General features: G+C 53.0%; 446 protein-coding genes, 4 tRNA genes, 2 pseudogenes and 1 riboswitch (1 of these 453 only partly in view). Of the genes and pseudogenes, 175 read left to right on the top strand and 277 right to left on the bottom strand.

Going from position 1 to position 461,373, the window contains the following annotated elements; genetic code table 11:
- The coding region (locus ACVL1J_RS00005; protein ID WP_491664994.1) for a hypothetical protein at window positions 1-204 on the bottom strand (204 nt) is incomplete at its 3' end.
- 120 nt (window positions 205-324) lie between these two features.
- A complete protein-coding gene (locus ACVL1J_RS00010; RefSeq protein ID WP_341237223.1) occupies window positions 325-1,101 on the bottom strand; it encodes an enoyl-CoA hydratase in 777 nt (258 codons plus the stop codon).
- 151 nt (window positions 1,102-1,252) lie between these two features.
- On the opposite strand from ACVL1J_RS00010, the gene ACVL1J_RS00015 reads away from it, so the two are divergent.
- From ACVL1J_RS00015 to ACVL1J_RS00035, 5 genes are read left to right on the top strand one after another with little or no spacing between them, the layout of a single operon-like run.
- Entirely contained in the window at window positions 1,253-1,999 is a 747-nt protein-coding gene (locus ACVL1J_RS00015) for an SDR family NAD(P)-dependent oxidoreductase (protein ID WP_341237222.1), read from the top strand.
- Between the two features lie 31 nt (window positions 2,000-2,030).
- Window positions 2,031-3,311 (top strand): FAD-binding domain-containing protein, encoded by a 1,281-nt coding sequence (locus ACVL1J_RS00020; protein WP_341237221.1) that lies wholly within the window; start codon window positions 2,031-2,033, stop codon window positions 3,309-3,311.
- A 2-nt stretch (window positions 3,312-3,313) separates the two neighbouring features.
- Entirely contained in the window at window positions 3,314-3,796 is a 483-nt protein-coding gene (locus ACVL1J_RS00025) for a DUF3429 domain-containing protein (RefSeq protein ID WP_341237220.1), read from the top strand.
- Between the two features lie 51 nt (window positions 3,797-3,847).
- Window positions 3,848-4,831: an acrylyl-CoA reductase (NADPH) gene (gene acuI / locus ACVL1J_RS00030; protein WP_341237219.1), complete on the top strand. Its 984-nt coding sequence runs from the start codon at window positions 3,848-3,850 to the stop codon at window positions 4,829-4,831.
- Between the two features lie 16 nt (window positions 4,832-4,847).
- A complete protein-coding gene (locus tag ACVL1J_RS00035) occupies window positions 4,848-6,686 on the top strand; it encodes a M61 family metallopeptidase (protein WP_341237218.1) in 1,839 nt (612 codons plus the stop codon).
- Here ACVL1J_RS00035 and trpC read toward each other — a convergent pair.
- The 6 genes from trpC to rpe all read right to left on the bottom strand — a co-directional run bounded on the left by trpC (window position 6,680) and on the right by rpe (window position 12,072).
- Window positions 6,680-7,468, bottom strand: a complete 789-nt coding sequence (gene trpC, locus ACVL1J_RS00040; RefSeq protein WP_341237217.1) for an indole-3-glycerol phosphate synthase TrpC — start codon at window positions 7,466-7,468, stop codon at window positions 6,680-6,682. The two genes, ACVL1J_RS00035 and trpC, sit on opposite strands and share 7 nt — an antisense overlap.
- 9 nt (window positions 7,469-7,477) lie before the next feature.
- Window positions 7,478-8,515 carry an anthranilate phosphoribosyltransferase gene (trpD, locus tag ACVL1J_RS00045; protein ID WP_341237216.1) on the bottom strand — a complete coding sequence of 346 codons (1,038 nt, stop codon included), beginning with the start codon at window positions 8,513-8,515 and terminating at the stop codon, window positions 7,478-7,480.
- Window positions 8,516-8,535: 20 nt separating this feature from the next.
- The gene (locus ACVL1J_RS00050) at window positions 8,536-9,105 is read right to left on the bottom strand and encodes an aminodeoxychorismate/anthranilate synthase component II (RefSeq protein WP_159568254.1); all 570 of its coding nucleotides are present in this window, start codon (window positions 9,103-9,105) and stop codon (window positions 8,536-8,538) included.
- A 97-nt stretch (window positions 9,106-9,202) separates the two neighbouring features.
- Complete coding sequence (gene trpE / locus ACVL1J_RS00055) at window positions 9,203-10,705, bottom strand: anthranilate synthase component I (protein WP_341237224.1); 1,503 nt, start codon at window positions 10,703-10,705, stop codon at window positions 9,203-9,205.
- Window positions 10,705-11,385 (bottom strand): phosphoglycolate phosphatase, encoded by a 681-nt coding sequence (locus ACVL1J_RS00060; protein ID WP_341237215.1) that lies wholly within the window; start codon window positions 11,383-11,385, stop codon window positions 10,705-10,707. Before ACVL1J_RS00060 ends, trpE begins: the two co-directional genes overlap by 1 nt.
- A gap of 6 nt (window positions 11,386-11,391) precedes the next feature.
- On the bottom strand, window positions 11,392-12,072 hold the full coding sequence (gene rpe, locus ACVL1J_RS00065) for a ribulose-phosphate 3-epimerase (RefSeq protein WP_159568252.1): 681 nt from the start codon (window positions 12,070-12,072) through the stop codon (window positions 11,392-11,394).
- 150 nt (window positions 12,073-12,222) lie between these two features.
- Here rpe and apaG point away from each other — a divergent pair, with 150 nt between their 5' ends.
- Both apaG and mltA read left to right on the top strand, forming a co-directional pair.
- Window positions 12,223-12,606: a Co2+/Mg2+ efflux protein ApaG gene (apaG, locus tag ACVL1J_RS00070; RefSeq protein WP_159568251.1), complete on the top strand. Its 384-nt coding sequence runs from the start codon at window positions 12,223-12,225 to the stop codon at window positions 12,604-12,606.
- A gap of 141 nt (window positions 12,607-12,747) precedes the next feature.
- Window positions 12,748-13,992, top strand: a complete 1,245-nt coding sequence (mltA, locus tag ACVL1J_RS00075; RefSeq protein ID WP_159568250.1) for a murein transglycosylase A — start codon at window positions 12,748-12,750, stop codon at window positions 13,990-13,992.
- Between the two features lie 19 nt (window positions 13,993-14,011).
- On the opposite strand, the gene ACVL1J_RS00080 is transcribed toward mltA, so the two are convergent.
- Both ACVL1J_RS00080 and ACVL1J_RS00085 read right to left on the bottom strand, forming a co-directional pair.
- On the bottom strand, window positions 14,012-14,821 hold the full coding sequence (locus ACVL1J_RS00080; protein WP_341237214.1) for a DsbC family protein: 810 nt from the start codon (window positions 14,819-14,821) through the stop codon (window positions 14,012-14,014).
- A gap of 86 nt (window positions 14,822-14,907) precedes the next feature.
- On the bottom strand, window positions 14,908-16,143 hold the full coding sequence (locus ACVL1J_RS00085; RefSeq protein ID WP_341237213.1) for an FAD-dependent monooxygenase: 1,236 nt from the start codon (window positions 16,141-16,143) through the stop codon (window positions 14,908-14,910).
- 127 nt (window positions 16,144-16,270) lie between these two features.
- Between ACVL1J_RS00085 and ACVL1J_RS00090 the strand changes: the two genes are divergently transcribed.
- The 3 genes from ACVL1J_RS00090 to ACVL1J_RS00100 all read left to right on the top strand — a co-directional run bounded on the left by ACVL1J_RS00090 (window position 16,271) and on the right by ACVL1J_RS00100 (window position 18,121).
- A tRNA-Phe gene (locus tag ACVL1J_RS00090) sits at window positions 16,271-16,346 on the top strand.
- A gap of 174 nt (window positions 16,347-16,520) precedes the next feature.
- Window positions 16,521-17,669, top strand: a complete 1,149-nt coding sequence (locus ACVL1J_RS00095) for a hypothetical protein (RefSeq protein WP_341237212.1) — start codon at window positions 16,521-16,523, stop codon at window positions 17,667-17,669.
- Entirely contained in the window at window positions 17,666-18,121 is a 456-nt protein-coding gene (locus tag ACVL1J_RS00100) for a hypothetical protein (RefSeq protein ID WP_341237211.1), read from the top strand. The genes ACVL1J_RS00095 and ACVL1J_RS00100 overlap by 4 nt, the downstream gene beginning before the upstream one ends.
- Window positions 18,122-18,141: 20 nt before the next feature.
- Here ACVL1J_RS00100 and ACVL1J_RS00105 read toward each other — a convergent pair whose 3' ends face one another.
- The 27 genes from ACVL1J_RS00105 to ACVL1J_RS00235 all read right to left on the bottom strand — a co-directional run bounded on the left by ACVL1J_RS00105 (window position 18,142) and on the right by ACVL1J_RS00235 (window position 53,856).
- The gene (locus ACVL1J_RS00105; RefSeq protein WP_159568245.1) at window positions 18,142-18,408 is read right to left on the bottom strand and encodes a hypothetical protein; all 267 of its coding nucleotides are present in this window, start codon (window positions 18,406-18,408) and stop codon (window positions 18,142-18,144) included.
- A 40-nt stretch (window positions 18,409-18,448) separates the two neighbouring features.
- Entirely contained in the window at window positions 18,449-19,948 is a 1,500-nt protein-coding gene (locus ACVL1J_RS00110) for a pilus assembly protein TadG-related protein (RefSeq protein ID WP_341237210.1), read from the bottom strand.
- 106 nt (window positions 19,949-20,054) lie between these two features.
- Window positions 20,055-20,465, bottom strand: coding sequence for a DNA-binding transcriptional response regulator (locus tag ACVL1J_RS00115; protein ID WP_341237209.1), 411 nt, complete (start codon window positions 20,463-20,465; stop codon window positions 20,055-20,057).
- 92 nt (window positions 20,466-20,557) lie between these two features.
- Window positions 20,558-21,181: a ParA family protein gene (locus ACVL1J_RS00120; protein WP_159568242.1), complete on the bottom strand. Its 624-nt coding sequence runs from the start codon at window positions 21,179-21,181 to the stop codon at window positions 20,558-20,560.
- 45 nt (window positions 21,182-21,226) lie between these two features.
- Complete coding sequence (locus tag ACVL1J_RS00125) at window positions 21,227-23,455, bottom strand: penicillin acylase family protein (protein WP_341237208.1); 2,229 nt, start codon at window positions 23,453-23,455, stop codon at window positions 21,227-21,229.
- Window positions 23,456-23,553: 98 nt separating this feature from the next.
- Window positions 23,554-23,676 (bottom strand): hypothetical protein, encoded by a 123-nt coding sequence (locus ACVL1J_RS00130; protein ID WP_256366096.1) that lies wholly within the window; start codon window positions 23,674-23,676, stop codon window positions 23,554-23,556.
- 83 nt (window positions 23,677-23,759) lie between these two features.
- Entirely contained in the window at window positions 23,760-24,557 is a 798-nt protein-coding gene (locus tag ACVL1J_RS00135) for a ParA family protein (RefSeq protein ID WP_341237207.1), read from the bottom strand.
- A 12-nt stretch (window positions 24,558-24,569) separates the two neighbouring features.
- Window positions 24,570-26,006, bottom strand: a complete 1,437-nt coding sequence (locus ACVL1J_RS00140; RefSeq protein WP_341237206.1) for a coniferyl aldehyde dehydrogenase — start codon at window positions 26,004-26,006, stop codon at window positions 24,570-24,572.
- 141 nt (window positions 26,007-26,147) lie between these two features.
- Entirely contained in the window at window positions 26,148-28,490 is a 2,343-nt protein-coding gene (locus ACVL1J_RS00145) for an efflux RND transporter permease subunit (protein WP_341237205.1), read from the bottom strand.
- Window positions 28,491-28,519: 29 nt separating this feature from the next.
- A complete protein-coding gene (locus ACVL1J_RS00150) occupies window positions 28,520-29,692 on the bottom strand; it encodes a WD40/YVTN/BNR-like repeat-containing protein (RefSeq protein WP_341237204.1) in 1,173 nt (390 codons plus the stop codon).
- A gap of 71 nt (window positions 29,693-29,763) precedes the next feature.
- Window positions 29,764-31,131, bottom strand: a complete 1,368-nt coding sequence (locus ACVL1J_RS00155) for a DUF1329 domain-containing protein (protein ID WP_159568236.1) — start codon at window positions 31,129-31,131, stop codon at window positions 29,764-29,766.
- A gap of 27 nt (window positions 31,132-31,158) precedes the next feature.
- Complete coding sequence (locus tag ACVL1J_RS00160; RefSeq protein WP_341237203.1) at window positions 31,159-33,015, bottom strand: DUF1302 domain-containing protein; 1,857 nt, start codon at window positions 33,013-33,015, stop codon at window positions 31,159-31,161.
- 379 nt (window positions 33,016-33,394) lie between these two features.
- Entirely contained in the window at window positions 33,395-34,054 is a 660-nt protein-coding gene (locus tag ACVL1J_RS00165; RefSeq protein ID WP_491664995.1) for a TetR/AcrR family transcriptional regulator, read from the bottom strand.
- Between the two features lie 57 nt (window positions 34,055-34,111).
- Window positions 34,112-36,247 (bottom strand): CocE/NonD family hydrolase, encoded by a 2,136-nt coding sequence (locus ACVL1J_RS00170; RefSeq protein ID WP_341237201.1) that lies wholly within the window; start codon window positions 36,245-36,247, stop codon window positions 34,112-34,114.
- A gap of 115 nt (window positions 36,248-36,362) precedes the next feature.
- Window positions 36,363-37,523, bottom strand: a complete 1,161-nt coding sequence (locus tag ACVL1J_RS00175) for an NAD-dependent epimerase/dehydratase family protein (RefSeq protein WP_341237200.1) — start codon at window positions 37,521-37,523, stop codon at window positions 36,363-36,365.
- Between the two features lie 54 nt (window positions 37,524-37,577).
- The gene (gene cysC, locus ACVL1J_RS00180; RefSeq protein ID WP_341237199.1) at window positions 37,578-38,159 is read right to left on the bottom strand and encodes an adenylyl-sulfate kinase; all 582 of its coding nucleotides are present in this window, start codon (window positions 38,157-38,159) and stop codon (window positions 37,578-37,580) included.
- Window positions 38,153-39,271 carry a TIGR03032 family protein gene (locus ACVL1J_RS00185; RefSeq protein WP_341237198.1) on the bottom strand — a complete coding sequence of 373 codons (1,119 nt, stop codon included), beginning with the start codon at window positions 39,269-39,271 and terminating at the stop codon, window positions 38,153-38,155. The genes cysC and ACVL1J_RS00185 overlap by 7 nt, the downstream gene beginning before the upstream one ends.
- A gap of 79 nt (window positions 39,272-39,350) precedes the next feature.
- On the bottom strand, window positions 39,351-44,846 hold the full coding sequence (locus ACVL1J_RS00190) for a tail fiber domain-containing protein (RefSeq protein ID WP_341237197.1): 5,496 nt from the start codon (window positions 44,844-44,846) through the stop codon (window positions 39,351-39,353).
- Window positions 44,847-44,854: 8 nt separating this feature from the next.
- Window positions 44,855-45,391 carry a hypothetical protein gene (locus tag ACVL1J_RS00195; protein ID WP_341237196.1) on the bottom strand — a complete coding sequence of 179 codons (537 nt, stop codon included), beginning with the start codon at window positions 45,389-45,391 and terminating at the stop codon, window positions 44,855-44,857.
- 142 nt (window positions 45,392-45,533) lie between these two features.
- Complete coding sequence (locus ACVL1J_RS00200) at window positions 45,534-46,226, bottom strand: hypothetical protein (protein WP_159568227.1); 693 nt, start codon at window positions 46,224-46,226, stop codon at window positions 45,534-45,536.
- A gap of 42 nt (window positions 46,227-46,268) precedes the next feature.
- The gene (locus tag ACVL1J_RS00205) at window positions 46,269-47,123 is read right to left on the bottom strand and encodes a peptidylprolyl isomerase (protein WP_341237195.1); all 855 of its coding nucleotides are present in this window, start codon (window positions 47,121-47,123) and stop codon (window positions 46,269-46,271) included.
- Window positions 47,116-47,601 (bottom strand): hypothetical protein, encoded by a 486-nt coding sequence (locus ACVL1J_RS00210; RefSeq protein ID WP_159568225.1) that lies wholly within the window; start codon window positions 47,599-47,601, stop codon window positions 47,116-47,118. Before ACVL1J_RS00210 ends, ACVL1J_RS00205 begins: the two co-directional genes overlap by 8 nt.
- The gene (locus tag ACVL1J_RS00215; RefSeq protein WP_159568224.1) at window positions 47,598-48,467 is read right to left on the bottom strand and encodes a hypothetical protein; all 870 of its coding nucleotides are present in this window, start codon (window positions 48,465-48,467) and stop codon (window positions 47,598-47,600) included. Before ACVL1J_RS00215 ends, ACVL1J_RS00210 begins: the two co-directional genes overlap by 4 nt.
- 3 nt (window positions 48,468-48,470) lie before the next feature.
- The gene (locus ACVL1J_RS00220; RefSeq protein WP_159568223.1) at window positions 48,471-49,721 is read right to left on the bottom strand and encodes a type II secretion system F family protein; all 1,251 of its coding nucleotides are present in this window, start codon (window positions 49,719-49,721) and stop codon (window positions 48,471-48,473) included.
- Window positions 49,722-49,723: 2 nt separating this feature from the next.
- Window positions 49,724-51,424: a GspE/PulE family protein gene (locus tag ACVL1J_RS00225; RefSeq protein WP_159568222.1), complete on the bottom strand. Its 1,701-nt coding sequence runs from the start codon at window positions 51,422-51,424 to the stop codon at window positions 49,724-49,726.
- 14 nt (window positions 51,425-51,438) lie between these two features.
- Window positions 51,439-52,296: a hypothetical protein gene (locus ACVL1J_RS00230; RefSeq protein WP_341237194.1), complete on the bottom strand. Its 858-nt coding sequence runs from the start codon at window positions 52,294-52,296 to the stop codon at window positions 51,439-51,441.
- 3 nt (window positions 52,297-52,299) lie between these two features.
- Window positions 52,300-53,856 (bottom strand): type II secretion system protein GspD, encoded by a 1,557-nt coding sequence (locus tag ACVL1J_RS00235; RefSeq protein ID WP_341237193.1) that lies wholly within the window; start codon window positions 53,854-53,856, stop codon window positions 52,300-52,302.
- Window positions 53,857-53,995: 139 nt separating this feature from the next.
- On the opposite strand from ACVL1J_RS00235, the gene ACVL1J_RS00240 reads away from it, so the two are divergent.
- From ACVL1J_RS00240 to ACVL1J_RS00250, 3 genes are read left to right on the top strand one after another with little or no spacing between them, the layout of a single operon-like run.
- Window positions 53,996-54,466, top strand: a complete 471-nt coding sequence (locus ACVL1J_RS00240) for a DsrE family protein (protein WP_159568219.1) — start codon at window positions 53,996-53,998, stop codon at window positions 54,464-54,466.
- Window positions 54,467-54,478: 12 nt separating this feature from the next.
- Window positions 54,479-55,765, top strand: a complete 1,287-nt coding sequence (locus ACVL1J_RS00245; protein ID WP_159568218.1) for an MFS transporter — start codon at window positions 54,479-54,481, stop codon at window positions 55,763-55,765.
- Window positions 55,740-55,904 carry a hypothetical protein gene (locus ACVL1J_RS00250; RefSeq protein WP_341237192.1) on the top strand — a complete coding sequence of 55 codons (165 nt, stop codon included), beginning with the start codon at window positions 55,740-55,742 and terminating at the stop codon, window positions 55,902-55,904. The genes ACVL1J_RS00245 and ACVL1J_RS00250 overlap by 26 nt, the downstream gene beginning before the upstream one ends.
- Before the next feature lie 12 nt (window positions 55,905-55,916).
- On the opposite strand, the gene ACVL1J_RS00255 is transcribed toward ACVL1J_RS00250, so the two are convergent.
- On the bottom strand, window positions 55,917-56,666 hold the full coding sequence (locus tag ACVL1J_RS00255) for an LrgB family protein (RefSeq protein ID WP_341237191.1): 750 nt from the start codon (window positions 56,664-56,666) through the stop codon (window positions 55,917-55,919).
- Window positions 56,659-57,033 carry a CidA/LrgA family protein gene (locus ACVL1J_RS00260; protein ID WP_341237190.1) on the bottom strand — a complete coding sequence of 125 codons (375 nt, stop codon included), beginning with the start codon at window positions 57,031-57,033 and terminating at the stop codon, window positions 56,659-56,661. Before ACVL1J_RS00260 ends, ACVL1J_RS00255 begins: the two co-directional genes overlap by 8 nt.
- Window positions 57,034-57,140: 107 nt before the next feature.
- Here ACVL1J_RS00260 and ACVL1J_RS00265 point away from each other — a divergent pair, with 107 nt between their 5' ends.
- On the top strand, window positions 57,141-57,809 hold the full coding sequence (locus ACVL1J_RS00265) for an OmpA family protein (RefSeq protein WP_159568214.1): 669 nt from the start codon (window positions 57,141-57,143) through the stop codon (window positions 57,807-57,809).
- Between the two features lie 62 nt (window positions 57,810-57,871).
- Here the strand turns inward: ACVL1J_RS00265 and ACVL1J_RS00270 are convergent, their stop codons facing one another.
- The 5 genes from ACVL1J_RS00270 to ACVL1J_RS00290 all read right to left on the bottom strand — a co-directional run bounded on the left by ACVL1J_RS00270 (window position 57,872) and on the right by ACVL1J_RS00290 (window position 66,916).
- A complete protein-coding gene (locus tag ACVL1J_RS00270) occupies window positions 57,872-59,641 on the bottom strand; it encodes an AMP-binding protein (protein WP_341237189.1) in 1,770 nt (589 codons plus the stop codon).
- Window positions 59,642-59,887: 246 nt separating this feature from the next.
- Window positions 59,888-60,889, bottom strand: a complete 1,002-nt coding sequence (locus tag ACVL1J_RS00275; protein WP_341237188.1) for a CaiB/BaiF CoA transferase family protein — start codon at window positions 60,887-60,889, stop codon at window positions 59,888-59,890.
- Window positions 60,890-61,170: 281 nt separating this feature from the next.
- Entirely contained in the window at window positions 61,171-63,516 is a 2,346-nt protein-coding gene (locus ACVL1J_RS00280; protein ID WP_341238065.1) for an acyl-CoA dehydrogenase, read from the bottom strand.
- Between the two features lie 28 nt (window positions 63,517-63,544).
- On the bottom strand, window positions 63,545-65,689 hold the full coding sequence (locus tag ACVL1J_RS00285) for a 3-hydroxyacyl-CoA dehydrogenase NAD-binding domain-containing protein (protein ID WP_341238066.1): 2,145 nt from the start codon (window positions 65,687-65,689) through the stop codon (window positions 63,545-63,547).
- Between the two features lie 21 nt (window positions 65,690-65,710).
- Complete coding sequence (locus ACVL1J_RS00290) at window positions 65,711-66,916, bottom strand: acetyl-CoA C-acetyltransferase (protein ID WP_159568209.1); 1,206 nt, start codon at window positions 66,914-66,916, stop codon at window positions 65,711-65,713.
- A gap of 233 nt (window positions 66,917-67,149) precedes the next feature.
- Here ACVL1J_RS00290 and ACVL1J_RS00295 point away from each other — a divergent pair, with 233 nt between their 5' ends.
- The 3 genes from ACVL1J_RS00295 to ACVL1J_RS00305 all read left to right on the top strand — a co-directional run bounded on the left by ACVL1J_RS00295 (window position 67,150) and on the right by ACVL1J_RS00305 (window position 70,361).
- Window positions 67,150-67,776: a TetR/AcrR family transcriptional regulator gene (locus tag ACVL1J_RS00295; protein WP_159568208.1), complete on the top strand. Its 627-nt coding sequence runs from the start codon at window positions 67,150-67,152 to the stop codon at window positions 67,774-67,776.
- A 58-nt stretch (window positions 67,777-67,834) separates the two neighbouring features.
- Entirely contained in the window at window positions 67,835-69,073 is a 1,239-nt protein-coding gene (locus tag ACVL1J_RS00300; RefSeq protein ID WP_341238067.1) for a hypothetical protein, read from the top strand.
- Between the two features lie 82 nt (window positions 69,074-69,155).
- Window positions 69,156-70,361, top strand: coding sequence for an ammonium transporter (locus tag ACVL1J_RS00305; RefSeq protein WP_159568206.1), 1,206 nt, complete (start codon window positions 69,156-69,158; stop codon window positions 70,359-70,361).
- A gap of 13 nt (window positions 70,362-70,374) precedes the next feature.
- Here the strand turns inward: ACVL1J_RS00305 and ACVL1J_RS00310 are convergent, their stop codons facing one another.
- Genes ACVL1J_RS00310 through ACVL1J_RS00325 form a run of 4 tightly spaced genes read right to left on the bottom strand, consistent with a single transcriptional unit; the run spans window position 70,375 to window position 80,177 of the window.
- Window positions 70,375-71,076, bottom strand: a complete 702-nt coding sequence (locus ACVL1J_RS00310) for a DUF599 domain-containing protein (RefSeq protein ID WP_159568205.1) — start codon at window positions 71,074-71,076, stop codon at window positions 70,375-70,377.
- Between the two features lie 15 nt (window positions 71,077-71,091).
- Window positions 71,092-74,391: a glycosyltransferase gene (locus ACVL1J_RS00315; protein WP_491664996.1), complete on the bottom strand. Its 3,300-nt coding sequence runs from the start codon at window positions 74,389-74,391 to the stop codon at window positions 71,092-71,094.
- Between the two features lie 12 nt (window positions 74,392-74,403).
- Window positions 74,404-78,420: a translocation/assembly module TamB domain-containing protein gene (locus ACVL1J_RS00320; protein WP_341238162.1), complete on the bottom strand. Its 4,017-nt coding sequence runs from the start codon at window positions 78,418-78,420 to the stop codon at window positions 74,404-74,406.
- Window positions 78,421-78,446: 26 nt separating this feature from the next.
- The gene (locus tag ACVL1J_RS00325) at window positions 78,447-80,177 is read right to left on the bottom strand and encodes an autotransporter assembly complex protein TamA (RefSeq protein WP_341238163.1); all 1,731 of its coding nucleotides are present in this window, start codon (window positions 80,175-80,177) and stop codon (window positions 78,447-78,449) included.
- 572 nt (window positions 80,178-80,749) lie between these two features.
- Here ACVL1J_RS00325 and ACVL1J_RS00330 point away from each other — a divergent pair.
- Both ACVL1J_RS00330 and ACVL1J_RS00335 read left to right on the top strand, forming a co-directional pair.
- The gene (locus ACVL1J_RS00330; protein WP_491664997.1) at window positions 80,750-83,077 is read left to right on the top strand and encodes a hypothetical protein; all 2,328 of its coding nucleotides are present in this window, start codon (window positions 80,750-80,752) and stop codon (window positions 83,075-83,077) included.
- A gap of 117 nt (window positions 83,078-83,194) precedes the next feature.
- Window positions 83,195-84,034, top strand: a complete 840-nt coding sequence (locus ACVL1J_RS00335; RefSeq protein WP_341237262.1) for a hypothetical protein — start codon at window positions 83,195-83,197, stop codon at window positions 84,032-84,034.
- 63 nt (window positions 84,035-84,097) lie between these two features.
- On the opposite strand, the gene ACVL1J_RS00340 is transcribed toward ACVL1J_RS00335, so the two are convergent.
- A complete protein-coding gene (locus ACVL1J_RS00340; RefSeq protein ID WP_159568200.1) occupies window positions 84,098-85,171 on the bottom strand; it encodes a 2Fe-2S iron-sulfur cluster-binding protein in 1,074 nt (357 codons plus the stop codon).
- Window positions 85,172-85,183: 12 nt separating this feature from the next.
- Complete coding sequence (locus ACVL1J_RS00345) at window positions 85,184-86,386, bottom strand: alkane 1-monooxygenase (RefSeq protein ID WP_341237261.1); 1,203 nt, start codon at window positions 86,384-86,386, stop codon at window positions 85,184-85,186.
- Window positions 86,387-86,567: 181 nt separating this feature from the next.
- Between ACVL1J_RS00345 and ACVL1J_RS00350 the strand changes: the two genes are divergently transcribed.
- The 7 genes from ACVL1J_RS00350 to ACVL1J_RS00380 all read left to right on the top strand — a co-directional run bounded on the left by ACVL1J_RS00350 (window position 86,568) and on the right by ACVL1J_RS00380 (window position 92,440).
- The gene (locus ACVL1J_RS00350; protein ID WP_341237260.1) at window positions 86,568-87,212 is read left to right on the top strand and encodes a TetR family transcriptional regulator; all 645 of its coding nucleotides are present in this window, start codon (window positions 86,568-86,570) and stop codon (window positions 87,210-87,212) included.
- A gap of 127 nt (window positions 87,213-87,339) precedes the next feature.
- Window positions 87,340-88,083, top strand: a complete 744-nt coding sequence (locus ACVL1J_RS00355) for a response regulator transcription factor (protein ID WP_159568197.1) — start codon at window positions 87,340-87,342, stop codon at window positions 88,081-88,083.
- Window positions 88,084-88,137: 54 nt separating this feature from the next.
- Window positions 88,138-89,406: a glutamyl-tRNA reductase gene (gene hemA / locus ACVL1J_RS00360; protein WP_159568196.1), complete on the top strand. Its 1,269-nt coding sequence runs from the start codon at window positions 88,138-88,140 to the stop codon at window positions 89,404-89,406.
- Window positions 89,407-90,489 carry a peptide chain release factor 1 gene (gene prfA / locus ACVL1J_RS00365; RefSeq protein WP_159568195.1) on the top strand — a complete coding sequence of 361 codons (1,083 nt, stop codon included), beginning with the start codon at window positions 89,407-89,409 and terminating at the stop codon, window positions 90,487-90,489.
- Window positions 90,486-91,349 carry a peptide chain release factor N(5)-glutamine methyltransferase gene (gene prmC, locus ACVL1J_RS00370; protein WP_159568194.1) on the top strand — a complete coding sequence of 288 codons (864 nt, stop codon included), beginning with the start codon at window positions 90,486-90,488 and terminating at the stop codon, window positions 91,347-91,349. The genes prfA and prmC overlap by 4 nt, the downstream gene beginning before the upstream one ends.
- Window positions 91,350-91,451: 102 nt before the next feature.
- Window positions 91,452-91,784, top strand: a complete 333-nt coding sequence (gene grxD, locus ACVL1J_RS00375; protein WP_341237259.1) for a Grx4 family monothiol glutaredoxin — start codon at window positions 91,452-91,454, stop codon at window positions 91,782-91,784.
- A 53-nt stretch (window positions 91,785-91,837) separates the two neighbouring features.
- Window positions 91,838-92,440 (top strand): UbiX family flavin prenyltransferase, encoded by a 603-nt coding sequence (locus ACVL1J_RS00380; RefSeq protein WP_341237258.1) that lies wholly within the window; start codon window positions 91,838-91,840, stop codon window positions 92,438-92,440.
- Between the two features lie 12 nt (window positions 92,441-92,452).
- On the opposite strand, the gene ACVL1J_RS00385 is transcribed toward ACVL1J_RS00380, so the two are convergent.
- From ACVL1J_RS00385 to ACVL1J_RS00420, 8 genes are all read right to left on the bottom strand, one after another.
- On the bottom strand, window positions 92,453-93,319 hold the full coding sequence (locus tag ACVL1J_RS00385) for a class I SAM-dependent methyltransferase (protein ID WP_341237257.1): 867 nt from the start codon (window positions 93,317-93,319) through the stop codon (window positions 92,453-92,455).
- Window positions 93,320-93,786: 467 nt separating this feature from the next.
- Window positions 93,787-93,862, bottom strand: a tRNA-Thr gene (locus tag ACVL1J_RS00390).
- A 14-nt stretch (window positions 93,863-93,876) separates the two neighbouring features.
- On the bottom strand, window positions 93,877-94,419 hold the full coding sequence (locus tag ACVL1J_RS00395; protein ID WP_341237256.1) for a ClpXP protease specificity-enhancing factor: 543 nt from the start codon (window positions 94,417-94,419) through the stop codon (window positions 93,877-93,879).
- Between the two features lie 46 nt (window positions 94,420-94,465).
- The gene (locus ACVL1J_RS00400; protein ID WP_138515675.1) at window positions 94,466-95,068 is read right to left on the bottom strand and encodes a glutathione S-transferase N-terminal domain-containing protein; all 603 of its coding nucleotides are present in this window, start codon (window positions 95,066-95,068) and stop codon (window positions 94,466-94,468) included.
- A 75-nt stretch (window positions 95,069-95,143) separates the two neighbouring features.
- On the bottom strand, window positions 95,144-95,899 hold the full coding sequence (locus tag ACVL1J_RS00405) for a cytochrome c1 (protein ID WP_341237255.1): 756 nt from the start codon (window positions 95,897-95,899) through the stop codon (window positions 95,144-95,146).
- Window positions 95,900-95,953: 54 nt separating this feature from the next.
- Complete coding sequence (locus ACVL1J_RS00410) at window positions 95,954-97,219, bottom strand: cytochrome b (RefSeq protein ID WP_159568189.1); 1,266 nt, start codon at window positions 97,217-97,219, stop codon at window positions 95,954-95,956.
- Between the two features lie 25 nt (window positions 97,220-97,244).
- A complete protein-coding gene (gene petA, locus ACVL1J_RS00415) occupies window positions 97,245-97,850 on the bottom strand; it encodes a ubiquinol-cytochrome c reductase iron-sulfur subunit (RefSeq protein ID WP_341237254.1) in 606 nt (201 codons plus the stop codon).
- Window positions 97,851-97,995: 145 nt separating this feature from the next.
- Window positions 97,996-98,748, bottom strand: coding sequence for a Nif3-like dinuclear metal center hexameric protein (locus ACVL1J_RS00420; RefSeq protein ID WP_491665107.1), 753 nt, complete (start codon window positions 98,746-98,748; stop codon window positions 97,996-97,998).
- Window positions 98,749-98,780: 32 nt separating this feature from the next.
- Here ACVL1J_RS00420 and ACVL1J_RS00425 point away from each other — a divergent pair, with 32 nt between their 5' ends.
- Window positions 98,781-99,935, top strand: coding sequence for a Do family serine endopeptidase (locus ACVL1J_RS00425; protein ID WP_341237252.1), 1,155 nt, complete (start codon window positions 98,781-98,783; stop codon window positions 99,933-99,935).
- Between the two features lie 25 nt (window positions 99,936-99,960).
- Here ACVL1J_RS00425 and tatC read toward each other — a convergent pair whose 3' ends face one another.
- From tatC to ACVL1J_RS00540, 23 genes are all read right to left on the bottom strand, one after another.
- A complete protein-coding gene (gene tatC / locus ACVL1J_RS00430) occupies window positions 99,961-100,698 on the bottom strand; it encodes a twin-arginine translocase subunit TatC (RefSeq protein ID WP_341237251.1) in 738 nt (245 codons plus the stop codon).
- A 15-nt stretch (window positions 100,699-100,713) separates the two neighbouring features.
- Entirely contained in the window at window positions 100,714-101,139 is a 426-nt protein-coding gene (tatB, locus tag ACVL1J_RS00435) for a Sec-independent protein translocase protein TatB (protein ID WP_341237250.1), read from the bottom strand.
- Between the two features lie 24 nt (window positions 101,140-101,163).
- The gene (gene tatA / locus ACVL1J_RS00440) at window positions 101,164-101,400 is read right to left on the bottom strand and encodes a Sec-independent protein translocase subunit TatA (RefSeq protein ID WP_159568184.1); all 237 of its coding nucleotides are present in this window, start codon (window positions 101,398-101,400) and stop codon (window positions 101,164-101,166) included.
- Window positions 101,401-101,435: 35 nt separating this feature from the next.
- The gene (locus ACVL1J_RS00445) at window positions 101,436-101,792 is read right to left on the bottom strand and encodes a histidine triad nucleotide-binding protein (RefSeq protein ID WP_159568183.1); all 357 of its coding nucleotides are present in this window, start codon (window positions 101,790-101,792) and stop codon (window positions 101,436-101,438) included.
- 22 nt (window positions 101,793-101,814) lie between these two features.
- Window positions 101,815-102,153: a phosphoribosyl-ATP diphosphatase gene (locus ACVL1J_RS00450; RefSeq protein WP_159568182.1), complete on the bottom strand. Its 339-nt coding sequence runs from the start codon at window positions 102,151-102,153 to the stop codon at window positions 101,815-101,817.
- A gap of 13 nt (window positions 102,154-102,166) precedes the next feature.
- Window positions 102,167-102,592: a phosphoribosyl-AMP cyclohydrolase gene (gene hisI, locus ACVL1J_RS00455; RefSeq protein WP_341237249.1), complete on the bottom strand. Its 426-nt coding sequence runs from the start codon at window positions 102,590-102,592 to the stop codon at window positions 102,167-102,169.
- A gap of 12 nt (window positions 102,593-102,604) precedes the next feature.
- The gene (hisF, locus tag ACVL1J_RS00460; protein WP_159568180.1) at window positions 102,605-103,369 is read right to left on the bottom strand and encodes an imidazole glycerol phosphate synthase subunit HisF; all 765 of its coding nucleotides are present in this window, start codon (window positions 103,367-103,369) and stop codon (window positions 102,605-102,607) included.
- The gene (gene hisA / locus ACVL1J_RS00465; protein ID WP_159568179.1) at window positions 103,369-104,118 is read right to left on the bottom strand and encodes a 1-(5-phosphoribosyl)-5-[(5-phosphoribosylamino)methylideneamino]imidazole-4-carboxamide isomerase; all 750 of its coding nucleotides are present in this window, start codon (window positions 104,116-104,118) and stop codon (window positions 103,369-103,371) included. The genes hisF and hisA overlap by 1 nt, the downstream gene beginning before the upstream one ends.
- A 52-nt stretch (window positions 104,119-104,170) precedes the next feature.
- Complete coding sequence (hisH, locus tag ACVL1J_RS00470) at window positions 104,171-104,803, bottom strand: imidazole glycerol phosphate synthase subunit HisH (RefSeq protein WP_491664998.1); 633 nt, start codon at window positions 104,801-104,803, stop codon at window positions 104,171-104,173.
- Window positions 104,800-105,387: an imidazoleglycerol-phosphate dehydratase HisB gene (gene hisB / locus ACVL1J_RS00475; RefSeq protein WP_171035109.1), complete on the bottom strand. Its 588-nt coding sequence runs from the start codon at window positions 105,385-105,387 to the stop codon at window positions 104,800-104,802. Before hisB ends, hisH begins: the two co-directional genes overlap by 4 nt.
- A gap of 13 nt (window positions 105,388-105,400) precedes the next feature.
- The gene (gene hisC, locus ACVL1J_RS00480; protein WP_159568177.1) at window positions 105,401-106,501 is read right to left on the bottom strand and encodes a histidinol-phosphate transaminase; all 1,101 of its coding nucleotides are present in this window, start codon (window positions 106,499-106,501) and stop codon (window positions 105,401-105,403) included.
- A 7-nt stretch (window positions 106,502-106,508) separates the two neighbouring features.
- A complete protein-coding gene (gene hisD, locus ACVL1J_RS00485) occupies window positions 106,509-107,831 on the bottom strand; it encodes a histidinol dehydrogenase (RefSeq protein ID WP_491664999.1) in 1,323 nt (440 codons plus the stop codon).
- A gap of 20 nt (window positions 107,832-107,851) precedes the next feature.
- Window positions 107,852-108,487, bottom strand: coding sequence for an ATP phosphoribosyltransferase (gene hisG / locus ACVL1J_RS00490; RefSeq protein ID WP_159568175.1), 636 nt, complete (start codon window positions 108,485-108,487; stop codon window positions 107,852-107,854).
- Window positions 108,484-109,740 (bottom strand): UDP-N-acetylglucosamine 1-carboxyvinyltransferase, encoded by a 1,257-nt coding sequence (murA, locus tag ACVL1J_RS00495; RefSeq protein ID WP_159568174.1) that lies wholly within the window; start codon window positions 109,738-109,740, stop codon window positions 108,484-108,486. Before murA ends, hisG begins: the two co-directional genes overlap by 4 nt.
- Before the next feature lie 15 nt (window positions 109,741-109,755).
- Window positions 109,756-109,998: a BolA family protein gene (locus ACVL1J_RS00500; RefSeq protein ID WP_371717123.1), complete on the bottom strand. Its 243-nt coding sequence runs from the start codon at window positions 109,996-109,998 to the stop codon at window positions 109,756-109,758.
- 33 nt (window positions 109,999-110,031) lie between these two features.
- Window positions 110,032-110,787 (bottom strand): ABC transporter permease, encoded by a 756-nt coding sequence (locus ACVL1J_RS00505; protein ID WP_159568173.1) that lies wholly within the window; start codon window positions 110,785-110,787, stop codon window positions 110,032-110,034.
- Window positions 110,784-111,692, bottom strand: coding sequence for an ABC transporter ATP-binding protein (locus tag ACVL1J_RS00510; RefSeq protein WP_159568172.1), 909 nt, complete (start codon window positions 111,690-111,692; stop codon window positions 110,784-110,786). Before ACVL1J_RS00510 ends, ACVL1J_RS00505 begins: the two co-directional genes overlap by 4 nt.
- A gap of 34 nt (window positions 111,693-111,726) precedes the next feature.
- A complete protein-coding gene (locus ACVL1J_RS00515) occupies window positions 111,727-111,972 on the bottom strand; it encodes an STAS domain-containing protein (protein ID WP_491665000.1) in 246 nt (81 codons plus the stop codon).
- Window positions 111,973-111,979: 7 nt separating this feature from the next.
- Window positions 111,980-112,603, bottom strand: coding sequence for an MlaC/ttg2D family ABC transporter substrate-binding protein (locus tag ACVL1J_RS00520; protein ID WP_159568170.1), 624 nt, complete (start codon window positions 112,601-112,603; stop codon window positions 111,980-111,982).
- A gap of 72 nt (window positions 112,604-112,675) precedes the next feature.
- Window positions 112,676-113,560: an MlaA family lipoprotein gene (locus tag ACVL1J_RS00525; protein ID WP_236550777.1), complete on the bottom strand. Its 885-nt coding sequence runs from the start codon at window positions 113,558-113,560 to the stop codon at window positions 112,676-112,678.
- Between the two features lie 15 nt (window positions 113,561-113,575).
- On the bottom strand, window positions 113,576-114,049 hold the full coding sequence (mlaD, locus tag ACVL1J_RS00530) for an outer membrane lipid asymmetry maintenance protein MlaD (RefSeq protein WP_159568169.1): 474 nt from the start codon (window positions 114,047-114,049) through the stop codon (window positions 113,576-113,578).
- A gap of 12 nt (window positions 114,050-114,061) precedes the next feature.
- A complete protein-coding gene (mlaE, locus tag ACVL1J_RS00535; RefSeq protein WP_159568168.1) occupies window positions 114,062-114,847 on the bottom strand; it encodes a lipid asymmetry maintenance ABC transporter permease subunit MlaE in 786 nt (261 codons plus the stop codon).
- On the bottom strand, window positions 114,844-115,632 hold the full coding sequence (locus tag ACVL1J_RS00540; protein ID WP_159568167.1) for an ABC transporter ATP-binding protein: 789 nt from the start codon (window positions 115,630-115,632) through the stop codon (window positions 114,844-114,846). Before ACVL1J_RS00540 ends, mlaE begins: the two co-directional genes overlap by 4 nt.
- 167 nt (window positions 115,633-115,799) lie before the next feature.
- Here ACVL1J_RS00540 and ACVL1J_RS00545 point away from each other — a divergent pair, with 167 nt between their 5' ends.
- The 8 genes from ACVL1J_RS00545 to ACVL1J_RS00580 are packed head-to-tail and all read left to right on the top strand — an operon-like array spanning window position 115,800 to window position 123,638.
- A complete protein-coding gene (locus ACVL1J_RS00545) occupies window positions 115,800-117,740 on the top strand; it encodes a type II secretion system protein GspD (protein WP_491665001.1) in 1,941 nt (646 codons plus the stop codon).
- The gene (locus tag ACVL1J_RS00550; RefSeq protein WP_491665002.1) at window positions 117,737-118,732 is read left to right on the top strand and encodes a GspE/PulE family protein; all 996 of its coding nucleotides are present in this window, start codon (window positions 117,737-117,739) and stop codon (window positions 118,730-118,732) included. The genes ACVL1J_RS00545 and ACVL1J_RS00550 overlap by 4 nt, the downstream gene beginning before the upstream one ends.
- Window positions 118,722-119,759 carry a type II secretion system F family protein gene (locus tag ACVL1J_RS00555; RefSeq protein ID WP_341237239.1) on the top strand — a complete coding sequence of 346 codons (1,038 nt, stop codon included), beginning with the start codon at window positions 118,722-118,724 and terminating at the stop codon, window positions 119,757-119,759. Before ACVL1J_RS00550 ends, ACVL1J_RS00555 begins: the two co-directional genes overlap by 11 nt.
- A complete protein-coding gene (locus tag ACVL1J_RS00560; protein ID WP_491665003.1) occupies window positions 119,756-120,616 on the top strand; it encodes a hypothetical protein in 861 nt (286 codons plus the stop codon). The genes ACVL1J_RS00555 and ACVL1J_RS00560 overlap by 4 nt, the downstream gene beginning before the upstream one ends.
- Entirely contained in the window at window positions 120,613-121,158 is a 546-nt protein-coding gene (locus tag ACVL1J_RS00565; RefSeq protein ID WP_491665004.1) for a hypothetical protein, read from the top strand. Before ACVL1J_RS00560 ends, ACVL1J_RS00565 begins: the two co-directional genes overlap by 4 nt.
- Window positions 121,155-122,273: an OrsD domain-containing protein gene (locus ACVL1J_RS00570; protein WP_491665005.1), complete on the top strand. Its 1,119-nt coding sequence runs from the start codon at window positions 121,155-121,157 to the stop codon at window positions 122,271-122,273. Before ACVL1J_RS00565 ends, ACVL1J_RS00570 begins: the two co-directional genes overlap by 4 nt.
- A complete protein-coding gene (locus ACVL1J_RS00575; protein WP_159568160.1) occupies window positions 122,270-122,992 on the top strand; it encodes a type II secretion system protein in 723 nt (240 codons plus the stop codon). The genes ACVL1J_RS00570 and ACVL1J_RS00575 overlap by 4 nt, the downstream gene beginning before the upstream one ends.
- A 1-nt stretch (window position 122,993) precedes the next feature.
- Entirely contained in the window at window positions 122,994-123,638 is a 645-nt protein-coding gene (locus ACVL1J_RS00580) for a type II secretion system protein (RefSeq protein ID WP_159568159.1), read from the top strand.
- Window positions 123,639-123,646: 8 nt separating this feature from the next.
- Here ACVL1J_RS00580 and ACVL1J_RS00585 read toward each other — a convergent pair whose 3' ends face one another.
- The gene (locus tag ACVL1J_RS00585) at window positions 123,647-125,647 is read right to left on the bottom strand and encodes a monovalent cation:proton antiporter family protein (protein ID WP_341237233.1); all 2,001 of its coding nucleotides are present in this window, start codon (window positions 125,645-125,647) and stop codon (window positions 123,647-123,649) included.
- A 106-nt stretch (window positions 125,648-125,753) separates the two neighbouring features.
- Between ACVL1J_RS00585 and ACVL1J_RS00590 the strand changes: the two genes are divergently transcribed.
- The 10 genes from ACVL1J_RS00590 to rapZ all read left to right on the top strand — a co-directional run bounded on the left by ACVL1J_RS00590 (window position 125,754) and on the right by rapZ (window position 133,533).
- Entirely contained in the window at window positions 125,754-126,746 is a 993-nt protein-coding gene (locus ACVL1J_RS00590; protein ID WP_491665006.1) for a KpsF/GutQ family sugar-phosphate isomerase, read from the top strand.
- The gene (locus ACVL1J_RS00595) at window positions 126,746-127,285 is read left to right on the top strand and encodes a KdsC family phosphatase (RefSeq protein ID WP_159568156.1); all 540 of its coding nucleotides are present in this window, start codon (window positions 126,746-126,748) and stop codon (window positions 127,283-127,285) included. The genes ACVL1J_RS00590 and ACVL1J_RS00595 overlap by 1 nt, the downstream gene beginning before the upstream one ends.
- Window positions 127,282-127,869: an LPS export ABC transporter periplasmic protein LptC gene (gene lptC / locus ACVL1J_RS00600; protein ID WP_159568155.1), complete on the top strand. Its 588-nt coding sequence runs from the start codon at window positions 127,282-127,284 to the stop codon at window positions 127,867-127,869. Before ACVL1J_RS00595 ends, lptC begins: the two co-directional genes overlap by 4 nt.
- Window positions 127,866-128,447, top strand: coding sequence for a lipopolysaccharide transport periplasmic protein LptA (lptA, locus tag ACVL1J_RS00605; RefSeq protein ID WP_159568154.1), 582 nt, complete (start codon window positions 127,866-127,868; stop codon window positions 128,445-128,447). The genes lptC and lptA overlap by 4 nt, the downstream gene beginning before the upstream one ends.
- On the top strand, window positions 128,444-129,199 hold the full coding sequence (lptB, locus tag ACVL1J_RS00610; protein WP_341237229.1) for an LPS export ABC transporter ATP-binding protein: 756 nt from the start codon (window positions 128,444-128,446) through the stop codon (window positions 129,197-129,199). Before lptA ends, lptB begins: the two co-directional genes overlap by 4 nt.
- 12 nt (window positions 129,200-129,211) lie before the next feature.
- Window positions 129,212-130,732, top strand: coding sequence for an RNA polymerase factor sigma-54 (locus ACVL1J_RS00615; RefSeq protein WP_159568152.1), 1,521 nt, complete (start codon window positions 129,212-129,214; stop codon window positions 130,730-130,732).
- A 40-nt stretch (window positions 130,733-130,772) separates the two neighbouring features.
- Entirely contained in the window at window positions 130,773-131,102 is a 330-nt protein-coding gene (gene hpf, locus ACVL1J_RS00620) for a ribosome hibernation-promoting factor, HPF/YfiA family (protein WP_159568151.1), read from the top strand.
- A 110-nt stretch (window positions 131,103-131,212) separates the two neighbouring features.
- Window positions 131,213-131,683, top strand: a complete 471-nt coding sequence (locus ACVL1J_RS00625; protein ID WP_040512070.1) for a PTS sugar transporter subunit IIA — start codon at window positions 131,213-131,215, stop codon at window positions 131,681-131,683.
- Between the two features lie 4 nt (window positions 131,684-131,687).
- Entirely contained in the window at window positions 131,688-132,671 is a 984-nt protein-coding gene (gene hprK / locus ACVL1J_RS00630; RefSeq protein ID WP_159568150.1) for an HPr(Ser) kinase/phosphatase, read from the top strand.
- Entirely contained in the window at window positions 132,664-133,533 is an 870-nt protein-coding gene (rapZ, locus tag ACVL1J_RS00635) for an RNase adapter RapZ (protein ID WP_159568149.1), read from the top strand. The genes hprK and rapZ overlap by 8 nt, the downstream gene beginning before the upstream one ends.
- On the opposite strand, the gene mutY is transcribed toward rapZ, so the two are convergent.
- Together mutY and mutM are read right to left on the bottom strand one after the other, a co-directional pair.
- Entirely contained in the window at window positions 133,486-134,607 is a 1,122-nt protein-coding gene (mutY, locus tag ACVL1J_RS00640) for an A/G-specific adenine glycosylase (protein ID WP_491665007.1), read from the bottom strand. The genes rapZ and mutY overlap by 48 nt on opposite strands.
- Window positions 134,604-135,422, bottom strand: a complete 819-nt coding sequence (mutM, locus tag ACVL1J_RS00645; RefSeq protein WP_491665008.1) for a bifunctional DNA-formamidopyrimidine glycosylase/DNA-(apurinic or apyrimidinic site) lyase — start codon at window positions 135,420-135,422, stop codon at window positions 134,604-134,606. Before mutM ends, mutY begins: the two co-directional genes overlap by 4 nt.
- Before the next feature lie 78 nt (window positions 135,423-135,500).
- Between mutM and ACVL1J_RS00650 the strand changes: the two genes are divergently transcribed.
- From ACVL1J_RS00650 to ACVL1J_RS00680, 7 genes are all read left to right on the top strand, one after another.
- On the top strand, window positions 135,501-137,279 hold the full coding sequence (locus ACVL1J_RS00650; RefSeq protein WP_394673420.1) for a tetratricopeptide repeat protein: 1,779 nt from the start codon (window positions 135,501-135,503) through the stop codon (window positions 137,277-137,279).
- 4 nt (window positions 137,280-137,283) lie between these two features.
- On the top strand, window positions 137,284-137,853 hold the full coding sequence (locus ACVL1J_RS00655) for a hypothetical protein (RefSeq protein WP_159568145.1): 570 nt from the start codon (window positions 137,284-137,286) through the stop codon (window positions 137,851-137,853).
- Between the two features lie 3 nt (window positions 137,854-137,856).
- The gene (gene ispE, locus ACVL1J_RS00660) at window positions 137,857-138,774 is read left to right on the top strand and encodes a 4-(cytidine 5'-diphospho)-2-C-methyl-D-erythritol kinase (RefSeq protein WP_491665009.1); all 918 of its coding nucleotides are present in this window, start codon (window positions 137,857-137,859) and stop codon (window positions 138,772-138,774) included.
- A 15-nt stretch (window positions 138,775-138,789) separates the two neighbouring features.
- Window positions 138,790-138,866: transfer RNA gene (locus ACVL1J_RS00665), tRNA-Gln, on the top strand.
- Between the two features lie 72 nt (window positions 138,867-138,938).
- On the top strand, window positions 138,939-139,892 hold the full coding sequence (locus tag ACVL1J_RS00670; protein ID WP_159568143.1) for a ribose-phosphate diphosphokinase: 954 nt from the start codon (window positions 138,939-138,941) through the stop codon (window positions 139,890-139,892).
- Between the two features lie 87 nt (window positions 139,893-139,979).
- Window positions 139,980-140,567 carry a 50S ribosomal protein L25/general stress protein Ctc gene (locus tag ACVL1J_RS00675; RefSeq protein WP_159568142.1) on the top strand — a complete coding sequence of 196 codons (588 nt, stop codon included), beginning with the start codon at window positions 139,980-139,982 and terminating at the stop codon, window positions 140,565-140,567.
- 69 nt (window positions 140,568-140,636) lie between these two features.
- Window positions 140,637-141,305 carry an exopolysaccharide biosynthesis protein gene (locus ACVL1J_RS00680; protein ID WP_491665010.1) on the top strand — a complete coding sequence of 223 codons (669 nt, stop codon included), beginning with the start codon at window positions 140,637-140,639 and terminating at the stop codon, window positions 141,303-141,305.
- Window positions 141,306-141,314: 9 nt separating this feature from the next.
- Here the strand turns inward: ACVL1J_RS00680 and ACVL1J_RS00685 are convergent, their stop codons facing one another.
- A complete protein-coding gene (locus tag ACVL1J_RS00685; protein WP_159568141.1) occupies window positions 141,315-141,782 on the bottom strand; it encodes an Lrp/AsnC family transcriptional regulator in 468 nt (155 codons plus the stop codon).
- A 141-nt stretch (window positions 141,783-141,923) separates the two neighbouring features.
- Here ACVL1J_RS00685 and leuA point away from each other — a divergent pair, with 141 nt between their 5' ends.
- The 3 genes from leuA (at window position 141,924) to ACVL1J_RS00700 (ending at window position 145,380) form a co-directional block, all read left to right on the top strand.
- Complete coding sequence (leuA, locus tag ACVL1J_RS00690) at window positions 141,924-143,594, top strand: 2-isopropylmalate synthase (protein ID WP_394673418.1); 1,671 nt, start codon at window positions 141,924-141,926, stop codon at window positions 143,592-143,594.
- Between the two features lie 74 nt (window positions 143,595-143,668).
- The gene (pth, locus tag ACVL1J_RS00695) at window positions 143,669-144,268 is read left to right on the top strand and encodes an aminoacyl-tRNA hydrolase (RefSeq protein WP_341237948.1); all 600 of its coding nucleotides are present in this window, start codon (window positions 143,669-143,671) and stop codon (window positions 144,266-144,268) included.
- On the top strand, window positions 144,265-145,380 hold the full coding sequence (locus ACVL1J_RS00700; RefSeq protein WP_394673417.1) for a patatin-like phospholipase family protein: 1,116 nt from the start codon (window positions 144,265-144,267) through the stop codon (window positions 145,378-145,380). Before pth ends, ACVL1J_RS00700 begins: the two co-directional genes overlap by 4 nt.
- Window positions 145,381-145,387: 7 nt before the next feature.
- Here the strand turns inward: ACVL1J_RS00700 and ACVL1J_RS00705 are convergent, their stop codons facing one another.
- Window positions 145,388-146,608, bottom strand: coding sequence for a hypothetical protein (locus tag ACVL1J_RS00705; protein ID WP_394673416.1), 1,221 nt, complete (start codon window positions 146,606-146,608; stop codon window positions 145,388-145,390).
- Window positions 146,609-146,612: 4 nt separating this feature from the next.
- Complete coding sequence (locus tag ACVL1J_RS00710; protein WP_491665011.1) at window positions 146,613-147,269, bottom strand: hypothetical protein; 657 nt, start codon at window positions 147,267-147,269, stop codon at window positions 146,613-146,615.
- A gap of 99 nt (window positions 147,270-147,368) precedes the next feature.
- On the opposite strand from ACVL1J_RS00710, the gene ychF reads away from it, so the two are divergent.
- A complete protein-coding gene (ychF, locus tag ACVL1J_RS00715; RefSeq protein WP_491665012.1) occupies window positions 147,369-148,460 on the top strand; it encodes a redox-regulated ATPase YchF in 1,092 nt (363 codons plus the stop codon).
- A 38-nt stretch (window positions 148,461-148,498) separates the two neighbouring features.
- Window positions 148,499-149,830 (top strand): AsmA family protein, encoded by a 1,332-nt coding sequence (locus ACVL1J_RS00720; protein ID WP_491665013.1) that lies wholly within the window; start codon window positions 148,499-148,501, stop codon window positions 149,828-149,830.
- Here the strand turns inward: ACVL1J_RS00720 and ACVL1J_RS00725 are convergent.
- Genes ACVL1J_RS00725 through ACVL1J_RS00745 form a run of 5 tightly spaced genes read right to left on the bottom strand, consistent with a single transcriptional unit; the run spans window position 149,767 to window position 154,056 of the window.
- Window positions 149,767-150,084, bottom strand: a complete 318-nt coding sequence (locus tag ACVL1J_RS00725) for a YfhL family 4Fe-4S dicluster ferredoxin (protein ID WP_491665014.1) — start codon at window positions 150,082-150,084, stop codon at window positions 149,767-149,769. The two genes, ACVL1J_RS00720 and ACVL1J_RS00725, sit on opposite strands and share 64 nt — an antisense overlap.
- Window positions 150,085-150,093: 9 nt before the next feature.
- Window positions 150,094-150,597, bottom strand: coding sequence for a pantetheine-phosphate adenylyltransferase (gene coaD, locus ACVL1J_RS00730; protein WP_341237941.1), 504 nt, complete (start codon window positions 150,595-150,597; stop codon window positions 150,094-150,096).
- A 59-nt stretch (window positions 150,598-150,656) separates the two neighbouring features.
- On the bottom strand, window positions 150,657-151,262 hold the full coding sequence (rsmD, locus tag ACVL1J_RS00735) for a 16S rRNA (guanine(966)-N(2))-methyltransferase RsmD (RefSeq protein ID WP_491665015.1): 606 nt from the start codon (window positions 151,260-151,262) through the stop codon (window positions 150,657-150,659).
- Window positions 151,263-151,268: 6 nt separating this feature from the next.
- Window positions 151,269-152,618 carry a M16 family metallopeptidase gene (locus ACVL1J_RS00740; protein WP_491665016.1) on the bottom strand — a complete coding sequence of 450 codons (1,350 nt, stop codon included), beginning with the start codon at window positions 152,616-152,618 and terminating at the stop codon, window positions 151,269-151,271.
- Between the two features lie 34 nt (window positions 152,619-152,652).
- Window positions 152,653-154,056, bottom strand: a complete 1,404-nt coding sequence (locus tag ACVL1J_RS00745; protein WP_491665017.1) for a M16 family metallopeptidase — start codon at window positions 154,054-154,056, stop codon at window positions 152,653-152,655.
- A gap of 116 nt (window positions 154,057-154,172) precedes the next feature.
- On the opposite strand from ACVL1J_RS00745, the gene ftsY reads away from it, so the two are divergent.
- The 4 genes from ftsY (at window position 154,173) to ACVL1J_RS00765 (ending at window position 158,341) form a co-directional block, all read left to right on the top strand.
- Window positions 154,173-155,114 carry a signal recognition particle-docking protein FtsY gene (gene ftsY / locus ACVL1J_RS00750; protein WP_159568124.1) on the top strand — a complete coding sequence of 314 codons (942 nt, stop codon included), beginning with the start codon at window positions 154,173-154,175 and terminating at the stop codon, window positions 155,112-155,114.
- On the top strand, window positions 155,111-155,845 hold the full coding sequence (locus ACVL1J_RS00755) for a cell division ATP-binding protein FtsE (RefSeq protein ID WP_159568123.1): 735 nt from the start codon (window positions 155,111-155,113) through the stop codon (window positions 155,843-155,845). The genes ftsY and ACVL1J_RS00755 overlap by 4 nt, the downstream gene beginning before the upstream one ends.
- Before the next feature lie 21 nt (window positions 155,846-155,866).
- Window positions 155,867-156,775, top strand: coding sequence for a cell division protein FtsX (locus ACVL1J_RS00760; RefSeq protein ID WP_159568122.1), 909 nt, complete (start codon window positions 155,867-155,869; stop codon window positions 156,773-156,775).
- 87 nt (window positions 156,776-156,862) lie between these two features.
- Window positions 156,863-158,341 (top strand): Fic family protein, encoded by a 1,479-nt coding sequence (locus ACVL1J_RS00765; protein ID WP_491665018.1) that lies wholly within the window; start codon window positions 156,863-156,865, stop codon window positions 158,339-158,341.
- Here the strand turns inward: ACVL1J_RS00765 and rfbD are convergent.
- Window positions 158,338-159,429 carry a dTDP-4-dehydrorhamnose reductase gene (gene rfbD, locus ACVL1J_RS00770; protein ID WP_491665019.1) on the bottom strand — a complete coding sequence of 364 codons (1,092 nt, stop codon included), beginning with the start codon at window positions 159,427-159,429 and terminating at the stop codon, window positions 158,338-158,340. The genes ACVL1J_RS00765 and rfbD overlap by 4 nt on opposite strands.
- A gap of 211 nt (window positions 159,430-159,640) precedes the next feature.
- On the bottom strand, window positions 159,641-160,669 hold the full coding sequence (rfbB, locus tag ACVL1J_RS00775) for a dTDP-glucose 4,6-dehydratase (protein WP_491665020.1): 1,029 nt from the start codon (window positions 160,667-160,669) through the stop codon (window positions 159,641-159,643).
- Window positions 160,670-160,803: 134 nt separating this feature from the next.
- Here rfbB and ACVL1J_RS00780 point away from each other — a divergent pair, with 134 nt between their 5' ends.
- Together ACVL1J_RS00780 and ACVL1J_RS00785 are read left to right on the top strand one after the other, a co-directional pair.
- Window positions 160,804-161,202 carry a hypothetical protein gene (locus ACVL1J_RS00780; protein ID WP_394673404.1) on the top strand — a complete coding sequence of 133 codons (399 nt, stop codon included), beginning with the start codon at window positions 160,804-160,806 and terminating at the stop codon, window positions 161,200-161,202.
- 98 nt (window positions 161,203-161,300) lie between these two features.
- Complete coding sequence (locus ACVL1J_RS00785) at window positions 161,301-161,681, top strand: response regulator (protein WP_491665021.1); 381 nt, start codon at window positions 161,301-161,303, stop codon at window positions 161,679-161,681.
- Here ACVL1J_RS00785 and ACVL1J_RS00790 read toward each other — a convergent pair.
- Entirely contained in the window at window positions 161,663-162,202 is a 540-nt protein-coding gene (locus ACVL1J_RS00790; protein ID WP_341238072.1) for a transcriptional activator RfaH, read from the bottom strand. The two genes, ACVL1J_RS00785 and ACVL1J_RS00790, sit on opposite strands and share 19 nt — an antisense overlap.
- Window positions 162,203-162,318: 116 nt before the next feature.
- On the opposite strand from ACVL1J_RS00790, the gene ACVL1J_RS00795 reads away from it, so the two are divergent.
- On the top strand, window positions 162,319-164,451 hold the full coding sequence (locus tag ACVL1J_RS00795; RefSeq protein WP_491665022.1) for a TonB-dependent siderophore receptor: 2,133 nt from the start codon (window positions 162,319-162,321) through the stop codon (window positions 164,449-164,451).
- Here the strand turns inward: ACVL1J_RS00795 and rfbC are convergent, their stop codons facing one another.
- Window positions 164,452-165,003: a dTDP-4-dehydrorhamnose 3,5-epimerase gene (gene rfbC, locus ACVL1J_RS00800; RefSeq protein ID WP_491665023.1), complete on the bottom strand. Its 552-nt coding sequence runs from the start codon at window positions 165,001-165,003 to the stop codon at window positions 164,452-164,454.
- A gap of 26 nt (window positions 165,004-165,029) precedes the next feature.
- On the opposite strand from rfbC, the gene ACVL1J_RS00805 reads away from it, so the two are divergent.
- Complete coding sequence (locus ACVL1J_RS00805) at window positions 165,030-165,434, top strand: nucleotidyltransferase substrate binding protein (RefSeq protein WP_491665024.1); 405 nt, start codon at window positions 165,030-165,032, stop codon at window positions 165,432-165,434.
- A complete protein-coding gene (locus tag ACVL1J_RS00810; RefSeq protein WP_491665025.1) occupies window positions 165,431-165,748 on the top strand; it encodes a nucleotidyltransferase family protein in 318 nt (105 codons plus the stop codon). The genes ACVL1J_RS00805 and ACVL1J_RS00810 overlap by 4 nt, the downstream gene beginning before the upstream one ends.
- Here ACVL1J_RS00810 and rfbA read toward each other — a convergent pair.
- The 3 genes from rfbA to ACVL1J_RS00825 are packed head-to-tail and all read right to left on the bottom strand — an operon-like array spanning window position 165,715 to window position 167,758.
- Window positions 165,715-166,593, bottom strand: coding sequence for a glucose-1-phosphate thymidylyltransferase RfbA (gene rfbA / locus ACVL1J_RS00815; RefSeq protein WP_159568114.1), 879 nt, complete (start codon window positions 166,591-166,593; stop codon window positions 165,715-165,717). The genes ACVL1J_RS00810 and rfbA overlap by 34 nt on opposite strands.
- Window positions 166,594-166,626: 33 nt before the next feature.
- A complete protein-coding gene (locus tag ACVL1J_RS00820; protein ID WP_159568113.1) occupies window positions 166,627-166,959 on the bottom strand; it encodes a hypothetical protein in 333 nt (110 codons plus the stop codon).
- Complete coding sequence (locus ACVL1J_RS00825) at window positions 166,946-167,758, bottom strand: hypothetical protein (RefSeq protein WP_491665026.1); 813 nt, start codon at window positions 167,756-167,758, stop codon at window positions 166,946-166,948. The genes ACVL1J_RS00820 and ACVL1J_RS00825 overlap by 14 nt, the downstream gene beginning before the upstream one ends.
- 201 nt (window positions 167,759-167,959) lie before the next feature.
- Between ACVL1J_RS00825 and ACVL1J_RS00830 the strand changes: the two genes are divergently transcribed.
- Window positions 167,960-169,693 (top strand): ATP-binding response regulator, encoded by a 1,734-nt coding sequence (locus ACVL1J_RS00830; RefSeq protein ID WP_491665027.1) that lies wholly within the window; start codon window positions 167,960-167,962, stop codon window positions 169,691-169,693.
- A gap of 17 nt (window positions 169,694-169,710) precedes the next feature.
- Here ACVL1J_RS00830 and ACVL1J_RS00835 read toward each other — a convergent pair whose 3' ends face one another.
- The 5 genes from ACVL1J_RS00835 to gmd are packed head-to-tail and all read right to left on the bottom strand — an operon-like array spanning window position 169,711 to window position 174,013.
- The gene (locus tag ACVL1J_RS00835; protein WP_491665028.1) at window positions 169,711-170,013 is read right to left on the bottom strand and encodes a nucleotidyltransferase domain-containing protein; all 303 of its coding nucleotides are present in this window, start codon (window positions 170,011-170,013) and stop codon (window positions 169,711-169,713) included.
- The gene (locus tag ACVL1J_RS00840) at window positions 170,010-170,405 is read right to left on the bottom strand and encodes an HI0074 family nucleotidyltransferase substrate-binding subunit (protein WP_491665029.1); all 396 of its coding nucleotides are present in this window, start codon (window positions 170,403-170,405) and stop codon (window positions 170,010-170,012) included. The genes ACVL1J_RS00835 and ACVL1J_RS00840 overlap by 4 nt, the downstream gene beginning before the upstream one ends.
- A gap of 37 nt (window positions 170,406-170,442) precedes the next feature.
- A complete protein-coding gene (locus ACVL1J_RS00845; protein WP_491665030.1) occupies window positions 170,443-171,930 on the bottom strand; it encodes a mannose-1-phosphate guanylyltransferase/mannose-6-phosphate isomerase in 1,488 nt (495 codons plus the stop codon).
- Window positions 171,927-172,898 (bottom strand): GDP-L-fucose synthase, encoded by a 972-nt coding sequence (gene fcl / locus ACVL1J_RS00850; RefSeq protein ID WP_491665031.1) that lies wholly within the window; start codon window positions 172,896-172,898, stop codon window positions 171,927-171,929. The genes ACVL1J_RS00845 and fcl overlap by 4 nt, the downstream gene beginning before the upstream one ends.
- Window positions 172,895-174,013 (bottom strand): GDP-mannose 4,6-dehydratase, encoded by a 1,119-nt coding sequence (gene gmd, locus ACVL1J_RS00855; protein WP_491665032.1) that lies wholly within the window; start codon window positions 174,011-174,013, stop codon window positions 172,895-172,897. Before gmd ends, fcl begins: the two co-directional genes overlap by 4 nt.
- 125 nt (window positions 174,014-174,138) lie before the next feature.
- Between gmd and ACVL1J_RS00860 the strand changes: the two genes are divergently transcribed.
- From ACVL1J_RS00860 to galE, 13 genes are all read left to right on the top strand, one after another.
- Window positions 174,139-174,435: a helix-turn-helix transcriptional regulator gene (locus ACVL1J_RS00860; protein WP_491665033.1), complete on the top strand. Its 297-nt coding sequence runs from the start codon at window positions 174,139-174,141 to the stop codon at window positions 174,433-174,435.
- Window positions 174,432-175,238, top strand: coding sequence for a hypothetical protein (locus ACVL1J_RS00865; RefSeq protein WP_474563573.1), 807 nt, complete (start codon window positions 174,432-174,434; stop codon window positions 175,236-175,238). Before ACVL1J_RS00860 ends, ACVL1J_RS00865 begins: the two co-directional genes overlap by 4 nt.
- A 107-nt stretch (window positions 175,239-175,345) precedes the next feature.
- Complete coding sequence (locus ACVL1J_RS00870; protein ID WP_474563574.1) at window positions 175,346-175,624, top strand: helix-turn-helix domain-containing protein; 279 nt, start codon at window positions 175,346-175,348, stop codon at window positions 175,622-175,624.
- A complete protein-coding gene (locus tag ACVL1J_RS00875) occupies window positions 175,611-176,936 on the top strand; it encodes a HipA domain-containing protein (RefSeq protein WP_491665034.1) in 1,326 nt (441 codons plus the stop codon). The genes ACVL1J_RS00870 and ACVL1J_RS00875 overlap by 14 nt, the downstream gene beginning before the upstream one ends.
- A gap of 171 nt (window positions 176,937-177,107) precedes the next feature.
- On the top strand, window positions 177,108-177,464 hold the full coding sequence (locus ACVL1J_RS00880) for a MarR family EPS-associated transcriptional regulator (RefSeq protein WP_491665035.1): 357 nt from the start codon (window positions 177,108-177,110) through the stop codon (window positions 177,462-177,464).
- A gap of 115 nt (window positions 177,465-177,579) precedes the next feature.
- The gene (locus ACVL1J_RS00885; protein WP_491665036.1) at window positions 177,580-178,878 is read left to right on the top strand and encodes a flippase; all 1,299 of its coding nucleotides are present in this window, start codon (window positions 177,580-177,582) and stop codon (window positions 178,876-178,878) included.
- Window positions 178,879-178,926: 48 nt separating this feature from the next.
- A complete protein-coding gene (locus ACVL1J_RS00890) occupies window positions 178,927-181,275 on the top strand; it encodes a polysaccharide pyruvyl transferase family protein (RefSeq protein WP_491665037.1) in 2,349 nt (782 codons plus the stop codon).
- A 55-nt stretch (window positions 181,276-181,330) separates the two neighbouring features.
- On the top strand, window positions 181,331-182,569 hold the full coding sequence (locus tag ACVL1J_RS00895; protein ID WP_491665038.1) for a glycosyltransferase family 4 protein: 1,239 nt from the start codon (window positions 181,331-181,333) through the stop codon (window positions 182,567-182,569).
- A 16-nt stretch (window positions 182,570-182,585) separates the two neighbouring features.
- Window positions 182,586-183,560, top strand: coding sequence for an EpsG family protein (locus tag ACVL1J_RS00900; protein WP_491665039.1), 975 nt, complete (start codon window positions 182,586-182,588; stop codon window positions 183,558-183,560).
- Between the two features lie 8 nt (window positions 183,561-183,568).
- On the top strand, window positions 183,569-184,321 hold the full coding sequence (locus ACVL1J_RS00905; RefSeq protein ID WP_491665040.1) for a glycosyltransferase family protein: 753 nt from the start codon (window positions 183,569-183,571) through the stop codon (window positions 184,319-184,321).
- 1 nt (window position 184,322) lies between these two features.
- The gene (locus ACVL1J_RS00910; protein WP_491665041.1) at window positions 184,323-185,159 is read left to right on the top strand and encodes a glycosyltransferase family 2 protein; all 837 of its coding nucleotides are present in this window, start codon (window positions 184,323-184,325) and stop codon (window positions 185,157-185,159) included.
- A 32-nt stretch (window positions 185,160-185,191) separates the two neighbouring features.
- The gene (locus ACVL1J_RS00915) at window positions 185,192-186,187 is read left to right on the top strand and encodes an NAD-dependent epimerase/dehydratase family protein (protein WP_491665042.1); all 996 of its coding nucleotides are present in this window, start codon (window positions 185,192-185,194) and stop codon (window positions 186,185-186,187) included.
- A gap of 6 nt (window positions 186,188-186,193) precedes the next feature.
- Window positions 186,194-187,198, top strand: coding sequence for a UDP-glucose 4-epimerase GalE (galE, locus tag ACVL1J_RS00920; RefSeq protein WP_491665043.1), 1,005 nt, complete (start codon window positions 186,194-186,196; stop codon window positions 187,196-187,198).
- Here galE and ACVL1J_RS00925 read toward each other — a convergent pair.
- The 8 genes from ACVL1J_RS00925 to ACVL1J_RS00960 all read right to left on the bottom strand — a co-directional run bounded on the left by ACVL1J_RS00925 (window position 187,170) and on the right by ACVL1J_RS00960 (window position 198,196).
- Window positions 187,170-190,001 (bottom strand): YjbH domain-containing protein, encoded by a 2,832-nt coding sequence (locus ACVL1J_RS00925; protein ID WP_491665044.1) that lies wholly within the window; start codon window positions 189,999-190,001, stop codon window positions 187,170-187,172. The genes galE and ACVL1J_RS00925 overlap by 29 nt on opposite strands.
- Window positions 189,998-190,594: a hypothetical protein gene (locus ACVL1J_RS00930; RefSeq protein WP_491665045.1), complete on the bottom strand. Its 597-nt coding sequence runs from the start codon at window positions 190,592-190,594 to the stop codon at window positions 189,998-190,000. The genes ACVL1J_RS00925 and ACVL1J_RS00930 overlap by 4 nt, the downstream gene beginning before the upstream one ends.
- Window positions 190,595-190,760: 166 nt before the next feature.
- Window positions 190,761-191,057: a hypothetical protein gene (locus ACVL1J_RS00935; RefSeq protein WP_491665046.1), complete on the bottom strand. Its 297-nt coding sequence runs from the start codon at window positions 191,055-191,057 to the stop codon at window positions 190,761-190,763.
- A 108-nt stretch (window positions 191,058-191,165) separates the two neighbouring features.
- Window positions 191,166-192,377, bottom strand: a complete 1,212-nt coding sequence (locus tag ACVL1J_RS00940) for a GumC family protein (protein ID WP_491665047.1) — start codon at window positions 192,375-192,377, stop codon at window positions 191,166-191,168.
- Window positions 192,378-192,389: 12 nt separating this feature from the next.
- Complete coding sequence (locus tag ACVL1J_RS00945) at window positions 192,390-194,759, bottom strand: SLBB domain-containing protein (RefSeq protein ID WP_491665048.1); 2,370 nt, start codon at window positions 194,757-194,759, stop codon at window positions 192,390-192,392.
- Window positions 194,760-194,875: 116 nt separating this feature from the next.
- Window positions 194,876-196,003, bottom strand: coding sequence for an MraY family glycosyltransferase (locus ACVL1J_RS00950; RefSeq protein WP_491665049.1), 1,128 nt, complete (start codon window positions 196,001-196,003; stop codon window positions 194,876-194,878).
- 533 nt (window positions 196,004-196,536) lie between these two features.
- Window positions 196,537-197,721 (bottom strand): lipase family protein, encoded by a 1,185-nt coding sequence (locus ACVL1J_RS00955; protein WP_491665050.1) that lies wholly within the window; start codon window positions 197,719-197,721, stop codon window positions 196,537-196,539.
- A gap of 1 nt (window position 197,722) precedes the next feature.
- Window positions 197,723-198,196 carry a DUF6795 domain-containing protein gene (locus ACVL1J_RS00960; RefSeq protein ID WP_491665051.1) on the bottom strand — a complete coding sequence of 158 codons (474 nt, stop codon included), beginning with the start codon at window positions 198,194-198,196 and terminating at the stop codon, window positions 197,723-197,725.
- A gap of 168 nt (window positions 198,197-198,364) precedes the next feature.
- Here ACVL1J_RS00960 and ACVL1J_RS00965 point away from each other — a divergent pair, with 168 nt between their 5' ends.
- Window positions 198,365-198,625 (top strand): type II toxin-antitoxin system Phd/YefM family antitoxin, encoded by a 261-nt coding sequence (locus ACVL1J_RS00965; RefSeq protein WP_491665052.1) that lies wholly within the window; start codon window positions 198,365-198,367, stop codon window positions 198,623-198,625.
- A gap of 3 nt (window positions 198,626-198,628) precedes the next feature.
- Window positions 198,629-199,036: a type II toxin-antitoxin system VapC family toxin gene (locus tag ACVL1J_RS00970; RefSeq protein ID WP_491665053.1), complete on the top strand. Its 408-nt coding sequence runs from the start codon at window positions 198,629-198,631 to the stop codon at window positions 199,034-199,036.
- Window positions 199,037-199,050: 14 nt separating this feature from the next.
- Here the strand turns inward: ACVL1J_RS00970 and ACVL1J_RS00975 are convergent, their stop codons facing one another.
- Window positions 199,051-200,217, bottom strand: a complete 1,167-nt coding sequence (locus ACVL1J_RS00975) for a nucleotide sugar dehydrogenase (protein ID WP_491665054.1) — start codon at window positions 200,215-200,217, stop codon at window positions 199,051-199,053.
- Between the two features lie 84 nt (window positions 200,218-200,301).
- Between ACVL1J_RS00975 and ACVL1J_RS00980 the strand changes: the two genes are divergently transcribed.
- The 4 genes from ACVL1J_RS00980 (at window position 200,302) to ACVL1J_RS00995 (ending at window position 204,304) form a co-directional block, all read left to right on the top strand.
- On the top strand, window positions 200,302-201,240 hold the full coding sequence (locus ACVL1J_RS00980) for a UDP-glucuronic acid decarboxylase family protein (RefSeq protein WP_394673363.1): 939 nt from the start codon (window positions 200,302-200,304) through the stop codon (window positions 201,238-201,240).
- Between the two features lie 62 nt (window positions 201,241-201,302).
- On the top strand, window positions 201,303-202,196 hold the full coding sequence (locus tag ACVL1J_RS00985; RefSeq protein WP_491665055.1) for a glycosyltransferase family 2 protein: 894 nt from the start codon (window positions 201,303-201,305) through the stop codon (window positions 202,194-202,196).
- Window positions 202,193-203,032, top strand: a complete 840-nt coding sequence (locus ACVL1J_RS00990; protein WP_491665056.1) for a class I SAM-dependent methyltransferase — start codon at window positions 202,193-202,195, stop codon at window positions 203,030-203,032. The genes ACVL1J_RS00985 and ACVL1J_RS00990 overlap by 4 nt, the downstream gene beginning before the upstream one ends.
- 18 nt (window positions 203,033-203,050) lie before the next feature.
- On the top strand, window positions 203,051-204,304 hold the full coding sequence (locus ACVL1J_RS00995; RefSeq protein ID WP_394673360.1) for a glycosyltransferase: 1,254 nt from the start codon (window positions 203,051-203,053) through the stop codon (window positions 204,302-204,304).
- Here ACVL1J_RS00995 and ACVL1J_RS01000 read toward each other — a convergent pair.
- From ACVL1J_RS01000 to ACVL1J_RS01010, 3 genes are read right to left on the bottom strand one after another with little or no spacing between them, the layout of a single operon-like run.
- Complete coding sequence (locus tag ACVL1J_RS01000; RefSeq protein ID WP_394673359.1) at window positions 204,273-205,655, bottom strand: flippase; 1,383 nt, start codon at window positions 205,653-205,655, stop codon at window positions 204,273-204,275. The genes ACVL1J_RS00995 and ACVL1J_RS01000 overlap by 32 nt on opposite strands.
- Window positions 205,639-206,463 carry a glycosyltransferase gene (locus ACVL1J_RS01005; RefSeq protein ID WP_491665057.1) on the bottom strand — a complete coding sequence of 275 codons (825 nt, stop codon included), beginning with the start codon at window positions 206,461-206,463 and terminating at the stop codon, window positions 205,639-205,641. The genes ACVL1J_RS01000 and ACVL1J_RS01005 overlap by 17 nt, the downstream gene beginning before the upstream one ends.
- A gap of 10 nt (window positions 206,464-206,473) precedes the next feature.
- A complete protein-coding gene (locus ACVL1J_RS01010) occupies window positions 206,474-207,433 on the bottom strand; it encodes a glycosyltransferase family 2 protein (RefSeq protein ID WP_491665058.1) in 960 nt (319 codons plus the stop codon).
- Between the two features lie 182 nt (window positions 207,434-207,615).
- Here ACVL1J_RS01010 and ACVL1J_RS01015 point away from each other — a divergent pair, with 182 nt between their 5' ends.
- The gene (locus ACVL1J_RS01015) at window positions 207,616-209,454 is read left to right on the top strand and encodes a polysaccharide biosynthesis protein (RefSeq protein WP_394673357.1); all 1,839 of its coding nucleotides are present in this window, start codon (window positions 207,616-207,618) and stop codon (window positions 209,452-209,454) included.
- Here the strand turns inward: ACVL1J_RS01015 and ACVL1J_RS01020 are convergent.
- From ACVL1J_RS01020 to ACVL1J_RS01055, 8 genes are all read right to left on the bottom strand, one after another.
- On the bottom strand, window positions 209,441-210,034 hold the full coding sequence (locus ACVL1J_RS01020) for a sugar transferase (protein WP_394673706.1): 594 nt from the start codon (window positions 210,032-210,034) through the stop codon (window positions 209,441-209,443). The two genes, ACVL1J_RS01015 and ACVL1J_RS01020, sit on opposite strands and share 14 nt — an antisense overlap.
- Before the next feature lie 5 nt (window positions 210,035-210,039).
- Entirely contained in the window at window positions 210,040-211,227 is a 1,188-nt protein-coding gene (locus ACVL1J_RS01025; RefSeq protein ID WP_394673356.1) for a DegT/DnrJ/EryC1/StrS family aminotransferase, read from the bottom strand.
- The gene (locus ACVL1J_RS01030; RefSeq protein WP_394673355.1) at window positions 211,224-211,856 is read right to left on the bottom strand and encodes a GNAT family N-acetyltransferase; all 633 of its coding nucleotides are present in this window, start codon (window positions 211,854-211,856) and stop codon (window positions 211,224-211,226) included. Before ACVL1J_RS01030 ends, ACVL1J_RS01025 begins: the two co-directional genes overlap by 4 nt.
- Window positions 211,853-213,106 carry a glycosyltransferase family 4 protein gene (locus tag ACVL1J_RS01035; protein ID WP_491665059.1) on the bottom strand — a complete coding sequence of 418 codons (1,254 nt, stop codon included), beginning with the start codon at window positions 213,104-213,106 and terminating at the stop codon, window positions 211,853-211,855. Before ACVL1J_RS01035 ends, ACVL1J_RS01030 begins: the two co-directional genes overlap by 4 nt.
- Entirely contained in the window at window positions 213,103-214,287 is a 1,185-nt protein-coding gene (locus ACVL1J_RS01040; protein ID WP_394673353.1) for an O-antigen ligase family protein, read from the bottom strand. The genes ACVL1J_RS01035 and ACVL1J_RS01040 overlap by 4 nt, the downstream gene beginning before the upstream one ends.
- Window positions 214,284-215,366 carry an AI-2E family transporter gene (locus tag ACVL1J_RS01045; protein WP_159568060.1) on the bottom strand — a complete coding sequence of 361 codons (1,083 nt, stop codon included), beginning with the start codon at window positions 215,364-215,366 and terminating at the stop codon, window positions 214,284-214,286. The genes ACVL1J_RS01040 and ACVL1J_RS01045 overlap by 4 nt, the downstream gene beginning before the upstream one ends.
- Window positions 215,367-215,431: 65 nt before the next feature.
- Complete coding sequence (locus tag ACVL1J_RS01050) at window positions 215,432-217,408, bottom strand: S8 family peptidase (protein WP_394673352.1); 1,977 nt, start codon at window positions 217,406-217,408, stop codon at window positions 215,432-215,434.
- Window positions 217,409-217,545: 137 nt separating this feature from the next.
- Window positions 217,546-219,792, bottom strand: coding sequence for a PhoX family protein (locus tag ACVL1J_RS01055; RefSeq protein WP_394673351.1), 2,247 nt, complete (start codon window positions 219,790-219,792; stop codon window positions 217,546-217,548).
- Between the two features lie 208 nt (window positions 219,793-220,000).
- On the opposite strand from ACVL1J_RS01055, the gene ACVL1J_RS01060 reads away from it, so the two are divergent.
- From ACVL1J_RS01060 to ACVL1J_RS01075, 4 genes are all read left to right on the top strand, one after another.
- On the top strand, window positions 220,001-220,501 hold the full coding sequence (locus ACVL1J_RS01060) for a DUF4864 domain-containing protein (RefSeq protein ID WP_159568057.1): 501 nt from the start codon (window positions 220,001-220,003) through the stop codon (window positions 220,499-220,501).
- A 1-nt stretch (window position 220,502) separates the two neighbouring features.
- Window positions 220,503-220,859: a HesB/IscA family protein gene (locus ACVL1J_RS01065; protein ID WP_341238236.1), complete on the top strand. Its 357-nt coding sequence runs from the start codon at window positions 220,503-220,505 to the stop codon at window positions 220,857-220,859.
- A gap of 47 nt (window positions 220,860-220,906) precedes the next feature.
- Complete coding sequence (locus ACVL1J_RS01070) at window positions 220,907-221,389, top strand: helix-turn-helix domain-containing protein (protein WP_491665060.1); 483 nt, start codon at window positions 220,907-220,909, stop codon at window positions 221,387-221,389.
- 80 nt (window positions 221,390-221,469) lie between these two features.
- Window positions 221,470-221,982 (top strand): nucleotidyl transferase AbiEii/AbiGii toxin family protein, encoded by a 513-nt coding sequence (locus ACVL1J_RS01075; protein ID WP_491665061.1) that lies wholly within the window; start codon window positions 221,470-221,472, stop codon window positions 221,980-221,982.
- On the opposite strand, the gene ACVL1J_RS01080 is transcribed toward ACVL1J_RS01075, so the two are convergent.
- Complete coding sequence (locus ACVL1J_RS01080) at window positions 221,969-222,268, bottom strand: hypothetical protein (protein ID WP_491665062.1); 300 nt, start codon at window positions 222,266-222,268, stop codon at window positions 221,969-221,971. The genes ACVL1J_RS01075 and ACVL1J_RS01080 overlap by 14 nt on opposite strands.
- Before the next feature lie 120 nt (window positions 222,269-222,388).
- On the opposite strand from ACVL1J_RS01080, the gene vapB reads away from it, so the two are divergent.
- Together vapB and vapC are read left to right on the top strand one after the other, a co-directional pair.
- Entirely contained in the window at window positions 222,389-222,619 is a 231-nt protein-coding gene (gene vapB / locus ACVL1J_RS01085) for a type II toxin-antitoxin system VapB family antitoxin (RefSeq protein ID WP_159568052.1), read from the top strand.
- Window positions 222,619-223,035: a type II toxin-antitoxin system tRNA(fMet)-specific endonuclease VapC gene (vapC, locus tag ACVL1J_RS01090; protein WP_159568051.1), complete on the top strand. Its 417-nt coding sequence runs from the start codon at window positions 222,619-222,621 to the stop codon at window positions 223,033-223,035. The genes vapB and vapC overlap by 1 nt, the downstream gene beginning before the upstream one ends.
- 32 nt (window positions 223,036-223,067) lie before the next feature.
- On the opposite strand, the gene ACVL1J_RS01095 is transcribed toward vapC, so the two are convergent.
- From ACVL1J_RS01095 to ACVL1J_RS01120, 6 genes are all read right to left on the bottom strand, one after another.
- Complete coding sequence (locus ACVL1J_RS01095) at window positions 223,068-223,529, bottom strand: hypothetical protein (RefSeq protein WP_159568050.1); 462 nt, start codon at window positions 223,527-223,529, stop codon at window positions 223,068-223,070.
- Window positions 223,530-223,539: 10 nt separating this feature from the next.
- Window positions 223,540-228,294, bottom strand: a complete 4,755-nt coding sequence (locus ACVL1J_RS01100) for an RHS repeat-associated core domain-containing protein (RefSeq protein ID WP_491665063.1) — start codon at window positions 228,292-228,294, stop codon at window positions 223,540-223,542.
- Window positions 228,295-228,417: 123 nt separating this feature from the next.
- Window positions 228,418-228,699, bottom strand: a complete 282-nt coding sequence (locus ACVL1J_RS01105; protein ID WP_159568048.1) for a helix-turn-helix domain-containing protein — start codon at window positions 228,697-228,699, stop codon at window positions 228,418-228,420.
- A gap of 23 nt (window positions 228,700-228,722) precedes the next feature.
- Window positions 228,723-230,123, bottom strand: coding sequence for an aldehyde dehydrogenase family protein (locus ACVL1J_RS01110; RefSeq protein ID WP_491665064.1), 1,401 nt, complete (start codon window positions 230,121-230,123; stop codon window positions 228,723-228,725).
- Window positions 230,120-231,775: an acetolactate synthase large subunit gene (locus ACVL1J_RS01115; RefSeq protein ID WP_341238011.1), complete on the bottom strand. Its 1,656-nt coding sequence runs from the start codon at window positions 231,773-231,775 to the stop codon at window positions 230,120-230,122. The genes ACVL1J_RS01110 and ACVL1J_RS01115 overlap by 4 nt, the downstream gene beginning before the upstream one ends.
- Before the next feature lie 95 nt (window positions 231,776-231,870).
- A complete protein-coding gene (locus ACVL1J_RS01120) occupies window positions 231,871-233,424 on the bottom strand; it encodes a flavin-containing monooxygenase (protein ID WP_341238012.1) in 1,554 nt (517 codons plus the stop codon).
- A gap of 309 nt (window positions 233,425-233,733) precedes the next feature.
- Between ACVL1J_RS01120 and ACVL1J_RS01125 the strand changes: the two genes are divergently transcribed.
- From ACVL1J_RS01125 to ACVL1J_RS01135, 3 genes are read left to right on the top strand one after another with little or no spacing between them, the layout of a single operon-like run.
- Window positions 233,734-234,039 (top strand): addiction module antidote protein, encoded by a 306-nt coding sequence (locus ACVL1J_RS01125; RefSeq protein ID WP_159568042.1) that lies wholly within the window; start codon window positions 233,734-233,736, stop codon window positions 234,037-234,039.
- A 33-nt stretch (window positions 234,040-234,072) separates the two neighbouring features.
- Window positions 234,073-234,501, top strand: a complete 429-nt coding sequence (locus ACVL1J_RS01130) for a DUF4149 domain-containing protein (RefSeq protein ID WP_394673344.1) — start codon at window positions 234,073-234,075, stop codon at window positions 234,499-234,501.
- Entirely contained in the window at window positions 234,492-235,556 is a 1,065-nt protein-coding gene (locus ACVL1J_RS01135; RefSeq protein WP_394673343.1) for an AraC family transcriptional regulator, read from the top strand. The genes ACVL1J_RS01130 and ACVL1J_RS01135 overlap by 10 nt, the downstream gene beginning before the upstream one ends.
- Here the strand turns inward: ACVL1J_RS01135 and ACVL1J_RS01140 are convergent.
- Window positions 235,538-236,392: an alpha/beta hydrolase gene (locus tag ACVL1J_RS01140; RefSeq protein ID WP_159568039.1), complete on the bottom strand. Its 855-nt coding sequence runs from the start codon at window positions 236,390-236,392 to the stop codon at window positions 235,538-235,540. The genes ACVL1J_RS01135 and ACVL1J_RS01140 overlap by 19 nt on opposite strands.
- Window positions 236,393-236,617: 225 nt before the next feature.
- Between ACVL1J_RS01140 and ACVL1J_RS01145 the strand changes: the two genes are divergently transcribed.
- Both ACVL1J_RS01145 and ACVL1J_RS01150 read left to right on the top strand, forming a co-directional pair.
- On the top strand, window positions 236,618-237,727 hold the full coding sequence (locus tag ACVL1J_RS01145) for a cytochrome D1 domain-containing protein (RefSeq protein WP_394673342.1): 1,110 nt from the start codon (window positions 236,618-236,620) through the stop codon (window positions 237,725-237,727).
- A gap of 110 nt (window positions 237,728-237,837) precedes the next feature.
- Window positions 237,838-238,317, top strand: a complete 480-nt coding sequence (locus tag ACVL1J_RS01150; protein WP_159568037.1) for a TRAP transporter TatT component family protein — start codon at window positions 237,838-237,840, stop codon at window positions 238,315-238,317.
- 59 nt (window positions 238,318-238,376) lie between these two features.
- On the opposite strand, the gene pqqA is transcribed toward ACVL1J_RS01150, so the two are convergent.
- The 8 genes from pqqA to ACVL1J_RS01190 all read right to left on the bottom strand — a co-directional run bounded on the left by pqqA (window position 238,377) and on the right by ACVL1J_RS01190 (window position 246,206).
- Entirely contained in the window at window positions 238,377-238,451 is a 75-nt protein-coding gene (gene pqqA / locus ACVL1J_RS01155; protein ID WP_008247588.1) for a pyrroloquinoline quinone precursor peptide PqqA, read from the bottom strand.
- A gap of 97 nt (window positions 238,452-238,548) precedes the next feature.
- Window positions 238,549-239,184: a DUF305 domain-containing protein gene (locus ACVL1J_RS01160; protein ID WP_341238284.1), complete on the bottom strand. Its 636-nt coding sequence runs from the start codon at window positions 239,182-239,184 to the stop codon at window positions 238,549-238,551.
- A gap of 8 nt (window positions 239,185-239,192) precedes the next feature.
- Window positions 239,193-240,506 carry an LVIVD repeat-containing protein gene (locus ACVL1J_RS01165; RefSeq protein ID WP_491665065.1) on the bottom strand — a complete coding sequence of 438 codons (1,314 nt, stop codon included), beginning with the start codon at window positions 240,504-240,506 and terminating at the stop codon, window positions 239,193-239,195.
- Between the two features lie 328 nt (window positions 240,507-240,834).
- Complete coding sequence (locus ACVL1J_RS01170) at window positions 240,835-241,485, bottom strand: response regulator (RefSeq protein ID WP_491665066.1); 651 nt, start codon at window positions 241,483-241,485, stop codon at window positions 240,835-240,837.
- Window positions 241,482-242,828, bottom strand: coding sequence for a sensor histidine kinase (locus tag ACVL1J_RS01175; RefSeq protein ID WP_491665067.1), 1,347 nt, complete (start codon window positions 242,826-242,828; stop codon window positions 241,482-241,484). Before ACVL1J_RS01175 ends, ACVL1J_RS01170 begins: the two co-directional genes overlap by 4 nt.
- Before the next feature lie 9 nt (window positions 242,829-242,837).
- Window positions 242,838-243,512 (bottom strand): LuxR C-terminal-related transcriptional regulator, encoded by a 675-nt coding sequence (locus ACVL1J_RS01180; protein ID WP_341237764.1) that lies wholly within the window; start codon window positions 243,510-243,512, stop codon window positions 242,838-242,840.
- Between the two features lie 147 nt (window positions 243,513-243,659).
- Entirely contained in the window at window positions 243,660-245,777 is a 2,118-nt protein-coding gene (locus ACVL1J_RS01185; protein WP_491665068.1) for a S8 family serine peptidase, read from the bottom strand.
- Between the two features lie 60 nt (window positions 245,778-245,837).
- The gene (locus tag ACVL1J_RS01190; protein WP_491665069.1) at window positions 245,838-246,206 is read right to left on the bottom strand and encodes an I78 family peptidase inhibitor; all 369 of its coding nucleotides are present in this window, start codon (window positions 246,204-246,206) and stop codon (window positions 245,838-245,840) included.
- A gap of 208 nt (window positions 246,207-246,414) precedes the next feature.
- Between ACVL1J_RS01190 and rpoH the strand changes: the two genes are divergently transcribed.
- The 4 genes from rpoH to ACVL1J_RS01210 all read left to right on the top strand — a co-directional run bounded on the left by rpoH (window position 246,415) and on the right by ACVL1J_RS01210 (window position 249,583).
- Window positions 246,415-247,341, top strand: a complete 927-nt coding sequence (rpoH, locus tag ACVL1J_RS01195; protein ID WP_201301382.1) for an RNA polymerase sigma factor RpoH — start codon at window positions 246,415-246,417, stop codon at window positions 247,339-247,341.
- Between the two features lie 73 nt (window positions 247,342-247,414).
- Entirely contained in the window at window positions 247,415-248,092 is a 678-nt protein-coding gene (locus ACVL1J_RS01200) for a glutathione S-transferase (protein ID WP_159569527.1), read from the top strand.
- 5 nt (window positions 248,093-248,097) lie between these two features.
- Complete coding sequence (locus ACVL1J_RS01205) at window positions 248,098-248,826, top strand: FecR family protein (protein WP_341237767.1); 729 nt, start codon at window positions 248,098-248,100, stop codon at window positions 248,824-248,826.
- 121 nt (window positions 248,827-248,947) lie between these two features.
- Complete coding sequence (locus tag ACVL1J_RS01210) at window positions 248,948-249,583, top strand: hypothetical protein (protein ID WP_341237768.1); 636 nt, start codon at window positions 248,948-248,950, stop codon at window positions 249,581-249,583.
- Here the strand turns inward: ACVL1J_RS01210 and ACVL1J_RS01215 are convergent, their stop codons facing one another.
- The 5 genes from ACVL1J_RS01215 to ACVL1J_RS01235 are packed head-to-tail and all read right to left on the bottom strand — an operon-like array spanning window position 249,584 to window position 253,603.
- Window positions 249,584-250,195, bottom strand: a complete 612-nt coding sequence (locus tag ACVL1J_RS01215; protein ID WP_341237769.1) for an SCO family protein — start codon at window positions 250,193-250,195, stop codon at window positions 249,584-249,586. It abuts the gene before it with no gap.
- A 5-nt stretch (window positions 250,196-250,200) separates the two neighbouring features.
- Window positions 250,201-251,115, bottom strand: coding sequence for a heme o synthase (gene cyoE / locus ACVL1J_RS01220; protein WP_159568029.1), 915 nt, complete (start codon window positions 251,113-251,115; stop codon window positions 250,201-250,203).
- A gap of 8 nt (window positions 251,116-251,123) precedes the next feature.
- Complete coding sequence (locus tag ACVL1J_RS01225) at window positions 251,124-252,131, bottom strand: COX15/CtaA family protein (RefSeq protein ID WP_341237770.1); 1,008 nt, start codon at window positions 252,129-252,131, stop codon at window positions 251,124-251,126.
- A 12-nt stretch (window positions 252,132-252,143) separates the two neighbouring features.
- Window positions 252,144-252,776 (bottom strand): SCO family protein, encoded by a 633-nt coding sequence (locus ACVL1J_RS01230; protein ID WP_159568027.1) that lies wholly within the window; start codon window positions 252,774-252,776, stop codon window positions 252,144-252,146.
- Window positions 252,773-253,603, bottom strand: a complete 831-nt coding sequence (locus tag ACVL1J_RS01235; RefSeq protein WP_341237771.1) for an SURF1 family protein — start codon at window positions 253,601-253,603, stop codon at window positions 252,773-252,775. Before ACVL1J_RS01235 ends, ACVL1J_RS01230 begins: the two co-directional genes overlap by 4 nt.
- Window positions 253,604-253,656: 53 nt before the next feature.
- Between ACVL1J_RS01235 and ACVL1J_RS01240 the strand changes: the two genes are divergently transcribed.
- Entirely contained in the window at window positions 253,657-253,857 is a 201-nt protein-coding gene (locus ACVL1J_RS01240; RefSeq protein WP_159568025.1) for a twin transmembrane helix small protein, read from the top strand.
- A gap of 85 nt (window positions 253,858-253,942) precedes the next feature.
- Here the strand turns inward: ACVL1J_RS01240 and ACVL1J_RS01245 are convergent, their stop codons facing one another.
- The 8 genes from ACVL1J_RS01245 to ACVL1J_RS01280 all read right to left on the bottom strand — a co-directional run bounded on the left by ACVL1J_RS01245 (window position 253,943) and on the right by ACVL1J_RS01280 (window position 260,412).
- A complete protein-coding gene (locus tag ACVL1J_RS01245; protein ID WP_341237772.1) occupies window positions 253,943-254,797 on the bottom strand; it encodes a cytochrome c oxidase subunit 3 in 855 nt (284 codons plus the stop codon).
- Between the two features lie 63 nt (window positions 254,798-254,860).
- Window positions 254,861-255,091, bottom strand: a complete 231-nt coding sequence (locus tag ACVL1J_RS01250) for a DUF2970 domain-containing protein (protein WP_159568023.1) — start codon at window positions 255,089-255,091, stop codon at window positions 254,861-254,863.
- The gene (locus ACVL1J_RS01255) at window positions 255,091-255,657 is read right to left on the bottom strand and encodes a cytochrome c oxidase assembly protein (RefSeq protein WP_159568022.1); all 567 of its coding nucleotides are present in this window, start codon (window positions 255,655-255,657) and stop codon (window positions 255,091-255,093) included. The genes ACVL1J_RS01250 and ACVL1J_RS01255 overlap by 1 nt, the downstream gene beginning before the upstream one ends.
- Before the next feature lie 30 nt (window positions 255,658-255,687).
- The gene (locus tag ACVL1J_RS01260) at window positions 255,688-255,912 is read right to left on the bottom strand and encodes a cytochrome oxidase small assembly protein (RefSeq protein WP_491665070.1); all 225 of its coding nucleotides are present in this window, start codon (window positions 255,910-255,912) and stop codon (window positions 255,688-255,690) included.
- 26 nt (window positions 255,913-255,938) lie between these two features.
- Window positions 255,939-257,543 (bottom strand): cytochrome c oxidase subunit I, encoded by a 1,605-nt coding sequence (gene ctaD, locus ACVL1J_RS01265; protein WP_159568021.1) that lies wholly within the window; start codon window positions 257,541-257,543, stop codon window positions 255,939-255,941.
- A 22-nt stretch (window positions 257,544-257,565) separates the two neighbouring features.
- A complete protein-coding gene (gene coxB, locus ACVL1J_RS01270; RefSeq protein WP_236550832.1) occupies window positions 257,566-258,684 on the bottom strand; it encodes a cytochrome c oxidase subunit II in 1,119 nt (372 codons plus the stop codon).
- 106 nt (window positions 258,685-258,790) lie between these two features.
- Window positions 258,791-259,300, bottom strand: coding sequence for a DUF2244 domain-containing protein (locus tag ACVL1J_RS01275; RefSeq protein WP_341237773.1), 510 nt, complete (start codon window positions 259,298-259,300; stop codon window positions 258,791-258,793).
- Window positions 259,301-259,485: 185 nt separating this feature from the next.
- Complete coding sequence (locus ACVL1J_RS01280) at window positions 259,486-260,412, bottom strand: methyltransferase domain-containing protein (RefSeq protein WP_341237774.1); 927 nt, start codon at window positions 260,410-260,412, stop codon at window positions 259,486-259,488.
- A 46-nt stretch (window positions 260,413-260,458) separates the two neighbouring features.
- Here ACVL1J_RS01280 and ACVL1J_RS01285 point away from each other — a divergent pair, with 46 nt between their 5' ends.
- The gene (locus ACVL1J_RS01285) at window positions 260,459-261,184 is read left to right on the top strand and encodes a ComF family protein (protein WP_491665071.1); all 726 of its coding nucleotides are present in this window, start codon (window positions 260,459-260,461) and stop codon (window positions 261,182-261,184) included.
- Window positions 261,181-261,651, top strand: coding sequence for a tRNA (uridine(34)/cytosine(34)/5-carboxymethylaminomethyluridine(34)-2'-O)-methyltransferase TrmL (gene trmL / locus ACVL1J_RS01290; protein WP_341237776.1), 471 nt, complete (start codon window positions 261,181-261,183; stop codon window positions 261,649-261,651). The genes ACVL1J_RS01285 and trmL overlap by 4 nt, the downstream gene beginning before the upstream one ends.
- Window positions 261,652-262,182: 531 nt before the next feature.
- Here trmL and ACVL1J_RS01295 read toward each other — a convergent pair.
- From ACVL1J_RS01295 to ACVL1J_RS01310, 4 genes are read right to left on the bottom strand one after another with little or no spacing between them, the layout of a single operon-like run.
- On the bottom strand, window positions 262,183-263,196 hold the full coding sequence (locus ACVL1J_RS01295) for an NAD(P)H-dependent glycerol-3-phosphate dehydrogenase (protein WP_341237107.1): 1,014 nt from the start codon (window positions 263,194-263,196) through the stop codon (window positions 262,183-262,185).
- A 12-nt stretch (window positions 263,197-263,208) separates the two neighbouring features.
- Window positions 263,209-263,688 (bottom strand): protein-export chaperone SecB, encoded by a 480-nt coding sequence (secB, locus tag ACVL1J_RS01300; protein ID WP_159568014.1) that lies wholly within the window; start codon window positions 263,686-263,688, stop codon window positions 263,209-263,211.
- Window positions 263,689-263,741: 53 nt separating this feature from the next.
- Window positions 263,742-264,017, bottom strand: a complete 276-nt coding sequence (gene grxC / locus ACVL1J_RS01305) for a glutaredoxin 3 (protein WP_341237108.1) — start codon at window positions 264,015-264,017, stop codon at window positions 263,742-263,744.
- A complete protein-coding gene (locus tag ACVL1J_RS01310; RefSeq protein ID WP_159568012.1) occupies window positions 264,014-264,496 on the bottom strand; it encodes a rhodanese-like domain-containing protein in 483 nt (160 codons plus the stop codon). The genes grxC and ACVL1J_RS01310 overlap by 4 nt, the downstream gene beginning before the upstream one ends.
- Window positions 264,497-264,602: 106 nt before the next feature.
- On the opposite strand from ACVL1J_RS01310, the gene gpmA reads away from it, so the two are divergent.
- From gpmA to ACVL1J_RS01330, 4 genes are read left to right on the top strand one after another with little or no spacing between them, the layout of a single operon-like run.
- Complete coding sequence (gene gpmA, locus ACVL1J_RS01315) at window positions 264,603-265,349, top strand: 2,3-diphosphoglycerate-dependent phosphoglycerate mutase (protein ID WP_341237109.1); 747 nt, start codon at window positions 264,603-264,605, stop codon at window positions 265,347-265,349.
- 60 nt (window positions 265,350-265,409) lie between these two features.
- Window positions 265,410-266,645, top strand: coding sequence for a murein hydrolase activator EnvC family protein (locus ACVL1J_RS01320; protein WP_341237110.1), 1,236 nt, complete (start codon window positions 265,410-265,412; stop codon window positions 266,643-266,645).
- A gap of 2 nt (window positions 266,646-266,647) precedes the next feature.
- A complete protein-coding gene (locus ACVL1J_RS01325) occupies window positions 266,648-268,036 on the top strand; it encodes a S41 family peptidase (RefSeq protein ID WP_371717155.1) in 1,389 nt (462 codons plus the stop codon).
- Window positions 268,037-268,064: 28 nt separating this feature from the next.
- Window positions 268,065-268,811, top strand: coding sequence for a HesA/MoeB/ThiF family protein (locus ACVL1J_RS01330; protein WP_491665108.1), 747 nt, complete (start codon window positions 268,065-268,067; stop codon window positions 268,809-268,811).
- A 13-nt stretch (window positions 268,812-268,824) separates the two neighbouring features.
- Here ACVL1J_RS01330 and ACVL1J_RS01335 read toward each other — a convergent pair whose 3' ends face one another.
- Window positions 268,825-269,517, bottom strand: coding sequence for an HAD family hydrolase (locus ACVL1J_RS01335; RefSeq protein WP_394673327.1), 693 nt, complete (start codon window positions 269,515-269,517; stop codon window positions 268,825-268,827).
- Window positions 269,518-269,522: 5 nt separating this feature from the next.
- On the opposite strand from ACVL1J_RS01335, the gene ACVL1J_RS01340 reads away from it, so the two are divergent.
- Both ACVL1J_RS01340 and ACVL1J_RS01345 read left to right on the top strand, forming a co-directional pair.
- Entirely contained in the window at window positions 269,523-269,993 is a 471-nt protein-coding gene (locus ACVL1J_RS01340) for a D-Ala-D-Ala carboxypeptidase family metallohydrolase (protein WP_491665072.1), read from the top strand.
- Window positions 269,990-270,763, top strand: coding sequence for a DUF3108 domain-containing protein (locus tag ACVL1J_RS01345; RefSeq protein WP_491665073.1), 774 nt, complete (start codon window positions 269,990-269,992; stop codon window positions 270,761-270,763). Before ACVL1J_RS01340 ends, ACVL1J_RS01345 begins: the two co-directional genes overlap by 4 nt.
- On the opposite strand, the gene ACVL1J_RS01350 is transcribed toward ACVL1J_RS01345, so the two are convergent.
- On the bottom strand, window positions 270,760-271,245 hold the full coding sequence (locus tag ACVL1J_RS01350) for a type II secretion system protein N (protein ID WP_159568006.1): 486 nt from the start codon (window positions 271,243-271,245) through the stop codon (window positions 270,760-270,762). The two genes, ACVL1J_RS01345 and ACVL1J_RS01350, sit on opposite strands and share 4 nt — an antisense overlap.
- A gap of 331 nt (window positions 271,246-271,576) precedes the next feature.
- Here ACVL1J_RS01350 and gspG point away from each other — a divergent pair, with 331 nt between their 5' ends.
- The 15 genes from gspG to ACVL1J_RS01425 are packed head-to-tail and all read left to right on the top strand — an operon-like array spanning window position 271,577 to window position 287,384.
- Window positions 271,577-272,026: a type II secretion system major pseudopilin GspG gene (gene gspG / locus ACVL1J_RS01355; protein ID WP_491665074.1), complete on the top strand. Its 450-nt coding sequence runs from the start codon at window positions 271,577-271,579 to the stop codon at window positions 272,024-272,026.
- Window positions 271,998-272,507 (top strand): prepilin-type N-terminal cleavage/methylation domain-containing protein, encoded by a 510-nt coding sequence (locus ACVL1J_RS01360; protein ID WP_341237113.1) that lies wholly within the window; start codon window positions 271,998-272,000, stop codon window positions 272,505-272,507. Before gspG ends, ACVL1J_RS01360 begins: the two co-directional genes overlap by 29 nt.
- Complete coding sequence (gspI, locus tag ACVL1J_RS01365) at window positions 272,504-272,878, top strand: type II secretion system minor pseudopilin GspI (protein WP_394673324.1); 375 nt, start codon at window positions 272,504-272,506, stop codon at window positions 272,876-272,878. The genes ACVL1J_RS01360 and gspI overlap by 4 nt, the downstream gene beginning before the upstream one ends.
- Window positions 272,875-273,576, top strand: coding sequence for a PulJ/GspJ family protein (locus tag ACVL1J_RS01370; protein WP_491665075.1), 702 nt, complete (start codon window positions 272,875-272,877; stop codon window positions 273,574-273,576). Before gspI ends, ACVL1J_RS01370 begins: the two co-directional genes overlap by 4 nt.
- Window positions 273,576-274,526, top strand: a complete 951-nt coding sequence (gene gspK / locus ACVL1J_RS01375) for a type II secretion system minor pseudopilin GspK (RefSeq protein ID WP_341237115.1) — start codon at window positions 273,576-273,578, stop codon at window positions 274,524-274,526. The genes ACVL1J_RS01370 and gspK overlap by 1 nt, the downstream gene beginning before the upstream one ends.
- Window positions 274,527-275,780, top strand: a complete 1,254-nt coding sequence (gene gspL, locus ACVL1J_RS01380) for a type II secretion system protein GspL (protein WP_341237116.1) — start codon at window positions 274,527-274,529, stop codon at window positions 275,778-275,780.
- The gene (locus ACVL1J_RS01385; RefSeq protein ID WP_341237117.1) at window positions 275,777-276,304 is read left to right on the top strand and encodes a type II secretion system protein M; all 528 of its coding nucleotides are present in this window, start codon (window positions 275,777-275,779) and stop codon (window positions 276,302-276,304) included. The genes gspL and ACVL1J_RS01385 overlap by 4 nt, the downstream gene beginning before the upstream one ends.
- A complete protein-coding gene (gspN, locus tag ACVL1J_RS01390; protein WP_159567998.1) occupies window positions 276,301-277,032 on the top strand; it encodes a type II secretion system protein N in 732 nt (243 codons plus the stop codon). The genes ACVL1J_RS01385 and gspN overlap by 4 nt, the downstream gene beginning before the upstream one ends.
- A 26-nt stretch (window positions 277,033-277,058) precedes the next feature.
- Complete coding sequence (gene gspD / locus ACVL1J_RS01395; RefSeq protein WP_491665076.1) at window positions 277,059-279,455, top strand: type II secretion system secretin GspD; 2,397 nt, start codon at window positions 277,059-277,061, stop codon at window positions 279,453-279,455.
- Window positions 279,452-280,915 (top strand): type II secretion system ATPase GspE, encoded by a 1,464-nt coding sequence (gene gspE, locus ACVL1J_RS01400; protein ID WP_341237118.1) that lies wholly within the window; start codon window positions 279,452-279,454, stop codon window positions 280,913-280,915. Before gspD ends, gspE begins: the two co-directional genes overlap by 4 nt.
- Before the next feature lie 6 nt (window positions 280,916-280,921).
- Window positions 280,922-282,136 carry a type II secretion system inner membrane protein GspF gene (gene gspF, locus ACVL1J_RS01405; RefSeq protein ID WP_159567995.1) on the top strand — a complete coding sequence of 405 codons (1,215 nt, stop codon included), beginning with the start codon at window positions 280,922-280,924 and terminating at the stop codon, window positions 282,134-282,136.
- Window positions 282,133-282,846 (top strand): response regulator transcription factor, encoded by a 714-nt coding sequence (locus ACVL1J_RS01410; protein ID WP_341237119.1) that lies wholly within the window; start codon window positions 282,133-282,135, stop codon window positions 282,844-282,846. Before gspF ends, ACVL1J_RS01410 begins: the two co-directional genes overlap by 4 nt.
- A gap of 4 nt (window positions 282,847-282,850) precedes the next feature.
- Window positions 282,851-284,749 (top strand): ATP-binding protein, encoded by a 1,899-nt coding sequence (locus ACVL1J_RS01415; RefSeq protein WP_341237120.1) that lies wholly within the window; start codon window positions 282,851-282,853, stop codon window positions 284,747-284,749.
- A gap of 11 nt (window positions 284,750-284,760) precedes the next feature.
- A complete protein-coding gene (locus tag ACVL1J_RS01420) occupies window positions 284,761-285,474 on the top strand; it encodes a response regulator (protein ID WP_341237121.1) in 714 nt (237 codons plus the stop codon).
- A complete protein-coding gene (locus tag ACVL1J_RS01425; protein WP_341237122.1) occupies window positions 285,471-287,384 on the top strand; it encodes a sensor histidine kinase in 1,914 nt (637 codons plus the stop codon). The genes ACVL1J_RS01420 and ACVL1J_RS01425 overlap by 4 nt, the downstream gene beginning before the upstream one ends.
- 19 nt (window positions 287,385-287,403) lie before the next feature.
- Here ACVL1J_RS01425 and ACVL1J_RS01430 read toward each other — a convergent pair whose 3' ends face one another.
- The 6 genes from ACVL1J_RS01430 to ACVL1J_RS01455 form a co-directional block, all read right to left on the bottom strand.
- On the bottom strand, window positions 287,404-288,339 hold the full coding sequence (locus ACVL1J_RS01430) for a hydroxymethylglutaryl-CoA lyase (RefSeq protein ID WP_491665109.1): 936 nt from the start codon (window positions 288,337-288,339) through the stop codon (window positions 287,404-287,406).
- Window positions 288,340-288,344: 5 nt separating this feature from the next.
- Window positions 288,345-290,402: an acetyl/propionyl/methylcrotonyl-CoA carboxylase subunit alpha gene (locus ACVL1J_RS01435; RefSeq protein WP_341237124.1), complete on the bottom strand. Its 2,058-nt coding sequence runs from the start codon at window positions 290,400-290,402 to the stop codon at window positions 288,345-288,347.
- A 16-nt stretch (window positions 290,403-290,418) separates the two neighbouring features.
- Window positions 290,419-291,216, bottom strand: coding sequence for an enoyl-CoA hydratase-related protein (locus ACVL1J_RS01440; RefSeq protein WP_341237125.1), 798 nt, complete (start codon window positions 291,214-291,216; stop codon window positions 290,419-290,421).
- Window positions 291,217-291,248: 32 nt separating this feature from the next.
- Window positions 291,249-292,859: a carboxyl transferase domain-containing protein gene (locus tag ACVL1J_RS01445; protein ID WP_341237126.1), complete on the bottom strand. Its 1,611-nt coding sequence runs from the start codon at window positions 292,857-292,859 to the stop codon at window positions 291,249-291,251.
- 2 nt (window positions 292,860-292,861) lie between these two features.
- The gene (locus ACVL1J_RS01450; protein WP_159567986.1) at window positions 292,862-293,470 is read right to left on the bottom strand and encodes a 2-hydroxychromene-2-carboxylate isomerase; all 609 of its coding nucleotides are present in this window, start codon (window positions 293,468-293,470) and stop codon (window positions 292,862-292,864) included.
- A gap of 82 nt (window positions 293,471-293,552) precedes the next feature.
- Window positions 293,553-294,245, bottom strand: coding sequence for an exopolysaccharide biosynthesis protein (locus ACVL1J_RS01455; RefSeq protein WP_491665077.1), 693 nt, complete (start codon window positions 294,243-294,245; stop codon window positions 293,553-293,555).
- 143 nt (window positions 294,246-294,388) lie between these two features.
- On the opposite strand from ACVL1J_RS01455, the gene ACVL1J_RS01460 reads away from it, so the two are divergent.
- Complete coding sequence (locus ACVL1J_RS01460) at window positions 294,389-294,772, top strand: hypothetical protein (RefSeq protein WP_341237127.1); 384 nt, start codon at window positions 294,389-294,391, stop codon at window positions 294,770-294,772.
- Window positions 294,773-294,819: 47 nt separating this feature from the next.
- Here the strand turns inward: ACVL1J_RS01460 and ACVL1J_RS01465 are convergent, their stop codons facing one another.
- Window positions 294,820-296,331: a flavin-containing monooxygenase gene (locus ACVL1J_RS01465; RefSeq protein WP_341237128.1), complete on the bottom strand. Its 1,512-nt coding sequence runs from the start codon at window positions 296,329-296,331 to the stop codon at window positions 294,820-294,822.
- Between the two features lie 132 nt (window positions 296,332-296,463).
- On the opposite strand from ACVL1J_RS01465, the gene ACVL1J_RS01470 reads away from it, so the two are divergent.
- A complete protein-coding gene (locus ACVL1J_RS01470; RefSeq protein ID WP_159567982.1) occupies window positions 296,464-297,189 on the top strand; it encodes a nitroreductase in 726 nt (241 codons plus the stop codon).
- Window positions 297,190-297,768: 579 nt separating this feature from the next.
- Here the strand turns inward: ACVL1J_RS01470 and aceK are convergent.
- Window positions 297,769-299,598, bottom strand: coding sequence for a bifunctional isocitrate dehydrogenase kinase/phosphatase (aceK, locus tag ACVL1J_RS01475; protein ID WP_201301381.1), 1,830 nt, complete (start codon window positions 299,596-299,598; stop codon window positions 297,769-297,771).
- Window positions 299,599-299,719: 121 nt separating this feature from the next.
- On the opposite strand from aceK, the gene ACVL1J_RS01480 reads away from it, so the two are divergent.
- Complete coding sequence (locus tag ACVL1J_RS01480) at window positions 299,720-300,940, top strand: alpha/beta hydrolase family protein (protein WP_341237129.1); 1,221 nt, start codon at window positions 299,720-299,722, stop codon at window positions 300,938-300,940.
- Window positions 300,941-300,944: 4 nt separating this feature from the next.
- On the opposite strand, the gene ACVL1J_RS01485 is transcribed toward ACVL1J_RS01480, so the two are convergent.
- Window positions 300,945-302,126: an isovaleryl-CoA dehydrogenase gene (locus tag ACVL1J_RS01485; protein ID WP_159567981.1), complete on the bottom strand. Its 1,182-nt coding sequence runs from the start codon at window positions 302,124-302,126 to the stop codon at window positions 300,945-300,947.
- Between the two features lie 95 nt (window positions 302,127-302,221).
- Between ACVL1J_RS01485 and ACVL1J_RS01490 the strand changes: the two genes are divergently transcribed.
- The 4 genes from ACVL1J_RS01490 to ACVL1J_RS01505 all read left to right on the top strand — a co-directional run bounded on the left by ACVL1J_RS01490 (window position 302,222) and on the right by ACVL1J_RS01505 (window position 306,203).
- Entirely contained in the window at window positions 302,222-303,244 is a 1,023-nt protein-coding gene (locus ACVL1J_RS01490) for an MBL fold metallo-hydrolase (protein ID WP_341237130.1), read from the top strand.
- A 76-nt stretch (window positions 303,245-303,320) separates the two neighbouring features.
- A complete protein-coding gene (locus ACVL1J_RS01495; protein WP_341237131.1) occupies window positions 303,321-304,310 on the top strand; it encodes a CobW family GTP-binding protein in 990 nt (329 codons plus the stop codon).
- Window positions 304,311-304,362: 52 nt separating this feature from the next.
- A complete protein-coding gene (gene dksA, locus ACVL1J_RS01500) occupies window positions 304,363-304,788 on the top strand; it encodes an RNA polymerase-binding protein DksA (protein WP_341237132.1) in 426 nt (141 codons plus the stop codon).
- A 650-nt stretch (window positions 304,789-305,438) separates the two neighbouring features.
- Window positions 305,439-306,203, top strand: coding sequence for a hypothetical protein (locus tag ACVL1J_RS01505; protein WP_341237133.1), 765 nt, complete (start codon window positions 305,439-305,441; stop codon window positions 306,201-306,203).
- 34 nt (window positions 306,204-306,237) lie between these two features.
- Here the strand turns inward: ACVL1J_RS01505 and rsmI are convergent, their stop codons facing one another.
- Window positions 306,238-307,179 (bottom strand): 16S rRNA (cytidine(1402)-2'-O)-methyltransferase, encoded by a 942-nt coding sequence (gene rsmI / locus ACVL1J_RS01510; RefSeq protein ID WP_341237134.1) that lies wholly within the window; start codon window positions 307,177-307,179, stop codon window positions 306,238-306,240.
- Between rsmI and ACVL1J_RS01515 the strand changes: the two genes are divergently transcribed.
- The 4 genes from ACVL1J_RS01515 (at window position 307,163) to ACVL1J_RS01530 (ending at window position 309,540) form a co-directional block, all read left to right on the top strand.
- Complete coding sequence (locus ACVL1J_RS01515) at window positions 307,163-307,666, top strand: YraN family protein (protein ID WP_341237135.1); 504 nt, start codon at window positions 307,163-307,165, stop codon at window positions 307,664-307,666. The genes rsmI and ACVL1J_RS01515 overlap by 17 nt on opposite strands.
- 91 nt (window positions 307,667-307,757) lie before the next feature.
- On the top strand, window positions 307,758-308,360 hold the full coding sequence (locus tag ACVL1J_RS01520; RefSeq protein ID WP_159567975.1) for a phosphoheptose isomerase: 603 nt from the start codon (window positions 307,758-307,760) through the stop codon (window positions 308,358-308,360).
- On the top strand, window positions 308,350-309,024 hold the full coding sequence (locus tag ACVL1J_RS01525) for a BON domain-containing protein (RefSeq protein ID WP_341237136.1): 675 nt from the start codon (window positions 308,350-308,352) through the stop codon (window positions 309,022-309,024). Before ACVL1J_RS01520 ends, ACVL1J_RS01525 begins: the two co-directional genes overlap by 11 nt.
- Window positions 309,025-309,048: 24 nt before the next feature.
- Window positions 309,049-309,540, top strand: coding sequence for a peroxiredoxin family protein (locus tag ACVL1J_RS01530; RefSeq protein WP_159567973.1), 492 nt, complete (start codon window positions 309,049-309,051; stop codon window positions 309,538-309,540).
- Window positions 309,541-309,549: 9 nt separating this feature from the next.
- Here ACVL1J_RS01530 and ACVL1J_RS01535 read toward each other — a convergent pair whose 3' ends face one another.
- From ACVL1J_RS01535 to ACVL1J_RS01605, 15 genes are all read right to left on the bottom strand, one after another.
- Window positions 309,550-310,005, bottom strand: coding sequence for an RNA-binding S4 domain-containing protein (locus ACVL1J_RS01535; RefSeq protein WP_159567972.1), 456 nt, complete (start codon window positions 310,003-310,005; stop codon window positions 309,550-309,552).
- A 54-nt stretch (window positions 310,006-310,059) separates the two neighbouring features.
- Window positions 310,060-310,704 carry a hypothetical protein gene (locus ACVL1J_RS01540; RefSeq protein WP_159567971.1) on the bottom strand — a complete coding sequence of 215 codons (645 nt, stop codon included), beginning with the start codon at window positions 310,702-310,704 and terminating at the stop codon, window positions 310,060-310,062.
- Window positions 310,705-310,785: 81 nt separating this feature from the next.
- Window positions 310,786-312,180 carry a caspase family protein gene (locus ACVL1J_RS01545; RefSeq protein ID WP_341237137.1) on the bottom strand — a complete coding sequence of 465 codons (1,395 nt, stop codon included), beginning with the start codon at window positions 312,178-312,180 and terminating at the stop codon, window positions 310,786-310,788.
- Window position 312,181: 1 nt separating this feature from the next.
- Window positions 312,182-314,842: a type VI secretion system ATPase TssH gene (gene tssH / locus ACVL1J_RS01550; protein ID WP_341237138.1), complete on the bottom strand. Its 2,661-nt coding sequence runs from the start codon at window positions 314,840-314,842 to the stop codon at window positions 312,182-312,184.
- A complete protein-coding gene (gene tssG, locus ACVL1J_RS01555) occupies window positions 314,839-315,843 on the bottom strand; it encodes a type VI secretion system baseplate subunit TssG (protein ID WP_341237139.1) in 1,005 nt (334 codons plus the stop codon). Before tssG ends, tssH begins: the two co-directional genes overlap by 4 nt.
- Before the next feature lie 14 nt (window positions 315,844-315,857).
- Window positions 315,858-317,711, bottom strand: coding sequence for a type VI secretion system baseplate subunit TssF (tssF, locus tag ACVL1J_RS01560; RefSeq protein ID WP_341237140.1), 1,854 nt, complete (start codon window positions 317,709-317,711; stop codon window positions 315,858-315,860).
- Between the two features lie 20 nt (window positions 317,712-317,731).
- Window positions 317,732-318,235, bottom strand: a complete 504-nt coding sequence (gene tssE, locus ACVL1J_RS01565; RefSeq protein ID WP_201301380.1) for a type VI secretion system baseplate subunit TssE — start codon at window positions 318,233-318,235, stop codon at window positions 317,732-317,734.
- Entirely contained in the window at window positions 318,228-318,710 is a 483-nt protein-coding gene (locus tag ACVL1J_RS01570; RefSeq protein WP_159567966.1) for an Hcp family type VI secretion system effector, read from the bottom strand. Before ACVL1J_RS01570 ends, tssE begins: the two co-directional genes overlap by 8 nt.
- A gap of 20 nt (window positions 318,711-318,730) precedes the next feature.
- A complete protein-coding gene (locus tag ACVL1J_RS01575) occupies window positions 318,731-319,213 on the bottom strand; it encodes an Hcp family type VI secretion system effector (RefSeq protein ID WP_159567965.1) in 483 nt (160 codons plus the stop codon).
- A gap of 40 nt (window positions 319,214-319,253) precedes the next feature.
- Window positions 319,254-320,744, bottom strand: coding sequence for a type VI secretion system contractile sheath large subunit (gene tssC, locus ACVL1J_RS01580; protein ID WP_341237141.1), 1,491 nt, complete (start codon window positions 320,742-320,744; stop codon window positions 319,254-319,256).
- Window positions 320,745-320,746: 2 nt separating this feature from the next.
- The gene (tssB, locus tag ACVL1J_RS01585; RefSeq protein WP_159567963.1) at window positions 320,747-321,235 is read right to left on the bottom strand and encodes a type VI secretion system contractile sheath small subunit; all 489 of its coding nucleotides are present in this window, start codon (window positions 321,233-321,235) and stop codon (window positions 320,747-320,749) included.
- A gap of 45 nt (window positions 321,236-321,280) precedes the next feature.
- A complete protein-coding gene (locus ACVL1J_RS01590; RefSeq protein WP_341237142.1) occupies window positions 321,281-322,372 on the bottom strand; it encodes a type VI secretion system protein TssA in 1,092 nt (363 codons plus the stop codon).
- Window positions 322,373-322,456: 84 nt separating this feature from the next.
- Window positions 322,457-323,818, bottom strand: coding sequence for a glutathione-disulfide reductase (gorA, locus tag ACVL1J_RS01595; RefSeq protein WP_159567961.1), 1,362 nt, complete (start codon window positions 323,816-323,818; stop codon window positions 322,457-322,459).
- A gap of 346 nt (window positions 323,819-324,164) precedes the next feature.
- On the bottom strand, window positions 324,165-324,296 hold the full coding sequence (locus tag ACVL1J_RS01600) for a hypothetical protein (protein WP_394673299.1): 132 nt from the start codon (window positions 324,294-324,296) through the stop codon (window positions 324,165-324,167).
- A gap of 153 nt (window positions 324,297-324,449) precedes the next feature.
- A complete protein-coding gene (locus ACVL1J_RS01605; RefSeq protein WP_341236975.1) occupies window positions 324,450-326,597 on the bottom strand; it encodes a dihydrolipoyl dehydrogenase family protein in 2,148 nt (715 codons plus the stop codon).
- Window positions 326,598-326,754: 157 nt separating this feature from the next.
- Between ACVL1J_RS01605 and ACVL1J_RS01610 the strand changes: the two genes are divergently transcribed.
- A complete protein-coding gene (locus tag ACVL1J_RS01610) occupies window positions 326,755-327,570 on the top strand; it encodes a DODA-type extradiol aromatic ring-opening family dioxygenase (RefSeq protein WP_341236974.1) in 816 nt (271 codons plus the stop codon).
- A 16-nt stretch (window positions 327,571-327,586) separates the two neighbouring features.
- Here ACVL1J_RS01610 and ACVL1J_RS01615 read toward each other — a convergent pair whose 3' ends face one another.
- The 3 genes from ACVL1J_RS01615 to senA form a co-directional block, all read right to left on the bottom strand.
- Entirely contained in the window at window positions 327,587-328,168 is a 582-nt protein-coding gene (locus ACVL1J_RS01615) for an NUDIX domain-containing protein (RefSeq protein ID WP_341236973.1), read from the bottom strand.
- A 65-nt stretch (window positions 328,169-328,233) separates the two neighbouring features.
- Entirely contained in the window at window positions 328,234-329,157 is a 924-nt protein-coding gene (locus ACVL1J_RS01620) for a ZIP family metal transporter (protein WP_341236972.1), read from the bottom strand.
- A gap of 96 nt (window positions 329,158-329,253) precedes the next feature.
- A complete protein-coding gene (gene senA / locus ACVL1J_RS01625; protein WP_341236971.1) occupies window positions 329,254-330,444 on the bottom strand; it encodes a selenoneine synthase SenA in 1,191 nt (396 codons plus the stop codon).
- A gap of 84 nt (window positions 330,445-330,528) precedes the next feature.
- Here senA and ACVL1J_RS01630 point away from each other — a divergent pair, with 84 nt between their 5' ends.
- From ACVL1J_RS01630 to ACVL1J_RS01645, 4 genes are all read left to right on the top strand, one after another.
- Entirely contained in the window at window positions 330,529-331,464 is a 936-nt protein-coding gene (locus tag ACVL1J_RS01630) for a hydrogen peroxide-inducible genes activator (protein WP_341236970.1), read from the top strand.
- A gap of 92 nt (window positions 331,465-331,556) precedes the next feature.
- Window positions 331,557-332,264 (top strand): FadR/GntR family transcriptional regulator, encoded by a 708-nt coding sequence (locus tag ACVL1J_RS01635; protein ID WP_341236969.1) that lies wholly within the window; start codon window positions 331,557-331,559, stop codon window positions 332,262-332,264.
- Between the two features lie 15 nt (window positions 332,265-332,279).
- Complete coding sequence (locus ACVL1J_RS01640) at window positions 332,280-332,861, top strand: hypothetical protein (protein ID WP_341236968.1); 582 nt, start codon at window positions 332,280-332,282, stop codon at window positions 332,859-332,861.
- Window positions 332,862-332,901: 40 nt separating this feature from the next.
- Window positions 332,902-333,489 (top strand): NnrU family protein, encoded by a 588-nt coding sequence (locus ACVL1J_RS01645; protein WP_341236967.1) that lies wholly within the window; start codon window positions 332,902-332,904, stop codon window positions 333,487-333,489.
- Window positions 333,490-333,494: 5 nt separating this feature from the next.
- Here the strand turns inward: ACVL1J_RS01645 and ACVL1J_RS01650 are convergent, their stop codons facing one another.
- Entirely contained in the window at window positions 333,495-334,769 is a 1,275-nt protein-coding gene (locus ACVL1J_RS01650; protein ID WP_341236966.1) for a putative Na+/H+ antiporter, read from the bottom strand.
- Between the two features lie 199 nt (window positions 334,770-334,968).
- On the opposite strand from ACVL1J_RS01650, the gene ACVL1J_RS01655 reads away from it, so the two are divergent.
- The gene (locus ACVL1J_RS01655) at window positions 334,969-337,149 is read left to right on the top strand and encodes a TonB-dependent receptor family protein (protein WP_159567951.1); all 2,181 of its coding nucleotides are present in this window, start codon (window positions 334,969-334,971) and stop codon (window positions 337,147-337,149) included.
- A 320-nt stretch (window positions 337,150-337,469) separates the two neighbouring features.
- On the opposite strand, the gene ACVL1J_RS01660 is transcribed toward ACVL1J_RS01655, so the two are convergent.
- Window positions 337,470-338,012: a response regulator transcription factor gene (locus ACVL1J_RS01660; protein ID WP_341236965.1), complete on the bottom strand. Its 543-nt coding sequence runs from the start codon at window positions 338,010-338,012 to the stop codon at window positions 337,470-337,472.
- Window positions 338,009-339,328 carry an ATP-binding protein gene (locus ACVL1J_RS01665; protein WP_491665078.1) on the bottom strand — a complete coding sequence of 440 codons (1,320 nt, stop codon included), beginning with the start codon at window positions 339,326-339,328 and terminating at the stop codon, window positions 338,009-338,011. Before ACVL1J_RS01665 ends, ACVL1J_RS01660 begins: the two co-directional genes overlap by 4 nt.
- Before the next feature lie 140 nt (window positions 339,329-339,468).
- Here ACVL1J_RS01665 and ACVL1J_RS01670 point away from each other — a divergent pair, with 140 nt between their 5' ends.
- Both ACVL1J_RS01670 and ACVL1J_RS01675 read left to right on the top strand, forming a co-directional pair.
- Complete coding sequence (locus ACVL1J_RS01670; protein ID WP_341236963.1) at window positions 339,469-341,529, top strand: TonB-dependent receptor family protein; 2,061 nt, start codon at window positions 339,469-339,471, stop codon at window positions 341,527-341,529.
- Between the two features lie 63 nt (window positions 341,530-341,592).
- The gene (locus tag ACVL1J_RS01675; RefSeq protein WP_341236962.1) at window positions 341,593-343,521 is read left to right on the top strand and encodes an esterase/lipase family protein; all 1,929 of its coding nucleotides are present in this window, start codon (window positions 341,593-341,595) and stop codon (window positions 343,519-343,521) included.
- Here ACVL1J_RS01675 and ACVL1J_RS01680 read toward each other — a convergent pair.
- Window positions 343,518-344,501, bottom strand: coding sequence for an HPP family protein (locus ACVL1J_RS01680; RefSeq protein WP_341236961.1), 984 nt, complete (start codon window positions 344,499-344,501; stop codon window positions 343,518-343,520). The genes ACVL1J_RS01675 and ACVL1J_RS01680 overlap by 4 nt on opposite strands.
- A 162-nt stretch (window positions 344,502-344,663) precedes the next feature.
- On the opposite strand from ACVL1J_RS01680, the gene ACVL1J_RS01685 reads away from it, so the two are divergent.
- The gene (locus ACVL1J_RS01685) at window positions 344,664-345,686 is read left to right on the top strand and encodes an acyltransferase family protein (protein ID WP_341236960.1); all 1,023 of its coding nucleotides are present in this window, start codon (window positions 344,664-344,666) and stop codon (window positions 345,684-345,686) included.
- A 19-nt stretch (window positions 345,687-345,705) separates the two neighbouring features.
- Here ACVL1J_RS01685 and ACVL1J_RS01690 read toward each other — a convergent pair whose 3' ends face one another.
- The 3 genes from ACVL1J_RS01690 to ACVL1J_RS01700 all read right to left on the bottom strand — a co-directional run bounded on the left by ACVL1J_RS01690 (window position 345,706) and on the right by ACVL1J_RS01700 (window position 348,030).
- Window positions 345,706-346,935: a lipase family protein gene (locus tag ACVL1J_RS01690; RefSeq protein ID WP_341236959.1), complete on the bottom strand. Its 1,230-nt coding sequence runs from the start codon at window positions 346,933-346,935 to the stop codon at window positions 345,706-345,708.
- The gene (locus ACVL1J_RS01695; protein ID WP_159567943.1) at window positions 346,928-347,365 is read right to left on the bottom strand and encodes a DUF6795 domain-containing protein; all 438 of its coding nucleotides are present in this window, start codon (window positions 347,363-347,365) and stop codon (window positions 346,928-346,930) included. The genes ACVL1J_RS01690 and ACVL1J_RS01695 overlap by 8 nt, the downstream gene beginning before the upstream one ends.
- A gap of 134 nt (window positions 347,366-347,499) precedes the next feature.
- Window positions 347,500-348,030 (bottom strand): DUF6795 domain-containing protein, encoded by a 531-nt coding sequence (locus ACVL1J_RS01700; RefSeq protein WP_159567942.1) that lies wholly within the window; start codon window positions 348,028-348,030, stop codon window positions 347,500-347,502.
- Between the two features lie 206 nt (window positions 348,031-348,236).
- Between ACVL1J_RS01700 and ACVL1J_RS01705 the strand changes: the two genes are divergently transcribed.
- The gene (locus tag ACVL1J_RS01705) at window positions 348,237-349,313 is read left to right on the top strand and encodes a Fic family protein (RefSeq protein ID WP_341236958.1); all 1,077 of its coding nucleotides are present in this window, start codon (window positions 348,237-348,239) and stop codon (window positions 349,311-349,313) included.
- A gap of 103 nt (window positions 349,314-349,416) precedes the next feature.
- Here ACVL1J_RS01705 and ACVL1J_RS01710 read toward each other — a convergent pair whose 3' ends face one another.
- The 15 genes from ACVL1J_RS01710 to ACVL1J_RS01780 form a co-directional block, all read right to left on the bottom strand.
- Window positions 349,417-350,373, bottom strand: a complete 957-nt coding sequence (locus ACVL1J_RS01710; protein ID WP_341236957.1) for a sulfite exporter TauE/SafE family protein — start codon at window positions 350,371-350,373, stop codon at window positions 349,417-349,419.
- A 191-nt stretch (window positions 350,374-350,564) separates the two neighbouring features.
- Complete coding sequence (locus ACVL1J_RS01715; protein ID WP_341236956.1) at window positions 350,565-351,098, bottom strand: DUF3455 domain-containing protein; 534 nt, start codon at window positions 351,096-351,098, stop codon at window positions 350,565-350,567.
- A 96-nt stretch (window positions 351,099-351,194) separates the two neighbouring features.
- Window positions 351,195-352,022 carry a sulfite exporter TauE/SafE family protein gene (locus ACVL1J_RS01720; RefSeq protein ID WP_236550764.1) on the bottom strand — a complete coding sequence of 276 codons (828 nt, stop codon included), beginning with the start codon at window positions 352,020-352,022 and terminating at the stop codon, window positions 351,195-351,197.
- Between the two features lie 15 nt (window positions 352,023-352,037).
- Entirely contained in the window at window positions 352,038-352,955 is a 918-nt protein-coding gene (locus ACVL1J_RS01725; RefSeq protein ID WP_341236955.1) for an acyltransferase domain-containing protein, read from the bottom strand.
- Window positions 352,952-353,830, bottom strand: coding sequence for a triphosphoribosyl-dephospho-CoA synthase (locus tag ACVL1J_RS01730; protein WP_341236954.1), 879 nt, complete (start codon window positions 353,828-353,830; stop codon window positions 352,952-352,954). Before ACVL1J_RS01730 ends, ACVL1J_RS01725 begins: the two co-directional genes overlap by 4 nt.
- Complete coding sequence (gene mdcG, locus ACVL1J_RS01735) at window positions 353,827-354,525, bottom strand: malonate decarboxylase holo-[acyl-carrier-protein] synthase (protein ID WP_341236953.1); 699 nt, start codon at window positions 354,523-354,525, stop codon at window positions 353,827-353,829. The genes ACVL1J_RS01730 and mdcG overlap by 4 nt, the downstream gene beginning before the upstream one ends.
- Window positions 354,526-354,535: 10 nt before the next feature.
- Complete coding sequence (mdcE, locus tag ACVL1J_RS01740) at window positions 354,536-355,261, bottom strand: biotin-independent malonate decarboxylase subunit gamma (protein WP_341236952.1); 726 nt, start codon at window positions 355,259-355,261, stop codon at window positions 354,536-354,538.
- Window positions 355,258-356,157: a biotin-independent malonate decarboxylase subunit beta gene (locus ACVL1J_RS01745; RefSeq protein WP_341236951.1), complete on the bottom strand. Its 900-nt coding sequence runs from the start codon at window positions 356,155-356,157 to the stop codon at window positions 355,258-355,260. The genes mdcE and ACVL1J_RS01745 overlap by 4 nt, the downstream gene beginning before the upstream one ends.
- Complete coding sequence (gene mdcC, locus ACVL1J_RS01750; protein ID WP_371717122.1) at window positions 356,147-356,470, bottom strand: malonate decarboxylase acyl carrier protein; 324 nt, start codon at window positions 356,468-356,470, stop codon at window positions 356,147-356,149. The genes ACVL1J_RS01745 and mdcC overlap by 11 nt, the downstream gene beginning before the upstream one ends.
- Before the next feature lie 12 nt (window positions 356,471-356,482).
- The gene (mdcA, locus tag ACVL1J_RS01755) at window positions 356,483-358,147 is read right to left on the bottom strand and encodes a malonate decarboxylase subunit alpha (RefSeq protein WP_341236950.1); all 1,665 of its coding nucleotides are present in this window, start codon (window positions 358,145-358,147) and stop codon (window positions 356,483-356,485) included.
- A gap of 14 nt (window positions 358,148-358,161) precedes the next feature.
- Complete coding sequence (locus tag ACVL1J_RS01760; RefSeq protein ID WP_159567932.1) at window positions 358,162-359,505, bottom strand: TRAP transporter large permease; 1,344 nt, start codon at window positions 359,503-359,505, stop codon at window positions 358,162-358,164.
- Between the two features lies 1 nt (window position 359,506).
- Entirely contained in the window at window positions 359,507-360,055 is a 549-nt protein-coding gene (locus ACVL1J_RS01765; RefSeq protein WP_159567931.1) for a TRAP transporter small permease, read from the bottom strand.
- Between the two features lie 81 nt (window positions 360,056-360,136).
- Entirely contained in the window at window positions 360,137-361,156 is a 1,020-nt protein-coding gene (dctP, locus tag ACVL1J_RS01770) for a TRAP transporter substrate-binding protein DctP (protein ID WP_159567930.1), read from the bottom strand.
- 98 nt (window positions 361,157-361,254) lie between these two features.
- Window positions 361,255-362,007 (bottom strand): maleate cis-trans isomerase family protein, encoded by a 753-nt coding sequence (locus tag ACVL1J_RS01775; protein WP_159567929.1) that lies wholly within the window; start codon window positions 362,005-362,007, stop codon window positions 361,255-361,257.
- A gap of 34 nt (window positions 362,008-362,041) precedes the next feature.
- Window positions 362,042-362,761: a haloacid dehalogenase type II gene (locus tag ACVL1J_RS01780; protein ID WP_341236949.1), complete on the bottom strand. Its 720-nt coding sequence runs from the start codon at window positions 362,759-362,761 to the stop codon at window positions 362,042-362,044.
- A gap of 168 nt (window positions 362,762-362,929) precedes the next feature.
- Here ACVL1J_RS01780 and ACVL1J_RS01785 point away from each other — a divergent pair, with 168 nt between their 5' ends.
- Entirely contained in the window at window positions 362,930-363,601 is a 672-nt protein-coding gene (locus ACVL1J_RS01785; RefSeq protein ID WP_341236948.1) for a GntR family transcriptional regulator, read from the top strand.
- Here ACVL1J_RS01785 and ACVL1J_RS01790 read toward each other — a convergent pair.
- The 4 genes from ACVL1J_RS01790 to ACVL1J_RS01805 are packed head-to-tail and all read right to left on the bottom strand — an operon-like array spanning window position 363,598 to window position 367,630.
- Window positions 363,598-364,206 carry a flavin reductase family protein gene (locus ACVL1J_RS01790; protein WP_341236947.1) on the bottom strand — a complete coding sequence of 203 codons (609 nt, stop codon included), beginning with the start codon at window positions 364,204-364,206 and terminating at the stop codon, window positions 363,598-363,600. The genes ACVL1J_RS01785 and ACVL1J_RS01790 overlap by 4 nt on opposite strands.
- A 14-nt stretch (window positions 364,207-364,220) precedes the next feature.
- Complete coding sequence (locus tag ACVL1J_RS01795; protein WP_341236946.1) at window positions 364,221-364,778, bottom strand: YaeQ family protein; 558 nt, start codon at window positions 364,776-364,778, stop codon at window positions 364,221-364,223.
- 32 nt (window positions 364,779-364,810) lie between these two features.
- The gene (locus tag ACVL1J_RS01800) at window positions 364,811-366,148 is read right to left on the bottom strand and encodes a DUF1329 domain-containing protein (protein ID WP_159567925.1); all 1,338 of its coding nucleotides are present in this window, start codon (window positions 366,146-366,148) and stop codon (window positions 364,811-364,813) included.
- 24 nt (window positions 366,149-366,172) lie between these two features.
- Complete coding sequence (locus ACVL1J_RS01805; RefSeq protein WP_341236945.1) at window positions 366,173-367,630, bottom strand: hypothetical protein; 1,458 nt, start codon at window positions 367,628-367,630, stop codon at window positions 366,173-366,175.
- Window positions 367,631-367,731: 101 nt separating this feature from the next.
- Between ACVL1J_RS01805 and ACVL1J_RS01810 the strand changes: the two genes are divergently transcribed.
- Entirely contained in the window at window positions 367,732-368,397 is a 666-nt protein-coding gene (locus ACVL1J_RS01810) for a TetR/AcrR family transcriptional regulator (protein ID WP_341236944.1), read from the top strand.
- Here ACVL1J_RS01810 and ACVL1J_RS01815 read toward each other — a convergent pair.
- Window positions 368,392-369,771, bottom strand: coding sequence for an FAD-binding domain-containing protein (locus ACVL1J_RS01815; RefSeq protein WP_341236943.1), 1,380 nt, complete (start codon window positions 369,769-369,771; stop codon window positions 368,392-368,394). The genes ACVL1J_RS01810 and ACVL1J_RS01815 overlap by 6 nt on opposite strands.
- A 19-nt stretch (window positions 369,772-369,790) precedes the next feature.
- Window positions 369,791-370,636 (bottom strand): undecaprenyl-diphosphate phosphatase, encoded by an 846-nt coding sequence (locus ACVL1J_RS01820; RefSeq protein WP_159567921.1) that lies wholly within the window; start codon window positions 370,634-370,636, stop codon window positions 369,791-369,793.
- 177 nt (window positions 370,637-370,813) lie between these two features.
- Here ACVL1J_RS01820 and ACVL1J_RS01825 point away from each other — a divergent pair, with 177 nt between their 5' ends.
- Genes ACVL1J_RS01825 through ACVL1J_RS01840 form a run of 4 tightly spaced genes read left to right on the top strand, consistent with a single transcriptional unit; the run spans window position 370,814 to window position 376,131 of the window.
- Window positions 370,814-371,932, top strand: coding sequence for a DegT/DnrJ/EryC1/StrS family aminotransferase (locus ACVL1J_RS01825; RefSeq protein ID WP_341236942.1), 1,119 nt, complete (start codon window positions 370,814-370,816; stop codon window positions 371,930-371,932).
- The gene (locus ACVL1J_RS01830) at window positions 371,925-373,070 is read left to right on the top strand and encodes an ATP-grasp domain-containing protein (protein WP_341236941.1); all 1,146 of its coding nucleotides are present in this window, start codon (window positions 371,925-371,927) and stop codon (window positions 373,068-373,070) included. The genes ACVL1J_RS01825 and ACVL1J_RS01830 overlap by 8 nt, the downstream gene beginning before the upstream one ends.
- 24 nt (window positions 373,071-373,094) lie before the next feature.
- On the top strand, window positions 373,095-374,210 hold the full coding sequence (locus ACVL1J_RS01835) for a Gfo/Idh/MocA family protein (protein WP_341236940.1): 1,116 nt from the start codon (window positions 373,095-373,097) through the stop codon (window positions 374,208-374,210).
- A 19-nt stretch (window positions 374,211-374,229) separates the two neighbouring features.
- A complete protein-coding gene (locus tag ACVL1J_RS01840) occupies window positions 374,230-376,131 on the top strand; it encodes a tetratricopeptide repeat protein (RefSeq protein WP_341236939.1) in 1,902 nt (633 codons plus the stop codon).
- Here ACVL1J_RS01840 and ACVL1J_RS01845 read toward each other — a convergent pair.
- From ACVL1J_RS01845 to ACVL1J_RS01920, 16 genes are all read right to left on the bottom strand, one after another.
- Window positions 376,128-376,682 (bottom strand): histidine phosphatase family protein, encoded by a 555-nt coding sequence (locus ACVL1J_RS01845; protein ID WP_341236938.1) that lies wholly within the window; start codon window positions 376,680-376,682, stop codon window positions 376,128-376,130. The two genes, ACVL1J_RS01840 and ACVL1J_RS01845, sit on opposite strands and share 4 nt — an antisense overlap.
- Window positions 376,682-377,497, bottom strand: a complete 816-nt coding sequence (locus tag ACVL1J_RS01850) for an adenosylcobinamide-GDP ribazoletransferase (RefSeq protein WP_341236980.1) — start codon at window positions 377,495-377,497, stop codon at window positions 376,682-376,684. The genes ACVL1J_RS01845 and ACVL1J_RS01850 overlap by 1 nt, the downstream gene beginning before the upstream one ends.
- Before the next feature lie 11 nt (window positions 377,498-377,508).
- On the bottom strand, window positions 377,509-378,585 hold the full coding sequence (gene cobT, locus ACVL1J_RS01855; protein ID WP_341236937.1) for a nicotinate-nucleotide--dimethylbenzimidazole phosphoribosyltransferase: 1,077 nt from the start codon (window positions 378,583-378,585) through the stop codon (window positions 377,509-377,511).
- Window positions 378,586-378,603: 18 nt separating this feature from the next.
- Complete coding sequence (locus ACVL1J_RS01860) at window positions 378,604-380,067, bottom strand: cobyric acid synthase (protein ID WP_341236979.1); 1,464 nt, start codon at window positions 380,065-380,067, stop codon at window positions 378,604-378,606.
- On the bottom strand, window positions 380,064-381,035 hold the full coding sequence (locus ACVL1J_RS01865) for an aminotransferase class I/II-fold pyridoxal phosphate-dependent enzyme (RefSeq protein WP_341236936.1): 972 nt from the start codon (window positions 381,033-381,035) through the stop codon (window positions 380,064-380,066). The genes ACVL1J_RS01860 and ACVL1J_RS01865 overlap by 4 nt, the downstream gene beginning before the upstream one ends.
- Window positions 381,032-381,991, bottom strand: coding sequence for an adenosylcobinamide-phosphate synthase CbiB (gene cbiB / locus ACVL1J_RS01870; RefSeq protein WP_341236935.1), 960 nt, complete (start codon window positions 381,989-381,991; stop codon window positions 381,032-381,034). Before cbiB ends, ACVL1J_RS01865 begins: the two co-directional genes overlap by 4 nt.
- Window positions 381,992-381,993: 2 nt before the next feature.
- A complete protein-coding gene (gene bluB, locus ACVL1J_RS01875; RefSeq protein ID WP_341236934.1) occupies window positions 381,994-382,749 on the bottom strand; it encodes a 5,6-dimethylbenzimidazole synthase in 756 nt (251 codons plus the stop codon).
- On the bottom strand, window positions 382,703-383,284 hold the full coding sequence (cobO, locus tag ACVL1J_RS01880) for a cob(I)yrinic acid a,c-diamide adenosyltransferase (RefSeq protein ID WP_159567908.1): 582 nt from the start codon (window positions 383,282-383,284) through the stop codon (window positions 382,703-382,705). Before cobO ends, bluB begins: the two co-directional genes overlap by 47 nt.
- A 16-nt stretch (window positions 383,285-383,300) precedes the next feature.
- Window positions 383,301-384,089 (bottom strand): ABC transporter ATP-binding protein, encoded by a 789-nt coding sequence (locus ACVL1J_RS01885; RefSeq protein WP_341236933.1) that lies wholly within the window; start codon window positions 384,087-384,089, stop codon window positions 383,301-383,303.
- Window positions 384,090-384,096: 7 nt separating this feature from the next.
- Window positions 384,097-385,083: a FecCD family ABC transporter permease gene (locus tag ACVL1J_RS01890; protein WP_341236932.1), complete on the bottom strand. Its 987-nt coding sequence runs from the start codon at window positions 385,081-385,083 to the stop codon at window positions 384,097-384,099.
- A complete protein-coding gene (locus ACVL1J_RS01895; RefSeq protein WP_341236978.1) occupies window positions 385,080-385,883 on the bottom strand; it encodes an ABC transporter substrate-binding protein in 804 nt (267 codons plus the stop codon). Before ACVL1J_RS01895 ends, ACVL1J_RS01890 begins: the two co-directional genes overlap by 4 nt.
- A gap of 29 nt (window positions 385,884-385,912) precedes the next feature.
- Entirely contained in the window at window positions 385,913-386,488 is a 576-nt protein-coding gene (locus tag ACVL1J_RS01900) for a bifunctional adenosylcobinamide kinase/adenosylcobinamide-phosphate guanylyltransferase (RefSeq protein WP_341236977.1), read from the bottom strand.
- A gap of 17 nt (window positions 386,489-386,505) precedes the next feature.
- The gene (locus ACVL1J_RS01905; RefSeq protein ID WP_341236931.1) at window positions 386,506-388,365 is read right to left on the bottom strand and encodes a TonB-dependent receptor domain-containing protein; all 1,860 of its coding nucleotides are present in this window, start codon (window positions 388,363-388,365) and stop codon (window positions 386,506-386,508) included.
- A 65-nt stretch (window positions 388,366-388,430) separates the two neighbouring features.
- Window positions 388,431-388,634, bottom strand: a riboswitch (cobalamin riboswitch).
- 37 nt (window positions 388,635-388,671) lie between these two features.
- Window positions 388,672-388,893, bottom strand: a complete 222-nt coding sequence (locus ACVL1J_RS01910) for a TIGR02450 family Trp-rich protein (RefSeq protein WP_341236930.1) — start codon at window positions 388,891-388,893, stop codon at window positions 388,672-388,674.
- Window positions 388,894-388,896: 3 nt separating this feature from the next.
- Window positions 388,897-389,454 (bottom strand): lipocalin family protein, encoded by a 558-nt coding sequence (locus tag ACVL1J_RS01915; protein ID WP_341236929.1) that lies wholly within the window; start codon window positions 389,452-389,454, stop codon window positions 388,897-388,899.
- Window positions 389,455-389,502: 48 nt separating this feature from the next.
- Complete coding sequence (locus ACVL1J_RS01920; protein ID WP_491665079.1) at window positions 389,503-389,700, bottom strand: helix-turn-helix domain-containing protein; 198 nt, start codon at window positions 389,698-389,700, stop codon at window positions 389,503-389,505.
- Here ACVL1J_RS01920 and ACVL1J_RS01925 point away from each other — a divergent pair.
- Window positions 389,639-390,022 (top strand): annotated as a pseudogene (locus tag ACVL1J_RS01925) (SDR family oxidoreductase); the annotation flags it as partial. The gene ACVL1J_RS01920 and the pseudogene ACVL1J_RS01925 sit on opposite strands and share 62 nt — an antisense overlap.
- A gap of 47 nt (window positions 390,023-390,069) precedes the next feature.
- On the opposite strand, the gene ACVL1J_RS01930 reads toward ACVL1J_RS01925, so the two are convergent.
- The 7 genes from ACVL1J_RS01930 to ACVL1J_RS01960 all read right to left on the bottom strand — a co-directional run bounded on the left by ACVL1J_RS01930 (window position 390,070) and on the right by ACVL1J_RS01960 (window position 395,749).
- Window positions 390,070-390,528 carry an SRPBCC family protein gene (locus ACVL1J_RS01930; protein WP_341236928.1) on the bottom strand — a complete coding sequence of 153 codons (459 nt, stop codon included), beginning with the start codon at window positions 390,526-390,528 and terminating at the stop codon, window positions 390,070-390,072.
- Window positions 390,529-390,603: 75 nt separating this feature from the next.
- Entirely contained in the window at window positions 390,604-391,233 is a 630-nt protein-coding gene (locus ACVL1J_RS01935; RefSeq protein ID WP_159567898.1) for a DUF1294 domain-containing protein, read from the bottom strand.
- Window positions 391,234-391,238: 5 nt separating this feature from the next.
- Window positions 391,239-391,574, bottom strand: coding sequence for an HD domain-containing protein (locus tag ACVL1J_RS01940; RefSeq protein ID WP_159567897.1), 336 nt, complete (start codon window positions 391,572-391,574; stop codon window positions 391,239-391,241).
- A 68-nt stretch (window positions 391,575-391,642) separates the two neighbouring features.
- A complete protein-coding gene (locus tag ACVL1J_RS01945) occupies window positions 391,643-392,497 on the bottom strand; it encodes a DNA alkylation repair protein (RefSeq protein ID WP_341236927.1) in 855 nt (284 codons plus the stop codon).
- Window positions 392,497-392,898 (bottom strand): SRPBCC family protein, encoded by a 402-nt coding sequence (locus ACVL1J_RS01950; RefSeq protein WP_341236926.1) that lies wholly within the window; start codon window positions 392,896-392,898, stop codon window positions 392,497-392,499. The genes ACVL1J_RS01945 and ACVL1J_RS01950 overlap by 1 nt, the downstream gene beginning before the upstream one ends.
- Window positions 392,899-392,953: 55 nt before the next feature.
- A complete protein-coding gene (locus ACVL1J_RS01955; protein WP_341236925.1) occupies window positions 392,954-393,874 on the bottom strand; it encodes a calcium/sodium antiporter in 921 nt (306 codons plus the stop codon).
- An 822-nt stretch (window positions 393,875-394,696) separates the two neighbouring features.
- Window positions 394,697-395,749 (bottom strand): hypothetical protein, encoded by a 1,053-nt coding sequence (locus ACVL1J_RS01960; protein WP_341236924.1) that lies wholly within the window; start codon window positions 395,747-395,749, stop codon window positions 394,697-394,699.
- Window positions 395,750-395,990: 241 nt separating this feature from the next.
- On the opposite strand from ACVL1J_RS01960, the gene ACVL1J_RS01965 reads away from it, so the two are divergent.
- Window positions 395,991-396,743: a DUF3800 domain-containing protein gene (locus ACVL1J_RS01965; RefSeq protein ID WP_474563456.1), complete on the top strand. Its 753-nt coding sequence runs from the start codon at window positions 395,991-395,993 to the stop codon at window positions 396,741-396,743.
- A gap of 148 nt (window positions 396,744-396,891) precedes the next feature.
- Here ACVL1J_RS01965 and ACVL1J_RS01970 read toward each other — a convergent pair.
- Window positions 396,892-396,967: transfer RNA gene (locus ACVL1J_RS01970), tRNA-Arg, on the bottom strand.
- Window positions 396,968-397,043: 76 nt separating this feature from the next.
- On the opposite strand from ACVL1J_RS01970, the gene ACVL1J_RS01975 reads away from it, so the two are divergent.
- Window positions 397,044-400,214: a DUF748 domain-containing protein gene (locus ACVL1J_RS01975; RefSeq protein WP_341237391.1), complete on the top strand. Its 3,171-nt coding sequence runs from the start codon at window positions 397,044-397,046 to the stop codon at window positions 400,212-400,214.
- Here ACVL1J_RS01975 and ACVL1J_RS01980 read toward each other — a convergent pair whose 3' ends face one another.
- A complete protein-coding gene (locus ACVL1J_RS01980) occupies window positions 400,215-401,123 on the bottom strand; it encodes a LysR family transcriptional regulator (RefSeq protein ID WP_341237390.1) in 909 nt (302 codons plus the stop codon).
- A gap of 119 nt (window positions 401,124-401,242) precedes the next feature.
- Between ACVL1J_RS01980 and ACVL1J_RS01985 the strand changes: the two genes are divergently transcribed.
- The 3 genes from ACVL1J_RS01985 (at window position 401,243) to ACVL1J_RS01995 (ending at window position 405,613) form a co-directional block, all read left to right on the top strand.
- Entirely contained in the window at window positions 401,243-402,019 is a 777-nt protein-coding gene (locus ACVL1J_RS01985; RefSeq protein WP_159569468.1) for a sulfite exporter TauE/SafE family protein, read from the top strand.
- 49 nt (window positions 402,020-402,068) lie between these two features.
- Entirely contained in the window at window positions 402,069-404,921 is a 2,853-nt protein-coding gene (locus tag ACVL1J_RS01990) for a hybrid sensor histidine kinase/response regulator (RefSeq protein WP_341237389.1), read from the top strand.
- A gap of 125 nt (window positions 404,922-405,046) precedes the next feature.
- A complete protein-coding gene (locus tag ACVL1J_RS01995) occupies window positions 405,047-405,613 on the top strand; it encodes a hypothetical protein (protein WP_159569464.1) in 567 nt (188 codons plus the stop codon).
- Between the two features lie 15 nt (window positions 405,614-405,628).
- Here the strand turns inward: ACVL1J_RS01995 and ACVL1J_RS02000 are convergent, their stop codons facing one another.
- The 5 genes from ACVL1J_RS02000 to ACVL1J_RS02020 all read right to left on the bottom strand — a co-directional run bounded on the left by ACVL1J_RS02000 (window position 405,629) and on the right by ACVL1J_RS02020 (window position 410,673).
- Window positions 405,629-406,912 (bottom strand): esterase/lipase family protein, encoded by a 1,284-nt coding sequence (locus ACVL1J_RS02000; RefSeq protein WP_341237388.1) that lies wholly within the window; start codon window positions 406,910-406,912, stop codon window positions 405,629-405,631.
- Window positions 406,913-407,024: 112 nt separating this feature from the next.
- Window positions 407,025-408,011 (bottom strand): amino acid ABC transporter permease, encoded by a 987-nt coding sequence (locus ACVL1J_RS02005; RefSeq protein ID WP_341237387.1) that lies wholly within the window; start codon window positions 408,009-408,011, stop codon window positions 407,025-407,027.
- On the bottom strand, window positions 408,008-408,835 hold the full coding sequence (locus tag ACVL1J_RS02010) for an ABC transporter permease subunit (RefSeq protein ID WP_341237386.1): 828 nt from the start codon (window positions 408,833-408,835) through the stop codon (window positions 408,008-408,010). The genes ACVL1J_RS02005 and ACVL1J_RS02010 overlap by 4 nt, the downstream gene beginning before the upstream one ends.
- 12 nt (window positions 408,836-408,847) lie before the next feature.
- Window positions 408,848-409,849: an amino acid ABC transporter substrate-binding protein gene (locus ACVL1J_RS02015; protein ID WP_341237385.1), complete on the bottom strand. Its 1,002-nt coding sequence runs from the start codon at window positions 409,847-409,849 to the stop codon at window positions 408,848-408,850.
- A 14-nt stretch (window positions 409,850-409,863) separates the two neighbouring features.
- The gene (locus tag ACVL1J_RS02020) at window positions 409,864-410,673 is read right to left on the bottom strand and encodes a YdcF family protein (protein ID WP_341237384.1); all 810 of its coding nucleotides are present in this window, start codon (window positions 410,671-410,673) and stop codon (window positions 409,864-409,866) included.
- 77 nt (window positions 410,674-410,750) lie between these two features.
- Here ACVL1J_RS02020 and ACVL1J_RS02025 point away from each other — a divergent pair, with 77 nt between their 5' ends.
- Together ACVL1J_RS02025 and ACVL1J_RS02030 are read left to right on the top strand one after the other, a co-directional pair.
- Window positions 410,751-411,224, top strand: coding sequence for an acyl-CoA thioesterase (locus ACVL1J_RS02025; RefSeq protein ID WP_341237392.1), 474 nt, complete (start codon window positions 410,751-410,753; stop codon window positions 411,222-411,224).
- Window positions 411,225-411,258: 34 nt separating this feature from the next.
- On the top strand, window positions 411,259-411,615 hold the full coding sequence (locus ACVL1J_RS02030) for an Hpt domain-containing protein (RefSeq protein WP_341237383.1): 357 nt from the start codon (window positions 411,259-411,261) through the stop codon (window positions 411,613-411,615).
- A gap of 5 nt (window positions 411,616-411,620) precedes the next feature.
- Here the strand turns inward: ACVL1J_RS02030 and ACVL1J_RS02035 are convergent, their stop codons facing one another.
- Both ACVL1J_RS02035 and ACVL1J_RS02040 read right to left on the bottom strand, forming a co-directional pair.
- Window positions 411,621-413,201, bottom strand: coding sequence for an ATP-binding protein (locus ACVL1J_RS02035; RefSeq protein WP_341237382.1), 1,581 nt, complete (start codon window positions 413,199-413,201; stop codon window positions 411,621-411,623).
- 414 nt (window positions 413,202-413,615) lie between these two features.
- Window positions 413,616-416,279: a penicillin acylase family protein gene (locus ACVL1J_RS02040; protein WP_341237381.1), complete on the bottom strand. Its 2,664-nt coding sequence runs from the start codon at window positions 416,277-416,279 to the stop codon at window positions 413,616-413,618.
- 228 nt (window positions 416,280-416,507) lie between these two features.
- On the opposite strand from ACVL1J_RS02040, the gene ACVL1J_RS02045 reads away from it, so the two are divergent.
- The 4 genes from ACVL1J_RS02045 (at window position 416,508) to ACVL1J_RS02060 (ending at window position 421,884) form a co-directional block, all read left to right on the top strand.
- Window positions 416,508-418,019: a CoA-acylating methylmalonate-semialdehyde dehydrogenase gene (locus ACVL1J_RS02045; RefSeq protein WP_341237380.1), complete on the top strand. Its 1,512-nt coding sequence runs from the start codon at window positions 416,508-416,510 to the stop codon at window positions 418,017-418,019.
- 6 nt (window positions 418,020-418,025) lie between these two features.
- Window positions 418,026-420,215 carry a cyclic nucleotide-binding domain-containing protein gene (locus tag ACVL1J_RS02050; RefSeq protein WP_341237379.1) on the top strand — a complete coding sequence of 730 codons (2,190 nt, stop codon included), beginning with the start codon at window positions 418,026-418,028 and terminating at the stop codon, window positions 420,213-420,215.
- Between the two features lie 70 nt (window positions 420,216-420,285).
- Complete coding sequence (locus ACVL1J_RS02055; RefSeq protein WP_159569444.1) at window positions 420,286-421,011, top strand: esterase/lipase family protein; 726 nt, start codon at window positions 420,286-420,288, stop codon at window positions 421,009-421,011.
- 276 nt (window positions 421,012-421,287) lie between these two features.
- Window positions 421,288-421,884 carry a CBS domain-containing protein gene (locus ACVL1J_RS02060; RefSeq protein WP_159569442.1) on the top strand — a complete coding sequence of 199 codons (597 nt, stop codon included), beginning with the start codon at window positions 421,288-421,290 and terminating at the stop codon, window positions 421,882-421,884.
- 4 nt (window positions 421,885-421,888) lie between these two features.
- Here the strand turns inward: ACVL1J_RS02060 and ACVL1J_RS02065 are convergent, their stop codons facing one another.
- Entirely contained in the window at window positions 421,889-422,773 is an 885-nt protein-coding gene (locus ACVL1J_RS02065; RefSeq protein WP_341237378.1) for a LysR family transcriptional regulator, read from the bottom strand.
- Window positions 422,774-422,907: 134 nt separating this feature from the next.
- On the opposite strand from ACVL1J_RS02065, the gene ACVL1J_RS02070 reads away from it, so the two are divergent.
- Window positions 422,908-423,906: a TerC family protein gene (locus ACVL1J_RS02070; protein ID WP_491665110.1), complete on the top strand. Its 999-nt coding sequence runs from the start codon at window positions 422,908-422,910 to the stop codon at window positions 423,904-423,906.
- Between the two features lie 63 nt (window positions 423,907-423,969).
- Here ACVL1J_RS02070 and ACVL1J_RS02075 read toward each other — a convergent pair whose 3' ends face one another.
- Genes ACVL1J_RS02075 through ACVL1J_RS02085 form a run of 3 tightly spaced genes read right to left on the bottom strand, consistent with a single transcriptional unit; the run spans window position 423,970 to window position 425,731 of the window.
- The gene (locus tag ACVL1J_RS02075; protein ID WP_201301429.1) at window positions 423,970-424,563 is read right to left on the bottom strand and encodes a YceI family protein; all 594 of its coding nucleotides are present in this window, start codon (window positions 424,561-424,563) and stop codon (window positions 423,970-423,972) included.
- A 13-nt stretch (window positions 424,564-424,576) separates the two neighbouring features.
- Window positions 424,577-425,134 carry a YceI family protein gene (locus ACVL1J_RS02080; RefSeq protein ID WP_341237376.1) on the bottom strand — a complete coding sequence of 186 codons (558 nt, stop codon included), beginning with the start codon at window positions 425,132-425,134 and terminating at the stop codon, window positions 424,577-424,579.
- A 36-nt stretch (window positions 425,135-425,170) separates the two neighbouring features.
- A complete protein-coding gene (locus ACVL1J_RS02085) occupies window positions 425,171-425,731 on the bottom strand; it encodes a cytochrome b (RefSeq protein ID WP_236550827.1) in 561 nt (186 codons plus the stop codon).
- A 171-nt stretch (window positions 425,732-425,902) separates the two neighbouring features.
- Here ACVL1J_RS02085 and ACVL1J_RS02090 point away from each other — a divergent pair, with 171 nt between their 5' ends.
- Window positions 425,903-426,457: a c-type cytochrome gene (locus tag ACVL1J_RS02090; RefSeq protein WP_341237375.1), complete on the top strand. Its 555-nt coding sequence runs from the start codon at window positions 425,903-425,905 to the stop codon at window positions 426,455-426,457.
- 65 nt (window positions 426,458-426,522) lie between these two features.
- Here ACVL1J_RS02090 and ACVL1J_RS02095 read toward each other — a convergent pair whose 3' ends face one another.
- Window positions 426,523-427,200: a TetR/AcrR family transcriptional regulator gene (locus ACVL1J_RS02095; protein WP_341237374.1), complete on the bottom strand. Its 678-nt coding sequence runs from the start codon at window positions 427,198-427,200 to the stop codon at window positions 426,523-426,525.
- 112 nt (window positions 427,201-427,312) lie between these two features.
- Between ACVL1J_RS02095 and ACVL1J_RS02100 the strand changes: the two genes are divergently transcribed.
- The 3 genes from ACVL1J_RS02100 to ACVL1J_RS02110 all read left to right on the top strand — a co-directional run bounded on the left by ACVL1J_RS02100 (window position 427,313) and on the right by ACVL1J_RS02110 (window position 429,347).
- Window positions 427,313-428,209, top strand: a complete 897-nt coding sequence (locus ACVL1J_RS02100; RefSeq protein ID WP_341237373.1) for an SDR family NAD(P)-dependent oxidoreductase — start codon at window positions 427,313-427,315, stop codon at window positions 428,207-428,209.
- A 73-nt stretch (window positions 428,210-428,282) separates the two neighbouring features.
- Window positions 428,283-428,945 (top strand): NAD(P)H-binding protein, encoded by a 663-nt coding sequence (locus ACVL1J_RS02105; protein ID WP_341237372.1) that lies wholly within the window; start codon window positions 428,283-428,285, stop codon window positions 428,943-428,945.
- 36 nt (window positions 428,946-428,981) lie between these two features.
- On the top strand, window positions 428,982-429,347 hold the full coding sequence (locus ACVL1J_RS02110; RefSeq protein ID WP_159569420.1) for a response regulator: 366 nt from the start codon (window positions 428,982-428,984) through the stop codon (window positions 429,345-429,347).
- On the opposite strand, the gene ACVL1J_RS02115 is transcribed toward ACVL1J_RS02110, so the two are convergent.
- The 22 genes from ACVL1J_RS02115 to ACVL1J_RS02220 form a co-directional block, all read right to left on the bottom strand.
- Complete coding sequence (locus ACVL1J_RS02115) at window positions 429,344-431,344, bottom strand: UvrD-helicase domain-containing protein (RefSeq protein WP_341237371.1); 2,001 nt, start codon at window positions 431,342-431,344, stop codon at window positions 429,344-429,346. The genes ACVL1J_RS02110 and ACVL1J_RS02115 overlap by 4 nt on opposite strands.
- A 45-nt stretch (window positions 431,345-431,389) precedes the next feature.
- Window positions 431,390-433,432 (bottom strand): primosomal protein N', encoded by a 2,043-nt coding sequence (locus ACVL1J_RS02120; RefSeq protein WP_491665111.1) that lies wholly within the window; start codon window positions 433,430-433,432, stop codon window positions 431,390-431,392.
- Between the two features lie 332 nt (window positions 433,433-433,764).
- On the bottom strand, window positions 433,765-434,859 hold the full coding sequence (gene hemE, locus ACVL1J_RS02125; RefSeq protein WP_341237369.1) for a uroporphyrinogen decarboxylase: 1,095 nt from the start codon (window positions 434,857-434,859) through the stop codon (window positions 433,765-433,767).
- Between the two features lie 25 nt (window positions 434,860-434,884).
- On the bottom strand, window positions 434,885-435,349 hold the full coding sequence (locus ACVL1J_RS02130; RefSeq protein WP_236550825.1) for a CoA-binding protein: 465 nt from the start codon (window positions 435,347-435,349) through the stop codon (window positions 434,885-434,887).
- Window positions 435,346-436,155, bottom strand: a complete 810-nt coding sequence (locus ACVL1J_RS02135) for a hydroxypyruvate isomerase family protein (RefSeq protein ID WP_341237368.1) — start codon at window positions 436,153-436,155, stop codon at window positions 435,346-435,348. The genes ACVL1J_RS02130 and ACVL1J_RS02135 overlap by 4 nt, the downstream gene beginning before the upstream one ends.
- Complete coding sequence (locus ACVL1J_RS02140; RefSeq protein ID WP_341237367.1) at window positions 436,152-436,976, bottom strand: metallophosphoesterase; 825 nt, start codon at window positions 436,974-436,976, stop codon at window positions 436,152-436,154. The genes ACVL1J_RS02135 and ACVL1J_RS02140 overlap by 4 nt, the downstream gene beginning before the upstream one ends.
- Before the next feature lie 35 nt (window positions 436,977-437,011).
- A complete protein-coding gene (locus ACVL1J_RS02145) occupies window positions 437,012-437,401 on the bottom strand; it encodes a hypothetical protein (RefSeq protein WP_341237366.1) in 390 nt (129 codons plus the stop codon).
- Between the two features lie 136 nt (window positions 437,402-437,537).
- Window positions 437,538-437,957 carry a F0F1 ATP synthase subunit epsilon gene (locus ACVL1J_RS02150; RefSeq protein WP_159569408.1) on the bottom strand — a complete coding sequence of 140 codons (420 nt, stop codon included), beginning with the start codon at window positions 437,955-437,957 and terminating at the stop codon, window positions 437,538-437,540.
- A gap of 69 nt (window positions 437,958-438,026) precedes the next feature.
- Window positions 438,027-439,418, bottom strand: coding sequence for a F0F1 ATP synthase subunit beta (atpD, locus tag ACVL1J_RS02155; RefSeq protein ID WP_159569406.1), 1,392 nt, complete (start codon window positions 439,416-439,418; stop codon window positions 438,027-438,029).
- Between the two features lie 38 nt (window positions 439,419-439,456).
- Window positions 439,457-440,326 carry a F0F1 ATP synthase subunit gamma gene (atpG, locus tag ACVL1J_RS02160; RefSeq protein ID WP_159569404.1) on the bottom strand — a complete coding sequence of 290 codons (870 nt, stop codon included), beginning with the start codon at window positions 440,324-440,326 and terminating at the stop codon, window positions 439,457-439,459.
- Window positions 440,327-440,399: 73 nt separating this feature from the next.
- Window positions 440,400-441,941 (bottom strand): F0F1 ATP synthase subunit alpha, encoded by a 1,542-nt coding sequence (gene atpA / locus ACVL1J_RS02165; RefSeq protein WP_159569402.1) that lies wholly within the window; start codon window positions 441,939-441,941, stop codon window positions 440,400-440,402.
- Between the two features lie 32 nt (window positions 441,942-441,973).
- A complete protein-coding gene (locus ACVL1J_RS02170) occupies window positions 441,974-442,507 on the bottom strand; it encodes a F0F1 ATP synthase subunit delta (protein ID WP_341237365.1) in 534 nt (177 codons plus the stop codon).
- A gap of 24 nt (window positions 442,508-442,531) precedes the next feature.
- A complete protein-coding gene (locus ACVL1J_RS02175) occupies window positions 442,532-443,002 on the bottom strand; it encodes a F0F1 ATP synthase subunit B (protein WP_105027747.1) in 471 nt (156 codons plus the stop codon).
- A 75-nt stretch (window positions 443,003-443,077) separates the two neighbouring features.
- A complete protein-coding gene (gene atpE / locus ACVL1J_RS02180) occupies window positions 443,078-443,320 on the bottom strand; it encodes a F0F1 ATP synthase subunit C (RefSeq protein WP_008247085.1) in 243 nt (80 codons plus the stop codon).
- Window positions 443,321-443,379: 59 nt separating this feature from the next.
- Window positions 443,380-444,240, bottom strand: a complete 861-nt coding sequence (atpB, locus tag ACVL1J_RS02185) for a F0F1 ATP synthase subunit A (RefSeq protein WP_341237364.1) — start codon at window positions 444,238-444,240, stop codon at window positions 443,380-443,382.
- A 2-nt stretch (window positions 444,241-444,242) separates the two neighbouring features.
- The gene (locus ACVL1J_RS02190) at window positions 444,243-444,632 is read right to left on the bottom strand and encodes an ATP synthase subunit I (RefSeq protein WP_491665080.1); all 390 of its coding nucleotides are present in this window, start codon (window positions 444,630-444,632) and stop codon (window positions 444,243-444,245) included.
- 91 nt (window positions 444,633-444,723) lie between these two features.
- Window positions 444,724-445,605 (bottom strand): ParB/RepB/Spo0J family partition protein, encoded by an 882-nt coding sequence (locus ACVL1J_RS02195; protein WP_491665081.1) that lies wholly within the window; start codon window positions 445,603-445,605, stop codon window positions 444,724-444,726.
- Window positions 445,606-445,654: 49 nt separating this feature from the next.
- Entirely contained in the window at window positions 445,655-446,431 is a 777-nt protein-coding gene (locus tag ACVL1J_RS02200) for a ParA family protein (protein ID WP_341237049.1), read from the bottom strand.
- Between the two features lie 30 nt (window positions 446,432-446,461).
- Window positions 446,462-447,130 (bottom strand): 16S rRNA (guanine(527)-N(7))-methyltransferase RsmG, encoded by a 669-nt coding sequence (gene rsmG, locus ACVL1J_RS02205; RefSeq protein ID WP_236550849.1) that lies wholly within the window; start codon window positions 447,128-447,130, stop codon window positions 446,462-446,464.
- Between the two features lie 5 nt (window positions 447,131-447,135).
- Window positions 447,136-449,088, bottom strand: coding sequence for a tRNA uridine-5-carboxymethylaminomethyl(34) synthesis enzyme MnmG (gene mnmG, locus ACVL1J_RS02210; protein WP_341237048.1), 1,953 nt, complete (start codon window positions 449,086-449,088; stop codon window positions 447,136-447,138).
- A gap of 696 nt (window positions 449,089-449,784) precedes the next feature.
- Window positions 449,785-450,585 (bottom strand): TSUP family transporter, encoded by an 801-nt coding sequence (locus tag ACVL1J_RS02215; RefSeq protein WP_159569387.1) that lies wholly within the window; start codon window positions 450,583-450,585, stop codon window positions 449,785-449,787.
- Between the two features lie 98 nt (window positions 450,586-450,683).
- A complete protein-coding gene (locus tag ACVL1J_RS02220; protein ID WP_159569384.1) occupies window positions 450,684-452,525 on the bottom strand; it encodes a phosphoenolpyruvate carboxykinase (GTP) in 1,842 nt (613 codons plus the stop codon).
- A 258-nt stretch (window positions 452,526-452,783) separates the two neighbouring features.
- Between ACVL1J_RS02220 and ACVL1J_RS02225 the strand changes: the two genes are divergently transcribed.
- Entirely contained in the window at window positions 452,784-453,389 is a 606-nt protein-coding gene (locus ACVL1J_RS02225) for an MOSC domain-containing protein (RefSeq protein ID WP_159569382.1), read from the top strand.
- 7 nt (window positions 453,390-453,396) lie between these two features.
- On the opposite strand, the gene ACVL1J_RS02230 is transcribed toward ACVL1J_RS02225, so the two are convergent.
- Together ACVL1J_RS02230 and ACVL1J_RS02235 are read right to left on the bottom strand one after the other, a co-directional pair.
- A complete protein-coding gene (locus ACVL1J_RS02230; protein WP_341237047.1) occupies window positions 453,397-454,425 on the bottom strand; it encodes a hypothetical protein in 1,029 nt (342 codons plus the stop codon).
- 39 nt (window positions 454,426-454,464) lie between these two features.
- Window positions 454,465-454,734: a TIGR03643 family protein gene (locus tag ACVL1J_RS02235; protein ID WP_159569378.1), complete on the bottom strand. Its 270-nt coding sequence runs from the start codon at window positions 454,732-454,734 to the stop codon at window positions 454,465-454,467.
- Between the two features lie 210 nt (window positions 454,735-454,944).
- On the opposite strand from ACVL1J_RS02235, the pseudogene ACVL1J_RS02240 reads away from it, so the two are divergent.
- A pseudogene (locus ACVL1J_RS02240) lies at window positions 454,945-455,184 on the top strand (DUF1499 domain-containing protein); the annotation flags it as partial.
- Window positions 455,185-455,382: 198 nt separating this feature from the next.
- On the top strand, window positions 455,383-457,761 hold the full coding sequence (locus ACVL1J_RS02245) for a GAF domain-containing protein (protein WP_341237045.1): 2,379 nt from the start codon (window positions 455,383-455,385) through the stop codon (window positions 457,759-457,761).
- 13 nt (window positions 457,762-457,774) lie between these two features.
- Here the strand turns inward: ACVL1J_RS02245 and ACVL1J_RS02250 are convergent, their stop codons facing one another.
- On the bottom strand, window positions 457,775-458,263 hold the full coding sequence (locus tag ACVL1J_RS02250) for a hypothetical protein (protein WP_341237044.1): 489 nt from the start codon (window positions 458,261-458,263) through the stop codon (window positions 457,775-457,777).
- Window positions 458,264-458,508: 245 nt separating this feature from the next.
- Here ACVL1J_RS02250 and ACVL1J_RS02255 point away from each other — a divergent pair, with 245 nt between their 5' ends.
- The gene (locus tag ACVL1J_RS02255; RefSeq protein WP_341237043.1) at window positions 458,509-459,183 is read left to right on the top strand and encodes a response regulator transcription factor; all 675 of its coding nucleotides are present in this window, start codon (window positions 458,509-458,511) and stop codon (window positions 459,181-459,183) included.
- A 36-nt stretch (window positions 459,184-459,219) separates the two neighbouring features.
- Window positions 459,220-461,373: the 5' portion of a hybrid sensor histidine kinase/response regulator gene (locus ACVL1J_RS02260; RefSeq protein WP_341237042.1), read on the top strand. It continues 843 nt past the right edge of the window; the window shows 2,154 of its 2,997 coding nt (coding positions 1-2,154); its start codon is at window positions 459,220-459,222; its stop codon lies beyond the right edge, outside the window.

Below are 461,373 nucleotides of genomic sequence, written 5' to 3' on the forward strand. Positions count from 1 at the left end.
TGAAGAACCGCTTGCTTGCTTCGTTTCGTCCTGCTTGTCGTGCAGCAGAGAAACGAGATTATGCACATCAATCCAAAACCTGTCAAACACTTTTGCGAAGAAATTTGTATTTTTCTGCAACGCGTCAAAAGTGTGTTCCAAACACCCCACACGCAGACCAAAACAAGCCTCTGAAGCACAAGGATTTTTTCCAGAATTGCACAAAAAACAGGCTCCCGAAGGAGCCCTGAAAATATTTCAATTTTTTTGGTTTGACCGCACCTTAAATGGCTGCCGGCACCAATTTAATTACAAATTAATTCAAATTAATTCGAAAATTGGGTCTTATTTGTTGGTGAAATTGGGTTTGCGCTTCTCCACAAAGGCAGACATGCCCTCTTTTTGGTCTTCTGTGGCAAACAAACTGTGGAACATGCGACGCTCAAACAGCATTCCCTCTGACAAAGAGCCCTCGAATGCTCGGTTAATGCTCTCTTTGGCCATCATGACCGACGGATTTGAATACGCTGCAATAATAGTGGCGGCCTCAATGGCTTCATCCAGACACTTGTCTGCAGGAACAACACGCGACACGAGCCCGGCTCGCTCCGCCTCAGCTGCATCCATTAAACGGCCAGTCAGACACAGATCCATCGCTTTGGCTTTGCTGATTGCACGCGGCAGGCGCTGCGTACCACCGGCACCAGGAATGATGCCGAGCTTGATTTCTGGCTGACCGAATTTGGCCGTGTCCGCACAAATGATGAAGTCGGTCATCATGGCCAATTCACAACCACCGCCCAAAGCGAACCCACGTACCGCTGCAATCACTGGTTTGCGTACATTGCGTATGGTTTCCCAGTTGCGCGTGATGTATTCGCTTTTGTACACATCCATATAAGTAAATGAGGACATCGCTCCGATGTCCGCACCGGCAGCGAAAGCTTTGTCGCTGCCTGTAACTACCATTGCGCCAATGTTGTCGTCGGAATCGAAAGCCGTTAGGGCGTCGCCGAGCTCAGTCATCAGTTGGTCATTCAGTGCATTCAATACTTGGGGGCGATTCAAACGCACCAAGCCCACCTTGCCGATGGTTTCTACGAGGATGGTTTCATATGTCATGGTCAGTCTCCTGCTTATTAATAGGGATGGAGAAAGTCTAACCGCTGAAATTCGAGTATTCACCGACCTTAAAGAGTTTTGAATCAAGACGTGACTTTATTTTCTGTCTAGGACAAAATAGCTTCACCTTGGACAAAACAGGCAGTAAAGAATGACAAAGTGCATATTCGTGATGGGCGCCAACAGTGCAATCGCCCAGGAATTGATTCAGTTGTGTGTGGATTCTGGACAAGAGGTGATTGCGGCAGGTCGGGATGCATCGGTACTTGAGGCGCTATATGGCCATACACCAGGTGTACATATATTAGAGACGCAGGCCTGCGACTCTGGATCCGTAAATGCCGCATTTGAAACGGTGAACAGCCTGGGAAAACAAGTGGATGGCTACGCGCACTGTGTGGGCTCTATCCTGGTTGCCCCTTTAACCAAAACCACCGACGCTCAAATTGACAGCGTGATGCAGGTCAACCTGTTTTCAGCCATGTATGGGTTGCGTGCGTTTTTAAAACATGCAAAAACCAATGCGCAAGGCGGTTCTGCCGTGTTGGTGTCCACCTGCGCCACTGGTATTGGTGTTCCCAATCACGAGGCGATCGCTGCTGCAAAGGCGGGCATTGAGGGTTTGGCCAAGTCGGCTGCGGCCACACACGCGGCTGACAATATTCGAATCAATGTGGTGGCCCCGGGCCTGACCGACTCACCGATTGCATCGGCTTTTTTGAAAAGTGACATGATGCGTGCAGCAAGCGCCAAGCAATACCCATTGCAGGGCGTCAACCAGCCCGGTGAGGTAGCCCAGGCCATGTACTGGTTGCTAGGCGCAGGGGCCAGCCGCATGACAGGCACAGTGTTGAATGTGGACGGCGGGTTCAGGAATATCCGTCCTCTTGTGAAGTAAACCCCATTCAATCCCATAAAGAGCCACAGTCATGCAGCACCAAACACCCGTCAAATTTGAACCCAGCCGCCTTGCTGCACTGAACGCACTCGCGACAGTGGACCCGGCAAGGTACAGCCGCACCCGGAATTTTCTGGATGGCGCAGTAACGCGACTTTCCCCCTGGATTACTCATGGCTACTTGAGTGTGCGAGAGGCGACCCAAATATTGATGGAGAAGTATCGCCTGAGTTTCGAGGACAAGCTGATCTTTGAATTTGCGTGGCGGGAGTTCTTCAAACATGCACATGCTGAGTTGGGTAACGGAATATTGAGCGATGTCCGCAGACCAGTGTGGTCGGGCAAGTACAGCTCGCAGTTGCCAGGCGACATTCGGGAAGGCCGAACCGGAGTTGCAGCAATCGATGCTGGAGTTGCCCTTCTTTATGAGACTGGCTATTTGCACAACCATGTCCGGATGTGGATAGCGTCCTATGTGGTTCACATGCGAAAAGTGCACTGGAAAGTGGGCGCTGACTGGATGTACGCCCACCTGCTGGACGGGGACCTGGCATCTAACCACTTGAGCTGGCAATGGGTGGCTGGGACGTTTAGCCACAAACCCTATGTTTTCAACTCGGACAATGTCAAGAAATATGCACCGATGTGGAATTGCAGCGGGACGGCCATTGATACCGATTATGAAGACTTGGAATCGATTGCCCGGAGCAAACGCGATGTGGGATGCGAAAGAAATGCGCCCGCGATTGGCGCGCAGGAACCGGGATGCCACAACTTTGATCTTGAACTGTTGACCGACACGCTAAAACGCAAGACAGTGGACCTTCGTCAACAGGCTGGTGTTGACTCATGCAGTAGCTTGATGGGCAATTTCAAGAAGATTAATTTGGTGCACCCTTGGGAGCTCAAAGCCTGCTTTGATTTGACGCAAACCGGCGAGTTGCGCGTGGGCTTGATTGACTGCGCATTTCACAAAGCCCACCCCTGGAGCAAACAACGCTGGGATTTCGTGCTGAATGCCATGGAAACCGGTTGCGATCAAATATGGGTTGTGAACACCGATGACATTGCTCACTGCGCAACCATGCTGGCTTGCTTTATTCAGACAGGCACCGAGTTTGAGTTGAGGGAAACTTTGAATTCAGGCTATGTGATGATGGGCCGTTGTTTTCCGGTTCGATGGAACGCGGAAGACAAACTGCTACCCAGCCCTTCTCGTTTTCAGCAGAGCTTTTCACGTTTTTACAGGGAGACCACCTTGATGGCCGGAAGCCTTGAAGAAGCTGTACATGGCGCAATATTGGTGGAATGACGATGGCACCAACATTGAAAACTCACTGGATGAATGTGCTCGGTTACGCAGGGCTGGTTCCATTTTTGGGATTGGCTGCGTTGACCGGCATATACAGCGGTACCGAGATTGCGGAGCGCTTTGCCAATTACAACCTGATTTACGCATTGTGCATTGTTTCGTTTTTGGGCGCTGTGCATTGGGGACTGGCTATTTCACTCAGCAGCCAGGACCAACCTGTTTACCTTGCCGGATTGGATCAATCGGAATTTGAAACACGAAGTTTTATCTGGGGAGTAACGCCCTCACTGTTGGCCTGGCTGGCTGGCGCATTCTCGCCCCCTGAATCCACCCTTTGGATTCTTGCCCTGATTCTGGCTTTGGTATGGGTGGTAGACCAGCGCTTTTTAAAGCCCATGAAGGCGTTCGATGCTTACCTGCGTCTGAGAAACCACCTGACATTGGGTGCAATTGTTGGATTGTTAGTGACCGCCTGCTTTGCTTAAATGGTGTAGTCTATTTTTCAGGACTGACCAAAAAGCAAGGAAGGACAAAGTATGTTCAAAGCGGTATTTCTTCAAAAAAACGAACAAGGCGAGTTCAAGGCCAGTATTGAGCAACTGGACGAAAGCCAGTTGCCTGAAGCTGGTGACGTGCTGGTTCGAATTTCCCATTCCACACTCAATTACAAAGACGGCCTGGCAATTTGCAACAAGTCCCCTGTGGTGCGCCAATGGCCCATGGTTGCGGGCATTGATGGTGCAGGTACCGTATTGGAAAGCGCCCACCCTGGATTCAAACCTGGAGATGAAGTAATTCTCAATGGATTTGGCGTGGGAGAAACGCACTGGGGTTGCCTGGCCGAAAAAGCAAAACTGAAAGGGGATTGGCTGATTAAACGACCAGCGGGTTTAAGCCCTGCGCAGGCCATGGCGATCGGCACCGCGGGCTACACCGCCATGTTGTGTGTGCTGGGCCTTGAAAAAGGCGGCGTGAAACCTGGTAGCGGTGAAATTTTAGTGACTGGTGCAACTGGCGGCGTCGGCAGTATTGCAATCGCACTGTTGAGCAAGCTGGGCTACACCGTAGTGGCGACCAGCGGCAAACCTGAACAAACTGATTTCCTGAAAGGTTTGGGCGCGAGCGAAGTCATGGACCGAAAGTTGTTGAGTGAGCCCGGAAAACCTTTACAACGCGAGCGCTGGGCTGGTGTTGTGGACTGCGTGGGATCACACACCCTGGCCAATGCCTGTGCACAGACCAAATACGGTGGCACGGTGACTGCATGTGGTTTGGCCCAAGGCATGGATTTGCCTTCTTCGGTGGCACCATTTATTTTACGGGGCGTTACCTTGACGGGCGTTGACTCGGTGATGGCACCCTTGCCAGTGCGTGAGGAAGCTTGGCGCAGACTGGCTGCCGACCTTGATTTGAAAAAGTTGGAAGGACTCTCACGCACACTTCCACTGGAAGGTGCGATTGAAGCAGCTGCCCAAATTATGGCGGGAACCAACACGGGCCGCGTGCTTATCAAAATTTAATACACAGACGATTACCATGTTGCATTACCAGGTCACGGTGGCAGACCCGAAAGGCCACTATTTCGACGTTCAATTGCAATTTGAGATTGCACGGGAACAACTGCAAGGCACTGGCGACGAGCGCTGGATTGACTTAACGTTGCCCGCCTGGATTCCTGGCAGTTACCTGATTCGTGAATTTGCACGGAACGTGCTTTATGTGCGGGCCCGTCTAGGACAGGTTGAAACCACGGTCACACGGGAAAGGAAGGACAGCTGGCGAGTACATGTCGATGGCGCGCAGATTGGGCTTGCCGCGCATTCACTTTTAATTCAATGCGAATGGCGAGTGTATGCCTGGGATTTGTCAGTGCGCGGCGCACACCTGGATGACACCCATGGTTTTTTCAACGGCACCAGCCTGTTTCTGTGCCCGAAGGGATTTGAACAAGAACCGGTTGAGTTGACCATTTCCAGACCTGGCGACGACTTACAGGACTGGCTGGTCGCCTGCGGCTTACCCAGCCAGCCTGGAACCTTGAAAGACCCACATGGCTGCCCGATTCTTCGGGCAGGGGGTCAAGTCAAATTTATAGCGACGGATTTTGACTGCCTGATCGACCACCCAATTGAAATGGGTGCCTTGCGGGTAGAAAGCTTTTCTGTGTTGGGAGTTGAGCATGTATTTGCAGTGTATGGCGCAGACGCCGACCTGGATTTGCAACGGATTTGCAACGACCTGAAGCCTGTGTGCGAAATTCAGATCGCCTTGTTTGAACCCGACACCAAACGTGCGCCTTTTGAGCGGTATGTGTTTATGCTGCATGCGACCGACAATGGTTACGGTGGTCTGGAACACCGCAACAGCACTTCATTGCTTTTTAACGCGAACGAATTGCCTCAATGTGGTGTTGAGAAAACGTCCAAAGCCTATGAAGGCTTTTTGGGACTTTGCAGCCATGAGTACTTTCATTCCTGGAATGTGAAGCGCATGAAACCAGCTGCATTTGTTCCCTATGATCTGACCCAGGAAAACTACACCCGATTGTTGTGGATTTTCGAGGGTTTTACATCCTATTACGATGATGTTGTGTTGGCACGTGCGGGCAAGTTGGACGAAGAGGCATACCTGAAAAGCGTATGCAGGAACATTACACAGGTGAGAAAGGGCCCTGGACGCATGAATCAATCTGTGTCGGACAGCTCTTTTGATGCCTGGACCAAATACTATCGACAAGATGAAAATGCACCCAACGCAATTGTGAGTTACTACACCAAGGGCTCACTTGTGGCTTTGTGTATTGATTCCGCAATTCGAAAACAAAGCAGCGGCCAGAAAAGCCTGGACGATGTGATGCGCTTGATGTGGCAACGCAAAGGATTGACTGGCGAGGGACTGAAGGAGGATGAGTTCCCAGGCCTGGTGCTGGAAGCCACAGGGATTGAGCTCAACCGGGAAATTGAACAATGGACACAGAGCACCGACGAGCTGCCATTGGACGAGGCCTTAAAGACCTTTGGCTTGAGCCTGAGTCAAACTCAAAATGATGAGCAAATTTACCTTGGGTTACACGGGCAATTTAAACCTGAAGGTATGTTGGTAAAGCAGGTGATTAACGGTGGTCCTGCCCACGCGAGTGGCATTTCAGCAGGCGATTGGCTGGTGGCATTGGGTGAGAAAAAACTGACCGAAACCAACTACAAACGGCTATTGGCAGCAAGCCGGCCCGGAACACCACTGCGCGCAATTGCATTTCGCGCAGATCGGCTGATGGAATTTAGTTTGGTACCAGCCGAACCGGCATCCAATGAATGGACAATCAAAAAACCGGAACAAAGCGAGGGCGAGGTTGTGCCTGCCCCTTGGCTTCAATAAAAAAGATCTGCCAGTGCCTGCCCTGGCGAGGCTGCCCGCATGAACGCCTCGCCAACCAAAAATGCGTGAATATCATTGGCACGCATTAGGGCCACATCGTCACGGGTAGCAATGCCACTCTCGGTGATCAGCAAATGCTCTGGGCCCACCCGACCTTTCAGATCAAGCGTGGTTTGCAATGACGTTTCAAAAGTGCGCAAATTGCGATTGTTTACACCAATCAGTGGTGTTTTTAATTGCAAGGCAATGTCCATTTCTTGCGCATCATGCACTTCGACAAGTACATCCATACCCAGCTCATTGGCGCATTGCTCGAGTTCCAGCAGTTGAGGCAACTGCAAGGCTGAAACAATCAGCAAAATGGCATCGGCGCCCAGACCCCGGGCTTGTACAACCTGATAGGTATCGATAATAAAATCTTTGCGGATGCAGGGCAGACCACTCGCCTCGCGGGCCATGTCGAGGTACTGGGGCGCGCCTTTGAAATATTGAATGTCAGTGAGCACCGACAAACAAGTTGCACCATGCTCGGCATAGCTTTTTGCGATTTCCACGGGATCAAAAGGTTCGCGCAGAATGCCTTTGCTGGGGCTGGCACGTTTTACTTCCGCAATGACTGCGGGCAGGCCTTTGGCCACCGCTGTTTTCATGGCGTTGGCAAAACCCCGCGTTGGGGCCAGCTTTGCGGCCTTGGTCAACCATTGCACTTCAGACAAAACCTGCTTGCCCTGTGCAATTTCTTCGCGCTTGGTGGCTAAAATTTTGTCAAGAATATCGCTCATGGTTCTGCCTTATTGCTCAATCGACTTGGTAAAGTCGACGAACTCATTGAGTTTGCGGATTGCTGCACCACTGGCCACGGTGGAGCGCGCCACATCAATGCCCTCTTTCAGACTACCTGCAACACCTGCTGTATACAGACCTGCTGCGCTGTTGAGCAACACGATGTCACCAATTGCACCGCCCTTGCCATTCAATGCATGGAAAATTTTGTCGCGAGACTCTTGGACAGAACCTGCATGCAGGCTGCTGTGTGATGCGCGTGCAAGACCAAAGTCTTCGGGCTTGATGCTGTAGTGCCTGATTTCACCATCGCGTAGCTCAGCAATTTTTGAGTCGCATTCAATACACAGTTCGTCCATGCCATTTTCACCATGCACGATGAGCGCTTGAATGGACCCCAAACGCTTGAGCACTTCGGCCTGTAAGTCGAGCAAATTGGCGCTATACACACCCATGACCTGGCGCTTGGCATTGGCTGGATTGGTGAGTGGGCCGAGAATGTTGAACACCGTGCGCACACCCAGTTCTTTGCGAACCGGGCCCGCAAAACGCATGGCACTGTGATGATTCGGTGCGAACATGAATCCAATGCCCACTTGGGCGATCGATTCTGCAACCTGGGTCGGCTTCAGATTGATGTTGGCGCCAAGCAATTCAAGTACATCGGCGCTGCCCGAATTAGAGGACACGCTGCGACCACCGTGCTTGCCCACTTTGGCGCCGGCGGCTGCCAGCACGAACATGCAGGCAGTTGAAATATTAAATGTTTGCGCACCATCGCCACCCGTGCCGCACAGATCGACAACCTCAGTGCCTGCGGGCAACTCGACCGGAGTGACCAGATCTCGCATGACTTGTGCGGCGGCAGCCACTTCTTCGGCTGTTTCGCCTTTGACACGCAAGCCAACCAGCAAACCAGCAATTTGCGCAGTGGTCAAACCACCACTCAATAGTTGCTGAAATGCATTTCGGGTGAGTTCATGCGACAAGTCTTGCCCAGCAAGCAGTTGATTCAAAATGGCGGGGTAATTAAATGACTGGGACATGAGATTTGGAGGTTAAGGGTTTAGTTAACGCGCTTAAGGAAATTTTTGAGCAGATCATGCCCGCGGTCACTCAGGATGGATTCAGGATGAAACTGAACACCCTCGATATCCAGCGTTTTATGACGAACACCCATGATTTCACCATCTGCTGTTTCTGCGGTGATTTCAAGGCAATCGGGCAAGCTTTCCCGCTCGATTGCCAATGAGTGATAGCGAATGCAGATAAGCGGGTTGGGCAAGCCCTCAAAGACACCCACATTGTGATGATGAACCGGGGATGTTTTTCCGTGCATGATGGTTTTGGCACGTACAACCTTGCCACCGAAGGCTTCGCCAATGGCCTGATGCCCCAGGCACACACCCAAAACGGGAACCACACCGGCCATTCGCTGAATGATTTCAATGGACACGCCGGCCTGCGCTGGTGAACAGGGGCCAGGCGAAACACACACCGCACGGGGCTTGAGGCTTAGTGCTTCATCGACTGTGATGGCATCGTTGCGAACAACATGCACTTGCTGACCCAATTCACCCAAGTACTGGACAAGATTGAAGGTAAAACTGTCGTAGTTGTCGATCATCAACAGCATGGCGGGCCTGCATTTCGAATAGGGGGAAGAAACAAGTGCGTGATTTGTCAAAATTTTAACACACGCACCCGCCACAGCCCCTTGCGGGTAGAGACAATCACGACAACTCACCGTCCAGACCAGCCTGCACAAGTTCGGCTGCGCGCATGACCGCACGCGCCTTGTTCTCGGTCTCGAGCCATTCGCTTTCGGCCACGGAATCGGCGACCACGCCAGCACCTGCCTGAACATACAAGGTTTGGTCTTTCACCACGCCAGTGCGAATGGCGATGGCGACATCCATGGTGCCAGTGAAACTGAGATAGCCACAGGCGCCGCCATACACGCCGCGCTTGGTGGGTTCGAGTTCATCAATGATTTCCATGGCGCGCACCTTGGGTGCACCGGAAAGCGTGCCCGCGGGGAAAGTGGCGCGGAGCACATCCATGGCCCCCATACCAGGCTTCAAGTCGCCCTGCACATTGCTGACAATGTGCATGACATGAGAATAGCGCTCGATAATCATTTTCTCGGTGACCTGCACAGAACCGACCTGTGCAATACGCCCCACATCGTTGCGAGCCAGGTCGATCAACATGACATGCTCTGCAATTTCTTTGGGATCGGCCAGCAGCTCTTCGGCAAGTGCCAAATCTTCTTGCTGTGATTTGCCACGCGGGCGCGTGCCGGCGATGGGGCGCAAGGTGACCAAAGGCGCTTTGCCTTCGACCTGGTCTTGCCGCACCAGAATTTCGGGCGATGAACCCACCACTTGGAAACTGCCGAAGTTGTAATAGAACAAATAAGGCGATGGATTCAGAGAACGCAAGGCGCGATAAAGCATGAGTGCGTCTTGCGTGAAGCGTTTGCTCAGCCGCTGCCCCAAGACCACCTGCATGACATCACCGGCAGCGATGTATTCTTTGGACTTGGCCACCATGTCAAAGAAATAGTCTTTGCTCATGCTGCGTTCAATCGGGGTACTTTCGCTGCTGCCCGAGACCGGAATGGCGATGGGCTGGCGAAGCTGGCCCATGAGTCGCTTGACCTCGGCAACGCCGTTTTCATAGGCATTGGTTTGCGCTGGATCGACAAACACGATGAGCTGAATGGTGCCTTGAATGTTATCGACCACCGCCATGCGGTCGGTGAACATCAGCAAAATATCGGGAATACCCAAATCGTCGGCTTTGCGACTGGCCTCAAGTCGAGGCTCAATGTAGCGAACCGTGTCATATCCAAAATAGCCGGCTAGCCCACCAAAAAAACGGGGACTACTGTTGACAGGCGGCACTTTGAAACGGGCATGGTACTGCTCGATAAATTGCAGCGGGTCGCCGTTGAATGTCTCAAGCGTGTCCAGCGTGCCGTCCGGGTGCTGCTGTTGTACCACCACGGAATGTTCAACCACCTTGATGGTGATTGTGGAAGGCAAACCTACAAACGAATAACGGCCGGAGCGTTCGCCACCCACCACCGATTCAAGCAAGAATGTATTTGGCTTGTTGGCAAGCTTGAGGTACACCGACAAGGGTGTATCGAGGTCGGCATAGCAACGCGCAATCAGCGGAATGCGGTTATACCCCTGTGTTGCGAATGCATCAAATTCAGCTTTAGAAATCATTGTGGTACCCGTGTGCCCAGCAGGCGTTGTGCAGCTTTCTCGATCGTGCTCACGATGCCATCGCACGGTGTGTCGTGAACAGATCGCCCTTCGTTGTAACCATAGGGCAAAAGCCAACACTCTACGCCGGCTGCGTTTGCAGCAAGCGCGTCGTTCACGGAATCACCAATCATCAGGGCCTGCGAGGGCTCCACACCAAGCAACTTGCAGGCGTGGGTTACGGGCATGGGGTCGGGTTTTTTCACGGGGCAGGTATCTCCGCCTACGACCACCTCGAAGTAATGGGCAATGCCAGTGCGCTCAAGAAGTGGCTTGGTGAAACGTTCCGGCTTGTTGGTGACCACCGCCAGTTTGTAACCGGCATTCTTCAGCAGATCAAGCCCTTCCCTCACGCCCGAATAGAACACCGAGTGATTGCCATTGATGTGGGTGTAATGACCTTGCCAGTTGGCCATGGCTTGGGCATACAGTTCGGGGGGGGCCTTCTCGGTCATGCTGCCCGTAAGGCTTCTGTTGACCAGATTTTCTGCGCCCTTGCCCACATACACTGCAACGGTTTCCTCGGGTAACACGGGTTTGCCCAAATCCGCCAACATGGCATTCACCGCGGCAGCCAGGTCGGGCACCGTGTGCAAAAGCGTTCCGTCGAGGTCGAACAATACTGCTTTCTTGGTCATGGTCGCTTATCTCGTAGTGGCCAACTCTGCCCGCATTTGGTCAATGACGGCTTTGTAGTCGGGTTTGCCGAAAATGGCCGAGCCGGCAACAAAGGTGTCAGCACCTGCGCGTGCAATTTGCGCAATGTTGTCAGGCTTCACGCCACCATCCACTTCAAGGCGAATATTTTGACCGCCCTTGGCCACATGTGCATCAATTCGCTTGCGCAATTCGGTCAGCTTCACCAAGGCTTGTGGAATGAAACTTTGCCCGCCAAAACCAGGGTTTACCGACATCACCAAAATAAGGTCGAGTTTGTCCATGACGTGATCCACCCAGGAAATCGGGGTGGCCGGGTTGAGCACAATGCCTGCCTGACAACCGGAGTCGCGAATCAGGCCAAGCGTTCGGTCAAGGTGATCCGTTCCCTCTGGGTGCACGCTGATCAAGTTGGCACCCGCCTTGGCAAAATCAGGAATGATCCGATCGACCGGACGCACCATCAGGTGCACATCAATCATCGCAGTGGTGTGGGGGCGCAGGGCCTCGCAAACCAAAGGGCCAATGGTGAGGTTGGGCACGTAATGATTGTCCATGACGTCAAAGTGAACCCAGTCTGCGCCCGCTGCAATGACATTTTTCACCTCGTCGCCCAGACGGGCAAAGTCAGCTGAAAGAATACTGGGAGCAATAACAAACGGGTTCATGGCAGGCCTTCGAAGAAAAATTCAGACACAAAGCAAGAGTTTAAACGAAGTTACCCCGGGCAAATGGCTTTGAAAGCGGCTTCGGATTTGTGAAAACGGGGGTTTGAAGTCATACTTAATGCCCAGAGCAACAGAAACAAGCCACACCGCATGAGTAGCCCGTCACCCTATCAGTTTGAAGTCCGAGTCAGCACCCAGTTTCTTGAGGAGCAAAGCGACAAAGACAAAGGTCCTTATGTTTTCGCCTACACCATTGAAATAGAAAATGTGGGTGAAAGAACAGCACAATTGCTGAGTCGCCACTGGATCATTACTGACGCCCACAACATTGTTCAAGAAGTAAAAGGCGATGGCGTGGTCGGCGAACAACCCACACTACGCCCTGGCGAGAGTTTCGAGTACACCAGCGGCTGCCCGCTGCCCACCCCGGTGGGTACCATGAAGGGCAGTTACACTTTTGTGGGTGAAGGCGGCGAGCAATTTGATGTGCCCGTGCCCGAGTTTTTGCTGTCAATGCCGCGAGTGTTGCACTAATCCTTGTTTGGGGGTGCGTCTGTTTTGGAAGACTCCGTATCCGATTTTTCCACAGGATGATCCACCCTGGCCCTCAAAGTCCACCACATAATGAACACGATCAGGCCCAAAGCCAAAACCATTTCTGCAATGAGTAACCACATGTTCAATTCACTCCGTTGTTGGTGGCCCAGCACCATGCTGGCCGCCCTGATTTTATCTGGATGCGCTACTTCTCCGACTCCGAAAGCGGCTGAATGTTCATGCCCGACAGGAGAAAAACCGGCGCAAACCGAGAAAAAAGACGACAAACCGGCTTTGCCCTTGTTTGTGAAGTCAGATTTTTCAAGCTTGCCCGGTTGGAACACAAGCAACCACAGCCGCTTTCTGGAGGCCTTTGCAGAGCAATGTTCAGTCAACGGCAATGCCCTTGCAAAACGCAAAGCCACGCCCACCGGCCTGCTGGACGCTTGCCGCAAAGCCCGACAAAATTTAAGTGGCAATACACTTTTACCGGCACAAATCTGGATGGAAGCCAACTTTGATGTGTGGCAATTTCAACAGGAAGACGGCAAGAAAGAAGGCTTGCTAACCGGTTATTTCGAACCCATGCTGAAAGGTGCACGCAAAGAACAAAGCGCTTACAAAGCCCCCCTTTACGGTGTGCCTGCGGATTTGATCACGGTGAAGCTGGATGAACAATACCCGGAACTGAAAGGCAAGCGCCTGCGCGGCCGCCTTCAGGGCAATACGCTGGTACCTTTCTTCGACAGGGCGGAATGGGAACGCCTGGGACCTGATCGCGAGAAACCGATTGTTTGGGTAGATGACAAACTGGATGCATTTTTACTGCAGGTGCAGGGTTCGGGCCGGGTGACTTTGCCCGATGGCAGCGTGATTCGGCTGAGTTATGCCGAGCAGAATGGCCACCCTTACAAATCCATTGGCAAAGTGCTGGTGGACCGCGGAGAATTGACCGCAGCCCAAGCCACAATTCCCGGCATCCGAAATTGGGCGAAAGCCAACCCTGGCAAGCTGGATGATTTGCTGAATGCCAACCCAAGCGTGGTGTTTTTCAAAGAAAACAAGGTACTACGACCACAGGAAGGCCCAGTGGGCGCCATGGGTGTGCCCCTGACTGGCAAACTCAGCTTGGCCATAGACCGGGAAAAAGTACCTTATGGCAGCCCGATCTGGATCGAATCAAGCAACCCCGTGAACAACACGCCAATTACACAGGGAACACTGGCGCAAGACACCGGGGGGGCCATTCGGGGACGGGTGCGTGCCGACTATTTTTGGGGAACCGGCGAGGAAGCGGGTACAGCAGCCGGCTTGACTCGCCAGCCATTGAAGATGTGGTTGATTTGGCCCAAGGGTACGCCCCTGCCCGAAAGCGGAAGCTGAACCCCGGGAGCCGAAGTAATTATTTAGACCGTGAAGCCGCAGCGATGCGGCGATTCAGGTCGGCAGATGGAATGGCGCCACTAACGCGTGTGCCGTCCTGGAAAAATACGGTGGGTGTACCTGATACGCCCATGCCTCGACCCAAGCTGACCAACTCATCGATCGGCGGGTTGCAATTGCCGTTTCCTGTGGGGGACTGGTCTTTCAGCATCCAGTCATCCCACATTTTGGATTTGTCACTGGCACACATTACTTTTTGCGCTTTGTCGACCGAGTCGCGGCCCAACACAGGATAGACATAGGTGTAAACCGTGGTGTCCTGCAACTTGGACAGGGTTTCTTTGCGGAAACGCTTGCAATAGCCACAGTTGGGGTCTTCAAATACAGCGATTTTCCGGCTACCCGTTCCGTACACTGATTTCAAGGCCAGGCCCAGAGGCAGATCTTTTTCGAAATTGATGGCATTGAGTTTGTCCAGCCTGGCTTCAGTCAAATTCGCCATGGATTTGCTTTCCATCAGTTCACCCAAAATCAGGTGACTACCGCTTGCATTGGTGTAAATGATTTTTTTGGTGCCGTTGTGATTCACAACAACCTCAAACAAGCCATCAATGAATTCAATGTCATTGACTGAAACCACCTTTACGCCTGACGCGCCCAACGACTCGTTCACGGCTGCCGTGATGCGTTCAATCTGCGATTTGCTTGCAGCGGCCTGTGCGGGTTGCACAGACTGGGACAATGCCCATGCGCCTGCTGACAACGCGATTACAGAGAACACAACAGCACTGCTGCGTTTGCGGAAGGACAAAGGTAAATTGAATTTCATAGGTCTGCTTGGGTAAAAATGATGAATTGTAGTTAGGACAGGCCCGAAGGCAATTTGTTCATTGCGTCAGGAATATAAGAACGAATTTACCGCATGGCCTGTTGAGACAACCAACGCTTGAGCATGGGTAGCTGGTTGACCAGGTGCATGCCTTTGTTGCGCACCCAGGCTGCGCCGGGCAAATCAAGTCGGAACAAGGTGTGTAATCCATCTGTTAGAAAATGCACTGGTTTACAGGCAGCCTTGCGGCGGCGTTCCCAAGCGCGCCACAATTGCTCGTCTGCGAGGCCCAAGCGTTGCACGGCCAGAAGCCGCTTGCGAGAAGTCAGCAAATTGGCCAACTCGGCGGCGTCTTCCAATCCAAGGTTCAAACCCTGCCCTGCCAATGGGTGAATAACATGCGCAGCGTCGCCCATCAACACAACCCCATTGTCAAACCACACAGGCGCAACGCCATGTTTCAGCGGAAAGGCATAAGTTTTACCCACAGGCACCAAGTCGCCATACAGTTCCTGAACTGCTCCACCGGAGAGGGATTGCACGCGATTGACCATGTCGGATGGGCTGAGTTGAACCAAGGCCTGAGACTGGGACAAGGGCATGGACCACACCATGGAGACATGGGGACCAGGCAAGGGCAACATGGCCAAAACAGAATCGCCAACAAACCATTGACGGGCTGCACCGTGATGTGGCTTTTCAATGGCAAAGGTTGTTACAACACCCTCGGCGCTGTAATCATCCAGCGTGAAATCAAGCCCTGCCTGCTTGCGGGTTTGGCTTTGAGCGCCGTCAGCAGCGATCAGCAAAGGCACGCGAACAGTTTTCAGGTTGGTGACCACAGCCCAACCTTCTTTTTCGCGGGAAAGTCCCTCGACTTTCGCATCCAGCCAGTCAATGCCGGGCTGATAGCGCATTGCTGAAAACAGCACTTCGAAAAGACAGCTTTGCTCAATAATCCAGGTGAGGTAATCAACACCCGTGTCGCTGGCATTGAAACGCAGGTGACCTTGAGCATCACCATTGGAATCGCCCCATACCTGCATTTCGGTGACGGGTTGTACCTTTTCGCTGGGAATGTTGTCCCAAACACGTAAGCGGTCGAGTACCCGCTGGCTGCGATGCGACAAGGCAAATACCCGGGGATCGAAACGCTGATCGGGATTGGGCTGAAACTGGGGCGGACGAGCCCCCACCACCAGTACCTTGAAACCAGAACTGGCCAGCACCAGTGAAGCCACCAGGCCAACCACGCCACAACCAATGATGGCGACATCATGACTGGATGTATTCTGAAACTGCGTGCTTACTGGGTTGCTCATGGTCTTTAAATGGCCGGCATCGTGAATTATTGAACATGCTACAGCGATTTTGCATTTCTTGTTTGCGCAACGTCAAAGTTTCGGATAAACTTGCGGGCTTCGGTAGTGAACACCACCGAAAACGCGTGGCCGAGTAGCTCAGTCGGTAGAGCAGAGGATTGAAAATCCTTGTGTCGGCAGTTCGATTCTGTCCTCGGCCACCACCATCCCAATTTACCCCCCCCAAGTACTGACAGACCAAACCATGCTTTCTTCAGCATTTTGTTGTCGCCTTTTGTCGACAACGAAACGGGAACGCTCGGGTCTTTGATTGTTTTCTGACCGTCAAGCACCGGATAATGGCTGCACTCTAAAAATAATATGTGTTGAGCCTGCTTTTGAACCTTTCCGCCACATTGACCAAGCTGTTGAAGGTCACCGCACTTGCGGTTGCCCTGGCGCTATGCCATGCGCAGGCTATGGCGGTGGACTATTCGCTCAGCGGATTTGGCACGATTCAATACACGCAGGGTGATAACGAACAAAAATACCTGCGCTTCATCAATGAAGACGGCACGTTCAAGGTCAATTCGATTTTGGGTGCGCAACTGGATGTGCAGTTGTCAGATCAGCTCAGTGCAACGGTGCAGTACGTGGTCGCCCCCAAGCAAAGACGTGATGAAAGTGTCGAGTTTGACAATCGCTGGGCATTCTTGAAGTTCAAGCCCAATGACAACTGGCACTTTAAATTAGGTCGCCAACGACTTAATTACTATCTTGACTCCGAGAATCTCGACGTTGGGCACACCTATGTGCCAGCCAACTTAAGCCCAGAGGTTTACTACAACGCGGGCGTTCTATCGCTGGATGGATTCTCAGCCAATTACAACTTTGAGGATGCTGGCGGGAGATATTGGGGATTTCAAGCGATCACAGGCAAGCGGGATATTGTTCAGCGGCTTGCTGGATTTAACCAGGACTTTCCGCTGAATTCATTTGAAATTGGCGGCCTGGTACTCAGCGTTCAAGGTGAACGTTACCGCATCCAAATTGCACACCACGGTGCGGAAGTAGACCGGGTCTTGACTCAAGTTGGCGGTGTTCCATTAACAGACGGACGGCTTGACGCAAACGCCAGATTCACAAACCTTGGTGCTGAATACCGATGGGATCTTTACACCTTGCGCGGAGAGTTGAGCCAGACTGAATTGGCAGCATCCCAAAGCGGAATTATCACAGGCAGTGGCTTGCCAAGAATTACGCAATCGGCTCCCAAGTATGAGGAGCATGGCGGCAACATTCTTTTGATCCGCAAAGTATTTAAACAACACGCAGTTTATGGAAGCTACGGTCGATTCATTTCAGAATTCGATGATCAGTACTCATTCGCGATTGGTGGCAAATACAATCTGAGCCCATCGGACTCGATCAAGCTTGAATTGCAGCACGTCGTCGAAAAAAACACGCGCCCGCAGTTGTCCGACAACCGCATTCCCAACACCACGTTTAATTTCCTGAGCGTGTCTTACAACTGGGTGTGGCAATGATTATGCGCACCGCCAGTTTTGTTAAGGCCGCCGCGTCGATCGGCTTGTACCTAATGTTGGGCGTGGTTGGCGCAGCCTCTGCAGAGGTGTATGTGGTGTCTTCTGCCACACTGCCTATCAATGAAATTGCAATTCGTGAACTGCGCAGCATTTACAAAGGGCGATTGAGCCAGGTCAATGGCTATCGATTGACGCCTTTGAACTTAGCCCCCGGCACCAACGATCGCGATGCGTTTTTAGAACGAATCATGGATTTGAACGAGCTGGACTACACGGGATATTGGCATGTGCGACGGTACACCGGCCAAGGCACGCCACCGACAGAAGTTGGCAACAAGGAAGAGTTGTTTACCACGCTTAAAGAACAGCCTGGCGGCATTGGTTATCTTTGGATGCCCAATGGCATCAAACCAAAGCTGCCCGACGGTTTGAAAGTGATTCGCGTGAAGTAAGCTGCCAGGGCGGCTTGACTTTATTCTTTGGTATAGCCTTTGCTCAAAGGCAGCCACCAGGTAAAACCAAACACCAATGTTTTTAGAACCACCTTACCGACTGGCAAATTCAATGCGCGCAAGCGATTGATTGCCAGAGGAATTTCAAGCACATGCGCCAGCAAAATGATCGCTGCGAACAAGGTGAGGAAGGGAACATGGAACCCCAACAGCCCGACCAAGGGCACGATCAGCCAAAAAACCACCAAACCAGCTTGAAGTCCATACCAAACCCGTTGTTCGCCCATGCCTTAACCCCTCGTTTTATTGATGTAGGGGAAGTTTAACTCAACGGGTGAGCACTGCTGTGCTGAAGCAATCCATGTTGTCGACTTGTACGTAAACTTCATTGGTCTCAAGACCCAACACTTCAAGAATTTCATCGAGCCTGGCTCCCAGTAAATTTAGAGCGCTGTTCAAAGTAGGGTTGGTGGCCAGCACAGTTAAGATTCCATTTAACGCATTAACGCCTGTGTTCAAATTGGCGAGCAAATTGCCAACGCCTTGGGACGCCTCGAAACTATAGGAAGTTGTCACGATGGGATCTGGATAACCCACCATTGAAACATCGTTTGCACTACCACTTCCCACATTGGCACGGACGGTGCGTTGTCCTTGCCCCAATAAAGGTAGCGAAGGAAATACCAAAACCGAGGAAATAGGAGTTGAATCGAGATCGACAATAACAGCAGAATCTGATTGGGGTAGTTTGCAATCAATGTCTTTAATATCAACTGAACCGCCACCTGCTGTTACCTGCAAATCCAACAAACCACTGATTCGTGTAGACACTGCAATTTGTTCAGTGCGAGCAGTAGCGATAACCCTGCCGTCATTGTTCAGCTTAGTGGCCACAAACAGCTGGGGAGGACTAAGCACTGAGACATTCAAAGTATTGCCCAAATTCAGGCGAATACCATTTCCACCCACGCCGCGAGCCGCGGCAAAGCTGGATGCGAAAGCCAAATTACCCAAACGCACCGACGCACCTGCGAACTCGGAGTCGCCGCTGGTGTCTGCGGCCAATATATCTCTCAACAAGAAACTGACTGTATCTGCCGGACCGCTACCGGGTATTGCAATGACAGGTGCCTCCGGACCGGCGACATTCAGTGCGGCATCCAGCAAACCTGCTGCTGTAACCTGCGTATTCAACAAACGGGCCATATCCAATTGATCGCCCGCACTGAATGCACCCAACTCAACGCCCAATTGCAGCAAGTCCACTTGGGCATTGGAGGCCAAGAGACCCCGAAATCCCAACAAATTAAGATTCAATTGAGTACCAATCGCACTCATCAATGGAGACAGGCTGGAACCATTCAAATTCAATGCCAACAAATTGGTGCCCACCAAACCGGAGATGACCGGTGCCACTGTGGCCTCGGCCACAGCCACAACAGGCTCGGTACCCAGAAACGCAGCAGGCACATTGCGCACCACGCGCACCAACACAGAACGGTCACAAGCGTTAGCGGGCAATAAGGTGTCTGTGCCGCGAACATTGCAACTGATCGAGATGCTGTCAGTGGTGTCATCAAGACCATTGCGCCTTGCGTAATCCACCGCTGCTGTAAAACCCTGAGGAGCATTGCCAATATCGCTGGCTGCCGCTTTGGCAGCAAGGTCTGCGATTCGTTGCACTTCCTCTTTTTCCCAAACAATTTGACCCAAACCCAACACAGCCAAGGCACCCACTGTCATCAGCATGATGAACACTGTGAGAATGGTCATGGCTCCGCGTTGGCGAAATGACGAGGAAGCGTGGTTGAAATCTTTTAAAGACATGTCGGTGCAGCAAAGACAAACAAGCTTGATTCTGCACGAAAAACAGTGAATTTGATATCTGAAGCTAAGGGCGATTCAGCGTCTAGATCAGGTTTTCAGTACAGGCTCACTTACCGTCTTTGAGAAATTTTTCAAGAATGCGCTTGCCAGGCTTTAGACGACCCACCAAAGCCTTGGCCACACTGACAATAATTTCCATGGGCGCGGCAAGGCGTGAAGTTTGTGCATGTGCCCCCAATTCCAGCAAGGTTGCACTATCGATAACGCCGGTTTTACCCTGAAGCAAAACAACGCCCAGCTCTGGGTTATTTGCCTTGATATGCTGAAGCAAGGGAGATTGGCTGGCCTGCTCGGCATCGACCAACATGACCTTTACTTCATATGCATCGATTGAAGCTTCGGCTGTTTGCAGGCCTGGGCAGGACAAGACTCGCTCGAACTGGTTAGACGCAATTAATTGAGCTTCCAGCGCCAAGCGAGAATCCTTGTCCGAATCGACAATCAGCACCGTGGTCATTGCCCCCTCCTTTTGATAGCTGGAAGTTATTTAGCAATTTGGGTGCCAGAAACCCGATGACGACATGGTCTGTTTTGGTGCAGCGCCGGTACTTAGCCCCTGCCAAGCAAGCCTTTGACGTCTTTCCACAAGCTTTCAATTTCCGCCGCAGCCTTGGAGTTGGGTGCAAATTCGTTAACGGATTTACCCAAACCAACACTGATCACAAAATCGTTGCGCTCGTGCACAATAGTGCGGCAAATTTTGGCTGTGGTCTTGAGTTGCTCAAATACAATTTCGGGTGTGCTGCTAAAGACCGATGCACCGTTGATGACCCAGGTTACTTTGCTGCCAGCATCAGAGGCCCATTCAAGGGTACTGCTTGCACTGTGAATATCAAGCGGACTGGCCTTGGTCGGGATCAGCACCAGATCAGCATGCTCCATGGCGTCTTTGACCCATTTTTTATCTGTTGGGGGCATGTCGATGAAAACATAGTCATATCCCTCATCATCAAGTTCCGAAAGCACAATGACGATGTCATTGAAACCCACCTTGCGCACATCGGGGTAATCGGCCTCGCGCAGCGAATCCCAAAAACGGCTGGAACCTTGTGGATCAAGATCAAGCAAAGCTACTTTTTTCTTGCCCTGTTGGCTTGCCAAGGCGGCAAGATTCAAAGAGAGCGTTGTTTTGCCAGCCCCGCCTTTGCGGCTGCTAATGATGATGGTTTTCATGGGTGGACATCCTGTGCGGTAGGAAATTAATGCGATATCGAGAATTTATTCTAACCTGCCTGCGCAGTGGGGAAAAAGTTGTTCAATGCGGCTTGGCCGCAACGGCATCTGAATACTCTGACGGGTTTGCCAAAGCGGGATTTGATCTATAAGCAATTGACTGCCAACCCAACCGTCTTGCCCACCTAGCAAGACAAAATAATTCTCGTCAGGATCAGAAAGGTCAGAGAGATGCCTGCTTTGAGACCCGTAACTGGTTTCATCAAAACCCCGAATCAGATTGTGTGCATTTTTCATCAAGGTTTCACGCGAACCCGCAGCAGGAAACGATTTGGACGAGAACAGCTTGCCCAGCAAGGGAACATGGCCCAACACATGGCGCAATCGGATTTTGTGCAAATTACCCCAAAGTTGCCAGTGCTGCGCCCTGCGGTTTGCCTCATCAACACACAATGGCACCACGCTTGCCCGTTCAGTGTCTGTGAGATTTTCAAGGTCTTCCATCAAACAGGCAGACAGATAAGACCACTGATCCATCAAGCTGGGCGTTCGGCCCGCGTGGCGCAAAACCGACAACTGCTTCACCAAAGCGGCCAACAAAAACTCAAACTGAAGGGCAGCAAAACTGTCTGCCGTGTAGGCACCACCCCACAGGTCGATCGAATTGCACAGCACTTTTTGTTCACTGCTTTGTAAGTGCGGACGACAAAAATCTGCCAGACGACTCGACAATTGATCCGCCAACGGAGAAGTTACATCCAACTGCAAGGTTAACAATGCCTGGGGACTTAAGCGTTTTTGTGAATTGAACAAGGCCCGTGCACGCATGACACGATCATCGCCATTGAACAAGAAGCCCAAACCCGTGACTTCCGAAGGCCGGTTGTTGGCAGACACGATAAACCCGGCGGCGGGATTGATCACGCTTGGGAAATCGCGTGCACACACTTGCACCGACCAATGTTCACTGGCCATGGACTCGGGCAATACCCAGTCGTCTTCGGGAAACCCGGGGCGTTTGGGCAAAGTAGCCGCCAACACGTGCCCAATATTGCCGGTGGTATCTGCGCCCAGCACATTAAGCGGTGTGACGCCCACTCCATGCATGGCTTTTTGCAACTGCGCCACATTGTGTGCCTGCATGCCGTGCAAGAAACTGGTGATCTCGTCGGTGGGCCAATGCCCCGCCCAACGCAAGGCCAGGTTGTCTTTGCCGCACAATCGCCCCAAAGCGGCGCAATCGGTGAGCACTGGGCCGTGGGGAGAAAACCTCAGCCTTCTGGTTCTGGACCACGAAAACCGGACCTTGATTTTTACCAGTTGCTCGACTGTATTTCGAATGGTGGTTTCGTCCAGACGAACCAGGTCAGATGATGCTGCCCGCAAGTTTGTACCACCCCAGGCCAGATCAGAATTTCGCCCAAGCCCCAAAATGGGCACGCCGGGAAACATCAAACCGACACATTGGTAGCCTGGCGTGCGCAGCCCCACCATCATCCACACATTGGGCAGGTGCTGCCCCAAGTGCGGGTCGTTCACCATGAGTGGTTTGCCACTTTGAGTGCGTGTGCCATGCACCACAATTGAATTGCTGCCTGAGCGGGACAAGCTGTTAAGAAAGTCGCCGATTTGCTGAGCTGTACTGGGTTTGCCGGGTTCAGGGCCATCGAAACTGGTGGAAACACCTGCCCCGACCCGACGCAACCGGTTCCACCATTCAATGAAATCTCCGGACAAACGATGCTCGATCAATGAAAAATAAATGGGCCAGTTCACATCGGCGCCAGCAAGCCGACCAAACAAGAGAATATCCAAAGGGGTATAGGGTTCGGGGGTGATTCCAAGAAACCTTTCATCGACTCCACGCTTTCGTTGCGCCTGCACGCAGTTAAGCCCGGCTACGAAACCTTCGACCCACGCTTGACTGCTTTTGGGCATGTTGGCCCATATTTCGGGTGCGGCACGACCAAAATCAAGCAGACGAATGAGATGGTCCATGTCGACAAACCCACGTCCACCCATTTCTGACAGACGCCCTTGCGCCAGGCGTTTGAGAAATTGCAACTGCGGGCCGCGCTGAAATTCGGTGACAGTGCCCAGTGCAAAAGCACCGTCACGGTCTGAATTTGAGAACACATAAGGGACAAAGAATTCATTGAATCGAACGAATGTTCCCGCGGTAAACGACAGATTCAAAGCCTTGAATTGCTGTAGCCGGTCTTCGAGCGTGTAGATGGGGTAGCGAACGGACAACCAGCCCATGGCACTGGACAAGCGGGCAAGCCCCCGTGCAAGTTTACGCAGCAGGGGGTTTTGAGATGGGCCAAGAGATTTGAACACAACGGGTGAGGCAACTTAACTCGGGACAGCCCCTAAGACAAGCCGTAGGAGACCAGCTTACCCAAGCGTTTCTGGAGTTTTTTCTGGAGTCGCTGCTGGCGGGCTGCCTTGAACTGCCCACCCAGCTTGTTGACCCAAACCATGGCTTGGCGCATTGAATACACTCACGTTGAACTGGTTCCAAAACGTGAGTGTGCAGCTTTCAGGTTTCAAAGATATGACAAAGGCAGTTTAAAACCTAGGCGACCTTCTTCTTGCGCTTTGCAGCAGCCGCTTCAATTTCAGCGTGCATGGCCACAAATTCATGGCTCAGCTTGTGTGCCGGCATAAAGTGAATCATTGGCTTGGCCGCTTCGTGACTTTCACGAATTTTCACGGAAGAAGAAAGGCAAGTATTCAACACCGGATGGCCTTCTGCCAGCAACTCGGCGACGAGTTTTTGCGGCAGGCTTGCACGGGGTTGAAATTGATTGACCACAATGCCTTCGACATCGAGTGCAGGATTGTGGTCTGCACGAATTTCATTGAGCGCGTCCATCAGGTTATACAATGCGCGGCGCGAGAATTCATCGCAATCAAAGGGAATCAACACCGAATCAGCAGCAATAAGTGCCGAGCGCGAAAAGAAATTCAACGCTGGGGGCGTATCGATGTAGACGCGATCGTATTGACCCTTTAACTCGTCGAGGGCTTCGCGCAGTTTGAAAATTTTGTAACGCGACTCAAGCTTGACTTGAAGCTCTTCGAGCGCGGGGTGACTACCTAGAAGATCGAGGTTTTCATAAGGGGTTTCAACCACAAATTCCGCACTTTTCTTGGGACGAATTTTGAAGTTCAAGGCCTGATCAAAGAAATCAGCCAGGGAATATTCTAGAGGGGCACTGCTGCGCCCCATAATGTACTGGGTGCTATTGCCTTGAGGATCAAGATCGATCAACAGGGTTTTCAAGCCGCTGTTGGCCGAAATGGCCGCCAGGTTGCTGGTGATGGTGGATTTGCCAACCCCACCTTTTTGGTTGAAGACCACCCGACGCATTTAAAACTCCCTTTAGACGATTTTTTTTAATACTTTAACAACTTTTTCGAACACTGTGCCATAGGGAGCGCGTAGCAGAGGTGCCGCATTGAACCTGGATTGCTCCAGGACTGGTTTAAGTTGGGACATTGCATTGAAACCCACCAAGCCGTGATACGCGCCCATGCCGCTGGAACCCACACCACCAAAAGGCATGTTGTCGTTCAGCACATGCCACATGGCATCGTTCACAGTAACACCACCCGACACTGTTTGGCTTAGCACCAGTTCTTTTTCAGCCTGCTTGCTGACAAACAGGTAAAGCGCAATTGCCCTTTCTTTCGATTGAACCTGGGCCACTGCCTCTTCCAGCGTGTTGTAAGAAAGAATTGGCAAAATAGAACCGAACACTTCCTCTTGCATGACCCGCATTTCGCGGCTTGGGTTGACCACCAGGGTCAGGGGAAATTTCTTGGCTGCGGGCTCGAACACTTCGTGCGCCGGATTGATTTCGATGATTTCCGCCCCTTTTTTCCGGGCATCTTCAACCAGATCGCCCAAACGTTCCATGTGCTTTGAGTTGATGACACAGGACACATCGGGGTTGTTGCGAACTGTGGGGTATTGCCTGTGGGAAGCACGTTTGACTTCAGAGATGAAACGCCTGAGCTGGCTTTCATGCACCATGGCGTAATCGGGTGCCACACAGATTTGCCCAGCATTGATCATTTTGCCATGAGCCGCACAAGCCGCTGCCTGCGCTACGTTGCCGCTGGGCGCAACAATCAGGGGCGACTTTCCACCCATTTCAAGCGTGACCGGGGTCAGGTTTTCAGCTGCGGCTTTGGCCACCATACGCCCTACCCTTTGAGAACCCGTGAACAACAGGTGATCAAAGGGCAAGCGGGAGAAAGCAGCCGCCACGGTTTCATCGCCTTCAATCACAGCAACGTGCTCTTCACCAAAATTGTTTTCGAGCAAACGGGCGATCAGAGCGGATGTGATCGGACTGTACTCACTGGGTTTAAGCATGCAGCAGTTGCCCGCAGCCAAAGCAGATGCCAGGCCTGCAAAACTGAGGTACACCGGAAAATTCCAGGGAGTAATAATGCCGATCACCCCCAGAGGTTGGGGTTTGATGTAAGACACAGACGGGCGCAGTTGCAAAGGTGTGGGCACTTTGCGCACCTTCATCCACAAGCCCACATGTTTGCGGCTGTGACGGACTGCGGCCAAGCTGCTGACAATGTCCAGCATGGTGGATTCATGGCGGGACCGATGACCAAAATCAGCCGACATGGCATCCAGTAACTCGCCTTCGTTGCGAAGAATGATCTCTTCGAGCAACTCAAGGTTACTAATGCGCTCTTGTTTGCTGGGATTGGGATTAAACCGATAGGTTCGCTGCTGGCAATCGAACACATCCTGTAATCGTCCACTGACCAGTTGTATGTTATCGACGCGGTCCAACAATCAAATCTCCGAGTAACTGAGACTCGATTGTGGGGGTGAGAACAGTTGCACACAACCCCCTCAAATGAACTGTATAGAAATGAAAAAACGGGCCGATAAAGCCCGTTTTTTCAATAACTTACAGCTTTCTTACTACAATTACACTTTTTCGCCCCGACGATCAAGGAAGTAGGCCAGCGCAGGCAGGAATACCACTGCACCCACCATGTTCCACAAGAACATGAAGGTTAACAGCAAGCCCATGTCAGCTTGAAACTTGATGGGTGAGAATGCCCAGGTTGCGACACCAATACCCAGCGTCAGGCCAGTAAACACAACTGCTTTACCCGTGGACTTCAGGGTTTCAAAGTAGGCGTCGGCAAACGGCATGCCCTGCTTCAGGTATTCCTCGAGCTTGCCATAGATATAAATGCCATAGTCCACACCAATACCCACACCCAGTGCGATTACCGGCAATGTCGCGACTTTCACGCCAATACCCAGTGCAACCATGAGCGCTGAACACAACAGCGAAGTAAGTGCCAAGGGAGCAATGATGCAAATGACGGTACGCACCGAACGGAAAGCCAGCCACACCAGAATGGCGACCACACCGTACACCCAGATCAACATTTCGGTTTGGGCACGCTCAACCACTTCGTTGGTGGCCGCTTCAATACCGGCATTGCCGGCAGCCAGTTTGAATACGGCGTCGCCCGTGTCATTCTTGGCAATGAAGTCTTCAGCAGCAGCCACGACCCGCTTCAGGGTATCGGCTTTGTGATCTTCAAGGAACACAATAATGGGCATGAAGGAACAATCGGAACTGAACAAACCATCGGACAAGTTCATGCCGCTGATGGTACCGTTCAACACAAACTGGTTGCGGTTCAGTGCATTCCATTTAATGTCACCTTCGCTGTAAGCGCTGATAACAAACTTGGAACGATCAGCCAATGAAACGCTGCTTTGCACGCCAGGCACCTGTTCGATGGTCCATTGGAACAAATCAACTGCGGCCAACGTGTTGTACTTGATACACCCGTCCATTTTGGTTTCAACCATGACCACAAACACATCAGTGCTGGTGGAGTAGTTGTCGGTGACATAGGCGTTGTCCAGGTTGTAGCGGGAATCCGCACGCAGCTCAGGTGCGCCTTTGTCCAAATCACCAATTTGTACGTTGGAGTTTCCCCAAAGTCCCAATGCCAGCAGGGCCAAGCCCACTGCCAAAGCGCCTTTGGCCATTTTGGCCTGGGCAAAACCGGAAATGAAATGCCACAACTTGTTGCTGCCGGACTCAGCTTCCTGCAGCTTGGCAACCGCTTTGTTGTCTACTCCCGTGTAGCTCATGATGAGCGGCAACAAAACCAGGTTGGTGAGAATAATGACGGCAACACCCACAGACGCGGCAATGGCCAAATCACGAATGACTGGAATATCGATCACCATCAGGGTGGCAAAACCGAAACCATCGGACAACAAGGCAGTGAGGCCCGCAATATACAAACTACGGAATGCCAAACGAGCAGCATTCAGTTTGTTGTGACCTTCACCTTGCTTGTGCGCAATTGCATTGACGATTTGCACGCCATGGCTCACGCCGATGGCAAACACCAGGAAAGGCACCAACATGGAGTAAGGATCAAGCCCCATACCCAACGCATTGAGCAAACCCAACTGCCAAATCACTGCGGTGATTGAACAAGCCAGGGTGGCCAGGGTACTTTTCACACTGCGGGAATACAAGAACAGCATAACCAGAGTGATCAGCACCGCCACGCCGAAGAACATGACAACCTGAGTTGCACCCTCAATTAGATCACCCACAATTTTCGCAAAACCGGTCACCCGAATTTCAATTTTGTCGGAATTGAATTCGTCGCGCAGCTCTGTTTCAATGCGCTCTGAGAATTCTTTGTAATCAAGTCGGTTGCCGGTTTCCGGATTAATTTCCAACAGTGGCAAATACACAATAGTGCTTTTGAAATCGTTGCCCACCAATCGACCAATTTGACCGGAAAGCTCTACGTTCTGACGCACTTGCGCAATACTTTCAGCATCGCCGTTGTAGGTGGCAGGAATAACCTGACCACCTTCAAGACCTTCCTCGGTTACTGAGGTCCAGCGTGTGTTTGCGGTCCACAAAGACGCCATTTCAGGCCGGTTCACACCAGGAATATAAAACGCTTTGTCGGTAACCTGCTTCAGGGTTTCCAGGTACTCAGGCGTGAATATATCGCCTTCCTTGGCTTGTACGGTCACGCGCACCACATTGCCAAGGCTGGTTAGATCGTCTCTGTTTTCAAGGAAATTGACCACATACTCGTGCTTGGTCGGAATCATTTTTTCGAAACTGGCGGCCACTTTCAGTTGCGTTGCCTGCCATGCCAATATAGCTGTAGCCAATACCATTAATAGAATGACGAGCACGCGATTGTTGAAAACCAGCCGCTCGGCTAACGGCGCATTCGCCTTAATGTCTTTATCTGGAGAAGTCATTTTTAATTGGATCCGTTTGAGGGGTCTGTTTACTTGAATTCAGACAGGGACAAGGTTTTAAAACCGCGCATACCCGCCAACAGAATTTCCTGGTCATTCAATTGCACAACACTGGCCGAAGGCAGTTTGTCGGAACGACGCGTGACTTGAATGGACCGGAAGTCATCGGTACTGCGCGCCAAAATGCCGCGCGAGCCGACCACCACAACGGAGCCATCGTTCAATACAGTTGCGCCGCTGAATGTTTCCCGCAAATTTGTGTTTACTGATTCCCACTGACTGCTGCCAAAAGGAAGTCGAAACGCGTTGCCTCTTAGGCCAACGGCGACCACAGTGCGCGTGTCGGGCGCTTCGACCAGGGCAAATACAGACCCGTCGTAATCAATTTTACGTGTTGCCCAGGTTTCACCTTCGTCAGCACTCACCAGCACGGTACCCTGCTCACCACCCACCCAGATTTCTCCGGTTTTACTCAACATCATGGTGTTGAAGTGGTAGTTGGTGGGGTTATTGGTGCGGTCACCCAGGTATTCCCAGGTGGCGCCCTGGTCGGTGCTTTTTAGCAACTGACCATATGCACCCGCTACAAATACATTGCCATTGCCATTCACGATCACATCCAGCAAAGGCTTGGATGGACCAACTTCGAAATCGCCTTGCGCAAGATCCAGAGAAAACATGGCTTCTTCTGCTGCAATCTCAAGCCTTTCACGCTCTTCAGGCGCAGCGTTCTCGGGCAGCTTATCCAGTTGTTCTTGCAAGCCATCTGCTTTTGCTTGAGCAATGTCCAGCACGAACTGGTTAATCGTTGCGCCGTCGATCAGCTTTGTCCAATTCACTCCGCCGTCTTCAGTTTTCAGAACCACGCCATCGTGCCCAACGGCATAGCCAAGAGCGTCGTTGTCAAAAGCAACCGATGTCAGCGTAATCGACACAGGCACCTTGCCTGCAATCCAGGTTTTTCCGTTGTCTTCGCTTTTCAATATTTGCCCAAACTCACCGGTTGCAAACAGCTTGTTGCCCACGCGTTCAACATCCAGCAGCAAAGATCGGGTTGCATTAACACTTGGAATTGCCGGTATTTGTAACAAATCGACCTTGGCCGAAGACAGGCCGCCATAACCAATCAGGCCAGCGCATACAACGCCGCCGAGCAGCAGGGTGGAAACTGCCCTGTTAGAAAAACGATTCCGGAGAAACATTGAAAATCCTTTGAAATTAAAAAAAGGCTACAAAGAGCGCATGCCCCCTGTAGCCTGAATTTACCTAGCGATTACTGTACGCCGAGTCGACGCAGGCCGGCTGGTGTGTAATTTGCGCGGTCTGGCGTGAAGTCGAACACGAATGGCTGTGCTGCCTCGTTGGTCAAACCAATGGTGAGGTAACGGCCTGACTGCAAGTCATACAGCGCCTCTGCGGTGTAGAAAGGCACGTCTTCGTTGTAGTACTGGATGTTGTGGGCTTCAGCAACGCGCCACAGTGCGCCCTTGCCATCGTAGTGATCGATAACAGAGGCCTGCCAGTTGTCTTCGTCCACGAAGAACACGCGCTTGGCGTAAATGTGACGTGCGCTATCCTTCAAGGTTGCTTCTACTTCCCACACACGGTGCAACTCATAGCGCAGGAACTCTGGGTTCATGTGCAGTGGCTGGTGAATTTCCTTGTAGGTCAGTTTGTTGTTGGCCAAACGATAGGAGTTGTAAGGGATAAACAATTCCTTCTTGCCCTTCAACTTCCACTCGTAACGGTCTGGTGCACCGTTGTACAAATCGTAGTTGTCGGTTGTACGCAGGCCATCAGCCGCTGTACCTGGTGAGTCGTAGGCCACCTGGGGTGCGCGACGTACACGACGCTGACCCGCATTGTAGGCCCAGGCACGACGTCCTTCCTTCACTTGGTCCAGTGTGTCGTGTACCAACAGCACGTTACCTGATACGGAAACAGGGCTCTTCAGGATTTGATAGAAGTAGAAGTTGATGTTGTCATCTTCACCAGCCTTGTAGAAATTGGGCAGGTTACGAGGGAACACCAGCGTGTCTTCAATCCGGTTAATAATGAAAGAGCCGTCGCGCTCAACGGGCACCTGCACGAAATCGCGCTTGGCCGCACCGCCACGATAACGAGTCAGGTGGTTCCAGATTACCTCAACACCATTTTGTGGAATCGGGAATGGAATGGCCTGCTCAAAACCAACGATGGAGTTACCGTCGTTTTCAGTTTTTGCGTTAGTGGCGTTCTTCTTGGCTGCGTCCAGAACTTTCTTGGGATACGCAGTAGAGCGATGGGATTTATACACATTCATTTTGAATGTGGGGTACTTTTTCAGCATTTCCAGCTGACCTGGTGACAGGTTGGCTTTGTATTGCTCAGCATTGGCACCAGTGATGGTGAACAATGGCTTTTCACTGGCGAACGGATCAACCAAGTGCTGGCCTGTTTTGTAGCCAGCAGGCGCCTTGGTCAAACCACCCGTGTAGGCTGGAATGGTGCCGGCGGCATTGCCCGCCTTTTCAGCACCAAATTCAGTCAGGGTTGTGCCCAGCTTTGCGGCTTCTTGCGCGCTGACAGCCGCTTGCGCGGTGCCAACAGCGAACAAGCCTGCCAGAGCCAGTGCTGTGATTTTTGTTTGAAACTTCAACATAAAAATTCCTCCAGTGTGTCTCTGTTCTTAGAATGAGTAGGATGCGCTCAGTGAGATGAAATCGCGGTCGCGAAGTACATCGTAATTAGCCGCATTGGTAAACGTGGTGTAGTTGATTGATGCCTTGGTGTTGGCATCAAATTCAAAGCCCAAGCCCAAGCCCACCGATTGACGGCCTTCATTGAAAGCCTGGCCAGGTTCAGGTGAATAACCATCTACGTCGTGTGACCATGCCAATGTCGGAATCAAATCGATTCCCAAGAACACATCGCGGTAAGTTGCGGCGGTACGCAGGCGATAACCCCAGGCAAATTCGGTGACGAAACCGTTTTTGTCTCCACTTGCACCAGCAGAACCGAACACAGCTGCACGACCGTAGCGGATGCCTGATGTTGCATTGCTTGTAGTTACCTCAGGCAGGTCATCAACTATTACAGCTGCAACTTCACCCACGAATACCACTTGACTTGAGCCCAAGGCACGGTCGAAGGTTTTGATGAAGGTATTCTGGATTTGCGTGACGTCGAAACGGTCGAAACCATTCACGATGGTGTTATCGGGAGCACTGTTTACGCGCTGGGCCAGTGGCGTTGGTGCACTTCCGGGGGCACCGTTGGTCAAACCTGCTGCCAACAAATCGTTTGCATTAATTTGAATTGGAAGGTCTTTGGCCATAGAAACTTCACCAGACCAAGCCCAGCCGCCCACATTGGTGGCAAAACTTGCGCCAAACACCTGTATGTCCTCGGGGTAATCAATTACATAACCCGAGCTTGCAGTTGGGCCGAACGTTGTGCCAGCAGTAGGCGCCGTGGGTGTAGTTCCCAAATTACCTTTACTCAAACTGGCCAAGGGCAAGCGGCTGTGGTACTGCATTGCATAAGCACCCAGCTCCGCATCAAGCGATTCAAAATAGCTACGCAACGCCAAACCGAACTGGCCACCATCGTCGGGCTGACGATCTTCAACTCGTTTCACAAAAACACCTGCGGCAAGTTGCGTTTGATCGGGCAAGAAGGTCCCGGGAGGCGCGGGCGCTGGCAGTGGATTTGAATTGAATGCCAAGCGATCGCAACCATCTGCGGCAAAGTCCGACGATGAGAAGTAAGTACCACAACCCTCTGGTACCGTTTTGCGCCATTTCAGTTGCACAAAACCTTCCAGGCTAGTTGTATCCGTCAGGCCCAAGTTGGCATAAAGCATTTCTGAGGGCGTGAAACCTTCTTTCAGTTCCGCGCCAGGGCGACGAAAAGCGGAGACGTCCAGCGTATTCAAACCAGCGATTGGGCTCAAAATGAAGGTGCTTTCACCCCAGCTAATCACTTGCTTACCAAGACGCAAGTCAAGCGGCATGCCACCTACATTGGTGTTGATGTAACCAAACGCATCCAGCACGTCGATACCATCGAAACGCGCATAGGGGTGAAAACCACTGTCTTCCAAGCGCTGGTTACGGGCATTGCCTGTTGGCTCGTGGCCGTGGAATACGTCTTTCTTGCTCAGCGTGTAGTCATAGAACCACTTCACGCGAGAGAAAAAACCGTAATTGTCTTTCTTCAATTCGAAGTCGTGTACACCTTTTATAATCGTCGAAAAAGTGTCACCTTTCTGAAAGTTCAAGTTGCCGTCGTCACCGGTATTGGATAACCCCGTGCCCCGTTCACCGCTCGCTGTCGTGTTATTACGACCAATCAACGCCAAATCCTGGCCTTCCACCCGGAAACTGGTACCCGCGGTCACTGTTGAGTTTACGCTCAGGTCAAAATCGCCAACCTTGAATTGCGCCGCCTGCACGGGCATTACCGCCGCAGCAAACAACCCTGCTGCGATCATGTTGCGCACGGCAACGTGTGTTCTTGTTTTAGAAAAAGAATGTTTGTTCATGTAGCCCCCAAATATTTATCGAGTAGACAGGTGCAATACACCTGCGATTGCCGATTCACCCTCAAACCAAGGATGTCGGAAAATCAACTGAAAAATCGAATAGTTGTTCCGGCCTGCAAAAGGCGCGAACCAACATTTAGTTATGGGGAACTTCGAGAACCTTGAGAAAAGTAAGACATGTCACCTCCAGTAATGCACCTTGATTGATGCTTTTTGCTAATTTTTGCTTAGTGTAAAGCAGCTTTCGGAAAAATAAAACCGTAATTACAGTTTTAGTTATTTAGAGCGCCTTATCTAAAAATGTACCACTGGAGTAACATGAAATGTTGCGCGAATTGTCAATCCTCGTAATTTAGTAGTAATTTCACTACAAGGCTTGTCAGGACTTGATTCCAAGGTAGCGACTTACCACATTCTGAATTCGCGTTTCAAATTCTTGAGTGCGGAACTTGATGGGGCCTGCGTCGCGCAAGCGGGCATTGTGAAGTGCGCCATAAACCACCTGAATGGCAAACGCCAAGGCCCGCAGGGGGTCTGGGTGAACGGTGCTATCGATATGTTGCAGAAGTGGTTTTGAAACCGTGGTGATAAAACCAAAACCGACATCTCGCATTGGTGTGGATTCAATAAACCCTTTGGATTCACGAATAAAAGCTTCCGTCAAAATTGAGCTGTATTCACCCTGAAAAATACTTACAAGAAAACTGACCACCTCATCGCAAATCAATTTACCTTCCACGCCAACCCAGTTCCGGTCGTCAAACTGGCTGGCTGCGCTCATGAGCAACTCCTGGCAACTTTCAGCGATCAATGCGTCGAAGTAACTTTCCTTGTCTTCAAAGCGACTGTAAAAAGAACCCACGGTGCACCCTGCTTCGGTGCAAATGTCTTTGATGGAAATTTCCTCGAGCACGCGGGTGTGCAACAGCTTTCTTCCGGCCTTGAGCAGGTCGTGTCGCTTTTGAAGACTGCGCGCTTGCATTGCTGGGCGCACACCCTGGGTATTCTCTATCGCTGCTGCTTTGGCTTGGTTTTTCACTGGAAATGAGCGCGCCCACATGGAGTGGGCGCTGCTAGTAATCGATTAACAGCCGGATTATGGCATTAAATTTTGCAATGTGGGCAAATTCAAAGTGCCACGTAGGGCCACCACGGGGGTAACCAGGTCTCGCGAGGCGGTTGCCAAATATTGCGGATGGTACCCATAAACCAGCAAGCCCAGTGTTTCGCCTTCGGCGAGACGTTCAGCCACACCGGTCATTTCGACATGGCGTTTACCAAAACCGCGAATGGGTGTTACCTGATCATCGATCAAACGCCAAGCGCCATTTCTGTTGACACCAAGGCCAACAAACAGCATGGGATCGCAACCAGGTTCCAAGCCGGCCAACCCAAGGGGCAGCATGGCTGTAGCGGCGTAAATTTCATTGCACACGGGGTTCATGAGCATGTCCACCGGCGGGGCAATTTCAAAGGTGGCGGTTGGAATACCTGCCACGGTGTTCACTCCGGCAGGCAATGCAATCGGCAAAACAGCGGGTGCAAATGGATAGCGCAGAATTCCAGTGGCAGCACTGGTCAGCACGGTCAGCGGATCGGCACCGGGTGTGAAATCAACTGTGATGGGTTGCAAGTTGGCTTTCGTAGCCTGCCCTTTGGCCGCAGGTCCCAATTTGGAAAACAGTGTGTTTTCGTTCACCCAGACAGCAGCGTTCTCTGATGCCTTGCCTTGTCCAACATCGTCGTTCAAGCTCAGGCACACTTTGCCCTTGTTGGCCGCCAAGGTGGTGAATGCATTGGAATCGCTGGCGTTTTTAATGGCTGCAACTTCCTGGGGTGTAAATAATTTTTCAATCAGAAACGCAAACTGGGCTTCAGAAATGGAAAGGTCACCACACGCAAAAGGACCACCCGGTTTCTGGAATTCAATTTCATTCAGGCCGTTTTGCGCACCTTGCTCAGTCAAGTCAGCAAGGCCAGGAACAGTAGAAGGCGACAGGGGCAAAATATGGCCACTTTGGTGGGTCAGGAAACGTACATCGGCTTTCTTGCCCTTGCCGTCTTTCAGTGCGCGATAACAGGCAAAGTTGTGAAAACCATCGTTAAAGTTGAACAAGGTGTCGCGGAAACCTTGAGTAAACAGAATATCCACAGGGTCTGGTGTTTTCTGGGCAAGACCGGGTGTTACTTCGCTTTGCAGGAAGGTTTGCGCACCTGCGGCCTCGGCATCACACCAATAGCTGGGGCTGTGATAACGGAAAAACTCCAGCGCACCTTCAGGGAAACGATTGGCGGTGGCACCGCGCAACAAGGTTTCTCGAATCAGGTTGTCCTGACCGCTGGTTTGCAGGGCCATGGGGTCGCCTCCCTGTAGCTTGGGACTCAAGGAACCGGATTCACCGCCCGCAACCAGCAACAAGGCCCAACCTGATTTCACGGTACCTGTGGGTTTGATACTCCCTTCTGTGGGTGCGGAATTCTCAATGCCGTATGCGCCACCTGGGTTCAGGCTGTAGCGCAGGTCGTTCCAGGTAATGTCGGGGGTCAGCGCATCAAGCCGCTTCAAGGGATCCACATTGTGAATCAGCAATTGATAACCACCACCGTAGCTGCCGCCCGTTGCGCCAGCCACCATATTGAATTCGCGATCGCCAGCGGACTTGTTGTTGCTGTAGCGCAGCCAATCCAGATTGTCTTCAGCCCAGTCCAGAATTTGCAGCAGATCTTGGCCCTCGAAGTCAGGGTCCATCACGCGCACGGAGCCGCCACTTTCACCAAATCCACGCTGATCAATACTGATGACACCCGCGCCCGCTTCGATCAGTTTGCCCATAATGCCGCGAGGACTTGTGGCGCGTGAGCCGCCGTACCCGTGCCCTTCAAGCACCACTGGGTTACCCAATGCACAATTGAACTCTGCGGGCTCAAACACAGTGAAGGCGATATTGTGACCGCTGGCCGATTGCAGGTTCACGCTGTAACTGTTGCCGCCAGCCCGGGGTTGGGTAGCGTTGTCAGTACACGCCGTGGAGGTGAACTGACGTTGCACCGCATCGGGATTCTTGAAGTTGGCCACGACCGCGATGGCGGGCTCTACCTGTTCATTCGGGCTGGTCGGATTATTGGGTGCTGCCGCTGTCAGGGCGGAATCGTCACTTCCACAGGCGGCCAGGCCCACGGAGGCACCCACCAAGGCGAACATCCAAAGTTTGCGAAAAGGTACTGCTGTCATGGTTTGTCTCCTGCCACGGTATTGGTGTGTTATCCCTTTGTTACCGGGGTGTGACAGGAAATGGATGCGATTGAAGTGTCGGATTACCGACACTACGCCGACAAGGTCAGAAAATTCAAACCTGATGGTACATGCGGTACCAAGCCGCAAATTGAACGATTCCCTGCGCCAAGGGTGTGGACGGCCTGAATTGGGTGGCCAATTCCAGGGCGCTTACATCGGCGCAACTTTGGCTTTTTTCCAGAATAGGCCCTGTGATGTACTCCTTGATTGCGGTTTTCTCCAAAGCACGCTCAAGCGCTGCAATTAATTCCTCAATGGACACGGGCAAGCTGTTGCCTACGTTCAAAATACGCCAAGGTGCATTGCTGCTGGCCTGGTCGGGCGCTTCAACCAGCCAGGCCGGATTCGGCTCAGCAGGCGTATCGCTTGCCCGCAATATGGCTTCAACCAAATCGGCAATGTAGGTGTAGTCGCGCGTATTTCGCCCATCGTTGTAAATTTGTATGGGCTTGCCCTCGAGAATGCGTTTTGTAAATGCAAACAACACAGAGTCGGGCCGACCCCAAGGGCCATACACCGAGAAAAAGCGCAAACCGGTTGTGGGCAGATTAAACAGGTGGCTGTACGAATGCGCCATTAACTCGCAGGCTCGTTGTGTTGCGGCATCAAGACGCTGCGGGTGATTGGCGCTGTCGCGCTCGCTCATGGGTTTTTGAAAACCTGCGCCATACACGGCGTGGCTGCTGGCGTAGGTTAAATGATGAATTTTGAAGTGGCGACAGGCCTCCAGAAGCGACACAAAACTGTTGATGTTGTTTTGCACGCATTCGGCGGGGTTGTCGTGTGACAAAAATTTATCCGTTTGACCGGCCAGATGAATGACCCGCTGCACCTTGTAGGTCTCAAGACATTCGTGCAGTTCTGTGCCGTTGCACAAGTCGGCGCGCACGGTGTGGTATTTGCTGCCAGTAACCTTGGCGATTTCCTCAAGCATGGTGAGGCGCTCGCGCTTAAGCCGGGTGTCGTAATGGCTGTTCAGGGAATCAAAACCGATGACTTTGTCGCCACGTTCAAGCAACGCTTTTGCAGTGTGAAAGCCAATGAAACCTGCGTGCCCGGTGACCAAAACCGTTTGCTTTTGATCGGCCTGTTTGATTAGACCCGGGTCAACTGCTTCCAATTCTGCCAACTCTTTGGTTTGCAGCTTTTCAGTTTCGGATGCTGCATTTTTCAGCTTGTCCGGGGCCGGGAAGGCCTCCATTTTTATAGCCATAGTGCGCACATGCCATGAGACAGTCTGCAAGACTCCCTTGAAACCGTGAAAAAGTCAATCCGGTGGCAGTAGTCGGTGGCTTTTGAGCAAAGAGACAAGTTGATCAACGCACTGATCAGGCGACATGGCGTCGGTGTGCAACTCCAGGTGCGGTGACAGCGGTGGTTCGTACGGCGAATCGACACCGGTGAAGTGGTCTATTTCGCCACGCCGCACCCGTTTGTATAAACCTTTTGGATCACGCAGTTCACAAACAGCAAGCGGCGCATTGATGTACACCTCCAGGAACGCAGTGTGCCTCAATTGTGCCCGGGCCAATTCGCGCGCCTGTGCAAGCGGAGAAATCATGGCGACAATAACCAGCAAACCTGCATCGACCATCAAATTACAGACTTGTGCTGCACGCAAAACATTTTGCGCGCGATCATGGGTAGAAAAGCCAAGGTCAGAGTTCAAGCCGCTACGCAGGCTGTCGCCATCCAGCAGCATGGTGTGCGCCCCCCGGCGAATCAGGTTTGTCTCCAACGCGGTAGCCAGTGTGGACTTGCCTGCGCCGCTTAACCCTGTCAGCCAAACCACGCCTGGCGAGTGTCCTTTGATTGCCTGCCGTTGCGCAGCCGGTACACCGGTTAACACACACTCACCTCGCCACGCGCCACTTCAGCAGCAGGGGCTGAAATTAATTGATCAATCACCCGCAGACCTGGATGCTGGGCTTCATCCAGCGACAGGACTGCCGCTTGTCGACAATCGGGAATGACCACGGTATCAAAGAGCTCCCGGGCTTCACCTTCAAAAGTAATTGCCTGCATGACATCGCCTGTTTTAAGGTTGACCGCAACCAGTTGACAACGGTCCGCCAGCCCAAGCGACTTGAGTCTTTCGTGAAGCGGGAAATTGGGAATATAGCCATCGTGCCGGGGCTTGCTGATGCCAAATACGGCGTAATCACCCACAAAACTCAAGCCTCTGCCATAGCCCCCCACAAAAGCAATGCAGTCGTATTGACCAGTGCGTTGATCGATGCGACCGAATTCGCCAGCACCGCTGTTCAGCACATACAAGTCACCGTTGTGAATTCGTGGGCTGTGTGGCTGAACCAGACCCGTGCACACTGCCTCCTGAGTTTGCGCACACCACACAACCCCGCTGTTGAAGGGCTGCCCCCGCCAACCAGCTGTTTCGTTTGTAACCGCAAAACAGGTCACGTATTTCAGTTCGCCACCTTCCATACACAAGCCATTTAAATGGCAGCGGTCTTCGGGCAACAAGGCTGAAATAAACCGGGGGCGCCACACTTCGCGCACGCTATGGGACGCACTGGGGGCAACAATACAGCTGTATTTCGCCGCAACAAACTGCACTTCTCCATCGGCGATGAAAGCCAGTTCATGCGCATCGAGATCGCCTGTAAACAGCAAACTGCGCGGACTATAACAACGCTGATACACCGGGCTCTCGATACCAGGCAAGGACAATATATTGTGATAAACGCGCACATCAGTTTGGCAAGCAACTGCAAGCTGTTCCCCGTGCAAGGCCATGCCCATACACAAAGGGAAATTTGCCACCTGAAAATGCAGGGCATTGCCCTGCGGTGGAAAACCAATCACGTGCAGATCACCCATGCTCCGAGTACCGAGCAACAAACTGAAACCCAGCTCTTTTTGCAGCTGCACCCACTCGGGGTTGCAATGTACTTCTGTGTGTGACTGCTGTGTCTGCAATGTACTTTGTGCGTGGATCATGCCCACTCCCTGCCCTGGTTTCAAGATCATTCCAAAGCAGCATATTCCAATCTGCAAAACTCGCATTCACCCAGGGCGGTTAACCCATTTTGATCCAACTCGCTTTGATCGATTTGCCTGCGGCAATCACCTTGACCTGATTGCCTTCTGCATACAATTCAATGCCCTCGCTGGCCACCGAGATCACTTTGGCTTGTCCCGCATTCACAATCACAGTAGCCGTGGCATAGCTACCATCGAGTGCACTGGTACTCACGGTGTAATGACCGTCTGATTTGGCAGCAAACAGCACGGCAGGCAAACCCACTCCGGCATAAACCTGAACAGATCCAGTATTTAATTGCTCAGCCTGTACGGTGTTGGCAACTGCTGAGTTGGCTCGAAGATTGTTGACCTCCAGGTCGGTGATTCGCGCCATTTCCGCTTCAAGCCGCTGAGAATAAACTGAGTTCGAACGCACCTGCTGCGCCGTGAAGTTGCTCACTTTCAGTTCCACTGCATTGATCGTGAGCAAAGAACCGTCAGTCGATTCGCTAAAGTTTTTTACCCAGCGTGAATTGATGTGGTTGATTGAATCTGAATTGTTTTTCACTTGCCCATCGAGGGTAAATAAAGCATCGTCCAAACGCTCGATCGCAATTGAATTGGTTTGAATGGCCACGGCGTTTTCGGCAATTTTCTGGATATTCAAATCGATCGCGTTTTGCATGCCATCCATGCGTTTCACTGCCTCGGTTTTCCATCCTTCCAGGGAAGTAATGCGCATGTCATGTTGATTCACTCGATCATCGAGCACATCGATCCGCTGCCCTTGTTCCAATACCGTTTTATCAAGCACTTTGACTTGTTTACTCAACTGACCAACACCCATGGCTGCCATGGCACCCAATGCGCTGTAATCCACGGACATCATGCCGTCGGCCCGGGTTGCCACAGCCTCGGGGAACAGGTTTTGGATTTCTTGCGCAATTACACCAATGCGTCGCCCCAGATTGGGGTTGGCCAGGTACTCGTAGCTGTAGGTTTGTAGTTGCTCAAGCCTGCTTAATACCGAATCGGAATTTTGTGCCTGAATATTGGTTTTCAAACGCCGATCTGAACTGACATTGAATGCGGTGGCTTGAACATAGCCGTTGGCAATCACATCGCCACTGCCTGCAATTCTGAACACGGGCGTGTAGCTTACCAAGTCGAGCCCCAACAAGCCCACCTGCAGTTCATCGGCGTTGACCCCGCCAAATGTACTTGCGTTGTCACCAATACCTATCCTCAACCTGCTTTGATCGGCTGCAGCATTGGTTCTATATATGGCCATTGGATCAGAGGTTTCTGTCGGCTCACCAAAACGCAAGTACTGGTTACTCGACACCAGCGCACCGCCAGTTGCTGCGATTTGCCCGCTGAAGCTGGCGGCACCATTGACATGCAACTTGGTGTTCACATAGGTGTCGCTGCGCGATGTGGCGCCAATAACCACCTGATCGTCCGTTGAAGACACGACACCGTCTTTGGCAACACCCAAAGCACCCAGCACGAGAGTATTCGATGTGGTGACACGCGCAAAGGCACCGACCGCAGATGCGTAGTTCACACTGTTTACCAATACATCGGAAGAAGTGCCGACACCCATGTTGTAGCTGCCGGTTGTATTGCCTAGCAAAGCGTTTTTACCCAAGGAAACGTTGGCATTACCAGCGGTATTGGAGTACAGGGAGTTCAAGCCCACTGCAGTGTTGTCCAGGCCAGTGGTACTGCCAAACATGGAAAACGTGCCAATCGCTGTGTTATTAAACCCCGTGGTGTTGTTTTGTAATGCGTTGCGACCCAATGCTGCGTTGTTGTAACCCGTGGTGTTAAAAATAAGGCTGTTGTAACCCAAAGCACTGTTGTTGTAGCCGGTGGTGTTGGTGAGCAGGGCGTTTCGACCCATGGCAATGTTGTAATAACCAGTGGTATTGTTATTCATGGCGCCACGACCGACAGCAGCATTCGAATGCCCTGTGGTGTTCTCGAACAGGGCATTGTCGCCCACAGCCGTATTTTCATTGCCCGTGGTATTTTTCAACAACGCATTGACTCCCACCGCCACGTTGTTCGCGCCCGTGGTGTTACTTAACAAGGTGTTGAATCCCACACCCACATTTCGTTCACCTGTGGTGTTGGTTAACAAACTGTTTACACCAAAGGCGCTGTTGTAGTCGCCGCTGGTGTTGGCCAACAAGGCGTTCACGCCAAATGCGCTATTCTCGAAACCATCGGTGTTGTTCAGTAGCGAATTAATACCCACCGCGGTATTTCGATAGCCCGAGGTAGTGCTGCGTTGGGAATTAAAACCGATCGCAACGTTTTGATAGCCGGTGGTGTTGTTGTACAGGGCGTCTTGACCAATGGCCACAATTTGATACCCCACACTATTGGTGTACAAGGCATTGTCACCCAAGGCCACGTTTTGATAACCCGTGGTATTCGAGAACATCGCGTTGGTACCGATTGCATTGTTTTGCACACCTGTGGTGTTGCTGTGAAGCGCATTCACACCCACGGCATTGTTGCGGCTACCGCTTGTATTCAGGTTCAATGCATTTCGGCCCACACCGGTATTGTCGAAACCCGTGGTGGTATTCACCATGGCATACACACCCACAGCGGTGTTGTTGTAGCCGCTTGTGTTGGCATTCAGTGTGTACGTGCCTATCGCTGTATTGTACGAACCTGTGCTGTTCACGGTGAGCGCATTAAAGCCCACACCTGTGTTAAAAATTCCCTCGGTAGAAACAGCGCTGGGTGACAGGCTTGTAAGTACGCCCTCGCCAATTGCAATATTGCCTGCGCGTGGATCAGCACCCAGTGCATTAATGCCCAGGGCCAAACTGCTTTGTGGAAATGCTGCGCCTACAGTACTTGCGAAGGTAAGTGCTGCATCAATGTTTGCCTTGTTCACGGGTGCCACCTGCTCACCATTGACGTACAAACTTTGAACATCAACACGGCCTGCGAATACAGCTGACTGATCCGGTTTCAGGGTGAGCACTGTGTTGTAGGTTTGGTCGCCTACCCCGCCGGATCCACCTTGACCCACACGGAAAATAAGCCCATCTTCGGCTCCACCAACATCTATAGAGGTTGAACGGGCACCGGAATAAATCCGCAGATGATCCCAGCCAGCATCGTTGTTTGAAGACATCACCCGCAAGTCCCTTAACTGCGTGTAGTTGGCGGCACTGCCTGTATTCAGAAACACATTGCCAGAGGCCCGCAAACCACCGGTAATTTGAAGTTTGTTACCACTGCCATCGTCGGCGGTTGCGCCAATTACAGTGTTATCCGTGGTGCGCCCAAGCACCACTGTGTTGGATGTGGTGACCGAGGAATTATTGCCAATGGTGACTGCATAAGACAGTGCATCGCCAATTGTTGCGCTGTTACCCAACGCAATGTTGCTGTTGCTGGTCAAAGTGCCATTGCCCGCGTGGTCGCCAATCAAGATGTTGCGGCTGCCTGTTGTGATGGTGTTACCAGAACGATGACCGATAGCAATGTTCGTATCGCCTGTGGTTAACGCAGGCATAGCGTAGTGACCCAGTGCTGTGTTGGAGCCCCCTGTGCGTAATTCGCCGAAGGTGTTGTTGCCCACAGCCGTGTTGTATTGGCCTTCCGAGTAATACAGGGTGTTGGTACCGACAGCGACACTCTCGGTGGCGGTTGCCCTGTACATTGAAAATGCGCCAATCGAAGTGACATAAGCACTGGTGCTTATATTGTCAGCGGCATATGAGCCTATCGCTGTGTTGTAGAAACCAGTGGTGTTGCCATTCAGGGCGGCATCACCCACAGCCGTGTTGTAGTAACCCGTTGTGTTGCGGCCCAACCCAAACTCCCCCACTGCCACGTTGCTGCTGCCCGAGGTATTTGTCATGAGTGCATAGGCGCCAACCGCCACATTGTAAAAGCCTGTGGTATTGGCCTGCAAACTGTAGTAACCGGTGGCTGTGTTGAAGCTGCCCGTTGTATTCGCGTACATCGACCATGCACCCGATGCCGTGTTGTAGTAGCCCGTGGTGTTGCTGAACATGCTCTTGTAACCCAACGCCGTATTTTCATCTCCGTAATCGTTGGTGTACAAGGCTTGATAACCCACGCCCGTGTTCCAGGTACCCGACTCGGTGCCATAGCCTGTGGTGGCCATTTGCCCGAGTACGCCATTGCCCACCGCCACATTGCCTGCATTCTTGCGACCAGCCAATGCACCAGTTCCCAACCCCAGATTGGGTTCGGCATAAAAAGTTGAACCTGTATCGCTGGCGTATTGAAAAGCCAATGTGGCGGGTACGCCGGCCTGGCTGATCGAGGCGACATCGACATTGCCGTTGAAGAATGCGCCTGCAAAAGTGGGCGTACTGGTCATGGCTATGTCTTGTGGCAAACTCAGCACCACATCGCCATTCATGGCGCTTGCGATTACCTGGTTGTTTGTGCCGGCAATGCTAATTACACCTGTGTTTGAAATGGTGATACTGCCAGCACCGTTCAATACGCCAATTCCGTCACCAGCACTGATAGCACCCAACGCGAAACCTGCGCCGGTACCAATCAGCAAACTACCCTGCGCGGCCGCACTTGAATCAACCCCTGTGCCACCAAATGCAGCACCCAAAACCCCACTGCTGACATTGCTTGCATTCAGGTCAGTCAAAGCGGCGCCGTTTCCGATAAAACCAGAGGCAGTTACACTGCTTGAAAATGTGGCCGTACTTCCGGCCAGAGCGCCTGTGATAGTTGCACTGGCTGCCTGAAAATCAGCCACTGTGACTTTGCCAGTGGTGTAGGCAATGGCGCCTGCCCCGTTACTGGCCGAATCATCATTAAACTTGCTGGCATCCACTGGCTGCCAAGCACCGCCTACATAGCTGTAAAGTTTGTTGGTATCCAGTACCAATCGAACGTCGCCTTCCTCACCAGGCATGGCGGTTAAGTCTGCATAAGTGCCGACGGCACTTCTGAAGTGTCTCGAAGATGTTTGCGATGGCGCGGTGACCTGCACGTAATCGTCGCCCAGACCACCAAGATTGGCCAGAACATACGTGCAACTGGTTTCCATGCTGCCATTCAAACCTGGGGACACCACGGCGTACACGAGTGGGTTGGGTACGCCCTGCCCGGCCAGAAAACTGCTGTTGGATGTTGATGAATTGTTGTCCCAAGCGCAGTATCCAAGAGGGCGACCTGCACCGTCGCGTTGTGGCAAATTGGCCGAGGATGGCACAGACCCCATGTCGGCAGGATACCCGGTAGGTCTGGCACCCATTTCCTTGGCGCGCAGCACGCCGTTGACCTCTTCGACATGTCCTTGCATGCCTTGACTGACCTGCGCCACTGTGTTTTTCAGTGTGAATTGACGTATTAGCTGGGTCGCGGTGAAGGCAGCAGCGGAGTCGCCCGAGCGGCCCACCGCGGGAGACACAGCAGTTGCACTCAAACTGAAGGCCACCAAATACGGCAGGGCCTTTTGAACAGCCAGCACAATGGGTTTCGGTTGAAAACTGGCGGTGTTGATTCCGGAATTATTTTTCTTCATGTGAACTCCTAGTTCAATACCGCAAATACAAGTTCATCGCCCGAGGCGAAGACTGACCCCTCGTACTGACGCAACAGGCGCTCTCGGGTTGCTGCTGCACCACCGCTTACACGGGGTATTAATCGCAGCCGTATTCCCCCGGTTTCCGTGTGCTCGTACACCCACTCGTCGAAATCAGGAGGACTGACCGGCAAGGGAATTCCGTCGGGCATCAGGGCAAGCGACAAATCGCCATTGGGTGCGGGACAAACAACAGATGAAATGACTGCAGCGTTGCCCGTGGTGGCTGGTGCGGGGTAGGCGTGCCGTGTGTCGAACTGTTCATGGTCGCCATCGGGATAAACCGCCGCACAAAGCATGATTTTTCCCTTAATGACTTCGAGTTGTACGGCAACCTCGCTGACGGTGTCTTGAACAGACTGACCCTGCTGTGCGCTGGTATTCAAGCGCGCATAGGCCGCGCCCACAATGGCCAGCAAACCAATGCCGTACAAAATGTAGGAAGCGATGAATCCACTTTGTTGCTGAAAGAATTTTCTGTTCACGATTTCTTAACCTCGGTTTCTTGCACGGATTTCGGTGCATACCGGGTTAACGGGTGAATGCATACAAGCCCACATCCCTTGCTTTGGTGAAACACGGCGAAAAAAAAGCCCGCTTTTGCGGGCTTGGTGATGTCTTGGTGGCTTAGTTTTCTTGAACAACCTTGAAATACACAAACTTATTGTCGCTGGTTTCGATACAGCCTTCTGGCCATCCCGACACATCCGCCGGAGCAGCAGTCGAGATTGCTGAAATTCCGCCGTCAGTGCCAGCGAGCCAGTCCGACAAAGCGTTGCTTGCTGAAGGAACGATGTTACTGCCGTACAAGAGCGTGTTGACTCGGCCACACACATCCTCACGCAGGTCAGGCAAAATCACCATGGGGTCTTCTTCAGTTGTCGCCAACAATTTACCCGCGGTTGCCTTGTTGATGTACCAGTGCCCAGCCGATGGCGCTGAAGGCGGCTTGATGCTGGTGTCTGCACCCGCTGCAAATGCAGAGGTCGGCATAATTTGTGGCGATGCGTACCGGGCCGCAGGATCAAACAAACCTTGCCCTGATGAATTCGAAAAATCCATGGTCAACACTGCAGATGAACCAAAATCGCTTGAGTACCTGGCCACCCCATCGCGCAAATCACTGGCCTGTTTCAAAATAACCGAGGCATTGACTTTTGCCTGCTCCACGTCGGTTTGTGAGGTCGGGCTTCGGTTGGCCAATGCAAAGCCACCCAGCACGGCTGTCATCAAGGCAATGCCGAAGAGCAAGGCCGCTTGAATAAAACCCGATTGCTTTTGCTTTCGCAATCCGGCGACGGGATTAAAAATACCTTTCATGATGTTCTCCTTGATTACCTGTGTTGCTCAGGCCTTGTTTAATTAACTCAACTCCACCTTGGCCTGCCTGCGGGCCTGCTCAAGTTCGGCATTGAATTTTTCTAAAGCAAGGGCCTGAACTATGTCTTGCTTCAATTCTTCCATGGTGGGTTTTTTAAATTGTTTGCTGTCCTCAATCTTCAAAACCAAGAGGCCATTTCGCAATCTAAGCACTTCGCTGAACTCACCTTTCTTCATTTTCGATACCACTCGCCCCAGGTTGTAAGGCAGCGCCTGAGCTACGGCATAGCCGTCACCCTGCTCCACCAGTGGCTTTAACTGATCAAGCGCGTCCTTCTCGCCCTTCTTTAATTTCTCCAGGGTTTGCTGCACATCGTTTTGATCATTGCTCAGGTAATAACTGACTTTCCACTGCTGAAAGTTTTGGTCTAGTACGTTGGCATCGTAGTAAGCCCTTACCTCGTCGTCGCTTACGGCTTTGCGCAACTCTTCCATTCGCTTGGTGGTGTACAAAGTAGAAAGTACTTCACGCTCGGCTGCGCGCAGGGCAGCTTTGGCCTCTTCCACATACATCTCGCGACCGCGCTCCGCAGCCACCACTTTGTTGATGTAACGGTCGATCACAATTGCGCGGTCCACACCCGACTGCAGCATGCCACCCAACTCCATTTCAGTAATTTTCATACCATTAATACTGGCCACTTCCCGGTCAGATTTGTTGGCAGAAGTGCCGGCAGCAAATGCGCTGGCCACCGGAGAAACACCTGTATTGGAAGGACCCTGAAACGCCGTCCAACCGGCCCATGACACCAAGCCCACCATGCCCAAGGCCGCGACCCCCAGGGTCGCTTTTTGTTTGGCAAACGGTACGCCAGCTTTGTTGTCGGATTCACTCATCGCCTTGCCCTCTCAATTTGACTTCCACTTTCTCTGTCATACCTTTAACAACGGCCAGCGAAGCGTGCCCCGAGCAGCCCGCCAGACATATTTCCTCTGCATGCCACACCACGTCTTTTGAAATGCCCTGCACGCTATTCAATACGTACATGAATTCGGCATATTTGGAGGGGTCGGCAATATCAATCTTGATGCTGTCGCGATTGGCAAGCACTTGCACGTCTGGGCTTAACCTGGAAAGCACTCGGGCATACTCCTCGTAGACCACCTTGCCAACTGGCACACGCTTTAAAGTGAACTCAGGCAACTCCTGACTTTTTCGTTCAAGCTCGGTTGCGCGAAGAAAATCGTTCACCGAAAACGCAGCCAAAATCACCATGATTACGGCACACATCATGGCGAAAACCGGCGCAAGGCCCATGAGTCGACTGGCCTCGGCAATCCACAATGAGCTGTTGTTCTTAATATCCAGTTTCACTTGACTGACTCCTTCTTGCCTTGTTTACGTACACTTAGCAGCCCTTCCATATCCCTAAGATCGGTGATCACGTCGCGCCCCAGGGAATCGAGGTAATCCTGGCTTACCCAACTCGGCAGTACCAATTCAAAAGACTCGTCGTCTTCACCTTTCATCTTGTATTTCTCGATCCAGCCACCTGAGCGCACCACAGTCGCTGACACTTTTTGTATTCGGGAAATTTGCCGGGCAAGTGGCTGTTGAACGCTGAGCTTAACCAGTGTGGCATTCAGGTCATTCTCAACAGCCTGTGCATTCAGGCCACTGGCGGCTTGGCTATTGGTGTAGGCACTTGCTGCCTGTGAACCGAGAAAAACCATGGATGCCGAGATCAGCACGCCAATTGATCCCTTCATCATCAATGCACTAAAACGCTCGGTAATGCCTTGAATGGCCTGCGGAATACTGCTGAGCGGTTTACCACCCTTGTGATCAATTTCGACAATTTGCAGGTCCAGACCAATCAGATAGTCTTTCAACACATCTTGATCATTGCAAAGCAATCGCACGCTGCCACCTTCGATGATCAGGGCGGCTGAGTAATCCGCGCCGTGCATCAAATAGATCGCATCGCCTACATGCAAAGGGCCGTCGGGCAATACATCAACGAAGGGCAAATTGAAGCCAGGTGCTGAACTTAGCCAGGCACTTTCAATGGCAAAGTAATACACATGTCCCGAGCGCTCCATACAATAGGCATGAAGGCGGTTGGTGCCCAAAATGGCATAGGCCTGATTCATGACCACCTTTTGTGCACTGCCGGTACCCACGGGCAAACGCCCTGCGATCAAGTTGGAATAAATACTTTTTAAATTGATGGCTTCCATGACTTAGGCTCCTGACAGCACAACTTCGTTTTGCAAATACACCACTGCCAAACTGAACAGCACTGCGATGCCCGAATAAGCCAGTGAGGCCACAAACGCAATCACCGCAAATTTGCGTGCCGCACTGTTGGCTTTGTCATCGCGGGTTTGTGAAATCGAGGCCAAACACTCAGCCAGTTGCGCCTGATCTTTGTGTGCGCGAATCAGTAGGCGCTCACTGCTGTCGAGCAAGGGATGATTGAATGCCACTGCAGGCTGCTCGCCAATCTCGCTGCGATCGGTGATGGTTTTCCAGAACAGGGACACGGTGGGCGTAATGGTGCCTTTGCGCGCAATTTGTACAGCGTTTAGAAATGCCACACCACCAGTCAACAAAGAACCCAACACCCGTGTGGTCGCGGCAATGCCAGAGGAAATCAGCAACTCGCCGATCACCGGTACTTTCTCAAGCATGCCAAACGCCTGCGTACGCGTTTTCTGGTCAGGTGACAACACCAGCATGGTGAAGTAGATCAGGATGAGAAAGAACAGGAATGAAAATACAAGCAAACCATTGTTGACCCATTCAGCCAATGCAAGGGAGCTGTTGTATTGCGCAACCTTGGCGGGATCTTCGCTCATGAGTGGCGTTGCCTTTAACTGCTCAATCAAACCAAAACGCATGCCAACAACTGTAGACACCGCCATAATCAGATCAAGTGCAGTCCAGGTGACCGCACCAAACATCAACTTCAAAGTGGCTGAGCCTTTTTCATAAAAACTCACGGCTGTTTCAAGGGCCTCGCTCAACTGGCCAGCGGCCTCACCTGCGCTCAATACCGCCAGCGTAGAATCATCAAACCAGTTCAGCAGTTCGACCGCGGCCACAAATCCGAAACCCTGCCGCAATGCATTCAAAGCCTGGTTCAACATCAAACGCGGCTCACCCAATTCACCCAAAATTACCTGCTCCAGTGACTTCTCGGGTGACAAGCCTGAACGCACATTAAACGCAAGCGCCTGCAAAAATTTTTGTTTGTAACTGCGACTCACTTTCGAACCAAACAGGCGGGACAAACGGCCTTTGGCTTGCAGTTCAAATACATCCAGCACAACGCCACCACGGTCAATCACTTGCTGAATTGCCTCGCGTTTTCTAGATGCAGTAATCACCAATTGATGGCGAAAGTAACCACTTAGCCTGTCGTCAGGTCGTGCAGTCGCATCCAGCATTTGGGGAGCCAGGTAATCGACCCGGAAGTTAGAAATGGACATGCTTAATCCCCTGCCACACCAAGAACCTGAAGGACACTGGGCCAATCGACCAAGCCTTGATCCAACAGGGTTTGCAGGGTTTGTAGCCGGCTGGTGTAATCAACACCGTTCTCTGTACATAAATCAACAGGCAGCTCAAGATTGTGACTTTTAAATGCCTTCACAAAACGGCCACGCATTGACTCGTCAACAGGCACATGCATGGTTTCATGTGCAGCAACCCGACCTGAATATCCCAAACCGGCACAGCGCGTGCAACCGACCTTTTGACGTAAACCCGCGCGCGGCAGGATCAAACCGCCCGTGAGTCGATACGCCTGTGAATGGAACATGTCCAGTATTTCCGCCTGAACAGGTTTTGCGCATGAGCAAAGTCGACGCACCAGACGCTGGTGAATCACGACCCGCAAGAAATGCGCAAGCAAAAACTCGGAATCGGCACGGTGGGCCGGGTCAATCATGGACAAAAAGCGCTCACTCACCTGCAACACACTGTTGGCGTGAATGGTAGAAATCACCAAGTGACCACTTTCGGCGAAGGCCAGGGCGGCACGCGCAGAATCGGCATCCCGCACCTCACCAAAAATCAAGATGTCCGGGTCTTGGCGTAAAATCGAACGTTCAAGTTCAATTGCCTTTTGCTTCACCAAGGCCTGCAATTGAATTTGTTTGGCGAAGGGTAAAATGTATTCAACCGGATCTTCTACCGTGATCACATTCATGGCATCACGCCGAAAGCCGCAAGCCACGGTGTACTGCGTGGTGCTTTTGCCCGAGCCTGTTGCACCGGAAATGAATACCAATCCACCGGTTTTCCCGGTTTGATTGGTGATGCTTCGGATCAACTCCGTCATCTTGGGCTGGCCTGGAAACAAAGCCCCCAGACTGGGCAACAGCGATGCATCCAATGCACGCAGCACAACGGACTCGCCATCTACTAGCGGTTGCGTGGAAATTCGAAAATCCACCACCCTGCCTTCATGTTCAACTGTCAAACGACCATCTTGAGCCGTGCGGCTATTGGATGCATCCATACCCGCTTCAATTTTGATACGGGCCACCAGCGATTGCATTAGCAACTCAGGCAACAAGTGGGTTTGGCGCATGACCGAATCCACCCGATACGCGATCCAGGCATCGGGGTCGCCTTTGCGGCTTAGGTGTATGTCGCTGGCACGCAAGGACAAAGCCTCTTTGAGCACCGCATAAACCAGGCTGCGTAGGCGCCCGGCTTCAAGCCCCTCATGCCGAAGAACTGTGATCAAACCGTTCACTGAACCCGATTGCTCAATTCGCAGCAACAGCTCGCACACTTCCTGGCGGCTGGAAGGTAAAAATTTCAATGCCGAAACGGGGGCCCGCAAAATCTGACGTATTCGATCCTGTTGCGCTGCCTTCAGTGGCTGGGCGCAACGCAAGGTCAGCACACCTTTTGAAAACTCGGTGGGCACACAAACAAAACGCCGACAGAACTCAAGCGGCAAAATAGTTTGAAGCGTGAAGTGGTCGCCAATCACATTGGAGTCTTCCTGAGAACCCGAATCGATCAGATCATCAAGATTCAAAAACCGTGAGCGCAAAGCAAGGCTGCCCAATTCCGCCGAGCGCCCTTCTCCACGCAGATGGGTGTGTTGTTGGCGAAGCAAATTAAGCTGATGATCATCCAGCCCGGCTTGCATCAAATCTGCCTCAAGTGATTTCATGCTGCATGTTTCCTTCAGTTGGGAAAGCCAGTACCAAAACCTGGTTGATTGTTGCCACCCGGGCCACCACCGAAACCGCCGTTTCCACCGCCAAACCCAGAGCCCAAGTTACCGCCCTGCTGGCCGCCCAAGGTACCGGAAGGCGAGAAGGTTTGAGTTCGCAATACAGGGACCAAATGATCAAACCGATCGGTTTCCACTTTCAATAACTGGGAATCACTGGGTACCTGAGGAAGGCCGCCTGCACTGGATTCAAGCGCACCATAAAAAACGTTGACCCAGGCACCATTTTCACTACGCCAATCAACCGTGATGTCTTGCCCGTTCACCATGGCCCGCAAGGGATAACCACTGACATTTTCAGTTTTTCCTACCCGCAATCGAAGTGCACCCGATGAGCGAGACACGGGACGAGGTACAACCACAGCGGGAGGAGATTCGCCACGGCCGTTGCTCGATTGTTGAACAGCCGCAGACTGAATCACCTGCGGGGACGCAAAATCGTTTTCAACCCTGCGCATGACAATGGCCCCCTGGAAATGGGCAGTGACCTGCATGTTGGCAAAAAGGTTGATCAGAGGAACTGGCAATACGGGAGAGTTCAAGGCTTGCTGCCGAATGTTCAGGTCTTCCTGGGTAATTCTGCGCTCGGCCTGCCTGCGCAGCTCAGCCGCACCACCGCCAGCATCGGGATCAGACTGACTTTGTGACGCATTAGTCGCCCCCGATCCACTGCCTGAGGGTATCGCTTGCGACACGGCTGGACGAATCAATGGATTTGCAATTGTTTGCTGGGACAAGGCCACGCCAGACCGGGCAACAAGAAGCACAATCAAGGTACACATCAGAATTCGGTTTGAGTAGATTTGCATGAATTACCGCTCCTGAACCTGGGTCAGCTTGGAAATCATTTGAACTGGTGCCGGAACAAAGCCCAGGCTTGTGGACAAACGCAAAGCGCGTGTCGCCGTTTCCACAGGTTCCAACACAGGCGTTTGTGCTGCAGGCTGCTCCTGCTTGGCCACTTCCCCGAACAGCAACAGGCGTGGGCGAATGGTCACCACCAGTTCAGTTTGTTTCGTGGCCTCGGTTCGACTGCGCGTGCCCAAACCACTTTGAAAATCGTCTTGCGCCCTGGATACGGTAATGCCACCCAGCAATATCGTGTCACCAGGGCGACAACGCACTTGTGTTTTCAGCTCACGGTCGGCCACTTCGGGCAGATTCAGATCGACGCCCAAGGCAGTGAAGCGCTTTAACGCCAACAGTTCAGTGATTGAAATATTGATGCGGGTGTAAATGGTTGAGTCGTGCGCCTCGCCAGTCAGCGAGACTTCAAGACCAGTCCGCAGGTTTTGCGTGTCCGCAGTAGACTGCGCCACGCCATTGACAATTTGAGACCCCACGCGCGAGACGAAGGTGGTGGATTGCCCCACACGAATATTGCCGTTGGTGCCATTCATTAAACCAATTTTGGGTTGACTCAACGTTTTTACGTCGCCTTGCGACTTTAAAAAATCAATCAGAAAATTGGTTGAAAAGTTTTCACCGAAAATCAGGGTTTCAATGCCCGACGCGGTACGGGTCAACTGGGTAATTCGGTCTGCCGTACTTGAGGCACCTGCAAGCGCCGAATCCGGCGCCGTGTTGATCCCGTTTCCGGTTTTATACAACTCCCAACGCACACCCATGTTGTTGGAGTCATTCAGATCAACCTGCAACACATTCATGTCATACACAATCAACGATCGTGTGGCCCGTGCCCGCTCCAGATAATTCTGGATGTCGCTTAATGCACGGCGATTGGCACGAAAAACCAGCGACCTGTTAATGCGATCCAGGTACACGTCACGCGCGCCCAGATACTGCATGGTGTTGGTAATGCCAGCCATGCTGTCCTCATTCAGCACGGGTGGCATGGTGACCACAAACTGCTGTTCGGGCATGATCCTCAGCACACCCGACTCGGTCACAGTCCAGAAGAACCCCATGATCTCGCCCAACTTGTTCATGACCTGCGGCAGACTACCGCTCAAGTTGTTCAGCGTGACCACCCCATAACGAGACGCTGCATCCGCCCCACCCTCAAAACTCAATGGCATGTTGGTGCTGGCGAAAATCAGCTGCAACACATCAAATAAACCGCGTTCTGTGACCGACAGGTTGTCGACACGTCGATCAGGCAAATCACCTTCCGAGATTTGGGGACGAACCCAGAACGTGTCGGAGGGCAAGCGCTCAATCGGCAAGGTAACCTGGGAAGCTGTCGAACTGGCGCCAGTGATGTCCGGCGCCTTCAATTTGGCACGAAACTCGTCCTCCTGGCCAAAGGGTCGAAGCGATGAACAAGCCGCAGCGCCAAGGACGACAGCCGCGTAAACACCAATTTTGCTCACCGACAAAGCGGTGTTTAATACGGTGTTGGGTTTCATACTGTTGCTCATCCATTCCAATTCGGTACAGTTCAGTATCCAGATGGGCGATGGGTTAAACATCCCTCTAAGGAGTCACCTCAACGACCCCACCTTTTCGTGGGATAAGGCGGGGTTAACCGACATTGAAGGAGAAAAAATGACTTGGCTTTTGATCAGAAATACCGTGGTGGCCTTTGCAGCAGGCTTGATGTTGACTGGCACGGTGTACGCACAGGAATCTGCCCCTGTGAAGCGGATGAACACACAGGACATTACCTCGAAGGTGGTTTATCACATTGACGGTGCCGAGCAACCATTGAAGGCGCTGCGTAATATTCGAAACCACCTGGACGTGTCGCCCAAAACCACGATTATCGTGGTGACCCATGCCAATGGCGTGGACTTTCTCATGGAGGGTGCCAAACACGCTGAAACGGGCACTCAATACGCCCCCTTGGTCAGTGCACTGACCGCGCGCGGTGTGGTGTTCGAGATTTGCGAAATCACTTTGAAAAACCGCAAACTGAACAAAGACCAATTTGTGCTGGATGCCAACTACACACCATCGGGTGTGGTGCGTGTTGCCGACCTGCAAACCCAACAGGGCTTTGCTTACATCAAACCTTAATTTGCAATCACCATGCGCTTGACCCCCCACAAAGCCGTATCACCCCTCACCATTCTGTGGTGTGGGGCTTTTATCATGACCATCTCGCTTGGCATACGCCATTCATTCGGGCTTTTCCTGCAGCCCATGAGTTTAAGCAACGAGTGGGGGCGCGAAGTATTTGCCTTTTCAATTGCCATGCAAAACCTGGTCTGGGGTATTGCGCAGCCATTTGTAGGCCGAATGGCTGATCGCTTGGGCTCAGCCATCACCATGATTCTTGGTGGCGCACTGTATGCGCTGGGTTTGTTTTTAATGGCCATGGTTGAAAGCCCTGGCATGCTGACATTCAGCGCTGGTATTTTGATCGGACTGGGCTTGAGCGGCACCACTTTTCCGGTTGTATTTGGCGCGGTCAGCCGTGCCATGCCCCCTGAAAAACGCAGCATGGCCATGGGTATTTCCATGGCCCTGGGCTCACTGGGACAGTTTGCATTTTTGCCCGGAGGCCTGTTTTTGATCAACCAGGTTGGTTGGTCTTCGGCACTGACCATTCTGGCCTGCTTTGCCGTCATCATTTTGGTGTTGGCATGGCAATTGATCGAGCCAAAAGCCAAGCCCCTGAATACCGACGACACGCCTTGCAGCGCCGAGTGCCCGAACACTGCCGCCAGCCATCAGGAAACGCCTGCGGGCAAAGAGCTGGGCATGTGGGCTTCGCTGGGGCAAGCCATTCAGCACCGAGCCTTCCTCATGTTGAGCGTGGGCTACTTTGTGTGCGGCTTTCAAATTTTGTTCATTAGCGTACACCTGCCCAGCTATCTGCAAGACAGTGGCATACCCGCCAGTGTGGGCAGCACTGCTTTGGCCTTGATTGGCCTGTTCAACATTCTGGGCAGTTATCTTGCCGGGCTGTGGGGCGGCAAATTCAGAAAGCCCATGCTGCTGACCGGCATTTATGGTTTGCGCGGTGTGCTCATTGTGGCTTTTGTGCTGGCGCCCTTAAGCACCTGGAGCGTGTATTTGTTTGCGGCTGCGATGGGGGTTCTCTGGCTGTCGACTGTGCCTTTAACCACAGGCACGGTGTCGTCCATGTTTGGTGTTAAAAACCTGTCAATGCTGGGTGGACTGGTATTCATGTTCCACCAAATTGGTGCCTTTGTGGGTGGCTGGCTTGGGGGCTTGTTGTTTGATGCCACCGGCAGTTACATGATGGTGTGGTGGATCTGCGTTGCTTTGAGTGTGATCGCAGCTGCGGTAAACTGGCCTATCAAGGAACAAAGCGCAACACCGAATGAGCCCGCAACACAAGCCGCTTGAGAATTCACAGACCAGCACACCACTGATGCCACGTTGGGCCAAAGTGGTGTTGGTGGTGTTCGCCTTGCTGGTGATGCTGGGCTACGCCAGCCCCGACATGCGGGCTGTGTATGTGGCTGCATGGGCGGCCTGTTTCTAAGTACCCGGGTGTTTAGCTAAAAAACCCAAACGCCCACGGAATTAACAGCGCACCAAAAATACCGTGCAAGCCCATGCCAAGGCTGGCATAGCGACCCGCCTCGGGGTGCACTGAAAACGCACGCGCTGTACCAATACCATGCGCGGCCAGGCCCATGGTAAAACCACGAACCCACCAACGCTTCATACCCATGGAATTGAACAACCAAGTGCCAACTGCTGCACCCAGAATGCCTGTGACAATGGCAAACAAGGCGGTGAGTGTTGGCGAGGCCCCAATGCGCTCGCTAACGCCCATGGCAATCGGTGCCGTAACAGACTTCGCCCACAGGCTTTGTACAATGTCGAGGTTGGCTCCCAATAAATAGGCAGTGCCCAAAGCACTACCAATAGACAAGGCACCACCCACCAACAGAGCCACGCTCAACAATACCAGCGTGCGCACGGTTTGACCTTTCACCGCGGTAAGGCCCTGGTAAATTGGAACCGCCAACGCCACAGTGGCTGTACCCAGCAAGAAGTGAACAAACTGTGCACCTTCAAAATACTGCTGATAACTTAAACCTGTAATTTGTAAAAATGCGGCCAGCAACAACACAGCAATCATGACCGGGTTGGTAAACGGGTGCTGCCCGCTTTTTTTGTAGCACCACAAACCAATTTGATAGGCCAGCAGGGTCAAAAACAACGCGCTCAGCGGATTCCCGCTGAGATAAACCCAGATCTCGGGAAGCTCCAGAACACGACGGGCCGATTCAGTCATTCTTGGGGGCCTCACTGACGTCACCAGGCATAAACCTGGCGGCGAGCCGATCGAGCAACCATGCCGTACCCACCAAGGTGACCACTACACTTACAAGCAAGGTAATCAGAATCACCACCCCGAATTCAGCCAACACTGGCCAAAATACAACCACCCCCACCGCCGCGGGTACAAACAGCAACCCCAAGTTGGCAGTGAACACATTGGCTGTGGATTGAATATCGGCAGGCACACCGCCCTTGATGAAGAAAAATGCCAGCAAGGCGACCAAACCCAGCACCGGACCCGGAATGGATGGAAACAACGAGAAGCTGAGCAACTCGCCCAAGGCCTGAAACGCAAGAAGTATCGTTAATGATTTAAGCATGTTGGAGTGTAGCGCCATGAAATTTTTATAGTCAACCTGTAAAAGGTTAAGGCGTTAGAATGAAACAGACAGAAAACAAGTCAATACAAAACTCGAGGAATGACACCATGAATAAATTCAAACTTTCAGCAATTGCCCTTACTTTGTTCGCAGCAGGTTGTGCCAGCAATGGTGGCGGCGTTTTCCAACAACCGCAAGCCCCACAACAACCTGCCCCCGGATCACCCGTGGCGGTTGCGGGTTGCCCTGTAGCCCCTGAGCGCAAGGTAGACAACACCAAAACAGCAATCGGTACCGCCGTAGGTGCAATTGGTGGCGCCATTGTAGGCAACAGCATTGATGGCAAGGACACTGTGCGTGGTGCCGCATTGGGCGGTCTGTTTGGTTACCTGGTGGGCAGCCAGATCGCTGTGCGCGAACAACGTGACGGCTCAGTGATGCTGGACATTCCCGGTGCTGCTTTGTTCGACACCAACAAAACAGCAATCAAGCCCCAGTTTGCAGGCACACTGGATCAAATTGCTGCCACCTTGCGTGACAACCCCAACACGATTGTGTGTGTGATCGGCTACACCGACAGCACCGGTAGCGATGAATACAATCAGGATTTGTCAGTGCGCCGTGCGCAGTCTGTGACCAGCTTCCTGACCACCAAAGGAATCTCCGGAGCGCGACTAACTGCTGCGGGTCTGGGTGAGCGTTTTCCAGCGGCCACCAACGACACTGAAGCAGGCCGTACACAAAACCGCCGCGTTGAAATGTACGTGCGCAACTAAACCGTTCGATGCATAAAAAAAGCCACCTTTGCAGGTGGCTTTTTTATTGAGTCCGACAAAACTTATGCAGTCTCTTTCGGCTTGTCGCGCAACTCACGACGCAAGATTTTACCCACCGGAGTTTTAGGCAGGTCGTCGCGGAACTCAACGAATGACGGGATTTTGTAACCAGTCAGGTTTTGACGGCAATGCGCGATCAAATCTTCCTTGGTCACACTGGCGTCTTTTTTCACCACAACCAGCTTGACCTTCTCACCGGTTACCGGGTCGGGCACACCAACCACGCCACATTCCAGCACGCCAGGGTGCTGCGCAACCACGTCTTCAATCTCGTTCGGGAACACGTTGAAGCCGCTCACGATGATCATGTCTTTCTTGCGATCCACGATCTTCACAAAGCCCTGCTCGTCCATGGTGCCAATGTCGCCTGTGGCCAACCAGCCCTCAGCGTCAATGGTTTTGGCTGTTTCTTCAGGACGGTTCAGGTAACCCAACATGACTTGCGGGCCACGCACACAAATTTCACCAGGCTCATTCAAGCCACCCCACAAACCATCGTCTCGCTTCAAGCGCACTTCGGTACCGGGAATTGGCAAACCAACATTGCCACGGAAGGCTGGGCGTTCGCCACCGTGCAGAGGCGGCACAGTAACGACCGGTGAGGTTTCTGTCATGCCGAAGCCTTCAGAGATCGCGCAACCGGTGACTTTGAACCAACGCTCGGCGATGGGCTGTTGCAGTGCCATGCCGCCGCTCATTGCAAACTTCATGTCCGAGAAATCGCGATTACAGAATTCTTCGTTGTTCAGGAACGCATTGAACAGCGTATTCACCGCCGTAATGACATGGAATTTTTCCTTGCGCAGCACCTTCATGACGGTGCCCACATCACGGGGGTTCGCAATCAGAATGTTACGCGCACCGAAGGTCATGAACAGCATGCAGTTCACGGCCAGGGCGTAGATGTGGTACAGCGGCAGCATGGTGACCACGCAAATGGGGTCTTTGCCAATGGCTTCGCTCATCCAGGCCAAGCCTTGTTCCATGTTGCTCATCAAGTTGCGTTGAGTCAGCATGGCACCCTTGGACACACCTGTGGTTCCACCGGTGTATTGCAGCAAGGCCACGTCGTCCAACTTGGGAGTCGGCTTGGGGAATGCAACACCTTTGCCTGCAGCCAGGGCCTTTTTGATTGGCACAGCCTGGGGCAAATTGTAGGCTGGCACCATCTTCTTGATTTTGCGCATCACGAAGTTGACGATCAAGCCCTTCAGCCCACCCAGCAAGTCGCCCAGCTGTGTAATGACGATGTTCTTGACTTGGGTGCCTTCAAGCGATTGCTGCAAGGTGTTGGCAAAGTTCTCGAACACCACAATGGTGGTTGCACCAGAGTCTTTCAACTGGTGGTTCAGTTCACGCACGGTGTACAGGGGGTTCACATTGGTCAAGGTACAACCCAGCTTCATGGCACCCACGAAACATGCGGGAAACTGAACGCAGTTGGGCAACATAATGGCCACAACATCGCCAGCTTTGACACCGATGGATTTCAGGTAACCCGCAAACTGGTCTGACAGATCATCGACCTGTTTGTATGAAAATTCTGTGCCTGCAGACACGAAAGCCGGACGATCAGCAAACTTTTTCAAGCACTCTTGAATCAATTCCAGCATGCTGTTGTAACGCAGCGCAGGCATGTCACCGGACACGCCGGGGGGATAACTTTTGGTCCAGTAGCAGGACTCAAATAATTCTTGCGCTTCTTTGCTGACAAAACCATTGAATTGATCGGGCGACACCTTTGGGGCGGCCTCATCGGGACGTGCTGACATGTAACTGATCTCCTGTAAACCGAGCGAATGCGGCCAAGGAGGTGCCACTTCGAGTGGCTTTTTATGTCTCCCCGGCGGAGCCTGCGTGGGCTCGGTTTTTATAAGTGTTGTATAAGACTTCCGGCAGAATCAACAATACCATTCTTCCCGGGATTTTGGTAAGAATCACGTAAGTTAACCCAAAGATTTCAGCATTTTAGGCGCTGTACTCGATTTACCGGCGTTACTTTTACACCAGAAAAAGCATCAAATACGCAGCAAATTTCTCTGCTTGATTTCAGCACGAGTCAACACGGGGGTAATACAGGCATCCACATTGCCAAACACCTGCTCCCAGTGCGCAAGCGGCTGGGAAGCAATTAGCGCTTTCATGTCTGTGAGCATTTGCAGAGCTGCCGGGGTGCTGGGCATGGCGCCACGACTCCAGTGAATATTGGACCACTCGGGCTTGCCCATGGCTTCGCAGGCCACTTTCCAGAATTTGTGCTCCAGTGAGCCCACCGCCAAATGGCGATTATCAGCCGTGCGGTACACGTTGTAACAAGCCAGCCCGCCACTGAGCAAATCGTCTTGGTGTTTGGCCGGTTTGCCGCTGAGCATGATCCACATTTGCTCCATGCTCTCGGGCATGATGTTTTGCTTCCACAGGTTGTGCGTCATGGACACATCCACAAAACTACCCTGCCCGGTGCGTTGCGCCTTCAACAAGGCCGCCAAAATACCCTGCACCGCTGCTGACGTGCCTCCGAACAAATCACCGAACTGAACGGCGGGCACCGGAATGTCGCCCTCAGCGGTTTGCAAGCCATCAAGCAGGCCGCTCAGGGCCATGTAATTGATGTCGTGCCCGGCTTTTTCAGCCAGCGCACCTTTTTGCCCGTAACCGGTAATGCAGCACATCACCAGCTTGGGGTTCAAGGCTTTCAAGGTGTCGTAGCCGCAACCCATGTCTGCCATCACGCCGGGGCGAAAACCGTCAATAAGTACGTCGGCTTTGGCTGCATGGTCTTTCAATGCCTGAATGCCTTCAGGGGTGCGAAAGTCGGCAGTCACGATTTTTTTGCTGCTGTTCAAAGCGGCGTAAAGCATGGGCATGCTTTTGGCATCGTCCCCGTGAGGAGGCTCCATCTTGATGACCGTGGCACCCATTTGCTGCAAGATCAGCGACGTGGCAGGCCCGGGCAAGTTGCGCGACAAATCCAGCACGGTGATGCCTTCGAGCAAGGTGGGGTCTTGAATGGGTGACATGTGTAGCAGCCTCGGTGATTGATTGGTTGTGAATAACTTTGTTGATTTTGAACGGGAATGACACAGCTTGACTCGGAGCGCTATTCGCCTCTCCCTAAGCAAGGTTTCTAGTTCCGGCTTGATGCTTCTGGCTTGGGGCATGCGAAACGCCTCGGCGTCTTCGCATCGATTGCTTGCAGCAATCGCCCCGCGCTGCGAATCCGCCGGGAAACCTTGCAAAGCCGGGCGAAGCGAACAGTGCCCCAAGCCAAGCCAGGGCACCGCTCACATTCGCACGCGCCTTAAGAGTTCACAACCCTCAAACGCTCACCCTGTACCGCCGCGCCGTGGCTAACATTGGGCACGTTGGCACATTCAAAACCTGGCGCATAGGTCACCGAGTTGTCACCGAAGAACTCTTGCGGTGTGAACTCATCGACCATAATTGCTTCCAGGCTAATGCGGTTGGCACGGTCCAGCAGCTTTTTATCTGCCGCTGTAATAATGCCTTTGGCCAATGCTGCTTCTGCCATTTCTTGCACAGAACCTTTGTCAACCAGTTTGGAGCGACGCGCCTGAATCACTTTCATTTGCACCACTTCGGCTTCTTGCACAGCCTGGAATGCTGCCATCAAGCGTTTGACGCCTGTGGTGTTGGCCAGCACTTCATCGTTATCCAAATCAGCCAGGTTGAACTTGGGCATGTACAAGTCGCCAGTAATGCGGCCAAATTGTGCACCACTCTTGGTGATTGTTTTGGCCACAGTGGGCACCAAACGATCCAGACCTGAACCCACGATCGGATTCACGCGCAGGCTGAAGTAGCCCACGGTGCGCAGCAAAAAGCCCACTGCGTTGTTGCCGAAGTTTGCATAAATGGATTCAAATGCCTTTTGCACTTTCGCCAAAGCATATTCACAAGCGTACTGAACCAGCGGCAAGTCTTCCTTGATCTCGCCTTCGGCCACATAGCGGCGAATGGTCGAGATGGCCAACAACTGCCAGCCCAGGGCATCCGCAAAGTGACCTGTAAGCTGCTGGCGTGCTTTCAGTTTGCCACCCACGGTGATCAGGGCCATGTCGGTCAGGAATGAATAGCGTGAAGAAGCCCAAGCCAGCTTGCGCAGGTAAGGCGTTACGCCATCAATTTTGGGCGTGCTGGCCAGGTGGCCGCGAGTCAGCGTAAGGCCGACCAAGCGGCTGGTGTTCACTACCATGTGACCAATCCAGCCTTTCAACGCACTGCTGAATGTGGGCAGGTCGTTGGCTTCCAGTGCATTCGCAATTTTGAACGCATAGGGGTGGCAACGCACCGCACCTTGACCAAAGGTAATCAGTGAACGAGTCATGATGTTTGCGCCTTCAACGGTGATGGCAACCGGGGCTGAACAATAGCCGCGACCAATCACGTTGTTGGGGCCTTGCATCACGCCAGCGCCGGCCATTACATCCATGGCATTTTTTGCTTGTTCGCGTGAAAGCTCGGTGAGGTAGGCCTTCCACACAGCCGAGACCACGGGTGGCTGCTCGTTGTTGTCCAGTGCACTAACCGCATAAATGCGCGCCCCTTCACTGAGGTAAGCCATGGCTGCAATTTCAGCCAGCTTTTCCTGAATACCTTCCATTTCAGCAATGGGCATGCCGAACTGCTGACGCACCCGGGCATATGCACCGGAAGCGGCGGCTGCTGCACGCACACCACCCACTGCACCAGCAGGCAATGAAACTGCACGGCCGCCAGCCAGCTGTTCCATCAGCATGCGCCAGCCTTGGCCTGCACATTCTGCGCCACCAATAATTTCATCAGCGTCAATAACAACATCGCGACCAATGATTGGACCGTTGTAGAACGCATCACCAATTGGCTGGTGGTGCTTGCCCATTTCCAGGCCGGGAATGCCGCGGTGAACCAAGGCCACTGTAATGCCAGCGTCGGTACCTTTACCCAAAAGGTTCTCGGGGTCTTGCAGCTTGAAAGCCAGCGAAATCAGGTTGGCCACAGGTGCCAAGGTGATGTAACGCTTGCGGAAGTTCAGTTTGATCTGAACCTTGCCTTCGGCGTTTTTGAACACCACACCACGCGCCAGAATGGAGGCTGCGTCTGAACCTGCTGTGGGCTCGGTCAAGCCGAAACACGGCAGATATTCACCACTGGCCAGGCGTGGCAGGTAGTGCTCTTTTTGCGCCTGTGTGCCGTAATGCTTGATCAACTCTGCAGCGCCCAAGCTGTTGGGGATGACCACCAAAGTGGACAGCAAGGGACTGTGCGCCGTGATCACCGACATGATGGTTGAAATGGCGTTGGCCGAAAACTCAAGACCGCCAAACTTTTGTGGGATCAGGAAAGAATAAAAACCTGCCGACGCCAAAAAGTCGACTGCGTTTTTCGGAATAACACGTGTCGTCGCAATTTCATGCGGATCGCACATTTCGCACAATTGCTGCACGGGACCATCAATGAAATCACGCTCGCGCTGATTCAATTTCGAATAGGGTTCGGCAAACATTTTTGCAAAGTCGGGCTTGCCAGAAAACACTTGCCCGTCGATCCACACCGTACCCGCTTCCAGCGCCTGGCGCTCGGTTGCGGAAATTTGCGGCATGGCTTTGGCTTTGATCAAGCCATTCATGATTGCTTTGAATACCATGGTTACTGCTCCTGTTGATTCAAATCGTTTAGTTCAGGTTGTCTTCGAGTTTCTTGCCTTGGGCAGCAAGCTCGACCAACATGCTGGCAGGCTTGAACCGTTCGCCATATTGCGCAGCCAGCTCTTCACAACGCTTTACAAACTGGGGCAAGCCCTGCGCGTTAATGAACTGCAACATGCCGCCTGTGAACGGCGCAAAACCCAAACCGAAAATGGAACCGATGTTACCGTCGGCCACTGAACGCAGCACTTTTTCTTGCAAGCAGCGCGCGGCTTCATTGGCCTGGATGTACATCAAACGGTCCTGAATTTCCTGTGAACTGGGCTGCGCTTTGGCCAATGGGAATTCTTCGTTCAAACCTTTCCACAGGGTTTTGCCTGCTGGGGAATAATCATAGAAACCCTTGCCGTCTTTCTTGCCAATTCGGCCATGCTTTTCAGCCACGGTGGTCAGGGTTTTGTAGCCTGGGTGCTCAGGGAATGTTTGGCCCGCAGCCTCCATGTCTTTCTTGGTTTGCTTCATGATCAGCAAACTAAGGCTTAATGACACTTCGTCGTACAGCGCCAAAGGTGGCATGGGCATGCCCGCTTCCAGACCCGCCATTTCGATTGAACGTGGGTGAACACCCTCGCCCACCATGGCTGCGGCTTCCATCAGGAATGTACCGAACACACGGCTGGTGAAGAAGCCACGGCTGTCGTTCACAACAATCGGTGTTTTGCCGATTTGCTGAACAAAGTCGAAGCCTTTGGCCAGTGTTTCATCGTCGGTTTTTTCACCCATTATGATTTCAACCAGCGGCATTTTGTCCACGGGGGAAAAGAAATGCAAACCGATGAACTGGTTGGGGCGCTTGGACGCTTCGGCCAAGCCGGTAATTGGCAAGGTTGACGTGTTGGATGCATACACGGCTGTGGCAGGAATCACTGCTTCTGCTTTGGCGGTTACGTCTGCTTTCACACCACGGTCTTCAAACACGGCTTCAATGACCAAATCAGCACCTTCCAGTTTGGAATAGTCGGTGGTGGCGGTGATCAGGCTCAGCAGTGCGTCTTTCTTTTCAGGTGTGCTGCGCTTCTTGGCAATGGCTTTGTCCAGCAGGTTGGTGCTGTAGGCCTTGCCTTTGTCAGCGCCTTCTTGCGTGGCGTCGATTAGCACCACTTCAATGCCCACTTTCGCAGACACATACGCAATGCCGGCGCCCATCATGCCTGCACCCAGCACGCCAATTTTCTTGACCTTGCTTTTCGCAGGTGCGCTTGGGCGGCTTTGGCCTTTCTTGATGCTGTTCAGCTGATACCACAGCGTGTTCATCATGTTCTTGCTTTCTTGCGACAACACGCAAGCAGCGAAGTAACGGCTTTCCACTTTCAGGCCAGTGTCGATGTCGGTAATACCGCCTTCAAACACGCAGCTTGCAATGTGGGTTAGCGCTGGGTAATTGCCAAACGCCTTGGCGTTGGCCATGCTCGGTGCAATCGCCCAAATTTGCGCAATGGCGGGGTGCTTGGAATCGCCACCGGGGAACTTGAAGCCCTTGACGTCCCAAGGCTGCAATGCCTTTGGATTGGCCACTGCCCAAGCTTTGGCCTTGGCAATCATTTCCTCAAGCGTGTCCGCAGTTTCCTGCACAATGCCCTTCTTCACAGCCTGCTCAACGCGCAGCTCGGAACCTTGAGTCATCATTTCCAACGCGCCCTGAATACCGATCATGCGGGGCAAACGCTGTGTGCCACCGCCGCCGGGCAACAGGCCCAGCTTCACTTCGGGCAAACCGAATTTGGCTTTGGGGTTGTTCAATGCAACACGGTGGTTACAGGCCATGGCCAGTTCCAGTCCGCCACCCAATGCAGTGCCGTTCAAGGCGCAAACAATCGGCTTCTCGCATTTTTCCATGCGGCGCAACAGGGTCTTGAAGGCTTCTGCCAAATCAAATGCCTGCTGTGGGTCGGTGATTTTGTAAACCGTGTCCAAATCAGCACCCGCCAAAAATTCTGGCTTGCCAGAAGTCAGCACAACACCCTTTACAGTGGCGTCGGTTTCAATGCGGGTCAGGGCTTCCGCAAACGGGCCCATCAATTCTTCATTCAATACGTTCATGGAACGACCAGGCATGTCCAGTGTTACCACTGCGATGCCATCCTGACCGAGTTCAAATTTCACTGCACTCATTGTTGTTTCTCCTTCGGCCGATTAAATGCGTTCGATGATGGTGGCAATACCCATGCCGCCGCCCACACACAGTGTGGCCAGGCCCAGGGTTTTGTCTTGCCGCTCAAGCTCATCGAGCAAGGTGCCCAAAATAATTGCGCCGGTTGCACCCAGTGGGTGACCCATGGCGATTGAACCGCCGTTGACGTTCACGCGGTCCAGGCTGACACCCAGGTTGCGTGCTGTTTGCATGGGCACAACAGCGAAGGCTTCGTTGATTTCCCACAAATCGATGTCAGACGCTTTCAAGCCTGCTTTTTGCAGCGCTTTCAAACAGGCTGCTGTTGGGCCAGTCAACATGATCGTTGGCTCGGAACCGATGACCGCCGCTGCACGAATGCGTGCACGTGGCTTCATGCCAGCCTTGCGGCCAGCCTCTTCACTACCAACCAGCACCAAGGCTGCACCGTCCACGATGCCCGAGCTGTTACCAGCGTGGTGAATGTGGTTAATGGTTTCAACGGTGGTGTACTTGCGCAGAGCCGTGGCATTAAAGCCCATGCCACCCATCATTGCGAACGAGGGTTGCAGCGTGGCCAGGCTTTCCACGGTGGCGTTGCCACGAATGAATTCGTCGTGGTCCAGCATGATCAAACCATTCAGGTCTTTCACAGGCACGCGGCTTTTGTTGAAACGGCCTTCAGCCTGCGCCTTGGCGGCACGGCGCTGGCTTTCAACAGCGTAGGTGTCTACGTCGGTGCGGCTAAAGCCTTCCAGCGTGCCGATCAGGTCAGCAGAAATACCTTGGGGAATGAAACCGAGTTTGTCGTTGATGCGGGGGTCCATGAACCACGCGCCGCCATCACTGCCCATGGTCCAGCGGCTCATGCTTTCTACGCCGCCAGCAACCACCATGTCTTCCATGCCGCTGCCCACTTTGGCTGCAGCCAGGTTTACCGACTCCAGGCCTGACGCACAGAAACGCGACTGGGTAACACCCGCCACCGTTTCGGCCCAACCTGCGTCCAGCACCGCAGTGCGCGCAATGTCGGCACCCTGCTCGCCCACTGGGGTTACGCAACCCAGCACCACATCGTCCACCAGGCTGGTGTCGAGATCATTGCGCTGTTGCAAAGCGGTCAGCAGGTTGTTTAGCAACCATACTGGTGTGGCCTGGTGCAGGCTACCGTCTTTCTTACCTTTGCCCCGTGGGGTTCTTACTGCGTCAAATATCAGTGCCGATGGCATCTGTGCCTCCTGGATTTTCGGAATTCGGTAATCGAAATTACCGAAGGTATCGTGAATTCGTCAGAATCCAGAATGGCGATGTGCAAACGCACAATCAACCCAAGAAGTTACTTTAGAGTACCCCCTCTATGCATATGGTAATTTGAGTTACCGGTTTTCCCATTTGCCGTTGTAATTAATGTGATCATTTGGTGAATAATTCATGAAACCCACTTCACACCCGGTTAATCAAAATGAATGCAAGCACTGCTGTTGGCAAAGTTGATCTGAATGTGAGCCCGGCGAAAATGCGCAAAGCCACACTGGACCGCATTGAAAATGCTGTACTGGAACTGTTCACCAATCACGATTTCAATAGCGTACCGCTGATTGAAGTGGCACGTACGGCCAACGTGAGCTTGCAAACCATTTATAAGTACTTTGGCAGCAAAGAACGATTGGTCGCTTATGTACTGGACACCACCTTGAGCCGCCTGGCCGACCGAATGATCGACCACCTGGAGGGTATTGAGGATTACCGTGAACGCCTGAGAAAGACACTGTGGGTGATGTTGGACTATTTTGACAAGCACCCCAAGGTGATCTTGCTGCTCACTGTGTCGATACCTGCCAGCCGTTATCACGACTTGCCCGTGTATGAAAGCCCGGAGTTGATGGGCGCATTTTTGGGCATGCTAAAGGAGGGCCAGCAAAAAGGTGCGTTGAACAACAGCGTGTCGAGCAAAATGCTGCTGGATGTATTCATGGGCGTGTTTGGCCGTGTGGCGCAAATGCACTTTTTGCGCAAAGAAACCGACCGCCTGATCGATCAGTTCGATGGTTTGTTTGCAATTCTATGGGGAGCCCTGAAAGCACCTTGATTTGGAACTGTTGCCGCGAGTAGAACACTTAAGTTCAATCGGATCCCCATTTACCAGCATGTCATTTCACATTGAACTGTCAAACGCCTCCGTGTGGCAACAGGTGAGCAGGCAGACAGGCTATACCGGCCCAACAGCCACCACCCAGGCGCACACACCCCAGTTACCTGCAATTCCCCCCACCGGCAAGGCCTGGGCTCAATTCACCGCAACACCCACCAACAGCAAACCTTATACAGAGCACCTCTCGCAATCCATTCAGGGCATTCGTCAGTTCATTCAGCAACATGCGGCCGCTGGGGCGCAAAAAAATGCAGCACTGAATTCACTCCGCGATTTTGAAGCCACCAAAGTGAATTGCAGGCCGACCAGCCTCACGCCACTGATGGTGAATGAAAACCGGCGCAACCTGCACCTGATTTCCAGCCATTTAGGTAACGAGACCATTTCACTTCCTAAAAGAATCGGCGCCGTGCTGAGCCTTGCAGAAGGACTAAACGTGTGCCTCGAGGGGACCACACTGAATATCCTGAGCTGCGCAAGCGACCTTGTTGAGCAGCAACACGGGCTGGCCGGCTTGGTCATTCAAACCAAAAATGACCTGATCGACCAGCACTTGCTTCAGCTTGTTCGGCAACAAGACAGCCGCCACCTTGGCACCAAACAGGCGAAAGACCTTGAAATTCACCATGTGCAAGCACTTAAAAACCATGTGGCCACTGATTGGGGACTGTCGGTGACAGAGGACCGCTATGCAACCCGGGAATACCAAGACCAGGCCGGTGAAATGGCCAAGGCTTTGCTTGAAAAAACAGTGACGCCCGCTGCACTGGCTGCTGCCGTGGCCGATAAAATTGCCAGCCACCTGACCAGCTTGACCACACATTGCCTTTCCACTGGCATGCCCACGGAACAGCTTAAAACAGAGCCTTTGCGCCAAATGATTCAGGCTGAATTTGGCCACGCCATTGAACTGGAGCAATGCCTGCAATTCAATGACGATTACAGCGAAGTCAAACTGCGACCGCACAGTGAATTGACACAACATGTCATGCAAGCGTTTCAACACATTGGGCTCATCGCCAGCAATTTACCCATTGCACACCTGGCAAACCAACCACCCTGCACCGTCGAACAGGCGCTGGAGCAAATTCAGCATTTGCAAGGACGGGTCACCGAATTTCAGGCCAATCAGCAACTGCCTTGGAATCTTGGCTTTTGGTATGGAAGCAATCAGTTACCCGACAAAAAGCGCCAACAGGAAGAAGAACGCAGAAAACCTGGGGTGCACCAATAACGTGCATTTTTGGCTTTTGAAACGGGCATTGTTTTTGCAGCTAATGCCCCACTTTCAACCACAAACCTGAAAATTCACCAAAATGGAACAAATCACTCTCGCACTGGACACTCTTTTTGTGCTTCTAGGCGCCATCATGGTGCTTGCAATGCACGCCGGTTTTGCATTTCTGGAAGTGGGCACAGTGCGCCACAAAAACCAGGTCAATGCGCTTGTCAAAATTCTGGCCGATTTTTCGGTCAGTACCATCAGCTACTTTTTCATTGGTTATGCCATTGCATACGGTGTTGGTTTTTACGAACCGGCCACCGTACTCAATGAAGGCAACGGCTACTCACTGGTTAAGTTTTTCTTCCTGCTGACTTTTGCTGCAGCCATTCCCGCCATTGTGTCGGGCGGCATTGCAGAGCGCGCACGCTTTGTGCCCCAGCTGGTGGCCACCGCCGCGCTGGTCGGGCTGATCTACCCGGTGTTTGAAGGCATGGTGTGGAACGGCAACTATGGCTTTCAAGAATGGCTGACCACCAGCTTTGGTGCGCCCTTCATGGACTTCGCTGGCAGTGTGGTGGTTCATGCAGTGGGTGGCTGGATCGCTCTGGCTGCCGTGTTGCTGCTGGGCTCACGCCGTGGCCGCTACACCAAGGATGGTCGCATCAGCTCACACCCACCTTCATCAATCCCCTTTCTGGCGCTGGGCAGCTGGGTACTGGCAGTGGGCTGGTTTGGCTTTAACGTCATGAGCGCCCAGAAAATTGAAGGCATTTCAGGCCTGGTGGCTGTGAACAGCCTGATGGCGATGGTGGGCGGCACGCTGGGTGCTTTGGCCGCTGGCCGCAATGACCCGGGCTTTGCCTACAACGGCCCACTGGCTGGCCTGGTAGCCGTGTGTGCGGGCAGCAATATCATGCACCCCTTGGGTTCGCTGGCGGTGGGCTCAATGGCTGGCGTGCTGTTTGTTTACATGTTCACCTTCACGCAGAACCGCTTGAAAATAGACGATGTGTTGGGTGTGTGGCCCTTGCACGGCATTTGTGGTGCATTCGGCGGCATCGCAGCCGGTGTGTTCGGCCAGCAGGCCTTGGGCGGCATGGGTGGTGTGTCCTTCATGAGCCAGTTGATCGGCACACTGGCCGGGGTGGCGTTTGCATTGCTGGGCGGCTTTGTGGTCTATGGATTGCTCAAAATAACCGTTGGCATTCGACTAAGCGACGAAGAAGAGTTCAATGGCGCAGACCTGACCATTCACAAAGTCAGCGCAAGCCCCGAACGCGAAACCAGCAGCTGGTAATTCACAGCCAGGTTTATTTCGACATGATCTGCAGGGCTTCGGAATAGAAGTCCCTGCGGATCAGCACAAACACGATCAATGCGCTGAATGCCATCAGCAAGCCGGGGTGAATCATCCAGGTGACCGATGCAATACCAAAGTAATAACTGCGCAAACCACGGTTGAACTCATCGCCCGCCAAACTGTTAATGCGGGCCATGCGTGACACATAGGCTTCGTTGTAATCCTTGTCAGGATTTCCGTCTGGTGCAGCACCCACCAAAATAGTGAGCAGGTTGAACTGCCGCAGGCTCCAGGTAAACTTGAAATAGGCCACCACAAACACGGTGAGCACCAACAGCACTTTAATCTCCATCAAACCACGGCTAACCTCCCGGCTGAACGGCAAATCGCTGGTGATATTCACCAGTTGATCAAGCGTACCCAGCAATGCAAACAGACCCGCAATAATGTAAATGGTGGTGTTGGCATAAAAGGTCACGCTGTTGACCAGGTTACCGATCAGCGCCGTGTCACCCACCCGGTTGCTGCGCCCGAGCATTTCACGGGCCCACAGCTTTCGAAACTCATGCGTTTTTTGCGACAGGCCACGCCGACCAAAACGGGTGCGGCCATCGAATACATAGTTGTAACCACGAAAGCAAATGACAAAAAATGCCACGGCGATCCAGTCAAATACTGTAAGTAAAGAAATTGCGTTTTGAACGGCGGTCATGGTGCCCTTTTTTGATCATTCAAGCGATGTCTGTACGGAGCTTACCTCACCAACCCCAAATGAGGACAACAAGCCGCGCCAGTGCGCCGCCACTTCGGCATATTTAAAACGATTCGAGTCCAAAAAGGCCTGAGCACTTAATTTGGCCTGATAAGCAGGGTCAGCAAAAATCGACTCGATGGCATCGGCCAATGCATCGACATCGCCGAAGGGAACCAACAGGCCAGTGCGTGAGTGTTGGATCAACTGCGAAGGGCCATAGGGTACATCGAAGGCAACTGGAGGACATGCGTGGCAAAGGCTTTCCATGATGGTCAGCGAAAATGCCTCTGCCTGACTTGTCAGCAATGACAATCCTGCAGATCGATAGTGAACAGCAGGATCGTCCACCCAGCCATTCAAACGAATTCGTTGCTCAAGACCCAGCGCCTGAACTTGCGCATTCAACGCCGTAACCAGCTTATTGGGCGATAACGGAAAACCGTAGAAGTCCAGCCTCGCTAGCGGATAGCGCTCAGCCAACTTGGCAAATGCAGCAATCGCCAACTGATGATTTTTCTCTGGACTGTAACGCGCCATGCAAACTATCCGAAATCGATCACGCTGATCAAAAGACGATGCGGACCGGTCGGACTGGTAAGGGTGACCAATAGGAAATAGTCGTCCCTGACCAAATCGGGACTCGATGTCAGTTTTCTGATTAGTTGTCAAAGTGACGATTGCGTCGGGTTGCTGAACATTTGCCAGAATATCTTTGAAGTTGGAATTGACAGGGCTGACATGCAAATCCTGGGCTGTTTGGGTGTGCAGCGCATGAATGACAGGCACCACAACAACGCGGTTTGGCGTTTGCTGGTGAATAAGATCTCGTGCGGCAATCGCTGGCTTGTACCAATAACGGTTTTTATCGACCACCAACACATGCTTGCCTTCCGTTTGCTTCAACATTGAGGCAATTGCATGGGTAATCAATGCCTCCTCGCTTGAGAATGAAGCCCGTAGCTCACCACGCTCGCCGCACAAACGGATATTCTGAAGCACCATCTTACCGTTGTGCGCTCGATAAATTTTGACCAAAGCCAAGGTCCCGTTGGGTCGCAAATAATGTTCGATCGTTGGCAGACCTTTGTCATTGAGATATTGAATGCAACTGAGATGACCCCGAGAGTCAAAAATTTCTTTGCAAATCTTAAGGCCATCGCAAAAGTGATTGATGTATAAAATTGCATCCGTCGTCGGATTGCGCACAACGTACATCAACAAATGCCCGGCGAGGTCCATAACTCTCAAGTCGCGTCGACCCTCGACATGAGTTACTGCCCACAGTGGGTTCTGTTCAATAGACCGTCCTGTATTTAATGCAACGGGTAGCGCTTCAGCATCCTGCAAATAATCGTAGATTGATCTGCACAATTGTGACTTGGTCAAAGTTCCAGCTACCCTCAAACCTTCGATAGACTCATTCAATCGCGGATTAAATCGGCAGGTCACCAGAATCGGTGCTTTGTGTAATTCTTGAATGAATAGACGACTTCGAAGTAAAGCCGCATTTTCCACACCTGATCGCTGAAACCCAATGTCTTGGTTCAAAAACCAAAAATTGGTCTCCTCGATACTTGAATCCAATTGACTTGGTTCGCGATTTACTGGATCACCGATCTCTTTGACTTGCCCGAGCAAAAACTTCCGGTAAGCCACCAAACCCGACACGTAATGTTCAACATCATCAATGCGAACGCGGTAAGCATGGTGGCGAATGAAAAAGGCACCATTCAGGGTGTCCGGTTTTGCAAAGTACATGGCCCATTCTGGCCAGAAATACCCGGTTAACAAGTAGTTCGCACGCCAGTGCATGGCACGGTAAAACTTCTCGACATCCACTTGCGCATACAAATCAGCAAACTCTGGCATGCCCTGCAAACGCGAGAGCATTTGTTGGGCCGCCATCATCAACTCCAGCAAGGTAGGGAAAGTGGTGATGCGGTTTAATACAAAATCCAGATGACTCGAAAAATTGCGAATGCCAAACTCGAAATACACGCGTTTGGGGCGATACAAGGTGAGCTCATTGACGCAATAACTCATCCAGTGGTCGTTCGCTTTCCAATGGCGCGCTTCAATGAAATATTCAAAGGCCAGTTCCACCGCCTGAAGCCACACGGGGCGACGCGTAATTTTGTACAAACGCATCAAGGCGAATGCGGCCTCGCCATCGTAGTAAATTATCCGGAACTGTTCCTTCACGGAAAGATCGGGATAATTCAGCACATGCACAAATTGACGGGTCGTAGGGTTGAGCATGGCCACAATTCCTTGGGCCAGTTGTTCCATCAACTCAATGTAACGGGTTTCGCCTGTCAGTTCCGTGTATTTGGCCAGGGCCAGTATGCACACGGCATTGCCACCCAACTTGATCTCATTGCCGGTATCAACCAGAAACGCGGCTTGAATTCCGCCGCTCAGCGTCACGCGCTTAATCAGTTCAGTCGTCAAACAATGCAGTGACCGATCAATTGCAGACTTCAGGAATGAACTTTGTGTCAGTTCCCAGGCTTCAATCATTGCGTAGGTGGAACTGGCATGGCGCAGGGTGTTGTACGTTGGAATTTCCTTGTTGAAACAAGGAAAAATGCCATACACAAATGAACCGCTGTCTTTGACCTGTCGCGCCAAAAATTCACTGGCATTGAATACCAGCTGCCCGCACGACTCCGCCTCCAGGTCGGGCAACTTACGCCGTCCAACCGCCACGCCAGCGGGCTCCAGGGTGTGCACCACCCCATCGGTGCCCACGTAAGCACCTTGGGTGGAAAACAAGTACACCGGTTGCTCACCCGCGTGATTCAATACAAACGACTTGCCATACTTTTTACGCGCATACTTCTCAAAATTTCCGACATGGAGTTTGGCAAATTCTTCTTCGGAGCCACCGTACAACATGGCATTGCCGTTGAGCTCGCCCCACAAAAAGGAATGCTTGAATTGCGGATCCAGTGCAATGCCAAGGCTGAAGTAATTGCGTTTTGTTGTTGAAAGCAGTGTCTTCAACTCGGCCCATGTCACTTTCTGAATTTCGCACACCCAATCCACACGCACATGTTCAACGTCGACCGATGTTTTACGAAACGACGCGGTGACATGGGCATGCAATGCACTCCAGCTGGCTTCAAACGATTGACTGGCAAAAACTTCGACAGTCGCACGCGCCTGCCCATTGGAATGCGACAGCATCAGTACACAGGTATCGTTGTGTTCGACAGGATTCAACCCTGAGAAATGTTTGCCGAGTTTTTCAAGCCTGCCCGAATTGATCATATTGTTTTGCTGTCAGTCAAAAGAGAATTGATAAAGAGCATCCACTGCATTGTCTGCGCCTGCCCGGGCAATAAAACTCAACCGTCGGGAATACTGATAGTTCAATTTGATGATACTGGCTGCGGTGGTGACCGACTGATCAAAACTCAAGTACACGCGATCGCTGAACCGTTTGCCCAACGACACAATCCGCTGCGACAACAAAGGGTCATCAGATCCAATCACATTGGCAGATGCATCTGCACCCGGTGCAATTGCCACCTTGCTGCCCACCGCGCGGGAATCTGCTGCGGTCAGCGAACCCGTGCTTAAGCTAAGATCATCAATGCCAATGGATTTTGCAATTTTACGGGTCGTGCTTTCGTCATCATCTCCGAAAATCGCAGCAGCCGCTGTCAGTAGCAAAGTTGAGTCCCGGTCCGCAGAGCCGCTACCGCGACCAAGAATCATCCATGACAGTTTTTCCGAATCAGGCACTGCTGGTTCACTCACCAGCCTGACAGTGGGTCGCTGCGCAGTGCCGGTGACTTCAACACCCGCTTCAACCGCCACACCTTTGCGCACTGCTCGCACATTCAAGCCCGGGTTATCAAGTGGCCCCTGGAAATTAACAACGCCTCGATCAATGGCAAGGTCTTGTCCATAGGCACGGTAGGTTCCGCCGACCGTTTGAATGGTCCCGGTCGCGCTCAAACGTCTGCCCGATCGACGCTGGCCACTTCCACCAACACCTTCCAGCATGACCAAACGTAATCCTCCCTCAAGCCTGCTTCTCAATCCTTCTGCATTAATGTAGAACCGATCACCCAGGTTTGCCCGAAGTTGCAAATCAATTGGAAGGCCTTGTCCGGCCAACTCACTGCGACCCTGGATAAACACGTCATCGCCCAGAGTTTGAGGACCACTTTCAGGCATTTCAAAATAAGCACCCAAGGTGTCGATTTCACCCCGAATTTTCAAGGGTTCTCCGTCGACGACAGGCTGCTGAACAGTCACATTCGAGTTCACCATCATCCATCGGTCCGGGCGTTGCAGCAAAGGCACCCTGTCCATCGACAGCCTTATTTCACCGTTCAATCCGGTCAAATTCCAGACCCCCTCCGCCTTCACTTTTCCATTGCCCTGAATCAGTGGCCCCAATTGTTCAATGTAACGGCGAGGTGGTACGCGATTGTATACAGTGAACTCAAAGGTATCGATACTGGCCTTGTCCGTGGTGAAATCAACAACCACATTGCCGTCCTCAAGGCGAACGCCTTGATCAAGCTGAAAAACATCAAGATCCATTGCGAACAAACGCCCTTGAACATCCGGGTTGTTCGCGGTACCAGCAATGGCCATGGCAATCTGGCCTGTGCCACTGGTTCGCACACCGCCACTGATCATGGGGCCAAGCCAATTCAGTTCAGTAAAACCCGCGGCTACTGAGCCCTGCATGGGCTCATCTCCGGCAATGGCCCATGTCTTGGTCTGCGGATTTTGTTGAACCGGCAGCCGGAGGTTGGCAGACACCGCACCAAAATCATCCGCCAGAATATTGACATCGATACTTGCAGCCTCACGATTAAAATCCAGACTTGCGATCATGGTGCGAATGTCTACATCCACTTGCGAGTCTTCCAGTATTTGCAAACCGCCAGACACATGTTGAATGTCCACATGACCATCCACCTTGTTTGGATTGGCCAGATAATTCCAGCGCACACTTGCAACCAGATTCCGCGGTTCCACAGTCAATTGTTTGCGGAAGATCGGGGACATCCGAGGAAATGAGAACTGCGGCATTTCGCCTTCGGCCCGCACTTCCCGGTTTGCAATGCGAAGAATTCTGTTGTTGATGACAGAGGTATCCTCACCCTTAATCACCAAATCAAGCAACTCGACATATCCCGGGGCGAGCGTGAGCGGCGCCGGGGCTTGCAAAGCCAGGCTGCGGGCAGGCAGCCACATGCCCTCCACTTTCATTTTCGTCAATTGGCCCTTCCAGCCCGAAGTTGACTTTGGAACTTTCAACTCGCCAACTCCGCCGTTGAACGCAAACTCACCTTTCAGTTGACGCTGGCGACTAAAAGGCTGCAAACCACTGGAAAACACGCCTTTCAATTCGTGGCGACTACGAACACCGCGAAGAGTCAGTGTCAACTCATTCAAGGTATTGGCAGTTTCACCCGGCACCTTGATCTTGCTCGCCACAATATCGCCGACCCAGGCAGCATTCGGAGCTGATCCAAGGTTGAACTGCCCAGACACTGTTTCGATTTGCAGCGTGCTGCCCAACTTCAATTGCCGTACATCGATATTGCCTTCACCCGAGAAATCACCGTCGAGCCCGCGCACCCTGCCCTGCAAACGCGCAACACCTGAAATATCCATGCGAATCAGCTTACCCAAACGCGGCAGTTCATCCAGATTCACATCCAGGTCAACAAAGTCCGCCTGAGTTCCATAACTTCCAGTCGCCCGTACTGTATTGCCAACAACATCAAGATCAAGAAACAACTCAGTCAAACGCGAAGCGCCACCTTTGGCCTTGGCAATCAAGGTTAGCGGTGCGTTGGCCAATCGGGAATTGGTCAAATCAAGATTGAGTTCACCAAACGGATCAATGGTGCTGCCGCCCTGGGCCAAAACGCCACGAAAAGCCGCCTTGCCATTCAAATCGCCCTGCATGAAAGGACTGGCGTTCGGGATGTAATTGGCTGGGTTGATTTTTGAAAGATCGAGTTGAATATCGGCAGGCATCTTCCCGGACAAGTCCACTGAAACCTGACCCCGAAGTTCCGCCCCACGATCACGCAGTACAAGCTTGGTCACCTGCAAGCGCTGACCCGTTTTTGCGCCTTGAATGCTTGCATTCAGCGCCAGCCGTTGAGGCAATTGTTCAAACACCGACGCATCGACATTGTTCGCGTTGAGTTCAAAGTTCATGTCTCCGGCCAAAGGATCCATACTGGCAACATCGTCACCGACACGCTCGGGGGCGCGCCACTGAAGAACCGCTTTGGCTTGCCCGGCCTGGCGTTTTCCATCTGCAAAAAGAAGCTCATCAACCCAAACATTCAACTGCTGGGGAAGTTGCTCACTCAAAGTCAATTTGAACCGAGTTTGCATGACAGAGATGGGTACACCACCTGCTTGTAAAGTGGCAGGCTGCGCATTGCGAACAGAAATATCGCCGACAGTCTCGGAAAAATCCTCGTTCGGCTGAACATTCGCAACAATGGTAAGTGCCGCACGGGGAGCACCATTGAGCCAATGTGCGGGATTGAAATTTCGGGCGTCTAATTGAACGGTCTCAACCGGCGTTGAACGAAACGGCGTGAGTACTGCCTGAGCCTGCACACTTTGGCTTTGATCGGCCCTCTCGGGGTTTTCTCCCTTGGCATCAATCGCCAACTCAAGGCGCTCAAGAGAACCCTTGGCAGCAACATGCGCATCTAGCATCAAATCGTCAAAACCGCGCTGCGCATTCACTGAACCGTCAATTTGATAGGGCTTCTCCAGGATCAGATTGAACGCGGAGGCAATCTGCGTGTCCTGTACATTGATTGAGAAATTGCCAACCTGCAACTGGCCCGACTTGACCGCTGCCGTGGCATTCAGTTGCCTGAGCACCTCCCCATTGATCAGCAACTGCTCCACGGCAAATTGATTCAGTTCAATATCGACTGGCACAGCAATTTTGTCAGGAAGCATGAACGGTTCGTCATCGTCGGAAGGCGGCGCGTCTACACGCACCACCTTTGCAGACAGGTGGTTGATTCGAATAACCCGATACCACAACTCAGACCAGTCAACACGCAGCTGAACTTGCTCAGCCTCCAGCCTTGTTTCATTCTGCTGCCATTGAACAGACTCAATATTGAACCCTGTCCACAAAGTACCGCGGATTTCACCAAACTCCAGCTTGGGATCATCGCTGGCATTGATCCAGTTTTGCGCTGTTCCAGCTGCAAATTGCAAACCTTTTTCGGAATGAATCAGCCAGACAATTCCTGCAGAAACCGCAGCAGTGACCAGAACCAACAATAGAAATAATGCAAGAACCCCGCGCTTCAAAATGCCACCCCCAGCGCAAAATGTATTCTCAGATTATCCTGATCGGCTGCTTTGGCCACATCAAAAGCAATCGGACCTGCCGGTGTTTTGTAGCGAACGCCAACACCAATGGCCGGTTTGGGATCAAAGTCGCTCCAGTTGTCTGATACATCGCCCACATCGGTGAAAACCGCCGCACCAAGTGGTCCACCATCAAACCAGCGTGTGTACTCCAGGCTGCCAATCATCAAACGTCGACCACCCACCAAAATTCCTTGATCAATTACACCCAGATCAAGAAAATCGAATCCACGCAGGCTATTGGTGCCGCCCGCGCGAAACAAATAGTCTTGGGGAATATCGCGCCGGGCGCTGGCCACCACCGTACCGGCCTCGAACCTTGCAGAGAACAGATTCTCCCGGGATGGCGACCAGAATTTTTGTGCCCGCGAGTACAAGCGAATAAAATCCTGATCAGAAGCAAACTGTTCAGAGGCTACCGCCAATTGACTAAAAACAATATAGCCCTCGGTGGGATTCAAACGGCTATCTACCGCGTTTCGCAGCCACGAAGAACTTGCAACGAGGGCTTGCGTTTGTCCAAAATTCACACCCAACGCCCTTCGCTCCTCAAGCTGAAAATTCAAGCCAAGCCGATACTCATTGTTGCCTTTGTTGAATTCCCGGATAGCGCCAACCGAGGAACGGTCAACCTCCAGATTCGATATTTCCTGGTGGTCAAACGCCACACCCACAGAATCAGTTATCCCGCGCTTTGACGGAGGAAGAAACAGGTCTGCATAGGCAGATTGACGTTTTTGCTCCAATCGAACGCCAGTCACCAGTGAATAAGCCCGATCAAACAGATTGTTATATTGATAAGTCGCTTCAGTTCTAAATCCAGTATTGGAGCTGTAACCTGCACCAAACCCGAGACGCTTGCTGTCGCTCTCCATCACAGTGATGTCAATGGGAACGTTGCGCGGCTGACGATCATCCGCATCAATTTTCACATCCACAGCCGAAAAGTAAGTGGTGCCTTGAAGATCCGACAATAGCCGCAGCAAACGCTCCTGTTCATACCGGTCACCTGGACGAATCGTGTTGTAACGCGAAACCAGATCCTTGGGATACTTGGTCAATCCTTCAATTTGCAGCTCTCCGAAAGTGAACACTGGCCCACTGTCATACACAACGCTCAACGCAACCGTGTTGTTTTCCGGGTCCACATTGGCCAAACTTTCAGAAAGAGTAGCGGCCGCGAAATCTTTGGCCAGCAGATCACGTAGAAGGTTGTCTTTGCTAGCGCTCCAATCTGATTGATTAAAGGGCTGATTAACCCCCAGCAGCCACAAGGTCTTAAGGCGCTCACGCCTTGCAGTAAATTCATCTTTGTTGATCTCTCCATCAAACTCGATGTCAACAGAGATCACTTTGCTCTGCACCCCAGGTGCAATTGTGATGTTTAACGGAGGCGCTTCGTCCTCTGGAATCGTGTCATCAACCATTCGTTGAATCGATGGGGAGAAATACCCCTGGGTACCCAACGCGTCGCGAATAGCAGGCCTCAATCTCCGGAATAATTGCCAAGCGTCCCCGTTGTCATTGACCTGCGCAGTCGACCGAATTTGTCGGGTAGACCGCTCAATCAAATCCCTGAATTCATCCGGAACCTGATAATTAACCACCGGGGGCGCAAACTCCGTGACTATATCCTGCGCCTGCACGGTGCCAAGCTGCAGAACCATTGAACTGAATGCGATACAAAGCCACCGCACAACCGGAGATTTGTGCTTACTCAAAAACTTCCTCATGCTTCCCTGGACAGATTGGTCAACGCTTCCCGAGTTGATACTTTGACACCCCAAAAAGGCATCAAGAAATGGTCAGACTGAAATATCAAATAAAAATGCAGAAATTTACGCTTGTCCTGAATAAATTACTCAGCCAACAATTTAAATCAGAAATTTGTTATCGGAATAATTCTAAGAACCCCCTACCCAAATGAGTCCCCACCCCTGCTCTTCACTTACAGAATTGCACGCAAAAAGATGCCGTTTTCTGAGATTCTAAAATGAAAAACAGCATGGATTTCACAAAGACAATGCGGCACAAAAAACCTTATTTATCCATATCCACAAACAATTCATTCAAAAAATTTACACATCAATTTAACAATTAAACCAACCCTTGCCCGAGAAGCAAATATATTCCGGCGGATATTTTCAGTTTCTTGAATCCAATTGAAACCACTGTGAGTAAAACGCTTATAGCAGTGAACTTGCCGAACAAACTCTCTAGCGCCAAGGAACTTAAAATCATGGAAAACGCAAATCCCAATGTGGGCATTATTAAAACAGCAGGTGGCCTGCAAGTTGAACGTGGTGGCCAAATTGTAAACCTCACCCAAGGCGACGCACTGAAGTGGAACGATGTGGTCACCAACACTGGAACACAAACTGCTGAAGTCTTGATGCCAGCAGTGTCAGCCGGACACGGCGATACCCTGCTGCAATTGGCACCGAATGCATCTGCGAAGCTTGAGCAAATTGCCTCTACAGTTGCAGATGGCGCTACGCGTACTGAAGTAGTTGCTCTTAGCGAAGGCGTTGAACTGTATGACATCGACAACGATGTGAGTTCCGCCATTCTGACTCCGTACGAAGGAACCATGTCCGGCCTGGTTGGTGCTGGTTTGTTGGCAGGCGGCAGTGCAGGCGCTGGCGTGGGCGCAGCAATTGGTGGCGCAGCCCTTGGCGCGCTGGCCTTAAGTGATGATGGCGATGACACAACCACCACCGTCGACCCCAGCGACGACAGCGATTCCGACTCCGACTCCGACTCCGACTCCGACTCCGACTCCGACTCCGACTCCGACTCCGACTCCGACTCCGACAGCGATTCTGACTCCGACAGCGATTCTGATTCCGACAGCGATTCTGACTCCGACAGCGATTCTGACTCCGACAGCGATTCTGACTCCGACAGCGATTCTGACTCCGACAGCGACTCTGATTCCGACAGCGACTCTGATTCCGACAGCGATTCTGACTCCGACAGCGATTCTGACTCCGACAGCGACTCTGATTCCGACAGCGATTCTGACTCCGACAGCGATTCTGACTCCGACAGCGACTCTGATTCCGACAGCGATGCAGACGGCGACACATCTGGCCTGATCGGCGGTATTGATTCCTTGAACCAAAGTTTGGAAGAAACCCCCTTGGCTCCATTGACCGCTGCGACAGGCGCACTGGCCGACGGACTGACCACAGTTTCCGACGGGATTGCAAGCGCATCCGAAGATGATCCATCCGGCTTGTCACCGGTCTTGACTGAAACAATAGGTCAGCCACAAGAGGGCTACACCAATGACCAAGAAGGCTTGGTAGGCGTAGTCAGCAATCTTTCACAAGGCTTGGCTGAAGGTGCGGAAGAAACTCCGCTTGACCCAGTGGTTGACCCATTGGCTCAGACACTCGGCTACAGCGAAGAGGACGGCACCGATGGCGTTGCCTCAGGCTTAAGCAGTGTCGGCGATACGCTCGCGGCTGACGAAAGCCAACTGAGCCCACTGACCTCGGAAATCCTCGCACCAATCGTTGGCACCGATGAAGAATCAGGTGGCTCGACAGGTTTGAGCGGCACCCTGGACGAAGCTGGTGAAGGCCTCACGGACTTGACCAATGAAGACAGTGCGCTTGCACCTCTTGATCCAGCAACATCAGCCGTGTCTGACATGGTCGTGTCGGCCTTGTCATCTGGCATCTCTGATGGAGGTGATGCGATTATCGACAATTCGGAAATGGCCGGCCCAGGCGAGGAACTGATCACGACAGTCGGCACATTGCTGGGCGGCGAGAGCACCCCCGATACAGAAGAACCTCCTCCCGAGGAAGGCGGTACAACTGGTACACCTCTGGATGTTGTACTCGATCCACTTACAGGTGCATTGGACGGCGGCGGTGAAACACCAGAAACACCATTGTCACCACTAACCGATGCCTTGATGGACAACTCGGACCCCGCCGTGTTTGCTGAAAACGTGGCTGGCGTGATTGATGATGTCGGTGCGAATACCCCCCTTGAAGCTGTGACCGACCCAATCAGTGATGCATTGTCCGGCGGTGGTGACGACACAGGCGGCGGTGACACAGGCGGCACCACCGGAACTCCGCTGGATGTTGTTCTCGATCCATTGGCAGAAGCTGTGATGGGTGGCGGTGATGACACAGGCGGCACCACCGGAACTCCGCTGGATGTTGCTCTCGACCCATTGGCCGAAGCAGTGGCAGGTGGCGGTGACGACACAGGCGGCACCACTGGAACCCCTCTGGATGTTGTTCTCGATCCATTGGCTGATGCGGTGGCAGGTGGCGGTGACGACACAGGTGGCACCACAGGAACCCCGCTGGATGTTGTTCTCGATCCATTGGCTGATGCAGTGGCAGGTGGCGGTGACGACACAGGCGGCACCACCGGAACCCCGCTGGACGCTGTTGTCGACCCATTGGCTGAAGCAGTGATGGGTGGTGGCGACACTTCTCCAGTAGACGACTTGCTTGGCGCGGCAGATGGCACACCCATCAGCACTGTAACAGCCCCGCTTCAGGACGCAATCAGCCCACTGACAGGCGGACTCGGTTAATCACACACTGAGCAAACCAAAAAACCCCTCTTCGGAGGGGTTTTTTATTTGAATCCAAATCAATGCACAACGCAGTAAAAATAATAACTTTACCGACAACTCAACGGACATCACCTCATGAGCACGGCCGCAAAAATTGGCACCATTGCCTCCAAGACAGACAAACTTTTGGTTCAACGCCAAGGCGAGCAACTCACCTTGCGCCAAGGCGATGCAATTCTTGCTGGCGACGTTCTTCAAAACAAAGACTTGGTAGCTGTTGACATTGAATTACCGGGACAAGGCACAGGACAAGCCGACTCACTGGTTACCCTGGCCCCAGAATCAGCCGCTCAAATTGCCACCAACTCCGCTGCGCAAGGCGGAGTGATTGAAGTAACCTCTTTGACCGAAGGCGTCGAGCTCTTCGCAATCAGCGAAGGCACAGACGGTGCAGTCTTGCTAGCCGACGCCGGCACTGGCTTCAGTGGCCTGGTTGGGGCAGGTCTTCTATCAGCAGGCACAGCAGGCAGTGTCAGCGGCATTGCCACCGCCATTGGTGGTGGCGTAGGTGTGGCAGCGCTAGCTGCATCCTCCGGAGACGACACCAATGCAGAAGGTTCTGCATTCACCGATGTGCGCGTGGACAACGGTGATGAAACCACAGAACCGGTAGATAACCCCGACAACCCAGACGAAAATGAAAATCCGGGGAATCCTGAGAACCCGGAAGAGCCAGAAGAACCCGAAGAACCTGTAGACAACCCAGACGAGCCAGAAGCCCCAGTTGACGAAGGCACGACCGGCACGCCGCTGGATGCCGTACTGGATCCACTGGCCGATGCCTTGGGTGACACCCCGCTATCAGTGATTTCAGACCCTTTGTTCGACGCCTTGGGATCGCTGCCAATTGGCTCAGCGCCCAACCCCGCCGACACTTTGCCGCTTGATGCAATCACCGGCAATTTACCTGTTTGACTCAAAAACTGGTGCAATAAAAAAGCCACCTCATCGGTGGCTTTTTTATTACTTCACTGATTGTCACTCAAACTTGTCATAACGGATATTTACAGCTTTTACGCCCAGCTTGGAAAATTTTGCGATTGCCGCATCAATCATCGCGGGCGGACCACACAAGTAAGCTTGAACTTCCGACCAGTTCAACTGAAGCTTGTCCAATTCGTCTGTGACATAACCACGCGCACCTGCCCAGCTTGTGTTCACGGGTTCTTCAGACAACACCTGCTTAAAATTCAGCGAACCGCGCCAACCCTGTTGAATGCGAGCAATTTCTTCCTCCGCATACAAATCCTGCTGGGTGCGTGCACCGAACAAATAAACTGCATCGCGTGTTTCACCCGCCCATTTGGCCTGATCCAGCAAACTTAAAATTGGCGCCATGCCACTGCCACCTGCAACACACACAATCGGCGCTGGTTTTTCACCTTCGGCCGAACGCAGATAAAAATCGCCAAACGGACCACTCATGCTAAGTCGGGTTTCCTGTCGGTTGGCAGCAAACAACCACTCAGTGAATTTACCACCTGGCACTTTTCGAACATGGAAAACCAGTTCATTGGCTTCTTGCCCTTTGGGTGCCATGGCAAAGCTGTAGTTGCGCGACAAGCTAAACTCTTCCAAACGAATTTCGGCATACTGACCCGCCTTGAAAGGCATGGGGTCATCCAGCGCAACACGCAACTCAACGATGTCGTGCGTCAAATCTTTTTGACCCACAATCGTGCCGCGCGTTTCCACCAGTCGATCACCGCCCGAAGTCAATTCCACCTCAATTTCCAGATCGGTTTCCGGAATCGACTGGCAGGCCAAAATCATGCCTGCTTTCAAGTCCTCAGCACTCAACACATAACTGGAGTCGGTCAGTTCACGCACTTTGCCGCTTTTCAGTTTGCACTTGCACTGGGTACAGCTACCCACCCTGCAGTTGTGCGGAAACCCCAAACCAGCCGACAACGCCGAATTCAAAATCACCTTGCGACCTTTCTCTACTTCAAAACTTTGACCACCCGGGGCCACACTCACCTTGTGAGTCACCTTCCCTCTCTTGCCAGCCGCTGCGCCACCCTGCAATCCAAACCATTCAAGCAATTTCATGGTTCTCTCCTTTTACGCTGCAGCGCGGTTGAATTGTTGGTTGGCTTGCTGCCCCAACTGAGCCGACTTCAAACCTTTCATTCCACTTTTTACACTGGCCTCAATGGCCAGTTTTTTCTCTTCAGGCGTAGCGAAAGTTTCATCCCAGTGATTCAGCAAAGGTGTCATTGCCTTTTTGTACAGCGGTGGCACCAAGGCCAGCAAAATTGTTCCTAAATATCCCGTTGGCAACATGGGCGCATGGCGATAACTGCGCAAGTTCCAGTATTCCTGGTCTGCCTCAGCATGGTGGTGTGAATGGCGTGTCAGCGCATACAACAGTGCTGTCGATACCGAGGCATTGGTATTCCAGCTGTGGCGTGGCTCTACCTTGTCTTCCGGGCGACGAACAATGCCGTAATGCTCCATGTAGTTCACGATTTCAAGCAGGGTTTTGCCGCCCGCACTCATGATCCAGAACATCACCATGCCAACCCAGCCGCCGATGTAAAACGAAGCGGCAAACAAACTCAGACTCATCAAATTGCCACGCATCATGCGGCTGTGAACAGGGTTCCACACCGACCGGTTGAACTTCGCCAAACGCTGCTTTTCCAGTCTCCATGCCGACTTGTAACCGCCAATGGTACTTTTCAGTACAAAGCCATACACATTTTCACCGCGCTGCGCCGTGGCTGGGTCAGCGGGTGTACCCAGGTTTTTGTGGTGGCCGTACACATGCTCAATCGCAAAGGAAGCATCGCAAGTAAACGCCAGCATCCATCGTCCCAAAATCATATCGCGCAGGCTGTAGGTTCTGTGGGTCAACTCGTGGCCCACGTTTGTGCCGCCAGCACCAAACAAGAACGCTCCGGCCACTGCACCAACAAACCACTGGTACCACGTGGTGTCAGCCTGCAACTGCAAACGATCATACCCAAAGGTACTTTTCATGAACCCGTCAATGCCCAACACGTCCACAGGCCCCACCGCCCAAGTGAAGCACAACGTCACCCACATCAAAATCGGCAGGGTCAGCCACAGCATCAGGTTCAGAAAAAACTCCCCCTCCATGCGTGGTTCACTGCGGTCGTCTGGCAACAAAATATCACCCAGTGCAACCACCAATACCAAAGCGGCAATACCGGTGTACATCCAGGCACCGCCTTGCATCATGGCGTGCATGACGCCAATGGCGATCACAGGAAATGTTGTGAATTTAAGGTAATGCAACATGTGAGGTCTCCCGTTCAAAAGTGCCCTCTGATTATTGAGTGTGGGGCTTGGTCTATCCCTGATGCTTCGCATGTTAACAACTGTTAACATGCTCGTCAATACCCTTTGTCATCAATTGGATAAAACTTCTAAATCACGGATTCATAACAGCTGTTCGGGTTTTGGTTATAATCAGTCGCTTATGACATCCTCTGCATCAACCGTCCATGGACGCACCCGGCTTATTGAGGCTGCGCTAAACCTGAGCTATCAAAGGCGAAGTTTCTCCAGCCTTGGCATTCGCGAAATTACCCGCGAGGCGAAACTGTCTGCACCCGCTTTTTACCGCCACTTCGAAGACCTGGCCGACCTCGGCACGGCGGTCATTCTGGAAGTAGAAAAAGCTGTACTGGACGCCTTCACTGAAGTACGCATGAGTACCGCCAAAGAAGCAGACCTCGACATCCGCCCCATGCTTGTGAAACGATTCTTCGATTGGGCTGCAGAGAACCCAAAGCCCGTAGTGGTTGGCGCTTCCGAGGCATTCGGTGCCCTTGAGCGCATGCGGGATGGACTGAAGAAAACAATTCGAGCGATTAGTGAAGACATTTGCAGCGACAATCGAATTGCCGCCCTGCTGCCGGGCCTGCCCAAAGAAGAAATGATCGAAGTGCTCGAGGTCTTGGCTCAAAATGTGCTGTTCATGGCCGTTGAATATGTCGAGAAGCCCGATCAACGGCAGGCCATTTATGACAAGGCGCTTCGCATCGTGGCGGTCATTTTTGCTGGCGCCCACGCCACCCACGCCATGAAGCTGGAACAGGAAAGCGTTCGGATTCCTGATTGATAAATCAGTCCCGTCTGCAATTTAACAAAAAAGCAACATTGTGTTTCACAGTCTGTTTAAAGGATTAAACTGTCAACACACAAATTAACATTGTGGTAACAATATCCCAAAAGCAGGAGCCACACCCATGCGCATCGCCATTCTTGAAGACGACCTGACACAAAGCGAAATGTTGCGCTGGGTGCTCGAATCCGTAAACCACAAATGCCATTGCTTTGCCACATTCAAAAGCTTCCAGACTGCGCTGTACCGCGACAGTTTCGACTTGGTGCTGCTCGATTGGGTGTTGCCCGACAGCTCAGGCCCCAAGGTGATGCACTGGATCCGCGACACACTGCACATCAAAGTACCCGTACTCTTTATTACCTCAAAAACAGACGAAGAGAATATTGTTGAAGCCCTTAACGCAGGGGCTGATGACTACATGATCAAACCCATTCGTCGCGGCGAACTGGTTGCCCGTGTCAATGCCCTGTTGCGTCGCGCCTACCCTGAACTGACCGCGCCCGAGGTATTTGAAATTACCGACCTGGAATTTCATCCCAAGTTTTCAACCATCGTGCGCCACACCAAACGCGTGGTCATGACCCAGAAAGAATTCGACTTGGCCTTGTTGCTATTTCGCAATCTGGGCAAACCACTGTCACGTTCACACATTCAGGAAACCGTGTGGGGGCGCGACACCGACTTGCCCTCCCGAACCATGGACACTCACATATCCCGCGTGCGCTCCAAGCTGGCTTTGCGGCCAGAACAAGGTTTCAGATTAACACCCGTGTACGGCTTTGGTTACAAGTTGGAGCAAGTTGATCACGAAGGCAAATCGGCTGACCTCGCAAAAATCAAACGCCAACTCGCCGAGAACGATTGAGGGCGTATTCGCCATAGCGGGTTATAATGAAGGGTTTTCCGCCCAGTAGGTATTATGGAGCTTTTCGCAGTCGGCCTGAATTATCAATCCGCACCGCTCGCACTTCGCGAGCGCTTGGCGTTTCCGGCCGAACAATTGCAAGAGGCCTTGCGCGCACTGGCGCACCGTGTTCAAGCCCCTGAAGCGGCCATTCTTTCTACCTGCAACCGCACAGAAGTGTATTGCGCAGCCAGCAACATTGAACAGCTCAAAACCGACTTGCTGGAATGGCTCGCAACCAACCGCAACATTCCCACCACCGAACTTGGCCCGCACCTGTACATACTGCCGCAACAGGAAGTGGTGCGACACGCCTTTCGGGTGGCCAGCGGGCTCGACTCCATGGTGCTGGGCGAAGCTCAAATTCTGGGCCAAATGAAGCAAGCCGCCCGCACCGCCGAAGAAGCGGGTACGCTGGGCCAAATGCTGCATCAGCTTTTCCAGCGCACGTTCTCTGTGGCCAAAGAAGTGCGCTCGCACACCGAGATTGGCGCACACTCGGTGTCCATGGCCTCCGCTGCCGTGAAACTGGCCAGCCGTATTTTCGGTGACCTCAGCAAACGCAATGTGCTGTTCATCGGCGCAGGCGAAATGATCCAGCTGTGTGCCACCCACTTTGCTGCACAAAACCCAAAAAGCATCACCATTGCCAACCGCAGTGCAGACCGTGCCAACCAACTGGCCCAAACCCATGGAGCCAGTGTCATTGGCCTTGCACAAGTGCCCGAGCAACTTGCGAAAAGCGACATCGTGATTTCCTGCACTGCCAGCACTTTGCCCATCATTGGTCTGGGCATGGTTGAAGCAGCCTGCAAAAAGCGCAAACACGAACCCATCTTCATGCTCGACCTTGCAGTGCCACGCGACATCGAAGCCCAGGTCAGCAAGCTCGACGACGTCTTCCTCTACAGTGTTGACGACCTGAGCCAAATTGTTCAGGAAGGCCGAGAACAACGCGCAGCCGCTGTCGAACAGGCCGAAGCCATTATTGAGTCGCAAGTTCAGGGGTTTATGCGCTGGATGAGCGAACGCTCGCTGGTCCCCACCATACAAGACATTCACCAGAAAGCCGACGACATCGCCCAACTAGAACTGGACCATGCCCGTAAACAGCTTGCCAAAGGCACTCCAGCAGATGAAGTGCTTCAACTGATGGCCCACCGCATGAGCGCCAAATTCATGCACGGCCCCATGCAAGCCTTGCACCAAGCCAGCCCGGCTGAACGCGAAGCCCTGTTAAAGTGGCTACCCCAGCTATTCAACATTAAAAATACCGACAAATAGATGAAAGACAGCATGCGGAACCGGCTAACGCGCCTTGCCGAGCGCCTTGCCGACCTTGAAGATTTTTTGTCGTCACAGAATGCTGCCAACGACATGGTGCAGTTCAAAGCCATCACGCGTGAACGCTCTGAGTTGCTGCCTGCCACCGAGCGCTTTGCTGAATATCAAAGCCTGGAAGCCGACCTGAACACCGCTCGCGAATGGCTTTCCGACCCCGACATGCGCGACATGGCCCGCGAAGAAATTGCCCAGAACGAAACCAAACTGGCGCAACTCGAAGCCGATCTTCAACGCCTGTTGCTACCCAAAGACCCCAACGACCACCGCAATGCCATGCTTGAAATTCGGGCTGGCACGGGGGGCGATGAATCAGCCCTGTTTGCTGGCGACCTGTTTCGCATGTACACCCGCTACGCTGAGCGTCAAGGTTGGCAAATAGAAATCATGGGCGCCAGTGAATCGGAATTGGGTGGCTACAAAGAAGTGATTGTCCGCCTGGCTGGCGAGAATGTGTACAAACACCTGAAATTTGAATCGGGCGGTCACCGCGTTCAACGCGTGCCTGCCACCGAAAGCCAGGGACGTATTCACACCTCAGCCTGTACTGTCGCCGTGATGGCCGAACCCGACGAAGCAGAAGTCGTTGAAATTAACCCGGCCGATTTGCGAATCGACACTTACCGCGCCAGCGGCGCAGGAGGTCAACACATCAACAAAACCGACTCGGCGGTGCGAATCACCCACCTGCCCACTGGCCTTGTGGTGGAATGCCAGGACGAACGCAGCCAGCACAAAAACAAGGCCAAGGCCATGAAAGTGCTGAATGTTCGCCTTCAGGACAAAATCGACCGTGAGCGACAGGCCGCAGAAGCTTCCGAGCGGCGCAGCCTGGTTGGCTCTGGCGACCGCTCCGAGCGCATACGCACCTACAACTTCCCACAGGGGCGCATGACCGACCACCGGATCAACTTGACCCTGTACAAACTCGACTACATCATGGACGGGGATTTAACTGACCTGATGAACGGCCTGACAGCCTTCCACGAAGCAGAACTGCTGGCTGAAATAACCGCCAAAGAATGAGTACATTGCCCCAACCCACCATTGAATCGGTATTGCAACAAACCCGCGAAGAGACCGGGTTGCCAGCCAGCGAACTTCGAGTATTAATGACCTTTATCACCGGCTTTGACCGTGTGAACCTGGTCACCAAAGGCAATCGGGCATTACCCATGGATCAGCTCAGCGCATTTAAATCGCTGGCAGCCAAACGCCAACATGGCGAACCCATCGCCTACCTTGTGCAACAAAAAGAATTTTACTCCCGCAACTTTTTTGTTGATTCCCGCGTGCTGATTCCCCGCCCGGAAACCGAAGAACTGGTTGAACACGCACTGGGCTTTCTACAAAGCAAATCCACCGAGAACCTGCTGACGCGCGTACTCGACATTGGCTGCGGCAGTGGCGCCATCGCATTATCACTCGCGCTTGAAAACCCCATACTCGAAATAACAGCCACCGACATCTCGGCCGACGCGCTCTGGGTTGCGCAATACAATGCCAATGAACTGGGTGCAAAAAATGTGCGTTTTGTACAATCTGACCTGTTTGCGAATCTGTTGAATCAAACGCCACCACTGGCCTTTGACCTGGTTTGCAGCAACCCGCCCTACATTGAACAGGGCGACGAACACCTTTCGCAAGGTGACTTGCGGTTCGAGCCCAAACAAGCCTTGACCGACGGCGGAGACGGCCTTCACTTTTACCGTGAAATAGCCCGGCACAGCCCAAGCCTGTTGCGCGCAGGCGGCGGTGTACTCGTAGAACACGGTTATAACCAGCAACAAGCAGTGAAAGCCTTGTTCTCCCAGCCGCCATATGTGCATGTTCAGGGCTTGCCCGATTTGGCCGGTACCCCCCGTTTTGTATTTGCCCACATCTAATTTGCACAGCAAATGCACGCAAGGCATTGAAAACGAGCGTTTTATACCCACATCCATTACACTACAGGGTTGTAGCAATTTATCTCTTTGAAAGGAAGTTTTATGAGCGTTCGCGATTCCATTCACGAAACCGTCACCAGCCACCCCGTGGTTTTGTTCATGAAAGGAACAGCCCAGTTCCCCATGTGCGGGTTTTCTGGTCGCGCCATTCAAATCCTGAAAGCCTGCGAAGCGGAAAAAGTAGTCACAGTGAACGTACTGGACGACCCCGAAATTCGTCAAGGCATCAAAGAATACGCCAACTGGCCAACCATCCCACAGCTGTATGTGAACGGCGAGTTTTTGGGCGGTTGCGACATCATGACCGAGATGTATCAAAACGGCGAATTGAAAGCATTGATCGCAGCAGCGAACGCCTCCACGCAATCGGAGTAAATAGTGACACTGGCCGCGTCAATCGCAATGCGGCCACTTCCGGGCACCCCATCTTGAGCAGCACCCTTCCCCCACAGTTCACACAATCGATCACGGTTGCCATCACAGGTGCCAGTGGCGCCTTATATGGCCTGAAAATCCTTGATTTACTGCGGGCACGTGGCGACACGGAAATTCATTTGGTGGTGTCTTCTTCGGGCTGGCTCACGCTGGCCAGCGAAAGCGATTTGACCAAAGATGAAATTGAAGCCAAAGCACACGTCGTGCACTCGCCAAAACAAGTGGGCAACTGCATCGCCAGTGGGTCTTACCCGTCCATGGGCATGGTGATTGCACCTTGCTCCATGCACACGCTAGCAGCCGTGGCACATGGCTTGTCAAATAACTTAATTACCCGCGCAGCCGATGTGGTGCTGAAAGAACGACGTCGCCTGGTGTTACTACCCCGCGAAACGCCACTGAACCTGGCCCACTTGCGCAACATGGTCAGCGTGACTGAAATGGGCGGCATTGTCATGCCACCCGTGCCTGCGCTGTACCAGCGCCCTGCCAGTATCGATGCCATGGTCACCGACACAGCTCAACACGCCCTGCAACTCCTGGGGCTGCCCAATACGCAGCGCAACGAGTGGCAAGGTTTGAGAAACACCAACTAACGAATCAATAGCTCAGGCAGGTACGTGAAAACGTTGCTGCAAGCCCTCTTCTCCGTCCAATCCAAGCTCCGTCAACATATCGTGCAATCGTTGGGCCGCCTTTGGATTCGACCGCTGGTGTTTTTTTGCAATAATCAGCTCGTTCTTCATCGAGTGCTCCCACCCCACCAGCTCTGTCACCGTCACTTGGTAACCATGTGCCTCCAGTTGCAAACAACGCAACACATTGGTTAACTGACTACCAAACTCGCGAGTGTGCAGCGGGTGACGCCACATTTCGACCAAACTGGTTTTGCCGAGTTGACTGGCTTTGTTCTTGCGCAAATGAGTAGCCACCTCCGCCTGGCAACACGGCACCAGCGCCATGAACTTCGCCTGTTTTTTCAAACCAAATGAAATTGCATCATCGGTGGCCGTGTTGCAGGCGTGAAGCGCAGTGACAATGTCGACTGTTTCAGGCAAATCAGGGTGATCTGTGGTCTGCGCCACTGGCAAATTAATAAACTGCATACCCGTATCAAAGCCAAGATGTTCCGCAAGCGTATTCGACTTGTCCACCAACTCCTGTCGGGTTTCAACGCCCGCCACCACCGCCCCTTCCGGATTTTGCTTAATGTACAAGTCGTACAAAATGAAACCAAGATAGGATTTTCCTGCGCCATGATCGACCAGGTACATGCCACCGTCATTGGCTTTGCGCACGTCTTCAATCAGCGGCTCAATAAAATGAGTCAGGTGGTACACCTGCTTCAGCTTCCTTCGGCTGTCTTGGTTAATCCCGCCATCACGCGTCACAATGTGCAGCGCCTTCAACAGTTCAATCGACTGGCCTGGCTTAAGCTCCAATGCGTCTAAGGGATTCTTCTTGGGTTTGGGCATGGTGTTTGGCTGCATTGAATTCAATGCGCACAGTGTAAAGGGTTTAAGCGCGGTCGGCATTGGGTGTTGCTTGCTTGTCAGCTGGTTTAATAGCCCAATCGGCGACGGTGGTAGAAAGACGCTGAGGTCGGTGACGCGGAGGTCGGTGACGCTGAGCTGAACTTGCAAGTGGTCGCACGATGACCAGTCAGAAAACTTACCGGCTTGGCGCGCCGAGACAAACGATCGCGCCCATGCGCGAAAGACAAGACCCGACCGTTACTTTTGGAGGGCTTGGCTTAGTGCAGACTCAAGCAGACAGGCCGAAATGCCAAGTTTTCGGGCAGCGGCGACCCTTCAAGTTCAGCGAAAAAGTCGCCAATGACATTCGAAACAAGTAACCCACACCGAGTTGACAAGAAATCCGAATGTGGCGCATTCAAAACAAAAACAAACCAAGATGATTTCCCGAGATACCGGGAGAAGAATGGTGCCGCTTGTCGGATTCGAACTGACGACCTACCGCTTACAAGGCGGTTGCTCTACCAACTGAGCTAAAGCGGCACTTAAGAGAAGCGCTATTTTACTCGAGTCAGATGATTCTTTTTCTTCTGACCGGGTTTTTTTGGTGTTTTTTCATCAGATTTATCTGATTTAGTTACAGACAATGGCTTAGAGTCCTCTGAAACACCTGAAACAGAGCGCAAACCTGCTGGCTTGGCACCCGAATCGTCAGAGACCGGCTCGTCGTCTTCATCAAGAACAAACTGAACTGCCTCATTACCATCACCCTCAATCTCGGCCAATGGCTTGAGCACTTCAAACGCCATACCATGGCCGTTTTCACGGGCATAAATAGCACTGATCTGCTCAATCGGCACAAAAATCTCGCGCACCACGCCGCCGAACCGTGCTTCGAACTCAACCGCTTCGTTGCCCAAATTCAATTTGTTCGTCGCCAAGGGAGAAGTATTCAACACAATCTCCCCGGCCTTCACAAATTCTTTGGGCACTTGGGTTTTCTCGTTCACAGCAACGGCAAGGTATGGCGTGTAGCCATTGTCGACGCACCATTCGTGAATGGCTCGAATCAAATAAGGCTTTGTAGATACTTCAGTCACTGCTTTGTCCTCGACGTTTCTGGCTTGCTACTCAATCCGCATCCAATTAACGACGCATCACCTTCTCAGAGGGTGTCAATGCATCAATAAATGCGGGCTTGGCAAAAATACGCTCAGCGTACTTCATCAGTGGTGCGGCAGACTTGGGTAGTTCAATACCGTAGTGCTCCAGGCGCCACAACAAGGGGGCCAAAGCAACGTCCAGCATTGAAAACTCTTCACCCAACATGTACTTGCTTTTCAAGAACACGGGCGCCAATTGTGTGAGTTGTTCGCGAATGGCCGATTTGGCTTTGTCCATTGCCTTTGGATTGCCAGCTTTCTCCAACACACTCACGTGTTGAAAAAGTTCGCGCTCAAAGTTGAACAGAAACAGACGGGTGCGAGCACGCATGACTGGATCGGCAGGCATCAACTGAGGATGCGGAAAACGTTCATCAATGTATTCATTGATGATGTTTGATTCATACAGAATCAAATCACGTTCTACCAAAATTGGCACCTGGCTGTAAGGATTCATCACACTGATGTCATCAGGCCGATTGAACAAGTCAATGTCCTTGATCTCGAAATCCATGCCTTTTTCATGCAAAACGAACCGGCAACGTTGAGAAAACGGGCAAGTCGTTCCAGAGTAAAGAACCATCATAATGTTGTCATCCCAAAACAAAAAATGGCCGGGGCGAGCAAACGCCCCAGCCTGTACACGATTAAGCCAAATAGCTTACTTGATGTCTTTCCAGTATGCGGCGTTCAAGCGCCATGCAAAAATGGTAAACACGCCAAAGAACAACAGCACAATTACGCCCAACTTGAAGCGATCTTCGCGCACAGGCTCGGCCATAAACACCAGAAAACTGGTGAGGTCGGCCATGGCCTGATCATATTCAACCTGATTCATGGTGCCAGGTTTTGTCTGCTCGAATCCAACGAACCGCTGGATTTTCTTTTCTGCATCATGCGGATCAGCCACCTCTTCGTACTTGGCGATTCGCTCGCCCTGCAATTCCCACAGCACATGAGGCATACCCACATTCGGGAAGGCCATATTGTTCCAGCCTGTTGGCTTGGATGGGTCGCGGTAATAGGTGCGCAAATAGGTGTAGATGTAATCAGCACCGGGGCCGTTTGAAGATGCGCGTGAACGCGCGATCAATGACAGATCGGGAGGAGCCGCACCAAACCACTTCTTGGCATCTTTGGCATCCATTGCAATGGTCATGGTGTCGCCCACATTCTCGGTGGCAAACATCAGGTTTTCCTTGATCTGCTCGTTTGTCAAACCGATGTCGCGCAAGCGGTTGTAACGCATGCTTTCAGCAGAGTGACAATTCAAACAATAATTAGAGAACAACTTGGCACCGCGCTGAAGCGCTGCCATGTCATTCGTCAGATCAGGCGCTTTATCCAGAGGATAGTTACTGCCCGCACTGAAAACCAGTGAAGGAACAAGCGCCAACAAAGCCAGTAGTTTTTTCATTATTTAATCCCTATCTTGTCCAGTTCGTCGTCCAGTCAGCTCAGTGCGCATGACTTAGTGCGGTTGAAACACAACACGGTCGGGCACAGGCTTGAATGTTCCAAGCTTGGACCACCATGGCATGGCCAGGAAGAACAGGAAGTAATACAGGGTACCGATCTGGGAAACGATTTGACCAATGTCTGATGGCGGCTTCACACCCAGGTAACCCAACACAATGAAGTTGATCACAAACACCGCATAAATCCACTTGTGCAGCGCTGGGCGATAACGGATTGACTTCACCTTGCTCTTGTCCAGCCAAGGCAGGAAGAACAGGATCACAACCGCACCACCCATGGCCACTACACCCCAGAATTTCGCATCCAGCCCCAGGAACGGGAATGTGATGGCGCGAAGAATGGAGTAGAACGGTGTGAAATACCACACCGGTGCAATGTGAGCAGGCGTCTTCAGTGGGTCAGCCGGAATGAAGTTGTTGTATTCCAGGAAGTAACCACCCATCTCGGGAGCGAAGAACACAATGGCGGAGAACACCATCAGGAATACGCCCACACCAAGAATGTCGTGCACTGTGTAGTAGGGGTGGAATGGAATACCGTCCAAAGGCTTGCCATCAGCGCCCTTCTTTTCCTTGATTTCAACTCCATCGGGGTTGTTTGAACCCACTTCGTGCAAAGCCACCAGGTGAGCTGCCACCAAGCCGAGCAATACCAACGGAATGGCGATGACGTGGAAAGAGAAGAAGCGGTTCAAGGTTGCATCGGAAACCACATAATCACCGCGAATCCAGATGGCCAAATCGGGGCCAATAACAGGAATTGCCGAGAACAGGTTTACGATTACCTGCGCACCCCAGTAGCTCATTTGACCCCATGGCAACAGGTAGCCAAAGAATGCTTCAGCCATCAGGCACAGGAAAATTGCAACACCGAAGATCCAGATCAGCTCACGGGGCTTGCGATAAGAGCCATACAACAGGCCACGCATCATGTGCAGATAAACCACCACGAAGAACATGGAAGCGCCTGTGGAGTGCATGTAACGCACCAGCCAGCCCCAAGGCACATCACGCATGATGTATTCCACAGACTGGAAAGCCTTGGCCGCATCGGGTTTGTAGTGCATGACCAGGAAAATACCAGTCACGATTTGAATGACCAGTACCAACAAGGCCAGTGAGCCAAAGAAGTACCAGAAGTTGAAGTTTTTGGGCGCATAGTACTCGGACAAATGCGCTTTGTAGGTCGATGTCAGGGGAAAGCGCTGGTCAATCCAGCCCAACACGCCTGTCGTTTCGACTTTTTTGTCTGCCGCCATAATTACTACTCCTCGCTCTCAGATGTCAGGCGTTGTTCTCGTCTACACCGATCAACAACCTGGTGTCTGACAAATATTTGTGGGGTGGCACTTCCAGATTGTCCGGTGCTGGCTTGCCAGCATATACGCGGCCGGCCAGGTCGAAGGTTGAACCGTGACAAGGACAGAAGAAGCCGCCTTGCCAGTCATCAGGCAAGCTCGGCTGGGGACCTGGCTCAAAACGGGCAGAGGGCGAGCAGCCCAAATGTGAGCAAATACCCACCGCCACCAAATATTCGGGCTTGATTGAGCGATGAACGTTGCGTGCATACTCTGGAGTCAATTGATCAGGGCTGCGCTCGGAATTGGGATCGGCCAATTGATCATTCAGCTCGGGCAAAGCCTCGAGCATTTCAGGATCACGGCGAACCACCCAAACTGGCTTTCCGCGCCATTCGACAGTTTTCATGTCGCCTGGCTGCATGCCAGAAATATCAAGCTCAACGGGCGCACCGGCTGCTTTCGCGCGCTCGGAGGGTGCCATTGAAGTCAGAAACGCGCCACCAGTTGCCGCAGCCGCTACACCACCCGCTGCGCCGCAAGCGATCATCCATACGCGACGTTCTTTGTCTACAGGTTGATTATTGCTCATCAAAATAACCCCGAAAGTAAAATCCAGTGATCCATGCAACCGGAGATTGTACCCCAGCAAGCTGAAAACAAGGAACAGTTTTGGGGAGAATTTCCATCAAATGCTGAATGTACAGATACATTTGCTGCCATACATTAGAAAACATCTAAACAGCAACAAACAAATCCCGGAAAATCACTTCAATACCGTAGCGCTGTGCAATCCATTCGCCCAAGGCCTTCACGCCACATCGTTCCGTTGCATGGTGGCCTGCCCCCAACAAGCTGACATTGCATTCACGTGCCACATGAACAGCCGGTTCCGACAGCTCCCCGGTCAGGTACAGGTCTGCCCCCTGCAATGCAGCCTCCTCGACATAACCCGGCGCGCCGCCCGTACACCAAGCCACCGTACTGACCAACCGTTCCGGATCGTCGTTTCCCTCAACTTGAACATGATGCCCCAGCACGCTGCACACCCGACCCACCAATTCTTTCAAAGGCTGGGGCGAAGGTAGATCACCCATGTGAATCAGTCCTTTGTCACCCACCACACGTGTACTGGGCCAACCGAGCATTTTCCCGAGTTGGGCGTTGTTACCCAACTCCGGGTGCTTATCCAGCGGCAAATGGTAAGCAAATACATTCAGACCATGGGCCAGAGCCAACTGCAGGCGCTTTTTGCGAAAGCCCGTGATCACTTGCGGATCGCCTTTCCACATCAGGCCATGGTGTACCAAAACGGCGTCAGCATTTAACTCAACGGCCAGCTCAATAAGCGCTTTCGAGGCTGTAACCCCCGTCAGAACCCGTTGAATCTGGGGCCTGCCTTCCAACTGGAGACCATTTGGGCAATAATCTGACATGCGAGCCTGATCCAGCAATTCCCGCAAGTCATGTTCCAGCACATTCCGATCCACTGAAGCCAACGGCGCACCCCTGCATTCTTGATATGTTGAAAAAACTCTGGCTGACCTTCGCTCAGGCCTTAACCGTACTTCTTGCATTGTATTTCATCACCGAAGTGCTGCGCCCTGAATGGACGCCCAACTGGCTTCAAAAGCCGGCTTACCAAACCGCCCAACCACAAGGCGTTGTCGGCTATCGGGAAGCCGTGGACAAAGCCATGCCCGCGGTGGTGAACATTTTCACCAGCAAACGGGCCAACAACATGCCCAAACACCCTTTTTTCGAAGACCCGGAAATCCGGAAGTTTTTCGGGGATGAACTTGAAGAACAGTTTGAAGAAGAACAGCAGGCTTCCAGCCTGGGTTCGGGTGTGATCGTCAACAGCGAAGGGCTGATTGTGACCAACCAGCACGTGGTTGAGGCGGCCGATGAAATCGAAGTCAGCCTGAACGACGGCCGAACCACCAAAGCCGAGCTGGTAGGAACCGACCCGGAAACCGATCTGGCAGTACTTCGAATCAAACTCGACAACCTGCCCAGCCTGAAATTTGCGGCCGAAGAGGCAGTCAGGGTGGGCGATGTTGTGCTGGCCATGGGCAACCCTTTCGGTGTGGGCCAAACCGTGACCATGGGAATTGTGAGTGCCTTGGGTCGCAACCACGTGGGCATCAACACCTTTGAGAACTTCATCCAAACCGATGCGGCAATCAACCCGGGTAACTCGGGCGGCGCGCTGGTGGACACTGCGGGCAACCTCTTGGGCATCAACACGGCCATTTACAGTCGCTCTGGCGGCTCTTTGGGTATCGGCTTTGCCATTCCTGCAAAAACCGTGCAGGGTGTGCTGAACCAGATCGTGCGCACAGGCACAGTAACTCGCGGCTACATTGGCGTAGAACAGCAAAACATCACTGAAGAACTGGCCTCAGCGTTCGACCTGCCTCAAAAAGACGGTGTCATTATTGCCGGCATTGTGAAAGACGGCCCTGCAGACAAAGCGGGCCTGAAGGTGGGCGATATTCTGTTGAAACTGGACGACAAAAAGATTGCTGACACCACGCAGATGCTGAATCAGATTGCGGCCTATGCGCCCGGTGAGAAAAAATCGGTAGAGCTATTGCGGGATGGCAAGAAAGAAAGCATCACAATTGAGATTGGTGTTCGACCCAAGCCCGGTGACTTCCTGAAACGACGGTAAAAAAACCGGGCTGTTCGTACCCGGTTTATTCCATAATTTGCTGACGCTGTTTGCCAATCACCTTGGCAAACAAAATGCCCACTTCGTACAGTATGCAAATGGGAATTGCCAGAAACAACTGGGACATCACGTCGGGCGGGGTCACAATGGCAGCAATTACAAATGCAGCCACAATGACATATCCGCGCACTTCCGCCAGTTTCTCAACGGTAACCACGCCCAGATACACCAATACAACCACCACAATCGGCACTTCAAACGTCATGCCGAAGGCCATGAACATGGTCAGTACAAAGCTCATGTAGGCCTCGATATCTGGCGCGGGCGTGATGCTTTGAGGCGCAAAGTCGTTAATGAAGGCGAATACCTTGCCAAACACGATGAAGTGACAAAACGCGATGCCCAGCAAAAAAAGCACGGTGCTGGAGAAAATAATGGGCAAGGCCATTTTTTTCTCGTGCACGTACAAACCCGGCGCAATAAAAGACCAAGCCTGGTAAAGCAATATAGGCAGAGAAATGACAAACGCCACCATGGCGGTCAACTTAACCGGCACCATGAATGGGGTGATCACGCCAGTGGCGATCATCTTGGTACCTTCGGGCAATGCACTTTGAATCGGCAAGGCCAATAAATCAAAAATGTAGGCCGCGCCTGGGTAGGCCATCAAGGCCACAAACACAATCAAAAACCCGATTACAGCGCGCAACAAACGGTCGCGCAGCTCTACAAGGTGACTGACAAAATTTTCTTGCTGACTCATTACCCATGCACCTTGTTATTTGGCCTCGACCTTGGGAGCGGGTCCCACGGCATGCTCTGGCGCTGGATCTGCCGCCTTGGCAGGTGACTGTGTTGTGGATGACTTGGTGGTCTCAGCAGCCAGTTTGCTGCTTTCCAGTTCGGCGATGTCATCTTCAATGGACTTCACCGATTTGTTCAAATCAGATTCAGTATCCCGAAGCGTGGTTTGAACATCGCCTTCTACTTTGCGCGCAGCAGTTTGCATTTCTGCCTGCAACTTGCGCAACTCATCAATTTCCATTTCCCGATTGATTTCAGACTTGACGTCACTGACGTAACGCTGGGCTTTGCCCAACAAGTGGCCAACGGTTTTGGCCACTTTGGGTAATTTTTCAGGACCTATCACCAGCAGCGCGATCACTGCGATGATAAGCATTTCCGAGAACGCAATGTCGAACATGCTGCACGCCGCAAAAAAGGGAAATTAGCTGGAAGATTTCTCTTTCGCTTCTACGTCGATCGTATCGGACTTCTTGGCATTGCCATCGGCCAGCTTGGCTGCATTTTGCTCGCCTTCCGTACCGGCTTCTTTCATGCCGTCTTTGAAACCCTTGACCGCTCCGCCCAAGTCCGAGCCGATATTGCGCAGCTTCTTGGTGCCGAACACCAACATCACGATAACCAGCACGATTACCCAGTGCCAAATGCTAAATGAACCCATAATCTACTCCTGATTTGTGTCTGAATCTTGATCAGTTACAAGGCTGGCATGCCAAGCATGACGCCCAATGGCTTATCTGAACCAAGAATGTGTACATGAACATGATACACCTCTTGGCAACCTACCCTTCCCGTGTTGACAATGGTTCGGAAACCATCGTTACACCCTTCTTGCTTTGCCAGTTTTCCAGCGATTGTCATGATTTTTCCCATGACAGGAATATCCTCCTCAGAGGCATCAGTCAGCGTGGGAATGTGCTTTTTAGGAATAATTAAAAAGTGCACAGGCGCAGCAGGTTTGATGTCGTGAAACGCGAGGATATCCTCGTCTTCATATACTTTTCTGCTAGGGATTTCCCCAGCGATGATTTTGCAGAAAATACAATCTGACATGTCTTGTCCCTTTTGCGTGTTTTTACTTGGGTCGATTGGCCTTTTCGACCAAACCCGACAACCCCATGCGACGATCAAGTTCAGCCAGCACATCCGAGGCCTGAAGCCCGTGCCAGCCCAGCAATACCATGCTGTGAAACCACAAGTCAGCCGTTTCGGCGATCACTTTGTCGGGGTTCTGGTCTTTAGAAGCCATGACCAGCTCACAGGACTCCTCGCCAATCTTTTTCAGAATTGCATCTTGCCCTTTGTGGTGCAACTTCGCCACATACGACTGCTCGGGGTTGCCTTGCTTACGCTCTTCCAACACCCGCGTTAGACGTTCGAGCAAATCTCCAGACGCTTTTTCAAGGTCAGCCATGCCTGTTCATTCCTTATTTTTTGCCGTACATGTCGGAAGGGCTTTTCAACACAGGGTCTTTGGCAACCCACTTGGGCCTTTCACCTTGAGCACCTTCCAGCGCGTAATAAAAGCAGCTTTCACGACCTGTGTGACACGCGATGCCACCCACTTGCTCAACCATCAGCACCAGTACGTCGCCATCACAATCCAGGCGAATTTCCTTGACCCTTTGCTGGTTGCCCGATTCTTCACCTTTGTGCCAGAGCTTACCGCGCGAACGTGAAAAATACGTTGCAAAACCCGTGTTGACAGTAATTTCCAAGGCCTCGCGGTTCATCCAGGCCACCATCAGTACGCGCTTGGACGCATGGTCTTGCGCCACCACATTGACCAAACCCTTGTCATCAAAACCGACACTGTCCAGCCAGTTCTCGGTGATCACTACATCTTTACTCATGGCATGGCCCCTTTACAGCCGAACTGTAATGCCGGCCTTGGCCATGTGGGCTTTGGCCTGCTGTACCGTGTATTCACCATAGTGAAAAATGCTGGCGGCCAACACTGCACTGGCCTTGCCTTTGATCACACCGTCGACAAGGTGATCCAGGTTGCCCACACCGCCACTGGCAATCACCGGAATGGTGACCGCATCCGACACCGCACGAGTCAACTCAAGGTTAAATCCGATTTTGGTGCCGTCGCGGTCCATGCTGGTCAACAGCAGTTCCCCGGCGCCCAGCGCCTGCATTTTGCGCGCCCACTCAACGGCATCCAGGCCGGTGGGTTTGCGACCACCATGGGTATACACCTCCCAGCCGGGCTCGCCATTGCTTTTTGCTTTGGCATCAATGGCCACCACAATGCATTGCGAACCGTACTTGGTCGCAGCCTCAGCCACCAACTCGGGGTTGGTGACCGCAGAGGTATTGATGCTGATTTTGTCGGCACCTGCGTTCAATAGCCTGCGCACGTCCTCGACCTTGCGCACACCGCCGCCCACCGTCAAAGGAATGAACACTTGACTGGCCACAGATTCGATGACGTGCAAAATCAGGTCACGGTCATCCGATGATGCCGTGATGTCCAGAAAAGTCAGCTCATCGGCACCCTGATCATCGTATCGGCGTGCGATTTCAACGGGGTCCCCCGCGTCTCGCAACTCAACAAAATTGACACCCTTGACCACCCGGCCCGCAGTTACATCGAGGCAGGGAATGATACGGCTTGCAAGCATTAGTAGGACTTTCCGTTCAATTCATCGGCCAAAGCCTGGCCTTTTGCGAAATCCAGCGTGCCTTCGTAAATCGAGCGACCACAGATGGCACCCATTACACCTTCGTGCTCAACGCCGCACAGCAGTTTCACATCGTCCAGATTGGTAATGCCGCCGCTGGCAATTACCGGAATGGTCAATGCATTGGCCAAGCGCACGGTTGCTTCAATATTCACGCCACCGAGCATGCCGTCGCGGCCAATGTCAGTGTAAATAATGGCCTCTACGCCGTAGCCTTCGTATTTCTTGGCCAGATCAACCACGTCGTGTCCGGAAATTTTGCTCCAGCCATCGGTGGCTACCTTGCCGTCTTTGGCGTCCAGACCCACAATAATTTGTCCGGGGAAAGCACCGCAAGCATCGTGCAGGAAGCCAGGGTTCTTCACCGCGGCTGTGCCAATAATCACATAGCTCAAACCGTCATCGAGGTAACGCTCAATGGTGTCGAGGTCTCGAATACCACCGCCAAGCTGAACGGGGATTGCCCCACCCACCGCGTCAAGAATGTCGATGATGACGCCCTCATTCACGGGCTTGCCCGCGATCGCGCCATTCAGGTCGACCAGGTGCAGGCGGCGTGCGCCGCTTTGTACCCATTTCATGGCCATTTCGACCGGGTCTGCCGAGAAAATGGTGGCATCGTCCATATTGCCTTGCTTCAGGCGAACACACTGACCGTCTTTCAGGTCGATTGCTGGAATGAGTAACATGAGACTGTGTTGTTAACTATTCAAGTGGGTGAAAAAAATGATCGATAAAAAATCAGGGGTTCCATCTCAAAAAGTTGGAATACAACCTTAGGCCGTCCTCCGCACTTTTTTCAGGATGAAACTGTGTTGCAAAGATGTTATCCCGTGCAATGGCGCAGGTAAAGCGAACACCGTAGTCAGTTTCACCTGCAACGTGTTCCGGATTCAAGGGGTTGACGTGATAGCTGTGTACAAAATAGAACCAGGCACCATTCTCAATGCCTGCCCACATGGGATGCTTCACGCGCTGATTCACTTGGTTCCAGCCCATGTGTGGCACTTTCAATCCGCACTCCACCGTTAGCCTGGGATCAAACTTCACCACATCACCAGAAAACAGGGAAAGACAATCTGCAGGCCCTTCGGCACTGCGCTCCATCATCATTTGCTCGCCAACACACACGCCAAACAAAGGTTTTGATTCGGCAGTGCGGTACACCGCGTCCATCAAGCCTGATTCGCGCAGGGCTTTCATGCAATCGGGCATGGCACCCTGACCTGGCAATACAACACGACTGGCCCGGTCGATTACGGCGGGATCGTCGGTGATCTGAATTTCCTGATTGTCGAGCTTTACATGCTGCAAGGCTTGGGCCACCGAACGCAAGTTACCCATGCCGTAATCAACAACGGCAACTAGACTCACAAAGCACCTTTGGTACTCGGAATGGCACCCTGCTGACGTTCATCAATGGCCACCGCCATGCGCAAGGCACGACCAAAGGCCTTGAACACGGTTTCGCACTGGTGGTGTGAATTCACACCCTTCAGGTTGTCGATGTGCAAGGTACACAGGGCATGGTTCACAAAGCCCTGGAAGAATTCAAACACAAGATCCACATCAAATGCACCAATGCTGGCACGCGTGAACGGAATGTCCTGATGCAAACCAGGGCGACCAGAAAGATCGATCACCACACGTGACAGGGCTTCGTCCAACGGCACATAGCTATGGCCGTAACGAACGATTCCTTTTTTGTCACCCAAAGCTTTGGTGAATGCCATGCCCAAGGTAATGCCAGTGTCTTCCACGGTGTGGTGTGCATCAATGTGCAAGTCACCCTTGGCCACAATATGCAAGTCGAACAGGCCGTGGCGCGAAATTTGTTCCAGCATGTGGTCCAAAAACGGCACACCGGTGTCGAGGTGGCGTTCACCTGTCCCATCCAGATTGATTTTGACGGTGATCTGGGTTTCCAGGGTATTGCGGGTAACTTCTGCGGTTCTCATGATTGTCTAAAAGTTATGCGGCCTTCGCGGCCACTTCGTCGATGGATTCTTGCACAGCCACCAAAAACTGCTGATTCTCTTGTTCTGTGCTCACGGTCACGCGCAAGCAGTTTTGGAGCAAGGGGTGGGCCTTGCCCACATATTTCACCAAGATACCCTTGTTTTTCAGGGCATCAAAGACTTCAAGCGCATTCGGGACGCGGAAAAGTACAAAATTGGCGTAAGAATCAAACACTTCAACGTCGCCGCTGCTTGTTTTCAGATTTCTCAGTGCCTCGGCCAACACATTGCGCTGTTCGCAAAGCATGGCGGCCTGTGCCGCGAAGGCATCAAAGTGCTCTAGTGCAAACTGCACCGCAATGCGCGTGAGCACGTTGACATTGTAGGGCGGGCGCACTTTGTCGATTTGCTCAACCCAGGCAGGGCTGGCCACGGCGTAGCCCAAACGGGCACCGGCGAGCCCCAGCTTGGAGAAAGTGCGCAGCACCAATACATTTGGAAACTCGAGGACTCTCGCCATGAACGAGGCATCTGCAAACGCTTCGTACGCCTCATCGACCACCACCAAGCCAGGCGTTGCTTCGATAATTTGCACAATTTCGGCTTCGCGCAGCGCCACGCCCGTGGGGTTATTCGGGTAAGCCAAAAACACCACTTTGGGCTGGTTGGTGGCAATGGCTTTCAACATGGCGGGCATGTTGAGGCTGAAATCAGCATTCAGGTCTACGCCCACAAAGCGGGCATGGCTCCACTGGCTGTACACGGCATACATCACAAAGGTGGGCACGGGCGACAAAACTGCGTCGCCGGGCATGCAGCAAGCCCGAATGATCAGGTCAATCAATTCATCCGAACCATTGCCAAACAACACGTGGGCCGCCTTGGGAATGGCCGTGCAAGCGCGCAAAGCGGCCTCAAGATCCAAAGCTTTGGGTGCTGGGTAGCGGTTCAGTTCAGCAGTTTTCAACTGCTGTGCAAGTTCATCCAGCAAAGCGGCAGGCATGCCCTGCGGATTTTCCATGGCATCAAGTTTCAACATGCCAGCCGAGGGCGCCACCACATAGGCTTGGGTGGCCTGCACGTCGGCACGAATCGTTTTTTGAAGAAGACTCATGGTGCGCTCAATCCGCCTTTCGGAACTTGGGGCCAACACGGTACTCTGCGGAACGTGCGTGTGCAGGCAAGCCTTCGCCATAGGCCAATTCAGCGGCCACTTCACCCAAGGTGCTTGCACCTTCACGGCTGGCAAAAATAATACTGCTGCGCTTCTGGAAATCGTAAACACCCAAGGGCGAGCTGAAACGGGCGGTGCCTGCTGTGGGCAACACGTGGTTGGGGCCTGCACAGTAATCGCCCAGCGATTCACTGCTGTAGGGGCCCATGAAAATGGCACCGGCGTGCCGCAACTTACCCACCCACGCGTCGGGGTCTTGCACGCTCAACTCCAGGTGTTCTGGGGCAATTTGATTGCTCAACTCACAGGCTTCATCCATGTCGCGCACTTGAATGAGTGCACCGCGGTTTTTAAGCGATGTAGCAATAACGGTGGCGCGTGGCATGGTGTCCATCAGGCGCTTGATACTGGCCTGCACGTTGTCGAGGAATTCCTTGCTGGGACTCAACAAAATGGACTGCGCCATTTCATCGTGCTCAGCCTGGCTGAACAAGTCCATGGCGATCCAGTCGGCATTCGTGCTGCCATCGCAAATCACCAATATTTCAGAAGGCCCTGCAATCATGTCGATGCCGACCGCGCCAAACACACGGCGCTTGGCCTCGGCCACATACGCGTTGCCAGGGCCCACAATTTTATCCACGCGCGGCACGGTCTGTGTGCCATAGGCGAGCGCAGCCACAGCCTGTGCGCCACCAATGGTGAACACACGGTCTACACCCGCCAGGTGAGCAGCAGCCAACACCATTTGATTTCTCACACCACTGGGTGTGGGCACCACCATGATCACTTCTTTTACGCCCGCCACTTTCGCGGGCACGGCGTTCATGAGCACGGAAGACGGGTAAGCGGCCTTGCCACCGGGCACATACAGGCCCGCGCGATCCAGGGGCGTTACACGCTGGCCCAAGCGAGTGCCATCGGCCTCGGTGAATTCCCAGCTTTCTGCAACCTGACGCTCGTGAAATGCGCGCACGCGCTGTGCGGCCACTTTCAGGGCCTCGCGCTGGGCAGAATCGAGTGTGTCAAAAGCCTGCTTCAACTCGTCTTGCCCAATTTCCAGTTCAGCAGCGCTGCCGACCTTCACACGGTCAAATTTCTCGGTGAGTTCCAGCAAGGCTTCATCGCCGCGCTTGCGCACGGCATGAATAATATCGGCCACTGCGCCTTCCACATGGGGATCGCGTTGTTCTTCATAGGCGAGCAATGCACGGAACTGCTCGGCAAAGTTGGCTTCTTTTGTAGACAATCGACGAATTTGGGAAGACATTTTTTACTACCTTTAAAAATTCACGCTGCTGCTTGGGTAAACACATCCAGAATTGGCTGCAAAGCCTCGTACTTCATTTTCAATGCCGCTTGGTTCACTACCAATCGGGAGGAAATTTCGCAAATTTCTTCAACCTCAACCAGCTTGTTGGCGCGCAGGGTTGAGCCCGTGCTGACCAAATCCACAATGGCGTCGGCCAGGCCCACCAGCGGTGCCAGTTCCATGGAACCGTACAGCTTGATCAAGTCAACATGCACACCACGATTGGCAAAATGTTCACGGGCGCTGTTCACATATTTGGTGGCAATGCGCAAACGTGCGCCCTGCTTCACGGCGCTGGCGTAGTCGAAGCCCTCGGGCGCAGCCACACACAGGCGGCATTTGGCAATATTCAAATCCAGCGGCTGGTACAAGCCTGCGCCAGAATGCTCAATAAGAACATCTTTTCCGGCTACCCCCAGGTCAGCAGCGCCATGCTGCACATAAGTGGGCACATCGGTTGCGCGCACAATGATGATTTGAACGTCGGCACGGTTGGTGCCGATAATCAGCTTGCGCGATTTTTCAGGGTCTTCAGACGGCACAACACCTGCTTTCTCGAGCAGGGGCAGTGTTTCTTCAAAAATACGTCCCTTGGACAGGGCCAGTGTGATCATTCCGCTACTCTCGTGACGTCCGCGCCCAATTTGCGCAATTTCTCTTCCATTTTGTCATACCCGCGGTCCAGGTGATAAATGCGGTCAATCCGCGTTTCATCACTGGCAGCCAAACCGGCAATCACCAAGCCGGCAGAAGCGCGCAGGTCGGTGGCCATCACCGTAGCACCCTCCAAGCGCTCAACGCCTTTGATAATCGCTGTGTGGCCTTCAATTTCAATGTTCGCGCCCAAACGCACCATTTCCTGAACATGCATGAAACGGTTTTCGAAAATGGTTTCATTCACCACTGCTGTGCCATCGGCCAGACAATTCACCGCCATGAGCTGTGCCTGCATGTCAGTGGCAAAGCCGGGGAATGGCGCTGTGCGCGCACCCACAGCCTTGGGGCGTGTGCTCATGCTGGCGTGAATTTTTGTGCCATCGACTTCAATGCTTACACCCGCTGTGCGCAGCTTTTCAATGGTCGCGTCCATGCTGTCTGCATCGGTGTTGTTCAGGGTAATGTTGCCACCACACGCGGCCACCGCGCACAAGAATGTGCCGGCTTCGATGCGATCGGGCATCACCTGATACTCGCAACCATGCAGCGTTTCTACGCCATGTACAGTAATCGTGTCGGTGCCTATGCCTTCAATTTTCGCGCCCATTTTCACGAGCATGTTGGCCAGGTCCACCACTTCGGGCTCACGGGCCGCGTTTTCAATAATCGTGGTCCCTTCCGCCAGCGCAGCCGCCATCATCAGGTTTTCAGTACCGGTTACTGTGACCATATCGGTCACAATGCGGGCGCCCTTCAAACGCTTGGCCTTGGCATGAATGTAGCCCTTCTCGATGGTGATCTCAGCACCCATGGCCTGCAGCCCCTTGATGTGCTGGTCAACCGGGCGCTGCCCGATTGCGCAACCACCGGGCAAACTCACGCTGGCCTCGCCAAAACGCGCCACAAGGGGACCAAGGACCAGAATGCTGGCACGCATGGTTTTCACCAGGTCGTAACTGGCGACGGGCTCAGAAATTTCTTCGGCACGCAAAGCCAATTGGTTTTCGCCATGCCAGAAGCACTGCACCCCCATTGAACCCAGCAAGCGCAAACACGTGTTGATGTCGCGCAGACGTGGCACGTTGGTGATGGTGACCGGCTCGGCGGTCAACAAACTGGCACACAGAATGGGCAGGGCCGCATTTTTCGCACCAGAAATTGACACTTCTCCGTGAAGCGGCTTACCGCCACGAACCAAAAATGAATCCATTGAAGGGCAGTCCTTTTACGCTTGTTGTTGAGCCCATTCACCGGGCGTCAATGTTTTCATCGACAGCGCGTGAATCTCGGCACGCATTCTGTCACCCAGTACTGCATACACTTTTTGATGACGCTGAATTGAGCGCAACCCTTCAAACGCACTGGCCACGATGACCGCCTCAAAATGCTGGCCGTCACCAGACACGGTGAGGTGTTCACATTCCAAGCCCTGCGCAATATAGCCGCGAACGGTTTCAGGCAACAACATGATTTTTCCTATCCTTTTGATTCAACAGCACTATTATCCCCTCAATTTGTAACCGGAGGTCACCATCCGCATCGCAATTGCGGTCAAAACAGCCCAAGCAGTCAGGCCAATTGCCAGGCTGAACCAGGGACTCACATCGCTCACCCCGAAGAAGCCGTAGCGAAAACCGTCAATGAGGTAGAAAAATGGATTGAAGTGCGACACGGTTTGCCACACGGCCGGCAGGGAGTGGATCGAATAGAACACGCCCGACAAAAAGGTGGCCGGCATAATAATGAAATTCTGGAAAGCGGCCAGCTGATCGAACTTCTCAGCCCATATTCCGGCAATAACACCCATGGTGCCCAGCAAGGCTGAACCCACCAGGGCATGCACCAAAATCCAGACTGGGTTGTACACATGCAAGCCAACAAACGCCACCGTGACCAGCAAAACACCAAGACCAACCGCAATGCCACGCGCCATCGAGGCCAGCACATACGCTGAGAAAAACTCGAAATGGGACAAAGGTGGCAACAGCACAAACACCAGGTTGCCGGTAATTTTGGATTGGATCAGGCTGGACGACGAATTAGCGAATGCATTTTGCAACACCGACATCATCACCAAGCCGGGCACCAGAAAGGCCGCATAGCTAACGCCGGGATAAGGCTCTACCTTGCCATCGAGCACATGCGAGAAAATCATGAGATACAACAAGGCAGTAACAACAGGCGCCAGCACGGTCTGAAAGCTGACCTTCCAGAATCGCAAAATCTCTTTTTTGAACAGGGTTTGCCAACCGGTCATTTGGAACCCCCACTCATCAGCTGCACAAACACCTCTTCCAGATCAGGCTTTTCAATGCTGCACTCCAAAACATCCAGGTGATCTTGGCGGCATTGGGCCAGGATTTGCTCAATTTCAGCAGGGCCGTTCAAGGCCAGGGTGTAACGTCCTTCGCTGACATTCGCCTTCAGTACCCTGGCTTGAAGAGCGGCCGGCAACACGCCATTGAGCTGCATATTTAGCGTTTGATTGGCGTGCTTTTTCAGTAAATTGGGGGTGGTGTCTACGGTGAGCACCTCGCCCTTTTTCAGCATGGCGATGCGGTTACACAGGGTTTCCGCCTCTTCAAGATAATGAGTGGTCAACAAAATGGTGTGACCTTTCTGGTTCAAGCCAGCGATAAACTTCCACAAGGTTTGACGCAATTCAACGTCTACACCCGCAGTTGGCTCATCCAGTACGATCACAGGCGGCTTGTGAACCAATGCCTGGGCCACCATGACCCGGCGCTTCATACCGCCTGACAAGGTGCGCATATTGCTGTCCGCTTTGTCCATCAAGCTGAGCGAATGCAACAGTTCGTCGATCCAGTCGTCGTTCTTTTTTAATCCGAAGTAACCCGATTGAAAACGCAAGGTTTCCCGCACAGAGAAGAAGGGATCAAAAACGAGTTCCTGCGGCACAATACCGATGCTTCGGCGGGCATCGCGAAACTGGTCCACCACGTCAAAGCCCATCACCCTGGCAGAGCCGTTACTGGCCCGGCTTAGGCCAGCAATAATATTGATCAGGGTGGTTTTACCGGCGCCATTGGGGCCGAGCAAGGCGAAGAACTCCCCTTCCTGAACCGTGAGTGACACATTGTTCAAGGAACGGAATTCACCAAAATACTTGGAAACCGAGCTTAGCTCTAGTGCAAACGACATGACTTCTCGCACCGATGAACGGTGCTACAGGTTTTTATGAGAAGAGAGATTGTACTCCGTAGGCAGCGATCAAACTGTCCAGCTGCGCAGGAGGATGTTGGAGTTCAAGGGTTTTGTCTGATTTAAGCACTCGCTTGGCCGCCAAAATGACGACCAAGGCGGTTGAGTCAACGTGCTTGACCGCTGAAAAGTCGATAACGTGATCACCCTTGGCAAAGGCCTTGGTGATCTCGGCGATCACTTCATCTCCGTTGCGAACGGTAATTTGATCAGCCGACACCTTCATATCAACCTTTCGCGTTCAGGGTTTTCAGGGTTTGAATCAAACCGTCCACGCCAGAATTGGCCAGTACGGGACCAAACTGGGCTTTGTAAGAATCCACCAGCCACAGGCCCAACACGCTCAAGTCGTAGATCTGCCATTTACCGTCTTTCTTTTCAACACGGTAAGCCAGGTCCACTGGTGGCGCGCCTTTCTGAATCACGCGGCTGTTCACAATCACATCCGTGTCTTCAGGACGGGCACGCAAGCGATCAACCTGCAAAGTTTGGTCGCCAACCTGAGACAAAGCGCCCGAGTAGGTTTTCACCAAAAGCGTCCGGAACTCTTTGGTAATTTGTTCACGCTGCTCGGGCGTGGCCTCGCGCCAGGGGCGGCCCACCACCAACTGCGTCATTTTTCGGAAATTCACATTGGGCATGACTTTCTGATCAATCAACGCGTCCAGCTTCTTGGGATCAGAAACAAGTTCCTGCTTGCGTGCACGAATCTCAGCCAACACTTCATTGCTGAATTTTTCAACAAACTCGTTGGCAGGTATGTCTTGTGCCAAGGCAGGCTGTGCAATCAGCCCAAAACCCAAAGCAGCAGCCGCAACCCATTGAAACATCTTGTTTACTGCAATATTCATGATTCTTCCAAAACGTTAATCATTAATCTAAAAACGCAATACCTATGGGGTGGTTGACCGACCCAACGCCAATCAGTTCAACAAACCCAAACCTGACTTGGCCCGTTCGCTTTGCTGCAAATCGGTTGGCAGGTTTGCATCGGGCTGTACATCCAAAGGTGTGCGGGCCTGATCAAGCTGCACCAGGGCAGCCTTGAAGGGCGGAAAGTACTGGGGAACTTCACTACGTGACTCTTCCTCAAAATCCTCATAACCCGGATCGGCAGGATCAGGTGCTCCGTCTCGCACCTGGCTGGCCCGGCGTTTCAAATAGGCATCACGCACAAATGCATATTGATCCAGCGCAATGCGCTCAACCAGATCAGTGGCTGGCAACAAGCGCGCGCGTGCGCTTACTGCGCTCAGCAGCACCAAGCTATTGCGAGCCTTTACATTGTCGTAGTGGTAAAGCGGGTCGAGTGACGCACTAACGAACCTTGCCGAGCCATCGCGTAGAGTGCTGGGGCCCAGAAAGGGCAAGATCAGATAGGGCCCCTGGCCCACGCCCCAAACCCCCAGAGTTTGGCCAAAGTCTTCATCGTTCTTCTGGAAACCAAGCTCGGTGGCCACATCAGCCAAACCCACAATACCAATCGTGGTGTTCAATGCAAAACGCGTGATGTCGCTGCCCGCATCTTTGGGCTTACCCTGCAGCAAATTGTTTACCGCAACCCGAACATCGTCGAGATTGGAGAAAAAATTCCTGACCACGATCTTGATTTCTGGTGGCGTTACCCGGTCATAGCCTTGGGCAACGGGTTTAACCACGGCTTTGTCAACAACCTGGTTGAACCCATCAACGGAGCGGTTGAACCCCTCCAGCGGGTCGGCTTCAGAAGGAGCGCGCATGCTGGTACATGCTGTGGACAAGCCAAGCACACCAAGCAGCAAAATTACTTTTCGAATGGACGTTAACACTTCAAATCCCCTTCATCACTTTTCAGAGTCACCTTCCGTGGCTTTGCTGAACAAAAACTGGCTAATCAGGTTTTCAAGCACCACAGCGGATTGCGTACGGGCAAACTTCTCGCCGCTGGCTAAATTCTCGAGGTCGCCCCCGGCTTCAATACCCACGTATTGCTCGCCCAACAGACCCGAGGTAAGGATTCTAGCTGAAGAGTCCTTGGGAAACTCGAACCCTTCCTCCAAATCCAGAGCCACCACTGCGCGAAAGGTGACTGGATCGAGATTGATATTGGCCACGCGACCCACGGTAACGCCAGCACTTTTAACTGGAGCACGTGACTTCAACCCGCCAATGTTGTCAAATTCTGCAGTAACCCGGTATTGGTCGCCCGTGGTGAACGAGCTCAAATTGCCCGCCTTCAAGGCCAGAAAAACCAAGGCGATTGCACCAATCAGTACAAACAGACCCACCCAAAAATTCACTGCCGTGTTCTTTTTCATACCTTCAATCCGTTAAATACTGAACATGAGTGCTGTAAGCACGAAATCGAGACCCAAAATAGTCAGGGAGGAAATCACCACGGTTCGGGTGGTGGCCCTGGAAACGCCTTCGGGGGTGGGCTGACACGCATAGCCCTGGAACAAGGCAATTGAACTGACGGCCACACCAAAAACCACGCTTTTAAGCACGCCATTCAGGATGTCGTCGCGTACGTCCACACCAGCCTGCATCTGAGACCAGAAGGCGCCAGCATCTACGCCAATCAATAAAACACCCACCACATAACCGCCAAAAATACCCACAGCGCTGAACAATCCTGCCAACAACGGCAAGGAAATCAAGCCGGCCACCCAGCGAGGGGTAACAATGCGTGCCTTGGGATCAACCGCCATCATTTCCATGGCAGTCAACTGCTCCCCAGCCTTCATCAGGCCAATTTCAGCAGTCAGCGAGGTTCCGGCGCGCCCGGCAAACAACAGGGCCGACACCACCGGACCCAACTCCCGCACCAGCGACAAAGCCACCAGCAGGCCCAGCGCCTGTTCGGCGCCATACCGGTTCAAGGTGTAGTAACCCTGCAGACCCAATACGAACCCCACGAAAAGGCCTGATACCACAATGATGACCAGGGAATAATTGCCGATGAAATGAATCTGATCAATGATTAAGCGTGGGCGAAGCAACGCTTTGGGCAACAACATGAACAAGGTACCCACGAATCGGGCAAATACGCCCAAACCCGCAATTGTGGCAATTACGCCAGCGCCCAGACGAGAGACTAAAACGACCGGGTTCATGCGAAATCCTCTTGCAAGTTGCGTGCAGGATAATGAAACTTCACTGGGCCTTCGGGCAAACCTTTGATGAACTGCTGAACATAAGGATCTTGGTTGGCCTCTACTTCGGCTGGAGAACCTTGAGCCAGCACCTTGCCATTGGCAATCACGATGACATGGTCACTGATGGCAAACGATTCGTGGATGTCATGCGTAACCACGACCGAAGTTGCACCAAGTGCGTCATTGAGCGTGCGGATCAAGTTGGCCGTGATACCAAGAGAAATAGGGTCGAGGCCAGCGAAAGGCTCATCGTAAAAAATAAGCTCGGGATCTAGCGCAATGGCGCGCGCCAAGGCAACACGTCGGCTCATGCCGCCTGAAATTTCAGACGGAAACAAGTTACTTGCGCCGCGCAGGCCCACAGCGTGCAGCTTCAAAAGCACCAAGTCCCGAATGGCTGCTTCGGACAAATTGGTGTGTTCGCGCAGCGGAAAGGCCACATTCTCGAATACGTTCAAATCGGTGAACAGGGCTCCGAACTGGAACAGCACACCAATTTTTTTTCGAAAAGCGTAAAGCTGCTGGGTACTCGCGGTCACCACGTTCTGGCCCAAAACCTGGACGTCTCCACGGTTGACTGCGTATTGGCCACACATTAAACGCAACAACGTGGTTTTGCCAGAACCTGACCCGCCCATGACCGACACCACTTTGCCCTTCGGAATGTCGAGAGAAATGTCCTCAAGAATGAGGCGGTCGTTATAACCGAAATCCACGTGTTTTAATTGAGCAACAAAGCCCATTGGGGCTCCTTAATAAACGAATACGAGTTTGAAAGCTATTGTAACCCGAAGGACATGCCCTCACCATCCAAATGGTGACAGGCTCACCCACTAGGCATGACCACGAAGCGTGGAAATGGTTTCAGCCGATTATGATTCCCGGCACCTAAACCCCCAAAAGCCGACCTGTGCGCTTATCACGTGTGTTTTTAACCGGCCTGACCGCCGCCCTGTACGCTTGCGCGACCACCCCACCCCCAAGCAACTCACCAACCGCAACAGTCGAAGCCGGGCACGCGCTAGAGCTGAATGCTGTTTTTTGGGCCGATAAAATCCACCACCGCAGCAACGCCTGGCAAAGACATCAAGAAACATTCACATTCCGGCTTGAAAACATTGCCGCCAGCCAAGTGCTCGAATTGATCTCGCGCGAACTGCAACTTGGCTATGAAATGGATGGATGCGGCGACACTCCAGTCAGCCTGGTGGGAAGGGACATGCCCCTTCAACAGGTCATTGAAAGCCTGGAGTTTCAGGCCGGAGCCAATGTGTTGTTTGAAGGAAAGCTGCTCTCAATGCGGTGCGAAGTTGACCAGCTTCGGGTTTACACCCTCGATTACCTGTCCATTGCCAGGCAAATGAATGACTCCTCAAGTCTGAGCTCGGCGATTGCAGGTGGCCCGCGCGAGTTAACTGATCGTCGGGAAACCGGAAATCGCTCGGAGCTGGTTCTGAACAATTCGCAGCAACACGACTTGTGGCAAGACATCTCCTCTCAAATCGAACAGATCATTCAGGTTCAACCAAAACCAATTGAGCTATCCAGGCGTGAGCGGGTAATCGATGAAGAAGAAGACCGGACTTATGCGAGCACGAGAAACAGCTCACCCCGCAGACAATCGCCCAACCTGAAAAGCGCCACTGCCGTGTCCACGGAAAAACGAGACATCACCACCACACGCAAGGAAACCCGGTCGGGACGTGTCATTGCAAACCCCGAGTCCGGAACGGTCTCTGTGATTGCAAAACCCAGTCACCATCGCCGGGTTGTGCAGTGGCTGGAACAAATTCAGCGCAGAGTGGATCGGCAAATCGTGATCGAAGCCGTGATTACAGAAATATCGCTGAACGATCGCTATGAACGCGGAATCGACTGGAACGTGCTTCGTCAAAATGGCGTCACTGCAGGTTTGGCAGTGCAAGGATTGAATCTGACCAACCCGGCTTTCACATTCACAGCATTGCGAAACACCAGCGGCGCTGACACCAATATCGCCTTGCGACTGCTCGAGGAGTTTGGTCGCACAGAGGTGCTTTCTTCTCCACGTGTGGTCACCATGAACCAACAGGCCGCAGTGCTGAAAGTGATCGACAACAGGGTGTATTTCACCACCGATGTTCAAACCAGCGCACCCACACAAAACAGCCCCGCCTTTTCAACGTTCACGACCCAGGTTCAAACAGTTCCGGTTGGCTTTTTAATGACAGTCACACCGCAAATAGCGGACAACAATGCAATTCAACTGCGGGTTCGGCCCACACTCAGCCGCATTGTGGGTTTTGTTCAAGACCCGAACCCGGCCCTGCAACAACTCAATATTGTCAGCAAGGTACCCGAGGTGCAAACCCGTGAACTCGAGTCCATATTGCGCTTGAAAAGTGGCGAAATGGCTTTGCTTGGCGGCCTGCGGCAAAAAGAAAACAAGCGCCTGGATCGTGGCATTCCCGGCACACCGGAATCAATTGACCTGATCACCCAAAGCCAAACCCGGGGAGAAAGCCACATTGAACTGGTGATATTGCTGAAGGCCACCGTACTGGAAAGCGCCACGGCAAGCCAACTTGAGCCAGGCCAGGAGCTCGGAGAGCTTAACAAAGCGCTGGCCGATGGCCTTACCCTGTACCAAGCCAATCAGACCAAAGCACTGAATGCCTTGCTTGCCCTGCTAATGAAGCGCTACCCCAATACCCCAGAGCCCTTTTACAACATGGCTCTTCATCAGAGCAAGCAAGGGCTTTTTACAGATGCACTTGCGCATTTGGCGCAAGCCGAAGCCCAATGTGAATACAAGCAATGTTCTCTGCCCTTGCTCACCGTGCGCTCTTTGATTCAGGCAAAAATTCAATGACACACACGGTGCAGCTCCCTGCGTTCAAGAATATCGACAGCGCGATCGCCTACGCTGCCGCCCAGAATGCATCCGACATTCACATCACGCCTGCCCCAGAGAATTTCACGGTGCGTTTGCGCGTCAATGGTGCATTGGGGCCAATTCAGGAGATTCCCAACGACACCGGCCGATCGCTCATACAAGCTTTCAAAGCCGAAAGTAAAATGAACATCGCGGAAACGCGGCGCCCACAAGACGCACGATTAACCCGCAACAACATTGACCTTCGGCTGGCCACACACCCCAGCCTTCACGGCGAAAACATGGTGGTCCGGCTATTGAATACGCAAAGCCGCATGACCCTCAATGCACTGGGTTTAAGCAACCCCGCCTTAGCTCACATTCAACACTTGCTTACCCACGAGAACGGATTAACTCTGGTTGCGGGCGCCACCGGCAGTGGAAAAACAACCATGCTGCATGCCATGCTAAACAGCCTGGGGTCGCATGCCGGTCGCATTGCCACACTTGAAGATCCGGTAGAAATCATCAACCCGGATGCAGTTCAAACAGATCTCTCACGATTGCCACACATGAATTTTGCATCGGGTTTGCGCTCGCTCATGCGTCAAGATCCCGACACCATTCTTGTCGGAGAAGTGAGGGACGAAGAGACCGCCGAGCTCACCCTGAATGCTGCGCTCACGGGGCATCGGGTTTTTGCTTCCGTGCACGCACCCGATTGCCTTGGGGCAATCAGTCGACTCACTGAACTGAATGTGCGCCTGGAAAGTTTGATGAATTGCTTGAACGGCGTTGCAACCCTGAGGCTAAAACCAGCAGCCCCAAACGGACAACGTCAGCTGTGGGCTGAAGTTATTGACCTGAAAGGCGTACCTCGCAAGGAGGTGCTCAGTTGCAAAGCAATTGGCGAGCTCATGTCTCTGCTGTCGCCTTTGAATTACCTTCAATTTCCAACCTCGACCACGCTGCTTGCCAATGAACAATAAATCACTTGGCGACAAAATTACGCCGTCCACATGGCGCACATGGCTTGGGCAATGGGCAGAACTCTTGCAATCCGGCATGCCCGCACTCGATGCACTTGCACTGAGCAGCGAGCTGCAAACCGACCACTCACAAGGAAAACTGTTGCGCCTTGGTTTGTCTCGAACTGCGCAATTCCTGCAAGAAGGACAAAACCTTCAAACTGCATTTCGTGCCTCGTTTATCAAAGTACCCATGCATCTGGAAATCGCGTTGGTGTGTGCACAGGCCAGCGGCGATCTTGGCATGGCATTGCAAACGCAACTGGACCGCTGGAAAACCACCAGCGATGCACAACATGCCTTGGGCAAAAGCATGATTTACCCACTGCTGGTTTTAACATTGGCCTGCGCATGTTGGGTACTGCTGCATCAGGTAAGCGCGCCTCATTTGGCGCACACAACAGCCACATCGGAAAGTGCAGCCAAGTGGTCAGACACTTTAATTTTGATGGGTGCATTGCTCTTCGCAATTGCCGGATACTTCCGATTAAAACAGTCTCGAAATCAGCAAGAAAAACGACCATTGCTGCCACACAATATTTGGCTTTCTTCCAATTTCTATCATGTAATCGCTTGTGAACTGCATGCAGGCCTGGACCTGATGCACTGTTTGCGGCACCGCACACTGCCCGCATCAAAATGGCTGGGCGCACGTCAACTGTCTACACGTACCTTGCTTGCACTCAACGGTTTAATGCAACGCATTCAACAACAGCTAAAACAGGGTATGTCGCTTAGCCAGTCAATGAGTTTGGCTGGGGCACCAGGTTTTCTGATACGCCAAAGTCAACTCGCCGAGCAAACTGGCAACCTGGCTTACTGCTTTTTTCTGGCGGCAAAGGTCTATGAAATGCAGGCACGGGAAACTCAACAACGTTTGCAGAGCACATTGCCATCTGTCGCCTTGGCTGTTGCTGCACTTACCCTTGCTCTGGCTTATCAATTCACGCTGGCGCCGCTTTACAACAACCTGACGGGTTTGTCATGAATTCAGCCGCGACGCATGCAGATGTTTGGGTGCTTGAGCAGGAACTAGTCCTTCTGTTTCGGCAACAAGACCAGCACTGGATCGAGGAAATGCGACTTCCCTACAGCGAATTTATTGGAAGCGCCATTGCGCTTTCCAGTTTCAGCCTTGCGGACACCGCGGTTTACCTCAACGTATTTCAAAACACAAACACAGCTGCATTCTGGGCCGAGCAACGCTGGGCCGGCGTGGCAGAAAACCCGCTTCGGATCATTGAGGCACCAGTAACCGCTTTTCATCAGCAAGCACTCACTGAACTACGCGGAATGGGCAAAAAATGCCGAATCATTTCTGCGACAAAATCGGCGCAGTTCAATCACGCTGTTCAAATGGCACGGCTCAACCAGCACGAATTTAAACACCTCAAAAAATTCATTGCTGCAAACAAGTCCTCTACCCGCGAATTGCAAAGCAGCTTGCGTTTGTATCTTGGATTGTGGACACAGCCATCTGGAAATTACCAGGCCATTCGAGGGGTGGCTTTGGCTTGCACACTCGCAACCTTTTTATTGATGAGTTGGCACAACAATCAGCAACAGCCGGTGCTCGACACAGTCAGATTGCAGCAATTCCAACATGCACATCAACGCAATTCAAACAACACTAAAACTGTGGCATTTGGCGATTGGCTAGAGCAACTGAGCAAGTTTGGCCGCAGCGAGCGTGCCAACCTGACCTCGCTGAAAGTCTCCTGGAACGAACAAGGTGAAATTCTGACAATTGCAGACCTGGAACGAGATCGCAAAAGGGTTCCAAAGGCATGCACCCTCAATAACCCAAAACAGGCAAAGTGCTCAGTGGGGGCAACAGTCCAATGACGAAACCCCACCGCACCCCACAACAAATTGTTCACTTCCGAACAATTCGCTCTGTTCTCGACTTGGTCATTGTGGCGGCCGCAATGGCTGTACTTATTCATTTACTGAACCTGGAGTTTGAGCACAAGCTGAGTCAGAAACCAAAGCTGAACATTCAAAAAACAGTTCGACCAAACCAAACGCTGGTCATTGAAGAAAACTTCAAGGAAGAGACCGGTCTGTGGCAAAGCTGGAACGCCTGGATCCATAGCAATCAACCAGGTGCCGGGCATTGCCTGATCGAAACAAGACCTGAGTCGATCGACAACCCCTTTTACCTATTGTGCTTTGGAAAAGTAAGTTCAGGCGGCAATTTGGAACTGCCTGACAGCAAGGCATGGCTTGACAACAATTTGTTTGTCAAACCGGAAATACCTGCGCCCCCGCCTACCGAGAAAAGCAGATCCAGTGTCACAGATATTCCTTACACGGTGCAAGGCTGGATCAATACGAAAACAGGTCGGAAAAACTTTGACCCCGTTCAAGGCAAATGGGTGCCATGAAAACACAGCCAATGCACCAAGGTTATTCACTGCTTGCAATCGTGCTATTGATGATGCTGCTGAGCTTTGCTGCGCTTGAGTTTCGCAACAACACAAGCTTCAAGCAAAACCTGCTGCTTCAACAACAGGCTCGTGAAACTCAGACCCTTGAACACATTCGTTCCAGTTTGCTTGGATTTGCAGCCAGCCAGGGCTTGCATAGCCAAAGCCATTTGGGTCATTTGCCTTGCCCCGCCCTGTTACCCGGAGAATATGCACAAACCAGCTGTTTGAATAAAGCATGGGGCTACCTGCCAGTTCACAGCAAGATTGCGGTCAACTATCTCAATGCCGGCATTGACGCCCGCTTCAACGAACTGACCTTATCAACAGACACACACTGGGAGTACGCAGTTTCAAGCCAATTGATTCAGCCCAATGCCCTGGGCTGGGGGCGGTGGGTGAATTATTCAAAGCCCGCAATTCAAATTCGCATTCCCGCTGAAAGCGATCGCACAGAAACAAACCTTGTTGCAGTGGTCGCCAAAAAAATCACGCCAACCGCGGAACACCATTACGACATCACGCCGCCCTATGTGCTCGTTCACCTCCGTGAACTGCAAAGCCACATGAAAAGGGTTCAAGTGACTCAACTTAAAAGCACACTGAAAACCTGGCAGCAACTGAATCCCCAATTCAATTCAAACGCGAGCCCACATGAAAACATGACACTCAAAGACCCTCTTGCAAAGGTCTATCAACCCATCGACTCGGGTTGCCAATGCCGATGTACCAAAACGCGCTGCACCTGCAGCTGCCTCAACCCGGGCAGCTGGATTTCGACTGCTGTGTGCCTGAATGGCAATGTCAACTGTGCAAGCCACAACATGCAAACACATTGCACCAGTACAGTTGACGAGCCCTGTGTGTTTGCGGGCCCAGCCAGCTTGCAGAACCTGTGGCCAGTCAGCCATTTCGAACCTGTGGCGGCGACCAACAAATCGTGCCGTCCCGTGCACAGCAATCAGTGCCCCCTGAGCCAAAACAACACGGCTTGCACCTGCCATTTTTCGTGGCCCGACAACATCAAATCCAATCTTGAACAATTCAGTTTCAAGCTGACAGGTACACCATGAATACTCGTGGCTTCATGCTGATCGAAGTGGCACTGGTAGTAGTGCTAATGGCCATTATTTTGGGACCCGTGATGCACCTTCTGGCCAATCAGCGAGAGAAGGACAAAGTTCTCGCTCACCTTGAATCTCGACAACGCATTCTGGAATCAGTTGAAGGTTTTGTGTTGGCCACGGGCAGGCTGCCCTGCCCGTCTACCCTGCCCAGCGGGACCGAATCACGCAACGGTGATGCTTGCCTTCATCGCGAGGGCTGGCTGCCGCTTGCAACTTTGGCGACCTGGGGAATTCACGGTCAGTGGAAAATGGCCGTGGCCACGCTTGAGCAAGCCGGGGAGCCCGCCCAGAACGCCTTGGTATCGGCACAACCGTTTGCGCAACTCAACCCACAACAACTCACTGAAATTGTGATGGCACCCTACACAGCCAACTACGCGGTGGGCATGGGGCCATTGCCCGCCATTCACCTGTGTCAGGTTGTGCAAGGGCATGCTTTGCCACAAAACCTCAACGCGGGCTGCGGCGCACACACATTGCTCAATGCCACCACGGTTTGGCTTGCCTACCTCGAGGGCGACCTGATTAATCAAAACCGATATCAACAGTTTTTTATCAACCCCGATCAAGCAGCATCCAATCCGGTCTGGCTTTCATTTGAACGCATGAACTGGCTCTGGATGAAACGCGGCGCACTCGACACACCACACATTCAGGAGAACTAAATTGAAACATTCACGAAAACAGATCCAACACGGATTTTCCCTGCTGGAACTGGCAATCGCACTGGCCGTACTTGCCATACTGGCGGGCGGCGTACTAAAGGGACGCGAGTTACTCAACAGCGCACGGGTGCAAGCCACGATCACCGACATTGCCAATCTGGAAACTGCCTTGTCGGCGTTTCAGGCGCGCTATTCTGCGCTGCCGGGTGACTTCATTGCAGCAGCGGCTGCAGGACTCTCCAACAGTGGAGGTGACGGCAATGGACTGATCGAAGGCGGCGAATCCTGCAATGTTTTTACACACCTTCAATTGTCTGGTTTCATTCAAGGAGATTTCACCGGTGGCAGCGACGAATCCGGTAACTGCACCACAGGCAGCACCATGGGCAATCAGTTTAGCGGCCGCTACCTGCTCAACCACACCATGCAAGGCCCCAACTCCAGAGAAAATGCAATGGCCCTGCTGATTGGAGAAAATATACCTGTTGCCCAGCTCGCAGAAATTGATCGCAAACTAGACGATGGCAACCCCTTGCGTGGCGCCGTGCAAGTGCTCAGTGGCGAGGAGGAATTGTGCACCACACTGGCAAGCCAGTGGGATGAAGAACAGGGCGCAAACTGCGCTGCGCTTTACATTATTCGTTGAGTAAGCGCTTAGCGCACCATGGACTTGCGGCCCAGAATGATGGATTCGGCAAGGCTCAATGAATCAGGCTGACCTTTCAACACCAAAATATCTCCCGACTCCAGTTGCGTATCGGGAGAAGGATCCCCCCCCCGAATGCCCCGCCTGCGAATGGCGCAGACTTCAATATCCAGTTCCAGAATGCCCAACTCCGTCAGGCTTTTGCCCACGCCACTGGCACCCGGTTCCACGAACACCGAATGCAGACGGACCCATTGGTTCTCGGGGGTATCGGCTTCATCGTCGACACCACGGAACACACCGCGAAACATTTGGTAGCGCGACTCACGAATGGCGCGAATCTGTTTCACCACCCGGGAAACAGGCACCCCCAACAGCAGCAAAGCCTGCGAACCCAACATCAAGCTTCCTTCCAGAATTTCAGGCACCACTTCGGTGGCCCCAGCTGCGGTCAGTTTTTCCAAATCACTTTCATCGTAAGTGCGCACCACCACGGGTACATTGGGAGCCAAGGCACGCACAGTAGTCAGCACTTTCTCGGCCGATTTGTATTCTGCAAAAGTAACCACCACACAAGAGGCGCGGAGCAAACCTGCTGCAAGCAGCGTTTCCCGTTTGGCGGCATCGCCAAACACCACCGAATCACCTGCCGCAGTGGCCTCGCGAATACGGTCTGGGTCCAAGTCCAGCGCCACATAGTCGAGGTCCTCACGGTCCAGCAACCGGGCAAGGTGTTGGCCGCTTCGCCCGAATCCACAAATTAAAACATGCTTGGTCGTGGCAAGACTTTTCTGGGCGATCTGGTGAAGCTCAAGCGACTTTTGCAACCATTCCTGACTTGAAAACCGAAGCACTATGCGATCAGCATGCTGAATCATGAATGGCGCAGCCAACATGGAAAGCACCATACTGGCCGTGATGGTTTGCAACCAGGGATCAGGTACCAAACCAAAACCTGCCGAACCGGTGTTGGCCAACAACACAAAACCAAATTCGCCCGCCTGGGCCAGATAAATACCGGTTCGCATGGCTGTACCCGTATTTGCCCCGAATACTCTGGCAAGTACCGCAATCAAGACCAACTTGGCGAGCACCGGGAACACAGCCAGAACAATGACCAAGTGCCAGTTCTCCATGACCACTTGTGGGTTCAGCAGCATGCCCGTGGTAACGAAGAACAGACCCAGCAGCACATCCCGGAAGGGTTTGATGTCCTCTTCAACCTGATGCTTGTACTGGGTTTCAGCAATCAAAATACCGGCCAAAAATGCGCCAAGCGCCAGGGAAAGTTCGGCAAGTTCTGTTAGCCACGCCAAGCCCAGGGTAATCAGCAGCACATTCAGGACAAACAGCTCTTGCGACTTGCTTCGGGCCACAAAAGTCATCCACCAGTTCATCATGCGTTGACCGAATACCAACATCAGCCCCAACACCAGCGCAGCTTTCACCACGGCAAGGCTTAAAGTGGCTGACAGGTTTTCAGCCTCCTGCCCCAGCGCGGGAATAATGATCAACAGTGGAACCACTGCCAAATCCTGAAACAACAAAATGCCCATGATTTGTCGACCATGGGGTGAATCCAGTTCAAGCCGTTCTGACAACAACTTGCTGACAATCGCGGTCGATGACATGGCGGCCGCCCCCGCCAATACAAACGCGGTGCTCAATGGCACTTCCAGAAAATAGCCCGCCAGCAAACCCAATCCCATAACGCCCAGCATCGTCAGGCTGACCTGGGCAAAACCCAAACCAAAAACGACTCGGCGCATGGCGTGTAATTTGGGCAGACTGAATTCAAGGCCTATCGAAAACATCAGGAATACGACACCAAACTCGGCCAAGTGGCGGGTTTCCGGTGTGTCTGGAACGATACCCAGCGAATACGGGCCAATCAGCGTGCCCGCAAACAGATAGCCCAGCATGGCGGGCAGCTTCCAGTGACGGAAAAGCGAGACCGCCAGCACTGCGACCAGCATAAGAATCAAAGAAAGCTCTAGAGCGTTAGGCACGTTTAATGCTTAGGAAGTGAAGAGAATTGGCACGCGCTTTGCTATACTGCCCTGAAAAGAGCACAGCCTCAAGCACCTTTGTTGCTTAAGTCTATCAGGGTCCACCATGTCAACAACACCGTCGAATAATGACAAGCACGATTTTCTGGCCATGGCCAGAGAAGCGTTGGCCATTGAGGCCCAAGCAGTTTCGGCATTGTCCGAGCGCTTGAATGACCAGTTCAGCCAAGCCACCACCGCCATCCTGAACTGCAAGGGTCGGGTGATTTTGATTGGCGTGGGCAAGTCGGGGCTGATTGCCAAGAAGATTGCAGCCACCTTTGCCAGTACGGGCACTCCCTCCTTTTTCGTGCATGCCACTGAAGCCTCGCATGGCGATTTGGGCATGATCACCCAAGAAGACGTGGTCATTGCCCTGTCCAACTCTGGCAATACCGAGGAACTGGTGGCCGTGCTGCCAGCCATTGCACGCCGTGGCGCAAAAATAGTCGCCATGACAGGCAAACCCGACTCCGCCCTGGCGCGTCAGGCTGATTTGGTCTTGGACTGCGGTGTTGAAAAAGAAGCCTGCCCCCTGAATTTGGCCCCAACAGCCAGCACCACAGCTGCTTTGGCACTGGGGGACGCACTTGCCGTGGTTGTACTTAAAGCCAGGGGCTTCAGCGAAGAAGATTTCGCCCTGTCGCATCCCGGTGGCAGCCTGGGCCGCAAACTGCTGACCCATGTCAGCGATGTCATGCGCAAAGGTGATCGCATACCTGCAGTGTCGCCTTCGGCCAGCATCTCCAATGCCATCCTGGAAATCACCAAAAAAGGCTTGGGCATGACCGCCGTAGTCGATCCCGGCAACAAATTGCTCGGTGTTTTCACAGACGGTGACCTGCGCCGCCTGATTGAACAAGGCCTCGACCTGCGCGGTTTGCTGGTCAGCGAAGTCATGAACAGTGCGCCGAAATGTATTGCGCCCGACAAGCTGGCAGTAGAGGCGGTGCGCATGATGGAAGTCAGCCACATTAGCCAAGTCGTAGTGACCGACGAGCAAGGGCACATTGTGGGCGCCTTGAACTTTCATGACCTGTTTGAAGCCAAGGTGGTTTGATGAATCAATTTACCGACCGCAAACCCACCGCCGCAGAGGCCGCATCGCAAATCAAATTGATGGGCTTTGATGTTGATGGCACGTTGACTGACGGTGGCCTGTATTTTGGCAACGAAGGCGAAGTCATGAAGCGCTTCAGCGTATTCGACGGTCAAGGACTTCGGCTGCTGATGGACCACGGCATCAAAGTGATCTGGATCACGGCGCGCTCCAGCGCCATTGTCGAGAAACGTGCAAAAGACCTCGGCATCTACCAGTTGGTCCAAGGTTGCAAAACCAAACTGCAAGCCTATGATGACATTCGCCAATTGCTGGGGCTGGAATGGAATGAATGCGGTTTTTTCGGCGACGACTGGCCCGATTATCCAGTGCTTCAACAGGTTGCCTTGGCAGCAAGTACCCAACACTCCCCGGCCGCCATGAAAACTACAGCCAACTGGATCAACACACGCCCACCCGGTGACGGCGCAGCACGCGAGCTGTGTGATTTTATTCTGAGTCACCAGCCTGGCTACCAGAACCCTTGGGAAGCAACGTGAAACCCGTCAGTGCTTTTTTCAATCTGATTTCGCAGTTCATACCGCTGCTGTTAACGTTCGCGTTGGCAGCTACGTCGTATTGGTTTGCAATTCAGTCCGAGCTCAGCCTGTTCAGTGTCAGTGGCAAAAACGACCCCACCAGCAGCGACTATTACCTGCGCAACTTCTCGGTGCAAAGCCATGACTTGGCCGAGAACAAGTATTCAATTATTCGCAGCAAATCTGCAGAGCACATTCCACAAGGCAATGTGTGGAACATCACCGAGCCGGAGCTTGAACAATTTGAAGCGGGTAACGGCATGGTCAAGGGCAATGCCCGGAAAGGCGTGTACCTGCTCGATACGGATGAAATTTACCTCCGGGAGGATGTGGTAGTGACCAGCCAAGACGAAGGGCTTGTGACCACCATGAAGTCTGAAGAAATACGAATCGACAACATCACCAACGAAATTTCCACCGACAAGAATGTATTGGTAACCCGGCCTGGCCAAAGGTTTGAGGCACAGGGTGCAACATTGAACAACGACACAGGCGAATTGATAGCGCAAGGCTCGGTCAAATTTCGCATAGAGGCAAAACGATGAAATGCTCCAACTGGATTTCCATGGCACTGGCAGCACAGGCACTGGCTTTCGGGGTCAGCGTGCACGCACTGGAAGCTGACAAACGGCAACCTACCACCATCGACGCCAACCAGATGACGTACAACGAAAAGTCGAACGTGAACGTGTTTACAGGCAATGTGTTACTAACGCGCGGAAGCCTTGTGATTCGCGGCGACAAACTCACGTTGACTGAACGCAGCGACGGCACCCAATTCGCCACAGTGGAAGGAAAACCCGCCCGCTTCAAACAACAACGCGACTCTGAACGCCCCAATGAAGTCTTGCTGATCAACGGCACTGGCAACACGATTGAATTTGACGGCGACAAATCGATTGTTACGCTGACCGGCGCAGCCAGCATTCAGAAAAGCACCAATGGTCAGCTGACTGAATCAATTTCCGGCACCAAAATTACTTATGAACAGAACACCGAATTTTTGAATGTGGTGGGCTCGCCCAACAGCAGCGGATCCTCTCGCGTGCAGGCAGTCATCAAGCCGAAAACCCAAGCGCCTGCACCAGCGCCCGAACCAGCGCCAAAAGGGGGCAGCAAGTGAGTAACACCCCCGCTCAAACCTTGACTGGTCAGGGCCGACTTCAGGCACTCAGCCTGCGCAAGGCCTACCGCAGCAAGCGTGTAATTGAAGATGTCTCACTGCATGTGGACACCGGTGAAGTGGTTGGCTTGCTGGGCCCCAATGGTGCTGGCAAAACCACCTGCTTTTACATGATCGTGGGCCTGGTCAGCGCCGACGAAGGCAATATCTGCCTCGAAGGCCGTGACATCACGCTTCAACCCATTCATGAACGTGCGCGTGCGGGCCTGTCCTATCTTCCCCAAGAGGCTTCCGTATTTCGCAAGTTGACGGTGGAAGAAAACATTCGCGCTGTACTGGAAATTAATCCGCCCAAAGACAAAACGGTGGACCAAGCGGTTGAAGACTTGCTCAACGACCTGCAAATTTCACACATTCGCACCTCGCTGGCCGCCTCACTTTCAGGTGGCGAACGCCGCCGCCTGGAAATTGCGCGCGCATTGGGCAGCCAACCCCGCTTTATTTTGCTGGATGAGCCTTTCGCAGGCGTAGACCCAATCGCCGTACTGGAAATTCAACGCATTGTGGCCTTTCTGAAATCGAAAGGAATTGGCGTGTTGATCACCGACCACAACGTGCGCGAAACGCTGGGCATTTGCGATCGTGCTTACATTATCAGTGCAGGTCGAGTATTGGCCTCGGGTAGTCCGGAACAAATTGTGAAGAACGACGATGTACGCCGCGTGTATCTCGGCGAACACTTCCGGATGTAAAGCTGAGCCCCCATGAAACAATCCCTTCAGCTTAAAGTTTCCCAAAATCTCACGCTCACGCCGCAGCTTCAGCAATCCATTCGATTGCTGCAACTGTCCACACTCGAACTGCAGCAGGAAATTCAACAGGCACTGGCCGAAAACCCGCTACTCGAGCTGGCCGATGAAGAGGCTGTTGAAGGCGAACGTACACTCAGCCTGGACAGCAGCAATGGCGAATTGCACGAGCCACAGGGCGACAGCTTCGAAGCCGAACCGGACCCACGCAAAGCCAGTGAGCCCGTCAGCGATCAACAAGCTGAACAAGACAACCAAAGCGAAGAAATTGTTCAACGCGAGACCATCGACTCCATTCAGGACAACTGGGAAGGTGACTGGCGCGACAACAGCGGCGCAGGTGCCGATGGCGACGAAGAAAAACCCGGCCTTCAACTGGCTGCGCCCGACAGCAGCCTGCACCAACACCTCATCGACCAGCTGCGCATGACGCAGGCCAGCGAACGCGACAAAAACCTGGTGCTGTGGCTGATCGACTACCTTAGCGACGATGGCTACCTGACCGTTGAACTTGAAGACCTGTGGGAAACCTTGCAGGACGAACCCGACCTGGAGTTTGAAGAACTGAGCGCGGCACTGCGCCTGCTGCAAAGCTTCGACCCACCCGGCGTGGGCGCACGCAATGCGGCAGAGTGCCTGTTGCTGCAACTGGCCCAGCGCCGGGACATTACTTGCCAAACAAACCTGTACGGCAACTGCCAACACATTATCCGCGACCATTTGAGTTTGCTCGCCCAGCGTGACTTCACCAAACTGAAGAAAGCCCTGAATGTCGACGAAGACACTTTAAAGATCTGCCATCAAATAATCCGCTCGCTAGAACCTTTTCCCGGCGCGCGCTTTCGGCGCATTGACGACGATCATGTGGTGCCCGATGTCATTGTTAAAAAACTCAGTGGACAATGGCATGTGCAGCTCAACCCCGATGTAATGCCCAAAATTCGAATCAATGAAATGTACGCCTCGATCCTGAGGTCTCACCGTGGTCAAAGCGCACAACTCAGCGCGCAACTTCAAGAGGCCCGGTGGCTCTTAAAAAACGTTCAACAGCGATTTGACACTATTTTACGGGTGAGCCAAGCGATCGTAGAACGACAAATCGGCTACTTCAATCATGGCGAAATCGCAATGCAACCCTTGGTTCTGCGGGAAATTGCTGATTTACTGGGACTGCATGAATCGACCGTGTCAAGGGTTACCACGCAAAAATATATGTTGACGCCCTATGGGTTGGTTGAGCTAAAGTATTTCTTCGGAAGTCATGTTTCCACCGATTCAGGTGGGCAAGCTTCCAGCACGGCCATCCGTGCACTCATCAAGCAACTGATTTCTGCGGAGGACGCCAAGCAGCCGATATCTGACAGCCAAATCGCCGACCTACTCGGTCAACAGGGCATCGTGGTCGCAAGACGCACGGTCGCTAAATACCGGGAATCACTGAAAATACCCCCGGTGAACATGCGTAAGTCGCTTTAAAGTTAAAGCTTCCCCCCGCAGCAACGAAAGGAGATACCTTATGAACTTGAACATCAATGGTCATCATCTGGAAGTTACCCCAGCTATTCGAAATTATGTAATTGAAAAACTGGACCGGGTGAAAAGGCATTTTGATCACGTCATTGATGCATCGGTGACCATCTCGGTGGTCAAGCTGGTTCAAAGGGCAGATGTTACGCTGCACGTTCGCGGCAAAGACATACACGCTGAATCAAGTCATGAAAACCTCTACGCAGCCATTGATGCGCTGGCCGACAAACTCGATCGCCAGGTATTGCGGCACAAAGACAAACTTACCAATCACAATCACACGCCCATAAAACACCAAGTGGTAGAAGAAGCTGAATAAACCACTGTAATTTCAGGGAAATTCAAAAGGCGGACTTCAATCCGCCTTTTGTGTTTTTATGGCGTATAATCGGCCCCACGATTAGAAGCGGGTCTCAGGAATCAACAGCGATGAACTTGATCGCAAATCTACTTCCACCATCCAACATATTGTTGGACACACAGGTCACCAGCAAAAAGCGCGTGTTTGAACAGGCCGGACTGGTCTTTGAAAACAACCAGGGCATTGCACGGTCCAAGGTGTTCGACAGTCTTTTTGCGCGTGAGCGTTTGGGCTCCACTGGCCTTGGCCAGCAGGTGGCGGTGCCGCATGGCCGCATCAAAGGCCTGCGCGAACCCATCGCCAGCCTTGTGCGTGTGCAAGATCCCATTCCGTTTGATGCCCCTGACGGCCAACCCGTCAAGCTACTCATGTTTTTGCTGGTGCCTGAAAGCGCAAACCAGCATCATCTGGATATACTGTCAGAACTGGCTCAAATGCTGTCTGACAAGGATTTCCGTGAGAAACTCATGACAGAATCCGATCCTGGTGCCACTCACCAATTGATCGCCAACTGGGAGCCTTACCAACCAGCGAGTTAAGCCTGTGAAGCAACTGAAAGAACTGATCGAAGCCAACCGCAACAAACTCAAACTCGACTGGCTTGCCGGTTTAAACGGTGGTGATCGTCACCTTGATCTTCAGTGCTTCGCATCCTCCGATCTCGTAGGTCACCTCAACACCATTCACCCTGGCCGTATCCAGGTTTTTGGTCGCCAGGAAATCGAATACTTCGCCCGCATCAGCGATGCTCGCAAAAAACATCAAATTGATAAACTGATCGAAGGCGACCCTCCCGCCATCATCGTCGCCGAATCTTTTCAGCCACACGCATTGCTCAAAGCGGCTTGCGACGAATCCAACATCCCGTTGCTGGCCACACCGCTGTCTGCCGCAGAAATTATCGACTTTCTGCGCGTATACATCAACAAATGGCTGGCCCCCACCACCATGATGCACGGCGTGTTCATGGACGTGCTCGGCATGGGCGTGCTCATTTGTGGTGAATCGGGATTGGGCAAAAGCGAACTCGGTCTTGAATTGATTTCTCGCGGCCATGGCTTGGTGGCCGACGACGTGGTGGAATTCTCGCGCGTGGCCCCCAACCTTATTGAAGGCCGTTGCCCCGAATTGATCCGCAACTTGATGGAAGTGCGTGGGGTTGGGCTGCTCGACATCAAGGCAATTTTTGGTGAAACGGCAGTGCGCCGTAAAATGCGGCTCAAGCTGATTGTGCATTTGGTGCGCAAAGCGTCTTTGGAATTGCATCAGGAACGACTGGTCACCGAACCGCAATTCCAGGAAGTGCTTGGACTCCCCATTCGCAAAGCCATCTTGCCCGTGGCCGCGGGCCGAAACCTTGCAGTTTTGCTGGAAGCTGCGGTGCGCAACACCATTTTGCAAATGCGGGGCATTAATACGCTCGACGAGTTCATGGTGCGGCAACAAAAAGCCATGCTCAGTGAACTCGGTGGCATTGACCACCTTCAAGTCGACCCCGACACTGAAACGGACATGGGCCATGACTGACATGAAAGTTGTATTGGTCACCGGCTTGTCCGGCTCTGGCAAATCAGTCGCAATTCGCGCGCTGGAAGATTCGCACTTTTACTGCGTCGACAACCTGCCCCCTTCTTTCATACCGCAGGTCATTCAACGTTTGTCCTCCGAAGGCATTAGTCAAATTGCCATTGCAGCCGATGCCCGCACCGGGCGCGACATCATCGATGTGCCCCAGATTGTTCACACCCTGAAAACCGCCGGCACCGATGTGCGTATTCTGTTTCTGGATGCCGACGACGAAACACTGATTACCCGTTATTCGGAAAGCCGCAGGCGCCACCCCATGAGCACACGCCTGGGCGAACAAGCCACCGTGCAAGAATGCGTGGACGCGGAAAGAGAAGCACTTGAGCCGCTGCGAAACATTGCCAGCTGCATTGACACCTCCGCCTTGCAACCCAATGTGCTGCGTCGCTGGGTACTGGAAACAGTGGAAGAAGAATCGGCCAGACTCACTTTGGTGTTTGAAACTTTTGGCTTTAAAAAAGGCCTGCCCAGCGATGCCGACCTGGTGTTTGATGTCCGTTGCCTGAGCAACCCCTACTACGACAAAAACCTTCGCCCGCTGACAGGCAAAGACGTGGAAGTGCAACGCTACATTCAAACCGACACGCGCAGTGAAGCCCTCATCAACGACATCGAAACCTATTTGCGAAAGTGGTTGCCCTCGTACCTGAATGAGCAGCGTAGCTATGTGACTGTGGCCATTGGCTGCACCGGCGGGCAACACCGCTCGGTGTATGTGGCCGAAACGCTGGCCAAGCGGTTTACCAATACCCCTTTATCCGAGATCGAGAGTGTTTTGTTGCGACACCGGAGCCTGGGCTAACACCTTCACTTGATCCAACAGTTTGTGCACAATTTTGGGCACAGGCTTGTCAGTGACAGCATGGCATTGCGCCCAAACACCAGGCACCTTCACATGCACCACCTTGAAATGCATTTTGCGATGCGTTAATTCGTGCACCAGCCAAGGCTGGTTCGCAAGCTGGGTTAACTGTGTGTAAATGTCGGCCTTGAACACTTTCAGACCGTAATCGTCAAGCCATGGCTGAACACACGCATTCAATTCAGGCCACTCCGGCTGACTGCTGCATGCCGCAACCGGCGTTGTCCACAAGCCTTGCCACACACCCTTTGCTGTTTGCAGCTCCAGCCACACAGCGCCGCGTTCGTCTTCCACAATCAAACCCAGAAAATACAATTCAGGCCGGGGCTTTTTGGGCTTCGGTGTGGGCAGCAAACCCACCATGCCTTTGCGCAAGGCCACGCAGCTTTGTATCAATGGGCATGCTGAACAAGCCGGGTTACGTGGCACACAGCAAGTGGCCCCAAGGTCCATCAAGGCCTGGTTGTAAACGCCAGCTTGCTGGGCTGGCACATTGTCGCTGGCAATTGCCCACAAGTTTTTTTTAATCGAACTTTGTTCCGGGTAACCCTCGACACCGTAGTACCTGCAAAACACACGCTTCACATTGCCATCAAGAATAGGGGCGGGTACTTCATAGGCCAGGGAGGCAATTGCACCTGCCGTAGACTGGCCAATGCCGGGCAAACTTTCAAGCTCGGCCACAGTGCGCGGAAACTGCCCGCCAAACCGGGCCACCACCTGCTTTGCGCACGCATGCAAATTACGGGCACGCGTGTAATAACCCAAACCCGCCCACAACTGCATCACCGCTTGCTCGGGTGCTGCCGCCAAATCTGCAACCGTGGGGTAAGCCTGCAAAAAACGCGCGTAGTAAGCCAATACCGTGGTCACCTGGGTTTGCTGCAACATCACCTCGCTAAGCCACACCTTGTAGGCATCGCCCGTGTGCTGCCACGGCAAGGTTTGTCGACCATGCTGCTTTTGCCAACGCACCAGCACCCCGGCAAAAACCTCTCCTTTCAAAGGAATCATTTCTGGCACCCTGCGCAATAAAAGGTGCTGCGCTGGTTCATCACACGGCGTTTCACCGTAGCCCCACAGCGCTTACAAAGCTGCCCCTCGCGGCCATACACATCACAATGCAACTGAAAATGCCCCAACTCACCATCAATGGCCTGAAAGTTACGCAAAGTTGAACCGCCGCGCTCAATGGCCTCCGCCAGTACAGCGACCACTGCCGCATGCAAGGCCGAAACTTCAGCCCGACTCAAACGGCCTGCTGCCTTACCCGGTCGAATTGCACTGCGAAACAAGGCCTCGCAAGCGTAAATATTGCCCACACCCACCACCGCCAGGCCGCTGAGCAACAAGGCTTTGATCGACACCTTTTTGCCCCGCGTCGCCTTGAAAAATAACTCGGGCGTGAAAAGATCGCTAAAAGGCTCGGGACCTAACTTCGAAAAACGAACAAAAGCATGCTCCCAACCGGGTGCCTTGCTCACATACTCCACACTGCCGAACCGGCGCGGGTCGTTGTATCGAAGGACCTTTTCACCGAAATTCCATTCAATGTGGTCGTGCTTTTCCCAAGGGGTTTGAGCACTGACAATTTTCATGGACCCCGACATGCCCAAATGCACCACCAGCACCTGCTCACCAAAATCCATCAGCATGTATTTCGATCGGCGCTCAACACTTCGCAATATGTGCTTCACACAACTTTGCACCTCCTCAGGCACAGGCCAGCGCAAGCGCGGTTGCCGCACGGTACAAGCAAGCAGGCGGTGCCCTGTAAAATGAAGGTCTACGCCTCTTTTGGTGATTTCTACCTCGGGTAATTCAGGCATAAGCTAAAGCGCGCACGCGCATCTGTTAATGTGATAAAAATGAATGTGGATTCACCAGTTTTCTTTGGGTTCAACAGTATGACTTGTTTTAAATGGACCATCGCAGGCCCGGTATTTTTTCTGGCCGCCAGCCTGACCACCGGTTGCGCCACTGTGCCAGCCGAACAGGGCGAACCAAGGCAGCAGCAAATGTCTGCCGAGCAAAAAGCCTATGAAGCCCGTGTGGCCGAAATGGTCAAACAAGACCCCCTGTTTGCCTTGCTCACCGCAGAAATTGCGAGCCAGCGCGGTGACACTTATTCTGCCGCGCTCGCCTACACCGAAGCGGCCAAACAACAGCGCGACCCGAACCTTGCCAAGCGAGCCGTCGAAATCAGCCTGGCAGAGGGGCAGCTGGATCTGGCTCTGAATGCTGCTCAGGTATGGTCTGAACTTTCCCCCGACGACAAACAAGCCAACCGTTCCATCATGTTGCTGCAATTGGGCACCAACCGTGTCGATGAAGCCATGCCCGCACTCAAGGCATTTCTGGCAGACATCCAGGCCGCCGAAAAATCCAATCCGGGGCTCGGTGGTGCTGGCGCAGAAAAAATTGCACTGGACATGCTGCAACGCATTCCCGACAAAAACAAAGCCTACCAAACCGGGATCGAACTTTTCGGCAACAATCCCGACGACCTTGAAGCGCAAACATTGCTGGCCCAACTGGCCAACAACTCCGAGCTGTACCCACAGGCAGTGGGGCACATGGAAAATGTGCTGCGTAAATCGCCCCAAGAACGTTTTTACGTGCTGCTGGCCCAGTTCATGGAAAAACGCGACGGTAATCTGGACGCAGCCATGCAGTTGGTCAACGAACAAGCCCAACTGCACCCCAACTGGTTTGGTGCACGGCTATACCTGGCCCGCAACCACACCCAGCTTGGGCAATGGCCACAAGCACGGCAACGTTTTGCAGAAATGATCACGCTGCAACCTGACAACATTCCGCTGTACTCCAGCCAGGGCTTTGTATTAACCCAGCTAAAAGAGTACAAAGCAGCCGAACAGCACTTCAAGATTTATCTGGCCAAAACCGCACCGGCAGAACGTCAGAACGAAACACTGATTCACGCCACGCTTTCCGACATGGCGCTTGAACGGAAAGACTATGTGGCTGCCCTGAAGTGGCTGGATACAGTCCCCAATGCGGCCGACAACCTGGATGTTCAACTCAAGAAATCTGCCTTGTTCGAAAAACAGGGCAATGCCTTAACAGCCAAGCGGGTACTCAACCAGTTCAAGCCAAAAAACGAAGACGAATCTGTGCGCCTGGCCCTGGCAAAATCACAGCTGGCCGAATCGCAGAAAGCACCTGCCGAGGCAGCCACAGAGCTTGAGCTGGCATTGCTGAGTTTTCCCGACCAACCCGACCTGCTCTACGAACGCGCCATGGTCGCCGAGCGACAGGACGACCTGCCTCGTGTTGAGCAATTCCTGAAACGACTCATTGCGATTCGCCCGGAAAACCCACACGGCTACAACGCCTTGGGCTACACCTGGGCCGAGAACAATGTTCGGCTGGAAGAAGCCTATGAGTTAATTAAAAAGGCAGTTGAACTTGCTCCCAACGACCCCTTCATTCTTGATTCACTGGGCTGGGTACATTACCGCCTGGGCAAACTGGACAGTGCCGAAGCCACCTTGAAAAAAGCCTTCGAAATGCGTCAGGATGAGGAAATCGGACTTCACTTGCTCGAGGTTTTGGCGAAATCGGGCAAAAAAGAGGAAGCACGTCAACTGGGCGAACAGTTAACCGTTCGTTACCCCGACAGCAAAGCATTGAAAAAACTGGTTCAACGGCTTGAGGAAATTTAAGTTCATGGCTTTATCAACACTGCGCCTGGCCTGCATCGGCTTGATCAGCGCAAGCTTGGGTGCGTGCAGCACCTTGGGTCGAGACTCAAGCACTGAAGTCGATTGCAAGTCGATTCAGTCCAGTTGCCATTACGGGCGCTTCGGGCTGATCTGGAAAGTTGAACAGCCCGACGGCAAAATTGAAGCCGATTCCATTTCAGGCACCTATGAATGGCGATCTGGCCGCACAGGCCCAAGCCAGGCCCCTGAAATTGCTTACCTGGAGGTCAACTCCACCTTGGGGCCCTCGCTGGGCAGTGCAAAGCGCTTGGGTAGTTTTTACGAAGTGCGGGCTGCAGATGGTCGTGTGTATTTGGCCAAAGACTGGCAAAGCCTGTTCGACCTGATGTTTCCAGTCGAATTGCCTGCCGAAGCCCTGGTGCAATGGATGGAAAATCCCAACCCCAATGAATTACCCACCTTGCCCACCAACTGGGCCTGGGAAAATCAAAATGGTCGTTACCGCGTGGTGTTTGTCGAAAACAATACCTCGGGTCGCATTGACCTGATTCCTCAGGGCACCTTGGGCAAGTAAAACGTGAACATTTCCGACACGGCGAAGCGCTCGGCCTTTTCCCCGGCGAAAATCAATTTGTTTTTGCACATCACGGGCCGACGAGACGATGGCTACCACCTGCTTCAGAGCATTTTTTGCCCCATTACGCTGGGTGATCAGCTGACAATTACCGTACAACCCAGCCCCACCGGCCAACTTGTCATTCAACGAAGCGGCGATCTTACCCACATCCCAGGCGAAGTCGACCTGACCGTTCGTGCCTGCAAGGTCTTTTATACCCATGCGAATTTGGGCATGGCTTATCAAGTCATCATTCAGGTGAGCAAACAAGTACCTGAACAAGCCGGGCTGGGCGGGGGAAGCAGCAATGCAGCAACCGTGCTCCGTTTGCTGCAACAACACCACAATTACCCGGTCTCACCCGAACAATTGGCTGCGATCGGGTTGACCTTGGGCGCAGATGTTCCCTTCTTTCTTCAGGACAACTGTGCTTTTGTGGAAGGAATTGGCGAGCGCATCACCCCGATTCAGGGCATTTCCGGGCATTTAATTGTCTACAAACCACTACTTTCTTGCCCCACGCCCAAAATATTTAGCGATCCGCAATTGACACGCAACTCAAGTGACGTCAAAATAGCGGTCTTCGATTCGGCCAGCCGAATGAATAGTGAGTTGATGGTTTGTTTACAGGCCCACACACAGAATGCTTTGCAAGCTGTTGTGTCTCGCAACTACCCGGAATGGGAGCATCAATTTGGTGTTTTCTCAAACTGTGTTGCAAAATTCAACCCGCAATTGATTCGAATGTCAGGTTCCGGTTCCGCCATGTTTGCTTTGTTTGCCAGCCCAAGCCAGCTCAGCAACGCCGTGGCAGCAGTCGCCGATGCACCTGAATTGCAGCAAGGGCAGTGGTTTGAATGCCAGCTTAAATCCGGCTGAATCGATAAAAGTTTTAGGGGAGTCGCCAAGTTGGTCAAGGCACCGGATTTTGATTCCGGCATGCGAGGGTTCGAGTCCTTCCTCCCCTGCCAAAACCAAAGGGCCAGCCACAGGTTGGCCCTTTTTTATTTCGCCAACGCACACGTCAAGCCCTGGGGTAAACAATGGCAACCGACAGCAGTTTAATGATCTTCACTGGCAATGCGAACCCTGCATTGGCCGAATCAGTGGCCAAGCAGCTGAACATTCCGCTGGGCAAAGCCACCGTAGGTCGTTTCTCAGACGGTGAAGTCATGGTCGAGATCAACGAAAACGTGCGCGGCAAAGACGTGTTCGTGCTGCAGTCCACCTGCGCCCCCACCAACGACAATCTCATGGAAATGATGGTCATGATCGACGCGCTCAAGCGCGCATCAGCCGGCCGCATTACCGCTGCAATTCCCTACTTTGGCTATGCCCGCCAAGATCGCCGCGTGCGCTCTTCGCGAGTGGCCATTACCGCCAAAGTGGTCGCAAATATGTTGCAGGTTGTGGGTGTAGACCGTGTCCTGACCATGGACCTGCACGCTGATCAAATCCAGGGGTTTTTCGACATTCCCGTGGACAACATTTACGCATCGCCCGTGTTGCTCGGCGACGTGTGGAAACAAAACCTCGACAACCTGATGGTGGTTTCGCCCGACGTGGGTGGTGTGGTTCGTGCCCGCGCACTGGCCAAACGCCTGAACTGCGACCTGGCGATTATCGACAAGCGTCGCCCCCGCGCCAATGTGGCCGAGGTCATGAACATTATCGGCGACGTGAAAGACCGCACCTGCGTGATCATGGATGACATGGTCGACACCGCCAACACACTGTGCAAAGCCGCGGCCGCCCTGAAAGCCAATGGCGCGAAGAAAGTGGTGGCGTACTGTACCCACCCTGTTTTGTCGGGTGGTGCCATTCAGCGTGTTGAAGAATCGGATCTGGATGAACTGGTGGTTACCGACACCATTCCTTTGTCTGACGAGGCCAACAACAGCAACACAATTCGTGTACTGAGCGTTGATGAACTGCTGGCTGAAACCATTCGCCGCATTGTTCGTTCCGATTCAGTCAGTTCGCTGTTTATTGACTAAGATTTATCGGGCTTTTTTGCGGTCGCCCTTAAGTGCCGCATAACTTGGTTTCACTGGTCGCGGTGAAGTCAAATTTGGAGAATCAACATGAAAGTAGTTGCAACATCCCGCACAGAGCAGGGTTCCGGAGCGAGCCGCCGCCTGCGTCGTGCTGGCCAGGTACCTGGCATTGTTTATGGCGCAAATCAGGAAGCTCAGGCTGTGCAAATCGAGCACAACCCCCTGTGGCACGCCCTGCAAAAGGAAAAATTCCACTCCAGCATTCTGGATCTGGAAATTGATGGCAAGTCCGAGCAAGTTTTGTTGCGCGACTTCCAGTCACACCCTTACAAGCCACAGCTGCTGCACATCGACTTCCAGCGCATCGACGGCAACCAGAAAATCCACATGAATGTGCCTTTGCACTATTCTGGTCACCTGGAAAGCCCAGCGGTCAAGCTGTATGCCGGTCAGGTTACTTTTGTAGCCAACCAGATCGAAATCGAATGCTTGCCCAAAGACCTGCCAGAATTCATCGCAGTAGATTGCAGCGTATTGGATGTTACCAAGCGCTCTATCCACGTGACTGAACTTCAGTTCCCTGAAGGCGTAAGCATCCCCAACCACGGCCAGCAAGACTTGTCCGTTGTTACAGTAAAAATCAAGGCTGGCGCTGCAAAGGGCGGCGACGAGTAAGTCGCTGTTGCAAGTTAGTCCTTAGAAAAGCCGCTGCAACTTTGTTCAGCGGCTTTTTTTATGGGCACAATGTTGGCTCGCCTAACCTCACTGAATAAACCCGAAGTGAACAACACACCGAATTTTGAAGAATTGCCATTGGGCGATCAAATCAAGCAAGTCATTGCCCAACTGCCAACAAGCACAGTCAGCCTCGGCGAAATTCTTGACTTGGTAGGGCGAGATGGCATGTTGCTGCTGGTGGCGTTTCTCACGCTGGTGTTCATGGTGCCCGTGTCGATTCCCGGTGTCAGTACCATTTTTGGCGCTGCCATTTTGCTGATCGGCATCAGCCGAATTTTCGGGCGCACCTTATGGCTGCCCAAGCGTTTCAAAGAACGGGCCCTGCCCGCCGACAAACTGCGCAACGCCCTTGAAAAAGGCTTGGTGTGGATTCCGCGCCTTGAAAAAATCAGCAAACCCCACCGCATGGCTTGGCTAACCACAGGCCATGGCATGAACATCATCAACGACGGCGGTTTGATTTTGGGCGCTGTGTTGTTGATGGCACCGTTTGGCTTTATTCCGTTTTCCAACACCGTACCCGGAATTGCGCTGCTGTTTCTGGCCGTGGGGCTGATTCAACGCGATGGTGCAGCCGTGCTGCTGGGGCACTTGGCCAATGTGGCCTCCATTGTTTACTTCGGCGTGCTGATTGGTGGCGGCGGCATGATGATTCAAAACATGCTTCAAAACTGAGTTTTCAAGTTAGCCTACTGGCACCTCGGTTTTATCAACGACCCGGCGCAACACAAAGCTGGTGTGCACACCGCTTACCCCTTTAATGCGGGTAATTTTGTTCAGCAACAAATTCTGGTAGCCGTCCATGTCGGCCACGATCACCTTCAACTGGTAGTCTGCTTGCTGCCCGGTAATCAGCAGGCATTCCAGCACCTCCGGTATTGCACCAATGGCCCCCTCAAAACTGGCGAAGCGTTCAGGCGTGTGTTGGTCCATTGAAATGTAAATCAGCGCCATCAGGCTGAAGCCCAACTTTTTCGCATCCACCAAAGCCCTGTAACCAGTAATCAGCCCCGCTTCTTCCAGCGCTTTGACACGGCGCAAACACGGCGATGGCGACAAACCAATGGCGTCGGCCAAGTCTTGGTTACTCATGCGCCCATCGGTCTGCAACAGGGTCAAAATTCGCTTGTCATAGCGGTCAAGTTCTTGCATTTGTATTTTTTCACTTAAAAATTTAATTTATACGCAATTATCTGCCAATAAATGGAAATATCAAAGCAACAAACGCAATCATATTCCAGACCAAAGCACCTACACTGTATTTCATGGATTAACGTTTCAGGCCAATGCAGCATGTTGAAGAACCCCGCCACCAAATATCGCCCCGCTTACAAAGTGGACCTGCCCGACAGAACATGGCCCAACAAGGCCATTGAACATGCGCCGATCTGGTTAAGCACCGATTTGCGCGACGGCAACCAAGCGATTTTCGAGCCCATGAGTGTGGCCACCAAACTGGACTTCTTCAAGGAATTGGTGCGCATTGGTTTCAAGGAGATCGAGGTGGGCTTTCCCGCCGCCTCGCAAATCGACTTCGACGTGGTTCGGCATTTAATCAACAATGATTTGATTCCGGCAGGCGTTACCCCCATGGTCATGACCCAGGCTCGTGATGATCTTATCGAGCGAACAGTGGAATCGGTGATTGGTGCCAAAAGCGCCATCGTCCACATCTACAACTCCACCGCACCCGTGTGGAGAAATACGGTGTTCCGCATGACTGTGCCAGAAGTGATCGACATGGTAAAAAAACGTGTGCAAAAAGTGAAAGAGCTCACCGATGCACACCCCGAAACACAATGGGTTTTGCAGTACTCGCCCGAGTGTTTCAACATGACCGAACTGGATGTGGCCTTGCAGGCTTGCAACACCGCCATTGAGGCATGGGAAGCGGGCCCGAATCGCAAAATCATCATCAACTTGCCCACCACGGTGGAGTGGAGCTCACCCAACGTGTTCGCCGACCAAATTGAGTGGATGGACAGGCGCCTGGCGCGTCGCGAACATGTGGTGCTTTCCGTGCACCCACACAATGACCGTGGCACCGGCGTGGCCACCGCTGAATTGGCGATGATGGCTGGCGCACAACGTGTGGAAGGCTGTTTGTTTGGCAATGGCGAACGCTGCGGCAACGTCGACATTGTGACCCTGGCCTTGAACATGTACACGCAGGGTGTGCACCCGAACCTTGATTTTTCCGACATCAACGCCGTGGCACGCGTGGTGGAAAGTTGTACGCAACTGCCCATTCACCCCCGCCACCCGTATGTGGGCGATTTGGTGTACACCGCGTTTTCTGGTTCGCATCAGGATGCGATCAAAAAAGGTTTCGACATTCAAAAACCCGATGCCATTTGGGAAGTGCCCTATTTGCCCATTGACCCGGTCGATGTGGGCCGCACCTACGACAGCGTGATCCGCGTGAACAGCCAGTCGGGCAAAGGCGGCATTGCTTACATTCTTGAACGCGAACATGGCGTGGTGATGCCACGCCGCATGCAAGTGGAGTTTTCAGGGGTGGTGCAAAAGGTCAGCGACAACACGGCGGCGGAAATGACATCGCCTGCCTTGTGGGCCTTGTTTGAACAAACCTATTTGCAAAATGATGAAAGCCAACCGCGCTACATCAGCCACAAAGTGTTTGATGCAGAAGGTGGCCAGGGCATTGAAATTACCGTGCAACAGCATGGCGAAACCACACGGCTTGAAGGCGTGGGCAATGGCCCGCTGGATGCCGCTGTACAAGCCCTTGGTGTGCCCATGGACATTGTGGGGTTTGAAGAACGCAGTGTAGGCCAAGGTGCCAAATCAAAGGCCATGGCCATTATTGAAGTGAGCGTTCCGAATGTGCCGGGCAGCAAGTTTGGCGTGGGTTTTCACGACAACATCACCACCGCCAGTTTGATGGCCTTGGTGAGTGCGTGGCGACGGGTTGAAACGCCCATACCGCTTGAAGTGAAATAATCACCGCCATTGTTTGGTTTCAGCCGAACTATCAGCGAAAATACAGCCTTGTGATTCACAGGGCTGTATTTTTCATGTCCAGCAACACCCCCATCAAATTGATCGTCGGTCTGGGTAACCCAGGCCCACAATATGCAGACACGCGCCACAATGCTGGCGTGTGGTATCTGGAAGCATTGGCCCGCAAACACAATGTGTTTTTGCAAACTGACAAGCGCTTTTTTGGCGACATGGCCCGCATCAAGTTTGCAGGGGAAGACGTGTGGCTGCTGTTCCCCACCACATTCATGAACAGGTCGGGCCAGGCCGTGGGCGCCTTGGCCAAATTCTTCAAAATAAAACCCGACGAAATTTTGGTGGCGCACGACGAGCTTGATTTATTGCCTGGTCAGATCAAAATGAAAAAAGGGGGTGGGCTTGCCGGGCACAACGGTTTGAAAGACATGCATGCCCACCTGGGCAGCAATGAATTCTGGCGTGCACGCATTGGCATTGGCCACCCGCGCAGCCTGAATCTTCAACAGGGCGTTGCTGATTTTGTGCTGCACCGCCCAAGTGTTGAACAACAACAAGCCATAGACAAGTGCATTGATGTATTGTTGAAGCACACGGAACTGATTTTGAAAGGTCAAATTGGCCAGGCCACCACGCACATTCACACGGAGTGCGCATGAAAAGCAGCATTCAAATTATTCTGGGCGACCGCGCCAAGGCGCACATTGCGAACAAGGGCTTACAGCCTGAAGACATTTGCGCAATACCCGCAGCTGCGGGCGGTCCGAAAGGGTTGATTTTGCAGGGGCTTGACCAGTACCTGTTCAATGACTGGCTGGGTGAAGGCCATTTACGAACCCGTGCTGAAAAAGGTATTAAGCCTTTGCAGCTGATTGGTGCTTCCATTGGTGCATGGCGCATGGCAGCTGCGGCCAGCAGCAACCCGGCAGCCACCTTGAAGCGCCTTGCCCAACAGTATGTGGAAACGCAAGATTACAGCAAGGGCGTTGACCGCCACGAAATAAGTCGCGTGTGCCACGCGATGGTGCAGGCTGTGGTTTCCGAGGAAGCGCAGCACATGGTGCAACCCGCTGGAAAAGAATTGCTGGTGTGGGTAAACAAAGGGCTTACCCCCTTGCACCATGCGCAGCAACTGCGTGCACGCAAACGCGGCTTTGCAAGCGCCGTACTGGCCAACAGCGTAAACCGCAACAAATTGTCCACCTACTTCGAACGGTGGGTATTTCAAAGCCCGGGCGCGCACACCGACTGGTTAAAACAACCCTTTGACCGAATTCCAACCCACATTGAAGACCTTGATGCGCTGAACATTCACGATGCATTGCTGGCCAGTGGCAGCATTCCCTTTGTGTTGAACCCAGTGTACAAAATTGCCCAAGCCCTGCACGAAGACCACCCGGAAGTGAAGTACCACGAAGGCCCCTTCTGGGACGGCGGGCTGACCGACTACCACCTGGCCCTGCCCTACCACCGTCTGGATGGCCTGGTGCTGTACCCCCACTTTGCACCCACGGTAACACCCGGCTGGCTCGACAAGTTTTTGAAAGTGCGCAAAGCCAAGCCCGAATGGATGAGCAATGTGATTCTGGTGTGCCCATCGCCTGAATTTGTCAAACGGCTACCAGCGAAAAAAATCCCGGACCGCGGCGACTTTAAACGCTACAACTTTGATCACCGCATTCGCATACCGATTTGGCAAGCCGCAATTCGTGAAAGTGAACGCATGGCGGACGACTTTTCAAGCTGGCTCCACAAACTGAACGCAGGTTAATAAATACCTAGGCTGCGCCATACACCTTGAAGGATCGCACACTGCGAAAAACCGGATCGAGCATGGCAAAGCTGGCTGCATTCTGGCAAGCGTGGCACATGGGCAAACGGGAAAACATAGTGATGTCCAGGGTTTGACTCGCCCAGTCGCTGTTGTTTTGCAGAATTATCATCAAAGCATTCAGCGCGGTGTATTCCGTGTCGCGAGCACGATCATGCAAACCACCGCGCCCCGGCGTCAAGGTTCTGGGCATCATTCGGGCCTCCTGACGCTGCGCGGGAATACCCACCAACAAGTCCCGATAGCCCAGGTATTGAATGTCAGGCTCATCTGACTCTGTGCACAACTGCGTCAGGTTTGCTTGCACAGTGCAGGTGTTCAGGTTGTCGGAAGGAATCAAGGGGGTGGCACGCAATCGACTGTGCCCAGACAAATCGCCCATCACATCGAGAGCAACACAACCATCGATTAATGAAGGCTCTATATCGCCGCTGACCGATAAAAACCGAAGTCGGGTTTGGTCGTTTACCTTGAAAACAGTCACAAGGAAATTCTTGCCCATCGGCTCACCGTCCTGGTTTCTGCCCGTGAGGAAATGCCACAACGCCGCGGGCTCGGTGACCCGCTCACCTGTCATATCAAAGACAGCGTGGCTCAGGCTGCTCAAATCGTCAAAGGCATCCGGATGCTCAAGCACAACATGATTTAAGCGCTGCAACACTGGGCGCCCTGCTGACGTCAGTATTTGATCGGAATAGGTTCGGAGTAAATCCTCGTGCCGCGCGAGTTTGTTATGAACATTAACAACATCCGGATTGGTCTCCCATTCTTCGCCAAGCGCCTGAAGATAGCTCAGCTTCTTACGGCCTGATCTTCCCCGCAGGTCCAGCGACCATCGCGCAGGAATGGAGTCTGGCTCGGAGAGCAGCGATTGAATTGCAGCCACCGGGTGTTCCGAACTTTTTACCATCCTCTCGCTGTGCGGACTTAGCGGATTCTTATGCAGATTTTTGGCACGCACCCGCACAAAATACCCTGCCACCTCCTGGTTAAAGTTTTGAGCCAAGGTACCCGGCGCTGGTGGGCTACCAGGCAAGTTCAATTCATTCGGGCTTATAGCCAGCACCGGCGCACTTTCGATTGGCTTGCCTGCAGGTTTGGTCGGTTGGCCCAGCCCCAGGGCAATGTCGCGATAACTGGGGGTAGCTTGTGCTGGCTGTGTTGGCATTGCTTTACCTTTCGCGCTCGCGCATGGCCTGTGAAAATGCCTCAACAGCCTTTGCCTCAATCACGTGCAAAGGTGCAGCAATCTGCCACGCGCTGTAGGGATCAATCACAATTTGTCGGGGCGCATTCGCAGCGGTGTTATCGGTACTGCCCATCACAGCCACTTTGATCGCATCTTGTTTGGCCGCTTTGATATTAATCAGACGCTCAAGACTGTCCGGATTATCAGGGGTGGGGGGCGGCACAATTCGAATTGCATGGCTATCAACGGACTGCGAATACAACTGGGCGTAAATGATCTGATCGAAAATTTCGGTTACCGCAAATACCAGCGTATCCGGATTGGTTTGACCCAGCCCGAGCAACTCAGGATTGATCACCAGATTGTTCATTTCCGGTTGAAACGCTGCAGGCCACCGGCTGGGGTGAACAACCACGTTCACGCCATTGCTTTTCAGGTAAGTTTCCTCTTTCAGAAACGCCACCGTTGCGTCGGGATTCAGCAATTCTTTTTTTGCAAACTCCAGAAACCTCAGGAATTGCTGATGCAACACGGAGTTTCGAGCCACACTGTTTTGCGGCAAGTAAATTGGATGAAGCATATTTGGGCCGTCAACTCCGTTCATCCCGTGGCGCTGAGCACTCACTGGCTCTGTTGTCATAGTCCCCCCAATACAAATAGATGAGTCACCGTACGGTGCGGCATGGTTCCAATTCGAGGTACAATTCACCCCATTCTATTAAGTACTTAGCGAATTCTCATGACCCTCAAATGCGGCATCGTTGGCCTTCCCAACGTCGGTAAATCCACCCTGTTCAACGCGCTCACCAAGGCGGGCATTCCAGCAGAAAATTATCCATTCTGCACAATCGAGCCCAACGTGGGCATGGTTGAGGTGCCCGATGAGCGCCTGCAAAAGCTGGCCGACATTGTAAAACCCGAGCGTATTTTGCCCGCCACGGTTGAATTTGTAGACATCGCAGGCCTGGTGGCCGGGGCGTCCAAAGGCGAAGGTTTGGGCAACCAGTTTCTGGCCCATATTCGCGAAACCGATGCCATTGTGAATGTGGTGCGCTGCTTCGAAGACGAGAATGTGATTCATGTGAATGGCAAAGTCGATCCACTTTCCGACATTGAAACCATTGAAACCGAATTGTGTTTGGCTGACATGGGTACCGTTGAAAAAGCGGTTCACCGCTATGCCAAACAGGCCCGCGCAAACGACAAAGAAGCCGCAAAAATTCTGGCTATTTTGCAACGCTGTGAAGCCCAGTTAAACGAAGCCAAACCGGTGCGCGCACTGGGCCTGGACCCCGAGGAATTGTTTGCCATCAAAAGCTTTGGCCTGATCACTGCCAAGCCGGCCATGTACGTGGCCAACGTGGCTGAAGATGGTTTTGAGAACAACCCATTCCTGGAGCGCCTGCAAGAATATGCAGCCAAACAGAATGCGCCTGTGGTTGCAGTGTGCGCAGCCATTGAAGCTGAAGTTGCTGATCTTGACGACGCCGACAAAATGGAATTCCTGGCCGACATGGGCATGACCGAGCCAGGCTTGAACCGGGTGATTCGCGCTGGCTTCAAGCTGCTGGGCTTACAAACCTATTTCACTGCGGGTGTAAAAGAAGTGCGTGCCTGGACCATCAAGATTGGCGACACGGGTCCCAAGGCTGCGGGTGTCATTCACACCGATTTCGAACGCGGCTTTATTCGTGCCCAAACCATTGCCTATGACGACTACATTCAGTTCAAAGGCGAAAACGGAGCCAAGGAAGCTGGCAAAATGCGGGCCGAAGGCAAAGAATATGTGGTGAAAGACGGGGACGTGCTGAACTTCCTGTTCAACGTCTAACCCAACGTTTAAACAAAGGCCCTTCGGGGCCTTGTTTTTTGGCAGTCTCATTTCTGTGCTACGGTATTAGCAGTTTCAACTCGCTGCACCACGCCATGTCCAAAGCCCTGAAGTTGTCCATTCTCGCCTTTGTGATCGTCCTGCTAGGCATCATGTTGTCCCACGGCGTGGTGGTGCCCCGCTTTGTTTGGGAACCCAAGCTAAACAGCGTTCGCAACCAGTATCCCGACCAGCGTATTGACGTAAAACGCGTGGTGCTTGCACTTTCCCTGAAACCACAACTCATCATTTCTGAAATAGAAATCGACGACCCCACCCGCAAGGAAAACCTGCAACTGGCGTTGATCAGGCTGGGCATGAACGCCTTCGAATCCATCAAGCAAGGGCGAATCCAGGTTGAGTCACTGAGCGTGAAAGGCTTGGCCGTTCAGGCAGAAAAAGAAGCAGATTGCACCCAAATCAATCTGGACTGCACACCGGTTCTTCCGGTGGCGCTGGCTGCCCGCGCATGGCAAAGCACACAAGTAGCCAACCCTGGCTTTTTCACGCCAAATCTCAACCTAAAAAAACTGGAGCTGGAACAGGCGCAGTTCACTGTGCGCAACACCGCAGCCCAACAAGAAATCAACGGGAAAATTGAACAGCTTAAATTTCAGCTGGGCAGCAACAGCACAGAAAATCAATTCAACCTTGGCTGGCGCTTGGGTATAAAAACCCCACAAGAAAACAATCAGTTGTATTTGGCCATGAACGCGCAAACCGAAGCAGGCGCCATGCGCGAGATTATTCTGAAAAAACTGAAGATCGATTTGGATGGTCAGTGGAACGGATTTCCCTGGACGGGTTCGGCTGAACAGGATTTTCTGGCGCTTCGAATTCTGCAAGCCAACAATGGCGAAGGCGCGCCCTTCATCAAATTGAATGGCGACAATCTTCGCACTTATATTCGTCGCGACGACTTGCCTGAAACTCACCAGGCTGCATTTTCTGCCCAACAATTTGAAGGTGGATTGCCCGCCCAAGACTGGTCAATGAACAAGGCGGAATGGACCTACACCCATGAAGATGCCCAAGCCTGGACATTCAACATGAACTACACAGCATCAGAGAGTTTGCTTGAATTGCAACCCGAAACCATACAGGGCAGCGAAGGCATTCCCGCCGAGGCACAGGTTCGTGAATTGAATTGCGAAGCAGGTGAAGCCAAGATTCGGGAAGACAAGCCTTACTGGGCCTGGCAGGAGGGCTGGTTCAGGGTGTTGAACGACCACCCTGCAGAGAACGCGAGTTTGGTGTTGTGTCCTGTTCAACAACCCTCGGAAGGGGCTGGTTTGGATGCTACCGCTGAATCACCTTCTGCAGGCAAATAAGGCGTTTTATCGGGGTGCAGCTTGAAAAACTTGCCCAGCAATTGTTTCTGGGTGTCGGGGTGAGCCGGGTCTTTGGGTATGCACTCAACCGGGCACACCACCACGCATTGCGGCTCATCGAAATGCCCCACGCACTCGGTGCACTTTCCGGGGTCTATTTCGTAAATTTCTTCACCCATGGTAATTGCGCCGTTCGGGCACTCGGGCTCGCACACGTCGCAATTAATACACTCATCGGTGATGATTAAGGCCATACGCTCACTTTACTTGTTGATCACCTGCTGCGGGATCAGTCCCAGCTTCTGGTTCAACCAATGTTCAACGGATGGAAATACAAACTTGCTGACATCGCCGCCCAGGGAAGCAATTTCCCGAACAATGGTGCCGGAAATAAACTGGTATTGATCCGAGGGTGTCAGAAACATCGTTTCCACATCGGGCAGCAAATAGCGGTTCATGCCCGCCATTTGAAACTCGTACTCAAAATCGCTGACCGCGCGCAAACCGCGAATAATCACGTTGGCATTGTTCTCGCGAACAAAGTCTTTCAACAAACCGCGAAAACCTCTTACTTCCACATTGGGATAATGGCTGAGTACTTCACGCGCAATTTGAACGCGCTCATCCATGGAGAAAAAGGGTTTTTTGTTGGGGCTGTCGGCCACACCGACGACCAACTTGTCGAAAATCTTCGCGCCGCGGCGCACCAAATCTTCGTGGCCACGGGTAAGCGGATCAAATGTTCCGGGATATACAGCAATGCGCATCGCTGATCTCCATATCAAAGGGTTTTATTCGCGTGATACTGCTCTATCCACGCTTTGTATCACACAGCAGGCAGGGCGAACAAATGCGCATGCACTTGGCCCGCTTTTAAATGACGCAAAGCATCAATTTCTTGAACATTCAACGCCTTGCACAGAACGGTCGGGTCTGAGAACAGGTTTTCATGCCATTCGGCATACACCAGCCCGCCGGGTTTGAGCACCGCCTTGATCAAGGGCAAGGTGGCCAGCATCAATTCGCTGCGAAAGGGTGGGTCAAGCACGACCAAATCGAAACGCTTTCCAGCACCAGCCAGCCTCTTCAGGCAGGCCAACACATCATTGGCTTCAATTTGAATGGAAGGCGCACTGCCCTCTGCAGTTGGCCACTTGGACAACAGGTAGGCTTTGTTTTCCTGCAACTGGGCCACCACATTGCGTTGCTGCTCAACCAGCACCACGCTGGCCGCCCCGCGCGATGCAGCCTCGAAGCCCAATGCGCCCGTGCCGGCATACAAATCGAGCACTGCCATGCCAGTGCAGTCTTGCCCCAGCCAGTTGAACACGGTTTCACGCACACGGTCGGGTGTGGGCCGCAAGCCCTCCACAGGGGCAATGGGCAGCATGTGCCTGCGCCAAGCGCCGCCAATAATCCTGAGCTTACTCACGTTAAATTACTCAAGCTTTCCGCCCACAACCACAGTCACCAATTTATCGGCATTCACGTGTTTGGCAAAGGCCTCGCGCGCGCTTTGAACCGTCACCTTCTCAATCTCGCTAGTCCAGTTGTCCAGGTAGTCCAAAGGCAAACCGTGCAAGCCCATCATTGAAATATTGCCCAGCAACTTGCTATTGCTGTCGATGCGCAGGGGAAAGCCGCCCACCAGGTTTTGCTTGGCTGCATTCAATTCAGCCTGGGTGGGGCCTTTCTCGATAAAGTCCAGAATGGTTTTGCGCATGATTTGTACAGCTTGTGCGGTGGACTCTTTCTTGGTTTGAACACCCGCCTGGAATGGGCCTGCATCGCCAGCTGGCATGAAGTAAGAATAAGCACTGTATGCAAGCCCGCGCTTCTCGCGAATTTCATCCATCAGGCGCGACACAAAACCACCGCCACCCAGAATATGGTTGGCCACCAGCAGGTCGAAGTAATCCGGTGCACCACGGCGCATGGCGGGCAAGCCCATCAAAATATGGCTTTGGGCAGCAGGGTGATCAATTTGAATGGTCTGGCCTTTCATGGCCGCTTGCAATTCCTGAAAATCAATACCGCCCAAGGGATTACCTGGCAGCTCACCCTTGGGCAAACCGGCAGTTAAGTCATTGGCCAATTGCTCAGCCTGTGCGCGGGTAATATTGCCCACCAGCGACACCACCGCTTTGTTACCAAGGTAACGGGTTTTATAAAACTGCTCCACATCGGCCAAAGTAATTGCCTTCAGGCTGGCCTCGGTGGTGTGGGTACCATAGGGGTGGTTGGGGTACAGCGCACTGGCAAAGGCACGGTCGGCCAAGGTGTCGGGTTTGGTCAAAGCCTCTTTCAGGCCAGCCACACTTCGGGCTGTTTCACGCGCCAGAATATCGCCATTGAACACCGGCTTTTGCAGCACGGTTTTCATCAGGGAAATTGCTTTTGAAAACTCGGGTTCGGAGGTCAGTGTGCGCAATTGCACACCAGCTGAATCGCTGCTGGCACCGCCGGAAAACTGAGCACCGGTGTCAGCAAAGCCATCGGCAATTTCATTCTCGGAAAGGCCTACAGCCCCGCGACCAATCATGTCACCAGTTGCACTGGCCAAGCCTTCCTTGCCCTTGGGGTCGGCGCGGTTACCTGCCGGAAAGTCCACGCGAACATCGAGCATGGGCAGCGCTTCGGCACGCATAAACATCACTTTCGCACCGCTGGCTGCGGTCCAGCTTTCAATGGGCAAAGCGGCATTGGCCGGGGCTGCAAACACGGCGGCTGCGGTGGCACCTGCGGCAAACAGGCCGCGAATAAATACTTTGTTTTTGCTACTCAACATGCTTGTGCTTCCTGTGTAGTGACTTAGTGGCGCATTAATGACTCAAGCCCTTGGGCGGCGCGTCTTTCTTGTTGGGGTCAATTGGCAGCGGGAACAAGGTACCCACAGTCAACTGATCCTGATCGAAGAATTTTTGCGCGGCGTACTGCACTTCCTGCGCGGTCACAGTTTTAATTTGCTCAATCATTCGGTCAATGTCGTCCACCTCAAAACCAATGGTCACATTCTGGCCAATTTCAACCGCCTGCCCATACACGGAATCGCGCTTGTACACCTGGCTGGCAATCAACTGGGCTTTTACACGCGCCAGCTCAGCGTCGCTGACACCCTCATCAGCCACCTTTTTCACCTGGGTCAACAGCGCCTTTTCCAAGGCCTCCACAGTTTGGCCAGGCGCAGGTGCGCCATCCAGGTAAAACAGCGAAGGGCCACGGCCCGTCATGTCGTAGCTGGCACCGGCCTGCAGGGCTACTTTCTGGTTTTGTACCAGTTCGCGATTCAGGCGCGCACCGGAATAACCATCAAGCACAGCACTTAAAACAGCCAAAGAATAGGCGTCACGGTCTTTCAACACGTCGTTTAACTTCGGCACCTTGAAACCCATGATCAGGTAGGGATTTTCAGCGGGTGCCTTCACTTGCACGCGGCGTATGCCTTCCTGCCTGGGTTCTTCTTGCGGCTTGCGTTCTTCCAGCTTCTTGGGTTTTACCTTGCCGTAGGTTTTCTCGGCCATGGTCTTAACCTGGGCAGGCTGTACATCGCCCACCACCACCAGCACCGCATTTTGCGGGGTGTACCAGGTGTGGTACCACTTGCGCGCGTCCTTGTAAGTCATTGCTTCAAGGTCGCTCATCCAGCCAATAACCGGCGTGCGCGTGGGGTTGGCCATAAAAGCCGTTGCCATGAAAGCCTCGTACAGCTTCCCGGTGGCCTTGTCGTCGGTGCGGTAGCGGCGCTCCTCCATCACCACTTTGATTTCTTTTTCAAACTCGCTTTCGCTAAGAATCAAATTGGCCATGCGATCGGCTTCAAGGGCCATCACCTTGCTTAAGTCTTTGGCCTGCAACTGCTGAAAATAAGCGGTGTAGTCGCGGCTGGTAAAGGCGTTGTCGCGGCCACCCAAGGCGGCCACGGTTTCGGAGAACTCACCCACCTTCAGGTTTTTGGTTTCCTTGAACATCATGTGCTCAAGCACGTGGGCCACACCCGTGGTGCCGTTGTACTCGTCGATCGAGCCAGCCTTGTACCACACCATGTGCGCCACGGTGGGCGAACGGTGGTCTTCCTTCACCACCACACGCAAACCATTGTTCAATTTGTACTCAGTTATATCGCCATCGGCCGCATGGGCCAAAGGCAACATGCTGGAAGCCAGCAGCGCGGCGCCGCCAATCAGTGCCACACAACGGCGATTCAGTTGAAAACCTGTTTTTATCATTCAAGACACCTTTTACAGCAAACGTGCGTTTTAAGCTCAATGGTAGAATAAGTCATTCAACATCTCGCTGTGTGACAGTCGTTCACACCGCTTAGTTTCCTCAATTGGAGTTTTACATGCAGATTCCTGGGCAGAGACAGGACTGGCTTGGTCGTTTGAAATCGGGGTTAACCAAAACCCGTTCCGGCCTCACCTCCATGTTCACCGGCGAAAAGGTCGACGAAGCCTTTTTCGAAGAAATGGAAGAACGCCTGCTACTGGCCGACTGCGGCTTGCCCGCCACTGAACTGCTTATGCAGAAGGTGCGGGACACGGTGTACCAGAAAGGCCTGACCAGCCCGGAGGAAGTGCGCCTTGTGTTGCGCGATGCGGTATTTGATTTGCTGCGCCCCCTTGAAACCAGCATGGGCGTAGACCGCGCCCGCCCCCTGGTCATGATGGTGGTGGGTGTGAACGGTGCCGGCAAAACCACCAGCATTGGCAAACTGGCCAACCACTACGCCGAAATTGGCTATTCCGTTCTGTTGGCCGCTGGGGACACCTTTCGTGCTGCCGCACGCGAGCAGCTGGATGTGTGGGCCAACCGCAGCAGTGTCGATGTCATTTCCGCGCAAGGCGGCGACCCCGCAGCCGTGGCTTTTGATTCGGTGCAGTCGGGCATTTCCCGCAACAGCCACATTGTGATCGTAGACACCGCAGGCCGCCTGCCCACACAAATTCATCTAATGGAAGAATTGAAAAAGGTGAAAAAAGTGCTGGGCAAAGCCAAGATGGATGCACCGCACGAGATTGTATTGGTGGTTGATGCCACCAATGGTCAAAATGCCCTGCAGCAAATCAAGGCATTTAACGATGCACTGACCCTGACTGCGCTGGTGGTCACCAAACTAGACGGCACCGCCAAAGGTGGCATTCTGGCCGCCATGAGCATGAGTACCCGCGTACCCGTGGCCTTTATCGGCGTGGGTGAAAAACTGGGCGACTTACGCCCCTTCAGCCCCCGAGAATTTGCCAACGCATTGGTTGGCATCGACACCGACGGAAATCAAACCGCATGATCCAATTTAAAAACGTCACCTTGAAGTACGGCACCCACGCCGCCTTGAAGGGCGTGAACTTTCAGCTACCCAAGGGCTCGTTCACCTTGCTGGAAGGCCATTCTGGCGCTGGCAAAAGCTCCATTCTTCGCTTGCTGGCCACATTCGAGCAACCCAGCACAGGCGATATTCTGGTGGGCAAAAGCTCGATCGCGCGCCTGAATCGCCGCGAACGCGCGCACTACCGCCGCAATGTGGGCTACACCGGTATGGACGTTGAACTGCTGCACAACCGCAGTTGCTTCGACAACGTGGCCCTGCCCCTGCGCGTGGTGGGTCTTTCCGAGACCGACATTCAAAGCCGAGTAAAAGCCGCCCTGGCCCGTGTGGGCTTAAGCCACACCGACCGCATGTTGCCCAGTGAATTGTCGGGCGGGCAACAACTGCGTTTGCAAATTGCGCGCGCTGTGGTGAATCGCCCTGCCCTGGTGTTGGCCGACGAACCCACAGCCCAGCTTGATGATGAGTCGGCCGCCCGGGTGGTGGGTCTGCTTGAAGAATTCAACCGTGCGGGAGTCACCATTATTGTGGCCACCCACGAAGCGCACCGGTTCAACCGTGTTACCCACCGCCTGAAACTGGGCGAAGGCGCGGTGCTGCCAGCACCCGCTGATTTGTCGCACAACGGTGGGCGTGAAGCTGGCGTACAAACTTTTTCCAAAGACTTTCTGAACAAGGCCTACGGGGCTTGATCCACTTTTAAGAGACAACACATGCGTTGGTTACGTTTGCAGTGGTTTTCAATTTCTGCCGGTTTGAAGCTTTGGCTTGATGAGCCACTTGGCCACCTGTTCAATGCCCTGGTGCTGGCCATTGCTTTGGCCATGCCCTGGACAATTGCACAAGGCCTAAGCGCCATTGTGCCCAGCATGGACCGCTGGGTGGGCGACCCTGAAATCAGCCTGTATTTCAAACCCGATGCCACGCTTGATTCAGTGAAAAGCGCAGCCGCGCAATTGAAACGCGATTTCGATCTGGACAGTGTGAATATCGTCACGCCTGAACAAGCCATGGAGCGTTTGCGCACCCAAAGCCAAACCCCTGACCTGGCCGAAGCCTTGCCTGAAAACCCCCTGCCCTACACCGTGGTGGTGGTGCTGGAAGTGGATGCCACCACCGACACACAAGCCATCGAAAATAAAATTACGCAGTGGCAAAACTTCACGGGTGTGGAGCATGTGCAGTACGACGCGCAATGGGTTCGCCGACTGCAATCGGTATTGAACGGCACGCAAATTATTGCCATGGCCTTGGCAGTGCTGATTGCCGGCATGGTGCTGGTGGTGACATTCAATACCGTGCGCTTGCAGCTAATTCGCAACCAGGCTGAAGTGCATGTGCTGAAATCGCTGGGCGCAACCGACACTGAAGTGGGCCGCCCCACATTGTGGTGGTCAGTCAGCCTTGCACTGGTGGCCTTTGGTTTGGCTTATGCGGTGGTGAGCGGTGCCATGGGCTTGGCCGACGAAGCTGCTGGCACATTCATTCGCGAATTTGATCGTGATTTCCGCTTTGAGCAGCCCAATGGCATTACCGCATTGGGACTAATCCTGGTTTGGGTGGTACTTGTGATGGTGGGCGCATGGGCCTCTGTGAAAAGCACGGTGCTGCGTATTCACTGAACATCTAAAACAATACTAACCACCCCAAACACGACAAAGATATACTGTTAACACTCAAAAACACGACAATTTTTTAGGTGTTAACAATTGACTGTCAAAAACGCGACAAATCCGGATTACTCACTTGTTCTTTACAAGGAGTTAACTTCTGCGCAAGTTCGAGGCGTTCAGCGCCAGCTGAAGGCGGGTGGACTCAAACAGATCGCCAAAGGCATGCTAAGCAATTTGCCAGAAGAAAGCTGGCCTGCTTTAATCGCGCGTGAACGGATCCGAGTAATTGGTTCACTTTTCCCGAATGCGGTCATCTCGTTTCGCAGCGCCTTCAATGGTGGCATGCCCGACCAAGGCGTGCTTTACATTACCCACACGTACAGTCGAAAGGTTCAACTTCCAGGATTGCAAATTGTTGCCTTGAAAGGTGCGCCACCCCAGCAGGGTGACATGCCTATTCAAGGACACGGAATTTATTACGCGTCTGAAGCACGTTGCTTGCTTGAAAATTTAACCCCGAGCCGAGGTAGCAATAAAAAAGCAGTTGGCCGCGAGGAGGTAGAAAATCGTCTGCTAAGCATTTGTAAGGCACGCGGAGAACACGTGCTGACTGCGCTGCGGGAGGCAGCGAATCCCCTTGCCAACAGATTGGGAATGATCAAAGAATTCAATATTCTCGATTCACTGATTGGCAGCATTTTAAGAACCCGCACGTCTACGCTAATCACCTCCAAGGGGCGTGCGCTTACGGCTGCACCTCCTTATGATTCGGACCGACTTGAAATGTTCGAGAATTTGGCAGCAGTACTGCGATCGCAACCCATACACCAAGCGGATGAAGTGGCCCGAACTCCCCAGGCGATGATTCACTTTGCATTTCTGGAATCGTACTTTTCCAATTTCATTGAAGGCACTGAATTTGATATTCAAGAAGCACTCGAGATCGTACTTTCCGGTAAACCGATGCCAAATCGCCCCAAAGACTCACACGATATTCTTGGCGTCTTTCGGCAGGCAGTGACACCTGCCTGGATGCACCAGGTTTTGGCCAGTGGCCCACCAGTTGAAACACAACTTCGCAGACGTCACTGGGACCAAATGCGGGAACGGCATGAAGTGGAGCCGGGCGAATTCAAACTGAAACGAAATCGCGCAGGCAACACTGAGTTTGTCGAACCTGAATTAGTACGTGGCACATTGACACAAGGATCCCTCTTGCTACCTACCATTCCAGCTGGTTTGCCCCGGGCATTGTATGCGATGTTTCTTGTGTCAGAAGTTCATCCTTTCAATGATGGAAATGGTCGCTTGGCGCGCTTGGTCATGAACTCTGAATTGTCCGTGGTGGGTGCCTGCAGAATAATTATCCCCACTCTGTTCCGCGACGAATATCTGGATTGTCTACGCGCACTAAGTCGTGAAGGAAATCCAGGCCCGTTTGTTTCGGCAATGGAAAGAATTCAAGCCTGGTCTGCGGGTTTCAAATACGATGAACTTGATGCAGTGATTGAAAAAATGAAACAGTGCAACGCATTTGAACGCTCTCTGGTTCAGCACCGACTGCTGAATCCTTAATAATTCAACATAAAATTACGAACACCTTTCGTCCACTCGGGTGGGTTCACACGGAAGGTGTCCATCAATTTTTGGTTGTTCAATACTGAGTACGCTGGGCGTTGTGCCGCAAAATTCATGCTGTCAGTTTTTACACGTTCAATGTTGGGCATGCGCTGAACAATGCCTTGCTTGTGTGCATGTTCAATGGCCAAACAGGCGTAGTCGAACCACGTGGTGACACCCGCCGCACTGGCGTGAAAAATTTCACCGCTTGGAATTTCAGAAGGGAAATCGGGCAAAAAAGTAGGGGCCAGTTTGCCCGTGGTTTTGTAGCGCTGCTTGGCCACAACACCTGCCACGGTTAACCCCAGTTCAGCCAACCAGTTTGCGGGTGTGGGCGCACCGGTTTGATCATCGACCACTTTCAAACTGTCGCGCTCTTGCGCAAGCTTGATCATGGTTCTGCAAAAGTTATTGCCGCGTTGCCCGTAAACCCAACTGGTACGAAACACCACCCAGTTGCCACCCACTTCTTTCAGGTATCTTTCCCCTTCAAGTTTCGATTTTCCGTAGACGCTTAACGGGTTGGTGGTATCGGTCTCTGTGTAAGGTTGATTGGCTTTGCCATCAAACACGTAATCAGTGCTGTAATGCACAAGCGCCACGCCTTGCTTTTTGCATTGCTCGGCCAAAATACCAACAGCCTTTGCGTTAATGGCATGTGCAAGTTCGGGTTCGGTTTCAGCTTTTTCAACGTTGGTGTAGGCCGCGGCGTTGATGACCACGTCGGGGCGAACGTCTTTCAGGGCATTGATCAGGGTGTCGGGCTTGGCCAGGTCGGCTTTGTCGCGACCGTAGCTGATGCAGGCGTCCATGGTTTCCATCAAGGCGGGCTTGGCGTGTTGACCAATGGTGTGGCCCAGTTGGCCTTGTGCGCCGAGCACGAGTACGCGAATTCCCAAAGCAAAGTTCTCCTGAAAACTGTTGCTGTAGTTTAACTGAAGCGCGCTGGTGCGAATAATCACCGCGTTGGTTTGTACAGCCCAATCGGTTTGAGTTCCGCTTTCTCGACCGCTCGTTAACTGCCCGATCGGCTTGGGTTCCAATCTCTCGCCTGAAAACCTGTACTTCCCTTTTTGAGATTCACCCTGACTCACCTCGCTCGGCAAAAAAGCGGGCCGAGTCTCGGTGCCGGCCTCTGGCCGACCGTGGCGGTTGAATTCAAACGGGCAGGTTTTCTTGAAGGCGAGGCGATCGAAACACCGCCGCCGATTGGGCTGTCAACCCAGCAGCGGCCCTTCAAGTTCAGCTCAAAAATCACCGTTCTGCGGTCACCTCGGCAACCCAATCCTGGTTCGCCAAATACCACTGCACGGTTTTTCGAATCCCGGTTTCGAATGTTTCAGCTGGCTTCCAACCCAACTCGCGCTCAATTTTTCGTGCATCAATTGCGTAGCGGCGATCGTGGCCGGGGCGGTCTGTCACAAACGCAATTTGCGTTGCATAGGAAACACCATCCGCACGCGGTTTCAGTTCATCCAGCAAAGCACAAATCAACTTCACCACATCCAGGTTGGCCTTCTCGTTCCAGCCACCAATGTTGTAAGTTTCGCCAAGTTTGCCCTGCTCAAGCACAGCGCGAATGCCACGCGTGTGGTCTTCAACAAACAGCCAGTCGCGAATTTGTTGGCCATCGCCATACACCGGCAGTTGCTTGCCGTTCAGCGCATTCATGATGCACAACGGGATCAGCTTTTCCGGAAAGTGATAAGGCCCGTAGTTGTTGCTGCAATTGGTGGTCAACACCGGCAAACCGTAAGTGTGGTGCCAGGCGCGCACCAAATGGTCGCTGGCGGCCTTGCTGGCCGAGTAAGGGCTGTTGGGCTCATAGCGCGTGGTTTCAGCAAAGGGCGCATCTTCCGGCCCCAAGGTGCCATAAACCTCGTCGGTGCTTACATGCAAAAAGCGAAACTCATTCTTCGCCTCGCCGTCCAAACCATTCCAGTATTCACGCGCGCACTCCAGCAATCGGTAGGTGCCCACCACATTGGTTTCAATAAAGGCGCCCGGCCCCAAAATGGACCGGTCCACATGGCTTTCAGCCGCAAAGTTCAATATGGCTCTGGGTTTGTGTCGCGAAAAAATTTCCCGCACACTGTCAATATCACCAATCGATGCATGCACAAAGGTATGTTCCGGCCGGTTCAACACCGGGCCTAGCGTGCTTAAGTGGCCCGCATAGGTCAACGCATCCAGGCTGATTACAGGCTCGCTGCTGCGCTCAAAATGTTGTCGTACATAACACGAGCCGATAAAACCTGCAGAACCTGTAACAAGTAAAGTCATGATTGGTCAGTAAATTGCTTAGAATAAAACCTGAATTAAAAAAATACACAATAAGTCACAATGCCAATTGTGCGCGGCGCAGTATTTCAATTATCGCAGGCATCAGCCCGCCTTTAATTTATCAAGGACAGAACATGACTATCAATGGAAAACTACTTACACGCTTCGGCTTGATCGCCGTGGTCTCTTCACTTGCCGCCGCGTGCGTGGCCGTAGTACCAGCGCCGAACAACGACAAGGCCGCCGAAAACAGCAGCACCTCGGCCACCATGTGCAACATCGAAGGCAAGCAAGAGCAAGACCTCTCCGACGGCTCCACCAAGGCCAAGGTGACACAGTCTTGCGAAGAAACCGTGATCTACATCGAGAACCAGCACAAAGAACACCCCAAGCGTTGTCGCGTACTTGTGGGCGCTCAAATGACCGAGCTTTACATTATGCCGGGCGAAAACCGCACCCTGAGTCAAACTGGCCCAGTACCCCGAAACACGGTGCAAGTGGGTTGTGTCAACGACTGGAACCGCACCAAATAAGTCCGAAGACGATAAGGGTTAATTATCGTTAAAAGTTGTCTTTTATACCCCATACTGATTTAACATTTCCACTCCGCGTAGAAAAATGGAAAGTCAGTATGAAAACAGTCTTGTTGCTCGACGACGCACGATCCATTCGCAGTGTTTATGCGGAAGTTATTCGCCAAGCCGGGTTCGATGCTCAAACCGCATCCAACGCAGAGGAAGGGCTGCAACACATTGTCGACCATGGCACCCCTGACCTGATCGTGACCGACATCGACATGCCCGGAATCAGCGGACTCGAATTCTGCAGCCGTGTGCGTCAAGTGGCCAAGCACACGCCCATCATTGTCATGAGCGCTTTGTCAGACAAAGGCCTGGTGACCGAAGCCAAACTATTGGGCGTTCAAGGCTGGATGCTCAAGCCAGTCCAACCCGAATACTTCCTGAACAAGCTGAAGTCTGTTCTCGATGAAACTCAGGCCTTGTCCAGCTGACTGCGGGCCAGCTCCACGCTTCGTTCTGCACCCAAAACATTCAGCAACACGATCACTCGCTGATCGCTTTTCTGCCCCGCAATTTTTCCCATCATGCCCTCGAATGGGCCCTCGGCCACGCGCACCTCGCCGCCCACTTCCAGCCTGTTAAGCGCCAGCAAATCGAGCACAAAGTCACCATCGACCTGGCCTTGAATCAGCCCGATCAGCTCAAGCGGCACAATGGCTGGTTTACCGCCAAACTTCACCAAATCCATGCAACCCTTGGTTGAACGCAGTTTGGAAAAATCATCCACCCCAACTTCGAGATTGACAAACATATAGCGGGGAAACAGGGGTTCCACCACCTGCACGCTGCCCTGCCCGGCCTTGCGTTTTTGCACGCGGGCTTGCGGAAAAAAAACGGAGTAATTCTGGCGTTGCAGGTTTTCAAGCGCCACAGACTCCTGGCGGGGCTTGGTGTACATCACATACCACTGGGCCATGGTTTTGTATTCTTCAAAGTAAGGCACAGGCCACATTCTAAACCCTGGAAAGCACAGGATAAACAACGGTTTGTGTTATTGATATTAGTAATACGAGTAATTATCGTTTAGTATCTTACCTTCATAAAATAAAATCCATCACAGCAATCATCATGAAACTCAAACCAATCGCATTGGCCCTGCTCAGCTTGGGCCTGCCAGCCACCGCCCTGGCACAAAACAACACCGAACTTCAGGAAGTGGAAGTACAAGCCCGTGAACAAGGCAGCTACTCCAGCAGCGCCGTGCAGGTTGGCACCTTCCGTGACACGGCCCCCATTGACGTACCACTTACAGTTAATTCGGTCACCCGCGAAGTGCTCGACGCACAATCGGCCACCACCCTGTTTGGCGCACTGCGCAACACGGCAGGTGTTACCCGCTCGCAATTGAACGGATCGACTTATGACAACATTGCCATTCGCGGCATTCTGGTTGAAAACCGTGGCAACTACCGCTTAAACGGCTCGCTGCCCATCATCAACCTGGTCGATGTACCGCTAGAGAACAAGCAACAGGTTGAAGTGCTCAAGGGCGCTTCATCGCTGTACTACGGTTTTATTCCACCCTCGGGCGTGGTGAATTTGGTGACCAAACGCGCTGGCAACAAGCCCGTGTTCAGCCTAAACCAAAGCGTCAACGAACATGGCGCAGCCATGACGCACATTGACTGGGGCCGCAAGTTTGGCGAGAACGACAACCAGGGCCTGCGGGTAAACCTGGTCAAGGGTTCTGAAGACATTGGCGTGAACAAATTCAGTGGCGAACGCGAATTGGCCAGCATCGCTTACGACTGGAAAATTACAGATCGCCTCAGCTTTCGATTCGATGTTGAGCATTACGAAAAATCGGTCAGCGAACAAGCCGCCATCGCCTTGCTGCCTGCGGTCAATGGCAGAGTTACTTTGCCCCCCGTGCCCGACAACAAAACCAACCTGGCCGGTGAATGGCAGCAATACGATGCCAACGCACAAAACTACCTGGCGCGTGTGGACTATGTACTCAGCGATTCCTGGGGTGTGCTGTTTGAAGCCGGTTACGCTGAAACCACTCGCGACCGCGCGTTTTCACGCTTTGAAAACTACGACCTGAACACTGGCGAAGGTCAACTAAGAATTTTCTACAGCCGCAATCAACAGTTCGACAACACCAATTACCGTGGTGAAATTTACGGTGAATTGGCCACCGGCTCGATCAAGCACAACCTGTCGTTTGGCTACACCACGAACAGCCGCACCAGCAACACACCAGGTGTAACCGCGCCGCAAAGCATTTTCAGTCAAAACCTGTACAACCCACGCGACATTGCCCCACAAAACGTGTCATTCACGGGTGCCTACTCGGCGGTCACCATTGACGACCAAGGCCTGTATGTGTTCGACCGCATGCAGTTAAATGAACAGTGGCAAGTGCTGGCAGGTCTTCGCCGAGGCGACTACCGCACCGAAGACCTGAAAGTGGCCGCCGATGGCGCACGCACGGTGCGCCTGTACAACGCGCAAGAAACCACGCCCTCCTTTGCAGTCATGTACAAGCCTCGCCAGGACTTGTCGCTATACGCCAGCTATGTGGAAGGTTTGGAAGAATCGGGCCAGGCCCCTGCCACTGCTTCCAATGCATTTCAGTTGCTCGACCCGGCAAAATCTGAGCAACGCGAAGTGGGTGCAAAATTCAAGATTGGTCAAAACAGTTTGGCGCAAATTGCCTACTTCGACATTGATCGCGCCTCAACATTTTTACAACCCGCCCCAGCCGGTTCGCCACCCGGTACTCTCGGAGTGTTTGGCCTGAACGGCAAAGCCAACTACAGCGGTTTCGAAATGGCCTGGACTGGCGAGCTGAACAAGCAGCTTTCAATTGCAGCATCGGCCCTGCTGATGGACGCTGAACTACAAAACGACGGCAACCCGGCCACAGTTGGAAAGGTCCCTGAAAACACTGCCGAGAAAACCGCCAGCCTGTTTGCAGAATATCGCCTGATCAGCGTGCCCGGCTTAAGCTTCAACGGTGGCCTGTATTACACCGGCGAACGTGCTGTGAATGACCAGAATCAGGCATTCATCGGCGGCTACACCGTGGCCTCGCTGGGCGTGCGTTATGCAACTGTAATTGGCAGCACACCCACGCAGTTCCAGTTGGTGGTCGACAACCCAACCGACAAAAACTACTATAGCACCGCAGGCAACGGCTTGATTGGCGTGGGCACACCGCGAACCATCAAGGCAATTGTCAGCGTCGATTTGTAATTAGCGCAAACTTGTAAAGGCCAAACCCTGTTCGTCTTTCGGCGACAGGGTTGGCTTTGCCACCCCGGCCTGTTTCAAAGGCCATTCAATATTCAACACTGGGTCGTTCCAGGCCATGCAGTGTTCATGTTCCGGGCTGTGGTGTTCGGTGACCTGGTAACTGGTAATGGCGGTATCCGTCAACGCCAAAAAGCCATGCGCAAACCCGGGCGGTATCCACAACTGCACATGGTTGGCGTCGCTTAATTCACAGCCATACCACTGGCCAAATGTTTCCGAATTCTCGCGAAGGTCCACGGCCACATCAAACACAGCACCATGCACCACCCGCACCAGTTTGCCTTGCGCCTTGGGTGCCGTTTGCCAATGCAAACCACGCAACACACCACGCTTTGACAGCGACTCATTGGTTTGAACAAACTCGGGCTGAATACCGGCCACCTGTTTGAATGTTTTCGCATTGAAGCTTTCAAAGAAATGGCCACGGGCATCGGTGTACACCGCAGGCGTTAAAAGCAATAAACCGTTTAAAGGAGTAAGGTTACAATTCATGTGTATCACCAATAGATAATTCCAGAATGATCCTAGAACTCAGCTCCTTCGACAATGCCATACTTCGACTCGATGAAGGTATTCAGCGCTATGAGAAAGACATTACTGACACCCAAATTCGGGATGGCTTGATTCAACGCTTCGAATTTACCTACGAGCTTGGCCATAAAATGCTGAAACGGTTTCTGGAATCCACATCACCCAACCCAGCCGAGATTGATGAATTGGCGTTCCAAGACCTGATCCGCACAGGCAATGAACAAGGCCTGCTTCTGAGCGACTGGACACATTGGAAAAAGTACCGGGAAATGCGCGCAAGAACCAGCCACACCTATGACGAATCGGTGGCTTTGCAGGTTGTAGCCGAAATTCCTGCCTTCTTGCAAGAAGCCAAATTTCTAAATGCGCAACTTCACTCGAGGAACAATTGAAACTACAAGACAAAGAGCTTGCCTTGGTTCAAAAAATTCTCAGCGAGATAGTGCCGCATTGTGAAGTGTGGGCCTTTGGCTCAAGGGTTAAAGGCAATCCAAAACCCTTTTCAGACTTGGACTTGGCCTTGGTCGACAACAAACCAATTCCCTTGGACACCCGTGCCAGTTTGGCAGAAGCCTTTTCAGAATCTGATTTACCCTGGAAAGTCGATTTAGTCGACTGGCACAGCATTTCACCCGAATTTCAAAAAATCATTCGAGCAAGTTACGAAGTTGTTCAAACCCCCGCCTCCAGCAAGCCGAGCAGATAGTCGCCATAGCCGCTGTTGCGAAGTGGTTTTGCCAGCGCAGCCAATTGCGCAGAAGTAATCCACTGGTTGCGCCATGCAATTTCTTCGGGGCAACTTACCTTCAGGCCTTGCCTGCGCTCAATGGTTTGAATGAAATTGGCAGCATCCAACAGGCTGTCTGCCGTGCCGGTGTCTAGCCAGGCCTGGCCGCGCCCCATGTGCTGCACTTCAAGTTGACCCATGGTCAGGTAAGTTCGAATCACATCGGTAATTTCCAGCTCACCGCGTGCCGATGGGCTTAGGCCTTTCGCAATTTCAGCGGCCTGCCCATCAAAAAAATACAGGCCGGTTACCGCCTGTTTGCTTTTGGGCTGTGCGGGCTTTTCTTCCACACCAATTACAGTGCCTTCGCTGTTCAGTTCGAGCACACCATAGGCTTGCGGGTTGGCCACCGAATAAGCAAACACGGTGGCACCTTTCTTCTGCCCATAGGCATAGCGCATTTGCCGCACCAGGTTTTGGCCATAAAACAAATTGTCGCCCAACACCAAAGCGCAGGGCTCGGCCTGCAAGAAGGGCTCGGCCACGATCAGCGATTGCGCCACCCCGCCCGGCCTGGCTTGCACGGCATAGTCTATTCGCATGCCCCAGCGGCTGCCGTCGCCCAGTAACTGCTCAAACCGGGGGGTGTCGTGTGGGGTTGAAATCACCAGCACCTCGCGCACACCAGCCAACATCAGGGTGCTCAGCGGGTAGTAAATCATGGGCTTGTCGTAAACTGGCAGCAGTTGCTTGCTGACAGCGGCAGTGGCCGGGTACAAGCGGGTGGCTTGCCCACCTGCCAACACAATGCCTTTGCGGTTCATTTTTTAACCTGCGTTTGTTGTTCTACCGCCAGTTTACGGAATTTGCAGGGTTTGCGCCAACCGCGCCAAGGCATCCAGCCCCTTGGCCAACACGCCCAGTTTCTCGGTGGGCGTGGCCAGCCCTGCCACACCTTCACGCATGCGGATTACTTGCCCGTTTAATTCGGCCAGCTCGCCTTTGGCGCTGCTGCTTAATTCATCAAACTTTGTATTCTCGGCATTCACATAGGCCAGGTACGCAGCGGCCAAAGCATATTGGTGCTGTTTGCGCTCATCGCTACTCAAGTGGTCTACATCGATCAAATACAAGGCAGAAAATACGGCATGCACATTGTGCTGCATCAACTTGAAATCATCGGGGTTCATGGGTGGTGGCTGCCTGAATATTTGAATTGAGTTGATCAAAAACGCCCTGCAAATGCTCAAAACTTCCTTCGCCGCGCAGCACATTCACCCAAGCCTGTTGCATGTCGATGCTGGCGGCTTTCGCTTGTTCCAGCAACTCAATGGTGGGTGGCTTTTTAATATTTTCCATCCAGGCTTTTTTCCAGGTTTCACCCAACTTCTTGTCGCCCACAAAAGGCTTCAATACTTTCTCGCGGTATTCCACCTGGCGCGCCAAGGTCTCGCGCTGGGTAATCCACTGAATCTGTTCTTCCAGAATCAGCTGGTTCAACAACAGTGCTTGCGCCACTGGTTCGGCACTGCGCTGTAATTCTTCGCGCACTTGTGCACCATGCTTCCAGCTGGCCACATGCCCGGCCAAACCAGCCAAGGCATCTTTTTGTACCCTGGGTATGCCGCCCAAGTCGGGGGATTTGTTCAAGGCCTCCACCAGCTTTTTCAGCGCACGCGTGGTGCCGGTGCTGGTGTCGCCTTTGGCCAGTGCACTTAGCTCGGCAAAGTAAAGGGCCTGCGTGTCCAGGTAATCGCCTGCGGCGTGCAACAAGGCGGCTCGTTTCTGCATGGTCTCGGTGTGTTGCACCAGGGTTGTGTTGTCGCGTGGCAAGTTGGGTAACAAATCAGCGGTGAACTCAAGGGTATGCGCCAGTGCAAAACCGTTGACCTTTTTCAAAGTGCTGGTGTACTGCTTGCCCGTGGTGGCAAGGCCCTCGGCTTGCAAGGGCGTTTTGCTTGCGCACGCAGCGGTCAACAGTATTGCCATGCACACAGCAAGGCGTGGAATAAATAGAAGCAAACAAACCTCCGGTGCAATTGGTGGGTGTGGGGTACCCAACATACGTGGAAACCTTGGCAGGTGAGAAGCCACAATTTGGGTTACAAAAACCGGGGGTCACCCATTTAGACATTGCACGCCGCGCACTTCACCACTTATGCTTAGTGCTAACTACTTATTGCATTATTTATGAAACCCGAAGACCCGCACCAGCTCTCCATTTTGCGCGAGCAAACCAAACTTTTATTTGAACACTTGCCCTTCGTGTTGTACGGGGTATTGGCTTCGTCGGCTGGCCTGGTTGCCGTGCTGTGGCACACAGGCCAAGGCAGCGCATTGTTGCTGTGGTTGTTGGCGGTTTACTTGCTGACTGGTTTGCGCTGGTGGGTGCGCAGGCACTTCAACAAACTTGGTGCTCATTTCGATCCCAAATACTGGATCAACGTGGCCATTCAGTTCACAGCCGCGTCGGGCATTTTGTGGGGGTTTGCGGGGGTCGTGTTTTTTTCAACCGAACCCATGGCACTTATGGCATTGACCATTTTCATCGCAGCCATGGTGGCCGGTGCCGTGTCTTCCCACGCTTGCTACACCCCTGCGTACATGGCATTTGCACTGCCTGCCTCGCTGCCATTCATTGCGCGTTGCTTTTGGGAAAACACACCCTTTTTCTGGGTACTTGGCAGCGTGGCCTTTGTGTATGTGCTGATCAATATTCACTATGGCCGCAACTTGCAAAACATGGTGATTCAATCGATTCGCCTGCGGTTTCAAAACGCAGAATTAATCAGCGAACTCACTTTGCAAAAACGCGTGGCCGAGCAAGCCAGCATCGCCAAAACCCGTTTTCTGGCGGCAGCCAGCCACGACCTGCGGCAACCCGTGCAAGCCATTGAGCTTTTGGTTGATGCACTTGGCGAAGACCTGGCCAACCACCCCAGCAAAGGTTTGCTGGACCGAATTCAAGAGGCAGGCCACGGCCTGCGCAACTTGCTCAATGCATTGCTTGATTCTGCAAAAATAAACGCAGCCGCCATTACTGCCAAGCCGCGCCACGTTCAGCTGGCACCTTTGCTGAAACGCATTTGCAATGAACTGTCTATCCAAGCGCAGCACAAAGGGCTGGATCTTCGCGTGGCAAAAACCAAGGCCTGCGCCTACACCGACCCCGCCTTGCTCGAGCTGATCGTTCGCAACTACATTGAAAATGCAATCAAGTACACGCCCGAAGGTCGCGTGTTGGTGGGTTGCCGAACCAAAGGAAAGCACATTCGGATCGAGGTACACGACACCGGCATTGGCATACCCGCCAGCGCACAAGAAACCGTATTTCAAGAGTTTTACCAATTGGGCAACCACGAGCGCGACAAGGCCAAAGGCCTGGGGCTGGGCTTGTACATTGCCCACAGCCTGGGCAAATTGCTGAGCCACGACATTGGCGTGAATTCCACCGTGGACAAGGGCTCGATGTTTTATGTCACAGTGCCCCAAGGCGATGCCAACCACCTGCTCGACGAACCTGGCCGCACACTGGCCAGCAACAAAACACCGCTGACCGGTAAAACCGTGCTGTTGATTGACGATGATGATTTGGTGCGCGCCAGCGTGACCGAAATGCTAAGCCGCTGGCACTGCTCAACCATTGCCGCCGAAGACGCTGAAACCGCCCTGCGCATTTTAATGGCGCGTGGCCGCATGCCCGACGCCATTGTGGCCGACTACCGCCTGCGCAACAAAAGCACTGGTGTGCAAGCGATCAAAGCATTACAAGCACAGCTAGGCAATGTACCCGCTGTAATATTGACTGGCGATACCGCACCCAGTCGAATTCAAGAGGCCAGAAGTTCTGGCTTCCAGATTTTGCACAAACCGCTGAGTGGGGTTCAGCTGCGCACTACCTTGAGTGAGTTGATGTCAAGTTAAATGCCAGAGTTGGAAAATCAGGCTGGATAAAACCTAACACCGCTATCGAGAATTTTTTGTTTTAAGGCTGCATTTTCCAATTGCTCAAAGTGAATGCAATCCACCTTGAAAACCAGCGGCAGCGAATCGATCTCGTTCCACAGGGCAGTGAAAGCCGATTCAGTCATGGTAGGCGCAAGAACTGCCAGGTCTATATCGCTTCCGTCCCTGAAATTTCCTGCTGCACGTGAGCCGAATAAATACACCAGCTTTATGTCGGGATAGCGGCTAAATACGGCCCTGAGCTGATCAATCACTTGGGTGGAAAGACCATACTTCACCGCTCTGCCCCACCCCATTGCCGCACTTCATTGGCCAATTCCTGAAACAACAGGTCGCCGCGATTTTTCACAAACCCATATACCTGATCGGCCAATTTTTCATCATAAGTATGGCTCAACAGACTCCTCATTCGTTGGGCTTCGCTCCATGCGTTTCCATCATGTATCAACCCGGCCACCAAGGCCTCCTTGAATACATCACGAGGATTCAAAGCCACAATCCCCAACATCTCGAGCCGAAGCTTCAATGTTTTCCACGCAAGCTCCCAACAAAACTCGAAGCGCTGAATAACCGAGTCGCGAATAAATGAATCCAGGGGTTGCGCGCAAGCCTCAGACAACCTTTGACTGGCTTTCAGAAAATCAGCAGACCTTTCATTCAAACGTTCCATACGCGTTCGGTTCCCATGTGTTTCGTTTGATTGTAATTCAAGCCCGCCCATACACGTCATCGAAGCGCACAATGTCGTCTTCTTCCAGGTAGTCGCCGCTTTGCACCTCGATCATTACCAGGTTCAACACACCCGGGTTCACCAAGCGGTGTTTGTTGCCCGCGGGTATGTAGGTTGATTCATTCTTGCGCACCAAAAACACATTGTCGCCATTGGTGACTTCAGCCGTGCCGCTGACCACGATCCAGTGCTCGCTGCGGTGGTGGTGCATTTGCAAGCTAAGCGATGCGCCCGGCTTTACTTCAATGCGTTTGATTTTGTAGCCCGCGGAATCTTCCAGCACTGTGTAGGTGCCCCAAGGGCGGTGCACCGTGGGGTGAAAGTTCACCAGTTCGCTGCCCTGTGCTTTCAGGGTTTCAACTACTTTCTTCACATCTTGATGGCGACTTTTGTCGGCCACCAGCAGTGCGTCGGGCGTGTCTACGATCAGCAAATTCTCAACACCCAAAGTGGCTACAGCACGGTTGCCCAAGCGCACATGCGTGTTGTTGCTGTCGATAGAAATCAGCTGGCCTTCGCCTTCCTTTTGAACCGTGTTGCCTTGGGTATCGGGTGTGCATTGCTCGGCCAGCGCGGCCCAACTGCCAATGTCGCTCCACTGAAAACTGGCAGCCACCACAGCCACATTGCTGGCTTTTTCCATCACCGCGTAATCAATGCTGATGTCGGGCAGCTTTGCAAATTCATCTTTGTTGAAGGTGAATACGCTGCCACTGGCTTTGGCATTTTTACTTTCCTTCGCACCTGCCCATACGGCTTGCGCTTGGGTGGCTACGCCGGGTTCATTCTTCTCCAAAGCCTGCAACAGGTCGCCAGTGCGCAAGGCAAACATGCCGCCGTTCCACACATACTGCCCGCTGGCCAAGTACTCCATGGCCACCTCCAGTTTGGGTTTTTCAACAAAACGCTGCACCGCAAATGCGCTGTTAATTTCATCTACTGGTGCGCCTTGCTGAATGTAACCAAAGCCGGTTTCAGGCGTGCTGGGAGTAATGCCAAAGCAGGTTAGCCAACCCTTGCGGGCAGCTGCCACCGCCTGCTGCGCAACACGCACAAACTCGGTAACCGGGTTAATTAAATGGTCGGCAGGCAACACCAACAGCACCGGGTTTTCGCCGGGGTAACGGGCCTGTGCCCACTGTGCTGCCAAAGCAATGGCAGGTGCCGTGTTTCGGCCTTGTGGTTCCAGCAACTGGTGCAAGGCCATGCTGCCGCCTTCGCTTTGCAGCACGGGCATGCATTCGTCTTGCAGCAGGAATTGATAGCTTTCGTTGCTCACCAGCAAAATGTCTTCTGATGCCGCAGCTTTCACCACCGCTGCGGCACGCCGCACGGTTTGCGCAATCAGACTTTCTGCACCCACTTTCAAAAATGGTTTCGGAAAGTTCTTGCGCGACAAAGGCCACAAGCGGGTGCCTGCGCCGCCGCACAGAATCACGGGGACTACTCGATTGCTGTTGTTCATACCTGCCTTAGTCCTTCCACGTTATTCAAAAACCAGTCGTAGGTTTTTTTCAAACCGGTTTCCAAATCAATGCTGTACTGCCAACCCAAATCTTTCAAACGATCCACGTTCATCAACTTGCGCGGCGTGCCATCGGGCTTGGTGGTGTCGAATACCAACTTGCCTTCAAAACCCACCACACGTTGCATGGTTTCGGCCAGTTCGCGAATGGTGCAATCAACGCCTGTGCCCACATTGATGTGGCTTAGCATCGGCTGTGTATTCGCCTTGTAGGTTTGTTCATCCAGTAGCAACACATGCACACTGGCTGCGGCCATGTCGTCGACATATAAAAATTCACGCATTGGCGTGCCGGTGCCCCACACCACCACCTGGGTGTCGCCACGCAATTTGGCTTCATGAAAGCGACGCATCATGGCGGGAATTACATGGCTGTTCTCGGGGTGAAAGTTGTCGTTCTCGCCGTACAAATTGGTGGGCATTACGCTGCGGTAATTGCGGCCATATTGGCGGTTGTAACTCTCGCACAATTTAATGCCTGCAATTTTTGCAACCGCGTAAGGCTCGTTGGTGCTTTCCAAGGTGCCGGTTAGCAATGCAGTTTCTGTCATGGGCTGTTCAGCCAACTTGGGGTAAATACAGCTTGAACCCAAAAACAGCAAATGCTGGCAATTGCTGGCGTGCGCGGCTTGCAGCACATTGCATTGCATCATCAGGTTCTGAAAAATAAACTCAGCCGGGTACGTGTTGTTGGCGTGTATGCCACCCACTTTGGCTGCCGCCAACACCACGGCATCGGGCTTCTCGGCTGCAAAAAATTCATTGACCTCAGCCTGGTTGCACAGGTCAAGTTCAGCATGGGTACGCACCACAATATTGGTGTAACCCAAGGCATTCAGGCGGCGCACAATGGCGCTGCCCACCATGCCCCTGTGGCCTGCCACATAAATTTTTGCACCCTTGTTCATTCGCGGCTCACTGCAACGCTGTAACCGTGCTGCTTCAACAATGCATGCTGGCGAGCGGCGTTCAAATCCACTTCCACCATTTCCTGCACCATTTCCTGAAGCGTTATTTGTGGCACCCAACCCAGCTTTTCACGCGCTTTTGTTGGGTCACCCAGCAGGGTCTCAACTTCCGCGGGGCGGAAGTAACGTGGGTCAACCTGCACCACCACATCGCCTTCTTTCAAGGCAGGGGCCTTGTCGCCTTCTACCTTCACCACAATGCCTTTTTCATCCACGCCCTTGCCTTCCCAGCGCAGTGTTACACCCAACTCGCCCGCAGTCATTTCAATAAACTGGCGCACGCTGTACTGCACACCGGTGGCAATTACAAAGTCGTCGGGGGTTTCTTGCTGCAGCATCAGCCATTGCATTTCAACATAGTCTTTCGCGTGGCCCCAATCGCGCAGCGCATCCATATTGCCCATGTACAGGCTCTGTTCCAAGCCAACCGCAATGTTGCTCATGCCGCGCGTAATTTTGCGGGTTACAAAGGTTTCGCCACGGCGCGGGCTTTCATGGTTAAACAAAATGCCATTACACGCGTACATGCCATAGCTTTCGCGGTAGTTCACAGTAATCCAGTAGGCATACATTTTTGCCACTGCATACGGGCTGCGCGGGTAAAAGGGTGTAGTTTCCTTTTGCGGAATTTCCTGCACCAAACCATACAATTCGGAAGTACTGGCTTGGTAAAAACGGGTTTTCTTTTCAAGGCCCAAAAAGCGGATCGCCTCCAGCAGGCGCAACGTGCCCATGGCGTCAACATCGGCCGTGTATTCAGGGGCCTCGAAGCTAACCGCCACATGGCTTTGTGCACCCAGGTTGTAAACCTCGTCGGGTTGCACTTGTTGAATAATCCGGGTCAGGTTTGAAGAATCGGTAAGATCGCCGTAGTGCAGTTTAAAGCGGGCGTTTTCTACGTGCGGGTCTTCGTAAATGTGGTCCACGCGCTGGGTGTTGAACAGCGAAGCACGGCGCTTAATACCATGCACTTCATAGCCTTTGCTCAACAAAAATTCAGCCAGGTACGAACCATCTTGCCCGGTTACGCCGGTAATTAACGCCACTTTAGTCATTGCTAGGTGCCTTGCTTTAATTGAATTCAAAGCGAAAGCTTAAGGTGCCGGGGTAAAAGTTCCAAGCGTGGAAGACCAACTTTTAGTATGATTAATGCATCGTTTTAATTACATTTACATTTTCAATGCATTTAATCGACAAACCAAATGAGTACCCCTTGCTGAAAAATCAGCTTGACATGGCCGCCCTGGTGCGCAGCCAACGCCTGCAAGCCGGCCCCAAAGGTGGGAAAATGACTGCCGACACCCTGGCTGAATTGGCCGGGGTAAGCCGCGACACCATTTTTCGAATTGAACGCGGGGAAGACGTTTCATTTTCAACCGCAATGGCGGTGCTTCGGGTGTTTGGCCTTGGGCTGAGCGCCGCACCAGTGCAATGGCCCACCTTGAGCAACGCACAACAACACTTTCAAACCCAGTGAGCGCAATTCAAACCCTGCAAGTGTTCAACAGCGGCAAACCCTGCGGTTGGTTGGGCCACGCAGCCAATGGGTTTTGGTTTCACTACAGCAGCAACAGCCCGCAGCAACAATGGGTCAGTTTGCTGATGCCACCCAGCACCAACTTTTACCAACAGGCTGAGTTGTTTCCGGTGTTTGCACAGCACGCCAGTTTGCACGCTGACCACCTTACCCAACTGCAACAACACAACGGCCAACAACTGGGCTCGCTCAGCTTTGCCAACCCCGACAACCCTGTGGTCAAACCACCCTTGCGTACCCCCCCGCCGCTTACACCGGGGCAGCGCGCATTAATTGCAATTCAAGGCCGCAAGCCATTTGCAGACACTTTGGTACACCACGCTAGTTACTGGCCGCTTATTCAAACCCTGCAACACATTAAAAAACAAGCCGACCCCAATAACCGATTGCAAGGCTTGCGCTGGGCTTTGCACGCCCAACACACTGGCGAATGGGTGCAACACCCACGCCCCGACATGGACACTTACCTTCAGCAGTTATATGGATTCGAGGCTGTGCATGCAGTGTTGAACCTGAACCAACAACAATTCACTGCGCTGGCTGAAAACCGAACCAAACTTGTACAAGTTCTGCACGAAATAGCGCGCACCTACTGCAAAAACTTTGTTGCAGAAATTGATCTGTTACAACATCTGCTGCCCTTCATCGCGCAAGGTCAGCTACAGGCCTGCCTGGCGTACCAACAACGCCCGGCCCGGGTATCGCAACCCCTTGTGTTGGGGTTTGAATATATTCCAATGTAGTGGAATTTAAATAAACCGTGGAACTGCCTGAATGAAATATTCTAATACGCTGGAATTTTTACACATTAGATAGTATGATTGGAAATAATTCTAATTGAGTAGAATTTATGAAAAAAGTCAATCCAACCCCTACCCCCAGTTCCAGCAGCCCATGCGACCCGGCATCCCTTGGCCTGTTCATCAAAGCAGCCCGTACTCAACAGGGTTTAACCATTGAGCAGGCCGCTGCACTCGGTGGCGTCAGTCTTGGTACTTTTGTTGCCGCCGAAAATAAAACCGCAACCTTAAAGCTGGCCACGGTTTTCAAAATTCTGGACAGCTTGGGTGTGCAACTACGTGCCCAGCTGCAGAACACGCCAACCGGGGGTAACGATGGCTGGTTCTGAACACCAAACCCTTGGCTTGTACATGGGCCAACAGCATGTGGCCACCGTGCATTTTGAGTACACGCGCATTCATCGCTTTGAATACTCCCCAGAATGGCGAGAACAAGGCTTCGCACTTTCACCGCACCTGCCGCTGCACGGCCCGGCGAGCGAAAAAGCAGCCAACCTTTTTCTGCGCAACATGTTCCCTGAAGGCAACGTGTTCGACAAAGCCCTGCGGTACCTCGCCATCAGCAAAGAAAACCACTTTGCAATTCTGGGCACACTTGGCCTTGAAGCCCCGGGCTCACTGGCTTTGGCAGCAAATATTGAACAACTCCAACAACCGGCACAATTCCAGCCCCTTGATTTGTGCGAGCTAGAAAAACGACTCAACGAGAACGACAGAAACCTGGCTGTTTGGAACGGAAAAGTACGCCTGTCAGCCGCTGGCGTACAAGACAAACTTAATGTGATGAAACACCCCACACAAGGCCTGGGCTTTGCAGACGGGGCTTGGGCATCGACCCACCTGCTAAAATTTGAGTCAGCTAAAGCACCCGGCTTGGTTGTTAATGAGTTGTTTACACTTCAATTGGCCAAAGCAGTTGGCTTGCCAGTTAACCGGGCTGAAAAAATACAAATTGGCGAGCACAGTGCGTTGTTGGTTGAACGTTTTGACAGGCGTTTCAACCATGACCACACCCTGGTACAACGCAAACACACAATCGACGGTTGTCAATTATTAAACCGCGATGCCATGCAAAAATACGAACGCCCGCTTGCCCATGGTAAACACACCCGCCACATTCGCGATGGCGTTTCTTTTCCTGAGCTATTTGCCACACAACAGTGGGCCAAACAACCCGCCAAGCACACCTTGCAACTGCTGGATTGGACAATTTTTAACCTGTTGGTGGGCAATGCCGATTGCCATGCAAAAAACCTCAGCTTTTTCGTGGATTCACAAGGTATTGAATTGAGCCCTTTCTACGATCTGGTGAATGTGCTGCTGTTCGACTTTGCTCACGACTGGGCCATGGGGCTAGGGGATGAGTTTCTGGATAATGGCGCTTTGCCCAGCACCTACGACCTGGCCTGCTTTGCACACGCATGTGGGCTACCCGGCAAACTGGTCAGCCAGCGGTTTGCAAAGCAAATCGATATGCTTGAAACAAGCGCGAAAGGTGTTTTAGCCACGCTAACCGGCCTTAAACCGTTTGAAGAGCAACACCTGCAGCAATACCTGCAAATACTTGAAAGAAGACTAATCCAGTTCAAACAGAATAGTGTTGGTATTCAAAGGGCCATTTCGGATTTGGTGCTGCGCTAAAGCCGAGCCTACAAACTGCTCCTTCCCCGCAATTGCGGGGACCTGTGAAAAAACTGCCTTTGACAGACTTTGATTGTTCAAACTTTAACAAAACTTGGTTAAGCTACGTATTAACCCGCGCTTGCTGATCGTTCAACAGCACGGCGGTAGCGTGCCCAAAACACTCTCAACATGACCAGTCGCCAAGCCAAACTTCAAGAAGACACCTACTACCGCGTTATGCGGCTGCTGGAAGAAAACCCAGACCTTACCCAACGCGAACTGGCTGAAAAGCTGGGCGTAAGCGTGGGCGGACTGAACTACTGCCTGAAAGCACTGACTGAAAAAGGTCTGGTGAAGATGCAAAACTTCGCCAACAGCAAGAACAAGTTTGGGTATGTGTATGTGCTTACGCCCAGCGGCATTAAAGAAAAAGCCAAGCTGACCAGCAACTTCCTGAAAAGAAAGATGGAAGAGTACGAAGCGCTTAAGGCAGAAATAGACGCACTGATATTTGAAGAAATAAACAGCAAAACAAACCGACACTAACCCAGGAAATATCCTTGAAAATCAATATCGCTGGCGCAGTCAAACGGTTTACCAACCTCTTATTCTGAAAGAAAGAGAGTGCACAGCCCATAACCAAAAAATAATCGCGAGTGACATGCTCATAAAACAAATTCAGTCGAGACCAGGGCTTCAAAACATTTTGCAAAACACAGGATGGATTGCCGCCGAACGCACCTTAAGAATGATTGGCGGCCTTTTCGTCGGTCTCTGGATCGCTCGGCACCTCGGTCCGAATGACTTCGGTGCACTAAGTCTGGCAATAGCACTTTCCTCATTGATAGGAATTTTTGCGACTTTAGGCCTGAACAGAACAGTTGTAAGAGAACTGACCTTTCATGCAAATGAAAGGGATTTCGAAAGCAAAATAGTTGCGACAACCCTTGCATGGCGCCTGCTAGTTTCCGTGCTTTGCTACATCATCACCATCACCGTAAGCATTGCATTCAACCAAGGACAACCTTTACTTGTAGGCATTATTGCTGGAACAATTGCATTCAGCTCATTTGACGTTTTTGATCTTTACTTCCAGGCAAAAAGTGCATCACGCCATACGGCAATCGCTCGCAGTTTAAGCTTCGTGCTTTTTCTTTTTGTAAAAGTAGCGCTGCTTTTAGGCAATGCTGACGTTACTTCGTTTGCAGCAGTCACAACACTTGAAGCCATCAGTGCAGCTGCGGCCCTATGGATGGCGGGGCGCTCATATGGTGTCGACATTCAACTAAAAAACGTTGATATTCGCTACGGCTGGTCTTTGATTGTTCATAGCTGGCCGGAGTTGTTTGCTGGATTTGCCTGCCTTGTGTTCATGAGGATTGATCAAATCATGCTGGGTAACATGTTAAGCGATAGCGCAGTTGGCGAATATTCGGTTGCCTCACGACTGGCCGAAGCGTGGTATTTCATTCCGGCCGCATTGGTCGCTTCATCATTTCCCGCGATTGTTCGTCAACGCAGTGAAGACAAAGAATTGTATTTGAAACGCATCCATCAACTGATGGTTGGATTGGTCGCAATATCTTACTTAGTCGCCCTTGTCGTTTCTTTTCTTGCGCCTACTCTCATAGGCATACTGTTTGGCTCAACCTATCAAGACTCTGCTGCTATTTTGGTTATCCTTATTTGGAGCGGTGTTTTCGTGTGTTTGGGAACAGCCTCTGGCTCATGGATCATGGCAGAATCTAAGCCAATGTTAAACCTGACCCGCAACGTGTTAGGTGCAATCGCGAACATCGGATTCAATCTGTATTTGATTCCTCGACACGGCGCTGTGGGCGCAGCCATCGGTACGCTTTTATCGCTGAGCTTAGCTTACCTCTTTAGCGACTTCATTAACCCTCAAACTCGCCATATCGGTTTTCTAAAACTTAAAGCACTTTTCTTAGTTTGGAAATAAAGGCCACACGTTATGAATTTTAAATTTATACGCTCACGGTTTAAGTATGTGTCCTACATATTTAAAAAGCGCCCCTTCAAGCTAGAAAAACCGATAGTTCTCCAATTTCCGGTCATCGACATATGTAACTCCCAATGCCAGATGTGTCGAATTTGGGAAAATAAAAAATCCAATGACCTGACTGCTGAACAGCTAAGCGCAGGGCTCGAGAGCGATCTTTTCTCAGAAGTAACCAGCGTTGGGCTAAACGGTGGTGAACCCACCTTGCGCAAAGACTTGGGAGAGTTATCCGAGGTACTTTTCAAGAAACTACCAAAATTAAAATCAATTTCACTAATCACAAATGCCTATAAGTTCGAGGAGGTGATTGCGCGAATTGGTGACATTGGAAAGGTAGTTCAAAAGTATGACGGCGCACTGGATGTAATGATTTCTCTTGACGGGTATGGCGAAGTGCATGACCGTGTGAGAGGCAAGCCCGGGAACTTTGAAAGAGCAAAACATGTTATTGAGTTTGCAAAAAACTCCCCCTTGGTTCACAGCGTTCGAATTGGCTGCACTATCATCAAAGAGAATGTATTCGGACTTGCGGATTTATTCGAGTATTGTCAGTCGGAAAATTTGTATGTCAAGTATCGCTTGGGAATACCCCACCAGCGACTGTACACAGAAAACTTGCTCGACCCCTACACACTAACAGCAGCAGAAAAATATCATGTCGCTGAATTTCTTGAAGGATTGATTAGACACTACGAGCCCAGCCAACAACAGAATTTCTTTTACAGATCGCTGATTGATCAAATTCTTCACAAAGCCCCAAGAAAGGCCGGCTGCGACTGGAAGCACCGAGGCGCAACAATTACTTCAAAAGGTGATTTGCTTTACTGCGCTGTGAAAAGCGACGTGCTAACCAATATTTCAGAAAAAGACATCGAAGCTCGTTACTTTCAGGGCGAAGAACATCTTGGCGAAATTATTCGAAATCACTGCGACACCTGCCATCACGACTACGTTGGAATTCCGCCTAGAAATCAACAAATTAAGCAAATCGCTTTTCAAGTCATTGAGAAACTACGTGTAGAACCTGTGCTAAGGAAATTCTACAGGTACCTTGCTCAAAACAACACGGTACGTAGCCACCAATTCAAGAAGCGTTTGGAGCTTGCCCGCAATACCGCAATAGAACTTGCTCCGTGGCCACAAGGGGGGGCAGGTAAACGTATCTTGATTTGCGGGTGGTACGGAACGGAAACGCTGGGTGACAAAGGCATTCTCGGCGGTGTATTGCAAGCCTTGCGTAACCATTTAGGAACCATTGACGTTGTAGTTGTTTCACTTTTTCCATATGTAAGTGAAATGACAAGGCGGCAAATGGATGAATTGAAAGGTGTCCACATAGTAGACAAGCGACTCGGTTTGAAACTAGCAGGTCAGGCCGACCTGGTGGTTTTTGGCGGCGGGCCGCTGATGGCGATTGACGAAGTGGTAGATATGTGCGGCATTTTTGAGGCTGCAAAAAAAATGGGAAAAAAAACTTTGATTGCGGGTTGTGGAGTGGGCCCATTGAGTACATCAAGACACAAAACCGTTATCGGAAAAATTCTTCAACTGTCTGACGCAAGAATTTACCGAGACGAGAATTCACGTAACCTTGCCAACAAATTGGGAGTGGACACAACGAACGATATTGTTGCAGAAGACCCAGCTTTCAGCTGGTTGAACTTGTATAAACTAAAACTGAAGCGACGTGAATCTTCTAGTACGCGAAAAACTTTGGTGCTGGGACTTCGTGATTTTCCATATCAACAATATGCCCAGCATCTCGATGAAGCGGAGTGTAAGCTAGCAAAAGCGCAATATGAAAACGCAGTGCTAAGTGCATTGTCAGAACTTATCAAACGTTACCCTGATTTGATCATTCGGCCACTGCCAATGTGCACAAACCATTTTGGTGATGACGATCGTTGGTTCTACCGTCGCCTTTTTAGAGAAAAGAAAGATCTTGTACCCAACCTGGACTTATCACTGTTGGGTGCTGAACTTGCACCACTGGAATATTGTTCGGCATTCGTTGAAGCATCAGCGGCTTTAACCATGCGCTTCCATTCTGCTGTATTTGCGATAGGGCTGGGAGTACCCACCGTGGCAATTGACTACACGCTTGGCTTGGGGAAAGTTCATGCCCTGGCAAATAGGTTTGGTGTACCACACAGAAGCCTGACAGAAATCGATTCGAACTTTATTGTGGAAGAACTTTCGAAGTTGCTGAACACGACCACACAGGCAGATTGTTGTGAAGAGTTTTTATTTAACAACGCGATGTATTCAGCACTGTCGTCGCTGTCATTTAATCGAGCCCCCCCCCCAGCTACCCAAAAGTGTATTGCCGCAGCTTAGCGGGGAAAGCACTTCTTAAAGCATTTATAAACCTCATACAAAAAAACAAACCATATTGAAAGTCACACACATTAACTACTCCGACATTGACGGAGGCGCGGCTAGGGCCGCCTACAGGCTTCACCAAGCATTAAGGGCTACAGGAACAGATTCAACAATGCTGGTTGACTGGGCTGTTTCTGGCGACTGGACGGTTGACGTAAAGTCCAGCAAATTGCACAAGGGAATTGCCAAGGTTCGGCCCACCTTGGGCAGGGTGTTATTTAAACCATTTGTTCGATCCAAAAGTCTGAACAGCCTTTCACCTTCCATTCTTCCATCTGGCCGAGTCAAAGCACTGAATGAAAGTGATGCTGATATTCTGCACTTGCATTGGGTACAAGGTGAAATGTTATCAATTGCCGAAATTGGCAAACTAACAAAACCAATGGTATGGACCTTGCACGACATGTGGGCGTTTTGTGGTGCAGAACATTACACCGAAGACCTGCGCTGGAAACATGGCTACACCGCCAAGAACAAACCACACAACGAGAACGGTTTCGACATTAACAGATGGACCTGGGCGCGCAAGCTTAAACATTGGAAAAAACCTATACACATAGTAACGCCGAGCAATTGGCTTGCAGAATGTGTAAGGGAAAGTGCACTGATGCAGGGCTGGCCTGTGAGCGTAATACCAAACCCGATTGACACAGAAAAGTGGAAACCAATTGATCAACAATTGGCGCGTGACCTGCTTGGATTACCTAAAGACAAGCACCTTCTTCTTTTTGGCGCAATGGCTGGCTCACAGGCCCCACGAAAAGGGTTTGATCTTCTACAGGATGCGTTAAATAAGCTTCGAGGTGAAGTTTTAGATGTGGAACTTGTGGTTTTTGGGCAAACCAGTCCAAAAAACCCGCCGGATCTTGGTTTTCCAATTCATTACGCAGGCCACTTGCATGACGAGCTTAGTTTGCAAATTCTATACAGCGCCGCAGATGCTTTTGTTTTGCCTTCAAGACAAGACAACCTTCCCAACACAGGGGTTGAAGCACTGGCGTGTGGTACACCCGTGGTGGCATTCAACACAGGCGGGCTACCCGATATAGTAGAACATAAGCACAATGGATACTTGGCCACAGCATTTGAGACTGATGATTTGGCATGCGGAATAAAATGGACTTTAAGTAAAACCACAACTCAAATAATTAGAATAAATGCCCGAAACAGCGCAACACAGCGATTCTCTAACAAGGCCTTAGCGATTTTGCACAAAAATCTTTACAAAAACATCAATCGAAAAACATAAAAAGAACACCATACAAATGGAGATATCACTATACATAATAGTATTATTTTTTGGAATACTTTTTTCAATAAAAAAAAATATCATAGAAAACAAACAAATATTCTTTGTTTTTTTTATTATTACATATATTTTACTTTCTTTGATCGTAAGACTAGAATTTGATTCCGACATAGAAACTTACAAATCTTCAATGTCATATACATCACTATCGATGTATTATTTTAGAGAACCAGTAGTTTGGTTAGGACAGAGATATTTATTTGAGCAAATACAGAACGAGTATGTGGTGTTTGTTATATATGACACAATAGGCGGCTTAATTCTTTTCAGTGCACTTTATAGACTAAAAACCCCTAGTTATATTTATTTTGGCATCTTAACATTTTTTCCATTTATACTAGGAATGCAAAATGTTTACAGACAGTGGCTGTCCAGTATAATATTTTTATACGCTTTTTCTCTATCATGGAAAGAAAATCTCTCTTTAAAAACGCTTTTCGCATTCATTGCATCAATTCTTACGCACAACGTGGCAGCAATTTTTTTTCCACTACTCTTAATAAAAAACAAAACATATATAGCAAGAATAATTTGGATTCCGTGCTTTTTCGTTTCATTCGCAGGACTCTACTTTGGATCAGATGTAAAATCCTCAGCAGAAACCGGCGCAAATCTTAGCGCAGCATACCTAACTCTGTTAATAATATTACTATCATTGATTATAGCCCTAGACAAAGGACGATTTATTACCAAGAGAACATCCGAGTACAAACTATTCTCTGGACTAATATTACTATCTCTAGTATCAATAATTATATTAAGCAGCGCCGGCGGAGAAAGAGTATCCATGTTCTGTTTGATTATAGCGTACCCAATACTGGCTATTTTACTTGAGGAAAGATTCAAACAAAAAGAACCCATTCGAATAATCTATATAACCCTTGGATTTATTCCGATGTTTATTTTTTCAGTATCAATTTTCATAATTTAAAATAGCATATGCAAGAAATAATCCACAAGAAAAACGAACGAGCCGCCCCCCCCAAACTAACTATTATCACGGTAGTTAAAAACGATTCGGTTGGCTTGCAAATTACAGCAACATCGATTGAAACCCACCTACCGAGAGATGAATCTTTCGAATACGTGGTGTGGATCAACTCGCACTCCACAGATTTAAAGGCTCATTCATCAGCAGCCTTGAGTTTCGCCGATGTGGTTGTTGTTGGGGAAGACAAAGGCATATTCGACTCAATGAACCGTGCCGCACGGCATGCAACCGGCAACTATTTGCTATTCCTCAATGCTCGCGATCAAATTATTGAGCCGTTTGCCATAGACAAAATTACCGGCCCGAGCTTAATCCCTGTGCAGTACATTGACTACTTCGGTAAAAAACGGAATGTCAAAGCAGCAAGGTTTTTGCAGATGGGCATTCCATTCTGTCATCAGGGAATGATTTTGCCACGAGAGGGGTACACCTACGACACCAGTTATAAATACGGCGCAGATTACCTTGCATTGCTGAACTTTAATTTGGATTGGCCACTGCCTTTGCTACAAAAAGGCCTTGTTGAGTATGACACCACTGGCATATCGACCCTTAACCGCTGGGAAGCTGACAAGTGGACAGCAAGGGTGATTCAAGCCAAGTTTGGTTTTTTTTGGTGCTATTCCTATCTTGCTTACTGCGTATCCAAGCTAGCCGTTAAGCGTCTTTTTGACCTGAAGAGAAAGTTGCTGAATCCGTAACATGACTAGCGCAATTGAAAACCCAATAGTTTCAGTAATAACACCATGTTTCAATGGTGGGTATTTTTTAAAGCGAACGATTGAAGCGGTTGCCAAACAGGGCTACAACCTGGAACACGTTGTTGTAGACGACTGTTCAACCGACAACAGCTGGGAGCTTCTCGAAGAGCTTGCTGCCAAATACCCTTGGCTTAAAGCGGTTAGGCTGGATAGAAACTCTGGGCCGGTTGTAGCGCGAAACAAGGCGATTGAATTGGCGAGCGGGCGTTTTCTGGCATTTCTTGATGTTGATGATTTTTGGTTGCCCAACAAGCTGAAAACTCAGCTCCACTTCATGCAAGGCAATGATTGTGGTTTGAGCTTTTCTGACTACCGCTTCGTTAGTGAAGATGGTCGAAAAATTGGTAAACGCCTTCAAGGATTCAACAAGGTTGGCTGGCACCTGCACCACATGACCCGCTACCTTGGCTGCTTAACCATGGTGGTTGATAGAAACCATTTCCCTGACTTTAAATTTCCGGACGTTGCCAGCTATTACAAGGCGGAAGATTTCATTGCGTGGTCAAGGTGCATATCTGATTCGGGGCGACCAGCACTGCGTTGCCCGCACGACTTGGCCAGATACTCGGTCGTGAGCAACTCACGTTCGTCAAATTTCAAATCAGCCGCTTTGTCAGTTTGGATGTTGTACCGCGACATTGAAAAAATTGGACCGCTGTTATCAGTCATTTATTTCTTTTCCTACAGCGTAAACGCGGCGTGGAAGCGTCTTCGCTGCAAGCCCGTTCTAGACCGATCAACAATCGACGAGGACTATTCTTGGTCTTTGCTTGATTGACAACCATTACCATAAGACCCTTTACAACATACATGACCACCATCAGCATCATCGGCGGCAGCGGCTTCATTGGTAGCCGCTTGGCGCGTCGCCTAACAAGCCACGCAAGCAACAAAGTTCAAATTTTCGACAAGGCACCCAGCCAGCCCTTCCCGCAACTGTGCAACATTTGCGACGTGCGGAATGTGGAAAGTTTAAGAAATGCTCTGCCCGAAGAAACGATACTGATCAACCTGGCTGCCGAGCACCGCGACGATGTGCAGCCGCGCAGTTTGTATCACGATGTCAACGTAACCGGGGCAATAAACCTGTGCCAGGTGGCACGCGAGAAGAATATCAACACCATTGTGTTTACTAGCACAGTGGCGGTGTATGGGTTTGCCCCTTTGAGTACTGACGAAACAGGTCAAATTGCGCCGTTTAATGACTATGGCCGCACGAAATACGAAGCGGAAAAAATTTTTAGGGCATGGCAGGCTGAATCGCCCGCTGACCGCACCTTGGTAATAATTCGCCCTACCGTGGTGTTCGGTGAGCAAAACCGTGGCAATGTGTACAATCTGCTGCGCCAAATTGCATCGGGAAAATTTCTCATGGTGGGCCACGGTAAGAACCGCAAATCGATGGCCTATGTCGAGAATGTGGCCGCGTTTATTGAACACTGCATCGGCTTTCCACCCGGTGTTCACACTTATAATTTTATCGACAAGCCCGACTTCACCATGAATGAACTCGTGGGCTCGGTGAAACGCACGCTAGGGCAACCAGAAAAAATCGGCTTCCGTTTGCCGTACAGCATGGGCTATGCAATAGGCAAGTGCTTCGATTTATTGGCTGCCGTAACTGGCAAGCGTTTGGCGATAAGTTCAATACGAGTTAAAAAGTTTTGCGCAAATTCCGTATATAACACCGCAATTGATAGCACTGGTTTTGTTTCCCCGGTGCCGCTCACCAAGGCGCTGGAACAAACCATTCGCCACGAATTTATTGAGAAGCACGACAACGAGCATGTTTACTTTTCTGAGTAACGCATCATGAAGATATTGGTTGTGGGCGGGGCAGGTTTTGTTGGATCTCACATGGTTAAGCTGCTTGGCCGTTTGGGCTGCCGTGTAACTACGTTGGATGACCTGTCAAATGGACATCGCGATTCGGTACTTTACGGTGAATTTATTCAAGGCAGTTTTGGTAACAGCAATGTACTGCGTGAAACACTAGCGAAAGGATTTGACGCGGTCATGCACTTTGCCTCATTCATCCAAGTGGGTGAGTCAATCCAATTTCCTGACAAGTACTATCAGAACAACATGGTCAATACCCTTGCTTTGCTCGATGGGATGCGAGAGCATGGTGTTCGGAACTTCATCTTTTCGTCCACAGCAGCCACTTTCGGTGAGCCACAATACACGCCGATCGATGAGCGCCATCCTCAGCAGCCGATCAACCCTTATGGTCGAACCAAATTGATGGTTGAGCAAGCGCTCGCCGACTATGACAAAGCTTATGGCATCAAGTCTGTTAGTCTGCGTTATTTCAATGCAGCTGGTGCAGACCCTGATGGTCAATTAGGAGAGCGTCATGATCCAGAAACTCATCTGATTCCACTTGTGCTTCAAGCAGCAGCAGGGCGACGTTCGCATATTTCGGTGTTTGGCCGGGATTACGAGACGCCTGATGGCACCTGTATTCGAGACTACATTCACATTCAAGACCTGTGCTCAGCTCATTGGCTGGCTTTGCAGTCGTTAATGAATGGTGCAAATAGCCAAGCTTACAACCTAGGCAATGGCAACGGCTTTTCAGTACAGGAGGTCATTGATAGCGCAAAGCGGGTTACTCGGCGAAACATTCCAGTGGTGGATGCCCCACGCCGAGAGGGTGACCCCGCCCGCTTGGTGGCCGACTCAACACTTGCCCGTGAAAAACTCGGCTGGAAGCCGCAGTATACAGAGCTGACCACTCTCATCGAACATGCATGGAACTGGGAGTTGAAAAGTACCTCAACACCAACTAACGGGGCTCACTCAACGCTGGCTTAAACAACAACGCCCTCGGACTCCTCACATTTGTTTCTTCAAACAAACTCAAAGCCCTTCTCAACTTCGCCCCGCCATCTCGCGTTACCTGCACCCAGTTAAAACTGGCATCGCCCGGTACGGTGCTGCTAAACAGCGCATCAAAAGGCACACGCAGGTAAATGCCCTTGTCAAAACTTCCTTCACCAAAATCTTCAGCCGACACATTGGTTTTACTGGCGTAGGCGCCAATTTTCACGCCGTTGTCAAACACGCGTGAAAGGTCTACCGTAACGCCTTTGTCCCCAGCCAAATATTGGCCCACTGAAACCGTGGCCAGTATGTCTTCAAAACCTGTGTCCACGTAGGCCGTAATGTGGCCAGTGTTCACGGTGTAATTTCTGAAATCAAAGTCTTGTTCAAAGGCGCGCTGTTTTACGCGGTTGGCATCTATCCCCAAAGCCCAACGTGAATTCATGGGGCGGTACAAATACTCACCGCCCACGCCGCCAAACATGCTTTCCAAATACCCGCCATACAGGCTATAAAAATGGTTTTGTGAAAGCTGGCCCACATGGTTAAGTTGCAAGTTGCTCAGTTTGGTGTCCGAAGCTATTGAGTACTCGCGGAAATCGGTACGCACAGGCGGCAAGTTACTAACGCTGTTTTGAGTAAACTTGTCGAATGTGCCGCCCAATACATGGTCTACACGGCCAGTTATCCAGGTGCTGTTTGTTAACTCAACTTCGCCCCGGGCATAGGCCGTAAACTGAAACAGGTAGCCATTGGCGCCACCAAAAGTTTGCTCGTAACCCAGGCCAACAGCGCCGTTGTACCAGGGGTCGTATTCGGTGTGCAGGGGTTTGTAGGCGTAGCCATTGGGTTCAACGGCCGCCACGGGGTTGCCATTGGTTTTCTGCACAGGCAGTTGGGTTTTGTCTTCAGCCCACTTGTTGCGGTCTACTACATGCTCTGCAATATTTGCACCACGATTTTTGTAGGTAAAGCTGAACCAGTTAATGCCTTCTGCCACGTTTTCATGCAGGGCTGCGGTGGCTTTGTCCACAGCCTTGGCTGGGTAGGTAACGTCGGCATTTTTAACCGTAAGCTGCACTTCACTGCCACGTTGTTGAACGCTTTCAACATTCCAGGTGGTTTGCTCTTCCACCAACTTTACGGTTTTTTCCCAATTGGTGCTGGCAGGGCGTGGGCCTTGCGTAACCACCACAGGTTTGGGGTCAGTTATTTTGGGCACTGCATACTTGCTAACATTCTCTTTAAACGACAAGGCAAAACCCATGGTGTTGCCGCGTTGCACGCTTACGCTGAAATCGATGTAGTCATTAATGCGGTACACCGCACCATAATTAATATTGCTACTTTGTGCCTGCGGGTTTCTCAGTGGTTCGTTGGAATAGTCGTTGCCATCCAGTTCCACTTTCAAAATCAAATCGTGCCAAGGAGTTTGCCATTCAACACCGCCGAACAGTGCGGCTTCACCCCTGAAGTATGTTTCCGAGTTGGCTTGTCCACCCGCTCCAAAGTTGACCTGCGGTCTGCGGTCAAACTCATCACTGATAAAACCGAAAGGGTTTGATATACCGCCCCCGGTGGCCATATTGCCAAAGCCCAAACCAAGGGTAAAGTCGAACTGGCCCGCCCGTTTATTGGCTACAAAGTATTCGCTTGAAAACAAACCCGTGCCGCCAATATCGCGAAGGCCCACGGCCATTTCGGGCAGGTAAGCTGTTTCGTTTAATAAGCGAAGTTTTACATCAACGCTTTTGTCTTGGAATTTACGGTCACCACTAAAATTATCGGCACCAAAACGGCGGTTGGTAATAATGGAATACCGAAAACCCGCTTCCAGCCATTCAAAGGGTTGGTAAATGAATGAGTAGCGTGAATAAGGTTCAACCCGGCTGGCGGTAAGGCTAATGGTCCCTTCCTCGGCCATGCGGGCGCTGGGCATTTGAAGCAGGCCCACTGTGCCCCAATCGCTGCGAGTGGGGCGCACCGTGTAATCAAAAGGCGTATTGCTGGCCGGTGTAATAGTTTCCGTGGGTGCTGCCACCACTGGTGTAGCGTTGTTGGCCTGTTTAAACGACCCTTGGGTTTGCAAAAACTCAACCAGTTGCAGGCTTTCTTGCTCGGCCCAGCCGCTATTGCGTGCTGGTGCCCACACCCACGCACCCGGTTGCGGCAGGGTTTGCTCGGTTTGGTTCCACAGCGCCACATTCAGCTTAACCATTTGCCCGGTGGGTTGTACCAGCCATGCATGGTCAAAACCTTCGCCAAAGGTGTACCAACTGCTTTTTGGAAAGCATTGCTGTAAATAAGCAATTACCGACACCTGCGGTTTAAACGCAGCCACACACTGCCCACCCGTGCCCAGCAGGGCAATGTGGTTGGCTGTGGGTTGCAGCACTACAGAATCCTTGGCTTGCAACACCGGGTCCAGGTTTATTTTGGCGGCCATTTCATGGCCGTCTTGCGTGGGCAGCAGTTGCCGGCCTGTGGTGGGCAAACTTTCCACCAATGGTTTTAAATAAGCAGGCACTTTGCCTGTGGGCTGCATGCCAAGCAGCGTAATAAGTTGCGTTTTTTGAAGTGCTTGCTTGTTGTACAGTTCAGCACGCTTTAACAACATGCTGCCCAGTTGCAGGGTTTGCCCTTCGCTATTGGTGGCGCTGCCGGGCAATAGTTGCTGGCGCATAAGCAGCTCTGAAAGGCGCTCGCCCTGCTTTGGCGCGTATATGCTTTCCGCGTGGGCCCAACCAAACTGGGCAATCAACAAGGCCAGGGCTGCGGTTGTTTTAAGTTTCATGGCTTGGGTGCTGGGTTGGTTCGGTGCAGCCATTCTATGCAGGCACTGGGGGTTAGGCACTGGCTGCCATACACGGGGCTTCCGTTGCTGGCAAATGCATGCAGGCTGTAAGGAGTTTCACTGTTGGGCTGCGGTACTTCCTGAAACCACACCAAGGCTTGCCCGCCTTGTTGCGCGGCTTCTAATAGGCGTTTGCGCAACACGCTGTTGCTTGTATTAACCGTTGATTCAGGCACAGCCTGAAAACGCAAGGCCACAGTTTTATTAAAAATTTGTTGATCGGGCTGGCTGTAAGTTTTACTGGTGGGCAATTGCACCCCTTGCTGGTTAGGGGTAGCCCAAGTGTATTCGGTGGTGCTTATGTAGTTGTTTACTCCGGTAATACTGACCAAGAACCCGTTTTGCAGCCGTAGCAATTCGCGTTGCGAGTCGTACCAGGTTTGCACTGGGGGCTGTTGTTTGGGCGTGGCCACGTAACCCAACACCATCATGGCTTGCGCGCCCACGGTGTGCGCTTCCAGGTACTGCAAATTGGGGTTCATTTGAAATTGCTCAAACCGCGTGGGGCTGGTTGTGTCTAGTGCCTGAACCATTTTGTATGCAGCTGTAAAATTTGACGCGCATGCACTTAAGCCAAGGCAGGCAAGGGGCAATACAAGGTTGCGATTCATTGTTGGCACTGTGGGTTACTTTGCAAATACGAATGAGTTGGGCAAAAAAAAACGCCTCCTGTCAGGAGGCGTTTTTATGTGTTGCAGCTTACTGCGATGCTGAAACAGACACGGGGATGTTGTTGTTGTCGTTCGCAACAGCAATGGCTGTTGCCAAGCCAGCAGCAATGCCCAGGCCACCGGCGGCACTTACTCCACCAGCTGCACCGGCACCAGCACCACCGGCGCCTGCACCGGCTCCACCAGCACCGCCGCCCTGAGCGCCAGCATTTGCTGCGTTGGGGTTTGCATTGGCTTGGCCTGTTGGGCTAGCGTTGTTGTTTTGGGCAAGAGCAGTGCCCATGCTCATTCCGGCAATAGCCAGGATAGCTAGAAATTTTTTCATAGAGAATTCTCCTTGGATAGGATTAATAAACGCGCGCAACATAAAACTTACAACAAAACTGCCGTTAACACCACCCCATATTTAAAGGGCGATAGTTTACTTACAACACTATTCGCCACGCAGGCGCCAGGCATTTCTCAAAGCCTGAAGGCGTGTGGCTGATTCTTCATCACTGCCCGCTTTGCGCATGGCACCTTTCATCAAGGCAATTAACACCGCCAAAAAGCCGGCGGCCAACACACTTAACACCACAATCAGGGCGCGCTTGGGCTTGCTTTTGCGCTCAGGCACAGCGGCCATGTCCAGTTGCTGCACATTGCCGCCGTCTTTGGCTTCGTCGATTTTGGCCAGTTCAAACTGCTTGGCCATAATTTCAAACACCGCTTCCTGGTATTTCACTTCGCGCAAAGCGCGAACGTATTCAAGGCCCTGTTCGGGCAAATTGCCAGCCGACACCAAACCCAATTCGCCACCAGTGCCGCCTTTGTCCAGCTTCTTAAGTTCTACGCGCAAGCCATTCAATTCAGCCACCACACGGCGGTAATCTGAATTCTCGGGCGTGGCAAAGGTGCGCATGGCGCTTAGTTGCACTTCCCGCTGTGCAATTTCAGCACGCAGGCGGGCCACAGCCTCAATGGTGGCCTCCGCCTGGCTTTTTAACTCAACTAAACCAGTGCGTTCTTGGGTTTCTTTAAGCTTTACTTCAGCGTTTGAAAGCTCTTCTTTGGCTTTTGCAAACTGGTCTTCAAAAAACTGGCGGCGTTGCTGTGCCTCGGTAACTGCAACACGGGTCATGAGGTCTTTCAACACTGTGTAATAAGCATTGGCCATTTTGGCAGCCAGCTCGGGATCTTTGTCGTCGACCTCGATGGTAATCAAATTCGATTTTTTGTCACTGCTTACCCGAACCACTTCCTCTAGGGTTTTATACACGTCTGTACGTAGTTCGGCCTCGTAATATTCGACCAAATTGAACTGATCAATAATTTGGTCTTTCGCACTGCGGCTTTGCAGCATGGCAATAACAGTGTCCGCAGTGGTACCGCCGGTGCTAATGCCAGCCAAACCAGCCAAACCTCCCAAGCTGGCCAAGGCAGCGGCTGCGCCACCGCCGCCACTGTTTTGTGGAGGCAGCAGTGTGGTTTTTGCGGTAAATATGGGCGTTAGAAACAAGCTGACCACAATGGCTACAATGCCAACCACAAAGGGCAAGCCGAAGATCAGCTTTTTTTCTTCACCCAGGGTGGTGGCCAATTCAACCAGGCTGATTTCATCGTCGCCGTAATCGCCAACTTGCTGGGAATCAATATTCGAGTTCATGCGTGTTTCTCGTTAATCCTGAATGGCGTTAACCGCTGCTGCACCCAAACCAACCTGGTAGAAAATTTGGGAAATGTCGATTAGCGTTTTGGTAAGCGATACACGTTCGAAATCTTCGGGTACATAAATTGCATCGCCTGGCAGGGCGCGTTTACCGTACAAGCCGCTGACGAAAGGCAACCAGCCTTGCTGCGCACTGTCGACGGTGCCATTGGCGCGTATTACAAAAATTGAGCCATCGTCTGCGCCTTTTGCTGCGCCACCAGCCAAGCCCAGGTAGTCGAACACCGTGTTACCTGACTCGAACGCATACACGCCCTGGCTGTAAACGGAGCCCAACACTGCCACCTGGCCGGGTAGTGAAGGAATGGACACCACGTCCCCATCGATCAACGCCAACGGCGGCAATTCAGCAATGCTTTGTGCATCGGGTTTAATTTCGAGCACCACCCGGCCTTCGGGTTTCATTTTACGCAGGCGATCCAGGTAAGCACCCTGAATTTGGGCTTGCTTTTGAGCGTTGGCGGCATCGCCAGCCGAAATAGCGGAAGCTGCATTGCTGGCTTGGGCAGACACCAACATGCGTTCCGCTTGTTCAAGTGCTTTCTGTTTTTGCTGTTCTTGCTCAACCGCAATAGACCGGCGGGTAAGTTTGGTACCAAACAGGTAGGCGTCTTCTGCCAAGCCACCAGCTTTTACAATCACATCGCGCAGCGATTCGCCCGGGGCAATTTGGTAGTAGCCGGGGGCTTTCACTTCGCCAGTTACCTTGATTAAGGCGGTTTGGCGCGAGCGGGGAATTTGGGCGTCGTTAGCACTGAACACGGTAACCACGTCGCCAGCCTGCAACTGCAGATTTTGGTTGGGGTCGCCAGCCATGGCCTTGCGCAGGTTGAACGGAATTAAGCGGGTTTGCAATTCTTGGCGGTCGAGCCGCTCGATAACCGCATAATCCCAGTTAATTTGTGAAAGCATGTTGGAAATGGTGTCTTCAACCACTTCAATTTTTTGCTCGCCTTCTTCGCCTTGGTCGGTTTTGTTGAACAGTTTGGAGTCGTCTGTGTTCAATTGGCTTTGCAGCTTTGGATCCCGAACTGATCGCTCTGCATCGTCTTTGTTGAATTGAACCAAGGCTCCCTTCTTTTTGAAGTAGCTGTCTTGAATCAAGGCATCGGTGTTGGGAATAAGGTCGGCAATTCGCATACCCTCAAAAAACGGATAGCGGGCAGGTGTGGCCACATTGCCTTTCAAGGTCACTGCGTTGGTAAATTCGCGGCGGGTTTGAAACAGGGTAACAATGTCGCCGTCTTTCAAGGCCGCCTGGTTTAAGGCGCGGCTGTAGCTAAGCTGCTCTACCGCACGGGGCGCCTTGGGGTTGTCAGTGTTGAAACCCTCGATAAGAACGGAGTCTTGACGAAGCAAGGTGCGATCGATACCAGAAATATCGAGAATGTCGCTTAACCCCTCGCTTGGCTTTAATTCGAATATTGCGGCGGAAGGGCCGGCTACATTCAGCGCTACGCGAGCGCCAGCCTGACCGATAAAGATTACATCGCCCGCCCGGAGTTTACGGTCGTCGTTGAGTTCGCCTTTGCGAAGCAAATCGTACAGGTCGAAGGTGGCCACAGTAACACCACCGCGTTTTAGCTGCACATTGCGAAAGCTGCCGTTGACACCGGGCTGCGCCACAGAAAACACCACAGAGGCCAAGGTGCTGGTACTGCTGACCGTGTGCATGCCTGGGGCCAACGCTTGACCTGCCACATAAATGCTGACACCACTTAACTTGCCCAAGGTGGCGCTTAGGTTAAAGTTTTTGTAGTACTTGCTGATTTCAGCAGTGAGGAATTGATCCAGATTGCGAGCCCGCACACCGGCCACGGGGAAGGTGCCCACTGAAGGAATGGTGAGCTGACCGTCGCGATCAACTACTGCGGTGTGGTTCACATCGATAGCGCCCCACACCCGCACCAAAATTTGATCACCCGCGCTAATTTCATAGTCTGCGGAAACGGGGGTGTTTTCAGCTTGCGTTTGTTTTAAGTCGACCTTGAGCGCAGATGTGCCAAATGGATAAAGCAACTTGCCGGTGTTTTCAAACACAAAGCGTTGAAACAGGCTAAGTGGCCGATTGGGCAAGGGCTGCGCCTGGGGCTGCTGCATTTCTTCGGCACCCTGGCCATCACTATTGTTCGCAGGGTTTAATTCCGAATTGACTTTGCCAACAAGACCCGCACCCACATTCGAAGGCAGGTTATTGGGCTGCGCATTCAAACGATCAGTATTTGAACGGTTAGGTTGTTGATCATTTACAAAACCTGCCAAACCGAGCGGTGCTTGTGCAAATACGCTGCCGCTGGCCACCAGTGCAACACAAACCATTGCGTATCGGATCTTTTGGCCGAAAGCTGATAAATACATCGTTTAACTCTATTAATTGAAATGACGGGTCAAAACCACAATTGGCACATTGGCTTAAAGGGTAGCAGAAAGCTGCTTTAGCTCGCCATTTCCTTGCGATTTCTGAAGTAAATGCTTAAGCGCAACATGCGCCGGTACATGCGCTGGTAAACCACAAAGCTGATCAACAGCCAAGCCACCACCATTCCCAGGCTTTCCGGCCAGAAAATTGCGCCCAACATGGGAAAAAATGAGTAAACCCACAAAAAAGGCGAGGTATAGGCGTTGCGCTTCCAGGCAGGGGCGTAAGGCAACAGCTTGCGGCTAACCACACGGCGGTAAATAAGGCTGTGCAAATGGGAGGCATCGGGGCAACCGGGGTTGTGCTTGCGCTTGCGGCTGGCACGGCGGTAAATGCTGAACAAGGTTTCAATGAACGGGTAACCGCACACCAGCAACATGGCCCAGGGGCTGACGTCTGCTGGGTTGCGCATGGCCAAGGCCACGGCCAGCACAGCCACGTAATAGCCCAGGCTGTAAGCGCCTGCATCGCCCAGGAAAATGAAGCCCTTGGGGTAATTAACCGCCATAAAACCGGCAACCACAGCCGCGCCAAGTATGGCCAGGTTCAGCACGGCAGTGTCGTCGACCCGGTACGCGATAACGCCAATGGTAAGCAGCATAAGAAGAACAACGCCGCTGGCCAAGCCATTGAACCCGTCAATAATATTCACGCTGTTTGCAATACCAGCGATTGCAAAAGCAGTAAACAAAATACCAACTGGGGCAAATGCCAGCAGCGAATCAATGCCTGGTATGTGAACGCTGTTCACCCAATAGCCTGTAATTAGCGCGGCCAACAAACCGCTGGCTGCAGTGGCGAACAAGCGCACTTTAACCGACACTGTTTTGGTGAAGTCTTCAAGCAAACCAGCCGCAAATGCAGGAATACCACCAATTAGAATCAAGCCCAGCAGTGTGGCTGTGCCTTGAGTAAAACCATGGGGAAGTACAAACCAGGTGCCCAGAAAACCAACTGCCAGTGCAATGCCGCCAATACGCGGCGTGGGCGCAGTGTGAAATTTTTGCACGCCATTGGTGCCGTCCATACTGAAAGCGCCATGCCAGCGCTTGGTGGCCACAATAAGCAGACTGGCCAGTAAGGAGCAAATAATTCCTGTTAACGCTGCTGGCCAGAAGACTTTAATAGCCTCAATGGTTTGCATGATGCTCCCGATGTGTTGGTGTTGCCGACCCGAAAAAAGACCGATCGACTGGTTTTAATATTTCAGTAGTGTCAAACGGCAGCGAAGGACTTCCGTTGACAGTAAATTTTTGTAGGTGTTAAGCAAACTGCATTCCTGCCACAGCGCCCCGCAATTGTGCACACGCAGCATGGCAGTTTTATGACTGTCATAGGCTTTCGAGTATACCACCTAGAGTTAACCCTATTTCAACTTTCAAAATCGCTTGTCACCCTTTGTTACTCTGCATTCATGCTGGTGGATGCATTTACTTGTTGACCTAAATGAGGGGGCGTAACTTTACCTACAGAACTGCCACGACGAGCTAAGTGACAGCTGTAATTTGGTGGAGTGGCTGGTTTTGCAACGGAGGAGAATCAGTTTTTTAATAACCCTGAAACAAAAAACCGAGGGCTGAAATTATTCTGACCTGTTCATCAATCAACGACACAACAGTCAGATTGCGGTTACCCGGGTTGGAATACACATCAAAACGCAGCAATAACTTGCGAAAATTATCGCCCCACCAGTTGAATGGCTTGTTTGGCCATGGTGTTGACCGACTGGTGCAGCAGCCCGAATACCCAGCGAATAGTGGCCACCGAGGCATCCGCTAATGCGTGGGTTGGGCGACCCAGGTAAGCCATGATGGCGTTAAGCATGCCTACAACTTCTTTGGTTTGTTTGTAGCTGGCTTGTGCGTAGCGGGCGAGAATTTCAGCCATTTGGTCGAGCACAGTGAATGCGCCTGTGCCGTAGTGGCTAACGCTGAGCAGGCTTTGTGCCCCAAGGCGAGAAAGCATGTCGTGTATGGCTTTGTTGATCATTTTCAGCAAGCGCCCACTGAACATGGCACCGGGCATTTTGGCGAGTTGTTCGAACCGCCCTGCTTCAGCGTTGTTGGCGGGGTACATGGAGTTTTCCAGTTGCTGTTGCTTGCCCCTGGTGTGGCTTTGCATTTGCTTCCAGGTGCTGTTGACCATGCTGCTGTAGCCGTTGGCAAGCTTGTGCATGGCTGGGTTGATATTCAGCCAACCGGCATCGAGCAAGTAGGTGCCATGCACGTAGGGTGCATGAACAAAGGGGTAGCACGGCACCATGGTGACAATGTCGGCCTCGTTGGCTACGCGATATACATGCGCTGCATTCATTTTTTTGCTGAGGTGTTCGGCATACGGCACCATGCCCACCCGCGGTGCAGCCACCGTGTACAGGTATGAATTCAAGCCGAGCTCAGCGCAAGCCGCAGCATTGAGATTGGCCAGCGCGCCGCCCAGGCTGTGGCCCATGCAGTGGACCGCAGTGGGCTTGAAACCCAGGTTTTGTTGTTTGATGAATTCGTTGAGCTGTTGAACGTAGCTTTTAAAGGTGGTGCCGAAACCTTTGTGGATGGCGTGGCCGGTGGGCCCAAGAGTTGGGATTGCGTTGATGTCGGTACCAGCGTCAGCCCAAGTGGCTGTGCCACGGGTGGCGATGACGATTTCGCGAGAACGACCACCGTTGAGTTGGGCCATGAAACCAAAGCCGCTGGCAACGGGAGTGATGAGTCCAGAGGTGGCGGTGATGATTTTGAGAGAATTGAGATCAATGAATGGCAACGAGATTCCAAGCTGATCCTTAAGTGCAACAGAGTCCCTTCCCTTTGCCTTGTAAGCACCCTCTGAGAGCAAATAAATTTGATTGGGTGTTAGTTGATTCATTTTAGATACCCCCGTTGTGTTTGCATCGAACAATACGACCATGGTCGTACTGCTCATAAGTAGATAAGTCGCAATCGATTCTTATGACCCCACCATTTGCTTCACTTCTTTCGTTGAACTCGTATTTGGTGTGAGACCAGATTGCGTATCGATGCCCCTCGTGTGAAAGCCAAACGAGTTGCGAAATATTTGGATTCGCAGACAACAAATCTGGCCTCAAAAACCTGCGTTCCTGAACCACTCCAAACTTGAAGCGCCCTTCACTGTCTGTTGTGGTTGTGTCGGTGTACTTACCGCCTTCAAAACCTCCGCTATACAGTTCACGTGTAGTAACAACATTGGCCAGCGGCTTCCCTTGCCAATGAATGAGCCCTTCAATGGGCGAGCAGTACACAATTTTTTTGAACACAAAAGCCTCCGTGGGCTGGGGTGCAAGGGGCAGCAGCAATACCAAGGCGAGCAATAAGCGGTGCATGGTTTAAGCCTGTCCGTTTTGGATAAACAAACACGCTAGCACCAGGTGGGGCGGGAGGCAAAAACCAGATTAGGTGTGTAATCAGGATGGGGCTGGAGCTGCCACACCTTGCATGGACAAGCGCACCCGTTTAAACTAGTCAGATAACTAGTCACCTAGGGAAATTGAATGCAAACATGGCCCGTTCAAGATGCAAAAGCCAGATTCAGCGAACTGCTCGACACCTGCCTTCGCGACGGCCCACAAGCTGTTAGCCGACGCGGTGAGGAACAAGCAGTGTTAGTGCCTATCGCGGAATGGATCAGACTGACCCAACAAAACCAACCTAGCCTGAAAAGCTTGCTACTTGCCGAGGAAGCACGTACGGAATACCTTGTGCCACCCAGGGGGCATCTAAAGCGCCGAAAGTTAAGCGGACTGGAAGGCTGAACCATGTACCTACTGGACACCAACGTGATTTCCGAACTCCGAAAGGCAAAACCCCACGGCGCAGTTCTGGCTTGGATCAAGAACATTCCCGAGCATTTGCTTTATCTCAGTGCATTTACCTTGGCCGAAATTCAAAGCGGAATCGAAAGAACTCGAGAACAAGATGAGAACAAAGCCGAGGAAATAGAACGGTGGCTGAATAAATTGCAGGCAACCTTTAAAGTGCTGCCCATGGATGCAGAGTGCTTTCGAGTATGGGCGAAATTGATGCACAGAGAAACCGACACAGCACTGGAAGACGCCATGATTGCAGCTACCGCCTTGGCGAATAAGTTGACTGTGGTGACCCGCAACACCAGAGATTTTCACAGGTTTGGTGTGGTGCAGTTGAATCCTTTTGAACATCGCTAGCGTTGGCTTCGAAATTAATCGCTTCCGAACAAATCACGGGTGTATATCTTGTGCTCCACATCGGCGAGTGCTTGAACATGCCGGTTACACAGAATAATGTCGGCTTGCTGTTTGAACTGTTCCAGGTTGTTCACCACCCTGCTTCGGAAAAACTCCGGTTCTTGCAGCACGGGTTCGTACACAATCACCTCAATGCCCTTGGCCTTGATGCGTTTCATGATTCCCTGAATTGCAGATGACCTGAAGTTGTCACTTCCAGCCTTCATAACCAGCCTGTAAATACCCACCACCTTCGGGTTCTTTGCCACCACGTCGGCTGCAATGAAGTCTTTACGCGTGGTGTTGGCTTCTACAATCGCTTGAATCATGTTCTGTGGCACATCGCTGTAATTGGCCAACAGCTGTTTGGTGTCTTTGGGCAAGCAGTACCCACCGTAACCAAAGCTTGGGTTGTTGTAGTGGTTACCAATGCGGGGGTCCAGGCTTACGCCATCGATAATTTGGCGAGTATCCAAACCGTGCGTTGCGGCATAGGTGTCTAGCTCGTTGAAGTAGGCCACGCGCATGGCCAGGTAGGTGTTGGCAAACAGTTTGATGGCCTCTGCCTCGGTACTTCCAGTGAACAGGGTGGGTATGTTTTGCTTGATAGCACCTTGTTGCAACAGGGCTGCGAATTGCTGGGCACGCTCGCTTTGTTCACCCACCACAATGCGGCTGGGGTACAAGTTGTCGTACAGGGCTTTGCCTTCACGCAAGAATTCAGGGCTGAATATGATTTGGTTTGTATTCAGCCTTTTACGAAGTTGCTCGGTGTAACCAACAGGTATGGTGCTTTTGATCACCATGGTGGCTTGTGGGTTAATGGCCTGCACATCGGCCACCACCGCTTCAATCGATTTGGTGTTGAAGTGGTTGGTTTGCGCGTCGTAATCGGTGGGGGTGGCAATAATTACAAAGCTTGCGCCCACGTAGGCTTCTTCTTTGTTGGTTGTGGCTTTGAAGTTCAGTGGCTTGTTGGTCAGAAAGTCTTCAATTTCAGCGTCGTGAATGGGTGACTTTTTTTGATTTAACAAATCCACCTTCGCCTGAATAATGTCCAAGGCCACAACCTCGTTGTGCTGGGCTAGAAGCATGGCATTTGAAAGACCTACATAGCCCGTGCCTGCAATTGCTATTTTCATGAGTATGCTGGGCTAGCGCCCTGTGAATGTTGAATGGCTTTAGAATAACGGATTGCGCAAAGCACAAAAGCGGAACACGAACGAATGAAAAGCAGAATATTGGTAACTGGTGGTGCAGGTTTTTTGGGTTCGCACCTGTGCGAGCGACTGCTGGCCGAGGGAAACGAGGTAATTTGTGCAGACAATTACTTTACGGGCAGCAAGGAAAATGTGGCTCACTTGCTGAGCAACCCCTACTTTGAATTGATTCGGCACGATGTAACGTTTCCGCTTTACATCGAGGTAGATCAAATTTACAACCTGGCCTGCCCTGCAAGCCCGGTGCATTATCAGCACGACCCAGTGCAAACCACCAAAACCAGTGTGCACGGCGCAATCAATATGCTTGGCCTGGCCAAGCGTGTTAAAGCAAAAATTTTCCAGGCCAGCACCAGCGAGGTGTATGGCGACCCGGAAGTACACCCGCAACCAGAGGAATATTGGGGGCGCGTAAACCCGATTGGCATTCGCAGTTGCTACGACGAGGGCAAGCGCTGCGCCGAGACCTTGTTTTTTGATTACTACCGCCAGCACAACCTGGAAATTAAAGTTGCCCGCATTTTTAACACCTATGGCCCGCGTATGCACCCCAATGATGGCCGAGTGGTGAGCAACTTTATTGTGCAGGCTTTGAAGGGGCAAGACATTACGATATTTGGCGACGGCAGCCAAACCCGCAGCTTTTGCTACGTAGACGATTTGATTGAAGGTTTTATTCGTTTGATGAACACCGATCCCGGTGTTACCGGGCCGGTGAACCTGGGCAACCCAGGTGAATTCACAATGCTTGAGTTGGCCGAAAAAGTAATTGAACTAACAGGTTCAAGCAGCAAGCTGACCTTTATGCCATTGCCGCAAGATGATCCCAAGCAGCGTCAACCCAATATTGAATTGGCTAAAAACAAGCTGGGTTGGGAGCCAAAGGTGAATTTGGAAAATGGGTTGAAAAAAACGATCGAATACTTCAAAAATCTGCCTGCATAATATTGATGACTCGAAGCCCGATATTATTTTTGATCTTCAACCGCCCGGACACTACCGCTAGAGTGTTCGATTCCATTCGCAAGGCAAGGCCAGCACGGCTTTACATTGCGGCAGACGGGCCACGAGAAAGCCGTGCAGGCGAAGCCGACATTTGTGAGCACACCCGCAAAATAGCACAAGAAGTGGACTGGCCCTGCGAGGTCAAGACCCTACTGCGCAGCAAAAACCTGGGATGCAAAAAAGCGGTAAGCAGTGCAATTGATTGGTTTTTTGACAATGAACCTGAAGGAATCATTCTTGAGGATGATTGCTTGCCTGCGCCAGATTTTTTTAGATTTTGTGATGAACTTCTCGAGAAGTATCGCGACGAACCCAAGGTAGGCTCTATAACCGGGGACAATTTTATTTCCTCAACTTGGACACCTGAAGAAAGCTATTACTTTTCAAAGTTTAGCCACATTTGGGGTTGGGCCACATGGCGACGAGCGTGGAAAGAATACGATGTTGGAATGTCTGATTGGCCAAGCCTTGGCCCACAATTTCTTGAAACTCAAGTTTTTGCAGACAATCGAAAAGCGGTCAAATACTGGAGCACAGTGTTTGCGAAGGTGCACCAAGGCGAGATAGACACTTGGGACTACCAATGGGTATTTACTTGCTTCAAGAACGGTTGGCTTAGTTGTATTCCAAAACGTAATTTGGTGACCAATATTGGTTTCGGCCCCAATGCAACACACACCACAAGTGCAGAGAGCAAGCTTGCCAATGTTCAAACAGGGGAGCTCGATTGGCCAATAAAGCACCCGGAACCAGTAGCCGCTTCGGAAAAAGCTGACAAATGGACACTTGATCAGGTGTTCGAAATTCAGATGCATTCTTGGACCATCAACAGGCTGATGGCATCGCTCCGATATAGATTCTCATTAATAACTCAGCGATGGAGTCGCCAAAAGTGAATTTCAACACCGACGCGTCGAATGAGCTTGATATCTGGGGATTCAAGATTCCTGAGCAATTTCTTTCAACAAACGAGGCTAACTATCTCAAAGACCTACCGGAGGAAACTCCCGACGTTCAATGGGTGTGTGATGAGCTCAATAAGGTTTGGCATAACCTTAAATTGAATAATCGCAAAAAACTTTCAGAGCAGAATATCGGTGAATTCTATTCACACCCTGTATGGATAGTGAACGGCATTTTCACCTCTGTTGACCCTGAAAGTGCTGCACACAGGCAATCCATCGCTATTGCCATCTCAAAACTAAAAGCAAAACGAGTGGCTGACTTTGGAGGTGGCTTTGGCGAGCTTGCGTTAAAAATCGCACAAACCAACCCAACAATAGAGATCGATGTAATCGAACCTTTTCCTTCGAAATTTGGCACGTATCGCGTTTCGTCGATTCCATCAATCAACATGCGCCCAAACCTCCAAGAAAACTATGACTGCATTGTTGCGCAGGACATTCTGGAACATGTTGAGAACCCGATTACTTTAGCTTACGAAATTTGTAAGCACCTACACGTTGGAGGAATTGCAGTTTTTGCGAACTGCTTTTTTCCTGTGATTGATTGCCACTTGCCACGTACATTCTATCTACGCCACACTTTTAAATATGTGATGAGTACCATGGGGATGGTTTACATTGGAACGGTAGAGGGTACGCCTCACGCCCATATGTTTGTTCGCAAAGGAGAACTCAAAAAGAGGTTGGCTTTTACAGCAAACGTTGTTGCTAAGGTAGTAGGTCCATTAGTTACTTTGGCATTCAGAATTATAAGCATTCGGATTTAAGTTGGAGGTCAACGTCAATTGAAAGTCTTGCATCTTTCATCGAGCGATTTGAATGGAGGTGCTGCAAGGGCCTCAATGCGCCTACATCAAGCGCTACTAAAGATCGGTATAGATTCAGAATTATGGGTTGATGAAAAAATCTCCGATCTACCGACGGTCTTTCAACCTGAAAGTCGTCTCGATAGGATTTTGACTAAAATTCGCCCCTATCTCGGTCAGCTACCAAAGTTCTTTTCCAAAAAGCGCGAGCGATCATTTCTTTCATTTGCCCTGTTACCGTCCAAATGGGTAAAAAGAATAAATAGATCTAACGCTGACTTGGTTCACCTTCACTGGATCAATAGAGAAATGCTCTCGATCCGAGACATTAGTGCGATCAAAAAACCAATCGTTTGGACCTTCCACGATATGTGGCCATTCTGCGGCGCAGAGCATTATTCGGAAAACGATGACTGGGAAACGGGTTATTCAGTACAAGTTGCGTTACCTGCATTGAGTAAAAATCATGTCCTTGATCGTTGGGTTTGGAACAGAAAAAACAAATACTGGTGTGACAACATCACGATTGTTGCTCCTAGTAAATGGTTAGCCGATTGTACTCAACGCAGCCCATTGACTTCAAAATGGCAGACCAAAATAATTCCGAATGGACTGGATACTACATCATGGACCCCAATTGATCGCGTCGCTGCAAGACAGATACTGAAGCTACCGATCGACAAGAAGCTAATTTTGTTTGGCGCGCTTGGCGGCCACGCAGACAAGAGAAAAGGTTTCTCACTATTGAGAGATGCACTAGAACACCTAAGAGAAAGCGGAAATGAATATGAACTTGTGATATTTGGACAAAGCCGACCTTCGCAAGAAGTCATTCAAGGATTCATTACGCATTACATGGGACATCTTCATGATGATGCTTCACTACGTCTGACGTACAGCGCGGCGAACGTAATGGTTGTTCCGTCCAGACAAGAAGTATTCGGACAAACCGCAACAGAGGCTCTAGCGTGCGGAACGCCTATAACCGCATTCAATATCGGTGGCCTGAAAGATATTGTGGACCATGGCAATAACGGCTATCTAGCGACTCCGTACGATACGCTTGACTTGCAAAAATGTATTATTCAAGCGATTGCGTTGTCGCGCCTTCAGGACTCTCAAACTCGCGTGGCCAACTCTATCCGAGACAAGGTATTGGACACTAACGTTGCCCGTCTTCACGAAAACCTTTATCAGAGAGTCATTCTGAATTCTTGCCACCCAAAGAGTTAGCTGCACTTGAATTTAGTCGCCACCATCTCAGCAAACTTAAACCGGAAACTAGACTCAAGGCCGAAATCTGGGCAATGAAAAAACGACGAGAAACGGGGTGACATGCATTAATCAGCACACTGGAAACAAGCTGGGCAATCAATGTGGCCCAAGCAGCACCCGCGACTCCATACAAGGGGATTAGCAAGTAGTTCAATCCAATATTAACGATCGCACCCAGCGCGGTTGATATCAGTACAAATTGTTGCATTGACATAGCGACTAGCCAGCGACTACTTAGCAATCCTGAAAATACAAACAGTGAAGACCATATATGAATGCTCAATACCGGAGCTGCTTCAAGGTAATCGAGTCCGAATAGAGATGAAACGATGTTTATCGAAAATATTGATACCGCGGCAGCGACCAGAAGTGACACTACTGCAAAACCAAACAGCAGCAGATCTGTAGCTCGGTTGGCACGATCTAGATTACTCCGCATTTCAAGTAAAATTCTCGGGAATACTGAACTGACAACAATGCTGGGCAAAACATACCAAATTTCAGTGAGTCGGACAGACGCAGAATATATACCCACGGCTTGCTGACCCAACATGGACGCCAACATAACCTGATCCGTCCGCATGTAAAGCATCGTAGCCATCATGGCCAATGTTAATGGCCATGCCATTTTTAAAAGCCCAAAAAAACTATCACGCACAAAAGCAAGTTTTCTGACATCAAAATTTTTGAAGAACAATACTGCAAATGCAACCGCAGTTAAGAAAGCCTCCAATACAAGTAACCAGATAAAATACATCAAAGGCCATGCCGTAACTATAAATATGACTCTTAATAGCACGATCAATGAAAATACAGCTCCTTCGAATATAACTAACTGCTTCGACTGCACTTTGGCCTCAAAGTAGAATCGAATCGTGTCTGTAAAACGAAACAAATTGATTGCGCTAAGGGATAAGACAGCGACCAAAATACTGTCTTCGTAGTCATGTAGGAAAATCGCAATTGCGAGACCAGCCAGTACTGAAACTACTCCTCCGATGAATTGGAGAACGAACGCACTTGTCAGTGTTTCACCGATTTGATCTGGCTTATCAATTAACAATTGAACAACTACGCCCTGCAATCCAAGCGCAGCTAGTACTGAGAATAAAGCGGTAAAGGCGATTGCATAGTTGTATACCCCAAACAATTCCGGGGCAAGATACCGGGCCAGCCACAGCGTGACAACAAATGAGACCCCCAATCTGAAGACACGATCAAACCCCAACCAACCAAGATTGCGCAAGGCAGCCATTAAATTGGGGCGCTGAGACAAACCAGTTAGTGTTTGCTTAATTTTTCCAAACATTGCGCACTGCCATTGTGTTGCGATTTGCGCGCAGGTATCGAATGAACGTGGGCAGCAAGCCTAGTATTGCATAGGAGTACAAACGGATTAACTGATGCTTCAGCGGTGCATTTTCATGGACGATATTTCCAACAACCGTATTTCTTTCGAGCGCCATTGCGTGACTATTTGCACCACTGACGGAATCGGGTCGAAGTCTGAAGCCTGCGACAGGGGCGCCTGTCAGAATGCAACCCTGCTGGGGAAATGCCATCAACTGACGAACCAATTCATATTCAAATGCATATTTATTCTGCTCAGAAAATTGCCCGAATTTGGCCCAAGCTGCTTTTTTAAAAAAAAGACTGCCTGTAAAACAATTGCTATGCCCGCGGTATTTGAAAGGCGGTTGAGGGATCCATGGCAAGAGGTAACGCATTATTCGACCGTTTTCTGCCAACATGGCACACCCGCCAATAACAAACTGAAGATCACCAGATTTTAATTTATCGACCACCCGAGCCAGGGTGTTGTTGCACAAGTAGCGATCGTCGGAATTAAGCCAACACAATATGTCGCCACTTGTCTTCGAAAAACCGATGTTTAAAGCATTGACTAAGCCAGTGTCTTGCCTTGAGACAATTTGTATCCGCGGATCACCAATTGATTCAAGATATTCCAATGTGCCATCTGTTGAGCCGCCGTCGCACACAAGTAATTCATAGTTATTGTGTGTTTGTGCCAGCAAACTTGCAATACATTCTTGGATGTAACGCATGCTATTCCACGTGGGCATCACAATACTAACCAGGCAATTACTACTTGGCATCTTCAATTCCTTACGCAGCTCGAAGCTTATTTGATATTTTCTTCAGTTGGCTAAAGAACTTGGGGAACCGCCTAAGCGAGAGCCTTATCCAAGTGAGCACCGAAATGCCCAATACTCGTTGGGACATATGTTCATAGTACTGAACGTTATCGGTTACAGCGGAGGTTGTATTGCCTGTGTTTATTTGCGATGCCACCTGCAATCGCTTTATATACTCGGGATCACTTCCTGATGTGTGCGTAGCATCAACACCAAACCCGATATTACGAACAAGATTTTGGGAGGGAGTAACGCACAACGCTTGGTTTTCCCAATGCGTGTAGGTCCACTGATGATCCCAGGTTGAAATTTGATTTTTGTAAGCCAGATCAAATACAAGCTTCCAGTAGCCAGCGTGAAGCCTGTGTTTAGGCATTAACGGCAGCAAATTTTGCTTCTTTTTAGTAGTGGGCCAGCGTGCCATATTTACATCGTAGTGCTGCCAGGCCCTTCGCCAACTTGCCCACCCCCACACGAAAAACACTTTTGAGAAAAAATAGCTTTCCGGGTGCTTGTACCATGGCTCAACCAGATTGTTGCCAACTACAGAAAACACACGCTCGTCGTGTTTGTAACGTTCGAGCATGGTGTCGCAGAATTCGAAGAATACTGGGGAAGGCAGTACGTCATCTTCCAACACGATACCCTGCTCTTCGTGACTAAAAAACCAATCGATTGCACTTGAAACTGCATTACGGCAGCCCAGGTTTTCTTCCAGAAATCGAGTATGCACCTGGCAAGGCCAATCAACTTGAGCAAAGACCTCGCGCACTTGTGCTGTTGTGTGCTGATCGTCTGGTCGACTAGGGCGCGGACCATCGGCCGCGATGTACAAGCGCGGTGGACGGGCTTCCCGTACAGCTTGAAAAACTTGCTCGGTGACGTCTGGCCGGTTGAAAACCAGCAGAAGTACCGCATTTTGAGTTGCCATTGATTGAACGGGTCATTTTGTGGATTGCTTTATTTTACCCTGTAACATCGGCAAGACGCATTGCGCAGAGCCTCTAGTATTATCATCGAGTAAATTTCTGATCAATCTACTTTTGTTCAAAGGTCACTTTGAAATCTGAACGCCTAATCGGCCTACCGCGCTGGGCCAAGCAAATATTGGTAATGGCTGCAGACTTCGCGCTGGGCATTGCAGCCACCTGGCTGGCGTTCAGCCTGCGCATTGATGGCATGCACGTGCCCCACAGCAATGAATGGATTCCCTATTGGTTTGGCCCTTTGCTGGCTTTGCCAATATTTATTCACTTCGGCTTGTACAGGGCAATTTTTCGCTACACCGACCTAGCGGCGATCAAGCAAATTTTGAAAGCAGTGGTTGTGTATGCCGCTATTTACACAACTGTGGTGCTGGCTTTTTATATTCCACCCAACCCGCGGTCAATTGGCATTCTGCAGCCTTTCATTTTGAGTGCCTTTATTGTGGGCGTGCGCATGTTTGCGCGGTTTTGGCTGCTTTCAAGCAACATCGACCCGCGCTTACGGGTACTTCGTCGCCGCCTGCTGATTGTAGGCACCGGGGATGATGCGGTGCAATTGGCCAACGCATTGAAAGGCTCGCCTGAATACATTCAAATTGGTTTTGTAACAAACGATACCCAGCTAATTGGCAGAAACATGGCGGGCTATCGCGTGTTCTCGCTGAATGAATTGCGGAAAATCATTGAGAACTACGAGGTGTCTGACCTGGTAATAGCCTTGGGCAGCGGTGCGCAGGGTACCCGCCGACAAATTATTGAGCAATGCAAAGGCTTGCCCGTTCACATTCAAACGGCGGGCCTAACCCTAGATAGTCAACATTCTTCCATTCGTGAGCTGGATATCGACGACCTACTAGGCCGGGATCACATTCCACCAAACGTAGAGCTGCTTAACCTGAAGAACCACAACAAGGTGGTGCTGGTAACGGGTGCAGGAGGCAGCATTGGATCAGAATTGTGCAGGCAAATATTGGCAACCCGCCCTGCCCGCTTGGTGCTATTCGAGAACAATGAGTTTGCGCTGTACGCCCTGCACCACGAGCTACAACAAAAAGTGAATTCCTTTTACCGCGAGGTTCAGCTGTCGCCTGTGTTGGGCGATGTGCGCGATGCCCACCGACTGCGTGAAGTGTTCAGCGCGGTTAAGCCCCACACCGTGTACCACGCTGCAGCCTACAAGCATGTGCCACTGGTTGAGTTAAACCCGTTTGAAGGCATTCGAAACAACTTTCTTGGAACCCGGTTAACCGCCAAGGTAGCCAATGAGTTGGGGGTGGACGATTTTGTTTTGATCAGTACCGACAAAGCGGTACGCCCCACCAATATTATGGGCGCCAGCAAACGGCTTGCTGAATTGGCATTACAAAGCCTGGCAGATGAACCCGATGTGAAAACCCGATTCAGTATGGTGCGGTTTGGCAATGTGCTGGGTTCAAGCGGTTCAGTGGTGCCGTTGTTTCGCCAACAAATTGCGAAACTTGGGCCGGTTACCATTACCGACGCCGAGGTGACCCGGTTTTTCATGACCATTCCCGAAGCGGCACAATTGGTGATTCAGGCTGGTGCCATGGCCAAAGGTGGTGATGTGTTTGTGCTTGATATGGGTGAGCCCATACGAATTATCGACCTGGCAAAACGCATGATCACTTTGGCGGGCTACACGGTGAAGGAGCCCGGACAAACTGAAGGCGATATTGAAATTAAGGTGACTGGCTTGCGCCCAGGCGAAAAACTGTATGAAGAATTATTGATAGGCAACGATCCCAAACCAACCGGGCACCCACGCATTATGAAAGCCAACGAGAAAAGCATTAGTAACAGTGCGCTTGATGAAGAAGTTGAAGCTTTGCAAAACATATTGCAAACGCGCGATGTACCCGAACTGAAGAACCTGTTGCTTCGCTTGGTAGACGGCTATCAGGCAGAAAGTGAGACTTATGACGCCCTGACTTCTATTTCAAAATAGCGAGAAAGGTGCGCACAATAATTTGAATGTCCAGCCACACACTTTGCTGCTGCACATACTGTACGCAGTAGGCCAGTTTCGCGGGCATTACTTCTTCAACATAGGTTTGTTCCGGGTTGCTGCTTTTGCCCAGTAGCTCGCTTTCGCTACGGTATTCGATACTGGCCAGGTCAGTAATGCCAGGTCGCACTGAAAGTACAATACTTTTGGTGGGCTCTGGGTACAAGGCCACGTATTTGGGTACTTCCGGGCGTGGCCCCACAAGGCTCATGCTGCCTTGCAGTACGTCGATTAGCTGGGGCAGCTCGTCAATTTTGTAATGTCGAAGAAACGTGCCAATTTCGGTAATTCGCGAGTCGTTACCCACTGTAATTTGCATGGCCGCACCCGGTTGCGCCACAGTCATGGTTCGAAATTTGTGGATTCGAAAAGGCTTGCCGTGTCGGCCAATTCGTTCTTGCCGAAAAAATACGGGGCCAGGCGAGTCGCGTTTGATCAGTAAAGCCACAAGCAAGAGCATGGGGCTCAGCAAGAGCACACCAAACAACGCGAGTACGAAATCGAAGGTTCGTTTGAGCACGTGATTCAAGCCAGGGTTTGTTGAATAGCAACAATTATCCGATCCACTTCCGCTTGTGTCATTTTTGAATACAGGGGAATGGACACCATGCGTTCAAACGCCTTTTGGCTGACCGGGAATTGCTCGGGCTTAAGGTGGTAGCTTTCTCGCCAATAGGGCTGCAAATGCAAAGGGATGTAGTGCACGCTGCAACCAATGCCTTGGGCGTACAGTGCCTCAACAAATTGATCGCGCGTAAGCGTGCATGCATCGCTTAAACGCAGCACATACAGATGCCAGGAATGAAGACCATTGCTGGCTGCACCTTCAGGCAAAACAACCGGCAGGTTTTTAAAGGCTTGATTGTATTGATCAACAATGGCTTGGCGTTTTGCGCGAAACAGTTCGGCTTTTTTTAGCTGATGAATACCAATGGCAGAGGCCAAATCCGTCAGGTTGTACTTAAAACCGGGCGCCACCACTTCGTAGTACCAGCTGGGCGCTTTGGATGTAAAACGATCAAATACATCCCGGTTAATGCCGTGCAGGCGCATGGTTTTACAACGTTTGATCAATTCTGGATTGCGCGAAACCACCATGCCACCTTCGCCGGTGGTAATGGTTTTGTTGGCGTAGAAGCTGAACACGGCCGCATCGGTTTGCAAATTACCCACCGCAATGCCGTCGACCAGGCAAGGCAAAGCATGCGCGGCGTCTTCCACTACTTTCAAATCATGTTCGCGGGCAATGGCAATGATTTCCGCCATGTCGGCGGCCAGGCCCGCGAAATGCACAGGCATGATTGCTTTGGTTTTGGGAGTAATTGCGCTGCGAACCAAGGCTGGGTTGATATTCAAGCTACCGGGAAGCACATCGACAAATACTGGGTCGGCACCCAGATAACGCACCACCTCGGCTGTGGCGGTGAAGGTGTGCGTGGGCACGATTACTTCATCGCCGGGGCCAATACCAATTGCCTCAAGCGCCAAATGCAAACCTGCGGTGGCAGAGTTTACAGCGATGGCTTGAACGGGCTGACCGCCGGTCGCCATGCCACCGCCTGCCGCGTTCAACATGGCTTCGAAATCCGTTTCAAACTGGCGGGTTTTTGGACCGGTGGTTAACCAGCCTGAACGCAGGCAGTTGGCCACTTCCTGAATTTCTTCTTCGCCAATTTCTGGCAATGCAAAAGGCAAAAATGGTTGGGTGCTCATGCGTTTAACTTGATTGAATATCGGTTGAGTATACGACCATGCGGACGCTTACAGGTGCCCGCCAGCCTAAAGCCAAGCCGTGTATAAAACTGATTGGCTTTGGTGTTGTTACTTTGGTCGGTTGTAAGGTACACGGCAGGGGCCCCGGCAGTTTGCGCATGGGCCAGAAATGCGTTGACCAATTGTTGGCCGATTTGCTGACCTTGCGCAGCAGGTTGAACACCCAGGCTGCTGAGTAAAGCCGCATTGGGTAAATCGGGCAGAGACTCGCCACGATAAAACAAGGCTGACCACAGTTTGATAAACACCAGGTTTGGTTTTCGCAACAAAGGCCACAGGGAAGCCAGCCCAAACGCCAACCAGCGTTGCTTGAGCAGTTGCAAGAAAAACCCCTGCGGTTGGGTAGTGCCTGCGACGAATCCAAGCACTTCGGCTGCATTGTTTTGGGGGCAAGCCACCAATGAAATTCCGCTGGGGTGATTCAGAAAACCGCTGTACAACAGGCTTAGAAAGCGTGGCCCCATTAATGTGAGAAAAAAACCGGGGAACGCTTGCAAATGTACTTGCACCATTTGTGAAATGTCATTGGGCTGGGCCGGACGAATTTGAATAGGCGCAGGCGTGTTCATTGCACCGGCCCTTGAATGGTTTGCTGAAAAAAATCAGCATACTGTGCGCACACTTGTGTGCGGCTGTAGTGTTGTTCAAGATATTGGCGTCCGTTTGCTCCTGCAATGAACATGCCTTGCGGATTGGAAAGCAACTGCTCAACAGCCTGCAACAAGGCTTGCGGGCTACCGGGTTCAACCACCACACCACATTCGGCCCGCTGAACCAAGCGACCAGTTTCACTTTGTACATCGACACTGGCCACAACGGCTTTGCCAGCCGCCATGTAGCCCAGTACTTTGCTGGGCACAGAGAAGGTACCCTTACCCGGCAACAAGCTGACCATTGAAATGGTTGCGCAATTTTGAACTGCGGGTAACAGTTCCCGCGGTTGAAATGGCAGAAAGTGCACGTTTGGCAATTCTTGCGCCAACTGCTGCAACTGAGGCAGCAAGGGGCCATCGCCTACAAACAACCAATGTAAATTGCTGTTGGAAGCGGCCAGTTTTGCAGCTTGCACAACCACTTGCGCACCAGACACATGACCGATGGTTCCGGCGTAAAGCACCACAGCTGCATGGCTGGGAATACGGGCCATTTGACGAACAAGCAGCCCTTGCTCGGGCTGGGGTTTTATTTCGTCAATGTCGATCCAGTTTGGAATGACTGCGATTGAACCTGAAGCACCATGTTGTTCGACATGGGTTTTAAAACCCTGACAAATTACTGCCAAACCGTCGGCTTGCCGGTAAGCGGTTTGTTCAATCCACTTCAATGCCTTGATAACAGGTTTGCTTTTGATCAAACCAAGATCAACCAATACATCAGGATGTAGATCTTGAACATTAAAGATCAGTTTGAAACCACGCAGTTTGGCCAGCAGGGTAAGCGTGGCGCCCAACGGCAATGGTTGAAGCACCGCAAACACCAAGTTGGGTTTTTTGCAACTTAACAGGTAGAAAAAGCTACTGAGCACAAAGCTTAGAAAATTCAGTGCACGACTAATAAAGCTTCGTGTTTCAGAGGTGTACAACCAAAGCCGGGTAATTTTTATATTGCCCATCATTTCACGCAGAATGCGCTGCTTGACATAGGGTGCCTGCACTTTGCCACTGGGGTGATTGGGAAAGCCAGTGACAACTTCAACTTCCCAGCCCTGTGCGGCCAGGTTTTCCGCAAGCTCTTTGAGCATATAACCCATGGGCGCATGTTCAGGCGGAAACCATTGACTTAAAAACAAGACAGATTTTGAGTTGTTTGGCTTGCTCATGATTGATCTACAGGAAAAGCCAGTGCGGCCAAACCAAGCACAAAGAACACACCTTCTGCAAAATCGTAGTGAAACGAATTAAGCATGTTCAGCAATACGTAGGCCAATATGAATCCATGAAGCAATACAAGGTGCTGTGATTGATTGCGCAGCAATACCGCACCGATAAAAATGCCGTAAAGCACCAAGGCAAGTAGGCCACCTTGCACTGCGAACAACAGGTACTGATTGTGTGGATTATTGAATTCAAATGTGAAACCGGCAGCTTGTGCATGGGGCGTTACAGCCGACTCAAAACCACCCATGCCGTAACCGAACCACGGCGCTTGCACAAAAGCTTCGAGTGAATGTAACCAAAAGCTTAACCTGCGCCCATTGCTGGTGTCTTGCGCAATGGCTTGCCCATCGACCCATTGTTGCACTTCGATAAACACTGCATTGACCCGTGTATGGAAAAAGTCTGAACCAAAATACAAGGCACACAAAACAACAGACACCGCTACAGCTGCAAGCAAGGATCCCTTGAACCCGATACGTTGATAAGCAACAACTACAGGAAGCACTGCCATGGCAACCCAGCCAGACCGACCTTCTACCATAAAGAAGAAGTTGTACAAGGTCAGTGCCAATGCCACCAACACCACTGCTTTAACCCACACCTGGATGTTTGACCATTGCATGCGCAATCGATAGGCCACATAACCAGTTGCAAGGGCGATGAAAAAGTTATGGGTAATGTGCAGCTTGAATAACAAAGGCGATTCAGAACCTTCGGGCCATGGAAAAAAACCAAACGCCACAGCAAAACTGCCAAGTACGCTAACAAATACACCCATGCAAAAAACATCAAGCACGGTGACGGTTTCTTGCTTGTTTAGAAAGGCTGCAGCCAGGAAAGGCAGAAGCAAAAGCCGAAGATATTTGCTGAGATAGTCGCGCGCTGAATCAAAATTACTTGTTTCGAAAAAAAGCGTAATGAGCAGCCATGCGATGAGTGCATAGGCTGCAAGAGAAATTGGGTGTTTGAATAAACTTGCAAGGCGACTTCGCGTTGATTGATTGACCAGCACAAACACCAAAGCCAACGCCAGCAACAAATTAACAGGCGCAGGTTTAATCGGCAAAAAAAACGCTGCCCCCGCTAAAAACCAGGCCGGGTTGACCCGTTGAACAAAACTCAAACCCACCCCCACCGCTGCCAGTGCATTTTAAGAAATGCATAAGTAACTGGCGCTGTAATTAGCCCGGGTAAACCAAAGGCAACCTCGCCGAGAATGATGGCGATGAGCATTTCGGGCACGCTGGCGCGCACGTTGCGGCCAATGATGTAGCCATTCACGAAGTATTCAAGCTTGTGAATGATGAACAGGTAAAGCACCGACCCCATGGCCACAAAAACACCGTAGCGAATGGTCAGCACCAAAATAAGGGTATTGGCCATGATGTTGCCGGCTGCGGGAATAAGACTGGCCACGGCGGTGAACATCAAGAGCAGTTCGCGAAACGGTAGCACCACCTCGAATGCGGGCAAGATGCCGTAGATGAACACGGCGGTGCAGAAGGTATTCCAGATACTGACATACACCTGCGCGCCCATGAGCAAGGTGAAGCAGCGCACATAACGTTCGAGTGTTTCTAGCCAGGCCTGTGCCAGGGGTTTGTAGGGGCCACTGTGGCCAGGCGAAGCGGGTGCCATTAAAGCGGCAGACACACCCAAAATAAGCGCGAATACAAACTGCAGGAATATGAAAAAGCTGGCGCCACCAAAGCTGCGAATGTAGCCCACGAAATCGCTGTCGTCTTTGCTGATCATGCGGAACAATTCGCTGGGCTTACCGGGAATGTGTTCACGAATGGCGTCTGGCAGGCTGGCTGTGACCGAGTTCAGGTTGCGCAGTGCTTCTTCTATCAATTGCGGACCTTGCTGCGCCATGGTGGCCAGCACAAAACGCACGCCGCTGTTAACCCCGATACCCAACAACACCACCGCTGCTGCCACCACCGCAGTGGTTAAAAATGTGGGCAGCCAGCCAAACAGCCCACGCATGAAGGGGCCGTTGAATTTATTGATGTGGGGCTGCAGCAGGTACACAAAGCCCCGGCGGGTAAAACGGGTAAGCGCAAAAATGGCCAGGCCAGCGATAAGGCCCACGCCAATTTTCAGGCTCAACATGCTGATCCAAATGGCCAGTATGCCAACTACGGCGGCGTACTCCCACCGAATGGCGTGATTGTTTTGATGCTGTGCGGGGTTGGACATGGAATCTCTTGGCTGCTTGTTGGGTTAGGTATGACCAAGGTTTTCCCGATTCTATCCCAACTTGATCAGTTCACCCCAAGGATACGGCGCCAAACCGCCAGTAAGATGCCTAGCCCCAACAGACCTGCAAGGCCCATGGCACCACCACCCCCGCCGCCACCGCCCTGCGTGGCAGAAACCGGACTTGTGCTTGTGGAGGTATCACCACCAGAAGAATCGACGCTGGGGGTAAATGTACGTTCGTTGGCACTGACATTGGCCAGGCGAACCACGCTGGTGTTGCTGCGGTTGGTCGCCGTGTCGGTTACCGTAAGTGCGAATTCGGCAATATTGCCCGCCATGCCCGATTGCACCTGTAAGCTGCTGTTTGTGGTGCCAGCCAGCGCCACTGGGTTGCCAAACACCTGTTGCCAACTGTAGCTTAGGTTGGCGCTACTCCCGGCGCTGTTGGTCGACAAGTCACCATTCAGCGTGAACGGCCCGTTGCTGGCCACCACTGCAGATTGCTGCACATTGGCCACGGGCAAGGCATTGCTTGATTCACGCGTGGCTTGCAAAGCACCCACCACATTCAACAAACCTGCGCCACAGGCTGTGCTGGTGCAGTTGCGGCGTGCAAAACCAAATAGGCCTTGTGTGAAGTCTGCGTTGGCTGGATAAGGCAAGGCGCTGTTGCGCAAAATGGTCTCGATTTCGCTGGGCGTAAGGCTGGGCCGTGCGGCCCTGAGCAAAGAAATGGCGCCTGCAATCATGGGTGCGGAAAAGCTGGTGCCTGCGAACAAAAATGCACTACTGCCATTTGGGTTGGGCGTGGATTCACCGGTGTTGCTGGCCCCCACATACCGCCCGTTGCTGTTGCCTGGTGCATGCAAGGTTAAAAAACTGCTGCTGCCACCCTTGGCGGTGTAAGTGGCCAGTTGGCCATCTTGCTCAGCCGCGCCTGCAGCAATGGTGCCTGCGCAATTGGCAGGGTACTGCACCGCGCCACCGGAATTATTGCCTGCAGAAATGACAACCGACACATTGCGAGCCCGCGCGTCGGCAATGGCCAAAGCCACCATGTCAGCGGCGGCGCAACCGCCGCCAAGCAAGGGGGTGTCGGTGGCAAAACTTAAATTGATCACATTGGCAGGGTTGGGGTTCACGCCAATGGTGGGGTCGACCCGGCCAGAACCTGTGGCCCAGTAAAAGGCATCGACAATATCGGAACTGGTGGCAATGCCACACCGGCCAGAGACCCGCACGGGGAGCACCTTGGCATTCCAGTCCATGCCCGCCAAAAACTGGCCGTTGTTGGATTGGGCTGCAGCCACCGACGCCACAGTGGTGCCATGCCATGAGCTGGTGGTTGAACCATCGGGGCAGGTAAAGCCGGGGGGCGGCGCATCGCCAGGATCAGAGGGATCGGGGTCGCGACCATCGCCATCGTTGGAACCCGAATTGATGACGGTTCCCAATTCGCGTTCACCTGTGGGTGGGGTGGCGCGGGTGACAAAGTCGTAGCCCGGCAACAGGCGGCCTTTCAGTTCCGGGTTCTCGAACAACACACCCGAATCGAGCACTGCGATTACCACGTTGCTGCTTCCGCGTGTTTGCTCCCACACTTCTTGCATGCGCAGCGAAGCATAGGCGCCCGTGTTCATGTAACTGGCCTGGTTGGCTGCGTAGCTGCCGTCGTTGGGCGCAGGCACTGCGGTGCGCTGCAATTGAATATCGGGGCTTGCAAAACGCACGCCGGGCAGGGCCTGAAGCGCAGTACGAATGGCTTGCGGCGTTTGCAGGCTGCCCAGCACGGGCAGACTCTGCATTTCAACCAGGTAGCTGTTGGGCTGAAGCAAAGGGCGCACCATTTTTACAGGCACGCCAAGTGTGGTTTGAAGCTGCTGCATCATGCCGCTGGGCATGGCATTGGGCGTTGCGCCAGCTGCGTTGATAACCCAGCGTGTGGGCGTGGGCGCGGCTGTTTGAGCAAAAGCTGTTGTGGTACACACGGCACCTGCCAACAAGGCGACTATGGAATATTTGACAACACACTGCTTCAAGTTTGTCCCCTGCTTTTGTAAGCCGAACCGGCCACTACTTCTTACCGCGAAAGACTTAGAACGGATTCACCCCACAGCGCGTGCACACTGCGGGGTGAATGGGGTACTGCATCAACTTACATGAACTGCTGACTGGTTTATTGACCGATCACACCGCCATCGGTACGTGTCAGCACAATGGTGGCTGAACGTGGACGACTTCCTGCGTTGGGCATTTCGCCTGCTGCCGGGTTACCAAACCCGCCGCCAGCCAATGCATAAGGCCATGAGCTGGTCGGTGCATTCAAGTCATCCGTGTCCTCACCTGGGTGCTGAATGTTGATGAATAGCGCTTTGCCGTCGGGAGATTCAGTCAAACCTGTGATTTCACAGTCGCGAGGGCCCACTACCAAGCGGCGCAATGTGCCAACGGTACCAATTCGCGTGGACACTGTTCCGCCGCCTGCCTTGGTGTTGTCGACGGTCACTGTTTCGCCGTCGCCTACTTCGCCTGGGACCGCAGCCACCAACATGCAGTTGGTGGTGTCGGTAAAGGCGCCGTCGTCGGTTTGAATGTAGAGCACGCCGGTTTTTTCAGAGAACCACAAACCGTCTGGGCTAGACAGTACGTTTTCTTCAGTCAAACCAGACAGGTTGACGTTCGGATTGTTGATGTCGTCGTCCTCTGCACCGAACAGGTAGATGTCCCACTCGAATCCGGTGGCAGCCGGCTCGCTGCCGTCTTCTTTCCAACGGATTACGTGACCATTCACGTTGCCTTGTGAACCAGAATCACCAATGCCATCCGCATCGTCATCCCGATCAAAGTAAACACGTGGATTGGCTGGGTCGGCCACGCGGCGGCTGGTGTTGTTGGTCAAGGTCATGTAAACCTCGCCGTTGCGTGGGTTGACACCACCCCACTCTGGACGATCCATGGGTGTACCGCCTGCAATGTCTGCCAGCAAGCGTGTGTTCAGGAATTGTTCGTTGGCATCGGTCACAGTGTAGTTAATGGCAGCTGTGCTCAGCGAGCCAGAACCACGCACTGAAGTGATCATGGTGCCGTTGGCCACTGTGGCCAGGTCGAGCCAGTCGCCCGTGAAATCAGCATCGAATTTGGCCACGTACAGCTTGCCGAAGTCGAGGTACTTGTCGCCAGACTGCAAACCACCATTCATGTCGGCTGGGTCCCAGTTGGCAGTAGATACAAACTTGTAGATGTATTCGTAGCGGGAATCGCAACCCATGTAGAACACCACGGGCTTGCCCGCCTCAACTGGGCCTACCCATGCGCCTTCGTGAGCAAAACGGCCCATGGCGGTGCGCTTTTTCGGTGTGGTGGTTGGGCGGAATGGGTCAATTTCTACGTTCCAGCCGTAGGTGAATGCTGCGTTGCGATAGTCGTCGGCTGCTGTCGCGCCCACAATGCCAACATTCCAGCGGCTAAACGGTTCGCCAACCTGGCCGACTTCGCTGGCCGTGTTCCAACCTTCGCGGCCATTGCCGGATGTACGAACACCATAACGACGCATGGAGGCTTGATCGTTCTCGCTGCGACCTGTGTTGTTGCTGTTACCGAAGTAACCAGCCCAGTTTTCCTCACAGGTCAAATAAGTGCCCCAAGGCGTGTAGCCGGAAGCACAGTTGTTAATGGTGCCGCGAGTGCGGGTGCCGTTTGTAGAGTACTTGGTGACCATGGCTGCTACGCCGCGCAAGGGGCCACTGATTTCCATGTCGGTCAATGTATGAATGCGGCGGTTGAATGCGCTGTTTTGCACCACGCTGTACTGGCCATCGCTGCCACGGCGCACTTCGACAACCGACACACCGTGAATGTACATTTCCTTCAGCGCTTCGTTTGAATCGCGCACACCCGCTACGCTGGTTGGGCCGTTGGCATGCAGGAAAAGCTCGGTAATCGCCTCGTGGTTAATGACTAGCAAGCCGCGGTCACCCGCCTCTGGATCCCATGTGTTATCAGCACCTAGACCAAAAAAGTACATACCGTCGTGGTGATCGCCAGAGCGGAACTGGAATTCAGAAGGGTTGTTGGCTGCGTCGGAGCCGTCGTTCATGTACTCGGAAACGCCCGAAGCAATGGGGTCGCCCAGTTTGTACAGCACCTGGAACTGATAGCCTTCAGCCACTTGAACGGAGTCTGCAATGCTCAATGGTGTGGAACTGAAACCCACGGCGTTCAGTTGTGTTGCGCCGGGTGTGCTGGCTACCGCACCATCACCACCGCCACCGCAACCGGACAAACCCAGAAAACCCAATGCGGCTACGCCCACGGAACCTTTCAAAATGCTCCGGCGTGAGGGGTTTTCCAAGTGATGATTAATGATTTGCTGGAATGTTGGGCTGGAAAGCACTTCCAGCTCTTTTTTAGTGATTGATGACATCTCGACCTCCATGTAAGACTCGAGGATTGTCTGGTCGCTGTATTACAAGGTTGTGTGAGTTTTTTTAAAGAAATATGTCATCCTGAACAAGTGTTCAACAAAGCGGGATGGGCGTTTCAGGCGGGTTCGATATTTTGACTTGTTCGGCCGGAATGTTCGTGGCAAACTTGAACGCCAAGCGATTGATTCCATTGGAGGTAGTTAGTAAATGTCGAATCAAACCAAAGAAGTTCCCAGGCGTAAGTACAGACTAGACAAAGAAAACAGCTTTCGACAACGAATATGGAAACTCTGGCTGCTTATTTTTGCAGCAGGCCTTGTAGCAGCGTTTACAGCCAGCTTGACCCATGCGGACGAAACCGGTGACAGGCGAGAAACCCGTGCAGTAATCGAAGCCCAGCTCGAAGCCTTCAGGCAAGACGATGGCCCCAAGGCCTTTTCCTACGCAACTCCCAATGTACAAACCATGTTTGGCGATGCCGAAACTTTCATGCAAATGGTGCGTGAGGGCTACGACGTGGTCGTGAAACCGGTGACCGTGCGTTTTGTGAAATTCGAGACCGATGGAAGCAACGCTCTACACGCTGTGCAAATGATCGACCGCCAAAAAACCCTGTGGAACGTATACTACGTGTTGCAGAAGCGCCCGGACGGCAGTTGGAGGATTTCCAGCTGTGAGACCGAGAAAGCGGAAACCGACCTGATTTGACATGAGCACCGAAGCCGCAACCCCCACTTGTAACATTGCCCTGACCGACGCAGCCCAGGAACGAATTCTTGACCTGCGCGACAACATGCACAAACCGGCGATGATCCGCCTGTATGTGCAGGGGGGCGGCTGTTCGGGCTTTGAATACAAAATCGACCTGGCCCGCGAAACCGACGAGGACGACATTCTGCTGCAAATCAACCCCTACATTCACATTTATGTAGACCCGGTGAGCGCCCCGTACCTGGAGGGCACCACGATCGACTACGAAGCCCACACCCTGGCTTCACGCTTTGTATTCAACAACCCGCAAGCGAAAAGCACCTGTGGGTGTGGATCAAGCTTTTCGGTGGAATAAACCACAACTTGTTTCTGGTTCTATACAAAATTTGATTTTTGTATAGAATGGGAAACAAGATGCCAGCCAAATTTGATCTAAAAACCTCAGCGCCCCGCGAGCAATTGCTTGCCTTGGGGCAACAATTGAAGCAACACCGCAAGGCCAATAAGCTAAGTGCCGATGCGGTGGCTACTGCTGCCGGCCTTTCCCGCACGACCTTGCACCGAATTGAACTGGGCGAAGCCTCTGTGGCTGCCGGGGCCTATTGGGCCGTGGTTGCCGCATTGGGCTTGACGTGCGGAATTATTGCAAAGGGTACCACTGCGGCCGATGCGGTTTCCGACAACATCGATTTAAAAAAATATCCACAACTGAAACTGCTGGCCTGGCATGTGCAAGGCACGGATTGGCTTACACCGCAACAGGCTTGGGACATTTATGTACGCAACTGGCGGCATATTGATGAAGCAGCAGTTTCTGCGAAAGAAAGAAAGTTGATTGATCAACTGCGTGCGACATTTGAGCCTGACTCAAAGGACAAAATTTGAATGTTTAAACGCACACACCACCAAGCCATTGAGCAAGTGCTTCGCTTGATGAATGCAGAGTTATTGAAAGCCCACTGAATGTGTTGGTACTCTTTAAAGACAACACCACCCTGGTGTCCCAGTTGCGTGAAGTGCGTGCAGATCAATACGGTATTCGAACTGCGATTGGCTTGGGGCAGCACATGATTAAATTTGAAATTGTGCTGGAAGGTCGAATTGAGTTTGATACGCCAAACGACGATGACACGGTATGTGGCGTTACAGCCTTAAGCAGTGTTGATTTGGTCGCAAGCAAATTGCTGGCGAACTCAGACCGTTGGGCAGATGAAGGCGTATTCAATCGTGATCTGATTGACTTGGCCATGATGAAGCCAGCGCACGACGCATTTGCAAAAGCATGCACCAAGGCTGAAACTGCCTACGGCGCGAGCATTCGACAAGACCTTGAAAAGGCAATTGGTAAACTACTGGACAAGCCAGACTGGCTGGAAAAGTGCATGCGCGCCATGAACATGAATGACACCGCACCCGCAGTTGTAGTGACCGCTGTGCTGTCACTTCGCAATATATTGAAAAAAATCAACGGCACTTGATTTCTTCTTTGAACTCGTCGTACTTCGCCTCGCGTTTAACCCTGCATTCACCGTCTTGATATTCCTCTTTCCAGGGCGCATCGGCCACGGGTGAAAAACCATCTTCGCACTTCACTTCTTTCTTGTACTCGTAAGGTTTTGACTCAATTTTGACGCGGCAAGGGCCATCCCAATATTCTTGTTTGCTGCGCTCCCAATAGCCGTAATCACCACCACCCCAGGCGAATGCGGTGCTGGTGAATGCAAATGTGCTTAGTGCTGCGCTTAGGATTTTAAAGAACTTCATGGGTACTACCTCGGAACGTTTGCGATTGAGGTAATAACGGGTGGATGAATCGGGGAGTTGACGATGGGATTAGCAAGCAATAAAATGGGATATTCACTTTGCATATCCCATGAGGGTATTATGGAAAAATCAACCGTATTCATGAGCAGTCGCACTCAAGCAGTGCGCTTACCCAAAGCCGTGGCTTTGCCAGCAGATGTGAAAGTTGTCGACGTAATTGCAGTAGGCAGAACCCGCATTATTTCACCAGCGGGTGAGTCTTGGGACAGTTGGTTCAACGGTCTGGGGGTGACCAATGACTTCATGTCGGATCGAGATCAGCCTGAACCACAAGAAAGAGAATCATTTTGATGTTGAAGTACATGCTCGACACCGACATCTGTATTTACGCAATAAAAAACCAACCTGCTGAAGTTAAACGCGCATTCGAGCATCATTACGGCCAGTTCTGCATTAGTGCTGTTACTGCGATGGAACTGGTCTTCGGCGCAGAAAAGTCGAGTAACGTGGAACGAAACCTGAACGTTATCGAAGGTTTCATGGCGCGCCTTGATGTGCTGGAATATGACAAGGCGGCTGCTATACAAACCGCGCAAATAAAAGCCGAACTCGCGAGATGTGGAACCCCTATAGGCTCGTACGATGTGATGCTTGCGGGGCACGCACGCAGCCAGGGACTGATCATGGTCACAAACAATTTGCGTGAGTTTTCCAGGGTGTCGGGATTGCGATCTGAAAGCTGGGTTGCGAGACCTACAAGTGTCTAGTTAACTCGGGGCGTTTCACTTAAATAAAGACACTACTCCCCCACAAATCGAAGCCCAATTTCACGTAATTTTTTGTTAGCGAGCGTGTCATAGATTGAATCGATTTTTCTTTGATTTTTTTTGATTAACGTAAATTTCTCTACTAAGAACTTAATTAGGTCTATTAACGTTGCTTCGACACCCTCCAAGTTGTCGTCTCGGATTTCAGCAAACATTGGGTAATCTGTGCTTTGCTCTCTGAGAATAGCGACCGAATCGGATTCAAACTCTTTGACTGCTTCTTTCAAAATAGATAACGAGTATTCTTTCGCACCAACATCAATAAGGTTTATGACCAAACCATCAGAGTAGTATCGATCCGTCATAAAGACCAAGACCCAACCCCCTCCCTCGAACTTGATCTCACCACTCAAACTTACTGGAATTCTTTTTAATCCAAGCGAAATTATCGAATCGTCATACGAATCAATCAAAGCAATCAGTGATTTTTTCATGCGAGCTCCGTTAATTTTTTGTCATATACCCAGTTCTTGGGTCAACCTCATAACCCGCCTCAGAAAGATGCTTTATCTCACGACCATACCCAGTCAATGAGTTATCCGCTTTGAATAAAACATCTGCAGTGGGTCTAGTTGCCAAAGCAATATCGTCACCCCTACTAATCGCCTCATCCAAGAATGGTCGATTCACTTCATTCCAAAACTGTTCCGGATTTTTATACATATCGTCAGGAACATTTAATACGTTAAAAGCACCTTTTTTCTCGGCAAAGTCTGTAGTTTTCGGGTATTCCAACTGGTTGTTAATTATGTCGTTCATATCTTTTTGGTAGCTACCCAAAATCGTAGTAGTTCGATTCGGATTCGGATAAAAAATCACACCGCTACTGGTCGTAACCTGATTTGGAACACGTCCGAGTTTCGCATCTTTACAACGCAACCCCCACGGATCCACCCATGTCATTGGGTTCGGCGCGTACTGGTAGGCGTTCATCCCACCCAGCAAACCAATCGGGTCTTGCGTGGTGAACTGTCCGCACTCGGGGTCGTAGTACCTGTACCTGTTGTAGTGTAGCCCTGTTTCTTCGTCGCAATACTGCCCCTGAAACCGCAAGGGGTTGTCTACTTCGGTCACGGCTGCAAGGGCCAGTGCGCCGTAAGTTTTAAACCGGGCAGACCACACCACTTCCGCTTTGCTGTTTGTGATTTCTCGCGGCGTGCCAATGTAATCGGTGTGGTAGTGAAACACTTCACCGTTTTGAACCAGTGCAAGCGGTTTGAAGCTGAATAGTTCAAACAGATAAGCGCGGGAACCGTTGCTGCCCACCTCGCCTAACAGCACATCGCCATTCCAGAAAAAGGTGGTGCTGCTACCTTCGCTGATTTTTGAAATACGCCTGCCCAGTGCGTCGTAGGCATAGCGGGTTATAGCCCCCGCCACATTCACTTCAACAAGCTGGTTTTGGGCGTTGTAGGTGTAGCGTGTTACCTGCCCCTGGCGTGCGCCACGCTCAATAATTTCTTCAATGCGGTTGCCACGTGCATCGTAACTAAACAGCCTGTCGCCTTGGCGCTTTAAGCGATTGCCCGGCGTTTGTTGCGGCCTTCGGGCGTTGGGGCTTGTGGGTTCAGGCAAAGCCTTGTTGGCCTGCGCATCGGTGGCGTCTTGCCCGTCGAGTGCCTCAAGCAGGTTGCTGGCGGGGTCGAACAAAAACGCTTCGGGGTTGGGGCCTTCCACCACGCGCAGGCGATCCAGCAAGTCGTAGTGGTACAGGTTGGTGCCGTGGCCTTGGTCGTCAATGCGCACCAGTTGGTTGCGCTGGTTGTAGCAGTAGCGCCTGCGGGAAACGGTGGGTGAAAGGTCACCCGGTTTTTCACGCCGGTTGACCTGCCCCACCAACCTGCCCTGTGGGTCGTACAGGCTTTGGGTGTGCACCTGATTGCTTCGCTTGCGCACCACTTCGCGACCCAGGGTGTCGCGCTCAAACTGCGCCAACAATTCGCCATTGAAATTGATTTCGCCAAGCAGGCCGAGCGCATTGTATTGGTAGGCCAAATTGCCCGCGGCAATTGCGCCGCCTGCCATGGCACTCCAACTGCTTTGCTTTAACCAGCCAGCCGGGTTGTATTGGTGTTCAATGCGATGTTGGTCTTGCAGCTCGGCCAGCACGCGGCCTTCGGCATCGACTTCCCATTGAAGATTGCGCTGTGCGTTGTTGGCCTGTATCAGCTGGCCCTGAAGGTTGTAGGCAAAGGAAGCTTCTTCGCCATCGCTATGCGCTGCCTTGGTTAAACGCCCCAATGCATCGCGCGTGTAACGCGTGCAAGCCAGCGGTTGATTGCTCGATACGCCCCATTCCTGCCTTTCGAGCAGATAACCCACTGCGTTGTACTGGTAGGTTTGCACGCGGCCGTCGAAGCCGCTTTCTTTCACAAGGCGCTCGGCCAGGTCGTATTCAAAATGGCAGCTTTGTCCATTTTCATTTTGAAGTTCGACCAAATTGCGTTCGCTGTCGTAGCGGTAACGCAAGGTAAAACCTTGTGCATCAGTGCGTGCGGTGGGTTGGCTTAAGCGGTCTGCGTATTCATACACCGTGCTTCGGCCTGTGGGGTCGGTGATGCATTGCAGTTGCCCCAGTGGGGTGTAGCTGTACTGCGTGGTCAACCCTTCATGGTTGCTGGCCCGGGTGCAGCGGCCCATTAAATCGTAGGCGTAATCGGCTGTGCGCCCCAGCGGGTTGCAAACGCTGGCCAACCTGCCCCATGCGTCGAACTGGTAAGTGGTGCTGCTGCCCAAGGTATCGGTTTGCGCCTGCAACTGCCCTTGGGCGTTGTACAACAGCCGGGTGCTGTGGCCCAAGGGGTTGATCACTTCGCACAGCAAGCCCAGGGCGTTGTACCGGTAACGGGTGGTGGCACCGGTTGCGTTGGTGTGGCTGCTTGGCAAACCCTCGGGGGTGTAGGTGTTCAAGCGCACATGGTCTGCGGCATCGGTGTGTTTTAGCACCTGCCCTTGCGGGTTGAGTTCAAACCGGTGCACCAGCCCAAGCTTGTTGGTGTAAGCCACCAAGTAACCTTGGCTGTTGTACTGAAACTGCTCCCGGTGACCCAGTGCATCTACGCGTTCCAACACTTGCCCGTTGTTGTTGTAGCGTGTGCGGGTAATTGCGCCTTCAGGGTTCTTCTCGAACACCGGCAAACCCTGTGCATTGAACTGATAGGCGGTGCGCCCACCGCGGCTGTCGATGGCGGTGTTGTAAGTACCCCATTCAAACTGGTAGCGGTAAGTGGGCTGACCTAGAACAGGGTCGCCCCACTGGCGCACACAGCGGGAAATTGACTCTGTTTTTTCCCATTCAAAATAAATGTTGTAGCCACTTTTCAAGGTGCGCTGCGTGAGCACATTGCCGCTGTTGTAGGTGTAGCGTTCCTCAAAGCCAGCGGCATCCAGCGCACCCACCAGTTGGCCTTGCAGGTTGTAACGGTATTGCACCAGCGTTAGCTGGTTGTTACCGCCTTGCGCCAGTTGCGCAATGTGCTCAATTAAACCTTGGGTGTTGTAGCCCAGCACCCAGGTGCTTTGGCTGCTTTGAATTCGTGTGGCTTTTCCATCGGTGTAGTCGATGTGCAGGAAATTGCCAAAGGCATCGGCAATACTTACCAATGCCCCGTGTTCAAAATACCTTCGCAGGCCCAAACCGTTGCTGGCTTGCAGCTGGAATGAATGTTCGCCCGTTCGTACCAGCGTTAAAAATTCACTGGTGTTGGTGCAGCGCTGGCCTACCTTTAAGGGTTTGAAGTAAACCGTGCGGCCTTCGTCGTCGATGTAGTTCAGGCCAGCCGGTTCGGTTTCAATGCGTTGCGCAAGCGGGTACGCCCAACCCGCGCCCAACCCTGCATTAAAGCCCTGTTCAGCCAGGCTGCTGCGGTAAGTGCGTTGCCAGTTCAAGCCCACCAACCCAGGTAGCGAACAATCCTGCAGCTGCAACAACTCCTCGCCGTTGATCATGCTGATGGGTTCGCCCGCTGTTGTGGTGTCGGCTACTTTGGGTGTGCTTGCCCCTTGCGAAGTTTGGGTGGGTGTTTTGTTGGTGTCGGTATTTTTTTCACCTGCGGGTGCGGCACCCCGTTTGGCGGGCGCGGGTGCAGAAGGCGAGCCCGCAGTGGCGCGCAACTTGTGGGCCTTTGCTTTTTCTACCGCCTTGGCGTAATTGGCCAAATGCCGAATTGCCGCCATGGTGAAGGGGCCAACGTGGCTTGCTGCGCGGGTAACATTGGCACCGGCCCGCGCAACCCCCACAGCAATGCTTCCACCCAATGTGGCCAAGGCCAGCAACACTTCAATGCCAATGACCACCACCACGGTGGCCGCATTGCTCAAGCGCCGAAGGTGGGGCACGCTTTCGGAATAGCCATCGAGAAATTCGAACAAACCCGCACGCAGCAGGTGGTCTGAGCCGATCAGGTTGAACAGCCGCATGCCCTCTTTCAAGGTGGCGATCATTTCTTGTGCTGTGCCGTAAGCGGCCATGCCAGCGCCAATCAACATTTGCTGAATTTGCGCAAAGTTGGAATTGATCAGCGTCTCGAACCCAGCGCAGGTGGCTTTTACTGCATTGGCTGTGAACTCAACACTTATTTTGATCAAGTCCCAAAGGCCTTGAATAAACCCCATGGCTGCGGCGCCCGCGCCTTGACCAAGCGCTTTGCCTTCATTCCACAATTCGACAATTCTGCTCTTGACCTTGAATTCAAGGTTTTGTGAATCGTGTTCGCGCCAGCGGGCCAGCAAAATACTGGCCATTTCAACCAGCGCTTTGCCACGTTCGTGCTCGGCACTGCCCACAGGGTGGGCTTGCAATTTGGCTTCGTTGGCCCAGTAAATGCTGTTGGAGTTAAGCAGGTCTTTTTGCGGATCTGCTGAAAGCGGAAATTTGACCACCAGCAAATCGCCAGTGAATGCGGCGGTGCGTTGCCTTTCGCTGCGGCCAACGAAAAAGCCGTCTGCATACAAATCGCCCTGCACCAATCCGAAATGACTGAGCACCTTGCAATCCACAGTGTCGCCGGTGCGCGTGCGCGGAAAGCCGTGCAGCATGAGCTCATCGAGTTCGGTGTCGTTAATGGACTCGCGGTGCAAGGCCAACCAAGGCGACAACTCGGTGCGTTTGTCAAAAAAAGCCCAATAGTTGCCGCGAAACCGCAGCCCCAAACCAGGCTTGACCGATTGACCAAAAACGGGAATTTGAACGAAATTCATGAAAGCAGCGCGGGCGAATAACCGTGCGAAGTTACTTGCCTGCCTGGATTTCAGCGAATTGAATCAGTTTGGGTGATGGTAGCCGGGTGATGGGGTGAGCACCCGGCTTTCAGAATATGCGGTTCAGACGATTTTTGCGTTTCTAAACAACTGGTCGACGGTAAGCCGGGCCAGGCTGCTTTCATCGCGGGGATCGGTGGAGGAATACATGCTGACCTGCAAGGCGTCGAGCACGGCGAACAGGCGGTTCACGCTGATCGACCCCGGGTTTTTTTCCAGAGACGACACCGTGCGCTGATCAATGCCAAGCCTTTCACCCAGCTGCTTCTGGGTCAGCCCCAGTTCACGCCTGCGCGTGCGGATCAGCACGGTGACGTCACTCAGATTTATTTTTTTCAGTGCCATAGTGTTTTGAATTTACTTTGTAATTACAACTTGATGACCGCCATTTTTTCTTGCGTCATGTCGTGCATGGTGGGGCCAATTCCGCCAACCCCGTAACCCGACTGCCGCCGCCCAGCAAAAGGCATCCAATCAACGCGAAACGCCGTGTGATCGTTGACCATGACTGCGGTGGCATCAATTTCACGCACGCAGCGCATGGCCACTTTTAACTTCTGGGTAAACACCGCCGCCTGAAACGCAACTGGCAAGCTGTTGGCTTGTTCAATTGCATCGGCCAGCGATTCGGTGCCGTAAACACACACCACGGGGCCAAACACTTCTTGGGTACTGACTTTGGCATCGCGGGGCGGGTTTAAAAGCACGGTGGGTGCATAAGTTGTGTCACCCAGCCTTTGGCCACCACACAACACCTGTGCACCACCTGTTACAGCTTCATTTACCCAGTGCTCAACGCGCTTGACTTCATTCGGGTTGACCAAGGGGCCGCATTCGGTGTCGGCCAAAATTGCATTGCCTACTTTTAGCCGGGAAGCCTTGTCAGCAATGGCTTGCGCCAAGGCTGTGGCCATGTCTTCTGGCGCATAAACGCGCTGCACACTGACGCACACCTGCCCCGAATGATAAAAACCGCCCTTGACCAGCGCGGGGATCATGGTGTCGAGATCGGCGCAATCATCAACAATGACTGGAGCAACACCGCCGTGCTCAAGTGCGCAGCGCGTGCCAGGGGCCAATTTGCTTTTTAGCCGCCACCCCACAGCACCAGAACCAATGAAACTGAAAAACGCCACGCGGTGATCGGTCACCATTTGTTCAGCAACATCGCTTTTGCAGGGCGCAAAGCGGCACCATTCCTCGGGCAGGCCCGCTTCATACAACATGCTCACAAAGGCCTGGCAACTTAAGGGGGTGGCACTGGCTGGCTTCACCAGCACAGGGCAGCCGGTGGCAATGGCGGGGCCCACCTGGTGAACAATCAAATTCAGGGGGTGGTTAAATGCCGATACCGCCACCACAGGGCCAATGGGTTCACGGGTGGTAAACGCCATGCGGCCAGAACCAGCGGCGGTCAGGTCCATGGGAATTTCACTGCCTGTGAGGTGGCCCAGCTCTTTGATGCACAGTTCGACACCATCAATGGCGCGGGTTACTTCCACCTTGGCGTCCATCAGGGGCTTGCCGCCCTCGTTGGCAATTTGACAAGCCAGTTCATCGAACCGGCCTTGCATAAGCTGCGCTGTTTTTTTCAGAATGGCGATGCGCTTGTGGGCGGGCAACCATCCCGAGCGGGTTTTGTGCAGCTGGTGGGCGGTGTTTAACCAACCATCAATGGTTTGCCAATCGACCAGTTTCACTTCGCCAATCGGCTTCAAATCAAAGGGATTGACCACTTCCAAAGTGGCGTTGTTCACTGAGTTGCTCATATCAAACACACCTTTGCGGCCAATTCATCGATCAGCACGCGTTTGTTTTCAGAGTAGTCCACGGGAACGTCCACAATGTGCACACCGCCCGCCTGAAATGCCCGATCAAAGGTGGGCACCAGGTCGGCTGCGCTGCCCACACGGTGGCCTGTTGCGCCATAGGCCTCGGCATACTTCACAAAGTCGGGGTTGCCAAATTCAAGCCCCCAATCGGCAAAGCCAGCGTGCTCTTGCTTCCAGCGGATCATGCCGTAAGAACTGTCATTCAAAATGGTAACGACCAGGTTCATCTTCAGGCGTACGGCAGTTTCAATTTCTTGAGAATTCATCATGAACCCGCCGTCGCCACAAATGGCCATCACCCGCCTGTCGGGGTACAGCATGGCCGCCATCATGGCAGACGGCAGGCCTGCACCCATGGTGGCCAGCGCGTTGTCCAGCAGCACGGTGTTGGGCTCGTAAGCTTTGTAATTTCGGGCGTACCACAGTTTGTAAATGCCGTTGTCCAGCGCAATGATGTCTTTGGCGCCCATGGCACGGCGGGTTTCAGCCACCAGCCTTTGGGGAATAACCGGAAAGCGGTCGTCGTCGGCGCCTTCTTTGATGTGCAGTTCAACTTCTTCGCGAATGCGGTTGAAGTATGCCAAATCGCACACCACTTTGCCACCAATTTTCTGGGTCAGTTTTTGCACCGAGCGGGCCACATCGCCCACCACTTCGCACTGCGGAAAATACACCTGATCGACTTTGGCTGAACGGTAATTCACATGGATTACTTTTTTTCCGCCAACGGCCATGAAGAACGGTGGCTTCTCGACGACATCGTGGCCCACATTGATGATGAGGTCGGCCCGCTCAATGGCGCAGTGCAGATAATCACCATCAGAAAGTGCAGCGGTGCCCAAGAAATGGGGTGAGCCTTCGTCGACTACGCCCTTGCCCATTTGCGTGCTGAAAAAAGGAATTCCTGTGGTTTCAATAAATTCCTGCAAGGCCAAGCGTGCCTGCTTGCGGTTTGCACCCGCGCCCAGCAACACCAAGGGCATGCGGGCGGAGCGGATCATGGACACCGCTTCGTTGAGCACCACGTCGTCGGCCACGGCATAGTGCCTTTCGCTACGGGGAATAATCGGTGCGCTGGTGGGCTCTGCGGCAATGTCTTCGGGCAATTCCAGCAGCACAGCACCGGGGCGTTCTTCTTCGGCAATGCGGAATGCCTCGCGAACCAAAGCGGGAATGGTGTTGCCATGAACAATCTGCTTGCTCATTTTGCAGATCGGATCGAACAGATTGACCACATCAATGATTTGAAACTGGCCCTGCTTGGACTTTTTGATGGGCTTTTGCCCGGTGATCATGATGAGCGGAAACGCACCCAAGTGTGCATACGCTGCCGGGGTGGTGAAGTTGGTGGCGCCCGGCCCCAGTGTGGCCATGCACACACCGGCACGACCAGTTAAACGCCCGTAGGTGGCGGCCATGAAACCCGCCCCTTGCTCGTGGCGGGTAAGCACCAGCTTGATGCTGCTGTTGCGCAGGCTTTCAACCATGTCGAGATTTTCTTCGCCGGGTACTGCGAAAATGTGCTTGACACCTTCGGCCTCCAGGGCCCGAACGAATAAGTCAGATGCTTTGGTGCCTTGGGTCGACATGGGCGTTCTCCTTTTTTGGGGGAACGATCAGTGTCTGCCTGTTAGATTTCAATATCAATACTTTTATCCATTCTGGATAGTATTGACTGTTTTTTTCAGGCCACCTTCAGTGCCATTAAACCTGTGCTGATATGGTCTGTCACCTTCGGCTTCACGGTTTTGCCATTGCTGCCGGTGAGCACATATTCAGCCGGGTTAAAGCGTGCAACGCGCATGCGGTACTCGGCATTCAAGCCGGGGTACAGCGTGTTGTTGCGGCCATTGGGGCTTAGGTACCAACTGGCGCAACCACTTTTCCACACAGTGTGGTCGCTGCGGAAGTCCATGGTGTTCACAAACTTCTTTTCAACCTCGGGCTTCACGACAATTGCTTTCAACTTGCGTTTTTGACGCAGTTTAATCGCTTGAATGACATAGCCGATTTGTGCCTCTGCGTAAGCGATTACCGAGGTGTGACCGGGGCCGGTGAAGGGGCCAACCAGGAAATACAGGTTTGGAAAACCAGCGGTTGAAATGCCTTGGTAGGCTTCTGAGCCGTCTTTCCACTTCTCGTGCAGGCTTGCACCGCCAATGCCTTTGGTATCGATGGGCGAACCAGTGTGGCGTACTTCGTAGCCTGTGGCGTAAATGATCACGTCGAGCTCATGCTCCACACCATCGGCTGTGCGAATGCCTTTCTCAGTGATGCAATCAATGGCGTTGGTTTCCAAATGCACATGCTCTTTTTGCATGGTGGGGTACCAATCGGAACTCACCAATACACGCTTGCAACCGAACTTGAAAGTGGGGGTCAGCTTCTTGCGCAACTCGGGGTCTTTCACCTTGCGAGCCAAATAGCTGCTGGACATTTTTTCAGGCTGGGCCTTGAACATGTCGTACTTCAAAATCAAAAACGGCGCAGTCAGTTCATTGAACCAGTAAACACCCAAGCGATTCATTTTCATGTTCAGCGGGGTTTTGCGGTTCAGTGCTTTCTCCGCTTCTTCAATGTTGCGGTCTGGGCGCGGCATAATCCAGTTGGCTGTGCGCTGAAACACCACCAGGTTTTTCACCTTGTCTGCAATGGCTGGGCCAACCTGCACGGCTGTGGCGCCAGTACCAATCAGGCCAACACGCTTGCCTTCCAGTTCAACAGAATGGTCCCATGCAGCTGTGTGCACGGTTTTGCCTTTGAACTTTTCAGCGCCTTTGAATTCAGCCACCTTGGGTGCACTGAACGGGCCAACCGCGGTGACTACATTGCGAGCCTGAATGGTTTTACCATCGGCTGTGGTGATATTCCAAAGCCCAGCCTCTTCATCAAACACAGAACCGCTGATGCTGGTGTTGAATTGAATGTGAGGGTACACGCCGTACTTGGTGGCGCAGTGGCGCAGGTATTTGTAAATTTCGCCTTGCTTGGCGTAGCTGTTGCTCCACTCGGCCCAAGGCTCGAAGGAATAGCTGTAAAGGCTGCTTTTTACGTCGCAACCGCAACCGGGATACGTGTTGTCGCGCCAGGTGCCGCCCACATCGTGGCCTTTGTCGAAAATCTTGAAATTGGTTTCACCTGCTTTCAGCAGTTGAATACCCATGCCCAAGCCTGAAACGCCTGCGCCGACGATTGCAACTTCAAGAATATTTTGTACTTCTTTTTTTGAGCTGGCCATGTGTGCTGTCTCGTGTTGTAGTGGTTTTCGATGAGTTGCAGTGTAGGGGCTTGGGTGCAACAGGCGTGAGTGTGAAAAGTGACGACTTTGGAGTCAATTTGGGCCAAGCTCATGAACTGTTTGCTTTTTAAAGTTACAAAAATGGTCTTTTTGACTCTTCCATGCATGTAATCGATCGATTACAATAACTCAACTGATGTTTAAACTAAAAAGTCTTCCCACGTTCACAGACTGGCTAGAATCACTCGAAGACAAAATTGTGAAAGGCGCGATTCTTGGGCGACTTCGATTGAATAAGGAGTTTCTCAAATGACAAAAATCAAACTGACACTCGATGAGCTTGACGACTTCTCAATCGCTGAGCACCTAGATAGCCCAGAGACCATCGCCGCGTACTTGACGGATATTCTTGAGAGCAATGACCCCGCCCTTTTAGCCGCTGCCTTGGGCGATATCGCTCGTGCAAAAGGTATGAGTGATGTTGCAAAGTGCACGGGAATTACTCGCGAAGCGCTTTACAAAGCGCTTCGAAAAAATGCCTCACCGCGATTTGAGACCGTGAGCAAAGTATGCTCTGCATTTGGAGTCAAACTCGTGGCGCAGGCCATGCACTGACCACTAATTGAATTAGCAGCAGAGGAGTACAACATGGAATGGTTTCAAGCGCTCACAACCCTGGCCTTGGGTGGTTTGTTCGGCGGTATTTTGGCGTTCTCGGCCTTGTTTGCCCCGTTGGTATTCACAAAGCTGCCCATGGAACAAGCTGGGCCATTCATTCGGGCAGTGTTCCCGTGGTACTACCTGTACGTGATCGTGTTTGGCTTTCTCAGTGCAATTTTTGCAGGGCTTTCGGGCGGCAGCTTTTGGGTGTTGTTCCCCTCGGCTTTGGTGGGTTTAGCCAGTGTGTACACCCGGCAAGTGTTGATGCTTCAAATCAATGAGCTGCGCGACCGGGAACTGGCGGGCGACAAAGCCGCTGGTGCTGAATTCAACAGCAAGCACCGGCTTAGCGTGATCATTAACAGCGTGCAACTGCTGGTGGCAGCGGCCACCCTGGTTTACTGGGCATGGAACTGAAAGACCTGCCGCAGCTTAGGCTGCTGGAACAAACCACGGTGGCGCAAGCCTATCCGCTGTTTTTCGTGAACTATGCGGTGCAGCGTGGTTTCGCGGCTGAACAAATTCTGGAACACAGCGGGCTGACCCTTGCCCAGTTACAGGTGCCCAACAGCCGCATTGCCGCGGCACAGCACGGCATTATTGTGATGAATTTGCTGGCGCTGTTTCAAAGCGAACACATTGCCATCGAGATGGGTTTGCAAAGCAGCCTGACCAAAGCCGGCATGATCGGCTTTGGTTTGATGAGTTGCGCCACCCTGCGTGAAGCGATCGAGTTGGGCATTCGGTTTTTGCCCACCAAAGTGCCCTTCTACACCATTGACACCAGCGAAGACGAACGCACTTTGGTGTGCCATGTTCGCGAGGCCATGCCGCTTGAGCCCGTGCGCAAATTCGCCATCGAAAACTTTGTAATTGAAGTGTGGCGCCTGTTCGAAAGCCTGTTCAACCCCATGGGCAGCAAAAGCGAGGCAAGTGGTATCGAGCTGTGGTTTGACTGGCCTGAACCGCCCTATTACGCGAGTTACGCCAGCAGCCTGCCCAAGTGCCGTTTCAATGCGGCAGGCAATCAAATTCGAATTCCCGCCAAATGGCTTGACCTGCCTTTGCCCACCGCCAATGCCACCACAGCGCAAATGGTGATTCAACAATGCGAGCAGGAATTGATTGCCCTGGGCCTAGGCGACAATTTAAGCGGGCGCGTGAAAAACCTGCTGATTTGCCGGGACGGCCGCTACCCGCAGCTTGAAGACATGGCCGAGACCCTGCACATGTCGGTACGCACCTTGAAGCGTAAATTACAAAACGAAGGGCGAAACTTCAGCGATTTACTGGGCGAGGTCATTCAACGCGATGCCTGCCTGTTGCTTGAGACCACGAAGCTGAACGTGGATGAAATAGCCCAGCGTGTGGGTTACCAAGACCGCGCCAACTTCACGCGTGCATTTAAAAAACTGACCGGCAAAACGCCGAGCGAATACCGGGAGTGGGTGAATTACGTCGTCAAAAAATGACTGACCAAACCTTGCGCATCGGTGTCGTGCGGCAGGCTGACATGGTCAGTTCCTTTCACTGTAGCCACCAAGGGTTTCACTGCAAAGTGCTGCATTAACCGCAACGAAGAATCGTGCGGCACCACCTGATCATTTTCAGCCAGCAACACAAAGGTCGGATTGCGCACATTCACAGCGCATTCATGCGATTTGAACTTGCTGCGCAACAACAGCGAGACAGGTGCCAGGGGTACTCTCTTTTTGGCAATGCTGATCAAACTGTCGTAAGGCGTAAACAACACCAGTTTGTGCACGGGTGTGCTGGCTGCCAACTGCATGGCCACGCCTGTACCCAGGCTACGCCCAATGACCGAAATTTGATTGCGGTCGCACCAAGGTTGTTCAGCCACCCATTTGTAAATGGCGCGTGCATCGGCCACCAAATGCTTTTCCATGGGCTTGCCCTTGGAGTTGCCGTAGCCCCGGTAATTGAAGAACACCAAGGGCAGGTTTTTAAAACCTTGTGCTTCGTTCAGCAACCAGCGCACGTCTTCGCTGCGGCCACCAAAATAAATGGCACAGGGTGCTTTGCTGCCTGCGCCGCCCATGCCCGTAGGCATGCGAACCCAACCTTCCAGTTCAATGCCCGGTGCCACCTGCAAACGCAATTCGGTGAATTCGTGCGCATGGTGGGTCAGTACTTCGTGGTGCTTCAAAGCGGGGCTGAATATGTGCCTGGTCTGGCTGAAGTACAGGTAGGTCCAATAGGCCGCAAAACCCATGGAGGCGGACAATGCCACGCGTGGCATCAACCGTGACTCCAAAACCGGGTTTTGTTTTTCTTGAACATACTTCATGGCTGCACTTCTTTACAAAAGGGTTACGGGTCACACTACACAGTGTATTGAAACCAAATTGTCACAAAGGTTCAAAATGCTTGCAGAAACGGCGTTAAATCAACGTTTGGAAGGAATTGCCCACATGACCTGTCACAATGACAATTCATATTTCAGGAAATATTCCCGAGACAAAACAGGGAAACTTCCGTAGCGTCGAAGCATTCAGCAGGGAGAAAACAAGACATGAAATTCAAAGTAAGTGTGGTTGCATTGGGCATGACAGTGGCCATGGCGGCCTGTTCTAAAAAAGAAGAAACTGTGCCCCCTGAAGCTGCAGTTCCGGTCGAGCAGGTTGCGCCGCAGGCAGTGGCTTACATTACACACCAAGACGGCCCGGTGACCATTTACTCGTTGGCCGACTATTCCAAGATTGGCGAAATTAACGTGGGCGAAGGTGGTCGCGGTGTGGGTTTAACCGACGACGGCAAACTGCTGGTGGTGGCCGTGAAAGAAACCAAAGACCTGGCCATCATTGACACCGCAACCAACCAGGTGGTGCGCCGCGTGCCCGTGGGCATTAACCCCGAATTTGTACGCGTACTTGGCAACCTGGCCTTTGTGGCTTATGAACCGGCATCGAAAGGTGGCCCCCCACCCAAGCCTGGCTCTGCTGAAGCCAAGGCCATTGAGAAAGAACGCGAGGAAGGGGATGAACTACCCGCACAGGTGGCAATTATCGACTTGGTGAAAGGCGAGAAAATCAAGGAAATTACAGCCGGGTTTGAAACCGAGGGCATCGAGTTTTCTGCCGATGGCAAACACATTATTGTGACCAATGAAGCCGATGAAAATGTGTCGGTTCACGACATTGAAACCGGTGAGAAAATCAAACAGATCGACACGGAAAGCTACGGCATTCGGCCCCGTGGCGTGAAGCGCTCACCCGATGGCGAACAGTTTGTGGTGACCCTGGAATACGGTAACAAAATGCTGATTCTGGACAAAAACTACAATGTGATTAACGAGGCCGCCACCGGCGAAGTTCCCTACGGTGTTACCTACACCCGCGACGGTTCTGAAATTGTAGTGGCGCTGGCGCGTGGCAAAGCGATTCAGGTATTTGATGCCAAAACGCTGGAACTTAAACGCGAAATGCCAGTGGGCGAACGCTGCTGGCACTTCAGCTTCACACCCAATGACAAAAAATTGATAGTGGCCTGCGGTCGCAGCAACAATATTTTGGTGCTGGACTACGCCACAGGCAATGTGATCAAAGACATTCCGGAGGGCAACATGCCTTGGGGTGTCATGGTGTCGCCAAAGTCAGTTGGGTCGTTGGACATACCCGGCTAAGCAAGTTTTTTTGATCGTTTGTACTCCTAAACGAATTTTCCGCGTTAATCAACGAAACGGTTGCCATCATGCAACATATCACCAGGATTAACGTCGTTTAGGAGTCACCTATGAGACGCGTATTTAACGTAATTGACGCCAGTGCGGCATCCCGCACAGCGCGTACAAAAACCGCAACGAATCAATGTATTGAAACCATTCAATCCAGTTGGGCCCAAGCACTTCGATGTGACTTTGGCCGCACTCGCGACGCCATGTTGTGTCACCTGGCTGAAACCACACAGGAATTGGCGCATCAATACCCAAATGACGCAAAGGTTCTGCTTTGGAACGGTATTGTACTGACGGGATATGCAAAATCGTTGGGTGGGCTTTGCGCGCTGCAATTTCAGGCCCATGCAAAAGCGTCATTTGAACGTGCCATTTCACTGGCACCAAACGACGGTGCAGCCTACCTTTACCTGGGTTTGCTGTATGACCATGCACCGGCCGCACCCTACGGCTTTGGCGACGAAAGCATTGCAAAGTCCTTGTTGGAGCAAGGCCTTAAACTCACCATGAATTCGACCGAGCAGCTGCGTCGCGCATAAAAAAAAGGAAGGCCAACTCTGCTTGACCTTCCTTTTTCTTGAAGCAACAACCGAAAAAATTAACGGTTGGCAATGTACATGGTGATTTCAAAACCAAAACGCATGTCTACAAATTGTGGGGTGGTCCAGCTCATGTCTACTTCTCCAATGTTGTTGTTTGGGCAGGCAGGTGTTTTTGCCATGTCATTAGATTACTAAACCCTGCTCAGGAATTTTGCCCGAGCTAAGTTGTTATTGTTCCAGCATCGCCATCATCTGTGCAAGTTCTTGCGTTTGTCTCTGCAAAACATGCTGCGCCAGGTTTCGAATAAATGGGGTGCCTGCTGCACGCGATGGCAGGGTCGACATGCTGACAGCGCCCTGGTGATGTTCGATCATCAATTTTAGAAAACTCGCTTCCCTTTCCTTCAGCGTCATCGACCCATCCCCCAATTTCTTGATTGATGAAGATTCCACCAGACCAGCCATGCCCAACGGACTTCGCTCACAACGCTCCAGGTACAGTGCTTCATTGACATTCAACAACTGGGAATTGTTTTTCATCCACCCCATCAAATCACCGCTCGCAGGCAAAGAGGCCGCACGCTGACCAGCCAACCAGCCCTTTAAGCTCTCCATCTCCATGGACTGTTCGCGAACTATGCGGCTAGCCAATCCTTGAACTGCAGACTGTTGATCGCCTTGCATCAAACTTGCCATGATCAAGGCCTGCTGGTGATGCACCAACATACTTTGCGCGTACCCGATATCAATATCAATCCGATTCTCTACTGCGGACTCAGGAGATAAAGGTGCGCGGGTATCTGCCTGGGGAGCAAGCCACCACCCCAGCAAAAGCCCCAGGAAAAACAATCCATACTTGCCCATATTCACGATTATTTGGGCAACACTGCGGGATCTAATTTGACCACTTGAAAACCTGCACACTGCGAAGTAAACCAGATCTCATTTTTTTCAAGAATGAATCGTGGCTGCGAAGAAGTCCAATCTGCGCCAAAACAATTACCCGTCACATTGAAAGTAGAACCACCTTTTTGACCTGGACTCATTGCTGGATTGAAGTAAGCGATTTCTTTAACCAAATTTGGTTTTGAAATATCGAATACCCTTAGCCCCGAGTTGAAGTAGCTACAAGCCATCAGTTTCGCGTCATTTGGATCATCTACCTGGCAATAATGACTGTCATATCCAAACAGGGCCAACCCCGCTGTGTCTGCAGAGGCTTCAACGCAATTTTCAGGCTGATTAATTTCAAGCGTAAGCTTGGACAGCAATCGAATGTTGCTGATGTCACTGACATCAAATATGCGCGGGATTCCAAACGGCAAGCGACCTGAGCCACAGGTAACAATGCGACTCGCTGCGGCATTGACTCCGTCAGAGCCCAGTTCATCCACAGTAATCAGGTGGTCTTTGCCGGCAATTTTCACAGGAATTGTGTGTTGTGCCACCGATCCATCTGCCCAGTAAACCTCTGCCAAAAGTACCGGACTTGGGTCTGTCATCCGCCGACTAATCGGCGTGAAATCATAAATCGCAAAACCGTTGGTATTGTTACCTTCATTGCGCGCGGTACCAGACAAGGTGACGTAACCACGTGTTCCGTCCGCGCTAACTGACAAACCATGCACACCGACAGGCGGGGTAAATTTCGTGATGAATTCGGGTGACGATGGATTTGTTACATCAATTGCATAGTATTGCCCCTGATTCAGATCACCACCGTAATACGTCAAGCCATCAGGAGCCCATTCGCCCTCATGACCAATTACGGTGTCGTCTGCCAAAGGACCACTGAAGAGCAACCTTGGCTGCACGCAGTTTTTGGATATGTCGTAAACATCAAACTCTGGGCCACCGCCAGCACTTGTGCCATTGACAGCCGCCAATAAACCACGCTGCACGTTGACCTTCAAGGATTCCCATGGATCAAGCATTGACACGCTGGTAAGGCGCCCAGCATCGACGGGGTTGCTTGAATCGCTCACGTCCATCACGACCGTGCCGGGTCGCTGCAAATTTGCTCTGGGAACACTGGGCGAAGACACTGCTGTGGCCGCGAATGCCTGGCCATAATAGGAGCAGTTGCGATAGGAGGTATGCATCCAACTTGCGCCCTCACCCTCGTACTGCGACACCAAATCAATATTGCAATTACTTCCTTGAAACCCGGCCAGCCTCTCGCTCAATGGCACCTGACCTTGAAGTGCAGACTCAGCCCGATCACCCTCACGACACTGAGCCCTGGGAATTGAAGTTTGGGTAGCAAGGGTATCTTCTTCATTTGGCGCTACGGGGCTTCGATTACCAGCATTCGGCGTAACCGCATCACCTCCGCCTAAACAACCGCTCAATACCAAAGTTACACAACACATGCCCCATGCTGACCGCGAAATATCTTTAGTCATAGTCCCCCCCACCGCTCTGAATTTAATTAGTGTTTTGTTTTTATTACTTTTTTTTCAACACAATGGATTCAAAACAACAAGGTCAGATCAGAACATAAGGGGGTGTCAATTAAATCAAAGGGCTGGTTAATCCCCACCCAATGGCCAGCTTGGTCAGTTCAATGTCATTACTGACCTGCAATTTCTTTTTGATTTGGTAATGAATGTTGTGAATGGTTTTTGCGCTGAGAAAAAGCAGCTCACCAATTTGCTCGGCAGATTGCCCCGCAACCAGCAAACACAACACCTCGAACTCCCGGCTGCTGAGTTCACCCAGCCCGCCCCGGTTGTCACGCAAGCGTGACAGCGCCATTAAACGCGACAAGTCGGCACTGATGAAGGTGCGCCCAGCCAACACCTCACCGATCGCCCTTAACAGCACCTCGGGCCGGCTGCTTTTGGTCACATAACCTTTTGCACCAGCGTCCATGCACGCGCGGGCCAATTCGATCGAATTGTGCATGGTGAACATGAGAAACTTTACGTCAGGCCAACGCCCCAACACCCGCTGAATCAAACTCAAGCCCACCGGTTCGGGCATGCTGATGTCGCAAATGATCAAGACCGGCAATTCCTTCTGGCAGGCGGCAAAAGCTTCTTGTGCGTTTTCCGCTTCGCGAACCTGACTAAAACCGCCTTGCGTTTCCAGCAAGTGCCGGTAACCTGCGCGCACCACGGCGTGGTCGTCTACCAGCAAAACATTGCAGTCGGTGTTATTCATGCGGCACCTTGTTGCTGAAATTGGGCTGAGACCACAAACTGCCCTTCTTCAATTTGGGCGTTGAACACACCGCCATGCACCCGCACCCGTTCAGCCAGCAAATTCAGACCCATGCCGCCCGAGGGCGCAGGTGTTTTAGAAGATGGATGCATGGTGTTCTCAACACGAAGTTCCAACACCTTTTTATCCAAGATTAAACTTACTTTCACGGCAGAACCGCCAGGCGCTGAATGTCGCCGAGCGTTGGCCAGGCACTCCTCGACCGTGCGGTAAACACAAAGCGCGCGGTCTTTGTCCAACTTGCCCAGCGCAACAGGGTCAAGACTCAGGTTCACAGTCCAACCGCTGCCGGCATTAATCTCCCAGCGGGTACACAGGTCTTGAATGGCCATGCCCAAGTCGGCACCCTCCAACACGGGCGGGCACTTGTTCACCAAGACTGCGCGCATGCGCTCGAATGCACCTTCAATTTGTAGATCAATTTCTTCCAGCTTTTCCTGCACCCCGGTATCGCCACCCTTTAACTGCGCACGCAGTTGTGCGCAATTGACGGCGATCAGACTTAATGACTGGCCCAGATCTGCATGCACCCAATGCGCCAATTCCCGCCGTTCTTCTTCCTGGACGTTCAGCAATTTCATCATCAGGCTGCGGCGGGTTTGGGTCAGGCGCCATAGGCGATCATTCAGGCGATTCACCCCTTGTGCAATGCGGCCAAACTCGCGAGGCTGTACATCAGGCAATTGCTCGGGGGGCGGGCTGTCCTCGGAAATGGCAATGGAGTCAATTTTCTCCACCAAGGTGGCTGCTGGCTGCAAGGCGCGCCCGATCACCGCATAGGAAAGGGCTGCAAGACTGGCTACAATCAGGCTACTGAGCAGTAGCAAGTCTCGCAGAGTGTGCCAAAACTTTGCCAGCACCAATTGCGGATCAGCAGTAATGGTCAACTCGCCAAACGGCTGCCCCCACAACCCTACCGCCTGCGGTGCGGATTCAATTTGCACACCCAATAGCTGCATTAACTTTGCTTCAACAGGGTGGCGAACCAGGTTGTCACAGCCCTCTTGCCGCACCTGCCCGTTCCAGCCCTCATAGCGAATGCAGTACGGTGCCAGCAACAAGCCATACTGGCTGCCCACCAACACCGGCGACCCTTCAATTTCCGGGTTGATTTGCCGCTTGTACATGGAGTATTCCACCATCTCGTGCAGGCGGGCAGCGTCGCTGGCCAAGGCCTGGTCTACCTCATTGGCCGTGCGCAACACCACATAGGCGGAAATCAACACCCAGCACAACAGGCCCAGGGTGATCATTCGCACCAGCAAGTAGCGTTTCAGGTTCATGCAAACAGTTTAATCGGCGTTGGGCTGCAAGTGCGCCAGTGCGACCTCCCCATGCAGGCGGGCCGCCAGCTTTCTTGCAACCGAATAATTGCTCACTGCCTCGCCACGGTTTTGAACACCCAGCCGCCCGAAGGCCTCCTTGATGTGTGCGTTTACCGTGTCGGGACTCATACCCAATATCTTTGCAATTTCCTTGCCTGTTCTACCCAGGGACACCTGTTCCATGACCTGCGCCTGCTTGATGGTCAAGGGCTTGGGGCTACCGGGCATTTGAATCAGGCTTTGAAACTCGTTGCGTTGAGAAATTGAATTCAGGTTCACTGAATCGCGTTTCAGGAAAGATTGAACCTGAACCATGAGCTCTTTGTAGTGCTGACTTTTTGAGAGCAGCAATGCGCCTGAGTCGACGATCTGTCGTTCAATTTTTACATCACTCAACGCTGTAAAAAACATACGGAATGAACTCGGAAAGCGCTGTGAGACCAAGTCAATTACCTCGGCAGGCTCGCTGTTGGGCAACACCAGGTCGGACACCACCAAATCAAAATCGGCAGACTCGATGTGGTGCAATTGATCCACCGATTCGACAATGCGGGTCGTTAGCCCGGGAACAACTGCACCAATAATTTCTTCAACGACCATGGCCGAAGTCGGATGGTCCTCCAGTATCAATAAATTCTTCAAACCCCTATCCCTAAAAGTACGGCTATCAACGTGGCGATATTTATAATTTTTATGTGAATTATTCGTGCGATTATTAAATGAAATGTTTAGTTATGTAAAGAATTCAAAATGCACGAAAATCAAATCACCACATTGCGGTACAGGAGTTCAAAGTTGAAATTTCTGGGGCCCGCTAAATTTCGCGATGCCCAGCAGCAGTAACATGCCCAGCAAGCCCATTAGGTTAATTGCGCCACCGCCGCCCCCACCGCCTGATGATGCGGTGGTTCCAGAGGAAGGCGAACCATCCGCAGTTTCCTGAGCCATCGGGTCGGTTGCGGTAATTTGGCGAGAGTCCGAGTCCAGAGTCACGTCGCTCACAAAAAGTGTTTGACCCGCAGAGGCCGCTTGAACTTCCGAGCTTTCGCTCACCCGATCCGCCTCGAAGCTCAAACGATAAACACCCGGAATTGAGAGGTTGATCACAAAACTACTGCTGTCCCGTGCAAACGACACAGAGTAGCTTGAGGGATCCACAGCGGGATCATTGGCCACCAGACCAATTGAAGACGCATCGACGTTATTGACTGTGCCAGAGAACTGAAAACTGGCTGTTTCTGTTGGGTTGGATTCCTCTGGTTCAGAGGGCAGTTCACCACCATCGCTAATGGGCTGGTTGCTTGAGGTGTCCTCGTCAGGCGCAGGCTCAACAACTTCGTCGGACGCTGGTGGTGAAGTTGTTGTGCCACTAATGTCAACACCAGTCACCGCCAACAGAAATGCTGATGTATTCAGAATGGTGCCGCAGGGTCGCGGATTATTCACGGGATCGCTAATTTGAACGCAGTAGGATTCAGGATCCTGAAACTCATGGCCGGTGTCTTTCAGCGCTTGAATGAGGCTGGCCGAGGTGACCCCTTCACTGAGACCCAGTCGAAGCGCGGTAGCCAGAACACCACTGACCAAAGGGGTTGCAAAACTGGTTCCTGAAGCGAAACTGACGCCATTCATGGACCTTAAAATGCTGGGCTCGGTCAAAGGCAGGTTGTCTCCCACACTGGGTTCACCACCCAATGTAGACGTAATCAACGCGGGGCTTACATTGCCGTATGACGCATCGCCAAAACGTGTGGTTGATGCGCCCACCGAAATGACACCGTTGCAATTGGCTGGCGCGAAAGGCACTTGTTCACCGTACAGCGCGCTGTTGCCAGCGGCAGCTACGATCAAGGTACTGCTGTTGTTCAATACAAAATCAATGGCAGCCTGCTCAAAAGAGGAACAGCTTGAATTACCCCCCAATGACAGGTTAACCACATTGGCCGGATTGTTGTTGGGGGGCAAACGCGCAAAAAACTCAAAGTTTGGATCTTCGCCCGACTCAACCACAAACCTGTCGTACAGGCCAACTGACCACAGCACCCCGAACATGACGCTGACGGAGTCCCCACCGCTGTCACTCAACACGCGAATTTGACTGACCCTAAGCTCACGGTCCATTCCAACGATTCCGCTGCTGTTGTCAGCCGCTGCATTAATCAGCGATTGAACTTTACTGCCGTGATAAAAAGGCTCACCGCCATTTGCGCCAGATGTGGCGGGTTCGGTTGCATCGGCAAATAGTGCACTGTTGCTGACAAAGCGCTCATTGTTGAAATCGTAATCAACACCTTCCACAAAATTCGCTTCGACATCAAACTGATTATTTAAATCTGGGGCTGGTGCAATACCCGTGTCGAGAACGGCAACCCGAACCATCGACTCTGCGCTAGATGGCGTGCGCTCCAGCAGCTTTACAAATTCAGAGTCGTACACAGGGCTCGATGTCTGATTCGCGCCGGTGTATAGATTTTTTTGATTGGGATATCCCGGGTCATTGAAAATAAAAGGCTTGTAAATTCGGTTCTCGGACACCGAACGCACCGAAGAGTTTGCGCGAAGCAGCTTGAGAACTTGAGCCCGGTCTGCCGTAGTACGCATGTCCTTTGCATTAACCACCCAGAATCTTTTGAGTAGTCGCCCGCCCACTGCAGCATTGATTTTTGTATCGGCCAATACCTTTTTAACCAAAGGTTGACTTGCCTCATTGGGAAGAACCCGCAAGCTCTCGTCTGCCAGCTCGAGAAAAAGAATCTTTTCTTCGGGCACAAGTGGCCTTGCGGCGTCTGCACTTTCAGTTGCTATCGTTTTGGATTTCGTCTTGACTGTTTGTGCCCACACATCAACCGAAAGTGCGTAGGCGCTGAATGTCACCATTGCAACACCGAGAATTGCCGAGTACTTCATTACAACCTCTGCTTCAACTATTACTTCAAATTAATGCCCACGGTGCGCAGTGATTTTTTGTCATCCACGTGTCACACTTTTGGGCATGCCCTGCTCATCGAACTGAAAGTTAATGCGATCCTCCAGGTACTCCATGGTGACCATGGTCCCCGGCATCAAGATCCGGATCGTTTTAAATTCGACATACTTCTTCGCCAGCTCGGTAAGCTTCATGCGAGCCCCCTCGGGATCGACCAGTTCGATTTTCTTGATTTGATGCACCTCACCGAGAATCTTGAACTCCTTGATCTCGGTTTTCACTTCAAACACCATCGTCTTGAATTCACATTCCAGCTGGCCCATTGCACCGGCCTCCGTGCTTGCGCAGATTTGCTCCGCTGTGCGTGGCGTACTCGCAGCACAGGCAGAAATGCAGACTAGCAATAGCATCAGTCCAAAAGATTGCACAGTTGTACCACCCAAAAATAGTTGCATTGCCCAAGGCTCGCACCGGTCACCGACGCCATTCCAATGTGCTTTAAAGTTTCTGTCAGGTCAAGCCAGCTGTTCGTGAACTTTCCGGGCGATTAGCACTCTGTAGCAAGGAGTGCTAAAATTAACTGGAAATTGGTTCATTAATTCGGAGAAAACCGCAATCATGACCACTGCGTTAACTCTTGCTAACACCCGTGCCATGGGCAACAGCCTTGCTGTGCGCGACCCATGGGCGTTGGTCGCCCGTGGCCCGCTTGGCAACCTGGATGCTTACATTTCCGCCACCCACCAAATTCCCATGCTGACGCAAGAGGAAGAAGTGGAGTTGGGCGAACGCCTGCAGCGCGACAACGACCTGGAAGCTGCCCGCCGCCTGGTGCTTAGCCACCTGCGCCTGGTGGTTGCCGTAGCACGCCAGTACCTGGGCTATGGTTTGCCCCATGCTGACCTGATTCAGGAAGGCAATATCGGTTTGATGAAGGCTGTAAAGCGATTCGACTCGTCGCGTGGTGTGCGCCTGGTCAGCTTTGCCCTGCATTGGATCAAGGCCGAAATTCACGAATACATTATCCGCAACTGGCGCATGGTGAAAATGATCACCACCAAAGCGCACCGCAAGCTGTTTTTCAACCTGAATAGCTTCAAGAAGTACGGCCAAACCCTGTCACCCGACCAAATCAACGAGGTGGCCAGTGAGCTGAATGTACGCCCTGAAGACGTGTACGACATGGAACGCCGCATGGCGGGCCATGAATTCAGCCTGGACCCTGTTGTAGACGCAGACAGCGAGGAAAACAGCTACAACCCTGTGCGTTATTTGGCCGCCGAGGGTGCCGAACCCACCGAAGTGCTGGAAGGCGCCAACATGGAACGCCTGCACAGTGAAGGGTTGGACCTGGCACTGGCCAGCCTGGACGAACGCAGCCAACGCATTATTTCCAGCCGCTGGTTGGCTGGCAACAACGCCAAAACCCTGCATGACCTGGCCGCCGAGCTGGGCGTATCGGCTGAACGGGTGCGCCAAATTGAAACCCAGGCCATGAAAAAAATGAAAACTGCCTTGTTGAAGTACGAACACGGTGAGGTTTAAAACAAAGCGGTAATCATTTCGGGTGAAAACTAACCTACACTAAGGGCTTGGCAACAAGCCCTTTTTTATGACCATGATCGAAGTACACCACCTGGAACACTCACGCTCGCAACGAATTATCTGGTTGCTTGAAGAACTTGGCCTGCCTTACAAGGTAACGCGCTATGCGCGTGATGCAAAAACCTACCTGGCCCCGCCTGAACTGCTGAAGATTCACCCCTTGGGGAAATCGCCCGTGATTACCGATGGCGACATTACCGTGGCAGAAAGCGGTGCCATTGTGGAATACCTGATCGACAAGGCAGGCGGCAAATTGCGCCCCGCAGCTGGCACACAGGCGCACCGCGATTACACCTACTGGATGCACTTTGCAGAGGGCACAGCCATGCCACCGCTGGTCATGACGCTGGTGTTCAACAAAATTGAAAACGCGCCGGTACCCGCATTGCTCAAGCCGATCGTGCTGCCAATTGCGCGCGGCATTTCCAAGCAGGTTAAAAGCAATTTCATCAACCCCAATCTTGAAAAGCAGTTCGCCTACATTGAAAGCGTGTTGACCAAGAATGAGTGGTTTTGCGGCAGCGAGATGACGGGTGCTGACTTCATGATGAGTTTTCCGCTTGAAGCTGCAATGAGCCGGGCGGACAGCATTAAAAGCATGCCCAAAATTGCGGCCTACGTGAAACGCATACATGCCATGCCCAGTTTTGGAAAAGCCCTTGAAGTGGGTGGCCCCTACAATTACGCTTAGTGCTCATGAACGCAGCAACCACGTCCATTGAACAACAGGCAAAAATTACCGAGGTCAACGGCAATGTGCAGTTGGTTCGGGATGGTTTTTTCCTGCCCGCGCAACCCGGCATGATGTTATTGCCGGGCGACCGCGTGGTCAGCGACCCTGCCAGCAAAGCAATTATTCAATTCACTGGTGTAAAAGACGCATTGGTGATTGAAAATGGTGCGGCCGCAACATTCAATCTTGAAGTGGTTGCACTGGACCAGGTACCGCAGTGGATTGCCACCGACCTGTACGGCCAAGGCGTGTATTTTGAAAGCCAACCGCCCGAGAATGCTGCAAGCACCACGGACACGCCTGACCTGTTCGGCCTGTTTGACACAAGTGCCGAAGGCGGTGACTCCACTGGCTACCCCGTGCTGGAAAGCCTTGTATTTTTGGGTGCCACTGCCGCCATATACAGCGACAACGAAGACAACAACACGAGTACCACTGACACCACCAGCAGCGCCGAATCGGGCAACAACAACGACCCAGGCAATAGTGCCAGCAACCCACCGCCCAACACAAACCCGGAGCCTGAACCCGAGCCTGAGCCCGAGCCAGAAGCCGGCCCACTCGACGCAGTATTGAGCCCCGTGACTGACGCCTTGGATGGCCTGCTTTCCACCTTGGGCGCCCCTTCCCCTTTGGGCAGCCTGCCTGCACCTTTGCAAACCAGCAACACCCCCAACCTGCCCACCGAGTAAGTTCGAGCCTCTGTTCTGCACAACGGAATAAGCTTTGTGCATAGAACTATGCACGGCATGAATCCGTACATTCCCTGAATAAGATGTGGGTTGAGTCAAGCAGCAAAGGACATGTGTTTTTATGAACGGCAACACGCGCTTCGAGATTGATTTTTCTGAAGCCAAACCCATTGTCGGTACAAAGGCCCCACGCGAACTCCAGGCACAAGCCAAGTTTGACCTAAGCCCGTTTTATGAATTTTCGGCACCGGAAGGCATTGAGCGCGCAAGCGGACCTTGTGCGATAGGCATGGTACTTCACCACCATCAAATTGGCTGGAATCACATACCCAAAGACCGGCACGGCCATCCCCAAAACGACCTATATATTCTCGAAATAATGCGGTGGGCAGCATGCCCCGACCTACTCAGCGGCACCATGGGCACTTCACCGGCCCAACTGCTTAAAGCACTGCGCAAGGCAGAGTTGAATGCCAACTGGTATGCGGGCAACACCGTGCAAACCACACTTGAATTGATTCAGAACGAGTTATTCGAAGGCAGACCCGTCATTGCCTTGCTCAACAACGCGACAGAAGATGAACCACTTTTGCTGGAATGGGAAGTGATCTTCAGTGTTGATGAAGACACCGTGATGTCGAAACAGGCTGGCGCGCAGCCACAAAACAAGCGGCGCACAATTGCCCAATTTGAGAAAGAACTCACACTGAAGCTGACGCAACTAAGCTGCAGTGTAATTACCGCACGAAAGGATTAGTTACTTGCCGTCGAGAATTTGCTCAACGTCGCTGACCACAGGCGCGGAGTCGGCATTGTGACGAACCAGCAAACGGGCACGACCTTGCTGGTCAAACACATAACTGGCCGAGGTGTGGTCCATCAGGTAATTGTCTGGCGTACTGCCTTCCACTTTTCCAGCGAACACACGCAGGCCAGCCAGCAAAGGCTTTAATTCTTCAGATGACTCGGCGGTCAGCGCATCGAACGAAGGATCAAACTGGGGCACATATTTTTTCAACAGTTCGGGTGTATCGCGCTCGGGATCAACAGACACAAACAACACCTGCAAGTTGTCTCCCTTTTCGCCCAGTTTGGCCTTCACCTCGCTCCATTGCTGCATGGTAATGGGGCACACATCGGGACAATGGGTGTAGCCGAAAAACATGGCCACCACCTTGCCCTTGTAACTTTCCATGGTGCGTTCAGTGCCCGATAGGTCTTTCAGCTTGAAGTTGGCCACCAGGGATGAACCCGTAATGTCGGTATTCGTGAAAGTGGCGGGGCCCGTATTGCAGGCGGCCAGTAGCGCCACTGCGCCAAAAACCAACACCTTGCTTACCTGCTGAAACTGCTTGAATACACTGCGCATACTGCTTACACCGTTACATAGTGATCGACCAACAAGGCCGCGAACAAAAACGCCAGATAGGCGATGGAATACGTAAATGCCTTTTTGGCCAAGGCATCGCTGTAGTTTTTCCAGATCTTGTAGCCATACCCAATGAAAATTGCATTCAGCACGACCGCGCTGATCAGGTATATCAGGCCGCTCATTTTCATGGCAAAGGGAATCAACGTGGTGGCTGCCAGCATGATGGTGTACAAAAACACATGGAACTGTGTGAATGCAGCGCCATGGGTTACCGGCAACATGGGCAGGCCCGCGCGCGCGTATTCTTGCGTGCGGTACAGGGCGAGCGCCCAGAAGTGTGGCGGGGTCCACACAAAAATAATCAGGAATAAAACCAGTGCCTCGGCAGACACACTGTTGGTAACCGCAGCCCAACCCAACACCGGCGGCATGGCACCCGATGCGCCACCGATCACGATATTTTGAGGGGTATTGGGTTTCAGCAACAGGGTATAAATGATTGCGTAACCCACGAAGGTGGCCAAGGTAAGCCACATGGTGAGCGGGTTCACGAACACATACAAAATCCACACACCCACGCCGCCAACCATGCTGGAGAAGACCAGCGTTTGGACAGAATTCAGTTCACCCCGTGGCAAAGGGCGGGCACGCGTGCGCGCCATTTTGGCATCAATTTGCTGCTCGACCAGGCAATTGAACGCAGCCGCAGCACCAGCCACCAGCCAAATACCCAAGGTGCCAGCAATAAGAACCTGGACATTGGGCAAACTGGGGGTTGCCAAAAACATGCCAATTACCGCACAGAATACGATCAAGGCCACCACACGTGGCTTGGTCAATGTCCAGTACTGTTTGGCCACGTGAGCAAAACTGCTCACGGTTTTGGCTTTGTCTGCTTTGGGTGGAGCTGATGGCATGTTGGGCCTTATGAAATTCGATGGCGATTGCCCGCAACCCGATAGTTTACCAAGATCAGGGTGACCAGCAACAGCGCGGCGCCCCCATTGTGCGCCACGGCCAACCACAAAGGCAATTGAAACACCACGTTACCAATACCCATGGCAATTTGCAAAGTCAGCACCGCCGCCACTTTAATGGCCAAAGGCTTGGTGCCCGGGTTGCGCCACAGGGCAAACGCGAGAACACCCAAAATACCGGTAACCACCACGGCGCCAATGCGGTGAATGAAGTGAATCGCAGTGAGCGAGGCCACATTCAGAATTTCACCGTTGGGCGTTTCACCCAAGTGCCGAATAATGTGAAATGCGTCTTTGAATTCCATGTGCGGCCACATGCTGCCCTGGCAGGTTGGGAAATCAGTGCACACCACCGCAGCATAGTTGGTGCTAACCCAGCCACCGAGAATAATTTGAGAAATCACTGCCACCAAACCCACTCGCGCCAGAATTCGCAAACCGCCCCCATCACGGGGGGGTGCAAGGCTGCGTGCAGGGCTGGTTTGACGCAACCACAACCAGGTCAGCATGCCAAGAATGGTCATGCCGCCAATAAGGTGCCCGGTCACAATGGCGGGCTTGAGCAACATGGTGACTGTCCAGGCGCCAAAAGCACCTTGCAGACACACTGCAAAAAACAGCCATGTGGCGAGGGCCGGCGACTGCCTGAGCTCCGCCTTTTTTTTCCAGGCCATGGCCATAATGCCGATAATCAGAAAGCCGAGAAAGGTGGCCACATACCGGTGCGCCATTTCTTTCCAGGCCTTGGGCATGGAAACCGGCCCATGCGTTCCACCCTGAACTTCAACAGCCTGCGCAATTTCCTCGGCGGCATGTGTCGGCGTGAGCTTGCCGTAGCAGCCCGGCCAGTCTGGGCAACCCAAACCCGCATCCGTTAAGCGCACAAACGCGCCCAACATGATCAAAAGGAATGTAAGTACTGTGGTGAATGCGACCAAACGCTTGTAACTGCTCATGCTGCTCTCGTTTTATCCGATGTTTGAAGCCCACAACAGGCGGCTGATGTCTTTGCGAAACTTGTCGAATTGCAGGGTGTTGTTGGGTGGGAAACGCATCATTACATGGCCCAATGGATCGGCCACAAACACGTGATCGCGCACGGTACCAATGTCAGCGCTGCCTTTGTTGCCCACAATGCCCTGCTCCAGTGGCAACCAGCTTTTAAGTTGATCTTCGCTGGCGCGTACAAAATGCACATCCGGGAATTGGCGCAACAGCAGGGTTTCAAGCGGGCCATTGTCGGTTACAAAAACAACTCGTTCAATCCGACCTTGCTCCTTGCCTTTGGACGCACGGGCCTGGCGCTGGAAGTACATGGTGTTCTGACACACTTCATCGCAATCGCTGTTGATGACCTGAATCAGCACCCATTTGTCGGCCACCTGCTTCATGCTGAAATCATCGCCATTGATGTTTTTGAAGACATCAGTGGACACGTTCACCTGCGGATCAAGAATGGTGCCGTAATTGTTGGTGCCATCTGGCTTGTTGAAAAAGTACAAATAGAAAGCCGCCACAATGGGCAAGGCGCATGTCAGGAATACCAACAAAATGGTGATCCGGCTTTTGTTCAGCTTCGCGGGTGCGCTGGCTGCGTTCATTTTTTATTTTCCTTGTAAAACTCGCTTCGAAAAAACTCTCGGTAGACAAAAAACAGAGTCAGCAACACCAACACCGCCGACATGGTAAACCATTGAAATGCGTAACCCTTGTGCTTGGCCACCTGTTCTTGCAGCGGTACTGCCAGGTGATAAAAGCCCCCCACCATGCTGGCTTGCTGTTGCTGGCCTGCTGTTTGCGCGACCGGCTGCTGGGTTACCACAAAGTTGCTCACCGGCTCGCCGCTCAGCTTTTCAAATTCGCTCACACTAAAATTCGACCACACATCAAAACCATTGCTTTGAGCCATGACGATGCTTTCAGCTTCGCCCAAAGCCATGCCACGCAATTCAGCAGACTGGGCAAAGCGCGGCAAAATGGTGCCTTGCAAATCAAACAGTTCACCGGCCATTGGGGCATTGGCGGGCATATCGGGTGCCAACCGGGGCTCTGCGGGGTTGCGCAACAACAAACCACGATCCACCGGTATTAGAAAACTGGCACCCTCTGGCCTGAAACCTTGCACTACCTGCACAGCTGGTCGACCATTTACCTGACGATTGTCTATGTATATCAGGGCTTTGGCCTCGAACCTACCCTTCAAATCGATTTTTCGGTAGGACAAATTGTCCAAGTCCAACTGGCCACTGGCCGGAGACACAGGCTCGGCGGCCAGCGCACGGGCCTGCGCATCAAACAGGGTTTGTTTTTCCTGGGCGCGCCCGGTTTGCCACTGCCCCAAACTGAAGGTCAGCCACACCAAGCCAAACCCGATCAACAGGGTGAAGATCAGCTTGACTTTGCCGGGTGTTTTCACTGCATTAACCATGACATACTTCCACTTGTGTGCTGTACACGGTTAGTTTTAAAAAGGTGTTCACCATGAAGTTGATCATTGGCCTGGCATTTCTGGGCATTCTGGCAAGCTTGGGTTCAGCTTTCTTCTTTCTCATGAAAGACAAAAGCAAATCCAGCCGTACTGTAAACGCGTTAACCATGCGCATCGGCTTGTCCATTGCGCTATTTCTTCTGATTCTGCTTGCCTGGTACATGGGCTGGATAGAGTCAACAGGCATTCGATAAGTTCAAAATCCAAAAAAAAGCCACCGGAGTTTTCCAGTGGCTTTTCTATTTGTAGTTTTTACAGCCTGGTGGGAATAAACCCTGCTTACAGCCAGTAAACCACCACGTACAAGCCCAACCACACCACGTCCACGAAGTGCCAGTACCAGGCAGCCGCTTCGAATGCGAAGTGACTGTCGGGGGTAAAGTGGCCCTTGATGCAACGAATCATGATGAAGAACAACATGATTGCGCCGATGGTGACGTGGAAACCGTGGAAGCCGGTCAGCAAAAAGAACGTTGAACCAAAAATACCAGAGGTCAGTTTGAGGTTCAGGTCGCGGTACGCGTGAATGTATTCATAGGCCTGAAAGCCCATGAAGATTGCGCCCAACAATACGGTCAGCGCCAAGCCCCAAATCAACTGAGAACGCTTGTTGGCGATCAAGGCATGGTGAGCCCAAGTCAGGGTCAAGCCTGAGGTCAGCAGCAATGCGGTGTTGATGGTTGGAATTGGCCAAGGGCCCATGGTTTGGAATGCATCCACAGTACCAGCGGGGCCTGTATTGGGCCAGTTGGCAGTGAAGTCAGGCCACAAGAACGCCTTGTTGTCGATGTCGCCAAGCCAGGGCAATGCAATTTGACGGGCATAAAACAATGCGCCGAAAAACGCTGCGAAGAACATGACTTCAGAGAAAATGAACCAGCCCATGGACCAGCGAAAGGATACATCGACCCGATCGCTGTACTGGCCGCTTTGAGATTCACCCACCACGTGCTTGAACCAGCCGGTCAACACATAAATCAGGATACCCATGCTGAGTGCAAACAGGTAAGGGCCTGCTTCAGCGCCATTTACCCACTGGGACATGCCCAGTACAAAAAAGAACATGGCCACTGCGCCAAGCACAGGCCAATGGGACAAGCCGGGCACAAAGTAATATGGTGCATTCGCACGCATGGTGGTTTCTCCTATTTCTTTAATTTAGATGCTTCAATACTGCAACAGCGGGTTCCGTACGGCTCAAGCGGAACTCACCACAAAATTCACCAACACCAGCAACCCGATCACAAACCCTGCGGCTGCCAGCAGGCCCACGATGATCACATGGACCGGATTTAACTTTTGCATGTCCTCAGAGTGACTTTTACCCTTGCGAACACCAAAAAACGACCACAGCACAGCCGACAAGGTTTGCAGAAAAGTGGCTTTGCTCGCTTTACGCGATGCGGCCTCTTTGATGTCTTCCGACATTATTCTGCAGCCATGGCTGTCGCGCCGGCCACTTCAAAAAATGTATAACTCAGCGTGATGGTGTGCACATCTTGTGGCAACTCGGGGTTGATCACAAACACCACCGGAAATTCCTTGGTTTCACCCGACTTGAACGGCTGCTGCTTGAAGCAGAAACATTCCAGTTTGGTGAAATGCGCAGCTGCCTTGCTGGGCAAATAACTGGGTATCGCTTGACCCGCCGTATCGTTGGGCAGGTTGTTGTGAACCACGTAATTCATCGTCACCAACTCGCCGGGGTGGACCATCATTCGATTGGTCTCGGGTTTGAACTGAAACTTGCCCCGCTCATTGGCATCAAAAATCACTTCGATGCTTCGGCTTGTGTCCACCTGGGTGTTCTTGGCGATCTCGGCTGCATTTTTAGTTTGCGGCGTGAGCACGTTGATCCCGGTGATCTCGCATATGGCCTTGTAAATTGGCACCAGTGCGTAACCGAAGGCAAACATGGCCACCACAATCACCAGCAGACGCATCAGCATTTGCTTGTGCAAACCACCTGTTCTCTGGTTATTTCCTTGTGCCATGCTGCTTCACCTCTACTGCTAATCAAACAATCAATTCATCAGATTCAGAATGCTCGGCTCCATCACTTTGCGGATCAGGATACCGATAAAAAAAACAGCCGCCACCGAGAGCAAAATTAAACCGGTACGCCTGTTTTGCCTGGATTTCTTTTTCTCTTCAGGTGTCACGCTTACTTCCTTACTGAACCAATTCGTTGTGTGAAAAAGCCTCTGCATGGAAGCCTTTTTACACAACGGAGGGTTGGACTGAGCCAAACCCCCATTGTGAACCCCGCGGTGAATTACTTCACTGTGGGTGGAACTTCAAAAGTGTGGAACGGTGCTGGTGATGGAACTGTCCACTCCAGACCTTCTGCACCTTCCCATGGGCTTGCAGGAGCCTGTTCACCCTGCTGGAACAACCATGCCCGCAGCACACACCACAGGAAGATCAACTGTGACAAACCGAACCAGAACGCACCAATGGTGGCAAGGGCATGGAAGTCAGTGAACTGTGTGGCGTAGTCGGCGTAGCGACGTGGCATACCGGCCAATCCCAAGAAGTGCATGGGGAAGAAGGTCACGTTGAAACTGATCAGCGATGACCAGAAATGCAACTTGCCCAGCTTCTCGCTGTACATGCGGCCAGACCACTTGGGCAGCCAGTAGTACGTACCTGCAAACAAGGCAAACAGTGAACCCGCTACCAACACATAGTGGAAGTGAGCCACCACGTAGTAGGTGTCTTGCAGCTGAATATCAACCGGTGCAATGGCAAGAATAAGACCCGTAAAGCCACCCATGGTGAACACGAAAATAAAACCGACGGCAAACAGCATGGGGGTTTCGAATGTCATCGAACCTTTCCACATGGTGGCCAGCCAGTTAAATACTTTCACGCCGGTGGGCACCGCGATCAGCATGGTGGCATACATGAAGAACAACTGGCCGGTTACAGGCATGCCGGTTGTGAACATGTGGTGAGCCCACACGATGAACGACAAAATCGCGATCGACGATGTGGCGTAAACCATGGAGCTGTAACCAAACAGCGTTTTGCGGGCGAAGGTGGGCACGATGTGACTGATGATGCCGAACGCGGGCAAGATCATGATGTACACCTCGGGGTGACCGAAGAACCAGAAAATGTGCTGGTACATGACGGGGTCGCCACCGCCGGCTGCGTTGAAGAATGACGTGCCGAAATGGCGGTCAGTCAACACCATGGTGATGGCACCGGCCAACACGGGCATTACAGCAATCAGCAGGTAAGCAGTGATCAGCCAGGTCCAGGCAAACATCGGCATCTTCATCAGGGTCATGCCAGGAGCGCGCATGTTCAGGATGGTGGTGATGATGTTGATTGAGCCCATGATCGACGAGGCACCCAGAATGTGCATCGCGAAAATGGCGGCGTCCATGCCGGGGCCCATTTGCACGGACAAAGGTGCATACAGGGTCCAACCAGCAGCGGTTGCGCCACCCGGCATAAAGAATGAAGCGGTCAAAATGATCGCAGCAGGCACCATCAGCCAGAAGCTGAAGTTGTTCATTCGGGCAAACGCCATGTCTGAACAGCCGATTTGCAATGGGATCATCCAGTTGGCAAAACCTACAAACGCAGGCATTACCGCACCAAACACCATGATCAAACCGTGCATGGTTGTGAGCTGGTTAAAGAACTCGGGTTGAACCAGTTGCAGGCCGGGTGCAAACAATTCAGCACGCAACATCAGGGCCAACACGCCGCCTTCCAGCAACATGATGAATGAGAAAATCAGGTACATGGTACCGATGTCTTTGTGGTTGGTTGCGTACAACCAACGGCGCCAACCATGCGGGTGGTCGTGCGCGTGGTCATGGTCGTGACCATGTCCGTGGGTTAAATCTGCCGCGGTAGTGCTCATGTAATAAATCTCCTAAGCAATATTAACGTGCAGCCGTAACAGCACTTGGCTGAACAACCGGGTCGGTACCTGTGCCTGCATTGGCCCAAGCGTTTCGTGTGTAAGTAATCACGGAGGCAATTTCAACATCGCTCAACTGCTTCCATGCAGGCATGCCTGCACCCTTGCCGTTCAGCAAAATCGCAATTTGATCCGCCTGCGGGCCTTTCACTGAAGGCGCACCGACTAGCGCAGGGAATGCACCGGGGATGCCTTCACCGGAAGCCTGGTGACAGGCAGCACAGTTGGCGTTGTATACCTGTTCGCCACGGGCAACCATGTCTTCCTTGGTCCATTCCTTGGTTGGATCGTCCTGCTTGGCTTTCATTTCTTCCAGCTTGGCTTGAACCCACTTGGAGTAGTTTTCTTCGGACACGACTTCAACCACGATGGGCATGTAAGCGTGGTCTTTGCCACACAACTCAGCACACTGACCGCGGTAAATGCCTTCTTTCTCGGCCTTGAACCAGGTGTCGCGCACGAAACCGGGAATCGCGTCTTGCTTCACGCCAAAAGCGGGAATCATCCAGGCGTGAATCACGTCGTTTGCAGTCGTAACCACGCGAACTTTCTTGTTCACGGGCACTACAACATGGTTGTCTACTTCCATCAGGTAGTTTTCACCGCGGGCCACAGCCTGGCCTTGATGGTCTTCAATTTGATCGCGCGGAGTCGACAGGGTGGCCAGGAAAGAAATGCCTTCGCCTTCACCGGCCAGGTATTCGTAGCCCCACTTCCACTGGTAACCAGTGGCCTTGATGGTGAGATCGGCATTCGATGTGTCTTTCATGGCAACCACGGTTTTGGTTGCGGGCAATGCCATACCGATCACGATCAGGAACGGCACAATGGTCCACGCAATTTCAACTTTTACACTTTCGTGGAAAGAAGCTGACTTTGCGCCTTTTGATTTGCGGTGCGCATAGATTGAGTAAAACATCACGCCGAACACGGCAACGAAAATAACCAGACAGATCACCAACATCAACGTGTGCAAATCATAGATTTGACGCGCGATTTCGGTAACCGGTTCAACGAGGTTGTATTGCAGGGGTTGCCCAGAAACATTCTCGGCAAACGCAGCACCTCCGAAGGATGTCATCGCAATTGCGGCAGCGGTTGCCACTGCTTTGCGAATACCCAAGGACGACTTCAACATGGCGATCCTCAATCTCAAAAAAAATATCAAACTGGTGGAAGCCGCATGCCTATATTGCACATGCTGCCCTGGCCAACGCTGCCTTTAATTCACGGTGCAGCGCTGACTTGTCTTTCTCGGCAATAAATTTGCCTATTTTTACTTGTTGGCCCCTGTGACTAAATAACAGCGGCGCTTTGTATTTTCCGTTGTAGCTTAATTTGGCCCATTGGGGTGACCATTCAAGCTGGGTCAGCTTGGTGCCATCGACCATCACCAGCTTTAGCTGATTAGGCTGAAGTTCGATCATTTCGTAATCGGCAGCATGCCTCGCGTAGATTACAAATGCCGTTCCCACCAACAACAACTCAAGCCCGGCAAACGGCAACACTATCCAGAAACCTGCCAGCAAAAAACCCGTGGCAATCACCAAGGTGATTACACACAAACTTAAATACCACTGCAAAAGCTGTTTGGGACTGAGCGAACAATTGCGCCTGAATATCCACTTACTACTTTGCGACGCTACCTGTGGCGCGCCGTGTGGTGCATTAGCTGAGCTTGAAATTTCTGGAATCATGCCCATTTACCTCTTAGAGAGCAGTCATTCAGACCCGACGCACCCCCAAAAGAGTGCATTAAAACCTTCGAATTATAGGCCCAAGGCTCCAAAGCAAGCAATAAGACAGGTGCAATCCACGCCTGATTTCCCAGAAATAAGTTGAAAACAATGCGCTACATTTGAAAATGTTGCGCAGCAGCACGTTAATTCGATCCTTTGCGCCCTTTAATGTCCGATATTTTCACGGTTGCAACATCGGTTTTGGGTTTTCTTTTAACCTTCCAGGCGTGCCCATAAATCAATTCGAGGGTAAGCGGAATACGCCCGGTTTCGGGGTTTCGCAGTTGCTCCAACCCCTGCAGGGCTTTTTCCAGCTGGCGCGGAGTTCGCAAACCTTTTTGACGCGGCTCCAGGTGATTGCCTGAAAGTGCGCGCCAATCATCGAGTAGTTTTGCGGGCGAGCTGTAAGTCAGCGTCAATTTTTCCATTTCCATCACCGGGTCGGAAAAGCCTTGCTTGCTCATCAGGTCGCCAAGGTCGTGCATGTCGGCAAAATCAGGCAGAGATTCGCCCAACACTTGCGCAACTGCCTGCAATTCACGCCCTGTATCCGGTCCAAAACAGCTGAAAAACACGCCACCCTCTGGTTTCAATACCCGCAACCACTCGGACAGACATTGCCCGGGATCGCCTGCGGCATGCAACCACAAGGGCGACCAAACCATGGCCTGGCTTTCGTTTGGCAAGGGCAACGGGCTGTTAATGGGCAACGGTATTGCCGCAGACGGCTTGGGCGCAGCCCTGCCAGGCCACAACTTGGCCAGAAAAGATGCTGCGGCCTGTTCAACTTGCGCCACAGGCAAATCAATGGCTTTCGGCGCAAATACCGAGAATGCACGCCCTACAAACAAGGTTTTGACCGGCAGCAGTGCCGATGGGTGTAACCAGCCCTGATGCACTACCCCTCCCTCGACCGGGCGCATGATTTGCGCTCGGTTCACCATGCGCTGGTTGACCTCTTCGAGGATAAACGGCAAGGGTTGGTGAACACGCCGTGACCATTGGTGGGCCAATGCGGCGTTTGATCGGGGAATTTTCCAGAACTGCGAGGACATTGTGCGGCTAGCCATTTCAGCAAAAAGTTGGTGCTTTCTATTCTATAGAAGTTGCTTGAGTATGGGCGGCGCGATGGTGCCCGGGCGCTGCGTGGCCTGCCAAAGCCCATTGCAAGATCAAACCCATGCACTGGGTCGCTTTGTGTGTGGTGGCTGCCAACCCATGATTGACCACCAGGAACCGCTTCGATGCAAACGCTGTGCGCTGGCGCTTGGCCCCCGGCCGCAAGCATTTGGCTGGACACATTGCAGACATTGCAAGCCGCTGATTGAATGCAAGGCCGAGGCACCCCTGGAATGCGTGGTGTGCAGCGATTACCTGGCGCCATTTGATCAATGGATTGCACGCCTGAAGTACGGTAACAACCATGGCATGGCGCGATTTCTGGGGCATTGGCTGGGAACCAGGGTGATGGAATTGGGCATGGAGTTGCCTGACGTACTGATTCCGGTGCCGGTGAGCCCGGACAAATTAAAGCAGCGCGGCTATAATCAAGCCGCTTTGATCGCTCGGCATTTGGGCAGGCATATTCATCGACCTGTCCACAACGGTTGGCTGATCAAAACCAAGGAACTTGGCGCACAAGCGGCCTTGAGCCGGGAAGACCGGCTTCAAAACCTGGAGGGCGCATTCAGGGCAACGTGCTTGATTCCCAAAGGGATCCGGATTGGCTTGATCGATGATGTAATCACCACCGGCGCCACCCTTCAAAGCTGCGCGGCCGCCCTTCGCAAGGCTGGCGCTGAGTCAATTGTAACCATGGCAGTGTGCAGGACCCCAGAATGATTAATGTGGTATTGGTTGAACCTGAAATTCCGCCCAACACGGGCAATGTTATCCGCTTGTGTGCCAACACGGGCGTGCAACTGCATTTGGTTGAACCCTTGGGCTTTCCGCTTGAAGATGCGCGCATGCGCCGCGCCGGGCTGGATTACCATGAGTATGCAAACATGTTGGTGCACCCAAGCTGGCAGGCCTTTTTAGACCGCTGCCAACCCGACCCGCAACGCAGCTTTGCGATGACCACCAAAGGAAAGAATTCGCCGTTTGATGTGCAATTTCAAGCTGGCGATTACCTGATGTTTGGCAGCGAGACCCGGGGGCTTTCAGAAGACGTGCGAAACTGGTTTGCCCGGGAAAACTGGCTTCGATTGCCAATGCGCCCGGAGAGCCGCTCGCTGAACCTGTCCAATTCGGTGGCGGTGATGGTGTATGAGGCTTGGCGACAGTTGGGGCTTGAAGGCGGAAGCTGAGCGTTTTGCTCACCGCTGGTTAACGGCCCGATCGGCTTGGGTTGTTGCTCACTCAACTGCTGGTTAGCTGCCCCAATCGGCTTGGGTTTCAATCTCTCGCCTGAAAACCTGTATTTCCCTTTTTGAGATTCACCCTGACTCACCTCGCTCGGCAAAAAGGCGGGCCGAGTCTCGGTGCCGGCCGATGGCCGACCGTGGCGGGTGAATTCAAACGGGCAGGTTTTCTTGAAGGCGAGGCGATCGAAACACCGCCGCCGATTGGGCGTTGAACTTGCAAGTGGTCGCGCACGGGAGGTTTAAGCCAACTCGGCAGTGGGATTGCTTGGGACGCACTTCAAGGAAACCGCCCCGTTTGAGTTTATTCGCAGCGGTCGGCTTCAAGCCGACACCGAGACTCGGCCCGCCCTTTTGCCGAGCTCGGTGAGCAAGAATGAATTCAAAAAGGGATTCAGCGGTTTTCAGTGCGGCACGAGTAACCCACGCTGAGTTGGCAAGGAAACACCGCGGTGACCCTTCAAGTTCAGCGCCCAATTACACTGAATCTTCAGACCTCGCCTCGCGCGAGAGCAATCGCATCACGCCCTCCACTGGACTCAACCCGTCGAACAACACGGAATTCACCGCCGCAGTAATTGGCATGTCGACACCCAACTGCGCAGCAAGCTGCTTGACCACCGGCGCACATTTAACGCCCTCGGCAACCTGACCGAGTTCTTTGAGAATGGTGTCCAAGGACTTGCCTTGAGCCAATAGAAGACCAACCCGCCGATTGCGCGACAGATCGCCAGTGCAGGTCAAAATCAAGTCACCAAAACCCGACAAACCGTTCAAGGTTTCAGCTTGTGCGCCCAAGGCCACAGCCAAGCGCTTAATTTCAGCCATGCCCCTGGTAATCAAGGCTGCGCGGGCGTTCAACCCCAGTTGCATGCCATCGCAAATACCAGTGGCAACGGCCATGATGTTTTTGACCGCGCCGCCCACTTCAGCACCCACAAGATCGTCGAGCTCGTAGACCCGCAAGGCCGCATGGTGTGCGGCACGAACCATCGCTTGCCGCGTGGCCTCGTCGGCGCTGGCCGCAGTCAGTGCACACGGCAAGCCGCGCGCCACTTCGGCTGCAAAAGACGGACCAGTAAGCGCGCCGCCATAGGGTTTGCCCAACACTTCTTCGACCACTTGGTGTGGCATTAAACCGCTGCCCACTTCAAAGCCTTTGCACAACCACACCAGCGGGGGCCACTGTTCAATGGGGGCAATTTCCAACAACTGCATCAGAGTTTCACGCAACGCGCCCATGGGCGTACCCAGCACCCAAAGTGCATCGGTTTGCCCAAGCACATGCCGGGCGGCGGCCGAAAAATCAGCCTGAACCTTGAGGGTTGGAGAAAGTTTGATGCCCGCAAGATAACGCGGGTTTTCTCGCTGGGTGGCGATGGATTGCAACACATCGGTATCGCGCCCCCACAACACCACATTGTGCGCAAACGACATGTGGGCAGCCACTGCGGTGCCCCATGCCCCCGCACCGAACACGGTGATGTTCATGCGCGCCACCGATCAGGCTGTGGTAATAATGCCGGAACCGTTTTGCTTGGCAGCCTGCTCTTGAGCTGCGGCCAGGCGTTGCTGGTAAAACTGTTCGAAGTTGATGTCTGACAAATGCACGGGCGGGAAACCTGTGCGGGTAATCAAATCGGCCACGTTGGCACGCAAATAGGGATAGATCATGTTGGGGCACAGAATGCCCAACAGGGGGTCAAACTGATCTTCGGGTACATTTGAAATTTCAAAGATGCCCGCCTGTTTGCATTCAACCAAAAACGCCACTTTCTCGTCGATTTTGGCAGTCACTGTGACTGTTACTTCGGACTCAAAAATGTTTTCGGCCAGGCGCTGTGCGCCCACATCCACAGCCACTTCAATTTTGGGTGGATTCTTTTCCAGGAAAATTTGGGGGGCATTGGGCAATTCCAAAGAAGCGTCTTTGATGTACACGCGTTGCATTTGAAATACTGCTTCTGAATTCTGTTCGGCCATTTGCTGGCTCCTATGGATTGAATGAGTAAAGTAACGAGGCAAGTGCAGGCCGGTTAAACCGCCTGCCCCAACAAAGGCAACAGCTTGCCGACACGGTCAAGGTCGAACAGGTCGTCGCAGCCACCCACATGTGTGCTGCCAATGTAAATTTGCGGCACAGTTCGGCGGCCTGTTTCAGCCATCATTTTTTCTTTTTGCGACGGATCCAGATCAACCCGGATTTTTTCAATATTCTGCACACCACGCTCATTTAACAAACGCTCGGCACGCACGCAAAACGGACACACCGCGCTGGTGTACATACGGACTGGGGCTTGAATATTGCTCATGATTTGCTGACCTGCTTGGTTGCCTTGGGTGTTTTGGTTTTAGGCGCTGCCTCAGCAACGTCTTGCACCTTTTTAACCGGCAAGCCTGCTTCTTTCCAGGCGTTCAGGCCACCATCGAGCACAAATACGTCGGTGTAACCGGCGGCCTTCAGTACTGTGGCGGCTGCACCAGAACGCGCACCGGTTTGGCACAACACGATCAACGGTGTTTCCTTGGTTTTGGCCAAAGTGCCCGCTTTTTCTTTCAGGTCTTTGATGGCGATTCGTTTTGAGTTGGGCACAACACCCGAATTTTTAACGAAATCGTCGTCTCGAATGTCAACCAATACTGCTTTCTTTTGGTTGATCAACAGTGTGGCTTGGGGCACGGTAAGGCGAGTGCCGCCACCTTTGGTTAACAAAGGCCAAATCAACATGAGGCCAGAACCAAAGGCCAAGGCGATGAGCCAACTGTTTTGAATCAGAAATTCCTGCGACATAAATCCTGCAATGAGTGGGTCTTGATGAATTGGTCATTATATCCCCTTGAATCGAGGCTAAAATGGAGGTTTGCCTAATTAGACAGCAAACTTAAAGGCCACAAACATGTACAAACTCGTATTGATGCGCCATGGCGAAAGCCAATGGAACCTGGAAAACCGTTTTACTGGCTGGGCCGATGTGGACCTGACCGAGAAAGGTCGCGAAGAAGCACGCAAGGCAGGCGACCTGCTGAAAGCCGAAGGCTACAGCTTTGACGTGGCCTATACCTCTGTGCTGAAACGCGCTATTCGCACCTTGTGGATTGCCCTGGATCAAATGGACCAAATGTGGTTGCCGGTGGTGCACGCATGGCGCCTGAACGAGCGCCATTATGGCGATTTGCAAGGCCTGAATAAATCAGAGACCGCTGCCAAGTTTGGCGAAGAACAGGTGTTGATTTGGCGTCGTGCTTATGCAATTGCACCCAACCCACTGAAAGTGGACGATCCCCGTTTTGCTGGTAAAGACCCACGTTACGCCAAGCTAAAGCCTGAGGAAATTCCATTGACCGAGTGCCTGAAAGACACGGTTGACCGCGTAATTCCCCTGTGGAAAGACGGCATTGCACCTGCCATCAAGGCTGGCCGGAAGGTATTGATTGCAGCCCACGGCAATTCATTGCGCGCGCTGATCAAATACCTGGACAACCTGAGCGAAGAAGACATTTTGAAGGTAAATATTCCGACCGCTCGCCCCTTGGTGTATGAGCTGGATGAAAACCTGAAGCCGATTCGCAATTATTACTTGGGCGACCAAGCCGAAATTGAAGCAGCCATGGCTGCCGTAAAAAATCAGGGAAAGGCCAAGTAAGCACAGGTGCGAAACTATTTCAGGTTAATTTTTTGTACAGGCGGGGGAATTGGCGCTTTGGTGCTCATTCTCTCCCTGACGTCCGCCCAGCCCGCCTGGGCACAGAGCGGCCTTCGCGACCCGGCGGGCGCAAAGCAGGAACGCGACGAGGTACGACGCAAACTGGATGCATTGAAAAAAGAGATCAATGAAACCAGCGGCGAAAAAAAGCAGGCTGCGAAGGCACTTGACCTGCTTGAACAGCGACTTGAAAAAACTCAAACCCGTTTAAAAGCCCTGGACGAAGACCGGGATGCGCTGGAAACAGACATCAAGAAGCTTGGCCAGGAGGAAGCGCAGCTTCAGAAAGACCTGGAAAGTACGCAAGCGCGCTTGGCCGAGGTGATGCGCAACCAGTACCGCAGGGTGGAAATCAACCCGACGCAAGCCTGGTTGGCTGGAAAGTCGGCCAGCGAGGCTGCACGGGAAAGTTATTGGTACGAACGTATTTCAGCCGCAGAGCGTGATTTGGCGACCCAACAGGCCGCCCAAGCCCGTGAACTGCAGGCGATTCGACAGGGTCTTGAGAAAAAACAGGACCGGCTTGAAAACACGATTGCCGACCAAAACAAAAGCCAGCGGGAGCTGGTTGCACAGCGCGAGGAACGCAATCAGTTGATCGCGGACCTGAGCTCGAAGCTGAAAAACCAGGAGCTTGAACGCAAGCGCCTGCAACGGGACGAGGCTCGATTAAGCAACGTGATTACCGAGCTGGCCCGCGCCATTGAAGAGGCAAAACGCAAGCAAGCCTTGGCTGCGCAACAGCAAAAACAACAGGGGCAGTCAGGAAATACAGCCAAAACACCGAGTAAACCGGATTATTCTTCCCCGCCCCCCATGCCCAGTACGGGTGAGTTTGCAAAACTGAAAGGGCGACTGGTGTTACCTGTGCAAGGCACTGTGGCGGGGCAATTCGGCCAGACAAGGTCGAAAGACGGGCAAGGTCCGTCCTGGAAAGGAATATTCATTGCCACCGAGGCCGGGCAAGCAGTTCGGGCGGTTTCGGCAGGCCGGGTCGTGTTCTCGGAATGGCTGCGCGGTTTTGGTGAAATTGTGATCATTGACCATGGCGACCAGTTTTTGAGCGTTTATGGCAACAATGGTAAATTAATGAAAAGATCAGGGGATTCCGTTAAAGCGGGTGACACCATTGCTGAAACTGGCAACAGCAGTGGTAATCTTGATACAGGTTTATATTTTGAACTAAGGCATCAGGGACAACCCTTCGATCCTGTTTCGTGGACCAAAGGTCGGTAGGCATTATGCGTCAAAAATTGCGTCAAATCAGTTTGGTATCCGTCGGTGTAGTGGCCGGCGTGTTGGTCAGCGTTGGAATCAGCGCAGTGGCCCAACGGCAGCAGCCCGAAGCGCTGCCCTTGAGTGAGCTACGCCAGTTCACCGAAGTTTTTGGCGCGATCAAAAGCTTTTACGTAGAGCCCGTGGGCGATGACAAGCTGTTCAACGGCGCGATCAGCGGCATGGTGGCCAACCTGGACCCGCATTCCAGTTATCTGGACGCTGAGGCTTTCAAGGAATTGCGTGTAGGCACGCAAGGTGAATTTGGCGGCTTGGGCATTGAAGTGGGCACCGAAGACGGCTTTGTGAAAGTGATTTCGCCAATTGAAGACACTCCCGCCGCAAAAGCGGGCGTGAAAGCCGGCGACTTGATCGTGAAGATTGACGACAAACCGACAAAAGGCATGAGCCTGTCCGACGCCGTTAACCTGATGCGCGGCAAACCCAAAACCGAAATTCGCCTGACCTTGCTGCGCAAAAATGCAGACAAACCGATCGAAGTGAAGATTATTCGCGACGTTATTCGGGTGCAAAGTGTGAAGTCGAAAATGCTGGACGATGGCATTGGGTACGTTCGCATTACCCAGTTTCAGGAACACACCGGCGAATACCTGGTGAAGGCAATTAACACCCTGCAAACCAAAACCCCCATGAAGGGCTTGGTACTCGATTTGCGCAACGACCCGGGTGGCTTGCTTAACGCTGCAGTCGGCGTTAGTGCGGCCTTTCTTCCACAAAATACCTTGGTTGTATCCACCGATGGCCGCACCGAAGATTCTCAGCGCAAGCTGGTGGCCGGGCCCGAGGACTACTTGCGTGGCCGGGAAAAAGATTATTTGAAAGAGCTCAGCCCAATCGCCAAAACGGTGCCGATGATTGTGGTGGTGAATGGCGGCTCGGCCTCGGCTTCTGAAATTGTAGCGGGCGCCCTGCAAGACCACGGCCGTGCCAAAGTGCTGGGAACCCAGACTTTCGGCAAGGGCTCGGTACAAACCATTTTGCCGCTGAACAACAACACGGCCATCAAGTTGACCACTGCACGCTACTACACACCGAGCGGCCGCAGTATTCAAGCCAAGGGCATTGAACCCGATTACGTGGTCACTGAAACCCCCGAAGGCGACATTGTTGAACGCGTTCGCGAGGCCGACCTGACCCGCCACTTGAGCAACGAGAAGGGCGAGGAAACGCCAAGCTCGAAAGGCTCAGACACCAACAAAAACGCGGACATGAAGCCAATCGTTTTTGGCGACAAAGACGACTACCAGCTACAACAAGCCTTGAATTATCTAAAAGGCAAGCCTGTTGTGCAAAACCGCAAGGCTGCTCAAACCGCCAACGCAGGCAAGTAAGAAGCAGCCCGGCATGGAACTGCGCGATCTGAATGACGAGGAGTTACTTCGGTACTCCCGTCATATTCTTCTGGATGAAATCGGTATTGAAGGGCAATCACGCATTGCCGGTGCCAAGGTGCTGGTGGTGGGCGCAGGCGGACTGGGATGCCCCAGCGCCCTGTACCTGGCCAGTGCGGGCGTGGGTACCATTTACATTGCCGATGACGACGAGGTCGACCTGACCAACCTGCAACGGCAGGTGTTGCACACCACTGCCCGTGTTGGCATGGCCAAGGTTGAGTCCGCAAAAACCCACCTAAATGAACTCAACCCTTGCAGCACTATCGTGCCCATTCCCCACCGCCTTGAGGGTGAGGAGCTGGAGCAACTGGTTGCGAAGGTCGATGTGGTGCTGGACTGTTGCGACAACTTTAAAACCCGCCATGCAGTGAACCGCGCCTGCGTGAAGTTTGGCAAGCCCTTGGTATCGGGCGCTGCCATTCGGCTGGACGGTCAACTGGCCGTGTTCGAATTGAATAATCCTGAGGCGCCGTGCTACCACTGCCTGTTTCCGGAAGGTGACGATGTTTCTGAGGTTCGCTGCGCCACCATGGGTGTGTTCGCCCCCCTCACTGGCGTAATCGGCACCCTGCAAGCCAGCGAGGCACTGAAAATTCTGGCTGGTTTTGGTCAACCCATGTACAGCACCCTGCAAATTTACGATTCGCGCAGCTGCGAGTTCACCAAAATGAAAATTCGCAAAGACGCCAAGTGCGGGGTTTGCAGCCAGTAAAACGTTGGGGCGGCTAAAATTTTGCGGTGCGAATTGCTTCAAACTGGCGTATTCGATGTTTGACTTTGCCAGTGAGCTGCCGGGGTTTGAAACCCAAGCCCGGAAAGGTGATCCAGCTGGTCTGAATACCGTGCCTTGCCGCTTGTTGCAGGTGTCCAAAGGTGTCGTCGACCAGCATGGCCCGCTTGCCCTTTAATTTGCTTTTCAGGTTTGGCCAAAGTATGGCGGCGGGCTTGGGCCGCCAGGTTTGATGAACCACCATGTCTTCGATCGCGACAACGGCGTGTAGATGTTTGTACAAACCCATTTCCTTGCACAATGCAACGGCATAGGCGCGGGGTGCGTTGGTCAGCATGATGCGCAGGCCGGGTAACTTGCTCAAACGGTGGGGAACGCTGCCGTGGCGAGAACTGAGTTTTTTCAAACCCTCGAAACGGTGTGTGCTGGCCAGAAAATGATGGGGATTTGTCTTGTGATGGCGCATCATGCCCAACAGGGTTGCACCATAACGAAGCCAGTAACGGGTGCGTAACTCGCTGGCTTCTTGGTGCTCCAACTCCAGGTGCTCGGCCAGATAGCGTGTCATTTGCCGGTTGATCTCGGGCAGAATGTGGGTAGATGCATGATGAAGGGTGTTGTCCAGGTCGAGCAAATACACTTTGCCGGACAAACCTGCATGGGGACGACGAATATAACGAATGCGCAAAACGAATGAACCTGAAGTTAAGTTTTCATCCTGAATTTTGTCAGGGCACCTTGTGCCATTCTGACACCGCCCTGCGGTGCGGTCTAGACAACAACTGCCCACCCGAGTTGCTGGTCAACCTGAGCCGGCTGTCTGCCTTGCTTGGGAGCATTCAGCGGTCCCTGAATATTGGTCATGGTGCGTTAAAGATCAACAGTGGTTTCAGGGCTGAAGCCCTGAACGAGAAGGTAGGTGGTGTGCCCAATTCGCAGCATTGCATGGGCCTGGCGGCCGATGTGATTTGCCCTGAATTTGGTAGCCCCTGCGATTTGGCCTTGGCAATTGCACAATTGCCATGTGAATTTGATCAACTGATTCTGGAATATGGCAAATGGGTGCACGTGTCGGCTGCGCCTTTGGGCCAGGAACCCAGGCGGGAATGCTTGAGCATTTTCAGCAAAGACGAAGGTTATCTGGAAGGTATTGTGAAGCGATGAACAACTTAAGAAAAACAACATTCAAAATGACCTTGGCTGCATTGCTCAGCATGGGCTTTGCAAGCGGCACTTGGGCTGCCGATGCAAGTTGCAAAGGCATGGGAAAACAGGTGATTGACTCGGACCTGCGCTTTTCACTGACCCACAGCCAAATTCCCGGGGAACTGGCAATAAGCACCCACAAAATGCGTGTGGCTGGTACGCAATACAAACTGCAGTCGACTTCGCAGGCAAAAGGTTTTTTAGCCTTGCTTTATTCAGGTCAACTGACCCAAAAAAGCGAAGGGCTTGTTGATTCGCAATTGGGCTTGACCCCCTTTTACTATGCTGAACAACGCGGCAAAAAACCGGTTGCCGAAAGCATGCTGAACGCAGAAACCCAGCAGGTTGTGTTCAAACGCAACGGGGAATCTGCACCCTACGAGAAAGGCCTTCAAGACCGAATCAGCATGATTTATCAAATTTCAGCGCGTTTGCGCTGCAATGCAGACCTGAATATCGGAGACACCCTGGAGATGCGTGTGATGAGCACGGGCCGGGTTGCCAAGGAAGTGTTTGTGCTGAAAAAACTGGAAGACCTGACATTGGACCTGGGCAAAGGTGAACGCAGGGTCAGCACGCTGCAATTTGAGACCAAACCCGAAGAAGCAGGCGACGAAATTGTGCGCATTTGGTATGCCAAAGATTTGAAGTGGCAGCCCGCAAAAATCGAGATTCAGGACGCTGATGGCAAGGCTTTGACTCAAACCTTGATTTCAATAGGCTCTTAGCCGTTCGCGGGCACGCGTCGAAGCAAATTGGGGTCGGCGCCAAGAATCGGCAAGTTCACTTGATGGCGTTGACCACTGCGCCGCATGACTGCGAAGGTTGGCCCCACCTCTTCGAGAGTCCAGCCATTGGCAACTTCATCGCCCACACGCTTTGACTGTGCGGGCTGACCTTCAATTGACATGACAGCGGCACCTTTGCCTTCGCTGTTGGCAAAAATCCCCAACAAATTCACAGAGGGTGGTGTCAAACCACCCGCGGTCTCGACACCCATTAACCGTGCTTCCGGGGACTGGTCTATTTGATATTTCGCTGAGGCCTGTGCGGGCACAGCGGGTGCGACCACAGGCGCAGGCGCAAACAGTTTAATAAGCACCCACACCGCCAGGCCCACGGCACCTAGCCACAACACCATGCGCAAAGCCTGAACAAGCCTTGGCGATAAGCTGAATTGGGCAACCGGGGTTTTCAATGCAAGTTTCATGGGGCAAAGTGAAGTGACACGCTGAAAAGCATCATAACCTGCGAAAAGGCAGAAATTCAAAAAAAAACCGGACAACCCGCAAGGGTGCCCGGTTTTTAAGCCATGCTTCAAGGGTTGTCGGTGATATGAATCACCCACACCAGCAGTATGCTCATGCAAGAACACCTACGAAAGACCCTATTTACGTGACAAAGATAATGGTTTTACTGGTTACCCGAAAGCAAGGGGGTTGTTGTGCTGGTGGCAAGGGTGAGGCGGGCTGCTGTCAAATATTCATAAAATAGGTGTAACCTTCGACAAGGATAATTCTGGATCTTCTCTACGGTTGTATATGAAAAAACTAAATTCGCTTCAAAGCAAAAAATCAAACAAGGGTTTTACCCTGATTGAAATCATGGTTGTGGTCGTTATTCTGGGAATTCTGGCAACGCTGGTGGTTCCGAAGATCATGGGACGCCCTGACGAGGCCCGCGCTGTTGCGGCCAAGCAAGACATTGCGTCCGTTATGCAGGCGCTCAACCTGTACCGCCTGGATAACAGCCGATACCCCACCACGGAACAAGGCCTGCAGGCTTTGGTTACCGCCCCCACCACAGAACCAGTGCCACGCAACTACAAACAGGGCGGCTATTTGTCTCGTTTGCCGGTTGACCCATGGGGCAGCAGCTACCAGTTTTTGAGCCCGGGCATTAACGGTGAAGTGGATGTAATGAGCTTTGGCGCAGATGGCAAGGCCGGCGGCGAGGGCGTGAATGCCGACATTGGTTCCTGGAGCCTCTAAGCAGGGTTTTACCCTGCTTGAACTGCTGGTGGTGATCGTCGTTTTGTCGATCGCCGCTGGGCTTATTGTAGTGCGCGGCACCCCTGGCGACTCCAATTACCTGGAGTCAGACGCCAAGAAACTGGCACAGCTTCTTCGGATTGCGCAGCAAGAATCGCTTCTCAAATCCAAAGACATTCGTTTTGTTGCGGGCGATGAGGGCTATGCCTTCGAGGAATTCACGGGCAGCCGCTGGGTGCCTGTGACGACCGAACCCCTGTTGCGGCCGCGCCAGTGGGACAACGGCCCTTTTAAAGTAACCTTGATCAACGAGGGACTTGAAAACCGCTTTCTGACCCTGGAAAGCCAGACAGGCCTGAAACGCCAGGCCATTGTTCTTCAACGAAACGAGGTACAGGTGGTGCTAGAAAGCCAGGCCAGTGGCGTGTTCAAGGTGGGCAAACCCATCAGGGTGTTGAACCGGAACAACCAGAACCCATGAAGCAGCAACGTGGCTTTACCTTGATCGAAGCACTGGTGGCCATGACCATTATTGCCGTCGCCTTGATCGCATGCCTGAAAGCCGCTGGCAACTTGAACATTCAGCAAGATGAAATGATCAAGCGGCAGTATGCGCAATGGAGCGCGAAAAATGCGGCCAACTTTATTCGCGTGTCAGGCGTTTTCCCCAGCGCCCAAACCGCACAGCACGCCTGCCCACAGGGCAATTTCCGTTTTGTGTGTCGGGTCGACATTTCCAATACGCCCAATCCAAATTTTCGTCGGGTCGAAATTCAGGTTCTAGACGCATTTGAAGGCGACAAGGGCAACCAGTTGGCTCGTTTGGTGATTTTCTTGAGCAGTGCGCCATGAGCAAGCAAAAAGCCCAAGGCTTTACGTTACTCGAGGTACTGATTGCATTGGGAATCGTGTCGGTGATTTCGATTTTGTCCTGGCAGGGTTTGCAGGAGGTACTCCGCTCGGCCGGTCGGGTGACTGCTGTGGATGAACAGGTGCAAACCGTGACAGCCGTGTTTTCCCAATTGGAAAAAGACCTTGCTGCCCTTGAATTGACACTGAATGGGCCCACGCCTGAGGGCGATTTGATTGAGGTGACAGGCAACGGCTTGCTCATTCAGTTTACCCAACGCAACACCAGCGAACCTGCCTATCGTGAACGTGTGGAATGGGTACTCGACGGCGCCACGCTGTTGAGAATTGCCCGCCGCCCGTCCAACCCAGACCAAGCATCAATTAGCGAACCCATTGCCACCCGGGGCATGCAAGTGCGCTTGCTACGGGAACCGGGTGGCTGGAGCAGCCCAGTGGTGTTTGGCAACCATGTGGTGCAGGAACGCACTGACCTTGAATTGCAGGGCCCTGCACTGCAGTTGAACACCGGCACGCCAACAGCCCAACCCCCTGCAGGGGATGATGGTGAGAACCCCGGAACACCTGGCACGACGACGGGACAGGCTTTACAAAGCCTGGTACGGGCCGTTGAAATCAGTTTGACACAGCCCAACAACCAGGTGGTTACGCGGGTATTTCTGACAGGTGGGGTGTATTGATGCAACACGCGCTACAACACAGGCAACAAGGCGCCGCAGTGGTCATGGCACTGTTCATTGTGGTGCTGTGCACCCTGGCAGTGAGCCCGTTGATCTGGAATCTGTTTGCAACCGCCAAAACCATTTCAGTGGCTGCCGCCCGAGACCAGGCGGATGCTGTTAGCCGCAGTGGCGTGGACTGGGCCCGAGTTATTTTGCGTGAAGATGGCCGGGTGTCGACCACTGACACGCTGACCGAACCTTGGGCGGTTCCACTGGCTGAGAGCCGCATCAATGAAGGCTTGATGCGCAAAGAAGAAAATGCGACTGACGTGGATGACCGCGAGGTGGTGTTGACAGGCCGAATTGAAGACGCGCAGGGCCGATTTAACCTGCGCAATCTGGGCGCTGACAATTCCCGCCAAAAGACCTGGCTGGCGGGCTTTACCAAGCTAAGCGACCTGCTCAGTGTGCCCGCAGACCAGCGCAATTTGTTAGTACAAACCTTAAGCACCATGTTCATGCCCAAGCTGGCCAATCCTGAAGAACAGGGCATTGATCCAAACGCGCTGCCCATTGAACCTGCTTTGCGGTGGGAGGAGTTTCGGGGCAAGTACGGCATTTCAGAAGACACATGGAATCAGCTTCGCCCCTATGTGGTGATTTTGCCCCAGGCAAGCCAGGTGAATGCCAATACTGCATCTGCCGAGGTGCTTTACGCGGTAGTAGAAGAGATGAGTTTTAGCGATGCACAACGGTTGCTGGCTCAACGTGAAAGGGTCACTTTCCGCAATGTGGCGGATATTCGGGCTGCCTTGAATGCGAATGTGACCATAAACAATGATTTAATAACCGTGAGCAGCAATTTCTTCCTGGTGGAAGGTACTGCGCAGGTGGAGGAGGCGTTGATTCGAACCCGGGCCCTGCTCGAGCGACGAGACCAGCGCGTGTATGTGATGTGGAGACAATAATTGAATAACAACCAACCCTTGTTGGTGATTTGGTGGCCCAAAGCCCTGGACCAAACCCGCGCGGAAGAAGAAGGCCGCATGATTCGGCTGCGCTATGAAGTACTGGCCAGAAATGGCGACAAACTGCACGGTGGCGAAGAAGCGCTGAACAAACTGCCGAAAGACCTGCCCTGCCTGGTGCTGGTCAACCCCACAGAAGTGGGCCTGTTTGCCGTGGTACCCCCAAAATTGAGCGGCAACAAGCTGAAAGAGGCACTGCCTTTTCTGGTCGAGCCCTACCTGTTGAACGAGCCAGAGGAAAACCATGTAAGCCTTTGGGCGAACCTGCCCAACCACACTGGCGGTGCGAAGTTGGCTGCCGTGTTGGGAAAAATCCGGGCACGCAGCATTGTGAGTGCCTGCGCACAACAAAAGTTGAAGTTGGCCGGGCTGAGTTGCGAGACTTTGCGGGAACGCACCGGCAGCGAGGGGGCCGCCTGGTTGAGTGGGCAGGATTTCATTTTGCTCGACGGCATCGACACGCCACTGTTGACTCCCGCTGCCCAACCGGCGGTATTGAAGGTAATGCTGCAACGCCGCCTGCAACTGCTGGGTTCCCCAGTGATTGAGTTGAACAACACCGACTATGCCTGGCTTGGCAAGCAGGTCGATGGCGCCTTGGGCGAAAATAAAATTCGGGCTGCGGAACGCGCGCCCACAGAACCATTGCCCCGATTGCTGAACAAAAGTTTGCTGAATGCAGATGAACTTCGCAAAATGGGCATGCGCCCCATGGCGAATCAGGCGGGTCTTCGTAAACTGCTTGCACCAGCCTTGACGCTATTGTTCGTTGCAGTACTGGGCTTGAATGCACTGGCCTTCAAGGTTGAAAGTGCCAATGCCGCAATTGAAGCCCAAATTGCCGAAAGCTATGCGAAAGCACTGCCCAACACACCCATGGTGGCTGACCCCTTGTTGTTGATTGAACGTGAAAAACGCAACCTGAACGCCGGGCTCGACACCAGCAACGCCCAAGGTGCAAGCGCCCTGCTACACGAGGTGGGCTTGGCCATGGAGCAGGCACCGTTTAACAGCATGGTCGATTTTGCCTGGGCTGAGAACACACTGAATGTTCGGTTCAATGCCAATATTTCCGAGGACCAGCAAGGCGCGGCCCTGCAAAAACTGAAAGCGCGAAGACTGGACGCAAAGTGGTTGATCGGTGCGCAATCCAATTTGCCTGTGTTGCAGGTGAAGAAGGGGGTTGCGCGATGAAACCAAATGATTTGCTGAACAAGGCACAGGCCCAACTCGACCAGCTCAATGGCCGCGAACGAAAACTGGTGACTTACGGCGGTGCACTTGCTGCCGTGTTGATTGCCTGGTTTGTTTTGATTGAACCCGCCTTGCTGACGGTGCAACAAGGGCCCGCCAATCAAGCAGCACTGGTGGACAAAGCCGGCCAGGTAATGCGTGCCGCCGAAGACCTGGATGCGCTACGCGGTGCAAGATCGCGCGTGGTGGTGCCAGAAAGCGATTTGCAAGCCCGCCTGCAGCAACTGCTGGAGGAACAGGGAATTGCTGAGCAAACCACACTTGTTCGCACCGAAGAAGGTGACATTCGTGTGGAGTTCAACAATGTGTCGGCCAGCGGTTTTCTGGCCTGGCTGTCGCGGGCAGAATCTATTTCAAGCATCAACATGAACGTGGCTGAAGTGGAAAAGCCGGAAGCAGGTGTACTGAAAGGTTATGTCACCTTTCTGCCAGCCGCGCAGGGAAATACGGGCACGCCGCGATGAAGCTTTGGCGTAGCGGGTGGCCATTTGTATTGCTTGCCCTGGTGGTGCTGGTTTGGAATTACCCGGTGTATGCGATATCCGACAACATTGAGTCGGCCAGTGGCGGCAAGGTGCGTGTGTTGAGTAGCAGTGGCTCCGTGTGGGCCGGGAAAATGCAATTGGGTCTTTCTGATGGTTCCCGCTTGTACTCGATACCCGAGCCTGTGCAGTGGCAACTCAAGATTGGGCTTGACGGAAACTGGCTTGCAATCGCCATCGAGCATCCAAAATTCGTGCAACCTTTGCATCTGGGATTCAATGGCGCAGGTATTACTGTCAAAGGTGGCGAACTTCGCTTGCCCGCAGCCTGGCTGGGCGCAACCGGGGCGCCATTCAATACCATTCGACCCGAGGGCCTGTTGCAGTTAAGCTGGCTTGACTGGGAAAGTGGCAAGGCAGTAAATGCCACCTTGAAATGGCTGGACGCACAATCCGCGCTAGCCAGCATCAGGCCCTTGGGCGAATATGTCATCACCGTGACAGGAAACCCTGATACAAGAATAGACATGACACTGGCGACCGCCAAAGGCCCCTTGATGTTGGAGGGAACTGGCCAGTGGACAAACGGACAACGATTTGTATTCAATGGGTATGCCAGTGCACAAGAACGCAGCAAAGACGCGTTGACTGGATTGCTCAGCCAGATGGGAAGACTTGAAGGCGATCGCTATCGCTTGGGTGTATTTTGATGAAAGAAGCAAAAATAAAAGGAACAGTGAGCTTGAACACTGCACGCATGGGACAAATGAAACGCTCGCTTTTGAGTATTGCGCTGGCTTCTATGGGCCTTGGGTTGGGTGTTGCAGGCCATGCACAAAACCTGAGCCTGCAAAGCACGGCACGGGTGCAAAACAGCCAGGAAGACAAATTTGCATTGAACTTTGTGAACGCCGACATTGACGCCGTGGTGCGTGCAATCGGCTCGTTTACCAATCAAACCTTTGTGGTGGACCCGCGTGTACGTGGCACCATTTCCCTGGTTTCACCTGAACCCTTGAGTGCCGCAGATGCGAAAAATGCCCTGTTGGCAGCGCTTCGCCTGCAAGGTTTTACAATTGTAGAAAGCGGCGGTGTGGCACGCGTATTGCCCGAGAACGATGCAAAAGTACAGGCTGAAAGCGTGGACCCACGCAAGGCCATGAACCAAAGCGGCAATGCCATTGTGACCCAGGTTTTTCAGTTGAACTATGAATCGGCCACGGCACTGGTACCCGTGCTGCGCCCGCTGATTGCACCGAACAACACCATTGCGGCCTACCCCAATAACAACACCCTGGTGATCACCGATTACGCAGACAACCTGCAGCGAATCGCCCGCATTATTGCCAGTATCGATGGCCCCTATTCTGGCGACCTGGAGGTGGTGCCCCTTGAACACGCGCTGGCTGTGGACCTGGCAGCGATCCTGGCCCGCATGCTGGACGAAGGAAACCGGGGAACCGGTGCGGCAGTGGATGCTGGCCAACGTTTGTCAGTGATGGCAGACCCACGCACCAATTCACTGCTGTTGCGCACACCCAGTAAGGCACGCTTGAATTTGGCCAAAGCCCTGATTGCCAAACTGGATCAACCCACGAAGCAGCCCGGCAATGTGTGGGTGGTTTACCTGAAAAACGCGGAAGCCGCCAAGTTGGCCAAAACATTGCAGGCGGTACTAAGCAGCAGCCCGATTTCCGACAACAGCTCGTCTGGCCTGAGTTCGCAGTCCAGTGGCGGCCTGGCCGGTGGGCTGGGCGACTCATCAAACAACAGCACCCGCAACATCACCAACGGCAGCCCAGGCCTGGGGGGCGGAAGCAGTTTGGGTTCCTCACTGGGTGGCGGCACGTCCAGCGGACAACTTAGCGCGGCTTCAGGCAATGTGGACTTGAACAACGGTGGCATTGTGCAGGCAGATCCGTCGACCAACTCGCTGATCATTACCGCGCCTGAACCGATTTATCGCAACCTGCGTTCGATTATTGAGAAACTGGATGTTCGCCGCGCGCAGGTGTTTGTGGAGTCACTGATTGTTGAAGTGTCCACCGACAAAGCAGCCGAGTTCGGCATTCAGTTTCAAGGCCTGTCCGGTGTTGGAAGTGACGGAGTCAGCGTAATTGGTGGAACCAACTTTAACGCACCCGGCTCGGGCAGCAATATCTTGGGTGCAGCTGCCAATTTGGGATCAGTGGGCCGAGGCTTGAACATCGGGGTTATTGATGGGCAAGTGAACATTCCCGGCATTGGCACCATTTCCAATTTGGGCTTTTTGGCCCGCGCACTGGAAAGCAAAGCCAACGCCAACATTCTTTCAACGCCAAATATTCTGACGCTGGACAACGAAGAAGCCAAAATCGTGATCGGCCAGAACGTGCCTTTCATTACCGGGCAATTCACCAACAGCGGTGGCAACGGCGCCACGGTCAACCCGTTCCAGACCATTGAGCGACAAGACGTGGGCCTGACCTTGCGTGTAAAACCGCAGGTGTCGGAAGGCGGTATCGTGAAGCTGGGTATTTTTCAGGAAGTCAGTTCGGTGGTGGACAGCACCAATGTGTCGGGCATTATCACCAACAAACGGTCCATTGAAAGCAATGTGCTGGTTGAGAGCGGCAACATCATTGTGCTGGGTGGCCTGGTTGAAGACCGGGTAACCGGCAACGAGGAAAAAGTGCCGGGCCTGGGCGATGTGCCTGTGCTGGGGCAGTTTTTCCGCTACGACAACCGCCGTCGCCAGAAAACCAACCTGATGGTGTTTTTGCGCCCCGTGGTGGTTCGAAATGAAGACCAGGCCCAAAGCATTGTGACCAACCGATACGATTACATGCGCCAGTTGCAACAAGAGAACCAGCCCGAGCGCCGGTTTGGCTTACCGAATATGGAAGCGCCTGTGTTGCCAAGCCGCCGCCCGGCCGATGTGGCACGCCCCAATTCAGTGGCCCCGACGCAGAACAATGGTGATTCCATCAACCTGACGCCCAGCAACCGGATTCTGGTGATTCCGCGCGCGGCTGAAAGCAGCAGCAACCCCGATGTGGGTTCAAATGGTGGGCGAATCGTTCGTGGTGGCACCAATAGCAACAACACGAGCTCTAGCCCGGGCACCGCGCCCAGCGGGGGTAACAGGCCTTGAGTGAGTTGCGCTTCAACCCACAAACTGTTGGCCGCCTGCACTATGGCTTTGCGCGTCAAAACCAGGTGTTGTGCCTTGATGCACATGCCGAGCAATGGCGCCTGGCGTTTAGCCCGCGCACGCCCAGCCATGCACTGATTGAAGCGCAACGCGTGGCGCCCTGCCCCATTGACTGGGTGTTTTGCGAAGACGCAGTGGTGCTGGAAAAAACAATCAACCAGGCCTATTCCAGCCAGGAAACAAGTGCGGCAGCCGTGGCCGATGAAGTGGCTGGCGACCTGGACCTTGACCAGTTGATGCAAGACATTCCCGCCGTGGAAGACTTGCTGGAAACCGAGGACGACGCACCGATTATCCGGATGATCAATGCGCTGCTGACACAAGCCAGCCGGGATGGCGCATCCGACATTCACATTGAAGCGTTTGAGACGCATTCGGCTGTGCGATTCCGCGTGGATGGTACATTGCGCGATGTGCTGCAACCTCGCCGTGAATTGCACTCGGCGCTGATTTCCCGCATCAAGATTATGGCCAGCCTGGACATTGCTGAAAAACGCCTGCCCCAAGATGGCCGCATCACCCTGCGCATTGGCGGCAAACCCATGGACGTGCGGGTTTCTACGCTGCCCACAGGCCATGGCGAACGCGCAGTGCTGCGCTTGCTTGACAAAGAAGCGGGTCGGCTTGAACTGAGCCGCCTTGGCATGCCCGAGCACACCTTGAAAGAAATGGACCGCCTGTGCAATATGCCGCACGGCATCATTTTGGTAACTGGCCCAACGGGTTCCGGTAAAACCACCACACTGTATGCGGCACTGTCGCGGATCGATTCTTCCACCACCAATGTGATGACCGTAGAAGACCCGGTGGAATACGATTTGCCCGGCATTAGCCAAACCCCGGTGAATGCCAAAATCGACATGACCTTTGCCAAGGCCTTGCGCGCGATTTTGCGCCAAGACCCGGATGTGATCATGATTGGTGAAATCCGAGACCTGGAAACCGCACAAATTGCGGTACAAGCCTCGCTGACGGGCCACTTGGTTTTGGCCACCTTGCACACCAACGATTCGGTCAGTGCGGTAACCCGCCTGGTCGACATGGGTGTAGAACCCTTCTTGCTGTCTTCAAGCCTGTTGGGCGTGTTGGCCCAGCGCCTGGTGCGCAGGCTTTGCCCGAATTGCAAGACCAGCACGGTAGATGAACAGGGCCACACCCACTGGCATGCCAACGGTTGCGACCAATGCGGGCACACCGGTTACATTGGCCGCACCGGCGTTTACGAGCTCTTCACCATCGACGATGAATTGCGCACCATGGTGCACAATGAAAATTCAGAAGCAGAAATGCGCCAGCGTGCGCAGGCCAAAGGCATGAAGAACATGCGTGAAGACGGCCAACGCTGGGTTGAAGGCGGCACCACCACGCTTGAAGAATTGCTTCGAGTGACGCGAGACTAAAAACCCATGGCAGTTTTTCGATACGAGGCGTTAAACGCCCAAGGTAAAACAGTCAAAGGCTCGATGGAAGCCGATTCCCCTCGGGCTGCGCGCAACCAAATGCGCATGCAAGGCATGACACCCATTGAAGTCGTTGAGGTGGGCAGCGCCAAAATGACCGGCAAAAAAGCGGGCCGCTTTGATCGGGAATTGAGCAACCGTGAAGTGGTGCTGATGACCCGCCAACTGGCCAGCCTGTTGCAAGCCCGCCTGGCGCTGGCGCAAGCCTTGGCCGCACTGGTGGAGCAGGCTGAAAAACCCCTGATTCGTGAACGCATTAACAGCATTCGTTCCGAAGTTGTTTCCGGCACACCACTAAGCCAAGCCTTGGCACAGTACCCGAAAGCCTTTCCCGAAATGTACGTGGCCACTGTGGCCGCTGGCGAAAATACCGGCGACCTGGGCGGCGTACTGTCCAAACTGGCCGACGCACTGGAGGCTCGCCAGGCTTTGCAGCAAAAAGTAAGCGCTGCATTTATTTACCCGGCAATTGTTACCTTGGTCGCCTTGATGGTGGTGATCGGCCTGCTGACCTATGTGGTGCCGCAAGTGGTGTCGGTGTTTGAAAACAGCAATCAGGAATTGCCGACAATCACCGTGGTGATGATTGCGCTGTCGGATCTGCTGCGCGATTGGGGCTGGTTGATGGCTTTGATCATTGCGATCGCTGTTTACCTGTTTCGCAACGCACTGAAAAACAAAGCCTTCAAACTAAGATTTGATGAAACGGTGCTGACTATTCCTGTGGTGGGGCCCTTTATTCGTGCAGTGAATACAGCGCGCCTGGCCTCAACCCTGTCCATTTTGGTGGGCAGCGGCGTTCCCATTTTGAAGGCGCTGGCTGCCGCCAACCGCACATTGGGTAACAGCGCCTTGCAACTGGCCATGGTCGATGTACAAGAGCGCGTGAAAGAAGGCAGCGGCCTGAGCAAAGCCATGGGCAAAAGCGGTTTGTTTCCGCCCGTGCTGACCCACCTGGTCGCCAGCGGCGAGGCCACCGGGCAACTGGCTGCTATGCTGGAACGTGCCTCGGAAAGTCAGCGCACCGAGGTAGAACGCAAGGCCATGTGGCTGACCAGCCTGATGGAGCCCATACTTATTTTGGTGATGGGCCTGATTGTGTTATTGATTGTGCTGGCGGTGATGATGCCGATTATTGAAGTCAACCAACTGATCCAATGAACATACAAAGCCGAACAGAAATTGGACAAGAGACCATCCGCGTCATGCTGGTCGACGACGATGACCGAATTCAGCAAGCACTGCGACTGGCCATTGAAACCCACCCTGAGTTGCACCTGGTCGGTCAGGCCTATACGCTAAGGGAAGCGATGGCCGTGGTCAACGAATTGCAACCCGAGGTGGTGCTGGTTGACCTGGGCTTGCCCGATGGCAGTGGCCTGGAATTGATTGCCCACATTCACCAACACATGCCCGGCTGCGAAAGCATGGTGCTGACCGTGTTTGGTGATGAATCACATGTTATTTCCAGTATCGAAGCCGGGGCCACAGGTTACCTGACCAAAGACACACGCACTGCCGACATTCTTGATCGTTTGAAACAACTGCGCGCTGGTGGATCACCAATTAGCCCGGTGATTGCACGGCGACTGCTGAACCGTTTTCGCGGCGTGTCCACCCCAGACCAACTGCCTACCAGCAAAGCCACGGTGAATCACGCATTCACACCCTTGTCAGAGCGGGAACAGCAAGTGCTGGAAATGGTGGCCAAGGGTTTCATGCAAGCGGAAATCGCCGATCTTCTGGGCGTGTCCATCAACACCATCAGCACCTACGTCAAACGTATTTACAAAAAGCTGGCAGTGAATTCCCGCACCAGTGCGGTTCATCGCGCCAACGCTTTGGGTTTGATCAATCTGAAAGACTGCTGAAACAATGGCGAGCGCACCACTGACGCCCACATACAACTGGGCAAAACGACTTGCTTTGTTTTATGCATTGGCCATGCTGATTGCACTGTGTGGCGCGGCCGTGCTGTATTACCAAATCGCCAAAGCCACGCCAACCGATCCCAGTGCCATTGAATTAACCATGGCGCGCTTTGCTGCGCACACTGACTACCAAACCGAGCCACCTGCGCACTTGGCCACCGCACCCGTGGTACAGCTGCCCCACAGAATTGACGACATGCTGCGCGGCCCTGGCGGATTTTACTGGTATGAGCTGGATTTCGATGTGTTACCCGAGAGTCGTATTGAGGCGCTGTACATTCCGCGCTTTGCCATGAATGCGGAGGTGTACTTGAATGGTGAGCGCATTGGGTTTTACGGCCCGATGACCGGTGAGTTTGCCGAGCGAAACTGGAATCGCCCGCAAATAGTGAACCTTGGGGCCAATGTACTAAAACTGGGGCAAAACACCCTGGCCATTCAAGTGCGCGCCTTTCCCGACTACCTGGCTGGCTTGTCCACCATTTGGCTCGGCTCCGATGAAAACCTTCGCGAAGCCTACCGTTCACGTTACGAGGTTCAGGTGACTTCGGTCTACCTGAGCACCGCCTTTGTGTTGGGTGCCGGCATTGTGCTGACCATACTGATCGGTATGGGCAAAACCCGCAGCGGACTGCTCATGCTGCTTGCCGCCACCTGTTTTCTGTGGGGCATTCGGAACCTTGCATTTCTGACCACCGTGCCGCCATTTGAACACGGTTTGTGGATCCAGATTACCCAAGGCGGATTGTTGGTATTTGCCAGCACAATTGTATTGCTGATACTGCTTTACTGCCGGGTACCCAAACAAAGGCTGGAATGGAAAATATGGTGGGCTTACTCCCTGAGTTTTCCGGTGTTGCTAACCATCAATGAAAACTGGGCGCTGCGCCTGGTGGGTTACTACGGCATTCTCGGTTTGTGCATGTACAGCTGGAACGTGATACTGCTGGTGCGGTACGGAAACAGCAAACAATCCCTGGCGCCGCACGCTTTCGGATTCGGTTTGCTCTGCTACATGGCCCTGAGCACCTCTGACCTCCTGTTTCTCGCAGGTATTTTGGCATTTGACGGTTATTTTCTGAACCAATACATGGGCATTGCCATGTTTTTGGCCATGAGCTACTTCTTGATTGATCGCTACAGCGGTTTACTGGCTGAATCCGACAGCTTCAATGAAACGCTGCAAAACAGGCTGATGGAACGCGAAGTCGAATTGGCAACGCAGTACCTACGCATGCAGAAAATTGATGAAGAGAAAGTAAAAATGGCCGAGCGCCAACGCTTGATGGCCGACATGCACGATGGCCTGGGGGCCCACCTGGTGGCTGCAATTCACCATTTGCAGTCCTCCAACTTCAATCGGAAAAACACCTTGAACCTGCTTGAATCCGGGTTGCGGGATTTGCAGCTAACAATCGACTCGCTGGAACCGATTGAACAGGACCTCACCACCTTGCTGGGCGCTTTTCGCTACCGGATCGCCGACAATATGCGCAGTGCAGGCATACGGCTGCATTGGGTGATTGATGAAGACATACCGCCCATTCCTTACCTGGATGCCCGCAACTGCCTGCATGTTTTGCGCATTGTTCAAGAGATTTTTACCAATATTTTGAAGCATGCCAATGCCAGCGAAGTCAGCCTGCATGTTTCCAGGGGACCAAAATATGTGGGTGTTCAGATTCAAGACAACGGCGTAGGATTTGTGCTGGAAAGAAGCCAGCATGGCAGGGGCCTTAAAAACCTGAAACAACGTGCGGCTGCTTTGGGTGGCAGTATCGAAATGACCACCGAAGCTGGGCAAGGTACCCGCTTTCTGCTCAGATTACCTTTGGACACTTAAACCGGCAAATCATGAACGCGCGAGACCTTGATCACTTTGAAGCCAAGCCAATCGGCGTGATCTTGGTCGAGGACGAACCGGCCACGCAAGACCACTTGGTCCGTGTGATCGACTCCTCCCCACAATTAAAATTGCTGGGTGTGGCCAGCTCAGTTCAGGACGCGTACTCCCTGTTGTTCATGACCAACCCAAAGGTAGCCCTGATTGACCTGGGTTTACCGGACTCATCGGGCATTGAAGTCATTGAATGGCTAAGCAAACACAAACCCGAAACAGAGTGCCTGGTGATTACCGCTTTTGGTGATGAAGACCATGTGGTGAGAAGTCTTGAGGCGGGTGCAAGCGGCTACCTGCTGAAAGATTATTCAAACGACGAGTTGATTGAGCACATTCTTGAAGTGGCCAACGGTGGCTCGCCCATCAGCCCCTTGATTGCTCGGCAGTTGCTGTCAAAAATGCAAACAGCACGGCCTGCAGAAAACGACTTTGCACAAGCAAAAACCGGGCAGGATGAATCACAAAAAGCCTGCAGTATTACAGACCGCGAATTGAAAGTAATTCAACAAGTAGCCCGCGGTTTCACTGCGCAGGAAATTGCAGCGCAAATGGGAATTTCTACCCACACAGTGGCCACCCACGTGAAGCGTATCTACAAGAAGCTGCACGTGCACAGCCGGTCTGAGGCGGTGTATGAAGCCACCCTGTTGGGGCTTCTTGACCTTTGAGTCCGAATCCGGAAATCACTGATCGCCTGTTTTCCTGGCGTTTCTCCCTTCTTTTTCTGCTCACCTTGGCAGTGGCCTTGTGGGGAACATTCAAAGCCCCGTTACCCGCCTTGGGCAACGCCAACACCGAACAACAAGCCCATTTGTTTGAACAGGCCAAAGTGCTGTTCTCAAACGACGCCACGCTTAGCGCTGCAGACGTCATGTCGCTGAATACGAAAAAAACCGTGGTGCTACCCGACTCTTGGGATGTCACCCAACCCGGGTTTGAAGGGCAAGGCTGGTATCAAATTGATTTTCAGCTTGATCCGGACAAACCAGCCCCCGATTCTGTATTCATGCCCAAGGCCATCATGAATGCCCACGCCTACCTGAATGGCCACTGGATCGGCGGACTGGGCACCCTGGAAGGTGAAATTACCCGGCACTGGAATTACCCTTATCTGTTTCAGTTTTCACCCGACCTGCTCACCCCCGGCAACAACACCTTGTTGATTCAGGTAGCGGGCTACAAGAACTACCGCAGTGGTTTGGGCCGGGTTTGGATGGGGCCTCGGCAATTGCTCGAACCCATGTATGAATCGTCATACCGGTGGCAGGTCACTGGGTCCATGCTGGCCACCCTTGTGGCTTTTGTCAGTGGTCTGTTGCTGCTGGTGTTCGCGAGAATTTTTCGGGAACAGGAAGGTTTCTTGTTCTTGAGTCTTGCCGTGATTGTATTTGCCGTTCGCAACACGGGCTATTTCATGGACTGGATTCCCCTACCCCATGCACAGTGGGGCCAGTTGGTGCACAGCCTGCATGCCTGGTTTGCCTGCCTGTACGGGCTATTCCTGATTCGCTACATGCACCTGGGCTGGATCTGGATTCCCAAGGGTCTGCTGGCTTACGCAGTGGCGGTGTCGCTGATTACCTTCGCTGCGGGTAGCGATCAAATCCTGAACTTCACCTTTTGGCTGTTGCTGCCGGTCATTCCTGTGGTGTTTATATTGAATGTGCTGTTGTTGAGCCATTCCTGGCGTACACGCAATTTTGAAGGGGCCATTCTGGGTTGCAGCTCCCTGTTGTTTGTACTGCTCAGCATTCGTGATTTGGCCACCATGCTGAACTTGCTGCCGATTGAGTCAATCCTGTTGTCGCAGTACACCGGCATTTTGCTCTTTGTATCAGCCTGCTGGATTATTTTCAGGCGCTATCGCGCTTTGTTGCAAGAACTGAAAACCTCCAACGACTCGCTGAATTCCGAGTTGGCCATTCGCGAACAGCAGCTATTTCGCCAATTCAATTTACTGCGAAAAATTGAGCAGCAACGCGCACAAGACGACGAACGCCGGCGAATCATGCAAGACATTCACGACGGCGTGGGTTCCAGTTTGGTGTCAGCCCTGAACCTGAGTGAGACCAAGCCATTGGGTCAGGATGAAATGCGCGATGTGCTGCAGGAATGCCTGGACGATTTGCGTATGGCGATTGATTCCCTTGATCCCCAAAGCGATGATTTGCTTGCTCTGCTGGGCAACTTCCGGTGGCGCTACGAGCGCCGCCTGAAAGCCAGCGGCGTGAACTTGCTGTGGAGTGTCGCGGACATTCCAAAACTGGAAGGTTACAGTTCTCGCGACCTGTTCGATTTGCTGCGAATTGTGCAGGAAGTTTTCGCAAACAGCCTGAAACACGCCAAAGCCAACAAAATTGAATTAAGTGTTCGGTGGGCTGAAACCGAGGACAAGGTGTTATTGAACATTAGCGACAATGGCGTGGGCATGCCCCACAACACGCTGGGCCGTGGGCGCGGCCTTGCTCACATGAAAATTCGGGCCAAAGCCATTCGCATTGAACTTTACACAGGGCGAAACAGCCAGGGGCAAGGTGTGGCAGTGTTCATGGCCATTCCAAGATTGCGCAAAAAATAGGCCGGTCTGGCAACGCGCTTTACGCTTGTGTTTCCTGATTCAGTTTATTCCACACCGCACGGCCAGCACGGCTTATGTAGGGCTTGCCAATACTGCCGGAAATCCATGCGCCGGTTTGCACCAGTTTGTTCAGGTTCAGACCGGTTTCAATGCCCATTCCCTGCAACAGGTACACCACGTCTTCAGTGGCTACGTTGCCGGTTGCCCCCTTGGCATACGGGCAACCACCCAGCCCGGCAATCGAGCTGTGGAATGTTGAAACACCCAACTGCAAGGCTGCCAAAATATTGGCCAAAGCCTGTCCGTAGGTGTCGTGAAAATGGCCTGCCACATGTTGCAGGCCCACGCTGTAGCCAACGGCTTCAAACACCTGGCTAACACGCAAGGCCGTGCCCACACCAATGGTGTCGGCCACATCAAATTCTTGCACACCAATATCGCGAAGCCGCAAGGCCACCTCGGCGGCGCTTTGAACGGGCACTTCGCCCTGATACGGGCAACCCAGAGCACATGAAATAGAGCCGCGCAAATGAATATTGTGCGCGCGCGCCAGTTCAGCCACGGGTTTGAATCGCTCAATGCTTTCTGCAATGGTGCAGTTGATGTTTTTTTGAGTGAATGCCTCAGACGCAGCGGTGAACACCACCGCCTCTTGCACACCCGCCTCGATGGCAGCTTCAATGCCCTTCAGGTTCGGCACCAAAGCGGAATAAGACACGGTACGTCCCTGCAACTCGTTCATGGCTTGCAGCCCTGCCAACACATCGGCACCGTCGGCCATTTGCGGCACCCACTTCGGCGACACAAAAGCCGCAGCTTCCAGCCGGCGAATACCCGCCTCAATCAACTGTTTGCACAGCTCCACCTTGATTGCGGTGGAAATGGGCGTTTTTTCATTTTGAAGGCCATCGCGGGGGCCCACTTCAACCAAGGTCACTTGGGCTGGAAGTTTGATCATGCTCATTTTGAATTCGTGTCTTCAGAAAAATGAATCAGCTCGGTGCCCTCGGTCACCTGATCACCCACGGGGTGTGGAATGGCTTGCACCACACCATCGCAAGGGGAGTTCAGCGTGTGTTCCATTTTCATGGCCTCCAGACCAATCAAGGGCTGCCCTTTTTTAACAGCATCGCCCACTTTCACAAACACTGCAAACACCTTGCCCGGCATGGGTGCTGCCACACCGTGTGCGTCGTGCCCCTGATCGGCGCGAATGTGCACCGGGTTTTGCCAGTGCAGGTTGGTTTGTTCCGCACCCACATGAATGCTGAGGTTGTCGCCATGCCAAATCAAATCGAAAGGGCTGCCTGCGTGTGGGCCTGTGTTGACAAGGCCTTTGGTTCGAGCCAAACCACTTCCATGGCCATGATTTGTCAGCGTTGCAAACAGAGCGGAACCTGCGCATTGAATCGTCGCCTGCTGCCCTTGAACCGACACATGCGTGTGGGTGGCCAAGGCAGTATCGCGGTTTAACCAGCGGTCTTCACGCAAAGGGGGGGCACTGGAATAAAACCCGTCGAGCATGGCCAGGGGGTCGCTGCTGTTCTTGTTGTTCGCATGTTGGTGCAAAGCCCAGCGTGCAAGGCCAGCCAACGCTTGCAATGTGACTGACTCAATTTGCTGCCCGTGCTCTGTGTTTGTTCGCTCAGTCATTCTGTCGATCAGCCCTGTGTCATAGCCACCGGCTGCGAATTCGGGGTGCAAGCACAAACTACGCAACCATGCCAGGTTGTTTTTTACACCCACACAACGCAATTGCGCCAATGCATCGGCAAGTTTTTTCAACGCCGCTTCACGGGTGGGCGCCCAGGTAATCAGCTTGCCCACCATGGGGTCGTAGTAAGGCGACACCGCTAAGCCCGAACGCATGGAAGAATCGAGGCGAATACCCGCGGTTCTGCCTGCATGGGTGCCCGTGCGAAACTCGATCGCATCGGGTGCCTCCCACAACTCAACGGTGCCAATGGCTGGCAAAAAACCTTGATCGGGGTTTTCAGCATACAAGCGTGCTTCAAACGCATGGCCATCGATGTGAATGGTTTCTTGCGTGGCGGGCAAAGGCAATCCCGCTGCAATTTCGATTTGCCACTGCACCAAATCAAAGCCGGTGATCATCTCGGTGACAGGGTGTTCCACTTGCAAGCGCGTGTTCATTTCCATGAAATAAAACTCGCCGCGTGCATCGAGCAAAAACTCCACGGTGCCCGCACCCACATAATTCACGGCCTTGGCCACTTGTACCGCTGTGCGCCCAAAGGCTTCGCGTTGCGCTTCAGTGAGACCAAACGCAGGGGCTTCTTCAATTACTTTTTGATGGCGGCGCTGCGCTGAACAATCACGCTCGAACAAATGCACCACATTGCCATGGGTATCGGCAAACACCTGCACTTCCACATGGCGGGGTTTGATGATTTGTTTTTCGAGCATCACGGTGGCATCGCCAAATGCGTTTTTGGCTTCGCGTTGGCAGCTTTCAAGTGCCGCCTGCAAATCGCCTGCATTGTTCACAATGCGAATGCCCTTGCCACCACCGCCAGCCACCGCCTTGATCATCAGCGGAAAGCCAATTCGCTCGGCCTCGGTTTGCAAGGTGCTCAGCGATTGGTCGGCACCGAAATAACCGGGAATCAGCGGCACGCCCGCGGGCTGCACACAGGCCTTGGCTTCGCTTTTGCTGCCCATGATTCGAATGGCTTCCACACCTGGACCGATGAATGTGATGTGCGCATTGGCACAAGCCTGCGCAAACGCGGCATTCTCGGACAAAAAACCATAACCGGGGTGAATGGCCTGCGCACCGGTTTGCTTTGCAGCGGCAATCACTTTCTCGATGTTCAGGTAGCTTTGCGCAGCCTCGGGTTCGCCAAGGCACACCGCTTCGTTGCACTCCTGTACATGCAGTGCTTGTGCATCGGCAGTGGAATAAACAGCCACAGTGTGTATGCCCATGGCCTGCGCTGTGCGGTTAATTCGGCGGGCAATTTCGCCCCGGTTGGCAATCAGTATTTTGGTGAACATTTTTTGAATAACCCTGTTAGCCGACCCACTTCGGTTTGCGTTTTTCCATGAAAGCCATCATGCCTTCGGCGGCCTCGGCGCTGCCGCGCACGGCGGCAAGACGTGCGGCCACTTCGGCATGTGTTTCATCGGCGGTGATGTCCATGCGGCTTACGTCTCGCACCAGCTTTTTGCAGGCGGCCATGGCATCGGGCGCACAACTGTCCAGCTCGGCCAGAATGGATTCCAGTTTGGCATCCAGCGTGTCGGGCGTGGTCAGTTCATGCACCATGCCCAAGGCATAAGCCTTCTCAGCTGTGAATGTTTCGCCGGTGATAAAATAGCGCCGTGCGGCCTGCACACCCATGGCCTGCACCACATAGGGGCTGATGGTGGCTGGAATCAAACCGCGCTTGACTTCGGGCAGGCTGAATTTCACATTGTTGCTGGCCACAATAATGTCGCTTGCGCTGACCAAACCTGTGGCGCCCGCAAGGCACAGGCCATGCACCCGGGCCACCACGGGCTTGGGGCATTCGGCAATGCCACGGAACAGGCTGGTCAGGGTAATGCCGCTTTGCTGGTTGCTGGCGGCTTGCTGGGCCATTTGCATCATGTACCCAAGGTCGGCGCCCGAGCAAAATGCATCGCCGTTCGCTGCCAACACAATGGCGCGGGTATCCGGGTCGTTGCCCAAACGCTGAAATGCTTCTACCAGCATGGCGATCATTTCGCCATTCATCGCGTTTTTAATGTGCGGGCGGTTCAACGTCAGCCACACGGATTTTCCCTTGCGGGTTTCAATCACGGGGTTTTCATTCGACTGCTCAGTCATTGCGTTGTCTCCGTTTTTATTGTTGTGCGCATTTACATCCTGTACACGCCGAATTTTGTTTCGGGAATGTCAGCATTCAGGCTGGCTGAAATGGCCATGCCCAAAATACGGCGCGTGTCGGCGGGGTCGATCAAGCCGTCGTCCCACAGCCTTGCAGTGGCGTAATACGGTTGGCTTTGTTCATCAAACTGTTTCAGTGTGGGGGCCTTGAATTCGGCTTCCTCTTCCTTGCTCCAAATGCCGCCTTTGGCTTCAATCTGGTTGCGCTTCACAGTGGCCAACACACCGGCCGCCTGTTCGCCACCCATCACGCTGATGCGCGCATTGGGCCACATCCACATGAAGCGCGGGCTGTAGGCGCGCCCGCACATGCCATAGTTACCGGCACCAAAGGAGCCACCAATGACCACGGTGAATTTGGGCACTTTGGCACAAGCCACCGCCATCACCATTTTTGCGCCATGGCGTGCGATGCCTTCGTTTTCTACTTTTTTGCCCACCATGAAGCCAGTGATGTTCTGCAAAAACACCAAAGGAATTTTTCGCTGGCAACACAGCTCAATGAAGTGCGCGCCTTTCTGGGCGGATTCAGAAAACAAAATGCCGTTGTTGGCAACAATGCCCACGGGCATACCGTACAGGCGCGCAAAGCCACACACCAGCGTGCTGCCAAAACGGGCTTTGAATTCATCGAACTCGCTGCCATCCACCACACGGGCAATGATGTCGCGCACATCGAATGGCTTTTTCGCATCGGTTGGCACAATGCCGTAAATTTCTTCAGCGCTGTACAGGGGCTCTTTCGACTCGCTCAATGCCCAGGGGTAACGTTTTTCGGGTCGACCCAAATTGGCCACAATGCGTCGCGCAATTTCCAAAGCGTGCTGATCGTTTTCAGCCAGGTGGTCGGCTACGCCGGAAAGGCGGGTGTGTACATCGGCACCACCCAGTTCTTCGGCGCTTACAATTTCGCCTGTGGCGGCTTGCACCAAGGGCGGGCCACCCAGGAAAATGGTGGCCTGGTTTTTCACAATAATGGCTTCATCGCTCATGGCGGGCACGTAGGCACCACCGGCTGTGCAACTGCCCATCACCACTGCAATTTGCGCAATGCCTTGCGCGCTCATATTGGCCTGGTTGAAGAAAATTCGACCAAAGTGGTCGCGATCAGGAAACACTTCGTCTTGGTTGGGCAAGTTGGCCCCGCCCGAATCCACCAGGTAAATACAAGGCAGGTTGTTCTCGGCCGCCACTTCCTGCGCACGCAGGTGCTTTTTCACGGAAAGCGGGTAGTACGTGCCGCCTTTCACGGTGGCGTCGTTGCACACAATCATGCAGTCCACACCGCTAACCCGGCCAATGCCGGCAATGGCCCCCGCACCGGGCGCGGCGCCACCATACATGCCCCATGCTGCCAGTGGTGCAAGTTCAAGGAAAGGCGAGCCGGGATCCAGCAAACCAGCCACACGCTCGCGGGGCAACAGCTTGCCGCGTGCGGTGTGCCGGTCGTTAGCCACTTTGCCGCCGCCCTGTGCCACCACCGCCAAATTGGCTTTCAGTTCGTCAACCAGCTTTTTAAGCGCGGCTTGATTGGCTGCAAAATCAGGGCGGTTTTTAACGTTGTTGGAATCGAGCACGCCCATGTTCAGAACGGCCCTTGTGCAACCCAGCGGCGCAATTGCTCCATGCGGTCCTGCCCCCAGAAGGCCTCACCATCCACCACAAAATAAGGGGCACCGAACATGCCCGCGTCAATGGATTCCTGCACAGCATTTTTCAATTGCTCTTTCAGTGCATCGGTTTGGCTGCCTTCGACCAACGCCGCACCATCCAGACCAATCGAGCTGGCCACCTGGGCAACCACTGCGTCTTCAGTAATGTCCAAGCCTTCCACGAAATACGCCTTGTACAAGGCGCGGGTCAGTTCACCTGCCTTGTCAGCCTGTGTATTGAGCACCTGCAAAATGGCACGTGAAGCCGTGGTGGCATTGATCGGAAACTTCTTGGGCCAGTTGATTTTCAAACCATGGAAGCGCGCGGTACGGGCAAAGTCTTTCGCCGAGTATTTGCCCTTGGCCGGGTTCATCATGGGTGCCGTGTTGCCTGTGCTTTTGAACACAAAGCCCAGCAAAGTGGGCTTGTAATTTACGGTGCGATTGCCCGCGGCTGCAATTTCTTCGATTTGTTCAGCAGCCACATAGCTGTAAGGGCTGGTCAGGTCGAAAAAGAAATCAATCGTTTGTTTGGTAGTCATGGTGATTTTTGGCTCCATATTGAGGGCGTTCCTGTGATTCTATCGAACTTGGGGCGTAGTTCCGGCCCAAGCTTGCGCCTTGTCAGGAAAAAAGCCAACCCAGCCACTGGCTGGCCCATGGTTGCTTTGAAACCCACACAAACACGGCATAGCCACCCCACCACAGCAACACCACGAGCAATGCGGCCAGCACAGTGAAAACATAGCCCGCCAGCACCAACCGGCCATCCCGAACCCTTAAACCAAAGGTAATGCACACCATGGCCGCTGCGGGCAACACATTGTCGAATGAGGCAAAGGGCACAGGTGCGGCCATGGTGAGCCCGGCAAATGCCAGCACCATGCCGTTGATGGGCCGCATGCGTGGATGACTCATGAGAAAAAGTCTCGGCTTGCTGTGGGGTGCCACCCTGCGAATAAAGATTCCCAGAAACTTCTTGAGTACGCCAGCCGCTTTGGGTGGAAGTCGCTTTTCACCGATCTTCTTGGGAATTGGCACACCAAAACCCAAGGCATAACCCACACCGAGCAAAAAGGTAAGGTAACCCAGGGTGGTGGCAATTCCGGGAATCCCAAAAGGCAACAACAGGGGCAACGCAGCCAAGCCGATCCAGGTGAGCTGCTGTTTCGGGCTACGCCCAATCGCATCGGCCACAGTGGCTTGCGCCATGTTGTCGGCGAACAAAACCACACGCCGCCACGCGTAGGGCAGTTCTTTCAGCGATTCATCTTGGTCGGCAGGCTTGTTCAATTGGATGGCTGTGAATAAAGGCACCCCATCTTAGGCGAATTTGAGTGCAGCCATGATTCGGCATACCACTTTCGAGCGAAGGGTAAGCCCGATGGACAACATCACCACCAAAGTATCACTCTAGGTGATGACGCATTTGCCACATTCAGCCGCCACCAGGAGTCGCCATGCTCAAACAATTTGTTGCCCCGATTTTCATATCTGCCGCTGCCCTGTGTGCGCAGCCCGCTTTGGCTGAGCGCTTCCCCGACGTGCCGCGCCCGATCGACTACTTTGTAAACGGGGAAGAAATTCTGGCAGTGAGCACCCTGCGAGACGACATTCGCGCACAGGGTAACTTCCCGCTGGGCAAGGCACTGCTGACCATTGGCCGCGACGACCTGCTGGGCCTGAACCGCAGCTTGGACAGCTTTGACACCGGCACATTGGAAACACCCTTGGGCGGCGAGTTCGAGGTGGACAAGGAAGAGGTTGTGCAATTCCGAGGCGAACGCGCGGTTCGGGCTACGCGGGGTTTGAATCGCTTGAGTTATGGCAGTGGATTCAACTGAAAAAGGGCTGCGGCACCGCAGCCCTTCTTAATCGGAAAAGTGATTGCTTACGCAGCCTGCTTGGTCTGCGCTTTGCGGTTTGATGTTTTCTTGCCCGTTGCTGCCCCTGCTTTCGCAAATTCCAGCACGCCATCTTCAAGCTTGCCCTTCTTCAACACCGGGCGGTCGGCCAGGTAGTTGTTCACCACAGTCCACGGTGCGGCAGGGCCTTGCTTGGGCAAACGGTCGGCGGCACGCTTCATGTAACCTGCATCCAGATCAAACATGGGGGTGTCATCCGTTTCTACGCCGTCTGCATTGGGCACCACGCGGGCAAAGTCGTGCTTGTCCATGTGATTCAACACTCGGCACACAAACTCGGCAGCCAAATCGGCCTTCAGCGTCCACGATGCATTGGTGTACCCAAACACCATGGCAAAGTTGGGGATGCTGCTCATCATCACGCCCTTGTAGCTCATGACTTCGCCCACATTCACAGGCTTGCCGTCCACATGCGCTGTGAGACCACCCAGAATTTGCAGATCAAGGCCGGTCGCAGTAATGATGATGTCCGCTTCCAGTGCCTGCCCGCTTTTCAGCTTGATTCCGTTGTCCACAAAGGTGTCGATGTGGTCAGTCACAATGTCGGCCTTGCCTTTTTTCAGTACCTTGAACAGGTCGCCATCGGGCACCACACACAGGCGCTGATCCCATGGGTTGTAGCTCGGCGTGAAATGCTTCATGTCGAAATTCTTGCCCATGCGCGCACGGGTTGCGCCCAACAACAAGCGTTTAATGGCTTGGGGGCGTTGCTTGCTCAACTTGAAAATCAGGCGCTGCAAGCCAATGTTGCGTGCGCGGCCAATGTTGTAGACCCAGGTGTCGGGCATGAATTTTTTCAGCACCACGGAAACCGGATCGACGGAAGGAATCGATGCAATGTACGTGGGTGAACGCTGCAACATGGTCACATGCGCAGCATCGTCGGCCATGGCTGGCACCAACGTAATGGCGGTTGCGCCACTGCCAATCACCACCACGCGCTTGCCGGAATAGTCCAGCTTTTCCGGCCACTGCTGGGGGTGCACCACGGTGCCCTTAAAATTCTTGATGCCGGGAAATTCCGGGCTGTAACCCTTGTCGTAATTGTAGTAACCGGTACAACCCAGCAAGAAATTGCTGGTGAACACCTGCTTTTCACCAGTTTCTTCAACAATGCCTTCCACGGTCCACTGGTTCGCCTCGGAATCCCAGTTGGCCGAGGTCACCTTCAGGCCAAACTGAATGTCTTTGGTGACGTTGTTCTCTTTGGCGGCTTCAGTCACGTATTCGCGAATTTCCTGACCGTTGGCCAAAACCTTTTCACCTTTCCAGGGCTTGAAACTGTAACCCAGCGTGAACATGTCGGAATCAGAGCGAATACCGGGGTAGCGGAACAAGTCCCAAGTGCCGCCAATGGCCTTGCGACGTTCCAGAATTTTGATGGTCTTGCCTTTGCAGTTCTGCTTGATGTGGCATGCTGCACCAATACCAGACAAACCAGCGCCAATAATCAGTACGTCTACGTGTGGATTGTTCATTTTTTTGTCCCCCTAATGTGACCGTCTATGTGACTTTTCATATTGTCAGTTGAGAGAATAGTGGCGAGCCGGGTCTGTTGGCTAGTAAGAAATACTCTAAACTGGGCTAACTATTACACAGAGCAAGGAAAAATGGAATTTCTTGAAACACTGAAACAGCGGCACAGCGTACGTGCATTTGACCCCAAACCCGTGCCGGAAGAAGTGCTTCAACGCCTACTTTCACAGGCTGCACTGTCACCGAGTTGGTCCAATACACACCCCTACCGCATTGCCCTGGCCACTGGCGATGTACTGGAAAGCTTGCGCAGCGAACTGTATGGTCGATTTCAGGAAACCATCAAACTACAGCGCGGCGGCAAGCTGGCCCAAATCAAGGGCTTGTTGACACGTAGTCAGGGTATTCCTGATGGCGATGTGAAACCCGTGATGAACTACCCCAAGGATTTGCAAGCGCGGCGCGTGGAATGTGGCAAAGGCTTGTACGGCGTTTTGGGCGTGGCCCGCAACGACCTGAAAGCCCGCGACCAGGCGATGGCCGAAAATTTCCGCATGTTTGGGGCGCCCGCCGCTGCATTTGTGTTTGTACACGAAGGCGTGGGCATTTACAGCGCGCTTGACGCCGGTATTTTTCTGCAAAGCCTGATGTTGGCGGCCACCAACGAAGGTCTGGGCACTTGTGCACAAGGCGCACTGGGCTTGTTTCGTTCTCCCTTGGACAAGCACTTTGACATTCCCAAGCAATACAACTTGCTGTGCGGCGTGGCCATTGGCTATGAGCAGGATGTGCCGGTCAACAAATTTCAGCCGGAGAAAATTACGGCGAGTGCGTTGATGCTGTCCAAGCGCGGGGCATAAACACGCGAGGGCGGGCTTATTTAGCCCGATCGGCTTGGGTTCCGATAACTCGCCTTTCGGTTAACAGCCCGATCGGCTTGGGTTTCAATCTCTCGCCTGAAAACCTGTATTTCCCTTTTTGAGATTCACCCTGACTCACCTCGCTCGGCAAAAAAGCGGGCCGAGTCTCGGTGCCGGCCGATGGCCGACCGTGGCGGTTGAATTCAAACGGGCAGGTTTTCTTGAAGGCGAAGCGATCGAAACACCGCCGCCGATTGGGCGTTGAACCCAGCAGTGAGTTGCGCGGTGGTGGAGAGACGCCGGCGCCGGTGACTCAGGAGCTGAACTTGCAATGGGTCGCACGATGACCAGTCAGAAAACTTGCCGGCTTGGCGTGCCGAGACAAGCGATCGCGCCTTTGCGCGAAAGCCAAGACCCGACCGTTACTTTTGGAGGGCTTGGCTTAGTGCAGGCTCAAGCAGACAGGCCGATATGCCAAGTTTTCGGGCAGCGGTGACCATTCAAGTTCAGATCAAAAGTCACCAATTACAGGCGACACAAGTAACCCACGCCGAGTTGGCAAGAAACCACCCTGGCCGCTCACCGCTTCTTGATAAACCGGTTGGTAAATCGCACCGCTTCGGAATACGGGAAAATATCTTCGATATGGCCCTGGGTAATGCGATCTTTGCGCTCTTGCCAAAACTCATATTCCAGCAAATCGCGGTGCTTGCTTAAAAACGCCTTGCGCACCCTGCGGTCACCCAACAGGAAGTGCCCGAACTCCTCGGGGAATACATCTTTCGGGCCCACGGTGTACCACGGCTCCGCAGACATTTCTGCTTCCGGATTGGGCGCTTCCGGAATGCGACGGAAATTGGAATCGGTCATGTACTCAATTTCATCGTAATCGTAAAACACAACTCGGCCCAAGCGGGTAACACCAAAGTTTTTGAACAACATATCGCCCGGGAAAATATTCGCCGCCGCAAGCTGTTTGATCGCATTGCCGTATTCGGCAATGCCATGCTCCACATCTGAGTCCGTGCCTTGTTGCAAGTAAATATTCAGCGGTGTCATTCGGCGCTCAATGTACACATGCTTGATCACCACCGTGTCGTCCTCAAAGGTCAGCGAACTTTCGCAAGTGTCCTTCAAGTGGTCAATCAATTCTTGTGAAAAACGGTTCAGCGGCAAACCTACATGGCTGTATTCCCAGGTGTCGGCCATGCGGCCCACGCGGTCATGTTCTTTCACCAACTGGTATTTGCGCATTACACCCGCGCGATCAATTTCCTTGCTGGGTGCTATTTTGTCTTTGATCAGTTTGAACACATAAGGGTAAGAGGGCAGCGTGAACACCGCCATCACCAAACCCTTGATACCGGGCGCAACAATAAACTCATCGTGGCTGTGTTTCAGGTGGTGCAAAAAATCGCGATAAAACAAAGTTTTGCCCTGCTTGTGCAAACCCAGCATGGTGTACATCTCGGCCTTGGGCTTGTTGGGCAACAAGGTGCGCAAAAATTGTACATACGCGCCTGGGGTTTCCATGTCCACAAGGAAGTAAGCCCGCGTGAAACTGAACAAAGTGGCAATTTGCTGAACATTGAACAGAACAGTGTCAATGTAAAGTTTGCCGGCCGAATCACGCAGAATGGGAATGGCAAAAGGTTGCGGCATGTTGGCATTGATAAACTTGCCAATAATGTACGCACCTTTGTTGCGGAAAAACAGGCTGGAGAGCACCTGAATTTGGCAATCCGGGTCTACCTTAATGGGGCGCGGCATTACCTGCCTTGCAGCGTGTACCACATAGCGCAGGTCGCGTTCCAAATCCACAAAATCGGCATTCAATGAAAAGTCGCGCACCAAACGCTTTAAAGTTTTACGCAAGCCACCGCTTTTCGGGTTGGCGGGGTAATAGCTGCGATACGAGGGCGGATCACTTTCCACATAATCAGTACTCACCGCTGGGCGCACGAATAAAAAACGGTTGTGGTAGTAATCCCGGTGCAAAATTTTTGTCACCGCAGAGTTGAAAAAGGTCTCCGCCAGCTCAGGCTGTTTGTGATCCACCAGGTAAGTCACGAACCGGGTTTTGATTTTTGCCCACACCGATTCGCTCATCAACAGCGAACCATAATTTCTGCGAAGCAAATCCACAGCCTCTTTCACACGTTCGTCATAAAAATCGATACGGTCGCGGGCCAGCTGTTGAATCAGGTGCCAGTCGCCTTCTTCAAACAATTTTTTGGTTTGCTGTGCGCAATAGCGAAACAGGCGATAGTGCTTGTCAAAGCCCGCCAAAATGTCGCTGGCCACCTTTTTGGACAGCTCGCGCTCCTCATCCTCACTCAGGTGGCTGGTTTCACTCAGCTCACCAAAGTCTTCTTCCAGGGTTTTCAGGTCCAAGGGCAGGCTGCTCATAAGCTGCTTTCACTCCAATTGATGAACCACCGATTCTACGAGATACCTCCTGTATTTGCCCAAGAAAATCCAAAACCTGCGCCAACTTAGTATGATTGAGACGTTGAACAAGGAAGTTGACATGCGAAGTCGTTTGAAATTGATGTGCCTGGCGTTGCTGCCCCTGCTGGCATGGGCTTGCAATGGCGAAAACAGCGCTGATAGCGCAACACGCAACACTGTTCAATCGTCTGAAGCATTTGGCTGGCCCATGTCTGTACAGGGTGAAAACCCGCCCGAGAGCCCTGTGCCAAGCGACGACGTGCTGTTTCAACTGGGCATGGTCAGCGACATGCTACCGCGTCAGCAACTGGTCGGCGTTGTAGACCCGATTGCTTTGGGCTACACGCTGAGCGACATCACCGACCCCGCCTTGCTTGAATTTCAAATTCGCGCCATGGCCGCGCAGCTCAGCGACGGTTCACGCATCGACCAAGTATTCCACTGGTACGGTCACCCCGAAAACAACAAGTCGGTGGCCTTGGTTCCCGTGGAATTTCAAAACCGCTATGGCACCCGCCTGCACGGCGAAATTGTGTTGCCCAAACGTGGGCAAACCCAGGCCACCGCCCAAAAATACCCGGTTATTCTGGCACTGGAAGGTTTGAACACCAACACCGCCATGTACCGCTGGTGGCACCAATTGTTTGCCGACGCAGGCTATTTGGTGTTTGCGTTCGACTTTTCCGGACAGGGCCGATCTGATGATGAGGTGCAAGGAGACCCCGGCAACAACATTGAAGAAGCGCAAGACGCCCTGAGCTACCTGCTTAACAATTCGCCGGTGCGCGAGTTTATCGACTCCGCCCGCATTGGTGTAATCGGCCACAGCATGGGCGCCATTGCCACCATGGGTTTACAGGCAGTGGAGCCGCGTTTGAAGGCTGCTGTGGCTGCCGCGCCAATCAGTGAAATTCAATCGGTGTTCAACAGCAACCCCATTCCGGTGATGATTCAAACCGGTGATCACGATGGGCCCATTGCCCCAATCGTTGCGGTAAACCCCGCCGTGGTGCGCCCGGTTTACGACAAGCTGACCAGCGACCGCGCCTTCATTGTGGCCGATGCTGCCAGCCACGCCCAACACACCAACTACCCACTGCTGCCCACCTCCACCTGGGGGCGAGAAATTGCAGCGCAGTACTCACTGGCCTGGGTGAACTACCATTTGCGGGGAGATTCTGAGGCGCTGAAAGTGCTGCAAACCGCGCACCCCAGGCTGAGTTACTTGTGGGAAAGTGAAGTGGTGATTGGGCAGGACAAACGGGTATTCAAATCCGCCGGGCCTGCCCCGCTTCAATAAGCGTTTAGATGGTTTCAGCAAACAATTCGCGGCCAATCAACATGCGGCGAATTTCGCTGGTGCCTGCGCCAATTTCATACAGCTTGGCGTCGCGCCACAAACGTCCGCACGGGTACTCGTTGATGTAGCCGTTGCCGCCCAGAATCTGGATCGACTCACCCGCCATCCAGGTGGCTTTTTCCGCTGAGAACAAAATGGCACCCGCGCAGTCTTTGCGCAGCCTGCGCACGGTTTCAGGCGTGGCCTTGTCACAGGCTTTGCCCACTTGGTACACGTAAGCACGCGTGGCCATCATCACAGAATACATGTCAGCGAGCTTGCCCTGAATCAGTTGAAACTCACCAATGCTTTGACCAAACTGCTTGCGGTCGTGCACATAGGGCACCACCACATCCATGGCCGCCGCCATAATGCCCAACGGGCCTCCGGAAAGCACCGCACGCTCGAAATCAAGCCCGCTCATCAGCACATTCACACCACGACCCACTTTGCCCAGCACATGGGTTTCGGGTACTTCGCAGTCCTCGAACACCAGCTCGCCGGTGTGGCTGCCGCGCATGCCCAACTTGTCCAGTTTTTGCGCAATCGAAAAACCCTTGAATCCTTTTTCGATCAAAAAGGCTGTAATACCGTGTGGCCCGGCGGCCAGATCAGTTTTGGCATACACCACCAGCACATCGGCATCGGGGCCATTGGTGATCCACATTTTGTTGCCATTCAGCACATACTTGTCGCCCTTTTTGTCGGCACGCAACTGCATGCTCACCACATCCGACCCCGCACCCGGTTCGCTCATGGCCAACGCCCCAATGTGCTCGCCGGAAATCAGTTTGGGCAAAAAGGTTTTACGCTGCCAGTCGCTGCCGTTGCGGCGAATCTGGTTCACACACAGGTTGGAGTGCGCGCCGTAGCTTAATGCCACCGAGGCACTGGCGCGCGAAATTTCTTCCATGGCCACCATGTGGGCCAAATAACCCAAGCCACTGCCGCCCAGCTCTTCCTCAACGGTCAAACCCAACAGTCCCATATCGCCCATTTTTCGCCACAAATGCATGGGAAATTGGTCGGTTTTGTCCATTTCTGCAGCCAATGGGGCAATTTCAGCTTGGGCAAAAGTTTGTACTGCATCGCGCAAAGCGTCGATGTCCTCTCCAAGATCAAACTGAAGTCCTGGCAAATTCAACATATCAAAGTCTCCGCAGAAGTTATGCTTTTCCGAAATGATGCCCTACAATCAGCCCCTTCACCCACACAAATGACTGAAAAGTCACCAGAAAACACATGGGAATTGAACGTTTGTTTGAACCGCCCGTTTTGGGCCAGCCAACCCCGGTAGCACCCGGCGTACTCTGGCTGCGTTTGCCATTGCCCTTTGCACTCGACCACATCAATGTGTGGCTGATCGAGGAAGAAAACCAATACACACTGGTGGATTGCGGAGCAGGTTTGCCCGACGTTGCCGCCATGTGGGAAGAAATCGAACAAACCCTGTTTGTGCGCAAACCCTTGGGTCGAATCATTTGCACCCATGCCCACCCCGACCACATTGGCATGGCTGGCCCGCTGGCGCGCCGCCACGGGGTGCATGTGCACATGTCCACTGGCGAATACTTCATGGCGCGGGGCTTGTGTGCCAACCTGCCTGGCTTTGACGGCAACACCCTGGGTACCTTCATGGCCAGCCATGGTCTGGTGAACGAGAAAAAAGCCGACGAAACCCTGGAGGCACGCGGCGGCATGTTTTCAAGGCTGGTGCCTGAACCACCCCTGAATTACCAACGCATTCAACATGGCGACGAAATCACCATTGGCGGCCATGTGTGGCAATGCCACGCGGGTTTTGGTCACAGCCCTGAACACATTGCCCTGGTGTGCAAAAGCCTGGACTTGATGATCAGCGGCGACATGCTGCTGCCCACCATTTCAACCAATGTCAGCGTGTACGGCATTGAACCCGAAGGCAACCCACTGCTGCTGTTTTTAAAATCGGTGCAAAGCATGGCCCAATTGCCCAACAGCCTCACCGTACTGCCTTCGCATGGCGTGCCTTTTAAGGGTGTCCACGACCGTTGTGCGCAACTGCTGCGCCACCACGAGCACCGCTTAAGCGAACTGCTTGAGGCTTTGAAAGAAAAACCACTCACCGCCCGCCAAGCCATCAGCATATTGTTCAGGCGGGAGATGGATGGCCATCAAATGAGCTTTGCCATGGGCGAGGCCATCGCTCACCTGCATTACCTGTGGTACAAAGGTTTGGTGAAGCGCTCGGCGGTTGAGGGCGTGTGGACGTTTCAGGCGGTTTAATCGACAGCCAGCCCTTTAAATTTGCACAAGCAACCCCATTTCCATTGTTGACCCAATTTTTGCAGCACACAGCACCATGAACAAAGCAGCCCACAACATGATCCCAGTCACCATTCTTACCGGCTTTCTGGGCAGTGGAAAAACCACCCTTCTAAACCGCATTCTGAAAGAAAACCACGGCATGAAAATCGCCGTGATTGAAAACGAATTCGGCGAAGAAGGCGTCGACAATGACCTGTTGATGCAAGACGAGCAGGAAAACATTGTTGAAATGAACAACGGTTGCCTGTGCTGCACGGTGCGCGGCGACCTGGTGCGTATTCTGGGTGAAATGGCAGCCAAACGCCTTGCCGGCGAGCTGAAATTCGACCGCGTGGTCATTGAAACCACGGGCATGGCCGACCCCGGCCCCGTGGCACAAACCTTCTTTGTCGATGACCTGGTGGCCGAAAGTTTTATTCTGGACGCAGTCATTACCGTGGTGGATGCCAAACACGGCATGCAACAACTGGATGAACACCGCGAGATTCAGCAACAAGTGGGTTTTGCAGATCGGATCCTTTTGTCCAAAACCGACTTGTGCGAGGCAGACGAAGTCACCGCTTTGAAACGTCGCCTGGTTAAAATGAACGCGCGTGCCGAAATGATGATTTCCGAGTTTGGCGTGGCCCCCATCGACAAACTACTGGATGTGCGGGGCTTCAACCTGAACTCCATTCTGGACATTGCACCCGACTTTCTCGACGAAGACAAACACACCCACAACGATGAAATTCAAAGCTTTGTGTTCAAAAGTACCAAGCCCTTTGATGGTCAGAAATTCGAAGAATTCATGGGCTCGGTTACTCAGGTTTACGGGCCTGACATGTTGCGTTACAAAGGCATTTTGAACATCAAGGCCAGCGACCGCAGAGCCTTGTTTCAGGGCGTTCACATGCTCATGGGACTCGACTGGGGCAGAAAATGGGACAACGCTGAGAAAAAAGAAAGCAAAATTGTATTTATTGGGCGTAAACTCCCCAAGGAATTTATCACCCAAGGGTTAGAGCTTTGTCTAGCCCGATAGCGGATATACTGGTATATAGTCAATAAAAAACCAAAGGACTAGAGGCTGTGCTATGACCACTGAAAAGACGCCCGTCATCAACGAGAAACAATTGCTCGCGATGAAAGAAGACGATTACATGAACGAGGTGCAGCTTGCCTTTTTCCGCCAGCGTTTGCAGGAAATGGAAAAAGAATTGCTGGCCAATGCAGGTGAAACCACCGAGCATTTGCGCGAGACCGTGGTGGTGCCCGACCCTGCTGACCGTGCAACGATCGAAGAAGAGCATGCGCTTGAACTTCGAACACGCGATCGCGAACGCAAACTGCTGAAGAAAATTCAGCAATCGATTCAAAAGATTGACGCTGGCGAATATGGCTGGTGTGAAGAAACAGGCGACCCCATTGGCGTGGCCCGTTTGCTGGCACGCCCAACAGCCACGCTGTCGCTTGAAGCACAGCAACGCCGGGAATTGAAGCAGCGTATGTACGGGGATTAAACCCCTCGAATTGCGCTGTTGATGCAAAGAAGCACGTTGAACTTGAGTTCGCGTGCTTTTTTTACGTTCCCTACCGCTGGTTGGCCTCGACTGCTCGTTAACTTCCCGATCGGCTTGGGTTCCGATCTCTCGCCTGAAAACCTGTACTTCCCTTTTTGAGATTCACCCTGACTCACCTCGCTCGGCAAAAAAGCGGGCCGAGTCTCGGTGCCGGCCTCTGGCCGACCGTGGCGTGTGAACTCAAACGGGCAGGTTTTCTTGAAGGCGAGGCGATCGAAACACCGCAGCCGATTGGGCGTTGAACCCAGCGGTTTTCAGTGCGGCACAAGTAACTCACGCCGAGTTGACAAGAAACCGAAGCAGTGATCCTTCAAGTTCAGATCGAATGTCACCATTCAGGTGACATAAATCCCCCGCCATCACAGTTTTGTCATCAATTTTCTGCCATAAATATTTCACTGTTTATTTTTTCATTAAAAATCATCAACTTACCCAACAAAACTTAGCAATTAGTGAGTCTTTTACTCATCTTTTGTAAGTAATGTGCGAATTGCGATGATTAATCAATCTCTGTTGTTATTACGCAGGCAACGCAGATTGCCTACAAAAACTAATAACAATTTTTAATCATTTCAAATGACGGAGAAAGCATGGCCCTAGACGAATTGAAGAGCGGCGTAAGCGCCGTACCGGTAGCTGGCGAAATCCTTGCCGGCGCATTGGACACCTTTGCTGGCGCATTGCCAGCCGCCCCCGAACTACCTGGCATGGACGCCATTCCCGGTTTGGACGCATTGCCCATTCCAACCGACGGCCTGCCTGGCCTGGACTCACTGACAGGCTTGCTTGACGGTGGTCTGCCCACACCCCCAGCCGGCATCCCCGGCTTGGACTCAATTCCTGGCCTGGACTCAATTCCCGGTTTGGACGCCATTCCCGGCCTGGATATGCTGCCAGCCAGCCCAGACGCAATCACAGACCTGCTGGCCGGCGGCCTGCCAGAAGCACCAGCAATTCCCGGCCTGGATGCCATTCCTGGTTTGGACGCGCTACCAGTACCAACCGATGGAGCCCCCAGCCTGGACACGTTGACTGATTTGCTGGCTGGCGGTTTGCCAGACGCACCTTCCCTACCCGGTGCACCAGCATTGCCTGGCCTTGACGCAATTCCTGGTCTGGACGCATTGCCCATTCCAACCGACGGCCTGCCTGGCCTGGACTCCTTGACCGACCTGCTCGGTGGTGGCTTGCCCAGCTTGCCAGGTGGTGACACCGGTGGTGGCCTACCTTCCAGCCCGGTCAGTTTTGAAGATGGCACACTGACATTGGCCCTGCCAGAAGGCCTGCCAATTTCGGCATCCGCCAGCATCAGCGGCTTGGAAGTTCCCGAAGCAGGTTTGCCCCTGCCCGCCTGATTCAGTGGTTTTGGCCAGCCTTCGGGCTGGCTTTTTATTGCCGTCCTTCTTTTAATTCCAGCGCCCTGTTGTACACAGTATTCTTGGCGAATCCCGTGGCCTTCACCACCACCGCCACCGCAGTTTTCAAAGGCAATTCGGCCATCAACAGTTTCAGCCAGGTGTCCAAATCTGCACTGGCCTGAGCAATTTCAGCCGCCTGACCAGAAACCGGGCTTGCCCCGATTACCCACGCCCACTCTCCACGCTCGGCATTCGAGTCTTGCCGCACCTGTTCAAACACCGACTCACCGCTGCCGCGGTAAAAGGTTTCAAATTGCTTGGTCAACTCACGGCCAGCGCACATGTCGCGCCCACCCATGTCCAAGCCTTCAAGATCATCCACCAATTGGAGCACGCGGTGGGGTGCTTCAAAAATAATCTGAGGTTCGGGGCAAGCCAGCCATTGTTTCAAATCATCCAGCCGGTTCTTGCCTTTTGCGGGCAAGAAGCCACGAAAGGTAAAGTGGCCATCCACAAGCCCGCTGGCAGCAATCACTGCCAACACGCTGCTGGCGCCCGGCACCGGCACCACCGTAAAACCGGCCTCGGCCACACAGCGAACCACCACCGCACCGGGATCCGACACAGCCGGGGTGCCTGCATCGCTCACCAAAGCCACCGATTCGCCCCGCTGCAAACAGGCCAAAACGCCCTGTGCGCTCTCGCGTTCATTGTGGGCGTGGTGAGCCATCAGCGGCTTGCGGATCCCCAGGGAATCCAGCATGCGGGCCGTGTTGCGGGTGTCTTCAGCTGCAATGCGATCCACCTGCTCCAGTACGGCGCGGGCCCGAAGGCTTAAATCACCCATATTGCCGATGGGGGTTGCCACCACATAGAGGGAAGGTTCACGCCCCGTTCCTGAACTCGCGTCAGAATTCACAGCATCCTTCACCCCATTTTCTTCACCGGCATTCTGCATGGCGTTCAAATCCAAATCCAAAGTTCCTGAATTGTCCGGCATTCCATGGGCCGGGCGCAAATGCCGATCACCAAAAGCCAAAATTCCATGGCTTGCAGTCAAAGAAAAACCTGAAGCGATCAAAACCGCACCGCCCACGCGCAAACTTGCCTTGCTCGAGGCAGGGCAACTGGCGGAAACCCAGGCACTCCGCATGCTGGAACGAAGCGGATTAACGCTGGTAAGCAGAAACCACCGTTGCCGATGCGGCGAAATCGATTTGATCATGGCGCAAGACCACACCGCTGTCATTGTCGAGGTTCGCCTTCGCAGCAACAACAGCCATGGCAGCGCTCTAGAGAGTATTTCCACCCACAAACAGGCGCGAATCTCCCGCTGCGCAAAGTTGTGGTGGGTTCAGCAGGGTCAACGCAAGTTCACGCACCTGCGTTTTGATGTGGTCGCACTGGAAAACGGCGACGAACCCAAATGGGTTCAAAATGCGTGGCAAATCAGCAACTAAACCCGAAGCAAACCGGTATGCCATGCAAATCGCCTGCAACGGGGTCACCTATAATAGAAGGCTCGAGATAACTGCCAGAAGGCCTGCCGCCATGGACTTGATCACACGCATTACCCAACAATTTGACGAAAGCATTGCCGCAAAACAAGCCGCCACCGAAGAACTGGTCGGGCCAATTTCCGAGGCAGTCGAGCTGATGGTGAATGCACTCACCAACGGCGGCAAGGTACTGGCCTGTGGCAATGGTGGTTCCGCGGGCGACTGTCAGCACTTCGCGGCCGAACTGGTGGGCCGTTTTGAGCGTGAACGCCCAGGTTTGGCAGCGATTGCCCTGACCACCGACTCCTCGGCACTGACTGCAATCGGCAACGATTACAGTTTCAATGAAATTTTCTCGAAACAGGTTGCTGCCATTGGCCAGCCTGGTGATGTGTTGCTGGCCATTTCGACCAGCGGCAATTCGAAAAACGTTCAGTTGGCCATTGAGGCCGCCCACGCCCGCGACATGACCATTGTTGCACTCACCGGCAAAGGCGGCGGTCAAATGGTGCAGCAGTTGAAGCAAGGCGATGTGCATGTGTGCGTGCCACACAACCGCACCGCCCGAATTCAGGAAATACATTTGTTGGCGATCCATTGCATTTGCGATGGCATCGACCTGAGTCTACTTGGAGAAGAAGAAAATGAGTCGTAACACCCGGTTTTTTACCCGCACACGTTCTTCCGCCATTAGCGCCGTATTGGTGGCCTCACTGGCAGCACCCCTGTTGGGCGGTTGCTTCGCGGGCGCCGTCGCAGGCATTACCGCTGGCTCGCTGGCTGCAGCAGACCGCCGCACCGTGGGCACACAGGTCGAGGATCGCACCCTTCAGGTAAAAGCTGAAAGCGCCATCCGTGAAAGTTTTGGTGAAAATGTGCATGTGAATGCGACAGTGTACAACCGCCAAATTCTGCTGACTGGTGAAGCCCCCGATGAAACCACAGTGCGCAACATAGAAGCCCGCGTTGCCACCTTGCCCAACATTCGCTTGATCGTAAACGACATCCGGGTTGGCTTCAAAAGCTCATTGTCCGCGCGCTCCAACGATGTGTTCATTACTGGCAAGGTCAAGGCGTCTTTGCTCGACGCCCAAGACATCTTCGCCAACTCCTTCAAAGTCACCACTGAAGCAGGCGTGGTGTACCTGATGGGTCTGGTCACCGAGCGTGAGGCCAATCGCGCCGCATCCATCGCCGCTGGTGTTCCCGGCGTGGTGAAAGTGGTCAAAGTGCTCGAATTGATTTCCGAGGCTGAACTTTCTCGCTTGTCTGCCACTCCAAACAACGGAAATGCACCCGTGGAAAACGGTCCGCGTTAATCAGCAACCCTGAAAAAACGAGCAATGTTCAAGAAAATTCTTTCTCTGCTATCAACCCTTGCAGTGGTCAGCGTGCTGGCCGCCTGTGGGGGCGACAACGCGCCGCAGGTCAGTTACGTGACCATCGAAGGCAAAACCATTGCCCCTGCTGATTACCAGGGCCAGGTCATGCTGGTGAATTTTTGGGCGACCAGCTGCACCACTTGTGTGAAAGAAATGCCGGACATTGTTGACACCTACAACAAGTACAAAGACCAAGGCTTCAAAACAATTGCCGTGGCGATGAGCTATGACCGCCCCGACTATGTGGTGAATTTCGCAGAAACGCGCAAGTTGCCATTTGATGTTGCACTCGACGTGAACGGCAAGATTGCCAAGGCTTTTCACGACGTAAAAATTACGCCCACCACCTACGTGATCAACCGCAAGGGCCAAATTATCAAGACCTATGTGGGCGAACCTGATTTCGCGGCTTTGCATGCATTAATTGAAAAATCACTGGCCGAAAAAGTTTAACCGGCCCACCTATTCCTCACCCCATTTAAAGTCATCCATCACGCGGCGGTCTCTTTTCGTGGGCCGCGCCTTGATTTCCAGTGCAGGGTCTTTTATCAACTTGCGGTTCGCCGCGCGCTCAGCGCGCTTTTTGGCACTGTCCATGGTTTCCTCGTAAAGACCTTGGGCAATGGTGGCACTGCCCCGCTTGTCGCCCAAGCCTTTCACCACCAGCACCATGTCGTCCCAACCCACCGGCACGGTGAGCACGTCACCCACCTGCACGCCATAAGCCGGCTTCACACGCTCATCGTTGCATTTCACCTTGCCACCCTCCACCACCTCGGTGGCCAGCGAACGGGTTTTGAAAAAACGGGCAGCCCACAACCATTTGTCAATTCGCACCTTGGCACCCGGCGCTGAAAAGTCGGTTTTGCCATTGGGCGTTTTTGCGGGTTCAGGGCTTCTGTTTTTACTGCGACTCAAAGTAACTCCATCGAAATTATGCCCGGCGACGGCATTGGTCAAGAAATTATGCCCTTAATTCGCCCCGTTCTTGGCCAAATACCAGCCAGTGTGAGTGGGGCGAAGTGCCATTTCGATAACAAAGCTGGGCTGCAAGGTACCCGCCACTGCCGTGCCGGTACTCAAGGTGAACACAGTTGGGTCAAACGACTCCACTTTCAGATTTTTGAAGTGGTTCAACATGTGGGCGTCTTTCAGGCTGGCCTCGAACCGGGCAGACACGGCATCTTCCTGCCCAAACGGTTTGTTCTGAATGTAATCCACTGTTTTTTCAACCCAGAGCCGGCCAAAGCACAAGGCCTCGTTGTCACCTTGCGGCCCTTGCCTGAAGTGCACGCCTTCCAGCTTCTTCAGGCCACTTGAGGGCATGATCACCCAGCGGCCATCGCGGGTTTGAAAAATATCCAGCAAACCCGACAAATCCCAAGCCTTCACCTCACGGGCCACCGCACTGTTGGCTGGCACCTGGTCGCGTGCATACTGCTCAATCGCTTCCGGACTGGGCAAACGGGCGCACAAGGCACCATGGCTCAATATAAAGGTTTCAGCCCTTGCACCCTTGAGCAAATTGTCTTCATTCAAATTGGTACGCGGGTTACAAGCCACCAACAAACCCGCCAGCAAGGCCAGGGTAATCCAGTTAAAAACAGGGCGGATCATTTTAAGGTTCCTTTTTCACTTGCTACCATTGTGAACTTTTGTGCCGCAGGTGAAACCTCAAAAAAAGCGGGAAAGGCCCACCTATTTGCGCGCATGCCCCAAAGCACGGGGCGGGGAATAACCCAGTTGCCGCGCCCGCGCCTCGGCCTGAGCAGCCAACAGGGGCTGCGCCACTTCACGGTAATACAGGGCCAACTCGTAGCTGGCAATGCCATTGCCCAACCCACCGGCGTACTGTAACCAACCCAGGTAACGCAATTGCGCCTGCCCGCTACCCAACCCGCGGTACAAGCGGGCAATTCGGGCAGCCGCGTCTTTGTCGCCACGCGCAGCCCGGTTCAAATCTGCATTGCTGTCCGCTTGTTGCGAGGTGGGCAAAGGCTCAGGCAACACAAAACTGGTTTTGAACAGTTTCACCTCTTTGTGGCGCAACACGGTGAGCGCCTGCAACGCACCCACCTGATAAACCAGGACAGATCGGGCCTGAATACTGTCCGGGTAAGTTTCCAGAAAAGACTTGCACAGCCGAAGCAGATCGACAGGCCACTGTGTGGATTGAATGGCCTGCCAAGCGGCGGCCTCTTCGGGCAACATGCGCGGTGCCACTGGCTCACCGGATACCGCAGGAGCCACCATTAATGGAACTTGCACGCGGGCATTGTCGGCAATAAACGGTTTTTGAGCCAAACGCCGAATTGCGGCAAGCGGATGCTTCAGCATGGTGGTTTCTACTTCCTCTTTCACCATTCGAAACAAGTCATTGAATGTAATATGCCCTGCCGATTCGCGAAGCAACTTCACCAAAGCTGCCGTGTAAAACGTGTTCTGGTCAGCACTGGCCGGCGACACCGCAGGCTTGCCTGCGCCTGTTGAAAAACACACCAGGCTGCCCACAGAGGCCTCAACCTGATTCAAACCCTCGCCATCGCCCAGTGCATTGCGCAGATCAGTTCTGCAAGCATCGATCACAGTGATGTTCAATGCCTCGGGCTTGGGTGGCAAAGCGGCCAGCAATTTTTGTTGCAACACCAATGAGCGCGCCAGCAAATCACGGCGCGGTGCAGTGGGGTTGGCCCCCGAACCCAGCAGCAAATTGTTGGAATCCACCTGCAAACCGTGGCCTGCGTAATAAAACAAAGTAACCGCGTCCGCAGGCGCTTGCGCCACCCGTTTCACAAACTCGTTCACTGTAATTTGCAGGCTGTTTTCATCCAGGTTCATGGCCTGAGTGACATCAAACCCCCGATAAGCCAAAGCCTCGCCAAGGTCCATCACATTTTTGTGAATGGGTGGCAAATCATGCGGAACCGGGTAGTCACCATTGCCGATCAACAAAGCAAGCCGGTGTGTGTAAGGCGCAGCGGGGGTTGCAGCCTGTGCTGATTGCCACCGAACAACAAATGGCGCAGCCGACAACACACCCGCCAAACCCAACAAGGTTTGCAGTGCGCTTCGCCGCCCCGGTGAATGTTTCAAATTATTCGTAGTGATAAATGAATTCCTGGCCATCTGTACTGATACTCAATGTGGTCACCGGTTTGCCCTGCAAAGTGGCCTGCAACAACTGGCGGCTCACCGTGGGCAGCAAGGTGTTGCTTAAAATAGTGCCCACCATGCGCCCGCCCGAATCAGCCTCGTTACAGCGCATCACAATGCGATCGATGACCGAGTCATCAATATGAACAGCCATTCGGTGCGTACTGGCAATGCGTTGCTGGATTCGGTTCAACTGCAAGCGAACAATGTCGGCGAGTATCGCGCTGGAAAGCGGGTAATACGGCACCACGTCGAGTCGCCCTAGCAAAGCCGGTGGAAACACTTGCAACATGGGTGCCCGCAAAGCCTGAACGAGTTCCTCGGGCGCGGGCATTTTTTCGGTGCTCAAACCCGCTTTGCAAAGTGCCATTAATTCCCGGGTTCCCACATTGGTGGTCAGCAAGATCAGCGTATTGCGAAAATCAATTCGACGCCCTTCTCCGTCTTCCATCCAGCCTTTGTCAAACACCTGAAAAAACAATTCATGGACATCGGGGTGGGCTTTCTCGACTTCATCCAGCAACACCACGCTATAAGGTTTGCGGCGCACAGCCTCGGTCAACACGCCGCCTTCCCCATACCCCACATAACCGGGTGGTGCACCTTTCAGTGAAGACACAGTGTGTGCTTCCTGATATTCGCTCATGTTGATGGTGATTACGTTGTGCTCCCCACCATACAAATTCTCGGCCAGTGCCAATGCGGTTTCAGTTTTTCCCACACCCGATGTGCCCGCCAACATGAATACGCCCACTGGTTTGTTGGGATCATCGAGGCCGGCGCGATTCGTTTGAATACGGCGTGCAATGGTGTCCAGCGCATGGGGCTGACCTACAATTCGTGCGCCCAAACCGTGGGCCAGGTTCAATACATTTTCAATTTCGTTGCGCACCATGCGCCCCACGGGAATGCCAGTCCAGTCTGCCACCACACCTGCCACACACTGCGCATCCACCTGCGGGTGAATCATCGGCTTCTCGCCCTGCAAGGTTTTGATTTCGCATTCGAGCAATTTCAACTTCGCAAGCGTGGCCTGCGTGGGCTCGGCGTTTAAGTCACTGACCTTTTCCATTTCAAGGCGCAAGTTTTGGAGCGCAGTCAAAATCTGTTTTTCATTGGTCCATTGCGCCTTCAATTGCTCAAGTTCAATGGCCAGCGTTGTCTGGTTCGCCTCAATTTCAGCCAGCCGAATGGAATGCTCTTGTCCAAAAACCGATTCCTTGTTGATGGCTGCGCGTTCAATCTGCAAGGCCTGTAATTTATTCTGAATCAACTCAATGGGTGCAGGTATGGCATGCTGCGAAACAGCCACCCGTGCGCAGGCGGTGTCAAGAAGACTGATCGCCTTGTCAGGCAATTGCCTTGCAGGAATGTAGCGATGCGACAACCTGACGGCGGCCTGCACTGCTTCATCCAGCAGAAAAACGCCGTGGTGAGCCTGCATGGCTTGAGCCAGCCCGCGCAGCATGTCAATGCCCTTGGCCTCGGAGGGTTCTTCGACTTGCACCACCTGAAAACGACGAGTGAGCGCCGGGTCTTTCTCGATGTACTTTTTGTACTCCGCCCAGGTGGTCGCACCAATGGTTCTTAATGTGCCGCGCGCCAACGCGGGTTTGAGCAAATTGGCAGCGTCGCCGGTTCCCTGATTACCGCCCGCCCCCACCAGTGTGTGTACTTCATCAATAAACAAAATGGTGCTTTGCTCGCTGGCCTGTATTTCGTCAATCACTTGGCGAAGTCGCTGCTCAAACTCGCCTTTCATGGATGCGCCAGCCTGCAACAAACCCAAGTCGAGGGTCAACACGCGCACCCCTTGCAAGGCAGGTGGAACCTCACCGGCCACCACTTGCAGGGCAAACCCTTCCACCACCGCTGTTTTACCCACCCCTGCTTCCCCGGTAATCAGCGGATTGTTTTGCCGTCGGCGAAGAAGAATGTCAATGATTTGCCGCACTTCGAGTTCGCGCCCACACACCGGGTCAATTTCACCATTGCGCGCCTTCCCGGTGAGGTCAACGGTGTAACGGGCCAAGGCCTCTTCGCCGCCAAGCTGGGCGGCATGCATGGCCCCGCTGGCTTCGCCGGGTACTGCACCCTGCGGCAAGTCGACATTCAACAGTGCCTGCTCGGCAGAATGCTCAACAAGGTGTGCAAAATTTTCGCTGAGTGCAGCCTCTGGAATTTCTTTGAAGCGGGGTGAAATTCTCAGCAATTCCGGCAACAAAAAATCGGTTTTCAACAAAGCAAGCAGCACATGGCCGGTGCGCACCTTCTGTGCCCCATACAGAAGCGATGCGTACACCCAAGCCCGTTCCACTGCATTGGTAATTGATTCCGAGAGATCGGAAATACCTTGTGCACCGCCGGGCTGGCGCTCGAGGGCACGCTGAACATCGGCCAGTACCATGCCAACGTCCAACTCAAAATGACGAAGAATGTGGTGCCAGTCGCTGTCATCCTGATGAAGAATTTGAGCCACCCAATGCGTCAGTTGAACGTACGGATTGCCGCGAAGTTTGCAAAGCACTGTTGCACCTTCAACCGATTTGAAGGCGATGGGATTTAGTTTGGCAAACAGCGACACACGGCTGATGTTGCTCATGTAGAACTCCGGAACAAGGAAGAATGAGAGGGAACTGCAGGGCACTTCACGCGAACGGTTGCCGGTTGCTGTTTGCGCAGGTGGATCTGCATTTGACCAAGCCATGCGGTGCGGCCTAGTTGTGCCCCGCCGTTCAGGCGAGCGCGTGGAATTTGGTCTGGATTCACTTGAAGCTCGAACTCACAATCGAACTCCAGCCCCAGGTAAGCATGGCTTGCCTGTATAAGGCGCATGCGGCCTTCGGTGGCTGGCAGCCATTGCGTGTAAGCGCTATACGCCATCGGGCCTATATCAATTTTGATCTTGCTTTGGGCACACCTTACCTTGCTGCCCAACATGGCCCCGCGCCCAAGCGCCAAGGCACCCGCCTGCACAGGCAGTTGCAGCCACTGCGCTTGAAACGGAACAATGCGCACAGGCAAACCAGTCAAGGCATACAAGCTGCGGGCCAAACCTTCCTGGGTTTTGGTGCGCCGGGTAAAATGCCCCGCCAACCCTGCACGGAAATGGGTGGGCAAAGCCTCACGGCCCCAGCTGCTTGACACGCCATGCCCAAGTAAACAGTTGAGGTGCTGCGCAAAAGGATTGAAAATACTTCGGTGATACGCAATGTGCGGCTGCGACTCAGCCCACGCCCTGTAAAAAAGCAGATAGGCCCGGTGGTGAAAAATATCCAGAAACTCGGAGAACGTGGGGTCATTGCACTGATGAATACGTGTGTACGCATGCTCTGTGAAATGCAGGGGCAAAGCGCCGTTGGGGCCCAGTAAACCAAAGTTTTGAACAAACAGCTTCCGCACTGCCCCCAAGCGCCCGGCCTGAATGGTTTCCTCTCGCTTGAAGTCTTGCGTGGCAAAATCAAGGAAAGGGCGCTGGCCCAGACGCACGGGGTCGTCGCGCAGGCGCAATGATTTTCCCAGCAGCGGTTTGCCACAATTGGCATGCTCAATTTGCCGCAACAAGGCAAAGAAATTGGGCGCTGGAGGAATGGGCGTGTTCATGCGCTGAAGCCAGACTACAGCAAAGGCCGGTTGCCCGACCTGGCAGGAAAATCAAACATTGCCCCTGTGCTTTGTAAACGCACCCGGGTTTGTACAAATGAATTCACCGACACATGGGCTGCAAGGTAGAAGGCCAGCACGCTGCCCAATACCAAGACCCCACTGCCCTGCAGGGCGAGTTCATCGAGTGTCAGCGTGACTTGCAGGCCACGCACCACTGCCGGCCTTCCCTGACGGACAACACGCGATACCGTTGGCTGCGATTCAACCGCCACAATGGCGCGGGCGATGTGCTGGTGAGCTTGCTGCGCTGGGTCAGCATGCAAGGCCAGCAACTGGGTCAACGCCAGTGCCTCCTGATCAACCAGGCCAAGGTAATTCAAAGACAGGTGCTCAATTAATTGCCAGCAACTTTGCCCGCCGTACATGGCTGTTTTCGGTCGACTGGGGCCACGTAAAAATCGAATGGACTGCACCGGCAAATTGCCAGGCCAAACCAGATCAGTGGGGCCTTGCCCAACCGGCATCAACAGTGGTAAATCACGATTGGTGCACAAAGCCTGTACGGCAAGCTGGTCAAGGCCATGTGTTTGGACCAGTTCTCCGGTGGGCAAGGTGAGGCCCAGGTACACATCGCTGCCTGAGTAAGAGGAACGACCGCCCTCCCGCACCTGTTTCTCAGACAGCAAGGTAGGCGCACGCCGATGCATATATCGGGGTGAATCGCGGTGAGCAAGCGCGGCACTGCACAAATTGGCGTACAGGGGCGGCACTTCCTGCACCTTGTTGTGTCCGTACCCTTGCACACTCAATACCGAGTGCACTTCAAAGTCGTGAGGTTTGCTTCGATTGGGCTGTACATGCACTTCATGCACACGTTCGTCGAGCAGCACCCTGTCACAACTTTGCTCGAACAGATTGACCACAGGCGTGCAGTTCAAGGCCAGTGAATCGACATCGACTGCCCGGTCAAGCTCGGTATTCACATTGTTAAAGCAGAAGGTCAGCTCGAAGGTTGACTGTTCGCACGTGGCCAAAAAACGGCTTAAACCCTGAACCCGAAAAAACAGGAAACGGGCTGGAAAAGCAAAAAACTCCTGCAGCAAACGCATGCCGCTGAACTGGTTTGAATCTGCAGGCAACAAGGCTTGAGACTCATCAAAGCCCATTGCTTTGATACAGGTGGCAGGCAGCCACTGCCAATTACTTTGCGCAGGCGTGCGTAGACCAACCGACACGGTTTGATAGCACAGCCTTTCAAACAAGGTGTACGCATATTCATCGCCACAACTGACATGAAAGTCGAGTTCGTCCAAAGGCAAACCGGAAAGTGCGGATTGTGTGCAATGCGTCAGGGTGACCTGCAATGCCGACCGTGTATGCACGCCGCCTGCCATTTTCGGCGCGGGCCCTTTCAAAGGGCCATGTTCAATTGCCTTGACCACCAAAGGCCACAAGGTGACCGTATGGCCAACCCTGAATTTGCAGGGTGTTTGAATGCCTTTGGCCACCTGGCTTTGCAACACCGTACCCGCTTTAAGTTCAATGCCTTTCTTCAAGGCAATATCACCGTGGTTTGGTGTGAGCTGAACCACACCCATGGCAGGCACCGGCGCGAGAAAATTGGGGCTGATGCGGTTTAACAATTGCTCGGTGAAGCGCGGAAATTCTTCGTTCAACCGAAGTTGTACTCGGGCGGTCAGGAATGCAAACCCCTCAAGCAGCCTTTCTACATACGGGTCTTGAACCTCGGTCGAATCCATCGCAAGGCGCGAGGCGATTTTTGGAAAGCGCGCAGCAAACTCGGCCCCTGTGTCGCGCACATGGGCAAGTTCCTGGGTATAAAACTGAAGTAAGCGCGGATCCATAGTGCGTTGATACTCGCTGTTCAAAAACCGGACAGCGGCAATAACAAAACCTTGCCGGTTTCAAGGTCAACCTCGGTGCGAAGCATTAACTCAATGGGATAAGGCTGAGCCCACAACAAACCTGAAATTCGCAAACCAATGACATTGTGCAAATGCATTAAACCTTGTTGGGTTTCTGCGGTGACTTTCAATGAATGCCCGTCAATTCGAGGTTCGAATCGCCGGATGAGATTGGCCACGGTGTGTTCGAAATCTCTCACGTCGATCATGGACGCGATTTTCCCGGCAACCGGGGGCATGCCATAGGCCAGCACCGATTCATTCAATCGCGAATGGTGTGCAAGGCTTTCACTGTCAAGCACACGTGTGGCATTCAATAATTGCTCAAGATCCCGCAGCACAAGCTGGCGCAGTGCTTCTTTGGTAATGAATCGACTGTTGGCGGATTCCGTTTCACTTGTGGGTTCATCGTCCTGAAGACGATCCAGCAAAGCGGGCTGCAATGCGTCTCGGGACTTACTCATACACGTCAATGTAAGTGCAGGCACCTGCTTTTAAATTGGCTGCGGACTTGGGGGTATACAACACCTCGATTTCCTTGAAGGCGATCGAGAATGATTCGCTGACCTGGCGACCATCGCTTGCACTGCCTGCAATTTCATAGTCGCAAATACGTGCTTTGCGCAAGGTAATGCGCAAGTAGTCAATGGTTGCAAGACCACCGGGATCGCGACAAGTGAGCACCACTTTGCTTAGCAATTCTGCGGACTTCAAAGCGCTCATGATTGCCGTGGTGGAACTGTCAATCGACTTTTGTATGTTCAATGTTCGCACCGAGGCTTTGGATGCCAGTTGCGACGACGAATGGACTTGTTGGGACATGCCCCAAGACCAAGCTGAAATTTCTATTTCACCCACATGACCACTGACCTGGCTTTCCCCCTGGACAGCCCCTTGGCGGGAACCGTCCAGGGCCAGGAACATATCGACTTTCGACATTGTGTTTCCTGGCTTTCCGATTACTTCTCGGAGTTGGTTGCGATATTGAATGTGGCTTCAACCTTGCCTTCTGGGCCACCGTCTTTTTTCTGGGGCACATACACGTAACTGAACTCGGCAAAGTTCAGGGTCACGGTTTCTGTCAAACGGTCTTCTCCGCCAGAGCCACCTTGACTGACGTTGGAGATAATGACGTCTTTCATGGTCAAGACCACATATTCCAATGGCTTTTCACCCGCCTTGCGCACGGTCAACACCGCTTCGTCAAAGTGCTTGCCATTGCAACATGCCTTGATCAGGTTTGGCGTGGACTTGTCGATGTACTTGGTGATGCTGATGTCTTGTACGCTAACTTTGCCCGCGCCACCGCCACGACCCACATGCGTTGTACCTGATTGGGACATGCCCCAGCTCCAAGCAGCAATGTCAATTTCCTTGGCGTGTACGCTGTCTACGGATTCGCCATCTACACCCTTGATTTTCAAAAACATGTCTACTGACATTTGATTCCCTCTGTAATTGGTTGATTAATAATTCAAGTTTTTAAGACGCTTTGGCGGATGGCAACTTGCTGACCAAACGCAAAGACACGGTGAGGCCCTCTAGCTGGTAGTGCGGGCGCAAATAGAATCGGGAGGCATACATGCCGGGGTTGCCTTCGATTTCTTCAACAACCACTTCGGCTGCAGCAAGCGGGCGAGACGCTTTGACCGCCTCGGACGAATTGGCGGGATCGCCATCGACGTACTGCATGATCCAGTCTTGCAACCAGCGCTGCATGTCTGCACGTTCCTTGAACGAGCCCACCTTGTCGCGCACGATGCATTTCAGGTAGTGCGCGAAGCGACAGGTGGCAAACAGGTAGGGCAGGCGCGCAGCCAGCTTGGCATTGGCTGTTGCGTCCGGGTCTTCGTACTCGGCTGGTTTGTGCAAAGACTGCGCACCAATAAAGGCGGCCAGATCGCTGTTCTTTTTGTGAATCAGGGGCAAGAAACCGCTTTTGCTGAGTTCGGCTTCGCGGCGGTCCGAGATTGCAATTTCAGTTGGACACTTCATGTCCACACCGCCATCGTCAGTGGGGAATGTGTGTGTTGGTAGATTGGGCACTGCGCCGCCCGATTCAATGCCACGAATACGAGAGCACCAGCCATATTCCTTGAATGAACGGTTGATGTTCACTGCCATTGCATAGGCAGAGTTCGCCCAGGTGTAGCGGCTGTGATCGGCCAGGCCGGTGTCTTCCTCGAAAGCGAATTCTTCAACCGGATTGGTTTTTGCACCGTAGGGTTGACGGGCCAAAAAGCGTGGCATGCTAAGGCCCAGGTATTTTGAATCGTCGGCATCGCGCAGGCTGCGCCATGCTGCGTAGTCGGGCGTTGAGAAAATCTTGGTGAGATCGCGCGGGTTGGCCAGTTCTTGCCAGGAGTCCATTTGCAATGTGGCAGGCGATACCGCAGACAAAAAGGGTGCGTGTGCGGACGCGCTGATTTTTGACAACTCGCCCAACATTTCAACATCGGGTGGCGAATGGTCAAAGTAGTAGTCGCCAATCAGGCAACCGTAAGGCTCGCCGCCAAACTGACCGTATTCATGTTCGTAGATTTTCTTGAACACCGGACTTTGATCCCAAGCCACCCCCTTGTAACGTTTCAAGGTTTTGGCCAACTCGGTTTTAGACACGTTCATGAAACGGATTTTCAGAAACTCGTCGGTTTCGGTGTTGTTAACCAGGTAATTCAGGCCACGCCAGGCACTTTCCATTTGCTGAAAGTCTGCGTGATGAATGATTTCATTGATTTGAACGGAGAGCTTTTGATCAATGGCGGCAATCATTCGTTCGATGGAGTCGACCACATCGTTGCCCACCAACTCGACGCCCTCGAGCGCTTGCTGCGCCAGGGTAAGCACCGCTGACTCCACTTCTGACTTGGCTTCGTCGGTTTTCGGTTTGAATTCCTTTTGCAGGAGAAACGAGAGTTCGCTGCCCTCGAGTTCGATCACATCGAGCGCACGGTTTTGCAATTGTTCAGACATGATTACTCACCTTGGGTAGGGGTTGAGAGGCTTTTCAGCAAGGCCGGGTCAGCAAGCAGCTTGGCCAACAGTTCTTCAGCGCCGTTTTTGCCGTCCATGTAGGTCAGGAGATTGGACAGTTGCTGACGCGCCTCGAGCAATTTGCGAAGGGGCTCTACCTTGCGGGCAATGGCAGCAGGGCTGAAGTCGTCCATGGACTCGAATGTGATGTCGACTGCCACATTGCCTTCACCGGTTAAGTGGTTGGCCGCGTGAAAGGCGACGCGCGGCTTGATGCTTTTCATGCGGGCATCGAAGTTGTCCACGTCCACTTCGAGGAAGTCACGCTCGGCGACGGGCGCCAGTGGCACTTCGGATTTGCCGGACAGGTCGGACATGACCCCCATGACAAAGGGCAACTGGACTTTTTTTTGTGAACCGTACACTTCAACGTCATATTCGATTTGCACGCGGGGTGCACGATTGCGCCCTACAAATTTTTGTCCGCTCATTGGTTTATCTCGCAAGTAAGAAGAATGGTTAAATGCAGGGCGACTTTAAGCATCTTCCTGCTCGAGAGAATCGGGATTGACTCCCATGATTTTTGCCACCTCGGCCAGGGCTTCCGGTGCAAGGTCTTTCATCAACTGCATGAAGTTTTTATCGATCAGGCGACGCGCCCTTTTTAAAAGGAGCTGTGCCGGGTTGGTGGGCTCGGCCTGCTCAAGGTAAGTACACACCTGATCAATGGCTGCCAAAGCCTGCGCACGGGATTGAATACCCGCCTGCGCCACTTGGCGACCCGGCTCGCTTGACTCGCACAAAGCACTGAGTGGTGTGGGCTCGGAGTTTTGTTCCATTTCAGGCTCAGGCGCAGGGTCAGGCAGGCAGGACAACACATGGGTCAGCAGGCGCTTGAACTCTTGAAGTTGAGGCAAGCGGTCGGAATCCACATACAAGGCCAAAGCAGCCAGAATTTTTTTCAAGGCGGCCTGGCTGCCAAGCAACACGGCACGCAGCGCCTCTGAATTACTTTCCGGTGAACGAAAAAATTGCTCGATTTGTTCTCGCGAGACAGGCACCTCAGTACCCGGTGAGTTGCCTGTCAGCGCTTCGAAATCTTTCAGGCGAACATCGCCGATTCGCGGATTTCGCACCACCACGCTGTTGCGCAACGATTGAAAGAATGAACCGCCAAACCCCAAGCTCTCGATGACATTGATTCGTGCATAGGGGTCACCTTCCTCAAGCGGCGGGTTGACTGCAAGCCAGGCGCTGTCGAGCAGGTGGGCCAGTGCATTTAAACCGACAGGCAAAGTTTGCAAACCGTGGAGGTTCAAGCGCGACTCTGCCCACAACACCACCAAACGCAGATCTCGACTGCGTTCGAGCAATTGTTGTGCGCCGCTTTCTACGGCGCTCCAGTCGGGTAGCGTGGCCGGTTCAAATTGGGTTTCAGGCTTGCCACGAGCCACTTGTTGCAGTTCAAGAAAAGCATTGTCGTATTCAAGATTGGGGCCGCAATCGCCTTGTGAAAAAGGTGAGGCCCACGACGGCAGCTGCAACGCTTCTGGTTCGGTGGATGCTGTCGAGAGTGATGAGAAATGAAAAGCTGACACGTTGCGCTGAGGCCCTAATGGTAAAACCATGCGGGACTCTAGCAACGGAAGTTGAAGTTGGCGATTGGTCTAACCTGACAGCAATCACCACATCGGGTTAGAGAGGGATGGGTGTTAACCCACCTTGCGACTTAGCTCGCGCAGCAACACCCATTCTTCGGCAGAACTGGGATGAACTGCGATGGTCCGATCAAAATCGGCTTTGGTGGCACCCATGGTGTAAAGCACACCCAGCAGTTGAATCATCTCGGGCGAGTCATCGCCCAGCATGTGAATGCCGACCACACGATCGCTTGCATCGTCAACAAGCAGCTTCATGTAGGTTTTCTGTTCACCGCCCGAGAACTTGGTTTTCATGGGCGTGAATTCAGTTTCATAGACACGGGTTGGTGCTCGCTTGGCGGCCTGTTCTTCGGTTAAACCCACGCTGCCAATGGGTGGCGAGGTGAAGGTGGCTGTGGGCACACTGGTGTGGTCAACAGTGAGATTTTTCCCGTTGAATTCATTTTCTGCCAAGGCGCGCCCCTCAGCAATTGCGACCGGTGTAAGGTTAACGCGGTTGGTGACATCGCCCACCGCATACACACCCTTGATACCGGTTTGGCTGTACTTGTTGACTTCGATTTCACTGGCAGGGCCGGTGCGCAGGCCAATATTCTCAAGCCCCATACCTTGTGTGTTGGGGCTGCGGCCAGTGGCGTTCAAAACGAAATCAAACGCATGGGTATTTGCAGCAGTTTGAAGTTCGAAGGTGCTGCCTTGTTGATTCAATGATTTGAAATCGGTGTCGGGATAAAGCGCAATGCCCTGCAGTTTCATCGCTGTGACCAAACGACTGCGAATGCCCTCGTCGAACCCACGCAAGGGCAAATCGCCGCGATAAAACACGGACACTTCAGAACCGAGACCACGCAAGATACAGGCGAATTCGAGCGCAATATAACCCGCACCAATTACGCCGACGCGTTTGGGTAAGGTTGAAAGATCCAGCAATTCGTTGGAGGTTGCCGCCAGTTCAAGACCCGGAAAAGCGCTGCGGTTGGGTGCTGCGCCACTGGCAATCAAAATGCGTTGCGTATTTAAGGTTCGATCGCCCACTTGTACTTCGGTGGTGGACTTGATGACACCGTGTCCGCGAATGGTTTCCACACCACTGTTTTCAAGCATGCGGGCATAAATGCCCTCAAGCCGGTCAATTTCCTTGCCCTTGGCTTCTTGCCACTGGGCCATGGAAAATTCGGCTTGGGTCACTTGCCAACCCGGCTGCAAACCTTCGCGCAGGGTTTGTCCAAATTGCGCGGCATACATCATGAGTTTTTTAGGCACACAACCACGAATGACACACGTACCGCCCAGGCGGCTGGATTCAATGAGCGCCACTTTGGCACCATAACTGGCGGCACGGCGGGCGCTGGCGACTCCGCCTGAACCACCGCCGATGACGACAAGATCGTAAGGTGTGTTGGGTGTACTCATTGAACTCTCCTTGGGTGCTGCGTTGGAGGTTTATTGTACCGCGAGGAGATTGAGACGATCTTCGCGGATGACTGTTGAGCAGAACTTGAAGGGTCACTGCTTCGGTTTCTTGCCTACTCGGCGTGGGTTGCTTGCTCTGCATGTCACTGGTGACTTTTGATCTGAACTTGAAGGGTCACCGCTGCCCGAAAACTTGGCATATCGGCTTGTCAGCTTGAGCCTGCACTAAGCCAAGCCCTCCAAAAGTAACGGTCGGGTCTTGGCTTTCGCGCCGGGCGCGATTGTTTGTCTCGGCGCGCCAAGCCGGCAAGTTTTCTGACTGGTCATCGTGCGACCACTTGCAAGTTCAGCTCAGCGTCACCTGCGCCAGCGTCTCTCCACCACCGTGCAACTCACGGCTGTGTTCTGGCCCAATCGGCGGCGGTGTTTCGATCGCCTCGCCTTCAAGAAAACCTGCCCGTTTGAATTCACCCGCCACGGTCGGCCATCGGCCGGCACCGAGACTCGGCCCGCCCTTTTGCCGAGCGAGGTGAGTCAGGGTGAATCTCAAAAAGGGATATACAGGTTTTCAGGCGAGAGATCGGAACCCAAGCTGGTTGGGCTAAAAAACCAGCCGCTGAGTAAGCTTAAATTAGCCCAACCGCCACGCATGGTACTTACCCAACCACACCAGCACTTTCTCCGGTGCATGCGCACGCTTCCACTCGCCGGCCGCGTACTTGTTGGCTTCCGCCAGTGTGGGGTAGGTGTGTATGGTGCCCAGAATTTTGTTCAAGCCCAAACCATGTTTCATGGCCAACACAAACTCGGCGAGCAAATCGCCAGCATGTACACCTGCAATGGTCACGCCCAGAATTTTGTCTTTGCCGGGCACGGTCAGGACCTTCACCACGCCGTGCGCGTCGCTGTCGGCAATGGCGCGGTCGAGATCATCAATGCCATAACGTGTCACCTCAAAAGCAACGCCCTGCTCTTTGGCATCCTGTTCATTCAAACCCACACGGGCTACTTCAGGATCAGTAAAAGTGGTCCATGGAATCACCGAGTAATCGGCCTTGAATTTTTTAAGGTGACCAAACAAGGCATTCACTGATGCGTACCAGGCTTGGTGCGCAGCCACATGCGTGAACTGGTAAGGACCTGCCACATCGCCTGCTGCGAAAATATTCGGGTACAAGGTTTCAAGGTATTCGTTGGTGACCACAGTGCGGTTGGTTTCAATGCCCAGTTTTTCAAGGCCATAACCAGTCAGGCGCGCTTTGCGGCCCACGGCACAAATCACATCATCAAACTCGATTTCAACGGTGTTGCCGTTGTGTTCAGTCACCAATACTTTTTGCTCGCCACGACGCTCGAATCGAACCGCTTTGTGTTGGGTCAGAATGTTTACACCGTCGGCACGCATGCTGTTTGCGGCCATTTCAGAGATTTCAGGGTCTTCGCGCATCATGATTCGATCAGCCAGTTCAACCTGGGTAACCTGCGAGCCCAAGCGGGCAAAAGCCTGGGCCAGTTCGCTGCCAATTGGGCCACCGCCCAGTACCACCAAGCGCTTGGGTAGTTCATCGCGTTTGGCGAATTCGTCCCACAAGGTGTCGCTGGTCAGGTAACCGCTGGTTTCAATTCCGGGCAAAGGTGGCACCACGGGTTGGGCGCCTGCGGCAATCACAATGCTGCGGGCGGTCAAACGGCCGGTCTCACCGCTGTTGTGTTTGATTTCTACGGTCCAGGGATCAACCAGGGTTGCATAACCTTGCACCACATCCACGCCCAAGCCGGTGTAGCGTTCAACGCTGTCGTGCGGTTCAATGGCTTTGATAATGTCGTGCACGCGAGCCATGACCGCTTTGAAGCTGAAGCTGGGCGTTACAGCATGCAAACCGTATTTGTCGGCATGGCGCATTTGGTGAGCCAGTTTGGCGCTTTTAATAATGGCTTTGGAAGGCACGCAACCAAAGTTCAGGCAGTCGCCGCCCATTTTGTGGGCCTCTACCAGCGTGACTTTGGCCTTCACTGCGGCGGCAATATACGAGCTGACCAAGCCAGCAGCACCTGCACCAATTACCACCATGTTGCGGTCGAACCTGGCAGGCTTTGTCCACTTGGCGTACACCTTGCGGGCCTTGATTTTGTCGGTGATCTTTTTCGCGATTAGCGGGAATATGCCCAACAACACGAATGAAAGAATGAGGCCCGGCGAAAGAATGCCTGCGAGGCTGTCAATTTTTGCAAGCTCAGTGCCTGCATTTACGTACACCACGGTACCAGCCAACATGCCAAGCTGACTGACCCAGAAGAAGGTGAAGGCCTTCATGCTGGTCAGCCCCATGAGCAAATTGATCAGGAAGAACGGGAACACGGGCACCAGGCGCAAGGTGAAAAGATAAAACGCGCCTTCTCGCTCAACGCCCTGATTGATCGCTTTCAGGCGGTTGCCAAACTTGGCCTGCACTGAATCACGCAGCAGGTAACGCGCACCGACGAAGGCCAGCGTTGCACCAATGGTGGAGGCGAAAGAAACCAGTATCAAACCCTGCAGCAAACCAAACAAAGCGCCTGCCGCCAATGTCATGACCGCAGCACCAGGAATTGAGAAGGCGGTAACAATGACATACGCTGCGAAAAACACGCCTGCAACCAGCCAGGGCGATTCGGTCTGAAATTCGCGGAACTGTTCCAGGCGACCTTTCAGGCTGTCGAGGGTTAAGAGGCTGTGCAAGTCGAAAGCAAACACGGCCACGACAGCTGCAACGATTAGCAGCAGAACAATTTTTTTCATTTCAATTCCTTGGTTTTTCTACGCAGTGTGTTGCCAATCATGCATGGTCTGGGCAACTTGTACAGATAGTTTCGGCGAGTCGTACAAAAAAGTTACCTCGATATTGAAAGATAGTCGCGTTAATCTAGGGCAATTGCATGACAGACACATTTTGACCATGAGCCAAACCATACATTCAATTTTTATTAGTCACGGTGCCCCCAATTACGCACTGGAACCGGGCTTGCCTGGGCAAGCACTTGAAGCATTGGGCCAGCAACTGATTGCCCAGGGCACCCGTGCGCTGATTGTGCTTAGCCCACATTGGCGAAATGCCAAACTGGCAGTGACCAGCCACGAGGCACCGGTGATTGTTCACGACTTTTACGGTTTTCCCAAAGCGTTGTATGAACTGAAACCTGAAATTTGTGGCGCACCTGAAGTGGCCGCGATGTTGGCCACCACGTTGACTGAAAAAAATCTGGTGACAGAACTACGCCCCCAACAGGGTTTTGATCACGGTGCCTGGGTGCCTTATATACACTTGTTTCCAAACGGTGGTCCACCCATGATTCAACTGAGCATGCCAGTGGACTGGACCGGCGAAACTGCCTTGAATGTGGGTGCTGTGGTGGGCGAGTTTGCGCGCGAACACAATGCCGTGGTGGTGGGCAGTGGCAGCCTGACCCACAACTTTGACGACATGGACATACACGCCGCCAAAGTGGGCGATGCTATGCAGTCGCTAAACCTGGCCTATGTGAGCGAGTTCAATGCCTGGATTCAGGAACGCCTTCAAGCAGGCGACGGCAAAGCCATTGCACGCGCAGAATTTGATGCCCCGCATTTTGCACGTGCCCACCCAGACGATGACCATTACCTGCCGCTGCCATTTGCCATGGGTGCCGCACCCAAGAACTTCAAGGTGGATGTGTTGCCCGAGGACGTGCGTTACAAAGCCTTGTCGATGCAAAGCTTTGTGTTCACCGGATAATTAACTTGGCTTGTTTTTAGGAAAGCTGCGTGACACTGCAATTGATGGTTTCAGGCAGCACGCCATCTTGAAGCGCTTTTTTCAGTGACTCCACACCGCGATCCCACAGCGGCACCTGTGCAGGCTCACCCTGCACGGTGGGCACAGTCAACGGGCCTTCTGCGGCCTGGTTCAGTGCGCGCATCAAATCAAAGTGCCGCACCCACACCCACTGGCTGCGTTCAATGTCGACGCACTGGCGAGCTTGCGCGATTTCATCAACCGATTTGAATGGCACCTGCGCAGCATATAAATGAAACGGCACGCCGGGTGAAATTGAAGGGCCTTTGAGCTGACTGATGTCTATCTCGGTACCCGTATATGCGCAATTGGATTCTTCGGTGAATTCACGCAGGGCCGTTTGCGCAGGCGTTTCTCCCTGCTGGGCGCTGCCACCCAATGTGGCCCAACTGCGGCGCGCCGGGTGCGGATCAAACGCCATCAAATGCAGCGCCTCGCCTGCCACACAACTGTAGGCGATCAAGCCGGCTGGCGGCGCATTGGCAGGGGAACACGCAGCAATTACAAACAGTGCAGGCAAAACGAAAAGCAAACGCATTGTTGAGGTGGTCTTGATGAATATTAAGGCCCCATTATCGCTTGCCTGGATGACACCTTGCGCGGTCAGGCACCCATCCAGCCCAATGCGATTGCAGTCAGCACAGTTGATACACCTGCCGCATAAATGGTTTTAAGCTTTCCAGTCATTTTGATGCTCTCCGGAATCATTTCATTGCACACCACGAAGGCCATTGCACCCGCTGCAAAAGCCATGGAAGCGGGGGTTCCCAATGCCCAGGAATCGGCGGTAATTACACCCAAGCCAGCGCCGATTGGCTCGACCAAACCAGTGGCCAGTGCTGCAAGGGCGGCAAGCGCTTTGTGCACACCGATGCTCCACAAGGCAGTGGCCACAATCAAACCTTCAGGAATGTTCTGTAAACCAATTGAGAATGCGGTGCCCGAGGCACCATTCAAGTTGCCCGCACTGGCGCCCACGGCGAACCCTTCAGGCACATTGTGCAAAGCAATGGCAATGGTCATCAACATGGCCATGCGCAGGCGTTCACGGCCCGCCATTTCAGGCCCCGCCACGGGGTGTTCATGTGGCAAGGTTTGATCCAGCACCGTCATGACCCCGTAGCCTGCGGCAGTGGCCACCAGCACAACCATCAGGGCACCTTCGGTTTGAATGGCAGGAATAAACAAAGACATGACTGCGGCGGCGGCCATCATGCCACCTGCGATCGCAATAAACAGACCCAGGCCTTTGTCATCAATTTTTTTCATGACCAACAAGGCCATACCGCCCAAGCCAGTGGCTGCACCAGCAATGGTCGACAATTCAACTGCCTGCAACTTGGCGGGGCTGGCCGCAATGTATTGGATGGCCGCCCACACAGCCGAGGCACCCTGGGTAAGCGTGATGTACAAGCCCAAAGCTGCGATCAAAAGGCCGACCGCACCGCGCACTGCGCGAAAAACGTCGAGTTGCTGTTGATCGGCGATGTTCAGACCCACAATTTTGGTCATTTGATGAAAACTCATGACGGGCTCCTGTGCTTCAAAGGCTTGAATACACATTGAGTTTGCCCGACAGGGTTTTATTCGTCTAACGGATAATTTCTTTGAAGTTGATCGGATTTACCGATTATTGGCGCAGGTGCGAAAGCCAGACAGCACGTCTTGGCGATCGGGTTGAAAGTAATTGCGGTATTTGGGGTGAACCATTTCAGCCGAAGTGGCCCAGCTGGCACCTTTCAAGACCTTTCGGTCGTGAAACCAGGGCTTGGAGTAGTCAACATAGGGATGCATTTCAAACCCGTCGAATGGCAAAAACGTGCAAGAAGTCCATTCCCACACCTGCCCCCATTGCAAATTGGGTTGGGTGTGCGCCGCGTATTCCCATTCAGCTTCCGTGGGCAACCTGCGGCCTGCCCACTGGCAGTAGGCCTGGGCATCCAGCCAACTGATGTTCTCGGCTGGCGCATTCAGGTTTAACGGCGTTTGCCGACCATAGCCAAGGTCGACCCAGCCGCCTTTTTCAAGCGCAACAAAAGCTGGCAACTCGTACTTGGTGGCTTGAACAAATTCCAAGTATTGCGCCCAGCTGACCGGGCGGGAATCGATGGTGAACGCTTGCAACTGAACGACACAGGCTGGCACCTCATTGTCGAATGCAAAACCCCCACCTTGCCAGCCAAGGGTCCACTGGCTTGCAGGCAGATTCAGTTGACCCGATTCGCCGCATTGCTGCACACCAGGGCGGCACGCGTTGTTCTGGCGCAGCGGGATGTTCAGCAACTTGGCCATGAAAACTGCTGCTTCGTTGTGCATTTGTTCATGCAACACACACAGGCGGAAAAAATACAGGTACTGATCGGCTTTGCCGGGGTTAGCCGCACACAAAACGTCGGCTTGCTCAAGCAATTTCAAGGTGTCTTTCAAACACGCCGCCAGGTAATTGCGCGTGCCTTGCAGATCGGGCAAACCAATTTCCCAGCGGGTGTCGTGCGCAATGGTGCTTGAATTCAGACGCGCATCGGCATTGAACAGGCGCGAATCCAGCTTGGGTGCATCGGGATTGCACTGCACACCCAAGGCCCAATCGGGGTTGCGAGCCAGCCACCAGTCCTGAAACCAGGCCACGTGGCACAACTCCCAAAGCGGTGGGTTCAATTCTGGGCGGCGGGGCACTTTGCAGTCAGAACCCAGTGCCGCCACGTAGTCTTCAAGCAAACCCAGGGTGCGTTCGCGCGTGCGCAACAAGGCATCGCGAAGAAACGCGGCATTTGCTGTTCGGGCCAACTGGGCTGGATTGGTGCGGCTGTTCACAAGGGGCACTGCGTTGATTGGGATACGATAAGTGTACGACAAATGGATACAATGAAAGCAATCGGAAATGTCGATCAGTAAGGAATGAACACTCTGAACACTCAAGCCACCGCCCTTTCATTGAAGCAGCTTGGCTATTTGCTGGCTGTTGCTGAAACCCTGAACTTTACCCGGGCGGCCGAGTTGTGTTTTGTGACGCAATCTACTTTGTCGGGGGGCATTGCCGAACTGGAACGCACGCTGGGTGTGCAATTGGTGGAACGGGACCGCCAACGCGTGGCGCTTACACCAGTGGGTGTTGAAGTGGCACAGCGCGCGCAGAGTATTTTGTCTGCCAGCCGCGACCTGGTGACCCGCGCGCAAATGGCTGCTGACCCCGCCAGTGGCGAGTTTCGCCTGGGTGTCATTCCGACCATTGCGCCATTCATCTTGGGCGACCTGTTGGGCTGCGTTAAAAACCAGCTGCCTGACCTTGTACTACGAGTGCGAGAAAGCCAGACCGCTGCTTTGTTGCAGGAACTGGAACAAGGGGCACTGGATGCGGCAATCATCGCCCTGCCCGTTGAGCTGGGCAAACTGCAAGCCTTCACCTTGTTTGAGGAAAAACTGCGGCTGGTGGCCCACAAAAATGACCCAATGTGCAAGGGCGGACCTGTGGCACTGCGCGAGGTGGACACACGCCGAATGCTGCTTCTGGAAAAAGGACACTGCCTGCGTGACCACACCGTGTCGGCCTGTAGTACCAGACAACGGAACACTGAAAGCGATGAAAACAGCCTGGTGGAAGCAAGCAGCCTGAACACCATGGTGCAATTGGTGAATTCAGGCTTGGGCTGCGCACTGTTACCCGACATGGCAATTAAGGCTGGGCTGTTGAACAACACGGAGGTTCAGATAGTCGAGCTGCGCTCGCCTGTACCCAGCCGGCAAATTGCGTTGGTCACGCGCCGCAGCCACCCCAAACTGAATTTCATCGATAGGGTTCTGTGCCCAATTTTCAAAGGCGACCACGCCAACTAAACGAAGGAGATTCAACCATTTCCATGCTTCTTTTTAACTGGTATGATCAGTTGACCAGTTAAATAATTTGTTGCTTTTTGAACAGGCAAGTCATGGAAAATATTCAGAAAATCTCGATATCTGAACAGGTTTACACACAACTTCGCGATCGAATTCTTAAAAAGGTATTACCAGTTGGTGCAGAGCTTCCCTCAGAGCGGGAGCTGTCTGAAACCTTGGGCGTGAACCGGGGCGCTGTTCGGGAGGCGATTAAACGACTGCAACAGGCACGCTTGGTTCGGGTGCGCCATGGTGGTGCCACCCAAGTTGAAAACTTCGAGGCTGAAGGTGGCCTGGAACTGCTACCCAGCCTGATGGTAAATACCCACGGCCAGGTGAACCTGGAAGTGGCCCGCGGAATTGTCGCCTTGCGCAAGGCACTGGCACCGGTTGTGGCTGGGCAGGCTGCCTTGCAGGGCGGAAAAATACTGGCTGAACAACTGAAACCGTTGATTGCCGAAATGCAGAACACCCAAGAACTTCCAAAACTTCAGCAGCTCGCCTTTGATTTTTGGGCACGGGTGGTGCAAGGCAGCGGCAATGTGGTGTTCAAACTGGCCTTTAACTCAATGAATCAAACCTACTTGGCGGCCTGGAATACGCTAACGCTGGTGATGCAGGACGAATTTCGTGATGTAGAGACCCTTGCCCAGCTTGCGCAGGCCATTGAAACCGGGGAGCACAGGCGTTGTGAAGTACTGGCGCGCCAACACGTGGAACTGGGCAGCCGCGCCCTGAATGCCGCACTGGGTCAACACTGACAAACGGAGACAAACATGTTGGGAATTCCCTTGGGCCTGTTGACCGCCAATGCTGTGGAATGGGGCATGCACAAATATGTGCTGCATGGCATGGGCAAAAAGCGCGGCACGTTCTGGGCCTTTCATTTTCATGAGCACCACAAGGAAGTGCGTGAGCACGGTTATTACGATCCGAACTACGAGCGCTTTCCGCTGGGCATGCATGCACAGGGCAAGGAAGCCTGGGCCTTGATTGCCAGCGCCGTGGCAGTGGCCCCGCTGTTTCCGGTGGCGCCATTTTTTGTAGGCACCTTGTGGTACAGCAGCCTGAATTATTACCGGGTTCACAAAAAAAGCCACATGAACCCGGCCTGGGGTGAACAACGCGTGCCTTGGCATTATGACCACCACATGGGCAACAACCCAAGCGCAAACTGGTGTGTAACCCGGCCCTGGTTTGATTACATTATGGGCACCCGCGTGTTTACAGAAGATGGCACGCGCGAGGACAACGTGCTTGGGCTGAAACGGATTCCCCCCTGGATTAACAAACTGCTGCCCAAACCCGAATCACTGGGCAGCTTCGCGTCAAAGCTAGCAACACGGCGTGCTGCTTAAGCCTGTGACATAATCGGTTCACTACAAAAAGGAGAACTGAATGGGCTTGTTGATATTGGTCGCTGGGTTGGTGCTTTTTCTGGCCATGCATGCGACTCGAATTCCAGATGACCAACGCAGATCAGGGATGATCGCGCGGCTTGGCAAAGGCAAATACCGGGGCATTTACACCGCGGTGTCTATTGTTGGGTTGGTGCTGATTGTGGTGGGTTATGGGCAAGCGCGCCTGGACCCGATTTTTGTATGGAACCCGCCTGCGGCCATGCGCCACATTGCGGCACTGCTGATGCTGGTTTCATTTGTGATGTTGGCGGCCTGCTACGTGCCCAGCAATCACATCAAGGCAAAGCTTCAACACCCCATGACCTTGGCGGTCAAAGTGTGGGCACTGGCCCATTTGCTGGCCAACGGCACACTGGCCGACATCATTTTGTTCGGTTCATTTTTGGTGTGGGCGGTGTTGCTGTTTAAAACAGCGCGCCGACGTGCCATTCCCATGGGTTTTGCAGGCGACGGCCCCACCAAGGTGGGGACGCTGATGACTGTGGTGGTGGGTGTGCTGGCCTGGCTGGTTTTCGCAGCCTGGCTGCACGTTCATTTGATCGGCATTAGCCCGTTTAGCCGGTAACTTGGTTACAGGTACCAGAAACACAAGGCGGCCACCGCCGTGGGCCCCAAAGCCCCGGCGAGCAAACCACCTGCTGACACCGCCTCGCCAGGAAACTGGCGCTTGAGCAGCGACAAACCGGCCGGGTTCGGTGCATTGGCAATCACGGTGAGGCCACCACCTGCAACCGCACCCGCCACCAAGGCGTAACGGAAACTTTCTGAAGTGCCCTCAATCAATGAGCCCAGATAAGTCAGCGCCGCATTGTCGGTAATGGCGGTCAGCGCCATAGCGGCCACGAATAATACGCCATCGTCGAGGTCGCTTACTGCAGGCTGCAACCACCATTGCTGCATGCCACCCAACACCACCAAACCGGCGAGGAAGAATGCAACCAGCAGCCCCTCTTTCAGGAGAAGTCGCGACTGGAAGGTGCTGTAAGCCGCTGTAAAACCCAGGAAAAACAGGAAAATACCCATAAACACGGCTGGATGGTGCGCAAAAAACACGACTCCACCCAGAAAGGCAAGGTGAACGACCATGGCCCACCAAGGCACCGGGGCCAGTGGTTTGCCGTCTTCACCCAAGGCCTCGGGTGTTTTGACTTCAGCACCCAAATGTTTGGCTGCAAAGAAGATAAATATGGTTGCGTTGATAAACACGCCAATTGCCGCTTTCCAGCCAAAATTAACCATCATGAAGGGGGTATCCCAACCCCATGTGCCTGCCACCATCAACACAGGTGGTGCCGCAAACGAGGTAAGCACGCCACCGATCGAGATGTTCACGAACAACACGCCCAAGCCCCAATAACGAACGAAATTGGGCACGGCCTTTGAGAACAGCACGTCGCGAAGCAACAATGCGGCCAAAGTCATGGCGGCGGGCTCGGTGATGAAGCTGCCAAGCAGCGGCACCATGAACAGGCCCAGCCAAGTGAAAGCAACGCCTTTGTTCACAGGCATGAGTTTCGCCAAACCTTCCACCAGCAGTCGGGATGCATCGAGCACAGGTCGGCTGGCCGCGACCACCATGATCACGAACACAAACAGGGGTTCGGTGTAATGGCGGGTGTCGACGTATTCAACCGCCGAATCCAGATTGACGGAAAACGCCATGGCGATCACCAGGAACAAAGCCCAGATACCGAATACAGCCTCGACTTCACCCAGCAGGTGAAACAAACCGCTGTGGTGTTTGCTGTGGTGAGCCAGGCGTTCAAAGTAGCTGGCTGAAAAAGTGTGAATAAGCGCGCCGGCAAAGAGAAAGGCGGCAATCCATTGAATGGTTGTTGCTGTCATGTCGGTGGTCTTTTTGTAAGTTGGAAAGGACACTGCCCCGGCTTGCTTTGCAATCGGAATCAGTTGGCTTAATAGCAAGAGCCTATCACACCATTAAAGTTCCCCGAATTACGAATATTTCGGGAAAAGTTCCCTAGGCACTGAGCACCCTGTTTTCTACACTTTTATACAACATTAAAACAACGGCAAGAAGAAAGACATGAAAGCATTTCGATTAACAACGGTGGCCTGTTCAGTATTATTTGCTTTGGGGCACGGTGGCCAGGTTTATGCACAAAGCGATGCCTTACCAAGCGTCGAAGTGTCGGGTAATAGTATTTTGCCTTCCAATATTGAGAATTTGCCAGGCTCGTCCACCGTGGTTTCTCGTGAAGAACTGGACAAGCGCGAGCCCTTCTCCATTCTGGAGCTGGTTCGCGAGGTGCCCGGTTTGCATGTGGTGTCTGAAGATGCGGCAGGCACCCACCTGAATATTGGCTTGCGTGGCCTGAACCCTCGGCGCAGCTCGCGAACACTGCTGCTGGAAGACGGTGCACCCACCGTATTTTTTGCACCCTATGGCGACCCCTCTGCACACTACTCCACGCCCCTGGAAAGGCTTGAACGCGTGGAGGTGTTGAAGGGTTCGGGGCAAATTTTGTATGGTCCGCAAACGCTGGGCGGGATGATCAATTTTGTGACTAAACCTGTGCCTCGAGATGGATTTGCAGGATCGGCAAAACTGTCGGTGGGCAATGAAGGTTACCGCGGTGCGCATTTGAACCTAGGCACGGGTTCGGAACAGGGCGGCATCATGATCGACCTGCTAAAGCGCCAAGGCGACGGCATTCGCGCGCAACACGATTTTAATGTGCAGGATGTGACCATCAAAGGCCAGTTGAACATCAACAGCGCACACACACTGACTGCGAAGTACACCCGGTTTGAAGAAGATTCGCTCTTCAGTGAAACCGGACTTACCGCGCAGGAATATTTGCGCGACCCCTACTCGGTGCCTGGCACCGAGGGCGAACGCTATGTGATGGACCGTGACACCATTCAATTGATTCATGGCTGGCAACTGGGTGAACGCGCCCGCCTGACCACGCAGGTTTACCACACCAAAACAGACAGAACTTCCTTGCGCTCGCGAGAATTTGAGTCGGCCTTTGACCCGATGGACCCAAGCACGATTGGATTGGGCGAACTGGAAACCGAATTTGCAACAAGGCCGCGTCAATACGATGTATTTGGAATTGAACCGAAGCTTGAATTCACCCATTCTGCTTTTGGTGTGCCCAGCGAAACCATCATCGGCATGCGCTACCACACGGAAGACATTGACCGAAAGAAATTTGAATTCGACAACTTTGCAGACACGACCCCCGAGGCAGACGAGCGTCTGCTGGCCGATGTGGAGGCGACTGCATTCTTTGCGCAGAATACCTTCCTGATAGGGGACTGGACACTGACACCGGGTGTTCGGGTTGAGCAGATTGATCAAACCAAAACGCTGTTTTCCGGTGTGGCGGGTACCGCCAACTTTCAACAAGTGGACATGCTGACCACCAAGGAAACCGAGACCTTGCCTGGCATTGGTTTTACCTGGAACGGACTGAACAACACCACAGTGTTTGGTGGTGTACACCGGGGCTTTGCCCCGCCGCGCCCCGACCGGGACATTGAAAACGACATGCTTCAGCGGGTGACACCTGAGCTGGCCACAGTGACTGAACTGGGTATTCGAAGCAATGTGCGTGCGGGTGCGTATGAAGCCACGTTCTTCAATTTGGACATTGAAGACATTGTGGTGAATTCGGGCGGCTTTTTCAGAAATGAAGGTGAGGCACAACACACCGGGTTCGAGTTGGCAGGTCGATTCAATCTGGGCGAGCTGATCAATCAGCAACGAAATCCTTTTTTCGTGAGCATGGCCTACACCAATCTGTTCACGGCTGAATTTAAAAATTCGGGTGTGGTGGGTGGTGAAGGCGAAGATGGATACGGCGCTTACCAAGCCGGCAACCGTTTGCCCTATGCCCCCAAGCACACGCTGGCTTTGAACTTGTCGTATGAAACCGAGCAATGGAATGCCAGAGTGGGTGCAACACATGTGAGCAAGCAGTTTGCCAACACAGAAAACTTTGGTGGCACCGAGCCGCTGGGCTTTTGTCCCAATGGTGAAGACCCTGCAAACAACCTGTTCTGTGGCCTGTTCGGAGAAATTGAAGCGGTGACCTTGCTGAATGCATCGATCAGCTTTGCACCGGCTGGCAGCAATGTCAGCTACTTCCTGAATGCAGAGAACCTGACGGACAAGCAGTACATTTCAGCACGTACCAACGGCATTCAACCAGGCAAGCAGCGGCAGGTGGTGGCGGGGATTAATGTGAAGTTTTGACACTACAACCTATTTGCTCGGCTCGCTCAGGTGCACACCCCCTTGCGCCAGAAAACTTGAATGCCCCCTTGTTGGCGATTCGCGGTGAGTAGGCCTCCAGCGCGAGTTCAAGTTTGCAGCGCGTCACTCATTCAGCCGATTCAGATCAAGTCGCCCGGATTGACTCGCAGCGCGGGGCGGTTCCGGCGGGAACCGATGCGAAGACGCTGTGGCGTTTCGCATGCCCCAAGCCAGAATCAAAGACGGGGGATTCGACTTGATCAAGGCTGGATGAGTGACGCGCTGCAAACAAAACTTACTGTCAACGACAAAGTTGCCGCTCACCGCCCCACCGGTCGCTTCGCCAGCTTGCGCTGCAAGGTACGCCGGTGCATGTTCAAGGCTCGCGCAGTGGCCGACACGTTGCCATCGTGTTCATTCAACACGCGTTGAATGTGCTCCCACTCCAGGCGAGACACCGACATCGGCTGGAAGTCGGAAGGTTCTTCTTCATTCGACGTAACAGCAGTTGCATCGTCGTCCAAGGCCCGCAACACCGCTGCGCTGTCTGCAGGCTTGGCCAGATAATTGTCAGCCCCCAGTTTAATGGCTTGAACTGTGGTCGCAATGCTGGCGTAGCCTGTGAGCACCAACAAGTTGGCTTGGGCTTGAAAACTGCGAAGCTGTGCAATCAATTGCAGGCCCGACTGTTCACCCAAATTCAAATCGAGCGTAATGTCGGTGAACTGTTGCTGGCCAACCGCAGCCAACGCTTGCTCTTTGTTCAAGGCCACGCAGGCTTGAATCCCCTTGCGTTGAAATGACAAAGCCAGCGTGCTGGCAAACACGGCATCGTCATCGACAATCAGGATCGAGCGCGTCATTCGGGCAACACCGGCAAACTTAAACTGGCACACACCCCTGGGTTCAGATTTCGCAAGCTGAGTTTTCCGCCCTCGCGCTCAAGCAGGTTGGCCAGCAAAAACAGGCCCATGCCCTGTCCGTTGGCCTGAAACAATTGCTGCCCGATTTTTGGCAACAGTTCGGCATCGACTCCGCCCCCGGCATCATTGACAAAAAGGGTCAAACTTTCTTGATCACATTGCATGCCCACTTGAAGTGGCTCGGCCACAGACACGCGCTGCTGACTTTGGGCGGCATTGTCCAGCAAGGTGATCAAACCCAACTCGAGTAATTCTTTGCGTACTTTGAATTCGCCCGCAATGGAGGCGATGCTTGGCATCAACCGCACCTCGTGTTGCGGATTGCGGGTTCGCCAAATGGTCAGCGCCGATTGCAACCAGTCGCTTGGCCGTATGGTTTGTGCATCGGCGTTGTGGCGCGGGCTCACTTCGATTTGGGCTCGAAGCTGGCTCAATGTTTCAGTAATGGACTGAACCTGCGCACTGAGGATTGTCATTTCCCGTGCGTGCGCCTGCATGACGAGGGCACTTTTCCAGTCCGAAACAATGGTGGCAATGGTGGACACGGGCGTACCCAACTGGTGCGCGATGGATGCGGCCTGATTGCCCAGCGCCGCCAATCGGGATTCACTGGCTAACCTTTGTTGGGCTCGACCCAGTGCCAGGTCCCGGTTGCGGATGGACGAACTCAAACGCGCCACAAAACCCACCAGAATCAACACACTGACCAGAAAATTCAGCCACATGCCCACCAGGTGAAAGTGCACACCGTCGTCGGGATTGGCCAACACCAAGGGCATGTAGTTGCCCATCAACACGGTGTAGGCCACCACGCTGAACAAGGCCAACACTGCAACTTGCGCCCAAGGCAGCAAGGCGGCCGCCAAGCCCAGCAAGGGCAAGTAAAGCGACACAAAAGGATTGGTGACCCCGCCTGTGAAATAAAGCACGAAACTGAAAGCAGCCACGTCGGCAAACAGCTGGGCGGCCACTTCAAAACTGCCCACGGCTTGCCCCTGCCGCAATCGGACAAAGGTAATGACGTTGAGTAAAACCAGTGCGCTCAAAATAATGATCAACACAGACCAAGGCAGGCTGACCTTTAACAACAAACCGACCACGGCAAGCAGCAGCACTTGAGCGCCAAGTGCCAATGTTCGCATCCAAATGACAGTGACCATTTGCTGGCGACGCACCGAGAGATCGCTTTGATCCACCAGGCCTTCGGTCCAAAGGCGCATCAGCAGTTGAGGTTCAGATAAGGTGCTTGTTTTCATGCTCACATTCTAAGTGGCTTCTGGATTTGCTGCCGTGAAATTGTGAGGCTTGCCGGGTGGCTGCGACAATATGACGCATTCTCGCCGGCGTGGGCTTGGCGTATAAACCGGACTGACCTACCTTGCCCGGAATACCCACCATGCACATGCACACCCCGTTCACGCTGCAAGCCCTTTCATTGGGTGTACTGCTGGCCTTTGGCCTGCATCCAGAACCTGCTTTTGCAAACCCGGCACTGAGTAATGTAGAGGTGCAGGCTCAACGCGAAGCACTGAGCGCAGCCAGCGTTCGGGTGGCTGAAGAAAAACTGGGGCAAACGGCAGGCGGCACCGCAGTGGTACGCGCTGAAAGTTTTGAGGCTGGCAAAGCGGTGACCATCAAGGACATGCTGGACTTTACCCCGGGTGTGTTTGCGCAAAGCCGCGTGAACGAGGAAGCCCGGCTGAGTATTCGAGGCTCGGGCTTGTCGCGCACTTTTCACATGCGCGGCATTCGTTTGTTGCAGGACGGCATACCGATTAATCTCGCCGATGGTGGCTCAGACTTTCAAGACATCGACCCCTTGGCCTTGCAACACGTTGAAGTGTACAAAGGCGCCAATGCCCTGCAATACGGCGCAGCCAGCCTGGGCGGTGCAATCAACTTTGTAACACCCACTGGCTACACCACGCCCAACAGTGTGGTGCGCCTGGACGCGGGCAGCCATTCATTTGCACGCGCGCAATTCAAAACTGGCCATGTGGTGGGCAACTGGGATTATTTTGCGTCGTTGTCGCAATTGCGATCCGACGGTTTTCGAGAGTTCAGCGGGCAGAAGAACACCCGCCTGAATGCCAACGCAGGATTAAAAATTTCGCCACAACTTGAAACCCGGTTTTATGTGATTCATGGCGACATGAATCAGGAACTGCCCGGCAACTTGAGCAAGGCGCAGTTGCAAACTGAGCCCACTCAGGCCAACGCTGCTTCAGCTGGCAGCAATTCACAGCGCGATTTTTTGATTACCCGCGTGGCCAACAAAACCACCTGGATTTCACCGGGCGGGGTGGAGTACAACGCGGGGGTGTATGCCGTGGACAAGAACCTGTACCACCCCTTGAGCTTTGGCTTGATCGACCAACAGACTCGCGATGTGGGCACATTCGGAAACCGCAATGCACAGGGTGAATTGTGGGGTCTGCGACATGGCACCACGCTGGGTTACAACCTGGTGCACGGCGTGACTGAGGCTCGAATATTCAACCATGTGCGCGGTGATCGAACCAGCCTGCGAAGCTACGAGGACCAAAAAGCCCACAACATGGAGCTGTACGGCGAGAGCCGTTTGCAGGTAACCGACCGCTTGCAGTGGATCAATGGTTTGCAATGGACCCACGCCAAACGCACGGCTGACGATCAGTTTTTAAGCGATGGCGATGGCAGTTACCAACGCCGCTATGCGCAGTTCAGCCCGAAAACCGGCTTGTTGTGGCAAGCCACCCATGCCGTTCAGGTGTACGGCAATTTGAGCCACGCGTTCGAGCCACCCACCTTTTCAGAAACAAGCCCAACACGCTCACTGCAAGCGCAGGAATCGACCACGCTTGAAGTGGGTACTCGCGGCGAGATCAATCAAATCAAGTGGGACATCAGCGCCTACACAAGCCGTTTGAACAATGAATTTGTAAGTTATCAACTGGACCCGTTGGTGCCTGGTTTGAGTGCAATATTGAATGCAGACGACACGGTACACCAAGGTGTTGAAATTGGCTTGGCCGGGCCTTTGGCGCGCAGTGTGGTGGCGACAGCAGATACCTTGCATTGGCAACTTGCCTACACCTTCGGGCGTTTCCGTTTTAACCAAGACCCAGTGTATGGCAACGCTGCAATTCCCGGCATTCCCGAACAGTATGTGCGGGCAAAACTGGATTACTCACACCCGGCGGGTTGGACCGTAACGCCCAATATTGAGTATGTGCCACAAGGCTACTTTGTGGATTTGGCGAACACACTTTCCACAGACCCCTACCTGTTACTCGGCTTGAATGCCAGTTACAGGTTCAGTGAAACCTTGCGTGTGTTTGTAGACGCCCGCAACTTGACCGACAAGGTGTATGCCGCCACCACTGGGGTGATTGTGAATGCGAACGGGGCTGATTCTGCCCAATTTGCACCGGGTGAAGGGCGAAGCGTTTACGCAGGCGTGGAAGTGAAGTGGTGAGGTTTGAGCGTTGCGCCAAAACATGCGTAGAATCAGTGTCTTCAATCAAACGCACCGCAGCACATGTTCAACATTACCCGCCTGGCCACCGCCACACTGATTGCATTTACGGTATCGGGCTGCGCCATGGTGAGCGTGGGTTCGGTCAGCTCGGAAGATTACTTGTCTGCCCGCCGCGGCGATGTGTTGACCACGGGCAAACTTAGCGCTTCTTCACGCACGGCGCTGCAAGTGGTTGGTACAGATGAGGAAGGCTGCAACCGTGACCTTGCCAATTGTCGCAAAACGCTGATCGCCAACATTGGTTTGAGCGATGAGCAGCGACTTTCAACACTGTCGGAATTGTGGCTGCAAGAAGCCTTGCGGCATGAAGAGGCGCAGATACTTGAGCCCGCCAACGATGCCCTGAAAGCTGCCACCTTGTCGGCCTTTCTGGAAAGTGCCAAACATGCGTATGCCTATCTGTTTTTTACCAGCCGCACACCCGACCTTCGCGCCATGGAAGATCGACAGGCCCAAGTGCGCGACTACTACAATTTTTCAACCCAGCAAGCTGTGGTGGGTTTGTTCAATCGCTACCGCGATCAGCTGGAGCGATCGGTTTCGCAAGACAAAACCTACCTGCTCGATTTTGATCCATGGCAAGTCAGTGGCAGCACGGCCGGCATTAGCCTGAGCCACAAAGGTCAACTACCCAAAGAACTGGTTGCAGCGTCCTCGCTGACTTTCAAGGGGCTTCGCAACCAGTATCGCCGCGACGGGCTGGGTGCCGAACTGGTGGCGGTTTTTGCAGATAGCGTGGTGAAGCAGGAAGATGAGAACAAACCCTGGAGTGAAACACCATTTCCGTCCATCACTGTGATGCTGCGTTTTCCCGGCAACAGCATCGACACGGTGCTGGCTGGCAACCGGGTTGAACTTCAGGGTTTCGACCCCCATCGCAATGTGAGTGTTGATGTGCGCGGCATTCGTGTTCCTCTCGCGGCCAACTTCACATCGGGCTATGGCTTGTGGCTCGCCCGCTCGGGCTTTGCGCAAGAAAGTTTATTGTCGCTGATTGGCCGAAGCGAGACCTTGGACAAACCCCGCATTTATTTGATGCAGCCTTTCGACCCGAACCGCCGCGTCATTCTCATGTTGCATGGCTTGGCCAGCAGCCCGGAAGCCTGGGTGAATGTGGCCAACGAGTTGTTGGGCGACGAGGAACTTCGACAGAATTACCAAATTTGGCAGGTGTATTACCCCACCAATTTGCCACTGCCTTTCAACAACCGTGAAATTCGCGAGGCAGTGAATGCCACGCTAAAAAACTTCGACCCGCAAGGCAAGCGCAGGGCATCCAACGACATGGTCTTGATTGGTCACAGCATGGGCGGTGTTCTTGCGCGATTAATGGTGTCGAATTCAGGTGACACATTGTGGGAAGCGGTGCTGGAGCGTTACAACATTTCGCAAAAACGCGAAACAAAACTTCGGCAGAAAATTGAGCCTTATGTGATCTTCGATGCCATGCCACAACCCACGCGTGCCATTTTCATTGCCGCGCCGCACCGTGGCACACCCTATGCAGAAAACCGGTTTGCACGTTTTGTATCAGGGCTGATCCGCTTGCCCGCCACGGTATTGAGCCGTGTGACCGAAATTGGCCAGTTGTTGGTGAATCCGGATGAGGCCTCGAATGAGCCCTTGGTCGGATCGATTAACAGCATCAAGAACCTGAGTGACCAAGACCCCTTTGTGCGGGAGTCGTCCAAGTTACCGATCTCGAGCAAAGTGACTTACCACTCGATCATGGGCAACGTGACTCCTGAAGTTATTCTGGAAGCCAGCAGTGACGGGGTGGTGCCCTACGCCAGCGCAAAACTTGAGGGATCTGCATCGGAACTGGTTGTGAATTCCTGGCACAGCGTGCAGGAAACCCCCGAAGCCATTGTCGAGATTCGCAGAATTCTGCACGAACACTTGAACCAATTGAGAACAGACCAACGTTAGTGGGTGGCTACCTTGACGGGTAACCAGCGCCCGTCTTGCAGCACCACTTCATAGCGCGCCCAGCGCTTGAAGGCCTCTACATTGCTCAAGCCTGTTTCGTACAAATCAGCGCCAGCCACGTTCTTGAAAATCACTTGCTGCCCTGATTCGCCCTTATAAGGTGTGGTCAGCGACATGTCTAACAATTCCCGCACACACCAGCGGTAACCCACTTGCCCATTGCTGTAAAACGCACCCACGGTCAGTGTTTGAGGGTGGGTGCTTTGCTCGTCGGCGTGCTTGGTGGCGTATTCAAACAGTTCAGCCAACACGTCTGCACTCACATCCACATAGGAATCCATGCGGGCAATGGCAGCAGCGAAATCCTCGTGCGTCAGGCTGGCCCCCGTTTCTGAAAGCGACTCAACAGGTTTTTTCTGCTTGCGCGCGAAGTGGTTGGGGTATCGTCGCCAAGAAAACAGCGCATTGAAACTGACCGCCACCACCAAAATAGCCAAGGTGTTCAGCAGCACCGGGTTGATCATGTACCAGTAACCCAGGTTTGAAATGGACTCGCCGCCCAGCACGGCGGTAAGCGCAGTGGCCCCGCCAGGTGGGTGAATACAATTGGCCCAATACATGACCCCCACAGCCACACCCACCGCCAAAGCCGCAGCCAAATAAGTGTGGGGAATATAACGTGCGCAAGTAACGCCGATCAGTGCGGATACAAAATGCCCACCCATCAAGGCCCAAGGCTGCGACAAGGTGCCATGTGGCACGGCGAACAACAACACCGCTGTGGCGCCCATCGACGCCACCACCAGAATGGCATCGGTGCCCTGCACCACGAAACTGGACACCCAACACACCAACAAAATGCCCAAAAAGGCACCCAAGCCGGAAATGGCTTTTTCGCGAGGGCTGGTTGAATTGGACTCAAAGCCAAGGATAGACCTCGACACCGACAGGGCACGCAGGGCCCGGATGGAGAGTTTCATGTTTGGAATCAACAGGTTTGTATGAAACAAGCCCATGATGATACGCCGGCCAGCCGGAAATGAGCACCAAGTTGGTGCAATTCAAGCCGATCCAATTCAAGCAGCATTTGCTGTGGGAACTCGCTTTATACTGCGCACTGACTTACTTCTGCGGCCTTCCTTGTGCGCAACTCCACCATTGATCTGCTGAAAGCGCTGGCATCACAAATTATTGTGATTCACCACTTGTTGCTGTACACGCCCATGTCGCCCGTGTTGCAAGCCAAATGGCCCGAATTACTCGGATTCATCGCCGACGAGGGTCGCTATGTCGTTCAAATTTTTCTGGTGATTGGCGGGTTTTTGGCTGCGCAGTCGATGTTCGGTTTGCTGAGCAAGGCACGCGATGTGGCTGTGTGGCCGCTGTTTAAAAAGCGCTTTCTGCGCCTGGCCAAACCATTCTGGGTGGCCATTGCGGTGGCTGTGTTGCTGAGCTGGTTGGGCGGTCGAATTGCAATGCACGCAGAGGTGTCTGATCTGCCCAGTTTTACACAACTGCTGGCCCATGCGTTTTTGTTGCACGACATTGTGGAAGTAGAAGCCTTGTCGGCTGGTGTTTGGTACGTGGCCATCGACCTACAACTGTATTTGCTGTTGGCGTTGATTGCGTGGATCAGCCAGAAAACCGGCGGCTTCAAAGTGCTTCAACCAACAAGTGCCCTGTTGCTGCTGGCGGTCGCGGTAACGATTGCTTCGCTGTTGGTGTGGAACAGAAATGCCGAGTACGACGAATGGGCCTGGTACTTTTTTGGCGCTTATGGCTTGGGGATTGCTGCCCATTGGGCGCAGCGCGAGAACAAAGTAGGTTTGGTCAGCTTGCTGATCATCAGCCTGCTGGGTATTGCCCTGTGGGTTGAGTGGCGCGAGCGATTGTTGCTGACGGGTTTAACTGCCTTGCTGTTGATCAACAGTACGCGTATTGAGCGCTTTGTGGCTGTGCTTATTCATGGTCCTGTTCGCTGGCTGGGCGATATTTCCTATTCCGTTTTCCTGATTCACTACGGCATCGCCGTGTTTGCAAGTTCGGTGGTGATTGCCTTGGGCTTGAGTAGCTTTGCGGAAATGTTGGCGGCGTTTGTGATGACTTGGGTGGTGAGTGTGGCTGCGGGGTGGGTGTTGTATCGGGGGGTTGAGCAAAAGATTTAAGACACCGACCCCCTTCGAATTAACTTGGTTTCTGCGCCTTCAACATGGCCTGCCCCGCCCGCCCAGCCATTTCCGTGCTGAACTGCCCCAGAATCCAGTGAAGGGTCTGAACTGTGACAGCACTACCGCTGATCGGCGCACGCCCCAGAAAATCAAGCATTGAATTCACGATGGTGAACACATCGTCGGCCAGCAGCTTGCTGGCATTGGCGGCCTTTACCAGCACTTCTGAAAGCAGATCTGCCGCAGTAACGGCAAGACTTAAGCCGCCCTGCACTGTGACCAGGTAGGCATACCCCATTGAGCGCAACACCTGTTCAGTCAGTTTGCCAACAAGGTCGAGTAGCTTGGCATTGAACATGCCACCGCCACCCAGTTTTGCAAATTCTCTCGATAAATTTGCATACTGCGACAAGCCATGCGGCATCGGTAAAAAGTCGCTCCAACTGCTGCTATGAGCCATTTTGGAATAACCACTGTGCAGCAGGTGCGCATCAACACTCACCTTCTCGCCATGCTGTATTAAAAGTTCAGAAGACCCCCGAGAGGCATGCATGTAGGGAAACAAAGGCACCATGGGAACCGGATCACAGGAGTTGGCGATGCGCCGAATTTGATTGGGTGCAATTTGCTTGGTCATGTCTTGCGCATAGCTGACGATACCCACGCGCGGCGCACCAATGGTGTACAGGCAAACATTGAAACCGGCATCGCGCAACATGCACGCATTGAGGTTGGCCAAAGCACCGCCCAGGCTGTGGCCCATGCAGTGAATAGTATTTGGTCGCGTTGCACCACTTTGCGATACAAAGTTCACCAACTGGTTTTGATAGCTTTTGAAGGTTTTCAAAAACCCCCGGTGAAACACATTGCCCCGTGGGCCGATGCCATAACCGATGTTTGCGTTGGTTGCGAGATCGAATTTGTTGTGCTGGAAATTCGTGCCGCGCGTGACCAGCACCAGCTCGTTACTGCGACTGCCCGTGCCGTGTGCGACGAAACCGAAACCGCTGAGGAGGTCGATGTTGAAAAGGCCGGATCGGCCGGCGAGTGTACCAAATCCATCTGATTGAATTGGAAGTTGTCGAGACTTGGCCACTTGAATTAGTTCGTCTGAACTTAGGGTAGATACATGCGCTACTGACTTGCCGGGATTCGCCCCTTTTAGATTGCGAAAAACGGAATCGGCTTCGTATGCAAAACCCGAAAGTGCATGAACGTAGTTTGGTTGTAAAAGTAGATTAGTCATATTTAAGGCTTTTCCTTTCTTCGGATTCTTCTACTTCACAGTTAATAATTGGCAACCTACCGTTGAATAACTCCTTGTTTTTCAGATCGCATTTCATACGTATGTAGGGAAGTCCCGTCTCAACGTTGTCCTGATACGAGTTTTTCGATGTGGCGTAGGCCATGTAGTCTTTACCGTCGATTGGAATATAGATTCGAAGACTTATATTGGGTACGTGAAACAGCTTTGCTAAAAAACCGAACTCTGCCGCACCGCGTACTTCGGGAAATTGAAAACGACCATCCTTATCCGTAGAGGTAATTGCTGTACGTGGCTCAGACTCCATATTCCAATGAAGAATTCTTTTCACTTTCACTCCTGCCAAAGGTTTACCGTGATCTAGTAATTGACCCTCTACCGTAGAGGACAGAACGAGGTTGTCTTGCCACATGGCATGAGATCCTTGGGGGAAAGAGAGAAGAAAAGTGGCGCAGGCAGGGAACAGCCATCTACCGAGGTTTGGTCGCATAGGGTTGTGATGCGTTGTGACGGAAAGCAAACACACTATCAGACCTGCATGAGCGCTCAAAAAATCACTAATTCGGATAGCTCTAATTGATTAGACCATTCAACCTTGCAGTCGATGATCGGCAAAACGCCCTCAAACAGTAGGCGATCTTTCAGATCGCAACTCAAATTAGTTTTCTGAGAACCCGCCTCAACTGCTTGGTCATATGAATGTCTTCCACTCGAGAACAGCGAGGTTGAAGACTGCCCCTCAATCAGGTTGACATCAATCAGCACAACTGGAACGTGAAACAATTTGGCCAAAAATCCAAATTCAGCAGCGCCCCTTACTTCGGGAAACTGAAAATGACCGCGCTCACTCGTAAAGGTAATTTCAGTGCGTGGTTCGGCGTCCATATTCCAAGAGAGCACCCGAACCACTTTTGCCCCGACTACTGGCTTCCCTTGATCAAACAATTGACCACTAACCGCCGGGGACAAAATCAGGTTGTCCTGTCGAACAGTTTGAAACAGGCTCAAATCCCAAGTTGTCAGAATTAAGTAGGGAACAGAGAGAAATCCCAAAAGTAAAAAGTAACGTAAACGCATGGATGAGTTGCCTTCAAAGGGAAAGGCAACACAGTAGCAGAGCCAAATTGAGGCTCAAAAAAGCCGCTGACTCAAGTCACTCACAGGGGGTAGAGCCAATGTTTCATTCCGAAATTCACTTCTTATGCCTAAAAAAACAGGTTTTTTCAACATGAAACAACTATCATGTTAAAAAAATCTAATATTCTTAACACGTAATGAGTGTCATGTTAAAAGCAAGTTACAACATTCCATCACTGCCTCCCACCGGTTTTAATGAGGAAGATCCCGCTATTTTGAAGGCCTTGGCTGCAGCGCACAGGCATCTTGCAGAGCTAAAGGGCTGTGCCAAAAGCATTCCCAATCAAGCAATCCTGATTGACACCTTGACCCTCCAGGAAGCCAAGGCAAGCTCGGAAATTGAAAGTTACGTGACCACGCAAGATGAACTTTTTCAGGCTGATTTACAGCTTGCTGATTGGGTATCGCCGGCCAGCAAAGAGGTTTCACGCTACAGGGAGGCCTTGAAATACGGTTTTTCGAAAATGCAATTCGACCAAGGGCTTCTCACCAACAGCACATTGATTGCACTGTTTCAATTATTGAAAAACAGTACCGACGGGTTTCGTCACATGCCAGGCACCGTTTTAAAAAATGACCGAACCGGTGCGACGGTTTTTGTTCTCCCACAAAGCGCCAATGAAATTCAGCAACACATGGACAACCTGGGGCATTTTATTAATACGCCAGACGATCTTGATCCACTGGTTAAAATGGCGCTTATTCACCATCAATTCGAGAGCATTCATCCTTTTAGCGATGGCAACGGACGCATCGGCAGAATATTGTGTGTGCTTTATCTGACTCAAACCAGCTTGCTGGATATTCCGATTCTTTACCTTTCCAGATACATCAACCAGAACAAATCCGATTACTACCGACTTCTTCAAACTGTAAGAGACCACGGTCAATGGCATGAATGGGTCTTGTTCATGCTGCAAGCTGTAGCAGTTACAGCAAGAAGTACAGTAGACCTTGTAGAAGGGATGCGCATATTGATGGCTAGTACCAAACAAAGAATAAGAAGAGAACTTCCAAAACTTTATTCCCAAGACTTGCTCAACAACCTTTTCAGACACCCATACACCCGAATCGAATTTGTTCAAAACGACTTGGGTGTTTCACGTCAAACAGCAGCAAAGTATTTGCGAGAACTTGTCGGCAATGGCATTGTGCTGGAACATGCGCAAGGCAAACATATTTACTTCATTAATCAGCCGCTTGTGAATTTACTAAGCTTGTGAATTTACTAAGCCAGGATGAAATTCTTTAGAAAGCATTGAGAACAAGCAAATACGATCGCCAAGAATGCCCGCGATCGTATCGAATCAATGCGTTTTCTCGACCCTAAACCAGCAAGGCCTTATACAGGTTGAAAAAACTCACGACGCTGATCAACACGCCCACCAGAATCAGCAAGGTGCGCGTGTTCAATCGTTTGGTTACCATCGCAGCGAAAGGTGCGGCAAACAAGCCACCAATCACCAAACCCAACACCAGTACCCAAACGCCCGTTCCTGCCAGCAACGTGAAAGAAGCTGCGCCAGCAAGCGCGAGGAAAAACTCGGCAAAGTTGACAGAACCAATCGTCGTTCGGGGATCGTTGCCCGAACCAACCAGCGATGTGGTCACCACAGGCCCCCAGCCTCCGCCACCGGCGGAATCAACGAAACCACCGAACAAGGCCAGTTTTCCCACGTGCCTGGGTTCGCCCTGATTCGATTTGATAGTTCGCCATGCCTTGCTCAGAATGTAAATACCCATGATCAACAGGTAGGCTGAAATAAAGGGTTTCATGACCGTTGCGTCGATTTGAGTAACCAGTACCGCACCCAACACCGCGCCGATCATGCCGGGTACCAGCAAGCGTAAAAACAGCTTCTTGTTGACGTTGCCCAACTTGGCATGCGAAACACCTGATACGCCCGTGGTGAAAATTTCTGCGATATGAACACTGGCGCTGGCCATGGCGGGCGTTGCCCCGGCACTTAACAAGAAGGTGGTTGAGGTAATGCCGTAGGCCATGCCCAGTGCACCGTCGATGGCCTGCGCCAGAAAGCCGACTGCAACTGCACTCCAGAACATTTTGTCTGACAAGGTTTCTTCAATCAGGGAAAGTCCGCTGGCGTAATCGTTGGTCAGCGCAAACCGGCTTATCACAAAGACAGTTAATGTTAGCAGTACCAAGGAGGTGAAGCCGACGGCCAGGCGAATGGCCATCGGTTGTGCAATGCCGGCAGGCTGTGCCGAGAGCGGGGGCACAACGGGCGTGCCTTTGGCGGGCAGGTTGCGATAAAGCTTCATGTTTTTTCCATTTGACACAGCGTGAGGTGCTGCCGGTGTCAAACAGTATCGAAGAAGCTCAAAATAAAAAAGTATTGATTAGTTCGTTGCTTATTACTGTTAGTCATGTAAAACAATTTAACGAATGTATCCACAACATGACTGCTGCACTCGTCGCCCCAAGGGGAGACATGAACTAGATAACTCCCAACTTAATTCGTCTTCCAGAACCGATACTCCGCACTGTATTTCACTTCCGCTTTTTCACCCACATTGTCGACTGAGCATTTTTTGGAAGGTGCAACACCGCCCTTGGTGTTCACACGCTGAACGTAGCTGATCGCGGTCAGCGCGCCAAGCCCGCCAGACACATCGGTCTTCACCAGTTGCAAGGGAATGTTTTTGCTGCTGTTGGGTGACACGGCCACTTGCGAGCCTGTTACAAACGATCCGTCTTTGTGGGTCCATCGCGCAGGCGGGCCAGAGTAATCGCCAATCTTTTCACCGCCTTGGTCGCTCAGGTCGGCCCGTGGACCAACCATGACCCACTTGTAAGTGGTGAGGGGGTCTTGTGCCTTGCTGCATCGGTATTCAATGGTCCCGCTGGCTTTGGTTTCCAGCACAAGGCTGTTGCCGGTGGCCACCTGGATCAGTGCTGGCAAATCTTTTTGTGATGCGCCGGTTTGCGCAAACAGCAAGCCGGGCGCAAAAGCCACGACGATACTCAACCATTTTTGGGGGATCATGTAATTCACTCCGCTTTTTCATTCATGGCTTAAAGGGACTCCACCAGTTCATGAAAGTTCTAACGAATGAGCGAATGACAAGGCAGACAAAGTTTCCTAAAACACACCACGCATCATGTTCACCGCGATACCAAACACCACCACAGCAAACACTTTTCGCAGCAATGGCGCTGGCAAAACATGGGCGGCCCTGGCGCCTGAAGGTGCCAACAACACGCTGGCTACGACCGTGAACAGCAAAGCAGGTGTGTACACAAAACCAAGGCTGCCCGTGGGCAGGCCGGGTGCGGTCCAACCATTGAAAATGAAACCAATGGTTCCACCCAGGGCAATGGGAAAACCCATGGCCGATGCAGTGCCAATTGCATTTTTAATCGAGACGTTGCACCACACCAAAAACGGTACGGTGAGTGCACCACCGCCCACCGCCACCAACGAAGACGCAGTGCCAATGAATGTGGCCACGCCCATTTGCCCATTGCGCCCCGGCAACACGCGACCCGGTTTTGGCTTGTATTCAAAAAACATTTGAAAGGAGGCCAACCCCATGAACAGGGCGAAAAATACAATCAGGAAAGTGGTGGACACATGGCGCGCCAGGAATGTGCCAAACAGGGTGCCCAACAATATACCGGGAATGAAGTTTTTAACGACATCCCAACGCACCGCGCGGTGTTGGTGATGCGAGCGCACACTTGAAACCGATGTGAACAAAATGGTCGCCATGGAAGTACCCAGCGCCAAACGAAAATTCCATTGCCCAGGCAGTGCCGCCAGCTTGAAGGCCCACACCAGTGCAGGCACCAGCACGCTGCCGCCCCCCACACCCAGCAAACCCGCCAGAAAGCCGGCAATAATTCCAATTGCAATGTAAGCCAGAACGGCCTGCACAGTAAAAATTTCAGCAAACAGTTCTGCGCCCAATTCGGCCTCGTGAGGTTAGGAAGTCTGTGAGCGCAACCAGCTCAAAGCGCCATCAAAACTTTGAAATTCGGACAATGAACGTGCTTGAACATTGGAGAATCGCTCGCGCACCATGCGAGTCAAGCTGTTACCAGGCCCAGTTTCAAAGTACACCGTGGCCCCCATTTCCTGAGCAAGGTCCAGGGTGCGTGCCCACTGCAAGGGCTCGGAAATCTGGCGTGCCAGGCAATCAATTGCGCCTGCACTCGACTCGACCGGGCTGCCATCCAGTGCACTAAGCACAGGACAATCGAACGGCGCCCAACCTGCAGATTCCAGTGTGCGGCGATAAGCCACGGTGGCATCAATTAACCAAGGCGTGTGTGAAGGCACTTGCACATTCAAGTGCACCACATGCGCACCAAGCTCGCGTTCCATGCCCTTGCAAATGGCTTTCATCACCGCAGTGGGGCCCGCCAACACGCCATGCTGTTCATCGTTCACAATGGCAACCGCCAGGCCATGTTCTTGTGCAATGGCATGTAATTTCTCAAGGCGAATTCCTTTCACCGCCATCATGCCGTGGGCGGGTGGTGCGGCCTGGTCCATACAGCGCGCACGCTTCACGGCCAAACCAACACTTTCCAATGCCTGCACACTGCCAGCCACCGCATGTGCAGTCAGTTCACCAATGCTGTAGCCCGCACTTAAATTCACACGAATGCCCTGTGCTTTTAACGCTTGCGACACGGCGGCACCCACCGCCACGATCAAAGGTTGCGCATGGGCATTGGCAAAACATTCCGCTGGATTTTGCGACACGGCCATTGCATCGAAAGGCATGGCATGAAGCAACGGTGCAAGCTGCGGCTCGATCAGGGGCTCTGCCAACAAACGCGGCAGCATGTCCAGTGTTTGGCTGCCCTGCCCGGGGCACAGGATACAAAGACTCATTGCCGGGCGGTCATGAAACGTGGCAACTCTGAATTCACCTGAACCAAGGCCTGCACAAACAGGGCCGCCGAGAGCAGGTCGGCACTGCCACCGGGGCTTAACCACTGGGCCTCGAATTGTTCGCACAGGTGTTCCGCGCGCAGGCGCCAGCCGGGTGCAAACACACCGCCTTCAGCCAGGAACTGATCCACTTTGCCTTGTGCCCACTGCAGACCTTTCAGGCCGCCCCGATGCGCCAGGTTGGTGTCGGGCAATTTGCCAATGGTGCACACCAGGGCATGCAACTGCGCCTGCTCTTGCGAAAGCCCCTCGGACAAGGCCCAACGCAGTTGCGGCACCGTGGTCCAAAAGAGCACCGGAAAACCTTCAGCTGCCTGCTCGCGGGCACCCGGCAAACCGAAAGCGTCCCTAACGCGCCGCCCGTGGGTGGGTGTGTCAGCACACAGAACCTGATCCTGTACACCTGCCAGTAGAATATTCACACCCCACTTGGCGGCCACCAAACGGCCCAAGCCAATCGGCTCGAAGCAACCGTATTCACGAAACTGCACCCCGGCAGCACCTGCCAGCAAACCCATCAGGAATATGGCGCCTTTGTGGGTGTTGACACCCGCAGTCGTCTTCAGCATGGCCTGCTCCGCAGACAAACCCAGGCGTTGAAGTGTTCGAAACTCGGCGCCTTGAACACCCGCGGCGAAGCACTCGCCAAAGTAGCCCTGCAAAGCCTGAATGCTGCGCTTGAAGGTGCTGCAATTCATGTCGGCATGGCTGCCGTTTCGGCTGGGGCAAACCAGGCCAGGCTTGTATTCCAGCGCCACTTCCTGCAAAAGGGCATCACATGCCGCAGCATCAATTCGCGCTACGAGTTCTTTCATGCCGCACTCCCAACCGGGCAGGTGAATCCCGACCGATAATCAGTCAGTGACACCAACTTGACTTCACGACTGGTTTTGCTCAACAGCTGTGCATTGTGTTCAGGCAAGGCCCGACACAATTCGCGCCACGGCACTGCATGCCCACTGGGGCTGAGCACTTCACCGTCAACGTGAAATGCGGGGTACCGGGTTTGCAAAGAATTCAAGTACATGCACAAATTTTCAGCGTGTGACCAGGTCAACGGTTTGAACAACACATCCAGATCTGAATTCTCTGTGACACAGGGCAAACCGGTGAGGTGTTGCACAGCACTTGAGCCGTACACATGGGCAGAAATACCCTGTTCATCTAAAAAGGAATTCAGGGCAAGGGCACCCGCCTGCCAGTGCAGTGGCAATTGCGGCACCACATTGCTTAGGCCAGGGCCCTGCTGGTGTTTTTGAATGTCGCCCCGGTTCACGACAAATGACAATCGCCGCTTGCCCCAAGAGGCAGGTTCAGCCAAACCCACCCGAAGGCCAGTTGACTGAATTTCTTCCTGGCGGGCCACGATCAACGGATAACCGCCCAGCACCCAACGGTGCAACAAAGACAATGCACTGACGGGCTCCATGGGAGCAGGTCCGATATAGTCGGCCTGCTTCACGGCATTCAGGTTCAACCACACAAAATCGTGGCGATTGAACAGACTCATTGCTGACCCCTCATTGCGAGCCCAGCACACGTTTTATCACAACACCCGCCGCCTGTCGGCCACCCCGTTCTACACCACGTGCAATGCGGGAGTCTTTCGCGATCTCGCTACGCGACTTGCCCTGCAAATGCGCAATCGATTCGACCAGTTTTGCTGCATAGTCACCTTGCCACACTGCATCCAGGTGCCCCATGCGGAAATAATTTTCCACACCTGGCGAAAACACAGGCGACTGCTTGGCCAGTTCTTGCAAATGATCCAAAGGAATTTTCGTGATGCGCGACATGGCTGGCAGGTTCATGACTTTGATTTCTGCATCGGCCAGGGCATAGCAGGCATCGGCCATCATGCCGGTGCTGATGTAGCCGCCGCTGACCGCCTCGCCGTACACCACGCTGACGATCACATGGCCACGCTGGCGTGCCAGTTCAACGGCCTTGGCCAGGTGCGCCATGTAACCATTCAGGCCCATCAATTCATCGCGACGGCGAAGGCGTTGGCCTTGCGTATCAAGCAAAAACACAATGGGTTCGCCAGGGCGCTGTTTGATGGTTTCAATCACCACGCGCGCCATGGTCAGGGCCATGTCTGCACCCACCTCGGCTTTCTCGGCAGTGCCAATCACCGTCACTTCCTGGTTACCGGCCGTTGCACGGCCATAAAAATGATCGGCCTCAAGGCACGCTGCTTTCCAGCCTTCACCGAACAAGGCATTCAAAACCTGGTCTCGATTCATCGCGCACCCCTTGCCACATTGCGGGCATTGGCCGTGGCGTTTACAAATTCATCTGCAGGCATCAGGGCCAATTCCTCTGCTGTGGGCAAGCCCAAACGTTGCCAAATTTCTTTGGCATCCCTGCAATCGCCAAACTGCTGCAAGCGCTGGGTCAACATGGCGTGTTCAGCCTCCAGGTTTTCCAGATCAAAATTCACTTTGTCAGAATCGAGCGCGGTCAAAGCCGCGTTGCGAAAAGCGTCGGTGTCATCGGCCACCAAGGCTTGAATGTCGCCCATCACGTAACGGTGTTTGCCACCGCTGACCCGCCACACCAAGGCACGGTCGCGTGAGTCGAATTCTTCCACGCCATACACGGTTTCAATGACCTCCGGGCCCGACATGGCCAAGCGCCCTTCTTCCGACATGATCAGCACATCGCAGCAACGTGCAATCAAACCCGTACCGCCGAAGCAACCCGCCGAACCACCAATCAGGCCAATGAATTGCACGCCCTGTGCACGCGCCGAACACACAGCCCGCATAATTTCGGACACCGCGATCAAACCGGCATTGGCCTCGTGCAGGCGCACGCCACCGCTTTCGAAAATCAGCAACACGGCACGCGGTTTTTCTTGCACGGCCTTGGCGATCAGCGCAGTAATTTTTGCACCATGCACTTCGCCAATGGCACCGCCCAAAAACTCACCTTCCTGGGCTGCCACCAACACAGGTACGTCACCCAAAGTGGCGCGTCCAATGACCACGCCATCATCGAATGCAACAGGTTGTTCAAGCAACGCCATGTGGGGACTGCTGATGCGATCAGACGGCTTCAGCATTTCCTGAAAACTGCCAGCGTCGCACACAGCCTGCACACGGTCGCGTGCGCTGGCTTCCAGAAAACTATTGGCCATGTTTGTTCTCCCATGCCTCGATGGCTTGGTCCAGGCGCAGGCTGACCACAGCCGGTGTTGCGCCCACATCGTGAATTTCAATTTTCAAACCACCTGCGTTTTTGCGTTCAACAAAATCGGTTAACACAGCTTGCCAAATTTGGCCGAAGCCGCGTGCCGAGGTTTGAATGTCCACTGAACAATGTGCGCCATCGCTGCCTTTCTCCAGCAACACTTCACAGTTGCCGCTGGCGGTAACACCCACCAGCACTGCATCACGTTGTGCCTGTTGGGCCTTGCTGGGCAAGTTGTATTTCAGTTGTTCCATGCTCATGATGAAAACCCCTTACCAGTTGCGGAAACGGCTGGGCGGGTTGTACAAACCACCTGAAGCACGCACCAAATCTTTGACGGTTTTTGCAGCCAGCAAATCACGGGTGGCATCGCGCCGGGCAATGCCCAAATCTTCTGCACGTTTGATCACACCACGTGCACGCAATTCTTCCACCTTTTTCTTGTCGCGGGCCATGCCCACTTCGGTGTAGCCGGCCACGCCACGAATAGCTTGCTCGCGTTCTTCTTCACCACGACACAGCAGCAAATTGGCAATGCCTTCTTCGGTCACAATGTGGGTTACATCGTCACCAAAAATCATCACCGGCGGGTTGTTCAAACCCATGCTGTCGGCCAGGTCCCAGGCGTCTAGCCGCTCAACAAACGCGGGGGCCATGTGTTCGCGGAAAGTTTCTACCATTTGCACCACCAGCTTGCGCCCACGTGGCATGTGTTTGGGGTTGGCCTGTGCTTCACGCCCAGCCTTTACCCAGGCTTCGCTTTCATGCCTGCGGCCACGCGCGTCGGCACCCATATTGGGTGCACCGCCAAAGCCGGCGATTCGGCCTTTGGTGGCTGTGCTGCTGTTACCAAAAGTGTCAATTTGCAAGGTTGAACCAATGAACAGGTCGCAGGCGTAATGCCCTGCCGCCTGACAAAACGCGCGGTTGCTGCGCATGCTGCCGTCGTTGCCAGTGAAGAACACATCGGGCCTTGCAGCAATGTATTTTTCCATGCCCAATTCACTGCCAAAACTGTGCACACTTTGCACAAAGCCTGCTTCAATCGCGGGGATCAATGCGGGGTGTGGGTTCAGTGCCCAGTTGGTACAAATTTTTCCCTTCAAACCCAATTGCTCACCGTAAGTAGGCAACAGCAATTCAATGGCTGCGGTGTCAAAACCAATGCCGTGATTCAAACGCTTTACGCCATACTCCGCGTAAATGCCCTTGATCACCATCATGGCCATCAACACTTGTATTTCAGAAATTTGTGCCGGGTCGCGTGTAAACAAAGGCTCGATGTAATTCGGGCGCGGTGCATGAATTACAAAATCAACCCAATCGCCAGGTACATCTACACGCGGCAGTGTGTCGCGTATTTCATTGACCTGCACAATCACAATGCCGTTTTTGAAAGCCGCGGCTTCCACAATGGCAGGTGTGTCCTCGGTATTAGGCCCTGTGTACAAATTGCCTTGGGCATCTGCAGCCTCGGCTGCAATCAAGGCCACATTGGGCGTTAAATCCACAAAGTAGCGACCAAACAATTCCAGGTAGGTGTGAATGGCATTGATCTTGATTTTCCCGGCGCTGACCAGGTTGGCCAGGCGTGCGCCTTGTGGCCCGGAAAATGAAAAATCAATTTCCTTCGCGATGCCTTTGTCGAACAACGCGGTGTGTTCGGGCAAAGCCACCACCGACTGCAACAGGTGCAAATCATGCACTTGTTGCGGGTTCACTTTGGCCAAACATTGCGCCAAAAAGTCGGCCTGCTTTTGGTTGTTGCCTTCCAGGCAAACTCGGTCGCCGGGCTCAATCACACTTTCAAGCAAGGCCACAGTTTGATCGGCCTTCACCACCTTGCCTGAACTTCCACCGGCAAGGTGGGCAGCGCGGCCCAACCGGGCCGCCTTGGATTGTTGCCCTTGGCGCCATGCAGTGTTGGTTATGCTCATTGTATTTGTCCTGCTTAGTAGTCGTACAACATGTCGGGCAGGAACATCACGATGTCGGGGAACACAGCCAGCAAAGCGATGTAACCCGCAATAATCAGGATGAACGGAATAATGCCCTGGAAAATTTCACCGAACTTGATGTCGGGCGCAATGCCGTTGATCACGAACAGGTTCAAGCCCACAGGCGGAGTAATCAAGCCCAGTTCCATGTTGATGGTCAAAATAATGCCGAACCAGATTGGATCAAAACCAGCAGCCAGAATGGGCGGCAAAATCACCGGCGTGATCATCAGGATAATGGCCACAGGTGGCAGGAAGAAACCCAACACCAGCAACAACATGTTGACCCAGAACAGCAAAGCCCACTTCGACATTTCCAGTGCCACCAGCCATTCAGCCATACTTTGGCTAATACGCAGATAGCTCATCACATAGGTGAACAGGAAGGACATGGCGATGATCATCATGACCATGCAGCTTTCTTTCGCTGTGCCTGTAAAAATGGCACGAAGGTCGGTCCACTGGTAGCACTTGTACAGTGCAATCACCAAGATAAGCGCAGCAACTGCACCCACACCGGCCACTTCCGAAGGTGTACCGAAACCGCCGTACATGGCACCCATGATCAGCGCAATCAACAGCAGAAAAGGCAGCAGACGCGGCAGCGACTCCATCTTTTCTTTCCAGGTGAAGTGCTCTTTCTGGGCCACTTTGGCAATTTCTTCGGGGCTTGCAGTTCTCATCCATTCGTGGCGGTCGCGAATGTATTTAATGACCACCCACAGCGAAAACAGCACGGCCAGCAAGAAGCCGGGAACAATACCCGCGACAAACAACTTGCCGATGGACTGCTCGGCCATGACCCCATAAATAATCAAGGTAATGCTGGGTGGAATCAAAATACCCAAAGTACCGCCCGCAGCGATCAAGCCAGATGCCAAAGCACCGCTGTAACCACGCTTGCGCATTTCAGGAATTCCCATGCCGCCAATGGCTGCGCAGGTTGCAGGACTTGAACCACACAGCGCTGCGAAAATGGTACAACCCATTACGTTGGCCACACCCAGGCTGCCTGGCATGCGGTACAACCAGCGGTAGGCCGATTCATACAAATCCACCGCCGCACGGGTTTTGCCAATGGCAGCCCCCATGAGAATAAACAGCGGAATGGTCAACAAGGTGAAGTTTTCAAGTTCACCGAAAATTGTTTCTGCAATCAAATGAATATTGGTCGCAGGCATGAAAAAATACATGATGATCACGGCCGATGAACCCAGCGCAAACGCAATGGGCATGCCCGAGAACAGCAACACCAATGTCAGGGCCGTGTAAATCAGGCCAATTTCGACGACGCCCATATTAGCCCCCTTGTCCGCTTGTGGTTGCGTGCCCGTGCTTTGGCAATTCAGGGGCCTTGCCCATCAAGCCTTCCACGATTTGCACAATGAATTGCAGTGTCAGCAACAGCATGCCAAACGCCATAAAAAAGTAGGGAATCCACAACTTGGGGCCCCAGGTCGAGCTGGTCGCCCAGCCCTGATCCCAGGCCTCATGGCAATACACTGCAGACAAGTAAGCCACCAGGCCACAAAAAAGCATCGACAAAATATCGCCCAACAACAGGCGAATTCGACTTGCTCGCTTTGACATGATTTCGTCAAGAATTTCAATGCCCACGTGCCCACGCTCGCGCTGTGTGTGCGCAGCGGCCAGGAAAGTGGCAGCAATCAACATGAAAATGCTGAGTTCGATGACCCAGTCATTTGAAATATTCAGGATGTATCGTGTTACGACTTCGTACACCAGTACGAGTGAACAAATCAAAATCAGAAGTGCGGACAAGTAGGCCATGGCTTGGTTGAAGCCGCGCACCGTGCCGCTGAACAGTCGCCACAATGGGTTGTTCATAGTTTTCTCCGAGTGGAACTTGAACACCAAACCCAAATCTTGTCGAAATAGGTTTGGTGCGCTTTGCTTTGCTTAACTGCTTTATTTAACGGCAGTGGCCATGTCCAACCACTTCTGGCCATCTTTCACTTCTTCAGCGAAATCTTTCCAGGCGGATTTCTCGGCAACAGCACGCCACTTGGCGAAAGTTGCATCGTCCATGGCGTAGGCTTTCTTGCCTGCTTTCTTCCACACTTCAGCAGCCATCTGGTCGTCTTTCTTGGACTCTTCGATAGAGAACTTTTCCAGGCTTGCACCCACTTCCATCACCGCTTTCTGTTGGGCAGGTGTCAGGCGGTCAAAGGTTGACTTGGCCATCAAGAGGGGTTCAAACATGAACCAGAAAGAATTCTGGCTGGCGTCGGTCAAGTGGTCGCCCACTTCTTCCAGACGGAAAGAAATGATGGACGTGCTGGATGTGACAGCTGCGTCCAACACGCCGGTTTGCATGGCGCTGTAAACTTCGTTGGAAGGCACGTTGGTGATTGAACCACCAGCACCTTTCAACATCAAATCCATGTGCTTGGAAGCACCGCGAATTTTCACACCCTTCACATCATCGGGGGCCAATACTTTTTTCTTGGAAGCAATACCACCGGCTTGCCAAATCCAGGTGACCACTTTCACGCCTTTGCTTTCCAGCAATTTTTCCAGCTCATTGCCGATAGGCTGGCCTTTCCAGCGGTGGCCTTGTTCGTAGCTGGTGATCATGCCGGGCATCAAGGTGATGTTCACCTGTGGAATTTTTCCGCCTTCGTAGGCCAGTGGGTACAGGGTCATGTCCACAGAACCATTCTGCAAGGCACCAAACTGCGCAAAGGTTTTAACCAGCGAGCTGCCGGGGAAAATTTCAAACTTCAGACTGCCATTGGTTTTCTCGGATACTTCACGTGCAAACTTGCGCACCAGGCGATCGCGGAAATCGCCTTTTTCTTCCGTACCGCCCGGGAACTGGTGCGATACCTTGATGGTGGTGGTTTGTGCCGACACTGTGTTGACGAAACCAAATGTGATTGCTGCTGCGGCCATACCGGCCACCAGGGGTTTGATCATGAACTTCATGAGTAAGTCTCCTCTCTGCTTCTAATAATTGGACGCTATTGAACCAGGTGAGTGATTCGCCAACGCTTTCCACATCCGAACGAAATTTCTGGGTTCGTTCAATAATTCCCGGACAACAGTGAGCCGAAGCCCGGGGCATAGGTCTTCAGACCCAATTTCTTTAACATCATGTAAGTGGTTGCAACCGAAGAAGACAATACGGGCATACCCGCACGGTCTTCGATTTGCTGAATGGAGGCCAGCGATGGCATTTGCACACAGGCCGAGGCCACAATGGCGTCTACATTGGCTGTGTTCAGTTTTTTGGTGTGCTCAACCGGGGCCAGCGGGTTCAACAAACCCACTTCCAAATTATTGGATACTTCCAGTGAAATGCTGTCGAGCACCTCGATGCCCTCATGCTCAATGTAGTCCACCACCAACTGGGTCAGTGGTTTCATGTACGGCGTCAGAATGGCCACCTTCTTGGCACCAATCGCTTTCAAACCATCCACCAGGGCACCCGCACTGGTCACCACCGGCGCAGGGCCACCGGCCTCTACCGTACGGCCATGCAAACGCGCTTCCGATTTTTTGTGATAACCCAAACCCATGCTCATGATCGCAACCAGGCAGGCATAGCCCAGCACATCCACACGGGCATCGGCCAACTCAAGTGCACAACGGTCAGAGTCGGAGTCCATCTTGGCCAACTCTTCTTTGGTCACATGTTGCATGCGCATGCGGCTTGAATGGAAGGTGAAACGCTCGGCTTCCACGGCTTCGCGTGCACGCAGAATCGCTGGGATTTCTGTTTCCATGGTGGTGTTGGAACTTGGCACAATTTGGCCAATGCGGTAAATCTTGCTCATTGAATACTCCGTGTGTGTGGGCCTAAGTTGCCAATTAGCTCGCCAACTGGCGGGCCAGGTCCACAAAGTCTTGTGCTACAAAATCGAACTCGCCCGCTTCCACTTTAGGCAGCGGCACGTGTTCACCAAATTCAAAAGGACGCATCACATAGGCAGTACGCATGCCCTGTGCCTTGGCGGCGCGCAAATCACTGGGGTGTGAAGCACACAACATCACTTGCTCAATGGGCAAGTTCAGCAAGCCCGCCACGCCATGGTAGGTTTCCGGGTCGGGCTTGTAGTGCTTGAACAGTTCGGCCGACACAATGCAGTCCCACGGCAGGTGGGCATTTTTGGCCATGGCGGTGAGCAATGAAAAATTGCCATTTGAAAGCGTTGTGATGGTGAATTGTTTTTTCAGGGCATGCAGGCCAGCCACGGTGTCGGGCCAAGGCGCAAGGCGGTGCCATACCTTGTTCAGGTTTTCGCGTTGTTCATTGCTCAATCGGGCCAAACCAAATTGCTCAACGATGGAGTCGAGAATCATGCGGTGCAGGCTATCGATGTGCATCCAGGGCAATTCACCTTTGCGCACGCGGTCCATGGCAGGCGCGTACCCTGCGCGCCAGGCATCGGCAAACGCCAAAGCATCCACCTGAATGTTCAGGTGCTGGGCGATCAATGCGACTTCGCGTGCAACACTGCCGCGCCAGTCTACAACCGTGCCAAAAACATCAAATGCAAGCGCTTTGACAGCGCTGGCTGCGTGACTCATCCATGTCTCCTCAAGGTTCCCCCGAAACTCATTGTGTTTGGGGCTGTGCTCTCTTATGATTGTATATAGAGCATCGCATTTTGCATGCGTTATTTAATTTCTTGTATACAAGACTAATTCCGCTCGTATACATTGTCAATAACGCTGATTCATTTTTTTTATTACCCCATGAAGAAAAAACTGTCAGAAGACGTACGGGACCAAATCGAAGAGTTGATCGCTTTTGGCAAGCTGCCACCAGGCGACCATCTTGATGAAACCGAGCTGGCAGAACGCTTTGGTGTGTCTAGAACTCCCATTCGTGAAGCCCTGAACCAACTGGCCACAGCTGGTTTGGTCGAACTGCGCGCGCGCCGCGGCGCCGTGGTGGCGCAGTTCAGCGCCCAGCAACTGGTGGAAATGTTCGAGGTGATGGGCGAATTCGAAGGCATGTGCGGCCGCCTTGCAGCCCGCCGACTCACCGATGAAGAACAACAAGAACTGATCGCCACCCATGAAGAATGCAAGGCCGCCATGGAAAAAGGCGGCGACCCCGACGAATACTATCAACTCAATGACAAATTCCACGGCGTGATTTATCGCGGAAGCCACAATGAGTTTTTGATGGAACAGGCCTGGGGTTTGCGCAGAAGGTTACGCCCCTATCGCCGTTTGCAATTGCGAGTTCGTGGCCGCATTCCCACTTCACTGGATGAACATGATGCAATTGTGAAAGCAATTTTGGGCGGTGACGGCGACACCGCCAACGAATTGCTGCGCAGCCATGTGATGGTGCAAGGACAGCGCTTTGCAGACTTGGTGGCGTCGCTGCCTTTGTTGAAGGCGCGCTCGGCGGCTTAAAGTTTCGGTCTTGCTAACTCAAAATTGCTGCGGGTGGTGCAATATCCGTCGCCCGCAAGCTTGCCCACTGCGTCCAGCAGATCGTTGGCGATTCGGCCTTCCCGCATGGCGGCTTCGCTCACTTCCACACCCAGTACATCCAGCAGCATCATCGAGCCGCCCATGGGGCCCTCACCAACCAGCTTCACTTCGCGCAAATTGCATTCGAAGCGCACCAGTGCCTCTTCTACACCGGGTGCTGCCACAGCCTTGCTGAGCGATTTTTTCAAGCCTGCTTTTTCGAACTCATCCACTTCAGGCGGAAAATCGCCACAACTGGTGTTCATGGCGTCCACCAACACATGGCTAACTACATTCACCACGCATTCACGCGTGGTTTGTAGATTGGTGAGGGTGTCTTTCTCGGCGCGGTTGCGCGGGTTCACCTGCACCACGCACAACACGGGCGGCTTGCAACTGGCCACGGTGAAAAATGAATACGGTGCCAAATTCGCAATGCCGTTTTCACTTAAGGTACTGACCCAGGCAATGGGGCGTGGCACCACAGCACCGGTGAGCAGCTGGTAGTTGTCGCGAGGGCTGATTTCTGAGGTGTTGAAGTACATGTGGGCTTGACTCCTTACACTAAGACATTTTTCAGAATAACAGGCTGCACCGCACTTTCACCCAAATACACCATGCCTTCCTGCACTGTGCAGGCCAGGTTCATGTTGCGCTGGGCAAGACCTGCCAGTGTTGCGCCGTCTTCAACGCTCAGTTGCAGCACCTGAACTTTGTCCAGTTTGTTCAACCAGTCCTGGTTTTGTCTCCACCACACTTCTGCTGAACGGGTGTAGCAGTAAATCACCACGCGGTCTGAACGGCCGCAGGCTTTGCGAATTCGGCTTTCGTCGGGTTGCCCCACATCGACCCACACCTTGATTTGCCCCGTGGGGTCGACTTCCCACACCGCAGCCTCTTCTTCAGCCGACAAACCTTTGCCGAATTGAACGTCTTGCCCGGCATGCATGGCAAAGGCCAGCAACCGAACCATCATGCGCTCTTCGGTTTCAGAAGGGTGCAAAGCTAGCGTAAGGGGGTATTGGGCAAAGTGGTTGCGGTCCAGATCGGACACATCCAGTTGAACTTTGTAGACAGTGGCTCGAAGGGCCATGGGGCGACTCGCGGTTTGAAACATTCAAACCGCGATTATCGCTGATTACTGCGTGATTAACGACCCATGCGGCGCAAGGCTGCTGTCGAGAAGTCGGCAGGTGAGTACTTCTTGCCAAACTCGGCAAACTTTTCTTCGTTGGTCAAACCACCCACCAGGTAACGGCGTGACTGCAAGTCGTAGATCACCTCGCCAGATGAAACAAACGCAGGTGCATGGTAAGCCTGGGTGCCAAACACTTCACGAACACGCCACAAGCTATTGCGACTGTCGTACTGGTCAGCATGCAATACGCCCCATGAATCTTCGTCAATGTAGAACACGCGCTTGGCATAAATATGACGTTTGCCGGGCTTCAGCGTGGCCTCCACCACCCAAACACGGTGCAACTCGTAGCGCACCATTTCAGGATTGATGTGGCTTTTCTGAATAATGCTGCTGTACTTCAAGGTTTGATCGGCCAACTTGTAGTTGTTGTAAGGCACGAACATCTCTTTTTTGCCCACCAACTTCCACTCATAGCGATCGGGCGAACCGTTGAAACCGTTCAGGTCGTCATTGGTACGCAGACCATCTGCACCAATACCTGGGGAATCGTAGGCCAGCTCTGGCGCACGAATAACGCGGCGCTGCCCGGGGTTGTACTGCCAGGCCAGGCGGGGTTCTTCAACCTGGTTGATCGGCTCGTGCACCAAGGCGACTTCACCGGCTGCATTGGCAGGCGCGGTGATCTGGTTCATGAAGTACAAAATGCGGTTTTCTTCAGGGTTGTCCATGAAGGAAGCCAGCGACACGGTTTCAATACGCTTGCCCACGGTGAATGAGCCATCGGTTTGAACCGGGAAGTCAGCGGAGTAGCGCGTAAACGAGCCGCCCAAATCACGGAAGTTGTGATTCCAGATCACTTCCACGCCGCTCTTGGGTAATGGAAACGGGATATTGGATTTTTTGATGCCCTGCACACCGTTGCCACCGTCCACCAACTTCACATTGGGTGCTTCGGCTTTGGCGTTGTCGTACACGGACTGGCGGTAACCTGCTGTGCGATGTGTTTTGTACACATTCATTTTGTAGGTGGGGTAACGCTTCATCATTTCCATTTGACCGGGCGTCAGGTTGGCCTTGTACTGGTCCATGTTGGCGGAACTAACAGTAAACAGTGGCTTTTCATCCGCAAACGGGTTGGTGTAGCCTTTTGCTGGATCAAATCCTGCTGGCGGCTTAACCAAGCCGCCGGTCCAATCAGGGATGGTGCCCGCGGCATTGCCCTTTTTCTCTGCGCCCACGGGCGTCAGGCTTTTGCCCAGTTCAGACAGGTCATTGGCCAGTGCTGCGCCACTCCCTAAAACAATTGCTGCGGCCAGCAACCCGTATTTCATCTTTTGCACTGCCATCTCATTGTCTCCTTGTGGATAGTTTTATCGATTGGTGTTTTGATCTTGCTCACACAGGGCGAACACCTCGCCACTGCGGTTGCTTTGTGTAAAAACGTTTGAATCGCAATATATGCCGACAGGCGCGAAATCTTTCATGGTCTCGCCCAAGGCATTGCCCTTTTCCACGTTCTGAATGGCTTCCTCAAACGTGGAATTGTGCAGCATGTGTCGATAGAGTAACAGTTGATCAGGATATGGGCCCCATGGCAACCACAAGAACCCGTTCTCGGCAGTTGCATTGGCGGGGCGGTCAGCGGGGTCAGAAATTACCACGGTGAAAAAACCCTGCTCATCCAGCGGCACTTGAAAGTCAGCGGCACAATCGGTGAAGCGTTGGGTTGCAAATTCATTGCCACACAGCGACCAGTAACGCAATTGCTCCTGGCCAAACTCAACGCCTGGCTGACCCCGGTAAGTAGGCGCCTTGGCGCGCACCATGGCAATATTGCCGTACTGCCGGGCAAACCCGGTGCTGGTGTAAGCATTGTGTACATTGCTTAAAAAGCCGCCCGAGCCGGAGTCGATTCGACCCCCCACCATGCTGGTGTCTTGCCCGGTTACATTGCCCAAAATTCGAAATGCCGTGTCGCCCAAACTAAAAAACTTCAAGGTGTTGGGCGGGTTGGTGGCCGTGGGGAAAGGCAGGGTCAGTTGATTGGGGTAGTCCAGCCCCAACAACAGTTCATTCAAACCCAAAGGTGGCGCCGTGCCGCCCAAATTGGGCATCAAAGGTTCTACACAATTTGGAAGGGTTCCCAATTCACGGCTGCCGTCGGCTGTTTCAAGTGTCAGGGTGGGCAGGCCCACACCTCCATCGAAAAATTCGCCTGTATTCGACACATACACCCGGTAAATGAACACGGCCAAGGCATTGGGAATATTCACAGGCCCCAGACCAATTTCACCCGTGTAAAAAGTGTTGGGCTTGCGGACTGTGCCCGGGTTTTGTGTGGGTGAAGCGCCATATTCCAGGTAAGCCGTGTAGCTGCCACCGGGCTTTGCGCCCTTGCGTGCAAAGGGGTTGCCCGCGCGACCCTTGTCATTCGGGGCCAGCTCAAAGTCGGCCACTGCATCGGTGGGGCGAAGCGCGGCATCGTAAGCGTTGTAGGAAAAATAGCGTGCGTCAGGGTAACGCCCATCAATTCTCAAACGGGTTTGCGGAGAAACAGGCGCTGCGGCCACCCAGTATTTCGCTTCGCTGTCGGGAAACGCGATATTGGCTTTGTCAGGGTCGCTGGCTGCGATCCAGCCACAGCCCAAGCCCAGCGGCGTTTCACTGCCCATGGCTTGCGCCAGCGATTCGCTGCTGAGCACATTGTTGCTGGCCGCAGGCGATGCCGAGGTGTTGGCTGAAGTGCCCAAGTCCTCTGACGAACACGCACCCAGCACAACCAGCGCAGTGCCAGCAATTGCAGTCGTGAATACTTGAGAAGGTTTCACGCATGTCTCCCGAATTTTTAGTTATAGTTCATTTAATCTATTTAGATTAATACCAAGGTATTAATCGAATCAAGTGGAAATTTACTCACAAAAACAATCACATGAATAAACCTGCCGACGCTCCACCTGTTATTGATACTCGCGAACAGCTGTTACGGATTGCGCTGATTGAATTTGCCCACCATGGCATTGAGGCGGTCACGCTTAGCCGAATTCGGCAGTTATCGGGCCAAAACAACCGCTCGGCGGTGCACTACCACTTCAAAACCAAAGAAAAACTGGTTGAGGAAGTGGTTGAGTTTGTGAATGCTCAGTTGGATGTGTACTGCAAACAGGCCCACGCAGAATTTGCGCTGGGCTTGCCCGAGCACCACGAATGGACCAAGTTGAGTGAATTGATTTTTGACCCGTTTCTGAAACTGTTTGCCAGCGGGCAAACCGGGGCTGTTTGCATTCAGTTTTTGTCGCGCCTTACCTGGCAAACCGGTGAACAGGGGCAACGTTTCCTGACCCGGTTTTTCAACCCGTATATGGCCGTGTACGCGCCCACCCTGCTGAACATGCTGCCGCAATACTCGGAAACCCAATTGCGATTCAAAATTCATCTGGCAGTGAATACAGCCATTCATGGCCTGGCCGACTTTTCAATGGTGATGCATGACGAAGCTTTGTTGCCCTTGGCCACACAGGCCGATGGTCCCAAAGAAATGCGTCGCTTGTTTCACGACTATGTCAGTGCCGGTCTTCGCGGAAACTTGAATTCATAACCGCGGGTTCTGACGCATGGCATGCAAACGTGCTTTGCCTTGCTTCAGAGATTCCGCGTTGTCGACTATCGGCTCCGGGTAAGCCACTGTGCCAAATTCCGGCAACCAACGTTTTACAAACTCACCCTTTGGGTCTTGCTCGGCCTGTTGTTTTAGGGGGTCGTACACCAGCATTTGAGAAAAATGACTGGTGCCCGAGGCAATGCGCACCTGCCCATAGTGAATGGCGGGCTCGAAATCCAGAAACTGCTGCGCCAAAAACAAGGCCACTGGCTGCCAGGGCAAACCCAACTGCACACAGGCAAACGACACCAGCGTGGCTCGCGCCCGCATGTTCAGCCAACCGGTTTGGTGTAAAAAGCGCTGGCAGGCATCCACATACGCAAAACCGGTATGCCCCTGCCGCCAAGCATTTAAATAGTCATGGTTAATTTCCGCAGGTTCATTGCTGTAAAAGGCATCGGTTTCCAAACCCGTGTGGTTCTCGAACTGCTGCAAGTAACCCTGCCGCCAAATCAGCCTGTCCACATAAAACCGGGCGGCGTCTTCCACTTTTGAAGTCAGCGCCGCATCGCCCTGCCCGTGCACGGTGTTCACCAGCGCATTGAGTTTTTGCAGCACCTCGCGGTCGCTGACCACGCCGTACGCCAAATAAGGCGACAGGCGCGAGCAACCATTCCACGCTTTCAAGGGGCTTGAAATTGAGAAGGGATAACTTTTCAGTTTTGCCGGGGTGAAAAATTGTGCCGCCACAGCCCGGGCCTGCACGCGGCCACCTTTCATGCGCAAGGGTTTGTCCTCGCCTGCTGCGTGCGGTACGGTGGCTCGGTTCAATTCAACAGGGGGTTGGGGTGCGAAAAATACTTTCAAATTTCGCCCAGCTGGGTTCTTGATTTCTTCTTGCGCAGCACGGTCCAGGTAGGTTTGAAAATTCACTTTTTCAGCGAACGGATTGGCCATGAAGGTGGCGCGCTGCACATTGTTCTGTGGCAACTCAGTGAACACAACGCCCACGCTTTTGCACCAAGCAACCACGGCTTTGTCGCGCTGATATTGTGCAAGCTGGGTGGTTTCCTGGTGGGCCCACAGGTGGGTGAATTTGAATTGCGCATGCAGTGCGGCCAACACGTCAACCGCTTCGCCCAGTTCCTCGTGCAGGTAACCACCCACATCGCTGAGCTGTTGCTGCAAATCATCCAGGCATTCATGCACAAACAACTGGTGCTGGCGTGCCGTGTGCGCATCTGCAATTTGGCTGGGTTCGTGAATGTACAGGGGCAGCACCAGGCCATGGTGTTTGGCGTTGCGCATGGCCTCGAACAGCGGCAGGTGGTCGCTTAAACGCAAATCCCGTTTGAACCACAACACCTGCATGCCACTTCCTTGAACAACTTTAAAGGGGTTGTAACACCCCGGCGGCCAACAGCGCCAACACCACAATACCCAGCACCACACGGTACACCACGAACAAGCCGTAGCCACGCGTGCTGACAATTTTCAGAAACCACACAATAACCGCGTAGCCCACAAAAAAGGCAATGAAGGTTGCCAGCGCCGTGTTCGCGGGGCTGACAGGCCCGGCCACGCCCCAGCTTTTGTACAGCTGGTAAAAGCCCGAGGCAAACACCGCAGGCACAGCCAGCAAAAATGAATAGCGGGCAGCAGCTTCGCGGGTGTAGCCCATCAGCAAACCAGCGGTAATGGTGCCGCCTGAACGGCTTACACCGGGGATCAGCGCCAAGGCCTGAGCAAAACCAAACACAATGCCGTCGCGCCAGGTCATCTCGCGCAACTCGGTTTGGCGTTTGCCCACCTTGTCGGCCCAACCCAGAATAAGACCAAACACAATCAGCATGATGGCGGTGAGGTACAGGTTGCGCAGGTAGGTTTCAATCATGTCTTGAAACAACAAGCCCAAGCCTGCAATGGGCAAGGTGCCTACAATGACCAGCCAGCCCAGGCGTGCATCTGGATTAAATGGCGTGTTTCGCTTGAACGACGCACACCACGCCATGAATATTCGGGCAATGTCGTGGCGGAAATACACCAGCACGGCGAGTTCAGTGCCCAGCTGGGTAATGGCCGTGAAGGCCGCACCGGGGTCCAGGCCTGAGGGCAACATGGGGCCAATAATTCGCAAGTGCGCGCTGGATGAAATAGGCAGAAACTCGGTGAGACCTTGAATAAGACCCAAAATAACGGCCTCAAGCCAACCCACACCGTTGCCGGCAACAAACATGGTGAATTCCCGGTAAATAGATCAATAAAGGCCGTTTTCAAGCCAAATTCAATGCGAACTATAGCAAGCCTGAATGGGGGAAAACATTTTTCTGAAGGGGAAAGAGGCCTGATATTTAACAAATGATCACAAGCCCTTGCCCACATAATGAAGAAAATCAAATAGAAAGGCTTGGGAATGGACAATCGGAAAATTTTTGTGACGCAGCCTGCGCTGCCGCCGCTTGCGGAGTTCATTCCCTATCTGGAACAGATTTGGGACAGCAAAACACTGACCAACAACGGGCCTTACCACCAGCAACTTGAAAAAGCGCTGTGCGAGCACTTGGGCGTTCCGTTCATTTCCCTGTTTTGCAACGGCACTATTGCCCTGATGACCGCGCTCAAAGCGCTTCGTATTCAAGGCGAAGTGATCACCACGCCCTATTCCTTCGTGTGCACCAGCCATTCCCTGTTGTGGAACGATTTGCAACCCGTGTTTGTGGATGTGGACCCAGTCACCCTGAACCTGGACCCCCGCCGCATTGAAGAAGCCATTACCCCGCAAACCAGCGCGATATTGCCAGTGCACTGCTACGGCTTGCCTGCCAACACCGGTGAAATTCAGCGCATTGCCGATGTGTACGGCCTGAAAGTAATTTACGACGCCGCCCACGCCTTTGGTGTGAAACAAAACGGCGAGAGTATTTTGAATGCGGGTGATTTGTCTGTGCTTAGCCTGCATGCCACCAAAGTGTTCAACACCTTTGAAGGCGGCGCAATTATTTGCAAAGACGCCAAAACCAAACAGCGCATTGATTACCTGAAGAACTTCGGCTTCGCCGATGAAGTCACCGTGATGGCCCCCGGCATCAACGGCAAAATGAGCGAACTGAATGCCGCCATGGGCATGCTTCAACTGAAGTATGTAGACCAGGCCATTGAAAAACGCCACCGTATACAGGCCTTGTACCGCGAGTTGTTGGCCAATGTGCCCGGCATTGAGCACATGGCCGTGCCTGAAAACGTGGAATGGAATGGCGCGTACTTTCCTGTTTTCGTGAATGCCCATTACCCGATTTCGCGCGACGCACTGTACGCCCGTTTGCAAGAACACGGCGTGAATGGCCGCCGCTACTTTTTCCCGTTAATTAGCAGCATGCCCATGTACCGTGGCCTGCCTTCGGCTGCGAAACGCAATTTACCCAACGCCCACAAAGCGGCGGAACAGGTGCTGTGCCTGCCCATTTACCCCGACCTGGCTTTGGAAGATGTGGCACGAATTTGCGTGATTATCGACGAGGCCAGCCGTGGCTAAGGTGCTGTTGGTTGACACCAACTTCTCATCCGGCCCCATTTTGAATTACCTTCGCAATGCCGGGCACACGGTTCTATTTGCGGGCGGCAAGCCCAGCGACTTTTTGGCCAAAGCCACGCCGGGCTATCAGCAACTGGATTATTCCGACCCCGCTGCACTGGCTGACCTGTGCACCCGGTTGGGCATTGAGTATTTGGTGCCAGGCTGCAACGACCGCTCGTACTACTCGTGTGCCGAAGTATCGGAGGCTTTGCACTTTCCCGGCATTGATCGACTGGAGGCTACGGAGACCATCAACCACAAACAGAAATTTCGCAGCTATGCGCAACGCGAAGGTTTGTCGGTGCCGCGTGTATTCAGCAATGAAGAAACACCGTCATGCGCCGTGATCGTGAAACCAGTAGACGCCTACAGTGGCCGCGGCATTGCCGTGGTGCAAGCAGGCGAAACCACGCAGTTGCACACTGCGATTGCCACCGCCAAAGCCGAATCAAAAAGCGGTGATTGTTTGGTGGAAGAATACGTGGACGGCCAGCTTTACAGCCATTCAGCATTTGTGGCGAATGGCCGCGTGGTGCAAGATTTTGTGGTGATTGAACATGGCTCAGCCAACCGGTTTGTGGTCGACACCAGCCACATGGCCATTGATTTTCCTGCTGAAGTGCACACCCGCGTTCGCCGGGAAATTGAGCACCTGGCCCAAAGCCTGCGCCTGTGTGATGGCCTGGTGCACACCCAGTTTTTGCTCAAGGGCGACAAATTCTGGCTGGTTGAAATTACCCGCCGATGCCCCGGCGACTTGTACAGCCAGCTGATTGAACTTTCAAGCGGCTTTCCCTATGTGGCCAGTTATGCCAAAGGTTTTTTGGGTCAACGTACAGCACCCGGCGCATTGAAACAGAATTTTATTTTGCGCCATACACTGACCTTGCCACACGAAGGTTTGCTGCAACACCTGCACTTTAAACACCCGGTGCACATGGAGCGCTGGGTGCCCATTGCCGCCACTGGAGACTTCATTGCGCCCAGCCCGGTGGGCCGCATGGCTTTGCTGTTTGCACGCTGCGCCAATGCCAGCGAACTTCAAACACTGGCAAGCCTTGCCACACAGCGCAAGCTTTACACCTTCAATGGTTAAAGCTGCATGCAAAGGAGATTGAACATGAACAAACCCATCAAAGTGGCCATGATTGGCGGTGGCGTTAATTCAGCCGTGGGTCGCGTGCATGAAATTGCCATGAAAATGGACAATGAATTTGAACTGGTGGCGGGCTGCTTCAGCCGCAACCCGGAATTCAATGCCGAGTCGGGTCGCCAATACAATGTGCCTGCACACAAGCTTTACCCCAGTGCAGAGGCACTGATTGACGCCGTGGCCGCCGAAGTGGATGCCGTGGTCATAGCCACACCGATCAAGTCGCATGCGCAATACATTCATTTGGCACTTGACCACAATCTGCGCGTTATTTCCGACAAACCGTTACTGGCCAATGTGCAGGAATGCAAAGAACTGCTGACCCGCGTGAAACCCGACAACACGCAGGTGTTTTCAATATTCAATTACACCGGCTACCCGGCTGTGCGCGAGATGAAACGCCGCGTGGAAAGTGGCGGGATTGGCCATGTGTTCAAAGTCATGGTGGAAATGCCGCAAGATTCGTACATGCGACTGACCAATCAAAACAAAACCCACGCCATTCAGGCCTGGCGGCTTGAAGACGGTGACATCAGCTGCGTGTCGCTTGACCTGTTCGTGCACCTGCACAGCCTGGTGAACTTTGTGTGCGGCAACACGCCGCTTGCCGTGAACGCCTGGCAGCGTGCCATTACCAATGTGGCCCCTGGCTTGATTGATGAAGTAGATGCCGTAATCAGCTACAGCAACAACCTGATGGTGAATGCCTGGTATGGCAAAGCCGTGCTGGGTTACCGCAATGGTTTGCGCATTCGCATATTTGGCAGCAAAGGCAGTTTGCAATGGCACCAGGAACAACCCGAATTGATTGAAGCCGCCGACGAGGCGGGCAACCGCATGCTGCTGGATCGAATATCCACGGGTAGCGATGTCACTGCACAGCCCCGTTACAACCGTTTCAAGGCAGGTCACCCCTCTGGTTTCATTGAAGCCTTTGCGAACTACTATGCCGACATTGCGCAGGCCATGCGCGATGAAAAACTGAATGCCTACACACTGTCCACGGGTGTCGCAGCCGAAGGATTGGCCTTGAGCCAAGCCATTGCGCAAGCGTCTGTTACCGGGCGCACCATTGAACTTTAAGATCGGGAAAGCTTAAACCATGACCACATCCAGTCTGGAAGAACAACTGAAACCACTGTTTGATGACATTGATGCCAAACTGCAAGCCATTGAAAGCGGTGTGTACCTGCAGCGGCAAGATGCTGAAAAAACAATCAATCAACTGGCCGTGTTGGTGAACGAATGCCAAAACAAACCCTACGCCAGTTTGATGCAACTGAATATTCAGGGCACTACAGAATTGTGTACCCGCTTTGCCGCGCTGTATGTGAACGTGTTGACTGACCTGAAACACACCCTGAGCCTGAACAGTGTGCTGGTGCTGACCAAACAAAAACGATTCATGAGTTATGTATTTGAGGTGTCTGGCTACGGCGGCAACAGGGCCACCCTGCACATGCTATTGCAAAAAGCACGCGATAAAAAAACCAAAAACTTAAGCGACAACACTGCCATGGTTCGTGCTGTGTTGCTGGCTGGTGTGGGTGACCTGGAGCCGGGTGACCTGGTTGAATTGACACTGGAAACTTCCGAAACAGCCGCTTTGCTGGCCATTGGCCTGTTGCTGGATCGTTTGCCGTTGACACTGACGGGCGACGCTGGCCGCACCTTCCTGCTTGAGGAATACAACCCTTACAATTCACTTCGCCCACTTGATCAATACCGCGCATTGATTTCCAACATCTGGATGCTGTGCAGCTACGGCACATCACCACGCAAACACGACATCAAAAAGCACTTGAACAACTGGTTCAAACGTGTGCACAAAGCCAAAGGCATTCAAGCCAAACCCGTTGGCAGCGTGCGGCATGCGGGCAACATCGACAACAAGCCAGTGATGGCTGTAATTGCAGAAACATTCAAATCAGTACACGCCATGTACCGCTGGTATGCGCCCATGATCAAGCGCCTGAAACGCGATTACTACATGGTCATGGTGTCGATGAAAGCCGATGTCGATGAACAATCCATTGGGCTGTTTGATGAATTCATTGAAGTGCCGGAAGAAGAAATGAACCTTCAGCCCGTACTGAACCAGTGCACGCCCGACATTGCCTGGTTCATGAGCGTGGGCATGCGCTCGTGGGGAATTTCATTGGCCAACTTGCGCTGGGCACCCCTGCAAGCCATGAGCTTTGGCCACCCGGCCAGCAGTTTCAGCACTGAAATGGACATGGCTTTTGTCACCAGCCGTGTGTTTGGCGGCCAAGGCGTTGTGAATGAAAACATGCTGATTCTGGAAAGCGAAATAGGCAATGTGGCTGAGGCTCACAAAGACTTGAAGCTGCCCCCACCTGCCGTGTTGAGCGACGATGTTGTGTCAATTGCAGTGCCTTGCAATGTCATGAAAATCAACTTGGGATTTATTACCGCGTTGAAAGAAATTGAACGCTTGTCAGCCCGGCCCGTGCGCTTCACTTTCTTCCCCAATGAGTATGGCGTGGGGCACCTGTCCACAGAACGCCGTTTGCAGAAATATTTTCCCACCGCCGTGGTGGCACGCCGCACAGGCTATGAAGCGTATTTGAACATGCTGAACCAAAACCACCTGGCGCTAAGCCCGTTCCCGTTTGGCAACGCAACAAGCACCATTGATTGCATGGTGTTGGGTATGCCCGTTGTCAGCCTGATCGGCGCCGAGCCACATTCACGCAGCGACTACGATATTTTGGCCTCACTTGGCTTGGCCGAATACTGCGTGGCCGACTCGGTAGAAAACTACGTCAACGGCGTGGTGCGCTACATCAATGAACCGGGCTTGCTGGAGGAGTTGCGAGCCATGGTGGCGTCCAAGAAATTCATGGACTTGCACCAGCAAAACGAGAATGAGTTTTCCGATGAAATGTGCAAGGCATTGAACTGGGCGTATGCGAACCAAGAAGAAGTGCGCGGGCCAAGGGGCTTGATGATTGAGGCGCTGGGCCGCTGGAAAAACGATTAAGGTCGACGTGGAATTTCCACTGAAAACAAGCCCCCTGGCTGCACCACCGTGGCAGGCCAGTTTGCAGCCTGTTGAACTGGCACCACGCCGTGTTCAACGATCCATTGCACCGCGCGAATAACGCCTGCGTGGGTAAGCCACAACTCATCGCTTCTCATATCCCGCAAAGCCTGCCCCACCCGCTGCAACACCGTTTGCGTGCTTTCAACGCCACCAAAACAGTGGTGATCAAAATCAGCCAGCCATGCATCGAATGCGGCTTGCGGTATTGAATTCCAGGCTTGCATTTCCCAGCAACCGAAGTTCATTTCATTCAGGCGGGAGTCTACTGTGGCGGCAGGAAAATCGGGCCGCAACACCGCCAAATGATTTGCAAGTTGCTGCACACGCGTTAAACCGGAAACACGCAGCACCAAACCCTGCGGCAATTGTTCAGCGGCCAACTTGGCAGCCAAAAGGCTTGCAGCATTGTCGGCGGGCACATCGCTTGCGCCATAGCAAATGCCCGAAGGCAGCAACACCGGCGCATGGCGAATCAGCCAAAGCTTCATCAGGCGTGTGCCAATGGCAGGGCCACAACCAAGCCGAAATAAAACGCCACTTCACACAGTTGCTGTGTAGCACCCAGGCCGTCGCCAGTAAAACCTGCCAGCCTGCGTTTGAGCAAACGCAACATATAACCCAGTGCCACCATTGCACCCAATACACCTGCCCACCACGGCATGCCCGGTACAAGCGCATACAGCAGGGCCAATGCCAACCCAGCCCACACCGCGGCGGCCAACAGGCTGTTGTTGCCAATTTGATTGGCCAAGGGTTTGGATTTCGATTGCTGCGTGTCGCCCACATGCGGCAAGCTGCGAATAATGAATAGCGGCAAAAAGCGGGAAACCACATGCGCCCCAAACCCGGCCGCCGCGGCTGCGGGCAAGGGGACCAGTTGCAACAACATGGCCAGCAAACCGACTTTAAGCAACACGATCAGCACCAGCGCCAATGCGCCGTAGGTGCCCACACGAGAATCTTTCATGATGTCGAGTGCACGTTCGCGATCCAGGCTGCCGCCCAGCCCATCGGCTGTGTCGGCCAAACCATCTTCATGAAACGCGCCGGTCAACATCACGCCAAACACCGTGCACAACACAGCAGCCACCCAGCTTGAAGCAGATACTTCCGGCAAAGCCCACACCAAACCCCACAACACCACGGCGCTGCTTGCGCCAACCAGCCAACCCACACCGGGAAAGTGTGCCGCACTGGCACGCAACATGGCGGGCGAGAAACCCACCCATTCAGCCAGCTTGCCAGTAACAGGTATGCGTGTAAAAAACTGCACGGCCAGCAGGTAGTGGCGGATGAATTGCATGAATATCTGGATCATTCCAATGACGCTTTTGCTGATGTTGTAGAAGTGGACAGGTCCGCACGCGACACGCTGGCAGAATCAAAACTGGCCATGTCGCGCAGCAAGGCACAGGCCGACACCAGCAGTGGCCAGGCCAGGGCCGCGCCAGAGCCTTCGCCCAAGCGCATCCCGAGATCAAGCAAAGGCTGCGCGTTCAAGTATTTCAGCATGTTGCGGTGGCCCTGCTCGCCCGATTGATGCGCAAAAATACAATGCGCCAACACATTGGGGCACATTGCGTGGGCAACCAGCACTGCTGCCGTGGCAATAAAACCATCGACCACCACCACGCGGCGCTCACTGGCCGCTTGTAACACCGCCCCCACCATGGTGGCAATTTCGAACCCGCCCATGGCGGCAAGAATCTCCATGGGTGATTCAGTATTCTTATGGCGATGCAGCACTTCCCGCAATGTGCTTGCCTTGCGCTGAACGGCTTCAGCATTCAAACCAGTGCCTGCGCCCGTGCATTCAGCAATGTCGTGCCCGGTGAAACGGGCCATGAGCAGTGAAGCCGCCGATGTGTTGCCAATGCCCATTTCCCCCAACAGCAGCACATTGCCGGGCAGGCTGCGAAGCAATTCCATTCCATTGTTCATGGCTTGTCCGCATTGGGGAATGGACATGGCTGGCCCTTCAAAACTGTTGCCCGTGCCATATCCAATTTTGCGGATGTAAAGGCCATTGCGTGCGGTGAAGTCGTGCTGAACACCGCAATCCACCACACTCAAACTCAAACCATGTTGACGCGCCAGCACGCTGACTGCTGCACCACCCGCCAGAAAATTTTCCACCATTTGCCAGGTGACATCGCTGGGGTACGCGGACACGCCCTGCCGGGTCAAACCATGGTCGCCGGCAAACACGATCAGTTGCGGTTCTTCAAGCACAGGGCTTTCAGTGCCCAAGGCCACGCCAATTTGAACAGCCAACGCTTCGAGCTTACCCAATGAAGCCAGCGGTTTGGTTTTGTTGTCGATCAGGGTTTGAAGCCGTGCTTGCAAAACAGTATTGCTGGGGTTGTGAACAACAGGCAAATCAAATGACATGTGTGGGATACCTGAAAATTAGGGTTCGATAAGTGCTTTCAACACGCCTGGCTCTACATGCCGTTCCAGAAAATCGGCCAAGCCATTGAACACGCTTTCCAGCGTGGGGGTTTGTGCGCCAAACAATGCGGTCAATACTGCGGGGTCTTCAAACAGGCCATGCACATACACACCCAATACGTTGCCAGCGGTATTTTGCCAGCCCAAGCCGGGCAACACCTCGTGGGCCAGTTGCCCAGCCTCGGCCAGCGCGGTGTGTTGCACTGTGCGGCCATGGTGAATTTCATAACCGTTCACCGGCTGTTGCGCCAACGCAGCCCAAGGCCCTTGCACGGCAGCAAAACGCAGGTGGGCGCGGCGCACTGTTTTGTCGGGCTCAAAACAGGTGACCAATGGCAAAAGCCCCAGCCCCGGCGCGTTTCCATCAATACCGTGCGAATCCACCAGGGCTTCGCCCAGCATTTGCAGGCCGCCACAAATACCCAGAACTGGCTTGCCTTGATCTGCGTGGCTTGCCACGGTTTGATCCAGCCCCTGTTCACGCAGCCATGCCAAATCGGCTGTTGTGTGTTTGGAACCGGGCAAGATAATCCAGTCTGCACCTGCGCAATCGGCCGGGGTGCGGGCCCACACCAAACGCACGCCGGGCATGTTTTTCAAGGGCTGGAATTCATCCAGATTGCTGATGCGGGGAAACGCCACCACTGCAATCGTGGTGTGCACCGCGCCCGTGGCCTTGCTTCGGTCATCGAACACGCCGTCTTCTTCGGGCAAACCATGCTGAAACCACATGGGCAAAGTGGCCACCGTGGGCACGCCGGTCAACTGTTGTAACTGTTCAGGCGCGGGGGCCAACAAAGCGGCATCACCCCGAAATTTATTCAACACAAACCCACGGATCAATGCACGTTCATCAGCGGGCAACAAAGCCCAGGTGCCGTACAGGTGCGCAAAGGCACCGCCACGATCAATGTCGGTAACCAGCAGGCAACGTGCCTGTGCATACACCGCCACGCGCATGTTCACAATGTCGCTGGCATGCAGGTTGATTTCAGCAGGCGAGCCTGCGCCCTCGATAACCACCACATCGTTTTCAGCGCGCAAGGTGTCGAGCGCGGCCGCAATGTGTGGCCACACCTGTGCGCTGCGTTCACGCCACGGGGTTTTGCCCAGTACCGGGTCTACTTTTCCCAGCACCACCACCTGGCTTTTGGTGTCGGCTTCGGGTTTCAACAACACCGGGTTCATGTTCACACTGGGTTCGCAACAGGCGGCCAGCGCCTGAAAATACTGGGCCGAACCAATCTCACCTTCCCGTCCGTTCAGGCCAGCCACCACACGGGCATTGTTGCTCATGTTTTGTGCCTTGAATGGGGCCACTTTCAAACCCATGCGTGCGTAATGGCGGCACAGTGCGGTGGTCACCCAGCTTTTTCCGGCACCACTGCTGGTACCCAACACCATGACACACACTGCTTTCATACCTGCAAAGCCTTTGAAAGTGCGGCCATGGCTTGCGGCTTTTGTGCGCACAAGCGCCACCACCCCGGCAAGCCGAAGGAAGTGGCATCACGCAACTTGATGCCGTACGCGCGCAGGTGCACTTCATCAATTTCACGGGGTGCCTTGGCACACACAAATGAAGCAATGCTGGGCATGGTTTCCCAACCCTGCTGGTGAAGGCAATCGAGCAAATCCGTTTTCCATTGCGCCAACACGCCGCGGCTTTCGGCCAGCCAACTTTGTGTTTCTGGCAGGGTCCAGGCCTGCAACATGGCCTGACCGTGCGCACCGATCAGCCAGGAAGGAGCAAGGCCGTTCAAGGCGCGCACCGCACGGCTTTCGCCCAAGGGTGCGATCGCGTAGGCGCCGCGAATACCCGTCATGCCCAATGCCTTGTTGGGTGACCACAATTGCCACAAGTGGTCTCGCTGTTGCAGGCTTGCGCGTGCCTGTTCATCAAGGCACAGAGGTTCATAGGCGCAATCCAGCACAGCAAAAACGTCGGGATGATCCTCGACAAGCTTCAATATCCCGGTCGATTCAGCTTGCCCCAAAGGGCTGGACGGGTTGCACAACCACACCAGCCCTGCCCGGCTTGCATCATCAACCTGTTCCATGTCCCACACCTGCGCGGCGTGCGCATAATCGCCGTAGGCATGTTGCGGCACCCAATATGAACTGCAGCCTTTGCGCCACTGGCAGGTGGTCAGGCGTTGAATGAATTCGCTGGCACTGCCCGCCACCACAATTCTGGATTCTTCCACTTGGTGAAAGTGGGCCAGCGCAGCGCGCAAAGCCGTGTAATTTGGGTCGGGGTAGCGCAGTGCGTCGGCCTGTTGAACCGCATTCAACACCGCAGGGCAAGGCCCCACCGCATTGGCATTGCTGGAAAAATCGAAGGGCACAGGCCCGTGCTCATCGGTACCGCCATGTATGCGTGTGTTCATACCACCCTCCACAAAACAGCTGCCATGCAAAAAACTGCAATGAATACCACCACTTGTGCACAGGCATGCAAGGCGGATTCGATGTGGCCACTGCGTGGAACATCACCTTGCACATTCAAACAATACACCCCTTTTTTTTCGAGACAAATATTCATCCCCAAAGCCAATGCCCCCATGGGCCAACCACCATTTGGCGACGGTGTTTGTTGCGCAACACCGGGCAACCTGGTCAGGCCACGGCCTTTGAACAACAGGCAAATGAGAAAGGCGGTGATGCGGGCGGGCACCCAGGAAAGCACATCGTCTGCGCGCGCGGCCCACTTGCCGGCCCAGGTCCAGTCGCGCCCGGCGCGTTCACCCCGGTAGCCCCACATGGCATCGGCGGTGTTGGCAAAACGATAAACCGCAGCACCTGGCAAACCCAAAAGCACAAACCAGAACAGCGGGGCCACCACCGAATCATTCAAATTTTCTGCAAGCGTGGAAATGGCCGCTTGCCGAACCTGCGCCTCATTCAGGGTATTCACATCGCGGCTCACCAAACGCGCCACCTGTTGCTGGCCTTCGGGCAGCGAGCGTTGCAGGGCGTGTTCAACATCGCGCACTTCGTCGCGCAACACCCGCCAGGCCAGCATGGGTTTGAGCAGCAAGCCCACAAGCACAACCTGAACCACCCAGTGCACTGTTGCCGCCCCCATTGAAACCACTGCAGCCAGAATGGATACGCCCGCAACTCCCACCCACCAGGCCAGCGCACCGGCAGTCAATTGCGACAGCACACTGCGGGCTGGTTTGCCAATTTCAGGTGCAAACAAGCGCCCAACCCAGGCCAGGTAGTTGCCCATCCACACCACTGGGTGCCAGCGTGCGGGTGGTTCGCCAAAGCAATAATCCACCAGCAAGGCGACCAGCATGGCAGCGGCCAGAATGTTGATTGGGGTGCAAGCAAACCACATGGCTAGTGGTCCTCGTTAACAGGTGGCGAACCGGGTTGGTTCGCAAATACAGCACTGGCTTTGCCCCATGCGTCGTCAAACACCAAACCCGACAAGGCCTCGCATTGGGCCCATTGCTGTTGCGCCAGCATGGGTTCTGCGTAATAGCCCTCGACCGGCCCCAGGCACAGCACGGCAATCGGGCTGGCTCCTTCTGGCAGGCCCAGCAATGTGGCCAGTTCAGCAGGTTCAAACAGCGACACCCAACCCATGCCCAGTCCTTCAACCCGTGCGGCCAGCCACAGGTTTTGGATCGCACATGCGGCCGACGCCAAATCCATTTCAGGCATGGTGCGCCTGCCAAAAACATGGCGCTCACGGCCATCGGCCAGCGCAACCACCAACACCTCGGCTGCATCCAGAATGCCCTGCACTTTCAGCTGCATGAATTCGCTTTCGCGTTGCCCAAGGGCACGTGCAGTTTGAATGCGTTCGGCCTCGACCAAGGCGTGCAGGCGCACACGGGTGTCGTGGTTCTGAATGCGCATGAAACGCCAAGGCTGCATGTAACCCACGCTGGGTGCATGGTGTGCCGCAGACAGCAAACGTTGCAACACATCGGTAGGCACCTGCCCGCCACAAAAGTGGCGCATGTCGCGCCGCTCGCGAATGGCGCGGTACACTGCCGCCGATTCACTTGGTGAAAAAGGCGTGGCTGCAACCAAGGCGGGTTTAATCTTCAATGCCGCGTTGAGCAGGAATCCCTGCCTTGAATGCATGTTTGATCATGGTCATTTCGGTCACCGTGTCGGCCAGGTCGATCACCTCTTGCGGGCAGCGCCGCCCGGTGATCACCACATGCACATCCTTTGGCCTGTTGCGCAAAGTTTGCAGCACATCGTCCAAGGGTATCCAGCCGTAAATCAAACCATAGGTCAATTCATCCAGCACCACCATGAAATGTTCGCCGCCCAGAATGGTGTCGCGGGCTTTTGCCCAGCCATCCAGGGCCAATTGCGCAGAATGTTCAATGTCTTTGCTTTTCCAGCTAAAGCCATCGCCCAGCCCTTCAATGGACAAGCCCAGTTGCTCAAGCGATCTGTGCTCACCAAAACGCGCACTGGGCACCTTCATGAACTGGTAAATTTTTACCAGCTTGCCGTGCACATGGGTGCGGCCAAAAGCACGCATGGCCAAACCAAATGCGGCGGTACTTTTGCCTTTGCCATCGCCGGTGTTCACGATGATCAAACCACGCCGTTCGCCTTCGGGGCGGTCGTAGCGTTTTTCAGTGGGGGGCGTTTCAATTTGCATGGGTTTTCTCTCGCGGTCAGGTTGGCAACACAAGCCAACGGTTGTTCACCTGGTGAATGGAAAGTCGATGGTCGAATACGGTTTGCAAGGCGTGGTGAGCGGCCGCATCGTGGCTGGGGCCTGCGTATTGCAGCTGGCCTGCTTGCATCACCAGCAGGTCGTCGGCCAGCAAAGCCAGGGAAATTTCATGCAACACAGTGACTACGGTGCGGCCCTCTGCCACCAGGCCACGCACCAGCGCAATCCAGTCGGCCTGGTGCGGCGGGTCCAGGTTGGCCAAGGGTTCGTCCATCAACACCATGTCGGCTTGAACAGCCAGTAGCCGGGCCAGCAATACACGCTGGCGTTCACCACCGGAAAGGCTGCCCAGCAGGCGGTTTCGCCATTCCCACACGCGGGTTTGTTCCATGGCCTGCTGCACGGCAGCGTGGTCGGCCGGGCCGGGCGGGCTTAACCAGGGCAAGTGGGGAAAGCGGCCCAGCATCACAATGTCGTAAGTGCTTAAATCATCGGCAGCCTGATCGGCCCCGCCTTGCGCAAGCCATGCCACTGTTTTGGCGCGTTCGCGGTGCGCGTATTCGTGCAGGGCTTTTCCATTCACCTTGACGTCGCCGCGCTGCACGGGCACAAGCCCGGCCAGTGCCCGCAAAAAAGTTGATTTGCCCGCACCATTGGGCCCCACAACGCAGGTCCATCGACCCGCTTCAATGCGTGCATTCAGTTGCTGCAAAACAGGGCGCGCATGGCGGGCTGCCCCCAGCGACACACACAAATCATTCACTTCAAATGCAACAGGTTTGTTCATGTTCCCGTCACCCCGCCCTTCTGTGCATCAGCCACAGCAAATAGCCACCACCCAGTGTGGCGGTCAGTACGCCCACAGGAATTTCCTGGGGCGCAATCAAGCCACGGGCCAGAATATCGGCGGCCAGCAGCAGCACACCACCCATCAGGCTGGCCAACACCACCAACTGCGCATAAGTTGTTCGCACGGCAGCGCGCACCAAGTGCGGTGCCGCCAAACCCACAAACGCAATCAGGCCGGTGTGGGCCACTGCTGTGCCAGTGGCCAAAGCCACCACGGCAATCAGCGCCATGCGTGCCGGGCGCAGCGGCATGCCCAGGCTTTGGGCCGTGTGCTCGCCCAGCGTGAGCGCATCAAGCGTTCGGGAAAACGCCCAGGCCACACCCAGACACAACACGCCGACAAGCAGCATGATGCCCAGCGACTGCCAACCCACAAAACCGGTAGAACCGAGAATGAATGCTTGCATGGCCTGCAAGGTTTGCGGAACCGCAATGGTGATCAGCGATGTCAGCGCACCCAACACCATGCCCACCACCACACCGGCCAACAGCAAACGCAATGTGTGCTGCACGCCTTTGGCCAGGGTAAGTGTTAGCAGCACCGCACCCACCGCGCCCAGAAACGCAGCACCGGTCAAGCCCAGCCGCACCACCCAGGCCTCGGCAAAGGGCGACACACCCAGTGCGGCCAGCGACACCGCCACCGCCAGGGAAGCACCGGAGGCACTGCCCAACAAAAACGGATCGGCCAAGGGGTTGCGAAACAAGCCCTGCGCCACGGCACCGGCCAGCCCAAGCAGCGCACCCGCAGCCCAGGCACCCAGTGTGCGGGGGGCACGAATGTCCAGCACAATTTGACTGGCCACGGGGTCGGCCCACATGTGCCACACCGATTCAAGGCCCGTGCTGCCCACACCCAAACCAAGGGCACACAACAACAGGCTTAAGGCCAGCAACAAAACACCCCACCACAGGCTTGCACGTGTATTCATGGTGCACCTGCGCTGTGTTTCAGAATGCACTGCGCCAGCAGACGGGCACCTTCGGCCATGCGGGGGCCAGGGCGCACAATGGCGTCTTCGTCGTCGCTGTTGAAAATGCAAATGCGTTGTTCGCGCACAGCCCGCAGGCGCTGCCAACCGGGGCGTTCGGTCATGCCTTGCACATTGCGTTGCCCCACCATGATCAGGTCGGGGTTGGCACGCACCACAAATTCAGGATTCAGTTTTGGAAACGGCCCCAGTTCAGCGGGCACCACATTGCCCACACCCAGGCGCTTAAGCGTTTGGCCGATAAAAGAAGATTCACCGGCAGCATAGGGTGCACGGTTCACTTCAAAGTACACACGAATGCCGCGCGCATGTTGCGGCAAGGAACTGGCAGCTGCTGACACACCCGCGTCCACGTTGCGCCACACCTGCTCGGCTTTTGTCGGCGCAAGGCCCAAGGCCTGAGCAACCTTTGCAATGACCACCTGCACCTGTTCGTGGGTTTTGGGTTCAAGCATCAGTACTTTCAGGCCCAGTGCCTGCAAACGTTCCGCCGCACGTGACGATTCGGCCATCAACACCAGGTCTGGTTTCAAGGCCACAATGGCTTCAATATTGGGATCAATGCCACCGCCCACGCGTGGCAGCTGTTGCACAGAAGCAGGCCAGTTGGAATAGCGGTCCACACCCACCAAACGGCTGCACTCGCCAAGCGCGCACACACTTTCAGTGAGCGAGGGCAACAGGCTGACGATGCGTTGTGGGGCAGCATGCGCAGCCCATGTACAACACGCCAACAACATGGCCAACACATTGCGCAGGCAAAGAAGCTTCATTGTGAAGTTCCTTTGACAGGCACTGCCTGCCCGGCCACCATCAAAGTGACCCGTTCGCAGGCGTCGGCCATGGCCTGGTTCAAGCGCCCCAGTTCGTCAACATAGTGGCGCACTTCTTTGCCCATGGGCACAACACCCAAACCAATTTCATTGCTAACCAGCACCACAGGCCCAGGCAGGCTGTGCAGCGTGTGAACCAGTTGCTCCACCGTGTGCTGAAAACCTTGTGCTGGTGCGGGCACACCGGGTGGTGGCATGAGCCAATTCACCAGCCACAGGGTCAGGCAATCCACGACCAAAAGCGTATTGCTGGTGCTGTGCAATTTCAAGGCGGCAGGCAGGTACAGGCTTTCTTCAACCGCAACCAGTCGGGGCACACGCTGCGCCCGGTCTAGCTGATGCTGCACAATGCGTTGCTGCATTTCATCGTCGCCAACATGGGCCGTGGCCACCAGCACAGCGTGCCGCTGCGGGCTGGCTGCAAGCCATTGAATGGCCAGGTCTTCAGCGCGGCGCGATTTGCCACTGCGCTGACCACCCAGTATCAACTCAGAACGAGCAAGCATGTGCATCAATCAGGTTTTACCCCTTAAAAAGACCAGTTGGCCGACACAAACAGGTTTCTGCCCGGTGTGGTAAAGCCATTGGCCAGTGAATAGGTTTTGTCGGTGATGTTATTCAAGCGGGCCGACACGGACAATTCCTGATTCACCTTGCGGCTTGCCCCGGCGTTCAGCAAACCATAACCGCCCAGTTCAATATTGGGGTCGCTGAAAGGAATCGCCCTGTCTTCACGGTCGCTGGCCAGTTTCAACTCACCATAGTACTGCCAGGGGCCAGTTTCACGACTCAAGTTTAAATTGAATACATGGCGGGCAATGCGCACAATGCGTTTGTTGTCGGGTTCGGTTTTGGGGTCGGTGTAATCGTAGGAAGCTTTCACCAATATTGTTTCAAACTGGCGATCTACTGCGAAGGTGGCACCACGCAAGGTTGCGCGCGCTGACTGCACATTCGTCGAGGGGGTAATGAAACCCTGCACCCTGTTTTCGTACACCACCGCACTGGCAGCAATTGCCGAGGCTGCATACTTCACACCCAGTTCTTTGGAACGGCTGCGTTGGGGTTGCAATTCAGGGTTGCCAAAACCTGGAAAGTACAACTGGTTAAACGTGGGGGCCTGAAAACTGCTGCCCGCACTGCCCACCAAACGCCATTGCGAATTCAGTTTGTAACCCGCAGAAAGCGCATAGTTGTTGAAACGCCCGAACTGGGAATTGTCGTCGCTTCGCAGCACGCCCAGCGCGTCCCACTGCGCGCGATTCAATGCATACGCGGCCATGAAACCATCGATGGTGCGTGCCTTTACGTCGTAGTCGGTGGTGCTGTCCACCTCCTCGGTGCGCTGCTCGGCCAGCAAGGTCAGCACATCGCTACCCAATGAAATATCGTTTTGCCAGCTGTATTGGTCGCGCTTGGTATTGAACCGGGCACGGCCCGCATCTGCGCCATCGGACAAACGGCGGTATTCACTCACCGATTTGTCATCGGACTGCGCCAGCAATACGGTCGACTTCCAGCGCGGCGTGAATTTGGCAACCCATTGCAAGCTGGACTGGTTCAGTTCCGGTTTTGCAATCGCTTCGCTGGTTTGTGAATTCAGAGCCAGCGGGTTGGGAAACGGGTTGCCGTCGAAACCGTACTCGCCTTCGCTGTACAAGGTTTGAAATTTTAGTTGGTGATTGGTGTGCACATCGGCCACCAAACTGAAATTCAGGCTGCTAGTTTCAAACGCGTCTTCATCTGGATTCAACCCCGATGCAGCGGGTGTTTTGGCATCAATGCCAGTGCCCCGTTCATGGGAAAAACCAAGGCTGTAGCCAAACATGCCGGTTTTGCCACTGAAGTGCGCCGCACCCAACCGTTGACCATCGGTGCCCACACCCACACTAACCGACCGCCGTGGTGTGCCCGCTTGCCGCGTGATGATTTGAATGACCCCGCCCACCGCATCGGGGCCATACAACGCCGAGGCCGCACCGCGCAAAATCTCGATGCGCTCAATCGATTCAAGCGGAATGGTTTCCAGTGAAAAACCGCCGCTGGTTGCAGACCCCACCCGCACACCATCCACCAGCAAAATGGTTTGAGTGGCCGACGCACCGCGCAAAAACACATTGGTGTTGGAACGGTAACTGCCGTTGGCCGACATTTGCACGCCGGGCTGTTGGGCCAGCACTTCGCGCAGCGAGGTTTGCCCGGCACGATCAAGTGTTTCCCGGTCAATGACCGTGACATCGGCCAACACCTCGGTGATGGGCTGTTCGGTGCGGGTGGCGGTGACCACCACGGAATCAAAAGTTGGTTTTTTTTGTGCGAATACAGGACCGGCTGCAGCAATGGCCACCGGCATGGCAAGCCAAAGCTTGCCCAAGCGAATTGAGTTCATGGTTAAATGGATTGACGAGTACCCTCACCGCCTTCCCCGACAGTGCATGGGACATAGTGCGCCAATGGCGCACCCCGTTGTTGGCCGGTATCCGGGCTGGCAGACTTACCCTCACCACCTTCTCAGGCGTTTGAAAACACCCAATGGTTTTTGATGAAAGCCAAGCTTGACGCTTGTCTGCGTACCGTTGCGGGGGCAGCGCTAAAGAGCTTCCCGTTTAACTTCAGAACAGGGACTGTTCCAAGAGCACCAACAAGGAAGATTGTACAGCAGCAGGGGGCAAAGAAAACATCGCTATACGCCCGACTACGTCCAACCCTGAATCCACTGCCCTTCATCTTGCAAATCACGCCAGTGAATAATTTGCGTTCGGCCGGAATGCACAGCCTCCAATTCAAATTGCTCAACAGGCAATTCATCGCTTTCAGGCTTCACCACTGAGCGAACCAGAAAGTGTTTTTCTTTGTTCACTGGTTTCACGGCAGTCCACTTGCTCAGCAGCAACTTCTTGGGGTTCAAACGGCGCATGGCTTAATTGACTTGCGGTGAAAGTTCAAGCTTGTTCAAATCGAAGCCCTTGGCTTTCAGGCGTTGCAGCAGCGCCTCGTATTTGGCTGGGTTTACTTGCTGCGTACGCGACAACACCCACAAAAATTCTCGCTTGGGTTCGCTGACTGCAACCAGTTGGTATTCGGGGTCAAGATCAATCACCCAGTAATCACCCCACACCATGGGCAGCCAACTTAACCAGGCTGGCGCAAAGCGTACCTCTAGCTTCGGTGATTTCAAGCCACCTGTCTGCCTGGCCTGGCCTTCGACCTCTTCCATGTCGCGGTTGGCCAACTGGCAGCGGTTCAGCACTTTCACTGTGCCGTCTTTTTGAAGTGAATATGCCGCGCTGGTATTGGCCACACACTGCTTCTGAAAACGATTGGGGTACTTGGCAACTTCAAACCAGGTGCCCATGTAACGGGGCACGTCGAGCGACTGAATGGTTTGAAGGGCTTGTGGGGATTCTGCTGCGAGTGCTGAATTGACAGCCACGCAAGACAGGGCGAACGAAGTAGCTAAAGCCAGCAGAGGTTTCATGAATTGAAGTGTGCCACATTACTTTGGATATTTGCGAAGTTTCACCACTCAAGACAAAGCCAAAATGGATTGGCTATACTGACTTTCCTGCACAGGTGTGCGGCCGAAGTATCGTTTGAATTCTCGACTGAATTGTGACGGACTCTCGTAGCCCACCATGGCCGGCACCTGGGCGGCACTGAGCGTGCTGCACGGAATTGCGGCTGTCCTGCCGATCATGAATGAACAGAAGAGTGGGCAGATCATCAATATTTCTTCGATTGGTGGACTTTATGTGGTGCCGACAGGTGCGGTGTATTGCGCCACAAAGTATGCAGTCAGGGCGATTTCAGACGGCTTGCGACAAGAAAATGATCGCCTTCGCGTGACTTGCGTTTATCCGGGTGTGGTTGAATCTGAGCTGGCCAATAGCAACAGTGACCAGGCTGCAGCTGCAGCCATGAAAAGCTTTCGGGAAATCGCCTTAAAACCAGAAGCAATCGCTGCAGCGATCGCTCACGTTATTAATCAGCCCAATGATGTAGACACCAGTGAGATTGTCGTCCGCCCCACGGTATCACCTGCCTGAAGACGCCAATTAAGACTTTAAACCCAGCGCTTCATCAGTCAGATTAATTAGCCATGATCTGGAATATCTGGCTCAACCAGCTTGGCGAGTTGTTCAAGCGATTCCTGCCAGCCCAAGTAACACATCTCGACCGGAATAACAGCGGGGATTCCTTCTTGAACAATGCGTAGTTCCGTGCCGCAAACCACTGTTTTAAGCTCAACGGTCACCACCATTTCGCCGGGCAGGTTTGGGTCGTCAAACTGGTCGGTGTGGCGAATGCGCTCATTGGGTACCAATTCCAGGTATTTCACTGTAAACGTGTGGCTACCGCCAGAGCTAAAGTTGTTGAACGACATGCGGTAGCCACCACCCTCGCGCACATCGATTTCATGAATGGTGCCAATGAAGCCATAAGGCGGGCTCCAGTACTCCAACGCACTTTTGTCGGTAAATGCCTTGTAAACCCGCTCTGCTGGGGCGCGCAGTACCCTGTGCAACTTCACTGTTCCTGTGCTGTTCGACATCGTAGTCTCCTTGAAAGTTGTGCCTACCTAAGTAGTCGAATGGGGTATGGTGAAATCGACAGTTGTACGGAAAATTTATTTATCGGGTATCAATTGCCCAATATGTGCTTGGCCTTCAGGGGAAGCCAGTACCAGAAACAAGGCTACGTTCAAAAACACTGTTACCCAGAAAATAAATCGAAACGGGGCCTTGTTTGATTTGTGCCTAAGCATGTGTTGAGCAATCAACGCCCCAGGCCAACCACCCAGCAAAGACAACCAGTGCAGGGTGCTCTCAGAAGTTCGCCAGCGCCCTTTCCTGGCTGCTGATTTGTCCATGGCATAGGTGACATAAGTCAAAGTGCTGGCAAGCACATAGATCAGAGCCAACAACAGTGGTGGCCTCCAGAGCAAGCTAACCACACCAAACAAAAACACAAAAGCGGGAATCGCTAAAAATGATCCGGTCTGCCACTGCGCGGGGGCATCGGTGCGTTCACGTTTGTTTCCAGAAACCGGGCGCGAGAAATGAACATTCTTGGCTCTTGGTTTTCCCTCAGGGCTTAGCTCAAGGTCGAAATAAACACGTTGGTTTACATGGGGACGAATGTGCCGGGAATTGAATGCAGTTGCATGAACAAACACCTCGACTTGACCTTCATTAGACTGAATAAAGCCAAACCCACGGTCATCATTCCAGGTTTTTATGGTGCCTTCGATATACATAAAATTTAACGAGTTGGTGATTGATCAAAATGCCCTGCAACCCAAGTACCACCGCCGGTGAACACATTAATCAACAGCGGTTGAAACCTATCCAGGGCTTTTGCAAATTGCGCATCATCGCTTTGACCTTCTTCAAACTCATGCCACAGGGCGCTGAGTTCATCGCCTTGGGCAGCCGCATGCTCTGAAAGAATGAGGGCATACATGGCCAAGTGCCATGAATGCTCCGCTGAATTTTCTTTGCGGCTTTGATCCAATAAGGGGGACTGGCGAAGCACCCTCTTTAGCTTGTCTATTTCACGCAGGAAATTGAGTTGTTGTTCCAGCTTGTTTGATTTCACTATCGTCCTTAAAGGAATACATCATATTACTTCGTCACAAAGCAGCCGTATAACGCCCATACACTGATTCAACTCTTCGCCTTCACCCGAATCTCCAAGGCCCTGGCATGGCCCTTTTTGGCATGGTAACGAACCGCATGGCGAACCACCCACTTCAATTCTTTCGACGCACCTTCTTGCAACCAACGCTCGCAAGTTGAAAACGCAATCTCGGGGTGGTCTTTTGCAATGTCGCCAAGGTGGTTGGCCACACTGCGGCGCACATACAACGATTCGTCGTTTTTCAAAAATTCCAGTATGGGCAATGCAGGCTCTGGGTTGGCAATAAACGACTGAATGCGTTTTCCCCAAGGCAGCTTGGGGCGTGTGCCTTCACTGCACAACCGCCTTACATGCGGGTTGGGGTCGCTTAGCCACTTGTTAACCTGTGCCAAGGTGCGTTCTTGCTGGTAAATGAGAAAGGGGCGAATGGCAAATTCGGCGGTGAAGCGCATGGTGAGCTCACGCAAGGCTTGCATGGACACATCAAACGGGTCTTCTCCATTGTTATAGCTTTTGCCCAAGCCGTAATCAGCAATAAAAAAGCTGTGCGGCAGATAGAAAAACCCGGCCAACCCCAGCGAGCCCACCTCGGTTCCAGCCGGGGTGAATGAGTCGACAAGAATAGACACTGCTTGAGTGTAATTGGCAGGTAAAAATTGCTGTAATGATTTAGCAATGTGCTGTGCACGCTGCATCAGCTCTAACGGTTCAAGGTTAGCCAACGCGTGCTGGCAAAATGCTTCAACCGGAAAAGTCTTGTGAACGTAAAGAATGTTTCGCGCCAGGCATTCGATCGATTCCCGGTTCAGCAACACCTTGAGCGGTGTGCCCTTCTGAATGGCGTTGGGCGCCGTTGGAACAGCAGGAGCACGGGGCTGCATCAGCTTTCAGATTCAAGAAGAATTTTTAATGTGTGAAGATCCGCTGCAACGGCTCGCGCGTCTTCCTCGAATTGCTGTTGCGACATACCCGGTTGCTGAAACAATGTGAAGGTGAATTCGCTGCCCTCACCATTGGGTACAACCCGCATTGGGTTGTGCACCACCACGCCCGAATCAAGCTCCACATCGTGATCGAGAACACCGAAATTATTCAGTGGTACAAACCTGATCTTCACCTTGCCGAAAGGCGCTTCGGCCACCCAGGCATCTCCTTGTTTAGTGACTTCAGAGCGGGCCAGGCCAGCAGCCCACGCCGGAAGATTTTGGGGATTTGAGGCGAAGGCGTATACATCGCCCGGGGTTCGATTGATGAAGGTGGTGATGTGTTTAACTGCATCCACTTACTTTACTCCCAGCGATTTATTGGCAAACCAGGCCAAGTTAATATCATGCTTCTTACTGCTGAAGAATGGTAACAAGATACGCAACATACACACCCAGCAAGAAGACACCCCGCTTTCGTTGAATGAAGCCGTTGCGCGGAGGATAAACGAACGCCACCGCCACAAGGCCGAACACCAGGGCAATGGCCACTTCGTGCCAGGGAACGATGATGGGATGAATCATGGCCGCAACGGCGACGATAAAAATGCCATTGAAGATATTGCTGCCCAGAATGGTGCCCAAGCCAACTTCATCATGACCACGAATCTTGGCCATAACCGTTGTTGCAAGTTCCGGCACCGACGTGCCAATTGCCACGATGGTTGCACCAATGATGAACTCATCCACACCAAAAGCAACCGCGATGCCCCTTGCCCCGGCAACAATGAAATTCCCGGCTGCAACCAAGAATACAAAACCGGCAAGGCAAGAAACAACAACCAACCACCGACGTTGTTCGCCAAGAACGTCCTCTGCTGCGCTTCGTTGCTTTCTTGCTTCGACAACGGCCGCCACGATCCAGGCAATGAACATGCTGATCATCAAGAACCCATCGACTCGGGAAAGCTCACCATCAAGAAACAAAACAGCTGTAAAAACAGGGATCAGCAAAGCCACGGGGAAGTCCCGCTTTACGCTGTCTCGAGGGCTTTGAATTCCGGAAATGATCAGTGCCAGCCCAAGAATGAGAGCCACGTTCACCACGTTACTTCCAAGCGCGTCGCCCAAAGCAATTTGAGGCTTTCCCACCAAAGCGGAACTAATCGAAACCGACAGCTCCGGGCTTGATGTAGCTAACGCGGCAACGGTGACGCCGATGATGCCTGGAGAAACTCGCGCCCAGTGAGCCAATCCAACTGAGCCGCGAACGAACAACTCACCACCGAGGCCAGCGCAGACAACTCCGAGAAGTAAAGCTGTGTAGTCGTTCATGACAGTTTCAGAATTTAAATCATCAACAATTCAAAGATAAGCCATTCGATCAATTTGACATATATCTTGCTTAATCAACAAAACCCGAAAACCACAATCAGTCTAATTTTGAGCAACAAGCGGCGAAACATCACCCTGCATTTGAGGGGTGTCGGCAAACTCCAATTATTCGAAGGACTTCCCAAAAGTCAGCAGGACTAAGCTCAATGGCAACACCCTCGGAATGATCACCAATCTAAGGGCAAAAAAATGAAGAAAAAAGTCAATCACCTGCAAAGCTGCCCCCTGTCGCAAACTTACTCAAATGTCACTTTATGCAAAGTTCCTACTGCGCTAGTGACTACCCAGCCAACCATTGGAAACGAAAGCATCAAAAGCAGTGCAACCACTGCAGCTACAAGTGCCACAGCGCGCGCGAGAAAGTAATTTTCATCGCCTACACTTAAGCATTGCCACCAACCTTTGCGACAATTGCAAGTATCGCCATGGTGATACAAAATAAATGCAGATAACCGAGCACGCCATATACGAAAAATCTGCAAGCAATGTTGAACCCGAATGGCACTTGCTTGTGCATGTCACCGAATCCTCGAACCCTACGAAACCAAGGTATTGAAATCGCTATTGAGAACAACAAAGTCCGAATCCAGCTGGATGGAAAATATCGATACGCAACCGATTCAAACTCGCTGAAATGAGGTGGGCGCACATATTGATCAATAACAGACCGCGGCGTTAGCCAAGTCAGAAGGACCATACTCAGAATGAGTAACACTGGAATGATCAATATGCTGAAACCCATGACCCAGACAATTACATCGACTATTGGCATAATTGACCCACCCCCGAGGCACTAACGAGATCCATTTGATTACCAAATTGGTCATAGAAAACCTTTCCTCCAGCTTTCCCAGCCTCTTGTGCAAAGTAGCCGCCCATTGCGGAAGCGACCAGTGCAACACCCCAGCCCACGGGACCACTTACGACGAACGCCCCTACAGCCAAACCAGCATAAAAGCCTCCAAGAGCACCGAAAACAATGCCAGTTCCATCCACCCACAGAACCTCATTCTTCTTCTGAACACTGCCAGCCGAAGCAATCTTTCCACACGCCCCCATCGCTCCAAACGTCGTCAATAACAACCCACCCCCTTTCGCAAATTTGCTCAACTTGGCCATTCTTTCCGCATGCTTTACAAACACCGGCGAGGGGTTCACGCCCACCGCCCTGTTTTGGTAAAGCAGGTTGAACGAGTTCTGCCCGCCGTGCATGTGCCTGCCCATCCAGCCCAGCTTTTTAAGGTAGTTATTCAGTACCTCTTGCTGGCGCAACTGGTATTGGCGCACGCTCAACCGGCCAGCCAATCGCTCGGCATTCAGCTGTTGCAAACGGCCCATCACAGCGCGATTTTGCACGCCGCTTAAATAACCCAGCACGCCCAGGCCCAAGCCTGCAAAATCGGAGACATGCTGAGTGTCGTTGCTTGCCCGGGCCAAAAACTCATACACACCGCGCTCGGCTGTGTCGGTGGGTACAAAGTTGCGTGCCGTGTCGATCAAGGCAAACTCGCCGCCCCCATTCACCACTTGGCGAATCCGGGCCTTCACCACCTCGGGATTCATACACAGCAGCACATGCGGGTCGTGTGAAATAAAATCAAGCGTGCGCGGGGCCTGGCTGCCCAATGCCATACGCGGGTTTTTCACGGTGGGGTTCAGTGCCAGCAAATAATCCAGCAGCACTGAAAAAACCGGCTCTTGCCCTGGCAATATACCGTAGCTGTGAGTAATCACATCGACCAGTGAATGTTGCGGCAGGGGTATGTAGAAAGCTGGTTGGGTTAGCGACAATTTGCCGAAGCTGGAATTGAACATGGGCGAAGCAGGGAATTGAACAGCCTGCCATTCAAGCCCGTGGCGGAAGCTGTGTCAAAAAGCGGGGATTTGAATCGCTAGATGTAGGTAGTGGCGCGGCTGGCGAGCTTTCCAAGTCCAGCATAAAATACGCATTCGATACGATTCAAATCTAACGAACTTGGCTTTTTGGGCAACCGCTATGATAAATGTTGGTGTGAAGACAAACGAAAACTCAAACAGAGTGTTCAGCGATTACATAGTGTACGTCGATGAAAGCGGGGATCACGGCATGCAAAACCTCGATCCAAATTATCCGGTTTTTGTGCTCGCCTTTTGCATCTTTCACAAAAGACACTACTCAGACCAAGTCGTTTCTGCACTACATCAATTCAAGTTTAAACATTTTGGTCACGATTTAGTGGTGCTTCACGAACACGATATCCGAAAAGAAAAGGGAGCTTTCAGCTTCAAAAGCAGGCAGCAGAAAACCATGTTTTTAGCCGAGTTGAGTCAACTCATTCACACGCATAACTTCATCTTGGTTAGTTGTGTGATCAATAAAGCGAGGCTAAAGGGTCTTCCCGATCAAAATGAAAATCCCTATCATTTGGCGCTAGGTTTCTGCCTTGAAACGCTATATGAATTCCTGCAAGAGAAACATCAGAACGAGCTACTTACCCATGTCGTTTTTGAATGCCGAGGCAAAAGAGAAGACGATGAACTGGAGCTCGAATTTCGAAGGATGTGCGACGGCACAAATCGTCTGGGAATTGATCTCCCGTTTGAAATTGTTTTCGCAGATAAGAAAGTTGACTCCCCTGGCCTTCAACTGGCGGATTTAGTGGCTCGTCCAGTAGGGCTCAACGTCCTGCGGCCAGATCAACCCAACACCGCTTTTGATGTTTTAAAAGAAAAGTTTTACTGTTCGGGCGGAAGACGAAACGTTGGGAAAGGCTATGAAAATTGGGGTCTGAAAATTTACCCGCCCCAAAAAAGCGAAAAGCCCCGGTGAAACGCACCGAGGCAATAACGCCGACCGGGAACCCCCAATCCACTTCCCCCGAAGTTTAAGCGATATGGGCCTGTTGAATCAAGTGATTGGCAAACAATTCAACATTTGGTTGCGAGACGTCAGCGAAACTTCACAAGGAAAAACAGAATGGCGCGGCTGGCGGGGATCGAACCCACGACCCTTGGCTTCGGAGGCCAATACTCTATCCACTGAGCTACAGCCGCGCGAGAAGGCGTTAGTGTACACCAGCGCCAGTATCTAGGATACTGAGGCCATATATCCACCGTATTACCTTTAAAAATGAAAATCGCCACTATTCTTCGCTCCAAAGCGGTGCTGATTCCGCTTTTTGTCATTGTTTTCTTCTACCTGTTTGCTTGGGCAGGCCTGCCGCGCCTGGTGCACTGGCAAGCTGAAAAACAGGTGCTTGAGCGTTCGGGCCATGCGTTGAACATGGGCCTGCCCGAGATCAACCCCTTCAAGCTGACCGTGCGAATCCCGAAGCTGAACCTGGCCACGCCAGAGGGCGAGCAGTTAGTGTCATTCGAGCATTTGTTTGTCGATGTGTCGGGCACCGACCTGTTCACCGGGCTAATTGCGCTGGATCAAATCGACCTGAAAAACCTGAACCTGAATGTGGCCCTGCTGCCCGAGGGCAAGAACAACTTCACCGCCCTGCTGGATGCCTTTAAAACTGACGAGCCCGAGGAAGAAGAAAACACCGAACCACCGGCCTTTCTGCTCAGCCACCTGCTGATTTCCGATGCCGCTGTCAATTTCGAGGACCGCCGCAAACCCGATGGGTTGAAAACCACATTTGCCCCGCTGAACCTGGAGTTGCGCGACCTGGCCACCCGTTCAGAAAACGATGGCGACTTTGTGCTGAATGCTGTCACGGGCCTGGATGCGGAGTTGAAGCTGCGCGCGCAAATTCAGTTGGCCGACCCTTCTGCGGTGGGCGAGTTTTCACTCACCGGCTTGAACATTGCGAAGCTGGAACCGTTGCTGGCCCCCTTGCTGCCCACAGCCCCACCGGCTGGCAGTGCCGACCTGGCTTTGAATTTTGATGTAAACCTGAAAGACGCCAGCGAGGAAATTCCACCCAAGGTATTGATCAACAACATCAATGCAGAAGTGCGCGAATTCAACATTGCTGCCAAGCCACAAGGCGCGGCCGCAGCAGCCCAATTCGGCAAGCTGAACATCAACAACGCAAGCTTTGATTTGCAAACCAACAAGGCCGAGTTGGCTGGCATTGTGCTGGCAGGCTTGCAACTGAACCACGGCAACAAGGCCAAAGCCATTGGGCTGAACACCATTGAAGTGGGCCCCATTGCGGTGGACTTGAATGAGCAGCATGCACAGGTAAACAGCGCCACTGTGCAGGGCGGACAAGTGAATGTGAAGCGCAACGCCAAGGGCGAGCTTGATTTGATGGCGGCGATTAACGACTGGATTCCCCCAGCCAAGCCAGCGGCAAAACAAGCTGAGGCAGACAACGAAACTGCCGAGGAATCGGAATCCAAGCCCTGGACCTACGCAGTCGACACCATTGCTATTTCAGGCATTAACACAGCCTTTGAAGACCAAAGCGTGAAACCTGCGCTGAACATCGGCCTGAACAACATTGCGGTTTCAACAAGCGGCCTTACGCAAGACCTTTCGAAAAACCTGCCCCTGAAAGCCAGCCTGAATGTGGCCAGTGGCGGCAGCATTGCAGTGAACGGCACAATCAACCCCAGCACCGCCGCCACGCAAATGAATGTGGAAGTCAATGCGCTGGCGCTGAAACCCGCGCAGCCTTTCATCGGTCAGTTTGCAAAACTGGACCTTGCAAACGGTGCCATTTACACCAAAGGCAAAGCCACCTACAACGCCAAGGAACAAGGCTATGTGGGCAGCCTCACCGTGGCAAGTTTGCGCCTGAATGAAACCGGCACGAAAATCTCGTTTCTGGAATTCAAAAAACTGTTTACACCCGGCCTGCGCGTGAATGCCCAAGGCTTGAACATTCAACGGTTAACACTTGAAGGGCTGGACACTGCACTGCTGATTGCGAAAGACAAATCGACCAACATCAGCCGTATTTTGGTGAACAAGGAAGAACCGAAAACTGCAGCGGAACAAACAACTGCACCCGCAAAACCCTCCGACAACTCGCCCCCTGCGTTTGCAGTGAACATTGATCGCTTTGCGATTGCCGACAGCGAGTTGGACTTTGCAGATGAATCGCTGTTCATTCCGTTTGGCACACGCATTCACAGCCTGGAAGGTGTGGTCAATGGTTTGTCGAACAAGCCCGGCACACGCGGCGAACTTGCGCTGAAAGGTGCAGTAGACGAATTCGGCGAGGCCGATGCGCAAGGCACAGTCAACCTGCTTGATCCCACCGCTTACATGGACATTGCGGTGAAATTCAGCAACGTCGAAATGAGCAACCTGACCGCGTATTCCGGCACGTTTGCAAACCGCAAAATTGAATCGGGCAAGTTGTCGCTGAACCTGAATTACCAAATTGAAAACCAGAAGTTGAACAGCACCAACCAAGTGATTGTGGACAAGCTGAAACTGGGTGAGCGCGTACAAAGCCCGCAAGGCCGAGACCTGCCTTTGGAGTTGGCCATTGCCATTCTGGAAGACAGCAACGGCCGCATTGATCTGGGCTTGCCGATTACCGGCGATTTGAACGACCCGCAATTCAGCTACGGGGCCATTGTGTGGAAGGCCCTTGGCAATGTGCTCACCAAAATTGTGACCGCCCCTTTTCGCGCGCTGGGCGCCTTGTTTGGCGGTAGCGATGCCGATGAACTGGGCAAGATTGAATTCACCGCGGGTGCCAACACGCTAAGCCCCTCACAACGTGAAGGCCTGAAAAAACTGGGCGAAGCATTAACCACCCGCCCGAACCTGGCGCTAACCGTACAAGGCACATGGGCACCTGCCGACAAAACAGCCATTCAAAATTTGCAAATGCGCCGTGCGGTGGCCACACAAGCTGGCGAGAAATTGCAAGCCGGTGACAACCCAGGCCCCTTGGCTTTGAACAGTGAAACCACTCAAGAAGCACTGGAAGCCCTGTTTGAGAAACGGTTCAGCGGCGGTGAACTGGCCTCGCTGAAAACAGGCTTCAGAACAGCCAACCCGGGCAAGCTTGAACAAGGCCTTGCTGGCAAAGCGCTGGGGCAAATTACCAACTTGTTTAAAGACACGCGCGAGTTAAGCGATTCTGAAGTGAACACACTGAAAGACAAAAACTTTTATGCAGTGCTTGCTCAAAAACTGCAAGACTCGGAAGACGTAAGCACCGCGCAATTGCAAGCCCTGGCCACACAGCGCCAACAAGTGGTAAGCACCGGGCTTGCTGCTGCTGGCGTGCCAGCCGAACGTGTAAAAACCGATGCACCCAAGGAAACCAAAGCAAGCGATGAAAAAACCGTGCCGATGGAATTGGGTGTGGCGGTGAACAAATAACTAAACAATAAATCCCGCCTTGCTGGCCAGCACCTCGCGGGTTACCCGAATGAATTCACGGGTTTTGGCGGGCATGGGGTTGGCATAGGGGCACACGGCAAATATGTCGGCCGGCGCGCCCGCCCAGTCGGTCAACACGCGCACCAGCGCGCCTGTTTTTAGTTCTTGCTGAATGTCCCATTCAGAACGCAACAACACGCCCTTGCCTTGCAGGGCCCATTGCACAGACACATCGCCGTCGTTCGAACTCACTGGCCCGTGCACTTTCACGGTGGTTTCCTGCTTGCCGCTGCGCAACTGCCAGTTGTTGAAGGTGTGGTTCTCTTGCCGAATCACGAGGCAATCGTGGCGGGTCAGGTCGGCAGGCGTCTTCAACTCGCCAGCGGCCACCGCCAAATACGAAGGCGCGGCGCACAATATGCGCCGGTTGCTGGCCAGCTTCTGGGCAATCAATCGTTGGTCGGGCGGCTCCCCAAAGCGCACCGACAAATCAAAGCCACCCTCGATCAAATCAATGGGGTGGTCGGTCAATTCCAGTATCACTTCCACGGCCGGAAATTCAGCATGGTAAGCCGACACCACATTGGCCACGTGTTTGCGGCCAAAACCCAAACTGGCATTCACCCGCAGCAGGCCACGCGGGGTGTCTTGCCCGGCACGCAGGGTGGCTTCCAGCACGTCAATTTGACGAAGAATATTGCTCCCTTCCAACAAATAGCGTTCGCCCTCGGCACTTAAACCAATGCGTCGCGTGCTTCGGTGCAGCAGGCGCACACCCAGCCGCTTTTCCAATGCAGCCAGGCGACGGCTAACGGCAGGCGGTGTGACATCAAAGGCCATGGCGGCACTGGCCAGACTTTCATGGCGCAGCAATTCGCTGAAAAAGGCAAGATCGGACAATTGCTTCAAAAAGAACTCTCACATTGATTCGTGCGTATTTGTTAATAATATTTTAAATGTTGAATCATTGTAGATATTTTTATAATGAATACACTGGGCGCTTCCACATCACCAGCACACCACACCCCATGTCTTGGCTCGCTCTTCCTGATTTGCTCCTTGTTTTGTCGTTGGGCGCTGCCTTGGGTTTCTTTGGTGGACTGTTTGGTATCGGGGGCGGCATTATCGCTGTCCCCCTTTTTATTATCGGGTTTGGCATGGACCAGGCCCTGGCACAAGGCACCGCACTGGTGCTGATGGTGCCGAATTTGCTGATTGGCTGGTGGCGTTACAACCAGCACCACAAACTGCCCTGGCTGGCCGTGGCTGCCATTGGCATTACCGCCACAGTGACCACCTGGCTAACCGCCAAACTGGCTGTGCGCCTGGATCAAGACCTGCTGCACTGGATATTCAACCTGTTCATTTTGGCAGTGGGCCTGCGCATGTTGTTGCTGCGGAAAAACCCCAGCGCAAATTCAAATAGCTCTGACCAACCCCGCACAGCCACCATGCCCATTGTGGGCGTACTGGGCGGCACCAGCATGGGGTTGCTGGGCATGGGGGGTGGCTTGGTGGCCACGCCCATGCTGACCACCGTGTTCAAGCACACCCAAACCACGGCACAGGCTTTGTCGCTGGCGCTGGTGGCACCAAGCTCAGTGATGGCGTTGACCACCTACGCCAACGCCCACCGCGTGAACTGGGAACTGGGTTTGCCGCTGGCCTTTGGTGGCCTGTTCACGGTATCTGCCGGGGTGGCCATTGCCCACTACCTGCCTGAAAAAGCCTTGCGCCGAAGCTTTGCAGCGGTCATGATTGTTGCGGCGTTTTGGCTGATTTTGCAATCACTACACACGCACTAAGCTTTTCCGGTAAGAATAGGGGCTTGTCCACACTTGCCTTGTTTGCTTGATGAAGCTGGCGGCCCTGTTTCGTTTTGTGTTGTTTGCTACTTTGCTTGGCCTTGCCTCCAATGTGTGGATGAGCGAGCGCGCCGACCAATTGCAAACCTCGCAAACAGCGCTGCTGACTGCCCGCCTCAATGCCATCAATGAATTGAGCCTGCTGCAATCGGAATTCGATGCACTGCAAACGTTGGTGGCCGCCTTTGTGGTCAGCAAAAACAGTCAACACCTGGTGAATTACTACGAGCTGCTGGATGCACATGCTGGTGCACGCAAGTACGCCCGACCTGTCGACAATGTGTACTGGAGCAAACTGATTGCAGGCAACACCCAGGCAGTGCCCCTGATCCTGGCAAAAGGCGAAACACTGGAAAGCCGCCTGCTCGCCCCACAAAATGAAGCGCCCAACCTGAGCGACGATGTGAAAGCCTCGGTGATCACTATTTTGGCGTTGAGCCGCAAGCTGCGCGAACGCGAGCAAATTGTATTTGCCTTGACACAAGGGCTTTACGACCCCGAAGCGAGCAAGTATGTGTCGGAAGCCCCGGTGCGCGACGACCTGGCCATTCAAATGTTGTTCTCCGAAGAATACCTGGGCATGAGCAATGCCATTCGCGCTGAAATTCAAGGCCGAATTCGCGCCGTGGAACTGGGCTTTCAAACCGTGATTGCCGCACAAGCCGACAACATCAAGGCCACTGCAAATTTCGACCTGTATCTTGGTTTGCTGGTCACGTTAATGGCGCTGCTGGGCCTTGCAGTGCTGCAACGATTTGTAGTGGCCCCGCTGCGCGACCTGAACAAAGTCAGCAAGCAAATTGCACAGGGCAATTACAGCGTAACCTTGCCTGAACCACGCTTTGTGACCGAGATGAGCAACCTGGTCAAAGGCTTTGCCTTGATGATTGGTTCATTCAAACGCGAACTGGAGCAAGGCGAGGCCGCACGGTCTGCCGAGTTGATTGCGCTGGAAGCGAAAATGGGGCGGGAACGCGCCGAGGCCCAGGTGGAAGCTCGCGGCATGTTGTTGGCCAATATGAGCCATGAAATCAGAACGCCCATGAATGCCATTTTGGGCATGACCGCACTCACCTTGAAATCCGATTTGCCAGAGCAGGAACGCAACTACCTGCTGAAGGTGCAAGACGCAGCGAAATCACTGCTGGGCTTGCTCAACGACATTCTGGATTACTCCAAGGCCGAGGCTGGCATGGTGGAGTTCGAGCACATCCCGTTCACGCTCGATGAAGTGCTGGCCAATTCATTTCTCGCCGTGCAAAGCCAGGCGGCCAGTCGCAAACTGCTGTTGTTAAACGAAGTTGCACCGGGTTACTCCAACCAGTTGGGCCAACGCCTGGTGGGCGACCCTTCCAGGCTGCGGCAAGTGCTGAGCAACCTGCTGAGCAATGCCGTGAAGTTCACGGAAAGCGGCTCAATTCGTGTGTATTCAAGGTTGCAAACCCGCTCGGACACGGGGCTTGATTTGCGAATTGAAGTGCACGACACCGGCTCGGGTTTGAGCAAGTCGCAAGTGGAACGCATTTTTGAAAAGTTTGCGCAAGGCGACTCCAGCATAAGCCGTGTGTATGGCGGCACGGGCTTGGGCTTGAGCATTGCCCGTGAATTGGTGATTCGCATGGGCGGCGAAATTTCAGTGGGAAGTACACCGGGTGTGGGCAGCTGCTTTTGGTTCTCGGTGCCGGTGATGTACGACAGCGATATTTTGGTGGAACCCCTGCCGCTGGGTTACCAAAGCGGCGTGCTGTTGCACCAACCCGGCCCGGTGGCCGACTGCGTAATGTCGGTGCTCCATGCCAGCGGCATGGAAGCGGTGTTGGTGAGCACACTGGGCCAATGCATACAACATTTGAACGACAACACCTGCGACTGGGTACTGCTGCAGTCGGATTTGCTCGACCCTGGCGCCCCCCTGCCTGCCGAGCTGCTGGCGTACTTAAGCAACCCGACCTTGCGATTGGTGGCCATTGATCGCGACCTGCTGTCAGCCGACAGCACCTTGTTGCAACTGCTGCCCACTGAGTTGACCAAACAATTGGTGCACCTGGCCCACCCTGTGTTGATGCAAGACATCTGCGCGGCACCCAGGACCGATTTTCAGCGTGTAGAAAAGCCCAACGCTGTGCGGGAATATCCCGAAACCCTGCAAGGCAAAAAGGTGTTGGTGCTGGAAGACCACCCAGTGAACCAGGAACTGGTGAGTTCATACCTGAAGGCCGCTGGCATGCAGGTCACCTTGTGCGAGCATGGGCAAGAGGGTGTTGAGTTGCTCGACCCCGATGACGCACCCCACTTTGACGTCATCATTACCGACCTTGAAATGCCGGTGATGGATGGCTATGAGTTCACAGAATGGTTGCGCGACCAAACCCGCTGGATGGACACCCCGCTGGTCGGCCTGACCGGGCACGCCTTTTCTGAAGTACGCACCCGTTGCCTTGAATTGGGCATGGACGACTTTATCGCCAAACCCGTGGAAGCCGGCGTGCTGTACCTCACGCTGGCTGATTTACTGCACACCAGCCCGTCAGCCCCGGAAGTATTGCCTGCAACACCCGCCTTGCCCAATTTGTTCATTCAACATTGTGCCGACCTGCCCGCCAAGTTGCGTGGCCACCTGGACCAAATGGACGAAGTGGCCTTTGTGCGTGAAATACATTCCATGGTCAGCCTGCTCGCCTTGCTGGGCGAGAAAGCCTTACACCATGTGTTCAGAGAATTTGAGCAGGGCTTGAACAACCAAACCACCGACGCCCAAGAAGTGCTGGACCAAATTCGAACTGTGTGGCCCGCGTTGGTGAAGAAGTATTCCGAACTACTCGAGAACACCACCCCCACCTAGGGGAAACCTACCCCCTGAAATGGTGAACCTCCCCGTAAACGGTGAACCCTCACCTATGCGATGCCATATCCGTAATTTGCCGACGACAATACATAAACGATGAACGGCAAGGCATTGGATACAGCATGACCATTCGAGCACCCTACCAAGTGCTGCACAGCAGCCCTTACAAAAAATACTCCTTCGAGCGCGAGGTGTTTTTTGAAACGCTGGGTGCCTGCTGGGCCTTGAGTTCTCGCAACATCAGCGGCCTGTTCGCCATGCAGTTGCAAATCGACTTAAGCCGTGTGCAGTTGTTGTACGGGGTGCCCAGTTCGCATTTGCCCGAACCCCTGCTGTTTCAGTTTCTCAATGTGTTTCAAACCCGACCACGCAATGGTGCCCATGCACAGCACATGCATGCCGAGCACAATGCGCTGGAATTGGTTGAAGACATGAATGAGGCAGACTTCCTGAACTTCACCACGGGTTTTCAAGACGCGGTGAATCAAATTCTTGAGCCACTGGATTGCTGGACCAAAGAATGCCAGCAAGCCCACCTGGCCCTGAAATACTACGGCCTGAACCTGGTGGAGACGGGCATGCGTGAATCGAAGTTCAAGCGCACGTATGCCGACCTGCTGGTGAACTACCTGCTGACCACACAACGCGTGTTTTTGCAGGAAAGCAAAACCTCGACCTACAATTTTTAATCGCGCCGCCAGGTTTCACCCTAAGCGCGGGCGCAGGTGCTGGCGCAGCACCATTTTCAATTCAAGAAACACGTCAGGATCGTTGAGCAAAATCATGTGATGTTTTTGCGCAAAGGTCACCCGTTGTGCTTTGCCGGTGTCATCCGCCAGAGCGGAATCGGGTGTCACCAAACCGTCGCCCACTGTGGTGTTGAGCCAGGACGAAGTGTGATCGCCAATGGTGGAGCCCACCAAGTGAAACATCACTTCTTGCCCGTCGCGCGTTTGCAGCGCGCCCATGCCGTAGTCCAAATCGCGAATGCCGCGTGAGCGCACACCCAGAACCCGGCCAATGGGGCGGGCCAATTCAAACTTGCCAAACAATTGCTCGCCTGCAGCAGCAAGGCGGGCCAGTGGCGCACCGGCATGGGGTGAACCCAGGCACACCACGTCGCGAATGGCACGTTTCAAAATAATGTCGTCGTCGGTCAGTGCTTCGACCACCGAGCGGCTGATCAGGCCGCCCATGCTGTGGCCCACCAAAGTAATTCCTTCCACCGCCACGGGCCAATTGCGCACCAGCTTGTTCAACATGCGTTTGAACTGGCGGGCATTGGAATCAATGTTGCGGCCCGTGTTGTAACGCAAGTAAAGCGAGGTGACCGGGAAATCGTCTTGCAGCTTGTCGCCATAAGGGCGAGTGGCAGGTTCGCTGGGGTTGTAGTACATCTGCCAGCTGTCTTCATTGCAGCACAGGCCATGCACAAAAATGACCAAGTGACTATGTGCATCGGGAAACTGGGCCAGCAAAGCGGCCTGATCGGCCTGCAAGGCCTGCCCGTTGGCGTACAAATTCATGTGCACTTGCATGGGGTTGCGTGTGGCTGCCAAGTGGTCGCCAAACACACCATTGATTGCGCTTGAAATGGCAGAAACACGCTTGTCGGTTTTTGCGTTGGGTGCAACAGGCACTGGCAAGTGGTCGACATCGTCCATCAACTCGCCACCCATGGCCTGGTCGATAATTTGTGGCGATGCCAAACTTTGGTTGGCTTGCCGCACGACCCAGGCCGCACCGGAAAACACGCCTTTGCCCGCTTCGCGCACTGCGCCATACACCAGATCGGTAATTTCATTGTGAACCGATTCCACCGGCTTGCTGGCATTGAGCGTGGCCGCACCCACAGCTTTGAATGGCATGTCGCTGATGGCGCGGTGGAATTCATGCACCCGGGTGGTGGCTTGCGCAATGGTGTCACCCACAAACATCAGGGTGCCTTCCAGTTTCTCGCCGGTGCTGGGATCTTCTTTCTTGCTCATGCAGTGTCTCCGAATCGGAATTCGAGTGTGGATTGATTTATTAGTGTACAAATGTACACTGAATGTATTTTTTGCGCTAGAAATTCAATTCTAACGAGAGCAATCCTGTTTTCTATTTGACCGTTTTCGACAGACCAAAGCAATAGGCCCAGTACACCAAGCCGATGAACAAATAACCTTCCAGATAAAAGCTGCGCCATTGCACATCGCCCGCCAGGGCAAGGCTTAGCGAACCAGTCAGCTCAAACAAGGCCACAATGGTGACCAGCGAACATTCTTTGAACAAGGTCACGAAGCTGTTGGTGAGGCTGGGCAGGCATGCGCGTATGGCCTGCGGCAACACCACATGCACATTGCGCTGAATCACATTCAGGCCCAATGCTTTGGCGGCCTGCCCCTGAGCAGCTGGCACGGCCTGCAAACCACCGCGCAACACTTCAGCCAAATATGCGGCACTGAACAGGGCGATGGTAAGCAGCACCCGCGTGAACAAATCAAGGCCCTCGCCCGGCAGCCACAAGGGCAAAACAAACGCGGCAAGAAACAGCACGGTGACCAGCGGCAAGGCACGCAACACCTCAATGTAAGCAATGCAAAACCTGCGCAAGGGTGCAAATGCAGATTGCCGCCCCAAGGCCAGCAAAAGCGCCAGCGGAAATGCCAAGCCAAACCCCACCGTGCTTAATATCAAGGTAAGTGGCAGGCCACCCCACAAGTTGGTGGGCACCGTGGGCATTGTGGCAAAGCCACCATAAAGCAACACCGCACTGCCGGGCACTGCGAATGCCCACAAGGTGAACGCTGTGTTGGGCTTGAAAATTCGGGCGGCGGTTGCAAACAACAAGACCGACCACAGCACCAGCACCGTGGCTGCGCGCCATTGTTCTTCTATCGGGTAACGGCCAAACAAAATAAGCCGCCATTTTTCTGCCACCACGCCCCAGCAGGCACCTTGCCCCGCAGCTTGTTGGCAAGCTTGCAAATCAGGGCGAAACACTGCGCCAAGCAAGGCCCAGTCGACCAGCGCCCAGGCCAGCGGCAACAACAGCAATGGCAGGGCCACCCACAAAAAACGATTGAACAACACGGCAGGGTTCACAAGGCCCCCCGATTCACACGTGTGTTAAGCACATTCATTAAACCCGCAGCGACAGCGCTCAGCAGGGCGTAAGTGACCAGAATAATGAGCACGCACTCCACAGCCTTGCCACTTTGGTTAATTGCAGTGTTGGCCACGGACACCAATTCCGGATAGCCCACAGCCACACCCAGCGATGCATTTTTCAGCAGGTTCAAATACTGGTTGGACAATGACGGCACCACCACGCGCAAGGCCAAAGGCAACACCACGTAGCGAGTGGTTTGGGCGGTGTTCAGGCCCAAAGCCAAAGCACCTTGCCGCATGCCAGGTTTCACGGCCTGCACACCGGCACGCACTATCTCGGCAACAAAGGCAGCGGTGTACACCACCAGTGCCAGCAGCACGGCCAAATATTCCGGGCTTAGTACCCAGCCGCCCTCGATCGAAAAACGCCCGCGCACAGGTGCCTCGGAAAATGCGGGAAAAGCCAAACCACTTTTGCTTAAGAACACCGAGTCGCCCCAAGACCAGGCCTGGCTGGCAATGGGCAAAAACTGGGTAATGGCAAAGTAAATGGCCAACAGTTGAAGCAACAAAGGCACATTGCGAAACAGATTGATATAGCCCCTGCACAGACCTTTCAATAGCGGATGTTGGGCCAATTGCCCCAGGCCAATGAACAGGCCCAAGAAAGTGCTCAGCACAAGGGCAGGCAAGCCGACCTTCAACGTGTTGAGCAAACCCGCCAACAGTATTTGCCAGTAGGGTGAACTGAAAGCCACTTGCAGCCAGCCTTCGCTCAGGCCAAAACCGGCGGGGTCCGTAAGGAATTCAAAGTTCACCGGTTCGCACCTTCAACGCAAAGGCGGGGCATACATCAACCCACCTTCAGTCCACAGCGCGTTCAAACCACGCTCCAGTTTCAAAGGCGATTGCTTGCCCAAATTGGTCTCGAACACCTCACCATAATTGCCCACTTGCTGCACAATTTTAAGCACCCAATCGCGCGGCAAACCCAAGGGCTTTCCCAGATTTTCCGCACCGCCCAGCAAGCGCTGCACGGCCGGGTTATTGCTGTTCAACGCTTGTTCAATATTGGCTTTTCCCACGCCCAGTTCTTCGGCTTCGATCATGGCAAACACCACCCATTTCACGATGGCGAAAAATTCATCGTCACCGCGCAGTACGGCAGGACCCAGTGGTTCTTTGGAAAACACTTCAGGCAGCACCACGTAGTCATCGGGCTTGCCGCTCTGGCTGCTTTTCAAACCAATCAGTGCCGACACATCGGTTGAAAATGCCTGGCAACGTCCACTGAAAAAAGCTTTGTAAGCGGCCTCGAAGTTGTCATACACAATGGCCTTGGCCGTGATGCCTTGTGTGCCCAGGTAGGTGCTCAGGTTTTTCTCGTTGGTGGTGCCCGACTGCACACAAATTTCCGCGCCCTTCAATTCTTTGGCGCTTTTCACGCCAAAGCGTTTGTGCATCAAAATGCCTTGCCCGTCGTAATAAGTGATCGCTGCAAAGTGCGCATTCAAACCGGCATCGCGGCTTAATGTCCAGGTGGTGTTGCGTGAAAGTATGTCGATTTGCCCAGCCTGCAAAGCCGCAAAACGCTGTTGCGAACTAAGCGGCGTGAACTGCACTTTCTGTGCGTCGCCCAACACGGCTGCGGCCACGGCACGGCACACAGCCACGTCCAGCCCGCGCCACTGCCCGTCACTGCCCAAGGCAGAAAAACCGGCTACACCACTGCTGACCCCACAGCGCACGGTATCGCGTTTCTTGATCGATTCAAGCACCGGGCCCGCCTGTACCGCACCCGCAAGCATGAACCCCGTTAACACAACAAGCATGTGCTTGAACACTTTCACTGGCTGCCCCCCGATTCATACGCACCACTGGCCTTCAACTGCAAACGGCCCAGGTGCTCTTTAATCGCAATAGTACTTTCATCCAGGGCTTGCGGTTTGGGCAACCACTCCCAGAAGGGACGCGCTTCGTTCAACACACGAATGTCGGTGCGCACCGGGTACACGGTGAAACCTGCCTTTTCAAACCACAACACTGCGCGGCCCATGTGAAAGGCCGAGGTGACCAGTGCAATATTGCGCGCGCCTTCGCCCAGCAATTCGCGGGTGCGCAGCGCATTCTCGAATGTGGTGCGCGAACTGCCTTCAAGCAACATGGCGTTTTCTGGCACACCCATGTCGAACATGAACATTTTCATGCCGGGGGCTTCGGCTTCTTTACGCGGGTCTGCAGCAAACTGCCCGCCACTTAGCACCAGGCGTGGGGCCACGCCCTGCTTGTACAGCCGTGCGCCTTGCCACACCCGGTCGCCTGCATCGTTCAAATCGGGCAATGCGCGCACACCGTCGTACCGGCCCTCCAACCCGCCGCCCAGCACCACAATGGCGTCCACTTGTGCGGGCAGGGGTCGGTTGGCTTCCATCACCAAGGCTTCATCTTCCAGCGGGCCCAGCAGGGCTTCGCCAACCCAGGGCAAGCTGAACGCCAGCAACTGCAATTGGGCCAAAACCACCGCACGCATCCGCCAGGGGCTGGGCAGCAACATGCCCAGCATCGACAGGGCAATCCACAGGCCCAGGGGGCTTAGCAGCCAAATGGCGTACTTGGTCAGCTCTGCAGCCAAAGCATTCTCCGCAAATGAATCCAAGGCTCATTGTAGACGTGTCACCGCGCCTGCAAGCGCGCTACACTGTTTTCTTCGACCACTCCTGCGCGCGCACCACCATGCCCTTTCCCAACCACCAACTCAGCATGACCGTGCTGATGACCCCCGACATGGCCAACTTCAGCGGCAAAGTGCATGGGGGGCATATTCTGAAATTGCTCGACCAGGTGGCTTACGCCTGTGCAAGCCGTTATGCAGGCATGTATGTGGTCACGTTGTCGGTTGACCGGGTGCTGTTTCGACAGCCCATTCGCGTGGGCGAACTGGTTACTTTTTTAGCCAGTGTGAATTACACCGGCAACACCTCGATGGAGGTGGGCATCAAGGTGGTTTCCGAAGACATTCACAAGGGCATTGCCACCCACACCAACAGCTGCTTTTTCACCATGGTGGCCATGAATGCCGATGGCACGCCCGGCAAAGTACCCCAGCTGGAACCCCGAACAGACAAAGACAAAAAGCGCCATGCCAACGCAGAATTGCGCAAAACGCTGCGCAAAGAACATGACGAGCGAATGAATAATTTAAAGTAAACTTATCGGTAATCTCACACATTAATTCTTGCCAATGAACCTGAGCAGCTTGTCATCTGAAATCGATCTGGAAACCACGCTGGATCGCATGTGTGATGATCACGATCTGCTGCTGGAAATTCTCGACATGTTTTTGGCCGAGTTCACAGCCGAGCGCGCAAACCTTCAGGCGCAAGTCGAGCAAGGCGATTTCGCCAACCTGGCCACCAAGGCACATTACTTCAAGGGTGTTGCTCAAAACCTGGGGCTGCTAAGGTTCTCGCCACAAGTCAAACGGCTTGAAGAATCTGCCAAACAAAACGACTTGGTGAACTGTCAGCAAGCGGTTGACGAACTGGCTGACATTGCCCGCCAAATTTTGGCGCTTCGCCAATGCGTTCAACCCACCTGAAACAGTTAAACCTGCTTCAGGTATTTGCCTAGCACCTTAATCAACTTGTCGCGTTCAAGTGGTTTGCTCAGGTAGTCGTTCATGCCGGCATCCAGACACTTCTGGTCCTCTCCAACCATAGCATGGGCGGTCAGCGCCACCACGGGTATGTTTTTGTTAATGCCGGGCACTGTACCGCTTCGAATAAGCTTAGTGGCTTCGTAACCGTCCATCACCGGCATTTGTCCATCCATCAGCACCAGGTCGAATGATTCTTTCGCAAGCAGGTCAAGCGCCTCTTGCCCGTTGTTGGCAATTTTGGACTCCAGGCCCAGGCGTTCCAGCACTTTGCACACCACCATTTGATTCATGGCAGCGTCTTCAACCACCAGTATTATTCCGCGAAATTTCGCAACGGCGGGTGCCGCAAAAATCTGCCCAGCGGCGGGTTCCACTGCGCCAGAATCAATCGGTAATTGCACTGCCAGCTTCAAAGTGAATACCACCTCGGTTCCCTGATTCGGCTTGCTTTGCATGTGCACCTGCCCCCCCATAAGCTCCACCAGTTCTTTCACAATGGCCAAGCCAAGGCCGCTGCCTTGCGCGCGCCTTGTGCTGGAGTTGTCTACCTGTGTAAAACGTTTGAACAGGTTCTTTTGATGCTCGGGAGCAATACCCACACCGGTGTCTTTCACGGTGAATTCGAGCACAGCCTGTTGCCCGGTTCGGGACACTTCCCGACAGGTCACTTTCACATGGCCCACATCGGTAAACTTGATGGCATTGCCCACCAGGTTCAGCAAAATTTGCCGCAGTCGCACGGAGTCGCCCAGATAAGTGACATCAGGCACAGCCTCGGCAGGGCAGTGTAATTCGATGTTTTTGCTTTGTGCTTCAAAGGTCAATGCCGCTTCAACATCGGTAAACACCTCTGCCAGTTCAAGCGGGTTGTTGCGCAAAGTCATCTGTCCGCTTTCCACTTTTGAAATGTCGAGAATGTCGTTGAGCAAGCCAAGCAATGAAGCAGCACTGCGCTTGGAAGCCGCAGCAAGTTGGTGTTGTTCAGGTTTCAATTCCGTGTCGAGCAACAGATCGATTGTGCCCAATACCCCATTCATCGGGGTTCGAATTTCATGGCTCATATTGGCCAGAAAGGCCGCTTGCGTTTTTTGGGCCTGAAGCGCGAGTTCTTGAGACTGTCGTCTCGATTCAATTTCTTGCGCCAAGGAAGAATTGATCTGGGTCAGTTTGGCCAGATCGGGCAAAGCCATGATGTGCTTCAATTTGGGTAGCAGGTAAATTGCCGTGGCAATTGACACCAGGGCAGTGACCATTTTTGTAATGCCTTGGGTGTAATACAGCGGAACCCACAGGGTAAGAATACCCATGACATGCGTTACGCCGCAGGCAAGAATGAATGCCGCAAACAAATAATAAACGGGTTGTAACACCGCATCGGGTCGGCGCTTGGCCACATAGACGATACCGATCGGGATCGAAAAGTAGGCGATTGCAATCAGCAGGTCTGAAATAACATGCATGGCCAGCAGTTGCGGATTCCATGCAATGCAAAAGCCATGCGGCAGGTACTCGGTCACGTTATTCATTTGTATCTACCGACAGTTATAGGTGTGTATTTCAAGTTAACTCAAAAATTCTCTGGCGTATCCTGTCTACATCAATTGGCTTGCTTAAGTGATGTGAGCGGTCATGCTCCAGAATAATGCCCAAAACCTTCAAGTTCAGGGCATATCATCTACGATCAAGATATGACAAGGGGGAGATAATGCCACGGCACCGCGTACGCCACGTACAACGTATTCATGCAGGTGTATCGGTTGAACGATCAGAAATTGCACCTCGTCGATGTTTCTGTGAAACAAATTATCAACTCTTTGTGCATTTCGTTTTGAGTGGGTGCGCCGAGTGCGAAGGACAAGCCGCATGCACGAATAAAGGGCGGTTTTAGCCCCTTATTCGGTTACTTTACAATTGTTGCCAATTTAACACTTATGGCATGCTCAGTTTGACGCCCTTTGCTGGCGTAGCACTTTGGTTTCACCAACCTTAGCGGCTTGAATCTGCGCGTTGGTATAAGGCAACCGTGCCCAGTTTTTCTCGGAATACGCCTTGGTGTAATCATCAAAATGCGGGTTGGCCGGGTCAGTCGACAGTGAATAAGTCAACATGGCATCGGCTTGTGGCTTGCCTTTGTCATCCCAGGTTACCGCCTGAATGTAGCTGTTGCCGAAAGTCACCTTGTAGCCTTCTGAATTCAGGCGACCGGGTTCGGTGCTCACAATAGTGAATGCACCTTCCGGGCTTGTGCCGCCGAAAATTGGCGTGGCACTCGCTTGCACGCCTGATTTCTGAATATTGCCCAATGGTTCGTCCAGCGCGAAACCCGCCGCCTGCACCGCCAGAATGGCATCCGCCAATGCGGCAGAAGTGAAGGGATTGGCAAGATTCAAGGTGTTCGGTGTATTCAACGGATTTGCAGCGTTGAACCCATTGGTCCACAAATTGGTCGGCAATGACAAAGGCACTGGCACATCAAAAGGCAAATGCAGTTGCGGTGCACCCACGGGCAGGCCCCCGGGGTTTGCAATGGCACGGCGCCAGAATTCACGCCACAGGTGCGCGCCTTTGCTGTCCAGGTTGGCCCTGCCATCCCAGGCACCCAACGCGGCACAGGCATCGGCAGTTTGCACTGGCATCAAACCGGTACTCAGCAACACCGGCACCTGGCACAACGCATCCACCACCGATTGCTTGGCCAAAGTGGCTGAGTAAATCTCGCTGCCCAATGCAATTTCTTTTAGATTGTCTTGCGTAAAGCGATTGCCTGGCAGGCCATCGGCACCGCCCAAGCGGCGTTCAGCTTGCAGGGTACACAAGCGGGTGCGCAAAGTGCGTTCTGCATTTTCATCGCCAATAATGCGATTGAAACCGGTCAGTGGCTGGCGTGGGTTACTGAGCCAATGGCTGTCATTGCAGTTGGTTACATAATCGTCGCGCTGTAGTGTGGGCAGGTTGCCCGCGCCAAAAATACCAGGCGCAGGTGCATCAGGGTCGCTGCCCCACTCGCAGGCTTCGCGGGATCCGTCCAACACAGGCAAACCGGGCGACAGCTGACCCACCACAGAGTTGAATGGCTCGGCGGCACAATCCGCAACTTTTTCATCAGTCACATGCGGCACCACGGTGACATCGCCATAGTACGCAGGCTTGCCTGGCCCACTGGCCACAGTATTCACCCAAGGCACACCCAGTTCGCTGGCATGCAAGTCAATGAATTCCTCCAGCGACTTGGCCAGGTTCCACTTGGCAAACTGATTAATCAGGCGATCATTTTCAAGATTGGCATCGCGCAGGGTAAAGGCCATCAACTGGTTCCAACCCAATACAGGCACACCACTGGCCTCCAGTACCAGCATGGGGCCATAGTGGCTCCGGTACATGGTGCGTTGCATGGTGGTAATGCTGCCATCGGGTTGCTTCACTTCAATTTCGGTGGGCAATGCGATCAAGTCGCGCATTTCGCCCTCGTACAGGTACTGGGTGGGGTTGACCGGGTTGATTTGCAACTGGTACAGCGTAAATCGAAAGGCGGTTGACACCGTGTGGCTCCAGGCCACATGTTCATTAAAACCAATCAACACCGCAGGCACGCCGTAAAGGCCCACACCCATGATATCCATGGTTTTTTCGCCATTTGCTTCCAGAATGTTGTGGCTCAGGTAAAGGCGCTCAGTACCCTTCCACGGAAAGTGCGGGTTGCCGTAGACCAACGATTGGCCGTTCGCAGTTGCATCCTTGCCAAAGGCGTACATATTGCTGCCAAAGTGGTCTTTGTTCTGCATCGCCGTGAAGGGGTTGGGATTGGCCTTCAGCAAAGCCACCTGCTGGGCGGCACTGCGGCCCAGCTTTTGAGGGCTTGCACTGGCCACGGGCAATGTAGCGGGGGGTTGGGCATTGCCAATTTCGCTTACAAACACCGAACTGCTGGCCAACACGGCCAGGCGCACAAATCGGCGGTACATGTCGTCAGCCGTAATTGGGGCCAGCCATTCGGCATCGGAACAGGCGGCATGTGCGGGCAATTTGCTGCCATCGGCCTGCTCATACTCATGTTCACCGGCCTTCAGTTCCGCAATGTATCGGTTCACACCGTCGGCATAGCCAGCCACCACATTCTGAAAATCGGGAATGGTCTTGTCGCGTGTGCGCTGCCAGGCATTGCGGGTTACACCATCGGCGCCCTCCTCCTCAAAAGCAAACAGGCTTTTCCAGAAAAAGTCACTGGCCACGTTGTTGGCTGTCGATCCATTGGGTTCAATCGTGTACGTGCCATCCGGGCCAAAAAAGCGTGAACGTTCACCGCGAATAGTCAGCAAATCTTCAAGGAACACGCACAGGTTGTCTTGCGCAAAAGCATAACCCTGGCCATAACCCAAACTGCCGTAATCCTTGGCGCGAATGTGCGGCACACCGTAGGTGGTTCGGGTAATGCTGACATCGTATTTCAGGTTGGGGTTTTCATTCGGGTTGGTGCGGGTGTCCGATCCCGTAACCGCGTTGTCACTGCTGCCCAGGCAGCCCGCCAACACCAGCACCGCAGCACTGGCTGCAACCCACAATTGACCACGCCGCAACGCGGCCCTGTTCTTCAAGCCTTTAATCACCGCTGTCTCCTCTGCTTTAATTCTGGGCCTGCCTTGGTGGCGAGCCTTATGCTATTGGTACTGCCAATAGCAACAATTGGATTAAAAATCAGGGATTTACTGACACGACTGCAGTAATTTGCGGGCATTGCCTAAAAAATCAAAAGCTTGGTGTAAGCACCGATTCAACCCAGCCCCGCCTTGCGCGACAATAGTCAGCTTCAGAAGCAAACCAGCAGGCCCAGACACATGCAACCCTACAACAACGATCAAACTGTCGCCCACTTCATCAATGGCACCACCGTAAGCAAGGCTGGCTCCAAAACCGCCAATGTGTTCAACCCGTCGCTGGGCGCAGTGGCCCGCCAGGTTGAGCTGGCCGATGTGGTCACCGTGAACCAGGCTGTGGAAGCTGCCAAAGCCGCACTGCCCGCCTGGGCCAACAAGCCGCCGCTGCAGCGCGTGCGAATCATCAACAAATTTTTGGCCCTGATGAATCAGCACCGGGACGAATTGGCCGCCATCATTACGGCTGAACACGGCAAGGTGTTCACCGATGCGCAAGGCGAAGTCAGCCGCGGCATCGACATCATTGAATTTGCTTGCGGCATTCCACAGCTGTTGAAGGGCGACTACACCGAGCAAGTTTCTACGAACATCGACAACTGGACCCTGCGCCAACCCGTGGGCGTGGTGGCAGGCATTACGCCATTCAACTTCCCCTGCATGGTGCCTTGCTGGATGTTTCCCGTGGCGATTGCCTGCGGCAACACCTTCATTCTCAAGCCCAGCGAACGCGACCCCAGCGCCGCCAACTTCATGGCCAGGCTGTTCAAAGAAGCCGGCCTGCCCGATGGCGTGTTCAACGTGGTACACGGCGACAAACTGGCCGTTGAAACCCTGCTGAACCACCCCGACGTGGCTGCACTCAGCTTTGTGGGTTCTACTCCAATTGCGAAATTCATTTATGAAACTGGTGCACGCAACGGCAAGCGCGTGCAAGCCTTGGGCGGCGCAAAAAACCACCTGCTCGTAATGCCCGATGCGGACCTGGACCAAGTGACCGACGCACTGATCGGTGCCGCCTACGGCAGCGCAGGCGAGCGCTGCATGGCCATTTCCGTGGCGGTCATGGTGGGCGACGTGGGCGACAGGCTGATCCCCAAGTTGGCGGCCCGCCTGAAAACCCTGAAAGTGACTGATGGCATGGACTTGTCCGCCGAAATGGGGCCAATCGTGACCTCGGAGGCGCTCAAGCGCATTGAAGACTACGTGCAGATTGGCGTGGATGAAGGCGCCACACTGGTCGTCGATGGTCGCGGACAAAAACCCGCAGGCTTCGAAAACGGCTTTTACACCGGCGGCACCCTGTTCGACAACGTAAAGCCCGACATGCGCATTTACCTGGAAGAAATTTTTGGCCCGGTACTTGGCTGCGTGCGTGTGGGCAACTTTGCCGAAGGCCTGGAGTTGATCAACAGCCACCAATACGGCAATGGCGTCAGTTGCTACACCCGCGACGGCAACGTGGCCCGTGAATTTGGCCGCCAAGTGCAGGTTGGTATGGTTGGCATTAACGTGCCCATTCCGGTGCCCATGGCGTGGCACGGTTTTGGTGGCTGGAAGGCCAGCCTGTTTGGCGACATGCATGCTTACGGTGAAGAAGGCGTGCGCTTCTACACCCGCCAGAAATCCATCATGCAGCGCTGGCCGGACAGCATCGAGAAAGGCGCAGAATTCGCGATGCCCACCTCGAAATAACACCGCTTGAACACCGAACTCAAAGCGGGCGCACTGGTCGCATTCGGTGGATACGCTCAAGCAATTGTTTACGGCATGCTGGCCTTTGCTCCTTTGGGGCAAGCCGGCCTGGCCTACGGCATTTACGCTGGCCTGGCCAGTGCCCTGATTGGCGGTGTACTGGGTGCCCTCCTGGGAAAGGCACCCGTTCAATTCGGAGGCCCACGTTCTTCAACCGCGCTGATTATTGCCGGGTCCCTGCTTGGTTTTTTACAAATCACCACCAATCACTTTGAGTTGATGTTGTTGCTGGCGCTTGAAATCGCGCTGGCTGGCCTGCTGATTGCACTGGCCCAGCAACAGGGTGTAGGCAAGTTGATGCAGTTTCTTCCCGCGCCGGTCCTGATCGGAATGAACACCACGCTGGGTTTGTTTTCGGCCTACAAACTGCTGCCAGCCATGATGGGCTTTGCGGTGTACACCACCGCTGTGCAGGCGGCGGCCACACCCGCACTTTTCTCGCCCATGGCACTGGGTGTGTCGGCAATTACAGTCGGCGTGCTGCTGTACTTCCGCGCCATACGGCCCAACCCCTTGGGCCTGGTCTACGGCCTGGCCTGCGGTTTTACGCTGAATGCCATGCTGCTGTGGACCTGGCCAGGCGCACTGCCCGTGCAAACCGTGGCTGCCATGCCGAGCCACCCACTGTTGCAAACCCTGCAAACACCGGGCTTTGCGGACAGCATTCAGGCAATTGTCGCATTGTTGCTTAGCACCCCGGGTCTGCTGCTCCAGGTGTTGGTGGGGGCTGCGGTACTGGCTTTGCTGGTGGTGCTGGAAAGCATGCAATCACTGTTGCAAGTGGACCAAACCCTGGGCACACGCCACAACACACGGCAAGAATTGAACACTTTGGCGATCAGCAATGTGTTGTGTGGTCTGGCGCTGGCCTTGCCCAGTTCCAACTATTTTTCCAGAAGCAATGCAGGCCTGGGCATGGGTGCGAGAAGCCGTCAAAGCGAAGCGTGGTACGTCGGTGTGCTTACCCTGCTATTGATATTCACCTGGCCAATTCTCGCGCAGTTGCCACTGCACATTCTGGCCACCGCCGTGGCAGTCAGTTCGCTGTTTCTGATTCAGGGCAGCACACTTCGATTGATCCAACGGTTTGCCTTGCCCTCCACACGCAAACAAATGGCGCCCACCGAACGATTCACCGTGTGGGTGGTGCTTTGCATGGTGTTTGTCACCGGCATCAGCAACCTGTTAATTGGCACCTTGGTTGGCGTGCTGTTTGTGGCCGCCTATTTTCTTCAACAACAATCGGGCAGCGGGTTGCGCAACATCGAGTTCAAGCCTGCCGCACGTTCGCGCAGCATGCGCCCGCGCGCGCACCGCCAACACCTTGATACGGCCTTTGAACATTTGGCCTGGGTTCGCTTTGAAGGCAATCTGTTTTTCGGCAATGCACCAGCCATTGCCATTCGCCTGCACGACGAACTTGTTCCTGCGCAGTCTGTTGTCCTCGATTTCACACACTTGCGCTACATCGACGACACCGCCTGCGACTGCCTCGAAAGACTATTGAAACAAGGTTTGCAACATGTGCGCACCGTTGCCGTGCTGCCCACCCATGAACAAGCCATGGGCGGTGAATCCTTGTTGCGCAGCTGCCTTGGCCGCTTGGGCATTGCCACGCAAGGCCACATCGACGATGCCTTCTGGCACATTGAAAACCAGCTGCTGGCGCCCCTTGCGCTTGAACAGGCAAGTTGCAGCGCCGAAGATGCTTTGAAAAACAGCCACCTGTGTGACCACATGAACCCGGATCAAATCGCCGGTTTTTCTGCCCACTGGAACACCACCGTGCTGCCTGCTGGCCAGGCCCTGTTCAGCGAAGGCACCGAGCCTTGTGGCTTGTATGTGTTGCTGGAAGGACAACTGAGCGCCTGGCACCACACCGGCCACAGCAATGAAAGGCTAATGCGCTTCTGCCCCGGCAGCGTAGTCGGGGAAATGGCGCTGATTGATCGCAAGCCTCGCTCGGCAACAGTGCGCGCCGACAGCCCTTGCACGCTTCTTTTTCTACCCACGGCGCAATTCGAGCAGTTACTTTCCCGGGCACCAGACTTGGGTCACACCCTTCAAAATAACCTGTCCAGAGAACTGGCCTTGCGAATTCGCCTGGCCAACCAAAGCCTTGCTTTGGTGCAATAGAGGAATTCCTCTTTGTGCGCAGCCCCGGCTTGCCGTATTTTCTCGGGTGTGCACAACCCTGTAACACCCCATGAACAAAGCAGAATTTCAAAAACGCTACGGCAACACCATTGGCAAACCCAAACTAAGCCTGTTGTTGGGCGAGGCCAAAACCCCATTTGAAGCTGCCAAGCTGGCTGTGGGCTGGCGTTTCCTGGCCCGCAAGAATGTGGGGCAAGGCCAAACCATCTTGCTGCTGCCGGGCTTTGGTGCCAGTTCCAGCAGCATGACGTTCATCAAACGCTATCTTGATTCCCTGGGTTACAAAACAGTGCATTGGTCAGCCGGTTTTAACCACGGCGAAGTGGGCAAGCTGCTGCCACAGGTGATTGCAGACATCAAAGAACACTCCGAGCAGGCCCAAGCCCCGATCAAACTGCTGGGCTGGAGCCTGGGTGGCTACCTGGCGCGCGAGGCAGCGCGCGAAGTGCAACAAAACGTGAGCCGCATTGTGACCATTGGCAGCCCCGTGATTGGCGGCCCCAAATACACCGCCGTGAAAACGCTTTACGACATCCGCGGGCTGGATGTGGAATCGATCGAGAACAGCACTTTGAAACGCTTTGAGCACCCCATTGTGTGCCCCATCGTGGCCCTGTATTGCAAGAAAGACTCCATTGTGAGTTGGCAAGCCTGCATTGATCGCTTCAGCCCGAATGTTGAACACATTGAAATTGACACCCCCCACCTGGCCATGGGTGTCAGCAAGGAAGTGATGAACCTTCTGCCTTATGCACTTGGCACCCCGCTGAAGTAAGCCCCGCAAGGCTGAACACCTTTTCCAAAAACTTGAGCCCTTTCATCTGCGGAAAAGGTGGGTATTCGATTGTGTCCTCCGGGCTTTTACTGACTTGAAACTTTTTGCGAGCAGCGTAGACTAAATTATTAGTGGACGGTGCTAGCACTGCCACGACACAAGGCAACAAACCCTTGTGCCTGTACCCCCCTTTTGCATGCGGTCCGTCCTGCAAACTCACCCGCCAGCTCTCAGGCTGCGGATGCAACGCCACTTGTGTGTCAAAAAGGGTTCAACATGATCAGACAACACTACCAATCACTCGAACACATCAGCGCTGGCGCCACCGACATGATTACGGTGAGCGATCCCAGTCGCCCTCTAAAGCTGACCGCCGATTCTCCCGCCTTCGACGCCATGACCGATCTGCGGCGAGTGCACCCTGTCAGCATTTCCGACTCGGAAACACTGGAACAAGCTCGCACCACCATGATTGTGTGTGGCGTCAAACTTCTGTTTGTGCGCAACAGCCTGGGGCATTTACAGGGCCTGCTGACCGCAAACGACCTGGCTGGTGAAAGGGCCATCAAGGAAGCTTCGTCAAGCAACCGCAACGTGCCTGAACTCACGGTGAACGATGTCATGGTGAAGCTGCCCGATCTCGAGTTTCTTGAGTTCGGTGCCGTCTCCCGGGCGGAAGTGGGCCACATCATCGCTACGCTGCGTGAACACAATCGGCAACATGCGTTGGTGGTCGATAACCGCACCGGCAAAATGCGCGTAGTGGGCCTGTTTTCATCCACGCAAATTGCGCGTCAAATGGGAATTCCAGTGATGGACCCAGTTAAAGCAAGCACCTTTGCTGAAATTGAAGCGGCGGTGGCTGCGGCTTAACGGTTCAATCGCCAAGCCTGTTCAACAATTCGACCACCAAAGGGTGGTCGATTCCCCTTACATTCCACACCCCATGAATTTCCTCGTGCAGATCATCACACTGCCCCAGCAATCGCAGGCCGCTTAAAGTGCCTGTGTCGTAAACGCCCAAGCGGCTCACCGGAAAAACCCCAAAACCCCGCGCGGCAAACACCGACATCAAAGCACTGTCCTCGAACTCACCCACCACATGCGGCACAATGCCCAACTGCTCAAACCAGTGATTCAAATCGACACGTAGCCTTGAATGACCTGTGGGCAGCAACACAGGCAGGTCATGCAGACATTCCGGGAAATGTGTCAATGCGCCTTTTTTCACCCACTTTGATGCGCCGTACCAGTCCACTTCTGAACTGATCAGCAGGCGACTTTGCATGCGCAAATTCGGGTTTGCTGGCGGTGGCTGCCCAGCGAACACAAAATCCAGGTGATGCAGGGCCAATTCCGCCAGCAACTGCTCGGGCTCGCCCTCGTGGCAAGTCAGGTGCAAGTCTTCCGTATTCAACACCGGCTTGAGCAGCGCATGCACCGCCAGTTTTGAAATACCGTCGCAAAGGCCGACCTTGAAACGCCGTACAGGTTTGCTCGCCACCGCCCGCACCAGCTCAGGCAGGCTTTGCCCAATCTGGAAAATTTCCTCCGCTTTGGCAAAAGCCACTTGCCCCGCCTCGGTCAGTGACACGCCACGCCCTTCGGGTTTTAACAACTGGTGGCCCAAATCCTTCTCCAGCTCGCGCACCTGGGCGCTAATGGTTTGAATGGCCATGTCCATGCGTTCGGCAGCCCGCGCAAAACCGCCCTCTTTGGCCACCATCCAGAAATAATGCAAATGGCGATAGTTCAAAGTCATGCAAGCCCCACAAAGTAACTTCGTAAAAACCGAATCAACAGTTCATTAAATACTGGTTTTTCCGAAATCACAACTGATACACCATGGCGCCGTGTTCAATTCAACCCTTATGGAGTATCAACGTGGACGTTTTAATGGAATTCATGCACACCGACTTTCTCGGCACAGCCGCATGGATTTGGCTGTTGTTTGTCGGCATTGTAATTGCACTGCTCACCTTCGACCTTGGCGTGCTGCACAAGGATGATCACGAAATTGGGGTCAAGGAAAGTTTGCTGCTCTCGGGTGGCTACATCACCGCTGCCTGTCTGTTCGGTACTTGGGTGTGGTGGTACCTGGGTTCAGAAAGCGGCATGAACTACTTCACCGGTTTTGCCATTGAAAAATCACTGTCGATGGACAACGTGTTTGTCATCGCCATGATTTTCTCGTTCTTCGCCATTCCCCGTCAGTACCAGCACCGCGTGTTGTTCTGGGGCATTTTGGGCGTAATCGTATTGCGCGCCATCATGATCGGTCTGGGCGCTGCGCTGGTGAAAGAATTCAGTTGGGTGCTTTACCTGTTCGGCGCCTTCCTCGTGATCACGGGTATCAAAATGTGGTTCATGGCCGACAGCAAACCCGACATTGAAAACAACCCGATCCTGAAGTTTTTGCGCAAACGCATGCGCGTGACCGAAGGCCTGCGTGGCAACGCGTTTGTTGTAAACGAAGCCGACCCCAAAACCGGCAAGGTTGTGCGTTTTGCCACACCCCTGTTACTGGCGCTGGTGTTAATCGAGTTTGTCGACCTCATCTTTGCGGTCGATTCCGTGCCCGCGATTTTCGCGATCACCACCGACCCCTTCATTGTCTACACCAGCAACATCTTCGCCATTCTGGGTTTGCGTGCACTGTACTTTGCCTTGGCCGCGATGATCCACCGCTTCCACTACCTGAAGTACGCTTTGGCCATGGTACTGGTGTTCATCGGCAGCAAAATCTTCCTGGTGAATTTCATCGGCAAGTTCCCGCCCGCCTTTTCACTCAGCATTACCCTGGGCTTGATTGCAGGTGGCGTGGTGTTCTCGCTGTGGAAAACACGGGGCGAGGCTAAAAATGAAAAACTGGAACATGCAACTGACAGCAAATAACCGTCGCTGAAACAAAAAAGCCGGCCCCCACAAAGGCGCCGGCTTTTTTCATTCAATCCATTTTTACTTCGGCTGTTTCACCGCTTCAATGGTAATCAACACTTTCACTTCCGGAAAAAAGCCACGGTCCACGCCATAGCCCAAATCGAAGTCCGTGCGCTTGAATTCAGCCACCGCATCGGCGCCACACACTTCCGCTTTTTTCATGGGGTGCATAATGCATTTGAAGGTGTTGATCTTCAATGGAACCGGCTTCGTGATCCCTTTCAAAGTCAGGTTACCCAACACCTCCACCGGCTTGTCACCTTCAAAACGCATTTTGCTGGCCGTGTAGGTAATGGTGGGGTGGGCTTCCACATCGAACATGTCTATATCTTTGGCATGTTCATTCATTTTGCCATGACCAAAGTCAAGGCTGGCCGCATCAATTTCAATGTCCACTGTGCCGGTTTTATTGGCACGGTCCAGGGTCACCATGCCCTTGGTTTTCTCAAACTGGCCACGCCACAGTGACAACCCGCCCATGTGGTCCGCCTCAAACGAAGGGAAGGTGTGACTTGGGTCGATCACATAGGTATCCACCGCCGCGTGCGCAGCACCCAACATACCCAATGCAATTGCACTGCCCAACACGGTTTTCGATACTTGCTTGAACATCCCTAACTCCTTTTTATTTGGCTGGTACTACCAGTTTGAAATCAATGGTCACTTCATCGGCCACCAAGCTGGTGTCACCCCATTCCCCGTCTGCGCCCACCTTGTAATCAAGGCGCTTGATCTGGGTTTTGCCAGTGAACGTGTGCTTGTCGCCCGCAGTTTTAATTGTTACCGGAAACTTCAGGGGCTTTTTAATGCCTCGAATGGTCAAATCGCCAGTGGCCTGCAAATTATTGCCGCTGCCTGTGACGCCCGTAATGACAAAGGTCGCCTTGGGGTGGTTTTTTGAATCAAACCAGTCCTTGCCAGCCACTTCTTTGTTGTACTCGGGGTCCCCCAGGTCGTAACTTGCGGTGTCCACGTTCAGAATGGCTTTGGTGTCCGCAGGCTTGGCCGGGTCAAACTGCACATCGCCGCTAAATTTCTTGAAATTGCCACTAACCGGCACATTGAATTGTTTGAATGTTGCCTTGACTTCGCTTTGCGCGGCATCAATCGGGGCGGCCAACACTGGCAGAGTAAAAACAGACAACGCCAGGCCAGCGGCCACTGTGGAAAATCGGTGAATCATCTTGGTTCCTGCGGGTACTGGATCGGATCGTACAGATTAATCGGCTCGCATTCCGGGGATCATGCGGCCCAAAATACCGTCCCGGTCCAGAATGTGATGTTTCAAGGCCATCAATACATGGCCCGCCACCAAAAAGACCAAGCCTTTGCCTGAAAGTTCATGCAAGGTTTTAAACAGTTCCTTGAGTTCAGCGTTCTTCTCGATCAAAACAGGCAACTCAATCACACCAAACCACACCACCGGGTAACCCGAGGCCAGGCTGTACAGGTAACCAAAAACCGGAACGCCCAGCATGAACACATACAAAGCCAAATGCCCCAGCTTGGCCAGCAGCACCGTGTTGTGCCCCCAATGCGCAGGGTATTTGGGGGTTTTCGACAACATTCGAACCACCATGCGCAACAGCACCAATGCAAACAAGGTGACACCCAACCACTTGTGCCAGTTAAAAAGTTTCAGCTTGAATGGTGTAATGCCCGGGATGTCCACCATGTACAAACCCATGCCAAATGCCGTCAAAATACCCACCGCCATGAACCAGTGAACCACGACCATGGGCAAACCGTATCGGTGGTTCTCGCTTAATGCGCTCTTCAAAATCTCATCCCTTTGCAATACAGCCTTGCATTTTCAGCAATAAATAGTTGGGTTTAAAGCCTTTTTCAAGATACAATTTACAGTTGTTTTGATGCTGCGTACATGCCACTGCATGCTTTTGCATCCCGTTATAATCTCGTTTCAACCCAGCGCTATCAATCAGGACGTCGTATGAGCGATTCAAACGAACACGAACTTTTAATCAAGACACCGAAGCAGCTCATCATTGCGATTGTTGCCTCTTTCGTTGTCCCGATTTTCGTCATTATCTTGTTGGCCAACTATGTCAGCAGCAGCGAAAAACCCGCCGCCGGCACCAATGCTTTCTCGGAAGAAGCCATTGCCCAGCGCCTGGCACCTGTGGGCACTATCGACTTTGTTGACGCCAATGCGCCCAAAGTATTGAAAACTGGCGAGCAAGTGTATGCAGCTGCATGCGCGGCCTGCCACACCACCGGCGCTGCAGGTGCTCCCAAGTTTGGCGACCAGAGCCAGTGGGGCGATCGCCTGAGCAAAGGTTTCGACACCTTGTGGAAAAACGCTGTGAACGGCATTGGCTCCATGCCAGCCAAAGGTGGCAATGCTGACCTTGATGACATCGAAGTGGCTCGTGCTGTGGCTTACATGGGCAAAGAAGTAGGCGCTGATTTCAAAGCACCCGAACCAGCCGCCCCTGCTGCAGAGGCACCCGCTGCCGATGCACCAACCGCTGAAGCTGCCAAGTAAAACGCGTTTCAAACGCCAATAAAAAACCCGCCTGAAGGCGGGTTTTTTATTGCATGCTCAGCGCATCAATCGTCGCACTGCAACAGCATTTCTCCCACGCCACGGAAAATCAGCATGGCATTTTCCACCACATCTTCCACGGGTTTTTTGCAACCATCCATACTCCAGCGGGCCGCCATATACAGCACTGAGCCCACCAGGCCCGAGGCCAGCAAGGTTGAATCCAGCCCCTTCACGCCGCCGTCCTTTCGCTGCTCAATCAGCGGTTTGGCCAGTGTTTCCAGCATTTCTACAAAACTGTACAGGGTTTTCAAGCTCAACTCTTCCAGGTGCCGGTTCACGGTCAACACCTCGACCAACAAAATACGGGCTGCCTGCGGGCTTTCCTTGAACTGGCTGAAAAACACAGTCAAGCCGGTTCGGGTGGCCTGCTCCAGATTGTCTGCATCTGTGCTCAACAACACCTTCTGCAACTTGTCGCGCAGCGTATCCGTAATGTGCAGGTAGCACGCAGTGAACAGGGCCTCGGCATTGCTGAAGCTCTCGTAAAAATAGCGCTCGGTCAAACCCGCTTCCTGACACAGACCCTTCACCGTGGCGGCATGGTAACCAGTCGAACCAAACATCTTGATGCCAGCCTCAATCAGTTTCAACCGGCGCTCCGCCTTGCGGGTTTCGTTGGACACCCCACGGTAACGACGCCCTGCGGCTTTGGCAATTTGCTCGGGTGCTTTCGCATTCATAATTGGAAGATATACTCAAAAAATAGGCATTGACAGTATGCAGGCCCAACATTAAATTGACAACCACGATTGTCAAATTACAGCTACAACACAGCACATTGGAGACCGACACATGAAATCATTCAACGGCAAAGTGGCCGCAATTACAGGCGCCGCATCTGGCATGGGCCGTACGCTGGCCCTTCAACTGGCCAAGGACGGATGCCACGTATCCCTCTCCGATGTTGACACCAAAGGCCTGTCTGAAACCGTGAAGTTGGTGAAAGCCGCCGCGCCCAATGTCAAGGTTACCAGCCAGCAACTCGACGTGTCCAACCGCGAAGCCATGTATGCCTGGGCCGATCAAACAGCCAAAGACCACGGCAAAGTGAACCTGATTTTCAACAACGCGGGTGTCGCTTACGCCACGCCGGTTGAACACATCGATTACGACAAATTCGAGTGGATCATGGGCATCAACTTCTGGGGCGTCGTGTACGGCACCAAGGCATTTTTGCCACACCTGAAGGCATCTGGCGACGGCCACATTATCAACACCAGCAGCCTGTTTGGTCTGTGTGCACAGCCCACACAAAGCACCTACAACGCCACCAAGTTTGCTGTTCGTGGTTTTACAGAAAGCCTGCGCCAGGAACTGGACATGATGAATTGCGGCGTATCGGCCACCAGCGTTCACCCAGGCGGCATCAAAACTGCGATTGCCCGCAAAAGCGTCGCATCGCCTGAAATTGAACAGTTCACCGGTGCCGATTCCGAGCAGGGCAAAGAGTTCTTTGAGAAATTCTTCATCACCACTGCTGAAAAGGCGGCCGATATTATCCTGAAGGCGGTAAAAGGCAACAAGCGCCGCGTGTTGGTTGGCCCCGACGCAGTGGCCATGGACGCCATGGTGCGCACATTGCCCGAAAGCTATCAAGCCATTATCGTGAGTCAAATGAAAAAAATGCGCGACAAGCAAATTGCCCGCAAAAAGCGCAAGGCCGCTGAAAAGGAAACCCAAAGCGCATAACAACGCCTTTGGACTTTGACGTTAAAACGCGGTTAGTCTTAAGACTGCCGCGTTTTTTTATTGGGGACTTGATTTGAGTTCGACGAATATTCAGAAAACCCTGCTATTGGTGGGAGCCACCGGCGTTGTAGGTCACAGCGTGTTGGCGCAGGCGCTGGCGCACCCGAATGTAGGCAAGGTGGTTGCGTTAACCCGCAAACCCATTACACCGCACCCCAAGTTACTCAACCAGGTCATCGACTTCAACGCCATTCCTGAAGAGGCTCCTTGGTGGCAAGCCGATGCAGTCATCTGCACCTTGGGCACCACCATCAAAGCGGCCAAAACAGCGGAGCAATTCCGTTTTGTGGATTACACCCTGGTGGCTCAATTTGCGGCACTCGCCGCCCAGCATGCCGTGCCCTGCTTCGTACTGAACTCAGCCATGATGGCCAATCCCAAAGCGAAAGGCCTGTACTTGCGCACCAAGGGCGAAGCGGAACAGGCAGTTCGAAACGCGGGCATTCCAAGTGTTGTGATTGCGCGCCCTGGTCTGCTCGATGGTCAGCGCGAGGAATTTCGTCTGGGTGAAGAAATTGGTTTGATCGCCAGCCGCATGCTCAACCCGCTATTGCCCAAACGCCTGCGCAGTGTGAAAGTCGACATGCTTGCACGCACAATGCTAATAGAAGCGCTAAACGCCGAACCGGGCGCAAAAGTACTGGAATCCGAGGTTTTTCAATCTGGCACGGTATGATGGTAAAAATAAATCACTATCAAACCAAATCACGCCATGCCCAATATTCTTCTAATTGACGATGCCAACACCATTCGAAAAGTTTGCGCACATATTTTGACCCAAGCGGGTCATGTTGTGCGCACCGCGGCATCGGCTCAGGAAGGCATACGAGAGATCGTAGAAAACGGCGCACCCGACCTGATCATCACTGACATCGACATGCCCGGTATGGACGGTCTTGAGTTGTGCAACCGGATTCGAAAAACCGGAGCCATGGTACCCATTGTGGTGATTACGTCGTATTCCGACAAAGAAATGATTAAACAGGCCAAAGCCCTCAACCTTGCGGGGTGGTTGTTAAAACCGGTTACCCCCGAGGCGCTGATCCAGAAAGCAAATTCTGCGCTGGGTGCAAACTAAGCGCCGACCTTTGTCAGCAACCCTTTCAACGCACTCAAACGGTCTTTCGGGGTCATCTTGGGTGTGTCATCGGGCAGGTCTTTGTCGGTTTCCAGTTGCAGTTCCTTGATAAACCGCGACGGAAAACAACTCACCAATTCACGCGCCTTCTTGCGCTTTCTGCACCAGGTAATATTCAGGCTGCGCTGTGCACGGGTCACACCCACATACATCAGGCGGCGCTCTTCTTCCAGCCTGTCGTCGGTCAGTTCGCGCCCTTCGCCGTCGCCAAAACTGGGCAAAATACTTTCCTCACAACCCAGCAAAAACACATGCGGAAATTCCAGCCCTTTGGCTGCGTGCAGGGTGCTTAGCTGCACGGCATCGGGCCGGGTGCCATCGTCTTGCCGATCCAGCATGGTCATCAAAGCCACTTTCTGTGTCAGGTCCAGCAAGGTCGAACCTTCTTCCTCGCCCTTGTCGCCCATCCACTTCACAAAGTCCAGTACGTTCTGCCACTTGGCCTGCGCGCCACGTTCGTCTTGCTGCTCGTAAAGCCACTCTTCGTACTTGATGGTGCTCAACAACTCATTGAGCAAATCGCGCGCAGGTTCACGCTGGGCGCGGTACTCCAGCTTGTTGATGAAGGTGCCGAAAGTGCGCAGCGCATCGACCATGCCCGCATTCAAATGGCTTTCCGCACCGGTTTCAAACAGCGCTTCAAACAATGAAACCCCGCGCGTACCTGCATAAGTGCCCAAGGCTTCCAGTGTTTTCTGACCAATGCCACGCTTGGGCGTGGTCACCGCACGAATGAATGCCGGGTCATCGTCCTGATTCACCAGCAATCGCAAATAGGCGATCACATCCTTGATCTCGGCACGCTCAAAAAAGCTTTGTCCGCCACTCAAAATGTAGGGAATTTTCTGGCGCCGCAAGGCCTGTTCCAGAATGCGCGCCTGAAAGTTACTGCGGTACAACACCGCATAATCGCCGTACTTGGCGCGGCGTTCAAAGCGATGCCCACTCAACATCATGGCCACCTGCTCGGCTTCATGCTCATCGTCAGCCATGGGGCTGATCACAATCGGTTCACCGGGGCCGTGGTCGCTCCACAGGGTTTTTGGAAACAGCTTCGGGTTGTTTTCAATCAAGCGGTTGGCCGCCTGCAAAATACGCAGGGTAGACCGGTAATTCTGCTCCAGCTTGATCACTTTCAACTGCGGGTAATCTTCGGTCAGCTGCCGCAGGTTTTCAATGGTGGCACCGCGCCAGGCGTAAATGGCCTGGTCATCGTCGCCCACCGCCGTGAACATGGCGCGTGGCCCGGCAATCAAACGCAGCAAATCATACTGGCAGGCATTGGTGTCTTGCACCTCGTCCACCAGCAAATAACGCAGGCGGTTTTGCCAGCGGCTGCGCACTTCCTCGTTGCTGGCCAACAGGCGCGTGGGCTTCAAAATAAGGTCGTCAAAATCCACAGCCTGGTAGGCCGCCAGCGTGGCTTCATAGCTTTTGTACAGGCGGGCAATTTGGCCCTCATCTTCTGTGGTGGCTTGGGCCAGTGCAGCATCGGGGTCCACCAGGCCGTTTTTCCACAGCGAAATTACGCTTTGCGCCTTGCGAATCAGCTGCTTGTCGGTGGTGCCATACAGCTGTTGCACCAGGCCGTAGGTGTCTGTTGCGTCCAGAATTGAGAACCGCGCTTTCAGCCCGGCATGTTTGTGCTCTTCCCGCAAAATTCGAATGCCCAGGCTGTGAAAGGTACACACCAACAGGCCTTTGCCTTCCGTGCCACGCAACAACTTGGCCGCACGCTCTTCCATTTCCTTGGCGGCTTTGTTGGTAAAGGTAACCGCCGCAATGTTCTTGGCGCTTACGCCCTTGTTTTGAATCAGGTGGGCAATTTTTTGGGTGATCACGCGTGTTTTGCCCGAACCCGCACCAGCCAGTACCAAGCAGGGACCATCCACATAATTCACAGCTTCGCTTTGGGCTTTGTTCAGGCCAACAGACATACAGGGGGGAAACTCCAGGGGAAGGCATTACTGTACCAGAGGCACTTACAGATCAACCGGGTCCACTTCCAAAAACCAGCGAACGCTGCCAGGTAGCGCGTGAAGCTGCGCCAACCATTGGGTCAGGAAACGGTGCAGCGCGGGCCGAGACTCGCTTTCAATCAGCATTTGCGCGCGTTCAATGCCACCCACCCGAACCACGGTCAAGGGCACCGGGTCGCACATGAACACCGGGTTGTCCGCATCGACCAAAGGCTCACCCAATTCACGCGCGGTACTTAAAAACTGCAAACAATTGGCCAGCTTTTTGTGGTCTGCCCGAATGGTGGCCTGGTGAGAAAACGGCGGCATGCGTGCATCTTTGCGGGCCTGCATTTCATGGCGGGCAAAGTTTTCATAATCGTGCGCCTTCAAGGCATCAAACAACGGGTGTTGCGGGTAACGCGTTTGCACCACCATGCGGGCATCGCCTGCCCTTCGACCAGCCCGGCCCGCCACCTGCATCAGTTGAGCAAACAAGCGCTCGGGCGCGCGGTAGGCGTGCGAATACAGCGAAGCATCCACATTCAAGGCCAACACCAGGGTTACGTTGGCAAAGTCATGCCCTTTGGCAATCATTTGCGTGCCCACCAGCACATCGGCCTCCCCGCTGTGCGCCTGTTGCAACAAGGCTTCCATTTGCCCCTTGTTGCGGGTGCTGTCTGCATCAATGCGCAAAATATTTGCAGTGGGCAACAGGCCCGCCAGTGTCTCTTCAATACGCTGCGTGCCACGGCCAAAACCGGTCAAATCCTGATTGCCGCAGGTGGGGCAATGGGTGGGCACACGCTGGCCCGCACCACAGTGGTGGCAACGCAGCATGCGCTCGTTTTTGTGCCACACCATGTGCGCCGTGCAATGGTCGCAGTTGGCCACCCAGCCGCAGGCATTGCACACCATTTGAGGCGCATAGCCACGGCGGTTCAAGAACACAATGCTTTGCTTGCCCGCCTCAAAGTTTTGTACCAAGGCCTGCATTGCCGGCTCGCTTAAACCTTCTTTGGCCGGAAAATTGGCGGTGTTAATCAACTCCACCTTGGGCAGGCTTGCACCCAGCACCGCGCGGTTTTTCAAGGCAAGGCGCTTGTAAGCGCCCTGGTCGGCTTTCAACCAGGTTTCCAAGGCAGGGGTTGCCGAGCCCAACACAATCGGCACCTCGCGCTGTTTCGCCAGCATCAGGGCCAAATCGCGGGCATGGTAACGCATGCCATCTTGCTGCTTGTACGATGGGTCGTGTTCTTCGTCCACCACAATCATCCCCAAGCGTGGCAAGGGGGTCAGCACACCCAGCCGCGTGGCAATAATCACATCGGCTGCACCCGTGGCGGCTTCAAACCAGGCTTTGGTGCGGGTGAGTTCGGCCAGGTTGCTGTGCATCACCACAACCCGGTGTGGTGCCAAGCGTTCTTTGTACAAAGCTTGCGCAGCCGGGGTCAGGTTGATTTCGGGCAACAACACCAACACCTGCTCGCCACGGGTCAAGCGCTCTTCAACCGTGTGCAGGTACACCTCTGTTTTTCCACTGCCAGTGACCCCGTACAGCAGGAAAGGCTGAAAGCCTTGCGCCGTCGATAGCTGTGCCACCGCATCCAGTTGTTCGGTGTTCAAGACCGGTTTTTCAAGCTTGTTGATTTGGGATTTGCCAGCCTTGGCAACCGTGCCCGCGTCACGGGTCTCTGCCAACAACTTGTGGGCATGCTCTCGGGATTTGGCCACCATCACCGGTTCTTCACCCCGTGCATTCAGCACGCGCAAGGCCTTGGGCAAAGCCTCCAGGGCAATCATGCCCAATGGGTGGTGGTAATACTTGGCCGCGAATTCAATCAATGCCTGCCATTTAGCGCTCAAACATTCGCCCGCATCAAGCACCGTGTGCACAGGTTTGATGTATTCGGCCATTTGTTGATCGGGTGCAATACCCTGAACCAGTCCAATGCGGTGCTGGCGTCCCCACGGCACAATGACACGCATCCCGAATCGGGGCGTGTCGTCGCTTTGCCACTGGTAGGTGAAAGATTTGGGAAGCGGTGCAGCAACCAACACATTCACCAGCAAAGTGTTTCCCTCGACCGGGTTAGATGAAGTGTTTTGCTTTGGGTCTGTCTTCACAGCTTACTTTAAGTTCATGGACTAGCTGGCTTGAATTAAACGGAATACAAAATTTTTAACAGTCAATGTGGATAACTTTGTGGACATCCGTGGAAATAATCCACGGACGTGCTACAGGATGCAGGCATTCATGTAAAGTACAAATTTTGTAAAATACATTTTTTGTATTTAAAAACAAGCACTTAACTGCCCACTCTGCTTTTCCAATCGTCGTGCAATGCAAAAAAACATTTCTGAAGCCTTGCGCCAAAAATGTGCATAAGTCCAAGTTTTTACTGCCTTTGTTTGCGGCTGTAGCTGTGCACTGCATTGACCATCACCTCGACACTGTCGGGGTTGGTGAACTGGGAAATACCATGGCCCAAGTTGAACACATGGCCGGCACCCGCCTGTGGCACACCAAAACTTTCCAATGCTTTGGCCACTTCGGCCTCAATTTGCGCCGGCTCGGCAAACAACACATTGGGATCCAGGTTGCCCTGAATTGCACAACGGTCACCAATACGGGCACGGGCCTGACCCAAATTAACAGTCCAGTCCACACCAATTGCACTGGCACCACTGGACGCAATGTCCTCGAGCCACAAACCGCCACCCTTGGTGAACACAATCGAAGGAATATCCTCGGTGAATGCACCCCGATTGGCCTGCAAAGGCAAACTGGCCACGATTTTCTTGATGTAGTTCAAGCTGAATTTCTGAAATGCGCCATCGGCCAAGGCACCGCCCCAGCTGTCGAAAATCATCACGGCTTGTGCGCCGGCCTCAATTTGAGCACGAAGATACTGACTGACCGCCTCAGTGGTCACTTCCAGAATGCGGTGCATCAGGTCAGGACGCTTGTACAACATGGTTTTTACTTTCCGGAAGTCGCTGCTGCCACCCCCTTCAACCATGTAACACGCCAGGGTCCAAGGGCTGCCTGAAAAACCAATCAATGGTACCCGGCCATCCAGTGCGCCCCGAATGGTGCTGACTGCGTCTGTCACATACCTCAGGCTGGTACCAATGTCAGGAACTGCGAGCTTGGCCACATCAGCCTCGGTAACCAAGGGGCGCTCAAACTTGGGACCTTCGCCTTCTGCAAAATACAAACCCAAGCCCATGGCATCGGGCACGGTCAAAATATCCGAGAACAAAATGGCCGCATCCAGCTTGTACCGTTCAAGCGGTTGCAAAGTCACTTCGCAGGCCGCCTCCGGGTTGGTGCACAAACCCATAAAGTTGCCGGCTTTTGCGCGCGTTGCGCGGTACTCGGGCAAATAACGGCCCGCTTGGCGCATTAACCAAACTGGCGTGTACTCGGTGGCTTCACGGCGCAATGCACGCAAGAAGGTGTCATTTTTAACGGGCTGAAAACTGCTCATATTCGTAGATGCTTATTCAATAATTTCAAACTAAATACAGACGCTGGTGTTCGGTTTTCAAACAACGGTCCATGAGAAAAGGTAAACCTGCAGCCTTCGCCTTGGCTTCAACCATGTCGTTGCGAATTCCCTGCTGCAACCACACGGCACCTGCACCCACATTCATGGCCTGAGCCAAAACATCGGGGGTGTGCTCGGCGCGGCGAAACACATCGACCAGGTCAATTTTCAGGCCGGTTTCGGCCATCGCGGTTTTCAGGTCGGGGTAACAGGTTTCGCCCAACAGACCACTTGGTCGACCTTGCAAAGCCGGGTTGATCGGCAAAATTCGATAGCCCTGCGACTGCAGGTACTTGGCAACAAAAAAACTGGGCTTGTGGGCTTGCGAAGAAAAACCCACAACAGCGATCGTTTTGGTGTTGTCGAGCAGTTGCTTCAGTTCAGCGTCTTGCATGGGCAATTCTTCCGGCGGTTGCCCGCCTAAGCTCAAGGTTCGAAGGACTCCATTGTGCCTGAAAATCCAGTGCTTCGGATCCAGCCCAAGCCATCGCGGGTGCCCGCTTTGGGTCGATACTCGCAACCAATGTGGCCGTTGTAGTTCAGCGTTTTCAATTTGGCATGAATTCCTGAATACACAGATTCATTCGGCTCATCTCGGTCAGGTACACCTGCAATTTGCAAGTGCTTCACACGCCCGGTAGGCAGGTAGCGGCCCAGCGCATCCCGTGCATTACCTTCGGTTCGTTCAACATGGTACAGGTCCATTTGCACACCCAAATTGACCCGATTCAAATCAATCAACAGGTCATGCGCATCCGCTTGGTGGCTTAACAAATAACCAGGAACATCAACTCGGTTAATGGGTTCAATCAACCAGTCCACGGGTTCATCTCGCATGCTGCTTGCCAACCAGTTCAGGTTCTCGGCGTAACAGGCCCGTGCCAATTGCACAGCCCGCGCATCGCTCAAATCAACCACCCCGGCCAGCACATGCACTTTGCGCACACCCAGTGTTGCGGCATAGCGTACCGCTTGCTCGATAGAACGTTTGAATTCATCGCGCCGTGCCGGTTCAACCGCCAGGCCTCGATCGCCATTGGTCCAATTGCCTGCAGGTGCATTGATCAACACCCATTGCACGCCCGCCTCACCGGCTTTATCGCGCAGCAGTTCAGCAGAATAATCGTAGGGAAACATGCACTCGGCATGCCTGAAACCGTCTTCGGCGCAGGCCTCGATGCGCGCCAGAAAATCGAGCTCGGTGTACAGCCAACTCAGATTGGCGGCCAGCTTCATACTTCGAACACAAGGTGTGGATTAAAAAAGGGATTCTCGAAAGCCTGTGGCGTCACCTGCACCTGCCCACGCTCCATTTTTCGTGCCTTGCCTTTTTTACGCACATAGCCACGCGGGTTGACCAGCACACGGGTTTGGCCTCCGTTGTTGTGCACGGTGTAATCAAACGAGTCGTGCATGTGCCCATGCACCCACACATCGGCCTTGCCCATTAAGCGGCTAAGGTCGGACACAAATGCCGCATTGATCGGACTCAAATTGAAACGCGGATGAATACTTTGCGGATGAGGCGCGTGGTGAGTGATCACCACGGTTTTGCCATCAAAAGGCATTGCTAATGCGGACTCTAGCCAATCAATGTTCTGATAGTGCAGATCGATACCCATGCTGGGAGAAAACTGTTTGCCCCGCATGCGAATCAATTTGTAATCGGGCAAGAACGCCTTGGCCACCAACTCGGCACCGAATCGCCAACCCGGTTGAATATTGAAATCGGTCCACAAGGTACAGCCCAAAAAACGCACACCTTGAATAACCACACCGGTGCGCTGCAGGTAGTTCAATTGCTTCCTCTCGGCCAGCTCGAACAAATGGTCGTCCAGAATTTCAATGTCGTGGTGGTAATACTCGTGGTTGCCCGCCACGTAAATGTGCTGTTTCTCGCCGAGTTCAGCCAAGGCCTGCAAGCCTTGGGTACCTTGATGAATATCACCGGCAAGAATCATTAGATCCACTTCCTCGACAGGCTGTGGAACCGCCGCCAAAGCGGGGAAACGGCGCATCGTTTCAAGATGCAAGTCAGAATACAAGGCGATTTTCATGCCTTTATTCTAACCTGTAGACCCATCACCGAGGATTACACACCTTCAGTTGCCAGTGCACTTCCCATTTGTTCAATGCAACGCAGAATGTGGTTTTCCAGGATTTTGCACGTAATGTGTCGCCAATCCAGCCGGTTAATGAACACCAGGCAATCATTGTTCTGGTCCACGGCAAACCAGGAAGGAATTGGCGTTGACGCGCCCATTTCCCGATTGGCCTGCAGCACCTTTTTCGCCGCAGCCAGATTGTCGAGTCGAAAACGCTTCAATTCAATGTGAATGTCGACCCAGGTTATTCCTTCCATTTCCCCATGCTGCAGCAACACCGCTTGGTCATTGAAGAAAAAAACCCGCCCCAGTGGGGTCATGTTGCTGGGGCGATTCTGTTGAAGGTCTTTCAACAGATCATCGAATTTTTGATACATAAACGGCTCCTTGATTGCCATTTATGTTGCGAGAACACACCCTGTGGTTCCACCTGTATTCACAATGCATCCGGCCAAGAAAAAAGCCACGGCTTTCACCGTGGCTTTTCACTGGTTTCTCAACCTTGTATTGCTTTTAACGTACTTTTCTCAAGCGCTTGATGGCTTGCAACTGTGCAATCGCGGAAGCCAATTCAGCTTGTGCTTGAGCATAGTCAATGTCCGCACTGCGATTGGCCAGTGCTTCTTCGGCCAAACGCTTGGCCTCCGTAGCCTTTGCTTCATCCAGGTCGCCGCCGCGAAGGGCCGTGTCTGCAAGAACCGTAACCGAGTTGGGTTGTACTTCCAACACGCCACCATTCACAAACACCACTTCTTCTTCAGCCTGACCTGCAATCTTGATGCGAACTGTACCTGGTTTGATGCGCGTAATCAGCGGAGTGTGGCGTGGATAAATACCCAGCTCACCCTGCTCTCCGGGCAAAGCAACAAATTCTGCTTCACCTTCGAAGATTGATTCTTCTGCACTCACCACATCCACGTGGATTGTCGACATACTCATTTCCTTTGTGATGGGCACCGACTTGGGTTTTCACCTTCGCCGGCACACGACACACCAGTCGGATTACTGAATTTTCTTGGCTTTTTCGAAGGCTTCGTCGATGGTACCTACCATGTAGAAAGCCTGCTCGGGCAAGTTGTCACACTCACCGTTCACAATCATCTTGAAGCCGCGAATGGTTTCCTTCAGTGACACGTACTTGCCGGGTGAACCGGTAAATACTTCAGCCACTGTGAAAGGCTGTGACAGGAAACGCTGAATTTTACGCGCACGGGCCACGGCCAGCTTGTCTTCTGGAGACAATTCGTCCATACCCAAAATCGCGATAATGTCGCGCAGTTCCTTGTAACGCTGCAGTGTTTGCTGCACGCCACGGGCCACGTTGTAGTGCTCTTCACCGATGATGTTGGGGTCAACCTGGCGTGATGTGGAATCCAATGGATCCACCGCAGGGTAAATACCCAAAGAAGCGATGTCACGAGACAACACAACTGTGGCGTCCAAGTGAGCAAACGTTGTAGCGGGTGACGGGTCGGTCAAGTCATCCGCAGGAACGTATACAGCTTGCACGGAAGTAATGGAGCCCTTCTTGGTCGAAGTAATGCGCTCTTGCAAGCGACCCATTTCCTCGGCCAGTGTTGGCTGGTAACCCACCGCAGAAGGCATACGACCCAACAACGCGGACACTTCAGTACCGGCCAATGTAAAGCGGTAAATGTTGTCCACGAACAGCAGAACGTCACGGCCTTCGTCACGGAAGTATTCAGCCATCGTCAAGCCTGTCAACGCAACGCGCAGACGGTTGCCGGGAGGCTCGTTCATCTGGCCATACACCAGTGCCACTTTGTCCAACACGTTGGAATCTTTCATCTCGTGGTAGAAGTCGTTACCCTCACGAGTACGCTCACCCACACCGGCAAACACGGAGTAACCACCGTGTTGCTTGGCGATGTTGTTGATCAATTCCATCATGTTCACGGTCTTGCCCACACCCGCACCACCGAACAAGCCTACCTTACCGCCTTTGGCGAATGGGCAGATCAAGTCGATCACTTTGATGCCTGTTTCGAGCAGTTCTGTCGAAGGTGACAGTTCGTCGAAAGCAGGTGCATTTTGGTGAATGGCACGTGTAGCGTCGGTTTTCACAGGGCCAGCTTCGTCGATTGGGCGACCCAATACGTCCATAATGCGGCCCAGTGTGCCTTGGCCCACTGGTACAGAAATCGGCTTGCCTGTGTTGGTCACAGCCATGCCACGGCGCAGGCCGTCTGATGCACCCAAACAGATGGTACGAACCACACCGTCACCCAGCTGCTGCTGAACTTCCAGTGTCAGTTCGGAACCTTCCATGGTTAGCGCGTCGTACACTTTCGGCATGTTGTTGCGTGAAAACTCAACGTCAATCACCGCGCCGATACACTGTACGATTTTTCCTTCGTTTGTCGCAGTACTCATCGTTATTTCCTTAATTCAAAATCGTTCCGAACTTCCGCTTACACAGCCGCTGCGCCGCCGACGATCTCTGCCAATTCTTTCGTAATGGCAGCCTGACGGGCTTTGTTGTAGGTAAGTTGCAGTTCACTGATCACATTCTTGGCGTTGTCTGACGCTGCCTTCATCGCAACCATACGTGCTGATTGTTCTGAAGCCATGTTTTCTGCCACAGCCTGGTACACCAATGCTTCGATGTAACGCAGCAGCAAATCGTCAATCACGGCCTTCGCATCCGGCTCATAGATGTAGTCCCACGACGTGGAACCCTCATCGGCTTGCAGCCTTTCGCCACCCAAGGGCAGCAGTTGCTCGAACACGGCTTCTTGCTTCATGGTGTTTACAAACTTGGTGTAGGCCAAATAAACGGCATCCACTTCGCCTGCAACGTATGCATCAAGTTGAACCTTGATTGCACCGATCAGCGCTTCCAGGTGGGGCTTGTCACCAAGACCTGTCACTTTGGAAGTTACCTCAACACCAATGCGGTTAAAGAAGCCAGCGCCCTTTGTACCGATTGCGGTTGCTCGTACCTTTGCGCCTTTGCCGGTCAATTCCTGAAACTTGCTGGTCACCAAACGCAGAATGTTGGTGTTCAAGCCACCACACAAGCCTTTGTCAGTTGTCACAACAATCGCAGCAACGTTTTTGATTTCGTCGCGCGCCACCATGTATTCATGGCGGTATTCCGGGTTTGCCTTGGCCAGGTTGGCGCAAATATTCCGAACTTTGTCCGCATAGGGACGAGCCGAACGCATACGGTCCTGGGCTTTGCGCATTTTGGACGCAGCCACCATTTCCATCGCCTTCGTGATCTTTCGCGTGTTTTGCACGCTCTTGATCTTGGTCCGGATTTCCTTCATTCCTGACATCGTATTTCCTCCAATGACTGGGAAGGTACTAGACCTTCCGAGTTATGCGGTGGGTACAATCAGATCGCTCTGATTAATACGCGCCAGTTTTCTTGAATGATTTCACGGCTTCGTGCAGCTTTGGCTCATCGTCTTTCGACAACTCGTAAGTCTGCTCGATACGATCGATCAGGTCCTTGTGGCTTGTCTGCATGAATTGACGCAGAGAAACCTCGAAAGGAAGAACGTTCGATACCTCGACATCATCCAGATAACCATTGTTGATTGCGAACAGGGCCAGTGCCATTTCCCATGTTTTCAATGGGGCGTACTGGGGCTGCTTCAACAACTCAACTACACGGCGACCACGTTCCAGCTGGCGGCGGGTTGCTTCGTCAAGATCAGAAGCAAACTGCGCAAACGCAGCCAATTCACGGTACTGGGCCAAGTCGGTACGGATACCGCCTGACAGCTTCTTGACCACTTTGGTCTGCGCTGCACCACCCACGCGAGACACGGAAATACCCGCGTTAATCGCTGGACGGATACCGGCGTTGAACAAGTCGGTTTCCAAGAAGATTTGACCGTCAGTAATCGAAATTACGTTGGTTGGAACGAACGCTGTTACGTCACCAGCCTGGGTTTCAATGATTGGCAGGGCGGTTAAAGAACCGGTTTTGCCTTTCACTTCACCCTTGGTGAATTTTTCAACGTATTCGGCGTTCACGCGTGATGCGCGCTCGAGCAAACGGCTGTGTAGATAGAACACGTCACCTGGGTAAGCTTCGCGGCCGGGTGGGCGACGCAGCAACAGGGAAATTTGACGGTAGGCCACAGCTTGCTTGGACAGATCGTCATACACGATCAGAGCGTCTTCACCGCGATCACGGAAGTACTCGCCCATGGTGCAACCCGAGTAAGGTGCCAGATATTGCATGGCAGCCGATTCAGATGCAGAAGCCACCACAACAATGGTGTACTCCAAAGCGCCGAACTCTTCGAGCTTGCGGATTACGTTCACGATGGAAGAGGCTTTTTGGCCCACAGCCACGTACACGCAAGTTACGCCAGTGCCTTTCTGGTTAATGATCGCGTCGATCGCAACTGCTGTTTTACCAGTTTGACGGTCGCCAATGATCAATTCACGCTGGCCGCGGCCAACAGGAACCATGGCATCAATCGCTTTCACACCGGTTTGCAGCGGCTGGTCTACTGACTTACGTTCAATAACACCTGGGGCCACTTTTTCAATCACGTCGGTCATCTTGGCGTTGACTGGGCCCTTGCCGTCGATCGGCACACCCAATGCATTCACCACGCGACCACGCAGCTCGGGACCTACGGGCACTTCCAGAATACGGCCGGTACACTTGACCAGATCGCCTTCAGAAATGTGTTCGTAAGAACCCAAAATAACGACACCCACGGAATCACGTTCCAGGTTGAGCGCCAAACCAAAGGTGTTGCCTGGGAATTCCAGCATTTCACCTTGCATCACATCTGACAAACCATGAACGCGGCAAATACCGTCGCTCACGGACACTACAGTACCTTGTGTCCGGATGTCGGCCGATGATCCGAGGCCTTCGATCCGGCTCTTGATCAGTTCACTGATCTCAGAGGGATTAATCTGCATATTGATTGCTCCAATTACGTTTGAGGGCCAAGTTAGGCTGTTAAAGCCGCCTTCATCGCGTTAAGTTTGCCGCGCACCGAACTATCCAAAATTTGATCGCCGACAGTGACGCACACGCCACCAATCAGGGACTCGTCCACCTGAACTGTTACGTTCAGTTTGGACCCAAATTTCTTTTCCAATGCACCACGTACGTTTTGAACTTCAGCATTAGTCATGGGGAATGCAGAGGCGATGACCGCATCTGCAGAACCTTCATGGCTGTTCTTCAATTCTTCGAACTGTCGAGCGATTTCTGGCAAGGCCAGCAAACGGCCATTTTCCACAAGCGCACTCAAAAAATTCGTTGCTTGCGCTTCCGCCGGTGTCTTGGTCAGTTCAACAAACACCTTCAACACCTGCTCGTCAGTCAACTTAGGGTTGCTGACCAGCAATTTGATGTCTGCGTTGCATGCGACTGCCGACCACGACTGTAGCCAATCACTCCACTGTTTCAGGCTTGATGTTTTGGCAACATCAAACGCTGCTTCAGCGTAAGGACGGGCGATGGTGGATAGTTCGACCATTTTGTGTTTCCTTAAGCTTTAGGCTTACAGTTCCGCTTTCAGTTGATTCAGCAAATCTGCGTGGGCCTGGGCGTTCACTTCCTTCTTCAGGATTTGCTCTGCGCCTTTCACCACGAGTGTTGCCAACTGATCGCGCAACTGGTCACGGGCACGTTGTGCTTCGTTTGCAGCTTCCGCTTCAGCCTGCGCAAGAATTCGCTTGCGCTCAACTTCGGCTTGTTGTTTTGCCTCTTCAATAATCTGCTGGGCACGCTTTTCTGCTTCGGCCAGGCGTTGCTGATTTTCAGAACGGCTAACAGCCAGTTCCTGTTCAGCTTTACGACCGGCTTCTGCCAAAGCCTGCTTACCACGTTCTGCAGCGGCCAGGCCGTCTGCGATTTTCTTTGCACGCTCATCGATGCTCTTGATCAGCGGGGGCCATACGAATTTCATCGTAAAGACCGCCAAGATGAAGAAAACGACGAGCTGAGCAAACAGCGTTGCGTTTAAGTTCACGGCATGTTTCCTCTAAAACGCACGAATTGGACTTAAAACATTCGTGCGGTGTTGTTCGAAGGAAGTGGCTGTAAATTAACCAACAAATGGGTTAGCAAACGCGAACATCATCGCGATACCAACACCGATCAGGAACGCAGCGTCGATCAGACCGGCCAAAACGAACATTTTTGTTTGCAGTTCGTTCATCAGTTCTGGCTGGCGCGCAGAAGCTTCCAGGTACTTACCACCCATGATCGCGATACCGATACAAGCGCCGATCGCGCCCAAACCAATGATAATGCCGCAAGCAAGAGCTACGAAAGCAACGTTAGTCATGACAACTCCTTAAATTGAAAAAATGAAAAATTAAAAAAACCAAAAAAACTAAAAATCGATCAGTGGCCCTGATGCGCCTGGCCAATGTAGATCAAGGTCAACATCATGAAAATGAAGCCCTGGAGCAACACGATCAGAATGTGGAAAATCGCCCAGATTGTTCCGGCCAACACATGGCCCAAGAAGGCAAATGCTCCACCCAAGGACAACGCAGCCGCGCCACCCAGCAAAGCGATCAGCATGAACACCAATTCGCCTGCATACATGTTGCCGAAAAGTCGCATGCCCAAGGACACGGTTTTCGCGGCAAATTCAATCAGGTTCAATACAAAATTGGGGATCCACAGCAGTGGGTTGGCACCGAAAGGTGCGCAGAACAGTTCGTGAACAAAGCCGCCCGCGCCTTTGATCTTTACAGAGTAGTAAAGCATCAGGCACAACACGCCGAGCGACAAGCCCAAGGTACCGTTCAGGTCGGCCGTGGCCACCACACGCATGTAGGGGTCACCAGCGCTGGCTGCATAGCCAAGTTGGTACATCAGTTGGCCCCAGGCCATGGGGATCAGGTCCACGGGGATCAAGTCAAAGGTGTTCATGACAATGATCCACAGGAACACGGTCAGAGCCAAAGGGGCAATGAAGGTTCGGTCGCCGTGCACAATTGATTTGGACTGGTTTTCAACCATTTCAACCATCATCTCGACGAAGCCCTGAAAACGCCCAGGTACGCCAGAAGTGGCTTTGGATGCCGCTTTATACAGCATGAAGATTACGATTAAACCGGACAGGATGGAGAAAAACATCGTGTCCAGGTTGATCACTGAGAAATCGACGATAAATTTTTGCTTATCGGTAGCGAAATGCTGCAAGTGATGGACGATGTACTCTGAGGGCGTTTGCCCATTCGGTGAAGATGCCATACTTATCTCAAGAAAAATGCCAAAAAATAGCTTTTGAGGGTGACGATCGCAGTGAGGATCAAGGACCACCAAACAATGTTCGGGTCAACTTGACTCGCTACAAACATAATCGCGATTGTTGCGCCAACCTTCAGGAATTCTCCGGTCAAAAACACAAAGGTTCCGCCCATGGGGGTTTTACTACCCAAGGCCAACCGTGCGGCGAACAATGTGCTCGGCAACGCAACGGCGACGAAACCCCAAACGGCAGACTGCGCGTGAATTGGGGACACCAACAACATAAGGAGGCAGACTATCACCCCGACGACCCATTGGAGTCCAACTATTTTCCACATATTTGCTGCGCTGCCACATTTAACCTTATTCGGATACGTATTTTCCGCAAGGCTCACGTGTTTTTGACAAACCGCCAGATTATAGGGGTTTGTACGGCCCCTCGTCAAACGAAAACGGCTTATTTTTCACACCGATTTGGTGCAGAAGTTAAAGCTCTTCTTTGGGAAATCCGATGCGCTCCAGCACACCGTCCAGTTCGTCCAAATTATTGAATTTAATAGTAACACTGCCTTTGCCATTTGCATTGGCTTTTAACTGAACTGCGCTGGCCAACCAATCGGCCAAGCCCTCTTCCAGGCGACGTACATCCGCAGTTTGCTTGGGCTTGGTGGCCACCCGGTCGTGGTCGCTGGCCCAGTCGTTCACGAGCTTTTCTGTTTCACGAACGGACAAACGCTTGTTCACCACTTCATTGGCGCACGCAATTTGCTCTGCCGCATTCAAAGCCAACAAGGCCCGAGCGTGGCCCATTTCTACGTCACCAGCCAGCAGCATGGTTTGCACCGGCTCAGCAAGGTTCAACAAGCGCAACATATTGCTTGTTGCACTGCGGGATCGGCCAATGGCACGGGCGGCGTCTTCGTGGGTTAAATTGAACTCACGAATCAAACGCTGCACGCCCAGCGCTTCTTCCAGCGGATTCAAGTCCTCGCGCTGAATGTTTTCAATCAATGCCATGGCCAGGGCAGACTCATCGGGAACCGCACGCACCAATACAGGGACTTCGGCCAAACCTGCTATTTTTGATGCGCGGAAACGGCGTTCACCCGCGATGATTTCGTATTTGCCTGAACCAATTGGCCGCACCAGGATGGGCTGCATAATGCCCTGGCTTTTGATGGACTCGGCCAACTCCAGGAGGGAACTTTCATCCATGCGCGAACGCGGCTGGTATTTACCGGCCTGCAGCTTGCCCAATGGCAGTGTCATGACCTGCTCACCCATGTCTTTGTTGACATCGTCACCGGAGGGGCCCAATAGCGCTTCCAGACCCCTTCCCAGGCCTTTGGTACGTTTGATTGCGTTCATATTTTCTTCTGCTGAATTGGATTAGACTGCAATTGGCTTAGGCCGCGATTTAAGCTGCAATGGGCAAGCCAAGCCGCTCGACCATTTCGTTGGCGAAGTCCAGATAGGCCTTTGCGCCTTTGCTGGACTTGTCAAACAAGACGCCAGGCACACCGTAACTAGGGGCCTCAGCCAAGCGCACATTTCTCGGAATAATGGTTTTGAACACCTTGTTGCCAAAATGTTTTTCGAGCTGGGCAGACACTTGCTGGGCCAATGTCATGCGCGGATCGTACATGACCCGCAACAAACCAATGATGGTCAAATTCGGGTTCAGGTTTTTGCACACTTGCTTGATGGTGTTGACCAGATCGCTCAAACCTTCCAGTGCGTAGTATTCGCACTGCATGGGTATTACCACGCCATTGGCGCAGCACAGTGCATTGAGTGTGAGCAAAGACAGCGCTGGCGGACAGTCGATCAAGATGAAATCATATTGACCGTCAACCTGGGCAATTGCCTCGCGCAGCTTGATTTCACGGTCTTCGAATTCGACCATTTCCACTTCTGCACCCGCCAGCTCGCGGTTGGCGGCCAGAACATCGAACTCGCCTTCTGCACGAACGGTGGCTTCAGCCACGCCCACCATGCCCACCAGCACTTGGTAAACCGTGTGTTTAACGCTTCGCTTGTCGATGCCACAACCCATGGTGGCATTGCCTTGGGGATCGAGATCGACCAGCAACACACGCTGTTTGGCCATGGCCAAACCGGCAGCCAGATTCACCGCGGTGGTGGTTTTTCCCACGCCACCCTTCTGGTTGGCAATGCAGAAAACTTTCGCCATCTTCTTGTCCTGTGAATGAATGCTTTGATTTTAGCGTTTAATCATGAACAAGTGCCTTGCCTCGTCCAAGAATGGCACTTCAATTGGATGAAGTGCCTCAATTCGCCAACCTGCGGGCACTTCGCTGTCGACTTCGACTCGCCCCTTCAAAGCGGCAAACTGCCCGTGCTCTGCTAATACATGCTGGCCAAGCCCAATGAAGTTGTCGATGCTTGAGAATGCTCGGGAACATATCAAATCAAAGGGCAGGCTTGCTTGAAACTCTTCCACCCTGCCATGCACTGCCTGGGCATTTTTCAAACCCAGACTGGCAATGGCTTGTTGCATGAAAGCCGCTTTTTTTTGAACCGTGTCGATCAGGGTTACATTCCAAGCCGGTTGGGCAATCGCCAATACCAAGCCGGGCAAACCGGCTCCCGCACCTACATCCAGAATTCTTGGATTGGGCGTGGACTGAAGCGCAAAAGATAGTTCGGGCAACACCGCCAAGGAGTCGAGTAAATGGTGCGTGACCAGTTCCCGATTGTTGCGAATGGCCGTGAGGTTATACACCCGGTTCCATTTTTGTATCAGCTGCCCATATTTGAACAATTGCCCATGTTGCTCAGCACTCAAACCCAGGCGTAGACAGGCAATACCCTCTTCCAGTAGCGCTTGGTCTGAAGACCCCAGGGTTTCAGACTTTGGCTTTCGATGCACTGAATTCAAGCCACTTGCTCCGCGGTACCGTCCGACAACTTGGTGGCATTGGCTTTGCGATTCAGCAAATCCCGTTTCTTCAAGTGCACCAGCAAGAGCGAAATCGCAGCCGGTGTAATGCCTTGAATGCGGCCCGCTTGCCCAATCGTTTCAGGCTTGTGGGTGTTCAGCTTTTGCTGCACTTCTTTGCTCAATCCGTTCACGCTGGCGTAATCAAAATCGGCAGGAAGACGAATTGACTCATTGCCTACCCCACGCTCAACTTCCGCCTGTTGACGCAACACATAACCCGCGTATTTCACTTCGATTTCCAACTGGGAAACCAGATCGCTTTGCTGCAAGGGATTACTCAAGGCGAATTCGCCATTTTCTTTACTCAGCGTACTGAGGTCTTGGTAGCTGACATCCGGGCGCTTGAGCAGATCGTACAGGTTGTATTCACGATCGATGCCTTTGTGCAGCACGCGCTCGGCTTCGGCTTGCGCCACAATTTTTGGATTGATCCACGTGGAACGTAGTCGCTGCTTTTCCTGCTCGACTGCCTCGCGCTTTTCCGAGAATGCTTTCCAGCGAATGTCGTCGACCAAACCCAACTTTCGACCAATTGGCGTGAGGCGCTGGTCTGCATTGTCTTCACGCAGGCTTAAACGGTATTCAGCACGGCTGGTGAACATGCGATAGGGCTCTGCCACACCTTTGCTGGTCAAATCGTCTACAAGCACGCCCAGGTAGGCCTCGTCTCGGCGTGGAGTCCATTGATCTTTGCCTTGCACCATGAGCGCTGCATTAACACCCGCCAGCAAACCCTGGGCAGCGGCTTCTTCGTAACCTGTTGTGCCATTGATTTGACCAGCGAAGAACAGGCCTTCAATGGCTTTGGTTTCCAAGGTGGTTTTCAGTGCACGCGGGTCAAAGTAATCGTATTCGATCGCATACCCGGGGCGCATGATGTACGCATTTTCCAGCCCTTTGATGGAATGCAGCAAATTAAGCTGCACATCAAATGGAAGGGAGGTGGACACGCCGTTGGGATAATACTCGTTGGTGGTCAAACCTTCCGGTTCAAGGAAAATTTGATGTGATTCCTTGTCAGCAAAGCGGTGAATTTTGTCTTCGATGGATGGACAATACCGAGGACCAACCCCCTCTATTACGCCCGTGTACATGGGACTTCGGTCGAGGCCACCCCGGATAATGTCGTGGGTATTCTGGTTGGTGTGCGTAATCCAGCACGGCAATTGCCGTGGGTGCATGGCCGTGTTTCCGAGATATGAAAATACCGGCACTGGATCGAGATCGCCAGGCTGCTCTTGCATGACCGAGAAATCAATGCTTCGACCATCGATGCGCGGTGGCGTACCTGTTTTTAGGCGTCCTTGGGGCAACTTCATTTCTTGAAGGCGCATTCCCAAGCCAATTGCCGGAGGGTCTCCTGCCCGGCCTGCAGAATAATTTTGCAAGCCCACATGGATTTTGCCGTTCAGAAAGGTACCCGCGGTAAGCACGACCGACTTGGCCTTGAACTTCAAACCCACCTGCGTCACAGCACCGCACACGCGGTCGCCGTCCAGCAAAAGGTCTTCAACAGATTGCTGGAACAAACTAAGGTTGGGTTGATTTTCAAGGCGAGTGCGAATGGCTTGCCGATACAACACGCGGTCGGCCTGGGCACGGGTTGCGCGCACAGCCGGGCCTTTTGAGCCATTGAGAATACGAAACTGAATACCCGCCTCATCAGTGGCAATGGCCATGGCTCCACCCAGCGCATCAACTTCCTTCACCAGATGGCCTTTACCAATTCCACCAATGGATGGGTTACAGGACATTTGCCCAAGTGTTTCGATGTTGTGTGTCAGCAGCAGCGTTTTGCTTCCCGCTCGTGCAGCAGCAAGCGCCGCCTCGGTACCGGCATGGCCACCACCCACAACAATGACATCAAACTCTTCGGGATAAAACATTATTCACTCCTGGCACTTGGTGCCGGAATCCAACACAGGATTCAAAATTCAAATGCCGAATTCGAGCTGACCCGATTCGGCGGCAATGGCGCAATTATATGCCTCGGCACGATTTTGCCCAAGCGAACATGTTTCACGTGGAACAGAAAACAGACAACTGAGACGCCCGATGCAGCGCAACACCCAATCACTTTGTTAAAGCGCTAGCTTGCTCAGGCGCATACCCTCTCTCGCCAGAAAACCTGTATTTCCCTTTTTGAGATCCACCCTGACTCACCTCGCTCGGCAAAAGGGCGGGCCGAGTCTCGGTGCCGGCCGATGGCCGACCGTGGCGGGTGAATTCAAACGGGCAGGTTTTCTTGATCGGCGCTGCGAGGGCATTGCGGCCTGAGCGCGCTGGCAAATGGACTTGTGAGGCACTGGCGACACGCGGGCGTTGTGTATGAGGTGAGGCTTGGGTGCGACCCGGCTGGCCGGCTTTGCAAGGCTTCCCGGCGGCTTCGCAGCGCGGGGCGATCCAGGGGATCGATGCGAAGACGCTTAAGCGTTTCGCATGCCCCAAGCCAGAAGCATCAAGCCGGAATCAGAAGGCTTGCTTAGGCCAGCTGGCGTCGCACCCAAGCCTCAGATCATCCATGTAGCAAATCCTGCATATCTTTCAAGGCCCGACTCACCGACGTGTTCCACGTGAAACAGTCAGGCCAACCACGCCTTCACGTACGGCCAGTAGCTGTCGTAGCTCGTCCGCAGAATCAAAAGGAACACCACCGTCAACAATGCCTTGCGCACAAACCCGGCACCCTTCCGAATCGCCAGACTAGCCCCTACCCTCGCACCCGCCAAGTTAAACACGGCCATCAACAACCCCAAGGCAACAATGACATGCCCTGCTGGTGCAAACCATGCCAGCGAGGCCAGGTTGCAGGCAATGTTCACCATCTTCGCTCCGGCCGTGGCCGCCAGAAAGTCGTAGCCAAAGAACACCACAAAGGCGACCATTAAGAATGAACCGGTGCCTGGCCCAAAAAAACCATCATAAAAGCCGATACTCAAACCGACACAGGCCCCGAAAAAACGTTCTCGATTCTTATCCAGCTTGGGTGCATGAACACTGCCCAAGTCTTTGCGCAAAAAGGTATATACAGCCACTGCAATCAACAACAGCGGCAACATCAAACGCAACACTTCAGTCGAAATTTGGGTAACGATATAAGCACCACAGTAGGCACCGATCAACGCCATGGCCGTGGCTGGCAATACTGCATTCCAGGGCACCTGAATGGCCTTGGCGTATTTGTAAGCGGCAAATGTGGTGCCAACTACGCTTGATATTTTATTGGTCCCCAACAAAGTTGCATGTCCTTGACTTGGCAGCAAACCAAATAGCGCCGGGATCTGGATCAAACCGCCCCCACCCACCATGGCATCAATCAAGCCCGCCGCAAATGCCGCAGCACACAGTGCAACCAGAACCCACAATTCGATGTTTTCGAACATGCAAAAATTTCCGCAGAAAAGAAAACGGGCGCCTTGTGGGCGCCCGCCATAGGACTAATTCCGGAGTATCAGAAAAAAGTCAAAACGTGTAAGCCAAATCAGGCCGCCAAACGGCTAGCGATTTGTGCTTTGGTTTCTTCCAGCTGTGCCGGCAGGTTGTGCTTCAGCTTCTCAAACAATTCGGCATGCAGGTCAAGCTCTTCAAGCCAGGCCGCTTTATCAATCGCCGTAATGGACTCGAATTGATCTTTGCTGAACTCAAGACCGTCCCAAGAGATGTCTTCATAGCTCGGCGATGTGCCAAACACATGATCAACACCCTTGCCCTTGCCTTCCACACGCTCAAGCGCCCATGCCAAAACGCGCATGTTTTCGCCAAAACCAGGCCAGATGAACTTGCCATCGGCATCGGTACGGAACCAGTTCACACAGAAAATGCTGGGCAACTTGGCGCCAGACGATTCCAGCTTCTTGCCCAAATCGAGCCAGTGCTGGAAGTAATCGGACATGTTGTAGCCACAGAATGGCAACATGGCGAATGGGTCACGGCGAACCACACCTTGCTGACCAAATGCGGCAGCAGTTGTTTCTGAACCCATGGTTGCAGCCATGTAAACGCCTTCAACCCAGTTACGGGCTTCGGTGACCAAGGGCACTGTGGTTGAACGGCGACCACCAAAAATGAACGCGTCAATTTCAACACCAGCCGGGTTGTCCCAGTTGTTGTCGATCACCGGGTTTTGTTCGGCGGCCACGGTGAAACGGGCATTGGGGTGTGAAGCCTTGCGACCACAATCTGGAGTCCAATCCTGACCGGTCCAGTCAACCAGGTGCGCAGGCGCTTCCTTGGTCAAACCTTCCCACCACACGTCACCGTCATCTGTCAGCGCAACGTTGGTAAATATCACGTTGGCATTCAGGGAAGCCATGCAATTGGAGTTGGTCTTGGTGTTGGTTCCGGGCGCAACGCCGAAGTAACCCGCTTCGGGGTTAATCGCGCGCAGCTTGCCGTTGGCATCGGGCTTGATCCAGGCGATGTCGTCGCCAATGGTGGTCACAGTCCAACCCTTCATTGATGCGGGAGGAATCAGCATCGCGAAGTTTGTTTTGCCGCAGGCAGACGGGAAAGCGGCAGCCACGTGGTACTTCTTGCCCTCGGGGTTTGTTACGCCCAAAATCAGCATGTGCTCGGCCAGCCAGCCCTGATCACGACCCATGGTGGAAGCAATGCGCAGTGCCAGGCACTTCTTGCCTAACAGTGCGTTGCCGCCGTAGCCGGAGCCATACGACCAAATTTCGCGTGTTTCAGGATAATGAACAATGTACTTGGTGCTTGGGTTGCAGGGCCATGACACATCTTTCTGACCGGCTTCCAGCGGGGCGCCCACAGTGTGTACACAAGGCACGAACTCGCCGTTTTCGCCAAGTACGTCGTACACGGCTTTGCCCATGCGCGTCATCATGCGCATGTTCACGACCACATAGGCCGAGTCAGACAACTCAACACCAATGTGGGCAATTGGGCTGCCCAAGGGACCCATTGAAAATGGAACCACATACAGGGTGCGACCGCGCATGGAGCCTTTGAACAAACCGTTCAATGTGGCGCGCATTTTGGCGGGTTCTTCCCAGTTGTTGGTGGGGCCCGCATCTTCCTTGTTTTCAGAGCAGATATAAGTACGGTCTTCCACACGCGCAACGTCTGAGGGATCAGACCAGGCAAGATAGGAATTCGGACGCTTTTCAGGGCTGAGTTTGCGGAGTGTTCCCGCTTCAACCATTTCCGCGCATAGGCGGTCGTACTCTTCTTGTGAACCGTCGCACCACACAATATTCTTGGGCTCGGTCAGGGCCGCAATTTCTTGCACCCAAGCCACAAGCTTTTTGTGCTTGACGTAAGACGGCACGGTCTGGCTGACCATAGACAGCACTGCACTCATGCTAAAACCTCCAGATAGACAAATGTAATTCTTTTGTGCGGGGGCTTTGGCGTTGCTCTACAGTGTGACCGGAACATGACACCAAGCGCACGGGCGATCGATGTGTCGCTTATCCGCAAACTTAGCCCTCGAGTTTAACATGTTGTAAGCAAACGGAAATAAGTTTTTCCTATAGGCATTATCACCTAATCGCATACCGTGTTTGCTTTCCGACACAGCCAATGTAAAGTGGCGAAACCGAATGACTACGGAAGCCTCATGAAACTGATTGCAATTTGCACGGGCGTGGTTGCCCCTCTTGTTTATCGAACGGCCTCAGGTGACATTAAAACCGAGGCCAGTGGCATCAAAAAACAGGCTGTAAGCACCGAACAAAACCCCGCTTCAATCGAACTCAGAAAGCTGGGATTGCATGGCGATGAGCAGTGCAATTTGTCGGTACACGGCGGCATGGACAAGGCGGTGTATATGATGCCCGCCGGGCATTATGAATTCTGGAAAGCGCGACGCCAGGAAAAAAATCTGGACGCTGATTTGCCTTGGGGCTTTTTGGGCGAAAACCTCGTGGTGGAAGGACTTGATGAAACACTCGTGCGAATTGGCGACGAATTTGAGCTGGGTGAGGTACGCCTTCGCGTGACGGATCCGCGCGAACCCTGTCACAAATTTGCGATCCGCATGGGCTATGGCGCCGCCCCAAAACAAATGATTCAACAGGGTAACTGCGGCTGGTATTTGCGAGTAATTCAAACGGGGCATTTGCAAGCCGGCCTTGAGCTGAAACATTTTGCCAATCCGCAGGGCAAAACCGTACTCGAATCATTTCGCTTCAAAACCCGAAAAGGACAAATGGACTTGCTTTAGCAAGTCGCTACACGGTCTGGTGTTTTTTCCAGACCTTGACCTGTGCTTTGGCTGCGGGCGACACCAAGCGACCCAAGCGCTCAACCCACACCGGGTTGGGGTCATAGCCATAATGGGTTACGGCCAGCGCCAAAGCCTCTTCATCCCATCCGTCGTTGGTATATAGATCGAACAATGCTTCGGCCAACACGGGGCTTCTGGGCAAGGCTCGCAACCACTGTTCGGCCTGAACAATGGCCTCACGAGAGCGACCCGCGTCGCGCAACATGCGAACGGCGACCACAGCCTCGAAATCATCTACCGCCGATTTCCTGAGCAGTTCGGCCAACAAGCGTTTATCACCCAGATATTCAAGAAGCGCACGGACTCGCAGCCTTCGCCAGCGTTTATCGAAAGAACGCCAGCTGACATTGCTGGTGGGCTGCATCTCGTTCATTTCATTGATTTCAAGCTCTAGCAAGCCCAATACTGTGTGCCGGTCACACAGTGCAATTTGTTTCCACCACCACGAGGGGTCCACCAAACCAGCTTGATCCAACATGGCAACGGGATACACCAAGTGCGCACGCTCTATGGGATTGTCTATACGACTGGAGACAATATTCAACCAGTCACGGGTAAATTCCCGAACGGCCTTCAGCAGAAAACCATGTTTGTCATCGGCCCCCTCGCAGATCGTCAGCAATTTCTGAAGTCCATGCGCGCCCAGCTCTACCAACAGGTTGGGATCTTGGTGGCGCTGCAACTCCGATTGCAACCAGCCGTCGAGAATCTGGGTTCGCACCGCGATACGTTCGCATGATTGCGCTGAGGGGCAACGGGCCTGCCCCACGAATCGGTTGATGAGTTGTTTGAGTTTGCGTGGCCTGGATTTCAAATCCGCGTCTTCGACCGAATCAAGAAGTTCGCAACTGCTTTCCAAAAACTGAAATGCACGGTGCACATCGGGCAGGTGCTGGGACGCACGCCCAAACCACAGCATCCATTCCTGCCCGCCACGCGAAGCCAATGGCGAGTTGTGCTGATCCTTTGGCATTAACGGCCTCCCGATTGAACCTGATTTTCAGCCTCTCAATTAGCGAATTTTGTAGTGCCCAGGCGCGTAGGCTTTGGTGCCGGCAAAACCGCGCAACTTTAAATGCTTGGTTTTGCGACCGGAGACGCGCTCGCGCCACATTTTGAAGCTGCTGGCCTTCATGTTTGCACGCATCAGCTCGATGGTTTGCGATTCATTCAAACCAAATTGCAGTTCGATGGCTTCAAATGGCGTCCGGTCTTCCCATGCCATTTCTACAATGCGGGAAACATCTTCTTCGGACAACTTAAATTGCAAAGGCTTGGACATCTGATCTCACTGACCGCTAAACTGGAGAAAATTTAACAATCAGTATATGACAGAAGGGGCTTTTACGTGAAAAGAGCATTGCTCAGCTTGATTGTGTTGGTCACTTTGGTGATTGTTGTGTTCCTGGGTCTTGGCCTTTACTCCGAGACAGGAAGCCCCCCCGGATTGACCAATGGGCAGCTGGCGCCCTGCCCAAGCAAACCAAACTGCGTGAGCAGTGAAAGCTCACCTTCTGATAACCATGCAATTGCCGCACTTCCCATTACACCAGGCATGGGTGCCGAACCCTTGCTGAAAGTCAAAGAGGTTGTTGAGCTACTGGGCGGCGATGTGAATTTTTCAAATCAACAGTACATGGCCAGCACATTTACCAGCGACCTGTTTGGCTTCGTAGATGATGTTGAATTTCGCGTCGACCAAGGCAGTGGATTGCTTCATGTGCGGTCCGCTTCCCGCGTAGGTTATAGCGACCTGGATGCGAACCGGAAACGCGTAGAGCAATTGCGGGTACTATTAAGCATTCACTAGGGCAATAACTCACGAAACTCTCCTTTTTTTTATTGGGTAGTTCAAAAGTGTAGTCCCTCGTACGGGTGACAAAGTGTAAAGTGGTTACCAAGAGAAAAGAGGGATGGAGACACTTCCATAATGAGCAGTCCAAAAGAAATCAACGAGGCAGTCAGGCTCACTGAGCTTTACCAACTCGAAATTCTGGACACGGAAAAAGAAGAGTATTTTGAAGCGCTGGTCGACCTTGGTCTGTCGGCGTTCAATTGCGCATTCTGCTTTATCGCCTTTGTTGATTCCGATCGCCTGTGGTTTAAAGCGAAACGGGGATTTGAAGTCAGAGAAGTTCCACGCGATCTTTCCATTTGCTCTCACACCATCCAACACCAACAACCACATGTCATCAACGACTGCCTGGAACACCCCGTGTTCAGGACCAACCCCCTTGTGCTTGGCAGCCCCTGGATTCGCGCTTATTTGGGCATACCGATCAGCTCAGTGAGTGGCAATAACATCGCTACGTTTTGCCTGCTCGACGACACGGCTCGGATCTGGACCAAGACTGAAGTAACTGTTGCAGTTGCCCTGGCCAAACTGGTTGAACACAGCCTCGTTGAACGTGCCCTGAAAGCCAAAGAATCAAACGAATTGAATTCCAAACAACAACAAAACTACAACAACCAAGGTTTGGGTAGCTGGAAAAACACAGCACATGGCGGACAGATCGAATTGTCGCCGTCCATGGAAAAATGGTTGAACCTGTCGCAAACACCTGTGGTGCAAGCCAGCTGGTTCAACAATCTGCCCATTGAAGAAGATCGGAAAATGGTTGAGAAAGCGCGACTGGAACGCAACGGCATCGCATTTACCTATCGCGTCTGCTTGCCCAGCGGCGACATTGTTCGCTTTGAAGAACAGGTTTATGACAGCGGCAATGCAGACGACATACGCTTGTTTGGTCTTGTAAAAAAAATCAGTGATCCTTCCCTGGAAACGCTTCACCCCGAGATTGCTGCGGACCCCGGCAACCTTCCACGGATGGAGCCGAACCTTGATCTGAAAAAGTTTCCCAAATCTTTTTTAAGGGAAACTGTAAAAGGTCGCCTTGCGCTGGACCACCAAGGATTAATCACCGGGCTGGCCAGTGCGGATGACAATGAATTCACAAAATTAAAACAAAAGGAAAGTTTTATTGATCTGCTTTATGGCGAAGATCAAGAAACCTTTTCAAAAATCCTGAATCAGTGCCTTGGCAGCAACACACCATCCGAAGCCTGGGTGCGTCTGAATTTTCAGGATGAAAACAGCACTTGGCTTCGCATGGCGTTATGCCCCAAGAAAGGATTCACCGCATTCAAAAAGCCGTCTGTCATCGCCAGCTTTACTGCGATGATCAACAAGTCATCGTCAGTCCAAAAATCCATTTTTGATGAAAACCTGTTGAACCTGACAGGCACCCTCGCCAAGGTAGGTGGATGGTATTACCACCTCGAGAGTGGATCGCTTAAAACCACTGAAATTTTGCGCGAGGTACTTGGCTCGAACAAAGACTCACTGAATTCCATTTTCCATCTGAGTTCTATTCTTTCCAAATTGTCTGGCAGAAATATCGCCGTACTTTTTATTGAGTGCATCAACAACCGCAAACCCGCCAGTCTTGAATTTGAATCACTTGGACAACACGACAAGAAGAAATGGTTTCGCATGATGATTCGCCCCTCGATCAGTGACGATGGTGTGCCCATGGGACTATACGGTTCGATTGTAGATATTTCTGAAACACGGCGAATGGAACAGGGTCTGGAAAAAAACCTGCTGACCTACAACCTGATCGTCGACAACCTTACCGATGGCCTTGTTGAAATCGATTCAAGCCTGAATGTCAGCTTTGTGAACCGCAATGCGAAAGCCTTGCTGCAAAAAGACAAAGAACTTTTTGTGCACGCTATGCCTTTGAATGAATTAATCCCGGACTTGGACAAAAACCAGTTTGCCGCATTGCTGGAAAACGTCAACCAGGTTGGCTTTTCGAAATCTGTTGAACAGTTTGTGGGATTCATCAAACGCTGGATTTCGCTGCGTGTTTTCAGATCAGGTACGGGTTACACCATCCTGATAAAAGACATCACCAAACGCAAAAATCAAAGCAGCGACTTGTACATGTTGAATTCCGCGATTGAGCAAATTCGCGAAGTCATTATGGTGACCAACGACATTCGGAAAACCAAAGATCCCTTTGGCTTGCTGTACATGAATTCGGCATTTGAAACATTTGTGGGCCAAGGGCGTGACAAATGGTTGGGGCGCAATCCCTATCACCTGATACACGGACGCATACCAACGCGACACTACCGTCAGTTGCTGGTCGGGTTTTTGAGTCGTCAGAAAATTCTTGTGAAAACAGAATACGAGATCAACCCGGGGCACAAAATGCCGTGCGACATCCTGATCTCACCATTTTTGGACACCGCGCGCAATGCACCGTGTTTCCTGATTGTATTTCGGGTGTTTGAGAACTAATCGATCAACAAGCTCAGGCCAGCGTGGCACCAAGACTTGAATGGTGCGTACGTGGCGCAAACACCATGGCATGAATGGTTTTGACCAGATTGGTCATTGTTTCGGCGGTGTCCTTGCGCAAGAACCGGGCTTGCTGCAAAGCATCCGAACGATTCTCGGCCAGGCTTTCAGCAAGCTCCAGACTTTCAAGATTGCATGACATGTACGACACTGGAACTGCATGGACATATCTGCTGTAAAAGACAAGGATGTCTTGCAAATCATCGTGCGCATTGTCGGGAAAATGAAGATCAGACAACACCGCGGAAGGCAGCGACCGAAGTCCTCGTTCGGCCTGGTCAAAGGCTGCCCGTATGTCTCCAAAACGCTCGAATACTGTCAGCGAAATTGACAGATAAGTGACTTTGGTAATTTCCTCAATCGCCTCTTCGACCACCAAACGGTAAAAAGGTGAATCTTCAGCGACCCAAACTTCCAGCGGTTTTGATTCCGACTCACTCACAACATTCACCTGGCCAAACGGCATTTAGACTCAATACCGTTAGGTTAGTGGATAGGCAGCAAACCACCATCAGCACAAAGAGATCCCCCCCTATTTGAGGGACAAGACTTTCTGTACCTGCACGCTTCAAATGAAGCCATCCTCCAAATGAAGGGGCATCGCTTCGAGGGTTCACACGTAACATCATTTAAAGATATCGGTCATACCGGTTTTTATTTCTGGCAAACAAATTGGGAGGTTGCCGAATGAACCCCAACGCTGTACTTTTAATTGAAGATCACCCGCTGGTATCCATGATGCTAGCCGACATGCTGACCGAGCATGCGCCAGACCTGACTGTGCTCAAAGTGCCGACTATCCAGGCCAGCGAACAACACATTCACGAAAACCCACGACTGGTCATTTTCGATTTGAACCTGCCTGACTGCGAAGGGGTGAACTCCGCCCGACGCGTACGCAACCTGTTTCCGTTTTCACAACTGTTGGCCTTCACTGGCACCACACACGATGACATCCTCCAGGAACTGGGCGAGATGGAAATTCCCTGTGTGCGCAAATCAGCCGACTACCATGAGCTGCTGAATGCAGTCATGAAAGGTCTCATGGCCACTGGCGTTAGCTGCCAGGAAGGAATGAGCGCCGACAAGATGAAGTCCAAAAATGAATTTCAGTCGAATATCATTGCACCAGGCTCGAAAAAACCGCTGACCTGGAGACAGGTTGAAATCATGCGCAGAATTGCAGTGGGCATGACCGCCAAAGAAGCCGCACGAGACATGAATTTAAGTCCAGAGACTGTTCGTGCCCACATGCGCGAAGTACTTGTTAGACTAGGTGCTCAGAATCGGGCCCATGCCGTGTCCATTTTTACCAAAGCAGAACGACAATCGCGATTGCTTGAAGAAGCGCAAAGTCAGTGAGCTGGGGCCGAACAATTCCAATAACAAGGCTGGCCCATGAAACTAACTCTGCTGATTCGAATATTTGGTTTACTCATTCTGGTGTTTTCGATTTTCGGCATCGGTGTGAAGAGCATTTCGATTCACCAGCAAACCGTGCAAGAAGATTACTACCGGGCGTGGGCCTCTGACGAAGCCATTTTAACGCGCACGCTTGCCGAGTTCGAAGCCATGCGAAAGCTGGTATTGCTGTACGCAGCCAGCCGAAACCCTGAGTACATCAACCACTACCTGGACATTGTCGGGTTACACAACGGCAGCCGAATCTACACCGATGAAGTAGGTGCTGACTACTGGGTTGATGTCATCACGGGTCAAAACAAAGACTCCTCGGTCTCATGGGGTATTGGTCAAAATCTCAGTGAGCGGCTGTACTCACTTCGCTTCATCACTGAAAACGAACCAGTGATCGAACGTATTCTGGACCTTCGCCACCAACTCGAAAAAAACGAACTCAGCGCGTTTGCCAGCGGCATTACCCGTTTCGTAGACAAACAGGAAGGCCAATACCTGTCACCCCCCGAGGTGAAAGAAACATTCGGCGTGTTGTTTGATCGTGAACACATCGAATTGACCAATGCACTTTCAGCCGAATTATCAAGTTTCATTGCGCGCGAAAAAAGTCGCTATCTGGGCTTGATCGATTCCTCACGCAAAGAGCTCACCTACAGTGTTTACCTGGACGTGGTCTTTACCCTGCTTTTCTTGCTGGGCCTGTTTGTCGGATTGGTCTCCATCAAGAAAAAGGTCATTGATCCGATCAATTCGCTGTACAACGCCAGCGAAGAAATCATGAAGGGCGATTACACCGTACGCGTGAACAACCGCACGGGCTCCCATGAAATCAACTTGTTGATTCGCGCATTCAACCGAATGATTCGTTCATTCCAGCGTGATCTTGAAAAAAGCGAACGCGTAAAGCAGGCACTGGAAGAAGTCAGCCTGGCCAACGTCGAAAAAGAACGGGCAAAAAATGAGTCTCGAATCAAGAGCTCCTTCCTGGCCAATATGAGCCATGAAATTCGCACGCCCATGAATGCGATTCTTGGTATGACAGCGCTTACGCTGAAAACTGATCTGAATGAAAAACAGAAAGACTACCTGAGCAAAATTCAACTGTCTGGCGACAACCTGCTGCACCTGCTCAACAGCATTCTTGACCTGTCAAAAATTGAATCCGACATGTTCAAGCTGGAGCAACGCCCCTTCCGGCTCGACGACGTTATGGAAGAAGTGTTCGGCACCTTGGGCAACTCGGCACTCGATAAAAACATTCGCCTGCTGTACACCCTGCAAGGCAAAGGCCTGCAATCTACCTTGAACCGCCTCGTCGGTGATTCCCTGCGCGTGGGTCAAATTCTTAAAAACCTGATCGGAAACGCCATCAAGTTCACCAGCGAAGGGCACATCAACCTGACGGTCAAAGTACTCAAGCAACTGGATGATCAGGTTACCTTGCAATTCAGCGTCAGCGACAGCGGCATTGGCATGAGTAAAGACCAGCTGCAACGCGTATTCGACAAATTCACGCAAGCCGATTCAAGCACCACACGCATGTTTGGTGGCAGCGGCTTGGGTCTGAGCATCGCCAAAGAATTGGTGCATCTGATGGAAGGCGATATCCACGCCCATTCCACGCCAGGTCGTGGTTCGGTGTTTTACTTCACCTTGAACCTGAAAACCCAAGAAGCGGAAGCACCAGCCCGCAATCCAAACTTGCTGCACAGCCCAGACATCAAACGTGCCTACATTTGTTCTTTGGATCAGAAGCTACACCGCTCCATCTCGAGCATTCTTGATCAATTTTATGTACCACTGGCGGCCCTCTCCGCAGAAGAACTGATCACCGACCAACGCCCGTTTGAAGCCAAGGACATTGTGTTCATCGACAGCGACATTGCTGCGACCTCCCCCGAACTGCTGTCCTTGCTCAAGGCCCACCACCAGCATCACAACAACAATCTGGTTTGGCTGTCCAACCGCAACGCAACCGAACTACAACGCGTTCACGGCGCAGACCCCAACAACCGTGTACTGACCACGCCCATCTTGCCCGTGCACCTGATGAAGCTGGCCGAACGACAGGTTCAGCAAACTGTGCCTGCAGCAGCCACAAAAACCGCCACTGTGCGCAAGGCAAGCAAAACCAGT

The sequence above is a fragment of the Limnobacter sp. G6BE5S genome (assembly GCF_058448965.1).

Bases quoted from the DNA above. Each gene is read 5' to 3' on its own strand.
- ACVL1J_RS00955 (WP_491665050.1), bottom strand. From the start codon at position 197,721: ATGAATCAACTAACACCCAATCAAATTTATTTGCTCTCAGAGGGTGCT.
- ACVL1J_RS01725 (WP_341236955.1), bottom strand. From the start codon at position 352,955: ATGAGTCTTTGTATCCTGTGCCCCGGGCAGGGCAGCCAAACACTGGAC.
- ACVL1J_RS01955 (WP_341236925.1), bottom strand. From the start codon at position 393,874: ATGAACGACTACACAGCTTTACTTCTCGGAGTTGTCTGCGCTGGCCTC.
- murA (WP_159568174.1), bottom strand. From the start codon at position 109,740: ATGGATTCATTTTTGGTTCGTGGCGGTAAGCCGCTTCACGGAGAAGTG.
- ACVL1J_RS01520 (WP_159567975.1), top strand. From the start codon at position 307,758: ATGGACTTGATCACACGCATTACCCAACAATTTGACGAAAGCATTGCC.
- ACVL1J_RS00330 (WP_491664997.1), top strand. From the start codon at position 80,750: ATGGAAAACGCAAATCCCAATGTGGGCATTATTAAAACAGCAGGTGGC.
- ACVL1J_RS00975 (WP_491665054.1), bottom strand. From the start codon at position 200,217: ATGAAAATAGCAATTGCAGGCACGGGCTATGTAGGTCTTTCAAATGCC.
- ACVL1J_RS01865 (WP_341236936.1), bottom strand. From the start codon at position 381,035: ATGAACACACGCATACATGGCGGTACCGATGAGCACGGGCCTGTGCCC.
- ACVL1J_RS01730 (WP_341236954.1), bottom strand. From the start codon at position 353,830: ATGAAAGAACTCGTAGCGCGAATTGATGCTGCGGCATGTGATGCCCTT.
- ACVL1J_RS00680 (WP_491665010.1), top strand. From the start codon at position 140,637: ATGTTGGCTCGCCTAACCTCACTGAATAAACCCGAAGTGAACAACACA.
- ACVL1J_RS01660 (WP_341236965.1), bottom strand. From the start codon at position 338,012: ATGACGCGCTCGATCCTGATTGTCGATGACGATGCCGTGTTTGCCAGC.
- ACVL1J_RS01080 (WP_491665062.1), bottom strand. From the start codon at position 222,268: ATGAAGTTCTTTAAAATCCTAAGCGCAGCACTAAGCACATTTGCATTC.
- ACVL1J_RS00590 (WP_491665006.1), top strand. From the start codon at position 125,754: ATGTCAACAACACCGTCGAATAATGACAAGCACGATTTTCTGGCCATG.
- ACVL1J_RS00965 (WP_491665052.1), top strand. From the start codon at position 198,365: ATGCAAACATGGCCCGTTCAAGATGCAAAAGCCAGATTCAGCGAACTG.
- ACVL1J_RS00960 (WP_491665051.1), bottom strand. From the start codon at position 198,196: ATGCACCGCTTATTGCTCGCCTTGGTATTGCTGCTGCCCCTTGCACCC.
- ACVL1J_RS00725 (WP_491665014.1), bottom strand. From the start codon at position 150,084: ATGGCCTTAATCATCACCGATGAGTGTATTAATTGCGACGTGTGCGAG.
- ACVL1J_RS01005 (WP_491665057.1), bottom strand. From the start codon at position 206,463: ATGCCAAGTAGTAATTGCCTGGTTAGTATTGTGATGCCCACGTGGAAT.
- ACVL1J_RS00910 (WP_491665041.1), top strand. From the start codon at position 184,323: ATGACTAGCGCAATTGAAAACCCAATAGTTTCAGTAATAACACCATGT.
- ACVL1J_RS00935 (WP_491665046.1), bottom strand. From the start codon at position 191,057: ATGAAAAAATTTCTAGCTATCCTGGCTATTGCCGGAATGAGCATGGGC.
- ACVL1J_RS00285 (WP_341238066.1), bottom strand. From the start codon at position 65,689: ATGAGTGCAGTGAAATTTGAACTCGGTCAGGATGGCATCGCAGTGGTA.
- ACVL1J_RS01480 (WP_341237129.1), top strand. From the start codon at position 299,720: ATGCGAAGTCGTTTGAAATTGATGTGCCTGGCGTTGCTGCCCCTGCTG.
- tssH (WP_341237138.1), bottom strand. From the start codon at position 314,842: ATGAGCAACATCAGCCGTGTGTCGCTGTTTGCCAAACTAAATCCCATC.
- ACVL1J_RS00570 (WP_491665005.1), top strand. From the start codon at position 121,155: ATGAAAACACAGCCAATGCACCAAGGTTATTCACTGCTTGCAATCGTG.
- ACVL1J_RS02115 (WP_341237371.1), bottom strand. From the start codon at position 431,344: ATGTCTGTTGGCCTGAACAAAGCCCAAAGCGAAGCTGTGAATTATGTG.
- ACVL1J_RS01460 (WP_341237127.1), top strand. From the start codon at position 294,389: ATGCTCAAACAATTTGTTGCCCCGATTTTCATATCTGCCGCTGCCCTG.
- ACVL1J_RS00310 (WP_159568205.1), bottom strand. From the start codon at position 71,076: ATGACCGCCGTTCAAAACGCAATTTCTTTACTTACAGTATTTGACTGG.
- ACVL1J_RS00970 (WP_491665053.1), top strand. From the start codon at position 198,629: ATGTACCTACTGGACACCAACGTGATTTCCGAACTCCGAAAGGCAAAA.
- ACVL1J_RS01010 (WP_491665058.1), bottom strand. From the start codon at position 207,433: ATGGCAACTCAAAATGCGGTACTTCTGCTGGTTTTCAACCGGCCAGAC.
- leuA (WP_394673418.1), top strand. From the start codon at position 141,924: ATGTTGAAGAACCCCGCCACCAAATATCGCCCCGCTTACAAAGTGGAC.
- ACVL1J_RS02215 (WP_159569387.1), bottom strand. From the start codon at position 450,585: ATGTTCGAAAACATCGAATTGTGGGTTCTGGTTGCACTGTGTGCTGCG.
- cbiB (WP_341236935.1), bottom strand. From the start codon at position 381,991: ATGTGGTTTGCTTGCACCCCAATCAACATTCTGGCCGCTGCCATGCTG.
- ACVL1J_RS01015 (WP_394673357.1), top strand. From the start codon at position 207,616: ATGGCTGCAGACTTCGCGCTGGGCATTGCAGCCACCTGGCTGGCGTTC.
- mlaD (WP_159568169.1), bottom strand. From the start codon at position 114,049: ATGAAAAAGAACACGGCAGTGAATTTTTGGGTGGGTCTGTTTGTACTG.
- ACVL1J_RS01120 (WP_341238012.1), bottom strand. From the start codon at position 233,424: ATGGCCAGCTCAAAAAAAGAAGTACAAAATATTCTTGAAGTTGCAATC.
- ACVL1J_RS02170 (WP_341237365.1), bottom strand. From the start codon at position 442,507: ATGGTCGAACTATCCACCATCGCCCGTCCTTACGCTGAAGCAGCGTTT.
- trmL (WP_341237776.1), top strand. From the start codon at position 261,181: ATGATTAATGTGGTATTGGTTGAACCTGAAATTCCGCCCAACACGGGC.
- cobO (WP_159567908.1), bottom strand. From the start codon at position 383,284: ATGCAAATTGAAACGCCCCCCACTGAAAAACGCTACGACCGCCCCGAA.
- ACVL1J_RS01840 (WP_341236939.1), top strand. From the start codon at position 374,230: ATGACCACATCCAGTCTGGAAGAACAACTGAAACCACTGTTTGATGAC.
- ACVL1J_RS00315 (WP_491664996.1), bottom strand. From the start codon at position 74,391: ATGATCAATTCGGGCAGGCTTGAAAAACTCGGCAAACATTTCTCAGGG.
- ACVL1J_RS02150 (WP_159569408.1), bottom strand. From the start codon at position 437,957: ATGTCGACAATCCACGTGGATGTGGTGAGTGCAGAAGAATCAATCTTC.
- ACVL1J_RS00115 (WP_341237209.1), bottom strand. From the start codon at position 20,465: ATGACCACGGTGCTGATTGTCGATTCGGACAAGGATTCTCGCTTGGCG.
- ACVL1J_RS01025 (WP_394673356.1), bottom strand. From the start codon at position 211,227: ATGAGCACCCAACCATTTTTGCCTTTTGCATTGCCAGAAATTGGCGAA.
- ACVL1J_RS02095 (WP_341237374.1), bottom strand. From the start codon at position 427,200: ATGAATGCGAAAGCACCCGAGCAAATTGCCAAAGCCGCAGGGCGTCGT.
- ACVL1J_RS01200 (WP_159569527.1), top strand. From the start codon at position 247,415: ATGATCGAAGTACACCACCTGGAACACTCACGCTCGCAACGAATTATC.
- ACVL1J_RS01240 (WP_159568025.1), top strand. From the start codon at position 253,657: ATGAAGTTGATCATTGGCCTGGCATTTCTGGGCATTCTGGCAAGCTTG.
- ACVL1J_RS00245 (WP_159568218.1), top strand. From the start codon at position 54,479: ATGCGCTTGACCCCCCACAAAGCCGTATCACCCCTCACCATTCTGTGG.
- ACVL1J_RS00450 (WP_159568182.1), bottom strand. From the start codon at position 102,153: ATGGCTGACCTTGAAAAAGCGTCTGGAGATTTGCTCGAACGTCTAACG.
- ACVL1J_RS00830 (WP_491665027.1), top strand. From the start codon at position 167,960: ATGAAACCCGAAGACCCGCACCAGCTCTCCATTTTGCGCGAGCAAACC.
- gspG (WP_491665074.1), top strand. From the start codon at position 271,577: ATGAAAAAACTAAATTCGCTTCAAAGCAAAAAATCAAACAAGGGTTTT.
- ACVL1J_RS02200 (WP_341237049.1), bottom strand. From the start codon at position 446,431: ATGGCGAAAGTTTTCTGCATTGCCAACCAGAAGGGTGGCGTGGGAAAA.
- ACVL1J_RS01650 (WP_341236966.1), bottom strand. From the start codon at position 334,769: ATGACAGCAACAACCATTCAATGGATTGCCGCCTTTCTCTTTGCCGGC.
- ACVL1J_RS00280 (WP_341238065.1), bottom strand. From the start codon at position 63,516: ATGGTATTCAAAGCAATCATGAATGGCTTGATCAAAGCCAAAGCCATG.
- ACVL1J_RS02140 (WP_341237367.1), bottom strand. From the start codon at position 436,976: ATGAAAATCGCCTTGTATTCTGACTTGCATCTTGAAACGATGCGCCGT.
- ACVL1J_RS01215 (WP_341237769.1), bottom strand. From the start codon at position 250,195: ATGCGCAGTGTATTCAAGCAGTTTCAGCAGGTAAGCAAGGTGTTGGTT.
- tssC (WP_341237141.1), bottom strand. From the start codon at position 320,744: ATGTCTGAACAATTGCAAAACCGTGCGCTCGATGTGATCGAACTCGAG.
- ACVL1J_RS02195 (WP_491665081.1), bottom strand. From the start codon at position 445,605: ATGAACGCAATCAAACGTACCAAAGGCCTGGGAAGGGGTCTGGAAGCG.
- ACVL1J_RS00500 (WP_371717123.1), bottom strand. From the start codon at position 109,998: ATGTTGTTGCCTGAAACCGTTCGCGGCTATATTGCGCAGGGCTTGGAA.
- ACVL1J_RS00755 (WP_159568123.1), top strand. From the start codon at position 155,111: ATGATCCAATTTAAAAACGTCACCTTGAAGTACGGCACCCACGCCGCC.
- mdcA (WP_341236950.1), bottom strand. From the start codon at position 358,147: ATGAGCATAACCAACACTGCATGGCGCCAAGGGCAACAATCCAAGGCG.
- ACVL1J_RS01910 (WP_341236930.1), bottom strand. From the start codon at position 388,893: ATGCGCCGTTTGAACCCCAAGAAGTTGCTGCTGAGCAAGTGGACTGCC.
- ACVL1J_RS01130 (WP_394673344.1), top strand. From the start codon at position 234,073: ATGGAATGGTTTCAAGCGCTCACAACCCTGGCCTTGGGTGGTTTGTTC.
- ACVL1J_RS01285 (WP_491665071.1), top strand. From the start codon at position 260,459: ATGGGCGGCGCGATGGTGCCCGGGCGCTGCGTGGCCTGCCAAAGCCCA.
- ACVL1J_RS02025 (WP_341237392.1), top strand. From the start codon at position 410,751: ATGCCCTTTCCCAACCACCAACTCAGCATGACCGTGCTGATGACCCCC.
- ACVL1J_RS02090 (WP_341237375.1), top strand. From the start codon at position 425,903: ATGAGCGATTCAAACGAACACGAACTTTTAATCAAGACACCGAAGCAG.
- ACVL1J_RS01915 (WP_341236929.1), bottom strand. From the start codon at position 389,454: ATGAAACCTCTGCTGGCTTTAGCTACTTCGTTCGCCCTGTCTTGCGTG.
- ACVL1J_RS01785 (WP_341236948.1), top strand. From the start codon at position 362,930: ATGAAGAAAAAACTGTCAGAAGACGTACGGGACCAAATCGAAGAGTTG.
- ACVL1J_RS00275 (WP_341237188.1), bottom strand. From the start codon at position 60,889: ATGTCACCCATTCAAGACCCCACCTTGCTCGAAGGCATCACCGTGCTG.
- ACVL1J_RS01435 (WP_341237124.1), bottom strand. From the start codon at position 290,402: ATGTTCACCAAAATACTGATTGCCAACCGGGGCGAAATTGCCCGCCGA.
- ACVL1J_RS01100 (WP_491665063.1), bottom strand. From the start codon at position 228,294: ATGAATTTCGTTCAAATTCCCGTTTTTGGTCAATCGGTCAAGCCTGGT.
- ACVL1J_RS00355 (WP_159568197.1), top strand. From the start codon at position 87,340: ATGCGCATCGCCATTCTTGAAGACGACCTGACACAAAGCGAAATGTTG.
- ACVL1J_RS00790 (WP_341238072.1), bottom strand. From the start codon at position 162,202: ATGTGGCCTGTGCCTTACTTTGAAGAATACAAAACCATGGCCCAGTGG.
- ACVL1J_RS02145 (WP_341237366.1), bottom strand. From the start codon at position 437,401: ATGTATCAAAAATTCGATGATCTGTTGAAAGACCTTCAACAGAATCGC.
- ACVL1J_RS00345 (WP_341237261.1), bottom strand. From the start codon at position 86,386: ATGTTGCATTACCTTAAATTCACAACATTTCCTGTGATCGCCATTGGC.
- ACVL1J_RS00880 (WP_491665035.1), top strand. From the start codon at position 177,108: ATGACCAGTCGCCAAGCCAAACTTCAAGAAGACACCTACTACCGCGTT.
- secB (WP_159568014.1), bottom strand. From the start codon at position 263,688: ATGGCCGAACAGAATTCAGAAGCAGTATTTCAAATGCAACGCGTGTAC.
- tssF (WP_341237140.1), bottom strand. From the start codon at position 317,711: ATGGATCCGCGCTTACTTCAGTTTTATACCCAGGAACTTGCCCATGTG.
- ACVL1J_RS00255 (WP_341237191.1), bottom strand. From the start codon at position 56,666: ATGACTGAATCGGCCCGTCGTGTTCTGGAGCTTCCCGAGATCTGGGTT.
- coaD (WP_341237941.1), bottom strand. From the start codon at position 150,597: ATGCGCATTGCTGTATATCCCGGAACATTTGATCCGCTTACCCGTGGC.
- hisD (WP_491664999.1), bottom strand. From the start codon at position 107,831: ATGTCTTCCCAAATTCGTCGATTGTCTACAAAAGAAGCCAACTTTGCC.
- ACVL1J_RS00860 (WP_491665033.1), top strand. From the start codon at position 174,139: ATGCATTTAATCGACAAACCAAATGAGTACCCCTTGCTGAAAAATCAG.
- ACVL1J_RS00385 (WP_341237257.1), bottom strand. From the start codon at position 93,319: ATGCCCAAACCCAAGAAGAATCCCTTAGACGCATTGGAGCTTAAGCCA.
- hisB (WP_171035109.1), bottom strand. From the start codon at position 105,387: ATGAGAACCGCAGAAGTTACCCGCAATACCCTGGAAACCCAGATCACC.
- ACVL1J_RS00870 (WP_474563574.1), top strand. From the start codon at position 175,346: ATGAAAAAAGTCAATCCAACCCCTACCCCCAGTTCCAGCAGCCCATGC.
- ACVL1J_RS01745 (WP_341236951.1), bottom strand. From the start codon at position 356,157: ATGGCCAATAGTTTTCTGGAAGCCAGCGCACGCGACCGTGTGCAGGCT.
- tatA (WP_159568184.1), bottom strand. From the start codon at position 101,400: ATGGGTTCATTTAGCATTTGGCACTGGGTAATCGTGCTGGTTATCGTG.
- ACVL1J_RS01255 (WP_159568022.1), bottom strand. From the start codon at position 255,657: ATGGCACAAGGAAATAACCAGAGAACAGGTGGTTTGCACAAGCAAATG.
- ACVL1J_RS00675 (WP_159568142.1), top strand. From the start codon at position 139,980: ATGAAAGTAGTTGCAACATCCCGCACAGAGCAGGGTTCCGGAGCGAGC.
- ACVL1J_RS00405 (WP_341237255.1), bottom strand. From the start codon at position 95,899: ATGAAAAAACTACTGGCTTTGTTGGCGCTTGTTCCTTCACTGGTTTTC.
- ACVL1J_RS01225 (WP_341237770.1), bottom strand. From the start codon at position 252,131: ATGAGCAGTTACAAGCGTTTGGTCGCATTCACCACAGTACTTACATTC.
- ACVL1J_RS00945 (WP_491665048.1), bottom strand. From the start codon at position 194,759: ATGGTTTGTGTTGCACTGGTGGCCAGCGGCAGCGTATTTGCACAAGCA.
- coxB (WP_236550832.1), bottom strand. From the start codon at position 258,684: ATGACATCCTTCGGAGGTGCTGCGTTTGCCGAGAATGTTTCTGGGCAA.
- ACVL1J_RS01410 (WP_341237119.1), top strand. From the start codon at position 282,133: ATGAACATACAAAGCCGAACAGAAATTGGACAAGAGACCATCCGCGTC.
- ACVL1J_RS02065 (WP_341237378.1), bottom strand. From the start codon at position 422,773: ATGACTTTGAACTATCGCCATTTGCATTATTTCTGGATGGTGGCCAAA.
- ACVL1J_RS01110 (WP_491665064.1), bottom strand. From the start codon at position 230,123: ATGAGCAACTCAGTGAACAACGCCACTTTGGAAGTGGTCAATCCCTTT.
- mltA (WP_159568250.1), top strand. From the start codon at position 12,748: ATGTTCAATTCACTCCGTTGTTGGTGGCCCAGCACCATGCTGGCCGCC.
- ACVL1J_RS00840 (WP_491665029.1), bottom strand. From the start codon at position 170,405: ATGGAACGTTTGAATGAAAGGTCTGCTGATTTTCTGAAAGCCAGTCAA.
- ACVL1J_RS01515 (WP_341237135.1), top strand. From the start codon at position 307,163: ATGGCGTTCAAATCCAAATCCAAAGTTCCTGAATTGTCCGGCATTCCA.
- ACVL1J_RS00230 (WP_341237194.1), bottom strand. From the start codon at position 52,296: ATGCAAATCTACTCAAACCGAATTCTGATGTGTACCTTGATTGTGCTT.
- ACVL1J_RS01250 (WP_159568023.1), bottom strand. From the start codon at position 255,091: ATGTCGGAAGACATCAAAGAGGCCGCATCGCGTAAAGCGAGCAAAGCC.
- ACVL1J_RS00270 (WP_341237189.1), bottom strand. From the start codon at position 59,641: ATGTCAGCACGTCCCGATGAGGCCGCCCCAAAGGTGTCGCCCGATCAA.
- ACVL1J_RS00260 (WP_341237190.1), bottom strand. From the start codon at position 57,033: ATGCTTAAATCATTAACGATACTTCTTGCGTTTCAGGCCTTGGGCGAG.
- ACVL1J_RS00560 (WP_491665003.1), top strand. From the start codon at position 119,756: ATGAATTCAGCCGCGACGCATGCAGATGTTTGGGTGCTTGAGCAGGAA.
- ACVL1J_RS01690 (WP_341236959.1), bottom strand. From the start codon at position 346,935: ATGACTAATCTACTTTTACAACCAAACTACGTTCATGCACTTTCGGGT.
- ACVL1J_RS01765 (WP_159567931.1), bottom strand. From the start codon at position 360,055: ATGAACAACCCATTGTGGCGACTGTTCAGCGGCACGGTGCGCGGCTTC.
- ACVL1J_RS00235 (WP_341237193.1), bottom strand. From the start codon at position 53,856: ATGAAACCCAACACCGTATTAAACACCGCTTTGTCGGTGAGCAAAATT.
- ACVL1J_RS00215 (WP_159568224.1), bottom strand. From the start codon at position 48,467: ATGGAAGCCATCAATTTAAAAAGTATTTATTCCAACTTGATCGCAGGG.
- ACVL1J_RS02255 (WP_341237043.1), top strand. From the start codon at position 458,509: ATGAACCCCAACGCTGTACTTTTAATTGAAGATCACCCGCTGGTATCC.
- ACVL1J_RS01995 (WP_159569464.1), top strand. From the start codon at position 405,047: ATGACCATTCGAGCACCCTACCAAGTGCTGCACAGCAGCCCTTACAAA.
- ACVL1J_RS01715 (WP_341236956.1), bottom strand. From the start codon at position 351,098: ATGATCCCCCAAAAATGGTTGAGTATCGTCGTGGCTTTTGCGCCCGGC.
- rfbA (WP_159568114.1), bottom strand. From the start codon at position 166,593: ATGAACCGCAAAGGCATTGTGTTGGCAGGTGGGCAAGCCACCCGCTTG.
- ACVL1J_RS00930 (WP_491665045.1), bottom strand. From the start codon at position 190,594: ATGGTTCAGGCACTAGACACAACCAGCCCCACGCGGTTTGAGCAATTT.
- ACVL1J_RS02015 (WP_341237385.1), bottom strand. From the start codon at position 409,849: ATGCTTGTTGTGTTAACGGGGTTCATGCTTGCGGGTGCGGTACAGGCG.
- ACVL1J_RS01445 (WP_341237126.1), bottom strand. From the start codon at position 292,859: ATGGGCGTGCTCGATTCCAACAACGTTAAAAACCGCCCTGATTTTGCA.
- hisG (WP_159568175.1), bottom strand. From the start codon at position 108,487: ATGATCACACTGGCCCTGTCCAAGGGACGTATTTTTGAAGAAACACTG.
- ACVL1J_RS00185 (WP_341237198.1), bottom strand. From the start codon at position 39,271: ATGATCCACGCACAAAGTACATTGCAGACACAGCAGTCACACACAGAA.
- ACVL1J_RS02035 (WP_341237382.1), bottom strand. From the start codon at position 413,201: ATGAATAACGTGACCGAGTACCTGCCGCATGGCTTTTGCATTGCATGG.
- ychF (WP_491665012.1), top strand. From the start codon at position 147,369: ATGACCCTCAAATGCGGCATCGTTGGCCTTCCCAACGTCGGTAAATCC.
- fcl (WP_491665031.1), bottom strand. From the start codon at position 172,898: ATGAACAAGGGTGCAAAAATTTATGTGGCAGGCCACAGGGGCATGGTG.
- galE (WP_491665043.1), top strand. From the start codon at position 186,194: ATGAAGATATTGGTTGTGGGCGGGGCAGGTTTTGTTGGATCTCACATG.
- ACVL1J_RS01895 (WP_341236978.1), bottom strand. From the start codon at position 385,883: ATGTTGTTGGCGTGTTGTACATGGGCTGCGCATGCTGCCCCACAACGC.
- ACVL1J_RS00155 (WP_159568236.1), bottom strand. From the start codon at position 31,131: ATGTTGAAGTTTCAAACAAAAATCACAGCACTGGCTCTGGCAGGCTTG.
- ACVL1J_RS00400 (WP_138515675.1), bottom strand. From the start codon at position 95,068: ATGATGGTTCTTTACTCTGGAACGACTTGCCCGTTTTCTCAACGTTGC.
- ACVL1J_RS00150 (WP_341237204.1), bottom strand. From the start codon at position 29,692: ATGTTTCTCCGGAATCGTTTTTCTAACAGGGCAGTTTCCACCCTGCTG.
- ACVL1J_RS00085 (WP_341237213.1), bottom strand. From the start codon at position 16,143: ATGAGCAACCCAGTAAGCACGCAGTTTCAGAATACATCCAGTCATGAT.
- ACVL1J_RS01810 (WP_341236944.1), top strand. From the start codon at position 367,732: ATGAATAAACCTGCCGACGCTCCACCTGTTATTGATACTCGCGAACAG.
- ACVL1J_RS01820 (WP_159567921.1), bottom strand. From the start codon at position 370,636: ATGTTTGTTGCCGGCAACGGTGTGGGTTGGCTTGAGGCCGTTATTTTG.
- ACVL1J_RS02030 (WP_341237383.1), top strand. From the start codon at position 411,259: ATGAACCTGAGCAGCTTGTCATCTGAAATCGATCTGGAAACCACGCTG.
- ACVL1J_RS01885 (WP_341236933.1), bottom strand. From the start codon at position 384,089: ATGAACAAACCTGTTGCATTTGAAGTGAATGATTTGTGTGTGTCGCTG.
- ACVL1J_RS01190 (WP_491665069.1), bottom strand. From the start codon at position 246,206: ATGCTATTGCTAGTCTGCATTTCTGCCTGTGCTGCGAGTACGCCACGC.
- ACVL1J_RS01310 (WP_159568012.1), bottom strand. From the start codon at position 264,496: ATGTCGCAGGAATTTCTGATTCAAAACAGTTGGCTCATCGCCTTGGCC.
- ACVL1J_RS01280 (WP_341237774.1), bottom strand. From the start codon at position 260,412: ATGGCTAGCCGCACAATGTCCTCGCAGTTCTGGAAAATTCCCCGATCA.
- ACVL1J_RS02060 (WP_159569442.1), top strand. From the start codon at position 421,288: ATGATCAGACAACACTACCAATCACTCGAACACATCAGCGCTGGCGCC.
- ACVL1J_RS00540 (WP_159568167.1), bottom strand. From the start codon at position 115,632: ATGGGCTTTGTTGCTCAATTAAAACACGTGGATTTCGGTTATAACGAC.
- ACVL1J_RS01470 (WP_159567982.1), top strand. From the start codon at position 296,464: ATGGAATTTCTTGAAACACTGAAACAGCGGCACAGCGTACGTGCATTT.
- ACVL1J_RS00425 (WP_341237252.1), top strand. From the start codon at position 98,781: ATGTTGAAAAAACTCTGGCTGACCTTCGCTCAGGCCTTAACCGTACTT.
- ACVL1J_RS00295 (WP_159568208.1), top strand. From the start codon at position 67,150: ATGAATGCAAGCACTGCTGTTGGCAAAGTTGATCTGAATGTGAGCCCG.
- ctaD (WP_159568021.1), bottom strand. From the start codon at position 257,543: ATGAGCACTACCGCGGCAGATTTAACCCACGGACATGGTCACGACCAT.
- ACVL1J_RS01150 (WP_159568037.1), top strand. From the start codon at position 237,838: ATGAGACGCGTATTTAACGTAATTGACGCCAGTGCGGCATCCCGCACA.
- grxD (WP_341237259.1), top strand. From the start codon at position 91,452: ATGAGCGTTCGCGATTCCATTCACGAAACCGTCACCAGCCACCCCGTG.
- ACVL1J_RS00105 (WP_159568245.1), bottom strand. From the start codon at position 18,408: ATGGGCGAACAACGGGTTTGGTATGGACTTCAAGCTGGTTTGGTGGTT.
- ACVL1J_RS02245 (WP_341237045.1), top strand. From the start codon at position 455,383: ATGAGCAGTCCAAAAGAAATCAACGAGGCAGTCAGGCTCACTGAGCTT.
- ACVL1J_RS01345 (WP_491665073.1), top strand. From the start codon at position 269,990: ATGAACAACTTAAGAAAAACAACATTCAAAATGACCTTGGCTGCATTG.
- ACVL1J_RS01605 (WP_341236975.1), bottom strand. From the start codon at position 326,597: ATGAAAAAAATTGTTCTGCTGCTAATCGTTGCAGCTGTCGTGGCCGTG.
- ACVL1J_RS01815 (WP_341236943.1), bottom strand. From the start codon at position 369,771: ATGCAGGTGTTGTGGTTCAAACGGGATTTGCGTTTAAGCGACCACCTG.
- ACVL1J_RS01485 (WP_159567981.1), bottom strand. From the start codon at position 302,126: ATGTTGAATTTGCCAGGACTTCAGTTTGATCTTGGAGAGGACATCGAC.
- ACVL1J_RS01945 (WP_341236927.1), bottom strand. From the start codon at position 392,497: ATGCAGCCCCGTGCTCCTGCTGTTCCAACGGCGCCCAACGCCATTCAG.
- gspF (WP_159567995.1), top strand. From the start codon at position 280,922: ATGGCAGTTTTTCGATACGAGGCGTTAAACGCCCAAGGTAAAACAGTC.
- rfbB (WP_491665020.1), bottom strand. From the start codon at position 160,669: ATGACTTTACTTGTTACAGGTTCTGCAGGTTTTATCGGCTCGTGTTAT.
- ACVL1J_RS01905 (WP_341236931.1), bottom strand. From the start codon at position 388,365: ATGAACTCAATTCGCTTGGGCAAGCTTTGGCTTGCCATGCCGGTGGCC.
- atpE (WP_008247085.1), bottom strand. From the start codon at position 443,320: ATGACTAACGTTGCTTTCGTAGCTCTTGCTTGCGGCATTATCATTGGT.
- bluB (WP_341236934.1), bottom strand. From the start codon at position 382,749: ATGCATTCAAGGCAGGGATTCCTGCTCAACGCGGCATTGAAGATTAAA.
- ACVL1J_RS00900 (WP_491665039.1), top strand. From the start codon at position 182,586: ATGGAGATATCACTATACATAATAGTATTATTTTTTGGAATACTTTTT.
- ACVL1J_RS01350 (WP_159568006.1), bottom strand. From the start codon at position 271,245: ATGAAACTTGCATTGAAAACCCCGGTTGCCCAATTCAGCTTATCGCCA.
- ACVL1J_RS01760 (WP_159567932.1), bottom strand. From the start codon at position 359,505: ATGGGCGTCGTCGAAATTGGCCTGATTTACACGGCCCTGACATTGGTG.
- rpe (WP_159568252.1), bottom strand. From the start codon at position 12,072: ATGAACCCGTTTGTTATTGCTCCCAGTATTCTTTCAGCTGACTTTGCC.
- ACVL1J_RS01890 (WP_341236932.1), bottom strand. From the start codon at position 385,083: ATGAATACACGTGCAAGCCTGTGGTGGGGTGTTTTGTTGCTGGCCTTA.
- ACVL1J_RS01210 (WP_341237768.1), top strand. From the start codon at position 248,948: ATGAACGGCAACACGCGCTTCGAGATTGATTTTTCTGAAGCCAAACCC.
- ACVL1J_RS01700 (WP_159567942.1), bottom strand. From the start codon at position 348,030: ATGCGTTTACGTTACTTTTTACTTTTGGGATTTCTCTCTGTTCCCTAC.
- ACVL1J_RS01665 (WP_491665078.1), bottom strand. From the start codon at position 339,328: ATGAAAACAAGCACCTTATCTGAACCTCAACTGCTGATGCGCCTTTGG.
- ACVL1J_RS00670 (WP_159568143.1), top strand. From the start codon at position 138,939: ATGGCAACCGACAGCAGTTTAATGATCTTCACTGGCAATGCGAACCCT.
- ACVL1J_RS01230 (WP_159568027.1), bottom strand. From the start codon at position 252,776: ATGAACGCAGCCAGCGCACCCGCGAAGCTGAACAAAAGCCGGATCACC.
- ACVL1J_RS00700 (WP_394673417.1), top strand. From the start codon at position 144,265: ATGAAAAGCAGCATTCAAATTATTCTGGGCGACCGCGCCAAGGCGCAC.
- ACVL1J_RS01795 (WP_341236946.1), bottom strand. From the start codon at position 364,778: ATGTTTCAAACCGCGAGTCGCCCCATGGCCCTTCGAGCCACTGTCTAC.
- ACVL1J_RS01990 (WP_341237389.1), top strand. From the start codon at position 402,069: ATGAAGCTGGCGGCCCTGTTTCGTTTTGTGTTGTTTGCTACTTTGCTT.
- ACVL1J_RS00520 (WP_159568170.1), bottom strand. From the start codon at position 112,603: ATGAATATTGCAGTAAACAAGATGTTTCAATGGGTTGCGGCTGCTGCT.
- mutY (WP_491665007.1), bottom strand. From the start codon at position 134,607: ATGATTCCTTTGAAAGGAGAGGTTTTTGCCGGGGTGCTGGTGCGTTGG.
- ACVL1J_RS01900 (WP_341236977.1), bottom strand. From the start codon at position 386,488: ATGCACATGCTTGCTCGTTCTGAGTTGATACTGGGTGGTCAGCGCAGT.
- ACVL1J_RS02070 (WP_491665110.1), top strand. From the start codon at position 422,908: ATGGAATTCATGCACACCGACTTTCTCGGCACAGCCGCATGGATTTGG.
- ACVL1J_RS01675 (WP_341236962.1), top strand. From the start codon at position 341,593: ATGTTCAACATTACCCGCCTGGCCACCGCCACACTGATTGCATTTACG.
- aceK (WP_201301381.1), bottom strand. From the start codon at position 299,598: ATGAGCAGCCTGCCCTTGGACCTGAAAACCCTGGAAGAAGACTTTGGT.
- ACVL1J_RS00060 (WP_341237215.1), bottom strand. From the start codon at position 11,385: ATGACCAAGAAAGCAGTATTGTTCGACCTCGACGGAACGCTTTTGCAC.
- ACVL1J_RS00650 (WP_394673420.1), top strand. From the start codon at position 135,501: ATGACTTGTTTTAAATGGACCATCGCAGGCCCGGTATTTTTTCTGGCC.
- ACVL1J_RS01360 (WP_341237113.1), top strand. From the start codon at position 271,998: ATGCCGACATTGGTTCCTGGAGCCTCTAAGCAGGGTTTTACCCTGCTT.
- ACVL1J_RS00820 (WP_159568113.1), bottom strand. From the start codon at position 166,959: ATGAACCCCGATGATTTCAAGTTGATGCAGCACAATGTGCATGCCGTA.
- ACVL1J_RS01385 (WP_341237117.1), top strand. From the start codon at position 275,777: ATGAAACCAAATGATTTGCTGAACAAGGCACAGGCCCAACTCGACCAG.
- ACVL1J_RS00025 (WP_341237220.1), top strand. From the start codon at position 3,314: ATGGCACCAACATTGAAAACTCACTGGATGAATGTGCTCGGTTACGCA.
- atpA (WP_159569402.1), bottom strand. From the start codon at position 441,941: ATGCAGATTAATCCCTCTGAGATCAGTGAACTGATCAAGAGCCGGATC.
- ACVL1J_RS01670 (WP_341236963.1), top strand. From the start codon at position 339,469: ATGCACATGCACACCCCGTTCACGCTGCAAGCCCTTTCATTGGGTGTA.
- ACVL1J_RS01450 (WP_159567986.1), bottom strand. From the start codon at position 293,470: ATGACTACCAAACAAACGATTGATTTCTTTTTCGACCTGACCAGCCCT.
- ACVL1J_RS01490 (WP_341237130.1), top strand. From the start codon at position 302,222: ATGGGAATTGAACGTTTGTTTGAACCGCCCGTTTTGGGCCAGCCAACC.
- ACVL1J_RS01370 (WP_491665075.1), top strand. From the start codon at position 272,875: ATGAGCAAGCAAAAAGCCCAAGGCTTTACGTTACTCGAGGTACTGATT.
- ACVL1J_RS01125 (WP_159568042.1), top strand. From the start codon at position 233,734: ATGACAAAAATCAAACTGACACTCGATGAGCTTGACGACTTCTCAATC.
- ACVL1J_RS00740 (WP_491665016.1), bottom strand. From the start codon at position 152,618: ATGTTGAGTAGCAAAAACAAAGTATTTATTCGCGGCCTGTTTGCCGCA.
- ACVL1J_RS00625 (WP_040512070.1), top strand. From the start codon at position 131,213: ATGAACTTGATCGCAAATCTACTTCCACCATCCAACATATTGTTGGAC.
- vapB (WP_159568052.1), top strand. From the start codon at position 222,389: ATGGAAAAATCAACCGTATTCATGAGCAGTCGCACTCAAGCAGTGCGC.
- atpG (WP_159569404.1), bottom strand. From the start codon at position 440,326: ATGTCAGGAATGAAGGAAATCCGGACCAAGATCAAGAGCGTGCAAAAC.
- ACVL1J_RS00335 (WP_341237262.1), top strand. From the start codon at position 83,195: ATGAGCACGGCCGCAAAAATTGGCACCATTGCCTCCAAGACAGACAAA.
- ACVL1J_RS00710 (WP_491665011.1), bottom strand. From the start codon at position 147,269: ATGACAACAGAGCCAGTGAGTGCTCAGCGCCACGGGATGAACGGAGTT.
- ACVL1J_RS01620 (WP_341236972.1), bottom strand. From the start codon at position 329,157: ATGAGTTTTCATCAAATGACCAAAATTGTGGGTCTGAACATCGCCGAT.
- ACVL1J_RS01065 (WP_341238236.1), top strand. From the start codon at position 220,503: ATGAGCACCGAAGCCGCAACCCCCACTTGTAACATTGCCCTGACCGAC.
- ACVL1J_RS00595 (WP_159568156.1), top strand. From the start codon at position 126,746: ATGAATCAATTTACCGACCGCAAACCCACCGCCGCAGAGGCCGCATCG.
- tssB (WP_159567963.1), bottom strand. From the start codon at position 321,235: ATGAGCGGACAAAAATTTGTAGGGCGCAATCGTGCACCCCGCGTGCAA.
- ACVL1J_RS00160 (WP_341237203.1), bottom strand. From the start codon at position 33,015: ATGAACAAACATTCTTTTTCTAAAACAAGAACACACGTTGCCGTGCGC.
- hisC (WP_159568177.1), bottom strand. From the start codon at position 106,501: ATGAGTCTTCTTCAAAAAACGATTCGTGCCGACGTGCAGGCCACCCAA.
- ACVL1J_RS00265 (WP_159568214.1), top strand. From the start codon at position 57,141: ATGAATAAATTCAAACTTTCAGCAATTGCCCTTACTTTGTTCGCAGCA.
- gpmA (WP_341237109.1), top strand. From the start codon at position 264,603: ATGTACAAACTCGTATTGATGCGCCATGGCGAAAGCCAATGGAACCTG.
- trpC (WP_341237217.1), bottom strand. From the start codon at position 7,468: ATGAGCGATATTCTTGACAAAATTTTAGCCACCAAGCGCGAAGAAATT.
- ACVL1J_RS00410 (WP_159568189.1), bottom strand. From the start codon at position 97,219: ATGGCGGCAGACAAAAAAGTCGAAACGACAGGCGTGTTGGGCTGGATT.
- ACVL1J_RS00505 (WP_159568173.1), bottom strand. From the start codon at position 110,787: ATGACCGGTTGGCAAACCCTGTTCAAAAAAGAGATTTTGCGATTCTGG.
- ACVL1J_RS01630 (WP_341236970.1), top strand. From the start codon at position 330,529: ATGAACACTCTGAACACTCAAGCCACCGCCCTTTCATTGAAGCAGCTT.
- ACVL1J_RS01105 (WP_159568048.1), bottom strand. From the start codon at position 228,699: ATGGCACTGAAAAAAATAAATCTGAGTGACGTCACCGTGCTGATCCGC.
- cyoE (WP_159568029.1), bottom strand. From the start codon at position 251,115: ATGCCATCAGCTCCACCCAAAGCAGACAAAGCCAAAACCGTGAGCAGT.
- gorA (WP_159567961.1), bottom strand. From the start codon at position 323,818: ATGAGTACACCCAACACACCTTACGATCTTGTCGTCATCGGCGGTGGT.
- ACVL1J_RS01160 (WP_341238284.1), bottom strand. From the start codon at position 239,184: ATGGGCAAGTATGGATTGTTTTTCCTGGGGCTTTTGCTGGGGTGGTGG.
- ACVL1J_RS02075 (WP_201301429.1), bottom strand. From the start codon at position 424,563: ATGTTCAAGCAAGTATCGAAAACCGTGTTGGGCAGTGCAATTGCATTG.
- ACVL1J_RS01825 (WP_341236942.1), top strand. From the start codon at position 370,814: ATGGACAATCGGAAAATTTTTGTGACGCAGCCTGCGCTGCCGCCGCTT.
- ACVL1J_RS01495 (WP_341237131.1), top strand. From the start codon at position 303,321: ATGAACAAAGCAGCCCACAACATGATCCCAGTCACCATTCTTACCGGC.
- rpoH (WP_201301382.1), top strand. From the start codon at position 246,415: ATGACCACTGCGTTAACTCTTGCTAACACCCGTGCCATGGGCAACAGC.
- ACVL1J_RS02135 (WP_341237368.1), bottom strand. From the start codon at position 436,155: ATGAAGCTGGCCGCCAATCTGAGTTGGCTGTACACCGAGCTCGATTTT.
- ACVL1J_RS00940 (WP_491665047.1), bottom strand. From the start codon at position 192,377: ATGAACTCGAATATTGATTCCCAGCAAGTTGGCGATTACGGCGACGAT.
- trpD (WP_341237216.1), bottom strand. From the start codon at position 8,515: ATGTCCCAGTCATTTAATTACCCCGCCATTTTGAATCAACTGCTTGCT.
- ACVL1J_RS00885 (WP_491665036.1), top strand. From the start codon at position 177,580: ATGCTCATAAAACAAATTCAGTCGAGACCAGGGCTTCAAAACATTTTG.
- ACVL1J_RS01295 (WP_341237107.1), bottom strand. From the start codon at position 263,196: ATGAACATCACCGTGTTCGGTGCGGGGGCATGGGGCACCGCAGTGGCT.
- ACVL1J_RS00050 (WP_159568254.1), bottom strand. From the start codon at position 9,105: ATGCTGTTGATGATCGACAACTACGACAGTTTTACCTTCAATCTTGTC.
- ACVL1J_RS00100 (WP_341237211.1), top strand. From the start codon at position 17,666: ATGATTATGCGCACCGCCAGTTTTGTTAAGGCCGCCGCGTCGATCGGC.
- mdcG (WP_341236953.1), bottom strand. From the start codon at position 354,525: ATGAGTCTGTTCAATCGCCACGATTTTGTGTGGTTGAACCTGAATGCC.
- ACVL1J_RS02045 (WP_341237380.1), top strand. From the start codon at position 416,508: ATGCAACCCTACAACAACGATCAAACTGTCGCCCACTTCATCAATGGC.
- ACVL1J_RS00080 (WP_341237214.1), bottom strand. From the start codon at position 14,821: ATGAAATTCAATTTACCTTTGTCCTTCCGCAAACGCAGCAGTGCTGTT.
- ACVL1J_RS01540 (WP_159567971.1), bottom strand. From the start codon at position 310,704: ATGATCCGCCCTGTTTTTAACTGGATTACCCTGGCCTTGCTGGCGGGT.
- ACVL1J_RS00550 (WP_491665002.1), top strand. From the start codon at position 117,737: ATGACACACACGGTGCAGCTCCCTGCGTTCAAGAATATCGACAGCGCG.
- cobT (WP_341236937.1), bottom strand. From the start codon at position 378,585: ATGTCATTTGATTTGCCTGTTGTTCACAACCCCAGCAATACTGTTTTG.
- ACVL1J_RS01850 (WP_341236980.1), bottom strand. From the start codon at position 377,497: ATGCAATTCATCCGCCACTACCTGCTGGCCGTGCAGTTTTTTACACGC.
- ACVL1J_RS00120 (WP_159568242.1), bottom strand. From the start codon at position 21,181: ATGAAAACCATCATCATTAGCAGCCGCAAAGGCGGGGCTGGCAAAACA.
- ACVL1J_RS02230 (WP_341237047.1), bottom strand. From the start codon at position 454,425: ATGCCAAAGGATCAGCACAACTCGCCATTGGCTTCGCGTGGCGGGCAG.
- ACVL1J_RS00745 (WP_491665017.1), bottom strand. From the start codon at position 154,056: ATGATAAAAACAGGTTTTCAACTGAATCGCCGTTGTGTGGCACTGATT.
- hisI (WP_341237249.1), bottom strand. From the start codon at position 102,592: ATGAGTAAAGATGTAGTGATCACCGAGAACTGGCTGGACAGTGTCGGT.
- ftsY (WP_159568124.1), top strand. From the start codon at position 154,173: ATGCAGATTCCTGGGCAGAGACAGGACTGGCTTGGTCGTTTGAAATCG.
- ACVL1J_RS01680 (WP_341236961.1), bottom strand. From the start codon at position 344,501: ATGAAACTCTCCATCCGGGCCCTGCGTGCCCTGTCGGTGTCGAGGTCT.
- atpB (WP_341237364.1), bottom strand. From the start codon at position 444,240: ATGGCATCTTCACCGAATGGGCAAACGCCCTCAGAGTACATCGTCCAT.
- ACVL1J_RS00130 (WP_256366096.1), bottom strand. From the start codon at position 23,676: ATGCGCCAAGCCATGGTTTGGGTCAACAAGCTGGGTGGGCAGTTCAAG.
- ACVL1J_RS01780 (WP_341236949.1), bottom strand. From the start codon at position 362,761: ATGAGTCACGCAGCCAGCGCTGTCAAAGCGCTTGCATTTGATGTTTTT.
- ACVL1J_RS01070 (WP_491665060.1), top strand. From the start codon at position 220,907: ATGGGAAACAAGATGCCAGCCAAATTTGATCTAAAAACCTCAGCGCCC.
- ACVL1J_RS00565 (WP_491665004.1), top strand. From the start codon at position 120,613: ATGACGAAACCCCACCGCACCCCACAACAAATTGTTCACTTCCGAACA.
- ACVL1J_RS01615 (WP_341236973.1), bottom strand. From the start codon at position 328,168: ATGCGTTTGCTTTTCGTTTTGCCTGCACTGTTTGTAATTGCTGCGTGT.
- ACVL1J_RS01440 (WP_341237125.1), bottom strand. From the start codon at position 291,216: ATGACTGAGCAGTCGAATGAAAACCCCGTGATTGAAACCCGCAAGGGA.
- ACVL1J_RS00845 (WP_491665030.1), bottom strand. From the start codon at position 171,930: ATGAACAACAGCAATCGAGTAGTCCCCGTGATTCTGTGCGGCGGCGCA.
- ACVL1J_RS00575 (WP_159568160.1), top strand. From the start codon at position 122,270: ATGAATACTCGTGGCTTCATGCTGATCGAAGTGGCACTGGTAGTAGTG.
- ACVL1J_RS02080 (WP_341237376.1), bottom strand. From the start codon at position 425,134: ATGATTCACCGATTTTCCACAGTGGCCGCTGGCCTGGCGTTGTCTGTT.
- ACVL1J_RS01525 (WP_341237136.1), top strand. From the start codon at position 308,350: ATGAGTCGTAACACCCGGTTTTTTACCCGCACACGTTCTTCCGCCATT.
- ACVL1J_RS01590 (WP_341237142.1), bottom strand. From the start codon at position 322,372: ATGGTTTTACCATTAGGGCCTCAGCGCAACGTGTCAGCTTTTCATTTC.
- ACVL1J_RS00510 (WP_159568172.1), bottom strand. From the start codon at position 111,692: ATGTCGTTTGCACTAGAGCTAAGCTCGGTTTCCAAGTATTTTGGTGAA.
- ACVL1J_RS01505 (WP_341237133.1), top strand. From the start codon at position 305,439: ATGGCCCTAGACGAATTGAAGAGCGGCGTAAGCGCCGTACCGGTAGCT.
- ACVL1J_RS00325 (WP_341238163.1), bottom strand. From the start codon at position 80,177: ATGGTTCTGCAGCTTGGCACCGTGCAGGCGCAGGATATAGTCACGGAG.
- rapZ (WP_159568149.1), top strand. From the start codon at position 132,664: ATGACTGACATGAAAGTTGTATTGGTCACCGGCTTGTCCGGCTCTGGC.
- ACVL1J_RS00170 (WP_341237201.1), bottom strand. From the start codon at position 36,247: ATGACAGCAGTACCTTTTCGCAAACTTTGGATGTTCGCCTTGGTGGGT.
- ACVL1J_RS00250 (WP_341237192.1), top strand. From the start codon at position 55,740: ATGAGCCCGCAACACAAGCCGCTTGAGAATTCACAGACCAGCACACCA.
- ACVL1J_RS01710 (WP_341236957.1), bottom strand. From the start codon at position 350,373: ATGAAGCTTTATCGCAACCTGCCCGCCAAAGGCACGCCCGTTGTGCCC.
- ACVL1J_RS01340 (WP_491665072.1), top strand. From the start codon at position 269,523: ATGAACCTGAAGTTAAGTTTTCATCCTGAATTTTGTCAGGGCACCTTG.
- ACVL1J_RS01095 (WP_159568050.1), bottom strand. From the start codon at position 223,529: ATGAAAAAATCACTGATTGCTTTGATTGATTCGTATGACGATTCGATA.
- mdcC (WP_371717122.1), bottom strand. From the start codon at position 356,470: ATGAGCATGGAACAACTGAAATACAACTTGCCCAGCAAGGCCCAACAG.
- ACVL1J_RS00175 (WP_341237200.1), bottom strand. From the start codon at position 37,523: ATGGCTATAAAAATGGAGGCCTTCCCGGCCCCGGACAAGCTGAAAAAT.
- petA (WP_341237254.1), bottom strand. From the start codon at position 97,850: ATGAGCAATAATCAACCTGTAGACAAAGAACGTCGCGTATGGATGATC.
- ACVL1J_RS01705 (WP_341236958.1), top strand. From the start codon at position 348,237: ATGTTAAAAGCAAGTTACAACATTCCATCACTGCCTCCCACCGGTTTT.
- ACVL1J_RS00980 (WP_394673363.1), top strand. From the start codon at position 200,302: ATGAAAAGCAGAATATTGGTAACTGGTGGTGCAGGTTTTTTGGGTTCG.
- gmd (WP_491665032.1), bottom strand. From the start codon at position 174,013: ATGACTAAAGTGGCGTTAATTACCGGCGTAACCGGGCAAGATGGTTCG.
- ACVL1J_RS00760 (WP_159568122.1), top strand. From the start codon at position 155,867: ATGCGTTGGTTACGTTTGCAGTGGTTTTCAATTTCTGCCGGTTTGAAG.
- tssG (WP_341237139.1), bottom strand. From the start codon at position 315,843: ATGAACACGCCCATTCCTCCAGCGCCCAATTTCTTTGCCTTGTTGCGG.
- pth (WP_341237948.1), top strand. From the start codon at position 143,669: ATGTCCAGCAACACCCCCATCAAATTGATCGTCGGTCTGGGTAACCCA.
- ACVL1J_RS00015 (WP_341237222.1), top strand. From the start codon at position 1,253: ATGACAAAGTGCATATTCGTGATGGGCGCCAACAGTGCAATCGCCCAG.
- ACVL1J_RS00300 (WP_341238067.1), top strand. From the start codon at position 67,835: ATGTCATTTCACATTGAACTGTCAAACGCCTCCGTGTGGCAACAGGTG.
- ACVL1J_RS01140 (WP_159568039.1), bottom strand. From the start codon at position 236,392: ATGAAGTATGTTCAAGAAAAACAAAACCCGGTTTTGGAGTCACGGTTG.
- ACVL1J_RS00950 (WP_491665049.1), bottom strand. From the start codon at position 196,003: ATGCAAACCATTGAGGCTATTAAAGTCTTCTGGCCAGCAGCGTTAACA.
- ACVL1J_RS00780 (WP_394673404.1), top strand. From the start codon at position 160,804: ATGACTATCAATGGAAAACTACTTACACGCTTCGGCTTGATCGCCGTG.
- ACVL1J_RS00305 (WP_159568206.1), top strand. From the start codon at position 69,156: ATGGAACAAATCACTCTCGCACTGGACACTCTTTTTGTGCTTCTAGGC.
- ACVL1J_RS01860 (WP_341236979.1), bottom strand. From the start codon at position 380,067: ATGAAAGCAGTGTGTGTCATGGTGTTGGGTACCAGCAGTGGTGCCGGA.
- gspN (WP_159567998.1), top strand. From the start codon at position 276,301: ATGAAGCTTTGGCGTAGCGGGTGGCCATTTGTATTGCTTGCCCTGGTG.
- hisF (WP_159568180.1), bottom strand. From the start codon at position 103,369: ATGCTTGCAAGCCGTATCATTCCCTGCCTCGATGTAACTGCGGGCCGG.
- ACVL1J_RS02100 (WP_341237373.1), top strand. From the start codon at position 427,313: ATGAAATCATTCAACGGCAAAGTGGCCGCAATTACAGGCGCCGCATCT.
- ACVL1J_RS01035 (WP_491665059.1), bottom strand. From the start codon at position 213,106: ATGAGCAAGCCAAACAACTCAAAATCTGTCTTGTTTTTAAGTCAATGG.
- ACVL1J_RS00220 (WP_159568223.1), bottom strand. From the start codon at position 49,721: ATGTCCATTTCTAACTTCCGGGTCGATTACCTGGCTCCCCAAATGCTG.
- ACVL1J_RS00205 (WP_341237195.1), bottom strand. From the start codon at position 47,123: ATGAGTGAATCCGACAACAAAGCTGGCGTACCGTTTGCCAAACAAAAA.
- ACVL1J_RS01635 (WP_341236969.1), top strand. From the start codon at position 331,557: ATGGAAAATATTCAGAAAATCTCGATATCTGAACAGGTTTACACACAA.
- ACVL1J_RS00805 (WP_491665024.1), top strand. From the start codon at position 165,030: ATGATCCTAGAACTCAGCTCCTTCGACAATGCCATACTTCGACTCGAT.
- gspK (WP_341237115.1), top strand. From the start codon at position 273,576: ATGCAACACGCGCTACAACACAGGCAACAAGGCGCCGCAGTGGTCATG.
- ACVL1J_RS01960 (WP_341236924.1), bottom strand. From the start codon at position 395,749: ATGTTCAATTCCAGCTTCGGCAAATTGTCGCTAACCCAACCAGCTTTC.
- ACVL1J_RS01975 (WP_341237391.1), top strand. From the start codon at position 397,044: ATGAAAATCGCCACTATTCTTCGCTCCAAAGCGGTGCTGATTCCGCTT.
- ACVL1J_RS00035 (WP_341237218.1), top strand. From the start codon at position 4,848: ATGTTGCATTACCAGGTCACGGTGGCAGACCCGAAAGGCCACTATTTC.
- ACVL1J_RS01775 (WP_159567929.1), bottom strand. From the start codon at position 362,007: ATGAGCAAGATTTACCGCATTGGCCAAATTGTGCCAAGTTCCAACACC.
- ACVL1J_RS00200 (WP_159568227.1), bottom strand. From the start codon at position 46,226: ATGAAAGGTATTTTTAATCCCGTCGCCGGATTGCGAAAGCAAAAGCAA.
- ACVL1J_RS02220 (WP_159569384.1), bottom strand. From the start codon at position 452,525: ATGAGTGCAGTGCTGTCTATGGTCAGCCAGACCGTGCCGTCTTACGTC.
- ACVL1J_RS01415 (WP_341237120.1), top strand. From the start codon at position 282,851: ATGGCGAGCGCACCACTGACGCCCACATACAACTGGGCAAAACGACTT.
- mutM (WP_491665008.1), bottom strand. From the start codon at position 135,422: ATGCCTGAATTACCCGAGGTAGAAATCACCAAAAGAGGCGTAGACCTT.
- ACVL1J_RS02055 (WP_159569444.1), top strand. From the start codon at position 420,286: ATGAACAAAGCAGAATTTCAAAAACGCTACGGCAACACCATTGGCAAA.
- ACVL1J_RS00655 (WP_159568145.1), top strand. From the start codon at position 137,284: ATGGCTTTATCAACACTGCGCCTGGCCTGCATCGGCTTGATCAGCGCA.
- apaG (WP_159568251.1), top strand. From the start codon at position 12,223: ATGAGTAGCCCGTCACCCTATCAGTTTGAAGTCCGAGTCAGCACCCAG.
- mdcE (WP_341236952.1), bottom strand. From the start codon at position 355,261: ATGAATCGAGACCAGGTTTTGAATGCCTTGTTCGGTGAAGGCTGGAAA.
- ACVL1J_RS01045 (WP_159568060.1), bottom strand. From the start codon at position 215,366: ATGTCCAACCCCGCACAGCATCAAAACAATCACGCCATTCGGTGGGAG.
- ACVL1J_RS00905 (WP_491665040.1), top strand. From the start codon at position 183,569: ATGCAAGAAATAATCCACAAGAAAAACGAACGAGCCGCCCCCCCCAAA.
- prmC (WP_159568194.1), top strand. From the start codon at position 90,486: ATGAGTACATTGCCCCAACCCACCATTGAATCGGTATTGCAACAAACC.
- gspI (WP_394673324.1), top strand. From the start codon at position 272,504: ATGAAGCAGCAACGTGGCTTTACCTTGATCGAAGCACTGGTGGCCATG.
- tssE (WP_201301380.1), bottom strand. From the start codon at position 318,235: ATGAGTAAGTCCCGAGACGCATTGCAGCCCGCTTTGCTGGATCGTCTT.
- hemE (WP_341237369.1), bottom strand. From the start codon at position 434,859: ATGAGCAGTTTTCAGCCCGTTAAAAATGACACCTTCTTGCGTGCATTG.
- ACVL1J_RS00350 (WP_341237260.1), top strand. From the start codon at position 86,568: ATGACATCCTCTGCATCAACCGTCCATGGACGCACCCGGCTTATTGAG.
- hpf (WP_159568151.1), top strand. From the start codon at position 130,773: ATGAACTTGAACATCAATGGTCATCATCTGGAAGTTACCCCAGCTATT.
- ACVL1J_RS00915 (WP_491665042.1), top strand. From the start codon at position 185,192: ATGACCACCATCAGCATCATCGGCGGCAGCGGCTTCATTGGTAGCCGC.
- ACVL1J_RS01030 (WP_394673355.1), bottom strand. From the start codon at position 211,856: ATGAACACGCCTGCGCCTATTCAAATTCGTCCGGCCCAGCCCAATGAC.
- ACVL1J_RS00020 (WP_341237221.1), top strand. From the start codon at position 2,031: ATGCAGCACCAAACACCCGTCAAATTTGAACCCAGCCGCCTTGCTGCA.
- ACVL1J_RS01235 (WP_341237771.1), bottom strand. From the start codon at position 253,603: ATGGTTAATGCAGTGAAAACACCCGGCAAAGTCAAGCTGATCTTCACC.
- ACVL1J_RS01695 (WP_159567943.1), bottom strand. From the start codon at position 347,365: ATGTGGCAAGACAACCTCGTTCTGTCCTCTACGGTAGAGGGTCAATTA.
- ACVL1J_RS00445 (WP_159568183.1), bottom strand. From the start codon at position 101,792: ATGTCAGATTGTATTTTCTGCAAAATCATCGCTGGGGAAATCCCTAGC.
- ACVL1J_RS01170 (WP_491665066.1), bottom strand. From the start codon at position 241,485: ATGAATAACACCGACTGCAATGTTTTGCTGGTAGACGACCACGCCGTG.
- ACVL1J_RS01060 (WP_159568057.1), top strand. From the start codon at position 220,001: ATGTCGAATCAAACCAAAGAAGTTCCCAGGCGTAAGTACAGACTAGAC.
- rfbC (WP_491665023.1), bottom strand. From the start codon at position 165,003: ATGAATTGTAACCTTACTCCTTTAAACGGTTTATTGCTTTTAACGCCT.
- ACVL1J_RS02235 (WP_159569378.1), bottom strand. From the start codon at position 454,734: ATGTCCAAGCCTTTGCAATTTAAGTTGTCCGAAGAAGATGTTTCCCGC.
- ACVL1J_RS01145 (WP_394673342.1), top strand. From the start codon at position 236,618: ATGAAATTCAAAGTAAGTGTGGTTGCATTGGGCATGACAGTGGCCATG.
- grxC (WP_341237108.1), bottom strand. From the start codon at position 264,017: ATGAGCAATATTCAAGCCCCAGTCCGTATGTACACCAGCGCGGTGTGT.
- hisA (WP_159568179.1), bottom strand. From the start codon at position 104,118: ATGTTACTCATTCCAGCAATCGACCTGAAAGACGGTCAGTGTGTTCGC.
- ACVL1J_RS01175 (WP_491665067.1), bottom strand. From the start codon at position 242,828: ATGAACCTGAAACGCTACTTGCTGGTGCGAATGATCACCCTGGGCCTG.
- ACVL1J_RS00190 (WP_341237197.1), bottom strand. From the start codon at position 44,846: ATGAAGAAAAATAATTCCGGAATCAACACCGCCAGTTTTCAACCGAAA.
- ACVL1J_RS01205 (WP_341237767.1), top strand. From the start codon at position 248,098: ATGAACGCAGCAACCACGTCCATTGAACAACAGGCAAAAATTACCGAG.
- ACVL1J_RS00290 (WP_159568209.1), bottom strand. From the start codon at position 66,916: ATGCCATCGGCACTGATATTTGACGCAGTAAGAACCCCACGGGGCAAA.
- mnmG (WP_341237048.1), bottom strand. From the start codon at position 449,088: ATGTTTTATCCCGAAGAGTTTGATGTCATTGTTGTGGGTGGTGGCCAT.
- ACVL1J_RS00795 (WP_491665022.1), top strand. From the start codon at position 162,319: ATGAAACTCAAACCAATCGCATTGGCCCTGCTCAGCTTGGGCCTGCCA.
- ACVL1J_RS01000 (WP_394673359.1), bottom strand. From the start codon at position 205,655: ATGTTTGGAAAAATTAAGCAAACACTAACTGGTTTGTCTCAGCGCCCC.
- ACVL1J_RS02000 (WP_341237388.1), bottom strand. From the start codon at position 406,912: ATGAGCAAGAAAGAAGATCCCAGCACCGGCGAGAAACTGGAAGGCACC.
- ACVL1J_RS02225 (WP_159569382.1), top strand. From the start codon at position 452,784: ATGAAACTGATTGCAATTTGCACGGGCGTGGTTGCCCCTCTTGTTTAT.
- ACVL1J_RS01935 (WP_159567898.1), bottom strand. From the start codon at position 391,233: ATGTATATCGAAGGCACCATAAAAACCTGGAATGATGACCGTGGGTTT.
- mlaE (WP_159568168.1), bottom strand. From the start codon at position 114,847: ATGAACCCGGTCGTTTTAGTCTCTCGTCTGGGCGCTGGCGTAATTGCC.
- ACVL1J_RS01845 (WP_341236938.1), bottom strand. From the start codon at position 376,682: ATGAAGCTTTGGCTGATTCGCCATGCGCCGGTGTTGCTGCCTTCGGGC.
- ACVL1J_RS02110 (WP_159569420.1), top strand. From the start codon at position 428,982: ATGCCCAATATTCTTCTAATTGACGATGCCAACACCATTCGAAAAGTT.
- ACVL1J_RS01530 (WP_159567973.1), top strand. From the start codon at position 309,049: ATGTTCAAGAAAATTCTTTCTCTGCTATCAACCCTTGCAGTGGTCAGC.
- ACVL1J_RS01920 (WP_491665079.1), bottom strand. From the start codon at position 389,700: ATGATCTGCCCACTCTTCTGTTCATTCATGATCGGCAGGACAGCCGCA.
- ACVL1J_RS00135 (WP_341237207.1), bottom strand. From the start codon at position 24,557: ATGCGTCGGGTGGTCTTCAACCAAAAAGGTGGGGTTGGCAAATCCACC.
- ACVL1J_RS01790 (WP_341236947.1), bottom strand. From the start codon at position 364,206: ATGTACTTCAACACCTCAGAAATCAGCCCTCGCGACAACTACCAGCTG.
- ACVL1J_RS00110 (WP_341237210.1), bottom strand. From the start codon at position 19,948: ATGTCTTTAAAAGATTTCAACCACGCTTCCTCGTCATTTCGCCAACGC.
- ACVL1J_RS00875 (WP_491665034.1), top strand. From the start codon at position 175,611: ATGGCTGGTTCTGAACACCAAACCCTTGGCTTGTACATGGGCCAACAG.
- tatB (WP_341237250.1), bottom strand. From the start codon at position 101,139: ATGTTCGACATTGCGTTCTCGGAAATGCTTATCATCGCAGTGATCGCG.
- vapC (WP_159568051.1), top strand. From the start codon at position 222,619: ATGTTGAAGTACATGCTCGACACCGACATCTGTATTTACGCAATAAAA.
- ACVL1J_RS01930 (WP_341236928.1), bottom strand. From the start codon at position 390,528: ATGTCGAACAGCACAGGAACAGTGAAGTTGCACAGGGTACTGCGCGCC.
- tatC (WP_341237251.1), bottom strand. From the start codon at position 100,698: ATGAGTCAGCAAGAAAATTTTGTCAGTCACCTTGTAGAGCTGCGCGAC.
- ACVL1J_RS01985 (WP_159569468.1), top strand. From the start codon at position 401,243: ATGTCTTGGCTCGCTCTTCCTGATTTGCTCCTTGTTTTGTCGTTGGGC.
- ACVL1J_RS00785 (WP_491665021.1), top strand. From the start codon at position 161,301: ATGAAAACAGTCTTGTTGCTCGACGACGCACGATCCATTCGCAGTGTT.
- ACVL1J_RS00825 (WP_491665026.1), bottom strand. From the start codon at position 167,758: ATGGCAATACTGTTGACCGCTGCGTGCGCAAGCAAAACGCCCTTGCAA.
- ACVL1J_RS01570 (WP_159567966.1), bottom strand. From the start codon at position 318,710: ATGTCGAAAGTCGATATGTTCCTGGCCCTGGACGGTTCCCGCCAAGGG.
- ACVL1J_RS01835 (WP_341236940.1), top strand. From the start codon at position 373,095: ATGAACAAACCCATCAAAGTGGCCATGATTGGCGGTGGCGTTAATTCA.
- ACVL1J_RS01640 (WP_341236968.1), top strand. From the start codon at position 332,280: ATGTTGGGAATTCCCTTGGGCCTGTTGACCGCCAATGCTGTGGAATGG.
- ACVL1J_RS01655 (WP_159567951.1), top strand. From the start codon at position 334,969: ATGAAAGCATTTCGATTAACAACGGTGGCCTGTTCAGTATTATTTGCT.
- dctP (WP_159567930.1), bottom strand. From the start codon at position 361,156: ATGAAGTTCATGATCAAACCCCTGGTGGCCGGTATGGCCGCAGCAGCA.
- ACVL1J_RS00555 (WP_341237239.1), top strand. From the start codon at position 118,722: ATGAACAATAAATCACTTGGCGACAAAATTACGCCGTCCACATGGCGC.
- ACVL1J_RS01800 (WP_159567925.1), bottom strand. From the start codon at position 366,148: ATGGCAGTGCAAAAGATGAAATACGGGTTGCTGGCCGCAGCAATTGTT.
- ACVL1J_RS01420 (WP_341237121.1), top strand. From the start codon at position 284,761: ATGAACGCGCGAGACCTTGATCACTTTGAAGCCAAGCCAATCGGCGTG.
- ACVL1J_RS01115 (WP_341238011.1), bottom strand. From the start codon at position 231,775: ATGTCGACCCAAGGCACCAAAGCATCTGACTTATTCGTTCGGGCCCTG.
- ACVL1J_RS00225 (WP_159568222.1), bottom strand. From the start codon at position 51,424: ATGAAATCACTTGAGGCAGATTTGATGCAAGCCGGGCTGGATGATCAT.
- hemA (WP_159568196.1), top strand. From the start codon at position 88,138: ATGGAGCTTTTCGCAGTCGGCCTGAATTATCAATCCGCACCGCTCGCA.
- ACVL1J_RS01465 (WP_341237128.1), bottom strand. From the start codon at position 296,331: ATGAACAATCCACACGTAGACGTACTGATTATTGGCGCTGGTTTGTCT.
- ACVL1J_RS01135 (WP_394673343.1), top strand. From the start codon at position 234,492: ATGGAACTGAAAGACCTGCCGCAGCTTAGGCTGCTGGAACAAACCACG.
- ACVL1J_RS00615 (WP_159568152.1), top strand. From the start codon at position 129,212: ATGAAACAATCCCTTCAGCTTAAAGTTTCCCAAAATCTCACGCTCACG.
- ACVL1J_RS01610 (WP_341236974.1), top strand. From the start codon at position 326,755: ATGAGCCAAACCATACATTCAATTTTTATTAGTCACGGTGCCCCCAAT.
- dksA (WP_341237132.1), top strand. From the start codon at position 304,363: ATGACCACTGAAAAGACGCCCGTCATCAACGAGAAACAATTGCTCGCG.
- acuI (WP_341237219.1), top strand. From the start codon at position 3,848: ATGTTCAAAGCGGTATTTCTTCAAAAAAACGAACAAGGCGAGTTCAAG.
- ACVL1J_RS01185 (WP_491665068.1), bottom strand. From the start codon at position 245,777: ATGAAGTACTCGGCAATTCTCGGTGTTGCAATGGTGACATTCAGCGCC.
- prfA (WP_159568195.1), top strand. From the start codon at position 89,407: ATGAAAGACAGCATGCGGAACCGGCTAACGCGCCTTGCCGAGCGCCTT.
- ACVL1J_RS00145 (WP_341237205.1), bottom strand. From the start codon at position 28,490: ATGACTTCTCCAGATAAAGACATTAAGGCGAATGCGCCGTTAGCCGAG.
- ACVL1J_RS00340 (WP_159568200.1), bottom strand. From the start codon at position 85,171: ATGAAATTGCTTGAATGGTTTGGATTGCAGGGTGGCGCAGCGGCTGGC.
- ACVL1J_RS01245 (WP_341237772.1), bottom strand. From the start codon at position 254,797: ATGCGTGCGAATGCACCATATTACTTTGTGCCCGGCTTGTCCCATTGG.
- ACVL1J_RS00685 (WP_159568141.1), bottom strand. From the start codon at position 141,782: ATGCAAGAACTTGACCGCTATGACAAGCGAATTTTGACCCTGTTGCAG.
- ACVL1J_RS01275 (WP_341237773.1), bottom strand. From the start codon at position 259,300: ATGATTCCAGAAATTTCAAGCTCAGCTAATGCACCACACGGCGCGCCA.
- atpD (WP_159569406.1), bottom strand. From the start codon at position 439,418: ATGAGTACTGCGACAAACGAAGGAAAAATCGTACAGTGTATCGGCGCG.
- ACVL1J_RS01575 (WP_159567965.1), bottom strand. From the start codon at position 319,213: ATGTCAGTAGACATGTTTTTGAAAATCAAGGGTGTAGATGGCGAATCC.
- ACVL1J_RS00925 (WP_491665044.1), bottom strand. From the start codon at position 190,001: ATGAAACTTAAAACAACCGCAGCCCTGGCCTTGTTGATTGCCCAGTTT.
- ACVL1J_RS00240 (WP_159568219.1), top strand. From the start codon at position 53,996: ATGACTTGGCTTTTGATCAGAAATACCGTGGTGGCCTTTGCAGCAGGC.
- lptA (WP_159568154.1), top strand. From the start codon at position 127,866: ATGAAATGCTCCAACTGGATTTCCATGGCACTGGCAGCACAGGCACTG.
- ACVL1J_RS01055 (WP_394673351.1), bottom strand. From the start codon at position 219,792: ATGTCATCAATCACTAAAAAAGAGCTGGAAGTGCTTTCCAGCCCAACA.
- ACVL1J_RS01645 (WP_341236967.1), top strand. From the start codon at position 332,902: ATGGGCTTGTTGATATTGGTCGCTGGGTTGGTGCTTTTTCTGGCCATG.
- ACVL1J_RS00705 (WP_394673416.1), bottom strand. From the start codon at position 146,608: ATGCCAACACAGCCAGCACAAGCTACCCCCAGTTATCGCGACATTGCC.
- ACVL1J_RS00010 (WP_341237223.1), bottom strand. From the start codon at position 1,101: ATGACATATGAAACCATCCTCGTAGAAACCATCGGCAAGGTGGGCTTG.